366 protein-coding genes, 4 tRNA genes and 2 pseudogenes (1 of these 372 only partly in view) are annotated in these 461,373 nt (G+C 68.7%); 183 read left to right on the forward strand and 189 right to left on the reverse strand.

The window, feature by feature from the left end; genetic code table 11:
* Nucleotides 1–370: 370 nt before the first annotated feature.
* Nucleotides 371–1,285: a glutaminase gene (locus tag HUA76_RS14510; protein WP_141644205.1), complete on the reverse strand. Its 915-nt coding sequence runs from the start codon at nt 1,283–1,285 to the stop codon at nt 371–373.
* 176 nt (nt 1,286–1,461) lie between these two features.
* Between HUA76_RS14510 and HUA76_RS14515 the strand changes: the two genes are divergently transcribed.
* The gene (locus HUA76_RS14515; RefSeq protein WP_174461221.1) at nt 1,462–3,099 is read left to right on the forward strand and encodes an ELWxxDGT repeat protein; all 1,638 of its coding nucleotides are present in this window, start codon (nt 1,462–1,464) and stop codon (nt 3,097–3,099) included.
* Between the two features lie 119 nt (nt 3,100–3,218).
* Nucleotides 3,219–5,681 (forward strand): ABC transporter permease, encoded by a 2,463-nt coding sequence (locus HUA76_RS14520; RefSeq protein WP_254614244.1) that lies wholly within the window; start codon nt 3,219–3,221, stop codon nt 5,679–5,681.
* Between the two features lie 21 nt (nt 5,682–5,702).
* Here HUA76_RS14520 and HUA76_RS14525 read toward each other — a convergent pair whose 3' ends face one another.
* The 5 genes from HUA76_RS14525 to HUA76_RS14545 form a co-directional block, all read right to left on the reverse strand.
* A complete protein-coding gene (locus tag HUA76_RS14525) occupies nt 5,703–6,428 on the reverse strand; it encodes a 2OG-Fe(II) oxygenase (RefSeq protein WP_371823494.1) in 726 nt (241 codons plus the stop codon).
* 211 nt (nt 6,429–6,639) lie between these two features.
* Nucleotides 6,640–7,356 (reverse strand): tyrosine-protein phosphatase, encoded by a 717-nt coding sequence (locus HUA76_RS14530; RefSeq protein WP_174461223.1) that lies wholly within the window; start codon nt 7,354–7,356, stop codon nt 6,640–6,642.
* Between the two features lie 118 nt (nt 7,357–7,474).
* On the reverse strand, nt 7,475–8,776 hold the full coding sequence (locus HUA76_RS14535) for a PQQ-dependent sugar dehydrogenase (protein ID WP_174453519.1): 1,302 nt from the start codon (nt 8,774–8,776) through the stop codon (nt 7,475–7,477).
* 148 nt (nt 8,777–8,924) lie between these two features.
* Nucleotides 8,925–9,821, reverse strand: coding sequence for an NAD-dependent epimerase/dehydratase family protein (locus tag HUA76_RS14540; protein ID WP_174461224.1), 897 nt, complete (start codon nt 9,819–9,821; stop codon nt 8,925–8,927).
* A gap of 118 nt (nt 9,822–9,939) precedes the next feature.
* Nucleotides 9,940–10,794 (reverse strand): ion transporter, encoded by an 855-nt coding sequence (locus HUA76_RS14545; RefSeq protein WP_141644199.1) that lies wholly within the window; start codon nt 10,792–10,794, stop codon nt 9,940–9,942.
* Between the two features lie 69 nt (nt 10,795–10,863).
* Between HUA76_RS14545 and HUA76_RS14550 the strand changes: the two genes are divergently transcribed.
* Nucleotides 10,864–11,457, forward strand: coding sequence for a hypothetical protein (locus HUA76_RS14550; RefSeq protein WP_174461225.1), 594 nt, complete (start codon nt 10,864–10,866; stop codon nt 11,455–11,457).
* Nucleotides 11,458–11,469: 12 nt separating this feature from the next.
* Here the strand turns inward: HUA76_RS14550 and HUA76_RS14555 are convergent, their stop codons facing one another.
* The 5 genes from HUA76_RS14555 to HUA76_RS14575 all read right to left on the reverse strand — a co-directional run bounded on the left by HUA76_RS14555 (nt 11,470) and on the right by HUA76_RS14575 (nt 19,486).
* Entirely contained in the window at nt 11,470–12,117 is a 648-nt protein-coding gene (locus HUA76_RS14555) for a cysteine hydrolase family protein (RefSeq protein ID WP_371823476.1), read from the reverse strand.
* A gap of 93 nt (nt 12,118–12,210) precedes the next feature.
* Nucleotides 12,211–13,065, reverse strand: coding sequence for a serine protease (locus HUA76_RS14560; protein WP_174461226.1), 855 nt, complete (start codon nt 13,063–13,065; stop codon nt 12,211–12,213).
* 278 nt (nt 13,066–13,343) lie between these two features.
* Nucleotides 13,344–16,529: an efflux RND transporter permease subunit gene (locus tag HUA76_RS14565; RefSeq protein ID WP_141644196.1), complete on the reverse strand. Its 3,186-nt coding sequence runs from the start codon at nt 16,527–16,529 to the stop codon at nt 13,344–13,346.
* Entirely contained in the window at nt 16,526–17,716 is a 1,191-nt protein-coding gene (locus HUA76_RS14570; protein WP_174461227.1) for an efflux RND transporter periplasmic adaptor subunit, read from the reverse strand. Before HUA76_RS14570 ends, HUA76_RS14565 begins: the two co-directional genes overlap by 4 nt.
* A 393-nt stretch (nt 17,717–18,109) precedes the next feature.
* On the reverse strand, nt 18,110–19,486 hold the full coding sequence (locus HUA76_RS14575; RefSeq protein WP_174461228.1) for a hypothetical protein: 1,377 nt from the start codon (nt 19,484–19,486) through the stop codon (nt 18,110–18,112).
* A 127-nt stretch (nt 19,487–19,613) separates the two neighbouring features.
* Here HUA76_RS14575 and HUA76_RS14580 point away from each other — a divergent pair, with 127 nt between their 5' ends.
* Both HUA76_RS14580 and HUA76_RS14585 read left to right on the forward strand, forming a co-directional pair.
* Nucleotides 19,614–20,108, forward strand: a complete 495-nt coding sequence (locus HUA76_RS14580) for a 6-carboxytetrahydropterin synthase (RefSeq protein ID WP_174453512.1) — start codon at nt 19,614–19,616, stop codon at nt 20,106–20,108.
* The gene (locus HUA76_RS14585; RefSeq protein ID WP_174453511.1) at nt 20,105–20,815 is read left to right on the forward strand and encodes an SDR family oxidoreductase; all 711 of its coding nucleotides are present in this window, start codon (nt 20,105–20,107) and stop codon (nt 20,813–20,815) included. Before HUA76_RS14580 ends, HUA76_RS14585 begins: the two co-directional genes overlap by 4 nt.
* A gap of 5 nt (nt 20,816–20,820) precedes the next feature.
* On the opposite strand, the gene queD is transcribed toward HUA76_RS14585, so the two are convergent.
* Nucleotides 20,821–21,189 carry a 6-carboxytetrahydropterin synthase QueD gene (gene queD, locus HUA76_RS14590; RefSeq protein WP_275902352.1) on the reverse strand — a complete coding sequence of 123 codons (369 nt, stop codon included), beginning with the start codon at nt 21,187–21,189 and terminating at the stop codon, nt 20,821–20,823.
* 100 nt (nt 21,190–21,289) lie between these two features.
* Nucleotides 21,290–23,086, reverse strand: coding sequence for a serine hydrolase (locus HUA76_RS14595; RefSeq protein WP_174461229.1), 1,797 nt, complete (start codon nt 23,084–23,086; stop codon nt 21,290–21,292).
* Nucleotides 23,087–23,345: 259 nt separating this feature from the next.
* Here HUA76_RS14595 and HUA76_RS14600 point away from each other — a divergent pair, with 259 nt between their 5' ends.
* Nucleotides 23,346–24,890, forward strand: coding sequence for a HAMP domain-containing sensor histidine kinase (locus tag HUA76_RS14600; protein WP_141644189.1), 1,545 nt, complete (start codon nt 23,346–23,348; stop codon nt 24,888–24,890).
* On the forward strand, nt 24,887–26,218 hold the full coding sequence (locus tag HUA76_RS14605; RefSeq protein WP_174461230.1) for a pitrilysin family protein: 1,332 nt from the start codon (nt 24,887–24,889) through the stop codon (nt 26,216–26,218). Before HUA76_RS14600 ends, HUA76_RS14605 begins: the two co-directional genes overlap by 4 nt.
* Here the strand turns inward: HUA76_RS14605 and HUA76_RS14610 are convergent.
* Complete coding sequence (locus HUA76_RS14610; protein WP_246137310.1) at nt 26,196–27,452, reverse strand: lipopolysaccharide assembly protein LapB; 1,257 nt, start codon at nt 27,450–27,452, stop codon at nt 26,196–26,198. The two genes, HUA76_RS14605 and HUA76_RS14610, sit on opposite strands and share 23 nt — an antisense overlap.
* Before the next feature lie 112 nt (nt 27,453–27,564).
* On the opposite strand from HUA76_RS14610, the gene HUA76_RS14615 reads away from it, so the two are divergent.
* Complete coding sequence (locus HUA76_RS14615) at nt 27,565–27,909, forward strand: hypothetical protein (RefSeq protein ID WP_174461231.1); 345 nt, start codon at nt 27,565–27,567, stop codon at nt 27,907–27,909.
* Nucleotides 27,910–28,474: 565 nt separating this feature from the next.
* Nucleotides 28,475–28,927: an SMI1/KNR4 family protein gene (locus tag HUA76_RS14620; protein WP_174461232.1), complete on the forward strand. Its 453-nt coding sequence runs from the start codon at nt 28,475–28,477 to the stop codon at nt 28,925–28,927.
* A gap of 144 nt (nt 28,928–29,071) precedes the next feature.
* Here the strand turns inward: HUA76_RS14620 and HUA76_RS14625 are convergent.
* Nucleotides 29,072–29,449: pseudogene (locus HUA76_RS14625) on the reverse strand (ISKra4 family transposase); the annotation flags it as partial.
* 46 nt (nt 29,450–29,495) lie between these two features.
* On the opposite strand from HUA76_RS14625, the gene HUA76_RS14630 reads away from it, so the two are divergent.
* Entirely contained in the window at nt 29,496–31,439 is a 1,944-nt protein-coding gene (locus HUA76_RS14630; RefSeq protein ID WP_174461233.1) for an NERD domain-containing protein, read from the forward strand.
* 218 nt (nt 31,440–31,657) lie between these two features.
* Here HUA76_RS14630 and HUA76_RS14635 read toward each other — a convergent pair whose 3' ends face one another.
* From HUA76_RS14635 to HUA76_RS14660, 6 genes are all read right to left on the reverse strand, one after another.
* The gene (locus HUA76_RS14635; RefSeq protein ID WP_174461234.1) at nt 31,658–31,900 is read right to left on the reverse strand and encodes a hypothetical protein; all 243 of its coding nucleotides are present in this window, start codon (nt 31,898–31,900) and stop codon (nt 31,658–31,660) included.
* Nucleotides 31,901–31,986: 86 nt separating this feature from the next.
* On the reverse strand, nt 31,987–33,117 hold the full coding sequence (locus HUA76_RS14640; protein ID WP_174461235.1) for a DUF819 family protein: 1,131 nt from the start codon (nt 33,115–33,117) through the stop codon (nt 31,987–31,989).
* A gap of 126 nt (nt 33,118–33,243) precedes the next feature.
* Nucleotides 33,244–34,560 carry an aspartate aminotransferase family protein gene (locus HUA76_RS14645; protein WP_174461236.1) on the reverse strand — a complete coding sequence of 439 codons (1,317 nt, stop codon included), beginning with the start codon at nt 34,558–34,560 and terminating at the stop codon, nt 33,244–33,246.
* Between the two features lie 15 nt (nt 34,561–34,575).
* Nucleotides 34,576–35,646, reverse strand: coding sequence for a TauD/TfdA family dioxygenase (locus HUA76_RS14650; protein WP_174453505.1), 1,071 nt, complete (start codon nt 35,644–35,646; stop codon nt 34,576–34,578).
* A gap of 293 nt (nt 35,647–35,939) precedes the next feature.
* A complete protein-coding gene (locus HUA76_RS14655; RefSeq protein ID WP_174453504.1) occupies nt 35,940–37,256 on the reverse strand; it encodes a BamA/TamA family outer membrane protein in 1,317 nt (438 codons plus the stop codon).
* A 164-nt stretch (nt 37,257–37,420) separates the two neighbouring features.
* Nucleotides 37,421–38,116, reverse strand: coding sequence for an SDR family oxidoreductase (locus tag HUA76_RS14660; RefSeq protein WP_174453503.1), 696 nt, complete (start codon nt 38,114–38,116; stop codon nt 37,421–37,423).
* Nucleotides 38,117–38,555: 439 nt separating this feature from the next.
* Here HUA76_RS14660 and HUA76_RS14665 point away from each other — a divergent pair, with 439 nt between their 5' ends.
* Genes HUA76_RS14665 through HUA76_RS14685 form a run of 5 tightly spaced genes read left to right on the forward strand, consistent with a single transcriptional unit; the run spans nt 38,556 to nt 44,244 of the window.
* Nucleotides 38,556–40,319: an FAD-dependent oxidoreductase gene (locus HUA76_RS14665; protein ID WP_174461237.1), complete on the forward strand. Its 1,764-nt coding sequence runs from the start codon at nt 38,556–38,558 to the stop codon at nt 40,317–40,319.
* Between the two features lie 42 nt (nt 40,320–40,361).
* Nucleotides 40,362–41,540, forward strand: coding sequence for an FAD-dependent oxidoreductase (locus tag HUA76_RS14670; protein ID WP_174461238.1), 1,179 nt, complete (start codon nt 40,362–40,364; stop codon nt 41,538–41,540).
* Between the two features lie 33 nt (nt 41,541–41,573).
* Complete coding sequence (locus tag HUA76_RS14675; protein WP_174461239.1) at nt 41,574–42,107, forward strand: AidA/PixA family protein; 534 nt, start codon at nt 41,574–41,576, stop codon at nt 42,105–42,107.
* A gap of 60 nt (nt 42,108–42,167) precedes the next feature.
* Nucleotides 42,168–42,701 carry an AidA/PixA family protein gene (locus tag HUA76_RS14680; protein WP_174461240.1) on the forward strand — a complete coding sequence of 178 codons (534 nt, stop codon included), beginning with the start codon at nt 42,168–42,170 and terminating at the stop codon, nt 42,699–42,701.
* A gap of 31 nt (nt 42,702–42,732) precedes the next feature.
* Nucleotides 42,733–44,244 (forward strand): peroxidase family protein, encoded by a 1,512-nt coding sequence (locus HUA76_RS14685; protein WP_174461241.1) that lies wholly within the window; start codon nt 42,733–42,735, stop codon nt 44,242–44,244.
* Between the two features lie 167 nt (nt 44,245–44,411).
* Here HUA76_RS14685 and HUA76_RS14690 read toward each other — a convergent pair whose 3' ends face one another.
* The 8 genes from HUA76_RS14690 to HUA76_RS14725 form a co-directional block, all read right to left on the reverse strand.
* On the reverse strand, nt 44,412–44,801 hold the full coding sequence (locus HUA76_RS14690; protein WP_174461242.1) for a hypothetical protein: 390 nt from the start codon (nt 44,799–44,801) through the stop codon (nt 44,412–44,414).
* A 199-nt stretch (nt 44,802–45,000) separates the two neighbouring features.
* The gene (locus HUA76_RS14695; protein ID WP_141645803.1) at nt 45,001–45,435 is read right to left on the reverse strand and encodes a DUF779 domain-containing protein; all 435 of its coding nucleotides are present in this window, start codon (nt 45,433–45,435) and stop codon (nt 45,001–45,003) included.
* A complete protein-coding gene (gene adh / locus HUA76_RS14700; protein WP_141645804.1) occupies nt 45,435–46,955 on the reverse strand; it encodes an aldehyde dehydrogenase in 1,521 nt (506 codons plus the stop codon). Before adh ends, HUA76_RS14695 begins: the two co-directional genes overlap by 1 nt.
* A 247-nt stretch (nt 46,956–47,202) precedes the next feature.
* Entirely contained in the window at nt 47,203–49,200 is a 1,998-nt protein-coding gene (locus tag HUA76_RS14705) for a sigma-54-dependent Fis family transcriptional regulator (RefSeq protein ID WP_174461243.1), read from the reverse strand.
* Between the two features lie 116 nt (nt 49,201–49,316).
* The gene (locus tag HUA76_RS14710; RefSeq protein ID WP_141645806.1) at nt 49,317–49,520 is read right to left on the reverse strand and encodes a YtxH domain-containing protein; all 204 of its coding nucleotides are present in this window, start codon (nt 49,518–49,520) and stop codon (nt 49,317–49,319) included.
* Between the two features lie 110 nt (nt 49,521–49,630).
* Entirely contained in the window at nt 49,631–50,008 is a 378-nt protein-coding gene (locus HUA76_RS14715) for a hypothetical protein (protein ID WP_174461244.1), read from the reverse strand.
* Between the two features lie 117 nt (nt 50,009–50,125).
* Nucleotides 50,126–50,863 (reverse strand): hypothetical protein, encoded by a 738-nt coding sequence (locus tag HUA76_RS14720; protein ID WP_174461245.1) that lies wholly within the window; start codon nt 50,861–50,863, stop codon nt 50,126–50,128.
* Nucleotides 50,860–51,540, reverse strand: coding sequence for a hypothetical protein (locus HUA76_RS14725; RefSeq protein WP_174461246.1), 681 nt, complete (start codon nt 51,538–51,540; stop codon nt 50,860–50,862). Before HUA76_RS14725 ends, HUA76_RS14720 begins: the two co-directional genes overlap by 4 nt.
* 163 nt (nt 51,541–51,703) lie before the next feature.
* On the opposite strand from HUA76_RS14725, the gene HUA76_RS14730 reads away from it, so the two are divergent.
* Together HUA76_RS14730 and HUA76_RS14735 are read left to right on the forward strand one after the other, a co-directional pair.
* Nucleotides 51,704–52,447, forward strand: a complete 744-nt coding sequence (locus tag HUA76_RS14730; protein ID WP_141645810.1) for a DUF6600 domain-containing protein — start codon at nt 51,704–51,706, stop codon at nt 52,445–52,447.
* A gap of 142 nt (nt 52,448–52,589) precedes the next feature.
* On the forward strand, nt 52,590–53,150 hold the full coding sequence (locus tag HUA76_RS14735; RefSeq protein ID WP_174453493.1) for a bacterioferritin: 561 nt from the start codon (nt 52,590–52,592) through the stop codon (nt 53,148–53,150).
* 4 nt (nt 53,151–53,154) lie between these two features.
* Here the strand turns inward: HUA76_RS14735 and HUA76_RS14740 are convergent, their stop codons facing one another.
* Nucleotides 53,155–54,219: a fatty acid desaturase gene (locus HUA76_RS14740; RefSeq protein ID WP_174461247.1), complete on the reverse strand. Its 1,065-nt coding sequence runs from the start codon at nt 54,217–54,219 to the stop codon at nt 53,155–53,157.
* A 277-nt stretch (nt 54,220–54,496) separates the two neighbouring features.
* On the opposite strand from HUA76_RS14740, the gene HUA76_RS14745 reads away from it, so the two are divergent.
* A complete protein-coding gene (locus tag HUA76_RS14745) occupies nt 54,497–54,976 on the forward strand; it encodes an FBP domain-containing protein (protein ID WP_174453492.1) in 480 nt (159 codons plus the stop codon).
* A gap of 6 nt (nt 54,977–54,982) precedes the next feature.
* On the opposite strand, the gene HUA76_RS14750 is transcribed toward HUA76_RS14745, so the two are convergent.
* The 4 genes from HUA76_RS14750 to HUA76_RS14765 are packed head-to-tail and all read right to left on the reverse strand — an operon-like array spanning nt 54,983 to nt 65,508.
* Nucleotides 54,983–56,482, reverse strand: coding sequence for a DUF4388 domain-containing protein (locus HUA76_RS14750; protein ID WP_174453491.1), 1,500 nt, complete (start codon nt 56,480–56,482; stop codon nt 54,983–54,985).
* 18 nt (nt 56,483–56,500) lie between these two features.
* Nucleotides 56,501–58,351 carry a response regulator gene (locus HUA76_RS46440; RefSeq protein WP_141645815.1) on the reverse strand — a complete coding sequence of 617 codons (1,851 nt, stop codon included), beginning with the start codon at nt 58,349–58,351 and terminating at the stop codon, nt 56,501–56,503.
* Nucleotides 58,352–58,389: 38 nt separating this feature from the next.
* Complete coding sequence (gene dapF, locus HUA76_RS14760) at nt 58,390–59,241, reverse strand: diaminopimelate epimerase (protein WP_174453490.1); 852 nt, start codon at nt 59,239–59,241, stop codon at nt 58,390–58,392.
* A gap of 24 nt (nt 59,242–59,265) precedes the next feature.
* Nucleotides 59,266–65,508, reverse strand: coding sequence for a methyltransferase domain-containing protein (locus HUA76_RS14765; protein WP_254614245.1), 6,243 nt, complete (start codon nt 65,506–65,508; stop codon nt 59,266–59,268).
* 125 nt (nt 65,509–65,633) lie between these two features.
* Here HUA76_RS14765 and HUA76_RS14770 point away from each other — a divergent pair, with 125 nt between their 5' ends.
* The 3 genes from HUA76_RS14770 (at nt 65,634) to HUA76_RS14780 (ending at nt 70,580) form a co-directional block, all read left to right on the forward strand.
* Nucleotides 65,634–66,452, forward strand: a complete 819-nt coding sequence (locus tag HUA76_RS14770; protein ID WP_174461249.1) for an IF-2 protein — start codon at nt 65,634–65,636, stop codon at nt 66,450–66,452.
* Between the two features lie 452 nt (nt 66,453–66,904).
* The gene (locus HUA76_RS14775) at nt 66,905–69,409 is read left to right on the forward strand and encodes a ribonucleoside-diphosphate reductase subunit alpha (RefSeq protein WP_174453487.1); all 2,505 of its coding nucleotides are present in this window, start codon (nt 66,905–66,907) and stop codon (nt 69,407–69,409) included.
* Nucleotides 69,410–69,569: 160 nt separating this feature from the next.
* On the forward strand, nt 69,570–70,580 hold the full coding sequence (locus HUA76_RS14780; protein ID WP_141647995.1) for a ribonucleotide-diphosphate reductase subunit beta: 1,011 nt from the start codon (nt 69,570–69,572) through the stop codon (nt 70,578–70,580).
* Between the two features lie 39 nt (nt 70,581–70,619).
* Here HUA76_RS14780 and HUA76_RS14785 read toward each other — a convergent pair whose 3' ends face one another.
* On the reverse strand, nt 70,620–71,222 hold the full coding sequence (locus HUA76_RS14785; protein WP_217439725.1) for a GNAT family N-acetyltransferase: 603 nt from the start codon (nt 71,220–71,222) through the stop codon (nt 70,620–70,622).
* 380 nt (nt 71,223–71,602) lie between these two features.
* On the opposite strand from HUA76_RS14785, the gene HUA76_RS14790 reads away from it, so the two are divergent.
* Both HUA76_RS14790 and HUA76_RS14795 read left to right on the forward strand, forming a co-directional pair.
* Nucleotides 71,603–71,845, forward strand: a complete 243-nt coding sequence (locus HUA76_RS14790) for a hypothetical protein (RefSeq protein ID WP_174453485.1) — start codon at nt 71,603–71,605, stop codon at nt 71,843–71,845.
* A gap of 52 nt (nt 71,846–71,897) precedes the next feature.
* Complete coding sequence (locus HUA76_RS14795; RefSeq protein WP_174461251.1) at nt 71,898–72,572, forward strand: site-2 protease family protein; 675 nt, start codon at nt 71,898–71,900, stop codon at nt 72,570–72,572.
* Between the two features lie 20 nt (nt 72,573–72,592).
* Here HUA76_RS14795 and HUA76_RS14800 read toward each other — a convergent pair whose 3' ends face one another.
* The 5 genes from HUA76_RS14800 to HUA76_RS14820 all read right to left on the reverse strand — a co-directional run bounded on the left by HUA76_RS14800 (nt 72,593) and on the right by HUA76_RS14820 (nt 76,480).
* Nucleotides 72,593–73,249, reverse strand: coding sequence for a LysE family translocator (locus HUA76_RS14800; RefSeq protein WP_246137725.1), 657 nt, complete (start codon nt 73,247–73,249; stop codon nt 72,593–72,595).
* A gap of 151 nt (nt 73,250–73,400) precedes the next feature.
* The gene (aqpZ, locus tag HUA76_RS14805; protein ID WP_141647999.1) at nt 73,401–74,234 is read right to left on the reverse strand and encodes an aquaporin Z; all 834 of its coding nucleotides are present in this window, start codon (nt 74,232–74,234) and stop codon (nt 73,401–73,403) included.
* Nucleotides 74,235–74,472: 238 nt separating this feature from the next.
* Nucleotides 74,473–75,006, reverse strand: a complete 534-nt coding sequence (gene hpt / locus HUA76_RS14810; protein ID WP_141648000.1) for a hypoxanthine phosphoribosyltransferase — start codon at nt 75,004–75,006, stop codon at nt 74,473–74,475.
* A 13-nt stretch (nt 75,007–75,019) separates the two neighbouring features.
* Entirely contained in the window at nt 75,020–75,835 is an 816-nt protein-coding gene (locus tag HUA76_RS14815; RefSeq protein ID WP_174461252.1) for a uracil phosphoribosyltransferase, read from the reverse strand.
* Nucleotides 75,836–75,880: 45 nt separating this feature from the next.
* Nucleotides 75,881–76,480 carry a thymidine kinase gene (locus tag HUA76_RS14820; protein ID WP_141648002.1) on the reverse strand — a complete coding sequence of 200 codons (600 nt, stop codon included), beginning with the start codon at nt 76,478–76,480 and terminating at the stop codon, nt 75,881–75,883.
* A gap of 204 nt (nt 76,481–76,684) precedes the next feature.
* Here HUA76_RS14820 and HUA76_RS14825 point away from each other — a divergent pair, with 204 nt between their 5' ends.
* The 12 genes from HUA76_RS14825 to dnaB all read left to right on the forward strand — a co-directional run bounded on the left by HUA76_RS14825 (nt 76,685) and on the right by dnaB (nt 86,409).
* Complete coding sequence (locus HUA76_RS14825; RefSeq protein ID WP_371745468.1) at nt 76,685–77,062, forward strand: DUF5658 family protein; 378 nt, start codon at nt 76,685–76,687, stop codon at nt 77,060–77,062.
* Between the two features lie 132 nt (nt 77,063–77,194).
* Complete coding sequence (gene spoVG, locus HUA76_RS14830; RefSeq protein ID WP_046715132.1) at nt 77,195–77,494, forward strand: septation regulator SpoVG; 300 nt, start codon at nt 77,195–77,197, stop codon at nt 77,492–77,494.
* 44 nt (nt 77,495–77,538) lie between these two features.
* Nucleotides 77,539–78,489, forward strand: a complete 951-nt coding sequence (locus tag HUA76_RS14835) for a ribose-phosphate pyrophosphokinase (RefSeq protein WP_141648003.1) — start codon at nt 77,539–77,541, stop codon at nt 78,487–78,489.
* A 175-nt stretch (nt 78,490–78,664) separates the two neighbouring features.
* Entirely contained in the window at nt 78,665–79,345 is a 681-nt protein-coding gene (locus HUA76_RS14840) for a 50S ribosomal protein L25/general stress protein Ctc (RefSeq protein WP_141648004.1), read from the forward strand.
* A gap of 72 nt (nt 79,346–79,417) precedes the next feature.
* Entirely contained in the window at nt 79,418–79,993 is a 576-nt protein-coding gene (gene pth, locus HUA76_RS14845; protein ID WP_141648005.1) for an aminoacyl-tRNA hydrolase, read from the forward strand.
* Nucleotides 79,994–80,266: 273 nt separating this feature from the next.
* Nucleotides 80,267–80,746 (forward strand): 30S ribosomal protein S6, encoded by a 480-nt coding sequence (rpsF, locus tag HUA76_RS14850; RefSeq protein ID WP_141648006.1) that lies wholly within the window; start codon nt 80,267–80,269, stop codon nt 80,744–80,746.
* 50 nt (nt 80,747–80,796) lie between these two features.
* Nucleotides 80,797–81,195 (forward strand): 30S ribosomal protein S18, encoded by a 399-nt coding sequence (gene rpsR, locus HUA76_RS14855; protein WP_141648007.1) that lies wholly within the window; start codon nt 80,797–80,799, stop codon nt 81,193–81,195.
* A 27-nt stretch (nt 81,196–81,222) separates the two neighbouring features.
* Nucleotides 81,223–81,666, forward strand: a complete 444-nt coding sequence (gene rplI, locus HUA76_RS14860; RefSeq protein WP_141648008.1) for a 50S ribosomal protein L9 — start codon at nt 81,223–81,225, stop codon at nt 81,664–81,666.
* Nucleotides 81,667–81,847: 181 nt separating this feature from the next.
* The gene (locus HUA76_RS14865; RefSeq protein ID WP_174453483.1) at nt 81,848–83,026 is read left to right on the forward strand and encodes an acyltransferase; all 1,179 of its coding nucleotides are present in this window, start codon (nt 81,848–81,850) and stop codon (nt 83,024–83,026) included.
* A gap of 9 nt (nt 83,027–83,035) precedes the next feature.
* Entirely contained in the window at nt 83,036–84,175 is a 1,140-nt protein-coding gene (locus HUA76_RS14870) for a sensor histidine kinase (RefSeq protein ID WP_174453482.1), read from the forward strand.
* On the forward strand, nt 84,172–84,942 hold the full coding sequence (locus tag HUA76_RS14875) for a LytTR family DNA-binding domain-containing protein (protein WP_174453481.1): 771 nt from the start codon (nt 84,172–84,174) through the stop codon (nt 84,940–84,942). Before HUA76_RS14870 ends, HUA76_RS14875 begins: the two co-directional genes overlap by 4 nt.
* A gap of 99 nt (nt 84,943–85,041) precedes the next feature.
* Nucleotides 85,042–86,409 (forward strand): replicative DNA helicase, encoded by a 1,368-nt coding sequence (gene dnaB / locus HUA76_RS14880; RefSeq protein ID WP_141648518.1) that lies wholly within the window; start codon nt 85,042–85,044, stop codon nt 86,407–86,409.
* A 61-nt stretch (nt 86,410–86,470) separates the two neighbouring features.
* On the opposite strand, the gene HUA76_RS14885 is transcribed toward dnaB, so the two are convergent.
* The 3 genes from HUA76_RS14885 to thiE are packed head-to-tail and all read right to left on the reverse strand — an operon-like array spanning nt 86,471 to nt 88,695.
* Nucleotides 86,471–87,256 carry a bifunctional hydroxymethylpyrimidine kinase/phosphomethylpyrimidine kinase gene (locus HUA76_RS14885; RefSeq protein ID WP_174461253.1) on the reverse strand — a complete coding sequence of 262 codons (786 nt, stop codon included), beginning with the start codon at nt 87,254–87,256 and terminating at the stop codon, nt 86,471–86,473.
* A complete protein-coding gene (locus tag HUA76_RS14890) occupies nt 87,253–88,017 on the reverse strand; it encodes a gamma-glutamyl-gamma-aminobutyrate hydrolase family protein (RefSeq protein ID WP_141648520.1) in 765 nt (254 codons plus the stop codon). The genes HUA76_RS14885 and HUA76_RS14890 overlap by 4 nt, the downstream gene beginning before the upstream one ends.
* A gap of 21 nt (nt 88,018–88,038) precedes the next feature.
* Nucleotides 88,039–88,695, reverse strand: a complete 657-nt coding sequence (gene thiE, locus HUA76_RS14895; protein WP_174461254.1) for a thiamine phosphate synthase — start codon at nt 88,693–88,695, stop codon at nt 88,039–88,041.
* A gap of 93 nt (nt 88,696–88,788) precedes the next feature.
* On the opposite strand from thiE, the gene HUA76_RS14900 reads away from it, so the two are divergent.
* The 3 genes from HUA76_RS14900 to HUA76_RS14910 are packed head-to-tail and all read left to right on the forward strand — an operon-like array spanning nt 88,789 to nt 90,064.
* Nucleotides 88,789–89,106 (forward strand): RNA polymerase subunit sigma, encoded by a 318-nt coding sequence (locus HUA76_RS14900; protein WP_174461255.1) that lies wholly within the window; start codon nt 88,789–88,791, stop codon nt 89,104–89,106.
* Nucleotides 89,103–89,417, forward strand: a complete 315-nt coding sequence (locus tag HUA76_RS14905) for a DUF1844 domain-containing protein (protein WP_174453479.1) — start codon at nt 89,103–89,105, stop codon at nt 89,415–89,417. Before HUA76_RS14900 ends, HUA76_RS14905 begins: the two co-directional genes overlap by 4 nt.
* Nucleotides 89,417–90,064: a hypothetical protein gene (locus tag HUA76_RS14910; RefSeq protein ID WP_141648524.1), complete on the forward strand. Its 648-nt coding sequence runs from the start codon at nt 89,417–89,419 to the stop codon at nt 90,062–90,064. Before HUA76_RS14905 ends, HUA76_RS14910 begins: the two co-directional genes overlap by 1 nt.
* Nucleotides 90,065–90,079: 15 nt before the next feature.
* Here HUA76_RS14910 and HUA76_RS14915 read toward each other — a convergent pair whose 3' ends face one another.
* The gene (locus HUA76_RS14915; RefSeq protein ID WP_141648525.1) at nt 90,080–90,610 is read right to left on the reverse strand and encodes a hypothetical protein; all 531 of its coding nucleotides are present in this window, start codon (nt 90,608–90,610) and stop codon (nt 90,080–90,082) included.
* A 238-nt stretch (nt 90,611–90,848) separates the two neighbouring features.
* Between HUA76_RS14915 and clpB the strand changes: the two genes are divergently transcribed.
* Nucleotides 90,849–93,473 (forward strand): ATP-dependent chaperone ClpB, encoded by a 2,625-nt coding sequence (gene clpB, locus HUA76_RS14920; RefSeq protein ID WP_141648526.1) that lies wholly within the window; start codon nt 90,849–90,851, stop codon nt 93,471–93,473.
* 67 nt (nt 93,474–93,540) lie between these two features.
* Here the strand turns inward: clpB and HUA76_RS14925 are convergent, their stop codons facing one another.
* Both HUA76_RS14925 and HUA76_RS14930 read right to left on the reverse strand, forming a co-directional pair.
* Nucleotides 93,541–94,944 (reverse strand): DUF4157 domain-containing protein, encoded by a 1,404-nt coding sequence (locus HUA76_RS14925; RefSeq protein WP_174461256.1) that lies wholly within the window; start codon nt 94,942–94,944, stop codon nt 93,541–93,543.
* 157 nt (nt 94,945–95,101) lie between these two features.
* Nucleotides 95,102–95,692: a hypothetical protein gene (locus HUA76_RS14930; RefSeq protein WP_174461257.1), complete on the reverse strand. Its 591-nt coding sequence runs from the start codon at nt 95,690–95,692 to the stop codon at nt 95,102–95,104.
* A gap of 159 nt (nt 95,693–95,851) precedes the next feature.
* On the opposite strand from HUA76_RS14930, the gene HUA76_RS14935 reads away from it, so the two are divergent.
* From HUA76_RS14935 to HUA76_RS14955, 5 genes are all read left to right on the forward strand, one after another.
* Nucleotides 95,852–96,535, forward strand: a complete 684-nt coding sequence (locus HUA76_RS14935) for a spermidine synthase (RefSeq protein WP_141643536.1) — start codon at nt 95,852–95,854, stop codon at nt 96,533–96,535.
* A 55-nt stretch (nt 96,536–96,590) separates the two neighbouring features.
* Nucleotides 96,591–97,163 carry a TetR family transcriptional regulator C-terminal domain-containing protein gene (locus tag HUA76_RS14940; RefSeq protein WP_174461258.1) on the forward strand — a complete coding sequence of 191 codons (573 nt, stop codon included), beginning with the start codon at nt 96,591–96,593 and terminating at the stop codon, nt 97,161–97,163.
* 82 nt (nt 97,164–97,245) lie between these two features.
* Nucleotides 97,246–98,334: an SDR family oxidoreductase gene (locus HUA76_RS14945; protein ID WP_174461259.1), complete on the forward strand. Its 1,089-nt coding sequence runs from the start codon at nt 97,246–97,248 to the stop codon at nt 98,332–98,334.
* 94 nt (nt 98,335–98,428) lie between these two features.
* Nucleotides 98,429–99,745, forward strand: coding sequence for an amidohydrolase (locus HUA76_RS14950; RefSeq protein WP_371823477.1), 1,317 nt, complete (start codon nt 98,429–98,431; stop codon nt 99,743–99,745).
* A gap of 22 nt (nt 99,746–99,767) precedes the next feature.
* Nucleotides 99,768–101,510 (forward strand): DUF885 domain-containing protein, encoded by a 1,743-nt coding sequence (locus tag HUA76_RS14955; protein ID WP_174461261.1) that lies wholly within the window; start codon nt 99,768–99,770, stop codon nt 101,508–101,510.
* 103 nt (nt 101,511–101,613) lie between these two features.
* Here the strand turns inward: HUA76_RS14955 and HUA76_RS14960 are convergent, their stop codons facing one another.
* The 10 genes from HUA76_RS14960 to HUA76_RS15005 form a co-directional block, all read right to left on the reverse strand.
* Nucleotides 101,614–102,333 (reverse strand): hypothetical protein, encoded by a 720-nt coding sequence (locus tag HUA76_RS14960; RefSeq protein ID WP_371823478.1) that lies wholly within the window; start codon nt 102,331–102,333, stop codon nt 101,614–101,616.
* A 50-nt stretch (nt 102,334–102,383) separates the two neighbouring features.
* Entirely contained in the window at nt 102,384–104,156 is a 1,773-nt protein-coding gene (locus HUA76_RS14965; RefSeq protein ID WP_174461263.1) for a hypothetical protein, read from the reverse strand.
* Between the two features lie 51 nt (nt 104,157–104,207).
* Nucleotides 104,208–106,124, reverse strand: a complete 1,917-nt coding sequence (locus HUA76_RS14970) for a HEAT repeat domain-containing protein (RefSeq protein ID WP_174461264.1) — start codon at nt 106,122–106,124, stop codon at nt 104,208–104,210.
* Nucleotides 106,125–106,253: 129 nt separating this feature from the next.
* A complete protein-coding gene (locus tag HUA76_RS14975; protein ID WP_174453469.1) occupies nt 106,254–108,443 on the reverse strand; it encodes a hypothetical protein in 2,190 nt (729 codons plus the stop codon).
* 240 nt (nt 108,444–108,683) lie between these two features.
* Nucleotides 108,684–109,235: an ECF-type sigma factor gene (locus tag HUA76_RS14980; RefSeq protein ID WP_174453468.1), complete on the reverse strand. Its 552-nt coding sequence runs from the start codon at nt 109,233–109,235 to the stop codon at nt 108,684–108,686.
* Between the two features lie 363 nt (nt 109,236–109,598).
* Nucleotides 109,599–111,356 carry a sensor histidine kinase KdpD gene (locus HUA76_RS14985; protein WP_174461265.1) on the reverse strand — a complete coding sequence of 586 codons (1,758 nt, stop codon included), beginning with the start codon at nt 111,354–111,356 and terminating at the stop codon, nt 109,599–109,601.
* Complete coding sequence (locus HUA76_RS14990; RefSeq protein WP_141643546.1) at nt 111,353–112,060, reverse strand: response regulator transcription factor; 708 nt, start codon at nt 112,058–112,060, stop codon at nt 111,353–111,355. The genes HUA76_RS14985 and HUA76_RS14990 overlap by 4 nt, the downstream gene beginning before the upstream one ends.
* Nucleotides 112,061–112,069: 9 nt before the next feature.
* On the reverse strand, nt 112,070–113,308 hold the full coding sequence (locus tag HUA76_RS14995) for a VWA domain-containing protein (protein WP_174461266.1): 1,239 nt from the start codon (nt 113,306–113,308) through the stop codon (nt 112,070–112,072).
* 99 nt (nt 113,309–113,407) lie between these two features.
* Nucleotides 113,408–114,016, reverse strand: a complete 609-nt coding sequence (locus HUA76_RS15000; RefSeq protein ID WP_254614246.1) for a Uma2 family endonuclease — start codon at nt 114,014–114,016, stop codon at nt 113,408–113,410.
* A 182-nt stretch (nt 114,017–114,198) separates the two neighbouring features.
* Complete coding sequence (locus tag HUA76_RS15005; protein ID WP_141643548.1) at nt 114,199–114,633, reverse strand: arginine repressor; 435 nt, start codon at nt 114,631–114,633, stop codon at nt 114,199–114,201.
* 170 nt (nt 114,634–114,803) lie between these two features.
* Between HUA76_RS15005 and HUA76_RS15010 the strand changes: the two genes are divergently transcribed.
* Genes HUA76_RS15010 through argC form a run of 7 tightly spaced genes read left to right on the forward strand, consistent with a single transcriptional unit; the run spans nt 114,804 to nt 122,539 of the window.
* Nucleotides 114,804–115,814 (forward strand): N-acetylornithine carbamoyltransferase, encoded by a 1,011-nt coding sequence (locus HUA76_RS15010; RefSeq protein ID WP_174461267.1) that lies wholly within the window; start codon nt 114,804–114,806, stop codon nt 115,812–115,814.
* Between the two features lie 51 nt (nt 115,815–115,865).
* On the forward strand, nt 115,866–116,792 hold the full coding sequence (gene argB / locus HUA76_RS15015; RefSeq protein WP_141643550.1) for an acetylglutamate kinase: 927 nt from the start codon (nt 115,866–115,868) through the stop codon (nt 116,790–116,792).
* Complete coding sequence (locus HUA76_RS15020) at nt 116,789–117,850, forward strand: M20/M25/M40 family metallo-hydrolase (RefSeq protein ID WP_174461268.1); 1,062 nt, start codon at nt 116,789–116,791, stop codon at nt 117,848–117,850. Before argB ends, HUA76_RS15020 begins: the two co-directional genes overlap by 4 nt.
* The gene (argH, locus tag HUA76_RS15025) at nt 117,843–119,192 is read left to right on the forward strand and encodes an argininosuccinate lyase (protein WP_174461269.1); all 1,350 of its coding nucleotides are present in this window, start codon (nt 117,843–117,845) and stop codon (nt 119,190–119,192) included. The genes HUA76_RS15020 and argH overlap by 8 nt, the downstream gene beginning before the upstream one ends.
* A gap of 26 nt (nt 119,193–119,218) precedes the next feature.
* Complete coding sequence (argG, locus tag HUA76_RS15030) at nt 119,219–120,412, forward strand: argininosuccinate synthase (protein ID WP_141643553.1); 1,194 nt, start codon at nt 119,219–119,221, stop codon at nt 120,410–120,412.
* Nucleotide 120,413: 1 nt separating this feature from the next.
* On the forward strand, nt 120,414–121,475 hold the full coding sequence (locus tag HUA76_RS15035; RefSeq protein ID WP_141643554.1) for a hypothetical protein: 1,062 nt from the start codon (nt 120,414–120,416) through the stop codon (nt 121,473–121,475).
* Entirely contained in the window at nt 121,472–122,539 is a 1,068-nt protein-coding gene (gene argC, locus HUA76_RS15040) for an N-acetyl-gamma-glutamyl-phosphate reductase (protein WP_141643555.1), read from the forward strand. The genes HUA76_RS15035 and argC overlap by 4 nt, the downstream gene beginning before the upstream one ends.
* A 69-nt stretch (nt 122,540–122,608) precedes the next feature.
* Here argC and HUA76_RS15045 read toward each other — a convergent pair whose 3' ends face one another.
* Nucleotides 122,609–123,187 (reverse strand): hypothetical protein, encoded by a 579-nt coding sequence (locus HUA76_RS15045; RefSeq protein WP_174453460.1) that lies wholly within the window; start codon nt 123,185–123,187, stop codon nt 122,609–122,611.
* A 364-nt stretch (nt 123,188–123,551) separates the two neighbouring features.
* Here HUA76_RS15045 and HUA76_RS15050 point away from each other — a divergent pair, with 364 nt between their 5' ends.
* The gene (locus tag HUA76_RS15050) at nt 123,552–124,433 is read left to right on the forward strand and encodes an ATP-grasp domain-containing protein (RefSeq protein WP_174461270.1); all 882 of its coding nucleotides are present in this window, start codon (nt 123,552–123,554) and stop codon (nt 124,431–124,433) included.
* Between the two features lie 99 nt (nt 124,434–124,532).
* Entirely contained in the window at nt 124,533–126,134 is a 1,602-nt protein-coding gene (locus HUA76_RS15055) for a Na+/H+ antiporter (RefSeq protein WP_141643558.1), read from the forward strand.
* A 65-nt stretch (nt 126,135–126,199) separates the two neighbouring features.
* Here the strand turns inward: HUA76_RS15055 and HUA76_RS15060 are convergent, their stop codons facing one another.
* From HUA76_RS15060 to HUA76_RS15080, 5 genes are read right to left on the reverse strand one after another with little or no spacing between them, the layout of a single operon-like run.
* Nucleotides 126,200–127,147 carry a hypothetical protein gene (locus tag HUA76_RS15060; protein ID WP_174461271.1) on the reverse strand — a complete coding sequence of 316 codons (948 nt, stop codon included), beginning with the start codon at nt 127,145–127,147 and terminating at the stop codon, nt 126,200–126,202.
* Nucleotides 127,148–127,168: 21 nt separating this feature from the next.
* Nucleotides 127,169–127,966, reverse strand: a complete 798-nt coding sequence (gene truA / locus HUA76_RS15065; RefSeq protein ID WP_141643559.1) for a tRNA pseudouridine(38-40) synthase TruA — start codon at nt 127,964–127,966, stop codon at nt 127,169–127,171.
* A 1-nt stretch (nt 127,967) separates the two neighbouring features.
* The gene (locus HUA76_RS15070) at nt 127,968–129,251 is read right to left on the reverse strand and encodes a serine/threonine-protein kinase (protein ID WP_174453457.1); all 1,284 of its coding nucleotides are present in this window, start codon (nt 129,249–129,251) and stop codon (nt 127,968–127,970) included.
* A gap of 36 nt (nt 129,252–129,287) precedes the next feature.
* Entirely contained in the window at nt 129,288–130,262 is a 975-nt protein-coding gene (locus tag HUA76_RS15075; protein ID WP_174453456.1) for a class I SAM-dependent rRNA methyltransferase, read from the reverse strand.
* Nucleotides 130,263–130,276: 14 nt separating this feature from the next.
* Nucleotides 130,277–131,602 (reverse strand): amidohydrolase family protein, encoded by a 1,326-nt coding sequence (locus HUA76_RS15080; protein WP_141643562.1) that lies wholly within the window; start codon nt 131,600–131,602, stop codon nt 130,277–130,279.
* 1,821 nt (nt 131,603–133,423) lie between these two features.
* Here HUA76_RS15080 and HUA76_RS15085 point away from each other — a divergent pair.
* From HUA76_RS15085 to HUA76_RS45315, 6 genes are all read left to right on the forward strand, one after another.
* On the forward strand, nt 133,424–134,149 hold the full coding sequence (locus HUA76_RS15085) for a hypothetical protein (RefSeq protein ID WP_174461272.1): 726 nt from the start codon (nt 133,424–133,426) through the stop codon (nt 134,147–134,149).
* 753 nt (nt 134,150–134,902) lie between these two features.
* Nucleotides 134,903–135,313, forward strand: coding sequence for a methylglyoxal synthase (locus HUA76_RS15090; protein ID WP_174461273.1), 411 nt, complete (start codon nt 134,903–134,905; stop codon nt 135,311–135,313).
* Nucleotides 135,314–135,496: 183 nt separating this feature from the next.
* On the forward strand, nt 135,497–136,438 hold the full coding sequence (locus HUA76_RS15095; RefSeq protein ID WP_174461274.1) for a hypothetical protein: 942 nt from the start codon (nt 135,497–135,499) through the stop codon (nt 136,436–136,438).
* A gap of 399 nt (nt 136,439–136,837) precedes the next feature.
* Complete coding sequence (locus HUA76_RS15100; protein ID WP_174461275.1) at nt 136,838–137,146, forward strand: hypothetical protein; 309 nt, start codon at nt 136,838–136,840, stop codon at nt 137,144–137,146.
* Between the two features lie 554 nt (nt 137,147–137,700).
* Entirely contained in the window at nt 137,701–139,209 is a 1,509-nt protein-coding gene (locus tag HUA76_RS15105; protein WP_174461276.1) for a hypothetical protein, read from the forward strand.
* Complete coding sequence (locus HUA76_RS45315; protein WP_254614247.1) at nt 139,206–141,962, forward strand: YfhO family protein; 2,757 nt, start codon at nt 139,206–139,208, stop codon at nt 141,960–141,962. The genes HUA76_RS15105 and HUA76_RS45315 overlap by 4 nt, the downstream gene beginning before the upstream one ends.
* A 6-nt stretch (nt 141,963–141,968) precedes the next feature.
* On the opposite strand, the gene HUA76_RS15115 is transcribed toward HUA76_RS45315, so the two are convergent.
* The 4 genes from HUA76_RS15115 to HUA76_RS15130 form a co-directional block, all read right to left on the reverse strand.
* Nucleotides 141,969–142,736 (reverse strand): MerR family transcriptional regulator, encoded by a 768-nt coding sequence (locus HUA76_RS15115; RefSeq protein WP_174453451.1) that lies wholly within the window; start codon nt 142,734–142,736, stop codon nt 141,969–141,971.
* Nucleotides 142,737–143,027: 291 nt separating this feature from the next.
* Nucleotides 143,028–143,921 carry a hypothetical protein gene (locus HUA76_RS15120; protein WP_174461277.1) on the reverse strand — a complete coding sequence of 298 codons (894 nt, stop codon included), beginning with the start codon at nt 143,919–143,921 and terminating at the stop codon, nt 143,028–143,030.
* Nucleotides 143,922–144,074: 153 nt separating this feature from the next.
* A complete protein-coding gene (locus tag HUA76_RS15125; RefSeq protein WP_141643904.1) occupies nt 144,075–144,332 on the reverse strand; it encodes a hypothetical protein in 258 nt (85 codons plus the stop codon).
* Between the two features lie 165 nt (nt 144,333–144,497).
* Entirely contained in the window at nt 144,498–147,368 is a 2,871-nt protein-coding gene (locus HUA76_RS15130) for a fused MFS/spermidine synthase (RefSeq protein WP_174453449.1), read from the reverse strand.
* Nucleotides 147,369–147,413: 45 nt separating this feature from the next.
* Between HUA76_RS15130 and HUA76_RS15135 the strand changes: the two genes are divergently transcribed.
* The 3 genes from HUA76_RS15135 to mrpC all read left to right on the forward strand — a co-directional run bounded on the left by HUA76_RS15135 (nt 147,414) and on the right by mrpC (nt 150,864).
* Nucleotides 147,414–148,388, forward strand: a complete 975-nt coding sequence (locus HUA76_RS15135) for a sensor histidine kinase KdpD (protein ID WP_141643902.1) — start codon at nt 147,414–147,416, stop codon at nt 148,386–148,388.
* A 13-nt stretch (nt 148,389–148,401) separates the two neighbouring features.
* Nucleotides 148,402–149,853: a sigma-54 dependent transcriptional regulator gene (locus HUA76_RS15140; RefSeq protein WP_174453680.1), complete on the forward strand. Its 1,452-nt coding sequence runs from the start codon at nt 148,402–148,404 to the stop codon at nt 149,851–149,853.
* Between the two features lie 264 nt (nt 149,854–150,117).
* The gene (mrpC, locus tag HUA76_RS15145) at nt 150,118–150,864 is read left to right on the forward strand and encodes a Crp/Fnr family transcriptional regulator MrpC (protein WP_015351149.1); all 747 of its coding nucleotides are present in this window, start codon (nt 150,118–150,120) and stop codon (nt 150,862–150,864) included.
* A 172-nt stretch (nt 150,865–151,036) separates the two neighbouring features.
* Here mrpC and HUA76_RS15150 read toward each other — a convergent pair whose 3' ends face one another.
* Nucleotides 151,037–152,608, reverse strand: a complete 1,572-nt coding sequence (locus HUA76_RS15150; RefSeq protein WP_141643901.1) for an aromatic amino acid hydroxylase — start codon at nt 152,606–152,608, stop codon at nt 151,037–151,039.
* A gap of 106 nt (nt 152,609–152,714) precedes the next feature.
* Nucleotides 152,715–153,623, reverse strand: a complete 909-nt coding sequence (locus HUA76_RS15155; protein WP_141643900.1) for a LysR family transcriptional regulator — start codon at nt 153,621–153,623, stop codon at nt 152,715–152,717.
* A 291-nt stretch (nt 153,624–153,914) separates the two neighbouring features.
* On the opposite strand from HUA76_RS15155, the gene HUA76_RS15160 reads away from it, so the two are divergent.
* Entirely contained in the window at nt 153,915–155,777 is a 1,863-nt protein-coding gene (locus tag HUA76_RS15160; protein ID WP_254614248.1) for a sulfatase-like hydrolase/transferase, read from the forward strand.
* 40 nt (nt 155,778–155,817) lie between these two features.
* Here HUA76_RS15160 and HUA76_RS15165 read toward each other — a convergent pair whose 3' ends face one another.
* The 3 genes from HUA76_RS15165 to HUA76_RS15175 all read right to left on the reverse strand — a co-directional run bounded on the left by HUA76_RS15165 (nt 155,818) and on the right by HUA76_RS15175 (nt 158,465).
* Nucleotides 155,818–156,411, reverse strand: coding sequence for a hypothetical protein (locus tag HUA76_RS15165; protein ID WP_174461279.1), 594 nt, complete (start codon nt 156,409–156,411; stop codon nt 155,818–155,820).
* Nucleotides 156,411–157,190, reverse strand: coding sequence for a metallophosphoesterase (locus HUA76_RS15170; RefSeq protein ID WP_371745471.1), 780 nt, complete (start codon nt 157,188–157,190; stop codon nt 156,411–156,413). Before HUA76_RS15170 ends, HUA76_RS15165 begins: the two co-directional genes overlap by 1 nt.
* Nucleotides 157,191–157,370: 180 nt before the next feature.
* Nucleotides 157,371–158,465 carry a vWA domain-containing protein gene (locus tag HUA76_RS15175; RefSeq protein ID WP_174461280.1) on the reverse strand — a complete coding sequence of 365 codons (1,095 nt, stop codon included), beginning with the start codon at nt 158,463–158,465 and terminating at the stop codon, nt 157,371–157,373.
* Nucleotides 158,466–158,673: 208 nt separating this feature from the next.
* On the opposite strand from HUA76_RS15175, the gene dgcN reads away from it, so the two are divergent.
* The 3 genes from dgcN to HUA76_RS15190 all read left to right on the forward strand — a co-directional run bounded on the left by dgcN (nt 158,674) and on the right by HUA76_RS15190 (nt 162,943).
* Nucleotides 158,674–159,690: an N-acetyltransferase DgcN gene (gene dgcN, locus HUA76_RS15180; RefSeq protein WP_174461281.1), complete on the forward strand. Its 1,017-nt coding sequence runs from the start codon at nt 158,674–158,676 to the stop codon at nt 159,688–159,690.
* 6 nt (nt 159,691–159,696) lie between these two features.
* The gene (dgcA, locus tag HUA76_RS15185) at nt 159,697–160,683 is read left to right on the forward strand and encodes an N-acetyl-D-Glu racemase DgcA (RefSeq protein ID WP_174461282.1); all 987 of its coding nucleotides are present in this window, start codon (nt 159,697–159,699) and stop codon (nt 160,681–160,683) included.
* Nucleotides 160,684–161,101: 418 nt separating this feature from the next.
* On the forward strand, nt 161,102–162,943 hold the full coding sequence (locus tag HUA76_RS15190; protein WP_174461283.1) for a DNA mismatch repair protein MutS: 1,842 nt from the start codon (nt 161,102–161,104) through the stop codon (nt 162,941–162,943).
* Between the two features lie 103 nt (nt 162,944–163,046).
* Here HUA76_RS15190 and HUA76_RS15195 read toward each other — a convergent pair whose 3' ends face one another.
* Together HUA76_RS15195 and HUA76_RS15200 are read right to left on the reverse strand one after the other, a co-directional pair.
* Complete coding sequence (locus tag HUA76_RS15195) at nt 163,047–164,219, reverse strand: thiolase family protein (protein WP_174461284.1); 1,173 nt, start codon at nt 164,217–164,219, stop codon at nt 163,047–163,049.
* 77 nt (nt 164,220–164,296) lie between these two features.
* Entirely contained in the window at nt 164,297–166,687 is a 2,391-nt protein-coding gene (locus tag HUA76_RS15200; RefSeq protein ID WP_174461285.1) for a 3-hydroxyacyl-CoA dehydrogenase/enoyl-CoA hydratase family protein, read from the reverse strand.
* Nucleotides 166,688–166,812: 125 nt separating this feature from the next.
* Here HUA76_RS15200 and HUA76_RS15205 point away from each other — a divergent pair, with 125 nt between their 5' ends.
* A complete protein-coding gene (locus HUA76_RS15205) occupies nt 166,813–168,567 on the forward strand; it encodes a M1 family metallopeptidase (protein ID WP_174461286.1) in 1,755 nt (584 codons plus the stop codon).
* Between the two features lie 30 nt (nt 168,568–168,597).
* Here HUA76_RS15205 and HUA76_RS15210 read toward each other — a convergent pair whose 3' ends face one another.
* The 13 genes from HUA76_RS15210 to HUA76_RS15270 all read right to left on the reverse strand — a co-directional run bounded on the left by HUA76_RS15210 (nt 168,598) and on the right by HUA76_RS15270 (nt 183,144).
* Nucleotides 168,598–169,479, reverse strand: coding sequence for a site-specific DNA-methyltransferase (locus HUA76_RS15210; RefSeq protein ID WP_174461287.1), 882 nt, complete (start codon nt 169,477–169,479; stop codon nt 168,598–168,600).
* 212 nt (nt 169,480–169,691) lie between these two features.
* Nucleotides 169,692–169,970 (reverse strand): 50S ribosomal protein L31, encoded by a 279-nt coding sequence (gene rpmE, locus HUA76_RS15215; protein ID WP_141643888.1) that lies wholly within the window; start codon nt 169,968–169,970, stop codon nt 169,692–169,694.
* A gap of 109 nt (nt 169,971–170,079) precedes the next feature.
* Nucleotides 170,080–171,015 carry a 5'-nucleotidase gene (locus tag HUA76_RS15220; RefSeq protein ID WP_174461288.1) on the reverse strand — a complete coding sequence of 312 codons (936 nt, stop codon included), beginning with the start codon at nt 171,013–171,015 and terminating at the stop codon, nt 170,080–170,082.
* A gap of 78 nt (nt 171,016–171,093) precedes the next feature.
* Nucleotides 171,094–171,225, reverse strand: coding sequence for a hypothetical protein (locus tag HUA76_RS46065; RefSeq protein WP_256433693.1), 132 nt, complete (start codon nt 171,223–171,225; stop codon nt 171,094–171,096).
* Entirely contained in the window at nt 171,222–172,067 is an 846-nt protein-coding gene (locus HUA76_RS15225) for a tetratricopeptide repeat protein (protein WP_174461289.1), read from the reverse strand. The genes HUA76_RS46065 and HUA76_RS15225 overlap by 4 nt, the downstream gene beginning before the upstream one ends.
* Nucleotides 172,068–172,150: 83 nt before the next feature.
* Nucleotides 172,151–173,890, reverse strand: a complete 1,740-nt coding sequence (locus tag HUA76_RS15235) for a CheR family methyltransferase (protein WP_371823479.1) — start codon at nt 173,888–173,890, stop codon at nt 172,151–172,153.
* A gap of 37 nt (nt 173,891–173,927) precedes the next feature.
* A complete protein-coding gene (gene cheB, locus HUA76_RS15240) occupies nt 173,928–174,986 on the reverse strand; it encodes a chemotaxis-specific protein-glutamate methyltransferase CheB (RefSeq protein ID WP_141643885.1) in 1,059 nt (352 codons plus the stop codon).
* A 79-nt stretch (nt 174,987–175,065) separates the two neighbouring features.
* Nucleotides 175,066–177,954 carry a response regulator gene (locus tag HUA76_RS15245; protein WP_174461290.1) on the reverse strand — a complete coding sequence of 963 codons (2,889 nt, stop codon included), beginning with the start codon at nt 177,952–177,954 and terminating at the stop codon, nt 175,066–175,068.
* Nucleotides 177,951–179,768 (reverse strand): methyl-accepting chemotaxis protein, encoded by a 1,818-nt coding sequence (locus tag HUA76_RS15250; protein WP_141643883.1) that lies wholly within the window; start codon nt 179,766–179,768, stop codon nt 177,951–177,953. The genes HUA76_RS15245 and HUA76_RS15250 overlap by 4 nt, the downstream gene beginning before the upstream one ends.
* The gene (locus HUA76_RS15255) at nt 179,765–181,555 is read right to left on the reverse strand and encodes a methyl-accepting chemotaxis protein (RefSeq protein WP_141643882.1); all 1,791 of its coding nucleotides are present in this window, start codon (nt 181,553–181,555) and stop codon (nt 179,765–179,767) included. Before HUA76_RS15255 ends, HUA76_RS15250 begins: the two co-directional genes overlap by 4 nt.
* Entirely contained in the window at nt 181,552–181,926 is a 375-nt protein-coding gene (locus tag HUA76_RS15260) for a protein CrdC (RefSeq protein WP_174453437.1), read from the reverse strand. The genes HUA76_RS15255 and HUA76_RS15260 overlap by 4 nt, the downstream gene beginning before the upstream one ends.
* A 3-nt stretch (nt 181,927–181,929) precedes the next feature.
* Entirely contained in the window at nt 181,930–182,364 is a 435-nt protein-coding gene (locus tag HUA76_RS15265; protein WP_174461291.1) for a chemotaxis protein CheW, read from the reverse strand.
* 27 nt (nt 182,365–182,391) lie between these two features.
* A complete protein-coding gene (locus HUA76_RS15270) occupies nt 182,392–183,144 on the reverse strand; it encodes an OmpA family protein (protein WP_141643905.1) in 753 nt (250 codons plus the stop codon).
* 219 nt (nt 183,145–183,363) lie between these two features.
* Here HUA76_RS15270 and HUA76_RS15275 point away from each other — a divergent pair, with 219 nt between their 5' ends.
* Entirely contained in the window at nt 183,364–184,866 is a 1,503-nt protein-coding gene (locus HUA76_RS15275; RefSeq protein ID WP_174461292.1) for a sigma-54 dependent transcriptional regulator, read from the forward strand.
* Between the two features lie 66 nt (nt 184,867–184,932).
* Here the strand turns inward: HUA76_RS15275 and HUA76_RS15280 are convergent, their stop codons facing one another.
* Entirely contained in the window at nt 184,933–186,033 is a 1,101-nt protein-coding gene (locus HUA76_RS15280) for a helix-turn-helix transcriptional regulator (protein ID WP_174461293.1), read from the reverse strand.
* A 129-nt stretch (nt 186,034–186,162) separates the two neighbouring features.
* On the opposite strand from HUA76_RS15280, the gene HUA76_RS15285 reads away from it, so the two are divergent.
* The 3 genes from HUA76_RS15285 to HUA76_RS46070 all read left to right on the forward strand — a co-directional run bounded on the left by HUA76_RS15285 (nt 186,163) and on the right by HUA76_RS46070 (nt 187,354).
* Nucleotides 186,163–186,732: an RICIN domain-containing protein gene (locus HUA76_RS15285; RefSeq protein WP_174461294.1), complete on the forward strand. Its 570-nt coding sequence runs from the start codon at nt 186,163–186,165 to the stop codon at nt 186,730–186,732.
* Nucleotides 186,733–186,793: 61 nt separating this feature from the next.
* The gene (locus HUA76_RS15290) at nt 186,794–187,108 is read left to right on the forward strand and encodes a DUF6289 family protein (protein ID WP_174461295.1); all 315 of its coding nucleotides are present in this window, start codon (nt 186,794–186,796) and stop codon (nt 187,106–187,108) included.
* Between the two features lie 120 nt (nt 187,109–187,228).
* On the forward strand, nt 187,229–187,354 hold the full coding sequence (locus tag HUA76_RS46070) for a hypothetical protein (protein WP_256434471.1): 126 nt from the start codon (nt 187,229–187,231) through the stop codon (nt 187,352–187,354).
* A gap of 33 nt (nt 187,355–187,387) precedes the next feature.
* On the opposite strand, the gene HUA76_RS15295 is transcribed toward HUA76_RS46070, so the two are convergent.
* Nucleotides 187,388–188,809: a hypothetical protein gene (locus HUA76_RS15295; protein ID WP_174461296.1), complete on the reverse strand. Its 1,422-nt coding sequence runs from the start codon at nt 188,807–188,809 to the stop codon at nt 187,388–187,390.
* A gap of 294 nt (nt 188,810–189,103) precedes the next feature.
* Between HUA76_RS15295 and HUA76_RS15300 the strand changes: the two genes are divergently transcribed.
* Complete coding sequence (locus HUA76_RS15300; protein ID WP_141643875.1) at nt 189,104–189,367, forward strand: hypothetical protein; 264 nt, start codon at nt 189,104–189,106, stop codon at nt 189,365–189,367.
* Nucleotides 189,368–189,418: 51 nt separating this feature from the next.
* On the opposite strand, the gene HUA76_RS15305 is transcribed toward HUA76_RS15300, so the two are convergent.
* Nucleotides 189,419–189,727 carry an AzlD domain-containing protein gene (locus HUA76_RS15305; protein ID WP_174461297.1) on the reverse strand — a complete coding sequence of 103 codons (309 nt, stop codon included), beginning with the start codon at nt 189,725–189,727 and terminating at the stop codon, nt 189,419–189,421.
* Nucleotides 189,724–190,416 carry an AzlC family ABC transporter permease gene (locus tag HUA76_RS15310; RefSeq protein ID WP_174461620.1) on the reverse strand — a complete coding sequence of 231 codons (693 nt, stop codon included), beginning with the start codon at nt 190,414–190,416 and terminating at the stop codon, nt 189,724–189,726. Before HUA76_RS15310 ends, HUA76_RS15305 begins: the two co-directional genes overlap by 4 nt.
* Nucleotides 190,417–190,463: 47 nt before the next feature.
* Here HUA76_RS15310 and HUA76_RS15315 point away from each other — a divergent pair, with 47 nt between their 5' ends.
* Both HUA76_RS15315 and HUA76_RS15320 read left to right on the forward strand, forming a co-directional pair.
* Entirely contained in the window at nt 190,464–191,036 is a 573-nt protein-coding gene (locus tag HUA76_RS15315; protein WP_174461298.1) for a helix-turn-helix domain-containing protein, read from the forward strand.
* A 120-nt stretch (nt 191,037–191,156) separates the two neighbouring features.
* Nucleotides 191,157–192,671 (forward strand): Hsp70 family protein, encoded by a 1,515-nt coding sequence (locus tag HUA76_RS15320; RefSeq protein ID WP_141645723.1) that lies wholly within the window; start codon nt 191,157–191,159, stop codon nt 192,669–192,671.
* Nucleotides 192,672–192,719: 48 nt separating this feature from the next.
* Here HUA76_RS15320 and HUA76_RS15325 read toward each other — a convergent pair whose 3' ends face one another.
* Together HUA76_RS15325 and HUA76_RS15330 are read right to left on the reverse strand one after the other, a co-directional pair.
* Nucleotides 192,720–193,034: a hypothetical protein gene (locus HUA76_RS15325; protein ID WP_141645722.1), complete on the reverse strand. Its 315-nt coding sequence runs from the start codon at nt 193,032–193,034 to the stop codon at nt 192,720–192,722.
* A 236-nt stretch (nt 193,035–193,270) separates the two neighbouring features.
* Nucleotides 193,271–194,686 carry a neprosin family prolyl endopeptidase gene (locus HUA76_RS15330; RefSeq protein ID WP_174461299.1) on the reverse strand — a complete coding sequence of 472 codons (1,416 nt, stop codon included), beginning with the start codon at nt 194,684–194,686 and terminating at the stop codon, nt 193,271–193,273.
* A gap of 136 nt (nt 194,687–194,822) precedes the next feature.
* Between HUA76_RS15330 and HUA76_RS15335 the strand changes: the two genes are divergently transcribed.
* Complete coding sequence (locus HUA76_RS15335; RefSeq protein ID WP_141645720.1) at nt 194,823–195,212, forward strand: DoxX family protein; 390 nt, start codon at nt 194,823–194,825, stop codon at nt 195,210–195,212.
* Between the two features lie 11 nt (nt 195,213–195,223).
* Here HUA76_RS15335 and HUA76_RS15340 read toward each other — a convergent pair whose 3' ends face one another.
* Nucleotides 195,224–195,898, reverse strand: a complete 675-nt coding sequence (locus tag HUA76_RS15340; RefSeq protein WP_141645719.1) for an SOS response-associated peptidase — start codon at nt 195,896–195,898, stop codon at nt 195,224–195,226.
* A gap of 96 nt (nt 195,899–195,994) precedes the next feature.
* Here HUA76_RS15340 and HUA76_RS15345 point away from each other — a divergent pair, with 96 nt between their 5' ends.
* The 5 genes from HUA76_RS15345 (at nt 195,995) to HUA76_RS15365 (ending at nt 200,661) form a co-directional block, all read left to right on the forward strand.
* Entirely contained in the window at nt 195,995–196,213 is a 219-nt protein-coding gene (locus HUA76_RS15345) for a hypothetical protein (protein WP_174453428.1), read from the forward strand.
* A 60-nt stretch (nt 196,214–196,273) separates the two neighbouring features.
* Nucleotides 196,274–196,999, forward strand: coding sequence for a hypothetical protein (locus HUA76_RS45320; RefSeq protein ID WP_254614250.1), 726 nt, complete (start codon nt 196,274–196,276; stop codon nt 196,997–196,999).
* A gap of 106 nt (nt 197,000–197,105) precedes the next feature.
* The gene (locus HUA76_RS15355) at nt 197,106–198,629 is read left to right on the forward strand and encodes a hypothetical protein (RefSeq protein WP_174461300.1); all 1,524 of its coding nucleotides are present in this window, start codon (nt 197,106–197,108) and stop codon (nt 198,627–198,629) included.
* 236 nt (nt 198,630–198,865) lie between these two features.
* The gene (locus tag HUA76_RS15360; RefSeq protein WP_174461301.1) at nt 198,866–199,468 is read left to right on the forward strand and encodes a TetR/AcrR family transcriptional regulator; all 603 of its coding nucleotides are present in this window, start codon (nt 198,866–198,868) and stop codon (nt 199,466–199,468) included.
* 158 nt (nt 199,469–199,626) lie between these two features.
* Entirely contained in the window at nt 199,627–200,661 is a 1,035-nt protein-coding gene (locus HUA76_RS15365; RefSeq protein ID WP_174461302.1) for an NADP-dependent oxidoreductase, read from the forward strand.
* 145 nt (nt 200,662–200,806) lie between these two features.
* Here the strand turns inward: HUA76_RS15365 and HUA76_RS46285 are convergent, their stop codons facing one another.
* Nucleotides 200,807–201,637: a response regulator gene (locus tag HUA76_RS46285; RefSeq protein WP_174453425.1), complete on the reverse strand. Its 831-nt coding sequence runs from the start codon at nt 201,635–201,637 to the stop codon at nt 200,807–200,809.
* Nucleotides 201,630–202,775, reverse strand: a complete 1,146-nt coding sequence (locus tag HUA76_RS15375; protein WP_174461303.1) for a histidine kinase — start codon at nt 202,773–202,775, stop codon at nt 201,630–201,632. Before HUA76_RS15375 ends, HUA76_RS46285 begins: the two co-directional genes overlap by 8 nt.
* 172 nt (nt 202,776–202,947) lie before the next feature.
* Here HUA76_RS15375 and HUA76_RS15380 point away from each other — a divergent pair, with 172 nt between their 5' ends.
* Nucleotides 202,948–203,403, forward strand: a complete 456-nt coding sequence (locus HUA76_RS15380; protein ID WP_174461304.1) for a VOC family protein — start codon at nt 202,948–202,950, stop codon at nt 203,401–203,403.
* Nucleotides 203,404–203,421: 18 nt separating this feature from the next.
* Here HUA76_RS15380 and dgt read toward each other — a convergent pair whose 3' ends face one another.
* Entirely contained in the window at nt 203,422–204,873 is a 1,452-nt protein-coding gene (gene dgt, locus HUA76_RS15385) for a dGTP triphosphohydrolase (protein ID WP_371817188.1), read from the reverse strand.
* A gap of 230 nt (nt 204,874–205,103) precedes the next feature.
* Here dgt and HUA76_RS15390 point away from each other — a divergent pair, with 230 nt between their 5' ends.
* Nucleotides 205,104–205,619 (forward strand): OmpA family protein, encoded by a 516-nt coding sequence (locus HUA76_RS15390; protein WP_141645711.1) that lies wholly within the window; start codon nt 205,104–205,106, stop codon nt 205,617–205,619.
* A gap of 91 nt (nt 205,620–205,710) precedes the next feature.
* Here the strand turns inward: HUA76_RS15390 and HUA76_RS15395 are convergent, their stop codons facing one another.
* A complete protein-coding gene (locus tag HUA76_RS15395) occupies nt 205,711–207,348 on the reverse strand; it encodes a GMC family oxidoreductase (protein WP_141645710.1) in 1,638 nt (545 codons plus the stop codon).
* Nucleotides 207,349–207,687: 339 nt separating this feature from the next.
* On the opposite strand from HUA76_RS15395, the gene HUA76_RS15400 reads away from it, so the two are divergent.
* The 7 genes and pseudogenes from HUA76_RS15400 (at nt 207,688) to HUA76_RS15430 (ending at nt 213,762) form a co-directional block, all read left to right on the forward strand.
* A complete protein-coding gene (locus HUA76_RS15400) occupies nt 207,688–208,140 on the forward strand; it encodes a nuclear transport factor 2 family protein (RefSeq protein WP_174453421.1) in 453 nt (150 codons plus the stop codon).
* A gap of 10 nt (nt 208,141–208,150) precedes the next feature.
* Nucleotides 208,151–209,197, forward strand: a complete 1,047-nt coding sequence (locus tag HUA76_RS15405; RefSeq protein ID WP_174461305.1) for a sensor histidine kinase — start codon at nt 208,151–208,153, stop codon at nt 209,195–209,197.
* Entirely contained in the window at nt 209,194–209,925 is a 732-nt protein-coding gene (locus HUA76_RS15410) for a LytTR family DNA-binding domain-containing protein (protein ID WP_174461306.1), read from the forward strand. Before HUA76_RS15405 ends, HUA76_RS15410 begins: the two co-directional genes overlap by 4 nt.
* Nucleotides 209,926–209,992: 67 nt before the next feature.
* A complete protein-coding gene (locus HUA76_RS15415) occupies nt 209,993–211,924 on the forward strand; it encodes a 3-oxoacyl-[acyl-carrier-protein] synthase III C-terminal domain-containing protein (RefSeq protein ID WP_174461621.1) in 1,932 nt (643 codons plus the stop codon).
* A gap of 8 nt (nt 211,925–211,932) precedes the next feature.
* Nucleotides 211,933–212,085, forward strand: a pseudogene (locus tag HUA76_RS15420) (DUF2380 domain-containing protein); the annotation flags it as partial.
* A 6-nt stretch (nt 212,086–212,091) separates the two neighbouring features.
* Nucleotides 212,092–212,814 (forward strand): double-CXXCG motif protein, encoded by a 723-nt coding sequence (locus HUA76_RS15425; RefSeq protein ID WP_174461307.1) that lies wholly within the window; start codon nt 212,092–212,094, stop codon nt 212,812–212,814.
* A gap of 21 nt (nt 212,815–212,835) precedes the next feature.
* On the forward strand, nt 212,836–213,762 hold the full coding sequence (locus HUA76_RS15430) for a hypothetical protein (RefSeq protein ID WP_174461308.1): 927 nt from the start codon (nt 212,836–212,838) through the stop codon (nt 213,760–213,762).
* 177 nt (nt 213,763–213,939) lie between these two features.
* On the opposite strand, the gene HUA76_RS15435 is transcribed toward HUA76_RS15430, so the two are convergent.
* Together HUA76_RS15435 and HUA76_RS46445 are read right to left on the reverse strand one after the other, a co-directional pair.
* Nucleotides 213,940–214,491 (reverse strand): hypothetical protein, encoded by a 552-nt coding sequence (locus HUA76_RS15435; RefSeq protein WP_141645705.1) that lies wholly within the window; start codon nt 214,489–214,491, stop codon nt 213,940–213,942.
* Nucleotides 214,492–214,619: 128 nt separating this feature from the next.
* Nucleotides 214,620–214,808 (reverse strand): hypothetical protein, encoded by a 189-nt coding sequence (locus HUA76_RS46445; RefSeq protein WP_174461309.1) that lies wholly within the window; start codon nt 214,806–214,808, stop codon nt 214,620–214,622.
* A 93-nt stretch (nt 214,809–214,901) separates the two neighbouring features.
* Here HUA76_RS46445 and HUA76_RS15445 point away from each other — a divergent pair, with 93 nt between their 5' ends.
* A complete protein-coding gene (locus tag HUA76_RS15445; protein ID WP_174461310.1) occupies nt 214,902–215,756 on the forward strand; it encodes a DUF4157 domain-containing protein in 855 nt (284 codons plus the stop codon).
* Nucleotides 215,757–215,781: 25 nt separating this feature from the next.
* Here HUA76_RS15445 and HUA76_RS15450 read toward each other — a convergent pair whose 3' ends face one another.
* The 4 genes from HUA76_RS15450 to xth form a co-directional block, all read right to left on the reverse strand.
* Complete coding sequence (locus tag HUA76_RS15450) at nt 215,782–216,735, reverse strand: alpha/beta hydrolase (protein WP_217439730.1); 954 nt, start codon at nt 216,733–216,735, stop codon at nt 215,782–215,784.
* A 304-nt stretch (nt 216,736–217,039) separates the two neighbouring features.
* Nucleotides 217,040–218,212: a threonine synthase gene (locus tag HUA76_RS15455; protein ID WP_174461311.1), complete on the reverse strand. Its 1,173-nt coding sequence runs from the start codon at nt 218,210–218,212 to the stop codon at nt 217,040–217,042.
* Between the two features lie 69 nt (nt 218,213–218,281).
* Entirely contained in the window at nt 218,282–219,124 is an 843-nt protein-coding gene (locus HUA76_RS15460) for an alpha/beta hydrolase-fold protein (RefSeq protein WP_174461623.1), read from the reverse strand.
* Between the two features lie 37 nt (nt 219,125–219,161).
* The gene (gene xth, locus HUA76_RS15465) at nt 219,162–219,932 is read right to left on the reverse strand and encodes an exodeoxyribonuclease III (RefSeq protein WP_141645701.1); all 771 of its coding nucleotides are present in this window, start codon (nt 219,930–219,932) and stop codon (nt 219,162–219,164) included.
* 195 nt (nt 219,933–220,127) lie between these two features.
* Here xth and HUA76_RS15470 point away from each other — a divergent pair, with 195 nt between their 5' ends.
* From HUA76_RS15470 to HUA76_RS15490, 5 genes are all read left to right on the forward strand, one after another.
* Nucleotides 220,128–221,189, forward strand: coding sequence for a tetratricopeptide repeat protein (locus HUA76_RS15470; protein WP_174461312.1), 1,062 nt, complete (start codon nt 220,128–220,130; stop codon nt 221,187–221,189).
* Nucleotides 221,190–221,288: 99 nt separating this feature from the next.
* Complete coding sequence (locus HUA76_RS15475; protein ID WP_174461313.1) at nt 221,289–223,907, forward strand: penicillin-binding protein 1A; 2,619 nt, start codon at nt 221,289–221,291, stop codon at nt 223,905–223,907.
* Nucleotides 223,904–225,256 carry a VCBS repeat-containing protein gene (locus tag HUA76_RS15480; RefSeq protein ID WP_174453413.1) on the forward strand — a complete coding sequence of 451 codons (1,353 nt, stop codon included), beginning with the start codon at nt 223,904–223,906 and terminating at the stop codon, nt 225,254–225,256. Before HUA76_RS15475 ends, HUA76_RS15480 begins: the two co-directional genes overlap by 4 nt.
* The gene (locus HUA76_RS15485; RefSeq protein ID WP_174453412.1) at nt 225,253–226,626 is read left to right on the forward strand and encodes a peptide ABC transporter substrate-binding protein; all 1,374 of its coding nucleotides are present in this window, start codon (nt 225,253–225,255) and stop codon (nt 226,624–226,626) included. Before HUA76_RS15480 ends, HUA76_RS15485 begins: the two co-directional genes overlap by 4 nt.
* 70 nt (nt 226,627–226,696) lie before the next feature.
* Nucleotides 226,697–228,376 (forward strand): PAS domain-containing sensor histidine kinase, encoded by a 1,680-nt coding sequence (locus HUA76_RS15490; protein ID WP_174453411.1) that lies wholly within the window; start codon nt 226,697–226,699, stop codon nt 228,374–228,376.
* A 117-nt stretch (nt 228,377–228,493) separates the two neighbouring features.
* Here the strand turns inward: HUA76_RS15490 and HUA76_RS15495 are convergent, their stop codons facing one another.
* Both HUA76_RS15495 and hpf read right to left on the reverse strand, forming a co-directional pair.
* Entirely contained in the window at nt 228,494–230,563 is a 2,070-nt protein-coding gene (locus HUA76_RS15495) for an MXAN_5187 family protein (RefSeq protein ID WP_174461314.1), read from the reverse strand.
* Between the two features lie 145 nt (nt 230,564–230,708).
* The gene (hpf, locus tag HUA76_RS15500; RefSeq protein WP_141644110.1) at nt 230,709–231,068 is read right to left on the reverse strand and encodes a ribosome hibernation-promoting factor, HPF/YfiA family; all 360 of its coding nucleotides are present in this window, start codon (nt 231,066–231,068) and stop codon (nt 230,709–230,711) included.
* Nucleotides 231,069–231,216: 148 nt separating this feature from the next.
* On the opposite strand from hpf, the gene HUA76_RS15505 reads away from it, so the two are divergent.
* Complete coding sequence (locus HUA76_RS15505; RefSeq protein ID WP_141644111.1) at nt 231,217–231,606, forward strand: response regulator; 390 nt, start codon at nt 231,217–231,219, stop codon at nt 231,604–231,606.
* A 180-nt stretch (nt 231,607–231,786) separates the two neighbouring features.
* The gene (locus HUA76_RS15510) at nt 231,787–232,137 is read left to right on the forward strand and encodes a putative signal transducing protein (RefSeq protein ID WP_254614252.1); all 351 of its coding nucleotides are present in this window, start codon (nt 231,787–231,789) and stop codon (nt 232,135–232,137) included.
* A gap of 3 nt (nt 232,138–232,140) precedes the next feature.
* Here HUA76_RS15510 and HUA76_RS15515 read toward each other — a convergent pair whose 3' ends face one another.
* Together HUA76_RS15515 and HUA76_RS15520 are read right to left on the reverse strand one after the other, a co-directional pair.
* Nucleotides 232,141–233,097 carry an N-acetylmuramoyl-L-alanine amidase-like domain-containing protein gene (locus tag HUA76_RS15515; protein ID WP_174461315.1) on the reverse strand — a complete coding sequence of 319 codons (957 nt, stop codon included), beginning with the start codon at nt 233,095–233,097 and terminating at the stop codon, nt 232,141–232,143.
* A complete protein-coding gene (locus HUA76_RS15520) occupies nt 233,094–234,086 on the reverse strand; it encodes a HEAT repeat domain-containing protein (RefSeq protein ID WP_141644114.1) in 993 nt (330 codons plus the stop codon). Before HUA76_RS15520 ends, HUA76_RS15515 begins: the two co-directional genes overlap by 4 nt.
* Before the next feature lie 151 nt (nt 234,087–234,237).
* On the opposite strand from HUA76_RS15520, the gene HUA76_RS15525 reads away from it, so the two are divergent.
* Nucleotides 234,238–234,564 (forward strand): DUF4398 domain-containing protein, encoded by a 327-nt coding sequence (locus HUA76_RS15525; protein WP_141644115.1) that lies wholly within the window; start codon nt 234,238–234,240, stop codon nt 234,562–234,564.
* A 17-nt stretch (nt 234,565–234,581) separates the two neighbouring features.
* A complete protein-coding gene (locus HUA76_RS15530; protein WP_174461316.1) occupies nt 234,582–235,997 on the forward strand; it encodes an OmpA family protein in 1,416 nt (471 codons plus the stop codon).
* Nucleotides 235,998–236,497: 500 nt separating this feature from the next.
* Here HUA76_RS15530 and truD read toward each other — a convergent pair whose 3' ends face one another.
* From truD to HUA76_RS15545, 3 genes are read right to left on the reverse strand one after another with little or no spacing between them, the layout of a single operon-like run.
* Entirely contained in the window at nt 236,498–237,523 is a 1,026-nt protein-coding gene (truD, locus tag HUA76_RS15535; RefSeq protein WP_141644117.1) for a tRNA pseudouridine(13) synthase TruD, read from the reverse strand.
* Nucleotides 237,520–238,866 (reverse strand): DUF4388 domain-containing protein, encoded by a 1,347-nt coding sequence (locus HUA76_RS15540; protein WP_141644118.1) that lies wholly within the window; start codon nt 238,864–238,866, stop codon nt 237,520–237,522. The genes truD and HUA76_RS15540 overlap by 4 nt, the downstream gene beginning before the upstream one ends.
* A 7-nt stretch (nt 238,867–238,873) precedes the next feature.
* Nucleotides 238,874–239,896 (reverse strand): DsbA family protein, encoded by a 1,023-nt coding sequence (locus HUA76_RS15545; protein ID WP_371823480.1) that lies wholly within the window; start codon nt 239,894–239,896, stop codon nt 238,874–238,876.
* 56 nt (nt 239,897–239,952) lie between these two features.
* Between HUA76_RS15545 and HUA76_RS15550 the strand changes: the two genes are divergently transcribed.
* Entirely contained in the window at nt 239,953–240,999 is a 1,047-nt protein-coding gene (locus HUA76_RS15550; protein WP_141644119.1) for an asparaginase, read from the forward strand.
* A gap of 85 nt (nt 241,000–241,084) precedes the next feature.
* Nucleotides 241,085–241,996 carry a GGDEF domain-containing protein gene (locus tag HUA76_RS15555; RefSeq protein WP_141644120.1) on the forward strand — a complete coding sequence of 304 codons (912 nt, stop codon included), beginning with the start codon at nt 241,085–241,087 and terminating at the stop codon, nt 241,994–241,996.
* A 7-nt stretch (nt 241,997–242,003) separates the two neighbouring features.
* Here HUA76_RS15555 and HUA76_RS15560 read toward each other — a convergent pair whose 3' ends face one another.
* Entirely contained in the window at nt 242,004–243,614 is a 1,611-nt protein-coding gene (locus HUA76_RS15560) for a HEAT repeat domain-containing protein (RefSeq protein WP_174461317.1), read from the reverse strand.
* Between the two features lie 111 nt (nt 243,615–243,725).
* Between HUA76_RS15560 and rpsU the strand changes: the two genes are divergently transcribed.
* From rpsU to HUA76_RS15590, 6 genes are all read left to right on the forward strand, one after another.
* Entirely contained in the window at nt 243,726–243,920 is a 195-nt protein-coding gene (gene rpsU, locus HUA76_RS15565; RefSeq protein WP_002614080.1) for a 30S ribosomal protein S21, read from the forward strand.
* Between the two features lie 101 nt (nt 243,921–244,021).
* Nucleotides 244,022–244,480, forward strand: coding sequence for a GatB/YqeY domain-containing protein (locus HUA76_RS15570; protein ID WP_141644121.1), 459 nt, complete (start codon nt 244,022–244,024; stop codon nt 244,478–244,480).
* A gap of 332 nt (nt 244,481–244,812) precedes the next feature.
* On the forward strand, nt 244,813–246,627 hold the full coding sequence (gene dnaG, locus HUA76_RS15575) for a DNA primase (protein ID WP_174461318.1): 1,815 nt from the start codon (nt 244,813–244,815) through the stop codon (nt 246,625–246,627).
* A gap of 92 nt (nt 246,628–246,719) precedes the next feature.
* Nucleotides 246,720–248,837, forward strand: coding sequence for an RNA polymerase sigma factor RpoD (gene rpoD, locus HUA76_RS15580; RefSeq protein ID WP_141644122.1), 2,118 nt, complete (start codon nt 246,720–246,722; stop codon nt 248,835–248,837).
* Between the two features lie 98 nt (nt 248,838–248,935).
* Nucleotides 248,936–249,370 carry an MGMT family protein gene (locus tag HUA76_RS45335; RefSeq protein WP_174461319.1) on the forward strand — a complete coding sequence of 145 codons (435 nt, stop codon included), beginning with the start codon at nt 248,936–248,938 and terminating at the stop codon, nt 249,368–249,370.
* Nucleotides 249,371–249,495: 125 nt separating this feature from the next.
* A tRNA-Ile gene (locus tag HUA76_RS15590) sits at nt 249,496–249,568 on the forward strand.
* Nucleotides 249,569–249,683: 115 nt separating this feature from the next.
* On the opposite strand, the gene HUA76_RS15595 is transcribed toward HUA76_RS15590, so the two are convergent.
* The 3 genes from HUA76_RS15595 to HUA76_RS15605 all read right to left on the reverse strand — a co-directional run bounded on the left by HUA76_RS15595 (nt 249,684) and on the right by HUA76_RS15605 (nt 254,750).
* A complete protein-coding gene (locus HUA76_RS15595; protein ID WP_174461320.1) occupies nt 249,684–251,573 on the reverse strand; it encodes an Ig-like domain-containing protein in 1,890 nt (629 codons plus the stop codon).
* Nucleotides 251,574–252,057: 484 nt separating this feature from the next.
* On the reverse strand, nt 252,058–253,887 hold the full coding sequence (locus HUA76_RS15600) for a S1C family serine protease (RefSeq protein WP_174453403.1): 1,830 nt from the start codon (nt 253,885–253,887) through the stop codon (nt 252,058–252,060).
* Nucleotides 253,888–254,117: 230 nt separating this feature from the next.
* Nucleotides 254,118–254,750, reverse strand: a complete 633-nt coding sequence (locus HUA76_RS15605; protein ID WP_174461321.1) for a hypothetical protein — start codon at nt 254,748–254,750, stop codon at nt 254,118–254,120.
* A gap of 301 nt (nt 254,751–255,051) precedes the next feature.
* On the opposite strand from HUA76_RS15605, the gene HUA76_RS15610 reads away from it, so the two are divergent.
* On the forward strand, nt 255,052–255,306 hold the full coding sequence (locus tag HUA76_RS15610) for a hypothetical protein (protein ID WP_174461322.1): 255 nt from the start codon (nt 255,052–255,054) through the stop codon (nt 255,304–255,306).
* Nucleotides 255,307–255,370: 64 nt separating this feature from the next.
* On the opposite strand, the gene HUA76_RS15615 is transcribed toward HUA76_RS15610, so the two are convergent.
* Nucleotides 255,371–258,595: an Ig-like domain-containing protein gene (locus HUA76_RS15615; RefSeq protein ID WP_174461323.1), complete on the reverse strand. Its 3,225-nt coding sequence runs from the start codon at nt 258,593–258,595 to the stop codon at nt 255,371–255,373.
* Nucleotides 258,596–259,016: 421 nt separating this feature from the next.
* Here HUA76_RS15615 and HUA76_RS15620 point away from each other — a divergent pair, with 421 nt between their 5' ends.
* The 3 genes from HUA76_RS15620 to HUA76_RS15630 all read left to right on the forward strand — a co-directional run bounded on the left by HUA76_RS15620 (nt 259,017) and on the right by HUA76_RS15630 (nt 262,436).
* Nucleotides 259,017–260,489 carry a triacylglycerol lipase gene (locus HUA76_RS15620; RefSeq protein ID WP_174453400.1) on the forward strand — a complete coding sequence of 491 codons (1,473 nt, stop codon included), beginning with the start codon at nt 259,017–259,019 and terminating at the stop codon, nt 260,487–260,489.
* A 217-nt stretch (nt 260,490–260,706) separates the two neighbouring features.
* Nucleotides 260,707–261,078 carry a hypothetical protein gene (locus tag HUA76_RS15625; protein ID WP_174461324.1) on the forward strand — a complete coding sequence of 124 codons (372 nt, stop codon included), beginning with the start codon at nt 260,707–260,709 and terminating at the stop codon, nt 261,076–261,078.
* A 143-nt stretch (nt 261,079–261,221) separates the two neighbouring features.
* Entirely contained in the window at nt 261,222–262,436 is a 1,215-nt protein-coding gene (locus HUA76_RS15630; protein ID WP_174461325.1) for a methyltransferase, read from the forward strand.
* Nucleotides 262,437–262,745: 309 nt separating this feature from the next.
* On the opposite strand, the gene HUA76_RS15635 is transcribed toward HUA76_RS15630, so the two are convergent.
* The 5 genes from HUA76_RS15635 to HUA76_RS15655 all read right to left on the reverse strand — a co-directional run bounded on the left by HUA76_RS15635 (nt 262,746) and on the right by HUA76_RS15655 (nt 267,706).
* The gene (locus HUA76_RS15635) at nt 262,746–263,138 is read right to left on the reverse strand and encodes a hypothetical protein (protein WP_174453398.1); all 393 of its coding nucleotides are present in this window, start codon (nt 263,136–263,138) and stop codon (nt 262,746–262,748) included.
* 247 nt (nt 263,139–263,385) lie between these two features.
* Entirely contained in the window at nt 263,386–263,931 is a 546-nt protein-coding gene (locus HUA76_RS15640) for a DUF3060 domain-containing protein (protein WP_174453397.1), read from the reverse strand.
* A 193-nt stretch (nt 263,932–264,124) separates the two neighbouring features.
* Nucleotides 264,125–265,390: a hypothetical protein gene (locus tag HUA76_RS15645; protein WP_174461326.1), complete on the reverse strand. Its 1,266-nt coding sequence runs from the start codon at nt 265,388–265,390 to the stop codon at nt 264,125–264,127.
* A 74-nt stretch (nt 265,391–265,464) separates the two neighbouring features.
* Nucleotides 265,465–266,655, reverse strand: a complete 1,191-nt coding sequence (locus HUA76_RS15650; protein ID WP_174461327.1) for a hypothetical protein — start codon at nt 266,653–266,655, stop codon at nt 265,465–265,467.
* A 34-nt stretch (nt 266,656–266,689) separates the two neighbouring features.
* Entirely contained in the window at nt 266,690–267,706 is a 1,017-nt protein-coding gene (locus HUA76_RS15655; RefSeq protein ID WP_217439733.1) for a GlxA family transcriptional regulator, read from the reverse strand.
* A gap of 43 nt (nt 267,707–267,749) precedes the next feature.
* Here HUA76_RS15655 and HUA76_RS15660 point away from each other — a divergent pair, with 43 nt between their 5' ends.
* Entirely contained in the window at nt 267,750–268,499 is a 750-nt protein-coding gene (locus HUA76_RS15660; protein WP_174461328.1) for an SDR family oxidoreductase, read from the forward strand.
* Between the two features lie 60 nt (nt 268,500–268,559).
* On the opposite strand, the gene HUA76_RS15665 is transcribed toward HUA76_RS15660, so the two are convergent.
* The 3 genes from HUA76_RS15665 to HUA76_RS15675 form a co-directional block, all read right to left on the reverse strand.
* A complete protein-coding gene (locus HUA76_RS15665) occupies nt 268,560–269,162 on the reverse strand; it encodes an RNA polymerase sigma factor (protein WP_371817186.1) in 603 nt (200 codons plus the stop codon).
* Nucleotides 269,138–269,353, reverse strand: a complete 216-nt coding sequence (locus HUA76_RS15670) for a DUF2892 domain-containing protein (RefSeq protein WP_174453394.1) — start codon at nt 269,351–269,353, stop codon at nt 269,138–269,140. Before HUA76_RS15670 ends, HUA76_RS15665 begins: the two co-directional genes overlap by 25 nt.
* A 192-nt stretch (nt 269,354–269,545) precedes the next feature.
* Nucleotides 269,546–270,775 (reverse strand): hypothetical protein, encoded by a 1,230-nt coding sequence (locus HUA76_RS15675; RefSeq protein ID WP_174453393.1) that lies wholly within the window; start codon nt 270,773–270,775, stop codon nt 269,546–269,548.
* Between the two features lie 532 nt (nt 270,776–271,307).
* Here HUA76_RS15675 and HUA76_RS15680 point away from each other — a divergent pair.
* The 3 genes from HUA76_RS15680 to HUA76_RS15690 all read left to right on the forward strand — a co-directional run bounded on the left by HUA76_RS15680 (nt 271,308) and on the right by HUA76_RS15690 (nt 277,965).
* The gene (locus HUA76_RS15680; protein ID WP_174461329.1) at nt 271,308–273,506 is read left to right on the forward strand and encodes an RCC1 domain-containing protein; all 2,199 of its coding nucleotides are present in this window, start codon (nt 271,308–271,310) and stop codon (nt 273,504–273,506) included.
* A 124-nt stretch (nt 273,507–273,630) separates the two neighbouring features.
* Nucleotides 273,631–275,979, forward strand: coding sequence for a DUF3857 domain-containing protein (locus HUA76_RS15685; RefSeq protein WP_174461330.1), 2,349 nt, complete (start codon nt 273,631–273,633; stop codon nt 275,977–275,979).
* A gap of 336 nt (nt 275,980–276,315) precedes the next feature.
* Nucleotides 276,316–277,965 carry an LVIVD repeat-containing protein gene (locus HUA76_RS15690; RefSeq protein ID WP_174453390.1) on the forward strand — a complete coding sequence of 550 codons (1,650 nt, stop codon included), beginning with the start codon at nt 276,316–276,318 and terminating at the stop codon, nt 277,963–277,965.
* On the opposite strand, the gene HUA76_RS15695 is transcribed toward HUA76_RS15690, so the two are convergent.
* Together HUA76_RS15695 and HUA76_RS46075 are read right to left on the reverse strand one after the other, a co-directional pair.
* Entirely contained in the window at nt 277,952–278,359 is a 408-nt protein-coding gene (locus HUA76_RS15695) for a hypothetical protein (protein ID WP_174461331.1), read from the reverse strand. The two genes, HUA76_RS15690 and HUA76_RS15695, sit on opposite strands and share 14 nt — an antisense overlap.
* A 176-nt stretch (nt 278,360–278,535) precedes the next feature.
* Complete coding sequence (locus tag HUA76_RS46075; protein WP_256434472.1) at nt 278,536–278,667, reverse strand: hypothetical protein; 132 nt, start codon at nt 278,665–278,667, stop codon at nt 278,536–278,538.
* A gap of 207 nt (nt 278,668–278,874) precedes the next feature.
* On the opposite strand from HUA76_RS46075, the gene HUA76_RS15700 reads away from it, so the two are divergent.
* A complete protein-coding gene (locus tag HUA76_RS15700) occupies nt 278,875–280,131 on the forward strand; it encodes a hypothetical protein (RefSeq protein ID WP_174461332.1) in 1,257 nt (418 codons plus the stop codon).
* A gap of 120 nt (nt 280,132–280,251) precedes the next feature.
* Here the strand turns inward: HUA76_RS15700 and HUA76_RS15705 are convergent, their stop codons facing one another.
* From HUA76_RS15705 to HUA76_RS15730, 6 genes are all read right to left on the reverse strand, one after another.
* A complete protein-coding gene (locus HUA76_RS15705) occupies nt 280,252–280,488 on the reverse strand; it encodes a hypothetical protein (RefSeq protein ID WP_174461333.1) in 237 nt (78 codons plus the stop codon).
* Nucleotides 280,489–280,627: 139 nt separating this feature from the next.
* A complete protein-coding gene (locus HUA76_RS15710; RefSeq protein WP_174461334.1) occupies nt 280,628–281,131 on the reverse strand; it encodes a hypothetical protein in 504 nt (167 codons plus the stop codon).
* A 311-nt stretch (nt 281,132–281,442) separates the two neighbouring features.
* Complete coding sequence (locus tag HUA76_RS15715; protein WP_174475564.1) at nt 281,443–282,690, reverse strand: hypothetical protein; 1,248 nt, start codon at nt 282,688–282,690, stop codon at nt 281,443–281,445.
* 145 nt (nt 282,691–282,835) lie between these two features.
* Nucleotides 282,836–285,193, reverse strand: coding sequence for a hypothetical protein (locus HUA76_RS15720; RefSeq protein WP_174461336.1), 2,358 nt, complete (start codon nt 285,191–285,193; stop codon nt 282,836–282,838).
* Nucleotides 285,194–285,387: 194 nt separating this feature from the next.
* Nucleotides 285,388–287,361: a TonB family protein gene (locus HUA76_RS15725; RefSeq protein WP_174461337.1), complete on the reverse strand. Its 1,974-nt coding sequence runs from the start codon at nt 287,359–287,361 to the stop codon at nt 285,388–285,390.
* A 224-nt stretch (nt 287,362–287,585) separates the two neighbouring features.
* The gene (locus HUA76_RS15730; RefSeq protein WP_174453381.1) at nt 287,586–288,314 is read right to left on the reverse strand and encodes a PaxA; all 729 of its coding nucleotides are present in this window, start codon (nt 288,312–288,314) and stop codon (nt 287,586–287,588) included.
* 177 nt (nt 288,315–288,491) lie between these two features.
* Here HUA76_RS15730 and HUA76_RS15735 point away from each other — a divergent pair, with 177 nt between their 5' ends.
* From HUA76_RS15735 to HUA76_RS15745, 3 genes are all read left to right on the forward strand, one after another.
* The gene (locus HUA76_RS15735) at nt 288,492–289,460 is read left to right on the forward strand and encodes a hypothetical protein (protein WP_174453380.1); all 969 of its coding nucleotides are present in this window, start codon (nt 288,492–288,494) and stop codon (nt 289,458–289,460) included.
* Nucleotides 289,461–289,489: 29 nt separating this feature from the next.
* Nucleotides 289,490–292,291 carry a TonB-dependent receptor gene (locus tag HUA76_RS15740; protein ID WP_174461338.1) on the forward strand — a complete coding sequence of 934 codons (2,802 nt, stop codon included), beginning with the start codon at nt 289,490–289,492 and terminating at the stop codon, nt 292,289–292,291.
* A gap of 94 nt (nt 292,292–292,385) precedes the next feature.
* On the forward strand, nt 292,386–294,218 hold the full coding sequence (locus HUA76_RS15745; RefSeq protein WP_174461339.1) for a 5'-nucleotidase C-terminal domain-containing protein: 1,833 nt from the start codon (nt 292,386–292,388) through the stop codon (nt 294,216–294,218).
* Between the two features lie 57 nt (nt 294,219–294,275).
* On the opposite strand, the gene HUA76_RS15750 is transcribed toward HUA76_RS15745, so the two are convergent.
* A complete protein-coding gene (locus HUA76_RS15750; RefSeq protein ID WP_217439736.1) occupies nt 294,276–295,019 on the reverse strand; it encodes a M28 family peptidase in 744 nt (247 codons plus the stop codon).
* Nucleotides 295,020–295,210: 191 nt separating this feature from the next.
* Between HUA76_RS15750 and HUA76_RS15755 the strand changes: the two genes are divergently transcribed.
* Both HUA76_RS15755 and HUA76_RS15760 read left to right on the forward strand, forming a co-directional pair.
* Nucleotides 295,211–295,864: a TetR/AcrR family transcriptional regulator C-terminal domain-containing protein gene (locus tag HUA76_RS15755; protein ID WP_174461341.1), complete on the forward strand. Its 654-nt coding sequence runs from the start codon at nt 295,211–295,213 to the stop codon at nt 295,862–295,864.
* Between the two features lie 61 nt (nt 295,865–295,925).
* Nucleotides 295,926–296,456 carry a hypothetical protein gene (locus HUA76_RS15760; RefSeq protein ID WP_371823481.1) on the forward strand — a complete coding sequence of 177 codons (531 nt, stop codon included), beginning with the start codon at nt 295,926–295,928 and terminating at the stop codon, nt 296,454–296,456.
* 152 nt (nt 296,457–296,608) lie between these two features.
* Here HUA76_RS15760 and HUA76_RS15765 read toward each other — a convergent pair whose 3' ends face one another.
* A complete protein-coding gene (locus HUA76_RS15765; RefSeq protein ID WP_174453375.1) occupies nt 296,609–297,247 on the reverse strand; it encodes a glutathione S-transferase family protein in 639 nt (212 codons plus the stop codon).
* Between the two features lie 304 nt (nt 297,248–297,551).
* Here HUA76_RS15765 and HUA76_RS46290 point away from each other — a divergent pair, with 304 nt between their 5' ends.
* Nucleotides 297,552–298,910, forward strand: a complete 1,359-nt coding sequence (locus tag HUA76_RS46290; protein WP_174461342.1) for a M57 family metalloprotease — start codon at nt 297,552–297,554, stop codon at nt 298,908–298,910.
* Between the two features lie 115 nt (nt 298,911–299,025).
* On the opposite strand, the gene HUA76_RS15775 is transcribed toward HUA76_RS46290, so the two are convergent.
* Nucleotides 299,026–299,613, reverse strand: a complete 588-nt coding sequence (locus tag HUA76_RS15775; protein ID WP_174453373.1) for a YdeI family protein — start codon at nt 299,611–299,613, stop codon at nt 299,026–299,028.
* Nucleotides 299,600–300,028: a VOC family protein gene (locus HUA76_RS15780; RefSeq protein ID WP_141642729.1), complete on the reverse strand. Its 429-nt coding sequence runs from the start codon at nt 300,026–300,028 to the stop codon at nt 299,600–299,602. Before HUA76_RS15780 ends, HUA76_RS15775 begins: the two co-directional genes overlap by 14 nt.
* A 77-nt stretch (nt 300,029–300,105) precedes the next feature.
* On the opposite strand from HUA76_RS15780, the gene HUA76_RS15785 reads away from it, so the two are divergent.
* From HUA76_RS15785 to HUA76_RS15810, 6 genes are all read left to right on the forward strand, one after another.
* Nucleotides 300,106–300,825 carry a YafY family protein gene (locus HUA76_RS15785; protein WP_174453372.1) on the forward strand — a complete coding sequence of 240 codons (720 nt, stop codon included), beginning with the start codon at nt 300,106–300,108 and terminating at the stop codon, nt 300,823–300,825.
* A 249-nt stretch (nt 300,826–301,074) separates the two neighbouring features.
* On the forward strand, nt 301,075–301,698 hold the full coding sequence (locus HUA76_RS15790; protein WP_174453371.1) for a hypothetical protein: 624 nt from the start codon (nt 301,075–301,077) through the stop codon (nt 301,696–301,698).
* Nucleotides 301,699–301,704: 6 nt separating this feature from the next.
* Nucleotides 301,705–303,048: a hypothetical protein gene (locus HUA76_RS15795; protein WP_174461343.1), complete on the forward strand. Its 1,344-nt coding sequence runs from the start codon at nt 301,705–301,707 to the stop codon at nt 303,046–303,048.
* Between the two features lie 16 nt (nt 303,049–303,064).
* Complete coding sequence (locus HUA76_RS15800) at nt 303,065–304,885, forward strand: hypothetical protein (protein ID WP_174461344.1); 1,821 nt, start codon at nt 303,065–303,067, stop codon at nt 304,883–304,885.
* 680 nt (nt 304,886–305,565) lie between these two features.
* Nucleotides 305,566–306,015, forward strand: a complete 450-nt coding sequence (locus HUA76_RS15805) for a hypothetical protein (RefSeq protein WP_174461345.1) — start codon at nt 305,566–305,568, stop codon at nt 306,013–306,015.
* 3 nt (nt 306,016–306,018) lie between these two features.
* A complete protein-coding gene (locus tag HUA76_RS15810; protein ID WP_174461346.1) occupies nt 306,019–306,858 on the forward strand; it encodes an amidohydrolase family protein in 840 nt (279 codons plus the stop codon).
* A gap of 27 nt (nt 306,859–306,885) precedes the next feature.
* On the opposite strand, the gene HUA76_RS15815 is transcribed toward HUA76_RS15810, so the two are convergent.
* Nucleotides 306,886–308,292, reverse strand: a complete 1,407-nt coding sequence (locus tag HUA76_RS15815; RefSeq protein WP_254614254.1) for a sigma-54 dependent transcriptional regulator — start codon at nt 308,290–308,292, stop codon at nt 306,886–306,888.
* A 316-nt stretch (nt 308,293–308,608) separates the two neighbouring features.
* Between HUA76_RS15815 and HUA76_RS15820 the strand changes: the two genes are divergently transcribed.
* Nucleotides 308,609–309,259, forward strand: a complete 651-nt coding sequence (locus tag HUA76_RS15820; RefSeq protein WP_174453366.1) for an SRPBCC family protein — start codon at nt 308,609–308,611, stop codon at nt 309,257–309,259.
* Between the two features lie 50 nt (nt 309,260–309,309).
* Nucleotides 309,310–309,984 carry a TetR/AcrR family transcriptional regulator gene (locus tag HUA76_RS15825; RefSeq protein ID WP_174461347.1) on the forward strand — a complete coding sequence of 225 codons (675 nt, stop codon included), beginning with the start codon at nt 309,310–309,312 and terminating at the stop codon, nt 309,982–309,984.
* 5 nt (nt 309,985–309,989) lie between these two features.
* On the opposite strand, the gene HUA76_RS15830 is transcribed toward HUA76_RS15825, so the two are convergent.
* Nucleotides 309,990–310,409 (reverse strand): MAPEG family protein, encoded by a 420-nt coding sequence (locus HUA76_RS15830; protein WP_174461348.1) that lies wholly within the window; start codon nt 310,407–310,409, stop codon nt 309,990–309,992.
* 314 nt (nt 310,410–310,723) lie between these two features.
* On the opposite strand from HUA76_RS15830, the gene HUA76_RS15835 reads away from it, so the two are divergent.
* The 3 genes from HUA76_RS15835 to HUA76_RS15845 all read left to right on the forward strand — a co-directional run bounded on the left by HUA76_RS15835 (nt 310,724) and on the right by HUA76_RS15845 (nt 322,453).
* On the forward strand, nt 310,724–315,190 hold the full coding sequence (locus HUA76_RS15835) for a hypothetical protein (protein ID WP_174461349.1): 4,467 nt from the start codon (nt 310,724–310,726) through the stop codon (nt 315,188–315,190).
* 114 nt (nt 315,191–315,304) lie between these two features.
* On the forward strand, nt 315,305–320,836 hold the full coding sequence (locus HUA76_RS15840) for an RHS repeat-associated core domain-containing protein (RefSeq protein ID WP_174461350.1): 5,532 nt from the start codon (nt 315,305–315,307) through the stop codon (nt 320,834–320,836).
* 150 nt (nt 320,837–320,986) lie between these two features.
* Nucleotides 320,987–322,453 carry an APC family permease gene (locus HUA76_RS15845; RefSeq protein ID WP_174461351.1) on the forward strand — a complete coding sequence of 489 codons (1,467 nt, stop codon included), beginning with the start codon at nt 320,987–320,989 and terminating at the stop codon, nt 322,451–322,453.
* A 164-nt stretch (nt 322,454–322,617) separates the two neighbouring features.
* Here HUA76_RS15845 and HUA76_RS15850 read toward each other — a convergent pair whose 3' ends face one another.
* Nucleotides 322,618–324,267, reverse strand: a complete 1,650-nt coding sequence (locus tag HUA76_RS15850; protein ID WP_174461352.1) for a DUF4394 domain-containing protein — start codon at nt 324,265–324,267, stop codon at nt 322,618–322,620.
* Nucleotides 324,268–324,561: 294 nt separating this feature from the next.
* On the reverse strand, nt 324,562–324,888 hold the full coding sequence (locus tag HUA76_RS15855; protein WP_141642738.1) for a hypothetical protein: 327 nt from the start codon (nt 324,886–324,888) through the stop codon (nt 324,562–324,564).
* A gap of 426 nt (nt 324,889–325,314) precedes the next feature.
* On the opposite strand from HUA76_RS15855, the gene HUA76_RS15860 reads away from it, so the two are divergent.
* The gene (locus HUA76_RS15860; protein ID WP_217439738.1) at nt 325,315–328,353 is read left to right on the forward strand and encodes a Vps62-related protein; all 3,039 of its coding nucleotides are present in this window, start codon (nt 325,315–325,317) and stop codon (nt 328,351–328,353) included.
* A gap of 121 nt (nt 328,354–328,474) precedes the next feature.
* Here the strand turns inward: HUA76_RS15860 and HUA76_RS15865 are convergent, their stop codons facing one another.
* The 3 genes from HUA76_RS15865 to HUA76_RS15875 all read right to left on the reverse strand — a co-directional run bounded on the left by HUA76_RS15865 (nt 328,475) and on the right by HUA76_RS15875 (nt 337,849).
* Entirely contained in the window at nt 328,475–335,617 is a 7,143-nt protein-coding gene (locus HUA76_RS15865; protein ID WP_174461354.1) for an FG-GAP-like repeat-containing protein, read from the reverse strand.
* 44 nt (nt 335,618–335,661) lie between these two features.
* Nucleotides 335,662–336,654, reverse strand: a complete 993-nt coding sequence (locus tag HUA76_RS15870) for a hypothetical protein (protein WP_174461355.1) — start codon at nt 336,652–336,654, stop codon at nt 335,662–335,664.
* 658 nt (nt 336,655–337,312) lie between these two features.
* Nucleotides 337,313–337,849: an AAA family ATPase gene (locus HUA76_RS15875; protein WP_174461356.1), complete on the reverse strand. Its 537-nt coding sequence runs from the start codon at nt 337,847–337,849 to the stop codon at nt 337,313–337,315.
* A gap of 178 nt (nt 337,850–338,027) precedes the next feature.
* Here HUA76_RS15875 and HUA76_RS15880 point away from each other — a divergent pair, with 178 nt between their 5' ends.
* Entirely contained in the window at nt 338,028–338,639 is a 612-nt protein-coding gene (locus HUA76_RS15880) for a hypothetical protein (protein ID WP_174461357.1), read from the forward strand.
* A gap of 24 nt (nt 338,640–338,663) precedes the next feature.
* Here HUA76_RS15880 and HUA76_RS15885 read toward each other — a convergent pair whose 3' ends face one another.
* Nucleotides 338,664–340,043 carry a DUF2254 domain-containing protein gene (locus HUA76_RS15885; protein ID WP_174461358.1) on the reverse strand — a complete coding sequence of 460 codons (1,380 nt, stop codon included), beginning with the start codon at nt 340,041–340,043 and terminating at the stop codon, nt 338,664–338,666.
* Between the two features lie 688 nt (nt 340,044–340,731).
* Between HUA76_RS15885 and HUA76_RS15890 the strand changes: the two genes are divergently transcribed.
* The 3 genes from HUA76_RS15890 to HUA76_RS15900 all read left to right on the forward strand — a co-directional run bounded on the left by HUA76_RS15890 (nt 340,732) and on the right by HUA76_RS15900 (nt 345,736).
* Nucleotides 340,732–341,181 carry a hypothetical protein gene (locus HUA76_RS15890; RefSeq protein ID WP_174453354.1) on the forward strand — a complete coding sequence of 150 codons (450 nt, stop codon included), beginning with the start codon at nt 340,732–340,734 and terminating at the stop codon, nt 341,179–341,181.
* A 26-nt stretch (nt 341,182–341,207) separates the two neighbouring features.
* The gene (locus tag HUA76_RS15895; RefSeq protein ID WP_174461359.1) at nt 341,208–341,633 is read left to right on the forward strand and encodes a DoxX family protein; all 426 of its coding nucleotides are present in this window, start codon (nt 341,208–341,210) and stop codon (nt 341,631–341,633) included.
* 95 nt (nt 341,634–341,728) lie between these two features.
* Nucleotides 341,729–345,736: a tetratricopeptide repeat protein gene (locus HUA76_RS15900; protein ID WP_174461360.1), complete on the forward strand. Its 4,008-nt coding sequence runs from the start codon at nt 341,729–341,731 to the stop codon at nt 345,734–345,736.
* 75 nt (nt 345,737–345,811) lie between these two features.
* On the opposite strand, the gene HUA76_RS15905 is transcribed toward HUA76_RS15900, so the two are convergent.
* Nucleotides 345,812–346,183 (reverse strand): cupin domain-containing protein, encoded by a 372-nt coding sequence (locus HUA76_RS15905; RefSeq protein ID WP_141642748.1) that lies wholly within the window; start codon nt 346,181–346,183, stop codon nt 345,812–345,814.
* Between the two features lie 201 nt (nt 346,184–346,384).
* Complete coding sequence (locus tag HUA76_RS15910) at nt 346,385–346,591, reverse strand: cold-shock protein (protein ID WP_141642749.1); 207 nt, start codon at nt 346,589–346,591, stop codon at nt 346,385–346,387.
* Between the two features lie 356 nt (nt 346,592–346,947).
* Between HUA76_RS15910 and HUA76_RS15915 the strand changes: the two genes are divergently transcribed.
* Genes HUA76_RS15915 through HUA76_RS15930 form a run of 4 tightly spaced genes read left to right on the forward strand, consistent with a single transcriptional unit; the run spans nt 346,948 to nt 350,031 of the window.
* Nucleotides 346,948–347,463, forward strand: a complete 516-nt coding sequence (locus HUA76_RS15915; RefSeq protein ID WP_174461361.1) for a periplasmic heavy metal sensor — start codon at nt 346,948–346,950, stop codon at nt 347,461–347,463.
* Between the two features lie 41 nt (nt 347,464–347,504).
* A complete protein-coding gene (locus tag HUA76_RS15920) occupies nt 347,505–347,738 on the forward strand; it encodes a hypothetical protein (protein WP_174461220.1) in 234 nt (77 codons plus the stop codon).
* Between the two features lie 14 nt (nt 347,739–347,752).
* Entirely contained in the window at nt 347,753–348,433 is a 681-nt protein-coding gene (locus HUA76_RS15925) for a response regulator transcription factor (RefSeq protein WP_141642752.1), read from the forward strand.
* Nucleotides 348,433–350,031, forward strand: coding sequence for an ATP-binding protein (locus HUA76_RS15930; protein ID WP_254614255.1), 1,599 nt, complete (start codon nt 348,433–348,435; stop codon nt 350,029–350,031). Before HUA76_RS15925 ends, HUA76_RS15930 begins: the two co-directional genes overlap by 1 nt.
* Before the next feature lie 274 nt (nt 350,032–350,305).
* Here the strand turns inward: HUA76_RS15930 and HUA76_RS15935 are convergent, their stop codons facing one another.
* The 5 genes from HUA76_RS15935 to HUA76_RS15955 all read right to left on the reverse strand — a co-directional run bounded on the left by HUA76_RS15935 (nt 350,306) and on the right by HUA76_RS15955 (nt 356,588).
* Entirely contained in the window at nt 350,306–351,172 is an 867-nt protein-coding gene (locus HUA76_RS15935; RefSeq protein ID WP_174461362.1) for a carboxypeptidase regulatory-like domain-containing protein, read from the reverse strand.
* An 84-nt stretch (nt 351,173–351,256) separates the two neighbouring features.
* Nucleotides 351,257–352,111 (reverse strand): ABC transporter permease, encoded by an 855-nt coding sequence (locus HUA76_RS15940; protein WP_141642754.1) that lies wholly within the window; start codon nt 352,109–352,111, stop codon nt 351,257–351,259.
* A complete protein-coding gene (locus tag HUA76_RS15945; protein WP_174461363.1) occupies nt 352,108–353,097 on the reverse strand; it encodes an ABC transporter ATP-binding protein in 990 nt (329 codons plus the stop codon). The genes HUA76_RS15940 and HUA76_RS15945 overlap by 4 nt, the downstream gene beginning before the upstream one ends.
* A 30-nt stretch (nt 353,098–353,127) precedes the next feature.
* Entirely contained in the window at nt 353,128–354,012 is an 885-nt protein-coding gene (cyoE, locus tag HUA76_RS15950) for a heme o synthase (protein WP_141642756.1), read from the reverse strand.
* A gap of 308 nt (nt 354,013–354,320) precedes the next feature.
* Nucleotides 354,321–356,588 carry a tetratricopeptide repeat protein gene (locus HUA76_RS15955; protein ID WP_217439740.1) on the reverse strand — a complete coding sequence of 756 codons (2,268 nt, stop codon included), beginning with the start codon at nt 356,586–356,588 and terminating at the stop codon, nt 354,321–354,323.
* Nucleotides 356,589–356,875: 287 nt separating this feature from the next.
* Between HUA76_RS15955 and HUA76_RS15960 the strand changes: the two genes are divergently transcribed.
* The 4 genes from HUA76_RS15960 to HUA76_RS15975 all read left to right on the forward strand — a co-directional run bounded on the left by HUA76_RS15960 (nt 356,876) and on the right by HUA76_RS15975 (nt 362,388).
* Nucleotides 356,876–356,951, forward strand: a tRNA-Ala gene (locus tag HUA76_RS15960).
* 107 nt (nt 356,952–357,058) lie between these two features.
* Entirely contained in the window at nt 357,059–357,661 is a 603-nt protein-coding gene (locus HUA76_RS15965) for a DUF2760 domain-containing protein (protein ID WP_174461365.1), read from the forward strand.
* Between the two features lie 61 nt (nt 357,662–357,722).
* Entirely contained in the window at nt 357,723–359,585 is a 1,863-nt protein-coding gene (locus tag HUA76_RS15970; RefSeq protein ID WP_141645567.1) for an Hsp70 family protein, read from the forward strand.
* Between the two features lie 25 nt (nt 359,586–359,610).
* Entirely contained in the window at nt 359,611–362,388 is a 2,778-nt protein-coding gene (locus HUA76_RS15975) for an Hsp70 family protein (RefSeq protein ID WP_174453346.1), read from the forward strand.
* Between the two features lie 77 nt (nt 362,389–362,465).
* Here the strand turns inward: HUA76_RS15975 and HUA76_RS15980 are convergent, their stop codons facing one another.
* The 3 genes from HUA76_RS15980 to HUA76_RS15990 form a co-directional block, all read right to left on the reverse strand.
* Nucleotides 362,466–362,855, reverse strand: a complete 390-nt coding sequence (locus HUA76_RS15980) for a hypothetical protein (protein ID WP_141645569.1) — start codon at nt 362,853–362,855, stop codon at nt 362,466–362,468.
* Nucleotides 362,856–363,080: 225 nt separating this feature from the next.
* The gene (locus HUA76_RS15985) at nt 363,081–364,874 is read right to left on the reverse strand and encodes a bifunctional UDP-sugar hydrolase/5'-nucleotidase (RefSeq protein ID WP_174461366.1); all 1,794 of its coding nucleotides are present in this window, start codon (nt 364,872–364,874) and stop codon (nt 363,081–363,083) included.
* 45 nt (nt 364,875–364,919) lie between these two features.
* Nucleotides 364,920–366,227: a myxosortase-dependent phytase-like phosphatase gene (locus HUA76_RS15990; protein ID WP_174461367.1), complete on the reverse strand. Its 1,308-nt coding sequence runs from the start codon at nt 366,225–366,227 to the stop codon at nt 364,920–364,922.
* A gap of 141 nt (nt 366,228–366,368) precedes the next feature.
* Between HUA76_RS15990 and gmd the strand changes: the two genes are divergently transcribed.
* The 3 genes from gmd to HUA76_RS16005 all read left to right on the forward strand — a co-directional run bounded on the left by gmd (nt 366,369) and on the right by HUA76_RS16005 (nt 368,971).
* Nucleotides 366,369–367,343: a GDP-mannose 4,6-dehydratase gene (gene gmd, locus HUA76_RS15995; protein WP_141645572.1), complete on the forward strand. Its 975-nt coding sequence runs from the start codon at nt 366,369–366,371 to the stop codon at nt 367,341–367,343.
* Nucleotides 367,344–368,282, forward strand: coding sequence for a GDP-mannose 4,6-dehydratase (locus HUA76_RS16000; RefSeq protein WP_141645573.1), 939 nt, complete (start codon nt 367,344–367,346; stop codon nt 368,280–368,282).
* 128 nt (nt 368,283–368,410) lie between these two features.
* Nucleotides 368,411–368,971 carry an NADAR family protein gene (locus HUA76_RS16005; protein WP_174461368.1) on the forward strand — a complete coding sequence of 187 codons (561 nt, stop codon included), beginning with the start codon at nt 368,411–368,413 and terminating at the stop codon, nt 368,969–368,971.
* On the opposite strand, the gene HUA76_RS16010 is transcribed toward HUA76_RS16005, so the two are convergent.
* Genes HUA76_RS16010 through HUA76_RS16020 form a run of 3 tightly spaced genes read right to left on the reverse strand, consistent with a single transcriptional unit; the run spans nt 368,922 to nt 371,362 of the window.
* Entirely contained in the window at nt 368,922–369,647 is a 726-nt protein-coding gene (locus HUA76_RS16010; RefSeq protein ID WP_174461369.1) for a hypothetical protein, read from the reverse strand. The two genes, HUA76_RS16005 and HUA76_RS16010, sit on opposite strands and share 50 nt — an antisense overlap.
* Nucleotides 369,648–369,672: 25 nt before the next feature.
* Nucleotides 369,673–370,203 (reverse strand): hypothetical protein, encoded by a 531-nt coding sequence (locus HUA76_RS16015; RefSeq protein ID WP_174461370.1) that lies wholly within the window; start codon nt 370,201–370,203, stop codon nt 369,673–369,675.
* A gap of 55 nt (nt 370,204–370,258) precedes the next feature.
* The gene (locus HUA76_RS16020; protein WP_174461371.1) at nt 370,259–371,362 is read right to left on the reverse strand and encodes a glycosyltransferase family 1 protein; all 1,104 of its coding nucleotides are present in this window, start codon (nt 371,360–371,362) and stop codon (nt 370,259–370,261) included.
* 29 nt (nt 371,363–371,391) lie between these two features.
* Here HUA76_RS16020 and HUA76_RS16025 point away from each other — a divergent pair, with 29 nt between their 5' ends.
* From HUA76_RS16025 to HUA76_RS16040, 4 genes are all read left to right on the forward strand, one after another.
* The gene (locus HUA76_RS16025) at nt 371,392–373,626 is read left to right on the forward strand and encodes a glycosyltransferase family 4 protein (protein WP_174453339.1); all 2,235 of its coding nucleotides are present in this window, start codon (nt 371,392–371,394) and stop codon (nt 373,624–373,626) included.
* Nucleotides 373,623–374,471, forward strand: a complete 849-nt coding sequence (locus HUA76_RS16030) for a hypothetical protein (protein WP_174461372.1) — start codon at nt 373,623–373,625, stop codon at nt 374,469–374,471. The genes HUA76_RS16025 and HUA76_RS16030 overlap by 4 nt, the downstream gene beginning before the upstream one ends.
* Before the next feature lie 268 nt (nt 374,472–374,739).
* The gene (locus tag HUA76_RS16035) at nt 374,740–375,570 is read left to right on the forward strand and encodes a glycosyltransferase (protein ID WP_174461373.1); all 831 of its coding nucleotides are present in this window, start codon (nt 374,740–374,742) and stop codon (nt 375,568–375,570) included.
* 405 nt (nt 375,571–375,975) lie between these two features.
* Nucleotides 375,976–379,755: an FAD-dependent oxidoreductase gene (locus tag HUA76_RS16040; protein ID WP_174461374.1), complete on the forward strand. Its 3,780-nt coding sequence runs from the start codon at nt 375,976–375,978 to the stop codon at nt 379,753–379,755.
* Between the two features lie 21 nt (nt 379,756–379,776).
* Here HUA76_RS16040 and HUA76_RS16045 read toward each other — a convergent pair whose 3' ends face one another.
* Nucleotides 379,777–380,451, reverse strand: coding sequence for a hypothetical protein (locus HUA76_RS16045; RefSeq protein WP_174461375.1), 675 nt, complete (start codon nt 380,449–380,451; stop codon nt 379,777–379,779).
* 194 nt (nt 380,452–380,645) lie between these two features.
* Between HUA76_RS16045 and HUA76_RS16050 the strand changes: the two genes are divergently transcribed.
* Nucleotides 380,646–381,143: a histidine phosphatase family protein gene (locus HUA76_RS16050; RefSeq protein ID WP_174453334.1), complete on the forward strand. Its 498-nt coding sequence runs from the start codon at nt 380,646–380,648 to the stop codon at nt 381,141–381,143.
* A 13-nt stretch (nt 381,144–381,156) separates the two neighbouring features.
* A complete protein-coding gene (cyaY, locus tag HUA76_RS16055) occupies nt 381,157–381,489 on the forward strand; it encodes an iron donor protein CyaY (RefSeq protein WP_174461376.1) in 333 nt (110 codons plus the stop codon).
* Here cyaY and HUA76_RS16060 read toward each other — a convergent pair.
* The 6 genes from HUA76_RS16060 to secA form a co-directional block, all read right to left on the reverse strand.
* Nucleotides 381,477–382,475, reverse strand: a complete 999-nt coding sequence (locus HUA76_RS16060) for a diguanylate cyclase (RefSeq protein ID WP_174461377.1) — start codon at nt 382,473–382,475, stop codon at nt 381,477–381,479. The two genes, cyaY and HUA76_RS16060, sit on opposite strands and share 13 nt — an antisense overlap.
* Complete coding sequence (gene frr / locus HUA76_RS16065; protein WP_141645586.1) at nt 382,475–383,032, reverse strand: ribosome recycling factor; 558 nt, start codon at nt 383,030–383,032, stop codon at nt 382,475–382,477. Before frr ends, HUA76_RS16060 begins: the two co-directional genes overlap by 1 nt.
* A 43-nt stretch (nt 383,033–383,075) precedes the next feature.
* Nucleotides 383,076–383,828: a UMP kinase gene (pyrH, locus tag HUA76_RS16070; RefSeq protein WP_141645587.1), complete on the reverse strand. Its 753-nt coding sequence runs from the start codon at nt 383,826–383,828 to the stop codon at nt 383,076–383,078.
* Nucleotides 383,829–384,039: 211 nt separating this feature from the next.
* Nucleotides 384,040–384,690 (reverse strand): translation elongation factor Ts, encoded by a 651-nt coding sequence (gene tsf / locus HUA76_RS16075; protein ID WP_141645588.1) that lies wholly within the window; start codon nt 384,688–384,690, stop codon nt 384,040–384,042.
* Between the two features lie 158 nt (nt 384,691–384,848).
* Nucleotides 384,849–385,838 (reverse strand): 30S ribosomal protein S2, encoded by a 990-nt coding sequence (gene rpsB, locus HUA76_RS16080; RefSeq protein WP_141645589.1) that lies wholly within the window; start codon nt 385,836–385,838, stop codon nt 384,849–384,851.
* A 392-nt stretch (nt 385,839–386,230) separates the two neighbouring features.
* Nucleotides 386,231–389,074, reverse strand: a complete 2,844-nt coding sequence (gene secA, locus HUA76_RS16085) for a preprotein translocase subunit SecA (RefSeq protein WP_174453330.1) — start codon at nt 389,072–389,074, stop codon at nt 386,231–386,233.
* A gap of 355 nt (nt 389,075–389,429) precedes the next feature.
* Between secA and rlmM the strand changes: the two genes are divergently transcribed.
* Complete coding sequence (gene rlmM / locus HUA76_RS16090) at nt 389,430–390,452, forward strand: 23S rRNA (cytidine(2498)-2'-O)-methyltransferase RlmM (RefSeq protein ID WP_174461378.1); 1,023 nt, start codon at nt 389,430–389,432, stop codon at nt 390,450–390,452.
* A gap of 49 nt (nt 390,453–390,501) precedes the next feature.
* Nucleotides 390,502–391,212, forward strand: coding sequence for a diguanylate cyclase (locus HUA76_RS16095; protein WP_174453328.1), 711 nt, complete (start codon nt 390,502–390,504; stop codon nt 391,210–391,212).
* Nucleotides 391,213–391,330: 118 nt separating this feature from the next.
* On the opposite strand, the gene HUA76_RS16100 is transcribed toward HUA76_RS16095, so the two are convergent.
* The 4 genes from HUA76_RS16100 to HUA76_RS16115 form a co-directional block, all read right to left on the reverse strand.
* Complete coding sequence (locus tag HUA76_RS16100) at nt 391,331–392,248, reverse strand: M23 family metallopeptidase (RefSeq protein WP_141641070.1); 918 nt, start codon at nt 392,246–392,248, stop codon at nt 391,331–391,333.
* Nucleotides 392,249–392,463: 215 nt separating this feature from the next.
* The gene (locus HUA76_RS16105) at nt 392,464–393,261 is read right to left on the reverse strand and encodes a Stp1/IreP family PP2C-type Ser/Thr phosphatase (protein WP_141641069.1); all 798 of its coding nucleotides are present in this window, start codon (nt 393,259–393,261) and stop codon (nt 392,464–392,466) included.
* 60 nt (nt 393,262–393,321) lie between these two features.
* Nucleotides 393,322–395,061 carry a DNA repair protein RecN gene (gene recN, locus HUA76_RS16110; RefSeq protein WP_141641068.1) on the reverse strand — a complete coding sequence of 580 codons (1,740 nt, stop codon included), beginning with the start codon at nt 395,059–395,061 and terminating at the stop codon, nt 393,322–393,324.
* A gap of 147 nt (nt 395,062–395,208) precedes the next feature.
* Nucleotides 395,209–398,475, reverse strand: a complete 3,267-nt coding sequence (locus tag HUA76_RS16115) for an SNF2-related protein (RefSeq protein WP_371745475.1) — start codon at nt 398,473–398,475, stop codon at nt 395,209–395,211.
* A gap of 135 nt (nt 398,476–398,610) precedes the next feature.
* On the opposite strand from HUA76_RS16115, the gene HUA76_RS16120 reads away from it, so the two are divergent.
* The 7 genes from HUA76_RS16120 (at nt 398,611) to HUA76_RS16150 (ending at nt 404,246) form a co-directional block, all read left to right on the forward strand.
* On the forward strand, nt 398,611–399,597 hold the full coding sequence (locus HUA76_RS16120) for a D-glycerate dehydrogenase (protein ID WP_174461379.1): 987 nt from the start codon (nt 398,611–398,613) through the stop codon (nt 399,595–399,597).
* The gene (locus tag HUA76_RS16125; RefSeq protein ID WP_141641066.1) at nt 399,594–400,148 is read left to right on the forward strand and encodes an adenine phosphoribosyltransferase; all 555 of its coding nucleotides are present in this window, start codon (nt 399,594–399,596) and stop codon (nt 400,146–400,148) included. The genes HUA76_RS16120 and HUA76_RS16125 overlap by 4 nt, the downstream gene beginning before the upstream one ends.
* 117 nt (nt 400,149–400,265) lie before the next feature.
* Nucleotides 400,266–401,108, forward strand: a complete 843-nt coding sequence (locus tag HUA76_RS16130) for an alpha/beta fold hydrolase (protein WP_174453326.1) — start codon at nt 400,266–400,268, stop codon at nt 401,106–401,108.
* A gap of 84 nt (nt 401,109–401,192) precedes the next feature.
* A complete protein-coding gene (locus tag HUA76_RS16135) occupies nt 401,193–401,801 on the forward strand; it encodes a TetR/AcrR family transcriptional regulator (protein ID WP_174461380.1) in 609 nt (202 codons plus the stop codon).
* Nucleotides 401,798–403,009 carry an MFS transporter gene (locus HUA76_RS16140; protein ID WP_174461381.1) on the forward strand — a complete coding sequence of 404 codons (1,212 nt, stop codon included), beginning with the start codon at nt 401,798–401,800 and terminating at the stop codon, nt 403,007–403,009. The genes HUA76_RS16135 and HUA76_RS16140 overlap by 4 nt, the downstream gene beginning before the upstream one ends.
* On the forward strand, nt 403,006–403,503 hold the full coding sequence (coaD, locus tag HUA76_RS16145; protein WP_141641062.1) for a pantetheine-phosphate adenylyltransferase: 498 nt from the start codon (nt 403,006–403,008) through the stop codon (nt 403,501–403,503). Before HUA76_RS16140 ends, coaD begins: the two co-directional genes overlap by 4 nt.
* Nucleotides 403,500–404,246: an MBL fold metallo-hydrolase gene (locus tag HUA76_RS16150; RefSeq protein WP_174453323.1), complete on the forward strand. Its 747-nt coding sequence runs from the start codon at nt 403,500–403,502 to the stop codon at nt 404,244–404,246. Before coaD ends, HUA76_RS16150 begins: the two co-directional genes overlap by 4 nt.
* 52 nt (nt 404,247–404,298) lie before the next feature.
* Here HUA76_RS16150 and HUA76_RS16155 read toward each other — a convergent pair whose 3' ends face one another.
* Nucleotides 404,299–406,194 carry an alpha-amylase family glycosyl hydrolase gene (locus tag HUA76_RS16155; protein ID WP_174453322.1) on the reverse strand — a complete coding sequence of 632 codons (1,896 nt, stop codon included), beginning with the start codon at nt 406,192–406,194 and terminating at the stop codon, nt 404,299–404,301.
* Between the two features lie 242 nt (nt 406,195–406,436).
* Here HUA76_RS16155 and HUA76_RS16160 point away from each other — a divergent pair, with 242 nt between their 5' ends.
* On the forward strand, nt 406,437–408,056 hold the full coding sequence (locus HUA76_RS16160) for a bifunctional UDP-sugar hydrolase/5'-nucleotidase (RefSeq protein WP_174461382.1): 1,620 nt from the start codon (nt 406,437–406,439) through the stop codon (nt 408,054–408,056).
* Between the two features lie 196 nt (nt 408,057–408,252).
* Entirely contained in the window at nt 408,253–409,335 is a 1,083-nt protein-coding gene (locus tag HUA76_RS16165) for an isopenicillin N synthase family oxygenase (RefSeq protein WP_174461383.1), read from the forward strand.
* A gap of 24 nt (nt 409,336–409,359) precedes the next feature.
* Here the strand turns inward: HUA76_RS16165 and HUA76_RS16170 are convergent, their stop codons facing one another.
* Complete coding sequence (locus HUA76_RS16170) at nt 409,360–410,133, reverse strand: YdcF family protein (RefSeq protein WP_174461384.1); 774 nt, start codon at nt 410,131–410,133, stop codon at nt 409,360–409,362.
* Nucleotides 410,134–410,149: 16 nt separating this feature from the next.
* A complete protein-coding gene (locus tag HUA76_RS16175) occupies nt 410,150–410,995 on the reverse strand; it encodes an NAD(+)/NADH kinase (protein ID WP_174453318.1) in 846 nt (281 codons plus the stop codon).
* Between the two features lie 118 nt (nt 410,996–411,113).
* On the opposite strand from HUA76_RS16175, the gene HUA76_RS16180 reads away from it, so the two are divergent.
* Nucleotides 411,114–412,445 carry a replication-associated recombination protein A gene (locus HUA76_RS16180; RefSeq protein ID WP_174461385.1) on the forward strand — a complete coding sequence of 444 codons (1,332 nt, stop codon included), beginning with the start codon at nt 411,114–411,116 and terminating at the stop codon, nt 412,443–412,445.
* Between the two features lies 1 nt (nt 412,446).
* On the opposite strand, the gene HUA76_RS16185 is transcribed toward HUA76_RS16180, so the two are convergent.
* The 3 genes from HUA76_RS16185 to HUA76_RS16195 form a co-directional block, all read right to left on the reverse strand.
* The gene (locus tag HUA76_RS16185; RefSeq protein WP_141641054.1) at nt 412,447–413,913 is read right to left on the reverse strand and encodes a sigma-54 dependent transcriptional regulator; all 1,467 of its coding nucleotides are present in this window, start codon (nt 413,911–413,913) and stop codon (nt 412,447–412,449) included.
* Nucleotides 413,910–415,490, reverse strand: coding sequence for an ATP-binding protein (locus HUA76_RS16190; RefSeq protein WP_141641053.1), 1,581 nt, complete (start codon nt 415,488–415,490; stop codon nt 413,910–413,912). Before HUA76_RS16190 ends, HUA76_RS16185 begins: the two co-directional genes overlap by 4 nt.
* A gap of 168 nt (nt 415,491–415,658) precedes the next feature.
* Entirely contained in the window at nt 415,659–416,609 is a 951-nt protein-coding gene (locus tag HUA76_RS16195; RefSeq protein WP_371823482.1) for a diguanylate cyclase, read from the reverse strand.
* A 130-nt stretch (nt 416,610–416,739) separates the two neighbouring features.
* Between HUA76_RS16195 and HUA76_RS16200 the strand changes: the two genes are divergently transcribed.
* Nucleotides 416,740–417,534 carry a glycosyltransferase family 2 protein gene (locus HUA76_RS16200; protein WP_174453316.1) on the forward strand — a complete coding sequence of 265 codons (795 nt, stop codon included), beginning with the start codon at nt 416,740–416,742 and terminating at the stop codon, nt 417,532–417,534.
* Between the two features lie 7 nt (nt 417,535–417,541).
* Nucleotides 417,542–418,390: a ChbG/HpnK family deacetylase gene (locus tag HUA76_RS16205; RefSeq protein WP_174461387.1), complete on the forward strand. Its 849-nt coding sequence runs from the start codon at nt 417,542–417,544 to the stop codon at nt 418,388–418,390.
* Nucleotides 418,391–418,544: 154 nt separating this feature from the next.
* On the opposite strand, the gene HUA76_RS16210 is transcribed toward HUA76_RS16205, so the two are convergent.
* The 9 genes from HUA76_RS16210 to HUA76_RS16250 all read right to left on the reverse strand — a co-directional run bounded on the left by HUA76_RS16210 (nt 418,545) and on the right by HUA76_RS16250 (nt 433,478).
* Nucleotides 418,545–419,213 (reverse strand): class I SAM-dependent methyltransferase, encoded by a 669-nt coding sequence (locus tag HUA76_RS16210; RefSeq protein WP_174461388.1) that lies wholly within the window; start codon nt 419,211–419,213, stop codon nt 418,545–418,547.
* Nucleotides 419,210–420,343 (reverse strand): mannosyltransferase family protein, encoded by a 1,134-nt coding sequence (locus HUA76_RS16215; RefSeq protein ID WP_141641048.1) that lies wholly within the window; start codon nt 420,341–420,343, stop codon nt 419,210–419,212. Before HUA76_RS16215 ends, HUA76_RS16210 begins: the two co-directional genes overlap by 4 nt.
* An 84-nt stretch (nt 420,344–420,427) precedes the next feature.
* Nucleotides 420,428–422,659 carry a fatty acid oxidation complex subunit alpha FadJ gene (gene fadJ, locus HUA76_RS16220; RefSeq protein ID WP_174461389.1) on the reverse strand — a complete coding sequence of 744 codons (2,232 nt, stop codon included), beginning with the start codon at nt 422,657–422,659 and terminating at the stop codon, nt 420,428–420,430.
* Nucleotides 422,659–423,960 (reverse strand): acetyl-CoA C-acyltransferase FadI, encoded by a 1,302-nt coding sequence (gene fadI / locus HUA76_RS16225; RefSeq protein ID WP_174461390.1) that lies wholly within the window; start codon nt 423,958–423,960, stop codon nt 422,659–422,661. The genes fadJ and fadI overlap by 1 nt, the downstream gene beginning before the upstream one ends.
* Before the next feature lie 205 nt (nt 423,961–424,165).
* The gene (locus tag HUA76_RS16230) at nt 424,166–425,617 is read right to left on the reverse strand and encodes a hypothetical protein (RefSeq protein WP_254614256.1); all 1,452 of its coding nucleotides are present in this window, start codon (nt 425,615–425,617) and stop codon (nt 424,166–424,168) included.
* A 325-nt stretch (nt 425,618–425,942) separates the two neighbouring features.
* Nucleotides 425,943–426,989: a uroporphyrinogen decarboxylase gene (hemE, locus tag HUA76_RS16235; protein ID WP_174461391.1), complete on the reverse strand. Its 1,047-nt coding sequence runs from the start codon at nt 426,987–426,989 to the stop codon at nt 425,943–425,945.
* Nucleotides 426,990–427,002: 13 nt separating this feature from the next.
* A complete protein-coding gene (locus HUA76_RS16240; RefSeq protein ID WP_174461392.1) occupies nt 427,003–429,507 on the reverse strand; it encodes an alpha-amylase family glycosyl hydrolase in 2,505 nt (834 codons plus the stop codon).
* Complete coding sequence (locus HUA76_RS16245; RefSeq protein ID WP_174461393.1) at nt 429,498–430,997, reverse strand: hypothetical protein; 1,500 nt, start codon at nt 430,995–430,997, stop codon at nt 429,498–429,500. Before HUA76_RS16245 ends, HUA76_RS16240 begins: the two co-directional genes overlap by 10 nt.
* A gap of 39 nt (nt 430,998–431,036) precedes the next feature.
* Nucleotides 431,037–433,478 carry a glycogen-debranching protein gene (locus HUA76_RS16250; RefSeq protein ID WP_174453307.1) on the reverse strand — a complete coding sequence of 814 codons (2,442 nt, stop codon included), beginning with the start codon at nt 433,476–433,478 and terminating at the stop codon, nt 431,037–431,039.
* A gap of 221 nt (nt 433,479–433,699) precedes the next feature.
* On the opposite strand from HUA76_RS16250, the gene HUA76_RS16255 reads away from it, so the two are divergent.
* The 7 genes from HUA76_RS16255 (at nt 433,700) to HUA76_RS16285 (ending at nt 442,456) form a co-directional block, all read left to right on the forward strand.
* A complete protein-coding gene (locus HUA76_RS16255) occupies nt 433,700–434,788 on the forward strand; it encodes an ABC transporter ATP-binding protein (RefSeq protein ID WP_174453306.1) in 1,089 nt (362 codons plus the stop codon).
* Entirely contained in the window at nt 434,785–436,965 is a 2,181-nt protein-coding gene (locus tag HUA76_RS16260; RefSeq protein ID WP_174461394.1) for an extracellular solute-binding protein, read from the forward strand. Before HUA76_RS16255 ends, HUA76_RS16260 begins: the two co-directional genes overlap by 4 nt.
* Nucleotides 436,962–437,810: a sugar ABC transporter permease gene (locus tag HUA76_RS16265; RefSeq protein WP_141641038.1), complete on the forward strand. Its 849-nt coding sequence runs from the start codon at nt 436,962–436,964 to the stop codon at nt 437,808–437,810. The genes HUA76_RS16260 and HUA76_RS16265 overlap by 4 nt, the downstream gene beginning before the upstream one ends.
* 39 nt (nt 437,811–437,849) lie before the next feature.
* Nucleotides 437,850–441,947, forward strand: a complete 4,098-nt coding sequence (locus tag HUA76_RS16270) for an IPT/TIG domain-containing protein (protein WP_371823483.1) — start codon at nt 437,850–437,852, stop codon at nt 441,945–441,947.
* A 141-nt stretch (nt 441,948–442,088) separates the two neighbouring features.
* Nucleotides 442,089–442,160, forward strand: a tRNA-Val gene (locus HUA76_RS16275).
* Between the two features lie 7 nt (nt 442,161–442,167).
* Nucleotides 442,168–442,244: transfer RNA gene (locus HUA76_RS16280), tRNA-Asp, on the forward strand.
* 53 nt (nt 442,245–442,297) lie between these two features.
* Complete coding sequence (locus tag HUA76_RS16285; protein WP_174461395.1) at nt 442,298–442,456, forward strand: hypothetical protein; 159 nt, start codon at nt 442,298–442,300, stop codon at nt 442,454–442,456.
* Between the two features lie 212 nt (nt 442,457–442,668).
* Here HUA76_RS16285 and HUA76_RS16290 read toward each other — a convergent pair whose 3' ends face one another.
* Entirely contained in the window at nt 442,669–443,436 is a 768-nt protein-coding gene (locus HUA76_RS16290) for a hypothetical protein (protein WP_174461396.1), read from the reverse strand.
* A 505-nt stretch (nt 443,437–443,941) separates the two neighbouring features.
* On the opposite strand from HUA76_RS16290, the gene HUA76_RS16295 reads away from it, so the two are divergent.
* The 3 genes from HUA76_RS16295 (at nt 443,942) to HUA76_RS16305 (ending at nt 446,738) form a co-directional block, all read left to right on the forward strand.
* Nucleotides 443,942–444,517: a hypothetical protein gene (locus HUA76_RS16295; protein WP_174461397.1), complete on the forward strand. Its 576-nt coding sequence runs from the start codon at nt 443,942–443,944 to the stop codon at nt 444,515–444,517.
* Nucleotides 444,518–444,769: 252 nt separating this feature from the next.
* Entirely contained in the window at nt 444,770–445,867 is a 1,098-nt protein-coding gene (locus HUA76_RS16300; protein ID WP_254614257.1) for an oxygenase MpaB family protein, read from the forward strand.
* Nucleotides 445,868–446,069: 202 nt separating this feature from the next.
* Nucleotides 446,070–446,738 (forward strand): cell wall protein, encoded by a 669-nt coding sequence (locus HUA76_RS16305; protein ID WP_254614258.1) that lies wholly within the window; start codon nt 446,070–446,072, stop codon nt 446,736–446,738.
* A 164-nt stretch (nt 446,739–446,902) separates the two neighbouring features.
* Here HUA76_RS16305 and HUA76_RS16310 read toward each other — a convergent pair whose 3' ends face one another.
* Nucleotides 446,903–447,148: a hypothetical protein gene (locus tag HUA76_RS16310; RefSeq protein WP_174453262.1), complete on the reverse strand. Its 246-nt coding sequence runs from the start codon at nt 447,146–447,148 to the stop codon at nt 446,903–446,905.
* A gap of 163 nt (nt 447,149–447,311) precedes the next feature.
* On the reverse strand, nt 447,312–448,712 hold the full coding sequence (locus HUA76_RS16315; RefSeq protein WP_174461399.1) for a hypothetical protein: 1,401 nt from the start codon (nt 448,710–448,712) through the stop codon (nt 447,312–447,314).
* A gap of 410 nt (nt 448,713–449,122) precedes the next feature.
* Between HUA76_RS16315 and HUA76_RS16320 the strand changes: the two genes are divergently transcribed.
* The 3 genes from HUA76_RS16320 to HUA76_RS16330 all read left to right on the forward strand — a co-directional run bounded on the left by HUA76_RS16320 (nt 449,123) and on the right by HUA76_RS16330 (nt 452,655).
* Nucleotides 449,123–450,001 (forward strand): S9 family peptidase, encoded by an 879-nt coding sequence (locus HUA76_RS16320; RefSeq protein WP_174461400.1) that lies wholly within the window; start codon nt 449,123–449,125, stop codon nt 449,999–450,001.
* 158 nt (nt 450,002–450,159) lie between these two features.
* Nucleotides 450,160–450,975, forward strand: coding sequence for an NAD(P)H-binding protein (locus HUA76_RS16325; protein ID WP_174461401.1), 816 nt, complete (start codon nt 450,160–450,162; stop codon nt 450,973–450,975).
* A gap of 336 nt (nt 450,976–451,311) precedes the next feature.
* Entirely contained in the window at nt 451,312–452,655 is a 1,344-nt protein-coding gene (locus HUA76_RS16330) for a S9 family peptidase (RefSeq protein WP_174461402.1), read from the forward strand.
* 65 nt (nt 452,656–452,720) lie between these two features.
* On the opposite strand, the gene HUA76_RS16335 is transcribed toward HUA76_RS16330, so the two are convergent.
* Nucleotides 452,721–453,530 (reverse strand): outer membrane beta-barrel protein, encoded by an 810-nt coding sequence (locus HUA76_RS16335; protein WP_174461403.1) that lies wholly within the window; start codon nt 453,528–453,530, stop codon nt 452,721–452,723.
* Between the two features lie 180 nt (nt 453,531–453,710).
* On the reverse strand, nt 453,711–454,787 hold the full coding sequence (locus HUA76_RS16340) for an NADH:flavin oxidoreductase (protein ID WP_141641031.1): 1,077 nt from the start codon (nt 454,785–454,787) through the stop codon (nt 453,711–453,713).
* Between the two features lie 258 nt (nt 454,788–455,045).
* Here HUA76_RS16340 and HUA76_RS46450 point away from each other — a divergent pair, with 258 nt between their 5' ends.
* Nucleotides 455,046–455,276: a DUF6766 family protein gene (locus HUA76_RS46450; RefSeq protein WP_371745509.1), complete on the forward strand. Its 231-nt coding sequence runs from the start codon at nt 455,046–455,048 to the stop codon at nt 455,274–455,276.
* Here the strand turns inward: HUA76_RS46450 and HUA76_RS16345 are convergent.
* Together HUA76_RS16345 and HUA76_RS16350 are read right to left on the reverse strand one after the other, a co-directional pair.
* The gene (locus HUA76_RS16345) at nt 455,168–456,262 is read right to left on the reverse strand and encodes a fatty acid desaturase (protein ID WP_174453256.1); all 1,095 of its coding nucleotides are present in this window, start codon (nt 456,260–456,262) and stop codon (nt 455,168–455,170) included. The genes HUA76_RS46450 and HUA76_RS16345 overlap by 109 nt on opposite strands.
* A 25-nt stretch (nt 456,263–456,287) precedes the next feature.
* A protein-coding gene (locus tag HUA76_RS16350) for a type I polyketide synthase (protein ID WP_254614259.1) crosses the window boundary here: on the reverse strand, nt 456,288–461,373 show its 3' portion. The gene runs 1,907 nt beyond the window's last position; the window shows 5,086 of its 6,993 coding nt (coding positions 1,908–6,993); its start codon lies beyond the right edge, outside the window — the gene reads right to left on this strand; it ends in the stop codon at nt 456,288–456,290.

Here is a 461,373-nt window from a genome sequence, read left to right on the forward strand (position 1 = left end):
CGGGGCAGCACGCAGGACGGGGCGGTACGGGCGGCGGGTCGGACGGGGCAGCACGTAGGACGGGCAGCACGGGGCGGTACGGGCGGCGGGTCGGACGGGGCAGCACGTAGGACGGGCAGCACGGGGCGGTACGGGCGGCGGGTCGGACGGGGCAGCACGTAGGACGGGCAGCACGGGGTGGTACGGGCGGCGGGTTGGACGGGGCAGCACGCAGGACGGGCGGGTTGGACGGGCGGGTTGCAGCAAGCGAAGCGGGAGATCCGCTTCACATCGGGACGGCTCGGGCGTGAGGGATGGGCGGTGGGGGCCGGTCCTCAGCGGAAGAACATCTTCGCGAGGACCGGTTCACCTTCAACGCCACCCATCCCCCTCAAAACACCGAGAGCCCGGTCAGCGTCGTGAACCGGTCCAGTGCTTCCACACCCGCAACGGAGTTGCCGTGGGCATCCAGCCCCGGACTCCACACACACAATCCACAGCGATTCGGGATGACGGCGATGATGCCGCCACCGACACCACTCTTGCATGGCAGGCCCACGCGATAGGCGAACTCGCCCGCGGCGTCATACGTGCCGCAGGTGAGCATCACCGCGTTGACCTGCTTGGCCTGGCTGCGCGTGAGCAATCGCTCACCTTTCGCGCCCTGCCCATGACGCGCCAGGAAGCCACAGGCCCGCGCGAGGTCCGCGCAGCTCATCGACAGCGAGCACTGCCAGAAATAGTGCTCCAGCACGCGAGGCACCGGGTTCTGGATGTTGCCGTAGCTCGCCATGAAGTGCGCCAGCGCGGAGTTGCGGTGGCCGTGCTCGGCCTCTGACGCGGCGACCACCGGGTCGAAGTCCACGGACGCGTTGCCACTCTCCGCCCGCAGGAACTCCCGCAACACTCCGCGCGAATCGCCCGTGAGACTCAGCAACCGGTCCGTGACGACCAGCGCCCCCGCATTGATGAACGGGTTGCGGGGCACACCCTGCTCGTACTCGAGCTGCACCAGCGAATTGAACGGATTGCCCGAGGGCTCCTTGCCCACCCTGCGCCACAGCGCATCCCCATCGCGAGCCAGCGTCAGCGCCAGCGCGAACACCTTGGAGATGCTCTGCACGGAGAAGGGAACCCGCCAATCCCCCACGCCGAACACCTCGCCATCGACGGTCGCCAGCGCCATGCCGAACCGTGCGGGGTCCACCGCGGCCAGCGCGGGGATGTAGTTCGCCACCCGCCCCTGCCCCACCGTCGGCCGGATGGCCGCCATCACTTCATTCAGAATCGCCTGGAAGTCGTCCATCGAGTGCCCCGTCCACCGTGGCCCCGGATGATAGCCGCGCGGCGGACTGTCGCCTCATTCACATCGGTGAACCAGCGAACCTGACCTCAGGCCCCGGAGCACTGGGCATTCGCCAATCACCCTCCACATTCCGCGGACCCGGATGAACGATGGGTCCGGGGAAAGGAAATGAATCCATGCGTCACTCCCGTTCATACTTCCTCGCAGGCAGTTGTGCGCTCTTCTGCGCCTGCGGCCCCATGGAGGAGTCGGTGGACCCACCGACCCCCGACATCACCTCCGAAGCCGAGCTGAGCCAGGACCTGAACAACCAGTGCAGCGGGCCCAAGCTCGTCGCCGACCTCGCGCCGGGTACCGGCTCGACGTTCCCGTTCGACAGCGTCCAGGTGGATGGCGTCGTCTATCTGAGCGTCGTCTACGGCCCGAGCCTCGACACCTACGCCCTGTGGAAGCTGGAGGAGAAATCCGGCGGGCAGGACCTCCATTCCGGATGGAAGGCCACCCTGTTGCTCGGAAACCTCTCCGACTACCCCAAGCGAATGACTGTCGTGGGCTCCAAGGTCTTCTTCATCATGGACGATGGCATCCACGGCAACGAGCTGTGGAAGACAGACGGCACCCCCGGAGGGACTCGACTGGTCGAGGACATCAATCCCTTCGGTGACGCCTTCCCAGACAACCCGCTCTTCCAGCTCGTCTCCGTGGGCAAGACGCTCTACTTCCCCGCCGACGACGGCACGCGCGGCACGGAGTTGTGGCGCAGTGACGGGACGACCGGGGGAACGCACCTCGTGAAGGATATCGCCCCAGGCTTCGCGAGCTCTTCCCCCGGGCAACTCCTCGTCGATGGCAAGCGGCTCCTCTTCGCCGCGGACGACGGCGACAAGGGTCGTGAGCTGTGGAAGTCCGACGGCACGAATGGCGGAACCCGGCTGGTGCGAGACATCGCCCCTGGCTCCGGGAGTTCGTCGCCCGAGCAGCTCTTCCGACTGGAAGACGGCACCGTGTTCTTCGTGGCGAACGACGGCACCCACGGCCGGGAACTCTGGACGACGGATGGAACGAAAGAGGACACCGAGCTGGTGGAGGACATTCGCGCGGGTTCGGAGGGCTCGGACATCGCCTGGCTGACGTCAGGGAAGAAGAAGCTCTATTTCACCGCGAACGACGGCGTCCACGGCGCGGAGCTGTGGACCTCGATGGGCTGCGAGGACGACACACGACTGGTGAAGGACATCCGTCCGGGTGCCACGGGCTCGGACCCGCGTGAGCTGGTGCCGCTGAAGGGCAACGTCATCCTGTTCGCCGACGATGGCACCCACGGCAGGGAGCCCTGGAGGAGCAACGGCACGACGGCGGGCACCTTGATGCTCGCGGACACCCATCCGACGTCGCCACCGCCCGGGTACGAGCCCTCGAGTCTGGCCGCCGGAAAGAACAAGGTCTTCTTCTACGCGACCACGCCCGACGAGGGGAAAGAGCCCTGGGTCACCGACGGCACGCCTTCGGGCACCCGGCTCATCAAGGACCTGAGGCCCGGGCCCGAGAACTCCATCTCTGGAGACCCCTTCCCGCCCTTCGTCGTGGGCGACGGTGCGACCTTCCTCTACTTCGACGAGACGGTGGGCGCGGAGCTGGCGTGGACCAACGGCACCGCGTCGGGAACCCACGTGGCGGACATCAATCCGGGGCCGGCTTCGTCCAATCCGGTCATCTTCCTCGCCTCCCACGACTGGGTCTATCTCGTCGCGGGGGACGGCACCCACGGCAGCGAGCCGTGGGCCTTGTCCACCGGCTGCTTCCCCAAGAACTGAGCCTCGAAGACACGTTCATGAGACGCGAGTGTCCGGAGCCGGGAACCGATTGTCCCAGCTCCGGCCACCGCGCCAGGTGGCTCGTCGCACCGTGCGTCTGACGACAGAGAGTGCGCCTCATGGCACGCTCCGTGCTGTCGGGCACACGCATGGACTTTTTCCGCCAGGACTTCCGTCACGCGCTGCGCCGGTTGCGACGCAGTCCCACGTTCACCCTGGTGGCGGTGCTCACACTCACGCTCGGAATCGGGGCGAACGCGGCCATCTTCAGCGTGGTGCACACCGTGCTGCTGCGTCCCCTCCCCCTCCAGGACGACGCGCGCGTGGTGCGGCTGTACAGCGTGGGGAAGCAGGGCCCGGGTCCCACTTCACCTCCAGACCTGGTGAGTCTGCGCGAGCAGGCGCGCTCCTTCACCGGATTGGCCGCGCTCGCGAGCACCGAGCTGACCCTGGGCGCGCATGACGCCGAGTCGCTCCCCGTGAAGGTCCAGGGAACCCTCGCCACGGCCGACCTCTTCCAGGTGCTCGGCCCGCGAGTGCACCTGGGCCGAGCGCTCCAGCGAGGAGACGATGCTCCAGGCGCGCCTCCGGTCGCCGTCATCTCTCATTCCTTGTGGCAGCGTCGCTTCGGCGGAAGTCCGACGGTGCTGGGGCGAACCCTGAGCACGGGAGCCCCCGTGCCCACCACGGTGGTGGGAGTCATGGCGCCCGGCTTCGACTTCCCGGCGCGTTCGGAGCTCTGGTTGCCCCTGGTCCTGGGCCCGGAGTCGTTGACGCCGGAAGCACGCGGTGCCCACTGGCTGGAGGTGTATGGCCGCCTCGCGCCCGGCGCGAGCGTGGAGCAGGCGAGCGCCGAGGTGGCCGCGATTGCACGAGGACTGGCCGAGCAGCATCCCCGAACGAACGGGGACGTGGGCGCGAGCGTGGAGTCCCTGCGCGACGTGCTGCTGGGAAAGGTGCGTCCCTCCCTGCTGATGTTGATGGGCGCGGTGGGGCTGGTCCTGCTCGTCGCCTGCGCGAACCTCACCCACCTGTTGCTCGCACGTGCGGCCTCGCGTGAGGGAGAGTTGTCGATTCGCCTCGCCCTGGGCGCGAGCCGGGGCCGGCTGGCTCGCGAGCTGCTCGCGGAGAGCGGCCTGCTGGCGCTCGCGGGTGGCGCGATGGGACTGCTCGCGGCCATGTGGGCCATGGATGTCCTGACCGCGTTCGGCCCCCAGGACATTCCTCGTCTCGAGGAGGCCTCCATCGACGGCACCGTGCTGGCCTTCACCGCCGCGTTGGCGATGCTCACCACGGTGTTGTTCGGCCTCGTTCCCACGCTGAAGGCCACGCGCGTGTCGCTCGGCGGTGGACTGCGCATGGCGAATGCGGGGAGTGGCGGTGGCGCCCACCACCACAAGACGCGCGCATTGCTCATCGTCGGGGAGACCGCGCTCGCGGTGTTGCTGCTGGTGAGCGCGGGGCTGCTGTTGCGCAGCTTCGTGCATCTTCAGCGAGCGGCGCCGGGGTTCGAGTCGGAGGGAGTCCTCACGGTGAAGCTCGACCTGCCGCCCAATCGGTATGGCTTCGGCACCGCCGCGCCCGAGGCCTTCTTCGACCAGCTCCTCACGCGGCTGCGCGCCCTGCCCGGCGTCGAGGCCGCGGGCATCGTCGCTGGCCTGCCGATGGACGGAGGCAAGATGCCGCTCGACCTGAAGGACCCCCAGCGTCCGGTGCCACCTGGAGCGGCCCCCTGGAAGGCCAGCGTGCGCATCGTCAGTCCTGGCGCCCTGGAGACCCTGCGCGTGAAGCTCCTGAGTGGCCGGGGGTTGAGCGCCGAGGACCGAGGTGAAGGCAGGCGCGCCGTGTTGGTCAACGCGGAGGCCGCTCGCCGGTTCTGGCCGAACGAGGACCCGCTGGGGCGGACGCTGAGCACGGACATGAACTGGGGAAACGGTGCGTTCGGAGGAGTCGTGGTCGGCGTGGTGGACAACCTCGCCATCGACGGGCTGGCGGCGCCCGCTGTCGCGGAGGTCTATCTCCCCTATGAGCAGGCACGCAGCACGCAGATGACGCTCGTCCTGCGAACGTCGGCGGACCCGCTCACGCTCGCCTCGGCGGTGCGCGCGGAGGTCCGGTCGCTCGACTCGAGCCTCGCGCTCGGCAGCGTGCGCACGCTGGCCTCGGTCGTGGACCGCACGATGGCGCCACTGCGCTTCTACCTGCTGCTCGTTGGAGTCTTCGCCGGGGTGGCGCTGCTGCTGGCGGCGGTGGGGCTCTATGGCGTCGTCGCCTATGCGGTGTCCCAGCGGACGCGGGAGCTGGGCATCCGCCTGGCCCTGGGAGCGAGGGCACACCAGGTGACGAACCTGGTGCTGCGTCGGTACCTGGGATTGACGGCGATGGGGCTGGGACTCGGGCTCGTGCTCGCGGCGGGGGCCAGCCGGACGCTCGCGCATCTGCTCACCGGGGTTCAGCCCGTGGATCCACTCACGTACGCGGTGGTGCTGGTGGTTCTGGGATTGGTGGCCTTTGCCGCGGCCCTGCTCCCCGCGCGGAGGGCGGCACAGGTGTCTCCCTCGGTCGCGCTCAGGGGTGACTGAGGCAGCCAGGCGTGGGGCCCGTCAGCGGGCATCGTGGAAGATGATGCCCACCGTGTGACGGTGGCCCGAGCGGAGGCGGCTGACGCCGTGGCGCATGTTGACGCGGTAGATGCCTCGCGTGCCCTGCACGGGGCGGTGGTGGACGGGGAAGATGACGCCATCTCCCTGACGAAGCGGCACCACCTCCGCGCGGGACTGCATGCGCGGGCGCTGTTCGGTGAGGACCAGCTCGCCTCCCGTGAAATCTCGCTCCGGCTCCGACAGGAGGAAGGCCACCTGGAGGGGGAAGACCTCCTCGCCATAGAGGTCCTGGTGGAGGCAGTTGTAGTCCCCCTCGCCATACTGGAGGAGCAGTGGCGTCGGCCGGAGCTGCGCTGCCTGATGACAGTGCTGGAGGTAGGCGGCGTGCGTGTCGGGGTAGCGCGTGTCGATGCGCATGGCTTCGTTCCAGCGATTCGCGATGGCGGCGAGCTGGGGGTAGAGCCCGCTGCGTAGACGGGCGACGAGGTCAGGGAGCGGATAGGCGAAGTACTTGTACTCGCCCCGACCAAAGCCGTGCCGAGCCATGACGACGCGACTGCGGAACGGCGCATCGGAGGCGTAGAGTCCCGCGAGGGCCGAGCACTCGTCAGGCGTCAGAATGGAAGCCAGCGTGGCGCACCCACGAGTATCCAGCTCCGAGCCGAGAGCCGCCCAGTCGAGCGCCTCCAGGCGCTGCTCCACGTTGGGAGGGCTCGACGCACGCATCCTGCGGACAGGCGTGGTCATGAGGCCCTCCACTCCACGGACACCTGAGCTGACATTGTTCGCTGCTTCGGTCGCCACGCCATACAGACACTCCCTCTTGTCTCCGGCGGCGCAGTCAGCACACCGGACAGACACAGGAGATGGCGCACCGGGGAGCAGGTTGCGACCCGGTTGTTGCTGCGAACGGACGGCGCCGGGGCGCCGCTTCCAGTTACGTGCCGCAAATCCCCGCTGTCACACTCCCCACGCGAAGCAATCGCGCCCCCAGTGTCTCCAACGCGGCCGCCTGCGCCGCCGACAGCCGCACGCCCGGTCGCGCCTTCTGCACCATGGCCAGGGCTTGCTTCGCATCCGGAGCCAGTCCGCGCGCCAGGAGGAGTGCGGCAGCCACCATGCCCGTACGCCCATGTCCCTGCGCGCAGTGGATGTAGAGCGGCGTCGGCAGCATCGCCCAAGACTCGACGCAGGACGCCAGGCGCTCCACCGGCGGCGCCGTCGCGTCGAGGATGGGATGACAGACGTAGTGCTCAACACTCCGGATGCCTTCGGGCTCGATGAACTCGGACGTCAGGTCCACCACCGTCCGAGTACCCACCGGTAACTCCCCCGCCAACAACCGACGCCCGATGACGATGCCGGGCGCGACCTCGTCATGCACTGATTCGCGCGAGAGCCGCCGCGCGAGTCGCCACGTCGCCCAGGTCATCAGCAGATAGGGCAACAAGACGACCAGCGCCCAGGGATGCATCCGTCCATCGGAGCACTTACCAAAAACCGCCGGCCACGCCCCGGCATACGCCACCGCCACGAGCGCGAAGCTCAGCGCGGGCCAGAGCAACCCCCACCCCAGGCCCCGAAGCTGGAAGGCCAGGACCATCAGCAGCGCCGCGAAGACACCGAAGACAAATGAGTACTTCAGGCCCGCCATGGGATTTCCACCCTCTCACCCCGCGACCTACTCGACGCACTCAGGCTGCATGCCGCATGCGCTCGAGTATCGGGCCGAACCGCACCCTACGCGAGCGCATGGAGCCTCCGACAACCGCTCAGCGCGGCGTCAGCTTGAGCAGTCGCCCGTTGTCGTCGTCGGTGAGCAGATAGAGCGCGCCCTCGGGGCCCTGGACGACCTCGCGGATGCGTGAGTCCTGGTCCAGGAGCAACCGCTCCTCGCCCACCACGCGGTCGTCCTTGAGCACCAGCCGCACCAGCGCCTGACTCGACAGACCGCCGATGAAGAAGTTGCCCTTCCATTCGGGGAACAGATCTCCCGAGTAGATGGTCATCCCCGAGGGCGAAATCACCGGGTCCCAGTAGTACACGGGCTGCTCCATGCCCGGGCCTTGCGTGGACTTGTGGATGGGCGCACCCGAGTACTCCTCGCCGTAGCCAATGGTGGGCCAGCCGTAGTCCTTGCCCTTCTCGATGAGGTTCAGCTCGTCACCACCGCGCGGGCCCATCTCCACCTCCCAGAGCCGATGCTTGCTGTCGAGCGCCGCGGACAGGATGTTTCGGTGGCCCAGCGTCCAGATTTCAGGCCGCGCATCCTTGCGACCGACAAACGGGTTGTCCTGCGGAATGGAGCCGTCCGGGTTGATGCGGACAATCTTCCCGAAGTCGCTCTTCAGGTCGCGCGCCTGGACGCGGCCCTGGAGAATCGAGCGCTCACCCAACGTGACGAACAGCTTCCCATCCGGCGCGAAGACCAGACGCCCACCGGCATGCAGCGTCGACTCCAGCGTGGGCTCCATCCGGAAGATGACCTTCAGCCCTTCGACCTTGGGCTTCGCCCCATCCACCAGCTTCGCGCGCGCCACCGCGAGCCCGTTGCCGCCCTCGCGCGGCTCGTAATAGCTCCAGTAGATGAGGCCACTGGTGGCGTAGTCCGGCCCCACCTCCACGTCGAGGAGCCCGCCCTGGTTGCGCCCATCCACGCGCGGCACACCCGCGACGGGCTGCGACTTCTCGCCCTTCGGCGTGACGATAAAGATCTTCCCGGTCGGCTTCTCCGTCACCAACATGCGCTGGTCCGGAAGGAAGGCGATGGCCCACGGCTTGTTGAAGCCCGAGGCCACCTCCGTGACTCGGAACGGCGTGCGCGTCTGGACGCCCGGCGCGCGCGTCTGGCCCGGGAAGGCCGGCTTGAACCCGGGCACGTTGGGCGGCGCCGTCTCGACGGGCGCACCGGTGGGATTCGGTCCCTGGCGGGGCTCGGACTGCTGGCTGCCCGCGGCGCCACCAGGGGCCATGTTGCCACTGGGCTTCGTGGGTTTGGCGGGAGCCTGCCCGTGGGCGGCCCCCGCGAAGGACAGGAGGGTGGTGCAGGCCAGGGTCGTCAGCAGGGTACGCATGAAGTCACTCCGCGAGCTGGGATGGAAACGAAGCTCTGCCGGCGTGCAGCAAACCCGAAGTGCGCTGCGGGGTGGAAGAACGATGCGTCCAACACCCGGCAACGAGCAGAAGTGGACGTCCGGCCCCCAGCCTGATGGGCACCGTCGCTCAGTCGACGGGCATCTCGTCGCGAATCCACGCCGTCACGGAGTCGTGTCGCGGCGCCCAGCCCAGCTCGCGCCGTGCCCGCTTCGCTCGCACCCGACTGTTGGAGCCGAACGAGTAGCGAGCGTGGCCCTCGCCCCACTCGCGCGAGGCCTCCTCCACCGTCCACGACCGCACCGGGCCCAGCTTCAACCGCGCCGCGATGGCCTCGCCAATCTCCGCGTAGGGCGCCTCGCCGTTCTCCACGAAGTAGAAGGCTCCCGCCGGCGCCCGCTCCAGGGCCAGCGCATAGAGCGTGGTGACATCGTCGAGGTGCACGTTCGACCAGCGGTTGATGCCCTTACCGACGATTCGCACCACCCCGCTCTTGCGCGCCTGGGCGACGAGCGGCGGAATCTGCACGCTGTCGCGGCTCAGCCCCTTCCCCGTGCCGTAGATCATCGTGTTGCACAGGACGATGCCTCGCGCGCCCTCGGCGGCGAGGACGCGATTGTCGAGCGCATGCCGCGCCTGCTTCTCCGGCTCGACGATGAACGGCGTCTCCTCATCGAACACGTTGGGCGACAGGGCATTGCCCTTCACGTCATCGCCAATGACGCTGGAGCCGCTGGTGTGGATCAGCGGCTTGCCGGAGCCTCGCACGCCGTCAATCAACGCGAGGATGGCCTGCTCATGGTCGCTGCTGGCCGCGTTGATGACACCGTCCGCGCGTCGGGCCTCGGCCATGAGCAGGGCCGTGTCGCCCAGGTCCCCACGCACCGGTTCGATTCCGAGCGCCGCCAGCTTCCGGGCCTTCGCGTCGTCGCGCACGAGCCCACGAATGACATGCCCCCGGGCTTTCAAGTCCAACGCCAGGGAGCCGCCGATGAAGCCGGTGGCGCCAGTGATGAAGAGGTTCATCGCGAGGTCTCCAGGGAACAGGACAGGCGCAACGTGCGCACCGCATGCTCGCGAATGAAGCCGCTCCCCGGCGGGGCTTTTCCGCCGCGCGGTGAACACTGAACACCCACGGCCCACATCACCCGGCGGTTTTCGCGGACGTCCAGTCCAGCGCGGTCCCGCACGTCTTGCAGTAACGGGCGTCCAGGTCGTGCCCCTGCGCGCCACAGCCGGGACACGCCTGGGTGTCCGGACGCTGCTTCGTGGCGGCGGCCAGCTCCACGGAGACGATGCCCGTGGGCACCGCGAGGATGCCGTAGCCCATGATCATCAACACCGACGCGATGAACTGACCGGGCACCGTCTTGGGAGTGATGTCGCCGAAGCCCACCGTCGTCATCGTCACGATGGCCCAGTACATGGACCGGGGGATGCTGTCGAAGCCGTGCTGCTCCCCTTCCACCAGATACATGATGGCGCCCATGACCACGTCCACGGTCAACACGAAGCCGAGGAAGACGATGATCTTCCCCCGGCTCGCGCGCAGCGCGGTGAGCAGGACCTCCGCCTGCCCCAAGAGGTGCCCCAGCTTCAGCACCCGGAAGACCCGCAGCAGGCGCAGCACCCGGACCACGAGCAGCGTCTGGGCCCCGGGGAAGATGACGCTCAGGAAGGACGGGAGGATGGCCAGCAGGTCCACCAGCCCGAAGAAGCTGCGCGCGTAGTCCAGCGGTCGGCGCACGGCGATGAGCCGCAACACGTACTCGAGCGCGAAGATGATGGTGAAGAACCACTCCGCCACCTGCAGGGCGGACGCATACCGGACCCGGATGGAGGACACGCTCTCCAGCATCACCGCCGCGATGCTGAACACGATGGCCCACAGCAGGGCCACGTCGAACGCCTTTCCCGCCGGAGTGTCGGCCTCGAAGATGATGGTGTGGAGACGGGCGCGGAAACCACCCTGGGGGCTCTGCTCGGAGGACCTGGACACGGGGCGGCAGTCTAGGCGCAACGCGCGGCCGGACGCAGGGGCTTCGGCCTCCTGGTAGATTGAGACACCATGTCCATCACCCACGACACGCTCGTCGAGTACCTCCGGAACCAGCCCGGCCTCGAGGATGCCGTGAAGGAGCTGGACGACGTCCCCATGCAGGTCCCCGCCCACTGGGAATGGATTGGCGGCATCCACGACGACGTCCTCGGAGCGACGACGTCCGTGAGCTATCGCGCCTGGACCCACTTCGCGCTGGGCTTCTATCCCTACAACGGCTGCGACCTCTATCGCGACACCCGGAGCAGCCGCGTCATGTTCTCCTACGTCGAACTCGGAGGGCACGGGGCGCGAAGGATCAGCTATCTGGTCACAAAACATTCCCCTTTCATCCACGAGCCTGTCGCGGCCCACCTCCAGGTGCCCCCGGAACTCCACGACGACCTCTTCGCCGCCCTGCGCGAGCTGGGAATGAGCGAACAGACGCTTCGAGTCCAGGCGGAGCGGTACAAGAACGTCTCGAACATCCTGGAGCCCCTGCCCGAGGACCGGCTCACGGGCGCGAGCATCCGCGGAGAGCGCGGGCAGACGCAGCTCGACCTGACGTTGATGGGTCCTCGGGCGACGCTCCGTGCCCTGCGCCAGCGCTTCAACCGCGCCTGAGGAGCCCTTCGCCTACAAGCGTCCGGACCCCTTCGAGGGATGCGCGGGTCGACGGAAGCGCCCCTTGCGCTTCACCTCGTCGGCCCTGCACACGCGCACCCCAAGGAAGCGCTGGAGCTGGTCCAACGCCAGGTCGTGGTCCGTGTCGCTCTCCGCACAACAACAGTCGCTCAGCACGGTGATGTCGTACTCGAGCATGTGCGCGTCGTGGGCGCTGAAGAAGACACACAGGTTGGTGGCGATGCCCGCCATCAGCAGCTTCTTCGTCCCCAGGTGCTCCAACAGGGGAACCAGCGACGTCGCGAAAAAGGCCGAGTGCTTGGGCTTGAGGACGAAGTAGTCCGTGGCATGTGGTCGCAAGGCCCGGGCGATGCCTCGGCCCCGGCTGCCCGCCCGGGTGCAGTGCCGGTAGACGTCCCGGAAGTTGCTGCGCCAGTGGTTGAAGTTGTCGTTGACGTAGATGACCGGCACCCCCGCCTTGCGCATCCGCGCGGCGAAGGGTGCCAATCGCTCCACCATCCGCGACGCCCAGGGGAGCACGTGCTCTCCCCCGGGGAAGTCCAGGTCATTGATGACGTCGATGATGAGCAGCGCGGCGTCCGCGCCCCTCAAGGACTTCGAGCGCGTCCCCTTCCCCGACTTCAGGACCGGCTTCGCCACGTGGACCTCCCGGGACGTCAAGGTAGCCACGGCCCAGGCGGCTGAGCAGTCCCCCAGGGAGCCACGCGCCCGAACGCCGCGCGCCCGGGCGGACTACGGCCTCGCCGTGACGCTCAGGAGGCGAACCTGGGTATTGATCCACGGGATGTAGTTGGAGACCCGGGCATAGATGCCGGGCAGGCCGGGCCTCGCGCAGCCCACGCCAAAGCTCACGACGCCCTGGAGCACGGGCCTGCCCTGCGCGCCAAGAACGAAGAGCGGTCCCCCGCTGTCGCCCTGACAGGCGTCCTTGCCCCCCTGGCTGTATCCGGCCCCGAGCATCGCGTATGGGTCGATGTGGATACCCTGGGAACTGTAGGCCGCCGCCACCTGCCGATGCGCGATGGTGGGGACCCCCACCTGCATCAGCACAGGGGACGTGTCATATCCGCCCTCGCGCGTGAGGCCCCACCCCGCCACCGTCGCCTCGACATTGTCCGGGACGGTCTCTCCCGCGAGCGGGAGCAGGATGGGCTGGACCGTGGCGGAGAACTTCAGGGGCTTCTCGAGCTTGACCACTGCGATGTCGTTCATCGTCGTGTCCGGGTCGTAGGCCGGATGGTAGACGGTCCTCACTCCTCGAACAGTCTGGGCACCCGCCCCGGGCCGCTGGAGGTCGTGAACGCCCGCGGAGACCGTCAGTCCAGACGTGCCGTCGTAGACGCAGTGGGCGGCCGTGACGACGATGTCCGACTCATTCTTCGTCGCGCTGACCCGGATGAGCGAGGCGCCGCAGAAGTGGCTCCCATGCTGCTGCATGCTGACGTTCCAGGGGTGGCTCCCCTGGCGTGCCTCCACCCCTCCGACAATCTCCTGGCCGATGCTCTCCACCGCATCGACACCCTGCACGTCCGGACCACCACAGCCCACCAGCCCCACCGCGACAACGACTCCCAGCACGAAGCGCATCGACCCCTCGGATTTCAAGTTCGAGACGCCTTGTGCAAGCCGAAGACCACGCGCGCGAAGGGACTGCGGCGAGGGAAGCCGCGCGAAGAGTCTGGACTGAAGTGAGCGGTTGACGTGTCAGGCCCCGCCCCGGGAGTGCACCTGACGCGTCACGCTGGCCCCCCGCCGTGTCGCGATTGTTCGAGCCGCGCGTCTCCTCCCAAAAGCAAAGAGGGCCGCCCCTCGGTGGAGGCAGCCCTCTTCGACAACCTGGTGTCATCCGTCGGATGACGCGGCGCTCAGTGCCCTTCGGCGCCCGTCGCTCCCGCCGGAATCACGGGAGCCTCTCGCTCCGCCCCTCGCAGCGCGAACTTCCGGATGACGATGTAGAAGATGGGCGTCAGCACCAGCCCGAACAGCGTCACGCCGAGCATGCCCGCGAACACCGCCACGCCCATCGCCTGGCGCATCTCCGCGCCCGCGCCCGTGGCCAGCGCCAGCGGCACCACGCCCATGATGAAGGCGATGGAGGTCATCAGGATGGGCCGCAGCCGCAGCCGGCACGCCTCGAGCGCCGCCTGCACCACGCCCACGCCCTCGTCTTCCTGCGCCCTCGCGAACTCGACGATGAGGATGGCGTTCTTCGCCGCCAGGCCCACGAGCACCACGAGCCCAATCTGCGTGAAGATGTTGTTGTCCCCACCCACGAACCACACCCCGGCAATCGCGCTGAGCAACGCCAGCGGCACCGTGAGCAACACCGCCAGCGGCAGCGACCAACTGTTGTACTGCGCCGCCAGGATGAGGAAGGCCAGCAGGATGGCGAGCGGGAAGACGAACAGGCCTTCCTTGCCAGCGAGCTTCTCCTGGTACGTCAGGTCGGTCCACTCGAAGCTCATGCCGGCCGGAAGTGTCTCGGCCGCCACGCGCTCCATCGCCGCCACCGCCTGTCCCGTGCTCACCCCGGGCGCCGCCGCGCCGTTGATATCCGCGGAGGGATATCCGTTGTAGCGCAGCACCTGGTCCGGACCGAACGAGGGCTTCACCGTCACCAGTGACGCCAGCGGCACCATGCCGCCCTGGGGGTTTCGAACCTGGAGTCGGCCGATGTCCTCCGGCTCCATGCGGTGCTTCGCGTCCGCCTGGACGTTCACCTGGTAGGTGCGCCCGAAGCGGTTGAAGTCGTTCACATACAGCGAGCCCAGGTGAATCTGGAGCGTCTCGAACACCGAGCCCAGCGGCACGCCCTGCTGCTTCGCCTTCACCCGGTCCACGTCCGCCTGGAGCTGAGGCACGTTGATTTCAAAGCCCGACATCAGGCCCATCAACTGGGGCTCGGCCGAAGCTTTCTGCACCAGCGCCTGCGTGGCGGCGTAGAGCGCCTCCGGCCCCAGCCCCGCGCGGTCCTCCACCTGGAGCTTGAAGCCCGCCATGGAACCCATGCCCGGCACCGGGGGCGGAGGGAAGATGGCCGCGAAGCCCTCCTGGATGCCGCCCAGCTTCGCCTGGAGCCGGCCCGCGATGGCGTTCGCGGACAAGTCCTTCGTCTTGCGCTGCTCGAAGTCGTCGAGAACCGCGAAGACGACGGCCGAGTTGGGGGAGTTGACGAAGCCGTTGATGGTGATGCCGGAGAAGGCCACGACGCTCGCCACGCCCTTCTCCGCCAGCATCAGCGCCGACATCCGCTTCGCCACGTCGTCCGTCCGCTCCAGCGAGGATGCGGGAGGAAGCTGCGCCAGCCCCACCAGGTAGTACTTGTCCTGCATGGGCACGAAGCCCGCCGGCACCTTGGCGAAGCCCACCCACGTCAGGAGCAGCAGGCCTCCGTATACGACGAGCGCCAGCGCGCTGACGCGCACCACCCGCTTCACCAGCGACACGTAGCCAGCGGAGGCCTTGTCGAAGAAGCGGTTGAAGGGCCCGAAGAGCCAGCCGCCAAACGCCTTGTCCATGAAGCGCGTGAGGCCGTCCTTGGGCCCGTGGTGCCCACGCAGCAGCACCCCCGCGAGCGCCGGGCTGAGCGTCAGCGAGTTGAAGGCCGAGAGGATGGTGGAGATGGCGATGGTCAGCGCGAACTGCCGATAGAACTGGCCCGTGAGTCCGCCGAGGAACGCCGTGGGGACGAACACCGCCGACAGCACGGAGGTAATGGCGATGATGGGGCCCGTCACTTCGGTCATCGCCCGACGGGCCGCCTCCTTGGGATTGACGCCCTGGGCGATGTGTCGCTCCACGTTCTCCACCACGACGATGGCGTCGTCGACGACGATGCCGATGGAGAGCACGAGTCCGAAGAGGGACAGCGTGTTGAGCGAGAAGCCCAACATGTGCATCACCGCCGCCGTGCCCACCAGCGACACGGGCACCGCCGCCAGCGGAATGATGGAGGCGCGCCACGTCTGGAGGAACAGCAACACCACCAGCACCACCAGCACCACCGCCTCCAGCAGCGTCGTCACCACGTTGCGGATGGACGTGCGCACGAAGAGCGTCGGGTCATACGCGATGCGGTACTCCATGCCCTTGGGGAACGCCTGGCTCAGCTCGTCCATCCGCGCGCGGATGCCCGCGGATACGTCCAGCGCGTTGGAGCCCGAGGCTTGGTTGATGCCGATGGCCACCGCCGACTTCCCATCCAACCGGGCGCGCACGGAATAGGAGTTGGCGCCCAGCTCCACCCGGGCCACGTCGCGCAGGTGCGTCACCTGTCCGCTCTCGCCCACCTTCACGACGATGTCGCGGAACTGCTCCTCGTCCGTGAGGCGTCCCTGGGTGGTGACGGTGAGCTGGAAGGCGGAGCGCTCATCCGGCTGCTGGCCGATGACCCCCGCCGCCACCTGCACGTTCTGCTCGCGGATGGCGCCCACCACGTCGCTCGCGGTGAGCCCGCGCGCGGCGAGCAACTGGGGGTCCAACCAGACGCGCATGCTGTACTCGCCCGCGCCCAGCACACTGACACCCCCCACGCCCGGGACGCGCTGGAGGACGTCGCGCACCTGGAGCACCGCGTAGTTGGAGAGATAGAGCGGCTCCAGCGACTCGTCCGGCGACACCAGGTGCACCACCATCAGCAGGTCCGGACTCGACTTCTCGGTGAGCACGCCCAGCCGCTGCACCTCCGCGGGCAGGCGGGGAATCGCGCGGGCCACCCGGTTCTGCACCTGCACCTGCGCGGTGTCCGGATTCACGCCCATGGCGAAGGTGATGGTGACGGCCACCCGGCCATCGCTCGTCGCCTGCGAGGACATGTAGAGCATGCCCTCCACGCCGTTGATCTCCTGCTCCAACGGCGCGGCCACCGTCTCCGCGATGACGCCCGGGTCCGCGCCCGGATAGGCCGCGCGCACCACCACCGTGGGCGGTGACACGGCCGGGTACTCGCTCAACGGAAGCTGAATCAGGGACAGGCCACCGCCAATCAACAGCAGCACGGACAGCACGGCCGCGAAGATGGGCCGGTCCACGAAGAAGTGCGCGAACTTCACGGCCGCGCCCCCTCGGCGTGTTCGGAGCCGGCCATGGCCACCATCGTCGGCGCCACCGTCATGCCCGGCCGCGCCATGCCCTTGAGGACCACGCGCTCACCCGCCGACAGGCCCTCGCGCACCACGCGCAGCCCGCCCTCGGTGGTCCCCAGCTCCACGCGCCGCTGCTCCAGCGTCTGGTCCGGACGGACGACGAGCACGTAGCGCCCCTTCTGGTCCGTCCCCACCGCCTGGTCCTGGATGAGGATGGTGGGCCGCGCCGTGCCCGTCTCCAGCCGCACCCGGGCGAACAGGCCCGCCGTCAGCTTCCCATCCGGGTTGGGCAACACCGCGCGCGCTCGCGCCGTGCCCGTCACCGCCGCCACCTGATTGTCCAGGAAGTCCAACCGGGCCTCACGCGGGAAGCCCTCTTCACCCGTCAGCGCCACACGCACAGGCACCGCGTTGACGCGGCCGTCCTTGCCGCGCGCCCCCGAGGCCGTGCCCGCGAAGCGCAGGTACGTCGCCTCGTCCACGTCGAAGTAGACGTAGAACGGCTCCACCGAGACGATGGTGGTGAGCAACGTGGCGTTGGCGCTGCCGCCGCTGACCAGGTTGCCCGCCGTCACCAGCGCCCGCCCCACCCGACCACTCACGGGCGCACGCACGCGGGTGTCATGCAGGTCGATCTCCGCCGAGCGAGCCGCCGCCTTCGCGGACTCGACCCGGGCGCGGGCCTCCGCGCGCTCCGCCATCAACACATCGAAGTCGCCCCGGGAGATGGCCTGCTCGGCCACGAGCTTCTCACCGCGCTCGAACTTCTTCTCCGTCAACGTGCGCCGCTCCTCGGCCTGACGCAGGTCCGCCTGGGCCCGGGCGTTCGCCGCCTCGAAGGTGCGCGCGTCGAGCTGGAACAACACCTGTCCCGCGGTGACGAGGCCCCCCTCCTGGAAGCGCACCGCATCGATATAGCCACCGACGCGAGGCCGCAGCTCCACGCTCTGCACCGCCGCGAGGGTGCCGGTGAATTCGGCGCTGTCCGCCACCTGTCGGGTGACGACCTCCGCCGCGACGACAGGAGCCGCCGCCGGCTTCGCCGGGCCTGCTCCACCTTGCGCGTCCGAACCCTCGTCGCGCGCGAGGACAAGACCGCCCACCACCAGCGGGAGGGCCAGAGCCCCTCCCACCGCTGCACGTTTCCAATTCATGGCTGACTCCAACTTCCATTCAGGGGTCGGGACACACCGGTGGCGCTCGCACGCATGCGTGTGCACCTCCGGCGGCCCGTGAAAAACAGGACGAGGAACGACTGCGCGAACGTCACCCGGCCGGTCGGTGTGGCACCGCCGGGAGACAGGGTGTGTGGGTGTCTGGGACGGGCGCGGGAGCGCGGCGCACCGAGCCTGGAGACAGGCTCGGCCCCCGCGTCAGGGCCCGTGAGGTGCTAGCGAGACATGGAGCGACAACAGCGCACCGGGGGACGGGACGCTCGAGGCGGGGCACGCCTCACCGCGGAGGTAATTTGCAACATTGCCTCTTACTAATTACCCCGAGGCCTGACGCGCAACGCAATTTGAAGCGGCCGGCCCCGAGGTGGGACGTCACTTGCCGGTGACGGCGCAGCCCGGGGATGGCCGCCAGTCGCGCAGCGCGGTGACGAGGTCGTCCTGTTGGGAGGTGACACCTTCGGGTGCGTCGCGCTTGTTGACGCTGGCCGGGCGCGTGAAGTCGAGCAGGTCCACGGGCGCGGGTCGTGACGGGCAGCCTTCCTTGAAGGACTTCTCGGCGTCGACGAGCAGGCGGTCCGCGTGGTCATCGGCCGGGTCGGCGGACTCGGGCCACGTCAGCTCGCCGGACAGGGGTTCGGCCTTCTCGGGGGGAAACCACGTCCACCGCAGCGTCGTCTGGCCGGTGTTGCCCCAGAAGCTGCCTCCACCCCCTCCTCCCCGCGTGGTGATTCCGGAGGGCCGCTCCCGCCATTCGATGGGGTAGCCCGCCGGCACCGTGCGTGTGAGCGGGCGAGCACGGTCGACGGTGATGGCCTCATCGGCGAGCAGCAGCACCCACGTCAGCTCCCGCAGCGAATCGACGGAGAGCGTGCCCACCCTCACTCGCGCGAGCCGGTTCGCGTTCGTGGTCTTCACATCCACCTGACCGATTCGCTTCGCGTCGTCGTACAACGCCAGGTCGCTGCAGTTCTGCGACACCCAGGCCGCCCCCGTCCCCAGGTGGTAGGCGCGCACCTCGTCACAGAAGCCGTGGTGCCCCCGGCGGCCTCTCAACACCAGCCATCCGTCCTTCGGCATCCGCATGCGCACCACGGGGAGCACCTTGTCGAAGGACGTCCAGCCCCCCTCGCAGCCACGCCACGCCGTGTAGCGCCAGCGCTGGGGCCGGGTGCGAGCATCCTCCTCGCACCCCTTGCGAGACTCCGCTTCCGCTTCGGCGACGGAGGACTCGTCCGGTCGGTCGAGCGCGCGGAGGAAGGCCGCGTCCACCCGGGTGTACGGGCCCTCCATCTCCTTCGCGCAGGCGGTGTCCGACGCGGCGCACAGCAGCGAGGCGAGCCGGTGGTCCGGCTTCACGGAGTCCATCGTCAGCGTCTCGCGCGCCTCGGGCGGCAGCACCACCATGCGCGCGCCGGGCTTGCCCAGCTCCAGATAGGACTCCACCCAGGTCCGTCCACCCTGCTTCCACCAGGCCTTCAGGGCCAGCGGTGACACGTCCTCGGGCACCGGCTCGCGCTCCTCGCGGCTCATCGCGAAGCAGTGCGACGTGAGCAGCTCGCGCAGGGCTTTGGCGCCTGCCTTCCGGTCACCCCCGTCCGGAAGGGTTTCCAGTCGTGCATCCAGCGCCAGCAGGCGCTCGCGCGCGGCCGTCCACTCGGGCGAGGCTTCGGGGCACGGGGCGAAGACCTTCTCGTCCGCCGGTGGCCGGGCGGACAGGAGCACACCCAGGGTGAGCAGGGGCAGGAGCATGGGCGCTCCAGAATCGCGCATTTCCCAGGGACGGGGCCAGGACGTCCCGCGGCGTGACACTTCCCGCCCGGAGGCTCGGCAGGCCCGTTGAGGTGGATGGGGCTTGGTGCTAACCCCATGGCCGCCCATGCCACGTACGACGACCCTGGAGCTCTACAAGGAAGAGATGAAGTTCTCGGCCGGGCACTTCACCATCTTCTCCGCGACGCACCGCGAGAACCTGCACGGCCACAACTTCACCGTCTACGTCGCGCTGACGGGCGAGGTCGCCGACAACGGGATGCTGTCCGATTACGGCCCCCTGAAGCAGACCATCATCGCCCGCTGCCGCGCCTGGAACGAGACGTTCTTCCTCCCGGAGCACTCCCCGCACCTGAAGCTCGAGCGGGACGCGAAGGGCAATGTCCTGGCGCGCTTCAACGGCGAGGAGCTGCGCTTCCTCGCGCGCGACATCACCGTGCTCCCGGTGGAGAACGTGACGCTCGAGGAGCTGGCGCGCGTCTTCGGTGAGGAACTGGTGGGCGACGGCACCGCCCTGCGAAAGGACGGCGTCACCCGGCTGGTGGTGAAGTGCGCTTCCGGTCCGGGGCAGTCGTCCTCCTGGGAGTGGGTGGCGCCGTGACGAACGACTGGGCCATCGTCACGGGCGCCAGTCGGGGCATCGGGCAGGCCCTGGCCGCGCGCTTTCGCAAGGAGGGCTGGGGCGTGCTGAACCTGGCGCGCCAGCCGAGCCACGTGCCGGGCGTCGTGGACCTGAGCGTGGACCTGGGCTCCGGCGACTGGGAGCCCCGCGTGGAGGCCGCGCTGCGCGACGCCGTGGGACAGGCGAAGGGGCGCGTCAGCCTGGTGCACAACGCGGCCATCTATGACCACGACGACGCGCTGACGCTGACGGCGGCGCAGCTTCGCCGGGTGCTGGAGGTCAACGTCGTCGCGCCCGCCGTGCTCAACCGGCTGACGCGGCCCTACCTGGGCGACGGCTCCTCCATCCTCTACGTGGGCTCCACGCTCTCGGAGAAGGCCGTGCGGGGCAATGCCTCCTACGTGACGTCGAAGCACGCGCTCGTCGGGCTGATGCGCTCCACCTGCCAGGACCTGGCAGGCACGCGCATCCACACCGCCTGCGTGTGCCCGGGCTTCACCGACACGGAGATGCTGCGCGAGCACCTGGGCGACGACGCGGCTCGCACCGCCACCATCGCCGCCAAGTCGACCTTCGGGCGCCTCATCACCCCGGAGGAGATCGCCCACGTGCTCTACTTCTGCGCCACCACGCCCACGGTGAATGGCGCGGTGCTCCACGCCAACCTGGGCCAGGTGGAGACCTGAGGGCGTTAGCCCTCGGCCGGATAGACGGTGCACTGCGAGGTGCACGTCTCCGACACGCGCAGCTTCACCACGCGCGCGGTGGCGAAGCTCAGCCGCTCGAACACCCACGCGGCCAGCAGCTCGCTGGTGGGGTTCTCCAGGCCGGGCACGTCGTTGAGCAGCCGGTGGTCCAGCAGCGCGTGCAGCGGCTGCCACGCGGCGTTGAGCTCCGCGAAGTCGACAATCCAGCCGAAGTGCGGGTCCACCGGCCCCCGCACGGTGATTTCAATGCGGTAGCTGTGCCCGTGGACGCGCGAGCACTTGTGGCCAGGGGGGACGTTGGGAAGGCGGTGCGCGGCCTCGAAGGTGAACTCCTTCGAGATCTCGGTCACCAGCGAGGCTTTCTTCGTCGAGACGGGCTCCATTGGACCGGCCTTCTACCCACGTTTGTGTCCGGGCGTCGAGCCAAGACACGGCCCGGGCTCCCACCCCTGCCTACCGACGCACCGCCGCGAGGATGTAGCGGGGCAGCAGCTCCTCCCGGAAGGTCTTCCAGAGGTTGAACTGGCCGTAGTTGCCGCCGGTGAACATCACCGTCAGCTCCAGCTCGGGGATGACCATGACGTACTGCCCGCCGTTGCCGCCTGCTTCATATTCCGCGTAGACGCGCTCGCCCACGCGCAGTTCGTGACGCCACCACGCGTACCCGTAGGTCCGGTCCGGGCTCATCACGGAGTGGCGGGTGATGGAGCGCTCGACCCAGCGCTTGCTGACCACGCGCCTGCCGTTCCACACGCCGCCCGCCAGGTAGAGCTGCCCCAGCTTCAGCGCGTCACGGGGACGCGCGTAGAGGCCGCCGCCCAGGTACGCCTCTCCATCCGGCATCAGGTTCATCGCGTAGCGGCGGAACTGGAGGGGCTCGGCCACGGTGCGCGCGAAGTGCTCGGGCAGCCACGTGCCCGTCGCGTTGCGCACCATGCCGCCCACCAGGTTCATCCCCGCCGAGCAGTACACCGCCTGCGGCTCTCCGGGCGCCCGGCCCATGGGCAGGTCGAGCGTGTACGTGTACCAGTCCCCCTCCTGCTCCTGGAGGGCGTTCTCGTTGCCCGGGGACTCGTCGTTGTTCTCGTCGCAGTCCAGTCCCGACGTCATCGTCATCAGGTGCTCCAGCGTGAGCTGGGCCTTGCGCGGGTCCGCGGGCGCGGCGCTCTTGTACGAAGGGAACAGCGAGTAGACCGGCGTCTCGGGTGAAAGCTTCGCGCCCTGCTCCATCGCCGTGCCCACCAGCACCGGGGCCAGCGTCTTGGCCGCGGAGCGCAGGTCATGCAGGCGCTCCTTGTCGAAGCCGTGGAAGTACTCCTCGACGACGAGCTTGCCCTTGCGAGCGATGAGCACGCCCTGGATGAGCGGCCCCGCCGAAGGGCCCGGCTCGGTATCGAGGATGCGCTGCATCAGCGCGCGGATGGGGGCGGGGTCCATGCCCACGTCGGAGAGCGACGCCGTCGCCCAGCCATCCTGCTCCGCGACAGGTTGGCGGTAGGCATAGGGCCCGGGCGCGGGCGTGCGCGGGTAGAGGCCCACGGCCTGGTCGCGCTCCTTCTTCGTGAAGTTGATGGGGCCCAGGAAGAGGATGGGCACCGTCAGTCGACCGAAGCGCGGGTCGAAGGTGCCCTCGAACGTCGTCGGACCGCGCGGGTCCACCAGCTTCACCGCGTTGCCCTGCATGGAGACGTTGAACGCGAACTGCTTGCCGAAGCCCTTCTCCGGATCTCTCAGGTACGCGGCGATGGTGCCGTCAGGCCGCGCGTACACGACGAGGTACAGCGTGAAGCGGTCCGCCCACGGCGTCACGTGGCCCCGCCACACACCCTTCTGGAGCGCACGCAGCTCCACGGGCGTGGCGTACTGAACGCCGCCCACCACGACGCGCGGCTGCACCCAGTGGCCCCGGATGAACTTGCCGTCGGTGCCCACCACGCCCCGGAATGTCCCCAGCCCTCCCGGCATCGTCACCGTCAGCGCGTTCTTCTCCAGGCGCCCCGGTGCCTCGTACCCAGCGATGCGCGCGCGCCACGTGTCCCCTTCTCGGAACACCGTCAGCTCGCCCTGGACCTCGGGCCCGAAGACGGGCTCTCCCGCCCAGATGCCCAGAAGCTTCGTCGCGGTGTCAGCGGTGGCCGCGGCCTTCGCGGACTCGACGGGGGCCTTCGCGGGCTCCGCGCCCAGGACGTGGGAGGGCAACGCGAGCAGCGCCAGCAGGGCGCCCAGCGGGGCACGGGCCGAGGGGGACATGGCGTGATTCCTTGGTGGACGGGCGAGGGGGTTCACCACCCGTCTCCCTACGCGGGAGCCTCCACGCCGATTGCAATCCACTTGCACGAATGTCCCCGGGCGGGACGCGGTCCCCCGGGCTATCCTCTGGGGCCATGAGTCAGGAGGCCAGGACGGCCGGTCGCCCCGCCGGGGGGCTGGCGGGAGGACAGCGCTGCTTGCACCCCGGGCGCGGGCCGCGTAGCGATGGTGCTCCGGCCGCTGCACGGTCCTCGCGCGCATGAAGCTCTCCCTCGCCACCCGCATCTTCCTGGGCTACGCGGTGGTGCTCGTCACCTTCGGCCTGGTGTCCCTCTTCAGCGTCGCGGAGCTGCACCGCAACCGGCTGGAAATCCGGCTGCTGAGCCAGGGCTATCTCCAGCTCTCCCAGGACGCGGCGGAGATGGAGATGAACCACGCCAACCAGCAGCGGCACACCGCGCGCATGCTGGAGGAGGACAGCGCGGAGATACGGCGCGCCATCATCCGCCTGGCCCGCGTCTACGTGCCCACGGCCTTCATCTCCCAGCGGCTGGCCACCACGCGCGAGCGGGCCACCCAGCTTCGGGACATGGCCCCGGCGAGCGAGGTGCCCTTCATCGAGGAACTGGAGGCGCGCCTCCTCGAGCTGGACTCGCGCTACCGCGAATATGGCCGCGCCGCGGAGAGCGTGTTCGACGCGTTCTCCACGCAGGCGCCGGACAAGGCCCAGGTGGACCGCGCCACCGCCGACGTGCTCACCATGGAGGACGCCATCGGCCGTGAGCTGCGGCTGCTCCGGCTGTCCCTGTCCAACCGCATCCGCGAGCGCGTGGACGGCGCGGAGGAGCGCGAGCGCCAGACGGGCCTCGCCATCATCAGCCTCTCCGTCGCGGCCATCCTCCTGGGTCTGGGCGCCACCGCGTGGTCGGCGCGCACGCTGCGCCCGGTGCGCACGCTCATCGAGGGCGTGTCCCGCATCGGCAAGGGTGACTACAGCGCGCAGTTGGGCGTGCGCGGCCACGACGAGGTGGCGGTGCTCGCGCGAGCGTTCGACCAGATGGCCCGCTCGCTCCAGGCCCGCGAGGCGCAAATCAAGGCGCAGGCGGAGGCGCTGATGCGCGCCGAGCAGCTCGCCGCCGTGGGCCGCATCTCCGCGCAGATTGTTCACGAGGTGCGCAATCCCCTGTCGTCCATCGGACTCAACGTGGAGCTGCTCGGGGACGCGGTGGAGCGCGCGACGTTCCCCGCGCCCGACGAGGCCAACGAGGTGAAGGATTTGCTCTCCGCCGTCACCCGCGAGGTGGACCGGCTGGCGGACGTCACCGAGCACTACCTGCGCATGGCGCGGCCCCAGCGGCCGGACCTGGACCCGCGCGACGTGACGGCGGTGCTGGACGGCGTGCTGGACTTCTCCCGCGAGGAGCTGATGCGCGCGGGCGTGGAGGTGGTGCGCGAGTTCTCCCCGACGACGCCTCCCGTGCTCGCCGACGAAGGGCAGCTGCGCCAGGTCTTCCTCAACCTCCTGCGCAACAGCCGCGAGGCGATGCCCTACGGAGGGCAGCTCACCATCGCCACCCGCCCCCTGGAGCAGGACGTGGAGGTGACGGTGCGGGATACAGGTCAGGGGATGACGGAGGAGGTGCGCCGTCACCTCTTCGAGCCATTCTTCACCACCAAGGAGGGGGGCACGGGGCTGGGGCTCGCGGTGAGTCAGCAGATCCTCCAGGCCCACGGGGGCTCGCTCTCCTGCCAGAGTATTCCCGGCCAGGGCACGGCCTTCGTGTTAAGGCTTCCACGCGCATGAGCTTCACATCGTATCGGGACGTGCTGCCCTCCGGGCTGCGCGTCGTCACCGTCGAGACGCCCCACCTCCACACCGCCCTGCTCGCCATCTACGTCCGCACGGGCAGCCGCCACGAGACGCTCGCCAACAACGGCGTCAGCCACTACCTGGAGCACCTGTTCTTCCGGGGCAGTGCGGGCTGGCCGGACACGGTGAAGATGAACGCCGCCGTGGAGGAAGTGGGCGGCAACCTCAACGGCGTCACCACCCGGGACCACGGGTACTACTACACGCCGCTGCACCCCGCGCACATGCGCGTGGGCATGGACATCCTCGGGGACATGCTCACCCGTCCGCGTCTCACGGACATGGAAGTGGAGCGGCAGATCATCCTGGAGGAGATGCTGGACGAGGTGGACGAGAAGGGTCGCGACATCGACCTGGACAACCTGTCCAAGCGCCTGCTCTTCCCCGACCACCCGCTGGCCCTGAAAATCGCGGGCACGCGCGAGTCCGTCTCCGCGCTCGCGCACAACCAGGTGCTGGAGCACTTCGCGCAGCACTACGTCACCGGCAACCTGGTCGTCACGGCCGCGGGCCGCGTGCGCCGCGAGGAGGTGCTGGAGTTGACCGAGCGCGCCTTCGCGCACCTGCCGCGAGGACTGGCCAGCACGGAGGCGCCCCCGCCGACGGCCGCGCCCGGTCCCCGCCTGCACTTCGTCTCTCACGACGAGTCGCAGACGGAGTTCCGCCTCAACTTCCGCACCGTGCCCGAGCAGCACGACGACTACGCCGCGCTGCAAATCATCCGGCGCGTGCTGGATGACGGCCTGTCCTCCCGGCTGCCCTTCGAAATCGTGGAGAAGCGCGGACTGGCGTACTCCGTCCACGCGTCGCTGGACGGCTACCACGACTCGGGCCTGTTCGAGATTGAGGCAGCCAGCGCGCCGGAGAAGGCCGCGCAGGTGGTGGCCGAGTCGTTCCGCGTGCTGGGCGCGCTGTGCGACGAGGAGATTGGCGAGGAGGAGCTGGCTCGGGCCAAGCGCCGCCACCGCATGCTGCTGGAGTTCTCCCAGGACTCCCCGGGGGAGCTGGCCGGGTGGTTCGGCGGCACGGAGCTGTTCCGCGCTCCGGAGACCTTCGAGCACCGGGCGGACCTGGTGGACTCACAGTCCGCCGCGCGCGTGCGTGAAGTCGCGCGGCGCTACTTCCACCGGGACAACCTCATCGCCGTCGCGGTGGGTCAGCGCAAGGGGCTCAAGGCCCTGGAGCGCGTGGTGGCGGAGGCGCCGGGACTGCCCGGAGCGCCCGCCGCGCCGTTGCTGGTCAGCGGCGCCCGCCACGGATGATGACGGGGCCGGTGGACTTCTTCTTCGGCTTGGGAGCGACGGCCAGGAGGGCCTTCTTCACCTCCTGGTACTCCACGTTGTCGGGCTCGCGCGTGAGGGCCTCGTCGATGAGCTTCATGCCCCGAGCCATCTGCGTCTGGAGCTGAGCGGAGAGCTTCGCCAGGGCGACCTTCTCCTCCTGGGAGGCCTCGCCCAGCGCCAGCAGGCGCTCCAGGGACGAGTACGCATCCACCTTGCGCTCCGACTGGAGGAACAGGCGCCACAGTCGGGTGTGCACGGGCGCGAAGCGGGGCTCGGCGCTGAGGGCGAAGCGGTAGCTCTCCTCGGCGCCCTTCAAATCCTTGGCTTCCTCCTGGGCACGGCCGCGCACGTAGAGGGCGCGGGCGAGGCGGGGGCGGAACTGGAGGGCACGGTCCACCAGGGCGAGTGAATCCGCGCGGCGGCCCTGGGCGAGCACCGTCTCAGCCATCCAGGCGAGGGCCTCGGCGTTCTGGGGTTCGGCGTCGACCAGGGGCTTGAGGGCGGCCTCGGCGTCCGTCGCGCGGCCCTGGGCCAGCAGGGCGCGGGCGCGCAGCATGACGACGTCTCCGCGGTTGGCGTCCTTGCCTTCGACGGCCTGGAGGTCGGCTTCGGCCATCTGCGGCACGCCGCTGACGAGGAAGTAGCGGGCCCGCAGGAGGCGCGCGGTGGTGTGCGCGGGGTTCTGCTGGAGCAGCTTGTCCATGAGGTTGGCGGCGAGCAGCTCGTCGCCCTTCATGAGGAGGACTTCCGCCTCCATGGCCTTGGCCTCCGGGTCGTCCGGGCTGTCGCGCAGGACGCTCTCCAGCGTGGCGAAGGAGGCTTCAATCTGACCTTCGCGGGCCTGGAGCCGGGCCAGGCCGAGCACGTCCGACTCCGTGAGCAGGCCGGAGTCGCGCAGGGTGGAGAGGATGGTGAGGGCCTCCTGGGTGTTGCCGTTGCCCAGGTACAGCTCGGAGAGCTGCTTCTGGATGGAAGGGTCCGTGCCGGGGATGAGGGCCTCGGCCTGCTTGAGGGACATGATGGCCGCGCCCATGTTGTTGTTCATGAGGTGGGCATCGGCCATCAGCAGATAGGGCTCCGCGCTGTCGGGGGCGGCGGTGGCGGCCTTCTTGAGGGCCACGAGGGCGGGGCCGGGCTGCCCGTTGGCGAGCTGGGCGCGGGCTTCCCCCAGGGCGGCTTGGGCCTGTTGGGCACGGTTCTGGACTGCGGCCACCTCCGGTTCCTTGCAAGCAAGCGGGAGGAGGAGCGCCAGGGTCCAGGGAAGGGTTCGAATTCGCCAGGGCATCGCTGAGCGGGAGGGTACCGGATGTTATCCTCCCTCGTCGATGGACCCATTCGTTCGGCGCCTCGTGGAGAGGCTCCATGACCCCAGCAAGCCACTGTCGCGTAATCGGCACTTCCACACCTTCGACACCCCCGAGGGGCGGATGGCGCTGAAGGTGTTCCGACGCCTGCGCAGCCTCCAGAAGGACATCCTCGCCTGTCGGGCGGAGGGCCGGAGGGCCCGCATCTTCCGGCGCGTCAACGCGGCGGGGGACCACCGCATCGAGCTGACGATGGAGCGCATCTCCGGCAAGCGGGTCTCCGTGCTCCAGTCGGCGGAGCTGGAGCTGCTCTCCGCGCTCCCGGGAGTCCGGGAGGCGTTGGAGATTCGGGAAGAGGCGGCCTGACGCGGTGGCACAGCCCCGGCTTCGGCCAAATGGGTGGGGCCTACCATCCCAAGCGCGGCAGGCGGATTCGTGAACAGGGCCATCTACCATGGGCCCTGGCAATGCAATGCGCGGTGGATGGTGCGGTGCGAACAACGATGCGCCGCGGAAGGACACACCCTACGCGGTTGCATCTGGCTCGCGGACATCAAGGGCGACTGGACGGGGCGATTCCTCGCGATGCCCGCTGAGGCAGGAGGACGCCTCGCGATTACCCACTGCTGCTGCGACTACCCCACCATCAGCGATGTGCAGCGCCAGCGCGACAGGTGGGACGGCGTGCGCGAGGGGTTCCGAGAAGAATGGGCTACTGAGTTCGGAACATGGCCACAGAGCGGTGGCGACTACTGGCCGGGTCACCACATCCACGACCTGTGGCATGGCGGCCATCCAACAGCACGCAACAACCTGTTACCCGTGCCACCCGCTGTACATGGCGTCATCAACATGGCGTACCCGGCATGCTACGGACGCACGGGGCAATGGCATCTGGTGGGCCCCACCAGACCCTACGTGGACTAAGCAGATGCAGACACTGCTCGAAGAACTGTCGCGCGACCACTACCCCAACCCACCGGCGACCTCGGCACAAATCGCCGAAGCCGCGGCACGACTCGGGTGGAGATTGGACCCGGACTTGCGCGCGTTCTACCTCCACTGTGACGGTGCCACGCTGTTCCGTCGCAGGCCTGATGCGAAGTACCGAATCCTCTCGCTCTCTGAAATAGAGCGGGCACGTGTTCGCATGCGAGGGGAGGACGACGACTCCATGGGAGCGGCGACCTGGTACACCCTCCTCTACTGCCAGGACAGCGACTTTGTGCTCGTTGATGTGGCGCAGCCCGGCGGCCCCTATCCACTGCTGGATGCGTTCCACGAAACCTATCCGCTGCACGTTCGGCAGATCGCCAGATCATTCCAGGAGTTTCTGCAACTTGCGTTGAGGAGCGGCAACAAGCTGTTCTGGCTCAGGGACTGACACTACGGCCGTAGGAGTCAGGACAAGGCGAGCCCCAGCGCGAAGCCCATCACTCTCGCGATAATACCGGAGACCACCATCTCGCGGTTGCGCATCCCCCGGGCGGCATGCGCGATGAAGGCCAAGCTGAAGAGGGGCTGGCGCTCATCCTGGACACGCGGCGCGCCGCACCTCTGCACGCTGTGGCGCGAGCGTGAGGTTCATGGCGACGGCCCAGCGTTCCGACATCACCAGGGCGCGCAGGTCCAGAATGTGCTGGCCGGACTCCTCCTTCCAGCGCGCCCCCGGGCGCTTCATGCGCAGGGCAACCAGGGCTTTGCAGGTGGCCTCCACGTTGCCATTGCCAATGGGCAATCCCCGCACTCGTGCCTCCGCGTAGTGCATCCGCTTACCGTGACTCCCCATGTAGGTGATTGCCTCGGGCACCGGCCGCTGGTCGCCGATGACGACGTCCCGCTTGCCGCTGGCGTGCAGTGCAGCGGCGGGGGTCCACACCGCCCCAGGCGTGTTGAGCAGCGACACGTCGCCAGGGACGGGACTATCGTCACCATCTGCTGGGGGCACTGACATGGCGATCTTCTTCCCCGCCTTCGAGAACATCCAGAGGCTCACCACGCCTCCTACCGAGGGAGAGCTCTTCCTGCTCTCCCAGTTGGGCGAGAGCCTGGACGACACATACGAGGTGTTCTTCAACCCCTTCCTGGACGGTGACAGACCGGATGTCATCGTTCTCAAGAAGGGCTGCGGCGCCGCAATCATCGAGGTCAAGGATTGGAACCTCGTGCATTACCGAATCGATAGGAACAACAAGTGGCGTTACGGGGACGCGCACAAGATGTCCCCGCAGCAACAGGCGTTCCGATACAAGAGCAACTTTTTCAACCTGCACCTTCCGGTGCTCGGCCTAAAGAAGATTATCAATCGCCACTTCTATGGCGTGATTACGCCATACGTTTACTTCCATAACGCTACAAAGGCCGAGCTCGCAAAGGTCTACGAACCGGCCATTCGAGAGCTGACAGCCAGCAGAAACGCGTTGAACCGCGACCGCGCGAACGTCACCCGGTCTACCTACGAGGAGGAGTTCGAGCGTCTGTCGCGCCATCTGCAAAATATGGATCGCGATCTGAACATATCATGGGCCAGAGACAGATTGCCGGCCAAGATCCGCAAGCTCTCCACGATCAAGCCAAACAACCTCTTCACCGACGACATCTACGAGGAGTTCAAGCGCAGGTTGGCGCCGCCTCGTCACGTGCTGCGGCAGGGAAAGCCGGTGCGGTTCGACACGAAGCAGCACGCCCTGACCATAAGCGCCCCGGGGCTCTCGAAGATCAAGGGCGTGGCCGGATGTGGCAAGACCTCAATCCTGGCCCAACGGGCCATCAACGCCCGCGCTCGCCATGGTGAGGAGGTCCTGATCCTCTCCTTCAACATCACGTTGCGTCACTTCATCCGCGACACAATCAGCCTCCAGCAGGGAAAGGGCGCCGACAACGGCTTCGGTGTCACCCACTTCCACGCATTCATTGACTCCAGCCTGGACGAGGTGGGGATCGACTGGAACGAGCGGCCTGATCTGGACCGACACAACGTCCAAGGGATGGACGTCCTCGCCCGGGCTCTCGCCTCCGGCCCCGTTCGTAAGTTCAAGACAATCCTCATCGACGAGGCACAGGACTTCCATCCGGAGTGGATCAAGCTCATCCACGATAAGTTCCTGGACGAAACCGATGGCGAAATGGTGCTCTTCGCGGACCAAAATCAGAACATCTACAAGCGAGACGGCAGCCTTCGCGAACCGCCCATGGCCAGGGGATTCGGGCGTTGGAAGAAGCTGACCAAGTCGTACCGCTGCGGCCTGGATACGCGCCTCGTCGAGTTGTTCAAGCGCTTTCAGGCTCAATATCTCGCTTCAACGAACCCGGACGCCGAGATCTTTGATTCTGCTCCTGCGCAAGCAAGCATGAGCCTCGATCTGCTGTCCTACGAGAGCTACGGCGCAAGCTACGACGCGAAGCAAGTGTGTCGCAGAATCCGCGACTACATAAAGCAGCGCAGCCTCCCCCCCAATGACGTGTCCATCATCTGCTCGGAGGTCGACTACCTCATCCCGATCAACGAAGAGCTGATGAGCGAAGAGAAGACGAAGGTGATGTTCGAAACAAAGGCCGAACTCGACGCGCTATCCCCGCTGCTCACGGAGAAGGAGGGGCAGGAGTTGATCGAGAGACTCCGCAGATGCAAGAAGATGATCTTCGCGCAGAACTCCGGGCTGATCAAGCTCTCCACCACCCACAGCTTCAAGGGGCACGAGTCCGAGACCATCTTTTGCATCCTGACACCCGACGACACCGCGACGATGGCCTATACGGGGATTACCCGGGCGCAGAAAAACCTCGTCATCTTCGACGTGGAGGGTGGCAGGTACGAGTCGTTCTTCCAGACGCACATCGCTTCTCCCGGCGGCGCGACGTCTCCCTTGACCTATCGTTTGCCGGAACGCGGGTGAGCACCTCCCGACGGCCCCGAGTCGTTGCTCGCATCCGAAGCCATTGGTGTCCGGCGATCGATGTGCGGCCCACCCGGGCACCTCCCCTGGGCAGACCCCATCGGCTTCCGGTTTAGCCGCCGCTCCCGAGAGACGACTCACGCGTCCGCCGCTCGCGCTCTCTGCGCTGCTGGCGCAAGCGGGCTGGCCCGGGTGAAGGCAGCAAGCACGAAGCGACCTTAGGACGCCCAGCAGGTTCGATCGGGCAGTTCGCCTTTTCGCCAATGGCTTCGAACCTTGTGCGCAGCTCGCTCGAACAAGCCCTTGGATTCTGAATCCGCCGGATGCGCCGAGAGCAGATCAACTTGACCAGTGGCCTTGCTCATGACGAGCCGTCCCTCGGCAGTTTCATCAAGGCCGAACGCGTACTCCGCCGTTTCGGCATTCTCCGAAATCTTCCGAATGGAGATGTATACGGCCATGCGCGCACTCCAAACCTGAGAAGAGACAGGACGAACAGTTAGCATGGAGCACTCTTGAAATTGGAGAACGGGGGCTTCTCTTTGAGTCAAGGCCGCAGGAGCCAGGACAGGGCGAGCCCCAGGTACGTCCCCAGCGCAAAGCCCATCAGCCCCGTGGTGATGCCGGAGACCATCAGCTCGCGATTGCGCAGCGCTCGGGCCACGGGGGCGATGAAGGCCGGGCCGAAGATGGTGGCCGTGGAGGTAATCAGCACCGTGTCGGCGTCGATGCGGAACAGCGCCGCCAGACCGAAATGCAGGACGATGGCCAACACCATCACGCTGGCGCAGAAGACGAAGACAGACAGTCCCGCGCTCCCCAATTGGCTCGCATCCGCCAACGTCCCCACCGCCACGCAGAAGACGAGCAGTGCGTAGTCCCCCAGCGCGTAGCTCCCAGGAAGGGAGCGGACGGCCGGGATGAAGGACGCCGCCAGCGACAGAGTGGTGATGAGCAACAGCACCACCGTCGCCTCCAGTCGACCCGCGAGCCCCAGGCTCACTCCAGCGGACACACCGCAGATGGCGACGGCCAGCAGCAGCGACAGGGCCAGACCTCGCGCAAACCGCCAGGAGAAGCCATCCTGTCGCGTCCCCTCCTCCGCGGTTGAACCATCCCAGCCCGTCGGATTCGGGAACGGAGGAAGGAATGCCAGCGCGATGCGCTGTGCCACCGTCATCAGCACGAGCAGGTAGGCAGCACCCGCGACGATGTCCGCCGTGTTGAGGAGAACGAAGGTCTCCTCGCGCACCTGGAGCGCCACGCCCACTGCGTTCATGTTGGCGGTACCGCCGACGTACACACCCACCAACATGCCGGCCATCTTCCACCACTCGTCCATCCGCCCCGAGAAGGCGAGCCCCACCACCGTGGCACTTACGAGGGCGGACACACAGGCGAGGGCGAAAGACAGCAACGTCGTGCGGGCCAGCCTCGTCCAGCGCGGCACATCCGTGGACAACAACAGGAGGGGAATCGCCAGCGGCACCGCCGCCTCGCTCACCGAGAGGCTCACGCCCGTCTGGAGCGACAACCCCGGTGCGTTCCCCAGGAGGATGCCCGCCGCGTAACACATCACCACGGGCCCTATCCATGCCACGGGCTTGAAGACTCGTGTCCCCAGCAGCACGAGCCCGGGAAGCCCCACCACCACAAGGACCTGGATGAGCGCGCTCATCGGAGGGCACCCACGAGCCCGAACCAGGGTGAGGCCAGCGTGCGACGCTGGATGAGCGCGCTCATCGGATAGTCCCCACGAGCCCGAACCAGGATGAGGGCACCGCGCGAATCTGGATGAGGGCGCTCATCCGTAGATGGAGTCCATGAACTGGCGGATGAAGTCCGCGGCCTCACGCCGGTCTGGGATGGCGCCCAGCATGCCGTACATGGCGGCGCTTCCCTCGGGCGCAGGCTCTCCGCGCTCCAGACTCGCGGAACACTCTCTCAAGTCCGCGAGGAACGGCTCCACCACCTTTTCGTGCGCGGGCGTCACCATCAGGTGCAGCGCTGGCGGCCCCATCTGCCGGTCCAACTTCCACCCTCGCGCCTCCATCGCATCCCCCAACGCATACACATCCAACGCATCAGACGCGAAGGCAAAGACACTCAGCCGGGGCTCGCCCACCAGCTTCAAGCCTGGAATGGCCGTGATGCCCTCACGCAATGCCCTCGCCGTATCGAGCACCGTCCCAGCAAGCCGCAGATACCCCTCCTCGCCCAGGTACTTCAGGATGGCCCAGGCCGCCGCGATGGCGCCTCCCGGCCGGGTCCCCGCCATCGACGGTGACGCATAGATGCCGCCACACCAGTCCGCGTACGTGAAGAACTGATACCGACGCAGCTCCGGCGTGCGGTACAGCACTAGCGACGCCCCCTTCGCCGCATAACCATACTTGTGCAGGTCCGCCGACAGGCTCGTGACGCCAGGCACCGCGAAGTCGAAGTCGGGCACGTCGTGCCCCAGCTTCCGCGCGAACGGCAGCAGGAAGCCCCCGAGACACGCATCCACGTGAAAGAGGACGCCATGCTCCTGTGCGAGCGCCGCCAGTTCGGCAATCGGGTCCACAAGCCCGTGCGGATAGGCCGGCGCGGAGCCGACCACGAGCACCGTGTTCGCCGTCAACGCGGCCCGAGTCGCCGCCACGTCCGCGCGAAAGTCCGGCCCCAGCGGCACATTGACGGGCTTCACGCCAAAGTAGTGCGCGGCCTTCTGAAAGGCCGGATGCACGGACGCGGGCAGCACCATCTCCGGCGCCATGATTCCCCGCTCCTCCCGAGCGAAATCCCGGGCCGTCTTCACCGCCATCAGGATGGACTCCGTTCCTCCCGACGTCAGCGTCCCCGCGGCGGTGTCTCCGTGAAACAACTCCGCGCCCGTGGCCACCACCTCTGACTCGAAACGCGCGAGGCTGGGGAACGCCAACGGACTGAGGCCATTCTCGGACATGAACTCCGTGTAGGCGTCCGCGAGCAGCCGGCGGATGTCATCCCCCGCGTGGTAGACGAGGCTCCACGTCTTCCCTTCCTTCCAGCGCGAATCATCGGCGCGCAGCTCGCGCATCTGGTCGAGGACGTCCTGGTGACTCATCCCTTGGGGGGCCAGTCGAGGCGAAGCGGGCATGGTGTTCTCCGGGGTTCAACGCGCATCGAAGTACACACCGCGAACCCAGCGGGCACCCGTGAACGAGGTGCGAGCGTGGAGCATTCGCCAGTTGTCATAGAGGAGGAAGTCACCCGCCCCGAGTCGGAAACGGAACTGGTGGCGCTCGTCCCGGACCAGCGTCGCGAAGCGGTTGTAGGCGCGGTACCACGCCTCCATCCGGGCGAACGGCACCCGGTGCGGCGCGAGCGTGAAGTAGCTGTACCGGATGCGAAAGCCCTCAGGCGCATCGAAGTCGAGCACGGGTGACACCAGCACCCGCTCGAACGCTGCCTGCTTGCGATGGAACGTCACCGGCACCGTGCGCAGAAGCTCGAAGGCAGACGCGTCCTGGTCCGCCAGGTAGCGCGCCGCCGCGAGCCCATCCACGACACTGTTCTCCCCACCCGTCTCGGCGGGCCGCTGGCAATGCAGGAGCTGGTAGCGCGGCGGTCGGTCCAGGAAGGGTTGGTCCGTGTGCAACTGCACCGCGCTGTCCGTATAGCCAAGCTGGTCCGTGTTCCGATTCGTCGTGTTGTCGGTGCGCAAATCCTCGATGCGGCCGAAGTGCGTCTCGATGACAGAGAGCCCGGCACCACCGAAGAGGTCGATGAGCGCCTCCGTGTCCGCCTCGAAGCCCCGCACGATGACCGCCCCGGACTCCTGGAGTCGCTTCAAGGCGAACGGCACGAGCGGCTCGCGCACCTGGGAAGCCTCCACCGTGAGCAACACACTGTCCGAGGGCGGCGGAGGCACGGCGACACGGTCTGCCGCATAGGCATTCGCGAGCAGCCAGTCCGCCGCGTACCGACTCACCTGCCCATCGGCACGGTCCCCCCAGTCGATATCGAGGCCAGAGGCATCCTCCGAGACCCGCACCCCGCGAGGCCGCAGCTCCAGCGGCAGCTCCGAGGAACAGACGATGCGCTCGCGCGTGAGCGGATGACGGTCCAGCTCCGAGTTGTGCCGCAGCCAGAACCAGTGGAAGTCCGCGTGCCGGGGAACACCATCCCCAGCGAAGTAGACACGCAGGAAATCGTCATGCGGCGCGAAGCGGGTGATGGGCATGCGCAAGACTCCGGCGGAGGGACGCGAGGCCACGCACGCGAGACGAGGCCAGGGCCTCATCACCGGGACGCGGAACACCACCGGGGCAACGAACCCAAGGCACCAGGCCCGGGGCTCAGCGGAAACGAACCGGTGGAACGAAGGACGCTCGAAGCAGCTCGACTAACAACACGCGCCACGGCAACAGCGGCCGGTGGCGGTCGTCAGGAAGCTCGCGTTCAAGAGCATCATCGTGGCGTCACGCTAGCTGGCACCCTCCGCGGGCGTCAATGCCACCGGATGACATCGGCCACTCAAAACATGTGGTTGAAGTCGAGATAGAAGGCGGACGTGCCATCCCGAGGACTCACGCCGTAGTCCGCTCGGACGATGAAGGTGTTGTCCCAGGCCACTCGCAGGCCCCCACCTCCCGCGTACCGGAACAACCCCTTGTCCCGAAAGCGAAGGTCCGTCCACACCTGTCCCGCATCGAAGAAGGCCACCAGCGTGAACTCCAACGGCTGCTCCCACGGCCGCACGTCGAGGAAGCGCCAGCGCAGCTCGCCGTTGCCCACCGTCTTCACCTCGCCCTGCAGGCGGTTCTTCAGCAGCCCTCGCGCGGTGAACAGGCCGCCCACGCCGCCCCAGCCATCGCGCCACTCCACTCCGCCAAAGCCGCTGAGCAGGAAGAAGGGCACATCCCCTCCAAGCACGTCGGCCATCAGGCGCAACGCGGCCACCAATCGCTCATGTCCCAGGGGGTGGTAGAAGCGCAGGTTCGCCGTGGAGCCCCAGTAGCTGAACGAGCTGCCCGTCGCCCCCACCGCGCCGCGCGCCGCCAGTTCGTGGAACATGCCGCGCACGGGCGCGGGCTCGTTGTCACGCGAGTCCCACAAAAGCCCCGCCGTCACCTCCGCGGTCCGGAACGTCCCCTCCCCTCCTCCAGCCTCCAGCCCCGTCAACAGCCCCGCCCGAGCATCCTCCTCGAGCCGCGAGTCCCGCGACTGCCCCAGGTCCTTCGCGCTGTAGCGCGAGCGAATCCGCGTCAGGCGGAAGCGATAGCCCACGGACACCTGCAGCGGCCCTCTCAGGGTGCGCCGCGCGTTGAACACGACGCTCGGCAGCGTGCGCTGCTCGAAGCTGTAGTAGCGCAGGCCCCGGAATGAGGGATTGCCCGCGCACACATCCCGCGCGTCCTCCAGCTGCTCCCGGTCGTCACACCGGGCGAAGTCCGGCTCGTATCCGGCGGCGGCGCCCTGGCCGAAGTAGGGCGAGAACCGCTCGTTGATGAAGCTCAGGTCCAACCCCAACCGCCAGTCCGAGTCGAAGAAGCGCGGCGAATCCATCATCAGCCGATGGGTGGCCACCCCCCGCGTCGTCTGGAAGAACTGCGCGATGAGGGAGTATCGATAAGGCCGGTACGTGCCATCTCCCGCATCCACCAGCAGGAGCCTCGCGCCGTAGCCGAACCCCTCGTCGCTGTTGAAGTTGAGCAGCGGCAGGCCCTGGACGCGCCACCCCGTGCGCGGCGGTGGCACCAGCGCTTCAACGGGAGGCTCGTCTGCCCAGGCCGAAGTCGCCCCCATCAGGACGACCATCACCACGCTCCACGCCAGGCGACACTGCGGCATGCGAAGTCTCCAGGCTCACGTTCGAGCCTGGAGACACCATAGCCTTCCCCGCACAGCGCATGACACTTCGCCCCGCGCGTGGGCCCGCTCTCACTCCATCGGTCTGGACACGGCGCGCGCGGTGGCGGGCTCGGAGAAAGCTCCGCGGCTCTCCGCCAGCTCGCTCACGAGCGCTGGAGGTAGACGCCTGCGGACAACCCCTGCTTGACGTTGCGGCTCACCTCATCGGCGAGCACCTCGTCCTGGCCCGCCTCGAGCGCATCCAGCGTCAGGCGCACCACCTCGGCGGTGCTCGTCTTCGGCGCCGTGACTTTCTCCGCCATGTCGGTGTCCATGTAGCCGACGTGCAGGGCCATCACCTGCGTCTTCTGGGCGCCCAGCTCCTTGCGCAGACCGTTGGTCAGCGCCCAGGCAGCGGCCTTCGAGGCGCTGTAGCTGGCCGAGCCCGGGAAGGCCATCCAGCTGAGCACCGAGAGCACATTGATGATGGCACCCCCGCCGTTCTTCGCCAGCACCGGCGCGAACGCGCTGCTCGTCGCCAGGGGGCCCAGGTAGTTCGTCTCCAGTTCAGCGCGCGCGGCGGACAGCGCGTCCGCCCCCAAGAGGCTCGTGCCCTTCAGGATGCCCGCGTTGTTGATGAGCAGCGTCACGTCACCCGCCTCGCGGACCAGCGCCTCCAACTGCTCGGGGCGGGTGACGTCCAGGCGGACCGGCACCACGCCTGGAATCGTCACACTCGAGGGCTCACGAGCCGCCGCGTACACCTTGCGAGCCCCCCGCTCCAACAAGGCCTTCGCGAAGGCGAGCCCCAACCCGCGATTGGCACCAGTGACCAGGGCGACAGCATTCTTGACCTGCATGACTCGACTCCGGCGTGACGAGGCGGACGGAAAGCTCCGGGCGGCCCCATTGAGGAACGTCAAATGGACGGACAGGCGGGCTCCCGAGAGCCCCTGCCCACCATATGATGACTATAATATGACGAAATTCGAGCTTCATCGAAAAGCGACATGGGTGAAGGACCGGCCCGTCCGGTCGCCGCTCCCCCAGTCGCTCCCCCGCCGACGCCGCCACGGTCCGCGGGCGCTGACGCGTCCGCCCGAAGCCTGACACGTCAGCGATTCCCCAGCGACGACGCCCCGGGACCTCCCAAATCCATTCGCCTGACGCGTCAAGGCCACATCCCCTGCCCCGCATGTCCTTGAAGACAGACACCCAGGACCGGGAAGGACCTTGGTGCACCAATTGCAGCGAACCGGGCCGACGCAAGGCGAATCCCCTCTCCCCCATGAGGCAGACATGTCACGAGTCAACCCACCAGCGATGGACACCGGAATGGACGATGGGCTCCAGCTCGACGTGGCCATCATCGGCGCCGGAGTCTCCGGCCTCTATGCGGGCTGGAGACTGCTCGTGGGAGACCTGGCCCCCGAGGGCACCCGCCCCGAGACGGTCCACATCTTCGAGCTGAGCGAGCGCCTGGGTGGACGCATCGAATCCGTCTTCCTCCCTGGCATCTCCCTGGCTGCGGAGATTGGCGGCATGCGCTATCTGCAATCGCATGAGATTGTGAACTCGCTCATCACGAAGGTCTTCGAGCAGGAGGTGACGCCTATCGACTTCCCCCTGGGCGACGACGGCAATCACTACCGCTATCTGCGCGGGCAGCGCTTCAAGGCCAACGAATGGGAGAACGCCCAGGCCGACCGCCGCACGTACAAGACGCGCTACTTCCTACCCGACGCGGTGGTGGGCTTCACCTCGGACCAGCTCTTCAACAAAATCATCTACGACGTGCTCATGGCGGACCCGTGGTTCCGGGAGCGCTATCCGGGCAAGGCCACCTTCACCGCGCCCTATGACTATGCCTTCACCCTGACGGCCCGCGAATGGGATGACGTCAAACCCAACCTGACCTATCACCAATCGGGTCCGTACGACGGCCTGAAGGTCAACGACCTGGGCTTCTGGAACCTCATCAAGGACCAGGTGGGCCAGGAGGCCTACGAGTTCCTGTCCGTCGCCGGCGGGTACTACTCCAACACCATCAACTGGAACGCCGCGGAGGCCTTCCCCTACCTCGTGGGCGACTTCTCCAACGCGGAGGTGAAGTACCAGACGCTGGCGGGCGGCTATGACCAGGTCGGCAATGTCCTCGCGCGGCGCTTCCTGGCGCAGGACCCCAGCGGCAAGCGCGCCCATCTCTGGGGACAGAATGGCCTGCGGCGAATCGACCCGGCGCCGGGCGGCAGCCGTTACAAGTACATCCTCACCGTGGCCAATGCCCAGAGCGGCAAGAGCTGGACGGTGTACGCCAAGGCCGTCGTCCTCGCCATGCCCCGCCGCGCCCTGGAGCTGCTGGAGGTAGACCGCTTCTTCGCCACCCCGGAGGTGAGCGAGCAGGTCCGGAAGAACCTCGACTCGGTCATCTCCGAGCCGTCGTTCAAGCTCCTGATGGGCTTCGAGTCTCCCTGGTGGCACGCGGAGTTCAACGCCCTGGCGGGCGAGTCCATCACCGACCTGCCGATGCGACAGTGCTACTACTTCGGCACCGACCCCTCGAACAGCCACTCCATCCTGCTGGCCAGCTACAACGACATGCGGACCACCCCCTTCTGGTCCGCGCTGATGGCCTCTCCCCAGCGGAACCTGAAGCGTTTCAAGCCCCGGGCCACGCGACTGGCGTCCCCGGAGTCCCTGGCCCAGGTGGAGTCCCTCCAGGCCCCGGCGGTGATGGTCCAGGAGGCCGTCCACCAGCTCCGGGAGCTGCACGGCCCGGAGAACCCCGTCCCTGACCCGTATGTCTCCTACTTCCGTAACTGGACAGAGGACCCCTACGGCGGCGGCTACCATGCGTGGCAGGCCGGGGTGAGCGTGCGCGAGGTGATGCCCTTCATGCGCCGCCCGGACCCCGCGGAGCGCCTGCACATCTGCGGCGAGGCGTACTCGGACCAGCAGGGCTGGGTGGAAGGCGCCTTCTGCGAGGCGGAGAAGATGCTCCAGGCGCACTTCGGGCTCGCGTGGCCCTCCTGGCTGGACAGCCAGTACTACCTCGGCTGGTAAAGCCAGACACCTTCGTCCCTCCAGAACGAAAGCAACGCAAACATGGACTCCTATGACGTGGTGGTCGTGGGCGCGGGCGCCATTGGCCTGTCCGCCGCCTACTGGTGCTCGAAGGCCGGCAAGAAGGTCCTCCTGTTGGACCAGTTCGACTTCGACAACGACTTCTTCTCCTCCAAGGGAGAGTCCCGCTTCTTCCGGGTGATGTACTCCAATCCGCACCTGTCCCTGCTGGCGCAGTCCGCCTATCCGCTCTGGCGGGAGCTGGAGGACGACAGCGGCCTGGATGGCATCCTCAACGACACGTCCCTGCTGTTCTTCGGCCCGCCCAGCGGGGTGAACACACCCGAGGGCGACCTCAAGGACTCCCAGGCCGTCCTCGAGGAGCAGGGCCTGCCCTTCACCCGCCTCACCGCGGCGGACTTCCCGGAGCGCTACCCCGCGCTCAAGGGGCTGAGTGACGACGTCGTCGGACTGGTGCAGCCCCAGGCCGGCGTCATCGCGGCGGACCGGGCCCTTCAGGCCCTCGCCCAGCTCTGTCGCAAGCAGGGCGTCACCATGATTCCCCGCCGGACGGTCAGCCGCATCCAGGACGCGCCGGGCCAGGTCACCGTCTCCACCGCGCAAGGGGACTACACCGGCAAGAAGCTCATCCTGGTGCCCTCCGCCTGGACCAACCCGGTGCTCGACAGCCTGAACCTCCAGTTGGAGCTGGAGATCTGGACCATGACGTATGCCTACTTCACGGTGGCCCAATCCCAGTACAACTACCCGCTCTGGTTCTACTTCGGCGCGCCCCAGTTCCCTGGCGATGACCAGACGACCTACTACGGCCTGCCCCCGCTCCTGACGCCCGGGCGCCTCAAGGTGGGCACGGACTTCACCTTCCAGAAGTCCCCGCTGCCGCCCACCTCGCCGCCCCAGGCGGACCCTCGGATGGTGGAGCTGCTCAACAACTTCATGCGCGCGCACTTCCAGGGACTTCAATCCCTGGCACAGGACGCCGTGGGCTGCCTCTACACGATGACCCCCGATTTGAACTTCGTCCTGGATGCCCTGCCCGGCCATCCGGACATCCTCCTGTTCACCGGTGACACGGGGCAGGCGTTCAAGTTCACCCCACTGCTCGGGAAGATTCTCGCCGAGCTCGCGCTGACGGGCGTCACCCAGTTCAACATCCAGCCCTTCTCCATCCAGCGCCCCGGAATCCTGCGGCCCCGCTGAGCCCTCTCACCCCGCCTCAATCAGGAGTGGTCCATGCCGGATACTGAAAATACAGCCAACGTCCTCGTCGTCGTGGATGCGGAGAGCGTCTACCAGGCCTACCAGGGGAAGTTCAGCACGGACGCCAACAGGCCCGTGTCCCTGGGCGAGAGCACGCCCTACATCTACATGTTCGTCCGCCAGGACGAGGTGCTCTCCGGACAGGCGACGGATGACCTGGTCATCACCCTCAACACCAACAACAACATCCGCTGGCGCATCACCTCGCTGACCGGGAACACGCGCTTCAGCGTCGCGCTCAGCCAGTGCAACATCCTGCGGGGCGTGGGGCTCATCACCCAGCCCGGCCTCATCGAGCCCACGGTGACGGTGCCCCTCCCGTCGGTGAATGGCTTCCAGGTGACCATCAACCAGACGCAGACCTATACGGACGCCTATTTCCAGGCGACGGCGGTGAACCCCTCGCCGCCCAATGTCTCGTACCAGTTCTCGTTCGTCCTGGCGAACAACGACGGGAACATCCTGAGCTACTTCTCGTGGGATCCGCAGATCTCCATCACCTCATGACGTCACCGGCGGGCTAGCCGACGGTGTCTGACTTCTTCTTCCGAAAGGATTGGATGCGATATGGGACAGGATAACGGCTTCATCGATGTGCTCACCGTGGTGGACGTGGACAAGGTCATCGGCAAGTACGGCCCCAACGCGTCGCTCGACAACCCCGGGGTGGCCATCGCGGACTGTGTGTACATGCTCGTCCGGCGGGACTCGGCCGTGGGGGCGGAGGCGATACCGGAGCTGACGGTCGCCGCGAAGACCAACGACAACCTCCGGTGGCGGCTGGCGTCGCTGACGCTCAACACGCGCTACAGCGCCCTGCTCTACAAGATGAATGTCTCCGGAAACGCGCAGTGCATCACCCAGCCCCAGCCCCTGGTGTCCCACATCAAGGTGCCAGTCCCCGAGGTGTCGGGCGGGCAGAGCAGCGGCTTCAACGTGCAGCCCTACGTGGACTTCTTCTTCCAGTCCACCGCGATGCTGCCCACCGCCACGCTCCCCGGCGGGCGGGTGACCTACCAGCTCTATCTCCAGGTGACGGACAACCAGGGCAACAAGGTGGGCACCTACTCGTGGGACCCGTACATCACCATCACGTCATAGGCCGCGCTTCCCATTCACGAGGAGACCCATCATGAGTGACAAGAACCGGCCCTCGGGCCACACCGCGCTGCCTGGGAGCGGCTGTCCATTCCACCGGGGTGCGGGAAACGCGATGCTGTCCAAGATGCCCTCCGGCAACCTGGTGCGCCCCCACGGCGGTGTGGGCACGGCCGTCTCCAACAAGTCCGCGCAGTCGCTGAGCGGAGACAACGGCCCCGTCGTCTCCGACTTCTTCCGCATGTTCCCGGACCTGGGCCCTTCCCTCTTCAACGTGGAGGACCTCCGGGCGCTCACCCTGCCTGGAGGCCCCATGGATGTGGCCAACCAGAGCCCGGGCCTCCCCCAGGACAACCCCACCATCCCCGCGGGCTACACGTTCCTGGGCCAGTTCCTGGACCATGACCTGACGTTCGACGTCTATTCGAACATCAATGGCCGGGACACCCAACCCAACCAGACGCGGGATGCCATCACCCCCACCCTGGACCTGGGCAACATCTATGGCCGGGGGCCCGTGCAGGACGCCTTCCTCTTCGACCAGAAGGACGGCGCCACGCTGCTGTTCGGCCGGCCCGACAATCCGGACGGCGACGTGCTCCGCAACTCACAGGGCACGGCCATCATCGGAGACCCGCGCAATGACGACAACATGTTCGTCGACCAGCTCCACCTGGCCGTCATCAAGTTCCACAATCAGGTGGTCAAGGACCTGTCGAGCCAGTTCTCCGGAGGGGCGCTCTTCACCGAGGCGTCGCAGCGCGTGCGCTGGCATTACCAGTGGATTGTCTACCACGACTTCGTGCGCCGCTTCGTCGGGGATGAGCTGTATGGGAAGCTGGTGAGTCAGGGCCCGCAGTACTTCCCGCCCACCCTCCAGGCGATTCCCATCGAGTTCTCCGCGGCCGCCTACCGCATGGGCCACGCGACGATTCGCGAGTTCTACCAGGTCAATGACAACTACAAGGGCGCGCAGATTTTCGACCTGCACCAGCCCGGGACGTTCCTGAGCCCGGAGAAGCGCGTGGACTGGAAGTACTTCTTCGACACCGACTCCCGCGTCACGCCCCAGGGCGCCAAGCTGTTCGACACGCTGGTGGCGTCGGAGCTGCTTCAGCTGCCCCAGGCCCTCATCCCCGGCTTCGACAATCCCCAATATCAGGGCAAGCCGGATCCGCTCTACCTGTCGCTGCCGGGCCGCAACCTGCTGCGCCAGAATGAGTTCACCCTGCCGGCGGGACAAACGGTCGCCAAGGCGCTGGGGACGACCCAGTACTCCAATTCCCAGTTGGGCTTGCCGACGAACTGGGGGAGCACGCTGGCGCCGCTCTGGTACTACATCCTCAAGGAGGCGAAGCTCGCCAACCAGGGCCGCTTCCTCGGGCCCGTGGGCGGTCGCATCGTGGGCGAGACGTTCTTCAGCGTGCTCATCAACGACCCCCAGTCCTTCCTGCACAACAAGGGCTGGAAGCCCACCTACGGCACGGGCGGCGACTTCACCATCGTGGACCTGCTGCGCATCGCGGACGCGTACAAGTCCTCCTGAGGTTCCCCCGGGCACGACTGTCTCCGGGCCCTGTATCGGGCCCGGAGACGCTCGCGCACCTCGGGGCTACTTGCCCCAGCGGAGCAGCTTCGTGCGGGCCGTCTCGGAGAGCCCCCTCGCGGAGACTCCCCCAAGCACGACCTCAAAGAGCGCGCTTTTGCCGCGACTCAGTGCGTCTCGACGTAGATCTGGTCGAGGGTCGAGCTGAGGCCCTGGTTCTGGACATACAGGCGCGCGCCGGGCCAGGCGCAGTTCAGGCTCGTGGGATAGACCTGATTCGGCGCCAGCAGGATGGAGATGTTGTTGGCGCCACAGTACGCGTTGAAGCGCGTGGAGCGGGTGGCGGACATGTTCCGGACATAGAACGGCGTCACACCGAACAGCCAGGTCGAGAAGTCACGCGTCTGACCGCCAGCGATGAACGCGCTCTCCACGGCCTGCGTCGCCTCACCCATCTCCGGGCTCTGAGCGGCCTCTTCCGGCGTGTATTCCCCGCCGCACCCAACGGCCATCAGAGACACCACTCCCACAACTCCAAACGTATTGAACAGCTTCATGACTTCCCCCTCATTTCGAGTTGCCCCTGTGTTGGGGCCTGCACTCTGCATAAGTACTCTCACGCAGTGTAAATGGTGTATTCATGACACCGCATGGGTCTGATTTGAGGGGATGATTGTCATTGGCCGTGCCGTAACATGAAGAGTTACGGTCGGGTGGCGGGCGACCCGGGCCCGACTTCGAGCCCGGGACCCTTGCTCACTCCGGTGGTCCCCGCCTTGGCGGTGGCTGGGTTTTCATGCGCTCGTATTCCTCATCCGTGAAGACACGGCTGCGCGTGAGGAAGCGCACGCCCAGGGGCGACTCCAGGCTGAAGCCCGCGCCCCTTCCAGGCACCACGTCCAGCGTCAGGTGCGTGTGCTGCCAGACCTCGAACTGCGCGCCGCCGATGTAGACGGGGCAGCCCTCGACGTCGCCCAGGAAGACATCCCGCTGACCGACACGGAACTCCCCCGCCGGATAACACATGGGGGCACTGCCATCGCAGCAGCCGCCGGACTGGTGGAACATCAGCGGACCATTCGCGGCACGCAGGGAGCGGATGACGGCGGCGGCCTCGGGCGTCACCGCCACCCGGGCCACCTCCTGCTCCGTCTGCCCACCCGCGCCGGGCCCGGCACGGGTGTCACTCATCAGAAGAACCCCATCGCCTTCGGGCTGTAGCTGACGAGCAGGTTCTTCGTCTGCTGGTAGTGGTCCAGCATCTTCCGGTGCGTCTCGCGGCCGATGCCCGACTGCTTGTAGCCGCCGAACGCCGCGTGCGCCGGGTACAGGTGGTAGCAGTTGGTCCACACGCGGCCCGCCTCGATGGTGCGGCCCGCGCGGTACGCGGTGTTCGTGTCACGCGTCCACACGCCGGCGCCCAGGCCATACAGCGTGTCGTTGGCGATGCGCATCGCGTCGTCGAAGTCCTTGAACGTGGTGACGCTCACCACCGGTCCGAAGATCTCCTCCTGGAACACGCGCATCTTGTTGTGGCCCTGGAACACCGTGGGCGCCACGTAGTAGCCGCCCTTGAGGTCGCCCGGCAGACTCACGCGCTCGCCGCCCATGAGGACCTTGGCGCCCTCCTTCTTGCCGATGTCGATGTAGCCGAGAATCTTCTCGAGCTGATCATTCGACGCCTGCGCGCCCAGCTTCGTCTCCGTGTCCAGCGGGTTGCCCGGGCTGACCTTCTTCACGCGCTCCAGCGCCCGCTCGATGAACTGGCCGTAGATGCCCTCGCCCACCAGCGCGCGCGACGGACACGTGCAGACCTCACCCTGGTTCAGCGCGAACATGGAGAAGCCCTCCATCGCCTTGTCCAGGAAGTCGTCGTCGTGCGCCATGACGTCGTCGAAGAAGATGTTCGGGCTCTTGCCGCCCAATTCCAGCGTCACCGGGATGAGGTTCTCACTCGCGTACTGGAGGATGAGCCGGCCCGTCGTCGTCTCACCGGTGAAGGCGATCTTCGCCACGCGAGGGCTGCTCGCCAGCGGCTTGCCCGCCTCGACGCCAAAGCCGTTGACGATGTTGAGGACACCTTCGGGCAGCAGGTCCTGGATGAGTTCGGCCAGGACGAGGATGCTCGCGGGCGTCTGCTCCGCGGGCTTGAGCACCACGCAGTTGCCCGCCGCCAGAGCCGGCGCCACCTTCCACACCGCCATCAGGATGGGGAAGTTCCACGGGATGATCTGCCCCACCACGCCCAGGGGCTCGTGGAAGTGATACGCGACGGTGTCGTGGTCCAACTCGCCCACCGTGCCTTCCTGCGCGCGGATGCAGCCGGCGAAATAGCGGAAGTGGTCGATGGCCAGCGGCAGGTCCGCCGCGAGCGTCTCGCGGACCGGCTTGCCGTTGTCCCAGGCCTCCGCCACCGCGAGCATCTCCAGATTCTGCTCCATGCGGTCGGCGATCTTCAGCAGGATGTTCGAGCGCGCGGTGGGTGACGTGCGGCCCCACGAGACGCGCGCCGCGTGCGCCGCATCCAGCGCCAGGTCGATGTCCTCCGCGGTGGAGCGAGGAATCTCGCAGAAGACCTGCCCCGTCACGGGCGAGATGTTCTCGAAGTACTGCCCGCGCTTCGGCTCGACCCAGCGACCGCCGATGAAGTTCTGATAGCGGGCCTTGAACTTCACCTTCGAGCCAGGCTGATTGGGGGCGGCGTAGATCATGAACGCTCTCCTTGCGGGTGGGGCTGCGGGTGGAAGCCGTGCCCCCCAGAGCAGCGCGCATGCCACGCCCCGCACCACCGACGTCGCGGCGCGTCGTGTCCCGCGATGCGACACCTCTGTCCGCTCCGCGTGGAGCACCTCGCGACAGTGTCGCGCGCGGGTGTGCCACCGCACGGATGGAATGTTCCGATGAGGACGAGCCACCGTCCCCTCGCGGGCCCACGGCGCGCCTACGGGAAAGCTCGCATCACGAGCGCGGAGGGAGCACCAACCCGAAGCGCTCCACCATCCGGTACAGCGTGCTGCGAGCAATCCCCAGCAGCCGCGCCGCGCGGGCCACGTTCCCACCACTGCGAGACAGCGCGTCGAGAATCGCGTGGGCCTCCAGCTCCCTGAGGCCCGGGGAGGCCACGGGCTCGACGGGTGGCGGGGACACGGGTGGCACGTGCGCGGGTGCTCGCCCCAGCTCGGGCGGAAGCGCGGCCGCGTTCACCACGGGCGCTCCTCCTGCTCGGACCAGGGCCATGCGGAGCACCGTCTTCAGCTCCCGCACGTTGCCCGGCCAGGCGTGTGCCCGCAGACGAGCCAGCGCCTCTGCGGACAGCGTGCTCGCGGGATGGCCTCCTTCGACGGACAGCCCACTCAACAACGACCGGGCCAGCTCCGGCAGGTCCACCCGCTCGCGCAGCGGCGGCAAGCGAAGGACCGCGCCTTGGAGGCGATAGTAGAGGTCGCTCCGGAAGGTGCCCGCGCTCACGGCCGCTTCGAGGTCCCGACACGTGGCGCCGATGAGTCGGAAGCGCGAGTGCCGCACGCGCGACTCGCCGACACGCGAGTACCCGCCATCCTCCAGCACACGCAACAGCGTCACCTGCAGCGCCGCGGGCATCTCCGCGAGCTCATCGAGGAAGAGCGTGCCTCCATCCGCAGCCGCCAGCTTGCCTTCGGCCCCACCCGCGCGAGCCCCCGTGAAGGCTCCCGGCGCATGACCGAACAGCTCGCTCTCCAGCAACGAAGCGGAGAGCGCGCCACAGTTGACGGCGACGAAGGGTCCGGAGGCCACCGCGCTCGCGGCATGCACCGCGCGCGCGAGCAACTCCTTGCCCGTACCCGTCTCCGAGAGCAGCAACACCGGCAGCGTCGTGGGAGCGAAGCGCGCGGCCTCTCGCAGCGTCGCGCGGTGCTCCGGGTCACTCCCCTTCAGCGCGGCCCAGGCCCCTCCATCGGGCCCGCTCTCGGCCACCTCGGGCGGCATCCGCGCCGTGACGCGCGTCGCACGAGGCTCCAGCCGCACCAGCACCGCGAGCGCCGAGTCCCCCTCCCCCACCGCTTCCGCGTGGACCCGCCACGTCGCACCCGAGGCCTGATGACACGCCTCCAGCGCGTGGCCTCTCAACGCCGCGTCCTTCAACGCCCGCCAGGACAAGCCGAGCATCCGAGTCGGCGACACGTCCCCCGGGGATGACTCCAGGCCCAGCAGCGAGCGCGCCGCGCCATTGAGACGCCGCACGCGACCCGGCGGCTCGACGAGCAGCACCGGGCCGTCCTCGCGCGACAGGTGGGCATCCACTCCCCCTCGCGCGGCCGCCGCCACACGCGCCCACGCCACCTCGCGCAGTCGCGCCTCCGCCGAGTGAGCGATGCTCGCCACCGCCACCAGCACCAGCGGGTCCGCGCCACTCGCGGGCCCGGTGACGTCCAGCACGCCGACGACTTCGCCGAACGGGTCTCTCACCGGCGCGGCATAACAGACCAGCCCATGGTGCCGCTGCGCATAGTGCGCGGGCCCCACCACCGCCACGGCCGAGGACTCCACCAGCGCGGTGCCAATCGCATTGGTGCCTCGCGACACCTCGTCCCAACAGGCCCCGGCCACCAGTCGCACGTAGTCGGCGTGGTCCCTGAAGTCGCCCCCCGAGCTGCGCGTCGCGAGGATGACGCCCTCCCGGTCCGCGAGCAGCGCCACCCGCCCTGACGGCATGGGCGCGGCGGCGAGCACGTCCAGGATGTCACGAACCTCGTGCCACACCGGCTCCAGGCGGGCTCGCCGCTCGATGAGCGCGACGCCGGCGACACTGGGCCCCTCGTCGGGCAGGCCCGTGCTCGGAGCGCCAAGCGCGCGTGAGCGTTGCCAGCGGGAGAGTATCGGCGGTGCCTCTGGAACCGAGGCCACGTCCTCGTCGAGCGCACCGACGAGAAACTGCTCCCACAGGTGCGCGGAGGCGCTGAGCGTGAGCGTTCCCATGGGGCTGATTATTCAGCCAGTCCCCACGCTGACGGCAACCCACGGCCTTCCCGAAACGCGACTGCTGAACCAACGCGGTGCGGCGTCCGGGAAGGCCAGGGGCCTACACCTCCGAGCTACTTGTCGGTGGCGTCTTCAATCTTGTCGCCCGCCTCCTCGGCGGCGTCCTCGACCTTGTCGCCCACCTTCTCGGCGGTGTCCTCGGTCTTGTCCGCGGCGCGCTCCGCATCATCCTTCGCGCTCTCACGGGTGTTGCGGTGGCAGCCCACTCCGAACGTCAGGGAACCCACCACCAGGGCCAGCAGCATCTTCGCCTGCACCGTCAGCTCCTCGCGTGACGACGCCCGGGCTTTCGCCCCGGCGTCGCATTTGTGCGCGGGAAACTAGTCACGACGCGCGGACTGCCAAGTGCTCACCGCCGGGCTTCCACTCAGAAAACGCACATGCCATTCGCGCCGCAGGTGCCTTGCAGCCCCTCGCAGACGCAGTTCCAGTCGCCGCCGCAGCGGTAACCCGTGCACTGCGAGCCCGGGCCACCGCCACCGCCACCACCGCCTGGATCCGGGTACGTGTACACGCAGTAGAAGTTGACGCAGACGGCGGTCGCCGCCTCGGGGCAGTTCGCCTCGCAGTTCCAGTCTCCGCCACACCGAGCCGGCCCACAGGTGAGCAACGAAGCCTGTGAGCTGGAGTCCTCGCGAGAGACCAGCTCCTCCTCGACCGACTCCGCCAGCGCGGGCGGCGCGGCCAGCGCGAAGGCGAGCACCACGGCAAGGCTCCAGGGATGCGACAAGCGACGCGAAGACATGAGCGGCTCCTCCAGGTGACCCGTCGGGCTTCATTTCAAGGCCCGCACGGGGAGTGCGAGCCTAGCACCCCCGCGACGAGGCCTCCGCGCGCGGCTTCACTTGAAGCACTTCGAGCGTCAGGGAGTAGGGCTCGCGACGGCGCGTGGTTCGGCGAGCCACTGCGCCAGGACCTTCGCATCGAGCGACTCGACGCCAAACGATGCCGGACCACAGCGCACGCCGCCATCCCGCTCGCGAACGAGTGGGTCCCGCGCGAACACCACGATGACCGGCTTTCCCTCGGGGCTCACGTGCGGAACCACGTACTGCGCTTCCACGATGGGGCGAAGAGAGGGGTCTGCGAGCAGCTTCCGGGTGAGCTGCCCGTCCGGTGTCCCCGCCTTGAGCTGGTCCCGGGCCTCTTCACAGAGCCAGCGCGCGGTCCGCGTGCCCTCCGGTTCAATCCCTGGCCACGAGCTGCGCACCAGGCGCGCGCGCCCCGACATCAGCCAGCCCACGTGATGTCCGATGCCCACCGAGGCCATCGTCGCGGCGAAGAGCAGCACCCCGAGCAGCAGCAGCGACACGCTCCAGCGCGGGCGCCACACGGAGGCCCCTGGCGCCTCGGCGTGGAGCTGACGCCACAACCACCGGAGGAACAGATGCGAGCCCGCGGCGAGCACCGCCGCCACGAGCAGGAACTCGGCGATGGCGCCCCAGCGGAACGTCACCTCCGGCAACACCTGCTGGAGAAAGGACAGCCAGCCGAAGGCGAGCAGAAAGGGCACCTTCATGACCCAGACCTGCCCCATGCACAGGAAGATCATCATCACGAAGATGACGCCCAGGAAGGTCACGCCCTTTTTCGACTTCACGGCGCGCCCTCCGCCACGAACGAGCGATGGATGTCCTCGACGGGGAGGCGCCGAAGGTCGCCGTCGGTGAAGAGCACCCAGCGCTCACGGCCGAAGATGCCCGGCTCGTACGCCAGTGGCGTCGCGGGCGCGTCCGCCTTCTGCCCTCCGATGTAGATGAAGTGCAGGCCGGAGTCCCCGAGCACCTTCCAGCGCGCCGCGGGAAGCTCGGTGCCCAGGTCGCTCTTCGGAAAGTCGCGCCCATGTTCGGCGGCATAGGCCCACAGCGCCACGCGCAGCTCATCCAGACGCTGACGCCGCGCCTGGACCAGCAGGTCCGCGTCCGAGGGGGGTGGCGCGGGGATGACCTGGTAGGTCGCGCCCTTCTTCTCCCAGGCTCCCGGGGTCATCAGCTCACGGCCACCGGCAATCATCGACAGGACGAGCTGAAGGCCCAGCCCGACCAGGAACACCAGCGCGAGCGAGGCCCTGTAGCTCAGCCTCGGCAACCGGGGCACATCCCGTCGCAGCCAGTTCCACAATCTCCAGACGCCCAGCGACACGAGCAGGAAGACGGCGATGAAGAAGGAGATGGCCTCCAAGCGCTGCTCGGCGATCTCCGTGAACAAGAAGCTGGGCATGCCCGCCAGGGCCACCGCTGGGGTCAGCAGCACGACGGAGAGGAGGAGCTTGTTCACGCGCACGGAGGGCAGTCTGCCTCGCTCGGGTGACAGGAAGTCAACCAGGGGGCCGGCGCGCGCTGGGCAGCCGAGCCTTCCAGGCATCGCCCCCGAGGGTCTCTGCGTTCAAGGAGAAGGCACATCCTGAGGCGTGACGGATATCCATCACGGAGGGCCGACGATGCGCACCTGGAATGAAACCTGGCGCTGGCTGCGCCTGGGTGGCGTGAGCGCGGGCGCGCTGCTGGCGGGGCTCGGCTGCGCGATGGGGCCCGAGGAGTTCGGTCCCCAGCTGAAGTCGACGTCCACGACGCTGGGCAGCAACATCTCCATCTTCCGCGATGTGATGGCGCCGCATGGCGAATGGCTCCAGCTCCCCGAGGTGGGCTGGGTGTGGCGCCCCGACGCGAAGCTCGTGGGCCTGGACTTCGTGCCCTACGCCACCTCCGGCCAGTGGGTGTTCAGCGACTGGGGTTGGACGTTCCAGAGCGACTGGGACTGGGGCTGGGCGCCCTTCCATTACGGCAGGTGGTTCGTCGCTCCCTCGGAGGGCTGGGTCTGGTGGCCCGACGACGAGTGGGCCCCTTCCTGGGTGGACTGGCGCTGGGGGGAGGGCCTCGCTGGTTGGCAGCCCATGCCCCTGCCAGGCATGAACGTCCGCCGCCCCTGGACCTTCGTCGCCACGAGCGACCTGGTGCAACCCGATGTCAGCCGCTACCTGGTTCCACCGGACCAGGAGGCCGCGCTGGTGGCGAAGACCCAACCGGTGGGCGCGCGGGTGACAGGGCGGACGGGCCAGTGGAACGTGGGCCCCGAGCCCGACGAGGTGGCGAGCGCCACCGGAGCACCCGTGCCCCACACGGGCCCGATAGCACCGCCCACGGGGCAGCCTCCCATCGCGGGGCCACACTCGGCGGCGCGGTAGCGGGCACGCCGCGCCACGGCGAACAGAAAGCTCCTTCCGGGGGGCGGGACGGGCAGGCCCGGGACGTCATGAGCGAGGGTGGTCGACCCCGCCCCCGAGGTCCCAGCTTCCTGTCACGCATTCGCCGAAAGGAGACCAGGACATGCCCGAGACGCAGCCCTTCGTCAGCGACCTCCAGGAGATCCGCCGTCGAGCCCGTGAGCACCTGGAGGAAGGCGCTCTCACCGAGAACTACGAGGGCGATGTGAACACGACGCTCAAGCTGCTCAACGACGCGCTCGCCACGGAAATCGTCTGCGTGCTGCGCTACACGTACCACTACGTCTCCGCCATGGGCATCCACAGCGAGGCGGTGAAGGAGGAGTTCGGGGAGCACGCGCGCGAGGAGCAGGAGCACGCGCTGCGGCTCGCCGAGCGCATCAACCAGCTCGGGGGGCGCCCGGACTTCAACCCCGACGGCCTGCTGTCACGCAGCTCCAGTCAGTACGTCGAGGGGCAGAACCTGGTGGACATGATTCGAGAGAATCTGGTGGCGGAGCGCATCGCCATCGAGACGTACCGCGACCTGATTCGCTACTTCTCGGACAAGGACCCCACCACGCGGCGGCTCCTCGAGGACATCCTCGCCAAGGAAGAGGAGCACGCCAACGACATGCATGACCTGCTGGTGGCGCACCAGGGTCAGCCCATGCTCAACAACTGAGCCGTCACGACACCGCGTGCCCCTCGGAGGAGACCGCGCTCCGAGGAGGCACGTCGGCCCGCGCCGCCCAGGCGCGCACGTTGGCGTCGCGGTAGCGCACCATCCGCCCGAGCGACGGCTCCCACAGGTTCAGCCGCAGGCAGTGGACGATGTCGCGCGGGCTCAGCGTCGTGACGTGGGGGTTCTGCAGCTCGGGGATGGCGGCCATCGCCTCCGGGAGTCGATAGAACGGGATGCGCGGGTTCAGGTGGTGCACGTGGTGGTAGCCGATGTTGCCGGTGAACCACGCCATCACCTTGCCGCAGCGCAGGTAGCTGGAGGCCTCCAGCGCGGCATCCGCGTGGGTCCACTGCCCCTCCGGCAGGATGCGGACCTCGTCGAAGTTGTGCTGCGAATAGAACAGGTACGTGCCCAGCGCGTAGGCGAGGAGCAGCGGGCCCACGAAGGCGAACAGGTACACGGCGGGGCCGAAGAAAACCCAGAGCGCCACGGACAGGGCCACGTGCACGCCGAGCGCGAGCCCGGAGGTCCAGTAACGCTTCGGGTCCTTCACGAAGGGCACCAGGCACAGGCTGATGAGGAACGCGGTGACGTAGCCGAACAGGATGGTCACCGGGTGGCGCTCCACCGCATAGCCCAGCCGCTGCCAGCCGGACGCCTTGCGCCACTGCTCGGTGGTCCACGTCGCGAACGTGCCCGCGGAGTCCGCGGCGATGCGCGCCGTGTTCGCATGGTGGTGGTTGTGCGTGTCGTTCCAGATGCGCGCGGGTGTGAGCGTCAGGATGCCCTGCACCTGGAAGAGGACCTTCGCCCAGCGCGACGAGGGCAGCAGCGCCCCGTGCATGGCGTCATGGAAGAGGATGAACGCGCGGATGAGGACGAGCGCCTCCAGCACGCCGCCCACGACGCGCAGGGGCCACCAGGGCGCGGCCACCGCCAGCGTCACGGCCGCGGCGAGCGCGGCATAGGTGGCCGCCAGGTTCCAACCCGAACGCGCCACATCCTGCATGGCGAAGGGACGTGTCCGGGCAATGAGCTCCTTGCTCGACGGCGGTGCGACTCGTTCCATTGAGAGGGGCTCCTACGAGGTGGGGTGTGTCCGGCCCTGCGCCGGATGAAGCGCCATGGTTCTCCCATCGCCATGTCACGCGCGGGTCAGCCGGTGAAACGACGTGCGAATGGACCCAGATGACGCGACTCGCCGTGTGCAATGGCATGCACAGTCGCGTGGGACGGGGCCCCTTCTCCCCTGGCGACCAGGGGACGAGGGGCCTGGCTTCCTGGTGGGTTTGGGTAGAATCAGGGGCCGCTGGCTGTTAGGTCGAGACGTTCTCCAAGGAGCAGCCGTGTTCCGATTCGAAACCGACCGGGACCTCATCCAGTCCTTTCGTCCGAGAGACCGCCGCGTCATGGAAATGCCGCCGGGTCTCATCTTCCCCTTGTTCGTTCGTGACTACCTGGCCTGGACGGAGACGTCCGGCGCGCGCGTGTACCTGGTCTTCTCCGCGCCCGGCAGCCACCAGCCCATCGGCATCATCTTCCGGCGCGATACCGGAGGAGGTCTCGATGTCGCCCGCATGTGCGAGTGGTGCCACAACTACGGCTCGTCGCACGCGGTGGACCTGCTCACCACCGACGTGAACAGCAAGCGCCGCGTGGGCATCAGCCTCTGCGTCGACCTGCGCTGCAAGGACAAGCTGGAGGACGAGGCCAACCGCGGCGGCCGAAACACCCTCGCGGCGCTGGACCAACTCCGGGCCCGGATGTACCGCTTCGCGAACGAGGCGCTCGGCATCGAGGCCAGGCCCGCCGCGCCCGCCGCCTAGCAGCGACTACGCGACAAAGGCGCTGGCCCGCTGCACCTGGGGCACGCCGGGCAGCATGGGCGCGGGGTTGAGGGCCTGCACGAGCAGCGACCTCAGCGCCTCGCCCAGGTCGTCCACCACGCTCAGTGCCCCGGCGGGGGCGCCCTGGAGCGCCGCGGGCACCTCCGCGCCCACGACGACAATCGGCATCCGCGCCTCCCACGCCAGATAGTGCGCCAGTCCCACCGCCGGCTCCGACACGTCCAGCAGCAACGCGCCCACCGCGCCCGCGCTGAAGGGGCGCCACAGGGGCCGTGCCGCCTCGGCCGGAGGCAGCGTGCAGAAGTCCAGCCGCAGCACCTCGCTGAGCACCAGTCGCCCCAGTGTCCCGAAGCCGCTCTTCACGGCCGTGGGCTCCGCGGACAAGGCCTCCAGGCCCGGCACGCGGGCCATCACCCGCCGCGCCGCCGACGAGCCGCTGCCGCAGACGAAAATCTTGGCGGTCGCCACCCTCGACGGAGCCTTCGTCCGGAGGATGCGGCCTCGCAGGGCATGCACCTCCGCGGCGCCCAGCAGCTCGTTGGCGTTCGCGTCCATGCCGTGTACGTCCGCCGGCCTCGCCACGCCCCGCTGCATCAGGGTGGACAGCACCCCCAGCACTTCCAGGTCCGTGGCGGGCGCCAGGTCCAGCACCTCGCCCAGCGCGCGCGGCTGGCGCAGCAGGTCCACCACCTGCGCCGTCACCGGGTGCTGGTCCTGTTGCAGCTCCACGTCCGGCGCCAGCATCAGCCGCGTGTGGCGCGGCGGCAGGCCCGGCATCAGGCGATTCACCTCGTCCGACTGGCGCATGCCTTCCAGCAGCGCGTCGTCCATGGCGCGGTTGATGCGAGCCTTCGCCGCGCTGGCGCCGGGGGAGAACGTGAAGGTCCCATCGCCCCAGGCCAGCAGGCGGAACAGCGCCTTCTCACCTTCCACCCGCCCCAGCTTCGAATTCACCGGGCGGCCCTCCACCACGTGGATTTCGCCGCGCTCGTTGCCCCGCTCCAGCGAGAGCTTCCCGCTGCGCCGGTTCATCCCGAGCAGCTGCATCAGGTCCGGGATGCTGAGCTGGCTGAGGGAGCCTTCGATTTCCTGCTGCTCGACCTTGAGGTCCTTGGCCGCCTCGTTGCGCCGGAAGATGTGCTCGATGCGGCTGAGCACTTCGTCCAGGTTGAAGGGCTTGCGCAGGTAGCCATCCCGCAGGCCGCGATACCGGTCCCCGTCGAAGCTCGACGTGGTGAGCACCACCGGGATGTCCTCGGTGCGCGGGTTGGTGCGCAGAATCTGGATGAAGGTGCGCGCCTCCAGCAGCCGGCAGTTCTCATCGAACAGCGTGAGGTCCGGGTGGCGCAGCACCGCCACCTCCAGCGCCCGGGAGCCATCCGGCGCGTAGTGCACCTGATAGCCCTTGGTGCGCAGCTCGCGGGACAGCGCGCGCACGGACTCAAGGTCGGGGTCGGCGATGAGGATCTTCCGGACCTGGGCCATGGGTCGCTCCGCTTCGTGTCAGTAGGGCTGCAGGTCGTATTCGGCCTGCAGCTTGGAGATGAGCCCGTCCACCACGGCGGTGTCCGAGGTGTGGAAGCCCCACGTCGCGCCCCGCCCCCGCCGCTGGATGAGCGCGTAGGCCGCGCTCTCCGACAGCCAGAGGATGAACTCATGCCGGGACACGCGCTCGTCGCCCTCCAGGAACACGGGCGTCAGCGCGGGATGCGACTCGAGGTCCACCCGGCGCCCCAGCAGGTAGATGCGCGAGGACAGGTCCGGCGGCGCCGACTCCAGCCCGGCCGCGATGGGCAGGTCCGCGCGAATCTCCGGCCCGCCCACGTACAGAAGGCCGCGCGTGCCCGGGTCTCGGGTGAGCTCGCGCGCGATTTCCGCCTGGAGTTCGTCGAAGAGGACATCCGCGACCTTGCCCCGGCGGCTCGGCTCGGCGCGCTCGTCCACGGGCAGTCTGGGACTGTTGGGCGTGCCCAAGAGCAGGTCCACCTCGTCCCAGAACGGCAGCCCGTCCAGCATCAGCCGCCGCTGGAGCGACGCGCGGCGCTCGTCCATGCGGCGACGGCAGCGGTGCACCAGCTCGTCAAAGTCCTCCCCGTCCTTGGGGAAGGTGCTGGCTCCGCCCACGAGGGCCAGCGGAAGGCGGGACTCCACGTCCTGGACTTCAGGCTCCTCGCGCACCGCCGCCACCGCGCGACGCACGAACATCATCGCGCCGAAGAAGTCCGTCTCCGGCAACAGGAGATAGAACTCCTGGTCGCTCGCCTTCGCGATGACGTCCGAGTCGCGGATGATCTTGCTCAGCGCGCGGATGATGCCGCGCACCGCCTTCTTCGCGTCCGCCGCGCCCTGGCGCACGCGCACCAGCGGCAGGTTGTCGATGGAGAAGGTCAGCAGCGAGAACGTCCGCCCATACCGCCGCGCCTTGTAGATTTCCTTCGACGCGTAGTCGGTGAAGTAGCTGAGGTTGTAGGCCGCCGTCTCGCGGTCTCTCAGGCCCAGGCGCTGGAGCGCCATCATCCGCCGGCCGTTCTTCACGCCCACGGCGGCGAAGTCCGCGAGCACGCGGGCGTCCCTCGAATGCTCGGCGCGGAAGTCACCGGCCAGCGGGTCCGACAGCTGCGCGAGGCCGACGATTTCGCCGGAGACCATCAGCGGCACGTACAGCACCGCGGAGCGCTCATCCCGCGCGAACCATGGCTGCGCGTCCCGCAGGCGCCCCGCCAGCGGCCCTTCCGGGCTCATCTTCTCCGCGAGGAACTGCTTGTCGAGCAGCCCCCGGTACGCACGCAGCACCAGGTCTCCCCGGTCGTCCAGCACCCACAGCGCGGCGCTCTGCGCGTCGCACACCGCGGACAGCTCCGAGATGATGCGCTCCTGGAGCCACTCCAAATCAGACTGGGAGATGAGCTCCAGGCAGCGCTGGTGCAGGTTGTGGAAGCGGGCGAACTCGATGTTCTCGTCGCGCAGCTGGGTGCGCTCGCGGCGCAGGGCGGCGCGCTCCAGGGCGCGGTCCACCGCGAGCACCAGGTCCGCTTCCTCCACGGGCTTGGCCAGACAGTCCGCCGCGCCCGAGCGCAGGGCCATTTCCGAGCCCTTCACGTCGGTGCGATGGCTGACCAGGATGACCTCCTGGTCCGGGTCTCTCTCGCGAAGGCGCGCGGTGAGTGCGAAGCCGTCGACGCCCGGCATCACCACGTCGGTGATGACCAGGTCGAAGGGCGTGCGAGCCGCCTCCTCGAGCGCCAGCGTGCCGTTCTCCACAGAGACTACGCGGTGCCCATGACGGGACAGCATGTCGCTGGCGAGCTGGCGGAAGAACAGGTCGTCGTCGACGACGAGAATGGGACCGGCCACGCGCTGTCTGACCCGGGTGCGAAGGGGGAGGTCGGAGGTTACCGGCCCCCAGCAAGCGCGACAACGCCCTCGAAGACGAAGGCGACAGGACCACGGAGGCGGATGTCGGACAGGTCGGCGGGCACGCGGATGCGCAGGTTGCCTCCCGGAAGGGTGACGCGCAGCCAGGTGTCCGAGGGCAACCGCCCCGCCAGCACCGCCGCCACCGCCGAGGCACAGGCCCCCGTGCCACACGCCTGGGTCAGCCCACAGCCCCGCTCCCACACGACGACGGTGAGGCCGTCCTCCTCCACCCGGACGAACTCGACGTTGGTACGGTCCTGGAAGTCAGGGTGCCGCTCCAGCACCGGCCCCAGTCGAGGCGCGTCCTCCAGCGGCTGGTCCAGGAGGACCAGGTGGGGATTGCCCATGCTCACCGCGGACGCGCGAAGCTCGGGGTGCCCTGGCAACGGCGTGTCCAGGAACGCACGCCCGGTGACACCGGACGGGAGGTTGGGGGCCACGAGCCGTGCTGGCCCCATGGAAATGTCCACCGCGACCACCCCGCCGTCACCGTAGCCGGGCATGCAGGTGAGCACTCCGGCGCCTGTCTCCACGTCGATGCGGCCCGGGTTGTCCCCGGACTGGTCGACCAGGTACTTCACCGCGCAGCGCAGGCCGTTGCCGCACATCTCCGCGATGCTGCCATCGGCGTTGTGAACGACCATCCGGGCCAGGCCGTGCTCGGAGGGGAGCAGCGCGAGGACTCCGTCGGCGCCGATGCCGAGCCGGCGGTCGCACATCCAACGCGAGGTCTCCGCGTCGATGTCCACGCCGGACCGGCGACGGTCCAGGACCACGAAGTCGTTGCCCAGCCCCTGGTACTTGAAGATGCGCTCGCGAACGTCCACGGTGGCAATCCTAGCCGTGGAACGTCACTCGCGCTCGTCCGCCTTCTTCGTCGGAGGCGGCGGGTCGGGCATGTCGAGCGCGGGCACGGCGGTGCGCGGGGGCTTGGCCTGAGGGATGGTGGGGGCCCGGACGGGCGTGCCACCGGGCGGGGTCAGCGCCACGCCCGTGCGCCGGGACAGCTCGCTCTTCACCGCGTTGAGCTCCGCGTTGGCACGCTCGTAGATGTCCTGGACGGGGTTGGCCCCGGCTCGGGCCACCTGACGGCGCAGGGTGCCCAGCTCCGTCTCCTGGGCCTGGAGCTTCTCCTGGAGCGAGTCGACCTCCGACTGGAGCTGCTCCATCTCCGCGGCCATCTCCAGGACGGCGTCCGTCTGCGAGGCGGCCTTGAGCTCCTCGGTGGCCTTGAGCAGTTCGTTGCGCTCGGCCTCCAGGGCGGTGAGTCGGGCCTGCTGCTCCTTCACGAGCGGCTCCAGGCGCTCCCGCTCGAAGCGATCCTTCAGGAGGTCCTGCTTCTCCGTCGTCAGGGCCTGCGCCTGCTCCTGGAGGCGCGTCAGCTCGGTCCGCAGCGTGGTGAGACGGTCGGACGTGGTGCCGTCACGCTGCGCGAGCTGGCGTCGGGCTTCTTCCAACGACTCGGAGACGCGGGTGCGCTCGGCGCGCTCGGTGTCGAGCAGGCGCACCGCATCCGTGGAAGCTGTCTCCAGGGCGGTGATGCGGCCTTCCAGCCGGACCCGGGCGGCCCGAGCGACAGTCAGATCCGACTGGAGTCGCTCACGCTCCGACTCGGCGCGGGTCAGGCGGTCCTGCAAGGACTGAAGCGCGGTGGCGCTCTCCGTCGTGGAGGACTCCAGGTCGGACAAGCGGGCTTCGAGTTCGGTGCGCCGGGCCTCGAAGTCCGTGGTGGCCTCGACGAGCCTGGCGCCGTGTTCCTCGCGCATGGATTGAGCGCGAGCCCGGAGGTCGGAGAACTGGGCTTCCAGCTCGGCGCGGCGCGCCTCGGCGTCGGTGAGCCGAGACTCCAGCTCGGACTTGTCCGTGCGCTGAGCGTCCAGCAGGGCCACCGTGTCCGCGAGCCGCGACTCCAGGTCGGCGCTGTCCGTGCGCTGAGCGTCCAGCAGGGCCACCGTCTCCGTGAGCTTCGATTCCAGGTCCGCATGTTCGGCGCGCTGTGCGTCGAGTCGCGACACGCTCTCGGTGAGCTTCGACTCCAGGTCCGTGCGCACGGAGTGCTGAGCCTCGAGCCGCGCCACCGTTTCCGTGAGCTTCGACTCCAGGTCCGCACGCTCGACGCGCTGCTCTTCGAGCCGGGTGCTGAACTCCGTGAGCCGTGCTTCCAGCGCGAACTGGTCCGCACGGTGTGCCTGGAGCAGCGAGTCCGACTCGGTGAGCCGGGCCTCCAGCGCGGCCAGCGCCGACCGCTGCGCCTCCAGCTGCGACAGGGTCTCCGTGAGGCGAGCTTCCAGCTCGGACTTCTCCCCGCGATTGGACTCCAGCTCGGAGCGCTGATGTTCAAGCTGCGCGGTGAAGTCGGCGAGCCGGACCTCCCAGTCCGCCCGGGCCTGTCCCAGTGCTTCGGCGGCCTCCGTCAGTCGCGCATCCAGGGTCGTGGACCGCTCCTGTTCGGCCCGCGCCGACTCGGTGACTCGCGCCAGCTCCGACCGCGCGGCCTCCAGGTCGGCACGCGTGCTCTCCAGCGAGGCGCGCTCGCTTTCGAGCGAGTTCTCCATCGCGGTGGCCTTCCCCGCGAAGCGCCGCGCCGTCTCGAGCTGCACCATGAGCAGCTCGGCGTTCTCGCGCTGGGCGACCAGCCGTTCCCGTGCGTCCACCAGCTCCGCGTCGAGCCGGGAGAGGTGCATTCCCCGGTCGTGCAGCGCGGCCATGGCGCGCTGGAGTTCCATCCCCAGGCGCATCACTTCCTGCCGCGCCGCCATCAAGTGGGTCAGCTCGCCTCGCAGGTCCAGCACTTCCTGGCGCGTGGCCTCCAGCGCGGTCTCCGTGGCCTCTTGCGTCCGAAGTTGTTCGCGAAGCTCACCCAGCTCCACCTCGCGCGCGGTGGCGGTCTCGGTGAGTCGAGTGGCCTGGGCCTGGAGCTCTTGCAGGGCCCACTCCCGCTCGGAGAGGGTCGCGTCCACCGTGCGCTTCGCCGACTCCGCCTCGCTCAGCGACTGCTCCACGGACGCCAGTCGCGCCCCCATGGACTCCGCTTCGGACAGCCGCGCATCCAGGGTCGACTTCAGCTCCCGCGCCGAGTCCTCGGCCTGGGCGCGTTCTCCCTCCAGTCGCTCCACGCTGGCGCGCAGCGCCTGCTCGCGGGACTCGGAGGTCTCGCGCACTTCTGTCAGGGCCTGCTCTCGGGCCGCCAGCTCGGCACGCACCTGCGCCAGGGCCTCGCGCTCACGGGCCAGCTCGGCACGTGCTGCTTCCGCGCCCTGCTGTTCCGTCGCCAGCGCGTCTCGGGTCTGAGCCAACGAGGCTTCGACCTCGGCACGCGCGCGCTGCTCTCCCTCCAATCGCTCATGAACACGTGCGAGTCCGGCCTGGCCATCGCTGCGTTCCTGACGTTCGGTCTCCAGCTCCGCGCGAGCCGCACTCAGCGCCTCTCGCTCCGCCGTCAGCGAGGTCTCGACTCGAGCCCGACCCTCTCGCTCCGAGACAAGCTCCGACTGGAGTCGGGTGACGACCTCGTCCGCGTCGGAGACTCGCGCTCGGGCGTCGGTCAGCTCCGCGGCCAGTGCTTCACGCGCCGCACGCTCGGAAGCGAGGGACTGGCGTGCTTCCGCCAACGAGGCCTGGGCCTGAACCTCACCCTGCCCCCAGGACTCTCGCTCCGTGGCCAGCGCCTCGCGGGCCTCCGCCAGGGCTGCGTCAGTCCTCGCGCGTTGCTCCGATTCCGACTGGAGTTGAAGCTGCGTCTCCGACAGTGCCTCATCGGCGCGTGTCCGCAGCGCCTCGATTTCCGCGAGGCGCGCTCGAGCCTCGCTCAGTGCGGCTTCGACACGAGCCTTCTCTTCGGTCTCCGCCAACAGGCGTGCCTCGGCCTCGGCCACTGCCGCGTCGGCGAGAGACCGCTGTTCGGCCTCACGCTGAAGCTGGGTCCGGGCCTCGGCCAGCTCCGTCTCGACGCGAGCCTTCTCCTCGCCGTCCTCGTGACCACGGCTCCGAGCCTCGGTCAGCGCCGTCTCGACGCGCGCCCTCGCCTGGGTCTCTTCCTTGAGGAGTCCCTGGGCCTCGACCAGCGCCGTCTCGAGACGCACCCTCGCTTCGGTCTCCGACTCGCTCCGGGCTTGCGCCTCGGCCAGCGCAGACTCGACACGCGCCTTCGCCTCGGCATCCGACTCGCTCCGAGCCTGGGCCTCGACCCATGCCGACTCGACACGCGCCTTCGCTTCGGCTTCCGACTCGCTCCGAGCCTGGGCCTCGACCAACGCCGTCTCGAGACGCGCCTTCGCTTCGGCCTCCGACTCGCTCCGAGCCTGGGCCTCCGCCAATGCCTTCTCGACGCGCGCCTTCGCCTCGGCCTCTTCCTGGATGCGAGCCTCGGATTCAGCCAGCGTCGCTTCGACGCGAGCCTTCGCCTCGGTCTCTTCCTGGATACGGGCCTGGGCAGTGGCCAGTGCAACCTCGAAGCGCTCTTGCGCCTCCGTCAGCGTCGCTTCTGCGCGGCCCCGCCGCTCGGCCTCGGCCTGGAGGCGAGCCTGGGCTTCCGCCAGGGTGCCTTCGACATGGGTCCGCTGCTGACCTTCGCCATGAAGCTGTCCTCGCGCCTCCGCCAGCGCCTCCTCGGCGCGCGTGCGTCGCTGGAGTTCCTCCTGGAGCTGGACCTGCACGTCCGCGAGCACCGCTTCCCAGCGAGCACGTCGCTCCGTCTCCGCGTCCAGTGCCTCCTTCGACTGGGTGAGCGCCTGTCGTGCCTCGGCCAGTCCCGACTGGGCCTCCGCGAGCGCCGACTCCGTGGACTCCCGACGCGCCTGCTCCGTCTCCAGCTCCGCGCGCAGGGTCTCCAGCGCGGAGCCCGACTTCACGCGACCATCGCGCTCGGCCTCCAGCGTGGCCTGGACCTCCGCCAGCGAAGTCTCCAGCGCGGCACGGCGCGCCACCTCCGCGTCCACCGCCTCGCGAGTCCGCGCCAGCATGGCCTCGGCATCGACGAGCCGCTGAGCCGCGCTCTCCAGCTTGCCCCGCGATATCCGCAGAGCATCCTCGACAGCGGCGCGCGACTCCCGCTCCTGGTCCAGCTCTCCGCCCACGCGAGAGGCCAGGGCCGCCGTGGAGTCCCGCTCCTGATGCGCCGTCTCCAGGTCCGACTGCACGGACTGGAGCGTGAGTTCCAGCTCCTCCGCGCGCGCCGACTCCTCGCGACGGGACCGACTCAGCGTGGAGACCTCCGCCTCCAGCTCCACCACGCGCCGGACCAGCGCCTGGCGCTCCTCCTCCAACTCGAGCTTGCGCGCCTCCGTCTCCGCGCGAATGGCGGCCTCGGTGCGAGCCTCCTCCGCGAGCGCCTCCGCCCGCACACGCTCCGACGCGAGCACGCCCTCGAGCGCCGTCAGCCGGGACTGGAGCCCGGAGCGCTCTGTCTCCAGAGCCCCCGTCAGCCCCGCTTCGACGCGAGCACGTTCCGCCTCCAGCTCCGTGATGCGCTGGCTGGCCTCGTGGAGTGACTCCTCCAGCTTCCGCGCGGTGGCACGAGCGGACGCCTCACCCTCGGTGAGCGCCTCCAGCTCGCTGCGCAGCCGAGCTTCACGCTCACGCGCGGCGACCAGCTCCGTCTCCTGACCGCGTCCCTCGGCCTGAAGCGCCGCCAGCTGTTCCTCCGCGTCGCGTCGAGCACCCTCGGCCGACGCCACGCGCAGGGACGCCTCCGTCAGCTCGCGAGCCGCGCGCGCCAGCTCCGCTTCCTTCAGGGACAGGGCCGCCGCGGCCTCACGCGCGAACTCCTCCGCGCGGGTCGTCCCGCCCTTCAGGTGCTCCACCGCCGCCAGGGCCGCCGAGTACTGCTCGGCGATGCGCAGCTCCCGCTCGCGGGCCGCATCCGCCGCGCGGCGCCGATCCTCGGACTGCTCCCCGGCGCGCTCCGCCAACAACCGGTCCTTCTCCCGGTCGATGCGCAGCGTGGTCAGCTCATCCTGAAGCTCCCGCACCTGGGTATAGGTCTGCGTCAGCCGCTCCCGGGCTTCCTCCAGGGACGTGGCCAGCTCCTCGCGGCGCGCACGCTCCAGCCGGAGCGTCTCCTGGCCCGCGAGCACCTGGACTCCGGCCTCTGCCTGCACGCGCTGCGCGGCCTCGACCTCCAGGCGCTGCGCCGTCAACCGGCGGTCCGCATCTCCCAGCCGCTCGTGCGCGACCTGGAGCTCCAGCTCACGCCGTCGCAGCCGTCCCGTCAGGTCGTCGCGCTCGCGCTGCGATTCCGGCGTGCCCCGCGCCTGCTCGAGCTGCGCGGTGAGCCGCGCCACCTCGTCCCGAGTCACCTCCAACACGGGCTTGAGCGCGGCGACCTCCGCCTCCCGGTCCGTCAGCTCCGTGCGCAGCCGCGTCAGCGACTCCTTCAGCCGCGTGCTGCGCTCCTCCCAGGACTTCGCGCGCGCCACCACTTCGTCCAGCTTGCCCCGGGTGAAGGCGAGCGGCTCCGGCGGCAGCTGCACCCACGTGGGGTCCACCGAACGCGAGGGCTCCTGTCCGGCGACGACCAGGAAGTACGCCGCCTCGCCGTTCTGCACGAGCGAGCCGTCCACCTGGAGCCCCTCGCCACGCTCGAAGGCGAGCTGGTAGCCCAGCACCGGCGACTGCGTGGCCACCTCCACGTGCGGGAAGTGCACGTTGAGCGCATCCAGCAGCAGCCCATACGTGGGCGGCGCGCCACCCTCCTCCGCCTCCATGAGCTGCGGCAGCGCGAGCCCCGCGACGTTGCGCAGCCCTCCCACCAGGAAGCCCTGCTTCGCGACCAGCCGCGCCAGCTCCGCCAGCAGCTCCGGGGCCCGGACGTACGGCGCCAGGTCCGCCACGAGCACGACATCGAAGCTTCCCGGCTCGAAGTCGTCGTAGATGTTGGCGCGGAAACGCAGCGTGGGCCCACCGTGCGCCTTCTGCGCGGCCTGGACCGCCTTGAGGTCCTCGTCACAGGCGACGACAGCCCGCGCTCCCCGCTCCAGCAGGAAACGCGCGCTCTCTCCACCGGTGGAGGCCACCGCGTCGACCTCCAGAACGCGGCGGCGCGCGAAGAGGCTCTCGGCGAAAATGTAGCGGGGCAGCAGTTCACTGGGCCCCATGCGACGGAATGTGTGATGCATGGGTGTGTTCGGGGGTGGGAGTATAGCCGTGGGCCTCCGCGCCCCAAGGAAAGCGCCAGGGACCGAAATCAGCCCGGCGCCCGGACGTCAGGAGAGCAGGCGACATGAACGGATCGGCACAGCAGGGCTTTGGCTATCGGGCACGGCGGACCTTCATCAGGCTGCTCGTCTTCTTCCTCATTCTCGGACTGGGCGGCGGAGTCGTCTTCCTCCTGTCCCAGCTCAACTCGCGCACCTTCACCCTGGCCCCCGTGGACGGCCAGCTCGTGGTGATGAAGGGCCGCATGGCCCCCATGGGCGCCGTCCCCTACCGGCCCGGAGACCCCCGGCTGGCGGACGCCTACGCCCCCATCCCCCTGGAGGGCCAGGACGTCGGCTCCCTCATCCTGCGCAGCTTCACCGAGCGTGACGAGCTGGACCGGGCCCTGTTCCCCCTCCTGGAGTCCATGGCCCGTCCCCGCATCGCCTCCGAGGAGCCCCCCAAGGTGGAGCAGGGCCTGTACTACCTGCGCCGCGCGGAGAAGCTCGCCGGAGTCACCGAGGAGCAGCGCCTCACCCTCCAGAAGCTCATGACCGAGGTGGCCTACTTCCAGGCCCGCCAGAAGCTCGAGGATGCCCGGAGGCTGGTCAGCGACGCCCTGGTCCAGCTCAAGCTCGCTGCGGAGAGCCAGAGCCGCCACGCGCGCAGCGCCAACCAGATGCTCTCCACCGTCTCGCCCCCGGCCCGCGAGCTCGAGGAGGCCCTCCGCCGCGCCGTCCACACCTTGAGTGGACCCCAGGAGACGCCTCGTGAGACGCCTCCCGCGCCCCCCGTCCAGTCGCCCCCACCTGCCCCTACACCGACCTCACCGGAGGCCCCCACGGAGGGTGCCACGCCGACGCCCCCGGTGGATTCGGGGATGGATTCGGGCACGACTCCCTGAGCAGGGTCCGGCTCGTCCATCCTCCCAGGTTCGATTCCAGCCCCCACGTACGGAGTGTCGTCCATTCTGTCACGCACTGTTGTGAGCAGAACGTGACGTGGGGCGTTGGAGATCGATCATAGATTGCAAAGGACGGACCTACTCAGGCACTAGATCTCGCGTTGACACCAACGGGAGCCCCCAATACCTTGTGCCCGGTCGACGACGCCCCACCGTCCGGTGAGGCGCCATCCAGAGGTGCAGGAGGGGTTGTGGCAGACATACGTACATTGTTAAGCCACGCTTGCCCCCTGTGCCTCGGGCTCTCCTTGAGACCCACCTCGCGCGTATCCGCGAGAGCCTGATACCTGCCCAAAAGTTCAGTATTCTTGTGGCCCGGGAACCCATCCCAGGGCAAGCTCTCCGCTTGCCCTCGTGGCCACGCCATTGCCCTCGTTTGGAGTGAGCCGCTCGTGAACTTCGAAACGCCCGTGAAGCCCGCCCCCGCGCCCATGCATGTCCCGCCCGCCACCCACGCCCAACCCGGGCCGACGACAGCGAGCGTGACGCCCGTGGCCGAGCCCACGCAGAGCGAGTTCGCCCCCACCACCATGCGCGTGCGCAAGCGCAACGGCACGGCCGAGCCGGTGGACCTGAACAAGATTGTCCGCGCGGTGGGCAAGAGCTGCATGGGGCTGTCGCGCGTGGACGTCATGCGCGTGGCCACGAAGACCATCTCCGGCCTCTACGACGGCGCGACGACGCGCGAGCTGGACAGCCTCTCCATCCAGACCGCCGCCGCCCTCATCGTCGAGGAGCCCGAGTACGCCCGCCTGTCCGCGCGCCTCCTGGCCACCTTCATCCAGAAGGAGGTCAGCAACCAGGACATCCACTCCTTCAGCCAGTCGGTCGCCGCCGGCCACAAACACGGCCTCATCGCGGACCGGCTGCTCCAGTTCGTCCAGGCCAACGCGCGCAAGCTCAACGCGGCCATCGACCCGTCGCGCAACGACCTGTTCGAGTACTTCGGCCTGCGCACCGTCTATGACCGCTATCTGCTGAAGAACCCGCAGACGCGCGAAGTGCTGGAGACGCCGCAGGAGTTCTTCCTCCGCGTCGCGTGCGCCCTGAGCGGTGACAACGCGAAGGAGGCCATCGAGCTGTACCGGCTGTTCAGCTCCCTGGAGTACCTGCCCAGCTCCCCCACCCTCTTCAACTCGGGCACCCGCCACGAGCAGCTCTCCAGCTGCTTCCTGCTGGACTCGCCGACGGACGAGCTGGACGCCATCTACCGGAAGTATTCGGACATCGCGATGCTGTCCAAGTTCTCCGGTGGCATCGGCGTGGGCTACCACCGCGTGCGTGCGCGCGGCTCGCTCATCCGCTCCACCAACGGCCACTCCAACGGCATCGTCCCCTGGCTGAAGACGCTGGACGCGTCCGTCGCCGCGGTGAACCAGGGCGGCAAGCGCAAGGGCGCGTGCTGCGTGTACCTGGAGACGTGGCACGCGGACATCGAGGACTTCCTCGAGCTGCGCGAGAACACCGGTGACGATGCGCGCCGCACCCACAACCTGAACCTGGCCAACTGGGTGCCGGACCTGTTCATGAAGCGCGTGGAGTCGGAGGGCGACTGGAGCCTGTTCGACCCGAAGACGGTGCCGCACCTGACCGACTTGTTCGGCGACGCGTTCGAGAAGGCCTACGTCGAGGCGGAAGGCGCCGGGCTGGCCATGCGCAAGGTGAAGGCGCGCGACCTCTACGCCAAGATGATGAAGACGCTGGCGCAGACGGGCAACGGCTGGATGACCTTCAAGGACATCAGCAACCGCAAGAGCAACCAGACGGGCCTGCCCGGCAACGTCATCCACCTGTCCAACCTGTGCACCGAAATCCTGGAGGTGACGAGCCAGGGTGAGACGGCGGTGTGCAACCTGGGCTCGCTGAACCTGGGCCGCATGGTGGCGGACGGGAAGTTCGACTTCGACCGCCTGCGCGCCAACGCCCAGCTCGCGATGAAGCAGTTGGACCGGGTCATCGACCTCAACTTCTACCCCATCCCCACGGCGGCGGACTCCAACCGCCGCTGGCGTCCGGTGGGCCTGGGCCTGATGGGCCTGCAGGATGTCTTCTTCCAGCTCCGGCTGCCGTTCGACGCGCCCGAGGCCCGCGCGCTGTCGCGGAAGATTTCGGAGGAGATCTACTTCGCGGCGCTGACCACGTCGTGCGAGATGGCCGAGCAGTTCGGCGCGCATCCCTCCTTCCCGGAGACGCGGGCGGCGAAGGGCGAGCTCCAGTTCGAAAGCTGGGGCGTGACGCCGGAGGACACGGCGCGTTGGGACGCGCTGCGCGCTCGCATCGTGAAGCACGGCCTGCGCAACTCGCTGATGATTGCGATTGCGCCCACCGCGACGATTGCGTCCATCGCCGGCTGCTACGAGTGCATCGAGCCGCAGGTGTCCAACCTGTTCAAGCGCGAGACGCTGTCGGGTGACTTCCTCCAGGTGAACCGCTACCTGGTGAGAGACCTCCAGGCGATTGGCATCTGGAACGAGGGCGTGCGCAATCGCATCAAGATGGCGGAAGGCAGCATCCAGGACCTGACCGAGCTGCCGGAGAACCTGCGCGCCATCTACCGGACCGCGTGGGAGCTGCCCATGCGTTCGCTCATCGACATGGCGGCCGACCGCGGCGCCTTCATCGACCAGAGCCAGTCGCTCAACCTCTTCGTGGAGACGCCGAACATCGGCAAGCTCTCCTCAATGTACTTCTACGCATGGCAGAAGGGGCTGAAGACGACGTATTACATGCGCTCACGTCCGGCCACGCGCATCGCCAAGGCGACGGTGGGCAACAGCACCGCGACGGCCCCCGCGCAGTCCGCTCCCGCCCCCGTCGCGTCCGCCTCCGCGGTGACGGACGCCGAGGCCGTGGCGTGCTCGCTGGAAAACCCGGAAGCGTGCGAGGCCTGTCAGTAAAGAACTCCTGTTTCACTGATTTTTTCGTCCTGGCGAGCACGCGTGAAAACGCGTGCTCGCTTTGCTTTTTTTCCGGGCTGTTGAGACGTGAGCGAACGTAAAAGCGTATCGCCGCGCGAGTCACCTTGACGGGTTCGCGAGCGTGGTATGGATCGCGCCCATGCTGCTGGAACCCGGACTGAACCTGACGCTGCGCCCGATGGCATACCCGGTCTTCTTCGAGATGTATCGGAACGCCATCAAGAACACCTGGACTGTCGAAGAGGTCGACTTCTCCACGGACCTCGTGGACCTCCGCTCGAAGATGACGGATGCGGAAAGACATCTCATCCACCGCCTGGTGGCCTTCTTCGCGACGGGCGACAGCATCGTCGGCAACAACCTGGTGCTGAACCTCTACAAGCACATCAACGCCCCCGAGGCGCGGATGTACCTGTCGCGGCAGCTCTACGAGGAGGCGCTGCACGTCCAGTTCTACCTGACGCTGCTGGACACGTACGTGCCGGACCAGGCCGAGCGCGCCAAGGCGTTCGCCGCCATCGACAACATCCCCTCCATCCAGCGCAAGGCGCGCTTCTGCATGAAGTGGATGGACAGCGTCAACGGGCTGAACGAGCTGAAGACGAAGGAGGACCGTCGCGCCTTCCTGCTCAACCTCATCTGCTTCGCGGGCTGCATCGAGGGCCTCTTCTTCTTCGCGGCCTTCGCCTACGTCTACTTCCTGCGCAGCAAGGGCCTGCTCAACGGGCTCGCCGCCGGGACGAACTGGGTGTTCCGCGACGAGAGCGCGCACATGGCCTTCGCCTACGAGTGCATCCAGGTGGCTCGAAAGGAAGAGCCGGACCTCTTCGACGCGAAGATGGAGCGCGACGTGGAGGCGATGCTGCGCGAGGCGGTGGAGTGCGAGACGCAGTTCGCCCAGGACCTTCTGAGCGGCGGTGTCGCGGGCCTGTCGGTGCAGGAGATGCGCGGCTACCTGGAGTACACAGCGGACCAGCGGCTCCAGATGCTGGGGTTGACGCCGGTGTTCCGCACGAAGAACCCGCTGTCCTTCATGGACCTGCAGGACGTGCAGGAGCTCACCAACTTCTTCGAGCGTCGCGTGTCCGCCTACCAGGTCGCCGTGGGCGTGGGCGCCGCCAACGACGTGGTGCTCGACGCCACGTTCTGATGCTCCCGGGCGGGCCCCTTCCCGGGCCCGCCTCCCGTGTCACGCGGACAAATCGTACCGGTAGACGTGGCGGCGACTTCCCTCTCGCCCCACGCCCTGGAAGCCGAGCTGTTCGAACGTCTCCACGAAACCCATGAAACGGTAGCTCGGTGAGTCGGGGTCCACGGGGTATGCCTCCAGGACCTTGCCGCCCCGCTTGCGAGCATGGGTGATGGCGGCCTTGATGAGTCGCCGCGACACTCCCTGCCCTCGCGCTTCACGGGTGACGAAGAAACACGCCAGGGACCACACGCTGCCCGGCGCTTCATCCGGAGCCTCCAGCCCCCCGAGCCCCTTCCGGTACGTCTCCCGAGGCGCGATGGAGCACCAGGCCACGGGCTCGTCCCCGAGATAGCCCAGGAGCCCCACCGGAGTCCCCTGCTTCACCCGCCGATGCATCGCCGCCTTGCGGTGTGCGTTGTCCGCGAGCCGGGCTTCCGCGCCCTCCGCCCGCCACACCATGCACCAGCAGTACTTGGGCCCGCCCTGGCTCTCGAACAGCCGCGCGAAGTCGCGCCAGCGCTCCGCATCCACCTCGTGCGTGGTGAACCGTCCCGAGGGCGCCACGGACGAGCGAGGCTTCGCCGTCGAACGCCGAGTCACACTCCGCTCTGAAGCAGCACTCCCGCGTGAAGTCCCGCGAGTGGGCATGCGTCTCTCCTCCTTCTCAAGCTAGGGCCTTCCCCCGAGGGCGGCACCTCCCGCGCGCATCCCTGGCCTGCCTCCTCGCCTGCCCCTCCTCCACTCCCCAAACCAGACACCACCCCACTCCGGGCTCGTCACCTCCGACGGACGAACCCCGTGCACTCATGTCTGGGAAAAGACCGGCCTCGTCGAGAGTCCTGGCCCCACTCAATCCCAGCACGCGCCGCTACCGTGTCGGTTTCAGCCACGCGGCACAGGAAGCAGACAATGGCAGACAGCACGGGACGATTGATGGTCGATGCGGGGAGCGCCCTTCGGTTCCACGCGAAGGTGTCCCGGTGGCCCGCCTTCGTCGCGGCGGTGACTCCACCGTCGCGCCGGGCCTTTCGGACGTGGGCAAGGCCGACCTGAGCCACGTGGACGGCTCTGGCGCGGCCCATCTGCTCGCGGCCTTCGCCAACCCCACCGGGACGGGCAACGGGCACCATCAAATCTCGTGGTTCAACCTGGGGCCCGGCTCCAAGTCCATCACCCTGGACGTGCCTCGCGGGACGGAGGACGTCACCAGACCGTGCCCTTGAGCGGGGCCCGGTGAAGGCCGACGGTTCCGCGTGATAAACAGGGGGCACACCCATGGAACGTGCTGCCCTGCTCTTCTGGCTCTGGATGCTCGCCTTCGCCGTCACCGCCCTCTGGGCGTTGAGTCAGGCGGCCGTGGCCAGCTCGTTCGGCGTCAGACCCACCCTCGTGAAGCTGGGCTACGGCCCCAACCTCGTCACGCTGTCTCTGGGCGGCATCCAGTGGGCCTTGCACCCACTCATCCCCCTGGGCAGCTCGGTGCGCTTCAACGGGCCTCCGGAAGACGCACCCACGGAAGCCCCCGCCGACAACCGCCTCCACCAGCTCCCGCTGGTCCTGCACGCGGCCACCATCATCCTGCCCTGGGCGCTGCTCGTCGTCGTCGCCATGGCATGCCTCGGCGCCGGCGAGGGACTGAGCCAGTTCCTCACCGGCTTCACCGTCCCATTCCAGTACTCACGGCTGCCGGACCGCATCGAGCGCTTCGTCGCCCTGCTGCGCCACGGCGAGCTGTTGCAGGCCTGGGGGCTGGCGAGCGCCAAGGTGGCCGCCATCAACCTGCTGCCCATGCCCATCCTCGCGGGTGGCTCGCTGCTGGCGCTCCCCTGGCGTAAGCAGCGCGAGCGGCTCCCGGTGTGGGCGGCGGGCCTGAATCTCGTGACGCTGCTCATCCTCCTGCCCTGGGCCGGCTACGCCCTGTACCTTTTCGGCGCGGCCATCTTCCGCTGAAGGCGGGGACATCGCGACGGCTAGGAGCGCTCCTGGAGCGCCAGCCGCGCGCCCAGCGCGACGAAGACGCCTCCCGTCACCCGCTGCTGCCACGCCGCGAAGCGCGGGTTGCGCCGCAGCCAGCCGCCGAACGCGCCCGCCACGCCCGCGAGGAACGCGAGCCACAGAGTCCCCGTCACGTCGAACAAGAGCCCGAGCAGGACGAACTGCAGGCCCGGGGAGCCTCGCGACGGGTCCACGAACTGCGGCAGGAAGGCCAGGAAGAACAAGGCCACCTTCGGGTTCAGCACGTTGGTGACGACACCGTCGCGGAAGATTCGCCACAGGCTCGCGGGCTGGAGTTCCCGCACCGCCTCGGGCCCCTGCTTGCTGCGCAGCATCCGCACGCCCATCCACACGAGGTAGAGCGCGCCCACCCACTTCACCACCAGGAAGGCCATGGCGGAGGTCGCCAGCAGCGCCGACAGTCCCAGGGCCGCAGCCGCGATGTGGAACAGGCACCCGACGCAGATGCCCAGCGCGGAGACGAAGCCCGCGGCGCGGCCCTGTCCCATGCTCCGGGCCAGCACATACATCGTGTCCGGCCCTGGCGTGAGGTTGAGGACCAGTCCCGCGAGGATGAAGGCCACCAGGCGCGTCGGCTCGAAGAGCATGTCGAAGGGCTTTCGCTCCGTCATCCCGGAGCAGGGAACGGGAAGGCACGGCCCCCTCCCATCCCTCGTATACGCCCGGAAGCACCGCCAGGAAAGCCACGGGCAGGGGCCCCGCGCGCGACGGGCCCTGCCCGGAGGAGCAAGGCCCGTCCACGCAATGCGGCCTTCTTCGCCCCTACACCGGCGAGCGCGTGTGGCTGCGGTCCTGGGCGACGCGCTCCGCACGCTCGGCATCCAGCGAGCGTTCGGCCGTGCGCGCGGTGATGGCCCCCGCCGGGCTGAACACGGAGCGGTACACGGCGGCGGCCAGGCCCGCGCCCAGCATCGGCGCGATGATGAACATCCACAGCTGGGTGAGCGCCTGCCCGCCCGCGAACACCGCCGGCCCCAGGCTGCGCGCGGGATTCACGGACGTGTTCGTCACGGGGATGCCCACCAGGTGGATGAGCGTCAGCACCAGACCAATGGCGATGCCGGCGAAGCCCACCGGCGCCTTCGCGTCCGTCGCCCCCAGCACCGTCAGCACGAGCAGGAAGGTGAGCGCCACCTCCGCCAGGAACGCCGCCCCCGCGCCATAGCCCTCGGGCGAGGCGAGGCCGTATCCGTTCGAGCCCAGCCCCGCCACCGAGGCCTGGTAGCCCCCGGGGACGCCCTTCGCGATGAGCAGCACCACGCCCGCAGCCAGCACGGCCCCCAGACACTGCGCCACGATGTAGCCGAGGATGTGCTTGTTCTCGAACTTGCCCGCCAATGACAACCCCACCGTCACCGCGGGATTCACGTGGCAGCCGGAGATGGGGCCAATCGCATACACCATGGCCAGCAGCGACAGGCCGAAGGCGAAGGACACGCCCAGGAAACCGATGCGGTCCCCCGCCAGCACGGCCGCACCCACGCCGCCGAGCACCAGGACGAACGTCCCGATGAACTCCGCCAGGTACCTCCTCATCGAATCATTGCCCCCGGCCGCTGTAGCAGCCGGGATTCTCTTGTCTGTCGCTGAACGCATGCGCACCCTCTCCGGCCGCACGCACCAGGACACGAGCACTCGCGTCCGGCGCCTCGCGGCGCAAACAGTCCCACCCGGGACGCTGCGCACGCTCTTCCTTTCGACAACAGTCCACTGCCCTCCACGCCAGGAGAGCGGCATCCACGCGAGGCGCTCGACGCTCCGCCACCCCTGACGCGGGACTTCAAGCCGGCGGGAAGGCGACCCACTCCCCGCGCGGCTGGAGGAAACCGGAGGGCTACTTGCCCTTCATCACGCCAATGAATGGCACGTTCCGGTACTTCTCCGCGTAGTCCAGGCCGTAGCCGACGACGAAGAGGTCTTCGATGACGAAGCCCTTGTAGTCGATGTCGATCTTCGTCCGCGCGCGCGCCGGCTTCTCCAGGAGCGAGCAGAGCTTCAGCGACGCCGGGTGCCGGGCCCGCAGGTTCTCCAGCAGGAAGCTCATGGTGAGCCCCGTGTCGATGATGTCCTCGATGATGAGCAGGTGCTTGCCCGCCATCGGCTTGCTGACGTCGGTGGTGATGCGCACCTCGCCCGTCGTCTCCGTGCCACCCTGGTAGCTGGACACGCCCAGGAACTCCAACGTCAGCGGCAGGTCCACCGCCCGCGCCAGGTCCATGGCGAAGAACGTGGAGCCCTTCAACACGCAGACGAGCGTCAGCTCCTTGCCCGCGTAGTCCCGGGTGATTTGCGCGCCCAGCTCCCGCACGCGCGCCTGCAGCTTGTCCTCCGAAATATGGACGCCAACTTCCTGCTCGTAGAACGCCAAGGCTTCCTCCGCGCTACACGTAGGCGTTGTTCATGATCTCCCCGAAGCCGCCGCCACCGGGGACGATGTACTGCCGGTCATCCAGGCCTCGCTCCTTCTCCCAGAGCGCTCCCGGCGCCGTGCCGAAGACCTCCGGAGGAGACAGACCCCGGTCCAACCGGAGCGCGTAGATGATCACGTCCGGATGGTCCGTCGTCATCTTCCGCAAGTACTCCGGCGTGACGATGAGGTTGAGGGTGATGATGCGCCGGGGGGTGCCGGGCACCTTCTCCTTGTAGAGCTTGATGGCCGTGGAGAGGCTGCCGCCCGTGGCCCCCATGGGGTCCGGGAAGAGGACGAGCGCGTCGTCCACATCCCCACCAATCTTCGCGCCGCCAATCTGCGAGCCCACCACCGTCTCGGCCGCGTCGATCATCCGGCTCATGATGATGTGGTCCTGGCGCACCACCGACGGGTCCACCGTGGCGTTGAGCAGGTCATACGTCACCTGCGACGGCAGCGTGCCCGCCCGCGCGATGTTCACCGTCACCACCCGGACGTGCGGGTCGATGACCTCGCCCTGGTAGAGCCCCTGCGGGGTGGAGTCGATCATCCGTGTCGGAAGGCTGACCATCTTCCGCGGGAACTCCGCGTTCACCACCGTCTTCACCAGGTCGCTGTAGAGCGTCTCCACCAGCCGGTTGATCTGGGGTTGGATGACGCCCTTGGCGCACAAGGTGGCCAGCTGGGAGAGCAGGAACGGATTGCCCACCAGGTGGACGTTGGGTCCATAGTGGTGGGTCATCTCGTTCAGCCGGAAGGGCACGTTCGCGTACAGGGTGTCACGCATTCGGTCGGTTCCTCTCGTGCCCTGATGCCCGCGGGCGAAGCGGGGTCAGTCGAACAGTTCGAGCGTCTGCGGCGGCGTGCCCTCGGTGGGCTCCGGAACATGACACTTGCGGCACCGCGGCTCGTACGCGCCCGCCGCGCCCACCACCACGCGCTCTCCACTGGAGACGAGGCGCTGGGAGCGATTGGCCGGATTGCCGCAAACCACGCAGATGGCCAGCTCCTTCGTCACGTACTCCGCCACCGCCATCAGCTGCGGCATCGGCTCGAAGGGACGGCCCTGGTAGTCCTGGTCCAGTCCCGCGCAGATGACGCGCAGCCCCTTGTTGGCCAGCGCCTCCACCACCGCGACGACCTCCGCGCCGAAGAACTGCACCTCGTCGATGCCCACCACCTGCGTGTCGGGCTCCAACCGGTAAAAAATCTCTTCAGCCCGCTCCAACGGCGTGGACGTCACCTTCAGCTTCGAGTGACTCACCACCTGCGTTTCGTCGTACCGGTTGTCGATGCGAGGTTTGAACACCTGCACCTTCTGCTTGCCGTACACGGCGCGCTGGACGCGGCGGATCAACTCCTCCGTCTTACCGGAGAACATCGAACCGCAGATGACCTCTATCCACCCGATATCTTTGGGGAATTGGTGCAAGGGACGCTCGCCTGGCCTGGGGGCGGAGGGGCGCGGATACTCTGTCACCCCCCCGCGGGAGTCAACCGCCAACCGCGTCCTCGTGACAGCCCCCTCGGGCGTGCCGGGGCCCGCCTGCCCGCCCGCCCCTCCAAGTTCCATCCGGGCGCTGGCAAGCCGCTTGAAAGGAACCGCCTCCGGAAGGTCGGGACTGGGAGGCAGGGCGTGGCGACGACGACGATGGAGCAGGTTCGGGGCGCGGTCCGCGGTGGAATGGCTTCCTTCTATGCGTCACCCGCCTCGGTGGCGTTGCTGATGCTCAACCTCATGGACGGGCTGTTCACGCTGCTCTTCCTCCAGTTGGGCGTGGCGGAGGAACTCAACCCTCTCATGCGGCTGGCCTACGAGCAGTCACCGCTCTTCTTCATGTTCGCCAAGCTGCTCATCGTGAACGCCGGCCTGTGGCTGTTGTGCTTGCACAGGCGTCTGCGCGCCAGCCGCCTCGCCATCCGAGCAGGCGCCGTCGTCTACGGAATCATCGTCGTCTACCATCTGGCTTTTCTGACCCACCTGGTCCTGCACTGGCCAGGAGCCCTTGGGTAGTCCCTTTCACGCTCTGGACTGTGCGCGAGTGGAACAATGGTGAGGGAACTCCTTCACCATACCCTTGCATTTTGCACCCGGTATGTCCCAGGCTTCCCGCCAGCTCCGACCTTTCGGGTTCGGGGGGGGACCATGAACATCACCGACGTCCGGGTGTTTCCGGTCGAAGAGGACAAGCTCAAGGCGTACGTCACCATCACCCTGGATCACTGCTTCGTCATACGCGACTTGAAGGTCATCCACGGCTCCTCGGGGCTGTTCATCGCGATGCCGGCGAAGAAGCGCAAGGATGGAACGTACAAGGATATAGCCCACCCGCTCAACGCGGACACACGCAGCCAGATGGAGCGTGTCATTCTCATGGAGTACGAGCGGCACCTCCATCAGGCGCAAGCAGGGATGCTCGGTCCGATGCCAGCAGATCTCGACTAACGCCTTCACATCCGCGCGTGTCCAGGTTAGTCAGCGGGCCCATCATGCAGCCGCGCGACTTCAAGATCTTCGCCGGGAGCTCGAATCCCGGCCTGGCTCACCGAATCTGTGAGTACCTCAAGCGTCCGCTCGGCAAGGCGGAGGTGGGTCGCTTCTCCGACGGAGAAATCCACGTCGAGATTGGCGAGAACGTCCGCGGTCACGACGTCTTCATCCTCCAGTCGACGAGCCCGCCGACCAACGACCACCTGATGGAGATGCTCATCATCTGCGACGCCCTGAAGCGGGCGAGCGCGAGCTCCATCACCGCCGTCATCCCGTATTACGGGTATGCCCGGCAGGACCGGAAGGTCGCCCCGCGCACGCCGATCACGGCGAAGCTCGTCGCGGACCTGCTGGAAGTGGCCGGCGCCGAGCGCGTCGTCTCCATGGACATGCACGCCGGGCAGATCCAGGGCTTCTTCAACATCCCCTCGGACCACCTGTACGGCTCGCCGGTGTTCCTGGAGGACCTGCGCAAGCGCTTCCCGGAGTCGCAGGAGCTGGTCATCGTGTCGCCGGACGCTGGTGGCGTCGAACGCGCGCGCGCCTACTCCAAGCGCCTCAACACGGGGCTGGCCATCATCGACAAGCGCCGCCCGCGCCCCAACGCCTCCGAGGTGATGAACCTCATCGGCGACGTGTCCGGCAAGGACGCCGTCCTCGTGGACGACATGGTGGACACCGCCGGCACGCTCGCCCAGGCCGCCGCGGCGCTCAAGGCCAAGGGCGCCCGCCGCGTGGTCGCCTACGCGGTGCACCCCATCCTCTCCGGCCCCGCCATCCAGCGCATCCAGGACTCCGTGCTGGAAGAGGTCGTCTTCACGGACACCGTGCCGCTGTCGCCCGCGGCGCAGGCGTGCTCGAAGATTCGCGTGCTCACCACCGAGCGGCTCTTCGGCGAGGCCATCGCCCGCATCCACCGGGCCGACTCGCTCAGCTCGCTGTTCGTCTGAGGCTCGGGTCGCCCGTCCGCCGGGCGACTTGACTCCATGTTCGGGGGCTGGCATGTCCGGCCTCCTCCAACGGTCCCCTTCGCGGCGCCGTCTTCGGGGCCCGCCACTGGGGCGGGATGCCGAGGGCGCCAGGGTGGCCGGTGGTCACCGCGGTACCCATTCCCAAGGTATTTCCATGTCCGAAAACAAGAACACCCTCGAGGCGAAGTCGCGTGAAGGCTCTGGCAAGGGCTTTGCCCGCAAGCTGCGCGCCCAGGGTGTGGTGCCCGCCGTGGTGTACGGCAAGCACCTGAAGACGCCCGTGCACATCTCGGTGGACCCGAAGGCCGTGCGCGCGGCCATCAACACCCCGCACAAGTTCAACACCGTCATCCAGCTGAAGCTGGCCAGCGGTGACCAGCAGGTCCTCCTGAAGGACTACCAGATGGACCCCGTCACCCGGGACATCCTGCACGTGGACTTCATCGGCGTGCGCGCGGACGAGCAGGTCAAGGTGGACGTGCCGCTCGTGCTCGTCGGCAAGTCGGTGGGCGTGGCCGAGGGTGGTCTGCTCAGCCAGATTCGCCGTGAAATCACGGTCTGGGCGCTGCCGAACGCCATTCCCGAGCGCATCGAGGTGGACGTGACGGCGCTGAAGATCGCCGAGGCGCTGCACATCAACGACGTGAAGTTCCCGGCCGGCGTGTCGGTGAAGTCGAACGTCAACTACACCGTGGCGGTCGTCGCCGCGCCCGAGGCGGCCGAAGTGGCCCCCGTGGCGGCTGCGGCGGCTCCCGCCGCCGCGGCTCCCGCGGCGAAGGCTGGCGACAAGGCGGCGGCCCCCGCGGCCGCGGCCAAGGCCCCCGCGAAGAAGTAGTCGTCTTCCGGTGTACCCTGGACACGGGGCTGGCCTCCCTGAGGCTGGCCCCGTTTCTTTTTGGAGCCTCCCATGAAGCTCATCTGCGGGCTGGGCAACCCGGGGCGCGAGTACGAGCGGCACCGGCACAACATCGGATTCATGGTGGTGGAGGCGCTGCTGTCGCGAGCGCGCGCGGAGCTGAATCAGGAGAAGTTCGCCGCGAAAGTGGGCCAGGGGACCCTGGCGGGCGAGCGCATCCTCTTCGTCGAGCCGCAGACCTTCATGAACCTGTCGGGCCGCTCGGTGGCCGAGGCGGCGCGCTTCTACAAGATTGCTCCCGAGGACGTGCTCGTCATCCACGATGAACTGGACCTGCCCCTGGGCCGGCTGCAGCTCAAGGCGGGCGGCGGCAGCGGGGGCCACAACGGCCTGAAGAGCATCGTCGCGAGCCTGGGCTCGGAGGCGTTCATCCGCCTGCGCTTCGGCATCGACAAGCCGGAGGGGCCCAATGCCCGCGAGCGCGTCGCCGACTACGTCCTGTCCAACTTCGACGACGGGGAGCGCCGCCAGCTGGACGAACTGAAGGACCGCGCCATGGACATGACCGAGTGCTGGGTGCGCGAGGGGCTGTCGGTGGCGATGAACCGCTTCAACCGGAAGGCCTGAGGCCCCTCGGAGCGCCCGGGACGGGGGGAGCGGACAGGCGAGCTTTCCGGGAGCTTGACTTGCCCGGGGGGCCCTCCTAGAAGGCCCGTTCGCTCGCTGGGTGGTTGATCCAGTGGGATGTTCTTTTTCAGCTTCCCGTGTTGGTGCACGGGACGTAGCGCGAGGGTGACGGGCGCGCGGTTTCCCGTTCCCGGTGGTGGCCATGGGGCCAATCGCCGTTTCCCCGCTCCTCGGATTGTCCGGGGGGCACTCGACCCCAAGGGGAGAGAAAACATGGCAGAGACGCAGGCCGCCAAGCGGCTTCGTGAGTACGAGACCATCTTCCTGGTCAAGCCGGACCTGACTGACGACAACGTGGACAAGCTCAAGGAGCGCGTCCGTGGCATCGTCTCCCGCGAGGGTGGCAAGGTCCTCCGCTTCACGGTGTGGGGCAAGAAGAAGACCCTGTTCCCCGTGGCGAAGCAGCCCCGCGCCATCTACGTGCACGCCAGCTACCTGGGCGGTTCGGGTCTGGTGGCGGAGATTGAGCGCAACCTGAAGAACCTCGATGAGGTCACCCGCTACATCTCCGTGAAGCTGGCGGATGAGGTGGACCCCGAGACGCGTCCGGTCCTCGAGGACCTGAAGCTCGCCGGCGATGTGGAGGAGACCCGTCCGGGCGCTCCCGAGCCGCGCGAGGGTGGCGGGTTCCGCGGCGACGTGGCCGAGGAGTCCGTGGGCGAGGCGGAGGAGGAGTCGTCCGAGGAGGCCTGAGCGCCACCTGGGACATTCTCTAGGGACCTTTTCAGGAAACGAGAAAGTTCATGAGCAACGGAACGGACAGCAAGACGGGCGGCTCGTCGTCGGGCGGCCGCAGTGGCGGCTTCGGCGGCGGCGGTGGGCCTCGCGGTGATCGCGGTGGAGACCGTGGCGGAGACCGTGGTGGTGATCGCGGAGACCGCGGTGGCATGGGCGGCGATGACGAGAAGCGCGGCGGTGGCCGTGGCTTCGGCCGCAAGAAGGTCTGCCGGTTCTGCGCGGAGAAGAACGCGTCGGTGGATTTCAAGGACCAGGCGACGCTGAAGTACTTCGTCACCGAGCGCGGCAAGATCATTCCCCGCCGCATCTCTGGCAACTGCGCGAAGCACCAGCGTGAGGTGGCCACGGCCATCAAGCGCGCGCGCGGCATCGCCCTGCTCCCCTACAACGCGGTGGTCGGCTAACCGCCGGGTCCGCTCAGGAGACTGAACATGAAGGTCATTCTGCGAGAGGACATCGAGAACCTCGGCAAGTCCGGGGAGCTCGTCACCGTGAAGGACGGCTTCGGCCGTAACTACCTGCTGCCGCGCAAGAAGGCGGTTCTGGCGAGCGAGCAGAACCTCCGTCAGCTCGAGCACGAGAAGGCGGTCATCACCGCCCGCAATGCCAAGCTGAAGGGCGCCGCGGAGGAGCAGGCGAAGAAGGTCGGCTCCATCAAGGTCGTCATCAAGCGCAAGGTCGGCGATCAGGACAAGCTGTTCGGGTCCGTCACCGCGCTGGATATCGCCGAGGCCGTGGCGGCCCAGGGTCAGACGGTGGACCGTCGCGCCCTGCACCTGCCCGAGCCCATCAAGGCGATTGGCAGCTACGAAGTCGAGCTGCGCCTGCACCGCGACGTGACGGCGAAGATCAAGGTCGAAGTCGCCGCCGAGTAACGGCTCGACTCCGCCTCAAGCGGGTTCGAGAAGGCCGCCCGGGGCAACCCGGGCGGCCTTTTCATTTGGGGATGGCCGCCGTGTCTCGCGTCCGGCTCGCGCCGTGGCCGGTCCGTCCTACGACAGGCGCGTGGAGCCTTCCGAGGCGGGTGGGTATCCAGGAGGCACAGGAGGCTCGCCCATGAGCACGCCCGACCCCGCCCCGACATCTCCCGCCGACGCCCATCGCCCCGACCTGGACTGGCTCCGCGTCGTCGCCATCCTCGTGCTGCACCTGTTCCACACGGGGATGATGTTCAACCGGTGGGACTGGCACATCAAGGCGCCCACGCTGCTGCCGGTGCTGGAGCTGCCCATGGACATCCTGCACCACGTGCGCATGCCGCTGCTGATGGTCATCTCCGGCGTGGGGACGGCCCTCGCGCTGCGGCGGCGCTCGCTGCGTGACTTCGCGGGGGACCGGACGCGCCGGCTGCTGCTGCCGGTGGTCTTCGGCATGTTCGTCATCGTGCCGCCGCAAATCTACGTGGAGCGCGTGTTCACGGGGCGGTTCCAGGGCAGCTACGCGGACTTCTATCCCTCTGTCTTCGGCCTCGTCCCCTACCCCGCGGGCAGCCTGAGCTGGCACCACCTCTGGTTCGTCGTCTACCTCTTCGCCTTCTGCCTCCTGGCGCTGCCGCTGTTCTGGGCGCTGGGGACAGCGCGCGGGAAGGCCTGGCTCGCGAAGGCCGAGGCCTGGCTGTGCCGGGGTCCGAATCTCCTGTGGCTGTTCATCCCGCTCTTCGTCAACGACCTGCTGCTGCACCGCTTCCCGCAGACGCACGCGCTGTTCGACGACCCGAGGACCTTTGGCCACTACGGCCTGCTGTTCCTCATGGGGCACCTGCTCGGCCGCGCGCCCAGGGTCTGGGACGTCCTGGTGGAGCGCCGGTGGTGGCTGCTGGGCGTGTCAGCGGTCCTCTTCGCCATCATGGCGCCAGAGAGCGAGTTCGACCTGGTGCCCGAGGTGCTCGGGGGCACGTCGGCCCAGTGGCTGTTCATCCTGACCGCGCTGGGCTGGGCGCGCCGGTGCGTGCGGACGGAAAGCCGGTGGGTCCGGCACGCGCAGGAGCTGTCGTATCCGTTCTACATCTTCCACCAGACGGTCATCATCGTCGTCGGCTTCGCGATGCTGCGGCTGCCCGTGGGGCCGTGGAGCCTCTTCGGCTGCGTGCTCGTCACGACCTTCCTGGTCAGCTGGGGCTTGAGCGAGCTGGTGGCCCGCCTGCCCTGGTTGAGGCCGTTCTTCGGGTTGAAGGCCCGTGTGGTGTCCCGTCCCGAAGCGACGCTCCAGGGCGCGCCCACGGGGCATACTGCGTGACGGAGAGCCATGGCCGACACCCTCCCGACGTCCGCCCTCGAGGTGCCGCAGTCCCGGTCCTGGCGGTGGCCCCGCTTCCGGTTGCGCCCGGTGCTCGGGGTGCTTGCATTCTGCCTCGTCGTGGGCGTGTCGTATGGCGCCGCGGTGAGGTTGGATCAGCTCGCCAACGGACACACCTCCCTCCCCGCATCGCGGGCCTTCTTCTGGGAAATCACGGGTGCGCTCTCGGCCTGGGTGACGCTGCCCCTCATCCAGACCGCGACGCTGAACGCCCCGTCACCGCGCGCCTCGGGGTGGGCGCGCTTCCTGGGGCTGCACGTGGTGGGATTCGCGCTCTACACCTCCGTGCACATCCTGGTCATGCTGGGCATTCGCTACCTGCTCTACCCGCTGCTGGGCTGGGGTGAGTACGAGTACGGGCCCATGGCCTTCCGACTGCCCATGGAGGTGTCGAAGGACCTGATTGCCTACGGGCTCGCCGTCACCTTCATCAGCCTCTTCACGGCCTGGCGGAATCAACATGCGCGAGCGCTGCGCGAAGCGGAGCTGGAGGGTGAGCTTCGCAGCGCGCAGCTCCAGTCCCTCACCGGCCAGCTCCACCCGCACTTCCTCTTCAACTCGCTGCACACCATCAGCTCGGTCATGTACGAGGACCTGGCGCGAACGGACCGGCTGCTCAGCGACCTGGGACATGTGCTGCGCGCCAGCCTGGAGCGCGCGGAGCCCACGTGGACACTGGCCGAGGAGCGCGCGCATACCGCGCGCTTCGTGGGGCTCCTGTCCGCGCGCTTCGGGGACCGGCTCGCGGTGCACTGGAGCGTGGAGCCGGGCCTGGACTCGGCGCGCGTGCCCTGCTTCGCGTTGCAGACCCTGGTGGAGAACGCGGTGAAGCACAACCAGGACCGCGTGCAGCCGCTGGAGGTGCGCATCCGCGCCAGCGAGACGGCGGGCACATGGCGGCTGGAGGTCGAGGACACGGGCCGAGGCTTCGGCGGTGAATCGCCCGCCTCGGGGACGGGCGTGGGACTGGCGCACCTGGAGCAGATCCTCGCGCTCCTGCACGACGGGCGGGCCCGGCTGGAGAGAGGCCAGGGGCCCGAGGGCGGAGCGCGCGTGTCGCTGACGCTGCCCCTGGGAGCGAAGCCATGACGACCTTCCGCGTGCTGGCGGTGGACGACGAGACACCCGCCCGGGCCAAGGTGCGGCGCTTTCTGGAAGGCGAGTCACGCTTCACGCTGGTGGGCGAGGCCGCGGATGGAACGGAAGCGCTCGCGAGCATCGAGTCGCTGAAGCCAGACCTCGTCATCCTCGACGTGCAGATGCCAGGACTGACGGGCTTCGAGGTGCTGGAGGCGCTCGGGCCGGGAACGGGCCCCGCGGTCATCTTCTCCACCGCGTATGATGGCTTCGCGCTCCGGGCCTTCGAGGCGCACGCGGTGGACTACCTGCTCAAGCCCTACGACGGCGAGCGCTTCGCCCGCGCGCTGGACAAGGCCCATGCGCTGCTGCTCGGTGGAGGCTCGGAGGCCGCGAGGCTCCAGGCGCTCCTGCGAGAAGTGGCCTCGGCGACGCCACGACGCGCGCTGGAGCGGCTGGTGGTGAAGTCGGGTGAGGCGTGGGTGCCGCTGCGCCTGGAGGACGTGTGGCGCCTGTCGTCCGAGGACAAGTACGTGCGCGTGTACACCGCCCAGGGTGAGCATCTGGTGCGCCAGAGCCTGCGCGCGCTGGAGGAGCGGTTGGACCCGGAGCGCTTCGTGCGCATCCACCGCGGAGACATCATCAACCTGGACGCGGTGGCGAAGCTGGAGCCCTGGAGCCACGGAGACGGAATCCTCGTGCTGAGGAACGGCACGACGGTGGTGCTCAGCCGCACGTGGCGTGAAGCATTCCTCCAGCGTTGGGGAATGGAAGGCTGATTGCGGGTAGGTCCACCTTCCTCCGCCCACCCGCCGCTACAGGTCTGTGGCGGAATATTTCTGCCATGTCAGAGCCGCCTGTAGAGTGGGCGGGCAGCCATGGAGAACTCCCTAGACCTCAGAGATGGGCGAAAGGTCCACGAGGACCTGGCCGCCGAGCGTGCAGTGCTCGGCGCCGTACTCGCGGACAACACGCTCATCGCTGCCGTAGGCGAAGTGGTCCACGCGGACGACTTCTCCAGCCCCGCGCACGCGCAGATTTTCGCGGCGATGATTCGCCTGGACGGAAAGCAGCAACAGGTCGACCACCTGACGCTGGCTGAAGAACTCAAGGTCCTGGGACACCTCGTCGCCGTGGGCGGCCCCGCGTACCTGATGCGGTTGGACCAGGTGGTTCCGCTGGCCTCCAACGCCGTCCAGTACGCGAACATCGTCAAGGACCAGGCGCTGCGACGCCGGCTGGCGAACGTCGGCCGCGAAATCCAGGACCTCGCCAGCCAGGAGACGGGCGAGCTGGAGGTGTTGCTCGACGAGGCCGAGCGCAAGGTGTTCCTCCTCGCGGAGAAGAAGCGCGAGGGAGACCTGCGGCCCGTCAGCGAGCTGATGGAGCACACGCTCGATCTGCTCGACAAGATGAAGGCGGCGTCGACGGGCATCACGGGCCTGTCCACCGGCTACATCGACCTGGACAACCAGCTCACGGGGCTGCACGCCGGTGAGCTCATCATCCTCGCGGCGCGTCCCGGCGTCGGCAAGACGTCCTTCGCGATGAACATCGCGGTGAACGCGGCGCTGAAGGAGAACAAGGCCGTTGGCATCTTCAGCCTGGAAATGCCCGCCGACCAGCTCCTGATGCGTCTGCTCGCGTCCACCGCGCGCGTGGACATGAAGAAGCTGCGTGGCGGCCGGCTCTCTCCGCACGACGAGGAGAAGTTCCAGGAGATGGCGGGTGCCCTCTACAACGCGCCCATCTACATCGACGACTCGGGTGGCCTGTCTCCGTTCGACCTGCGCGCCAAGGCGCGCCGCGTGAAGCAGAAGGACCCGCGCCTGTCGCTCCTCATCATCGACTACCTCCAGTTGATGCATCAGAAGGGCAAGGTGGAGAGCCGCCAGTTGGAAGTCGCCGAAATCTCCCGCGCGCTCAAGCAGTTGGCCAAGGAGCTGGAGGTCCCCATCATCGCGCTCAGTCAGCTCAGCCGTAAGGTCGAGGAGCGCAAGGGCGGCAAGCCCATGCTGTCGGACCTGCGTGAGTCCGGCTCCATCGAACAGGACGCCGACGTGGTGATGTTCATCCACCGCGAGGAGACGGAAGAAGGGGGCGAGGCGCCGCCTCAGTCGCAGTCAAACACCGTCATCCCCGTCGAGCTCATCATCGCCAAGCAGCGCAACGGGCCCATCGGCGAAATCTCCCTGGTGTTCCTCGCCGAGTACACCCGCTTCGAAAGCCGCAGCCGGGCCGAGTAACACCAGCGCGCGACGTGCCCGGCCCGCCCTGCTCCAAGCCCGTGCGCAGGTAGCGCACCACCTACCTCCGGGCCGCGCGAGTACCGTGCGACGTGCCCTGCCCGCCCTCCTCCGCGCCCGTGCGCAGGTAGCGCACCACCAGGGCCCGAGCCACGCGCGTGGCGGCCTCCAGCGTGCGGCCCCGCCCCAGCTCCGTCGCCAGCGCGGAGGCCAGCCGACACCCCGTGCCACGACGCTCGGGCGCGCGCGCCAGTCGCTGGCCCTTCAACACACGGACGCCTTCGGGCGTGGCCAGCACATCCGCCAACCCCTGCGCATCCGGCAGGTGCCCGCCCTTCACCAGCACCGCGCCGAAGCCGTGCTCCACCAGCGCGACAGCGGCCTCACGCGCCGCCCCCACCGTGTCCGGTACGGGCCTGCCCAGCAGCCACCCGGCTTCGTCCAGGTTCGGGGTGAGCACGACACGCGGGCCCGCGAGCGACAGGTAGCGCCGGGCAGACAAACGGGACAACAGTTGCCCCCGAGACGTCCGCACCACCGGGTCCACCACCCACCAGGCCCGCGTCCCGGCCAGCGCGGCGCTCGCGGCCTCGAGCTGCGCGAGGCCCGGCACCATGCCCCACTTCACCGCGTGCACCTCACCCAGCTCGCGCGCGGCGATCAGCTGCGCACGCACCACGCGGGGCGGAGACGCCACCCAGGAGAAGGTGACACGGCCCTGCGCCGTCTGCGCCAGGGGCACCGCCACCGGCTGCCCTTCCAGCGCACGCACCGCCGCCACATCCGCCAGCAGCCCCGCTCTTCCCGTGGGCTCGAGCCCCGCCAACAGGACGACGCGCGGAATCACCGCCGATGCTCTCGCGCTTTCTGGATGAAGGACTTGTACAGCCCCACGTGCACGGGAATCGTCGTCGCCATGTACTCGGGATGCCACTGCACGCCCACCGCGAAGGCGTGGGTGGTGGACTCGATGGCCTCCACCACGCCGTCGGGCGCCATCGCGCAGATGCTCACGTCGCGCCCGGGGCTGCGCACCGACTGGTGATGCGTGGAGTTCACCATGAGCTGGCCGTGCCCCACCGCCTCCGCGAGCAGCGAGCCGCTGCGCACGTCCACCGGATGCTGCGGCTGCGTGCGGTCATGCTTCTGCTCGTGCTCACGAGCGCCCTGCACCTCACGGCCGATGTCCTGGAACAGCGTGCCACCCAGCACCACGTTGAGAAGCTGCATGCCGCCACAGACGCCCAGCACCGGCATGTTGCGCTTGAGCGCCCCGCGCATCAGCGCCGCCTCGAACGCGGTGCGCCCTTCCTTCAGCGCGCCCAGTCCCTCGCGCGCCGTTTCCCCATACGCCTCGGGAGGAATGTCGAAGGCGCCGCCGGTGACGAGCAGTCCGGACACGCGGTCCAGATACGCGTCCACACACGTGGGGTCGTCCGCGTACGGCAGGACGAACGGAAGGCCCCCGGCGCGCAGCACCGCGTCGGCGTAGGGCACCTTCAGCTCGTACCGCGCGAAGGGCTGATCCTCGGGCTGGCTCCAGTCCGGGGTAATGCCGATGTTGGGCCGCCGGGGCGGCTGGCCATGGTGACGCGGATGATTGTTCATGGGGGAGTCCGTCGGTCGAACCTACCCCCCCACACGTCCCCGTTCAAACGCAGCCGTCAGCAGGCGCACCCGCTCGGCGATATCCTGGGCGAGCAGGACGTCCGAAACCACCGCCGCGCCATGGGCGCCCGACGCCGCCACCCGCCCCACGTTCTCCAGTCCCACGCCACCAATGCCCACCACCGGCAGCGGGCTGTCAGTCACGACCCGCGCCAGCCCCTCCAGCCCCAGCACCGGTGCGGGCACCTGCTTCGTCGTCGTGCCGAAGACGGGCCCCACGCCCACGTAGTCCGCGCCCGCCTCTCGCGCCGCCCTCGCGCCCTCGGCGTCTCGCACCGTGACGCCCACCAGGCGACCAGGCCCCAGGAGCGCGCGCGCCGCCTCCGCGGGCAGGTCCTCATCGCCCACGTGCACGCCATCCGCGTCCGCCAGCAGCGCCAGGTCCACCCTGTCGTTGAGCAGGCACACCGCGCTCGCGCGCCGACACAACCGGACGACCTCCCGAGCCACGGACAGCGCCTCGCGCACCGGCGTTCGCTTCATGCGCAGTTGCACCACCCTCGCGCCACCCGCGAGCATCCGCTCCGCCTTGAGAACCAGGGGCATGTCCACCCGCACGGTGTCGTCGCACAGCAGATACAGTCCCGGGGGAAGCAGCGGACGGGGCGGGGCGTTCATCGGCACCAGGAAGGCGGGACGGCGGCGTTGACAGTCGCCCCCTCTGCTATAAGGTAGCGCGCTATTTTCCAAGCAATTCCGAGGATTTGAAACATGGCGGACACGGTGGACCCCAAGTATCTCGATAAGCGCACCGCGGAGCGGTACCTGCGCTCGGGCCAGTTGGACGAGAAAGCGCACGAGCGCCACCTCAAGGGCCTGCCGGATGTGGCGGACAAGGCCACGCCGGTGGAGACCTTCATGGATGACGACGTCGACGACGACTACGACGACGAAGAGGATGACCTCGACGAAGAGGACGAGGCGGACGACGAGGATGAGTCCTCCGACGTGGCCGATGAGACGGCCTCTTCCTCCGATGAGGCCGAGGGCAAGGATGAGCCCGAGGGCGAGGAGCCTGTCACCCCATGAGCCCCGTGGACGAGAAGCGCGGCGAGACCTTCGTGATGCGGGGGGAAGCGCGCTCCGCGTCCGAGGAGGCCATCTCCTTCAGCACGTTCATCGTGGGGTTGGGCACCGCGGTGCTCATCCACCTCGGTGACGCGCCGAACCCGGAGACGGGCCAGACGTCGAAGGACTTGCCGTTGGCCCGGCAGAACCTGGACCTGTTGTCGATGTTGCGGCAGAAAACGCGGGGCAACCTGACGCCGGACGAGGAGAAGCTCTTCGACGGATTGCTCGCGGATCTGCGCCTGCGCTTCGTGGAGGCAAGCAAGCGGTGATGGCGTCGGCTCCCCGCTCGGGCAGGCTTCCCGGGCGCATTCGTTTCGCGGCCCTCGCGTGTGTCGTGCTCGCCATCTTCACGGGCTGGGGCGCGCTGAACGAGGCCATGGAGATGGCCCACTTCTACGAGGTCCGCTCCCGGCACATGGAGGCCAGCCCTCCGTTCCTCCTGGGCAGCGACCCCGCCGTCCTCCAGAAGCTGCTGGAGGTGCAGTACCAGGCCCTGGAGCCCATGCGAGAGCCGCGCGCCGTGTTGATGGGCGTGCTCGCCGTGGCGTGCGCCTTCGTCTTCGTCTCCGCGTCCAACATTCTGCGCTCGGGCGGACTGCCTCGGGACGCCTTGCGCAAGATGCTCGGCCGCGCCGCGCTCACGGTGGCGGTGCTGCGCACCATCGACGGCGCCCAGTGGGCCGTGGTGTCCCGCCGCGTGGGCGTCACGCTCGCCCAGACACTCACCCAGCGCCCCGAGTACCAGGACCCCACGACAGCCGAGGTCGTCACCAGCGTGGCCCCCTGGATGGCCCTGGGACTGACGGTGCTGGGGACGGCCGTCATCGCGGGCACCTTCGCCCTGCTCGGCCAGTACTTCCGCAGTGACACCGTGCGAGACGCGCTCGTCGCCCAGGACAGCCCGGCGGACGGCTAGCAGCCTCCCGGAACGTCAGTGGGCGTGGGGTGCCACGCCGCCCGGCAACAGGGCCTCCAGCGCGGACTCCACGTCCGCCGAGGAGTCCTCCTCCAGCGACAGCACCCGCCCCAGCCCCGCCCGAGGCAGCCGCAGCAGCTCCTTGCGCGACAGCCCGAAGACGTGCGCCAGGTGCCCCATGGGCCAGCGCGACTGCATGTGCGTGAAGGCCGCTTCGTCCAGGTCCTCGGGACGGCCCTCGGGCAGCTCCACGTTGTCGTAGACCACCCGCTCACCGCCCACGCGCCGACCGTTGCCGTAGGCGAGGACTTCCTCACCCTCGTCCGGGTCATAGACGTAGGCATGCACCGTGGCGTTGGCCGCCCGGGACAGCAGCCGGGGCAGCGCATGGTGCGCGGCATACCAGTGCGCGCCCGGCCGGCCCTGCGTGAAGGGGCCCACGTAGGCCAGCCGCACCACCTTGCGGCGCCGATTGACCGACACCTGCAGGCCCGTGGCGCCCGATGCGCCGTCCAGCCGCAGCGCTTCACGGGCCTGCCGGAGCAAATCCAGCCCGCCGAAGCTTTCGAGTCGAATGAGATAGCCGCCGTGCGCTTCCAGAGTCAGCCCCCCGAGGGTGGGCGCCGCCTATAACCGAGCCTTGCCCCTGATGGCAACTCAAGCACCTCGAAATTCCAGCCGCTACCAGGAGTCCAAAGTATTCCGCTCCTGGCGCAGTTGTGACACCGCGCGTTAACTTCCTGAGCTCGATTGCCAAGGTCGAGCCGACTCTTACGTTGAGTGTATGCGACTCGATAAGTTCACGGTGAAGGCGCAGGAAGCCATCCAGGAAGGCCAGACGCTGGCCCGCCGCGCCGACAATCCCCAGTACGAGCCTGAGCACCTGGCCGCGGCGCTGTTGGGACAGAAGGACGGAATCGTCGACCCCCTGCTGCGCAAGCTTGGCGCCGACGTGAAGCTGTTCTCGTCCCGCCTGGGTGAAGCCCTGGGCAAGCTGCCCAAGATGCAGGGCGGCGAGAGCGCCATGCTGGGCCAGCGCCTGCTCAAGACGTTCGACAAGGCGGAGGACGAGGCCAAGGCGCTCAAGGACGAGTTCATCTCGTCCGAGCATCTGCTGCTCGCGTTGACCCAGGACAAGGGCACGACGGGCGAGGTCATGAAGGCGTCCGGCATCACCCGCGAGCGGGTGGTCGCCGCCCTCAAGGAGGTCCGCGGCTCCGGGCGCGTGACGAGCCAGGACGCGGAGTCCACCTATCAGGCGCTGGAGAAGTACGGGCGGGACCTGACGGAGGCGGCGCGCGCGGGGAAGCTGGACCCCGTCATCGGTCGCGACGAGGAGATTCGCCGCTGCATCCAGGTGCTCAGCCGGCGCACGAAGAACAACCCGGTGCTCATCGGCGAGCCGGGCGTGGGCAAGACGGCCATCGCCGAGGGGCTGGCGCGGCGCATCGTCGACGGCGACGTGCCGGAGGGCCTGAAGAACAAGCAGCTCATCACGCTGGACATGGGCGCCCTGGTGGCCGGCGCCAAGTTCCGCGGTGAGTTCGAGGAGCGGCTCAAGGCGGTGCTCAAGGAGGTCGCCGACGCGTCCGGGCAGGTCATCCTCTTCATCGACGAAATCCACACGATTGTGGGCGCGGGCAAGGCCGAGGGGGCCATGGACGCGGGCAACATGCTCAAGCCGGCGCTGGCGCGCGGCGAGCTGCACTGCATTGGCGCGACGACGCTGGACGAGTACCGCAAGCACATTGAAAAGGACGCGGCCCTGGAGCGCCGGTTCCAGCCCGTCTTCGTGGGCGAGCCCAGCGTGCACGACACCATCAGCATCCTTCGCGGGCTGAAGGAGCGCTACGAGGTGCACCACGGCGTGCGCATCCAGGACACCGCGCTGGTGGCCGCCGCCACGCTCAGCCACCGCTACATCGCGGACCGCTTCCTGCCGGACAAGGCCATCGACCTCATCGACGAGGCCGCCAGCCGCCTGCGCATCGAAATCGACTCCATGCCCACCGAGCTGGACGACATGCGCCGGAAGATGACGCAGCTCCAGATTGAGAAGGAGGGCCTGCGCAAGGAGACGGACCCGCACTCGCAAGAGCGCCTGGCGGCCATCGAGAAGGAGCTGGCCAACCTGCGCGAGCGCTTCGACGCGCTCAAGGTCCACTGGGACGCGGAGAAGACGGCCATCGGCGCCATCCGGACGCTGAAGGAGAAGCTGGAGAAGGTGAAGAACGACCAGGTCGCCGCCGAGCGACAGGGCGACCTCAACCGCGCCGCGGAGCTGAAGTTCGGCGTCCTGCCTTCCTTGGAGAAGGAGGTCCAGACGCAGAACAGCAAGCTCCTGGAGCTGCAGAAGAAACAGAAGTTCCTCAAGGAGGAGGTGGACTCCGAGGACATCGCCGCCGTGGTGGCCAAGTGGACGGGCATCCCCGTCTCGCGGCTGATGGAGGGCGAGGTCCACAAGCTGGTCCACATGGAGGACCGGCTGGCCCAGCGGGTGATTGGTCAGCGAAGCCCGATTGAGGCGGTGTCCAACGCCGTGCGCCGCGCGCGCAGCGGATTGCAGGACCCGAACCGGCCCATCGGCTCGTTCATCTTCCTGGGCCCCACGGGCGTGGGAAAGACGGAGACGGCGAAGGCACTGGCGGAGTTCCTCTTCGATGACGACACGGCCATGGTCCGCATCGACATGTCCGAGTTCATGGAGAAGCACGCCGTGGCCCGACTGGTGGGCGCGCCTCCGGGCTACGTCGGCTACGAGGAGGGCGGCCAGCTCACGGAGGCGGTGCGCCGCCGTCCCTACACGGTGGTGCTCTTCGACGAAATCGAGAAGGCGCACCCGGACGTCTTCAACATCCTGCTCCAGATTCTGGACGAGGGCCGGCTGACGGACAGCCAGGGCCGCACCGTGGACTTCAAGAACACGGTGCTCATCATGACGTCCAACCTGGGCTCCGCCGATATCCAGGCGGGCATGGCGGGCAAGGAGGAACTGGACGACAAGACGCGCGAGGACGTCATGGACGCGCTGCGCGGCCACTTCCGCCCGGAGTTCCTCAACCGCGTGGACGAAATCGTCATCTTCGAGCCGCTGCGCAAGAAGGACATCTACCGCATCGTCGACATCCAGCTCGCGAAGCTGGACAAGCTGCTCGCCGACAAGCGGCTGTCGCTGGAGCTGACCGACGCGGCCCGCGAGATGCTGGCGGAACGCGGGTACGACCCGACGTACGGCGCGCGGCCCCTGAAGCGCGCGGTGCAGAAGAACCTGTTGGATCCGCTGGCGCTCAAGGTGCTCAGCGGCGAGTTCCTCCCGGGTGACACCATCCAGGCGGACGCGGGCCCCACCGGGCTCACCTTCGCCAAGGTGCTGGTGGACAATTCGAAGAAAGTGAAGCGCGCGGAGTAGCGCGGACCGAGCCGGCCCCCTGCCCCGTCATCCTGGACGGGCGGGGGCGCCCCACGGCCCTCCTGCCTCAGTCGGATTCCGAGCCGGACGCGTCCGTGATTTCGGCATCCGAGTCGTCGGGGTCGCCACGCCCCCAATGTGCCTCCATGTTGGCCACCATCGACGGGATGTCCGGGTAGAGCCTCGCGAAGGCCCGGGGATAGGCCAGCCGGATGGAGCGGGCATGCTGCTCGAAGATGAGCGCCCGGAGCTCATCCAGGTCCTGGGTCGTGTCGTCCGGACTCAAGCCGAAGGCCCGGTACTCCGCGGTGGCGCTGTTCCCGTCTTCGTCCGTCTGGACGTCCGTCACGGTGTCGAAGTCGAAGAGTCCGAGCAGGGCGCCCCGCAGCTCGGCGTTGGTGACGCCTCCACCACCGACCTGGTTGCCCGCCCGGGCCATCGCGGCGTCGCCCGCCACCGCCCCCGCGCCACCTCCGAAGTTCGCCTGGGACAGCGGCAGCTTGCTGCGCACGACAATCCACTGCTGGGCGTAGGCCTGTATCGCGAAGGCCTGCGCGGGTGTGCCCGCGGCCGCGGCGTTGGCCGCCGCGCGTCGGGCCGCCAGCTCGTCAATCTCCACCTCGGCCTCTTCCTGCTTGCCAGCCTCCAGGCTGTCGACCAGGTCCCATCCCGGCAGATTCCGCAGGTGGCCATCCAGGGTGTTCATGTTGTTGAGGGCCTGGGCGAAGTTCCGGTTGAGCAACGCCCGGTCGAGCGTGTCCAGGTACGTCTGCCAGGGCGTGGTGTGGTGACGCTCCTGGGGCCACAGGGAGCCCGCGCGTCCGCCCACGTTCACGTTGTTGATGTTCCCCGCCCCGTTGATCCCCAATTGAACCGCCACGCGCTGGATGGGCTCGAGCGACGTGTCGCCCGAGACGGGAGCGACCTTGCGCTGAAAGGGCTCGGAGTCGAGGGTGGGCCCGGTCAGCTTCAGGCCCGAGGCGCGCGAACCCATCAGGTCGGCCTCGGACTCCAGGCCCGGCGCATCGTTGAGGGACTCGCCCTGTAGCTGCGTCGTGGGACGCACGCGCCCCTGCTTCTGCTGCACGACGTGCCAGGCCTCGTGGGCCAGGTGCTTCTCCTGCCCCGGCGCGACGTGGATGTCCGAGCCCTGCGTGTACGCCAGGGCCTGGAGCTGCGCGGGCGCGGACGAGTTGTAGTGGACGCGCACGTCGTCCATCGCCATGCCGGAGAGCGCCTCCACTCCGGACTTCAAGCCGTCGGGCAGTCCGGTGTCGTTGCTCGGAGCGGCACGGCGCTGGAGCGTCTGGGCCTGCTTCGCCTGGGCGACCACCCGAGGCGATGCGTCAAAGGTCTGCTGGAGCTGGCCCAGCGCGCGCGTCCGGGAGTTTCCTCCCTCGGTGGCTCCGGAGGAGGAGGCGGCGTGTGACTCGTCCCGCGTGGACAGCGACTCCTGCACGAACACGCCCATGCGATGTCTCTCCTGGAGACACGCAATGTAGCGTGCACGCTTCAGGGGCTGACAGGATGCCCCGGGTGTCGCGCGCGTCAGCCGGCGTCACACCGGGGGACGTCTCCTCCCCGCATGGGACGTGGAGGGTGGAGTCCCCACGTCCCGGCGCGTCCACTCAGGACGGAGAGGGCGGCGCCTGCGACGCATCCGCGCCGTCCGCGCGAATCTTGCGCGAGTTGTCCAGCAGCTCCTTCCAGGAGGCCTCGTACTCCCCGCGCAGCGTGGACCACTCACCGCCCTTGGCCGACATCAGGCGACGCAGGGCATCTCCCGTGCTCTTGAAGGAGCCGCGCAGGAACTGGAGCTCCTGCTTCGTGAGCAGCGAGTCCTCCGCCCGCGACTGGGCGATGCTCGCCTCCCAACCGTCGAACTGGGCGCCAAGTTCACGCAGCTCGGCTTCGCGCTTGCGCTCGTACGTCGCGCGCCTCACGCCCGCCTTCTCCTCCGCGTCGACGAGAGACTTGTTCGTGTCATCACAGGCCCGGAGCAGCTCCTTCTTGCCCCGCTCGAAGTCCTCCGTGCCGCGCTGGCGCCACTCCTCCAGCTTGCTGCGGAAGGCCTCGCGCCGCTGCTTCACGCCATGCAGCTCCTTCACCTCCTCGTCCGCCTTGCGGATGTCGGACTGCGCCTCGACTTCGGCGATTCGCGCATCGATTCGCTTCTTCTCGGCGTCCATCTTCTGCAGGTAAGCCTCGCGCTCGTTCATGGTCTGGGTTCCTCCTGGGCCGCGCCGCTCGGTGGCGGCGGCTCGCGAGGGTATGGATGCGGATGACCCCTGGCGTCGGGCACAGGCGACGGCACGAGGGCACGAGGTGTCGTGCGGAGTGCTTGACCCCGGGCCGGCTCCGGGCGAAGAGCCGTGCCCATGAAGCCCTGGGAGACACTCGAGAGCGCGAACCTTCCGGACGTGGGGGAGCTGACCCTGGTCCGCAGAGGGGACGAGTACGTCCTGCGCGTGCGCGGACAGACCCTGATGTCCAGCCGGATGCACGGCTCGGAGGAAGCGCTCGCGAAGGCAGGCTGCGCTGGCGTGGTGACGTCCGGAACCGGGCGGGTGCTCGTCGGAGGGCTTGGCTTCGGCTACACCGCGCGCGCCGTGCTGGACACCGTGGGCCCGGGCGTCCGCGTCTCCGTGGTGGAGCTGCTGCCCACCGTCGTCGCCTGGAACCGGGGACCCCACCTCGCGCCCCTCGCCGGCGCTCCCCTCGAGGACAAGCGCGTCACCGTCATCGAGGGAGATGTCGGCGACGTGATGGCCCACCACTCCGCCACCTTCGACGCCATCCTCCTCGACGTGGACAACGGGCCCAGCGCCCTCACCCACCCGGACAACCAAGGCCTCTACGGCCTGCCTGGGCTCTCCAACGCCGCCAGGGCGCTGCGCTCCGGAGGCACGCTCGCCGTCTGGAGCGCGGGCCCCGCCCCCGCCTTCGAGCGCCGCATGGAGAAGTGCGGCTTCACCGTCGAGGTCCTCCACCCCCACGCCCACGGCACCAAGGGCCCTCGCCACGTCCTCTTCATCGGCAAGCTGGGCAGGAGCCGCCGCTGAAGTCCGGCCCCAGAAGGGCTCGACAGAATATGATGACCGGTATATTCATCTCCTCGTGAGCAAAGGAGAAGACACACGCCGGCGGATGATCGCCGCGGCGGCGGAGATGCTGGAGCGCTCGGGCTATGCGGGCGCGGGCATTCAGGAGCTGCTGGAGGCCGGCAAGGCGCCTCGGGGCTCGCTCTACTTCCACTTCCCTGGCGGCAAGGAGCAGCTCGCGGTGGAGGCGCTCCAGGTCTCCGCCTCGGAAGTCACCCGGCTGCTCGACGCGCACCTCGCCACGGAGCGGGGACTCGTCTCCGGGCTGCGTCGCGCGCTGGCGACGCTGGCGGACCGGGCGGAGGCGTCCGGCTTCGAGAAGGGGTGCCCTGTCTCGGCCGTGGTCCTCTCGTCGGGCGCCACCCCTGAACCCGTGCGCGCGGCGGCAGCCGAGGCCCTGCGCACCTGGCAACAGCTCCTCACCGAGCGACTCCGCGCGGAGGGCCTCACGCCCACCGAGTCGCGGCGACGCGCGGCCCTGCTGCTCTCCTCCATCGAAGGCGCCCTGTTGCTGATGCGCGCCCACCGAAGTCGAGCTCCCGTCGAGGAGCTCTCGAAGGAACTGGAGCGCCTGCTCTCACTGGACTGACAGCGGCCCCGAGCCGACGCGGATGGGCCGCGTGGGATCCACTTCAGAATATGTAGACTGGTCTAGATATATCGAGGTCATCATGAACGCGACATCACCAGATGCGCTTGTCATCGGCTCTACGGGATTGATAGGGCGTTGGCTCGTGCCGGAGCTCACGCGGCGGGGCCAGCGGGTGGCCCTGCTGTCACGCAACGCGCGGGCTCGGGCCCAGGAGTACCGGGACTGGGTGGCCGGGCTGGGAGGCGCACCCGAGCAGCTCGTGTTCCTAGAGGGCGACCTGGATGCGCCACGACTGGGACTGAGCGCCGAGGATGAGGCTGTGCTTCAGGGCGCGCGCGACGTGTTCCATCTGGGCGCTCGCTTCGCCTGGAACCTGTCCGCCGATGCGGCTCGGCGCACCAACGTCGAGGGCACCCGCGCCGTGGTGGAGCTGGCCTCCCGACTGCCCGCGCTGCGACGACTCGTCCTCGTGGGCGGATATCGCATCGGTCCTCGACTCGATGCCTCGGGCGAAGTCGTCCCCGCGCCCACGTTGGGCTTCACTGGCTCGGGCGCCTATGAGGCCTCGAAGGCGCTCGCGCATCGGGTGGCACTGGAGACCGCCGCGCGACTCGGTGTTCCCGTCACCACCGTGCATCCGTCCACTGTCATCGGCGACAGTCGCACCGGAGCGACGGTGCAGAGCCTGGGCCTCGGAGACACCTTGCAGCGCGTCCACGCGGGGACGATGCCCGTGCTGCTGGGCACGCCAGAGACCTTCGTTCCCGTGGTGGCCGTGGACACCCTGGCGCGCTTCCTCGCTGGCGTGGCGGAGCTGCCGGAGACACAGGGCCAGCAGTACACGCTGCTGGACCCGAGCACTCCTCCACTCCACCAGCTCGTGCGCTGGGCGGCGGAGCGCTCCGGTCGACGGGCACCGCGCTTCGCCCTGCCTGTCTCGTGGGTGCGTTGGTTGCCGGAGCGCCTGCTCGGCGCGGCCACGGAGTCGCTCGACTTCCTCGACACGGCCCGCTACCCGGTGGAACCGGCGCTCGCGCTGGCCCGGCGCATGGGCGTGGAGCTGCCTCCGGTCGCCACGGTGCTGGACCGCTGGTTCGACTTCCTGCGCGCCACGGACTTCGCCCCCGATGTCGCGCGGGCCCGCACCGCATCGGTGCGTCCAGCCTGACCCCCAGCCAGGAGCGCCGCGCGCGCTCCTCCCACCGACAGCCTCGTCCTGTGGTGTAGTGGCGCGGCTCTCGACACGGACCGGAGACCTCCTGGTGAACCGCCCTTCCCTGCTGGCCTTGCTCGTCGTCCTCCTGACCGCGCCCGTGGGGCGTGCCCTCGCGGCGCAGCCCTCCACCGTGCTGGGGGCCTTGGATGGCCTCTATCCGGAGCTGGACATCTTCTACCGGGACCTGCACCAGAACCCGGAGCTGTCGTTCCAGGAGGAGAAGACCGCCGCGAAGCTCGCCGAGCGCCTGCGCAAGCTGGGCTTCGACGTCACCACCGGCGTCGGCGGCACGGGTGTCGTCGCGCTGCTGCGCAACGGGCCGGGCCCCACCGTCATGCTGCGCACGGACCTGGACGGGCTGCCCATGGAGGAGAAGACGGGCCTGCCCTACGCGAGCAAGGTGACGGTGAAGAACGGCGAGGGCCAGACGGTGTCGGTGATGCACGCGTGCGGCCATGACGTGCACATGACGGTGTGGCTGGGCACCGCCACGCTGCTGTCCAAGAAGAAGGACCAGTGGCGCGGCACGCTGATGCTGGTGGGCCAGCCCGCGGAGGAGATTGGCGCGGGCGCGAGGAAGATGCTGGCCGACGGCCTCTTCAAACGCTTCCCCAAGCCCGACTTCGCGGTGGCCCTCCACAACACCACCGCCGCTCCCGCGGGACGAGTGGAGTACGTGTCCGGCTACGCGATGGCGCATGTGGACTCGGTGGACATCACCCTCTACGGCAAGGGCGGCCACGGCGCGTATCCGCACACCACGGTGGACCCCATCGTCATGGCGGCGCGCACCGTGCTCGCGCTCCAGTCAGTGGTCAGCCGGGAGAAGCATCCCCTGGAGCCCGGCGTCATCACCGTGGGCTCCATCCAGGGCGGCACCAAGCACAACATCATCCCCGACGAGGTGCGCCTCCAGCTCACCGTGCGCTCGTACAAGCCGGAGGTGCGCAAGGCGCTGCTCGACGGAATCGACCGCGTCGCGAAGGCGGAGGCCCTCGCCTCCGGCGCCCCCCGTCCTCCCAAGGTCGAAGTCACGGAGGGCACGCCCGCCACGTACAACGACCCGGCGCTCACCCGCCGACTCACCGACGCCGTGGTGCGCGTGCTGGGCGAGAAGAACGTGGGCGAGGCCCAGCCCGTCATGGGCGGCGAGGACTTCTCCGAGTACGGCCGCGCGGGAGTCCCCGCGGTCATGCTCTGGCTCGGCGCCGTCGAGCCCCAGCGCTTCACCCAGTCCCGCTCAGGGGGCGAGCCACTCCCCTCTCTCCACTCTTCCGGCTTCATCCCGGACCGCGAGCGCACGCTGCGCACGGGTGTCACCGCACTGACAACGTCGGCGCTGGAGCTGTTGGGCAAGCCCTGAATCGCCTTGTTAGAACGGCGGAATGCTCAAAGCCGTTCCCGCTCGCGCGTTGCTTCTCACCGCCTGCTGGCTCTTCTGCGCCTGCGCGCGGCAGGTGCCCTCCACCACCCCTGAGTCACCCTCGGGGAGTGCCCATCCGCCCGAGAGCTTCGCGAGGCTGGTGGACACCATCTTCGAGGCCTCGTTCGACTTCTCTCCGTCGAACGGCACGGCGGTGGGGCTGCACGCCTATGACAGCAAGCTGGAGGACCTGAGCCGGCCTCGCGTCGAGGCCCGCATCCGCAAGCTGGAAACGCTCCTCGCCCGACTGCGCGCCGTGGACCGGGCCTCGCTCTCCTTCGACGACACCATTGACGCGGAGGCCCTGGAGAGCCAGCTGCTCGCGGAGCACTTCGAGCTGAGCGTCGTGCGCGGCTGGGAGCACAACCCCATGCTGTACGCGGGGCTGCCCGGTGGCGCCATCGACGGGCTGATGAAGCGCGACTTCGCGCCGAAGGCCGAGCGGCTGCGCTCGGTGATTGCGCGCCTGAAGGCCGTGCCCGCCGTCTTCGCCGCCGGCAAGGCCAACGTCCAGACGCCGCCGCGCGAGTTCACCGACCTGGCCCTCCGCATGGCGAAGGGCTCCGTGGGCTTCTTCGAGGGCTCGGTGGCGACGTGGGCCAAGGACGCCGCGGGCAACGACGCCGTGCTCCAGTCCTCGTTCCTTGTGGCCAACCGCGCCGCCGTGGCCGCGGTGAAGGACTACGCGCGCTGGCTGGAGACGGACCTGCTGCCACGCTCCACCGGCAAGTACGCGCTGGGCGAGGAGCGCTTCCTGACCAAGCTGCGCTACGAGGAGATGATTGACCTGCCCCTGCCCGAGCTGCTCGCGCGCGGAGAGGCCAATCTGGAGAAGGACTACCGCGACTTCGTGGCCACCGCGAAGCGCATCGACGCGCGCCTCACGCCGGCCCAGGTGATGGCCCGGATGGAAGAGGACCACCCCACGGCCCAGGACCTCATCCCGTCGGTGCGCCGCTCGGTGGAGGGCGTGCGCGAGTTCCTCGTCGCCAAGGACCTGGTCACCATCCCCTCCGAGGTGCGCCCCCGCGTGGAGGAGACGCCGCCCTACGCACGCTCGGGCTCGTTCGCCTCCATGGACACGCCCGGGCCCTACGAGACGAAGGCCACCGAGGCGTTCTACTACGTCACGCCCGTGGAGCCCGAATGGGACGCGAAGCACCAGGAGGAGCACCTGAGCCTCTACAACGCGCCCGTCGTGTCGGTCATCAACATCCACGAGGTGTGGCCCGGCCACTACCTCCAGTTCCTCTACGCGCCCCGCTTCCCCACGAAGGTCCGCAAGCTGGTCTCCGTGGGCAGCAACGCGGAGGGCTGGGCGCACTACGCCGAGCAGATGATGCTGGACCAGGGCTTCGGAAACGGAGACCCGAAGCCGCGTCTGGCGCAGCTGTCCGAGGCCCTGCTGCGCGACTGCCGCTACGTGGCCGGCATCAAGCTGCACACCGCCGGGTGGACCGTGGAGGACGCCGCGCGCCTGTTCCGCGAGAAGTGCTTCCAGCAGCCGGCCAATGCCTACGAAGAGGCCCGGCGCGGCGCCTACAACCCGACGTACCTCTACTACACGTTCGGCAAGCTGGAGGTGCAGCGGCTGGCCCAGGACTACCAGGCCGCGAAGGGTCCGGGCCTCAAGCAGTTCCATGACGCCTTCGTCGCCCAGGGCAGCCTCCCCTTGCCGCTGGTGCGGCGGCTGCTCCTGCGCTGAAGACCGCGTGCCGCGACGAGGGCCTCGGGCCGGAAGACCCTCGCCGCGACGCGCGGGAGCGCGAGCGTCCCCCAAGACGCCCGCGTTCCTCACTCCCCTCGGGCTACGTGCAGATGCCCGGACGGACGCTGACGCAGCCCGCGGCTCCGCAGCGGGTGAAGAGCGTGCAGCGCCGGGCCTCGAAGTCGCCGAAGGCCCTCACGGAGGTGGAGCGGCGCCCGTCCGATTCCGTCTCCACGCACATGTCGAAGTCGGCGATGGGCGTGTTCGGAACCTCGAAGAACGCCTCGCCCGGATTGAGCATGCCGCTGGTGGTCGCGCACGTCATCGCGTTCGCGGCCGTCGTCGCGCGGACCTCCACGACGCGCACCGCGCACAGGTTCATGTCCTGGATGCCCACGGTGAAAATCGAGCCCCCCGGGTCACACGCCCCGCCCGTCACGGACTGGCAAGCGCCGCCCACGCAGTTGCCTCCCGCGTTGCACACCTGCGCGCCTGACGAGTTGCAGCACGCCTCCCCCAGGTCACCGCAGTTGCGGCACACCTCGCCGGCCGACTCCATCACGCACATCAGGGAGCCGCCGCAGACCCCGGAGGCGCCGCTGACGCAGCACTCCTGGCCCTCGGCGCCACACGAGATGCACGCCCCGCTGTTGCACACCAGCCCCGCGTTGCAGCTCGCGGAATCGGTGCGGCACGCGCAGCCCTCGGTTCCCGCCTGGCTGGGGTCGCAGCTCGGGGTGCTCCCCTGGCAGCTTCCACAGCCCGCCATGACGACCATGCACAGCATCAACAGCCCCCGCAGGGGTGAATTCAGGTTCACGATGGGATTCCTCATTCGCAGAGTCGATGGGAGAACGGTGTCGGTGGGGCTCATGGGCGCAGCACCAGATGCACGGTCTGCCCCTGGCCATCGATGGCGCGGACCAGGACCTCGAAGTCGTCAGAGACGGCCAGCGCCTCCACGAAGCGATAGCCCGCCTTGGTCAGCTCCTCGGGTGCCACCTGCGACAGCGGGACGCTCTTCTTGCCGTCCGGCGTGGAGATGAAAGCCGCCTGCGTCTTGCCATCCTCGGAGGTGGCGGTGCCCACGGCCCAGCCGCTGGTGTTGAGGGACACGGCCTTCCCCGACACGAAGCCCTCGGGCAGGGGCAGCCACTGCACGCCCTCCTTCGAGGACCAGCGGAAGGGCCTCAGCTTCTTGTCGGAGCCGCGCACCGTTCCCAGCACATGGCCCACGTCGTTGAGCGCGGTGACTTCCGACTCCTCGTCCACCAGGACCTGCTGCTCCTTGCGGACGATTCGCACCGCGCGAGCGCCCTTGCTGGTCGCCACGGTCGACGCGGACTCGCCCAGGGCGTTGAAGAAGATGCGGCCCGACGCGAGCCCCGCCAGCCCCTCGTGCTTCATGGGGCCCACCTCGTCCACCAGGTACACGGTGTCCTTGTCATCCGGCCAGCGCACCAGCGGCGTGCCATGGGCATTGCCCAGGAGCGCCTCGTAGCCGTCGACCCACAGCTCCGCGCCTGACTTCACCGTGCTGGACTTCAGGCGGAACGCGCTGGGGCCCTTGGACGTGTACGCGGTGCCGAAGACATCGCCACTGCCATTGACGCCCTTCACCTCCACGCGGTCCGCCTTGAGCACCTCCTGGAGCGGATATGCGACCGACTTCGCGGTGATCAGCGTGTCCGACTCCTGGTTCGCCAGCCGCGCCACCAACGCACCCCCATTCAGCAGGAAGCGCGGAATGGAGGACGCTGGCAGAAACTGCCAGTACTTGAAGGGGAACACTTCGACGATGCACTTGAAGACCGCGACCTTGAGCGTCTGGCGGATTCCTCCCGACGAGGCCTGGATGACGGTGGGACCGGACCAGTCCGGGGGCAGCCGCATGGTGAAACGCGCGGTGCGCTGGGCCTCGGGGACCCGCACGTTGAGCACGCCCACGCTCGCGTCCACGCTCAGCAACTCCACCAGCGCCCCTCCCGTGGGCGCGGGGCTGCTCAGCGTCACCTCGCCAATCAGCTCCGTCGGGTCCGGCGACTGGCAGCGGTTGGTGGACGTCAGCACGCGAACCGAGGCCAGGCGCGGACGGGGCACACCCGCGTAGGCCACGAACTGGCGGACCGTCACCGGCTCCGTCCAACCGACCTTGATGATGATGTCCGTGTAGCCGTCCACCCAGACCTGGCTGCCGGAGGTCAGCACCAGCTCCACGTTGTGCGGACACGAGGAGTGGGCACAGAACGGGTCATCCGCGCCGCGCACCTGCCGGGCAAAGGCCTTCAGCGTGCCGCGCACACGCGTGACGCTGTTGGCGCCTCCCAGGTAATAGGGGCTCGGGAGCGTGTCATCGAAGGTCCAGGTCAGGACGTTGCCGGAGCGCGAGCCGTACAGGTGCAGCACCAGGTCCGAGTTGATGCCGAAGTCGCGCGCGGGGACGTTGAGGTTCAGCGATCCGGACGCCTTGGGCAGCAGCCAGTAGCCCGTGGCGTAGTCGTTGCCCTTCACATGGATGCGAGCCGCGTTGAGGCGCACGTTCGTCCCGCGCCGCACGTCGTCCAGGACATCCGCCTGGGCCACCGGAGTCAACCAGAGGCCGAGCAAGGCCAGCAGGCCCAGCCTGTTCAGAATGCGTTTCATGAAGACCTCGAATACGTGGAGTGATTGAGACAGGGAGAGAGAGGCCGTGGCTCAGCCGTCACGCTGCGCGGAGGACTGGGCCATGAGGGACATGATGCGAGCGCGAAGTGAGGACTGCTGCCCCGGGCGCAGCGCGAGGGCCTGGAGCATCTGGTAGATGGGCGCGCTGCCGTCGAGCCGGTGGGTGATGACGTTCAGCAACGTGGACTCCGCGCCGGAGGCGAGCTGGCCGGAGACGACCCAGCCTCGCAGCCGCTCCAGGTCCGCCGCGTCCAGCGCGCGCGCGTCCAGGGCGTCGAGCAGCGCGGACTGCACCGCGCGGTCCTTCTCGAAGCCGAGCGAGTCCAGCAACATGCGAGTGGCCACTTCCTGCGGCGCGCGGCGCAGCGACTCCGCAGCGGCGGCGCGCACCTCCGCCGATTCCGCGCGCAGGTGGGGCCCCGCCTGGTCCAGCACGGACTCCAGGCCGGTGTTGCCCAGCGCGCGCAGCGCATGCGTGCGGTCCTCGTCGCTGCGTGCATCGCGCAGCGCGGCCTCCAGCGGACGCGCGTACGTCGCCACCTCCGGGTCACGCGGAGACAGGTGCGAGATGACGCCTCCCAACGCGTACGCGGACGCCCGCTCCGCTCCCACGTCGTTCGCCGCACGCGCCTGGGCGTTCATCGCGGTGAGCATCCGCCCCGTCTCCGGCTCGGGCTCGCGGAGGAAGCCGGCGCGCTGCACCATCAGTCCGAAGGAAGCCTCGTGCTCACGGGCCGCCGGCGACTGGAGCAGCGCGCGCATCGTGGCCTGGGCCTCCGCGTGGCCCGCCCCCGCCAGCAGGTCCATGGTGAGCTCGCGCAGTCCTGGCGACACCCCCTTGCGCTGGAAGCTCACCGCCAGCTCCCGCACACGCTCGGGCTCCAGCTTGAGCGCGGCGATGGCGCGGCGCACGAAGCCGTCCAGGCCCGCGATGGCCTCGGCGCTCGTCGCGGAGGAGAGCACCTGGAGCACCCGGTCCATCGTCATGCCATCGGCCTGGCTGCGCAGCAGGGCGACCTCCGGGTCTCCCTCGAACGCAATCTGCGCGGGCTGGCGGATGATGGTCTTCTCCCCTCCGGTCGCCAGCAGCGGCTTGAGCTGGCGGGAGGCGAACTCCACGCGCAGCCGCATCCGACGCGACATCAGCGCGCCGCCGTCGGTCCGCGAGGCATCCAGGGACTCGTCGTGGAACACGCCGGCCATGCGGCCCTCCGGGGTGCGCTCGAAGCGCGTGAGCGAGCGGAGGTCCTGCTGGAAGGGGGCGTTGCCACCCGCGGCCCGCAGCTTGTGGTAGCGCGAGCGACGGCGCGTCAGTCGCGCGTCACCGTCACCCTCGAAGCGGAAGTGGGCCTCCACGTCGCCCGTCTGGGTGGACTCGACGGCGCTCCACTCGGAGGCGTCGCGCAGCTCGGTGGGGAACAGCTCGGCGGCGAGCGTCTGCGTGAGCTGACGGAACATGGGCGGCTCGGCCTCCGAGAAGCGCACGGCCAGCAGCGCGCCCCGCGCATCCAGCTCCACCCACGCGGAGGCAGTCTGGGGAAGGTGCGCCGCCACGGCGGCCGCGTCGGGCAGGAGGACCTGGCCGGACAGCACGGCCTCGTGTCGCTCCAGGGACTTCAGCGCCAGGTGCAGGCGCGTGCCGGTGGGGCGCACCTCGAGCGCCTGGAGCGTCAGCGAGCCTTCCAGGTGCAGCGTGCCATCGAGCGTCGAGGACTCGCCGGCGGAGGGCAGTGGCAGCGACACGCGCTGGAGGTCGTCCCAGACGAAGCGGTAGACGCGCTCCTCACCCTGGGTCCACTGGTAGAGGGGCAGCCGAGAGTCGCTCACCACGGACGCGGTGTCGGCGCCGGGCGTGGTGGGGCGCGTGAAGTACCAGGCGGACAGCGAGCCGGTGAGCAGCAGGGTGGACAGCACGGCCGTGCGGACGGCGAGCCTCGGGCGACGCATGAAGGACTCCAGGAATCAGACTGAAGAGGACTGGGAAGGAGCCACCCCGGCATGCCCGCACCGGGGTGGATGGAAGGGGGTCCGGCCCCTTCTCGAAGGGAGGGACCGGACCCGGACCCGCACGTGTGGCTAGAAGAGCTGCGCCACCGGCACGGTCACTTGCTGGGTGTAGATGTTGTGCTTCATGCCGAACCCGCTCCAGCTGAAGATGGGGAACTCCGCGTGGGCCGGTCCCAGCTCGGCGTAGAGCATGATGCGGCCGTCGAGGAAGCGCGCCTCGATGTCGAGCTTCGACGTGAGCCGCAGGAACAGCGTGTTCGGGTTCGTCGGGTGCGAGGGCGAGCTCAGGTAGATGCCAATGTCGCTGTAGAGCGGCAGGTTCACACGGGTGAGGACCACCTCTCCGCGCACGGCCACCTGGAACTGGGGAATGCCGATACCCACGGAGGCGAAGCCGTTGACCGTGAGGTAGGGGGTGACGGTGCCGAACAGGTCCACGCCCAGCAGGTCCGCGGCGCAGTCGCGGGTGACGGCCCCGCCGAGGGAGATCTTGATGCCCGTCTCCGCGGAGACGCCGCCCTTGACCGTGACGGGGATGAACCACACCAGGAAGGTGGTGGACGCCTGGGCGGCGTCGCTCTTGAAGAAGGGCTTGTCCTCCGCGAAGGTGATGCGCAGCGGGTAGTGCATGTCGTGGTTGTAGACACTGAGGCCCAGCACGCGAGCGCCCAGCTGGAGCCGGATGCCGTTGCCCTCGGTGCCCGCGCCGCCGTGGACGTGGACGACCTCGAACGGCGTGGGGCTGAACACGTTCACATATGCGTTGAACTCCGCGTAGAGCCGCGCGTTGTAGTCACACCACGGGCCCTCGAACCCGAACCCCTTCGCCTTCAGGTCCGCGCCCGGCGCGGTGATTTCCCAGCCCGCCTTGTAGTCGTAGCCACCGCCGAACATGCTGTCGCCGGAGTAGCCGCTGTCGCCGTGCTCACCGCCGTGGCGCACCAGGCCCGAGGACGGGTCCACCGGCACATCCAGCGCCGCGATGTGCGCGCCGTAGATGTTCAGGTACTGGGTGAGCAGCGAGGAGCTGAGCGTGTAGTCCTTCTGCTTCAGCGTGGAGAGCTTGAGCAGGTCCGCGTTGCGAACGAAGCTCTGCTCGCTGAAGTCGTTGCCCGTCAGGTTCAGACAGGCCTGCAGGTCCGCGGCGCGGCGCGGCGCCATGGCGGCCTCGAGCTGCCCCTTGTAGCGGCGCGGGCTCCAGTCGCAGGACGTCACGTTCGAAGTGTCCAGGCAGCCCTGCTCCTGGGCCTTCACCAGCCGCTCCTCGATGGCCTTGTCGAGCATGTAGAGGTGCTCGCCCACCTGATTGTTCAGCTCCTTCGGGTCCTGGTCCTGCTTCTTGAAGATGAGGACGGCCTGCTGCCACTCGGCGTAGACGGCCTCGCGCCGGCGCAGCAGGGCGGTGAAGACCTCCTGCTCCTCCTGACGCACGGTGAGCACGTCATCGGGGGTCTTGCTGAGCTGCTTGCTCATCGACTCGTGCCAGGCATCCGTCGGCGTGGCCCACTTGCGGGCCTCCTCGTTGTTGGCCAGGGACGCGGCCTCGCTGGTGAACTCGTAGCCATTGATGCCGTCCGGGTACGGGCCCGGAGCGAACTCGAAGTACGCGTTCTTGGCCACCGCCTGGTCCGCCCAGATGGGCGCCAGCTTCTTCTGGTCGCGGCTGTAGAGCGTGCGGTTGGCGATTCCGTTCGCGCCGTACGCCGCGTTGAAGAGCGCGCGGTAGTCATCACCGTACTGGCCCGCCAGCCGCTCGAAGCGGCTGTAGCCCAGGTACTTCTCGTCCACGAACTCCTGGCACGACGTGATTTGCGTTCCGTTCTTGTCCCAGGCCTCCAACTGGATGAGGTACGCCTTCTCCGCCTTGGTCAGGTTCTCCAGCCGCTTGCGGTAGAGCACCTGGCCCTTGAGCACCTGGCCCGCGAGCCCCTGGTCCATGCCGGTGAAGCGGGTGGTGCCCAGCTTGACGGGCTGAGTCGCCACCGTCGCCGTCTTGCCACCGAGTTCCTCCGGCAACAGCACTACCTTCTTGGCCGCCAGTTCCCAGCGCGCCTTCCACTCCGACTCCGTGAGGTCCTGGCAATACGCGTCGTGGGCCTGGCCGCAACTGCTCGAGCGGTAGTCCACGTTCGCGCACTGCTCGAGCACCGGCGTCGGGCAGTCGGCCGCGAGACTCGCGGGCGCCGCCAGAATCGTCGCCGACAATCCGGCCCAACGCAGCGGGCTCCCCAACAGACCCACCTTCATCCCCTTGGTCATATGCAGCTTCGTCCTTGGTGTGGGGCCGGCTTCGGGCTCGGCCCGCGCAGCCAGAGAGCACACGCTGTGCCGCGCGCTTCTCACTCGGGGACACGAGGAGACACGCGGGCCAGACGAGGACCCCGGGACAACAAGGCGATGGGGGCCGTTGCCTGCGAGGCAACACCCCACGCGTGACGAGGCACCAGGCCTCTTGGTTCGAGGGCCCGGGCTCCGCCAGCCACGCATGGGCTCAGGGAATCAGTGGCCTACGCGCTCGCACAGGCCCAGGCGCGCGTAGGTCCAGTCGCGTCGGACGGTGGCGGGAACCACGCCGAGCACCGCCGCGGTCTCCTGGATGCCCAGGCCCGCGAAGTAGCGCAGCTCCACCACCCGGGCCAGCCGGGGCTTGAACGCCTCCAGCTCCACCAGCACCCGCTCCAGGTCCAGCACGTCGATGTCGACGCCGACCGGAACCTCGAAGACCTCGTCGCGAAGGAACAGCGGCTCGCGCCGCGCATCGCTCCGCCGGGCATTGCGCACCCGCACGCCCTCCACCAGCACCCGGCGCATCGCCTGGGCTCCCGCGCCCAGGAAGTGCCTCCGCCGGTCCGCATCCGCCACGTCCCCCGCGAGACGCAGCCAGATGTCTCGCAGGAGCATCATCGGACGCATTGAAAGGCGGGGTGACTCACCATTCATGTCCGAGTGCGTCATCTCTCGGAGTTCCTGGTACGCCACCCACCGCAGTGCGTCCCGAGCCTCCGCGTTCCCGTTGCGAGCGCCGTCCAGCAGCGATGTCATCTCCGACATGCCCATGGTGTCCTCCTGGGTCTCACATCCCATCGAGTCGCTTCGCCACGTCTGCCTACGATTTCGAACGAGGACGCCCGTAAATCTTGAGAACAAAGAATTGTTTTTCGCGGATGCCGACAATTCCCTGCCCGGTGGGATGACCCAACCTGTGCTCTCAAGGTGGGTCGGCGCAATGCGCGCTCGCAAGTATTTCTTATTTTTCTTGTTTATCTACATTTCCAAGGATGACTGGGATACGTTCGCGGCGCGGGCGCCCATGCGGGCTCCTCTGCGGGCGTGAGGACGACGTCGACCGCCTGACAGGCGAACGCCTCCCTCACCGGGCAGGCGCCCGCGGCCACCCGGGAGTCGCGGCGGACGTCAGGCGGCGGGAAGCCAGAGCACGAAGCGCGCGCCGCGCCCGCGCACCCGCTCATGGCGAAGGTCTGCGCGCATGCTCCGCGCGAGCCGCCTGCAGAGCGCCAGCCCCAGTCCCACGCCGGGCGCGGACTTCGCCGCCGTCTGCACGGATTTGGAGAACGGCTCGAAGAGCTTGCGCGCCGTGGCCGCGTCCACGCCCGGCCCGTGGTCCCTCACCACCAGACCCACCGTCGCGCCGCGCCGCTCCAGTTGCACGAGGATGCGCTTGTCCACCGCGCCCGCCGCGTACTTGGAAGCGTTGTCCACCAGGTTGAAGAGCACCTGCTCCACCGCCGACGGGTCCGTCAGCACCACCACGTCGGCAGGCACCTCCACGCACAGCGACATGCCCGCCTGGAGCGCGCGCTGAGAGAGCCGCTCCTCCATCCGGGACAGCAGCGTGCCCACCGCCACCCGCTCCAGCCTCGCGGGGGTGCGTCCCCGTTCGAGGCGGGCATAGGCCAGCACGTTCTCCACCAGGTGGCTCAGCCGCTCCGCCTCGCGGTGGAGGATGTCGAAGTATTCCTGGCGGCGCTCCGCGTCGGGGACCATCCCCGCCGACAGCATCTCCGTGTACATCCGGAACGTCGTCAGCGGCGTGCGCAGCTCATGCGTCACCGCCGAGACGAACGCGCCCCGCCGCTCGCTCAGCGACATCACCCCGCCCAGCAGCGACACCACGGCCACGCCCGCGAGCACCACGCCACTCCACGCCACCATCAACACCAGGGGCAGTGAGGACAACGCGCCGGATGAGCCCTCCTCGCCTGGTGCCGCGCCCGGCACCAGCCGCACCGGCAGCGACGCCAGCAGCCGCCCCTCCCCTTTCGCTGTCTCGGAGCCCTTCACCGGCTCCAGCGTCGCGCCCGGCAGCAGGTCCTCCACCTTCCCCTGCAGCCAGCGCTGAAGCGCGGGCCAGTCCAGCCAGCAGCCTTGGAGATATTCCTGGCCGTCGACCTGGACACGCCGGCCGAGCAGCAGGGCATCCCCCACCCAGATGGCCCGCATCTCCTCGACCACTTCGCGGGCGGCGACGTTCTCCGCCGGCGCCATGTTGCCGTAACCCACCATGTTCTGGCTCGCGGCCTGGCGCGCGCTGCGGGAGCGCGCATCGAACTCGCTCGCGTTCTTCGTCCACTGGAGCGCATCCCCCAATTTGTTCCCACTCGACCGACGCGCCACGGGCTCCCCATCCGAGGGCGCACGCATCGCCAGCGCCTCCCGCACGTTGGCGCTCCGCAGCAGCAGCGACACGCGATCCAGCCGCTCGCGCAGGACGTCCGCGTCGACACCCGGGTGCGCCAGGTGCGCCAGGCTTCGCAGCTCGGGCTCCATCACCTGGGGCGAGGACACCTCGCCATCAGGCCCCATCTGGAAGTGAAGCAGGACGTGCTCCGGCGGGCCCGAGAGCAGGGGCGAGGCCACCCAGGCCTGTCCCCTGGCAAGGGGCCGCCGCTGTCCGTCCAGAATGCCGCGCGCGGGAGCCACGGCCGCATACGACTCCACCGCCACCGCGCTCTCCCGGGCCACCAGCGGCAGCAGCTCCGAGTCGAGCCGCCACAGCGCCAGCCGCACGTTCTCCTCTCGCGCCGCGCTCTCACGTGCCTGACGGTCCGTGCGGTCCAACCGCAAGGCGAAGACGGACAGCCACACCACACCGGCCAGGGCGAGCAGCAGACAGGCGCTCACCGCGAGCCAGACACGCCAGGAGCGAATCATCCCGGGCCGCCCGGCGCGGAGAACATGTAGCCCTTGCCTCGCACCGTGAGGATGACGCGGGGCTCGGCCGAGTCGTCGCGCAATTTCTCCCGGAGGCGCGCCATCGTCATGTCCACCGTGCGCGTCTGCACGCTCCTCGCGGGCAGGTGCCAGACGCGCTCCAGCAGCTCTTCCCGGGAGATGGCCCGGTTGGCGTTGTCGCCCAGGTAGCGCAGCGCCTCGGCCTCGCGCTCGGAGAGGTCCGTCCGGGAGCCGTCGTCGAAGCTCAGCTCCCGGCGCTCCACCACGAAGTGGCCTCCGGGGAAGTCCACGCGGGAGGCGCCCTGGGGCCGCTCCGCCGAGCGTCGGAGCACCGCGCCCGCGCGTGCCAGCAGCTCACGCACCGAGAAGGGCTTCACCACGTAGTCGTCCGCGCCGAGCTTCAACCCCATCACCCGGTCCTCCTCCTGGCCCCGGGCGGTGAGGATGATGACGGGCAGCGTCGGCCGGCTCTTTCGCACGGCCCGGAGCAGGTCCAGCCCGTCACCGTCCGGGAGCACCAGGTCCAGCAGCACCAGGTCCACCGGAGTGCGTTCGGCCAGCCGCTGGCCTTCCTCCCGCACGCCCGCTTCGAGGACCTCGTAGCCCTCGAAGCGAAGCGCATCCACGATTCCGCGCCGGATGGCGGGGTCATCCTCGACGACGAGTACTCGGCGCGCGGCCATGACGGCATCCTACTCCAAGGTGAACTGACGCTTCGTCGCCTCGCGACGCACCACCTGACCGATGACCCCGTCCAGCGTGGACTCCTCCTCCGTGGGATTCTTCTTGCGAGCCTCCGCGAGGAACTCCTGACGCTGCCGGCCCAGCTCCTGGATGCGCTGCTGCAGCGCCGCCCGCTCCTTCTCCCGGGCCTCCAGCCACGCCTTGCGCCCGTCGCCGTCCAGGTTGCGCATCGGCTCGGGCAGGTCATCGGCGGCGACCGCGCCCAGGTCCACCTTGTTCTTCTTCACCGCGTCCACCAGGTCCCAGCTCTCGTTGGAGTAGTTCCCGGAGGACTTCGCCACCGAGCGCGCCGCCATGTTCTGCACCGACACGCCGCGCGAGAGGCTGTCCTGCTCCTGCTGCCGCATCTGGCTCGCCTTGCCGGAGGCGCCGCCATAGACGACGTACGTCTTGTTCAGCTCGGTGCCGAGCCGGGCAATCTCCTCGTCCTGCGGCGCGGGCAGCTCCACCACCTTCTGGTTCTGGTCGATGTTCATGTAGCTGCCATCGGCGAGCGTGGCGGCCGCCTTCCACTGGTCCGAGATGCCCTGCTCGTAACCACCGCAGTGGATGGTGTTCACGGTGATGCCCCGCTTGCTGGCGGCGGACACGGCCTCGCGGAAGTCGACGGGGCCCTGGGTGAAGGTCTCGTTGCCGGCGATGAAGATGAGCCGCATCGCGTCCGGGTTCGTGCTCCACGCGAGCTTCTGGCTGGCCTCCTGGATGACCTCGCCGCAGTGCTCGGAGCCACCGGAGGTCCTCAGGGCGAAGAGGCGCTCGGAGATGGCGTCCAGGTCCGTGGTGAAGGGCGTCAGCAGGCGAATCTCATTCGAGCCCGCGCCCTCCCCGGCGTAGCCGTAGGCGTAGAGGGCCAGTTCGAGCCTCGGAGCGGCGCCCCCACGTCGGGCCTGAGAGAAACGGTTCACGATGTTCCACAGCTGCGTGCGGGCCTGGTCCAACAGGCCGTCCATGCTGCCGCTGGTGTCCAGCAGCAGGGCAATCTGGATGACGGGGGCCGAGGCATCGGCCGGCACGGGCTTCGTCGGGGTGGGGACCTCCACGCGAGGAGGAGGGACCACCGCCACGGGAGCGGGACGCGGCACCTCGGGAGGAGGCGGCGTGGACGCGGGCTTGCCCAGCAGGAGCGCGGAGAGCGCGAGCACCGTGGCCGAGCCAAGGATGACAGGGAGCTTGAGGGCCGGTTTCATCGTGAGTCCTTTCGTACGGCGGTGCCCTGAAGAGCACGCTGGGACAGTAACGATGGAGACCGTCCGAAAGGTGTAACCGCCGTGTAACCAGGTGCGTGGCTACCGCGCGTCCCAGAGGAAACCCAGCTCCAGCTCGAAGGCCTCGAAGGGCTCCGCGCGAACCCTCGCGTTCGCCTCATGAATGACGGGTGGGGCGTAGCTTCGTCCATCGAGGCGATGGACCTCCAACGTCCTGGCTATCGGATCGATGATCCAGACATGGCGCACGCCTTCGCGGGCATACAGGGGCAGCTTCAACGAGCGGTCCAGTCGCGACGTGGAGGGGGACAGCACCTCGCAGACCCAGTCCGGGACGACCGTGAAGCCGACCGTCTGCGGAAGCTCTGTCATCCGCTCACGTCGCCAGCCCGCGACATCCGGGACGAGGACATTTCCCCCGAACAGATGAAGCTCCGGCTCGTCCAAGATGAACCAGCCTCCAGGCCCGCCCCTTCCCCGGTCGAACGGTCCGCTCAACTCACCTCCCAGCCGGGACGACGCCAGCGCGTGCCGCGGTGCTGGCCGAGGGCTGACGTGCAGTTCCCCATCGATGAGCTCCCCGACCACCGTCTCGGGAAGCGCCTCCAGGTCCGCATAGGTGGCCGGTTTCTTGTCCATGACGTCCCCATATCCATAAGCCTCGCCGCCCAACCCCAGTTCCATGGTCATGCGAGGGGAATAACATCGGGGTCTGACGCGTGAGGGTGTCCATGTCGCTACCGCCCTCCCAGGTTGTATCGGCTGGACGGCGGACGCAAGGGGGGCGCTACACCGCCACCCGGCTCGGGCCACGCGCGTGCACGTCGTGCAATCACGCGGCCAGTGAGCGCCACGAACCAGGCACCGCCGACTCAGGCGCTCCGGAGCATCAGCCGCTCCACGACGGAGCGCACCTCGCGCAGCCGCGCGGGGTCCGTCACGGCGACAAAGATGGTGTCGTCGCCAGCCACCGTGCCAGCGAGCCCCGGCACCTCCGGCTCTCGGTCCAACGCCAACGCCAGGGCGGGCGCATAGCCAGGCCCCGTCTTCACCACGAGCATGTTCGGCGGAGCCTCGATGATGCTGACGCGCTGCCGCTCGGTGGCCACCACCGGCTCCATCGACGCGCGCTGATAGCGCCCGCCGACCTTCTGCACGCCCAGCTTCTTCAGCCGCCGCGACAGCGTGGACTGGCTCGGGGCCTGCCCTTCCGCCTCCAGCAGCTCCTGCAAGACCGCCTGATCGCTGATCTCCCGCTCCGAGATGAGCCGAAGGATTTCGTCGTCCAGGTTCATTCCCACCACCATGCATGCGCGTGAATTTCCATGCAAGGAACCCGCATGAAAGATTGCGGGAACATTACCCTTGCGCGTCGCGTCTTTCTGCATAATATCCGCGCCCCATTCGCGGAAATGCACGCATGCTGGTGCATATTCATCCACCTATGCATCCGGTCCAGGCCGGGGAGCGCAGGCCCATGAAGCACGTCACGCACATCAAGGATCTCGGCCCCGCGGGTGTAGAGGCCATCCTCGCGCAGGCCTCGGCCTGGAAGAAGACGCCTCCGGGTCGTCATCTGGAGGGGAGCATCCTCGGGATGGTGTTCTTCAACCCGTCGCTGCGCACGCGCACCTCGTTCGAGGCGGTGATGCTGCGCGGGGGTGGCAACGCCATCATCCTGGATGTCGGCTCGGGCGTGTGGAAGCTGGAGCACCGCGAGGGCGCGGTGATGAACCTGGACCGGGCCGAGCACCTCAAGGAGGCCGCGCCCGTCCTCTCGCGCTTCGTGGACATGCTGGGCGTGCGGACCTTCTCGCAGGGTGGCGGCGACGAGGAGGACGAGGTCGACCCCATCATCAACGCGTTCCGCAAGTGGGCCACCGTGCCCGTGGTCAGCATGGAGTCCGCGCGCGAGCACCCGTGCCAGGGCCTGGCGGACATGCTGACCTTGCGCGAGACGTTCGGCACCACGAAGAAGCTGCCCGTGACGCTGACGTGGGCGCCGCACATCAAGCCGCTGCCCAAGGCGGTTCCGAACTCGTTCCTCCTGAGCGCGGCGGCGGCCGGCTGTGAGGTGCGCGTGGCGCATCCTCCTGGCTTCGAGCTGCACCCCGCGGTGCGCGCGGAGGCGGAGGCGTACGCCAAGGCCACCGGCGGCAGCATCACCTACACCCACGACCAGGACGAGGCGCTCGCCGGCAGCCGCGCCGTCTACGCCAAGTCGTGGGGCCCGACGGCCGCCGCGGCCTTCTCCCCCAACGACGTCACCGCGCTGCTCGCGTCGTATTCCGGGTGGATGCCCACGCTGCGCACCATGGCGAGCGCGGCGAAGGATGCCGCTTTCCTGCACTGCCTCCCCGTGCGTCGCAACGTGGAGGTCGCCGATGAGGTCCTGGACCACTCCAGCAGTCGCGTGGTGGACGAGGCGGGCAACCGCTTCCACGTCCAGCGCGCCCTGCTCCACTGGATGCGCTCGCAGTCCCGCTGAGCGGCGCCACCCAGGCGCGCCTCTCCCCTTCTCTTCATTTCGAGGTCTCCCGTGCCCTTGTCACCCGACCCGTACTCCGCGCTTCGCAACGCCGCGCGCTATGTGCAGCAGTTCCGCCGCAAGACGTTCGTCGTGAAGCTCGGCGGCGCCATGCTGAGCGACCCGCGTCTGCGCCGCTCCGCGTGCGAGCAGATTGCCCTGCTGTGGACGTTCTCCATCCGCCCCGTCGTCGTGCACGGCGGCGGGCCCGAGCTGGACACGCTGTGTGACGCCCTCCACCTGCCGGTGGAGAAGGTGGCGGGCCGTCGCGTGACGTCCGCGCCCGTGCTGGACGCGGCGAAGATGGTGCTCGCCGGCAAGCTGCACACGGACCTGCTCGCGGACCTGCAGGCGGCGGGCGTGCCCTCCGTGGGCCTGAGCGGCGTGGACGCCGGTCTCATCAAGGCGCGCAAGCGTCCTCCCGTCATGGTGACGGAGCCGGGGGCCACCGAGGGCCGGCTGGTGGACTACGGCCTCGTCGGCGACATCGAGGCGGTGGACACGCGCGTGGTGGAGCACCTGCGCTCGGCCGACTACGTGCCCGTCATCGCGCCCCTCTCCGGCGGCGCGGACGGCGCCGTCTACAACACCAACGCGGACACCGTGGCGGCGGCGCTGTCGGTGGCCCTGTCGGCGGAGAAGCTCTTCTTCCTCGTCCAGGTGCCGGGCCTGCTGCGCGACTTGAATGACCCGACGTCGCTGGTGACGCTGGCGAACCTGACGGACCTGGCGACCATGGAGAACACGGGCGCCATCTCCGGCGGCATGCGTCCCAAGGCGCACGCCATCCGCCACGCGCTGGTGGGCGGCGTGGGCAGCGTGCATCTGGTGAGCGGCGTGGCACCCAACGCGCTGTTGGAGGAGGTCTTCACCAACGAGGGCAGCGGGACGATGGTGGTGCGCGAGAAGGCGCCGAAGAACGCGGGGAACGGGGGATGAAGGCGGCGGAGCTGCTCCAGGCGCTGGTGGCCATCCCCAGCGTTTCGGGTGACGAGCGACTCATCGCGGACACGGTGTCCGGGTGGGCGGAGGGCTGGGGTGCGCGCGTCCAACGGAAGGGCCACAACGTGTGGTTCTCCGTGGGAAGCGGGCCACGCCGGCTGCTCGTCAACTCGCACCTGGACACGGTGAAGCCGTGCGCCGGGTGGACGTACGCGCCCCACGCGCCCGAGTGGCGTGAGGACCGCCTGTACGGCCTGGGCAGCAACGACGCCAAGGGCTGCGTGACGGGGATGCTCGTCGCGGCCCGGACGCTCCTGAAGGAAGGTCCGCCCACGGGTGGAGAAATCGTCTTCGCCTTCACCGCCGAGGAGGAGACCGGAGGCCAGGGCCTGGGCACGCTGCTGCCGGACCTGGGGCCGCTGGACGCCGCGGTGGTGGGCGAGCCCACGAGCCTCAAGCCCTGCACCGCCCAGCGGGGCATGCTCCTCTTGCGCTGCACCGCGCACGGCCGCAGCTCGCATGTCGCGCACGCGCACAACGCGCAGGCGGTGAACGCCATCCACGTCGCGGCCGGAGACATCTCCACGCTGGCGGAGCTGCGCTTCCCGTCCCACCCGCTGCTGGGTGAGGCGCGGGCCCAGGTGACGCAGATTTCCGGAGGGCTGGCGCGCAACCAGGTGCCGGACGCCTGCGAGTTCTTCGTGGACCTGCGCACCACGCCGAGCATGGACCACGCGCAGGTGGCGACCCAGCTCGGTGGCGTGTTGAAGAGCGAGGTGAAGGTGCACTCGGCGCGGTATCTGCCGAAGGCGACGCTGTCGCATCAGCCCATCGTCCGGGCGGCCATCGCCGCGTCGGGCGAAGAGCCCGTGGGCTCCAGCACCACGTCCGACTGGGCCTTCCTGGGCGAGCTGCCCACGGTGAAGGTGGGTCCCGGCGACACCCTGCGCAGCCATCTGGCGGACGAGTTCATCACCCTGGCGGAGCTGGAAGCCGGCGCCGCCTTCTACACGCGCCTTCTGCGCGGCTACTTCGAGGAGGTGGCCCGTGGCTGAGACTCTGTGGGGCAAGGGCGCCGCGCTGGACGCGGTCATCCACCGGTTCACCGTGGGCGACGACCCCGTCGTCGACCTGGCGCTGACGCCGCACGACGCGCTGGGCAGCGCCGCGCACGCGCGCATGCTGGGCAAGGTGGGCCTGCTCAAGCCCGAGGAGTCCCGGGCGCTCGTCGGCGCTCTGAAGACGCTGCACGACGAGGCGCGCGCGGGCCACTTCACCATCCGCCCCGAGCAGGAGGACGGCCACACTGCGCTGGAGGCCGCGCTGGTGGAGCGCGTGGGCGAGCCGGGCAAGCGCATCCACCTGGCGCGCTCGCGCAATGACCAGGTGCTGCTCGCGGTGCGCCTCCTCCTGCGTGAAGAGGTCCTCGCGCTCGGCGCGGGCGCGGTGAAGCTGGCGGAGGCCTTCCTGGACTTCGCGCAGGCGCACGCCCACGTGGCGATGCCGGGCTACACCCATCTGCGGCGCGCCATGCCGTCGACGTTCGGCATGTGGGGCATGGCCTTCGCGGAGGGTCTGTTGGAGGAGCTGGAGGCGCTGCGCGGCGTGTGGGGACGGCTGGACCGCTGCCCGCTCGGCGCCGCCGCGGGCTTCGGCGTGCCGCTGCCCATCGACCGCGAATACGTCGCTCAGCTGCTCGGTTTCAGTCGGGTGCAGAGAAGCCCCATCGACGCGCAGAACGGACGCGGCCGTCACGAGTCCGCGGTGCTGGCCTGGGCCTGCAGCGTCGCGGGCACGCTGGAGAAGTGGCTGTGGGACGTGCAGCTCTACAGCACGGACGAGTTCGGCTTCCTCGGGCTGCCGGATGCGTTCACCACGGGCTCGTCCATCATGCCGCAGAAGAAGAACCCGGACGTGGTCGAGCTGGCGCGCGGGCGATGCCGCGAGCTGCAAGGACTGGCGCACCAGGTGGAAGCGGTGGCGGGCGGCCTGCCCTCCAGCTACCACCGCGACTTCCAGTTGCTCAAGCGCCCCACCTTCGCGGCGCTGGCGTCCAGCCGTGCGCTCCTGGACGTGCTCTCCCGTCTGGTGCCGGTGCTCCAGGTGAAGGCGGACGCCGCCGCGCGCGCTTGCGACGACACGCTCTACGCGGCCCACCACGCCTACACGCTGGTGGCCGGAGGACAGGCCTTCCGCGACGCCTACCGGCAGGTGGGCCGGGAGCTTTCGGACGGCACGTTCCACCCGGACCGCGAGGCCCTGACGGCCACCCACCTGGGTGGCGCCGGAAACCTGGGGCTGCCCCAGGCCCGTGAGGAGCTGGCCGCCGCGCGCGCCTGGCTCGACGACACCCACCGCGCCCTGGCCACGGCCACCTCGCGAGTGTGGGACGTATGAACGCCTTCCCCGTGAGGAGTGACGACATGAGCAAGAAGAACGTGGTGCTGGCCTTCTCCGGCGGACTCGATACCGCTTTCTGCACGGTGTACCTGCGCGAGCAGGGCTACGCCGTCACCACCGTCACGGTGGACACGGGCGGCTTCCCGCCCGAGCAGCTCGCGAGCATCGCGGCCCTGTCCGCGAAGCTGGGCGCCGTGGAGCACATCAAGGTGGACGCGCGCGGCACCCTCTTCCAGGGCTACCTGCGCTACCTCATCGCCGGCAACGTGCTGCGCGGGCAGCTCTACCCCCTGAGCGTGTCCGCGGAGCGGGCGTGCCAGGCGGTGGAGGTCGTCCGCGTGGCGCGCGAGAAGGGCGTGCAGTCGCTGGCGCACGGCAGCACCGGCGCGGGCAATGACCAGGTGCGCTTCGACGTGGCGTTCCGCTCGCTGGCCGGTGATTTGGAGCTGCTCACCCCCATCCGCACGCTGGGCCTGAGCCGCAAGGAAGAGCTGTCCTTCCTGGCCGAGCGCGGCATCCACATGCCGCCGAAGCTGGGCTCCTACTCCGTCAACGAGGGCATGTGGGGCACGTCCGTGGGCGGCAGCGAGACGCTCAACTCATGGAGCGCGCTGCCCGAGGCGGCCTTCCCCTCCGGGGAGATTCCCACCGACTTGAAGCCTCGTCCCCTGACGGTGGGCTTCGAGCAGGGCATCCCCGCGTCGCTGGACGGCAAGGCGCTGGGGCCGGTGGAGCTGGTGGAGGCGCTCAACGTGCTGGGGCGCCAGTACGGCATCGGCCGGGGCATCCACCTGGGCGACACCATCCTCGGCATCAAGGGCCGCGTGGGCTTCGAGGCGCCGGCCGCGCACCTGCTCATCACCTCGCACCGCGAGCTGGAGAAGCTGGTGCTGTCCGGCAAGCAGCTGTTCTGGAAGGAGACCGTGGGCAACCTCTACGGCTCGCTGCTGCACGAGGGGCACTTCTTCGACCCGCTCGTGAAGGACCTGGAGGCGTTCCTCACCTCCTCGCAGGACCGGGTGACGGGCGAGGTGCGGCTCGTGTTGCACCCTCGCTCCATCGTGGTGGAAGGCGTGCGCTCGCCCTATTCGTTGATGGACGCGAAGGTGGCGACGTACGGGGAAGCGAACGTGTTGTGGACGGGCTCGGAGGCCGCTGGCTTCGCCAAGCTGTACGGCGTCGCGCAGATGCTCTCGCACCGGGCGAAGGGAGGCTGACATGAAGGTCTTCGTCGACAAGGTGGGAAGCGTCACCCGCAACCTGGGCCTGGGGCGCACCGTGCACCTCACGCCCGAGGTCAAGGCCGAGGAAGGCGCCGTCATCGCCATCCGCATCCACGGGGAGAAGACGGTCTACAACCAGCTCGAGGACGTCCACGGGCGCCTCGTCACGCTGCACGCGGGCGACATCATGGTGGGCGCCCTGGGGCACCGCAACGCGCTGCACGGCTACGAGGGCGTGGTGCCGGAGTCCGTCACCGTGGGTCAGCGGCTGCACGTGCTGAACATGGGCGGCGTCATCGGCAAGTGCACGTCGCACAACCCCGGCGTGGGCATGCCCTTCGAGGCGGAAGTGCTGGGCCAGGTGCTCGAGTTCCCGGAGCTGATGTCGCGCAACGGGCAGCCGGCGCACGTGATGTCCGGCGCGCTCAAGGGCACGAACGTGGCAGTGAAGTGCCCCGTCGTCTACGTGGTGGGCACGTGCATGAACGCGGGCAAGACGTTCGCCGCCAGCGCCATGGTGCGCAGGCTTGCGCAGGCGGGCTACCGCGTGGGCGGCGCGAAGCTCACGGGCGTGTCGCTGATGCGTGACACGCTGAGCATGCAGGACTCCGGCGCGGACGTGGTGATGGACTTCACGGATGCGGGCATCGTCTGCACGGGGCCGCGCACGGCGGCGCGCGTGGCCAGGGTGCTGTTCTCCGAGCTGGCGGTGTCCGACGTGGACGTCATCGTCGCGGAGACGGGCGACGGCATCATGGGTGAGTACGGCGTCCAGGCGATTCTGGCGGACCCGGAGCTCAAGGCCCTCGCGGGCGCGTGGGTGATGTGCGCCAACGACCCGGTGGGCGCGGCCGGCGGCGTGCGGCACCTGAAGGAGACGTACGGCATCGACGTGGACGTGCTGGCCGGTCCGGCCACGGACAACGCGGTGGGCGTGCGCTTCGTGGAGCAGGTCGTGGGCGTGCCGGCGCGAAACGCTCGCGCGGACCCGGCGGCGCTGGGTGGTCTCATCCTGGAGAAGCTCTCGCCGAAGCTGGGCGCGGGGAGGAAGTCATGACGCGGGCGCATATCTACATCCTGGGGGCCTCCGGTTTCGGCGGAGGCGAGCTGTTGCGGATTCTCTCCGGGCACCCGGCCGTGGCCGGCATCCGCGTCGTGTCCCGGCACCACGCGGGCGAGCCCGTCCACAAGGTGCATCCGCATCTGCGCGGCCTGGTCGACGCGAAGTTCGAGGCGGAGCCGGACTGGCGCTGGCTCGCGGACTCGCAGCAGCCCGTGCTGTTCAGCGCGCTGGGTCACGGTGAGCTGGCCACGCAGTTCCTCGGCCTGGAGAAGAAGTGGGCCGAGGTGGGGCTCGCCGACCGCCTCCTGCTCGTGGACCTGTCCTCCGACTTCCGGTTGGACCACCCAGGACGGTACGCGGGCGCCTATGGCAAGCCGCACCCCGCGCCGGACCTGCTGGGCACCTTCACCTACGGCCTCACCGAGTGGAAGCGCGAGGAGATCAAGGGCGCCAGGCGCATCGCCAACCCCGGCTGCTTCGCCACCGCGGTGCAGTTGGCGCTCTTGCCCATCGCGTCCACGCCAGGCCTGGGCCTGCTGGCCGTCTCCGGTGTGACGGGCTCCTCCGGCTCCGGCTCGCTGCCGGGCGAGGGCACGCACCACCCGACGCGCGCGCACGACTTCCGCGCGTACAAGCCGCTGGAGCACCAGCACGAGGCCGAAGTCGAGGTCATGTTGGTGGCCCACGGCGCGCAGCGCCACCGGCTGGCCTTCGTGCCGCACTCGGCGCCCATGGTGCGCGGCATCTTCGCCACCGTGCAGTTCGAGTGGCCCGAGCACGGCGGCGCGGTGGTGACGCAGTCGCTGACGGACAAGTTCCGCCGCTATTACGAGGGCTCCAAGTTCGTCCGCATCGTCGAGGGCACTCCGCGCGTCGCCGCCGTCACCGGCAGCAACTTCTGCGACATCTCCGTGGCGACGAAGGGCCGCTCCGTGGCCGTCATGGCCGCGCTGGACAACCTGGTGAAGGGCATGGCCGGCCAGGCCGTGCAGAACTTCAACGTGTCCCTCGGCTTTCCCGAGGACACCGGGCTGCGTCAGGCCGCCTGCTACCCGTGAACGACGCCGCGCCCGCTCCGGTGGCCTCGGAGCGGGCGCGGTGGCCCACGGCCTGCTTCGCCGCGAGGGCTAGAGGACGCGGGTGATGGTGAGCTGAGCGATGCCCCCCAGCGAGGACACACCCGCGGGGTTCAGGCAGGCCAGGTTCAACAGCGCCGTCGTGTAGACAATCGACCAGGTCGCGGTGGAGCCGTAGTACTTCCCGTGCAGCACCGTGCCCGCATAGGTCACCACCGTCGTCAGGCCCACGACGCCGACCTCGACCGAGGTGTAGTCGAACCGGGACGTCTCTCCGGTGTTCCAGGTGATGGTGGCCTCGCCGGCCCCCGTCGTCAGCGGGCTCGAACACGTCAGCCCCGTCTGGAGGTTGGGGCCCGTCGATACGCTGCCGTTGAGGACCACCTGTCCGAGCACCGTCAGGCAGTTGCTGAAGGCCGAGGCCGTCGACACGTTGATGTTCTGCGGATTCATCGTCGCCGCTGGCGAGAAGGTCCGGGTGGACGTCCCCAACTCACAGATGACACTCACCGGCTCGACAGCGAGGGCCGAGCCCACCGGAGAGGCCAGCACCGCCAGGAACGCACCTCTCAGCAGCACGCTCCCGAGACGACGCACGTTTCCACCGGCAACCATATCGTCCATTTTCATGATGTCTCCAATGACTGGGTTCAGGCCGGCCAAGACACCCACGCGAAGGCAGACGCCCTCCCAATGACTGTCATCCAGCCCGGCGCCACTCTGGCGGCTGGGAATGACGTCAGCAATTGAACCTGAGGGTACGGGTACACCAACGCCGCGCCGGGAGTGCGGGCGATGACGTTGCCCGCAATCAGCGCTGTCAGACACCACCTGGGGCTCGCGTCTGTTTCACTCAACGCCCCCACTTCCTCCCAGGCACCGCCCATTCTCGGGCGAGCGTCCCGCCGGGAGCACGTCAGGCCGCGCTCGAGTTCGCGTCGGAGGAGGCCCGCCCGGCAATCCCCGCCGTGCGCCCTCCACGAAAGCGGTGCCCATGCCTCGACGCTCCCGTCCTGCAAGTGCCCTCGTCTTCGGTCGCAATCCCTCTCAGTACGACACCTTCGACGTGGAGGCCGAAGCCGCGGAGTCCCTGGGCCTCGACACGTATCAGGTGGACCTGGCCGCCCTCCTCCATGGCAACCTGGAGCGCGCGCTCGACGCGGTACCGGAACATGGAACACTCCGGCTGCTCTACCGGGGGTGGATGCTCACAGAAGAGGAGTACGGCGCGCTCGACGAGGCCCTCTCCGAGCGCGGCCACCGGCTGCTGACCACCCCCACGCAGTACGCCGCCGCAATGTACCTGCCGAACTGGTACCCCCGCCTCGCCCGCTACACCGCGCGCTCAGTCTGGACCGAAGACACGGACGCCCAGGAGGCCTGGCGCGCCGCCCAGGAGCTCGGGCCTCCTCCGTACATCCTCAAGGACCATGTGAAGTCCGCCAAGGAGCGCTGGGAGGAGGCCTGCTTCGTCCCGGCTGGCGCCACGCGCGAGGACTTCGAGCGAACGTGCGCCAACCTCGTGGAGGAGCGTGGTGAACGCTTCGAGCGGGGACTCGTCGTCCGGAAGTACCTGCCCCTCAAGGTCTACGGCAGGATGCCCACCGGCCCCGCGCACCTGGAGTTCCGCCTCTTCTTCGGACACGGCCGCCTGCTCGCGGCCGAGCCGTACCACGAGTTCGACGTCGAGGTTCCGGACTTCACCGCCTTCGAGCCCCTGGGCCGCCGCATCGACTCGCCCTTCTTCTCCCTCGACGTCGCCATGCTGGAGGACGGCGGCTGGGCCGTCGTCGAGGTGAATGACGGCGGCGTCTCCGGCCTGCCTCCGGGGTTGGACCCTCGTGCCCTCTTCGAGCCCCTGCTGGGGGCCGGGTAGCCAGGCACCCGCCACGCCGGCCCCGCCCAGGAGCAACCTTCGCGACGCGCTCCTGGGTTATGGTGCGCAAAGGTTTGACGTCAAAACAGGCAAGGAACGATGCACTTCGAATTGGCCTTCGTCCTCATCTTCGCAGTCGCGACCGCGGTGGCCATCGCGGCGCGGTACTTCAAGATTCCCTACACGGTGGCCCTGGTGGTGGCGGGGCTGACGTTGGGTGCGGTGCATCTCTTCGAGCCGCCGCATCTCACCAAGGAACTGCTCTTCGCCATCATCCTGCCAGGCCTCTTGTTCGAGGCTGCGTTCCACGTCGAGTTCCGCAAGTTCTGGAAGAACAAGCTGACCATCCACGCCATGGCGATTCCGGGCGTGGCGGCCTCGGCGGGCCTGACGGCGCTCATCCTCTCGGAGTGGGTCGAGGGAATGAACGTGGTGAGCGGCTTCGGGATGATTCCGGCGATGGTGTTCGCGGCGGTCATCGTCTCGACGGACCCGATTGCCGTGGTGGGGTTGTTCAAGACGCTCGGCGCACCCAAGCGCCTGCTCATCCTGGTGGAGGGAGAGAGCCTGCTCAACGACGGCACCGCCGTGGTGCTCTTCACGCTGGTGGTGGGAGTGGCGATGGGAGGCCAGTTCACCGTGGGCGGCGCGGTGATGGACTTCATCAAGGTCGCGGGCATGGGCGTGCTGGTGGGCAGCGCGGTGGGGTATGCGGCGGCGCGGGTCATCAAGCGTGTGGATGACGCGATGGTGGAAATCACCTGCACCGTCATCGCGGCGTACGGCTCGTTCGTCATCGCGGAGAACTTCCACTACTCGGGCGTCATCGCGACGGTGGTGGCCGGCATGCTCTGCGGCAACTGGGCCACGCACGAGGGCATGAGCCCCACCACGCGCGTCGCGGTGGAGAGCTTCTGGGAGTACTGGTCCTTCGCGCTCAACTCGGTGGTGTTCCTCCTCATCGGCCTGGAGGTGAACCTGTCGTCGCTGCTGGCGTCGTGGAAGCCGATTCTGGCGGCCTACGTGGCGGTCATCGTTGGACGGGCGGTGGTGGTGTACGGCGTGTCCGCGCTGCTGAGGCTCACGTCGGAGCGCATGCCCTGGTCCTGGAGCGCGGTGCTCACCTGGAGCGGCCTGCGCGGCGCCATCTCCATGGTGCTGGTGCTCAGTCTTCCGGCGGACTTCGACCACCGCGAGCTCCTGGTGAACATGACGTTCGGCGTGGTGGTGCTGTCCATCGTCTTCCAGGGCCTCTCCATGGCGCCGCTCCTGCGCAAGCTGGGCATCACCGGCCTGAAGGACGCGTACCAGGAGCAGTACGAACTGGCGCGCGGCCGGCTGGGCGCCATCCACGCCGCGATGGCCGCGCTCGAGGCCCTGCGTCGCACGCGTGAGATTCCCGCCGACGTGCTGACCCAGTTGGAGAAGGACTACCAGGAGAAGGAGCGCGTGACGGAGACGGAGCTGGCGCAGCTCAAGCAGCAGTCGATGCGCTTCCACGAGGAGGAGCACCAGGAGGCCGTCCGCCGCATGCTCATCGTGGAGAAGGAGTCGCTGCTCAAGGCGTACCAGTCCGCCGCCATTGGCAAGGAGGCCTTCGAGCGACTCACCGCGGAGCTGGATGAGCGCATCGCCCATGCCGACGCCGCGGAGATCCACACGTCGGTGCCCGCCACGCCCGCCGGGGCCGTCGGGACCTGACGTCAGGCGGTCCTCGCGTCACGGGCGGCCTTCACGGGCTCCCGTGACGAGGGCGCTACGGGCCGTCAGGCCGCTGGCGTCTTGGAGGTATCCGAAGTCGCGGGCGGCGCCTCGGAGAGCGACTGCTCGGGCAGGCGAATCACCGGGTCCGGACGCTCCACCTCGGAGGGAACCGCTTGCACCGCGCTCGCGGTCGCGGCTCCGAGGGACTCCACCGCGGACACGGACGTGTCCACACGTCCCTCGGCGCTCGATGACGAACCATCGACCGATGGGTCCACCCGTGCTTCGGCCCCTGATGCGGACGACATCGGGTTTTGAATCGACGTGTCCACGCGTCCCTCGGCGCTCGCAGCGGATTCGCCCGGAGCGGGACTCGACGTCTCGACATGTCCCGCGACGCTCGCGGATGCGCCAGGCGCCTCGGCGGATGTATCGACTCGAGCCCCGGCGGCTGACTCGGCCTCGCGCTGCTCCAGCCTCGCGCCGCCCTGCTCCGCCGCTCGGAGGAACTCGTCGTACTCGGACTTGCGCTCCTCGGCCTTGGATTGGGTCTTCTCGGATTGCTGCGCGGCGGCGGCCCTTCCGGCCTTCAGCGCGCGCGCACTGACAACGATGCCCGCCCCGAACACCGCGACGTTCAGCACCGAGCCCAGCCCACCCAGCCACAATGAGTCCACGCCGCCCTGGACGTAGCCCAGCGCGAGCACGAAGACCGCGCCGGACACGGCCGCGCCAGCCGCCGTCTGCCAGGGCTTCAGCTCCATCACCCGGCCCGCGCCGTAGCAGAGCACCGGCAGCACGCCGACCAACCACACGTTCTCCAGCAGCACCGCCACCAGCACCTTCAACGAGTGGAAGGGCAGCGCCTGCACGCGCAGATTCAGCCGCAGCGTCAACGACACGCTGAGGGCCGAGCCCAGGACAAGCGAGATGAAACCCAGTCCAACGATGAACTGGAAACGGCGGATTCGAACACGCAGCGGCTCGAGGACACTCGGCTTGGGGCTCACGGGCAGGCAGCCTACCCCAGTTCAGCCCTCGTCCTCGTCCACGTCCGCTTCCCCCCCCGGAGTCCGAGGAGGCGGGCCATCCGCGTAGAAGACCTGCTCCAGCACCAGCCCCTGGGGCGGAGCCGTCTGTCCCGCGAGCTTCCGGTTGCGCGAGGCCAGCACCTCCGCCACCCACGCCTCGGGCCGCTTCCCCTTGCCCACGTCCACCAGCGTCCCCACGAGGTTTCGCACCATGTGCTTCAAGAAGGCCGTGCCCTCCACCACGATGGAGATGGCGCCCCCGGCCTCCCCCTCCACCGTGATTTTCCGCACCTCGCGAACCGCGTGCTTCGCCTGGCAGTCCGCGGCCCGGAACGCGGAGAAGTCATGCCGGCCCAGCAGATGCGCGGACGCCCTGCGCATCGCCTCGACATCCAGCGGCGCGAAGACCTCCCAGTGCGTCGTGCGGTGCAGCGGGGAGCGCGTGCGGCGATTGTTCAGACGGTAACGGTAGCGTTTGCCTCGGGACCAGCGGCGCGGGTCGAACCCCTCGGGGGCCTCCACCGCGTCCACCACCGCCACGTCGTGCGGCAGCAGGCCGTTGAGCCCCATGACGTACGCCTTCATGGGCAGCACCCGCTCGGTGTCGAAGCAGATCACCTGCCCCGTGGCGTGGACGCCAGAGTCCGTGCGCCCGGCGGACCGGACGGACACGGGCTCGCTCAAGAGCCGCGACAGCGCCTCCTCCATCACCGCCTGGAGCGAGCGCCCATTGGGCTGCACCTGCCAGCCCACGTAGCGAGTGCCCTCGTATTCGAGCGTCAGCTTCAGCCGAGGCATGTCAGCGGTACTTGAGCCAGGACTCGAGGAGCTCCGCCACCATGCGCCCCGCGGGGACACCGTTGCGCCGGGCCACCGCCTCCACCGCCTCCAGCACCTCCATGGAGAGGGGCACGACCAGCATGCGCGGCTCGGTGCGCTCGTCGGGCCCCCCCGGCGCCAGGGCGGCAATGCCCGGGGGGATGGTGAGCGGCGCGGTGACGGCGGGAGGTGGCTCGGACACCGGGGCCGGAGGAATCCCGGGGTCCAGGGATGCCACGACCTCTGACAGCTCCAGCGCCTCCTCGGCGGTGGGCGCGGTGGCGTTGCGGCTGCGCAGCCGGCGCTGCTCCTCCTGGAGTTCCTCCTCGAAGAGCTGCTTGATGAAGTTGGCCAGGTGCAGCGGCGTGGGCGTGAAGTCGTACGCGTCCAGGAACGCGTCCAGGTCCTTCTGCATCTCCGCCGCCGTCTGGTAGCGCCTGTCGCGGTCTCGCTCCAGCGCCTTCATCAGGATGACTTCCACGCGCTCGGGCAGGTCCTCGCGGAAGTACGAGGGCGCGTAGATCTTCCCCTCGGTGATACTGCGCATCACGGCGACCTCGGACTCGCCCGTGAAGAGCTTGAAGCCCGTGAGCCACTCGTAGAGCACCACGCCGAGCGAGAACACGTCGCTGCGGCAGTCCAGCGCCTTGCCCAGACACTGCTCCGGGCTCATGTAGCTGAGCTTGCCCTTGATTTCGCCCGTGCGCGTCTGGCCCACCTGGTTGGCGGCCTTGGCGATGCCGAAGTCGAGAATCTTCACCGAGCCGTCGAAGGCGACGACGATGTTCTCCGGCGACACATCCCGGTGGACGATGTTGAGCGGGCTGTCGTACAGGTCCGCCTTCGTGTGCGCGTGGTGCAGGCCCGCGCAGACACACGAAGCAATCTTCACCGCGTAGACCAGCGGGAAGGGAATCCCGAGCGCCTCCGCCTTGGGGACGACGCGGCGCATGTCCCGCCCGGCCACGTACTCCATCGCGATGAAGTAGCTCTCCGCGATCTTCCCCAGGTCGTGAATCTGCACCACGTTGGGGTGGTTGAGCTGGGAGGCGAGCCGGGCTTCGTTGAGGAACATCTTCACGAAGGCCGCGTGCTTGGAGAGGTGCGGGCGGATGCGCTTGATGACGACGGGCGACTCGCGGCCGTCCTCGCCTTCCTGGTGCGCGAGGAAGATCTCCGCCATCCCTCCGACGGCGATGCGGTCGATGAGCCGGTACTTGCCGAAGCGACCGGTTTCGCGCTGCTGCGGTGCGGCGGGAGACATGGCGTCCTGACCTTACCCGCGCCAGGGGCCCTGGTGCTAACGAAGTTGGACGACGTGGACCTTCAAGGCCGGCTCCTGGCCAGGAGGGCTCGGAAAGTCGAGGGAAGAAGGACCCGAGGAATCCACCGCCCTGCCCTGCCGCCCCGCGAGGGAGAGGCCCTCGGACACCATGGCCTCGAAGCGCCGGGCGGGCAGGCCCGCGTGGTTGCAGCAGGCGACCAGCCGTCCCCCGGGGGCGACGACGCGCGCGGTGGCCTCGGCCAGCCGGGCATAGTCACGGGCGGCGGAGAAGCGGGCCTCCTTCGTGTTGGAGAACGACGGAGGGTCCGCGATGACGAGGTCGAACGTCTCGCCCTTCTTCGCCAGACGCTTGAGCCAGTCGAAGACATCACCGGCCACGTAGTCATAGCGGTCCACGGGCTGGCCATTGAGCTGGGCGTTCTCCTCACCCCACTCCAGTACGCGGCGACTCGCGTCCAGGTTGAGCGCCCGCTTCGCGCCGCCCGCTTTCGCCACCACTCCGAATGCACAGGTGTAGGCGAAGAGGTTGAGCACGGTGAGGCCGCGCGCCTCTTTCAAGAGCCACGCGCGAGTGTCGCGCATGTCCAGATACAGCCCCACCGAGAGGCCCTGTCCGGGGCGGATGAGGAAGGACAGGCCATTCTCCAGGGCCGTGAGGGACTCCACCGGCTCGCCCCGGGCGGAGGTCTCCGGGGCCAGCGTCTCCTTCGCCACGTTGGCGAGGACCCGCGCCTCGCGGGGACGGCGCTTGAGATACAGGCTCGTCGGCGCCCACGCCGTCATCGCGGCGTCGAGCAGCGCTTCTTCCTCCGTGGGAGAGAAGTCGCGGTAGAGGCTGAGGACATACAGGCCACCGAAGCGGTCCGCCGTCACGTCGGGGACGCCATCGGCCTCGCCGTGGAGGACGCGGAAGGCGGTGGTGCGAGCGTCGGTCAACAGGGGGCCGCGCCGGGCGTGCGCGGTCCGAAGCGTGTCCACGAGGGTGGGCATGGGCCCTCCCTGTATCAGCTTCCCAGTCGGGCGCGAGACCAGACGCGCTCGAGCGCCTCGGTGGCGGCGCGGGAGAGGTCCACGTAGTCGGAGCCCAACAGCTGGCCTTCGCGCACGCGGACGCGTCCATCGACGATGGTCCAGGCCGCGGGCGAGCGGGCGAGCTGGCCGATGAGATACGGCGAGTAGCCCGTCTCGGGGTCGGCCGCGGGCACGGAGTCGTAGACGACGAGGTCCGCGAGGCTGCCCTCCTCCACGGTGCCCGAGGGCAGGCCGAACAGGCGGGTACACAGCTCCGCGGGGCCGCTGACGAGCAGGTGCGCGAGGGTGCTGTCCACGTCCGGCAGGTGCCCGGCGCGGGAGATGCGCAGCACGCCCACGAGGGCCGCGAGCAGCTCGTCCTGAAGAGTGCCGTGCCCCCCCGTGCCCAGGCCAAGCAGGTGCAGCCGCAGGAGGATGGCCTCCATCGGGTCCGTGCCGCGCTCCAGGGTCCGCACGCCACGGGCCGCGAGCGAGACGAAGGTTTCAGTCTGCTCCAGGCGCGCGGCCTCGGAGCTGTCCAGCGCCCGTGCGTAGCCGGCGATGGCGCGAGGACCCAGCAGGCCCAGCGCGTCGAGCCGGGGCACCACCCGCTGACCGTGACGAGCGTAGGTGGTGCTGAGGTCGTCCTCGTTCTCCGCGAGGTGGAAGACGGTGGGGACTTCGAGCTCCGCGCTGAGGCGGGAGATGCGCGAGAGGAGCGAATCCTCGCAGGTATACGAGGCGTGGAAGCCGAGTGCCCCGCGCACCAGGGGGTGCTTCGCGTAGCGGCGGGCGAAGTCCGCGTTGGCGTCGAGCCAGGCGTCAGCCTGAGCGGCGCCATCCATGCTGTGGGTGGCGTGGCTCGTCACCAGTCGGAGGCCGACGCTCTCGGCCGCGCGGGCCTGGGCGGTGAGCCCTCCGGCCACGTCGGCGCAGGCGAGGTGTTCCACGACGAGGGTGACACCATCGCGAAGCGCGCGGGCGGCCGCGAAGCGGGTGAGGGCCTCGATGTCCTCGGAGGAGACGAGGCGGGCCACGCGGCGCATGCGCTCCAGTCGCTCGCGAGGAGGCAGGAGGAGGAACTGGCCATTGGGCGGAAGGAGCTGGCCGTTGACGAGGTGCGAGTGGCTGTCCACCAGTCCGGGGGCGACCAGGCGGCCTCGACAGGCCACTTCCCAGTCACCTGGAAGGACAGGCACCTGCGCGTCCGGAGCGACGCGGCGGATGACACCACCCTCGACGACCACGGCCATACCGCGCCTGACCCGGCCATCCGCCCGGAACACAGCGCAGTTTTTCAACAGCAGGCGACCTTCCATGTCCGGCAACTGTCATAGCACGGGTCAATGGAGGTGGGAGCGGGGTAAGTCCAGGAATCCGGGGTCGGCAACGAGGGCTTGCCAGAGGAGGCGACTCAGGGCAGGGCGCCCCGCTCCGCCGAGCCAAGGGGTCCATGGACCGCACGACTCACCGCCTCGGCTCCATCCCCGCTGAGGAGTGGGGGCCTTGTACCCGCCAACGAATCAGGGAGGCGGCGCATCACATTCCGTCTCAGAGGGGACGGGTATCCGAGGGTATCCCGGTGCCCTGCACCTCCCTGCGACACAGCGAACTCGAGGCGAGTCCGAGCACATGACGCAGTAGTAGCCACAAGCAGCGTGTACGAGATGGCTGATACGTGGCAGTTCCTCATTCACCACCTTCTTCGAACCGACCAGCCAACACGCATCATACGGAACAGGCTGCAACGCAACGAGCGAGCAGTCGTCATCGACCTGACAGGTTGAGAGTTCCTCGATCTCCGCGGCGGCGGCCCACCATGTCTCGCGGCATTCAGGCGAGAGCTCCCAATTATCATTCGGGTCGAGAAGTTCCTCACGGCCAGCAGACACAAGGCACTCAGATATCTTCCTGGCATGCGCGACATCGCGGGGCACCACCGAGTGTGAACACCCCCATAGAGCCAGCACGAGGAGAAGTCCCATGCCCTGAAGAATCTTCATGTCCCCAATCACGGTCCTCCCCCTGGTCATGACACTCAAGGGATGACCTGCTCCCCCTGGGATTGAGGCTGAGTTTCCATCCATCGCTCATGGTGGCGGGTCCGCAGTAAGACCTGGAGCGTGACGACGCCACGTTTGCTGGCGCCAGCCCTCCGCTCGCAGCAAACGCTCAATCTGTCTCCAGCCACAGCACCGTCATGGCACTCCCTCCAGGAGAAGTTGGGCCAGTTACCCCAATGCTCGATGCGGGGGCCCTTCAGGACAACACCCGTCTCACGCCGCAGATGAGCAAGCACCTCGGACCGCGATTCGCACGAAGCGCTGGACTCAGCACGGCCCCAGAACATCAGAGCGAGTTGCCCGACCGAGAGAAACTCGAGCCAGACACTCCCTGACCGCCCCGCCAGCACCGCTGTTCCCGTGGGGGGAGTCCCGGCCGCGCTTCCCCATGGTTCCGAGCAGACTTCTGTCAGGACACGACCCGCCACGTGGACGGGCACGCAACTCTTTCCTGAAGCGTCCTCGGCCAGGGCAGAACCCGAGATGAGCATCACCGCCCATGCGCCGTGAATGAGGCTTCTCCGGACAGACATTTCCGCTCCATTCCCTGGGGCTTCTCGTGAGAGGCCATCCTAACCCTTGACCTCCACCGCACCGAGAGAAACACGTTCCACGCAAGCAACGTCGAACCATGACGTCGCCATGATTTAGACCGTGCGTCCATTCGATATGCTCCGTCGGCCTCCATCTGAACGCCGAGCCTGGGCTCACGTCTCCGAAAGCTGCCTCGAAGCGAATTTCATTCGAGGAACAGGAGAGTGCTGGAGTGGAGCGGACGCGGCGGACGGTCCCTGCTTCGCCAGGGGGTGGCGGAACGGCTTCTCGTAGCGGGGCGAGGTCGGCGGCGGGAAGGAGTCCAGGACGCTGCACGAGACAAGAAGACAACGGGCTGGTTTGTGTTCCTGGAGCCCTATCCGAGCGGCGGCGGGGCTGCCTATAGTTGTCGCATGAGCCATGCGTCGTGGAACGCGGATCTTCAAGGTCGCGCACCAGCGAGGTCATCTTGCTCATCCGACATCCCGCCGGTCCCGCGGTGCAGCAGACAGGAGATTGAGCGTGACGAAGAGAGCACTCTTGTTGGCGGCGGTCCTGGCCGCGGGTTGCGGCGGTGAGGCCAAAAAGGCCATCGAGCAGCGCCGCATGGCCGTGGCCCCAAAGCTCGCCAAGGTGACATCCATCGCGGACCAGGCGCGGGCGCTGCCGCCGGTGAAGGAGGGCTCGCTCACGCTCGGCGCGGCGCCCCTCGTCATGGCCTTCCTCACGACCACGCCGCTGCGCACCGGCACCGTGGTCTACGCCGAGGACCTCGACGACCTCTCGGTTTTCAAGGACGAGCCTCCGCACTACAAGATGCGGGTGAGGCAGGCGGGGCTGATTCAGGCCTGCGGCCAGCTCCTCTCCAAGGGCACCTACGGCATGCAGACCGCCGCCAACGTGCACGCCAACGTCGCCATCGAGTACCTCGATGCCTGCGCCAACCTCGCGTACGTCTTCGTGCTGCGCACCCGCGAGGTGAAGGGGCGCTCCTTCGAGGGCGACGTCGTCGCCTTCGACCTCGCCGACGGAAAGCCCATCGGAGGCTTCCCGATCTCGTTCACCAGCGAAGGCCGCCGCGACCAGGTGAGCAACACCACGAAGAGCGTGAGCACTCGACGGGTGGGTAACCGCAACCGCACCACGGTCACCGAGACGACCACGACCGCCACCGTGGATGCTGATCGGGAACAACTGCGCAGCGACCTGGATGGCGAGATCGAGGCCGCGATCGTGAAGCTCGCTCCCTCGAGCAAGTGGCTCAACTGACCGAGGTACCCCGAAGACGGTAGCGGGCCTGGAGCGTAATGGTGAAACCTTCACAGGGCCTGCAAGACCTCGTGGGTCTTGCGCCCTGTGAAGCGCCTCGCGAGCGCGCGACTTCACAGAATCGCCGAGTCAATGTGACGACACGCGAGGCTTCCTCGTCCTGCTTGATGCGAGCCACCGTCACCGCCTCCGCGGAGGCCAACTCGACGGGCCTTTCACATACGGCCGTGCCCGTTGCTTCGCGAGGTGAGTGCATCGAAGCGCGTACCCTTCGACCCCTCAGGCATTTCAGCGATGGGCCGAGGATGCTCGATCCGGGCATGCGCGCGTTATCCACCATCGCCTTGGGCTCACGTCGGTTCGTTGTGCCGCCCGTCCCGTCTTGCCCCGCTCTCGTCCCCGTTTGCGGGGCTCACTGGGGGGACATGCGGCCCCGCAGGTCAGCCCGCTCACGCCGGCCGGGAGCATCACTCAGGGGACTTCCTCAACCCCGCTCCACCTTCCCCCTTCAACAGGGCGTCTATCCCGCATATCCGCTGTCTTCGTGAACATGAGGCCCATTGTCCGGAGGGACAGTGTCGATGTCTTTTTTGTGCGAGAGGAGCGGGTGATAACTCGCGAATTCGCGGAGGACGATGTTAGGGGTTGAGCCGAGATGGATGGTGGGTAGGTTCTGGGTATCGCGGGGATATTCAACATCGCCCTCGTGCGGGCCTGACTCTATCGGCCGTCTAGAAACCTAGGGAATCCCGAATGAAACTCCGCATTGCATTGATTGCTCACGACACGAAAAAAGACGACATGCTCGCCCTGGCCGCTGAATACAAAGCCTTCCTCTCAACCTGCACGCTGACCGCCACCGGCACCACCGGCAGCCGCCTGACCAACGAACTGGGGCTGGAAGTGGACCGCAAGCACTCCGGCCCCTTTGGCGGCGACTTGCAGATCGGCTCGCTGTTGGTGGAGGGTGAGATCGACTGCTTGATCTTCCTGCGCGACCCGATGACACCGCAGTCGCACGAACCGGACATCAACGCCCTGGTCCGCGCCTGCGAAGTGCACAATACGCCGTGCGCGACCAACGTGGCGTCCGCACATCTGGTGTTGACTCAACTCGAGCAACGCGCGGCACAAATGAGCAACGGAGGAAGGGAATCCGCATGAACCGCGTCAGCGGTCCTGTATCCATGGACCTGGTGAAGATGGACCTGCCGCCGCCCGGCGCGCTGGGCCGTGGGGGCGGGGCGCCACCTGAACCTTCTCACGCGACAGTGACCTCCGCGACTACCGGAACCGTACGACGCGTGGGGGCTTGTCACCGGCGTGCGGGCTCGGGAAGGTAGGGGGATGCTCGTTTCGGTCCATCTCTATGCATGGCAGGCCGTCATCGTCGGCAATGCGCGGCTCGGGGGGCGCGACCTGCGAGCGGCAGTGCTCGACGACCCGTGGGTGGGCGTGACGAAGAGGGAGGGGGACGTCTTTCGCGGCTTCGCCTGCGATGGGGATTTCGAGCCCTCGTTCTATGCATGGCTGGATCTCCAGCGGGTGCGGGGCCTGCAAGCGATCCGGACGCTGTGCACCGTCGATCCCGGTGACTGGGCGCTCCACACGCCGCCACCCCGGCAGCCCCCGTTGCCGGAGTTCGCCCTCGTCTTCCCGGATCGCGTCGCCTGGTACCGCTACAAGCATTCGAGCCTCGACCCGCGAGGCCTGAGCGGACCCTATGAGGAGTGCTTCGTCGAGGTGCCTGAGGAGTCGCGGCCGGCGACGATCACCCCTCTGGAAGAGGCGGAGCGGGAGCTGCTTGCGGCCACCCGGGACTATGTCGCGTTCGTGGAAGCCAGGGCCCGAGCGGATGACGCGACGGACATGTTCTACGCGAAGCAAGGGCGCACCACGTTGGAGCTCCTGGAGGACACGGAGGACTCCTTTCGGGAGAGGCTCATCGCGCTGCGCCAGGAGGAGTTGAAGGAATATCGCCGGCGGGCCAAGCAGTGGCACCCCGTCCAACCGGCGACGAGGGCGATGCGGCCCGTCATCCTGGAGAATGCCGCACGCTGGCTGGTGCGGGACGATTATCTGAGTGTCCTGGAGGCCGCGGGCGCGTCGTGGCGGGCGGTGCGACTGGCGAGAGCCTCGCAGGACGCCTGGCCCCTGAACATGGACGTCGACCGCAGGTCCCAGGAGGATCTTCCGCCCTTCATCCACGCGCCAGGCTATGTCGCCATCGGCCGGCGCTGGGCCTGCGCGGCGGCGGCGGCCCTGAACGCCGCGTTGAACATGCGCTAGGGGAGTGTTCGCAAACTAGAGCCAAAGGCTTGCGACAAGCCCCAGTCCTCGCTCCAATGCCCTTTCCCTATCTCGAAGCACCTGACGATCATGAACCCACGAACCCTCGGTGATTGGCTCGCGACCCGTTGGCGATATGCCACCATGGCTGTGCTCCTGGGGCTGACTGTGTCGCTCGGAGTGCCGTATTGCGGGCGGTGGTGGCGCATCGACACGTGCCTCGACTCGGGTGGCGCCTGGAACCATGAACAGAGCACCTGCGAGCACTGACCCCGCTGCCCCACCAGGCCTCGGGACCGGCGATGCCTCAGTCTCCTCCTGCGCCCCAGCAACCATCCTTCTTCGCAGGCGTCCCAGGGGCAAAGTAGCCTGGAGCCCTCCCATAGGATTGAGCGACCCATGACCCTGGACGTTCGTGAACTGATTCATCAAGCGATGGTCGAGCCTCGCCAAGGAGTGCAGTCGCTCGCCCGTGAGATCCGAATCGCCCTTGGCCATGGTGACCCCGACGCCGCACGAACCTTGGCTTATGCACTGCTGGCACTGGCCGTCGAGAATGACCTCGCACATGAGTCGCTGACGGACGCTGTTGCTTGGTTGATTCGTGATAGACGAACCAACATTGCAATCATGCAGCGCCTTCACCGGTACGCACAACTGGCTGGCGACGCCCTCCTGGAACAACGACTCACTGGACGCGGGGACTGAACCCACCCCAGACCTCGCGAATCGAGTCCCTCACATGTGCAACTTCACGGACGAATATCTCGGCAATGTCCTGGAAGAGTGGAGCCAGGGCCATCGCTGGAGATGACGCAACTCCATCCTTCAGGACACGAGTCATTTCCTCTCGGGTCGCAGGCAAGCTCACAGGTCGAGCCCCCATCCGTGTGAGCGAAGTTCGTCCCGCCGGCGCACACCAGGCCTGGGCCACAATCGCTCGGAGCCGCGCAACGAGTGCCGATGACCGCGAGCATCTTCGCGTCGGGGTCGCTCTCATTCGCCTCACGCTTGCAGCCTGCCAACCCCCAGGTCAGCAAGAGCAGCGTCACCGCACTCCACGACAGCCGATAGGCACGGCTCATGTGATCTCCATCTCGGACCGCTCCTCGCAGGAGCCCCGGGGACTTCGTCCTGCCGCATCCCGACGGCTTTCGCGGCACAGGCAGCACCCTGCCACGCCCAGGACCCTACTCGCCCCCTGTCCTTCCCTGCAGGCATGCCTTCGCAGGGCGCCAGGAGCGAAGTAGCCTGCGACCCACATGAGAACGCGGTCCCTCCTCCTTCCCGGTCCAGCGGCCCTGGCGGCACTGGTGCTCACCGTGCGGCTCGGGATGTCGCCGCTCAAGAACTTCGACCTGTTCTTCCACCTCGCCGGTGGACAGTTCGTCTTGAAGAACGGCTTCACTCGCATCGACCCCTTCAGCGTCACCGGCACCGCCGGCTGGGTCCCTCATGAGTGGGGCTTCGGCGTCCTCTGCGTCGCCCTGGTCCGCTGGCTCGGCGCCGCTGGGCCCGCTCTCCTGGTCGCCGGCCTCGTCGCCCTCAACCTCATGCTCCTGTGGACCGTCCTGGAGCGCGCGGCCTCGGGGCGACGTGGGTTGCTCGCCGTGGCGACGCTCGCGGCCCTCCTCGTCGTCTACGCGCCCACGTGGCCTCAAGAGCGCCCCTACCACCTGGGCCACCTGCTCTTCACCCTCGCGGTGCTCGCCATCCAGTCCTGGCGCGCGGGCAATGACCGCATCCTCTGGGTGTTCCCCTTCCTCGGCGCCGTCTGGGCCAACGTCCACGGGAGCTGGCTGCTCGGCCCCGCGCTGCTCGGCGCGACCGCTGTCGGACAGGCCCTGGACGAGGGCACCCCGGAGTCGCGCCGGCGCTCGCTGCGCGCCATCGGCTTCAGCGTCGCCGCGTTCCTCATGGCGGGACTGGGTCCGGACGGGCTCAACATCTACCTGTACCCGCTCCATCACTCGCTGCTGCCGTCCACGCAGACCATCGTCGAGTGGCGCCCGCTCAACCTGGACCTCGCCTCGAGTTGGGCCTACCTCGCGCTCGGCGGCGCGGCCTGCTTCGCCGTGGGACAGGCTCGCGTGCGCAAAGTGGCCATCCTCCTCCCCACCTTCGTGCTCGGCCTCGCCGCCATCAAGGTGCAGCGCCATGCCCCCTTCGCCGCCGTGCTGCTGGCCCTCGCCCTCCTGGAGCATGTCGCGTTGAGCCGGGACACCGCCGTGGCAACGGACGCGCCGGTCGGAGCGTGGAAGCGCTTCTGGGCACGGTTCGATGGACTGACGGCCGGTTGGAACGACAAGGCCAGCGGCGGGCTCTGGCCCACGCTGGCGCTGCTGGGTCTCGTCCTGATTCATGCGCAGAGCCCGTTGCCGTTCGAGCAGGGCGTGAAGCGCTCCGTCATCCCCATCCCGGTCTTCGAGGCGCTGCGCAAACATCCTCCGGGCAAGGTGCTCAACCCCTTCGTCATCGGCGGCCCCATCTCGTTCTTCGCGGGCGCCGACTACAAGGTGTTCATCGACAGCCGGAACGACCCGTTCCCCATGTCGGTCCACGAGGACTACGACAAGCTCGTCTGGGGCGAGCCCGGCTGGGAGGAAGCCCTGACGCGCTATGACCCGGACTACCTGCTCTGGGACATCGAGAACCCCGGCAACATCCTCCTCGACAACCTGAAGGTGCTCGGCGGCTGGCGCGAGGAGGCTCGTGACGGCAACTACGTGCTGTGGATTCGTGAGCGCACCACCGCGACGGGCCATCCATGACCGCGCGGCGGACGGATGCGCGGAAAGCGGGGCTCGCCATCGTGGGGCTCGTGGCGATGCTCGCCTTCGCTTACAGCCCCGTGCTGCGCGGAGAGCTGCTCGCCGGTCGAGACGTGTTCCGCATCTTCTTCCCTGACTCCGCCTTCCTGTTGGAGTCCCTGCGAGCGGGCGAACTGCCGCTGTGGACGCCGTACCTGCGACTGGGGCAACCGTTCGCGGCCACGCTCTACTCGCAGGTGTTCTATCCACCGCGATGGGTGGCGGTGCTCGTCTCCGGTCCCATCGTCTCGATGACGGTGTTGCACATCGCGCACGCGGCGCTCGCCTCGGTGGGAGTGTTCCTGCTCGCCAGGAAGCTGCGAGCCTCGTGGCCCGCGTCACTCGTCGCGGGGGCGATGTTCGGCCTGTCACCGATGATGACGGACCTGGGCATCCAGCAGAACGTCGTGGACGCGGCGGCATGGAGCGGGTTCATCCTCCTCGCGGCGCATGACCTCGCGCACCGGCCCGGACCCGGTCCGCTCGCTCGCCTCTCCATCTTCTCCGCGCTGTCTCTCTTCGCGGGCTCGCCCGAGACCACGCTGTGGCAGGGAATCGTCGCGGTGCTGGTGGCATTCCTCACGGATTCGTCGAGGCGTCGGGCGCATGAAGGGCCCTCGGCGACACGCGGGTTGCCCACGCCCGAGGCGCATGCAGCCGCTCAGCCGCTACTCGTTGGCGCGCCTCCCCCTGTTTCGGTCGCGACGTTGGCGGGGCCACACGCCGACACGTCGACCGCGAGCGAGCAAGGGACCCAGGTCCGCTCCGATTCTGAAGCAGCAAGCCGAGCCCTTCAGCCCCACGCGGTACTGCCCGCGGCAGCGTCGCATCACTCCGAAGTCGCACGGTCGAGCCTGCCTCCGTTCGGTGCCACCTCGGAACTGCCGGAGGAGGGCCATCGACCACTCCGTGCGGAACAGTTGATTGTCGCCAGAGCCGCGAGGCTCTCGGACTCGGGACTCGAACAACCTCACCTCCTCGCGCATGAGCACATCGCCGAGCACGGTACGGCCGCGCGGAATCCATCGATGGGTCGCGAAGCGGTCCCCCGTTCTCAGCTCCACGGCGTTCCTTCGTCGGTAGCGCCTTCGAGCACGCGCGACGCACGGACCCGCCTCCAGGCCCGGGGACTCGCGGTGGCGCGTATCACCGGGGGCTTCATCCTGTCCGCCGTGCTCGCGTCGGTGGCGCTGTTCCCTGCGGCGGAGTTCGCTCGGAACTCCCTGCGCTCCCAGCGCGGCTGGGCCGAGCAGCTCGCCTGGTCCGTATCCTGGCCGCAAGTGCTGTCTTCTGTGTGGCCGCTCGCGGACTGGCCTCGTGACAGGTACTGGGGCGAGGACCAGTGGTTCATCCTCAACCTGTTTCTCGGCACCCTGCCCTGTGCGCTCGCCATCGTCGGCGGACTCCATGGCCCGCGTCGCGCACGGCCCTTCATCGTAGGGGCCCTCACGCTGGTGATGCTGAGTCTGGGGCGGCACTTTCCTCCCTCGGCCTGGGTCCTCCAGTCCGTGCCGCCGTTCTCGCTCTTCCGCTACCCCGCGAAGTACTTCGTGGGCGCGGCCTTCTGCCTCGCGGTGCTCTCGGCCTTCGGGCTGGATGCGCTGGGCCGGCTCGCACGAAAGCTGCCTCCCTCCCGACTGAAGGCCGCCATCGCCTTCGTCGCCATGGGCGCAGCCATCGCAGCCATCGGCCCCGTGGTGCGCATGCTCCCCATGCGCGCCTCCGCCGAGGCCGGTGCACCCTGGGTGCCCTTCGCGCTCGGGCTCGCCACCCTCATCCTCTTCCTCCTGCCGTGGTCCTTCGCGCGCCCGCGCCGCGTTCGCCATGGACTCGCGGCTCTCGCCGTCCTCGAACTCGCGGCGGCACACTCGCTGCTGGGGATTCCCAAGTACACGCCCTGGGACTCGCTGCGACAGCCCTTCTCCCTACGCACGCTGTTGCCCCAGCCGTTTCAGGGACGCATCAGCGCGGACATCGAAGGCCCCGAGGACCCCACTCGCGCCGTGGTGACGAACACCATCGAGCGCAGCCTCGACCGCCTCATGCCGAACAGATTCGTCGAGGAGCGACTGCCCGCGCTCGAAGGCTACGGCGCCCCAGAGCCCGTGCGCTCGGACCGCTTCCACCTCGCCGGAGAGCGCAGCGTCTATGACCTGGCCGGCGTCACACACTATCTCCGCCAGGGCCCGCCCCCGTTCGAGGACCTGGAGCTGCTCCACCGCGCCGAGGACGGCACCACGCTCTCCCGCTCGCGCACCGCCCTGCCCCGAGCCTTCCTCGTCCAGCGCGCCCGCGTCGTCACGGATGACGAAGCCCTGGAGGCGGTGCTGGATGCCGACCAGCCCTTCCGGGAGATTGCCTTCCTCGCCTCGGGCGAGCCACTCGAACGTCCCGATTGCGAAGGCTCCGTGCGTCCCTCCAGCAGCGGAGCCCAGCACCTGGCACTGGACGTGAGGGCTTGCGACGACAGCTACCTCATCGTCTCGGACAGCTACTACCCGGGATGGCGCGCGACAGTGGACGGCAAGGACGCCCCCATCCACCGCGCGGACCACTCGCTGCGAGCCGTGCGCCTTTCACGCGGTGAGCACCACGTCCGCTTCGACTACACCCCGCTCAGCTTCCGCGCGGGACTCCTGCTGTCCCTGCTCGGCTGGGCGGGGCTCGGCTTCGTGTGGCTCAGGGCGAGACGACGTCCAGTCGCCCCGGCGTGACGGACGTCACGACTCCACGCCGTTGCGTTCCGCGTTGGCCACGAAGGCGTCTCGCAGGTACCGCGAGAGCCCGGGCTTCACGCTGTCGATGTTCTCCGTGAAGCGGGAGTCACTCACGTACATCTCCCCGAGCCCTCGGTGGATGACGTATGAGCACGGGTAGAACCACTTCGAGATGTACTGACGATGCGCCTCCGCGAGCGCCAGCACCTCGGGCTCCGTCGGCGCGCGTCCTGCAGCGAGGTGCTCCGCGAGCGCCTTCATGAGCTGGTCCCCTTCCGCCTTGATGGCGCTCCAGTCCTCCTTCTTGTAGCGCGAGGTCCGCCGGGCCGATTCCTTGTAGGCCTCCGTGTCGCCCCAGCGCTCCTTCACCTCGGCCTCGTACTTCGAGGGGTCGAAGTCCCCAAACGCCTCGAACATCTTCTCGCTGTCCATCGTCTTCCCCTGGTCCAGTGCGTCCAACGCCGCGTCCACGGCGTGGCGGAGTGCGTCCAGCCGCGAGGCCCGCTCGGTCAGCAACTGCCGTTGCATGAGCAAGGCCGCGCGAAGGTCGAAGCGAGGGTCACCCAGGATGCGGCGGATCTCCTCCAGCGGGAAGGCGAGCTCCCGGAAGAAGAGCACCTGCTGCAACCGCTCCAGGTCCGCCTGCGTGTACAGCCGATACCCCGCCTCGCTGCGCCCCGAAGGACACAGCAGGCCAAGCTCGTCGTAGTGATGCAGCGCCCGAACGCTGACCTTCGCCAATCGGGCCACCTGGCTGACCGTCAGAGCCATCTCTTCACCTCGGATGAGATGTCTAAGGCCTCACGTCGCGTGAGGGTCAACCCCCGCCACGTCGAGACGCCACGAATGAAGCGGGCAACCTGTCACGGGCTCCCTCAAATGGGGGCTCGGGCTGCCCTCCGAGCATCATCGGGCGGGTTGGGAGCACGGTCTCCGTGCGAGTCGCGCCCCTCGAATCCTTCATGCAACGCGCCTCGGCACCGGCCGTTGTGGAGTGGACCTTCGGGCCATCCACCGCGAAGTCTCGGGCGTTCATCGCGAGGCAACGAAGCCTCGGGCGCGTCAAGGCGCGTGCGCCACGTCTGGCGGAGCGTCCACGGGAGGACGAAAGACATACATCATCAGCGAGGCCCCCTCCGCCACGCGCACCGTCGCGTCGCGGCGGAGCACCCAGAGCTGGCCCGGCTTCACCGGCCGCTCGTCCGCCGCATTCAGGGAGCCCGAACCCTCCGCCACGTAGACGATGGCGGGCTCTGCGCGCGTGGCCGTCAGGGCATGCTCCCCCTTGGCGAGCACCACGCTGGACATCTTCCCCTCCAGCGCCGGCAACGTCTCCACCGTCACGCCCCCTGCCTGTTCCGCCAGCATGACGAGCGCGCGGGTCGGCGCGTAGGTGAAGGGCTCCGGCCCCTGCGCCAGTCGCGCATCCGTCGGCTCGACGTACAGGTTCCCGTCGAAGCGCGGCGTGGCGAACACGAGGTTGCCCAGCATCTGGTCCTCCGCGCGGTTGAACCACGCGTGGCCGGTGAAGGGCTCGGAGGCAATCAACGCACCGGGATGATGCGTCCCCCGCCGCTCCGCCAGCACCCCCTCCCGCCCCCAGATTTGATGCACCTCCGCCTGCCCCGCGACGATGACGGTGGCCTCATGCGTCCGGCGGTGGATGTGCAGCGGACACGCCTGCCCGCGCCCCATGACGTGCAGATGCACCGTGGCGCTGTCCGAGAAGAAGAAGGTGTCGGAGATGTCCGCCGCGTCGGGGTTCTTCTTCGCCAGCGACTCGAAGACGGCGGGCACGTCGAAGACCTCGACCTCCGGGTCCTCGGGCACCGTCATCGCCCGCTTCACGGCGAACAACACGCCCAGCAAGGACACCGTCAGCACCAGCGACAGCACCCGGTACAGCACCACCCGGCGACGCAGCAGCAAGAGGTCCGCGGAGGTGGGCTCGGTCACGGGGGCATCCTGGACTTCGCGCCGCGCCCCGGCCACCTGCCCTGCCGCCGAGCACGAGCGCACAAAGAAACATGGCGGGGCCCTCGATGAAGAGGACACCCGCCACGTGAGTAGAGGCACCGCCGTGAGGCGACGCATCCAAGACATGAAAGCTTAGTAGGCGTTGTTCTCGCCGAAGCTCTTCATGGTCTTCTTGTTCAGGGCGACGTTGGAGCTCTGGCCGTCGTTGGCGACGTTGGAGTTACCCGCCAGGGCCGCCGCGGAGGCGCCGAACAGCTTGCGAATGTTGTCGCCGAACAGCGTCACAACGCCGATGGCGGCGATCGCGATGAGGGCAACGATGATGATGTACTCGGTCATGCCCTGACCACGAGCCTTGCGGAGCTGGTTCTTCTTCGAGATCGCCTTCATGGGAAGTCTCCTGGGGTTCAGAACGGGAAAGACACCCTGTTACTCGGGGTTGAAAAGCACAGTACGGGAGATCCCACCTGCACCTCCATCCGTCATCGGGAGGATGGGGCCAATCCCCTGTAATTCCCGGCGGATAGCTCTTTTTCTCAGAGACTGGAAGGCCGCTCAGGGGCCAACCGGGGCTGCGACGGGCGTCTTCGAGGGGGCGCACGCCGAGGCGGGGAGAGCATCGCACAGGTTTCGCACGGCGCGTGCGAGCTCCGCGTCAGCGGGGAACTCGGAGGCCACCTGCCGGCCCAGCGCCAGCGCGGGGGCCGCGTCCACGGGGGTCCACACCGTCCGGGTCGCCCAGGCCCGCTCGGCGACGAGCTTCAGGTAGGCGGCGACCAGCTCCGGCTCGCGCCCGCCCTTCGCCACCTCCGGCTCCAGGAGGGAAGCAGCCAGCGTCAAATCCTTCTGGGCCAGGGCGGCCTTGCCCAGCGCCACCGTCGCCTCGCGGCTGTCGGGGGCCACCGAGCGCCACAGCGTGGCCACGCCGCGCACCAGTGGATCATTCGCCGCGTGGTAGCGCTCCATGTTGCGGTACAGCCGCGCGGCCTCCTCGGCCGTGGGCGGGTGCTGGCGCAGGTAGTCCTCCAGGAACAGGCGCGAGCCGCCTTCGGGAGAGCGGCGCTCGTCCTTCACGCGCACGTCGATGTTCGCGACGAAGAAGGCGATGGGCGAGGCGTACTCCAGCAGGTTGTGGTCATCCGTGTTGATGGGGCCCGGGCCCGCGAAGGCCAGCTGCCCGTCCTCGCTGTGCACCTGCTTGGACAGGAGCGCGAAGACGTCCGTCAGCCCCACGCGCCCCATGTCCGCGCGAACCTCCGGCACCGCCATCCGCTGGGCCAGGCGCTCCGCGTCGAAAGCCAGCGGCTTGCGGCTGGCCACGAGCACCAGGTCATGCGGCCCCAGCCACGTCGTGGCATGCGGGAAGGTGTCGCGCAGCGTGCGGACCACCAGCCGGATGAGTTCGTCGTTGCTCTCGTAGGTGTGAATCCACTGCACCAGCACGCCGTCATCCGCGAGGTGGCGATCCACCGTCTGGAAGAAGTCCCGCGTGAAGAGGCCAGACACGCCCGCCACCCACGGGTTGGAGGGCACGCTCACCACCAGGTCGTACTTGCGCTCGGCCAGCGCCATGAACGTCTTCGCGTCGTCGATGTGGACACGCGTGCGGGGGTCATCCACCGCGTTGCGGTTGTCCTCCTTGAACAGGCGCGCGGCGTCGATGACCGCCGGGGCGATCTCCACCATGTCCAGCCGCTCCACCGGATGCGCCAACACGCTGCCCGCGGTAATCGCCGCCCCCGCGCCCACGAGGAGCACGTTCTTGGGCTCGCGTGGGTGCAGCAGCGCGCCCAGGTGTCCGGCAATCACCTGCGTCTCCACGTCGCTGCCGTTGGAGGCGTCAATCTTGCCGTTGAGCTTCATGAAACGCAGGTGGTCCTGCGGGTAGTCGGCCACCATCACCGTGGCGAAGGTGTCGTCGCGGTAGAAGATGGGGTGGATGTTCTTCTCCGTCTCCTCCACCAGCTTCGCGTAGCTCTCGGGGGGCTTCTGGTGGGAGCGGATGGAGGCGATGCCCGACAGCCGGACGGACCAGCCGCTCATGCCGCCCAGCACCACCGCCGCCAGCAGGGCCACGGCGCCCACCGGCCACAGCGCGCGCACGGGGCTTGAGGGACGGCCCGGCAGCGCGTGGAAGGCCAGCGCGGCGGCGGCGAGGTTCGCCACCACGCCCGCCACGAAGTTGCCCTCCATGCCCCACCACGGCATCAGCACCAGGCCGCCCAGCGCGGAGCCCGTAATCGTGCCCACCGTGTTCCACAGGTACACGCCGCCCAGCTCACGGCCGACCTCGGACACCTTCGCCGTGGCCACGCGCGCCGCCGCCGGGAAGGCCGCGCCCATGAAGAAAGTGGGCACCAGCAGGACGAGGCAGCAGAAGCCAAACGTCAACAACTGGAACAATGGCCAGGTGTCCACCGAGCGCGTCATCATCCACTGCGCCGAGCGGAACAGGTGCGGCAGCCGCACGTACAGCGGCAGGGCCACGCAGAGGCTGGCCACCAGCGCCACCTGCATCTGCCCGTACAGCTTCAGCGGGTCCGACTTCTGAGCGCGCGTCATCAGCCAGAAGCTGCCCAGGCCGATGCCCAGGATGAACGCGGTGAGGATGAGCGTGAAGGCGTACGTGGACGCGCCCAGGACGATGGACAAGAGCCGGATCCACGTCACCTGGTACAGCATGGACGTGAAGCCCGACAGCGCCACGCCCACCAGCGCCGCTCGCACCGCCACGCGGGGATAGGCCAGGTTCGCCGTGCTCTCGGACACCGGCGCGGCCTGTCCCGGCGCCAGGGCGGGAGGATGCCTGCGCGCGAGCAGCAGCGCCGCGACGGCCAGGAGCAGGTTGAGCCCCGCGGCCAGCTTCGCGGAAGCGGACAGGCCCAGCACCGGCACCAGCTTCGTTCCCGCGATGAAGACGCCCAGCGCCGCGCCCAGGCTGTTGACGGCGTACAGCCGCGCCAGCTCCCGCTGCACCCCGGAGAGGCTGTCCGCGAAGTGCCGCACCAGCGCCGGCAACGTGCCGCCCATCAGCAGCGTGGGAACCACCAGCGACACCGCCGCCACCAGCAGCCGGGGCCCCACCCGCCACCCATCCGGCACGCCGGGCGCGACCGCCAGCCACAGGGCACCCAGGGCATCCAGCACGTACGGGAAGGCCAGCGCGTACAGCGCCACGCCCAACTCGAGCACTCCGTACAAGGCCAGCGGGCTCTTCACCCGGTCCGCTGTCCTCCCGAAGACAGATGCACCGAGCGCCAGGCCGCCCATGAAGGTGGCGAGCACCACCGCGTGCGCCTGCCCACTGTTGCCCAGGACGTTCCCGAGATACTTGGACCAGACCAACTCGTAGACCAGCGCCGTACCTCCTGAAAGGAAGAGGAGGGCCGACACAAGGTTCTTCGGGAAACGCGCGATGAGGGACATAAGGGGACAGCGCGGAACCTTACTCGTTATGTTCGGGACCCACCAATGAACGCCCACCTCCTGCAAGCCGCATTGCTCGCCTGGTCTCCAGGCCTGCGGGTGACCCGCGCGCAGGGTGACTGCGCCGCCGTGCTCCGCCGCCCCGTCGAGGAGCTGCTCGACCGTCCTCTCCACCAGGTCCTCGGTGTCTCCGCCGAGCGCGCCCGCGAGCTGGACGCACGGGCCCGCGAAGACCGCCGCGCCGTGGAGTTCATCTCCTCGGCGCTGGGGAACGAGGACGCCACGCCCCTGCGGCTGACGCTCGGCCTGGACGAAGGCGAGGCCGGAGCGTGCGCCCAGGACCTCAACGTCCTGTTGGAAGGCGCCCCGCCCGTGCAGATCTCCCGGCTGTCGAGCTCCCTCAGCCACGAGATTCGCAACCCCCTGTCCTCCGTGAAGATGGCGGTGCAGACGCTGGCCCGGAACACGGGCCTGTCGGACCGGGACAGGCGGCGGCTGACCATCGCCAACCGCGAGATTCGCACCATGGAGCGCATGCTCTGGCTCCTGTCCGAGTATGGCCGCGACACCACGCCCAACCTGGACGCGCACGTGCTGCGCTCGGTGATTCAAGAGGCCACGGGCATGGTGGCGCCCGAACTGGCCGAGCGCCGCATCGAGGTGCGCGTGGACGAGGAGGCGGAGCTGCCTCGCGTGCGCGTGGACCCCAACCGCCTGCGGCCGGTGCTGGCCCAGGTGCTGCTCAACGTGGCCATGGGTCGACCCGAGGACAGTCCGGTGGAGGTGGCCCTTCGCCGGGGCCCGCCGGGCCGCGTGCTGATGGTACTCAAGGACCCCGCCGCCGCTCTGCCTCCGGAGGAGAACGGCACCCTCTTCGAGCCCTTCGGCTCGAGGCTGGCGCGCGGCGCGGGACTGTCACTCGCCGCGCTGCGCCGGGTGATGATGGGACAAGGAGGGGACGTCGCCGCCGAAGGCAGCGCCGAGCCCGGCATGGTCTTCACGCTCACATTCGCCACCTGAGAAGGAAGCCATGATGGAGACCCTTCTCATCGTCGATGACGACGTGTCGCTCCTCGAGACGTTGAAGATGCACTTCGAGGAGATCGAACACGACGGCCAGCCACGCTACCAGGTGGCCACCGCCACCAGCGCCGCGGCGGGGCTGCGCGCGGCGCAGGACTCCATGCCCAGCGTGGTCATCCTCGACATGATGCTGCCGGACCGCACCGGTCTGGAGATCATCGAGGAGATGAAGGGGCTGTGCGGCGACGCGCGCATCATCCTCGTCACCGCCTACCACGACATGGAGACCACCATCCGGGCGATGAAGGCGGGGGCCTTCGACTACATCCACAAGCCCTTCCCGGACCCGGCCGCGTTGGACCTCGTCGTCGAGCGCGCGCTGGAGTACCGCCAGCTGTCACGCCGTGCGGACGAGGTGAACCGGGAGAATGCCGCGGTGCGCCTGGGCGACATCGTCGGCACCAGCCCCTCCATGCAGCAGCTGGTGAAGGAGATTGGCAAGGTGACGGGCAGCCACGCCACCGTGCTGATTACGGGAGAGAGTGGCACCGGCAAGGAGCTCATCGCCCGCGTCATCCACAACTACTCGTACGACGAGCCCCGGCCCTTCATCGGCATCAACTGCTCGGCCATCGTCGACACGCTGCTGGAGAGCGAGCTGTTCGGCCACGAGAAGGGCGCCTTCACCGGCGCGACGGCGGGCAAGCCCGGCAAGTTCGAGCTGGCCGAGGAAGGCACCGTCTTCCTCGACGAGATTGGCGACATGTCGATGATGCTCCAGGCCAAGCTCTTGCGCGTGCTCCAGGAGCGCGAGTTCGAGCGCGTGGGCGGCGTCAAGCGCATCAAGCTGCGCGCCCGCGTCATCGCCGCCACCCACCGCAACCTCGCCGAGGAGGTGGAGAACCTCCGCTTCCGCGAGGACCTCTACCAGCGCCTCAAGGTGATTACCCTCCTGATTCCCCCGCTGCGCGAGCGGCGCGAGGACATCCAGTTGCTCGTCAAGCACCTGCTCGAGCGCATCAACGAGAAGGTGCACAAGCGCGTCACCCGCGTGCCCACCGAAGTCATGGAGCGCCTGACGCGCCTGCCCTGGCGGGGCAACGTGCGCGAGCTGGAGAACGTGCTCACCCGCGCCGTGGTGCTCGCGCCGGGCGATGTGTTGCGCGGGGATGACCTGCCCACGCTGGACATCCCGCCCTCCCCGGAGTCGGGCCGCGTCGCCAGCAATACCCTCATGTTCACCGCCCCCGCGGTGGATGACGCCAGCCTCATCCCCACGCTCGAGGAAGCTGAACGGATGCTCATCGCCCGTGCCATGGCCGTCACAAAGGGGCACAAGGGTCGCACCTGCCAGATTCTTAAAATCAGTCGCCCCACCCTCGAGCGCAAACTGCAGAAGTACAATCTTTCACAGGGACAGAACCCTCTAGGGCACGGGTTCACCGTGAAAGACGACCCCTGAACACTGTCCGGGCCACGACAAAGGGCCCCACCCTTTGAACGTTTCGTTCAACATGATCAGACTGTTTGAACGTTCTGTTTCAGGTTTCGGACACAGACAGGTGGGTGCTACGGACCTCTAGCGCTAAGTACCCGGCATTCCTGGATGTGTTCCTTCCGGAGCACTTCATTCCCCAGTGGCACGTTCCTTGGAAAAGGTAAGCCCCGTTGCCGCTGAAGCAGGCGGCCGGTCCTACCCCCGATTGCTTTCCACGGAGTGAATGCCATGCACGGTTTCAATCGCCCCCTCGGCCCTATCGGTTCCAACGTCGTGGCGCCGCTCCAGGCAACCAGCTCCGGGATGATGGTCACCGCGAACAAGCTTGTTCCGGGGCAGGAGGCCATCGACTTCAAGGGCTACTTCAAGGTCGAGTCCTTCCCGCACAACTCGACCATCTACCGTCCTGGCGACAACACGGACCGCGTCTATCTGCTCAAGTCCGGCCGCGTCCGGCTGATGCGCATCGGGAAGAATGGCACCCGCTCGGTGGTGTCCATCCTCCGCCCCGGCGACTTGTTCGGCGAGCTGTTCCGCCCCGAGGGGACGCCGATTGAAGAGATGGCCATCGCCGCGGGCGAGGCCGAGGTGTGGAGCATCGAGGGCCGCGACTTCCGCGCGCAGCTCGAGGCCCGGCCGGCGCTGGCAGTGGACGTGGTGCGCGCCTACGCCGAGCGCGTGCGTGCCCTGCGCAAGCGCGTGCTGGGGCTGACCTTCAAGGAAGTTCCCGCGCGGCTGGCGGACACCCTGCTGACGCTGGTGGAGGCGCACGGTGAGCGCTGCCCCCACGGCGGGGAGACGGACCTGCGCGGAATCACGCAGCAGGACCTGGCGGACCTGGTGGGCGCGTCGCGCTCGTTCGTGTCCACGCTCATCAACGAGATGAAGCGCGAGGGCGTGCTCGGCAATGTCGGCCGCATCCTCTGCGTGAGGGACCAGAAGGCGCTGCGGAAGATTGCCTCCAAGGAGAAGTGAGCACGGCGGTCCCCCGCGGATGTCGCGGGAGCACTGACGTCAACGACGGGCCTGACCACGTGACTTCTACGTGGTCGGGCCCGCGTCGTTTTCATGGGTGACGGCAAGCAAGGAGCGGCCACGCGGGGAGGCGCGGCGCTCGATGGAACGATTCACTCCCCGGGACGCGACCTCAGGCCCGGGCCTTCAGCTCGTCGACCTCGGCGCGCAGCAGCCAGTCGTCCTGGAAGTCCGTCGCGGCAGCGGCGATCTGAGCCAGACGCTCCGGCTTCGCCTTCCCCGAATCGCGCAGGCCGCGCACCTCCCGGTAGAGCGCCGCGAGCGACGGGTGCAGGGCCAGCGCCTTGCGCTCGCGCGCCTTCGACTCGCCGTCACCTTCCGCGAACGCCCCCAGCTCGCCGAACCACCGGTCCCACGTCTCCGGGTCCGCCGGCCCACCCGCCACCGAGGGCAGGTGCGTGGTGACGAAGAGCTTCGTCACCGCGGGCACGTCCAGCGCGCGGCCCGCGAGCCGAGCCCGCAGCGCCAGCACCTCGCCTCCGCCCGCCGCGAAGCCCTCCAGCTCCAGCCCGCTGGCCAGTGACAACTTGAACGTTCCACGCTCCGGGAGGCTGCCCGCACCGAAGGCCACCAGCGCCGGACCGTTCCACGGCCGACTCCCGTCCCCCTTGCCACCGCGCGAGGTGAGGACCGGACCCTCCATCCGCACCAGCGCGGTGGTGAGCCCCGGGGCCACCTCGGCGGGCGCGGCCACCGTTTCCAGGACGCGCCCCGTCACCTCGCGGCCATCCGCCAGCACCAGGTGATTCACCGTGCGCGCCTGCCGGGCCACCTCCAGCCCGAAGTCGCCGCCGCGCTTCCACGCCAGCGTGGACTCGAACTCCGACAGCACCTCGAACAGGTGCTCGAAGTCCCGCGCCACGAAGAGCTGCGGCTGCATCCGGGTGATATCGAAGTCCATGTCCGCGCACGCCACGCCGAGCGGCAGCTTCCGCACGGCCGGCGTCAGACAGAGTGCCGCCTCGCCAATACTCGACAGCAGCCCCGCGCCGTAGATGCGCGGCGACTCCAGGCCCCCGACGAGGCCGTACTCCGCGGTCCACCAGTACAGCCGCGTCGCCCGCGTGCTCTCACTCACGTACCGACGGCTGGCGCTCGCCGCCTCCAGTCGCGCCTCCGAGTGAGCGACCTCTTCCGGGCTCGCGTCCGGGTCTTCCTTCACCACCGACAGGTTGCGGATGGCCTCGAAGACGGCCTGGTCCTCCACGCTCGCGATGGACTTGAAGCCCACGAGGCCGCACGCCTTCAGGTACTCCGCGTACCGCCGATTGGCGATGATGGGCGCGTGCCCCGCGCTCTCATGGACGATGTCCGGCGCGGGCGTGTACTCGATGTGCTCGTGCGTGCGGATGTCCGAGGCGATGGCCAGAACTCCCATCGACTGGAGTTCCGTGAAGACCGCCGGCGGAATGAAGCCGCGCACGCCCACGCACGCCCAGCCCAGCCGCGACAGCCGCTCGTTCATCTCGTCCAGGCTGGGGATGGACTCCAGGTTGATGCCCGTCGCCGACAGCCCCTCCAGATAGACGGAGTGCGCCCGCTCCCCGAGGTGCCCGCGCAGCTTGCCCAGGATGTGCCGCCAGACGGCGTGATCTCTCGGCGTATACGCGTCGTAGTCCTGGCTCACCACGTAGCGCCGCAGATGCGCGGGCAGGCGGGATATCGTCAGTTCCGTTGGCGTCATATCCGGGCACTCCTGGTGAAAACTTTCGGCCCAGAGAAGATACAGGCGCAGGAGGCTCCGGAAAACCGGCAGAATTCGACGTCTTCGTCGATTTAACGACGAGCACTCATACGCGCTGACGCAGTCCGTCGAGGACGGTGGAGGCACCGGGACTGAGCGCGCCGGAGGGCCAGAGGGCCACGACTTCCACGGCCTGGGGCTCGTCCTCCTTGAGGGGCCAGGCGTGCATGTCTGGGGGGAAGGGGTGCATCGGCCGCAGGTCGGGCGTAATCGCGCAGGCGCTGAAGGCGCGCAGCAGTTCGTAGAGCAGAAGGAAGCTTTCGACTCGGGCCACCTCGGCCACCTTGACCCCATGGGCGGCGAAGCGCGCGCTGTTGGCGCCGCCGTAGGGGTCGTCTCGCAGCCAGTCCACGAAGGGCTGTCCGTCCAGGTCCTTCACGTGCAGCGTCCGCCGGGACGAGGCCATGCTCGCCAGCGCGTTCCCCGGGCCGGCGAGCACGACGAACGACATGCGCAGCAGGGACTCCGACTCCACGCCTTCGTGGGGCGGCAGCGGGGTGAAGTCCAGTGCCAGGTCCAGCTGGCGCGTCTGCACCTGCCGCGTCAATTCGTGCGGTCCGCCGAAGCTGAGCACCAGCTTGAGTCCGGTGGCGGCGGCGTCGCGGGCGACCTTCCCGAGCAAGGAGATGGACAGGGTGGGATTGAGGCCCAGGCGCACCACGGGCTCCGCGCTGGCCAGGTCGCGCAGCCGCTTCATGTCGAGTTGGTGCAGGGGCGTCTGGGTGCCAGCGAAGAGGCGCTCTCCTCGAGCGGTGAGCTGGAGACGTCGGCCGGGTCCGCGCTCCAGCAGCGTGGCGCCCTCCGCCAGCGCCATCTCCAGCGCGCGGATGTGCTCGCTCACCACCGAGCGGGCCACGCCCAGGTGCTCGGCGGCGGATTCAATGCTGCCCGCCTCCACCGCCGCGGTGAAGGACTCCAGCCAGACGAGGTGTCGCACGAGCTTGCGTGGCGGCATGCTCCCATCCTGGCACCGCCGAGCCATCGGACACGAGACATGAGGTGCGGCTCCACCCGGCACCTCGTGCACGTGGCGCTTCACCTCCGCTCCCGGCACCGCTAAGCCGCCGGACACGAGACATGTGAGGCTCTATCCGACGCGTCGCGTGAGTGGGCGTGCATCCACTGCGAGGGGGCGGCCGGGCGTTCCTGTCTTCCTTGAACATCAGCCTGCGGCGGGCTAGCAGGAGGCGCGATGTCTCGGATGCCTCCCGCCACTGTCACTCCCGCCGAGAGGCTCCGCCCGCGGTTGGCCGACGCCCTGCCTTTGCTCGGCCCCGCGCTGCTCTGGTGCACGCTGCATGGGCTGCTCGCGCTGCTCTTCTTCGGTGCCCCCCTGCTCGACTCCGTGGGGAGGCTGGCCAGCTCCTTGCGTCCCGTGCTGCTGGTGGGCGGCATCGTCCAGGCGCTGTTCCTGGGGCTGCTCACCTTCGTGGCCACGCTGCCCCTGATACTGCTCGGGCGGCGCTATGCGCTGGCCCTGCCGGTGATGGTGGCGCTGGGCGTGGCCCTGCTCGGCGTGGACGCGCTCGTCCTGTCCTCGCTGGGCTTCCACATCAACGGGCTGGTGCTCGCGGTGGCCATGCAGCCGCGCGCGCTCGCGGAGACGGGGCTTGCTCCCCATGAGCTGGCGCTCCTGGGCGCGGCGACACTGGGCGTCCTCGCGCTCGATGTCTGGGCGGGCGTCCACTTCCTGCGGCGAGTCCCCCGTCCGCGCCACGTTGCCCGGCTCATCGCCATCCTCGTCCTCGTCACCGCGGTGGAGCGACTGACGAGCGCGTGGCTCGTCTTCGCCCATGGTGGCGCCGTGCTGCACGCGGCCACCACCCTGCCCCTGCAACCCCCCGTGCGCATGAACACCCTGCTCACGCGGCTGACGGACAGGCCCCCCGCGTCTGGACTGCGGCTGGGCGTGAGCCCCGAGGCCGGCGTCCCCGCGTCGACCATCGACCCCGCCTCGGTGCGCTTCACGCGCCGGCCCGACATCGTCCTCATCCTCGTGGAGAGTCTGCGCGACGACTTCTTCCGCCCGGACGTCATGCCCCACCTCTGGCGCAGGGCGGAGCACGGCACGCGCTTCCTCCATCACCACAGCGCGGCGAGCTCCACGGACTACTCGCTCTTCAGCCTCTTCTTCGGACTGGAAGCACAGCGCCGCGACGCGGTGGTCGGCGCCGGGCGCTCGCCCCTGCTCTTCCCGGCGCTCCGGGAGAATGGCTATCGCCAGGCCTTCTTCGCCGCGTCCTCCGTGGACTGGATGGGCCTCAAGGACACCGTGTTCCGCGACGTGCACGGCGGCCTGCGCACGGACTACGAGGGCCGCAGCCACCTGCGAGACACCGCCATGGTGAAGGACGCGCTGGACATGGCGCGCACGACGCCCAAGGACACGCCGCTCTTCACCTTCGTGTTCTTCGCGGGCACGCACTTCGACTACGACTACCCGCCGCGCTCGGCGGTGTTCACCCCCGCCTGGGACGGCAAGGGAGGCCTGGCCACCGCGCGAGTCCCCGCCGAGCACCTCAAGGCCCGCGCCTGGAACTCCGCCTACGAGGTGGACACCAAGGTGGAAGAGCTCTTGAGCCAGTGGGAGGCCACACGCGGAACGCGTCCCCTGGTCATCTTCACTGGCGACCATGGCGAGGAGTTCCGCGAGCACGGCCGGGTCGGCCACGCCAGCGACGTCACCGAGCTGCAGCTCCATGTCCCCATGCTCGTCTTCGACGAGAAGCTTCCGACTGGGCAGGTCGAGGCCGTCACCGGCCACATCGACCTGGTGCCCACCCTGTTCGACCTGCTGGGTGACACCCACTCACCGGAGCAACTCGGTGACGGGATTCCCATGAGCCGCCCAGACCCTCGGCGCTACCTGCTCACCACCATTGGCTGGGAGGCGCGCTATGCGCTCATCGGCCGGGACTTGAAGGTGCGCTTCGGCGCGGGACTCCCCGGCACGGAGCTCAGCGACCTGTGGGACCGCCCCCTTCCGGACGCCCAGGAGCGCTTCGCCGCAGAAGCCCCGCGCATCCTGCGTCGACTCCGGGGCGGTGGCGCGCAGACCGAGGCCGAGCCGCCCTCACCTCCCGCCACGGCGACGCAGCCTCCGCGCTGAAGGCCGCCTCCACGGGGGCCGCCGCTTCACACCGCGCGCTTCAGAAGCGGACCCGCGCCCCGAGCGCGAGCGTGAACAGGCCCGTCTTCACGGTGCTCGGGTTCTGGAGGAACTGGACGATGCGGTAGTCCGTCGCCACCAGTTCGTAGTACCCCTCCAGGTGCCTCAGGCCCAGCGACGGCACGGGCCGGCCCGCGCTCCCGCCCAGCAACAGCGCGGGCCGCAGCGCCGTCTTGAACCAGTAGTAGCCGGAGACATAGCGGTCCGGCAGCGTGAGGAAGTAGTCGTCGCCAAAGGTGTAGCTGAAGGCCGCGCCCACGGTGAACGGACGAAAGCTCCACTCGCGGTGGGTGACGTGGAACGGATGCCACTGGCCCTTGAGCGTCAGGGTGACGAAGTCCGCCCCCGCCACCGCCCGAGGCGCCCAGCCCACCAGCACCTCCAGCTCCAACTGCTCGTCCAGGAAGGCCCAACCTGGCCCCGCGGCCAACATGCCAATCGAGCCGGCGAACTGGAGCGCCGCGTGGTCCGGCACGTACCACGGCGCCCCCGCCTCCCTCGGCGCCGCGCGCACGGGATGCGCCGCGAGCAGCATCGACGCCAGCAGTCCACCCACGAGCCAGGTGCGCGCCATCAGAAGAAGACCTGCTCCACAGCCACGGACTCGCCCTCGACGGTGACGAGCAGGTAGCTGTGAAGCTCTATCGAGTCCGCGATGAAGTAGCGCACGCCCCGCCGCGCATCAGTGCTGAAGCGGTGGGTGTGGCCGTGAAAGGAAACCGTGACTCCGTGCTCCGCCTGGAGCTGCTCCAGCGGCTCTGTCAGCGATGCATCGAAGTCCGCATGCCCAGGTGGCACATGCGAGAAGGTGAACAGGTGCGCGCTACCCGGCGCTTCGCCCAGTGCCGAGCGCAGTTGCTCCAGGTCCGGCACGTTGCCCGGGAACCCGTACTCGCGGGAGTTGGAGTCGAAGAGGACGAACCGGCTCCCCCCATGCTCGAAGGCCAGGAACGTCGGCCCGAAGCGGTGGAGGTAGAGCTCCCGCCCCTTGCCGAGCAGGTCATGGTTGCCGATGACCGCCAGCGCGGGCACTGACGCGTCCTCGAGCAGCCCCGCCACCCAGTCGTACTCCTGGGCGGAGCTGAACTCCGTCAGGTCCCCCATCTGCACGACGAAGTCGACATCGCGCCGCGCCAGGTCCTTCACGGCGTCGACGGAATCGTCCTGGTAGACGCCGATGTCTCCCAGCACCGCGAAGCGGAAGGACCCGCCGCTGACGTTCCGCTGGAGCCGCTCGAGCGCCCGGGCATTCGTGTCCCGCACGCCCCCTCGAATCTCATAGGGGTGCAGCTCGAAGACGTCGCAGCTGACGCAAAGCAACAGCAGCAGCAGACATGGGACCCAGGACCTCACGGTCGTCCGAGGTAACGACGTGGTGCCACCTCTTCAACCCTTGGGTCGGGCGCTCCATGGCACATGAAACATCCGCTCATGGAGTTCATCACGTGACCAACAGTCGACACGCACGCAACGAGAACCCCAGGCCGTTGACGCTGTTGTCTCCTTCGCCCTCGGCCCGTTTCGCCGAAGCGCTCAGGCCGCGAGGGACTTGGCCCCGTCCCAGTCCTCCACCTCGTAGAGGAACTTCGAGCCCTTCACGAGCTTGCGATTCGCCGAGGTGCTCTGCACGAAGACGACGTACTTCTCCAGGCTGGCGGGACGGATGCGCACCGTCTCCCCCGGCGGCAGCCCGAGCATCTCCCGCGCCCGCTCGCCGCTGTAGAAGTCACCCGTCTTGCGGTCCATCAGCACCACTTCCTTGTGGCCCTGGATGGTCTCCGTCTTGGTGAACTCGTAGAAGCCCCGTCCCGTCTTGAAGCCCAGCCCGTTCTCCTGGACGAAGGCCTTGATGGGCATGTCATCGTCCACCTCCAGCGACTGGAACCGGCCGGGAGCCACGGCGCGCAGGTCCGTCTCCGCGTAATCCGACGACGTCTTTCGCTGGAGCATGGTGCTGAACATGGCGTTCAGCCCGCGGCTCATCCGCCCCTCCTTCGCGACCTCCGTCTCGTAGGCCTGGAGCCGCGCGTCGGACGACTGTTTGTAACAGACGGCCAGCAGCATGTCGGTGACGTGCGCGAACTGGTCCAGGCTCAGATGGAAGCCGCCCGACTTCTCCGCCAGCTCCTTGTAGAACGGCGTCGCATGGCGCCGCGCCAGCGCCTGCACCCCGTACACCGGGACGCCCATCCTACCCAGCGCGTCCACTTCCTTGCGCCAGTCCAGGCGCTTCGGGTTGTCCGACGGCGCATGCGGCACGTCATCACCAATCAGCACGAAGGCCCGCGTGTAGCCCACCGTCCATGACAGGGATTGCGCTTCATGGAGCACCAACTCATAGCACTCCGGCGCGTCACCGCCGCCCGTCTGCCCCACCTTGTCCACGAACCGCACCACGGCCTTCGCATCGTCCGTGAGGTCCAGAATCTTCGTCACGTACGTCGAGCGCGCGTCGCAGTAGTCGCCGTGCGCGATGACGCCGATGCGGATGCCCGGAATCTCCTTCATCAATCGGGACACGGTGCCATGCAGCTTCTTTCGCACCTGCGCGAGACACGGATACATGCTGCCGGTGGTGTCGAAGCTGAAGACAATCTCGACGCGATTATCAATCACTGACGCGGCCATTTTTGGTTCCCCTCGTGTGCGGCGACGGAGAGAAGAATACGGGGTGGGTCTGACATTTTCGGGCCTCCCGGAGGGCCTACGCGTGGGGTGGTTCCAAGGGGTTGGAAGAACCCCTCCCAGCAGGCTTCAGCGATGTCCTTGCGGGCATGTCGGGGGCGTGCTGAAAAGCCTCGCCACAGCCCCAGACCGGGGCGCGGGGAGGACCTTGGTGGAGATCCAGAAGCCCTACCTGTTGTTCCTGGGGGATGTACCCGACCAGCTCGCGGCGAAGACGGCCCACGGCATCGTCGACTGGCGGCCCGAGTGGTGCGTGGGCCAACTCCGACTGCCGGGCTGCGGGGCGGACTGCGGCCTGACGGACCTGGACATCGCCCAGGCCAGGGCCCGGGGCGCCCAGACGCTCATCGTCGGCGTGGCCAACGCGGGCGGCGTGCTCCCCGAGCACTGGGTGAGCAAGCTGGTGGAGGCCCTGGACGCGGGAATGGACGTCGCCACGGGGTTGCACAAGCGCCTGGCCTCCTTCCCCGCCATCGCCGAGGCCGCCGCGCGCAATGGCCGCAAGCTGCACGACGTGCGCATCCCCGACATGGACTTCGCCACCGGCAAGGGCACGAAGCGCCAGGGATTGCGCCTGCTGACTGTGGGCACGGATTGCTCGGTGGGAAAGAAGTACACGGCGCTCGCGCTGGAGAAGGAGATGCGCGCCCGGGGACTCAAGGCGGACTTCCGCGCCACGGGACAGACGGGCATCTTCATCTCCGGCCGGGGTGTGGCCATCGACGCGGTGGTGTCTGACTTCGTCGCGGGAGCGGCGGAATGGCTGTCACCCGCCAATGACGCGGACCACTGGGACCTGGTGGAAGGCCAGGGCTCGCTGTTCCATCCCTCGTTCGCGGGCGTGACGCTCGGTCTGCTGCACGGTGCGCAGCCCGACTCCTTCATCGTCTGCCACGAGCCCACCCGTACGAAGATGCGCGGCGTCCAGCACGCCCTGCCCTCCATCCAGGCCGTCATCGACCGCACGGTGCTGGAGGGGCAGCTCACGAACCCGGGCATCCAGTGCACCGGGCTCGCCATCAACACCGAGCACCTGGAGGAGAAGGACGCCCTCGCGCTGCTGGAGCGGACGGGCCGCGAGTACGGCCTGCCCTGTGTCGACCCCATCCGCACCGGTGTCGGCCCGCTGGTCGACGAGCTGGTGCGCCGCTTCCCGGCGAAGGGCTGACCGCGCATGCGCAAGCTCACCGTCAAGCACGAGAGCTGGCCCATCGCGGGCAGCTTCACCATCTCCCGAGGCTCGAAGACCATCGCCGAAGTGGTGGTCGTCACGCTGGAGGAAGACGGCGCCGTGGGGCGCGGCGAGTGTGTCCCTTACGGTCGCTATGGGGAGACGGTCGACGGCGTGCTGCGGGCACTGGAAGCCGCGCGTCCGCGCATCGAGGGCGGGCTGGGACGCGACGAAGTCCCGGAGGCGCTGGAGCCGAGGGCCGCGCGCAACGCGCTGGACTGCGCGCTGTGGGACCTGGAGGCGAAGAAGGCCGGCAAGCCCATCTGGGAGCTGCTCGGCATGTCGGAGCCCCAGCCGCTGGTCACCGCATACACACTGAGCCTGGACACCGCCGAGGCCATGGGCCGGTCCGCCGAGAAGTCCGCGCACCGGCCACTGCTCAAGGTGAAGCTGGGACGCGGGAGCGAGGGTGACATCGAGCGACTGCGCGCCATCCGCCTCGGAGCGCCGGCCAGTCGCCTCATCGTGGACGCCAACGAGGGCTGGAAGCCCGACGAGCTCCCGTCACTGCTCGCGGCCTGCGCCGAGCTGGGCGTGGTGATGGTGGAGCAGCCGCTGCCCGCGTCGGATGACGAGGCCCTGCGAGGCCTGCGGCGCCCCGTGGCCGTCTGCGCCGACGAGTCCGCGCACGACAGGCATGGGCTGGCCACCCTCGTGGGCAAGTACGACGCCCTCAACATCAAGCTCGACAAGACGGGAGGGCTCACCGAGGCCCTGGCCCTGGCGCGCGACGCACGCGGGCACGGGCTTCAGCTCATGGTCGGCTGCATGGTGGCGACCTCCCTGTCCATGGCCCCGGCCGCCCTGGTGGCCCAAGGCGCGGAGGTGGTGGACCTGGACGGCCCTCTGCTGCTCGCGAAGGACCGAGAGCCGGGCATCCGCTTCGAGGGCAACACCCTCTTCTGGCCGCCTCGCGAACTCTGGGGCTGACCCGCCATCGCGGGCCTCGTGGCGGTTACGCGTCGCGCGACATCGAGCCACGGCACACCGGTGGAGGAACCGACGTTTCCTCCACCGGTGCCGCCCACGCGGGGAACGACCCTTGGTCGCGAGTGTCCTCGCCAGGGACGGGTTCGACATGGACGCGAAACTCTCGGGGACGCCCTCCCGCCGGTTCAACGCCGAGGTGAACCGCCGGGATGGCCTCGGACCGTTCTACGTCGTTGGACCCCCACCCTCCGCTGACTCATGAAGCACCCGCCCCGGAGGGCCTCGCCTCTGGCCTGCTCACCAGAGGCCACCTCCTCCTCTGGCAACGAGTCCGGGCGCACCTCCGTCATCCCGACACCATCTGAAGACAGGCGGCCCTTGCCCTGAACGGGCCGGAAGCACAGCATGCGCGGCCACAGTGTCCGCGAACGCCCCGAGCCCGAATCCCCACCACACGTACACCGAGCGCCGTGCCGCCGCTGAGGCGGAGCTGGCCGCCCTGGACCGCGTCAGCGCCCGCTACGCCAACCTGCGCACCCTGGCCTTCCTCGTCGCGGCCGTCGTCTCGGGGCTCATCGTCACGGGCAGACTGCCCAAGACCTGGTGGTGGGGCACGGTGGCCGCCGTCGTCGTCTACGGCCTCCTCGCGGTCCTCCACCACCAGATCTTCCGCCGCGAGGCGCGTCAGCGGCTGTACGTCACGCTCAACGAGCGGGGCCTCGCGCGCCTGGGCCACGGCTGGCACGAGTTCACCGAGCGCGGCGAACGCTTCGCCTCCCCCGCCCACCTCTACACGCCGGACCTGGACGTCTTCGGACAGGGCAGCCTCTTCCAGCTCCTGAACGAGACGGCCACCCGCGCGGGCGAGGAGCGACTCGCCGCGTGGCTGTCAGCGCCTGCTCCGGTGGACGTGGTGCAAGCACGTCAGGGCGCGGCGCGTGAGCTGGCACCGCTCGTGGACTTCCGACAGGACCTCTGCGTGGAAGCGCGCACGGTGGCGAAGGAGAAGGCCGACCCGAGCCTCTTCATCCAGTGGTCGGAAGCCGGGCCCGCGCTGGACTCCATCCGCTGGTCCCTCCCGCTCGCCATCATCCTGCCGCCGGTGACGCTGACGCTCTTCATCCTGGGCGAAGTCGGCGTGCTGCCCGGCTCCTCGGTGTGGGCGGGACTTGCCGCGCAGCTCGCGGTGGCCGTGGCCACCCGTCGCACGCTGCGGAAGATGGACGAGGGCGTGGAGAAGGGCGAACAGGGCTTCGTCCGCTACGCGCCCATCTTCGAGCGCGTGGAGGGCCAGCGCTTCGAGCATCCCCTCCTGCGTCAGCTCCAGTCCGGACTCCAGCAGCAGGGAGAGCAGCCCGTCTCGAAGCACTTCCAGCGCTTCAGCCGGCTGTTCTCGCTCATCGAGTTCAAGCGGCACCAGTTCCACCCGCTGGTGCACTGGCTCACGCTCTGGGACATCCATGCGCTGTTCGCACTGGAGCGCTGGCGCGCGAAGCATGGCACGCGGGTGCGGCACTGGTTCGAAGCGCTCGCGGAGATGGAGGCCCTCTCCTGCGTGGCGGGCCTCGCGCATGACCGACCCGCCTTCGCCTGGCCCACGCTGGAAGCGACGGGGCCCCTCGTCGAGGCGAAGGTCATGGGCCATCCGCTGCTGGATGCCCCCGTGCCCAATGACGTGTCCCTGCCGGGCCCCAGGGAGGCACTGCTCATCACCGGCTCCAACATGAGCGGCAAGACGACCCTGATGCGAGCGCTGGGCACCAACGCGGTGCTGGCGCTCGCCGGAGCGCCGGTGTCCGCGGCGTCGTTCCGCCTGTCTCCGCTGCATGTGCTCACCAGCATGCGGGTGAAGGACTCGCTGGAGCGCGGCGTGTCGTACTTCTACGCGGAGGTGCAGCGCATCAAGGCCGTGCTGGACGCGGCGCGCGCGGCGAACGGGCAGGCGCTGTTCCTGCTCGACGAAATCCTCCTCGGCACCAACACGCGAGAGCGGCAGCTCGCCTCGCGCGAGGTGCTCCGGCTGCTGCTGTCCACCGGGGCCTCGGGCGCGGTGACGACGCACGACTTGTCGCTGACGTCGCTGGCGGAAGAGACGCGTGACGCGCACGTCCGCAACGTCCACTTCAGGGACCACCTGGAGGCGGGGGAGATGGTGTTCGACTACAAGCTGCGCGAGGGCGTGGTGGACACGACCAACGCGCTGCGAGTCCTGCGCCTCGCCGGTGTCCCCGTGGACGACCCCGAAGCCCCCGTCTCCTGACGTCGAGCATGAAGGGCCGGCGCCTGGCCGAGCCCCGCAACGACACGGGCCCCGGGAAGGACTTCCCCGGGGCCCGCGAACTTTCAGTCGGTGAAGCGGGCGACTACTTCGCCAGCTCGATGAGCGCCGCGGCGCCCATGCCGCCGCCGATGCACATGGTGACGACGCCGTAGCGGCCGTTGCGGCGCTTCAGCTCGCGCAGAATCGTCGCGACCAGACGCGCACCGGACACGCCCAGCGGGTGGCCCAGGGCGATGGCTCCGCCGTTCGGGTTCACCTTGTCCATGGGGATGCCCAGCTCACGGATGCAGTACAGCGCCTGCGGAGCGAAGGCCTCGTTCAGCTCGAAGACGTCGATGTCCTTCACTTCGAGCTTGTTCTTCGCCAGCAGCTTGCGCACCGCCGGAACCGGGCCGATGCCCATGACTTCCGGGGCCACACCGGCGACGGCGAAGTCCACGAAGTAGCCCAGCGGCTTGACGCCCAGCTCCTTCGCCTTCTCCTCGCTCATCACCACCGCCGCCGCCGCGCCGTCCGTCAGCGGCGACGCGTTGCCGGCCGTCACCACACCCTTGGCGTTGAACGCCGGGCGCAGCTTGCCCAGGCCCTCCGCCGTCGTCTCCGGACGCAGGATGGTGTCCACGGACACCGTCACCGTCTGCGCCTTGCCCTCCTCGTCGTAGACGGTGGTGGTGACGGGGACGATTTCCTCGGCGAACTTGCCCGTCTCCCGCGCGGAGGCCGCGCGGCGCTGGCTCTCCGCGGCGAACTTGTCGGAGTCCTCACGCGACACGTTGTGACGGGAGGCGATGTTCTCCGCCGTCACACCCATGGACGAGTAGATCTCCGGGTGGTTCGCCATGATGTCCGGGTTGGCGCTGACCTTGTTTCCGCCCATGGGCACCATCGTCATCGACTCGGTACCACCGCCGATGCCGACCTGGATGTGCCCCGCCTGGATGGCCGCGGCAATCTGGGCAATCGCCTGCGTCCCGGAGGAACAGAAGCGGTTGATGGTCATCGCCGGTACTTCCACCGGCAGCCCCGCCAGGAGCGTGGCCTGACGCGCCACGTTCATCCCCTGCTCGGCTTCCGGCATGGCACAGCCCAGGACGACGTCTTCCACGTCCGACGGCTTGAGGCCAGGGACCTGGGCAACGGCTTCCTTGATGGCGATGGCGGCCAGCGTATCCGGCCGCGTGTCCTTGAACTCTCCCTTGTGCGCGCGGGTGAACGGCGTGCGGACCGCGCTGGCAATCACGACTCGACCAGGCATCTTGATGTCTCCTTGCCCGGGGAGCACCCGGGCATGCAGCGAAATTTATGTCGTAGCCAATGGATACCGGCCGGCCGTCAATTCCGCAGCGGCTTGCCCTTCTCGATCATGAACGTCAGGCGGTCCTGGGTCTTCTCCTCGCCGCACAGGCTCAGGAAGGCCTCGGCCTCCAGCTCCAGCAGTTTCTCCTCGGTGACGAGCGCCGAGGTGCTGGTGTCGCCGCCAGTGAGCACGCGCGCCAGCTTCTGACCAATCTTGCGGTCGTGCGCGCTGACCTGCCCGTTCATCTCCATGTCGTACAGCATCATGTCGATGGTGGCGTAGCCGCTGGGGCCGCCCAGGCGGAAGCGCGTGGGACGCGGCGCGCGGAAGCCCGCGTCCGCCATGCCCAGCACCCGAGCCTTCGCGTCCGACAGCAGGAAGTCCCGGTTGGCGCTGATGCCGTCCGTCAGGGACAGGAAGCCCAGCTCCCGCGCCTCCTCGGCGCTGGTGGCGACCTTCGCCGTACCGATGGCCAGGAACACCTTCTTGAGGAAGGGCAGCGGATCGAAATCCTTGTCCGTGGAGTACGCGCCGTAGACGTTGCGGAGCAGCTGCATGTTGCCGCCGCCGCCGGGGATGAGGCCCACGCCGACCTCGACGAGGCCCATGTACAGCTCCGCGCTCGCCTGCACCGCGTTGCCGCCCATCGTCACCTCGGAGCCACCGCCCAGGGTGAGGTTGAAGGGCGCCGTCACCACCGGCACCGGGCTGTAGCGCATGCGCTGATTCACCGCCTGGAAGCCGGTGACGAGCTTGCGGATATCCTCGTACTGGCCGCTCTTCGCCGCCCACACCAGCGCGACGATGTTGGCTCCCGCGGAGAAGTTGGAGCCGTCGTTGCCGATGACCAGGCCCTTGAAGTTCTTCTCCGTCTCGTCCAGCGCCGTGTTCATCATCTCGATGATCTGGTCATCGATGGAGTTCATCTTCGTGTGGAACTCCAGCAGCGTGGCGCCGTCGCCCAGGTCCCACAGGGTGGCGGAGTCGTTGCCGGCCACCTTCTTGTTGCCGCGCTTGAGGTACTCCACGCGCTGCGTGCGGGCGTTCTCCGGCACCACCTTCACGGACTTCGTGGGGATGTCCCAGTACGTGTCCTTGCCGCCCTCCACGCCGTAGAAGGACTCGCGGCCCGCGGCCACCATGTCCTCCACCCACTTCGCCGGCTTGAGGCCCAGCTCCTTCATCCGCGCCAGGCCCTTCTTCACGCCGTACGCGTCCCAGACCTCGAAGGGACCCAAATCCCAACCGAAGCCCCAGCGCACGCCACGGTCCACGTTGACCACGTCGTCGGCAATCTCGGGGATGCGGCGGCTGGTGTACGCCAACACGTCCAGCGTCACCTGCTCGGCGAACTTCGCGGCCTTGTCCGTGCCGTTCAGCACGACGGCGACGCGCTCCTTGACGTTCTCGACTTCGCGGGCGGCGCCCAGCGACTCGAAGCGCACCTTGCCCTGCGCGCGGTACTCCAGCGTCTTCAGGTCCAGCGCGAGGATTTCCTTCCCGCCGCTGCTCTTGTCCTTCTTGTAGAAGCCGCCGCCGCTCTTGTCGCCGAGCATGCCCTTCTCCACCATCTTCTGGAGGAAGCCGGGGATGGCGAAGACCTCACGCTCCTCGTCCTGCGTCAGCGTGTCGTAACAGTTCTTCGACACGTGGACGAAGGTGTCCAGACCGACGATGTCCGCGGTGCGGAACACGGCCGACTTGGGGCGGCCCATGGCCGGACCGAAAATCTTGTCCACCTCTTCGATGGACAGCTCCGCGGGGCCCATGGCGGCGATGGTCCGCATCATCCCGTACACGCCGATGCGGTTCGCGATGAAGTTGGTGGTGTCCTTGCCGTAGACGATGCCCTTGCCGAGCACTTCCTCGCCAAAGCGGTGGATGGTCTTCATCACCGCCGGGTCCGTCTCCGTGCCGGCGACCAGCTCCAACAGCTTCATGTAGCGGACGGGGTTGAAGAAGTGCGTGACGAGGAAGTTCTTCTTGAACGCCGCGCCCCGGCCCTGCGTCATCCCGACAATCGACATGCCGGAGGTGTTGGAGGAGATGATGGCGTCCTTGCGGGCGTGCTTCTCCACCTTCTCGAAGAGGGCCTGCTTGACGGTCAGGTCCTCCTTCACGACTTCGATGACCCAATCGCAGTCGGCGATCTTCGCCATGTCGTCATCGAAGTTGCCCACCTCGATGGCGGTGAACACCTGCTCGGACATGATGGGGCTGGGCTTCTGCTTGCGCATGTTGGCCAGCGCCCCGAGGGCGAACTTGTTGCGGAAGGCCTTGGTCGAAGTGTCTTCGCCCGGTGCGGCCTTCGGCGGAACGATGTCCAGGAGGAGCGCGCGCACGCCCGAGTTGGCCAGATGGGCGGCGATGCCGCTGCCCATCACTCCGGCGCCCAGCACAGCTACCTTGCGGATCCGCGTCGTCATTGGAAGAGGCTCCCTTGAGGGAAGAAGGGACTGCACAAATGTAGGCGATTGACCCGAAAGTCAATCTGTTCGGAAGGTGGGAGCACTCGCCATGGGTCGTCCCAAGGACTACAAACCGGACCTCCATGGCTCGCCCCGACCCGCACTCCTACAACGACAGCACGCAGCCTGAGACGGAAACCCTGGACTGGAAGGCTCGCGTCGACTTCCGGACCCACCGCCTGCACGCGGAGGCCACCCTGACGCTGAAGGAAGCGTCCGCGGGTCCGCTGGACCTGGACACGCGGGATTTGGAGATTCTCAGAGTCGTAGACGGCAATGGTCGCCCCTTGCCCTACATGCTCGCCCCACCGGAGCCGATTCTGGGCAGCCGGCTGAGGGTGGAGCTGCCCTCGGGGGTGAGACAGCTCACGGTGCACTACCGCACCTCGCCCACGGCGAGCGCGCTGCAGTGGCTGACGCCCTCGCAGACGGCGGGCGGGCAGCACCCATTCCTGTACAGCCAATGCCAGGCCATCCACGCGCGCAGCGTGGTGCCGCTGCAGGACACGCCTCGCATCCGCATCCGCTACCGCGCGTCGCTGCGAGTGCCCAAGGCGCTCAAGGCCGTCATGGCGGCCAGCTTCGTGCGCCGCGAGGAGCACGGCGTGGAGGCGGAGGAGCACTACGAGATGCCGCAGCCGGTGCCTCCATATCTCCTGGCCTTCGCGGTGGGCAGCCTGGCGCCCAAGGAGCTGGGCCCCCGCTCGCGCGTATGGGCGGAGCCGGAGCTGCTGGAGGACGCGGCCGAGGAGTTCTCCGGCGTGGACGACATGCTGCGCGCCGCCGAGTCGCTCTTCGGGCCGTACGACTGGGAGCGGTTCGATTTGCTCACCATGCCTCCGTCCTTTCCGTACGGCGGCATGGAGAACCCGAGGCTGACGTTCCTCACGCCCACGCTGATTGCCGGGGACAAGAGCCTGGTCAACGTGGTGGCGCACGAGCTGGCGCACTCGTGGACCGGCAACCTCGTGACGAATGCGTCCGCGGAGCACTTCTGGCTCAACGAGGGCTTCACCGTCTTCGCCGAGCGCCGCATCCTGGAGGCGCTGGCGGGGCCGGAGGTCGCCGCGCTGAACGCGGCCCTGGGGCGGCGGGCGCTGGACGAGGCGCTGCACCACTTCCGCGAGCACCCGCACCTGACGGCGCTGCGCACGCACCTGACGGGCGTGGACCCGGATGAGGCCTTCTCCCAGATTCCGTACGAGAAGGGCTACCTGTTCCTCCGGGCCATGGAGGACGCCGTGGGGCGCGAGGCCTTCGACGGCTTCCTGCGCCGCTATCTGGCCACGTACCGCTTCCGCGCCCTCACCACCGAGGAGTTCATCGCCTTCACCGAGCGGGAGCTGCCCGGGGTGCTGGCGAAGGTCGACGCGGAGGCCTATCTGCAGCGGCCCGGCGTGCCCGCGAGCGCGCCCTCGCCGCGCTCCAGCCGGCTGGAGGCCCTGCAGCGCGCCCGGGGCACGGTGCCGTCGGTGGAGGCGGCCAAGGACTGGACGCCCGCGGAGTGGCAGCTCTTCCTGGAGTGGATGCCCTCGGACGCGCCCAGGGACTTGTTCCGTCAGCTCGACGAGCGCTTCGCCTTCACGCGCAGCCGTAACTCGGAGGTGCTGGTGGCGTGGCTGGTGGCGGCGCTGCGCGCGGGCTGGGGGCCGGCGGTGGGGCGCACCGAGGCGTTCCTGGGCGAGGTGGGGCGCATGAAGTACCTCAAGCCCCTGTACGGCGTGCTCGCCGCGTCCCGGGAGCACCGGGCCCTGGCGCGCTCGCTCTTCAAGCAGTACGGGGAGCGCTACCACCCCATCGCCCGTCAGGGCGTGGAGCTCATCCTGTCCCGCGCCTGAGAAGCGGCGCGGGGACTCGCGGCACGGGGACTACTTCGCCGACTGCGCCACGAGGCGCTTCTCGGCGAGGTCCAGGTACTTCTCATCCATGTCGATGCCCACGTAGCGGCGGCCCAGCTTGAGGGCCGCCACGCCCGTGGTGCCGCTGCCGTTGAAGGGGTCCAGAATCAGCGCGTCCTCGGGGGTGCTCGCCTCGATGATGCGCTCCAGCAGGGCCACGGGCTTCTGCGTGGGGTGGCTGCCGAAGGCCTTCTCCTCGCCGCCGCGCGGGACGGTGAGCGTCCACAGGCGGCCCTCGCCGTCGGCGGTGACTTCCGCGTCGCCAGAGGGAGGAAGCGCCCAGGCGTCACGCATCTGCTTGCCGCCGTTGTCCGCCTTCATCTTCGAGTAGTTGAAGACGTGCTGGAGCTTGCCGCCCGACTTCGGGGAGGCCCAGATGAGCAACTCCGTCGAGTGGGTGAAGTAGCGGCACGCCAGGTTGGGGCTGGCGTTGGGCTTGAACCAGGTGACGGTGTTGAGCAGCTTGTAGCCGAGCTTCTGCATGGCGAAGCCGGCGTTGAAGATGACGTGCTGCGTGCCGCTCACCCAGAGGGTGCCGGTGGGCTTGAGCAACCGCTGGCAGGCGGCGAGCCACTCGGTGGTGAAAGCGTGGTCCTCTTCCACCCCGCGCGACACATCCCAGCCACCCTTCGCCACCGACACGCGCTTGCCACCCTTGCAGGTGGTGCCGCCGTTGGAGAGGAAGTACGGCGGGTCCGCGAAAATCATGTCGAACGTCTGGGGCTCGAACTGCTTCAGGAGCTCCAGGCTGTCCCCTCGCAGGAGCGTCCAGGCGTCGCCCTTCGCGTGCACGCTCTCGTTGAGGGAGCGCCGGACAACCTTCAGGTTTGGGGCAGCAGCTTCCGCGAACATCACGCCTCCGTCGGACTCTTCGTCGTGGGACGCGGCGGAATGTGCCTCAACAGGCTGCTACAGCAATTTTCTGACCTGTAGCACCCTGAAACTTGACGAGCGACTCAAGTCGTAGAAACACCGCGAGCAGGGCGGGAGCGCCTCTCATGGAGGCTCTCCGACACCCTGCTCGACGGTGCTGCTTCAGTGGCTACGAAGCGCGACGGCCCGACTCAGGCCTTGGCCTTCTTGGCCTTGGCGACGGGGACCGCGATGTTGCCCTCGACAGGAGCAGCGTCGGCGCCCTTCGTGGGGTTCGCGGCGTACTTCTTCTTGAAGCGGTCGATGCGACCGGCCGTGTCGATGAGCTTGTACTTGCCCGTGAAGAAGGGGTGGCAGTTCGAGCAGATTTCCACCGAGAACGAGCCGCGGGTGGAGTGGGTCTCGACGACGTTGCCACAGGCACAGGTGATGCGGGACGGCGGATAGACGGGGTGCAGTTCCGGCTTCATGACGCTCTCCAAGGTGCCTTGCCCCCAACCGCCAACGGCTGGGAGGTCCGACACTGTAATGGCCGGCGCTTATAACGGCGCGCCGACCGGGGCACAAGATCCGCCCGGGCTAGTGGGCCGCCGAGCCCGGAGGCTCGATGCGTTCCACCGCTTTCTGAACGGCCGGGTCCGCCGGCACGTCGCTCCCAAGCTGGATGTACGACAATAGATGCGTCCGGGCCGCGGGCGTTGCGCCCCCCGCCACCGTCTTTTCCAGCGCCGTGCGCCGGGCTTCCAGGCTGGCGACCGCTGACTCGAGCGAGCGCTTCTGGACCTCGTCGGTGGACTTCGCGAGCCGCTCCCTGGCCTTGGCCAGGTTGGTCTCGACGATTCGCAGGCCGTCCCGGGTGCGAGCCACCTCGGAGTTGTCCACGAACCGGCCGGGGCCGCTGATGGACAGCTCCAGCTTCGCCAACTGCCGCCCCCGGTCTCCCGGCGGGACAATGGTGGTCATCGCCATGCGCTGGGGGATGCCGGAGCCCCGGCCTTCGTGGGACTGCATCACGAAGTCCACGCCCTCCACCTCGTTGGCCAGCTTGAGCACCTCGTCGTAGGGCACGGCGGCGAGCAGCACCACCAGGTCCACGCGCTCCTTCTGACGCAGCCGCGTCGCCTCGGCGGCCACGGCGGGAGCCACCGGAAGGCCCTGCCGCATCACCCCGGCGGCCTTGCCCTGGGCCAGCGGCTCCATGGGCTCGGGCTGGGTTGTCGCCGGGGAGGCGCCCACCACGCCGACCTTGAGCCCGCCGACCTCCACCACCGTGGAGGCGGGGAACAGAAGCGTGCCCTTCGCGTCCACGAGGTTCGCCGACAAGAGCTTCAGCTTCGACTTGCGCGTCTGCTTGCGCAGGAAGTCCACGCCGAGGTTGAGGTCTCGCGCGCCCACGGCCATGGCGGTGGTGCCCTGCGCGTCCATCTGCGCGAGCAACAGCTCCGCGCGTGCGCGTGCGTCCGGAGCGCCGCCGCTGTCCCGGCTCCTGAAGAGCGCGTTGCCCGCGTCCAACACGAGGACCGGTACGCCCTTGGCGCGCTCCTGCTCTATCGTGACTTTTCTTCTGGCCAGACCGCCAGACGGGTTGTGTCGTCAACCACAGGGGGCGATTTCGCCCCCATTGTCTCCGGTGAAGAGCAGCACCAACTGCTTGGGCGCCGCGCCCGCGACAAAGGGCACGAGAAGGAGCGCCAGCGCGGCGAGCCGCAGGGGACGGAAGCTCACTTCTTGCCGCCCTTCTTGGCGGGGGCCTTCGCCTTGTCCAGCTCGGCGATGCGCTCCTTGGCCGTCTTGGCCGCGGAGGCCTTGGGGTAGCTCTTCACCAGCTCCTCGAGCGCCATCCGCGACTCGTCCTTCATCTTGAGCTGGGCGAAACACTCGGAGGAGCGCAGGTAGGCGTCCGGCGCGGACGGCGTCTTCGGGTGGTCCTGCACCACCTTGCCGTACTCGAAGAGGGCCTCGCGGCACTTGGACTCGGTGAAGTACGTCTCACCCAGGCCGTAGTGTGCCTCGCCCACGAGCGGGTCCTTGGTCCACTTCTTCAGCAGCTCGGTGAAGAGCTGGCGCGCCACGAGGACTTCGCCGGCCTTCGCCCGCTCCTGCGCGAGCGCGAGGAAGTCCTTGGGGTTGGTGGGACGCTGGAGCTCCTCGGCCTTCTTCTTGGCCTCGGCCTCCTTCACGGCGGCCGTGCCCTGCAGGGCGAGCAGCTTCTGGTCCTGGGCGCCGAGGGCCGTCTCCAGCTCGGTGATTTTGTGGAGGTAGGTCTCCACCTGGCCTCGCAGCTGGGACAGGTCCTCCATCGTCTTCTGGAGCTGGACGCCGATGTCCGCGTCCTTGCGGCGCGCGGCGGTGTCCAGGCCATCCAGGGCCTTGGTGACCTCGGCGACCTTCTCGTCGATTTTCGGCAGGGTGGCGGCGAGCTGCTCGCGCGCCTCCTTCAGCTCCGCCTGCATCTGCGCGGAGTCGGTGCCGAGCCGGTCGACCTTCGCCTCGAGGGCGCGGCCACGGTCAGCGGGATAGAAGCAACCAGGGAGCGCCAGCAGCGCGAGCAGGACGAGCCTTCGCATGGGGCCGGCATCTTACGGCCAAATCGGCGCTTCGTCCGGACTTCTCGCAATGCCCTGGCATCCCGGCCCGGCCGCCTGCCCTGTCAGCGACTGCCGCCGAGGGGGGACAGGCGTCCGGCGGCGTGTGCGCAGGCCACGCGGAGCCGGCCGGGGTTGAGGAAGAAGGGGACCGTGCGGGCCCTGCCTTCCTCCAGGGATTCGAGGGCCCGGCGGTACTCGACGGCGGCCTCCAGGGGGCGACGGCACTGCTCCAGGAGCAGCCCCAGCAGGTAGCGCGCGGCGGCGTGGTCCGGGTCCAGCGAGAGGCAACGGCGCAAGTCCCGCTCCGCCACCGCGTCGGAGACACCCGAGGCGGCTCCGTCGAGGACACAGGCGAAGAGCAGATCGGCCTCGACGGAGGCTGGCGAGGGCAGTGCAGTGACACGGCTGGCGTCGAGGGGATTCGAGGGCTCCCGACCCGCTCCCGACGCGGACGTCCGTCCCGAGTCGAGAGGGCTCGACGGCTCGCGGCCCGCTCCCGACGCCGACGAGCGCCCCGCGTCGCTTGGATTCGCAGGCTCCCGGCTTGCTCCCGACGCGGACGTCCGTCCCGAGTCGAGGGGGCTCGACGGCTCGCGGCCCACTCCCGACGCCGTAGCACGACCCAAGTCGAGGGGGCTCGACGGCTCCCGGCCCGCTTTCGAAGAGCGCCCCGCGTCGCTGGGATTCGCAGGCTCCCGGCCTGCTCCCGACGCCAAAGAGCGCCCCGCGTCGCCGGGATTCGCAGGCGCGCGGCCTGCTCCCGACGCCAAAGGGCGCCCCGCGTCGCTGGGATTCGAGGGCTCCCGGCCCACTCTCGACGCCGAGGCCCGACCCACCTCGATGGGAATCAACGATGCTCGGCTCGCTCCCGACGCCGAGATCCGGCCGGAATCCCGTGCGCCCGACAGCGCTGCGCCCTCGGCCGCCGATGACCGGCCTGGAACACCAGGGGCCGCGGCCTTTCCGAGGAAAGCCACCGGGACCTCGTTGCCAGGATGCGGCGCACCCTGCCCTGCTCCGGATTCTTCGACACGGACGTGAAAGAAGGCCGCCGCCGTGCGCTCCACCCGCAGCGTCGGAGGCACCTGGAGCAACGGCTCCGACGCGGACAGCACCAGCGTCCCCCCGGGCGCGAGGCTGCCAGCCAGCGTCGCCACCGTCCGGTGGAACGACTCCACCGTGAAGTAGATGAGGACGTTGCGGCAGAAGATGACGTCGAAGCGCCCCTCGCCCACCGGCCGGGGATAGGGCACGTCCATCAGGTTGTGGACCTGGAAGCTGGCACGCTCACGCAGCGCCGACACCAGCGCCAGCCTCGAGCCCATGGGCACGAAGTAGCGCTCACGCAGCCCCGCGGGCACCCGGCGCAGATGCTCCGGAGCGAACGAGAGCGCGCACGCCCTCCGCAGCGCCGCCTCGGAGATGTCCGTCCCCAACACCGTGCTGCCAGGGCTCGCGCCTGCCTCCGCCAGGAGGACGAGCAGCGTGGCCACTTCCTCGCCCGTGGAGCAGCCCGCGCTCCAGATTCGGAGCGGCCGTCCCCCCGCGCGCGCCACCAGCGGCGCCAGTACCCGCTCCCGGAAGTCGGTGAGCTGGACCTCGTCTCGGAAGAGGTCCGTCTTGTTCACCACCACCGCGGAGATGAGCCCCTCCAGCTCCGCCGCGCCCGACGGAGACTTGAGGAAGGCCAGGTACTGGTGCGGCGTCAGCCCACGACACCGCTCCACCAGCCGATCATCCAGGCGGCGAATCTGAGGTCCGCTCAAGGCCATGCCCGTACGCGCCGTGAGGAAGGCGCGCACGGAAGCCCATGGCGCGCCCGGAGCACGCACTGGCGGCTCAGCGCCCCACTGCGAGCGACTCACCCCGGGCCAGTCGCGCCAGCGTGGCGGCGACTTCGTCCCCATGGATGAGGTGGTCCACCGCCTTGCGCTCCACCGCCGCGCCGGGCATGCCGAACACCACGCAGGACTCCTCGTTCTGCGCGAGCGTCAACCCTCCCGCCTGACGGATGGCCAGGAGCCCCTCCGCGCCGTCCGCGCCCATGCCCGTCAGCACCAACCCCACCGCACGGCGGCCGTAGGTCCTGGCCGCGCTCTCCAGCAGTGTCGTCCCGGACGGCATGTGCCCGTCCCGCTCCACGCCCGCCTTGAGCGCCACGCGCCCCCGGAAGGGAATCATGGTGTGCAACCCCGGCGGGGCGATGAGCACGTGCCCCGGCATCAGCGGCTCACCGTCCTGCGCCAGCCGCACCTTCAACCGGCTCGTGTTGCCCAGCCACCCCGCCAACGACTCCGCGAAGGCGGCGTTGATGTGCTGGACGATGACGATGGGCGCCGGGAAGTCCGGCGGCAACTCGGAGAGCATCCGGTACAGCACCTGCGGCCCACCCGTGCTCGCGGCCACCACCACCACGCCCATGGACACCGCGGGCAACACCGACGTCGTCACCCGAGGAGGGGTGATGTTCCCCTTCTGGGAGCGCCGCAGGTGGCGGATGACGCGCACCGAGGAGAGCAGCTTGATTTCCCGCACCAGGTTCCACGCCTCGGGGCCGGCGTCGATGGCGGGCTTGATTTGCAGCGCGAGCGCGCCCAGCTCCAGCGCGCGGTACGTCAGCTCCGGCGCCTGCGAGCGCGGGTCGGCCGTCAGCACCAGGATGGGGGTGGGGCACTCGGCCATGATGTGCTCGGTGGCCGTCAACCCGTCCATGACGGGCATGTCCACGTCCATGGTGATGACGTGAGGGCGCAGCTCCTTGGTCATCTCCACGGCCTGCTTGCCGTCCGCGCAGGAACCGACGACCTCGATGTCGGGGTCCTTGCTCAGCGCCTCGCAGATGAGCTGTCGGCAGATGAGTGAGTCATCGACCACCAGCACCGACACTTTCTTGCCCATGCCCTGTCCATACCCCGTACGCGAGGTGGCGAGTATAGCCAATGCTCGCCCTGTCCTCAGGAGGTTGAGAGGGGACCCTTCAGGACAAGAGCCGGCCCACCACATCCACCAGGTCCTGGCGCACCAGATCTCCCTTGGTGATGTAGCCGTCCGCCCCGGCCGCCAGCCCACGCCGCCGGTCCTCCTCGCCACCACGGGTGGTGAGGATGACGACGGGTAGCCGGGCCTGGGTGGGGTGCCCCTTCAGGCGCCGGGTCAGCTCCAGACCGTCCATCCCCGGCATCTCCAGGTCCGTCACGACGAGGTCCACCGACGCCCCTTCCAGGGCGTCCAGCGCGTCCGCACCGTCGGCGGCCATCACCGTGTCGTACCCCACGGCCTCCAGGAGGTTGGAGATGAGCTCCCGGGTGAGCGGCGAATCGTCCACGACGAGGATGCGGCGTCGCCGGGACTCAGCCCCGGGCACGGCCGAGCGGGGCAGCTTCAGGGGGGAGGTCCCATGCGCGCTGGCGGTGAGCCAGGCGGCGGACAGGACCATCGCGAGCCTCCCGTCCGCCAGGGACGTGGCCCCCGCCAGGTGGCCGAACCGGGCCAGCACGCCACGCAGGGGGAGGATGGCCTGGACACGCTCCTCCAGGACACGGTCCACCACGACGGCGGCGGCGCCGCTCTGGCTGCGCACCACCAGGACGAGTTCGCCCTCGCGCACCTCCCGCTCCGGAGCAAGGCCCAGGAGCGAGCCCAGGGAGGCCAGCGGGAGAACCCTGCCCTCCACCAGCAGCGAGGGCCGGCCGGCCACCTCGCACAGGTGCACGGGCTCCACCTTGAGCGCTCGCGAGACGTGGGTGGCGCTCAGCGCGAGCGTCTCCTGGCCCACCTGGACGAAGAGCAGCGGAGCCACGGTGAGGGAGACGGGGACGCGCAGCTCGAAGATGGTGCCCCACCCTGGCGCGGACTCCACGCCCACGTCGCCGCCCAACCCCTGGATGGAGGCGCGCACGGCATCGAGCCCCACGCCCCGACCGGACACGTCGGTGACGACCTCGCGCGAGGTGAAGCCGGACAGGAAGATGAGCTCGCGAGCCGCGGCATCCGACAGCGCGTTGGCGGCGCTCTCGTCCAGGGTGCCCCGGCGCACGGCGACCCGGCGCAGCTCGGCGGGGTCCAGGCCCAGGCCGTCGTCCTCGACACGAAGGATGATGCGGCTGCCCTCTCGCGCGGCGCGCAGCGTGAGACAGCCTCGAGGGTGCTTGCCCGACGTCACCCGATCCACCCGCGTCTCCAGGCCGTGGTCCAGGGCGTTGCGCACCAGGTGCATCAGCGGCTCGCGCAGCGCCTCCACCACGGCCCGGTCCGCGCGCGTGTCCTCTCCGTCGACGACGAGTTCCACTTCCTTGCCCAGGGCGCGCGACAGGTCGCGGACCATGCGCGGGTAGGGCTCGAAGAGGACGGACAGCGGCAGCATCCGCAGGCCCTGCACCTCCTCCACCACGAGGCCCAGGTCTCGGAGTTCCTCGTTGGACAGGAGCTTGGACTCGCGATGGAGGTCGGCGGCCAGCTCCTTGGCCGTGCCCAGACGGGCCACCAGGGCCACCGCCGCCGGGCCCAGGTCCTCCGCCGCGCGGGCCAGTTGCCCGAGCTCCCGGGCCAGGGCCAGCCGCCGAGCGTTGGCGCGCTCACGTCGCCGCGCCACCTGGGCCAGGTTGGTCACCGCGCTCGTCAACAGGTCCAGGCTGGCCACATCGATGCGCACCGCGTCCATGCGCGTCTCGGGCTGACGGGACACCGCCGTGGCACCGCCTTGCTGCCCTCCAGCGGGAACAGGAGCGCGAGTTCCCGTGCTGGATGAAGTCGCCGGCGAGGCCGTCAGCAAGGCCCCCGCGCCGGGACCGGCCCGAGGAGGGCTCGCGGCGGGAGCACCCTCCGGACGGGGCACGGAAGGCCAGTTCCGTGCACGCGATGACGCAGACGTGCCGCCCGTCGGCAGCTGGGTTCCCGCCGTGGTCCGAGGCGGGCTCTCCATGGGCGCGCTACCACTGACCCGCCACATCCCCGTGCCCGAGCCACGCCGAGGAGCTCCCTCTCCGGAAGCGCCTCCTCCTACACGCTCCATTCCGCTGCCCGACTCGCCCCGCGCAGTCCCATCGACGGAAGCGCCGCCACCCACCCTGCCCATCCCGGTGCCCGTCGACTCGCTCCGAGGAGTCCCATCGAAGGACGCTCCTCCGACACGCCCCATCCCAGCGCCCGTTCCACTCCGAACAGCCTCATCGACGGAAGCGAAGGCACCGCCGCCGGCCCTTCCCACCCCAGTGCCCATCGACTCGCTTCGAGGAGTCCCATCGAAGGGCGCTCCTCCGACACGCCCCATCCCAGTGCTCGGAGACGATGTGTCGCGAGGTGCCCCAGGAGTCGCGACGCCCTTGCCCTCCGCGCCCCCCAGAAATGAACCCGCGGAGTTCGACTCGGAAGCCACGGCGGCGGCTCGAGCCAACGCGGCCAGCGACTCGCCCGCGTCGACTCGACGGGACACCGGGGACTCCTGCCTGGCGGCCTCCGTCGGGCTGCCCACGCCCGGCAGCCCATCCGCCTCCGCGCGAGTACACGTCTGGAGCCAGACCACGAGCCGCCCTACCTCGGGCGACGCCTCGGCCGAGGGCTGGGCACCCGATAGCACCAGCACCACGTCCGCGGCGCTGAGCAACGCGTCCGTGGAGTCGGCCGACAACGCATACCGCCGAGGCTCCGTGCAGCGGACCAGCTCCTCCATCTCGTGCACCAGCACGTTGATGTCGTCGAAGCCCATCATCCGGGCCTCGCCCTTGAGCCCGTGCAGCTCGCGCAGCGCGCCCCGTCCCGCCTCCACGCTCGCCCCCGCCTCCAGCTCCATGAGCGCCCGGTTGATGCGCTCCAGGCGCACCGTCACCAGGTCCCGGAACTGCCTGAGGAGGCGCTCGCTCGGGTTCACCCGCCCTCCTCCCGCAGCGTCTCCTGCCCAATCTGGAACCGCTCCACCACTTCCCGCAAGTCACGCGCCAGCACGAGCAGGTCCGTGTTCGCGCTGCTCACCTGCTTGGTGGCGTTGAGGCTCTGCTGGGTGATGCGCAGGATGTCCGCCATCGTCTCCGCGAGCTGGTCGGTGCCCGTCTGTTGCTGCTGCGTGGCCAGGGAGATGCTGCGCACCGCGTCCGACGTCTTCCCCGCGAGCTTCGTGATTTGCCGCAGCGACTCCGACACCTGCTGCGCCAGCGTCGTCCCCGTCTCCACCGCGCGCACGCCGCCTTCCGTGGCGGACACCGCCGCGGCCGAGGCCTCGCGGACCTCCTCGATGAGCCCCTCGATTTCCTTGGTCGACTCCAGCACGTTCTCCGCCAGCCGCCGCATCTCCGCGGCCACCAGCGAGAAGCCCCGGCCCACCTCCGCCGACTTGGTGCCCTCCAGCTCCGCGTTCAGCGCCAGCAGGTCCGACTTGTCGGCCACGCCGTTGATGAACTCGACAATCTTGCCAATCTGTTGGACGCGCTTGTTGAGCCGCACCACCGCGGAGGCGATGGCGCCGTTGTCCTGGCGCATCCGCTCCATCGACCCCAGGAACGACTCCGCGCTGCGCTGCCCCTGCTGCGCCGCCCCCAGCGTGCGCTGGGCAATCTGCGCCACCGAGCCCGCGTTCTCGGCGATTTGCCGCGCCGAGCGCGCCAGCTCCTCCGTCGTCGCGCTCGTCTGGTCCAGGGAGCTGGCCTGCTCCGCGGCCCCCATCTCGTAGCGCCCGGAGGTGGTGAGAATCTCCTCGGTGGTGGCGGAAATCTGCGCCCCGGCCCGCTGCAACTGCGACATCACGTCCGCCAGGTGCGCGCGCATGGTCGTGAAGGCGGCGGACACGTCCCAGATTTCATCCTCCGCCGGCACCACGCGCGGGCTCGCCAGGTCACCCTCGGCGATGCGCCGCGCCTCGCTCGACAGCTCTCGCAAAGGCCGCCCCAGCAGCGTGCCTCCCAGGTACGCCGTGGTGAGCGCCAGTCCGAAGACGAGCAGCACCAGCGGCCCTCCCGAGGCCAGTGCCTCCAGACGCAGCGCCGAGGCCAGCGCCGCCGTGGGCTCGCCATACGCCACCAACTGGGCCAGGGCCCGCTCCCCCAGCGCCGAGGAGAGCTGCACCGACAACACCGCCGGAGTCACCACGGAGATGAAGGCGAAGGCCACCAGTCGCGCGCGAATCTCCGCCCGCCGGGGCATGGCCGCGATGAGCTGCGAGTGCGTCATGCCCAGCTCCGCCAGCCACAGCACCACCTTGCGCGAGCGCAGGATGACCAGGCAGTGGACGAGCAGCGCCGTCAGCGGGCCGAACAACAGCCCCAGCCCCGCGATACGTCGGGACATGTCCATGTCCGCGCCCGCCAGCCCCCACAGCGAGGCCCCCAGGCCCACGGTGGTGAGCAGCCACAGCCCCAGCGAGCCCAGGAAGGCCTCGTCCGGCGCGCGCGTCACCTCCAGCACCGCCGCCTTCAGGGACTCCGGCGTCACGGGGACATCCCCGCGCTCCAGCCCGCGCAGGGTGCGCAGCCGGCCCAGCGCCGCCGCCGCGCCCACCGCCATCGCCACCCCGCACAACAATCCGCCCAGTTGGAGCAGCCACGACAGCCGCCCCTCCTCCGCCAGCGCATCGGAGAGCGTGAGCCGGGCGTAGTGCAGCCCGAGCGCCGCGCCCATGAGGTTGGCCAGCGGCACGGGGAGCATCAGGTGCCGGCTGAACGAGGCCCGCCGGGAGCCACCGCGCGCGCTCATGCGTCCTCCCCGGCCACGACGTGGAAGCGCTCCACCACGCGCTTGAGGTCCCTCGACAGGGTGGACAGGTCCGCGTTGGCCACCGCCATCTGCTTGGTGGCCGCCGAGTTCTGCTCGGTGACACGCAGGATGTCCCCCATGGCGGCGGCGAGCTGGTCGGTGCCCGTCTGCTGCTGCTGCGTGGCCAGGGAGATGCTGCGCACCGCATGGGACGTCTGCCTCGCCAGCTCCAGGATGAGGCTCAGACTCTCGTCCACCTCGGCCGCCAGCACCGTGCCCGCGTCCATCGCCTTCAGCCCCGCCTCGGTGGCCATCACCGCCGCATGGGTGGCGTCGCGAATCTCCGCGATGAGCTGCTCAATCGCCTTGGTGGACCGGATGACGTTCTCCGCCAGCCGCCGCATCTCCGCGGCCACCAGCGAGAAGCCCCGCCCCACCTCGCCCGCCTTGGTGCCCTCCAGCTCCGCGTTGAGCGCCAGCAGGTCCGACTTGTCGGCGATCTCGTTGATGAACTCCACCACCTTGCCAATCTGCTGCACGCGCTTGTTGAGCCGCACCACCGCGTCGGCGATGGCCTGGTTGTCCTGCTTCATGCGCTGCATGGCGCCCAGGAAGGCGGCGGCGCCCCGCTGGCCCGTCTGCGCGGCGGCGAACGTGGACTCGGCGATGGTGGACACCGACTCCGCGTTGCCGGCGATCTGCTGCGCCGAGCGCGCCAGCTCCTCCGTCGTCGCGCTCGTCACGTTGAGCGAGCTGGCCTGCTCGTCCGCGCCCGACTCCTGCTCGCCGGACGTAGCGACGAGCTGCTCCGTCGTAGTGGAAATCTGGAGGCCCGCGCGCCGAAGCTGGGTGAGCGCCTGCCCGAGCTGCGCCTGCATCTGCGCGAAGGCGGCGGACGTGGCCCACACCTCGTCCTCGGCGGCGATGACCCGAGGGGGGCGCAGGTCGCCCTGGGCGATACGGGTGGCGTCCTCGGTGATGGCGCGCAGGGGCGCCGCGATGACCGTGCCGCCCAGGTGCGCCGTCAGCAGCACGAGGATGGCGACGAGCCCCGCTACCGCCAGCCCCCGCCCGTCATCCGCCCGCCGCAGCGCCGCGTCCTGCTCCAGCGGCGAGCGGGCCAGCACCACGTCATCCATGGCGCGCAGGGTGCGGGTGACGGTGGCGTCGAGGATGAACAGCGACGGCGTGAGCACCGCGATGGCGGTGAAGAGCACCATGCGGCGGCGGATGTGCAACCGCCGGGGCGGCGCCGTGGCCACCACCTCCAGCGGGGACAGGCCACGGGCCGCGATGAGCTCCACCGCCTCCCGGCAGCGACGCACCACCAGCAGGTAGATGAGCAGCGCCGTCAGCGAGCCCAGCGACGCACCGACGAGCAGGATGCGCGGCCCCAGCGACAGCGGCGCATCCGCCCAGGGAATGAAGACGAAGGCCACGACGACGGCGCCCACGAGCCAGCTCTGGAGGGCGAAGGAGAAGCACCGCTCGGGAAAACCCCGGGCCTCCAACAGCGCCGACTTCAGATGCTCCGGCGTGGCCTGCAGTTGCCCGGCCCCCACGGCATACAGCACCCGCAGCGAGCGCCTCGCGTGCTGCTGGATGAGCCACAGCGACAGCGCGGTGACGACGACGACGAGCACCAGGAAGCGCATCCAGGAAGCGACGGGAAGCGCATCCGTGAGCAGGCCGTGCAGCAGCGCCAGGGAGATGCCCAGGGTGCTGGCCGGCGCCACCGGACGCGCCAGCCACCGGGCCAGGCCCCGTAAGTCCGTGGGCGCCGTCATGCCGCCCCCCGGGCCACGCCCCGCAGGAAGCGCTCGAAGTCCGCCAGCCCCAACAACGGCCACAACACCCCACGCGCCAGCACGAAGCCCCGCAGACTGCCGCCCGAGGCATGCACCGTCACACAGGGCGCGGGCAGCACCGGATGCGACTCCGCGTCGATTTCGAGCGTGTCCACCCCTACCGCGCCGCCCGAAATCGCCACCAACACCCGGGTGGCACCGGCCGGCGCGTGGAAGGCCAGCCCGGCGGAGGCCGCGTCCGCCTCCTCGCCCGGCGAGGTGATGGACAGCACCTCATGCGCGGCGAAGGCGAGCCGATGCGGGCCCGCATGGCAGAACAACATGCCCCGGACGGGACTGGCTGGAGCCATGGGTCAAGCCCCCTGGCTGAGATGGTCGAAGAGCCCTTCGGGGTCGATGACGGCCACATCCCGGGGACCACTCTTGGCGGGGCCCTTCAGGTGGACCTGGACGCCAGTGGAGCCCAGCGGCTCCAGCGCGCCCGTCACCGGGGAGACCCCCGCAACCGTGCTCGCCGTGAGGCCCAGGGTGCCGCGCGGCAGCCGCACCAGCACGGCCCGCCGCGAGGATTGGCTCACCCCCGCCACCAGCAGGCCCATGTCCACCACCGGGATGACCTCTCCTCGGTGGGCGAACACGCCCAGCAGATGGGCAGGGGAGCCCGGTACCCGCGTGAGCTCGGGGAAGGTAACGACCTCCGCCGCGCTCTCCGCGGGCACCGCGTACCAGCTGCTACCGCAGGCAAAAACGAGATAGGACTGCCGCGCTTCCGGCTCGTGGACGGCCATGTGGCGCACAGCCTACCCCAGCCTCAACTAGCGCTGGAACTCGACGCGGCGGTTCTCGGACCAGGCGTCCTCGGACGAGGTGTTGTTCGCCGGCCGGGTCTCACCGTAACCCACCGTCGTCACCGCGTTGGACTTCACGCCCAGGTCCGTCAGGTAGCGCTTGACGGCCTGCGCACGGCGGTTGGACAGCTGGAGGTTGAACTCCTCGGTGCCGCGCTCGTCGGCGTGGCCCGCGAGGGTCAGCTTGCCCTGCTGGCCCGTCTTCAGGCACGTGGCCAGGTCGGACAGGCGCTGCTGGGCCTCGGAGGTCAGCGAGGACTCGTTGAAGCCGAAGCGCACCGGGCTCCAGTCGCACTTGTCCGCGGAGGCCGTCACGCAACGGCCGGCGCTGCACTCCTGACCCTCACCGCAGTCGGAGTTGGACGCGCAGGTGTCCGTGGGGGCCTGGCAACGGCCCGCCTGGCACTTGCCGCCGGAGGGGCAACTGGAGTCGTCCTTGCACTGGGCCTCGGCGCACTTGCCGGCCTCGCAGATGCGGCCATCACCGCACTGGTTGTCCACCGTGCACTCGGGGGGCTTGGGCGCGCACTTGTTGCCCTGGCACGTGAAGCCCTCCTTGCAGTTCGCGTCGGTGGCGCACTCCTGGCACTGGCCCTGGACACAGACCTCGCCCTTCTCGGAGCAGGTCGAGTCATCGTTGCAGTTGGGGTAGCTGGGGGGGCAGCCGGTCAGCACGGCCATGGCGAGGCCGAGGCCCGCCCAAAGAGAAATCCGACGCATCATTCCTCCCGAAAATCTTGAAGACGAAATAAGCACCCGCAGGGGGCGGGTATTCGGGTCGCGTGTAGTCGCAGTCGCCAGGGTGAGTCAAAGCATTTGTCCCTTTCGAGACACGCCTCGGCGCGCCGAAACCCTTGAATGTCCAAATAATTTCCATGAGATTGTGGCCCTTGCCCGTGAGTGGCCGCGTGACGTGGCCCCAGGCCGGGAGCGCCCCACATGCCCGCATCCGTCCTCATCGTCGATGACGAGAAGAACATTCTGCTGACACTGAGCCAGTCGTTGCAGCTGGCGGGGTATCAGACACATCTGGCGGCCAGCGGTCAGGTGGCGCTCGACGTGGTGAGCGCGCGTCCGGTGGACGCGGTGTTGATGGACGTGAAGATGCCGGACATGGATGGGTTGACGGCGCTGGCCCGGCTCACGGAGCTCAAGCCGGAGCTGCCCGTCATCATGATGTCGGGACACGGCACCATCGACACGGCGGTGAAGGCGACGCAGCTGGGGGCGCGCGACTTCCTGGAGAAGCCCATCGCCCGGGAGCGGTTGCTCGTCGCGCTGCGCAACGTGCTCAAGCACCAGGCGGCGATGGAGGAACTGCGGGAGCTGCGCGAGCAGCTGGGACGCTACGACATGGTGGGCAGTGGCCCGGCCATGCAGCGCATCTTCTCGCTCATCCAGCGCACGGCGCCCTCGGAGGGGCGGGTGCTGATTACCGGTGAGAACGGCACGGGCAAGGAGCTCATCGCCCGCGCGCTGCACCAGCACTCCCGGCGCAAGGCCAACCCCTTCGTGAAGCTCAACTGCGCGGCGGTGCCGCACGAGTTGATTGAAAGCGAACTATTCGGCCACGAGAAGGGCGCCTTCACCGGCGCGGTGAGCGTGCGGCGCGGAAAGTTCGAGCTGGCGCACGAAGGCACTCTGTTCCTCGATGAGATTGGGGACATGCCGCCGGCCATGCAGGCCAAGCTCCTGCGCGTGTTGCAGGAAGGCGAGCTGGAGCGGGTGGGCGGCGCGGAGACGCTCAAGGTGGACGTGCGGGTCATCGCGGCCACGAACAAGAATCTGGAGAAGGAGATCTCCGCCGGGCGCTTCCGCGAGGATTTGTATTACCGCATCAACGTCGTACAGATTCACTCGCCGCCCCTGCGCGAGCGGCGCGAGGACCTGCCGGACCTCATCGGGACCTTCCTGCGCGAGGCCTGCGCGAAGAACGGGCGCCGCCCGCTGACGCTGTCGCCGGATGCGCTGTCGGTGATGAGCGCCTACGACTACCCGGGCAACGTGCGCGAGCTGCGCAACCTGGTCGAACGCCTGGCCATCCTCTGCGAGGGCCCCATCGTCACCCGGACGGACGCGCTAGAGCTGTTGCCTCGGGGGCGCGGGGGCGTGCCTCCTCCAGTGGTGGAGACGTCAATGGCGATGACTCCGCCGCCTCCCACCCTGGACTCGGCCGTGGTGGCGGCGGCCAGCACTCCGGCTCCGGCCCTGGTGGCGCCCCCTCCCCCGCTGTCGGCCCCGGTGCAGGCGGGCTTCCATCCGCGCGCGGACAAGACCTTCCGCGAGCAGGTGGAGGACGCCGAGCGGGAGATCATCCTGTACGTGCTCGCGCATACGCACGACAACGTGACGGAGGCGGCCCGGCTGCTGGACCTCGAGCGGGGCCACTTCTACAAGAAGATGAAGGCCCTGGGCCTGCGGCGCGGCCAATCCGAGACATAGCGTCTGCTCCGTGACGGAGGCGGGCTCGAAATCCTCACACGGAAGCCACACGGGACACGGCGCGCTTCATGCTCCTCGCGCCGTGACACCCGCCGGAGCCTGGCCCGCAGAGGTGCCCACGAGACGGGCGATGAACTCTCGACGGCTGCGCACCCCCGCCTTGGTGAAGATGGACTTCAGGTGGTCCTGCACCGTCGCCGGGGTGATGAACAGACTCCGCGCGATGGTGCTGGTGTTGTTCCCTCGGGCAACGAGGATGGCGACGTCCTGCTCACGGGCGGTGAGCCCCAGGCTCATCAACGCCATGGGCAGCACCTCCGCCGGCGTGGCGGGCGTCACCACGATGGCGACCTGACCATCGGGGCGTCCCTCCAGCAACGAGGCATGCAGCGTGAGCCACTGCCCCGTGCTCGTGCGCACCCGGGAGCGCGACGGCACGTCCATGCGTCCCGCGGCGCCCAGCCCTCGCGCATGTTCGGCGACGGTGATGAGTCCGGACGGCACGCCCGTGGACGAGGGTGACGTCTCGGCGAGCTCCGCCAGCACGGCCTCGGCCCGAGGGTCCGCGGACATCAAATGCCCTCGCGGCCCCAGCACCGCGATGCCCGGGAGCGGCTGCCCTTCGCCCTGGGGCACGGTGCCCCGGTAGGACCGCCACAGCATCTGACCGATGTGCGAGGAGAACCGGTCCATCATCCCGACCTCTGCCTCGGTGTAGGCACCCCGGTCCTTCGCGCGCAGGAACGTCGCCGCGCCCCAGCACCCCGACGGAAGGTCGAAGTTGACGCGCATCTCGTCGCCAAAGCCAAACGGGGCGATCAGCTCCCGGTAGCGAGCGCTGTCGTCGAGCTTCCCCTTCGCCGCGTGACTCAGCGAGTCCACCCGCTTCCCCAGCGCCCGCAGGCCGGCGAACGTCAGCGGCTCCGGCGCCCACAGCTCCAGATAGGCCGCGCGCTCGAAGCCTCGCGGGTCCAGGTTCTCCATCACCGTGGACGTCACCATCCCCGACGCGGGGTCCGTCCCATGCCAACAACTCGCATCGACGCCCAGCGGCTCCTTCAGCAACAGGTTGAGCTGGGTGAACAGCTTGCCCAACGGCAGCTCCGCCGCCGCCAGGTCCCGCAGCACACCCAGCAACTCACGCTCCATCCGCGAACGGGTCACCATGCCTGGAGCCAATCACACCCATCGGCCACTTATTCCAGAGAATCCCACTTTTCTGGGATGGACCTGCCCGGCTCGCCCCGCCCACCCTGTCCGCGTTCGGCACTGTCCTGACGCGTGGGGAGGGGCCCCTTGGAGACACGAACCCGTGGTCGCCTGACTGTCCGCGTCATCGCCCTCGGGGTGCTGCTTGCCGAGGCCCGGACCGCGCGTGCGGGCGAAGGCCCGCTGACAGTCCTCCATCATCAAAAACAGCAGTACTGCTTGATGCCCTCCAAGCAGCGCCCCGGCGGGGTGGGCCCGGCGCCCTGCCATGCCCCCGCGCTCGACTGGGAGTTCGCGCCCGTGTCTGGCGCTCCCGCGCGCTGGGAGGTCCTCCGGGAGGGCGGGTTGTGCCTGAGCGCACAAGGCGGACGCCTGACCGCCGTGAGCTGCAATGGCGGGCTGGAGCAGCAGTGGGTCCTCACGCCCTTCGAGGCCGCGGGGGCCGCGCCTCCGCCTGGCTTTCGAGGGGTCCAACTGAAGAACGCGGCGACAGGCGCGTGCGTGGAGGGCGCTCCGGAGCCTGTCGCTGACGGCGCGCGCATCACCCTCCGGGCGGACTGCCAGCCCAGTCCCTTTCAGCAGTGGAACATCCATCGCTCCGCCTTCGAGCGCCTGCTGGCGAGCGACCTACAGGGGCCACACCGGGAAACACACTGAAACCGTCATCAACGCCCTGAACGCGAACCTCGGGACTCATCCCCTGGGAGGAAGAAGCACGATGACGTTCGACAGGAAGCGCCGCGCCCTGCCCCTGGTTTTCGTATCCGGACTCCTGCAGAGCGCGTGCACCAGCGCCCCCATCGAGGAGGGAGCCGGAGCCCTTGAAGTCAGACAGGAGCGGCCGACGGCGGGGAGCGCCCGGAAAGAGGAGCGCTATCAATACTTCGCGGACCAGGGCCACACCGTCCTGGTCGGCTGGCGCAGCCAGAACTGCCAGGGCCAACAAGCCTCCTGGGGTGTCCGCTCACGACATGAGACGTACACCACCTCCGCCTGCCGCGATGGAGCACCGGAGACGCGGCTGAGAGAGTAGCGGCGTCCGCGAGAACTCGAGCACCACAAGGCCAATGATGCCTTCGGACTCGTCTGGGGACGTCACGCCGGACGTCGCACCCTCTGGTACGCCGGTGGGGACTGGGGCTTCAGCAGCGACATGATGCGCTTCCCCGACGACGGGCTCACCGTCGTGTGCCTGTCCAACCGGGGCAACGGCCACGCCGACAACTTCGCCATGAAGGTCGTCGACGTGCTGCTGCCCGCCCCCGCTGGAGGCCCGTGACGGACGTTCGTCACGGGGCCTCGAAGGACAGGCTCAGAGCGGCTCGGCCGTCGCGCAGCTCGGAGAGGCGCTCTCCGCCACCCCGCGCGTCAGTGACTTCCGGCTCGCGTCGGTGAAGGGGGAGACGCCCAGCACCAGACATGTCCGGTAGAGCAGCGTCTTGCCCACGGGGAAGGCGTTGATGGACGTGCTGAAGTCGGGGTTGAAGTACACGGTGGAGAGCGCCGAGCCGTAGAACGGGCTGGAGCCCCACGCGAACTTCTTTCCCGTCACGCCCGTGTTCGCGTTGAGCCCGCTGTACTGCGCGGACTGGAAGGGCCACTCGCCCGCGGAGAAGTCCCCGCTCAACAGCGCCCGTCCCGTGGCCGCCTTCGTCGTTCCGTTGTTGGTGCTGTAGCCGCCGTAGACGAGTCCCGGGTCCTGCCCCAGCTTCAGCTCGACGAGGCCCAGCTCGTACAACACGCCCGTGCTCGAGTGCCGCGCGAGCAGGCTGTGATACTTGCGCGTGGTGCCGATGGGCTCGTTCCACGTCCAGCCCGCCTGCGTCGTCAACGGGTTCGCCACGGGCGCCTGCGTGGTGAAGTGGTTGCGCGTGTCACCCCACTGCACGTTGCTGAGCGCGGCCTGGGTGTCCGAGTCCGCGAACTCCACGACACCGTAGGGCCCGCGCATGTCGAACGAGAGCTGCCCCGCCACCGCCTCGCCCAAGTCCATCCGGGTGTCGAGGCGCGGGAAGTCCATGCCCTTCTGGAAGACCCACCGGAGGGTGAGCGGCACCATGAACTTCTGATGGGCCGCCGACGCCGCGGGAGTGCTCGCCGTCACATCCGCCATCGCGACCCGGGTGCCCCACTTCGGATAGGCCGTGGTGAAGGTGTGGCTCGCGAACGTGGAGCCCGGGAGGATGGCCGAGTGCGTGCCCTGCACCGCGAAGCCATACCCCAGCGGGGAGTCATCCTCTCCATGCAGGCCCGCGATGGTGCCGGACGAGCCGTTGTCGAATTGCCGGTACAGCTCGTGCCCGACGAAGTAGCCGAAGCCACTCTCACCGCCGGCCGTGCCATCCACCGTCACGGTGCGCCAGTCTCCGCCGGCCCTCACCTGATAGGTCGACTGGACGGCGTAGCCGCCATTGCCCGCGGACGTCTGCCGCTTCAGCGACACCGTGCGCGGACGGCCCTGCGAGTCCGTCCATGTGTAGCGGTCCACCGCGATTCCTCCCACCGTGGTGGACTCGCGAGAGACGCCGTCACCTTGCTCGAAACCGGGGTCCGTGGGGCCGCCGTCAGGGCCCGCGTCGCTGACGCCCGCATCCGAGCCACCCGCGTCCGCCGTGCCGGCGTCACTCACGCCCGCATCATCCGGACCCGGGTTGTCGTCATCCGAGTCACAGGCCGCCAGGCAGAGGGCTGTCGTCAGCAACGTCAATTCGAGCCATCGTCCGTTGGTTCGCATGTGTCGCAGCTATCACGACCCACGGTGTCTGGCTCCACGACGGTGGCCCGATTCGTCAATCACGAACCGTTCCCACTCGAAGCACGCGCACAAACTCGTGAGGACTTCGCCCTCGGACCGTACTCAGGGCGGGAGTTATCGGGACGCTGTCGTCTAGACAGGCTGAAGGTTTCGTCCACGGTTGTCTGAAAGCCTGGGCGCGCGCTGCGTCATCGGAGGCGTGGTTTCAGCGATGAGTTCAATGACCTAGTCTCGAAGTGCAACACGCACCTGAGACCCGTTCCTGGAGGACGCATGCGAAGCATTCTCGGAGGACTGCTGGCGGCGGCGCTGTTGGTGGGCTGCGGTGGTGGCAACGAAGGCGGAGACGAAGTCCCCTCGCCCGAGGGTGAGGTGTCCGCACAGGCCATCTGCGAGAGCCAGTACGTCATCAAGTACTACGACAAGACCTATACGACGGTGCTCGGCACGATGCAGTGCGCCTGTGGCGCGGATCCAGTCTTCACGGGCACCCTGACGCCCTATCCGAAGCGGTACAACCAGGGCACCTGTCCCTGAGTGGCTCACGGCCCGCTCCCTGTCCTGGAGCGGGCCGTCTTCCCCTTGGAGTTACAGCACTCCGAGCAGGCGCAGCCCCGCCGCGGTGACGGCCGCCGCGACCACCACCGCGATGAAGGGCAGCCTCCGCCAGGCCAGGAGCGCGCCGACGAACACCCCCGCCGGCCGCGACCACCCCACGAAGCCTCCCTGCGCCACCAACGTCGACGTGGCCACGAGCGCCGCCAGCATCGCGATGGTCGCCATGGACATCAGCTCCTGCACCCTCGCGGACAACTGGAGCCGCTCGCTCAACAGCGGCCCGGCGATGCGAAAACCAAACGTCCCCAGGGCCAGCACCAGAATGGGCAACAGCGTCATCGCAGGGCCACTCCCACGGCGAGAATCGACAACAATACCGGCACACCCGCGGGCAACAGCGGCGTCGCCACCAGCGCGATGAGCGCCCCCACCAGCGCCACCCGACGCGCCTTCGTGGCCCTGCTCTTCGCCGCATCGGGCGCGTCCGCCTCCTTGGGAGGAAGCAGCGACGGGAGCAGCAGCGCGAGCATGCTCGCGGGGAACGCCGCGTCGAGCCCCAGCAGTTCGGGATTGCCCACCGCGCGTCCCGCCCACCCGCCCACCACGACGCCCAGGTTCCACGCCACGAACAGCATGCCGCCGCACAACCAGTAGGCCGCGCGTTTGCGCGCGGGCTCACGCTGCGCCAGGGCGAACGCCACCGACTCATCCACCATCAGGTGCGCGCCCAACAGCCGCATGGGCCACCGCTTCCCCAACACGTCCGCCACCGCCATTCCAAACGGCAGGTGCCTCGCGTTGAGCAACAGCCCCGCGAACACCGCCGCCACCGGCGTGGCTCCCGCCGCCACCATGCCCACCGCGACGAACTGCGCGCCTCCCGCGAACACCACCACCGACATGAAGAGGGCCATCCACACCGACAGCCCCGCCGCCACCGCGAGCGCGCCAAACGACACGCCCACCACTCCGGACGCCAGCGCCACGGCGCCCACATCCCGGACGAGGGCGCGATCCACATTTCCCATGCGCATCAATGTGGACAGAAGCCTGTCGTTCGTCAATAAGAACGACCATGCCGGTAAAACGAACGCCCAAGCCACCCCGCCCCCTGGACGCCATCGCCATCGCGCTGCGCCGGGAGCGTGAGCGCGCGGACGTGTCGCTGTCGGAGCTGGCCCGGCGCGCCAACCTCTCCAAGTCCACGCTGTCCCAACTGGAGGCCGGCACCGGCAACCCCAGCATCGAGACGCTCTGGGCGCTGGCCGTGGCCCTGGGTGTGCCCTTCAGTCGCCTCGTCGACCCACCCACCCGCGAGGTGCGCGTCATCCGAGCGGGCGAGGGCGCGGCCATCCGCTCCGAGCAGGCCCACTTCACCGGCATCATGCTGTCCGCCTGCCCCCCGGGCGCGCGCAGGGACCTCTACGTCATCAACCTGGAGCCCGGCGCCGCCCGCCACGCCCAGCCCCACATTCCGGGCAGCGTCGAACACCTGGTCGTCAGCAAGGGCCGCCTGCGCGCGGGCCCCAGCGACGCTCCCGTCGAGCTGAACCCCGGCGACTACGCGACCTTCTCCGGCGACGTGCCCCACATCTACGAGGCGCTCGCACCCCACACCGTCGCCGTCATGGTGATGGAGCACGTGTAGGGACACCCACCCCGGGTGTGGTGGAACGGACAGCTCGTGGGCGCAATAATCCGCGAGCCTGGAGAGCATGGAATCTCCGGAGCTGAACCGTTGCTCAGGACGTGGGAGAGTCGGGGGCGAATGAGCACGGCCCCCATCCTCGGAATCGACTTCGGGACCACCAACACGTCGGCGGCGTTCTTCGACAAGACGGGCAAGCTGCGGCTGGTGCCCGTGACGGACAAGAGCTTCACGCTGCCTTCAGTGGTGTGGTTCCACGCGGCGGACAAGGCCATCGTCGGCTACGCGGCGCGGCGGCAAATCATCGACGACCCTCGGCACACCGTCTTCGGCGCCAAGCGCTTCCTCGGACGCCGCTACCAGTCCGAGTACGTGACGCAGCACAAGGACAAGTACGCCTTCGAGCTCGTCGAGGCACCCGACGGCTACACCGCGGTGAAGATGTACGGGAAGGTGACGTCGCTGACGGACGTCACCCAGCTGGTCATCCGGCAGATTCTCACGCTGGCGACCCACGCGGCCGGAGAGCCCTTCCGCGAGTGCGTGCTGACCGTGCCCGCGCACGCCAGCATCCGCCAGCGCGAGGCGGTGCGACAGGCCGCCGAGCAGTGCGGGCTCCAGGTGCGCGCCATCATCAACGAGCCGACCGCGGCGGCGCTCTACTACGCCAACCTGCGCAACCCCGAGCAGACGGTGATGGTGTTCGACCTGGGCGGTGGCACGTTCGACGCCACGCTGCTCGCGGTGCAGAACCGCATCGTGAAGGTGCTGGCCACCGGCGGCGACGCGTTCCTGGGCGGCGCCAACTTCGACGAGCGCATCGTCGAGATGCTGGTGGCGGACTTCCAGCGTCAGCACGGCATCGACCTGCGCGGAAACCAGGTGGTGATGCAGCGGCTGGTGTTCGCCGCCGAGTCCGCGAAGATGACGCTCAGCTCGCGTGACTCCACCGTGCTGCGCGTGCCCTGCATCGCCCAGAAGGACGGCGGCTTCGTCGACTTCGACTACACGCTCACGCGCAAGCAACTGGAGTCGATGGTGTTCCAGCTCATCGAGCGCGCCGCGTCCGCGTGCGACGACGTGCTGGAGCGCGCGAAGCTGAAGGCCGAGCACGTCGACGAGCTGGTGCTGGTGGGCGGCCAGACGCGCATGCCCGTCATCCGCGAGCGCTTCTCCCACTTCAAGCGCCTGTCGTCCGACAAGGAGGTCAACCCGGAGCTGGGTGTCGCCGTCGGCGCGGCCATCCTCGGACGCAACCTGGCGCGAGGCATCAACGGCCTGGCGGACGTGGTGCCCATGCCCATTGGCATCATGGTGCCCGGCGGCGCGCAGCACGAGGTCATCCCCGCCAACACGCCGGTGCCCGCGACGAAGTCCGTGACGCTGGAGCTGCCGCTCATCCCCGGCCCCATCTCCGTCGCCCTCTTCGAGTCGCTCGACACCACCACCGTGGAGCGCGAGCTGTTGGGCACCGTGCGCATCGAGCTGGACTGGCGCACCACGCACAAGGGGCCCACCACCCTGGAGCTGCGCATGGGCCAGGACTTCATCCTCAACGCGGCCCTCGTCTCGCCCCAGGGCGCGCGCCACCCCCTGGCCATCACCGACCTGCGCGCCCCCAAGCGCGCGTCATAGCGCCAGGGTCTACTGGAGGCGGCGTCACCCGCCCCTTCCGGCGCGGGCTCACTGGTACTGGCTGGGCAGGACCTCCGCCGCGATGGATTCGCCCTGCCCCGGGTCCATCACGATGATCTCCGCGGCCGTGTGCACGCCTCCGGCGATATAGAAGCCCACCCGGACCTGGGCCGCGTCGGTCAACTGCCCCCGGTAGCGCGAATCCGTCCAGCCGTAGGTGGTGCGGTCGTCGATGCGCAGCGTGAGGTCCTCGCCCGCGCCGATGTCGTGCACCGTGAGGTGGTCCGGCCCCGCGTCGACGATGTTCCCACTCACCGCCTCGTCCACCTTGTCCAAGTCCAGGGTTGGGTTCTCGGTCTGCATGGCGCTCCCGTTCCGGAGGCTCCCCGCTCGGCTCCACCCTGACCACCGGGCGAGCCCGAGCCCCTTTGCCCGGCCGACACGGTGAGAGGAGGCCCCCATCCAGCCTTCAACCTGACCTCGACGCGTGTCCTGGGCCAGCCATGGCCCGCGCCCCTGCCCCGACACCCTCCGACAGAGCACCCCGATGGGGAACGGGCCCGCCTTGCGCCCGCTCCCCGCCCCGTCACGCGGGGCGACTACATGCAGTTGGCGTTGTAGCCCGGGCCACCGAAGTAGAAGTACCGGCCCCAGCCACCGGGGTTGTTGTACTGGATGATGTCGTAGCAGTTGCTGTCATTGCGCCAGGCGCCCAGCGAGGTCGGCTCCCGATAGACGTTGGTGGTGTCCACGTAGAGCAGGTTGCGCGTGTAGGCGGCATTGGCCCAGCCCACGCCGGGATAGGCGCCGCCGCCCATGTCCGTGGACGTGTGGAGGTTGCCATTGCGGTTGTCGATGATTTCACCGCCGTAGTCGATGACGTCGGCCCGGTCCATCAACCCCGCGGCGTCGAAGCGCGTGCGCGGGTAGTAGCCCACCCAGATGTCCTGGAACTTCAGCCACCATGCGCCCGTGGTGCCATCCTTGAACCACATCAACTTGAACTCGTACTGCGCGCCGTTGGTGACGCTGTAGTTGTTGAAGCCTCCGCCGATGCTGACGGTGTTGTTGACCTGGACGAACGCGCCGCAGCTCAAGTTGTAGCAGCCGCCGCTGCCGTAGTTGTCGGGCGTGAAGTAGATGAAGAGGCGCGCCCGGTCATCACCGTAGAGGTCGCGGTACTTCTGCCAGCCCGCCTCCACCGTCTCCAGGTTCGAGCCCGAGCCACGGACGACCCACATCTGCGACAGGCTGAACTCGCTGGACAGCTCCGTGTACGGGCTCCAGATGTTGAAGATGGCCTCCGCGCCCCAATTGCTCACCCCTTGCGCGGTGTGCGCGTACTGGTGCAGGTCCGTGGGGCCCGAGCGCGCGGACGGCGTGGCGCTCGCCAGCGAGCGGAGCTTGTCGGTCTCCACCGAGACGTTGCCCCGCAGGTGACCGGGCACCTTCTGACGGAAGTCCTCCAGCGACTCGAAGCGCTTGAGCGTGTCGAGCGTCAGTCGGACAATGGGCACGGAGCCCACGGGGCAGCGGCGCAGCGCGCCGGTGGCGTCCAGGTCGTCCGGAGCCGTCTCGAGGCCCTCCAGCGACGCGGGCTGAGCCCGCCACTTCTCAGAGGGCGCGGTGGGGGACGGAGCGAGGCGCTCGGGCGGGAGCACGGGCTCGGTTCCCGGAGCGAGCTGGATGCGGTGATTCTCCATGCCAGGCTGCCGCAGCGCGGGCTGTGCGTACAACGGCACGCAGTCGATGCCATCTCCTCCCTTGCTGGTGAAGCGGTGCACCACCGACTTCGCGTCGTAGAGCGAATCGACGTAGTCCCGCATCCTCGCGAGCTCCGCCGAATCACGCACGCGCTCCACCTGCATCGCGGACGCGGAGGACGACTGCTCGGGCCCCGCGACTTCGGGCTCGGCGACTCCGCCACAGCCCACCGCGCTCAGACACAGCCATGACATGAGCCCCAGTCGCATCCCCTTGCGCTGGACACACGACGACCTTCGCTGCTCGCTCATAGGGCGCCCCTTTTCCTTCTGGAATGTCCGCCGCGATTCGCGACGCGACAGGGAATGAACGCCTCGCTGGGAATCCTTCGGTTCGAGGCACGACGACGTCATGCGAGGATGCGGCAACGCTTTGGAGGACTACGACATGGTGGGAAGAATGGCGTTGGGCTGGACGCTGGTGCGGGCTGTATTTGGGCTCGCGCTGGGACTGGGGCATGGGTTGCCGAAAGTCACCGGAGACATGTCCCGATTCGCCGCGGGCGTGGCGGAGCTGGGGTTCCCCTTTCCGCTCTTCTTCGCGTGGTGCGCGTCGTTGGCGGAGCTGGTGGGCGGGGTGCTCGTGGCGGTGGGGCTCTTCACGCGACCGGCCGCGGCGATGGCGGGCTTCACCATGCTGGTGGCGTTGTTCCGCCACCGCGCGGATCCGTTCGGGCGCATGGAGCTGGCGCTGCTCTATCTCACGGTGATGGTGGCGGTGGCCCTCATCGGCGGCGGGCCCTGGAGCCTGGACTCACGCGTGCGGCGCAAGGCGTAGCGGCACTCGCGCTATGCGGCCACGCGCTCCACACACGCGGGCACGTCGTTCGTGGGGATGTTGACCACGCGCGAGACCTCGTAGGCCTCCATCCCGCCGTCGACGGCGGGCACCAGCAGCGGCAACAACACCGCCGCCTCCTGGGGCTCCGGACGCAGCCATACTTCCTGCGCCTGTGGCGAAAGGATGACGGGCATCCGGTCGTGAATCGGCGCCATCAGCGCGTTGGGGCCCGTGGTGATGATGGTGCACGTGCGCAGCACCTCACCCGTGTCCGGCGCCGTCCACTCCTCCCACAACCCGGCGAGCGCCAGGGGCTTGTCGTCCTCACGGTGGAAGAGGAAGGGCGTCTTCGGCTTCGTGGACTGCTTCCACTCATACCAACCGTCCACCACCACCAGACACCTCCGCCGCTTGAGCGCGCTGCGGAAGCTGGGCTTCTCCGCCACCGTCTCACCGCGTGCGTTGATGAGCTTGTTGCCGATGCTCGCGTCCTTCGCCCACGAGGGGATGAGCCCCCAACGAAACGCATCCAACATCCGCGCGCCGTCATTGGGCACCACGGGCATCAACTGCGTGGGCGCCAGGTTGAAGCGCGGGCGATCCACCGCCGCGCGAATGCCAGCAAGCCCCAGCTCCACCACGAGCTGGTCTGGAGAAGTCCGAACGGTGACACGGCCACACATGGGCCGGGAGTATCGCCCTGTCCACGACGAGACCCAAGCAGTCCGTGCAGGGCCGGCCCGAAAGCAACCGGCCGGCCGACGCGGTAGACTGCGGGAATGAGCGAAGACAACCGTTCGAACTTTGGCGGGCCGTCGGAGCCGAAGAAGAATCCGAAGGTGTTCGGCGTCCCCGTGAAAATCGACCCGTACACCTCCGTGCGACCGGAGCACCCCACCGGCGAGTACGGCATGCCCAACACGTCCACGAAGAAGAAGAGCGACAAGCCCTTCGACCCCTTCGCGGTCGTCATCGAGTCACCAGAAGGCGGCACTTGAACGACACGGCGCACTGAAACCGGACCTTCGCCCGCCGCCCCTGGTCTACATAGGCGGGTCATGAACCGGTTCACGCTCCTGTCCGTCTGCGCCGCGGCCTCGCTCCTCGCCTGCACCCCGCGCGCCTCCACTCCGCCGTTGGGGGAGGATGCCAGCACACCTCCTCCGTCCACGGAGACTCAGCCCCCCGCCGCGCCCACGAGTCCTCGAGCCGAGGGTGATGGGACTGTCGCAAGCTCCGACTCTGGCTCGCGCGTGGAGGACGCGGGCACCACGGACGCGGGCCTCCTGGCTGGGAGCCCTGGCGATGCGGGCACCGTGAAGTGCTCCGCGATGGACCTGCCTCTCCCGGAGCCGCGCACTGGCCCGCCGCCGCCGCCGAAGGCCGTGGAGGACATGCGCCGCCGCATCATCGCCGCCGCCAGGGCCTGTGACTACGCGCAGCTCTCCAAGCTGGCGGACGAAAAGGGCAAGAGCGTGCGCTTCACCTTCGGCGATGGCGACGACGTCGCGGCGTACTGGAAGGAACGAGAGGCCGAGGGCGAGCCCATCCTCGCGCGCCTCGTCAACGTGCTGGACCTTCCCTACGCGCTGCAAGGCGGCATCTATTACTGGCCCTGGCTTCACGTGACCGGCGTCAAGAACCCGGAGGACTGGAAGGCGCTTTCCGACGTCTATTCGGAGGCGGAGTTGAAGGGCATGCGGGAGACGCGCGACAGTTACTACGGCCTGCGCGTGGGCATCAGCAAGACGGGTGACTGGCAGCTCGCCGTCTCCGGAGACTGAAGCCCGCGACGCCGTTCGCCGCACCGGGCTCACCACTCGCCGCGCGTTTCACGCCATTCCCTGCACGCCTCGGAAGGGCGATGCGCGCGGCGACATCCTGGCGGGCATGAGAAGACTTCCACTGTCACTCGTGCTCGCCACGCTGCTGTTCGCCTCCACCGCGAGCTCCGCCGAAGACACCGCCCGGCCCCGCGTCCAGGCCGCCCTGGAGGCCATGGGCGGTGAAGCACGGCTGCGGGCCCTCTCCAGCCTGCGCATTCACGGCATCGGCCACTGGAACCTGCTGGAGCAGTCCGAGCGCCCCGCCGCGCCCTGGCTCGTCATGTACGAGCAGCTCGAAGAGGTTCGGGACCTGCGCCACCGGCGCCTGCGTCAGAAGACGGAGAGCCGAGGGGCCGCGGGCCTCGATTCCTGGCAGGCCGTGACGATGATGCTGGCCGACGGCGTGGTGGCGATGGAGCGCGGTGGAAAGCTGTTCCCCGCCGGCGCCGCGCAGCTCCAGGACATGGAGGAGCGCCTGGACTTCGCTCCCGAGCGGGTCCTCTTCACCGCGCTGGAGGCCGCCGACCTGCGCGCTCTTCCCGACACCATGTTGCAGGAGGTGCCCCACCATGTGGTGACGTTCCACCATGGGAGCGCGACGGCGAGGCTGTTCCTCAATGCCCGGACCGGGCTGCCCACGCAGGTGGAGACCGTGGACGCGCACCCTGGTGACTTCTTCTGGAGCGTCTGGGGTGACGTGCGCACCCGGCTGTCGTTCCAGTCCTGGTCCCTGGAGTCCGGGGGCCTACGTTACCCCCGACACTGGGAATGGGAGCGCAATGGCAACGCCTATCACTCCTTCACGGTGACGCGGCTGGAGCTGGAGCCGAAGTTGTCCGAGTCCGACTTCTCCATTCCCGAGGACGTGCGCAAGGGCTTCGCGGCGCGGAGCAAGACCACGGCGGAGACCGCTCCACTGGGCCGGCCCGACCGACCCGCCGTCGAGCTGGTGCCTGGCGTGGTGCACCTGCCCGGCGCCTGGGACGTCGTCCTCGTGAAACAGGATGACGGGCTGGTCATCATCGAGGCGCCCTTGTCCTCCGGCTACTCGGCGCGAGTAATGGATGAGGCCCAGCGGCGCTTCCCGGGCGTAAAGGTGAAGGCCGTGGTGACCACCAGCGATGCGTGGCCCCACATCGGCGGACTGCGGGAGTACGTCGCTCGCGGGGTGCCCCTCCACGTGCTGGACCTCAACCGTCCGCTGGTGGAGCGCCTGTTGAAGTCGCCCCGCACCCTCACGCCGGATGCGCTCGCGAAGTCGCCTCGCTCCAGTGCGATTCGTCCCGTCGGCACGCGCACCACGCTGGGCTCCGGGAAGAACCGCCTGGAACTGGTGCCTGTGCGCACCGAGACGGGCGAGCGCATGCTCTTCGTCGGACTCCCCGAGCACCGCCTCCTGTACACCAGCGACCTGGTGCAGCCGATGCCGGACGGCTCGTTCTTCAACGTGCAACAGCTCGCCGAGACGGTGGAGGTCGTCGCGCGCGAGAAGCTGGAGGTGACCCGCGTCTTTGGCATGCACCTGAGCGCCAGGGAGTGGTCCGACGTGACCACCGCCGTGGAGAAGGTGCGCGTACCGGCCCCGTGACATTCCGTCCGCCATCACGGGTGTGCGAGGACTGACGCCACATGGAAGGACTCGGGAGGCCGCGCAGCCCATCCCTTCGTGGATGGGAGCGCTGGCGCCAGGGTCGAGACCTTCCTTCGTGAGCGCGGCGTCTTCCAGGAGCGGACCGTAGATGACGTCGCGGCGCGGGTGGATCTCTACGGCCGGGGGCTCCGATTTAGTAGACGACCGGTCTAATGCGCCGTTATGTTCGACGCATGACCGCGCCCGCCGCCGCGACCGACGTCCGCCAGCACATCCTCGATGTGGCCAAGCCACTGTTGCTGCGCAAGGGCTTCACCGGAGTCGGCCTGACCGAGGTGCTCACGGCGGCGCAGGTGCCAAAGGGCTCGTTTTATCACTACTTCGGATCCAAGGAGTCGTTCGGGCAGGCGGTCATCGAGGCGTACTTCACCGACTACCTGGGGCGAATGGACACACTGCTGTCGCAGCGGGGCACGGCCGCGCGGCGGTTGACCGCCTACTTCCGCGATTGGCTCGACTCGCAGACCGGCGACGACGCGAAGAGCCGGTGCCTCGTGGTCAAGCTCGGCGCGGAGGTCAGCGATTTGTCCGAGAGCATGCGCGCGGAACTGGAACAGGGGACGCGTGGAGTCGTCGAACGCCTGGCTCGCTGCATCGAAGCGGGCAGGACGGACGGCTCTCTGTCTGCCCCACTGGACTCGCACGCTGTCGCGGCCTCTCTCTACCAGAGCTGGCTTGGCGCCAGCCTGCTCGCCAAGATTTCTCGCGACCGCGCGCCACTGGACGCGGTCATGGCCGCCACACGGAAGCAGCTGGGTCTCACGAAAGCCCGCTGAACGGGAACGGGGCACGGGTGTGCCCCCTTTTTTTGCCAGTCCACTAGACGACCGGTCTATTCCGGTCCGCACACCGCTCTCGCGACGTCCGTGCATGTGCATGCGGCGGCGCCAGAGCGCTCCAGCAGAACGTCTCCCCACACCCCAGGAGCAAGCCCATGAAGCCAGATGCCGCCGTCAATCGCCGTGTCGTCCTCGCCGCGCGTCCACGCGGGTCGCCGACGCCCCGGGACTTCCGTCTCGACGAAGTCGCCGTACCGACGCCCGCCGAAGGACAGGTGCTGCTGCGCACGCTGTACCTGTCGCTCGACCCGTACATGCGCCAGGTGATGGACGAAATCCCTCCGGTCTACGCGCCCTCGGTGCCGCTGGGTGACCCCATGGCGGGCGGCACGGTCAACCGCGTCGTCGCGTCCAGGCATCCGCGATTCCGCGCCGGTGACCTGGTGCTCGGCAGAGCGGGCTGGCAGGACTACGCGCTGTCGGACGGGCAAGACATGGTCCCGCTCGGCGCGCTGACGCAGCCGTCACTGGCGCTGGGCGTGCTCGGCATGCCCGCGTTCACCGCCTACGTGGGCCTGCTCGACATCGGCCGCCCCCAGCGGGGCGAAACCGTGGTCGTGGCCGCCGCATCCGGCGGGGTCGGCGCGGTGGTCGGGCAGCTCGCCCGGCTCAAGGGCGCGCGCGTGGTCGGCATCGCCGGCGGCGCGGACAAGTGCCGCTACGCGGTCGAGGAGCTCGGCTTCGACGTCTGCCTCGACCGCAGAGACCCTCGGCTGGCCGAACACCTCGCGGCCGCCTGCCCGAACGGCATCGACATCTATTTCGAGAACGTCGGCGGCGCGGTGTTCGAGGCGGTGCTGCCACTGCTCAACGTCGGCGCGCGCGTGCCGGTGTGCGGTTTGATTTCGCACTACAACGAAGAGACGCCGCCGGCGGGGCCGAACCTGCTGCCTGGGGTGATGAAGGCCGTGTTGCAGAAGCGCATCACCGTGCAGGGCCTGGTCATCCTCGACCACTACGCCGACCGCTTCGACGCCTTCTTCCGCGACATGGGCGAGTGGGTCGCCGCCGGACAGGTGAAGCTGCGTGAGGACGTGGTCGACGGCCTGGAGAACGCGCCGACGGCGCTCATCGGCCTGCTCCAGGGACGCAACTTCGGCAAGCTCGTGGTGCGTGTCGCCGACGTTTGACGTCGCCCCAGGCAGGTCACCGGGGTGCCATCGCGGCGGACAGGTCGATGGGTTCACCTGTCGCCGCGCCCGCTTCGGAGACTGAATGGCCACCCTCCCCTGTTGCCCTGGAAGAATGCCGCCAGCGTTCGCGTGAAGGGTCCGCTCAGCGGGCCCGGCCGAGCCTGCGCTCCAGCACGTCCTTGCGAGTGCGGCTCACCCGCAGCCTCTGGCCAGTGCTCAGCACCACCACCGTCTCCGTGGGCGAGTCGTGGTGCAGCTCACGGATGCGCCCCACGTTGACGATGACCGAGCGATGGATGCGCACGAAACGCTCCGCGTCCAGCCTGGACTCCAGGGCCGCGAGGCTCTCTCGCAGCACATGCTCCCGGTCCCCGACGTGCAACGTGACGCAGTAGTCGTCGGCCCCAATCCAGTCGATGTCCGCCACCGGCACCAGCACCGAGCGCGTGCCCACCTTCACCAGCAACCGCTCCATGGGCTCGCCCGGACGCGCGGGCTCCGAAGGGGGTGGCCCGGCAGCCCCTGTCCCCTGCGCGGGAACAGCGGGGCCCGCCGCGTCCGCCAGCAGGGCCGCGAGCTTCCGCCCCAGCTCCACCGCTTCGCCCTGCCGCAGTCGCTGCCGGGCCCGGTGCAGCGCCTCGTCGAAGCGCTCGTCCGCGAAGGGCTTCACCAGGTAGTCCACCGCGTGCATGTCGAACGCGCGGACGGCGAAGGTGTCGTATGCGGTGACGAAGATGACCGCGGGCATCCGCGCCGCGCCCACTTCCCGGATGACGCCGAAGCCATCCAGCTCCGGCATCTGCACGTCGAGCAACACCAGGTGAGGCCGCAGCGAGTGGATGGCGGCCACCGCCTCGCGTCCGTCACGACACTCGCCACACACCGTCACGTCCGCGTGTCGGCTCAGCGCCTGTCGCAGTCCCCGCCGGGCCAGCGGCTCATCGTCCACCAGCAGGACGCTCAGCTCAGCCACGCGCGGCTCCCGCCTCGGACGCCGTGACGACAGCGTGGAAGGGCAGCGTGACGGTGGCCACCGTGCCCACGCCCTCCCTCGGTGGAGCCACGACGACACGCCCCGCGTCGCCATAGAGCTGCGACAAGCGTGCCCGCGTGTTGGACAGGCCGATGCCCGGGCTGCGCTCCAGGTCGAAGCCAGCCGGGAGCCCCGGCCCGTCGTCCTCCACCTCGAGCGACAACGCGTCTCCCTGGCGACGCGCACGGATGCGCAGCACGCCCGCCGCCGTGCGCGCGGAGACCCCGTGGCGGATGGCGTTCTCCACCAGCGGCTGGAGCACCAGGTGCGGCACCCGCGCGTCCAGGAGGGCATCGTCCACGTCCCAGTCGACGCGCAAGCGGTCCTGGAAGCGAAGCTGCTGGATTTCCAGATAGCGCGACAGCACCGCCACCTCTTCTCGCAGCGAGACCTCTTGCGTGGCGCCCTGCTTCAACAACCCGCGCAGGATGTCACCGAGCAGCACGAGCATCCTCGCGGCCGTGTCCGTCTCCTGCGCGCGCACCAGGACGACGATGGCGTTGAGGGTGTTGAACAGGAAGTGCGGATGGAGCTGGACCTGGAGGGCCTGGAGCCGGGCTTCGGCGAGCTCGATGGCCAGCGCCGCGGCCTGACGCTCCTTCTCCCGAGCCCTCTGCTGGGAGGCAAGCGACTGCGCTACACCGACCACCGCCGCGTAGGTCATCGCCATCATCGGCAGCCAGCCCAGCGAGTAGCGCAGCAGCATCATCGCGAAGGAAGGCCCACCCGCGCCCATCGCTGGCACGAAGGCGCGCTGAAAGGCGGTGTACACGAGCGCGAAGAGACACCCCACGCCCAGGCAGGCCAACAGGTGGCTCGCCCAGGCGCGCGCACGAAAGGGCCGCCCCAGCCGCCACCTGCGCGCGAGGTGGAAGACGATGGGCGTGGCGGGCACCCACACGTACCAGGCTGGCAGCTGTGACACGAAGGCGCGCCAAGGCTCCAGCGGCTTGGGGCTCGACAGGCTGAAGAAGTACGTCTCCAGCGCGGAGAGCGTCCCGGGCACGGTCCACACCGCGACCTGACTCAGCCATCGCCGCCATGGGGAGGCCGGCGTCTCTTCTTCCAGCGGTGTCACGATGCCGCCGAGTGTAGCGGAGCCCCCAGGAGGGGCCTACGTCGACGTCGCGCCAGGGGTACCCGAGAGACGCACCTCCCTCGCCACCTCGGAGAGCCGGGGCTCGGGCGGGGGTATCGCTTGCGAGCCTCGCGCCTGGTGCCCACCTGTCCCGGAAGGAGGCTCGAGGCCCATGGGACTTGGACGAACGAAGGCGGTGCCCACCCTGGCGGTGACGGACCTGAAGACGGCCCGGCGGTTCTACAGCGAAGTGCTGGGGTTGGAAGAAGTGTCGGAGCTGGGAGAGGAAGGCGCGGCCATGTTCCGCTCGAGCGGGGATTCCTACCTGTTGCTCTATGAGCGCTCGACGCCCTCCGGCTCCACCGCGACCGCGTGCTCATTCGCCGTGGAGGACGTGGAGGCGACGGTGGACGGCTTGCGGAGCGCCGGCGTGAAGCTCGAGGACTACGACATTCCGGAGATGGGCATCCAGACGCGCAATGGAATCGCCACCATGGGGGACATCAAGTCCGCGTGGTTCAAGGACCCGTCGGGCAACATCCTGGCCATCGACAACTCGCTCTCCCAGTTGGAGCAGCGCGGACGTGAGCGCCGCGCGGGGGCACGCTCGGAGGACTTGCACGCCTGAGGCACGGCGAGGGCGCCGCTAGGTCGGCAGCTTGATGCCGGACAACCGCTGGTACAGCTCCACCGCGAAGCCGTCCGTCATCCCGGAGATGTAGTCCGTGACGCACAGGAGCCGCTGGTACATGGACAACCTCGCGAGCGCCTCACCGATGTCCTCGCTCTTCAGCGGATTGTCTGGCCGCTGAAACAGCTCCAGGGGGAGAAGCTGTCGCAGCTTCTTCTCCTCGCGATTGGGCGTGTCCGTCACCACCGCCCCCGCGAACATGTCGAGCAGGCCGCCCAGTGTCTTGAAGCCCGCGCTCTCGATTTGCAGCACGCGCTCGCTCTCGTAGCCCTGGCGCCGCGTCAGCTCCTTGATGACCTTCAGCGGCACGCGGACCTCGTCCCGCGCGGAGACCAGTGGCGTCTCCCACTCCCCCGCCTCCATCGCCTCCACGTGCTCCAGGAACACGCGCACACACGCCTGGATGAGCACGCCAATCGCCCGAGCCCGCGCCTGGGCCATCCGCGTCTCCGGGTGCGCCGGAGGCGGCCGGACCTCGCCCTTCACCGGTGACGGCAGCACCTTGTCCAGCAGCTCGCAGGCGTCCTTTGTCGGAATCAGGCCGAGCTTCGCGGAGTCCTCCAGGTCGATGACCGCGTAGCAGATGTCGTCCGCCGCCTCGACGAGGAAGGCCAACGGGTGCCGGGAGAAGACGCCCTCCTCGCGCTCTCGCAGGCCCGCGGCGCGATAGGCCTCCAGCGCCAGCACACGGTCGTCCTGGAAGTAACCGAACTTCTTCTCCGACACGCGCCCCTTCACCGGCTCGCGGCCGCCAGGGAGGACGGACGGGCGCGGGTACTTGCTCATCGCGCCCAGCGTCGCCGCCGTGTAGCGCAGCCCGCCCCGCCGCTCGCGCGACTGGAGCCGGTTGAGGATTCGGAAGCCCTGCGCGTTGCCCTCGAAGCTCTCCAGGTCCTTCCACTCCTCCCGAGAACCGAAGGGGCTCGGGCGGTTTGAAGGCGCGCTTCCCGGGGCCGTGAGCCGCTGCTCCACCCAGTGCTGGATGGCCGCCTCGCCGGAGTGGCCGAAGGGCGGATTGCCGATGTCGTGCGCCAGGCACGCCGCGGCGACGATGGTGCCCAGGTGCGAGGGCTCCACCTTCACGTCCTGCATCTTCAGTCCCCGGCCCGCGAGCTGGCCCAGCGAGCGCCCCACGCAGGACGCCTCGATGCTGTGGGTCAGCCGCGTGCGCGTGTAGTCGCTCGACGAGAGGGGGAAGACCTGCGTCTTGTCATGCAGGCAACGAAACTCGCTGGAGAAGACGATGCGGTCGTAGTCCACGTCGTACGGCGTGCGCTCGTCCAACGGGAGATGCTCGTAGCTGGTGGGCGCCTTCTCCACCAACGCCTCCACCGGCTTCACGTCCGAGCCCACCCGGTGCCCCGAGAGGAACTGCCGCCACCGCTCCGTCCGACTGCCGCTGCCCACGGATGCCTCACTGTCGCTGCGTGGAAGGACTCCGGGTGTCCATGCTGCTCCGCCCACACGCCGAGGCAAGTTTTCCCGGGACCTCCAGCCCGAGGGTACTCCCTCCCACCCCGGCAGGCGGGCGGCGGCTCCACCGGTCGGGAGGCATCGTGGTGCTGGACGGGAGAGGACTCCCTGGGCAGCCTGCGTCCCCGGTTCCCTTCCCCATTGGAACCCAAGGAGTCCCACGTATGAAGCTCAAGGCGTTGTGCATCGCCGTGTCGCTGCTGGCCGTCCCGAGCGTGGCCGCCGCGCAGAGCCCCTTCGATTCCATCAAGAAGGCCGCGGGCGACGCGGGCAAGTCCACCGTCGAGAAGAAGGTCAACACCAAGCTGACGGACGAGGCGAAGAAGAACCAGTGCAGCTTCAAGACGGGCACCGCGGAGCTGGCCCCCGGCTGCGACGCGAAGCTCAAGAAGCTCGCCAACGCCCTCGTCGACGCCAAGAAGCAGCTCACCGCCGCGGGAGTGAAGACCTACAAGTTCGAGGTCTCTGGCCATACCGACTCGACGGGTGACGCCGCGAAGAACAAGCAGCTCAGCGAGCAGCGCGCGGAGGCCATCGTCAAGGAGCTGGTCGCCCGAGGCATCTCCCGGAGCGAAATCACCGCCGTGGGGCTGGGCGCGGATCGCCCCCTGGTGAAGCCGGACAACACCGAAGCGAAGAAGGCGAAGAACCGCCGCTACGAGCTCCAGGTCCGCCTGTAGCCGTCGTCAGCGCATCAGTTGCGGGAGGTCGGCGCCGTCACTCCATCGACGGCGCTGTCGTCCGCGTGTACTGCCGGGATTGAACCCAAACTCAGCGCGTGAGCTGCGGCGCCGTCTCCGACACACCCGGCGACACGGTCCTCTTCACTTCGTCGCCTGCGTGCGCGGCTGGGATGAACGTCATCGCGCGCTCGGCGAGCGCGGTGATGGTGAGCGAAGGGTTGACGCCCGGATTGGCGGAGATGGCCGAGCCATCCACCACGTACAGGCCCTCGTAGCCGAAGACGCGGTGGCGATGGTCGATGACGCCCGTCTCCGCCGAGTCTCCCATGCAGCAGCCACCCAGGATGTGCGCGGTGGTGGGGATGCCCAGCACCGTCTCGCTCACCATCGTCATGGGATAGCCGTCGAGCTTGTCGGACACGCGCTTCGCCAGGTCGAACGCCTCCGGCATGTTGGAGGTCGGCGCGGGGCCGGACTGGAGGCCCGTGGTGAGGCCCCTGCGCAGGCCGGTGGTCAGCCCTCTCGCGCGCCGCATGCGCAGGTGACCTTCCAGCGTGCGCATGTAGAGGAGAATCATCGTCCGCCGCGCGAAGTCCGGAACAAACCAGGCCTTGAGGAAGCGCAATGGATGCCGCGCGAGCAGCGCGAAGAGCCGCGCCACACGCGTGAGCATCGTCGTCCCGCGCACCTGCGGCGCCATCAGCAGGCGGAAGAATCCCGAGCCCGCCGAGTAGCGCACCGGCTCCAGGTGCGAGCGCTCGTCGGTGTGCAGGATGGAGCCGATGGCGATGCCCTTCGAGAGGTCCTGGTCCTTGTGCCCGCTCACGATGCCCACCAGCGCCTCGGAGTTGGTGCGCACGCTGTCACCCAGTCGCTCCGACAGCCGGGGCAGTCCGTCCGGACGCTCCTTCAAGCGCAGCAGCAGGTCCACGGTGCCCAGCACGCCCCCGGCGAAGACGACGTTGCGCGCGGTGAAGCGCAGCGTCTTCCGGGAGAACAGGCCGGTGCCCTGGCGCGCCTCCACCTCGTAGCCACCCTCCGGCAGCGGGCGCACCCACGTCGCCTCGGTATCGGCGTGCAGGGTGAGGCCGCGCTTCTCCGCGAGGTGGAGGTAGTTCCGGTCCAGCGTGTTCTTCGCGCCGTGGCGACAGCCGAGCATGCAGCCGCCGCAGGCGATGCAGCCGGTGCGCTCCGGGCCCTCGCCTCCGAAGTAGGGGTCCTTCACGGTGACGCCCGGCTCGCCGAAGTAGACCGCCACGGTGGCGGGCTCGAAGCCCTGCCGGCCGATGTCCTTGCCCACCTCCTCGAGCACGCGGTCCGGCACCGTGGTGAGCGGATTGAGCGTGGCGCCGAGCATCCGTCGCGCGGTGCGGTAGTGCCCGGACAGCTCCTCCTTCCAGTTCGCGAGGTGCCCCCACGAGGTGGCCTCGAAGAAGTCATCCTTCGGAACGGGCAGCGTGTTCGCGTAGACGAGCGAGCCTCCGCCCACCCCCACGCCGGACAGCACGGTGACGTGGCGGAAGAACGTCATCTTGAACAGGCCGCGCCAGCCGAGCTGGGGCATCCACAACCAGCGCTTCAGGTCCCAGTTCGTCTTCGGGAAGTCGGCGGCGAGCAGACGCTGGCCCTTCTCCAGCATCACCACGCGGTAGCCCTTCTCGGTCAACCGCAGCGCGCTGACACTGCCGCCAAAGCCCGAGCCGATGATGAGCCAGTCGCAGTCCATGCGTCTCCCGTCCTCATGTTCCGATGCGCCACCATCCCGAACCGTCGCAACCGGGGCGACCTGCTCGGGCGGCAGCACTCTATGCGAAACACCTCCACCACCAGGGCTCCGAGAAGCAGGCGTACCGCTCCCCGCTGCCCGCCTGTCTGGCAGGTAGGAGACATAAATCGGGATTTCTCGGTGCGCTTTTCGTGGGAACCGGCGGCTCCTGGCGCGCCGCTCGTCGCCTGCCAGCACCGTCCAGCGGTGTCTGACGCCGTTGGAAGAAGCGCGCTGTGCGGACAGGCGAGTCTCCGTTACCCCTGTCGCCGACACCTCGACGCAAACAGGAGACACCCCATGAAGCAGCACCTCAGGAACGCGGTCGCCGTGGGCTCGGTCATCGTGGGAGCGGTACTCGCCTCGGGCAGCGCGCTCGGCACGCCCGCCCCTTCGGAAGACGAGGCTGGCGCGCGACGCGCCGTGGAGCTCTATCTGAAAGGCCACGCCACCGGACAGGTGGCCCCCTTCCGGGAGGCCATGCACGACGAGATGAAGATGTTCCTCAACCGGGATGGAGCGCTCGTGAGGAAGACCACCGCCGAGTACCTCGCGGGCGTGAATGGGAAGCCCGCCGCGGACGAAGCGAAGCGCAAGCGCCGATTGGTCAGCCTGGACGTCACCGGTGACGTGGGCGTCGCCAAGGTCGAGCTCGACCACCCCGACGCGTTCATGACGGACTACCTCACCGTCATCAAGACCGACGGCGCCTGGAAGATCATCAACAAGGTGGTTCACATCCAGAAGCGCTAGAACCCCGAGCATGCGGCTTGGTGCTCGGTTCTGGAAGGTCCAGCTCTGGGGCTGGGGGGCGTACGCGCTCGCCGGCTATGTCCTGTCCATCCCCAACCTGGAGCATGGCGGCACGAAGGAGCACCTCTTCGTCATCGGACTGAAGCTGGTGCGCTCCCTGCTGGGCCTGGGCATCAGCTTGACGATGGCGAGGGTGCTCTCACGGCTGTGGGCGCGGCGCGCACCGGCCTGGGTGCTGGGCACGGTGGGCCTGACGCTCTCTTCGCTGCTGGCCGTGGTGTGGCTGGGGCTGTTGCGCTGGAGCTTCGGGCTGGTCCCCGTGTTCCATCCGGCCTTCACTCACGATGTGCTCAACTGCACCATCGTCCTCCTGGCGTGGAGCGCGCTGTTCCTGGGCAATGCCTACCGGCTCGACCTGGAGGCGGAGCGGGAGCGCGCGCTGCGAGCCCTGTCGCTCGCCACCGAGGCACGCTGGCAGATGCTTCGCTATCAAGTGAACCCCCACTTCCTCTTCAACGCGCTCAACTCCATCCGCGCGCTCGTGGACGAGGAGCCCGGACGCGCGAGGCAGATGATCACGGAGCTGGCCGACTTCTTCCGCTACTCACTGTTGGAGACGCGAGAGCGGGAGGTGCCGCTCGGAGAGGAGCTGCGCGCGATTCGCAGCTACCTGGAGATTCAGCGCATCCGCTTCGAGGAACGGCTGCGCGTCACGTTCGACGTGGGGCCCGGCGCGGAAGAGGCACGGCTGCCGGGCTTCCTGATTCACCCCCTGGTGGAGAACGCGGTGAAGCACGGACTCGACAGTCAGAAGGGACCGCTGGAGCTGCGCATCCGAGCTTCGCGACAGGGCGACACGCTGGAGGTCGAGGTGGCCAACACCGGTTCATGGCGCGAGCCGACGTCTCGGCCCGAGAGCACCGGCACCGGCCTTGCCAATGTCCGCGAGCGACTGGAGCACGCGTACCCGGGCCGGCATCGCTTCACCGTGGGCGCGGATGGCGGCTGGGTGAAGGCCTCCCTTCATGTGGAGCTGGCACGGCGGGAGGCGGCATGAGCGCGAAGCTCGGAGTGCTGCTGGTGGATGACGAGCGACTGGCGCGCAACGAACTGCGCAAGCTGCTCAAGCCCCACCCGGAGCTGGAGGTGGTGGGCGAAGCGGCGGACGCGGACGAGGCCGCGCAGCGCATCGCGGAGCTGGACCCCGACGTGCTCTTCCTCGACGTGCAGATGCCGGGCGCCTCGGGCTTCGACCTGCTGTCGCGCGTGGAGGTCCGGGCCCAGGTCGTCTTTGTCACCGCCTACGACGCGCACGCGCTGCGAGCCTTCGAGGTCAACGCCCTGGACTACCTGCTCAAGCCCGTGCACCCGCAGCGCCTGCGCGCCACGGTGGACCGGGTGCTCCAACGCGCGATGCCCGCGACACCGGTGGAAGCGCCTCGGCCGCTGGCGCTCGATGACCACCTCTTCCTGTCCGGGGAGCGCCGGGTGCGCTTCATTCAAGTCTCGGACCTCTCGGCCGTGTGCAGCGCCGGGGACTACTCGGAGCTGGTGACGCGTGACGGCCAGCGCCATCTGCTCCCCCGCCCGCTCTCGGAGTGGGAAGCGCGGCTGCCGGAGAAGCACTTCGTCCGCATCCACCGGGGCACCATCATCAACCTGGGCTGCGTGGAGCGCGTGGAGAGCGAAGGCGACGAGGGCTTTCGCGTCCACGTCCGGGGCGCGGAGGCGCCGCTCTCCATGAGCCGTCGATATGCGGCGCGGCTCAAGTCCCGGCTGACCTGAAGCGCCACCTGCCCAGCACAGGAGGAGCCCCAGGGACTCCCGTGGCATGACGACATATGGTCCGGCCATGCCCCACGACGCCTTCATCACGAGCCTCGGCAAGTTCCTGCCGGGCGAGCCCATCTCCAACGAGCAGATGGAGGACTATCTCGGCAAGGTCCGAGGACGTCCCTCCCGGGCCCGGGCCCGCGTCCTGTCGCAGAACGGCATCACCCAGCGCCACTACGCCATCGACCGCGAGCAGCGCAGCCTGTTCAGGAACTGGGACCTGGCGGTCCACGCCATCCATGATGCGCTGTCGCGCTCGCCCATTTCCCTGGGGGAGATGGACCTGCTTGTCACCGCGACCACGCAGGCGGACCTGGTGCTGCCCGGCTTCGCCAGCCAGGTGCACCGTGCGCTGGGCGGGCCCGCGTGCGAGGTGGCCTCGCTTCATGGCATCTGCTCCAGCGGTATGCAGGCACTGCGGGCGGCCACCCTCCAGGTCGCCAGCGGAGAGGCTCGACGCGCCGTCGTCTGCGCCAGCGAATTGGTGAGCCGGCTGCTGAAGGCCAGCCACTACGAGGAAGTCACGGGTGAGGACACCGTGCCGTTCGAGGCGGAGTTCCTGCGCTGGATGCTCTCCGACGGCGCGGGCGCCGCGGTGGTGCAGGACCGACCGCACCCCACCCGGCCCAGCCTCAAGGTGGAGTGGATGGACATCCGTTCCCATGCGAACCGGCACGAGCTGGGCATGTACGTGGGAGCGAACCGAGGTGCCGATGGAGGCTTCGGGCCGGGGTGGATTGACTCGCCCACGTTCGCCGAGGCCGCCGCGTCGGGGGCCTTCAACATCAAGCAGGACATCCGCCGGCTGGAGTCGCTGGTAGGGCTGGGCGTGGATGGGTTCTTCGCGTTGATGGACCAGGGCCGGCTCAAGCCGGACGAGGTGGACTGGTTCTGCATCCACTACTCCTCGCACTTCTTCAAGCAGCCCATCGTCAAGCTGCTGGAGCGGGGCGGCGTGCGCATCCCCGAGGAGCGGTGGTTCACCAACCTCTCCACGCGCGGAAACACCGGCTGCGCGTCCATTTTCCTCATGCTGGAGGAGCTGGTGAACGAGGGCCGCGTGCGCCCGGGTCAGCGCATCTTCTGCATGGTCCCGGAGAGCGGCGGCTTCATCGCCTGCTATGCGCTGCTCACTGTCGTTGCTCCGGGCCGAGCCGTCGTCCCCGACGTGGGCGTCACGACTCCGGCGGCCAACACGCAGAACATCGTGTCGGGCCCCGAGACACCGGCGAAGGGAGCCACCGAGGAGCTGGGGCCGTTGCCCCTGAGTCCGAAGGAGGGTGGAGACCCGGTCCGAGAGAAGCTGGTGCGCGAGCTGACGCGTGTCTGGGTGGACTTCGAGGCGAAGCTCCAGCGTGTGCCGGTGCTCGACAAGCTGTCACGTGGCGTCTTCACGGTGGAGGACTACCGCGAGCTGCTCATCAACATGCGGCAGCAGGTGGTGGAGGGCTCGCGCTGGATTGCCCGCGCGGCGTCGAGCATCACCGCCGAGCATCTGGCGCTGCGCTCGTCCTTCATCCGCCACGCGCGGGATGAGCATCGGGACTACGAGATGCTGGAGCGGCACTACGTGTCGGTCGGGGGCACGCACGAGGCCATCACCCGCGCGCCTAAGAACATCGGCAGTGAGGCCTTGTCAGCGTGGATGTTCCACCGCGCCAGCCAGGAGAATCCGTTCGACCTGCTGGGCGCGATGTTCATCATCGAGGGCCTGGGCAGTCGCGTGGCGCGGCGCTGGGGCATGGCCATCCGGGAGCAGCTCTCGCTGGAAGACGAGCAGGTGCGCTTCTTCCTCTACCACGGCGACAACGACGCCACGCACCTGGACAGACTGGACGGAGCGCTCGGCTCGGGCATCCTCACTCCGGAGCTGGCCGCGCGCATCGTGAAGACCGCGAAGGTGACAGCGCGCCTGTACCTGCTTCAGCTGGAGGAGCTGGGGAATGTCTGAGGCGTGGAGGGGGCGCGTGGAACGATGCGTGGCGTGACTTCAAGGAGCAGAACCCACGAGCCGCTCCTCCGGAGATCTTCAAGCACGCGGGGGAGCTCATTCATCGGTTCGACCTCGTCGGCGGCCCCATCCAGCCCTACTATTCCCGCCCGGGAGCGTGAAGACGGATGAGGCGTTTCTTCTGGGTGCGCGAGGACAAAGCGCTGAGGGCGAAGTACAGCGGAGACGTGGACGGCTGGCACAAGTGGGCCCTGCCCGGCGTGAGCTGCCACGACTGCGGCGCCAACTGGAGTGACGTGGGATACGAGTACCCCGCCGTTGACCTCTCGCGACTGCCAGAGCATCGGGAGTTCGAGAGGGCCAGGCCCGAGCCAATCCCCGAGTTCGCTCGACTGCGAGAATTGGTGCGCCCCCTTGCGCCGCCGCATGCATTGCTGCCCCCCGGAACAGGCTTCGGACCGCTGACGGGCAGGGCCAGCGGCCAGTTCGCTCGCATCTCCTGGGTGGCGGGGCTCAAGCCTCTCGTGCAGCGCGAGGTCCTTGATGCGCTGGTCGCGGAACGGGTGCGTGGCTTGCTCGGTTGCCCCACCGAACTGCGCTTCCGAAGCAAGAACGGACCGGACCTCCTCGAGCTACAGGTCGAACCACACGGTCGACTTCATCCTGACTGCATTCCCCCAGAGGTACCTCCACCCTGCCCCACCTGCGGGCGACATGGATTCAGTCGCCCCGAGGACCCCATCCTCGACGCGGCTTCACTCCCGTCCGAGCTGGACCTGTTTCGCGTGGGGAACTTCGCCTCCATGGTCATCGGCACTGAGCATTTCAGGGAGACAGTCAGCAGGCTGGGTCTCGACGGTCTCATCTTCCGCGAGCTGCCCAGCCGCTAAGCTCCTTGCGAGAGGCACACCATGGACCCCATCGAGCTGCTGAACAATCAACCGCATGACCCGAGGGACCCGGACCCCTGGGTGGCGCTGTTCCTGGACCGCAGCCTGCCCATGCATGAGCGCACCAAGGCGGCCCTGCTCGTGGACCAGCGCTCGCGCTCGCGACAGTTCCTGCTGCCCGTCGTCCGGCCACTCGCCCGGATGTACATCGTCCTCTTCCAGGTGATGAAGATCTTCATCCCCAACCGCTTCACCTCGTCGAAGTGGCTGCACCGGCTGCTCGCCTGGGGCCTGCGCGTCTGGGTCAGCCCCGAGGCGAACTTCCTCATCCTGCGTCACTTCCACGTGGGCTCGGAGATTCTCGACTTCATCGCCCGGAACACGAAGGAGCTGAACGTCCCCACCAGCCCCATCCGTCCGACGAACCTGGAGCACGTCAAGGATGAGATCTTCCTCAACCACGACCTCAACCTCTTCAACTTCGTCATCCGCCTGAACCGCGCGCTCAGAGACCAGGGCAAGACGCTCATCCCTCCCACGCGGCTGGACTTCAGCGGCGTGTCGGACGAGTTCCCCCTGGAGGAGCTGCCCGACCGGTGGACGAACTTCCTCGACCTCCAGTCAGCGATTGAGGTCTTCACCCCCATCTACCAACTGTTCCTCACCGACCGGGACTTCTGGCGCGCGAGCAACTCCCTGCAACTGGACGAGACCATCGCCATCTACGTGGCCACGCTGCTCCAGGCACCGGGACTCGTCGCGCTGGTGAACAACCGCCACCCCATGGTGCCCCTGACGACGCTGCGCGCGGGCTTCCGCCTCATGCTGCACGGCCTCTCCGCGGAGTCGCTCCACGCGTTCCTCCTGGAGTGCAAGCACGGCCGGATGCCCCAGCTCGCCCGAATCGTCGCGCCGAACTTCCAGCCCTCCTCACCCGAGGCGGCCTGAGGCTCCACGTCCGCGAACAACACGGCCGCTCGGAGGACAAGTGGAGAGAAGCCAACACGCCACCTCCCCAAGTGGCACCGCGCCCTTCGCCTCGGGTGGCGTTACCAGGGAACCTCGTGGCGCTGCTGCCAGACCGGGAGCCCGCCGTGCATCACCCCACGGCGGGACTCCTGGGCGTCATCGCCGTGACGCCATCTTGCGAGCGCGACGCGCGGCAGGCGTGTTCGCCACGTACTGTTGCCCGCGACGCGACGCCATCCGCTTGCGGCGGTCCGTTGCCTGCTTCTGCCGCGCGCTGAGCCGGCCCCACGCCTCCTTCGGCAGGTAGCGAGCGGTGGTGGCCCCGCGACGCGCACGTGTGCCGCCGGTCCGAGTCCCCCACGCCTCGCGGGTCCACGCCACCATCGACTTCTGGGTGCCCGTCTTCCGGCCGCGATAGCCGCCCCCGGCCTTCTCGTACTCCGTCGCCAGAAGCTGCGCCTTGCGAGCGCTCCACTGGCCCGCGCGTCCGCCTCGGGTGCCCGCCATGAGGCGCTTCTTGATGCGCTCCCTCAGCGCGGGCCGCGTGTACCTGCTGCTGGCCGTGGTGACTCGGGCCCCCACGCGGCGCCGACTCGTCGCATTGACACGACGCGGCTTGGCGCGGCTCGTGCGGGAAACGGTCCGCTTCTTCCGGGGCGTCATCGTACGGGTGCGCGTCGAGGCGCGCGTGCTCTTCCTGGCGACCATCAAGTCCCTCCTCCCAGTGACTGGACTGCGCGCCACAGTTGGGGACGGCCGGAAGCACTCGCAATTACCCTCCTCGCCCACCTGCCCGCGACAACGAGGGCTTGCTCCCTCCGTTGCCCTCATCCATTTCAACTGGGATTGGATTCCGCGGGGCGGAAGAGCGCGCAAGCCCGCACCGGCTGCGGCGGATACTTCCCGGGCAACAGCGGGCACATGATGAAGACGGAGGTCCGCGTCTGGACATAGCGCGGGGGCGCCGCGCAGCGATGGCAGAGACTCTCCGGAAAAGGGAGGGACTCGGGCGGTGGCGTCGTCATGGACTCACACATCTCACAATTTGAGGAAACAAAGCGGAGGCAACTTCAGACAATTCAAATGACTCAGCCCCCCTCCCCAAGAGGAGTCACGCAATGGCCCCTGTTCGTATCGAGAAGCGTCAGCCTGTCTACCGCCGGCCCGAGGAAGAAGTAGCGCCCAAGCCGCAGGCGAAGCCGGTGGCGCAGGCGGTGACCCGGAACATCGTGGATGACTTCATTCCCTCCGTGCCCATCCCCGGCAAGGAGCTCCTCAAGAAGGTCCAGGATGCGGCCGACAAGGTCGAGGGTCAGGCGCTGACGGACGCGCAGAAGAAGGACTTGAAGGGCGTCTTCGGCGACAGCGTGGACCTGGACAAGGTCAGCGTGGTCAACGGCCCGGCCGCGCTCTTCGACAACCTCACGCGCTACACGCCCGCCTTCACGGTGGGGAACAAGATTCTCGTCAACCCGACGAAGCAGGACGGCTCGTCCAACTTCCCGCCCTCCAAGGACCTCCTCACCCACGAGGCCACCCACGTCTGGCAATACCAGAACCATGGCGCGGACTACGCGGCCAAGGCCCTGGTCGCCCAGAGCGCGGGGCAGGGCTACAACTGGGAAGAGGGCATCAAGTCCGGCAAGAAGTGGGGAGACCTCAACCCCGAGCAGCAGGGCGAGATCATCCAGGACGCCGTCAAACAGGGCTACTTCGACGGCAAGCGCCCGTTCGTCGGCGAAGGCGGCAAGGACCACACTGCCTACCTCGACGACGCGGTGAAGCAACTGCGCGAGGGCAAGGGCGACCCGAACTGGGACTTCTCCAAGGCCACGGGGGAGTTGAAGGAGCTCAAGGACAAGGTTGTCGACGGCGTGAAGGACGCGGGCAAGGAGGTCTGGGACAACGTGACGGAGCCCTTCAAGCGCGCCAAGGATGGCCTCCTGGACTGGGTTCGTCCGAAGTGGCTGTGAGCTGAACGGAAGCCCCGCCCGTGAGTCACTCCGCGCTCACGGGCGCGGTCGTCTCGCGAAGCCATTGCGCGGCGACGCGGAGGACGTCTGCGGGAAGGGAGTGGCCGCCCGCGAACTCGTGGTAGCGCACGTCGAAGCCCGCGGCACCCAGCTCGGCGACGATGCGCCGGCCCGCCTGCTCGACGGGGAGCACCGCGTCCTTGTCCCCGTGGGAGATGAAGACGCGCGGCACGCCTCGAGGCTCCGCCGCGTGAACGAACCCGGGTGAGAAGGCGAGGATGCGCGGGAACAGGTCTCCGTTGAGGATGCCGAGCGCCAGCGCATACGACGCCCCATCCGAGAAGCCCGCGACGGAGAGACGTTCCTTCGCCACGGCATAGCGCGCGAAGACATGGGCCAGGGCCCGGTCGAGGAATGCCAGGTCCGCGCCCGGGGTGGCCAGCTTGTGGTCCCACGTCACGCCTCGCGACTCCGGTATCAACAGGATGAGGCCTTCGGCCTCCGCGAACGCCTGCATCGCCTCCAGCATCTGTCCCGCGTTTCCCCTCGCGCCGTGCAACACCAGCATCAGCGCCGCGGGCTGCTCCGGACGATAGGAGCGAGGCACGTAGAGCAGTCCGTCCCGCGCGCCACCAAGGCCCAGCGGATGCAGCCCCAGCGGCCCTGGCTCGGTGGTCGCCGCATGGGGTCGGGCGTGCACGCGGCCATCCGAGGCCACGGTGGGCGTTTCAGGGACCTGTGGCGGTGGGGCCGTGCGCGAGGCCGTGGGTGAGGTCGCGCAGTGGGTGAGGCACAGGGCCAGTACTCCACCCACGAAGACACGCACCCGCCGCCCCGAGTCCCCCCGAACCTCCCGGCGCACCTTCGCGCGGCCGGTGCCCTCACACAGGAGGGCGGGCTCTCCGGGCGAGGGACTGCTCGCGCTGGAGGAAACATCGCGGGGTGCGGCTCTCAGCAGGCGGCGCGGGACATGATTCAAGGGAGACTCCTCACCGTTCGAGGCGCACCCGTGGCGCGTCACGAGTCGAGTGTGGCTTCTATTGAGCGCACTCCCCATCTTGGGCCACCCGCGGCGCTTCCTGCACGGGTGCTCGCCGTTCGAGTGGCGCATCGAGCGCGTCGCTCATCATGGGCGCCACACCGCGATTCAGGTGCGACTTGTTGCCTCTTGAGGGACTCGGCCAGGCTTGACGCACCGCACCTTGTCGCGAGGCCCGCTTGGGAATCGCGGCGCACCTCGACGAAGGAGGCGACGCCGCTGTCGACGGGGCTCGTGGCCGCGCTCACCAGAGCGGGGCCATGTTCTCCACGTACTTGAAGCCCGTGCCCGTGTTGAAGACCACCACCGACTCGTCCGGCGCCACCTGGCCCGCGGACTGGAGCTTGCGCAGCGCGGCCACGCAGGCCCCGCCCTCGGGCGCCGCGAAGAGTCCCTCGGAGGCCGCGAGCTCCTTCGTGCCCTGCACGATTTCCTCCTCGGTGACGGAGATGGCCGTCCCTCCGCTGGCCTTCACGGCGCGGAGGATGAGGAAGTCGCCCAGCGCCTTCGGCACGCGAAGGCCGTGCGCGTGCGTCGTCGCCCCGGGCCACATGGGCGCATCCGGCTGACCTTCCGCATGCGCCTTCACGATGGGCGCGCAGCCCTCCGCCTGCACCGCGACCATCCGGGGACGCTTCGAGCCGATGAGCCCCATGGTCTCCATCTCCTCGAACGCCTTCCACATGCCGATGAGTCCGGTGCCTCCGCCCGTCGGGTAGAGGATGACGTCCGGCAGCGTCCAATCCAGTTGCTCCGCCAGCTCGTAGCCCATCGTCTTCTTGCCCTCCACGCGGTAGGGCTCCTTCAGCGTGGCGCACTCGTACCAGCCATGCTCACGCGCGAGGCTGGCGCACACCCTGCCCGCGTCGGTGATGAGGCCGTCCACCGTCTCGACGTGCGCGCCGTAGGCACGGGTCTCCATGAGGAAGAGGCTCGCGATGTCCTTGGGCACGAAGACATGCGCCTCCAGGCCACCCCGCGCCGCATAGGCCGCCAGCGCGCTCCCGGCGTTGCCCGCGGAGGGCAGGCACACCGCCTTCGCCCCCAGCACCTTCGCCATGGACACCGCCGCCGACAGGCCGCGCGCCTTGAACGAGCCGGTGGGATTTCCGCCCTCGTCCTTCACCATGACGCGCTTCAGCCCCAGCCACTCCGACAGGCGCGGCGCATGGAGCAGCGGCGTGTAGCCTTCGCCCAGGCTGAGCCGCTGCGCGGGGTCCTCCACGGGCATCACCTCGTGATAGCGCCACATGGAGCGCTCCCGCGTCGCCAGGGCCTCGGGCCGAAGCGTCTTCGCCGCGCGCTCCAGGTCGTAGCGCGCGAAGAGGGGAGCGCTGCAGGACGTGCACAGGTTCAGCACGGCGCCCGGCGCAAACGTCCGGTCGCACTTCGTACAGTCGAGTCGGATGACGGGCATGGGGCGCCGACTCTAATCCAGGCCGGGCGTGAAGGCGGGGCGCTCTCGGCGGTCCCCGCGACGACGTGCCTACCGCGCGGTCTCGGCGGCCACTGGAGGCAGCCACTTGCGCAGCAAAGCCGGCGCGGTGGACCGGTAGATGTTGTCGTGGCGGAGGTCCGGCCGAGGCTCGACCTCCCACTTCAAGCCCGCGGGCGCGCTCACCCGGAGGACCTCGCGCAGCCGCTCGACGGCGGGGACGATGTCATCCACCTCGTTCGCGGAGGACACGTACAGCGCGGCCTTCAGGTCCGAGCGCGCCGTGAGTCGCTCACCCGCCTGACGCACCAGCGACTCCGCGTTCCACCAGATGCTGGGGCTCAGCGCCAGGTACGTGCCGAACAGCTCCGGCTCCAGGAAGAACGTCTCCACGATGAACAGTCCTGCGAGCGATTCCCCGATGATGGCCCGCTCCTCCGTCACGCGATAGCGCTGGCGGACCTCCGGCATCAGCTCGTCGCGAAAGAACGCCCGGAACGCGTCCGAGCCTCCCGAGATTGGCGCGGCCTCCTTGTCGGTGGCCACCGTGGTGGGTCCCGTCATGTCGCGCCGCCGCACCGTGTTCTCGACGCCCACCACGAGCAGCGGCCGCAGCTCGCCCGCGCGAATGGCCGCATCCACGGCGGAGGCGACGTGCGGGAAGTCCTCCTTGAGCCCACCGTCGGGCATGTAGAGCACCGGGAAGCGCATGTCCTTCGCCGCGTCGTAGCCAGGAGGCGTGTAGACGGCGATGTGGCGGACCTCCTTCAGCTTCGCGGACTCGAGCGTGAAGGACTGGTGCGCGGGCACGGGCTCGTGCGCCTCCGCGGCCTCGGGCGGCTTGCCCGCGGACGCACAGCCTACGAGGAACATCCCCAGCCCCACGCACACCATCGGCCATCGCAGCTGAATCACGGCTGTCCTCCCCACTTCAGTCCCGCAGTTCCAACCACACCGGCGCATGGTCCGAGGGCTGCTTGCCCTTGCGCGCCTCGCGGTCCGTGTCCGAGCCCGTCAGCCTGGGCACCAGCGGCGCCGACACGTAGAGGTGGTCGATGCGCAGCCCCAGGTTCTTCGGGAAGCCGAGCATCCGGTAGTCCCACCACGAGAAGCGCTGCGTGTCCGGGTACAGCTTCCGGTACGCATCCGTCAGTCCGAACGCGCGCAGCCGCTGGAGCGCATCCCGCTCCTTCAGCGTGAAGAGCGTCTGGCCCTCCCACAGCTTCGGGTCGTAGGTGTCGATGTCCTCGGGCGCCACGTTCCAGTCGCCGCCGAGCACCAGCGCCTCGTCGGGCTTGTGCCGCGTGTCCAGGTAGCGCCGCAGGCGTCCGTACCACTCGAGCTTGTACTCGTACTGGGGCGAGTCCACCGTCTGGCCATTGGGCGCGTACGCGCTCACCACGCGGATGCCGGCCACCGTCGCGGCGATGAGGCGCGCATGCGTGTCATCCACGCCGTCCGACAGCCCCTTCACCACGTCGCGTGGCTCCTCCTTCGCGAGGATGGCCACGCCGTTGTAGGTCTTCTGCCCGTGGACCGCCGCGTGGTAGCCGGCGTCGCGCACGGCCTCCATCGGGAAGTCGTCCTCCGTGCACTTCAGCTCCTGAAGGCAGAGGATGTCCGGCTGCGCGCTCTTCAGCCACTCGAGCAGCCGCTCCTGACGGGCCCTCACCGAGTTCACGTTCCAGGTGGCGATTTTCATCGCGGGCACCGTCGCACGACACCCACGCCCCCGCCACGGTTTTCCCCTCGCGTGCGGCCCCAGGGACACACCCTGTCTCATGCCCTCGGGGCAGGCCCCTGGCACGGCCATCGCAATAGCCCCGGGTGGGAGGACGCCCACAGGTGTCCGCCCGGAGCGTCCTTCTCGGACGCCCCGCCTGGAGTCGAGGTCGCCATGAGCCCGAGGACGAGGAAGGCCACCCGCCGCACCCTGGGTTTCACCCTGCCCCCCGCGCTGAAGAAGTCCCTGCTGCCCACCTGCCTCGCCGCGCTCGGCCTGGCCGCGTGGAGCGACGTGCCCCTGCCGGCCACGTGGCGCCCGTGGCTCGCCCTCGCCGACCAGCACGCGGCGCGCACCCGCGACGCGGGCACGGGCCCTGAGGCGGTCCAGGGCTTCACCGAGGCTCCCCTCCCCATTCCCCTCGCCCCGCCGGAAGGCCCGAGCCCCACCGTCGGGCAGCCTCCCCGCCCGGCGCCCGAGGATGTCCTGGCGCTCACCCACGAGCACGGTCGACGCGTGGACCACCTGGGCCGCGCGCGCTCCCTGCGCGAGCTGGGCGACGTGTCCGGCGCCCTCACCGAGGTGCGTCGCGCGCTGCATGACGACCCGGCCGACACGGACGCGCTGACGCTGGCCGCCCGGCTCGCCCGCCTCCAGGGCCAGTCCGACGTCGCGCTGCTGGCGTACGCGCGGCTGGGAAGCCTGGTGCCCGAGGACGCGGGGGCCCTCATCCAGCAGGCCCGACTGCTCGTGTCCCTGGGGCGCCACGGGGAGGCGGTGCGCGTGGGCGAGGAGGCGGTGCTGCGCGCTCCGGAGGACGCGGAGGCATACCAGGTGCTCGGCCGCGCGCACCTGGTGGGCGGGGAGCTGGCGTCGGCCATCCTCCGCTTCCAGCAGGCCGTGCACCTGGACCCCGAGCATGGCTACGCGCTCAACAACCTGGGCTTCGCGTACCTGCGCGCGGGAGAGAACGCGAAGGCGGCCGAGGTGCTCACGCAAGCCGCGGAGCTGCTGCCGAACGTGGCCTACGTGCACAACAACCTCGGCGTGGCGTGGGAGCGGCTGGGCCGCAAGGAAGAGGCCCGCGCCGCGTACGCCACCGCCACCCGACTGTCCCCGCGTTATGTCCAGGCCCGCGTCAACGCGGACCGCCTGAGCCGCGTGGCCCAGGTGGACCTGGACTCGCCCGAGCCTCGGGCACGGGAGGTGCTCTCCCCGATGCCCGAAACGCCGTAGCGCTCCCCTGCCTGGAGGCCAGCCTCCAGGTGCGGCCCGGTCCGATTCCCGAATTCAAAATCCGACTTGGTCTAACGTGCAGCCCCCGTCGAGAAGCACATGACCCTGGCCCCTGTGATGCCCACTCCGCCCGAAGCTCCCCCGCCTCCCGTCCCGGCGCCCGCGCCCCTTCCGCCACGCCCCGGGTTTGGCGCGCGCCTCTGGAAGTGGACCCGGCGGCTGCTCATCACCGGCGCCGTGGGCCTGCTGCTCGTCGTGCTGGTCGGCGTGGGGGCGTACGTCTACTACAGCCGGGATTTGCCCTCGGTGGACGCGCTCCAGCACTACGAGCTGCCCCAGGTCACCAAGGTGACGTGCGCGGACGGGAGCATCTGCGCCGAGTACGCGCATGAGAAGCGCACCGTGGTGCGCGTCGCGGACCTGCCGCCCCATGTCCGCGATGCCTTCCTGGCCGCCGAGGACGCGGACTTCTACAAGCACGTGGGCCTGGACCCGTTCGGCATCGCCCGCGCCGCCATCAAGAACCTCATCCCCGGCAGCCGCAAGTCCGGCGCGTCCACGATTACGCAGCAGGTGGTGAAGAACCTGCTGCTCACGCCCGAGCGCAGCCTGTCGCGCAAGATTCGCGAGTGGATCCTCACCCCGCGCGTCGAGGAGGCCCTCACCAAGGACCAGATTCTCGGCCTCTACATCAACCAGTCCTATTACGGGAAGCGCCGCTACGGCGTGGAGGAGGCCGCGCTCTATTACTTTGGCAAGCACGCCAAGGAGTTGAACGTGGGCGAGGCCGCGGTGCTGGCGGGCACGGTGCAGATTCCCCACCGCATCAACCCGGAGACGAACATGACGCGGGCGAAGTCGCGTCAGCGGTACGTGCTGGGGCAGATGGCCAACCATGGCTTCGTGCCGCGCGACGTGGCGGAAGCGGAGCTGGACAAGCCCATCGTCCTGGCCCCGCGTCCCGAGCGGGGCGTGGGCCCGTACTACGCCGAGGAGATTCGTCGCACGCTCATCGAGCGCTATGGCGAGCACGCGGTGATGAATGGTGGCCTGCGGGTGGACATCGCCATGGTGCCCAAGCTCCAGGTCGCCGCCGAGCAGGCCGTGCGTGAGGGCCTGGAGGCCGTGGACAGGCGACAGGGCTACCGGGGTCCGCGAGGCACGCTGGAAGATGAGAAGTGGGCTCGCCTGCGCGGCATGGTCGCCACGCGCATCGAGGAGGCGGGCCGCCGACTGAAGGACCAGGGCTACGTGGCGGACCTGGCGCCGCTCGCGCAGGCGGAGAAGGCGGCGACACCGGAACCGAAGGGGGAGACCGAGGATGACGGCGCGGAGGAGCAGCGCCCGGACCTCACGCCAGAGGACGAGGCCCCTCCCTCCGAGGAGGAGTTGATGGTGCGCGCCGTGCTGCTGAAGCCCCTGTCGGAAGGGCTGCGGTTGACGGGCTACGTGACTGAGCTGGACGAGAAGCGGAACGTGGCGCGCGTGGACCTGGTGGGCCGCACCGCGGAGATTGCGTACTCCACCGTCACGTGGGCCCGGCAGAAGGGCAAGGGCGCGCCCAAGAACATCTCGGATGTGTTCGCCAAGGGGCAGCTCGTCTACGTGCGCATCCTGAAGGCGCCTCCCGCGCCAGCGTTCGTGGAGGCCACGCTGGACCAGGTGCCGCTCGTGCAAGGTGGCCTCGTGGTCATCCGCCCGGAGAACCGCAACGTGGTGGCGCTGGTGGGCGGGTATGACGCCGCGCGCTCGTCGTTCAACCGCGCGACGCAGGCCAGGCGTCAGCCGGGCTCGTCCTTCAAGCCCTTCCTCTACGCCGCGGCGCTGGGCAGCGGACGCTACACGCCGCTGTCTCAAGTGAACGACGCGCCGGAGTCCATCCGGGACCCGTACACAGGCAAGGCGTGGAAGCCGCAGAACTACGACCGGCGGTTCGAAGGGCCGATGACGCTGCGCACGGCCCTCACCAAGTCGAAGAACACGGTGTCCGTGCGCCTCATCGAGGCGCTCACGCCCCCCACCGTCATCGACTTCGCGCGCCGGGCGGGCATCCACTCGCCGTTGCCGGAGAACCTGACGCTGGCGCTGGGCACCGGCGAGGTGACGATGCTGGAGGCGGTGAACGCCTACTCCACGCTCCAGTCGAATGGCCGCTACGCGGAGCCGCTCATGCTGCTGCGCGTGCGCGACTCGCGCGGCAAGGTATTGGAGGAGCATCAGCCGGCCTTCGAGGAGACGCTTGCGCCCGCCGTCGCGTACCTCACCACGTCCCTGATGCGCAGCGTGGTGGAGGAAGGCACGGCCAAGGCCGTGCGCGAGCTGAACCGCCCCGCCGCGGGCAAGACGGGCACCACGCAGGAGTCCAAGGACACATGGTTCTCCGGCTACACGATGGACTGGGTGGCCAGCGCGTGGGTGGGCTTCGACGACAATTCGCCGCTGGGGAGCAGTGAGACGGGTGGGCGCGCCGCGCTGCCCATCTGGCTCCAGTTCATGCGCGTGGCCCACGAGGGCCTGCCCGCGCGCGACTTCGAGGTGCCCGCCGGCATCCTCCAGGTTCGCATCGACCCCGTCACCGGACTGCTGGCCGGCGCCTCCGTCCCAGGCCGGTTGGAGCCGTTCCTCGAGGGCACCCAGCCCACCGCCGAGGCCCCGCCTCCGGGCCAGGTGACGACCGACGAGTTCTTCCTCAACGAAGGCAACAGGAAGGGTCTGTGAGCCGAGCCCGGGTCCTCGCACCGCTGCTTTTCGCCTTCGCGGCCAGTGCCGCATCGCAGACTTCCCCCGACGAAACCGCCTCGGCCGTCCAGCGACTCGCGCGGGAGCTGTCCGCCTCCGTGCGCGCCCTGCCCGCCGAAGCGCCCGTGGCGCTGTACTTCTCGGGAGGCTCGGCCGAGCTGCGACGCGCCGTGGGCAGCGTGCTCGCCGCGCGACTGTCGGCGGAGGGACTGGCTCCCACCGTGGTGGACGCCGCGAGCGCCGAGGCCGCCGAGGGCGTGGCGCGCGCACAGGGGGCGCGCACGCTGGTGAGGCTGACGCTGGATGTGGAGGCAGGCGCCTTGCGGGCCCGTGGGGACGCGCTGGGCACGTGGGTCAACTTCTGGTCGGGCCGCGCGCCGACACGCCCCGCTCGGCCGGCGGGCGCGCTCGTCGAGTCGGTGGACGCGGACGCGGAGGTGCTCGCCCTGGCCTCGGTGGCCCCCTCGACGACGTCGCCTCCCACGAGTGGTCCTCGGGGCATCCGACTTCTGGGTGCGACGCTGGTCCGGCTGGAGCAGCCCGTGGCGGCGCTCGCGGCGGGAGACCTGGACGGGGATGGCCGCGACGAAATCGCGGTGCTGACGGAGGCGGACGTGTCCGTCTTCGCGGCGGATGGACGGCTGCTGGCCCGCAGGGAGCTGGGCGCACTGCCCTTCGGCAACGCCGCCACGCGGGAGCCCTTTGGCGCGCTGGCCGTGCTGTCGGGGCCACCCCGGCTGGCCGCGTGGAGTACGCGTCGCGCGCACGGAGAAGTGCTCGTGCTGGAGAAGGGTCGAAGCACGCTGCGGCCCGTGGGCACGCTGGACAGCGCGCCGCTGGGGCCCGTGGAGCGAGGAAGCTTCGTCCCCGGGCAGACCGCGTTCCAGGCCGAGGTGCGGCTCGCGGACGGCAAGCCCGTGACACCCTCCGCGCCCTTCACCACCGCGAGCCTCGCGCCGCCGAGGATGCTCTTCGTGCACGCGGATGGAACCGGCTCACTCTATCCGCGCGCGGGTGCGGCGCCGACGCGGCTGAGCGCGCTGGGCGCGGGCAGTGCCCTGGGCGACCTGGACGGAGACGGCACGCCGGAGCTGATCACCACGTCCACCCTGCTCCAGCCTTCACCGGACGTGCTCCGCGTCCACTCCCTCAACGGAGGAGACCCCACGGTGCACGAGCCGCTGTGGCAGGGCGCGCTGCCCGCGGGGCGCGCGTTGTTCGTGGTGACGGCCAACCTGGATGGCGACGAGCGCCGTGAAGTGGTCGTGGGCCTGTGGAAGCCGGATGGCACCGGTGAGCTGTTCCTCCTTCGCCAGGGTGCTCCATGAAGTCCCGTCGCATCGCCCTCGCCAGTCTCGTGCTCCTGGGCTCCGCGTCCGCGCTCGCGGCCGGACGGCCCCGTTATGGCGGAGAGCTGCGCGTGGCCCATGCCGGGCCGCCCGAGATTGGAGAGCCCGCGCTCGCCGACACTCCTCTCGAAGCCACGCTGCTGGGGCTGTTGTCCCGGCCTGTCTGCGCTGTGACACCGGAAGGCGAGGCGCGCCCCACGCTGGCCCGTGAGTTGTCGCGCCCTACTCCGCAATCCGCGCGGGTGATGCTCCCCAATGCCGCCACGGCGGGTGCCCTGGCGCGTGCGTGGATGCGACTGTCCAGCACCGAAGGGGCTTCGCCCTACCGCGCCCTGCTCTATCCGCTGCGCGGCGAGGGACGGCAGGTCAACGCGAGCGGTGCCTCGCTGGAGCTCGCGCTCTCGTTTCCGTGGCCCGATTTGGAGCGCGCGCTGTGCCACCCGGCCCTGGCCGCGCCCGTGGCCTCGTCGACTCCGGGCCCGTTCTCCTCGGCGGGGCGCGGGACGCTGGATGCGCAGCTCGGCTGGCCACGTGGGCGCCCGTACCTGGACCGGCTGCTGCTCACCTCCACGGATGAGCGGGGACTGGCCCGGCTCTGGTCCACCCGGCAGGCACAGTTGGAGCTGGGGGTCGCCTCGGAGACGGACAACGCGTCGGGCGCACTGCTCTACGCCACTTATCTCGCCTTCTCGCCCCGGCGCGTTCCGGCGGACTTCCGGCAGGCAGTGGAGAGCTCCATCGACCGCGAGGACCTCACGCGCCTCTTCGTGCGCGGCCCGGCGGTGCCCATGCCGCACCTGCTGCCACCCGCGCTGATGCAACAGGGGCCCAAGCCTCGCCCGGCGGCGCCCGCATCGGGTCCGGCGCGCACGGTGACGCTCGTCTACGACGCGGCGCTGGAGGACCAGCGCGCGGTGGCCGAGCGCATCCAGGTGAAGCTGCACGAGCGGGGCTACACCGTGGCCCTGGAGCCCCTCACGCGCTCCGCGCTGCGCGCCCGTTGGGCCAAGGGCGACTTCGAGCTGATGCTGCACGCGCTGCTCCTTCCGCCTGTTCCTGGCCCCGCCCTGGCGGTGGTGCTGGACGCGGGGGGGCGCAAGGACCTGCTGGGCGTGGAGCTGCCCGCAATCGGCGCGCTGTCGGACGCGGCGGCGCGGGATGCTCGGGTTCGCGAGCGGGCCCTGGCGCTCGCCGCATCGCTGCCCTTGCTCCCGCTGTACGCGCAAGGGCTCGGGCTGCGCGTGGTGCCGGAAGTGGGCGGACTGGTGATGGATGCGCAGGGCCTGCCCATGCTGGACGGCGCCTTCATTCTTCCACCCGAGGGAGCGGGGACCGGGGGGCGTCCATGACGCGCGCGAGGGAGGGCGTCGAGGACCGCTTGAGTTGCTGGCCACGAGGCGCGGTCTGGAGGATGGCCCCTTGCGCCTGAGGACCCGGCTGGCCCTCGCCTTCGCCCTGCTCGCGTTGGTGCCGCTCGCGGTGGTGGTGCTGCCCACCCTCTCGCGCCTGCGCGACACGTTGTCCCGTGAACTGGACGCACGGATGCAGGCCGCCACCACCAGCGCCCAGGAGTCGCTGGAGCGCTCGGCCACCACCGCCCGACGCGCGGTGGAGGAGCTGGTGGACAGCGCCGCCATGGAGGACCTCGCCCGCGAGGCCCGAGAGCGCCCCACCCGAGCCATTCAAGCCGGCACGGCGGAAGCGCTGATGAAGACGCGGGGACTGACGGTGCTCGCCCTCTTCGACCGGGGCGGCACGGTGCTGTCCTCCGGACACCTGCCCGCGCGGCGCGGAGACCCGGACCCGGCCCTCTTCGCCGTCACGAAAGTGGCCTCGTCGAAGCCCGTCCCGGTGCGAGTGGAGGTGCGCACCTCCTCGGGCCTGCGACAGATGCCGGCGCTCGTCACCGCGCGCCCGGTGGACTACGGGGACCTGCGCCTGTGGGCGGTGGGCGGGGTGCTGCTCGACGACAGTCTGGCCCAGCACCTCGCGCGGCTGACCCAGGCGCAAGTCTCGCTCGTCTCTGGTGACACCGAGCTGGCCCGGGCCGGCACGGCGCTGCCTCCCACGGTGGCGCGCGAGCTGCCCCTGGGCGACGCCGCCACGGTGCGACTCGTCTTCAGCCGTGCCGCCGCGCGCGAGGCCGAGGAAGGCGTCATGCGCGCCTTCCTCCTGTTGGCCGGACTGGGTGGCGCCTTCGCCATGCTGCTCGGGTTGCTGGTGTCGCGGTGGATGACCCGGCCGGTGGAGGCGCTCACCGAGGGTGCCCGGCGCGTGGCGGAAGGCGCGCTGGATGTCCAGGTGACGGCCGCCGCCACGGGCGAGGTGGGCGAGCTGGTCCGGACGTTCAACCACATGACGTCCGAGCTGAAGGCGACGACGGAACGACTGGTGGCCAGTGAGCGCATCGCCGCGTGGCAGGAAGTGGCGCGGCGACTGGCCCACGAAATCAAGAACCCGCTGACGCCCATCCGCATGTCGCTGGAGACGCTGCTGGCGGCGCAGGAGGCCGGGCACCCTCGCTTCCCGGAGTTCTTCAAGGAGAGCGCGGGCGTGGTGCTGGAAGAGGTGGACCGGCTGCGGCGCATCGTCGACGAGTTCAGCCGCTTCGCGAGGATGCCCAAGCCGCAACTGGCGCCCGTGGACCTGTCCGAGCTGACGCAGAGCGTGCTGGCCCTCTACGCGACACCTCCCGAGGGCATCCAGATACTCCCGGCGCTCCAGACGGGCGTGGTGGCGCGCGTGGACCGGGACATGCTGACGCAGGTGCTGGTCAACCTGGTGAAGAACGCCGAGGAGGCCATGACCGGCAAGGGTGGCCACCTGCGCGTGCGAGTGAAGGGCACCGACGCGGACGCCATCATCGAAGTCGAGGACAGCGGCCCGGGCATCCCCGCCGAGCACCGCGCCCGCATCTTCGAGCCCTACTTCACCACCAAGGACGGCGGAACGGGCCTGGGGCTGGCCATCGCCGCGCGCATCCTCCAGGAGCATGGCGGCAAGCTCGAGGTCGGCGGAGAGCCGGGCCAGGGCGCGCGCTTCAGCGTGGTGCTCCCACGCGCGGACCTCATGGCGACCGGCGCCGCGAGCGCCCCGTAGGCAGCCTCGCCAGGGGCCATCGCCCGGGCCCGGTTCAGCACCAGCACCTGAAAAGCACAGAGCCCGAGGCGATGTGTCGCCCCGGGCTCCGATGTCGTCACGCGGTGGAAGCCGCGCTCAGTCCTTGACGGGCGTGGCCTTGAGAGCGGCCTTGCCTTCCTTCACGTAGACCTGGAAGCGCACCGTCTTGCAGGCGTACTTCTGGACGAGCTGCTCCTTGTTCTTGCGCAGCTTCTGCACGAACTTGTCGTACGTCAGGCCGTCGGCCGGCTCGCCACACCGCTCACGGGTGGTGACGAACTCGCGGAAGACCTCCTGGAAGTGCTGCTCCTCGGAGAGCGCCACCGCGGAGTTGCCCGACGGGCCCGCGCCCGGGAGAGGAATGGCGGCGGGCCCCCCCGCGCGAGGCGGCAACGGAATGGGGACCTCGGCCGGCCGGGCGCTGGCCTGGAGCAGCTCGCGCGGAATGGCCGCGACGCGCGTCGTCTCCGGGTTGTCCGGCGACTGAGCAGCCGCCAGGGCGAACGGGTTCGCCGCCTGCTGGAGCGTGTACGCCGCCGTGGGCTGGTCCTCGAAGGCGAAAGCGCCGCGCCGAGGCGACGCCGTCGACAGGGGCTCACCCGAGGCGGAGAAGCCACCCGGCTCGGGCTCGAAGGGCATGGACGCGCCCGACGAACCGAACGGACTGGCCGCGGGAGGCGGCGGAATCGCGGGAGGCGGCGCGGGGAACGGGAACGCATCCGCCTGCGCGAACGGATCCGCCGAAGCGAACGGGTTCGACACCGGCGCGGGGGCCGGAGGCGGCAGCGCGAAGGGGTCCCCCGAGCCGAACGGATGGGCCGCCGGAGGCGGAGGCGCCATGGAGAACGGGTCCGCCGAGCCGAAGGGCTGGGCCGCCGGAGGCGGGGGCGCCATGGAGAACGGATCCGACAGGGGAGCCACCGCCGGAGGAGGAGCCCCACGCGCGAACGGGTCCGGCAACGGGCCCGGCGTCGGCGGGGCGGCGAACGGAGCCGAGGCGAACGGGTCTGGCAGCGGACCTGGCGTCGGCGTGGGCGCCACCGGCTGCGGCGCGTGAGGAACCTGCGCGTGCATCTGCGCATTCGCCGCCATCGCGGCCGACAGGCTGAGCGTGTCGGAGGTGCCCTGCACGTCGTCGCCAGAGCCCGAGCGGGAGCCACCCATCAGCACCGTCCACACCAGCGTCAGGCCCAGGAGCCCCGCCAGCGCGACGAGCGCGTTCTGCTGGTAGTCCGCCAGCGCACCCAGCACCGGCTGCGTCCCGGCCACCGCGAGCACTTCCAGCGGCGTGCCTTCCAGCGCGCGGCGAGAGCCCACCGACAGGGGCGCCTTGCCTCCCATGGCATCGCCCTCCGTCATGAGAGGCAGGCCCAGCGGGCCCAGGTTCTGGAGGCTCCCGCGGCGCAGCACCACTCCGCTCGCGTTGGCCGCCACCTGCGCCAGCGAGCCCTCCGCGAGCAACTTGTCCGGCCCCACGGCCGTCACCGAGTCCCCCTTCACCAACCCGAGCGCGGAGACGCCGGTGGCCTGCACCGCGGCCTCCAGCGCGCCCTCGTCGAGCAGCGGCGCGCCCACCACCAGCGTCACCGCCGGCTGCATGCCGAAGTCCCCGCCCCACAGCACGGGCACCGAGGCGAAAACGTGCGCCGCACCGAGCGCGTCCACCACCGAGGTGCCGGCCTTCGCCAGCGCGGCGACGTCCAGCTTCGTGGCATCCGAGGACGGCTCCGCGCCCGCGACGGCATGGAACGCGGCGTCCGGCGCGGCCAGCGCCACCACCGCGCCCTTGAGCTCCTTGGGCAGCACGGCCTCGACGGCCGTCCGCACAGCGGTGAAGCGCTCCGCCGTCAGCGGCTGGAGGGCGTCCTTGTCGTCGGCCTTGTCCTTGTCCCGCGACGGGGGACGCACGGAGGCGACGGGCTTGGGGGGAAGCAGCGCGTGGACAGCGGAGGCGACGTCCGGCGTGGCGGCCAGCTTCAGCGCCAGCGCCTGCACCTCCGCGCGACGCGCGTCCACGCGACGCGCCACCTCGGCAACACCCGAGGCGGACTGGGCCGTGGCTCCGTCCACCGCGCGCGCGCGAAGCGGTCCCGACAGCATCGGGAGATGAGCAAGCCCCAGTCCAATGACCAGGAACGCGAAGAGGAGGAACTTGAGGCGGACCATCGCCGTCCTTTAGCCCATGGGTGAAGGGTTCCGCTTATAGCGTTCACCATTCGGACCCAGCAAGATTCGGGCAGCGGACAACGCGGGCCCGGCCGCCCGGTGGACGACCGGGAAGACCGGGCCCTACACCGAGGCAGGCCCCCGGCTAATAGCTCGGAACGTTCGCCGCCACGTCGTCGGGCAGCCCGTCCGTGTGCACGTCACGGCGCTTGTCCACGGCCTTGCGCAGGGTGCGCTCCAGCCGGTCACGCGCCGCGTCGATGGCGGGAAACAGCGTCTCCGCCCGCTCGGTGACATGCACGGAAGCGAAGTTTGGCATGCGCACCGTCACCCGGCACTCCTTGTCCACCCCACCCTTCGGACCGTTGATGTCCACCAGCGAGATGTCGATTTCCGCCGCCTCGTCGTCCGCATACCGTTCGATGTGGCGCACCAGATGCTCCTGCAGGTAGTCCCTCAGCGACTCCGTCAGGGTCAGATGCACGCCCCGCATCAACACCTTCATGGCATCACCTCCAAGGCTCGAAGATGGACAGCCTCCCGCCCGCCGGTGAGGGGGGCTCTTCCACCCGCCTGCCCTCCAGGCGACGAGGCACCGGTCCCCGCGTCCTCGCGGCGGACGAATCCGACAAGGGCCAGAGTTACCCAGACGCATGGGTGCCGAGCGAATCAAGGTCCTCCTCGTAGAGGACGATGGTGACAGCCGGGAGCTCCTCGCGGAGCTGCTCGAGTTCGAGTTCGACGTGGTCACCGCCCACGACGGACTCGCGGGCCTGCGGGCCTTCGAGAGCACGCTCCCGGACGTGGTGGTGACGGACGAGTCGCTGCCGGGGCTGTGCGGCACGGAGCTCGCCCGGCGGGTGAAGGCTCGTGCGCCACGCACCCGCGTCATCCTCGTCTCCGGATACACCCAGGTGGACGGCGCCGAGCACTGTGACCTGGTGCTGCGCAAGCCCATCGACGTGGAGCGGTTGAGCAGCGCCGTCGGCAGCCTGGGAGACGAGGCCCGCCGCTGGCAGGGCGACGACGACGCCCGGCAGTGAACGGAAGGACTGGCCCCCGGTGCCGCGGCAGGACACCAGACCTACTATGTCCCTCCAGGACATCCACGGGCAGGAGGGACAGACATGAAGTACTGCGCCAGGTGCGGATCGGAATATCGGGACGACATCGAGCAATGCTCGGACTGTCCAGGCAACCCACGGTTGGTGGACGTAGGAGAGATGCGCAGCCGGGGGCTCCCGCTCCCGCATGAACTGGACAAGCGCGTCTTCGTGCGCGCGGGCACCACGGACAACCCGCTGATGGTGGAGGTCTTCGTGGAGCTGCTCCAGGAGACGGACATCCCGGTGCTGGTGCGCGCGGGTCGCTCGGGCGTGGTGGACAAGCTGACCACGGGCACCCTGCTTCCCTGGTGGGAAATCCTGGTGCCCGAGGAGCAGCAGGAGCGCGCCGCCGCCCTCATCGAGCGGGAGCGGGCCCAGGAAGCGGCCACCAACGACGAGGCCGTCAGGGCCGCCGAGGACGAGGAGCGGGAGACCGAGCAGTCGGCCGCCCCCCCATCCGCCCTCTGAACATCAGGGTGAGCGGACGACGGCGCCGGGCGCGGAGGACTCCGGACGGCGGGCCTCGAAGAGGCTCACCCCGGTGACCTTCCACTTCGCATAGCGGGAGTTGCGGCCGAGGAAGGTCTCCAAGTCTTCGTCCACGACGCGGTTGTAGCCCCCGCGCGAGGCATGGCGCAGGTAGGTGCGGCCCTTGCGCTGCACCACGAAGCCCAGGTGCGTCACGCGGGTGGCCTTCAGCGGAAGGTCCTCGCGCAGCACCACGAGGATGGTGCCGGAGGGGATGGAGCGCGCGTGCTCCATCACCCGCTCCAGCGGAATCATGTTCATCGCGAAGGTGCCCACCGGCTGACGCGCCTTGGGGAGTTGGAGCGACTGGGACGAGCGGGACTGCCAGGTCACGGGCGTCAGCGTCTTCGTGACGGCCACCGCGTCCTCGCCCCCGAAGCGCCGTGTCACGTCTCGCAGGAAGCCCTTGCGGATGTTGTTGGGCAGCCACTGCGCCTCCATGAGGTGGTTGCGGTCCTCATAGGCCGGGGCCTGGGCGTAGCGGATGTGCTCGAGCAGCGGCGCGACCTCCGGCTCCGTGCGCGCGAGCCCCAGCGCCAGGGACTGCTCGACGAAGGTGAGGCAGTCCACCGCGTCCAGGCGGAACGTTGGATCAGGGTCGACGCCCGCGCCTTCTCCCAGCGGAGACAGGACATAGGGCGTGTTGACGAAGCGCTGGCTCATGGACAGCAGCCGCTCGGTCAACGGCGCGTTGGACGCCTCCGACACCAGGGCGGCGAAGGCGCTCGCGTCCATGCCCGTCCAGCCGTTGGGGCGCGCGGGGGTGGCCGTGGCCGCCTGGGCCGCCGCCGAGCCGGAGTCGAGAATCCGCGCCGCGCCGGGCGTGGCGGAGTCCTTCGTCGAGGAGGCCGGGGTCGCCTGGGTGACGAGCGCCGCGGCCAGCACCACCGCCCACGTCATTGCGCCACGCCCGCCCTTCGGAGGATGGCCTTGCGCCGGTCATCCTGGAGTTGGAGCGTCTCCAGTTCCTTCTCGTACGACAGCTTCTCTTCGCCCTTGGCGTTCCACGAGGCCAGCACCAGCCAGTCCAGCATGGCGCTGTCTCCACCCTGGTAGAGGATGCGCGCGGCGCCGGCGGCCAGGCCCCGGTCCTTGTCCTCCAGCAGCGGCTTGAGCGCGGGGGTGGCCTTCTTGGCGGCGACTCCCTCGAACAACTCCAGCCCCTGCCGGCGCACGAAGCGGTCCTGCGCGCCGAGCAGCTTGTTGGCGAAGGCGAAGCCCTCGGGCGAGCCCAGGCGGCACAGGCCGCGCGCCGCCGCGAAGCGGGTGCTCTCCGAGTCGTTGGTCAGGTACTCCTTGAGGGGCTTCACCTGCTTGGCGTCGCCCGTCTCACCCGCGGCGGCCAGCATGATGGCGCGCACCTCCAGCTCCTGCTCCTGCTTGGCGGCCGCCATCAGCGCCTTGCCCATCTTCGGGTTGCGCGAGGCGCCCAGGGCCCGGGCCGCGTCCCGGCGAACCCCACTGCTCTTGTCATCCAGCAGCGGCAGCAGCACCTGGACGTTGCGGCTCTTCAGCCGGGCCAGGCCCTGCGCGGCGTACATGCGCACCGTGCTGTCGCCGTCGCCGGCGAAGCGGACCAGGGCCGGCTCCGCGGAACGCGTGTCCAGTCCCGCCAGCACCGCGACGAGGTTGCGGCGGACCCGCTCCTCCAGCACCCGGCGCATGGATTCGTTGATGAGGTCGGCGGCATAGGGCTCCTCGCGCAGGTAGCGCAGCCGGGAGACGGCGGCGGGGACGGCTCCTCCCTGAATGACGGTCTGGATGACCTTTTCCGTCTCGGCACGGCGCTCGCCGCGCTTGGCGGCGGAGGCCTGGGCGGACAGGGCCAGGGGGGGTAGGAGCAGCGCGAGCAACACCAGGAAGCGGGCGGAGAGGACGGACGGGCGCACGGGAGGGGGACGATGGCAAGGGTGGCGCCAGTCGTCAAAGTCCCAGGCACCGGCCGGCCCCCCTCCTCAACGGGGTATGCCCGATTCTTGACCCCCCAAGAGGCGATTGATACGACCGATGCCTCTTTCCCTCCTCTAGAGGCGCCACCCTATGAAGAACCTGACGGTGCTGGTGGCGGTGGCGGGGGCGCTCACCGCGTGCGGCCCCGTGAAGTCCACCGCGAACATCCTCGACGCCGAAGTCCAGATTCAGGCAGCGCGCACGGCTGGGGCCGACAAGTTGGCCCCGTACGAGTGGACCGCCGCCAACCTGTATCTGGAGAAGGCTCGCGAGGAGGTTGGCTACTCCGACTATCAAGCCGGTGTGGATTTCGCGGTGAAGGCCTCCCGCTTCGCCAATGAAGCCCGCGAGAAGGCGATGTCCGTGGCTGGCAGCGATTCCGACACTGGCACTGGCGAACGGACCCCGAACCCGTGACGCACCGAGCGCTCCCGATGACGCGTCCCTCCCTTGCAGCGCTGCTGTCCCTCCTCCTGGTCGCCGGCTGTGTGAGCGGCAGCAAGATTCGCGCGGACACCCAGGTGCTCGCCGCGGATGTCGAGCGGGCCCGCCGCAGCGGCGCCTTGCGCTGCGCCCCGGTGGAATTGGCCACCGCCGAGGCCTACCTCGACTTCGCCAAGGGTGAGCTGAGCCAGGGCAACAGCGGCCGCGCCGCCTCGCACGTCCGCGTCGCCGACACGGCGGTGGACCGGGCGTTGGAGCTGTCGAAGAACTGCGGTCCGCGCCAGGTGCTGGTGCGTGAGCGCCCGGAGGCCCCGCAGCAGCCGCAGCAGCCCACGGAGACCAAGCCGCAGCAGCCCCAGGTGGTGGTCCGCATCGAGGAGACGGACAGCGACGGGGACGGAGTGCTGGACAAGGACGACCCCTGCCCCGACCAGGCCGAGGACACGGACGGCTTCCAGGACGAGGACGGCTGCCCCGACGCGGACAACGACAACGACGGCGTGCTCGACGCCAACGACAAGTGCCCGGTGCTGGCGGGAGTCGCCGACAACCAGGGCTGCCCGGCCGAGGCGCCGAAGGACCGCGACGGCGACGGCATCGTCGACCCGCTGGACAAGTGCGTGGACCAGGCCGAGGACAAAGACGGCTTCCAGGACGAGGACGGCTGCCCGGACCTGGACAACGACAACGACGGCATCGTCGACGCCCAGGACAAGTGCCCCAACGAGACGGGCTCCATGCAGAACATGGGCTGCCCGGACAAGGACGGCGACGGCGTCAACGACGGGCAGGACAAGTGCCCCGACGAGCCCGAGGACAAGGACGGCTTCCAGGATGAGGACGGCTGCCCGGACCTGGACAACGACGCGGACGGCCTGGCGGATGCGCAGGACAAGTGCCCGACCGAGGCGGGTCCGCCGGAGAACAGCGGCTGCGCGGACAAGGACACGGACAATGACGGCGTGGTGGACCGACTCGATGCGTGCGTGGATGAGCCCGGCACGAAGGAAGAGCGCGGCTGCCCGAAGCAGTACAAGAACGTCGTCATCAAGAAGGACCGGATTGAAATCAAGAAGCAGATCCTCTTCGGGTCCGGCTCCGCGAAGATCATCGGCAAGCAGAGCACCGCCATCCTCGAGGACGTGGCATCGGCCCTGAGGGATGCGCCCTGGATTCAGAAGGTCCGCATCGAGGGCCACACGGACTCGCTCGGCAAGGATGAGTCGAACCTGAAGCTGTCGCAGAAGCGCGCCGACGCGGTGATGGCGCAGCTGCTGCGCAGGGGCATCGACCCGGGCCGCATGGAAGCGGTGGGCTTCGGCGAGACGCGTCCCATCGCGCCGAACACCACCAAGGCGGGCCGTGCGCAGAACCGCCGCACGGAGTTCAACATCGTCACGCAGTAGGCAGCCCCGCCCCGGCCACCTCAAGGCCGGGGCAAGCAGGGTCAGCGCCTCCCGGGCTTCCGTCCCGAGGAGGCGCTTCGCTTTTCAGCGCGTGGGGTGTCCTCGACAGCACGCACGGGCGAGCGGCCCGCCAGGGCTTCACGCCGGGCATCTCTCCGCCCGGCCGAAGTCACACAGCAGGCGGTCCCCCACCCCAAGGCAGGGGCATTCACGCTCGCCGCACACGGTGTACGCGACGGGTGTCCCGCGTACGCAGCCCCCAAGGCCGGGGCATTCACGCTCGCCGCACAGGGTGCACGGCGTACGCAGCCCCCAAGGCCGGGACATGCACGGTCAGCGCCTCCGGGAACAGGTCCCGAGGGCGCGTTGCTTTTCAGCGCATCCGCTGCCCTGGAAGTCACGCACGCGAGCGCAACATCCCAGAGGAGTCGCGGACGAAAGGGCCCGCGCGGGCGCGCCCATCAGGCCTCGCGCCAGGGCATCACCCCAGCGAGAGGACGTCAGTCGTCCTTCAGCAGCTCGTGGAGGACCTCGGTGGCGTACGCGCCCCGGGGCAGCTCGAACGCGAGCCACAGGTCCTCGCCCTCCGGCGTCAGCTCGGGCGAGCCCAGGCGGACGCGATACGGCCTGCGCCCTCCTTCCGTCTCGCCCCCACCGCGCTTGAAGTCATCCGGCGTGACGCCCTCTCCGACCAGGAGGCTCGCCTCGAACTCGCCCACCGCGCCCGTGGCGGCCGTCATCTTCGGGCCGAACAACGGCCCGGCGGGGCTCACCTCGAACGACGCGACGCGCGGACCATCCACATCCGGCGCCTCGCATACGAAGAGGCCGCCCGTCTCTTCCTTGCGCAGCACGTCACCGAGCAGCGCGGTGGACAGGGTGCCGGAACGCACGCGCTCCGCGAGCGCCCGGTTGAAGATGCGCGACTGGAAGGCGGAGAGGTACAGCTTGCGCTGGAAGCGCTCGGGCCGCTTCGGAAGCCGCTGCCCCAGCACCAGCAACCTGCCCAGGTCCGCGTTGTCTCCCGCACGGCCGAAGCGCTGTTCGCCGAAGTAGTTGGGAACACCGCCCGCGGACAGTCGCGAGAAGCACTCTCGCGCGGCCTCCACGTCACGCACGCCCCGCAGGCGCAGCTTGAAGCGATTTCCCCGCAGGTGGCCGGTGCGCAGCTTGTTGCCGTGCCGCTTCGACCACAGCACCTGCACGCCCTCCAGCGCGAACTCCCCCAGTCGCGCTTCCGCGCGCGCGGGCACCGAGAGCAACTGCCGCGTGACGGCCTGCCGGTCCTTCATCCCCGCCACGCCGATGTCGTCCTCGGACACGCCCAGCGACGAGGCCAGCGCCCGCACCACCTCGCGCGTGTCCCGGCCGCGCTTCTCCAGCCACAGGTAGAGGTGCTCTCCCTCGCCCGACGGTTGGTAGGCGGGAAGCTCCTCGACCTCGAAGTCTTCGGGAACCAGCTTGAAGGCACCACCACAACCAGGCACATCCGCCGTCAACCGCGGCCAATCCGAATCCGTCGTCACGGCCCCTCGAGCGTCGCCAGCAGCTCCTTCACGCGACGGGCGAGGTCCTCGTCCGCGCGCGACTCCAGAAGCTCACCGGCCTGGAACAGCAAAAAGAACATCACGTCACTGAGCGCCTGTTTGAAGGACGCCAGCGGCTCGCTGCCCAGTTGGGCGCGGTGCCGCTCGAAGGCATCCATCAACCGGGGCTCGGCCAGGCTCCCATCCGACTGGAAGGCCAGGCCCTCCAGCACGGGAGAGGACGACAAGGCCTGTCCGGACAACGCGGCGTTGGCGGCGGCGATGAACTCACGGTCCATGCCCTGCTTGGCCACCTCGTCGCGAATCTCCCGGAAGATGAAGTTGAACACGCGCGCCACGGGGCGAGGGTCCACCGCCGGAGCGGCGCTCGCGACCGGACGCCCTGGGCCCGCGGGCACGGGCGTGGCCGGAGTCTGGGCCCCGGTGGGCCCCACCGTCGGCACGGGGCCGGCGGGCACGAGCAGCGGCTTGTCCGTCAGCGACGCGAAGCCGCCTTCCAGCAACCGGAAGACGACCTTGGTGATGTCGAACTCGGACAGGCGGGCGGCGTGGCCCAGCTCCAGGATGGTGCGCCGGCCGTCGAGCAGCCCCAGCACCCGGTCCTCATCCTCCTCCAGCTTCCCATCCGAGGCACGCTTGCGCGCCACGTACAGCCGGCCATGGGGGATGCGCTTCCGGAAGTGAGCCATCTCGTCGATCTTCCGGATGCTGTCCATCAACAGGCTCTGGGTGGAGAGCTGGATGGAGTGGCTCGCCTTCTCATCCACCGGCTGGTCGATGAGGAAGAAGCTCCCCTCCCGACACAGGACGATGGCGTGGAAGATTTCGCTCACCTGATGCGTGACGCACTTGAAGAGGTCGTGCGCCTGCAGGAAGCCCTTCTCCACCAGGGCGCGGCCCACCTTGGACGGGGGCTGCCCCTTGAGCGCGGCCTCCACCTGCGTGCGGTCCACGTAGCCCAGGCGAACCAGCACCTCGCCCAGCCGGTCCGCGGGGTCGTCCGACGAGGCGCCGCGCACCTCGCCGTCCCGGAAGGTGACGGAGCGCTCGCCGCCAGGGGAGTGGACGCGGATGATGCCGCTCCACCGCGACTGGCTGAGGAAGGCCATCAGGTCCGACAGCGGGAAGCCGCCCGCGTCACCGGAGAGCACCACGCGCGGCGCGGCGATGGTGCCACCCTCGCTCGGGCCCCGGGAGAAGACGAGCAGGTCCGGGGACGTGGGCATCAGCGCGTACGTCCCCGAGCGCCCCGTCAATGGAGAGGGGCTCTGGCGATCCTCGGGGACGAGCTGCCCCGCGTCGATGCGGAACCTTTGCGTCATCTCCGTGTCAGTCGGCTGCCCAGGCGTTCTTGTTGTTCACCCACTCCAGCTCATCCTCCAGGCTGTGGTTGAGCAGGTCCTCCTGGATGAAGCTCAGGTCGAGCGCGCGCCCGTTGAAGTACACGGTCGGCGTGCCGGACAGGCCCGCCGCGCGGCCCTGGTTGCGGAAGCCCTCCAACTCCTGCTTGTAGGCGTCCGACTTGAGCACCGCCGTAAGCTTCGCGCCGTCCAGTCCCAGCCCCTTCGCCAGCGCGGGCAGCGCCTCCGGCTTGAGGTTCTCCTGGTGGGTGAAGAGGGCGTCGTGCATCTGCCAGAACTTGCCCTGATCTCGCGCCCACAGGGCCGCCTGCGCCGCGGGCACCGCGTTGACATGGTTGGACAGGGGGAACGGCAGGTAGCAGAAGCGCACCTGGGCCGGATTCTTCTTCGCGAAGGCCTCCAGGACGGGACGGGCCTTGGCGCAGTAGGGGCACTCGAAGTCGGAGAACTCCACCACCGTCACCGGGGCGGACACAGCGCCCATGCACATCCGGTCGTCCACCTTGAACTGGGCGCGCTGCTCACGGAAGGCGCCGTAGTACTGGGACAGCTGGACGATGACCTCGGTGGCGGGGCTGCCCTCGGACACCATGCGCGCGGCTACGCGGGCCATGCGCTTGGCGTGGCGGCAGGTGTTGTGCGACTTCAGGCAGGCGCCCAGGGTGTGCGGGCAGCCGCAGTAGCAGAACTCGTCGCTCAGGACGGTGGCCAGCTCCCGCTTGGAGGCCGCGGAGAGCGAGGAGAAGTCCATGCCCGGGATGCCGGAGAGGGCCGCGGCGGGGTCCGTCGGGGCGGCGGCCGGAGGGGCCGGGGGCGGCGGCGGAGTCGCGGCGGGAGCCGGAGCGGCGGCCGGGGCGGCGGCCGGGGCCGGGTTCGAGGCGGGCGCGGAGCCCTCCGGGTTCTTGCAGCCCGAGCTGGTCAGCGCCACGGCGGCCAGCAGGGGAATGACACGCTTCCAGCAGGAGAGGAGCACGCGGCGGGTCTTAGCCACGCTCGCGGGGCTTGTAAAGCAACGCAAGCCTTGGCAGGGAAGCACCCTTGCCCATCATGCCCAGAGTCCTGCTCCTGCATACCGGTGGCACGCTGGGGATGGCCGGAGGTCGGCCATCCGCCCTGCGCCCCGCTGCCTTCTTCAAGACGCTCAAGGCCCGCGTCCCGGAGCTCTTCCAGCTCGCGGACATCGAGCTGCAGCTGATCAGCAACGTGGACAGCTCGGAGATGCAGCCGGAGCTGTGGCAGCGCATGGCCACCCACCTGCACCAGCAGCTCAAGGACTTCGACGGGGCCGTGGTGACCCATGGCACGGACACGCTCGCCTACACGGCCAGCGCGCTGTCCTTCATGTTGCGCAACCCGCCCTGCCCCGTGGTGCTGACGGGCTCCCAGCGGCCGTTGGGGGAGGTCCGCTCGGATGCGCGGCTCAACCTCATCGACGCGGTGTTGTCCGCGCTGCAGGGGCCGCGCGAGGTCACCATCTGCTTCGACTCGCACCTCTACCGGGGCAACCGCACGCGCAAGGTGAAGGTGTCCGAGTACGACGCCTTCGAGAGCCCGAACTGCCCCGTGCTGGGCACCCTGGGCGTGGACGCGACGTTCGAGCCGGGACTTCGGTCGAAGGGCCCCTTCCGCCTGTACGAGAAGCTGGATCCGCGCGTCTTCCTCTTGAAGGTCTACCCCGGGCTGGACCCCGCCCTGCCCCTGCAGTTGCTGCCGCATGTCCGGGGACTCGTCCTGGAGGCGTACGGAGCCGGCAACTTCCCCATCGACCCGGCCCTCGGGCGCTCGCTCCTGCCCCTGTTCACCCAGGCCCGGGAGCGCGGCGTGCCCGTCGTGGTGGTGAGTCAGGCCCACCGCAACGGCGTGGATCTCAGTCTCTACGAATCTGGAGCGGCGGCCCTGGCCCAGGGGGCCGTGGGCGGCGCGGACCTGACGCCCTCGGCGGCGCTGGTGAAGCTGATGCAGGGACTGGCCTATCACCCCCGCTCTCCGGAGGCGCTCGCGCGCTTCATCCAGACACCGGTGGCCGGGGAGCTGACCGTCGGACGCAAGACAGTGGAACCCCCGGGTCGCCGGAGCCACAAACCAACGCGGTGAGTCCAATCCTGGCGAGGGTTGCCGGCAAGGAAGCCGGCAGCATGCTTGCCGCCATGAAAAAACGGCCCGTAAGATGGGTGGCGCGATGTCCGAGGAGAAAACTTCCGTCCATTCCATTTCGGACCTGCTGGGCAACGGCCAGCGGCAGAGCGCTTATCTGATCGTCATCAGCGCCAAGTCCGCGGCGGGCATCGGCCGGATGTTCAAGCTGGACCGCTCCGAGGTGGTGCTGGGGCGCAGCTCCGAGGCGCAGTTCCAGGTGGAGGACGACGGAATCTCGCGCAAGCACGCCAAGGTGGTGGCGCTGGGCGACGGGCGCTTCCAGGTGGTGGACCTGGCGAGCACCAACGGCACGTACCTCAACGGCCTGAAGGTCAACGCCGCGCCGCTCTACGACGGCGACAAGATCCAGATTGGCTCCAACACCGTCCTCAAGTTCTCCATCCAGGACGAACTGGAGGAGCAGTACCAGCGCAGCATCTACGAGTCGGCGACGCGCGACGGCCTCACCCGCGTCTACAACAAGAAGTACTTCCTGGAGACGGTGCGCAAGGAGTTCAGCTACTGCCTGCGCCACCGGGTGAACCTGTCGCTGGTGCTGTTCGACGTGGACCACTTCAAGAAGATCAACGACGCGTACGGGCACCCGGCGGGTGACTACGTGCTGACGCGCATCGCCCAGCGGGTCAGCGACACCGTGCGCACCGAGGACCTGCTGGCGCGCTACGGCGGCGAGGAGTTCGCGCTGATGCTGCGCGAGTCCGCCGAGGACCAGGCCCTCGCCTGCGCCGAGCGTTGCCGGTACGCGGTGGACAAGGCGGACTTCGTCTTCGGCGGCACGCCCATCAAGGTGACCATCAGCCTGGGCGTGGCGACGTTGCTGGACTCGGACTTCTCCCAGCCCGAGGACCTCATCGCCGCGGCGGACAAGTACCTCTACCGGGCCAAGCGCGCGGGTCGGAACCGCTCGGACGCCAAGGCCATCAGCGGCCCCTGAGTTCGGCTCAGGGCCCGAAGCCCAGCCGCCGCAATCCCTCGCGCGACACGTGCTGGACGTGGGTGTCCCCGTCCCGGGCCACGGCGTCGGACAGCGCGGCGGCGGCATGCGGCCCGCCCAGTCGGCCCAGCGCGAGCGCGGCGGCCACCCGGACATCCGGCACCGGGTCCTCGCGCAGGCAGGACGCCAGCACCTTCACGTGGACGGCGCGGCCAATGGCCTCCAGCGCCCGGGCGGCGGCGGCGCGCACCACCGGGTGCTCCGAGCCCAGCAGCTCCGCGGCCGCGTCCCCCCGTGTCGACTGGCGCTGCCCCGCGACCACCGCCAGCGCGGCGGCCACCACCTCCGGCGCGTCGTCCTCCAGCGCCCGCGTGGTGGCATCCATCACCTCGGGTCTCCGGACGGACATCGAGCCCAGCACGCGCACCGCCCCGGCCCGAATCACGGGCTGCGAGTCGCGCAGATAGGGCGAAAGCGTCTCCACCCGCTCGTTCTCGCTCTCGCGACAGTCCGCCAGTGACGCCAGCGCCTGGCCCCGCAGCTCCGCGGGCATCCTCGGGTTGCCCGCCACATCCAGGAAGAAGCCCGCGCAGCCCTTCTCCCGCACCATGGCCTCCAGCCACGGCCGGGACACGGCGGCGTCGCGCCCCTCCACCCGGCGCTCGGCGGCCACGCGCAGCGACGTGCCCTCCGCTTCCGCCATCTTCCGCGCCGCGGAGCCACGCACCTTGGGGTCCGCATCCTCCAGCGCGCGCTCCATCTCCCTGCGGGCCAGCGGTCCATAGACGCCCAACGCCAGCACCGCCGAATCCCGGCGACGGGGCTCGGGCGCCGTCAGCTCCGGCTGAAGCTCCTCCAACTCCCGCGAGTACACGGCGAAGAGTCGGTTCACGAGCACCGCGTCCGCGGGCTTCGCCTCCTCCAGCAAGAGGCGCCCCACCGAGGTGCGCTGTCGCAGCGCCACGGACTTCAACGCGCTGGCGCCAATGACATCCGTGCTCTCCGGCCTGGAGGCCGTGGCATCGAGCAACAGCCGCGCTGGCTTGCGCCCCATGAACGTCCCCAGGTGGGCGAGCGCCGACCCTCGCGCGCGCGGGTCCTCCGAGTACAACTCCACCTCCAGCGCCTGCCGGATGGCCTCACGGCGAGCCCATACCCGGGCCGCCGCCTCGGGCCCCCGCGCTCCGGCCTCTCGAAGGAACGTCGCCGAGGATTGATCCGCCTCCGCGGCCGCGCGTGCCGCCGTGAGACACGCCTGCAGATCCGCCGACGTGGGCGTGCTGGCCACCCACTCCGCGAGCACGCGGCGCTCGGCAATCCCCTTCCCCTTCGCCTCGGCCCGCACCGAGGCCCACCGCACCCGCCAGTCCTCGTCCTTGCGGGAAGACGCGAGCGCGTCGCGGGGAGTCGGCCGGACCGTGCCCAGGGACGCCACCCAGGAGTCGACCCGTCCCCCGGACAGGCAGGAGCCACACACGCGGCCCCGGAGGGCCCGGTCCGCCACGTGCCGTTGGCAGGAGTTCCAGCAGTCGGTCGTCCCGGTGCCGCCACGCTGACCGGTCGCCAGCAGTACCATCAGGATGAGGGCAGGGCTCACGCAGCGGACAGTGTAGTGCATCCGCCCCCGGGTTTTCCCTCCTGCGTCCTTGCGTTTTACCTCCCGCTAGGACATACCCGCTCCCCTTTTGAAGTACACACACATTGACGCATGGCGGAAGGAGGTGAACTCATGCCCGGTATCCGAGTGAAAGAAGGAGAATCCATTGAGAGCGCCCTCAAGCGCTTCAAGAAGGCCACTGAAAAGGCCGGAATCCTTTCCGAGATCCGCAAGCGCGAGCACTACGAGAAGCCTTCCGTGAAGCGGAAGAAGAAGGCCCTCGCCGCCAAGAAGCGCGCGGTGAAGAAGGCCCGCAAGTCGTTCTAGTTGCGAGGCCGGCGTGAGAGCCGGGGCGCCCCCGAGCAGTCAGGTGCCCTGGCTCCCGTCGTCCAGTCCCCCCGAACCACAACCCCAGCGGAGTCGCATATATGGCAACCCTCAAGGAACGGCTCGACGCGGACCTGAAGGACTCGATGCGGGCCAAGACCGAGACGCGCACCACCGTCATTCGGGCCATCAAGAGCGCCATCAAGTACAAGGAAGTGGAGCCCGGCGCCTCCGCCCTCGATGACGCGGGTGTACTGACAGTTGTCGCCGGCCTCATCAAGAAGGGTCGCGACTCCGTGGAGCAGTTCAAGGCCGGCAACCGGCCGGAGATGGCGGAGAAGGAAGAGGCCGAAATCGCCATCCTCCAGAGCTACCTCCCCCAGCAGCTCACCCCCGACGAGCTGGCCGCCGCCGTCCAGGCCTCCATCGCCGAGGTGGGCGCCACGAGCTCCAAGGACATGGGCCTGGTGATGAAGAACCTCACCCCCAAGATCCAGGGCAAGGCCGAGGGCCGAGCCATCTCCGAGGCCGTGAAGGCCCAGCTGGCGAAGCTCTCCTGAAGCCGTCTCCCACCCGTTCGGGGTCGCTCGCTTGCTCCCGCGGCCCCTCGGGTGGATGGGATTGGGGTGAGCGGAAACTTGCTCCCCCGTCTCCCCGTCATTAAGTGCCAGGGCCAGTCCGTCGCGCGCGCCCCACCCCTTCCAGGGAGGCGCCGTCCGGGCCGTAGGAGCCCCAACGTGTCCCCAGCCATCCTTCCCGCCCCCCGCCGCCGGTCCTTCGCCCTCGTGGGCGGGGTGATCCAGCGGGTTGGCGACCAGACGGGCGACGTCAGGCCCGGCTGCCAGGATGTCGGGAGTGCGCCCGCCCAGGTGCGGGACGAGGGGTGGCCGACGTGATCCCGGAACACAAGATCCAGGAAGTCCTCGAGCGTGTAGACCTCGTGGGCCTCATCTCCCGACATGTGGAGCTGAAGAAGGCGGGCCGCGAGTGGAAGGGGCGCTGTCCCTTCCATCAGGAGAAGACCCCCTCCTTCTACGTGGTGCCGGAGAAGCACTTCTATTTCTGCCACGGCTGCCGGGCGAGCGGGGACGCGGTGTCCTTCGTCCAGCGCTACCTGGGCAAGACGTTCCTCGACGCGGTGAGGGACCTGGCGCGCGAGCTGGGCATCGACCTGGAGGCGCAGCAGGACCCGGGCATGCGCGAGCGCCAGCAGCTCAAGGAGGCCACGGACCTGGCCGCCGAGCACTTCCGCGCCACCCTCTGGCAGGACGAGGGCCGCTCCGCGCGGGCCTACATCGCCAGTCGTGGCGTGTCGGAAGAGACGGCGCAGTCCTTCGGACTCGGCTGGGCGCCCAACGCCTGGAGCACGCTCGCGGAGCGCTTTCAAAAGACAGGCATGCTGGACTGGGCCATGAAGGCCGGGCTGGTGCTCAAGCGAAACACGGGAGACGGCTGCTATGACTTCTTCCGCAGCCGGCTGATGGTGCCCATCCGGGCGCCGGAGGGCCGCCCCATCGCCTTCGGTGGCCGCCTCGTCGGCGCCGAGGAAGGGCCCAAGTACCTCAACTCGCGCGAGTCGCGGCTCTTCAACAAGAGCGACACGCTCTTCGGCATGGACCAGGCGCGCGACGAGGTCCGCAAGCGCAAGGCCGCCGTCCTCGTGGAGGGCTACTTCGACTGCATCGGCCTGCATCAGGTGGGCGTGCGCCATGCCGTCGCGCTGTGCTCCACCAACCTCACCCCCGGCCACATGCAGGTGCTCAAGCGCGGCGAGGCCCGGGAGCTGGTGCTGCTCCTGGACGGGGACTCGGCGGGAATCGCGGCGGTGGAGCGACTCGCCGGTCCGCTGCTCGCCGCCGGGGCGACCGCCCGGGTGGCGCTGCTGCCCCAGGGGGATGATCCAGACGTCTTCGCGCGTCGAGAGGGAGCGGAGGGTGTGGAGCGGCTGCTGGAAGGCGCTCAACCGCTCACCGCCTACCTGTTCGCCTCCTTGCTGCCCCAGGGCAAGGGGGCGTCTTTCGAGGAGAAGATGGCGGCACTCGAGCGGCTCAAGCCCGTGGCGGCGCAGGTGCCCGTGGGACTGGTGCGCTCGTCGCTCTTCTCCGCCCTCGCGGAGCACTTCGGTTGGCGCTCCGCGGACGTGGAGGCCGCGCTGCGCAGCAAGGTGCCCCCCACGCCCAAGCCCGCCGCTTCGGCCTCGCATGATGGCGGTTCTGCCGCGCCCGCTCGCCCGCTGCCCGAGAAGCCGCCCCCGCCCATGGAGGCACTCTACGTGGCCTCCGTGCTGAGGGAGCCTCGCCTGCTCGGCAGGGATGTCTTTCGTGTCTGTGACGAGCTGTCCCACATGGGACTGCGCATGGCGCTCGCGCATGCCACGTCGGGCCAGGGCACCCAGGATGCGCTCTTCGAAGCAGCCGAGTCCGTGAAGCGCGCCATCGAAACGTCCTGGCGCCAGCTCCCCTCGGAAGGCCAGGAGCTCGAGCATGCGTTCTTCGCCATCTGCCGGGAAATCATGGTGCGGCGCATCGACGAGCGGCTCACTTATATAAAGCGCGCGACAGAGCAGACGCCGGGAGCGTTCGACCTCACGGAAGAGACGCGGCAACTGTTGTCGGAGCGCGTGGAACTGCTGGCCCTCAAGAAGCGTGTCCTGGAGGAGCTCAAGCCCGCTTCCCCGGGAACAAAGGCGCCCATGCAACCGGTTTGACTTCGCGTTTGTAAGAAACCCTGACTTTGCGGTAGATCGGCCGGCTCGCCCCAGGCCTCAAGCCCCTGAATTTCTTAAGGAGAAGTACCCGAATGCCGACGCAGAAGCCCTCGAAGGCGTCCGTGAAGCCCACCAAGAAGAAGGTGGATCCGGTGATCCGCAAGAAGAAGGCACCGGACAGTCCCGCGGCGAAGGGTGCTGGGGTGAAGGCTGGGACCGAGGAGCAGGAGCCCCTGGAGGCCAAGGAGGCGCCCGCCGAGGTCGAGACGAAGAAGAAGAAGAAGGGCGTCGTCTCCGCGGACGTGGACCCCGAGGAGGCCGCTGAAGAAGCCGCCGCCGCCGTCGAGGTGGACCCGGACGCCGTCGAGGACGACGTCGAGGAGGACCCCGTCGCCGAGCGCAAGGAAGTGAAGGACCTGCTCGCCCAGGGGCGAGAGAAGGGCTTCCTCACCTACGACGAGGTGAATGACGCGCTGCCCGCCGACATCGTGTCGTCCGATCAAATCGACGACGTGATGAGCATGTTCGGCGACAACGACATCGAGATTGTCGATGCGCAGAAGGCTGCTCAGAACAACGAGATCAAGCCCACCGTCACCGTCGAGGAGGAGAAGGAAGACGTCGACGAGGACGAGAAGGACGAAGACGACGAGCCGGGTGGCAAGTCGAACGACCCGGTGCGCCTGTACCTGCGCAAGATGGGCAGCGTCAGCCTGCTCACGCGCGAGGGCGAGGTCGAAATCGCCAAGCGCATCGAAGAGGGCGAGAAGGAAGTGCTGCGCGCCCTGCTCGCCTGCAAGGTCGCCGTCGAGGAGATCCTCGACATCGGCAACAAGCTGAAGACGGCCAAGCTGCGCGTGCGCGACGTCATCAAGGACGCGCCCGAGGAGGCCCAGGCCGAGGGCGCCGAGGAGGCTCCCGAGGAGGTCGGCGAGGGTGACGCCCCGGCGCAGCTTGCGCAGAGCGAGCTCAACAAGATTGAGCAGATCTGCAAGCAGATCGAGCGCTTCCGCAAGTTCGCCAAGGACTGCGACGTCTTGGAAGAGGAGCTCATCTCCAAGAAGAAGCTGACCGAGGTGCGCAAGAAGGAGCTCAAGCAGGAGATGAAGGACCTCCGGACCAAGATGATGGAGGTCTTGGAGGAGATGCGGCTGAACAAGAAGCAGGTCGACCGCATCGTCGTGAATCTCAAGGGGCTCATCGAGCGCGTTGAGAAGGCCGAGGACGAGCTTCGTGATTTGGAGCGCCGCTACGGCATCTCCATGAAGGAGCTGCGCCCGCAGCTGAAGGAGTCGCGGGAGAATCCGAACATCGGCAAGAAGCTGCAGAAGCAGCTCAACCTCACGCCCGAGCAGCTCGAGGTCCTGGACCGCGACGTGCGCACGGCGGTTCGGAAGATCAAGAAGGTGGAGGAGGAGGCCAACCTCCCCGTGGATGCGCTGCGCCGCAACTACGACGCCATCCGCCTGGGCGAGAAGCGGGCCGAGCGCGCCAAGAGCGAGCTGGTGGAGGCGAACCTGCGCCTCGTGGTGTCCATCGCGAAGAAGTACACGAACCGCGGCCTCCAGTTCCTGGACCTCATCCAGGAGGGCAACATCGGCCTGATGAAGGCCGTGGACAAGTTCGAGTACAAGCGCGGCTACAAGTTCTCGACCTACGCCACCTGGTGGATTCGTCAGGCCATTACGCGCGCGATCGCCGACCAGGCCCGCACCATCCGCATCCCGGTGCACATGATCGAGACCATCAACAAGCTCATCCGCACCAGCCGCTACCTGGTGCAGGAGATTGGCCGCGAGCCGACGCCGGAGGAAATCGCGGAGAAGATGGAGCTGCCGCTCGACAAGGTGCGCAAGGTCCTGAAGATCGCCAAGGAGCCCATCTCCCTTGAGACGCCCATTGGCGAGGAAGAGGACAGCCACCTGGGTGACTTCATCGAGGACAAGAGCCTCGTGTCGCCGGCGGACGCGGTCATCAACATGAACCTGGCGGAGCAGACCCGCAAGGTGCTGGCCACGCTGACGCCGCGCGAGGAGAAGGTGCTCCGCATGCGCTTCGGCATTGGCGAGAAGAGCGACCACACGCTGGAAGAGGTGGGCCAGGACTTCGAGGTGACGCGCGAGCGCATCCGTCAGATCGAGGCCAAGGCGCTGCGCAAGCTGCGTCACCCCAGCCGCTCCAAGCGCCTGCGCTCCTTCGTGGAGAGCTGACGCCTTCCTGACGGCTCCATCGTGAGCCGTCACGGGAAGTCCCGAGGCCCCCGCTCCTTCATGGACCGGGGGCCTTCGTGTTTCTAGAGTCGGGCGCCGTGGCGCTCTCCAGGTCCAGGACGACGACGAAGACGAAGTCCCGAGTGGAACCCGAGGCGTCGGCTCCGCCGAAGCGTCCGCCCTTCTCCGAGGCGGTATGGCGCGCGGTGCGCTCGATTCCGCGAGGCCAGGTGCGCTCGTACTCGCAGGTGGCGTTGTACGCGGGACGTCCCGGGGCGGCGCGCGGCGTGGGGCGCGAGATGACGAAGCTGCCTCCGGGACAGGAGCTGCCGTGGTGGCGTGTGACGAAGGCGGGAGGGACGCTGGCGTCCACGGTGGCGAATGAGCAGGCGAAGCGCCTGCGCGCCGAGGGCGTCACGGTGGAGCAGCGTGGGCAGGTGTTCCGGGTGAAGGTGGCCCAGGAGCCCGCGACGCCCGCGAAGCAGCAGGCCTCACGCAAGACGGGCGCTCCCACGTCGAAGCGGAAGCGCTGACGCAAGGCGCGCACAAAGCCTCACGCCGACGCGAGAGGCAGCGTCAAATCAGGGGGCCGAGTGGCGCTTGCCAGCAACGCATGCGCGGGGATATGCCACCGGACACGCGGGTTGTTCACGCATGGGGGCCCTTAGCTCAGCGGTTAGAGCTGTCGGCTCATAACCGATTGGTCCCTGGTTCGAATCCAGGAGGGCCCACTCCCCTTCCCCCGTCAGACGCCTCGGCCCAGCCACCGAGGCTTCGTCTTCTGACAATGGCAGTCATCGGGAAGAAGAGGCCTTGCTTGCGCAAGGCCCCACGGACTCGCCGCGGCTACCTCCACCACAGGAGGGCCAGGCCCGACGCTCCCGGAGTCGATTGCTCCGTCTGCCAATTCGTCAGGGGCTCTCCCCCACGGCCGGCGATGCCCAGGTATCCCGTCACAATCCGTCCACCCGGCTGCTGACCGTTGCCGCCTTCAGTCGCCAGGAGCGTGACGCTGGGATGCGCATATGACGAGCCGCCGCCACCGCCTCCTCCTGAGTAGGTGTACCGGCTGCCGCCACTTCCTCCGCCATACCAACCCGAGCCACCTCCCCCTCCAGAGCCATTCCCCATCCCGCGTCCTCCCAGGTGGCCGGTGGCGACGGGCTGGGCACTGGACTGGCAGGCACGAGACGCCCCTCCTTGCAAAGCGTCTCCCGGAAGCCCCGGCGCCGCACAGGTCACCGGCTCCGGCGGCTGCCGGTTGTTGCTCGGCCCCGCCACACCTCCCGCGTTCTGCATTCCTCCGCCGCCGCCTCCCGCTCCGGACAGGTGGTAGTCATTGAGCCGGCCGTTCTGTCCATTCCCGCCCACGGGGCCTCCACCGCCCCCTGCTCCGCCCAGGGGGTCTTCATCCCTGGAGCAACCACTGCATCCGTCATGTCCTCCCCCGCCGCCTCCCGCCGCCACCAGCAGGACCTGCCCGGCACGGAGGACCTGCGAAGCGCCACCACCGCCCCCTTGCGAGTCGCCACCGCTCGCGATGCGCAGCTCGAGAGACTCCCCTGGAGTGACCGGGACGCGCGCGTGGAGCCATGCGCCTCCGCCTCCAGGCCCCGGGGCACCGCCTCCGCCCCCCGCCCCCCAGAGCATCAGCTCCGCGACGTGCCTGCCCGGCGGCACCACCACCATCACCGGCTCCCCGGCGGATCCCCAGACCTGGGCATCGGCGACAACCACGGGTGAAGGGGCGGGCCCCACGCAGATGGAGAGCCGACCCGAGGTCCACGCCCCCCGCGAGTCACGAATGCCCACCGTGATGCGGCAGTTGTTGCAGCCCCTGCTTGGACGCACGGAGGGAGTGAATTGCGCCGTGGCGCGTTCGGCGTCCGTCCAGGTGCCCTCACAGCTCGCGCTCCACTCGTACCGAATCGAGTCTCCATCCGTGTCCGTCACGGCCGCCGTCAGCACGGTGGTCTCCGCCACATCCACCCGGCCGCTCGAAGCGGAGATCCGCTGGAGGACAGGCACGTGGTTGAAGCTCGTCTCGACGATGGCGCCAGTCGCACCGGAGAGGACGCTCAAGGACAGCTTCGTGCCGGAAGCCCCGCCTCGCCCGTCGCTGACGGTGAGCGTGAGCTCAGCGGACCCGGCTTGCGAGGGGGCCGTCCAGCGGACCACCCGGCCGGTGGAGCTCGACAGCCCGCCCACGCTGGCCGTCCACGTGTACGTGAGGCTGTCCTCGGGATTTGGGTCACGGGCCACGGCAGTCAAGGTGACCTCGCTCCCCTGCGCCACCTCAGTGGAGGAGACCGCGAGCCCATCAATGACAGGCACCGCGTTGTCGAATGGGTTGGAGGGAAAGACAAACTCCTGCAAGACGATGGCGACCAGGGCCTGCTTGCCGGACTCGATGGTGACATCCGTCACGACACCCTGGTAGCGCCACCAGTGAGTGTTGTCATAGGCCAGGGCTTCAAAGCTGCGCCCGGTGCCCGCGGGGATGCCTTCCAACACTCCCTTCCAGACACCGTCCGTCAGGGTGAGCTCGGCCTCGATGGGCTCCATGTCCGACGCCGAGACGGTCACCGTCACCCGGGTGATTCCCTCGGGCGTCAGGCGCTGACCTTCGGAGACGAGGAACCGCACCGAGCCGGCTGGCTCCGGCTGCGTAGCACTACACCCGGCCGCGAACCCCAACATGAGGGCCAGGGCCGCGAGGACACTTCTTCTGTGCATGGAAGCCTCTTTCGCTTGCCACTCGAGGTGGACAGGCAGAGCGGGCAATCCTTACGCATCCAGCAACATCTGCACTGGCATGGAGCGCGAATTCGAGGTCACTTTGATTTGCGCTTCACAGTACAAACAACCCGTGGCGGCTTGCTGGTGGAATAGTGACGCTCATCCCAGGACTCACCCTCGTTGCCTGTGCTCAGATTGAGTCACTTGGTCCTTGGATGAAGGTCGGCGGAACGGTCTTCGCAATGGTTGGCGGCATACGGTCGCGGGCATTGCCACGCAGGAAGACAATGGGGTCGAGGAGCACCGTCGCCGGAGGTAAGCACCAAGGAAAGCTGGGCGCGCTGAGGAGCGGGGATGGACGTGAGCTGCCTTGAAGGTCCTGAGCCCACCGCGAAAGCGCCAGCAGACCCCTCCGACCTCGTTCCGGCACCTGCCACGGACATGGCGACAGGTGCGAAAGCGGAGCCCCAGGCCCCAGGGCCTACCGCCGCCACTCCGGGGGAACGTTCTTCTCCACGGCGTAGCGCTCGAGTTCGGCGAGCTGCTGGCTCGCCAGCTTCAGCTCCGCCTCCACTTCCAACTGGCGCTTTGCCACCGGCTTGCCGGAGGACTCGTCCTTGCGCAGACGCGCGCGCTCCTCCTCGAAGCGGGCGACACGCGCGCGGGCCTTGCCGAAGGACGTGCGCCACCGCTCCTCCTCCTCCCGTGTGCGATTCCCCGCCAGCCTCTGCTTGAAGCGCTCCCGCTCCCAGCGCTGGATGCCCGCGGGGTTCCGGGTCCACGTCTCACGGGCTTCCCTGACGTCCTTGAGCGACACCTCGATGCGCTCCTCGTTCTCACCACTTCCCTGCCCTGACTTCAGCCAGGCCGTGCCGACCTCTGGGAGCGAGCAGGTCTCGACGGGCAGCCGCGCCCCACCGATGTGGATGCCCAGGGTGAGGCCTCGCGAGAGGAACCAGCGCAGCCGCCGCGAGTCCTCCTGCGCCGCCAGCGACTGGCTCAGCGGCCGCCAGTCCTCGAACTCCAAATCCAGCGTGCACGTCTTCCCCTCCGCCTCCAGCTCCATGCGGCGCTTCACGGCCGTGGGTGGCGAGTCGAACCGCTCGACGACCAGCACGATGAGCCCCAGCCCGTCGACCCGCTGCACCGAGAGGACCACCTGCTGCTCGGTGTCCACCTGGAAGCGCCGCACCTCGCGCTCCTCGTCGCGCGCCACGCGCTTGAGCAACTGACTCCAGCGCTCCGTGGACTCGGGCGTGGTGGGCACGGAGACGAGCTTGCTCGCATAGGCGATGGGCAGCGCCAGCCCCAGCCCATCCGCGTTCTCGATTTTCATCGAGACGACGCCGACCACCTCGCCGCGTCCGTTCAACAGCGGTCCGCCACTGTTGCCCGGATTCACCGAGGCATTGAACTGCACATAGCCAGTGCCCAGGTACTGCCGGCCCACGAAGCCCACCTTCCCTTCGTGCACGGTGAAGTCCAGGCCCTTGGGGCTGCCGATGAAGACCAGCGGGTCACCGGGCTCCAGGCGCGTGACGTCTCCCAGTGGCAACGGGACTGCCTTCGCGCCCACGACGCGGACGGTGGCGAGGTCCAGGTCCACGTCACTGGCGACCGTCTCACCGAGCAACTCCCGCCCGTCCGCGAGCACCGCTGTCATCATCTTGCCCGGCGGACACACCACGTGCTGGTTGGTCAGCACCAGCTCGGAGTCCACGAAGAAGCCAGAGCCCGTCTTGCTCCCACACCGCAGCGTCAACGTGCTCGGGCCGGCGCGGCGTGAAATCTCCGCGGTGGAGAGGGCCGAGGGCACGGGGGCCGCCTCGCCCGGAGTGTCTTCACCCGTGGCGAGGGCCAGGACATTCGAGCGCGTGCGCTCGAAACGCGGAGAGCGAGCCATCCAGATGCCGCCCACCAACCCGACCAGGACGCAGGCACCCACAAGCGCCCTCAGGAGTCCACGCGAGGACTCCTGGACGGGCACCACCGACTCCACGAACGGCCGCAAATCCGCGCGGGCGCCCTGGGCGCGCAGCACCTCCAGGAGCTTCTCCGCGAAGGCGCGAAAGACGCCACGGGCCAGGGGCGCCCCCGCCGTCGCGAGCAGGGTTCGCGCCTCGGAGAACGAGGGCGCGGGAGGGCCCAGCAGCGAGATGGCCCGGGCCAACGCGAAGCGCGTCCGCTCGTCAGCCACCGCGTCCCGCAACACGACGTCCACCCGGAGGCTGGCGCCGCACACACAGCGCGCCACGCTCCCCGCATCCGGAGCACCACACCGGAGGCACCTCTGCTCGACCGACTCCGACATTCCCGCGCTCCCCCTGCGACGACCCTGGTTCCTGGCACCCGTGCGTCACCCGCGAGGACCGGGTCACGCCTCGGCGGCTCCCATCATCATGCCTCCGAACGCGCGTGGAGTCCCAGCCCACCCACATCAGCCCCCGCGCCGGGGCCCGAACTCCAACCCGACAACCTCGCCCGAGCAAGCCTTCATGCCCGGGCATCGAAATCCGAGGAACGGGGTCCGGCGGTCTCCTGTCAGAGCTTGCGCTCGACGAAGCCCTTCTTGTGCAGCTTCGCGATGAGCGCGTCCGCCGCGGCGCGGGCCTGCTTCGCGTCCTTGAACGCAGTGCGCTTGCCGCGCCCCGGCTCGCCCAGACTGCCCGCACGCACCCAGAGCTCGCTGCCCACCAGCGCCACGCCCCGAAAGTCCGTCTCCGTGTCCACGAAGAGCCGCTCCTCGTCGGGGCGCGCGGCCCGCGTCGCCTTCGCGCGCGACAGCGGCCGGATGGACGAGACAGGCTTGACGGCCCACACCTGGTAGCGAACGCGAATCTCCGGCTTCGGGCCATAGCGGAACAGCACGCGCCAGCGGCCCCCTCCCGTGGACTCAAAGACAGCCTCGCCCCAGGACTTGAGGCCAGTGGTGGGTGACTTCGGCAGGAACGACTCCAGCGTCTTCAAGAAGACCAGATAGTCTTTCTCCTGCTTCACATAGCCAATCAGCCGCGTCCCCTCCGGCAGCGACAAGTCGAGGTCTCCCCAGGCCGTGCGCCTCACCAGGGCGAGGTCGAGGAACACGTTATTGCCCAGCAGGGGCGCGCACTTCTTCCAGAAGTCCGCGCTGACGCGCACGTTGCGGGCCCCCAGAAGCGTGGTCGAATCACTCATGTCTCTTCCATAGCATGGCCGAGCACCGACACATTCGTCTCCACGAGGTGTTTCGCTCCCTGGAGAGGGTTCGCGGGAAAGGCAGGAGCCGCATCCCCATGGACAACTGAGCCATCCCTCACTTGAAGCCAGGCACTTCTTGGAAGCCACTCGGGCCGAGGGACCTCCGGTGCCGCCAGTTCCCACACATCCACTGACGTGGGGTGGACAATGGGCGCAACGCGTCAGAAGGGTGGCGCTTGACCCAAGCCCAGGGCCCGCAGTTGGATTCGAGGGCTACAACTGCAACGGGGTTTCCAACATGAATCTTCGTGTACTGGCACTCGCAGCTCTCGTTTCCATCGTTGGCTGTGGCGGAGCAGAAGTCCCGGAGGGCACCGAGACTGGCGCCCTTCCCGAGCAGGAAGTGTCCGCGCAGGCCGCCACCTGCGAGTCCCTCCAGGGCAAGGTCTGCAGCCCGGACCGGGAGATTGGCTGTACCTTCGCCAACGGCACCCCGGGCTATTGTCTCTGCCAGGCCATTCCGCACAACAGGTGGGTCTGTCTGACCGACTGAGAATTTACGGCCGGGCCTGGAAAAAACTCTCCGGGCCCGGCCGCCTGTCTGGGCTTCAGGACACCTAATGACAATTCAGGACGACGTCCTGCGTCGAGGCGGTGTCCACATAGCAGATGCGGCTGAGCGAAGACTCGTTGCCCCAGGTGTCTCGCGCCGAGATAGAGAATGGGAGGTCGCTCTGGACCGGGGCTGTGCCCGCGATGTTCCACACGTATGCGTAGGGGGCCACAGGCAGCGTCACGGTGAAGCCTCCAATCAGGCCTCCGCTCAGGGTCACCGACTGCACACCGTGTGAGTCGCTCACCGCACCCGCCGACACCAGATACGCGCGACGTGAGCCCTGGACGCTGAAGTTGAACGTCGGGCCCGTGTTGTCCGCGATCACCGTCCGGGTCTCCGGGCTGCTGGCGAAGCCCGCGTTGTCCGAGCACTGGAACAGCACGATGTAATCGCCGTCCGTGCGCGAGGAGGTGTCGACGACGAACTCGTACGGCGCGGTGGTGTCGGACTGGAGGATGACTCCATTCTCGCGCATCTCCACGTGGTGGACTCCCTCCGGGTCGTTGCAGGCCACCGTGAACTTCGGCTTCTTGGGTTGGGTGTCGTTGCGCGTGATGGAGACAATCACCGGCACGGAGTTCGACTTGACGAACGAGGCCACGAAGTTGGCCGTGTTGCCGCAACGGTCCTGCGCCAGCGCCTGGAACACGTGCGTTCCAGACGCCATCTCCGAGCCGAACGTCAGCACGTAGCCCGGCGTGGTGGGCTGGGCGGCCAGGGTGCCGTCCACGAAGAGCGAGTATGGGTACTGGATGCCACACGTATCAGTGACGTTCGCGCTGAGCGTCACCGTGGTGCCCAACTGGGACGCGATGAACGTCACGGCGGGCGGAGTGCTGTCGAGCGGCGCGGCCCGGGTCGCGACACCCTTGTTCCCGAACGCGTCAGTGACCTCGACAATCAGGTTGTGAGCCAGCCCGTCGGTCGGTGAGTAGCTGACGGAGTAGGTCGTCGCGGAGTTCGTCCTCGTGGCGAACACCACTCCGTCCACCTTGAAGTCCACCCGGGTAATCACGGATGCATCACTCACGGAAGCGTTGACGGTGAACGGCGGCCCGGAGGAGCTCACGGCCATCGACACCGAAGGCGGTGTGTTGTCGACCCTCAGCGTGTGCGTGAGCGTCGTCACGTTACCGGCCGGGTCGGAGACATTGATGGTCAGCGGGTAGGTACCATCGGCCCAGGTGGTGGTGTCGAACTGGTGCTCGAACGGCGGCGCCATGAGCGAGACAATCAACTGTCCGTTCCGGATGAAGTCGACCGAGTCAATTCCCGAAGCGTCGTTCGCGGTGATCAAGAACCACGGCTGCTTCAGCGAGCCCGTGACGGTGAGCGACGCAGTGGGCGGCGTCCGGTCCAGCGTCACTGTCACACTCTTGGTCACCTGATTGTTCCAGAGGTCCCATGCTTCGAGAACAATCGTGTGGGGCCCCGTGGAGAGAGCGCCCGCGGGGATGAGCTGGGTGAACTGAAAGCTTGGGAGCACGACCGTTTGCACGCCGCCGTCGACCACGAGGCGCGGAGCCTGGCGGGCCTGGTTGGGAGTCTCCGCGTCGGTGATCGTCCCAGAGCACTCGATGTCCGAGCCGCGCTGCCGGCAGGACAGCGTCGCCTGCGGCGGCTGGTTGTCCGGCACCGCGCCGACGTTGATCGCCGCGAAGGCAGAGGCGACTGCGCGCATCTTCGTCGAGGAGGAGGCGCCGTCAATCACCCCGGCCGCCATGAGCGCGGCGTCTCGGGCCTGGGCGTAGTCCGCCCCGACCGGGAGCGCCTCCACCGTGCGGGTCCAGATGACCGCCGCGGTGGACGGCCCGATGCCCGTGAAGCCCTCGGGGACCCTCGGGCAGTTCCAGGGCCCCGGAGACTGGCCCTGCGCCAGCGGCTGACAGCCATAGGCCAGGAGCAGGAACATCCGGTCGATGGGCCCACAGCTCTCGTGCTCATCCCAGTTGACGAGGTCCGGGGTCCACTCCGGATTGGAGGGCGTCAGGAGGCTGCGTCCTGCAACTCCGGTGTCCTCGCCTATCGTCAGATTGGCGGGGCGCAGGAGCACCTGGTCAATCTCATTCAGGGGGCGCCGCTTGAGGGTGTCGCGCCCCAGCTCGGTGAAGAAGCCCATGATGTCGCCGGTGCCCTCATTGAGGGCAGCAATCTCTCCGGACGCCCCGGAGCCCAGGCTCGGATCCCCCCACACCTCACGCATGAAGAAATCGTGGGTGATTTCGTGGGCGACGATGTCGGTGGTCGCGAGGTGGACGAGCGTCGTCACCCCCGTCGGCGCCGGATAGGTCTCATAGCCAATCAAGACCCTTGGGTCATTGCTGCTCGCGATGTAGCCCGCGTTGTCCCATGGATAGTGCATCTTGAACTCCATCGGGGGGAGCGCCTTGGACCCCGTCCGGCCGAGGAAGTACTCGAACATCGTCGACGTCATGTTCGAGGCGAAGAAGGCGTCGACCGCGGCGGTCTCTCCGTTCGTGCTCCGAGCCTCGGAGGTGACGTTGAACAGCGCGCCATCTCCGAAGGACGCATCGGGGCTCGAGTAGTCGAGATAGGAAATGGTGCCGTCGCCGTTCGGGCGCGTGGCGAGGAATGTGTTGCCCCGCTTGTCCTCGAGCTTGTACAGCGCCTTCGCCGTGTTGACGACGACCGAGAAGGTGTTGGTGCCGGAGTAGCGCCCCTTCAAGGACGCGTTGGCGTAGGTGACGTGTACCTCCGCCGGAGCCACCCGCAGGACCTTGCCCGAAAGCGCGTCTACCTCGCCCACCCACTCACGCGGAAAGGCCCAGAGAGAGCCCGGGCCACCGGTGGAGAGCGTCAGTCGGTAGATGGGCGTCAGCTCGGTGATGACACGCTCATACTGCGTCGCATCGTGAGAGCCCACCACCGGCACACCCGGCTTGAACCGCCGCTCCTCGTGCGGACGCAGCATCAGCTCTCCGCCGCGCAACACCGTCCCAGTGGGGTCGCCCAGCGCCGAGAGGGCCGCCGCCTCGGCCTCGCCCCGGGTGACGCGCGCCTGGGTTTCGACCTTCGCCGTGGGCTCGACGCGAACCGGGGTGACGCGGGTCTTCCCGTTCGCGGTCTTCGCGCCCACGCCCCACACGGGCAGCTCGTCGACACGAAGCTGGTGGTACGTGTCGTCCCCTTCCTTCCGGGGCACCACGGACATCTCGCGCAAATCAAAGCCGCGTGCCGTCAACTCGCGCTCGACCTCGAGACGCACCGGAGTCTTCACTGATTCGCTCGCGGACTCTCCGCACGAAACAAGTAACACCGCGCCAGCCAGCACTCTCAAGAACCGCTGCATGGACATCCCCCTCTGTCTTGGTTTGCTTACATGAAAACAGTGCCCCCGCAAATCGTGAACATGTGTTCTCGTTAGCCGCCCTCCTCGTCCCGTCAACTCCACTCCCGCCCGAGCGGATGGATGAACTCATCTGGGATTGAAAGCTCACGGCGGATGACTTCGGGATACATCGTCAGCCTGGACACAGGTTCCGATACCGCGCGCCGTCAGCCCCAGCATCAGCGTCTGGCGGCCCATTCCGATTCTCGTGGATTTCCATGTAAACCTGTTCAGGCCCCGCTGTTTGTCCTATGCTCGCGGGGAGGGCTCGCAACTCCTTCTCAATCCAGGACATCCCATGCTGGTTTCCCAGCCACCGCCACCCCCGACCACCAGTCCCCTCGCTGCCCGCGCGCTCTTCCTGGCGATGCTCGTGCTTGCCGTCGGCATGTCGGCCTGCCTCTCGGAGGACAAGGGCACAGGGAGCACGGAGCAGTGGCGCGAAGGGATGTCGACCGAAGACGAGGAGGAGCCCGAGGTCTGCGACGAGTGTGACGGAGGCGCTGACGCCGGGGACGCTGGAGATGCGGGTGACGCCGGAGACGCCGGCTGTCCTCCTCCTGAGCAGGAGTTCACTGAGACAGCCACCTGTGACGACGACGCAGGCACCGATGCGGGTTCCAACACAGGTTCGGACGGCGGTGGCGGTGGTGGTTCAGACGCGGGTTCGGACGGAGGCGCCGACGCGGGCTCGGACGCAGGGCGGGATGCGGGGACGGGGCCTGTCGTGGACGCGGGCGCCGACGCAGGGACCGACGCGGGCGCCACCCTGGCCGAGGGGCCGCCAGTGCAAGCCTCCTTCGCGCCCCAGGCCGCGCCTGCTCCAACCCCCGTCTTGAATCCCACGCCGACCACGGCGGGTGACCGGACGAATGGCGCGGAGCGGTCACGGATGCGCGCGCGCTGTGGCATGTGCGAGCTGCGACCCAGAGGGCCCATCGATCCGAACAAGGTGCCCTACATCTCCGTGCATGGCATCGGTGCCGGGCCCGAGGTGATGGACCCGGCCATCAACAACTTCCCGTCCAATGCGCAGGTCTACGACTTCTTCTACCCGGACAACCGGCACCCCATGGAGACGGCGGACTGTCTGCGCAACGCCATCGTTCAGGCGCGGGGAGCGCACTCGGGGACGACCGTGCAGGTGGTGGCGCATTCACTCGGCGCAATCATCGCGACGGGCGCGGACCACTCGCTCGCGGACGAAGAATGGATGCCGACGGAGGTCCCCACCACCTGCGGGTTCATGAAGAAGGTGCGCGGCCGGCATCGCAAGGGCTTCGTGCTCGAACCGGCGCCCAGCCCGAGTCAGCTCGACCTCCGGATGACGCTGATCGACCCCGTCTTCCAGGGGTTCACGGATGCTCCGCTGATTGTCTCCGACTGCGTGCCCGGGCCGGGAGACCTCACCGCGGGCAGCGCGCTCATGCAGACGCTGAACACCCGGCCCACGTTCTCCAGGCAACGCAGGGTGTTCTATGCCAACCACCCGAATGATGACAAAGCCCGTGACCTCACCGAGTTCGATGACGCGGACCTCGAGCTGATCTGCAAGGCGATCCGAGGGGAGACCGTGCGCACCCGGAAGTTCGGCCTCATCAACGCGTGGAACGCCGTCAAGAACCTGCGGGCCGGTCCAGGCGGGAAGAAGCTCAAGGACGCCCTGGGCTGCGGCGGCTGCTCCGCGGCGCGCATCAAGGAGCTCGCCGGGCAGGTGGCACCCCGGTTGCCAGGCGACCACACAAAAGTCATCGAAGAAGTCACCTTCTGACCCCACCTGGGACACATCAAGAGCGCGCCGCGCCATCCACCTCGCCCTGCGTGCGCGCGCCAGTTCCCACCTCATCCCACGCTCGAACGCGAACAGGCGGTGAGGAAGAAATCCCCCTTCGCACGTTATCTCGCGAGGAAAGGCAGAGACGCTTTCCGGAGCCCCACACCCAGCCTGGGTGCGGAGGCCTCAATCCACAGCACAAGGGGACAACACCATGAAGCGAGCGTCCATCGTTGTTTCGGCGGTGATGATGTCGGTCGGGTTTTCCAGCACGGCCCTGGCGGCCCCCATCACCGTGAATGGCTACGTCTGCGCGGCGAAGTACACCCGGCAACCCAATGTCGTCTACGGCCAGGGCTACGTGGTCGTGCAGGTGAACACCGGGGCGAACTGCACGGGGAGCTTCGTCGGCAGCTATTACTATCTGGGCTCGGGTGCCTCGTCCGCCGGCTACCAGTACAGCGAGGCCGAGCGCCTGGGCCTGTTCGAGCGCGCCACCCAGGCCGCCACCCAGGGCACTCAGGTCACCCTGTACGTGGAAGGCGCGGGCGTCGGCATCCTCGACACCACCTACCGAGGCGGCTGACGGCGGACGGGCTTTCGTGCTCCTCTCCGACGAGGAACAACGCCTGGGGGCATGAATGCGCCCATGCGTTGCCGAGCACGGCGGCTGAGGGGGCCCCTCGTCATCACCCACGGGCGGAGCAGCGGCGCGTAGGATGCGCCGCCATGGACTTCCAGGCGCGACTCGAGGCGCTCACGCACCTGCTCGGGCCCTGGTCTCCGCTCTGGTCCCGCTCCATCCTCCAGGGCTGGCCCGAGTCCGGCGCCGCCTATCCCGAGGACTGGCTTGCCTATGCCCGGTCGCTCGATGAAGCGGGCGAGCGGCGGCTGGACCAGGGGGTGCTCGTGGGCGTCCCTCCTCCGTCCCTGGGCGCGCTCCTCGGCGCACTCCAGGAACTGACAGCGCTGCCCTGGCACGAGGGCATTCATCCGCTGACAGTCGCGCAGACGCAGGGACTCAGCACCAAGAAGACCCACGAACTCGAGCGGGTGCTCGCCCTGCTCGCGCCGAGAACGCGCTTCATCCACCAGGCGGTCGATATCGGCGGCGGCATGGGACATCTCGCCCGCCTCTGTGCGCGGACGTTCGGGTGGACCTTCCACAGCATCGATAGGGATGCCGCACTGCAGGACAAGGGCCGGCGGTGGTTGACGAGAACCCACTCCCCGGTCGGGGACACCCTGTCTTTCATCCAGGCCTCCGTCGAGGACGGACTCCAACCGCGAATCGACCCGCTCTTCTCCGGCCTGGACCGGGCTTCTATCGGCCTGCACACCTGCGGGCCGCTCGCCCTCACGCAGCTCCGCAAGAGCCAGGGGGCGGGCTTCGTCCTGAACATCGGCTGCTGCTACGACAAGCTGGAGGTCCCTCGGGACTACCCCGTGTCCGGCTTCGGGGGCGCGCACCCACTGCCCTTCACCTCGCACGCCCTGGCGCTGACGACGCGGGGACGGCATCACAAGACCGAGGTGGAGTTCGCACGGATGAAGCGGGTCTACGCGTGGCGCTTCGCGTTCGATCTCCTAGCGAAGCGGCACTTTCCCGAGCGCGGCTTCGTGAGGGCCGGGGACGCGCCCCGAGCGCTCTATGACGGACCCTTCGCGGTCTACGCACTCGACCGCCTGGAGCGCCTGGGCCTCGACGCCCACATGACGGACGCCGAGCTGAATGCCTTCGAGGTGTCCGTTCGCGCCGAGACGCGGGAGCTTTTGCTCTGCCATCTGCTGAGGGACCGCTTCGCGAGGGCGTTGGAAGTCGTGCTCCTGCTTGATCGCGCAATCCTCCTGGAGGAGCTGGGCTTCCAGGTCGAACTCCTCCAGCTCTTCGATCGGCGCCTGTCTCCGCGCAACCTCGCGCTCATCGCGTCGCGGAGCGCTTGAGCACGGGCCGGGCCCCGTGGGAAACGCCTGTCCAGGCCGCCCTCCCACGAGGGGCACCGCGGGGGCCTGGACAAGCTCACCTCGAGCCGCTCACAGTCCGTCGTGGTAGCAGAAGCCGTAGGTGCGGTCGGTCGGTCCACCCATGCACGGGACTCAACGGCAGACGCGCGGACTTGTCGCGAGCGCCTTTGCCAATCTGTCAACTTTGTCCTATTTTCCCCACATGACATGACTGCACGTATGATTGGCGTCACGCGCGGCATGGGCCGCGCGAATCCCTCGCGCGACCCCGCTTTAGCCAGACACGGACTAGCAGTTCTGCCTGCAGGGCGGCGGGGGGCCGACGGGCGGAGGGCTCCCGGCAGGAGGCGTGTTGATGCTGCTGTGGCAGGTGTAGAGCTGCAGGTCAAAGCAGTACTGGCGGTAGTACTGGGCTGACGCTCCGGAGCCATACATGTACTGGGAGCAGTTCCAGAAGCTCCACTTGTACGGCGTCCCGCTCGGACAGCTCGAGTCCAGCCACCCACCGCTGCCGTAGTCGCGACAAGCACCCTGGTACGTCCCGGGCTGACACACGTTCTGCTCCACCTCGCCCACTTCCACCGTCTCGGCGGACGCCTCGTCCATCGGCGCTCCACCACAGGCAGAGGCGCCCAACCACATCGCCCCCAGGAACAACGGCCGCATGACTTGCTTCAACATGGATTGACCTCTTGGATTGTCAGCCCTGCCGTGACCCTTTCGGCGGCAGGTAGAGGCCACTCTGCTTGTCGTGCTGATTAACCGGGATTAATCACAATTAAATGTGACGATTGCCAGGCCGGTCTGGCGGGCGAAGGCCACGCCACCCTCGCGCCTGAATGAAGGCAGGCGCGGCCTCGGGCCATCCCCGTGGGAACGGGAGGTGGGGCGAAGGTCTGCCTGCCCCACCTCCTCGCGACGTCCCGGCTCAGCGCGCCTGGGCGATGCGGTTGTTGGTTCCGGTGTTGCTGACGCGCGGCTTCTTGCCCTTCTCCGCGCCCTGCTTCCAGGAGACCTTGTTGCCGCTGCCCGTCGTCTCGATGCGGTGCGCGGTGTGGACCACGACCTGATTGTCGCTGCCCGTCACCTCGACGAGTTCGCAGGTCCCCGTCAGGGTGACCTTGTTGTCGGAGCCAACGATCTCCACCTTGCCCCCGTCGGCACAGTCGTGCGTCACAGTGCGCTCGGAGTCCACCAGTTCGAGCGAGCCGCTGCGCCGCGACGACGTGTCAGCTTCGTCGTCATCGTCATGCGCCATGGCGCCATCGACCTGGACGTCGACGCCTCCGCCCGAGCGTACCCGTGTCGTTCCGCCGCGCGTCTCGACGGTATTTCCCTGCGCCTTCACCTTCACGCTTCCGTCCTTGCCGACCTTGACCGACGCGGCCTCGTCCTCATCCTGGGCGCTGGCCGTCATGGACCCCAGGACACATGCGATGACGATGAAGGCCTTCGATTTGAATGGGTTGTGCATTGCGGTGGACCCCTTGAGTGGCTGGATGCGCAATGTACGCAACGGCGTCGCGGAGATTCAAAATCCCCGCGACATATCGCGCGACAGTCCAGTGGATTGCAGTGAGCCTTCATCTCGGCACATGCAGCGGAGGGACATGGCGAACCTGGTGGTGGACCCTGGCCCGGAGTGGCGGGCGTGATGCCCCGCGTCCCTAGGCCTTCGCGAGGACGGGGCCGAGCACCTTCAGCAGCTCCTCGGGCGCCTCGGACACCCATGCGGGCGGAATCTCCACGTATTCGTCACGCAGCACCTTCACGAGGCGGTCCGCCAGCGCGCGGTCCTCCGGCCATGCGGGGACGAGGTACTCACGGACCAGCAGCTCCACCGTGGCCGTCTGCCGCCAGATGACCTGGGACAGCCGCTCGAGCACCCCGGGCGGCTCCACCTTCATGCCTCGCGCCAGGGCGTGGTACGCGGCCGGGTCCTCCACCCTCGACAGGCAGGCGTAGAGCCGCCCTCGCACCGCGTCGTCCTGCTCCGCTTCCAGCCCGGAGAAGAGCAGCGGCCGAGTCTTCTCCGGCCAGTGATTGAAGAGCACCTGGTACAGCGCGCTCCGCACCGGGGCGAACCGGGGTCCCCCATTCTCCGGGGCCCGCAGCGCGGCCACGAGCTGCTCGAAGGCCTCGGGAGTATCCACGAAGGTCTTGCTGCCATACGCGGCGCGGACCATGACGGGGGCGTCCTGGACGCTGTCCATGCGCGCCTTCAGCGAGCCCGTGGTGAAGGGCTGCTGGGGGTCCCGCTTCGAGCCACCCCGGGTCCGCACCTTCTTCGGACAGGGCTCGAAGGTCTCCGACGCCGGAGTGCCCACCGCCGAGCGCATGAGCTTCCGCACCTCGCCGTCCTCCACCCAGGGGTAGAGCGGCGCCAGGACGACCCCTTTCTTCCGCTCCAGCGTGGCCACGTAGTAGTGCCCGGCGATGTCCACGAGGACCTGGAACCGGTCGGGTTCGAGCACCGCGGCGATATGCGCCAGCATCCGCAGTGCCTTCGGGAGTTCGAAAAAGCGCTCGGGCAGGCGCAGCAGGTGCTCCTCGGCGGAAGCATCCTTCGTCGTGCCGTCGAAGAGGTCGAGCAGGCTGTCCGCGCCGACGGAGAGCGGAACCTGGGCCTCCTCCCCTTCAGGCACCGAGAACCCGACCCGCTCATCCTCCTTCAAGGACCAGCAGACCTCCGCCTCGTCGAGCCCGTCATCGGAGGCCAGGAACACGCCGTGCTCGAATTCCAGGAACGTGTCCTGGAACACCACGCAGATGAGCGCCTCCGGAAAGTCATCCAGGGCGGCCAGCAACACCTGCTCCACCTTCTCCTTCTCGTGAAGGTCCGGGCCCGCGGTGATGCCGTGCCTCTGGAGCGTTGGCCGCACCTCTTCCGAGGCCTCGCAGCCACGAATCTTCACGTAGTCGACGTGGGACATGCCGGGAGGATAGCCCCGGCGCCATCACGGTGACACGGGGCACGGCACCTGCGTGGGATTGAGCCATTCCTCCGCTACTCGGTGGCCGCCTCGGGCCACCACGATGCCGGGTAGGGACGCCTGGGGACCTGCGCTCCGTTCGTCGGTCGGAGGCTCGCGAGCTGGCAGCTTCCGTCCGGCGCGCGACCCACCGCCCAGCGCAGGTCCGGACTGAAGGATTCGAGCGTCACGAGCGTCCGCAGGGCCATCGGATAGAAGAGCTTCAGCGTCCGGGTATCGAGGATGACAAGCGGGTCGAGGCTCAGGGCCACCCAGCTCTCGCCGAGCCACCGCGAACCACCCGACCAGGAGGCCGGAATGCCTCCAGATGCCCCCAGGACCGCATTCCGCACGCGCTCGGGCAACTTCGGCCGACGGATGGCCCCGGAGGACACCTCCTCGAGCACCGGCGCCCGCCCATCCCTCGGGTCAAGGTCCAGGGCATACCGACGGCTGGGTGAAAAGGAGCGACTCTCGCCGTCGTCCGGCCACACCTGCGTCGCGCCCACCACGCCGGTGCTCGGATCCCACAGCGCGCTGAGGAGCTCTCTCTCGGCGGGTGGATTGTAGTCACCGGCGAAATACTGCACGCCAGGGGTCGTGGAGACCCCGAATCGAAGCAGGTAGCGCGCTCCTTGTTTCTCCCAGCCCATGGGCGTCACCCACCGCAGCTCGGGTATCCGGAGGGATGGGGACACTCCCCCGTCACGCTCGATGACACGGATTGCATTGTCGGAGCTCCGCAACGCGACCGAGTGCCGCTCCGGATGGACCTCGAAGGAGTACGGCCCCTCCAGTCCCTCGGCCCAGTCACCATGGAACCGGACCTCGTCCGAGCCTCCGTCACCCCGGTACCATCGGCACGCGACGCCGAGGGTCCGAGCGCTCCCGCCATCCGGAGTCAGGCCTCGGCAGCCGACACAGGTGCTCAACGCATCACCGCCGCAGGCGAGATGCTCGTTGGAGGCCGCGGCGCCCGTCAGGAGTACAGGGGGAGTCCGGGTACCCGGCTCGACGGCCCAGATGCGCCTCGTTCCAGCATCCTCCGGTTCTTCGAGCAGCATGTGTCGCCCACCCGGGGTGAAGGCCAGGTAGCCGGCTCCGGAAGGCGCGCAGGGTTGGAAGGGCTCGAGGACGAAGCCTTCCGGATTCTCTGAGCGAGGAGACGCCGCCAGCGTCACTCCCGCGAGCACGAGCCCCAACACCACGGTCCCCAGTCGTTTCACCAGACCCTCCCGTCGCCGTTACAGCATGAAGACTTCACGTCGCAAACCGCTTCCGGTAGTCGCTTGGCGAGATGGAAAGATTGCGCTGGAAGGTCACCCGCATCCTTTCCTCGTTCCCGAAGCCGCACACGCGGGCGATCTGGTCGACGTTGCGCTTCGAATCCTCCAGCATCCGCCGGGCGGCCTCCAGCCGCAGGACCTCGATGGCCTTCGCCGGAGTACGGCCGGTCTTCTGCTTGTAGACACGCGCGAAGTTGCGCGGGCTCATGCGGGCTCTTTCGGCCAGCGCTTCGACGGTGAGGTTGTCGCTGCCCAGGTTGTCGGAGATCCACAGGTGCAGCTCATCGAAGGCGTCGCCGTCCTTCGTCTGCGACTTCAGCAGCTCACTGAACTGCGACTGCCCACCCGGCCGCTTCAGGAAGACGACCAACTCCCTTGCCACCTTCATGGCCAGGTCATGACCATGGTCCGCCTCCACCGGCGCGAGGGCCAGGTCGATTCCCGCACTGACGCCGGCCGAGGTCCACACAGGGCCTTCACGGACGAAGAGCGCGTCGTGGTCGATCTTGATTGAAGGGAAGCGCTCGCGCAGCAGGTCGCACATGGCCCAGTGTGTCGCCGCGCGCTTGTCCTGAAGGAGCCCGGCTTGGGCAAGCAGGAAGGTGCCGCTGCAGACCGATGCGGTGCGGCGGGTCGCTGCCGCCTTCAGCCGCAGCCATTCAATCAGCGGCTCGGAGCGGGCCAGCACCTGCTCGATGTTCGGCGAGCCAGGAACGACGACAGTGTCGACAGGGACTCTCGCGAACGCGGCGAGCGGCACCGTCTGCAACGCGACGCCTTCCGCCGACTGCACCAGCCCACCATCAAGGCTCGCCGTGTGGCGGAGGTACCCCGGCAATCCGCACTCCGCCAGGGCCTTTGAGGCGGCCCAGAACACGGTCTGGGGCCCCGTCAGGTCCAGCAACCCCATGTCGGGAAAGGCGACGAAGAGCACGGTGCGCTGCCCGCCCGAAACTGGCAGAAATTCCGGGGTATCTGTCATGGCTGCCATACCCTTTCATGCCTACATTCTCGTCGTCAACGGAGAGGCAAACATGAAGATCGTGGTCATCGGTGGCACCGGCCTCATCGGAACGAAGGTGGTGACGAGGCTTCGCGGGCAGGGCCACGAGGTGGTGGCGGCCGCGCCCAGTTCGGGCATCAACGCCCTCACGGGTGAAGGCCTGGAGGAGGCGCTCGCGGGCGCGCGGGTGGTCGTCGATGTGGCGAACTCGCCGTCGTTCGAGGACAAGGCCGTGCTGGAGTTCTTCGAGACCTCGGGGCGCAATCTCCTCGCGGCGGAAGAGAAGGCCGGCGTGAAGCACCACGTCGCGCTGTCGGTGGTCGGCACCGAGCGGCTTCTGGGCAGCGGCTACTTTCGCGGCAAGATGGCGCAGGAAAAGCTCATCACTGCCGGCAGGATTCCGTACACCCTCGTGCGCTCGACGCAGTTCTTCGAGTTCATGGGCGGCATCGCCAAGGCGGGAACGGAAGGCGAGACGGTGCGCGTTTCCACGGCGCTCATACAGCCCATCTCGTCGGACGACGTGGCGGATGCGGTGGCCGAAGCGGCGCTGGGCGCGCCGGTCAATGGCATCGTCGAAGTGGCCGGGCCGGAGCGAGTGCGACTCGTCGACGTGGTCCAACGCTTCATGACCGCGAAGCAGGACGGGCGCAAGGTCATCGCCGATGCTCACGCGCCCTACTTTGGCGTGGAGCTGGACGACCAATCGCTCACGCCGGGCGACGGAGTTCGTGTCGGGCCGACGCAGTTCGAGGAGTGGCTCCGCCGTTCCGCGACATAGTCCGCGCGCATGAGCATCGGCGATGACCAGGTGCCCGCGAAAGGCACCTGCTCGCGAACGTCAGTTCATGCGCTTGCCGTGCTCACGCCATTCACCTCGGCGCAGCAGCTCCTCGCGCAGTTGGGTCCGCGCACGGTGCAGCCGCGTCTTCATGGCGGCCAGCTCAAGCCCCAGGGCTCTACAAACCTCCTCGCCGGAGAGCCCCTCGAGGTCTCGCATGATGAGCACCTCGCGATAGATGGGCTCCAAGGCCGCGATGGCCGCATGGACGGACTGGATAAGCTCCCATCGCTCCAGCGCCTTCTGCGGGTCGAGCGCGTCGGACACAAGGGCGGCGTCCTCCCTCAGTTGCTCGCCCAGGGACTGCCGCTCGCGGACGAAGGGACGGAGCATGCGCAGGCACGTGTTGCGCACCACGCTCATCAACCACGAGAGGACGCTGGCGTCCCGCTGCACCTCGGGGCGCTTCGCGAGCTTCGTGAAGGCCTCCTGCACCGCATCGTCCGCGTCGTAGCCGTCCCGGCACACGCGCAGGCCGAACCGGTACACCCGGTCGTGGTAGGTGCGCACCAGCGCGGCGAGGGCCTCGTCATCACCCCGGGCCGCCGCGGCAAGCAACCCTCCGTGCCCCGCGCCCATCAGCGCCCCGGCCCCAGGGGGCACGTCGAGCGGCCCATCAGGGCATAGCCGAGGCAGCTCCCCGCCAGGGCCGAGAAGAGCAGATACGCCCCCAGCACTCCGAAGGTCGCGACCCGGATGGCCAGCGACAGCGGCGCCAGGGCCGCACACGTGACCAGCACCAACCCGCCCAGGGCCCTGAACAGCCGCTCCACCTTCCCGACATTTCGCTTCATGACGCCCTCCATTCACCAGGAGAAGTCACGTCGCGCCAGAAAGGATTCAGGGCCCCGGATTTTTTCGCCGCCCCGCGTGCCAGATTCGCGGGGAGTCCACGGGAGCCAACACGCGCCCCCGCGGACACCGGTGGCGCTGATCCTCCGTGCTGGGTGGCTCCCGGACACTTCCGCCCCACGGGAAGCCGTGAATCAGGCGGTGCTTCGCACTGGCGCGGAACGCTCCTCCGTCGCGGATGCGTCGCCGGGCACCGAGGGCATCAGGCTGACCTTCAATTTCGCCACGTTGGGTGTCACCCCGAAGAAGGAATCATAGGCGTTGAGGTGCTGCTGCCCCACCGTCGTCATGAAATCATTGAAGCTACCCGGATGGGGAGGCAGCGGCGACGGCGTGAACTTCTGCGAAGGCAGTCTGACGTAGGGATTCGGGCTCGGCAGCAATTGGTACATCTGGTTGATCGCGCCATAAACAAGGTTGGCATCGAGCCCCAGGAAGCCGCTGAGCGGGCCGTAGAGCGTCTGGCACGACTTGTTCTCGACGTAATCCCACACCACGTCGTTCTGCACATTGTACGGCTGGACGTTCATCAAGTTGGTCCAGCCGTGCGGCACCACATCGTACTGGTTCCAGATGACCTGGTTCCAGTAGCCATAATTCGCGATGCCGGAGATCGCCGTCGGCGGAAAGAGCGCAGTAAAGGCGTTGACGAATCCTTGATCTCCGGTCGAGGGGGCGGCCGTCGGCAGCACATAGAGCGCGGCCCACCGCTTCACATCGAAGACGTTCTGATAGAGCCAGCGGGCCAAGGTCGGGCAGAGCGAGCCACCCAGGCTGTGCCCAGCGAAGATCAGCGTCGCCTGATAGGACGCTTTCTCCCCCAGGAAGGTCTGAAGCGATTGATTCGTCTGCGAATCCAGCATGTTCAGCAGATTCGTGGTCCCCCGTGCCGCACCCTGCGAAACGTTCCCCACGTTGAATTGACTGGGACTGGTGCTGTTCGTCGGGGTGATTCCCACCGGGAAGGCCACCGTGTTCGTGACGCTATTGTCCAGACAGTCCGTGTCGTACCAATTGTGCGCGGTGTCGCTGTTCCCGTTGGTACCAGCAATCGCCACGACATAGCAGTCCGCTTGCGCATTGTGGACCGCGTACATGACATTGTCGGCCACCTTGGACACCCTGCCCTTGCCGCTGCAGTCTGTGTCGGTTTGATAGACGCAAGGTCCCCACACTCGCGTCCACACACCCAATTGTTGACTATTGCTCGTCAACGCAGCATCGATGATTGGCCCAAGCTGCTGAGCGATGTTGGAGGCCGTGTCTTCCAGGCTGTCGCCCAGACCAGAGAACCTCGAAAGCTGGTATACCGTCTGGATGATATTGTAGCTTCCGCCGGTATAGATTGGCTGTACGATGCTCATACGAATGAGCCTCCCCTTGTGTGGTGATGATTCGCTCGGAAACCCAAGCAGAAGGCATGCCAGCACGCCCTGCCGCGATTCCCCAAGGCAATCACACGCATCTCAGGACTCACACCAGGCGGTTGACGCGTCAGCAGGGGTCCTGACGCGTCAGGAGGGTGCTTGACGCGTCAGCGGCGACTCGATGGCCGCGAGCCGGAGGGATACGAAGCCACCCCAACCTCGAGGACGACGACCCCGGGGCCTGCCCTGGAACCGGTTCACCCCGCACATCCCGCCCCGATCCGAGCACCGCGAGTCACCGGCAGCCCTGTTCCGCTTTTTGTACGAGGTCGAGAATAAACCGAAGCCCGGGCACGTCAGGGGCCGCGCGCTCGTGTCCCCTGGGAGCGCGCGGTGGATGACCGCGGAGGGTCCGGCGCGCCCGATGCGGGTGCGGCGGGTGCCGTCATCGCGGCAGACCCGATGTTTCACCATGACAAACAGAGCAATGCCAGTGCAGCCGGACAGGCAATTACATCAGGAGCGATACATGCAACGGAGCGAAGGTCAGCGGATGAGCCGATGGCTGGGAGTCTGCCTCGGACTGTGGTTCGCGGTGGGCTGTGGCCAACCCCCGACGGGGGAGTCTGTCGAGGAAGCATCGGTGGGCTCGCCCATCACGCGCACGAAGCCGCGCGCCCGCATCGCCGCGGGAAGGGACCATTCCCTGTCAGTGCGTCCGAACGGCACCGTGTGGGCGGCGGGCTCGAACGAATACGGGCAGTTGGGCAATGGCTCCACCACGAACAGCGCCGTGCCCCTCCAGGTGCAGGGACTGACAGGGGCGACGGCGGTCGCCGCGGGCTCGATTCACTCGCTGGCGCTCCGCTCTGGCGGCACCGTGTGGGCCTGGGGATACAATGGCAGCGGTCAGTTGGGAAATGGCTCCACGACATCCAGCCCTGTGCCCGTACAGGCGCAAGGGGTGACGGGGGCGACGGCGGTGGCCGCGGGCACGGATCACTCCCTGGCGGTGATGGCGGATGGCACCGTGCGGGCCTGGGGCTACAACGGCTCTGGCCAACTGGGCAATGGCACCACCACCTCCTCTTCCACGCCCGTCCAGGTGCAGGGGCTGACCGGGGCCGTGGCCGTGGTCGCGGGCAGGAATATGTCCCTGGCCCTGCGCTTCGACGGCACGGCGTGGGCCTGGGGCTACAACGGCTCTGGCCAACTGGGCAATGGCACCACCACGTCCTCCTCCACGCCCGTGCAGGTGCAGGGGCTGACCGGCATCACGGCTGTCGCCGCGACCGAGGAATACGTGCTGGCGGTGAAGTCCGACGGCACCGTGTGGGCCTGGGGCAACGCGTACCTGCCCATGACTCCGTGGCCGCTCTCCACGCCCGTGCAGGTGCAGGGGCTGACCGGAGCCGTGGACGTGGCCGCGGGCAATCTGTTCTCCCTGGTGGCGCGCTCCGATGGCACCGTCTGGGCCTGGGGCTACAACGCCGATAGCGGTCAACTGGGCGACGCCACCAAGACTGGCCGCACCACGCCCGCGGTGGTGCAAGGGCTGACCGGGGTCACCGCCATCGCCGCGGGGCGGGACCACGCCATGGCCCTGCGCTCCGATGGTTCCGTGTGGACCTGGGGCAACAACGACGTGGGGCAGCGTGGAGATGGGACGCCCGCGAGTCAGTTCCTGCCAGTGGCGGTGCAGGGGATGAGCGAGACATCCTCCGTGGCGGCGGCCCCGGCCCACTCCCTGGCGCTGCGGTACGACGGCACCGTGTGGGCCTGGGGCGCCAACTACGCCGGCCAGCTCGGGGATGGGACGACGACGCGCCGGGCCGCGCCCGTGCAGGTGCCGGGGCTCGGCGGCGTCATGGCTGTCGCCGCGGCTGGCGACCACTCGCTGGCGTTGCTCTTCGACGGCACCGTGTGGGAGTGGGGCAACGGCGGCGCCGTGCCGGTGCAGGTGCAGGGGCTGAGCGGAGTCGTGTCCATCGCCGCGGGAGGGGGCCACACCCTGGCGCTGCGCTCCGACGGCACCGTGTGGGCCTGGGGTAACAACTCCGTCGGGCAGTTGGGGAATCCCGGTGCCGGTTACGAGAGCGCCACGCCGGTGCAGGCGTCGGGACTCAGTGACGTCGTGAAGGTGGCGGCGGGTGGCGTACACTCGCTGGCGGTGCGCTCCGACGGCACCCTCTGGTCCTGGGGAGACAACTACGGAGGCCAGTTGGGGGATGGGTCCAAGAGCCGTCGCTTCACGCCCGTGCAGGTGCAGGGACTGACTGGGGTCGTGAGCGTGTCGGGAGGCAATGCACATTCGCTGGCGGTGCGCTTCGATGGCACCGGGTGGGCCTGGGGCAACGGCGGGACGGGCACGCTGCTGCTCGCCAATGGCTGGTACAGCCGCACCCGACCGGCGCAGGTGGCGATGACGGGCCTGGTGGAGATGGCTGGAGGCGGGGGCACCTCGCTGGCCTTGAGCGCCACCGGCGCCTTGTGGGCCGGCGGCACCAACGAATCGGGGCAGCTGGGCAATGGCACCACGTCCAATCCGCTCGCGCCGGGGCAGGTGCAGGGGCTGGGCGGCGCGGTCGTCACGGCCGCCGCGGGAGGCGACCACATGCTGGCCGTACGCGATGACGGCACCGTGTGGGCCTGGGGCCACAACGCCGATGGCCAGTTGGGCCATGGCGCCCCCTCCGACGGCATCACTCCCAGCATCTCCCTGCTGTAACCCCTGGGACCACCGCGGGCCCGGAGCGAGCATGGCTCCGGGCCCGCCCGTCGGCGCATGGCTCGACTCCCGCCCGGAGTCCTTGCGAGCCCATGGGGCATGCCTCCATTCTCGCCCTCCTCGCATGCGCTCCGTTCATCTCCTCGCGCCCCTCACCGCCCTGCTGCTCGGCCTCACCCTCCCCTCCAGCGCGGCCCCCAAGGACACAGAGCGTTCCTTCCGGGTCCAATCTCCCGCGGCCTGGGTGCGCCCGGTCGCGCTGGAGACGAGGGACTCGCGGCCCCTGGGCGAAACCGGGGGCGTTCACTACGCGCTCGCCGATCTCCAGGTGCGCGCGGAGCGCCCGAGAGTGGAGCGTTATGCCCACTACGCGCGACGCGTCCTCACCGAGGGCGGCATCGAGGAAGCCGCCGAAATCAACGTGACGTTCGACCCATCCTTCGAGCGTCTCACCCTGCACGGCGTCTGGTTGCACCGCGGCGGGCAACGCAAGGATGTGCTGGAGCCCCAGGCCGTGAAGGTCATCCAGCAGGAGCGCGAGCTGGAGCAGCGGCTCTACAACGGCACCCTCTCCGCGCTCATCTTCGTGCGCGACGTGCGCGTGGGTGACGTCATCGAGTACGACTTCACCGTCGAGGGCGACAACCCTGTCTTCGACGGCCGCTTCCTCGCCTCCGTGGAAACGCGCTACGGCACGCCCCTGGGCCACTGGCGCTACCGGTTGCTATGGCCCTCCGCGCGCGGGCTGCATGTGAAGCAACACGGCACGGACGTGTCTCCCTCCGTGAAGGAGGCGGGCGGTGTGCGCGAGTACGTCTGGGAGCAGCACGACGTGCCGGCGCTCAGCATCGATGACTCGCTCCCCTCCTGGTACCAGCCCTGGCCCTGGCTGCAGCTCAGCGAGTTCGATAGCTGGGCCGCGGTGGCGCGTTGGGCCGTGCCCCTCTACCAGGCGCCCCCGAGGTTGCCCCCGACGCTCCAGGAAGAGGTGAAGCGACTGCGCGCGGCGCACGCTTCCCCCTCCGCGCGCCTGCTCGGGGCGCTGCGCTTCGTGCAGGACGAGGTGCGCTACCTGGGGATGGAGCTGGGTCCCAACTCGCACCGCCCCCATGCTCCGGAGGAAGTGCTCGCGCGGCGCTTTGGTGACTGCAAGGACAAGACACTGCTGCTCGTCACGCTGCTGCGAGCGCTCGGCATCGAGGCCCGGCCGGCGCTCGTCCACTCCGCCTGGAAGCAGAAGGTGGAGTCGATGCATCCGTCTCCCGTCGTGTTCGACCACGTCATCGTCCAGGCGCGCCTGGAGGGGCACGACTATTGGCTGGACCCCACGGCCTCACACGAGCGCGGTCCGTTGGAGTCCTTCGAGCCGCCGCCGTTCCGCCGCGCCCTGCCTATTGACGAGGCCACCACGGGACTGGTGGAGATTCCGGAGCCGCTCAGGCTGGAGCCCATGATGGAACGGGAGGAGTCCTACACGGAGAGCGCCGACGGCCAACCCGTGACCCTCACCGTGACGACGCACTGGAAGGGTCCGAGTGCCAATCAAATGCGCCGAAACCTCTCCACCGCGTCACTGAAGGACGTGGAGCGTGAGTACCTCAACTTCCATGCGCGCGATGACCCGACGATTCGCGCCACCGCGCCGCTCTCCGTGCAGGACGACCCGGAGCGCAACGTCATCACCCTGGTGGAGCGCTACGTCATCGAGTCCTTCTGGTTGGAGCAGCAGCGCGAATTCACCGCATCCACCATCACCCGCTACCTCACCCGACCGCGCATCGGCCAGCGCACCATGCCCCTGGCCATCATGCACCCGGTGAATGTGCTGCAACGCATCCGCTTCGAGTCGCTCCATCCCATGCGCATCAGGCACCAACGGGACACCGTCCAAGGACCCGCCAGCGCACTCGACTACCGGTTCTGGACGGAGGACAGCGACAACGTGCTCTTCCTCGAGTACCGCTACCACAGCCTCGCGGACGCGGTGGAGCCCGCCCGGTTCATGGCGCACCTGGAAGCCCTGAAGCGGATGGAGACCCACGCCGGCTACCAGGTGACGCTCGGCACGACTCACGGCAACCAAGGCCGAGGCCAGTCCGGGTTCACCTGGTTCGGCGTGGCCATGGGGCTGGGGGGCCTCGCGCTGGGCGGGCTCCTCATGTTCATGGGTGACGGGCCGCGCGCGTTCCTCCGGGACGTGCGGGCGCGAAAGCGCAAGCGGGCGTTCTCGCGCAAATTCGCCTCTGTCGAAGGGGACAGCCCCGCTCAGGCCATGTCGCTCGCCACCGTGGGCGAGCTGCACGCGCGGCTGTCCGGAGTGCGCTGCGCGTGCGGCGTGGCCGGTGCCGGGGCACCGAAGCTGGAGGAGGTCGTCCTCGGAGAGCAGCACCTCGTCCTGGCGAAGTGGACATGCTCCGGCTGTGGCACCGGACGCCATGCCTACTTCACGGTGCGCGAGGAGCGCGCGGCCTGAGTCCCTACGGGCCGACGCGCACCTGCGCGGGTGTCCTCCCGGGATAGGAGGCCGTTCCCGCCAGCCTCCGTGAGTCCGTGCTCCGGAGGGCGGGACGGTTGCGATGCAAATCAGCGACCAGGGTGTCCGGAAACCCGGGATTGGACGGCCACCAGTCCTGAGTTCCCCTCGTGGAGCAAGGACCCGCACGCCCCGGAAGTACGACGACCTGAGCCCCCCGTTGGCAGGCACACTCCACACGCCACATGGAGTCCCCCCTACCTCCGAGGTCCCTCCTTGACACGCTCCCTTCGTACCCTAGGGCTCATTCTTTCGACCTTGTGTCTCTCGCCGCTGATGGGTTGCGACGAGGACCCACCCTCCCCATCCACCCCCGACGCGGGCCGGGACGCGGGCAGCGATGCAGGCCCCAATGAGACCCCGGACGCTGGACCGGACGCGGGCCCCAATGAGAACCCCGACGCGGGACCGGATGCGGGCGTGGATGCCGGTCCCTATGTCTGGGATGGCACCTACGTACCGCTCGAGGAGCATGGGGACGTCGAGGACAAGGGCATCCTGGCCGACTGCAAGTTCGACCCCCGGAACGTCTCTCCCACCATCTGCAACGAACTCGACCGCGCCGACCTTTTCGACCTGTCCCAGTGTGAGACGCAGTCGCTCGGCGCGCTGGCCCAGGAGGGTATCTACCAGGTCGAGCTCCGGGGAGAGCGCGCGCTGCCGGATGGCGGCACCCGCATCGTCCCTTCCTCGACGGGGTTCCTGCTTCGCGACGACGGCGGCACCAGCACTCTGTATGACCAGCCCATTCTCAAGCTCGACATGGAGGGAGACCGCTTTGTGCTGCAGGGCCAGGTGCCGCGAACCGGCACCGTCATGAACCTGACGGGCTGCGAGACGAAGGCCCCCAACATCCTCACCGGCTGCTTCGCATCTTGCCGCCGAGGCCAGTTCACCCAGGGCGGCACCTTCGAGGCCCACCGCGTCGTCAAACAGGAGGCCGAGCCCGAGTCCTCGGGCGGGCTCGCGCTGTTGTCCGAGCACCGCGTCTCCACGGGCCTGGCCGTGGACATCTACGTCACCAAGGGGCACGCCTACGTCGTCTCCATGCCCCACCAGGACCAATTGGGTGGACTCACCGTTTTCGACGTGAGCAACCCGCGCAACCCCGTGCGCACCGCATCCATCAGCCTGCCTGGGGACAACTTCTGGAATGGCGTGTGGGCCAAGGACAACGCGCTCTACGTCGCGAGCAATGACTCGGGCGTCGTCGTCTATGACATCTCCCAGCCCGCCGAGCCCCTCTTCGTGCGCAGCCTGTCCACGGGCGGAGACGGAGGCGCGCACACGGTGCTCGTCGACGGCAACTTCCTCTACGCCATGGTCCCCATCTCTGGCACCTTCATCTACGACCTCACCCACCCACTTGACCCGGTGCTGCGCACCGTCATCCCAGGGGGTCCCCACGACTCCTTCGTCTACGAGGGGCGCCTGTACATCAGCGACTCCAGCGACGGCTATGCCCTCTTCGACCTCGCCAACCTCGACGACATCCGCGAGGTGGGCCGCTACATCATTCCCAATGGCTTCTCCCACCACAACGCGGTAGGCACCTTCGGGGGGAAGACCATCGCCTTCGAGGGCGGTGAGTTCAATGCCTCTCACGTGCGCGCGCTCGACGTCACCGACCCGGCGAACATCGTGAAGATTGGCACCTTCAAGATGCGACGTGTCACCTCCATGCACAACCTCATCCTGCGCGGCAACCTGCTCTACGTCGCGTGGTACCAGGAGGGCTTGCGCGTGCTGGACGTCTCCAACCCCACCCAGCTTCGCCAGGTGGCACACCACCACGTCTTCCGCGAGACGGACCCGCTCCGGGGTGACAGCCTCTTCGAGGGCCTCTTCGGCGTGCGCGTCCCGGGCGACGGCTACGTCTACACCGCCGAATCCTCCCGAGGGCTCATGATCTTCAACGAGCTGTGAGCTTCCTCGGCGCTTCGTAGGAATGAGGCATCCCCAGGTGAGGTCGGCGCCTGGGGATGCACGCATCCCCCTTCACTGGCCGTTCGCCTTCCTCGAGGTTCTCCACCTTGAGGAGCGGCTCGACGATCTCCACGACGCCGGGCGCCATGCTGACGTGCGTACCCATCCGGTCATGCATGCGCGCGAGAACGCGATACCGGCCCAACGGCACGTCGGCGGTCCGCCAGTCGAAGACCGTCAGCGCCGTGGCCGCCGCGGTGCCGAGCACGAGCGGAATCTGATCCGAAGTCGTCTCCGGATCGCCATCCGCGTCGGCGAGCAGGTCCACCGTGGCCGCCCCCGCGACGGTCGACACCCACTCGATGGACACCGGCACGTCGGGAGCGAGGGTCAAGCGCTCAGCGGGACGGACAACCGTGATGTGTCCGACGGCGTCGCCGCCAGGAGGGCGGGCATATTCCTGAGAGCCACAGCCCACGCTCATTGCAGTCACAAGGCCGAGCCGCGAGAGGTGAAGGCGCGTGGGCATGCCGGCACGCTAACACCCGGTGCGCGAGGTCAGCCCACGACTCAGGGCAGGTTGTCCGCGATGACCGCCCGGAGCGGCGTCTCGTGGAATCCCAGGGTGCGAACTCGCTCACCGCGTATGTCCTGCTTGGAGTCCACCTTCGGTGACCTGTCTCGCATCACGATGACCTTCACGCGAGCGTTCGGTCTCTCCACGCATCTGCCGGATGCACGCGCCTGGATTTGGATGACGACCTGACGACTTCGCCCGGAAATTCAAGAAAAAGCCGTAATACGACTTCAAGTCCTCCGCATGAAGTGATGGAGTGCCAGTCCGCAGGGCCCGGCATGTGTCCGCCGTGACTGGCCGGGAATCACTCGATGTCATGGGGGGCGAACGTCATGCGCCAGCAAGCGATTCTTCGTGTCGTGGTGGGGAGTGCCTCGCTGTGTCTGGGAGGCTGGAGTGAAGCAGCGTGGGCCGGTGGGCCCGCGCAAGGCCCCGTGGGAGTGCTCGCGGAGCCCGCCAGTGGCGCCGCGCGTCCCCGGACGCTGGATGACGCGCTGCTCGAGGTGGAGCGCGAGGTGCCGGGCTTCGGCGGCATGTATCACGATGAGAAGGGGCGGCTCGTGGTGCGCCTGGTGAATGCCACCGCGGCGCCGGCCGCGCGCCGTGCCATCGCCTCCGTGTTCGGCGCGGAGAGGATTCCCCAGGCGGGCGTCGTCACACAGCCCGCCACGCGGACGTTCTCCCAGCTCAAGGCCCTGCAGGAGCGGCTCACGCCGGACGTCCTCGCGCTGCCGGGCACCGTCTTCACGGACGTGGACGAGAAGTCGAACCGGGTGGCCATTGGCGTCGAGAAGGCCGAGGCGCGGGCCATCGTCGAGCGGGCCATCGCGCGCCTGGCGGTGGCTCGGGACGCGGTGGACATCGTCGAGTGGGGGCCCATCAACCCCACCAACGTGCAGAGCGGATGGACACCGGTGGGGGGCGGACTGCAGATAGAGACGCCGGGCAAGTACTGCACGCTCGGCTTCCCCGCGCTCCAGGGCGGAACACTGGGCTTCGTGAGCAACTCGCACTGCACCCAGGTCCAGGGCGGGGTGGAGTCAACGCCCGCGTACCAGGCGGTGGCGCCGTGGCTGGTGGGGACGGAGACGACGGACCCCGGCTACGCCAGCGGAGGAAGCTGCCCGGCGGGGCGCATCTGCCGCTCGAGTGACAGCGCCTTCTTCCGCGGGGAAGCGGCCATCGCCACCTACGTCGTGCAGACGCCGGGCGCGTTCGACCTGAACATCTCCGCCTGGCCGGAAGTGACGGGGAAGGTGCTGTACCCCTCCCAGGGACAGACGGTGTTCAAGACGGGCCGCACCACGGGCACCACCAGCGGCACCATCCAGTGGGCGTGCGCCACGGTGAACTCGGGAGGTACGCCACACACGTTCTACTGCAACTATATCGCGACCAGCGCCACGCAGAACGGCGCCGGCGGTGACAGTGGCTCCCCCGTGTACTTCCTCAACGGCAACGGGGTGACGCTGACGGGCCTGATGTGGGGCGCGGGCGCCAGCCCGTGGAACTTCGGCTTCTCGCCCCTGGGCGGCGTGCAGGCCGAGCTGGGCGTCGTCCCGTACTGCCAGGGCGGCGTGGGCTGCTGAGCGGCTCACGCGCCCGGGAAACGACCTGGGAGGAAGAGGGCCCACTCCACTTCCCCCCTGAAGAGGCCGCTCTTCGGGGGGGAAGGAAACCGCCGCGTGGGACACCGCGGGCCAGACTCCTCAACAGGGAAAGCAGTACACCACCCGGGAGTACGACGTCCGGACGCCCGAGAGGTACCACCGCCCGCTGCATGACAGGGTCCCGTTGCCCACCATCTCCGAATAGGTGTCATCCGCGAAGTAGTCCCACTCACAACTCTGAGCCGGAGCCGCCTCGGCCTTCGGGGCATATGCGGACGTTCCGAAGCCCACGAACGCGGGAACCGCAAGCACAACGCCCAAGAGCAGCCTTTTCATTGAATGCCTCCAAGGGGAAGAACCGCGACCTCGAACCCAGCTTGCCTTGGATTGCAATGGATGCGAATGAGTCATGGCGGACCGCGCCCCCGGGCGAGCGGCACGGCCCACGCATGGCACAAGAACGGAAAGACTCGCGCTACTCGCCGATGATGTCCGAGCCCAGGCTCACGCCGTCACTGTACACCGTGGCCTGGAAGGGATTGCCGGCGCCGCTCATGTCGAAAGCCATCACAACGGACGCGGCTTCCCCGAGCTGAGCCAGCCACGCATCCACCGCTTCCGGATCCCTGAACGCGTACGTGCCCGCCTCGGTCTGAACCACTTCGAACGGGTCCGCGCCCAGAAGTTCGCCGCGCGAGCCGAGCACCGCCACGTTCATGATAGGACTCGTGAGCGTCGGAGCCGCCCCATCAATGCCGACGAGGGCCATCTCCAGGCCCGAGGCGCCTCCAGCAACGGCGCCCGCCCTGAGGGACTTCTTCTTGATGGTCACCGTGACTGTCGCCGTGCCCTCGAACTTCCCAGTGCTCGGATTGTACGTCATGGTCGTCGAGCCCGAGACAGTCGTCTCGCACGCCGGCAACAGGGCCAGCGCGAGGACCATCGGGACAATGCTCAGGATTCTCATCAACTTCGTCATGGCTGACACTCCAGATCGAGAGGAATGCGCTGCCATCCCTCCCCGGAACAGTCCAGGCAAGGCGGCAGGCCCGCGATACTCCATCAATACGACACACCACCCCGACCGCCCCCCCTTCGGGGACGCCATGGCGAATCAAAGGCAATCACCCACCACATCAGGATGGCGACGACAAAGTACGATCCGAATCGTACATTGTCAAATGAGGGCGCTCGCGGGCCCGCGCGCGGCGGCCACGGCGACAGAGAATCCTCGGCCGGGGACCCTCCAGCGACGAGGGCCACCCCGGACGAAGGCTGTCACCACGGACGTCAGCAGTCCCGGGCGTAGTCCTGCTCGAACACCAGGACGCCGCGCGACTCCGGGAAGTAGATGACATACAGCTCCCAGATCATGCAGGCGTCCGGCCACATCTCCCGGCTGTAGTGCCAGCCCGTCACCTGCACCGCCTCGGAGCCGTTGCTGTACTCCTGGCCCAGGGCCGGATGCAGGGAAGACAGCCTGGAGAGCAGCCGCGACTGCGCGAACTGCGCGTAGGTCGTATTCGCCAGGCGCGCGCCGAACAGCGCATTGCTCTGCTCCGTCAGGGAAACGGCCTCGGCGACCTTGTCCAGGCTCGCGGGAGTCGAGTGGCTCCAGGGGAAGGAGTAGCCACGCAGTTCGCCGTAGCACGCGGAGGAGGTGCCACAGGCCGCGTTGGCCGCCGACAGCTTGGACTGCAGGCCCGTGCTCACCGGCCGTGAGCCCAGCGACACGGAATACAGCCCATAGGCGACCGTGTAGTCGGACACGCAGACCGGCCACATCCGCTGCGTCCACGTGGCCTCGCCGCCCGCGCACCAGACGGGTTTGGAGGAGGCCGACGGAGCACATGCGCCCTCGTAGAGCGCGTGCGCGTCATCCGCGCCGAAGCACAGGGCGAAGGCCTCGTTGACGGGCAGGCCCTCCGCGTCCCAGTGGGCCATGCAGTCCTCGACGCGGGGACCCACCCGGGACTGGTCACACGTGGCGTAGACGGACGGGTCCACCGGCTCGCAGTTGCCGCTGAGACAGTCGAGCTGGAGGCGGAAACGCTTGCCCGCGCCCTCACCGCTGCTGACCACGACGAGATACTCGCCGCCCTGGGCGAAGGTGACGGAGGCCACCTTGCTGAGCTGGCCATAACCCGCGTCATCGTCCTGGGCCCGCACGGTGGTGCCGTAGCTGCCGCTGGCATCCCTGGGGCCGTAAACGAAGAGCCCCGTGTCCAGGGACATGCTGCTGCCCAGGTGCGTCACCTCCAGCTTCGCGCTCGAGCCGGCCGCGACGTTGATGGCGAAGGAGTAGTACTGGAGGGGCGTGGTGAAGGACGTCTGCACCGCGCCGGGGAGCGCCACGCTGCCCAGGAACGTGGTGCTGTCCAGGACGTTGCCACTCGACGGCGTGGGCGGAGGGAAGAGCACCCCCTGCTCCACGGTGTCGACGGCGGGCGGCGCCTCACCCGCGGGCAGGTCGGAGGAACCACAGGCGGCCAGCAGAAAGACAGACACCCACCGGAGCGACTTGAGGGAACGGAGCATTGGCGATGGCCTCGTGGAACGGGGAATGGCACACCCCTGTTCGCCGCCGCCGCCCTGCCCTCCCAGGTGAGCCGCGCGGAGCATAGGCACGCGCGGCTCGGCCACCCCAGGACCTCACACGTCTGTCACCTGATGCACCGGCGCGTCAGGGGGCGGGCTGCAGCGCTTTGCGTTCCTTGGCGCAGACCTGAATCAGCTCGAGCATGCTCATGCTGGCGCCGCCGATGTCGAACTTCTGCTCCTTGAAGTCGGGGTATCGGTTCTCCAGGATTCGCCCCTCCGCGATGCAGTCATTGAGCTGCGAGAGCGCCTCGTTCTTGCGTCCCTTGGAGAGCAGCGACTTCGCCGAGTCGTAGGCCTTCCTCTGGCCATCCTGGAACCGAAGCTCCACGTCCGCCCTCTTCTGGGGCGCCTGCAGCGCCTCCGCCTTCTGGGCGCACTGAGCCATCACCTCCTGGGGCTGGGTGGGAGTGCCGCCCACGAGCACGTCGACCGTGGCGAGGCTGGCGTTCTCCTTCACCATCCTGGCCCCCTCGTCCTGGCAGGCCGTGAGCTTCTCCAGCGCGCTCGCGTACAGCTCCTTCTTCTTGCGCAGGTCCGTGGAGGACGCGGCCGCTTCCGACGCCTTGCTGGCGACGCCCAGGGCCTCACCCGTCAACCGACGCAGCGCCCGCGCCTGCTTCGCGAACTCGAGGGCCTCGACCAGCTTCAGCCACTCGGCGCGAGCCCGCTCCGCGGACGCCGCGTAGCCCGCGTCCTGCCGCTCCAACGCCGCGTTCGCCTCGAACATCTGCATGACCTCATCCACGCTCTTCGAGGCGGTCTCCACGTCGCCGTCGGTCGATGAGATGCCCTTCGCGGCTTCGAGCTTCTCCTTCGTCGTGGTCAGCCGGGAAGCAAGCTGGACGCGAGCATCCGCCGCGGCCAGGACGATCTTCCGCCGGTTGATGCGCTCGCCCAGGTCCGCCATGCGCTCCTTGGTCTCCTTCGCGTACAGCGCGTAGTCGCGGTCCTTCTTGACGAACGGGGCACCCACCTCCAGCACCGCGCCAATCTGCTTGACCGCGTTCTCCGCCTCCTGGAGCTGCGCCGGCGACGGCGTCTCCTTCTGAATCTGGATGACCAGCGCCGCCGCGTTCTTCCGCGCCTCGTCGACCTTCACGCGCTGCTGCTGCAGGTCGACCTCGTACCGGCGCCGCTCCATCGTCGCCCGCCCATCCCTGAGCAACTGGCGCGCGTCGGCGGCGGCTGGGCTGATGGCGGGGTTCTTCACGTGGACCGTCTCCAGCGTCTTCTCCAGGACGACCAGCGCCGTCTTCGCCTCCTCGAACTGCTCGGCGGTCGCGGCCCGCTTCTCGATGTTGCGCAGGGCCTGCATGACTTCGGCGCGAGCCGCATCGAGGGTGCGGACCTGGAGCACCACCTCCACCTCGACGAGCGTGTTCTTCACCTCGGCGAGGTACTGACCGATGGCCTGACTCCTCGCCGCCTGAGGCTCGTACTTGTCCACCAGCTTCCGGCCGACGAACGCCGCCGTCTTGGCCTCGGCGAGCTGCTCGGGCGTGGGCCGCTTCACCCGGAGCGCCTTGGCGGACGCGCGGAGCTCTTCATGGGCGGGCTCCAGCTCCACCTTCACCCGCGAGACACCCGCCTGCACCACGGACTCATCCATCTGGCGCCGGGCCTGGGTGACCTCGGCGCGTGCCTTGTCCGCGTCCGCGCGGTACGCCTTGTCTTGCACCTCGAGCGGCTTGCCCTCCTCGAGCTGCTTCTGCAGCGCGGCCGTCGCCTTGTCGGCGGCCGTGAACTTCTCGTCCGACCAGGCCTTTCCCAGGTCGGCGAGCGCGCTCGCCAGTGACTTGCGGCTCGCATCCAGGAGGCCGCGCTGTTTCTGAGCCGACAGTTGCAGCCACCGCTCATCGAGCGTCTTCCTGTGACGGGCGACGGTCGCTTCGACGTCGGTGAGGTACGAGGAGAACTTCGGGTCCTGGCTCTTCAGGGGCCGGCCCTCCTCCGTCAGCTTCTCGAGCGCGTCCACCGCGGCACGCGCCTCGTCCATCGCCTTGGAGCCCGGGTCGCCCTGACCGAGCTTCGACATGCGCTCGTTCAGGGGCGCGAGCGCGCTGTCGATGCGCCGGCGGTAATCGTGGATGTGGACCTTCGCCCGCCGCTCATCGACGTACTCGCGGTCGGTCCGGAGCTGCTTCCGCGCGGCGAGGACGCTCTTGGCGTATTCGAGGTCTTCCGTCTCGAAGCTCGCTCCCGCATTGAGCGCCTCTTTCAGCGCTTCCACCGCCGCGAGGGCGGCGTCGAGGTCGGCGCCACGCGGCGGCTCCTGCTCGATACGCTGAACGGCCGCCGTCAGGGCCGAGCGCGCATTCTCCAAACGCTTCGAGGCGTCCTCGATGGACTTCGCGGCGCCAGCGGCAGGAGGCGCGGCCGGGGCATCGGTGGAGGCGAAGACAAGGAACCCGATAAGCATCAGCACTGAAGTACGTACCATTCAGGGAAACCTACTACAGCGAGGCGGTAGGAGCCTCGGCATAGTGTCCGCGTCCCCCGCCTGGAGATGCGGTCAGGCTGCATCAAGGTGGCCCAGATGAAGCGCCAACTCGCCTGGGCGCACGCGGGGCGAAAAGGCACCTCCCAGCATCTCCGTGGAGAGAGGGGCCCGCGCGGGTCCCCTTCGCGCGGGCGTCAGGGCCGCAGACGGAAAGGCACCTTCACCACGCGGTAGACGGCGACAGGCCGACCCTCGAGCAACGCGGGCTGGTAGCGCCAGGTGCTCACCGCGCGCATCGCGGCGGACACGAAGGGCTCTTCACCTCGCATCACGGAGACGTCGCGCACCTCGCCGCGCTCCGTGACGACCAGCTTGAGGACGACCAGTCCCTCGCGCCCCGCGGCACGCGCATGTTGGGGGAACTCCGGCTGGAGGTTGCCCGCACGTTCCACGGGGGGCTTCGCGTTCTCCGGCAGTTGGATGGGCCCCGTGGGAGCCGAAACCTGGAGCGTGCCTTCGGCCACCGCGCCTGGCTGCTCCGCCATGGGCTTCGCGGCCCCGGGGACATCCAGGGGCATGGGCGCGCTCAGGGACGCTCCCGACATCCACTCGGAGCTCCCCGAGCCCTCCGCGCTGGCAGAGGACGTACCCGGAGACGACGAGCGTCCTCCGCGCTCACGCTGCAGCCGCTGACTCAAGAGCACCTCACCCGAGCCCCCCGCGAGCACGCGGTCCGAGCGATACCCCTCCCGCACGAACGTCACCTCCGCGGTGGCCATGCCGCCCGCGTCGGGTGGCACCTCCAACACGAACGGCGTGGTGCCCCGCTCCACTCCCTTCCAGAAGACACGCGCCCCCTCCGGCTGACTGGAGATGTGGAAGCGCACGGGGCGAGGCGCAACTGGCGCCGTCACGGAGGGTGGCGCCTGCCGCACCGATTCGGAAGGCGAGGACACCGCGACCAACGGCGGCGACTCCACGGGCGCTCGCGGACGGCGGGCCCCGAGCAGATAGGCGCCAGCTCCGCAGACGAGCAACACGCCCAGGCCCGCTCCCATCCTGAGCGCCCTTCGGCGGAAGCCCGGACGCGGAGAGTCCGGACTGAGCACGGAGGACTCGTCCAGGATGATGTCCAGGACCAGGGTGCCCTGAACACCGCTCGTGGTGGACCGCATCGATGGCGCGAGGGACATGCCGACAGGCCCGGTCACCGCCTCTCCAGGGCCGGTATCCAGCGAGATGGCCGTGCCCGGACCCGCCGCTCCGCGCAATGCCTCCAGGAGCGCCTCCATCGACTCGTAGCGGTGCGCGGGCTGTTTCTCCAGACAGCGGCGCACGACAGTCTCCACGGACGCGGGAATGGCCACGTCCGGGCGCACCGCATGGAAGCGCGGTGGGACCTCCTTGTGGTGCGCGAAGATGAGCTCCAGCGGGTCCTGCATCAGGAAGGGCGGCCGCCCCATGAGCATCTGGTACAGCACCACCCCGAGCGCGTAGACGTCGCTGCGCGCGTCCGCCAGGTTGCGCGCCTGCTCCGGGGCCATGTACGTGGGCGAGCCCAGGAAGGTTCCCACCTGGGTGATGTCCGGCACCGACAGGTGGCTGGCACCCTCCACGACGAAGGGCTTCACCAGTCCGAAGTCGAGCACCTTCACGTGGTCGCGCTCCGCGCTCCCCTCCTCCGCCAACAGCATCACATTGGCGGGCTTCAGGTCGCGGTGCACCACTCCCAGACGGTGTGCCTCGCGCAGGGACCGACACACCTGCTGGGCGATGTCCACCGCGCGCGGCCAGGGCAGCGGCCCGGCGGTGAGGTGCTCCGCCAGCGTGCGCCCCTCCAGGTACTCCATGGCGATGTAGAAGGTCCCGTCATCCGTCTTCCCGTAGTCGATGAGGGTGACGGTGTTCGGGTGGCGAAGCTTCGCCGTGACGCTGGCCTCCAGGAAGAAGCGCCGCTGGAACTCCGGGTCGTTCGCGAAGGGGAACGTGGGGCTCAGCACCTTGAGCGCCACCATCCGTTCGAGCGGGAGCTGGAGGGCGCGATACACCCGGCCCATTCCCCCGGCCCCCAGCGGCGCCAGCACCCGGAAGCGCTCGTGGAGCACCTGGCCGAGGAGTGGGTCCACCGGCGAAAGAGGCGAAGTCGAGGGGTGCGATTCGGTCTGCATGGCGATCACCTGAGCAGGAACCGTCGCATGCACCCGTCACGGCGGCGTGCCGTGCACATCACGTCATGGCCAACACCCCGTCACGGCCCTCCGGACGGTGAGCGGACCGGCACCGACGTCCATCGGCTCACGACGCGGCCTACGCGCTGAAGCGCTGAAGCCGCCCCGAACACCACCTCCAGCGCCGCGAGGCTTCGCGCGGCGGGCTGGAGGCGGGAGCGCGCCTACTGGATGGTGATAGGGATGTTGTAGAGGAAGCACACCGGGACCTTCTGGGGCTTGTACTCCCAGCCCGCCTTGAGTCCCTGGATGATGTCCTCGTCCGCGCCAGGCACGGACTTCACCGGCGTCACTTCGTACACGCTGCCGCTGGTGGAGACGCACACCTTGTAGATGCCCTGCAGCGTCTGACCGCGGTGGGACTGCTTGAACACCTCCGACAGGCGCGGCGACGTCTGGCGCACCACGTCACGCTGGATGACGAAGGGCGGCACGTTCTTGGGCTTCACCGGCTCGGCGGGGCCCGTTCCACCCACCACCCCGCCCACGACGCCTCCCACCACTCCTCCGACAACCCCACCCGCTACCCCGCCGGCCACACCTCCCTCGACACCGCCCTCTTCGGGGGGCGCCTCGGGCTCCGGCTCCGCGGGCTCCGGCTCGACGGGCGCCTCCACGGGGACGGGTTTGACCTCCACGGGCGTGCGGAGCTCCGTCCGGGGCTTCTTCTCCACCTGACGGGGCGTCGTCCTGCTCGGCGCCGGTGGGGGCGGCGGAGGCGGCGGAGGCGGGGCCTTGACGAGGTTGAGCACCACCTCGATGGGCTGCTCCGCCTCGAGGGCGATGGGCTTCACCAGCAACATCAGCACCGCCACGATGCCGACGTGCACGGCAATCGAGAAGGCGGCAAAGCCGAGGATGCGCGAGGGAGGGTCGGTCTGCTGCGCGAACATGCCGGGGCAGGGCATACCACAAGCTGGGGAAGAGTCCTCGGGATGTAATCGTGCTGCGCCAGCAGAACGGGGGTCTGTCACGAGGACGCCACTCAACTGATACCTGAGGACGTGAGACTCGTGCTAGAGGGCCGCCACCTCGTCCCATCCCCAGAGGTTTTTTCCGTGCAGACAAAAATGAAGTGCGTACTCGGGCTCGCGGCAGCCCTGAGTGCGGTGGCGTGTGGTGAGTCGAACGAGGAGGTCGGTGACAAGTATCAGGGAGTCATCGACGCCACGAACCTCGACTCCAAGTTCAGGCCCACCAGCGGCATCTACCGGCCGGCGGCGGCCCGGGTGAGGGGCACCAACGTGCCCTTCTACAACCTGGGACAGGTCGCGACCGAGCGCAAGGATGACCGCGGCGTGCTCACCAACTCGGGCGTCCCCGTGGACGAGACCGGGCGTCCGTTCCTGCCCGCGAGCAGGGTGGTCGCCACCTCGTACGACTTCGCGGACGGCTGCAAGACGGGCAAGGCGGACTTTGACTTCCGCCTCGACAGCTACCCGGAGACGGTGCAGTGGCCCCTCTTCGCGGCGCTACCGCTGACCGTCACCGGCAACACCACGCCCCCCGTTCTGCCCCTGATGAAGGTGGCGCGCTGGACGGGCACGGGCGCCGAGCAGTGCAACTCCATCAAGGACGTGGCCTCGCTCACCAAGGGTGCCTTCGGTGGCGCCGCCGAGGAAGAGACGACGCTCGCCCTGCGCGCCATCATCGATGTGTCCGCGCAGCTCAACCCCCTGCGCACGGGCTCCGAGTTCACCGCCCAGGGCGGCTGGTACCGCGGCCTGCAGCTGGCCTACCTGGACGGCGGTCCCGTGCAGGTGGATGAGACCGGCAACGTGCGGGTGATGGACGGCGTCCTGGTGAGCCCGCCGACGGGCGCGCCCACCACGGAGACGCCCGTGTACCTGTTCTCGGCCCTCCCCGGCGAGGAAGGCTGGTCGCCAGTGGTGCGCCTGCGCACCTTCACCGCGACCGCGGCGAAGCCCGCCTCCAGCTACACCGGCCTGTGCGTCGACACCTGCGCGGAGACCGAGCTCAACCTCTCCACCGTCACCCGGTACGCCGGCGTGCTCTTCGTCGTGGGGAGCACCCTGTGAGCGCCACCCTTTCTTCCCAGAGCCCTTCCATGAAGACGCCTTTCTTCCGGGGCGGCGGCGCGCTCGCGCTGCTGCTCGCGCTCGTCGCGGCCCTCCCCGTGCCCGCCCTCGCCGCGGGCCAGAACTACGGCCGCATGGCCGGCTACGTCTATGACCCGACGGGCGCCCCGCTCGCCGAGGTGCCCCTCACCGTGACGGGCCCGGCGCTGCTGCAGCCCCAGTCGCGCACCAGCGGCGAGGACGGCCGCTTCGAGTTCGACACCCTGCCCCCGGGCGAGAACTACACCCTGGAGGTCAACGTCCCGGGCTTCGCCCCCATCAAGAAGACGGGCATCACCGTCCTGCTCGGCCAGGCCTCGCAGGTGGACGTGAAGCTGGAGGTGTTCACCGAGCAGACGGCGGTGGCCACCTACGAAATCGTCGAGAAGGTCAACCCCATCATCAACCCGGACTCCGCGCAGATGGGCGCGGTGATGAACGCGGAGAAGGCGGCCACCTCGCCCGTCTTCACGCAGGTGCAGGCCATGCCCCAGTTGGTGGCGGGCGTGGGCAACGGCAACGCGCCCAGCCTGCGCGCCGGCCTGTCGCGCTACGGCAAGTTCTTCATCGACGGCATGGACACGTCCGACGTGGTGGACGGCAGCATCAGCTCGCCGATGAGCTTCTACGCGGTGGAGAACTTCGAGGTCATGACCGGCGGTCTGGACGCGCAGTACAACTCGCTGGGCCTCATCCAGAACGTCGTCAGCAAGAGCGGCTCCAACAAGTTCACCTACGACGTGACGATGATTCTCTCGCCGGCGTGGGCCAACGCGAAGTACCGGGGCGCGGCCAACCAGAACCCCAACGTGGCCAACTACACGCAGAACGAGGTGCCGCTGTCCGAGACGGCCTTCTACAGCCCCCTGGTGGGCGTGGGCGGCCCCATCATCAAGGACAAGCTGTGGTTCTACGTCTCCGGCCAGTGGAACTTCTCCCAGCGCGACACGCCGCTGGGTGAGGAGAGCCGCACGACGGACACGCAGACGCGCCTGGCCCGCCTGAAGCTCACCTGGCAGCCCACGCCGAAGGACCGCCTGTCCCTGGCGTTCAACTACGACAACAACACCATCACCAACCAGGTCGCCTCGACGTTCGCCGCCCCGGAGGCGGAGACGCAGATCGACCGCGGCGGCTTCTTCGCCATCGTCAACTACGACCGCAGCATCTCCGACAACGTCCTCTTCCAGCTCCAGACGGGCACCACCTTCAAGGACATCTGGCAGGGCCCCATCGACGAGGACTCGCAGGAGATTTCCCACACCTACAACAGCGTCACGTACCGGAACGCCGGCGCGCTGCGCAACGAAGTGGGCAACCTGGTCACTGAGAAGCGCATGCGCTACCAGTTCGACCCGACGCTGCTCTTCAAGCTCAAGAACCACCAGATGAAGGCGGGTCTGCAGTTCAGCTACCTGAGCGGCGACAAGACCACGCAGGTGATTGGCAACCAGCGCTTCAATGACCGCAACGGCGAGTGCAACCCCGAGGACCCGTCGACCTTCCAGTTCTGCAACGAGCGCCTGGACTTCTACAACACCGACGGCGCGCAGGCCCCGCTGACCACCGAGGCGGGCACCCTCATCTCCAGCGCCTTCCTCCAGGACCGCTGGAACGTCAACCGCTACCTCACGCTGGTCGCGGGCCTCCGCGCGGACGTGGGCCGTCTGTATGGCGACGACAACCAGTTCATCACCAACCTGGTGGGCGTGGGCCCGCGTCTGTCGGCCACCTACGACTTGTTCGGCAACCGCAGCACGCTGGTCAAGGTGCACTACGGCCGCTCCAACGAAGTGGGCGACGTCTTCATCGCGCAGCACGCCAACCCGGAGCTGACCACGGTGCGGTCCACCTTCGCCGGTGGCGCCTTCGCGGACTGTGCGCCGGACACCGTCGGCAACCCCCAGTGCAGCGTGTCGGGTGGCGCTTCTGGCCGCTACTTCGACAAGACGAGCCACACGCCGCCGCACGTGGACGAGCTCGCGCTCGGCCTGCACCACGCCATCACCGAGGGCTCCGTCATCGGCGTCGACCTCACCTACCGCAAGTACGCCAACATGTGGGTGGACGAGGAGATGAACCGCATCTGGGATCCGTCCGGCTCGCGCGTGGTCGGCTACGTGGACGGCGTGAATCACACCATCGTGAAGATCCACAACCCGGATGACGCCTGGCGCGACTACAAGGGCATGGACCTGTGGGCGCAGGGCAGGACGGGCCCGTGGGATCTGCTCGCCAGCTACACCCTTGCCTACAGCAACGGCACGGTGGGCGACTACTTCGACGGCTACGGGGTGAACCCGCGCTTCAAGCGCTTCTTCGAGGGTCCGTCCCCCGAGGACATCCGCCACACCATCAAGGGCGCCATCGGGTACACCACGCGGTTCGGTCTCGATTTCGGCGTGCGGTTCAACTACCGCACCGGCGCGCCCATGTGGATGTTCACCGAGGGCACGGTCGACCGGCAGCGCGTGTCTCGTTCGGAGCGCGGCACCGGCCACTCCTACAACACCAACACCGGCCTGCCGGACTTCAATGACCCGGCGGCCATCTCCGAGCTGCGCCAGCCGAGCCAGTTCATGTTCGATGTCCAGGCCCGCTACGACCTGAACCGCATCGTGAAGACGCAGGAGACCAAGATGGAGCTCACGCTCATCATGTTCAACGTCCTGAACAACAGCGACGTCACCTTCGTTCAGGAGCAGTACCGCCCCACGAACAACCGCTTCGGCACGGCGACCAGCCGCCGCAGCCCGATGCAGGCCGAGCTGCTGCTGCGCGTGCGCAACTAGCCACACCCGCGCACTCGGGGCCCTCGCTTCCGGAAGTCCTGCTTCGGAAGCGAGGGCCCTTGAATCCGGCGGGGACACCGTTCTAGACGGGCGTGTGACTTCCGCCATCCGTCCCTTCCGCCTCGGGCTGCTGTCCGCCCTCCTCGCCGCCTGCGCCTCGTCCACTCCGCCCGTGCCGGAGGCCGCTCCGGTGGCGCCCGCGCCCCCGAGCGAGGTGAAAGCCGCGCCGGCCCCCCTGCGCATCACCGTGGTGGGGACCAACGACTTGCACGGCTGGGTGATGCCCTCCCGCGCCACGCTGCCGGATGGCACCGGGGTGGACCAGGGCGGCCTGGCGACGCTCGCGGGCTACGTGTCCATCCTTCGGGCGGAGAATCCGGACGGCGTGCTGCTGCTGGACGGAGGCGACCTCTTCCAGGGCACCCTCGCCTCCAACCTCACCGAGGGCGAGGTGGTCATCAGCGCGATGAACACGCTCGCGTATGACGCCTCGGCGCTCGGCAACCACGAGTTCGACTACGGGCCCGTGGGGCCCCGCTCGGTGGCGCTCGACGGGGATGACCCGTTCGGCGCGCTCAAGGCGCGCATCGCCCAGGCGCGCTTCCCGGTGCTCGGGGTCAACGTCACCGACAGCCAGACGGGCGCGATTCCCACCTGGCTCGGCAACGAGGGCATGCGGCTGGTGGAGCGGCGCGGGGTGCGCATCGGCATCCTCGGCCTGGCCACGCCCCACACCCCGCAGGTGACCAATCCCGTGAATGTGGCGAGCCTGCGCTTCGCGCCCCTGGCTCAGTCGGCGCTCGCCGCGGCCCAGGCCCTGCGCGCGCGCGGGGCCGAAGTGGTGGTGGCGGTGGCGCACGCGGGGGCGGTGTGCAAGCGCCAGGACGACCCTCGCGACGCCTCCTCGTGCGACCGCGGGGACAGCGAGATTGTGGAGCTGCTGGAGACCCTGCCCGAGGGGACGTTGGACGCGGTGGTGGCCGGGCACACGCACCAGCCCGTGGGCCACTTCATTCGCGGCACGCCGGTCATCGAGACGTCGGGCCGGGGCCGCGCGTTCGGGCTCGTGGAGCTCTTCGTGGACCCGGTGACGCGCAAGGTGCTCCCCGAACAGACCGTGCTTCAGGGCTCCATCCCCGTGTGCGCGCGCATGGACGCGACGCTGGGCACATGTGACGAGCGGAAGCTGAAGGCGGCGAAGAGCCTGGAGCTGGTCCCCGCCACCTTCCGGGGGCGCCCGGTGGTGGCCGACGCGGCGATGGAGTCACAGCTCACCGCGGCGTTCGCCCGCGTGGAGCAGGAGCAGAAGCGCTCGCTGGGCGTGCGTGTTCCCACCGCGCTCACGCGCAACTATGACGCGGAGAGCACGCTCGGCAACGTGCTGGCGGACGCGCTGCGCGAGGTCTCCGCGACGGACGTGGCGGTAATCAACAGCGGCGGGCTGCGCGCGGACCTGCCGGCCGGCGAGCTCACCTACGGCGCGTTCTACGAGGTGCTTCCCTTCGACAACACCCTCGCCGTCATCACCGTCTCGGCGGCGGAGCTGCGCAAGCTGCTGGAGGCTGGCTATGGGCGCAAGGGCGTCCTCCAGGTGTCGGGGCTGAAGGTGCGGGTGGAGTTGTGCAACGGGGCCTCGCGGCTCACCTCCGTCACCCTGCCGAATGGGAAGCCGCTCCCGGCCAACAAGCGGTTCCGCGTGGCCATGCCGGACTTCCTGGCGCGCGGCGGTGGTGGGCTGGAGGACGTGCTCAAGACGCTGGCGCCCGGGAGCATCGACCTGGGTGAGCGTCAGGCGCTGACGCTGCGCGACGCGCTCGTGGAGCACTGGAAGACCCGGGGCAAGCCGCTGGCGGCTCCCGCGCTCGGACGCATCCAGCGCGACACCGCGACGGCTGGCTGCCCCGCCGAGGCCGCCGGGAAGCCCTGACGGAGCGAGTCCCAGGGACGCCCGCGCGCAAGGGTTTGCTTGCGCGCGGCGCGAAGGTCAGACGACTCCCTTGGAGACCACCGCGTTGAGCAGCACGGACACCTCTCGCATGAAGCCGTAGTCGAGGGTGTCCGGCGTATCCGTCGAGCAGTGGTAGTGCGGGTTGCGAAAGTTCCCGGTATCGGTCCAGAGCACAGCGGGCTTCCCGGCGGTCCAGAACGGGAAGTGGTCACTGCGCATCAGGTCGGGCAGCAGGACGTGGAGCGGTCCCCACGTCTTCGCCGTCATCAACCGCAGCCCTGGCGACTCGGTCGAGTTGACGGCGCGGTCCATGATGGCGTTGGAGCGGCCCTTCCCCACGAGCCCGAGGAAGTCGGGCGCCCTGAGGCTCTGGGGGACCCACGGAAACGGCAGCGCCTGGACCGGGCCTGAGCGTTTGCGAAAGCCGACCATCTCGAGCACGTGCGCCATGCCCAGCTGGCAGGGAAGCGTCGGCAGTCCATGGGCGACGAAGTCACGGCTGCCCAACAGCCCATCCTCCTCCGCGTTGAACCCGATGAAGCCCACGTGCGGGCCCGCGTCGGATTGCGCGAGGACCCGCGCACACTCCAGCATCACCGCCAGGCCGCTCGCATTGTCATCGGCACCGGGGCAATCCGGAACGCTGTCGTAGTGGGCCGCCACGAAGGTCACCGGCCTGCCCTTGGCGTTTCGCGGCAGCGCCACGACGTTCCGATATCGACCCTGGATTCGCACCGACAGGCCGTAGCGCTCGAAGGCCGCCCCGAGCTCGTCACGCACCCAGGCATTGTTCCGGGCGTTCGCGAAGAGGTGCCGGGGAACCGCGAGATGTTCAACCCACTGGCGCAGGCGAACCTCATCCGACTGCGTGGCGCCGTGGGGCAACGGAGTGGCTTCCTCGACCGCTCGCTCTCGAATCCACATGATTGACTTACAACGTAAGCTTATGACGTAAGTCTGTCAAGGAAGCCATGAGACAGTCCACCAAACGCGAACCCCTTTCGAGAGAGCGCATCCTGCGGGCGGCACTGGGCGTCGTTGATAGCGAAGGGCTCGAGGCGATCTCCATGCGGCGTGTCGGGCAGGAGCTGGGCGTGGAGGCGATGTCCCTCTACAACCACGTCGCCAACAAGGCGGCCATCCTCGACGGCCTGTTCGAAATCGTCCTCGCCGAGATGCCCGCGGCGACGAAGGCGGCGACCTGGCAAGTCGCCCTTCGAGACAACGCGCGGGCCTTGAGGCTCGTGCTCCGCGCCCATCCGCACACGCTTCCGCTCTTCGCGACGCGCCCCGCCGTCACGCCCGCGTCCATCATCCACGTCGAAGCGGCGCTCGAGTTGCTCCGGAAGGCGGGCTTCAGTGCCGATGAAGCCCTCTGCACCTTGCAGGTGATGGTGGCCTTCGTCGTCGGCCACACTGTCGCGGGCTACTCGCCGACCCGACCCGAGGAGGAGTCGCGACCCGCCTACGAGCAGCTCAGCAAGCAGGACTTCCCCCGCGTCCATGAGCTCGTGGCCGTCCTCGCCCGACACGACATCGAGAAGGAATTCGAGTTCGGGCTCGAGGCCATGCTCGCCGGGCTCGAGGCGCGGCTCACGCGGCGCAAGCCGTCCCGGAAGGAGTGAGGCAGGGCCTGTCCGAATCAGGGCGGGGTTCGCCCTATATGCTCTCTACCGTGCGCGTTCAGTGGCCCCGAGGTGGGGCCTCGACATCCTGAACGGAGCGGCGCGCGTGCGGACACAGGGACAGAACGACGGGGCGGGAGACTTCGACTTCCTCATGGGAACCTGGAGGGTGCACAACCGTCGGATCAAGGAGCGGTTGAAGGGATGCACGGAGTGGGTCGCGTTCGAGGCCACCGCCGAGGAGCATCCCCTGCCGGGCGGACTCGGCAATCAGGAGACCTATCGCAGCGAGTTCTGGCCCGGCTTCGTGGGCCTGGCGCTCCGGGTCTACAACCCCGCGACGAAGCAGTGGTCCATCACCTGGGTGGACAACCGGAACCACACCATCGACCCACCCGTGCTGGGCTGCTTCTCGGGTGACGTGGGCGTGTTCGAGACGAACGACACGTTCGAGGGCCGCGCCATCCGTGTGCGCTTCACCTGGACCCGACTGGGCCAGGACACCGCTCGCTGGGAGCAGGCCTTCTCTCCCGACGAGGGCCAGAGCTGGGAGACCAACTGGGTGATGGAGTTCACCCGCGTGAAGGCGTGAACGCCCCATGCCTCGGGAGCCGAGCTGTCGAGCCAGGCTCTCTTCACGCGGGATGAACCGCGCCTCCTCGCGAGAACCGACATGGCGTTGGGCGACCTGAATCCGGCGTACCTGCCCGTGGGGGCACGCGTGGGGCCCTGGCTTGCCCGCTCTCAGCCCGCTTCGACGCGGTCGCAGTAGGCGTCGAACGCCTTCTTCCAGGCCGGGCGCGCGATGCAGCGCCGCTGGAAGGCGAGCACATTGGGATGGTCCTTGACGACACTCTCGTCGATGCCGGCGCCCAGCACATGCGTCATCAAGAGGTCCGCGACGGTGAACTCGTCGGTCGCGACGAACTCCCTGCCCTCGAGCCAGCCGTCGAGCTGCTTCAGGCGCATGGCCCCCCACTGGTGAAGCGCATTGCTTCCCTGGGTGCCCTTACCGCCGTTCAAGTCGACGAACCACGCGGTCAGGAGCGGGACTTCAATCGTGTTCAACGCCGCGACGCACCAGCGCAGCACCTGCGCTTCGCCGGCGAGGTCGCGCGGCATCAGCTTGCCGCTCTTGCGCGCGAGGTAGAGCAGGATTGCGCCCGACTCGGTGACGACCACGCCGTCGTCGTCGATGACCGGAATCTGTCCGAACGGATTGAGCGCGCGATACGCGGGCGCATCGAGGTCGTGCCTCGGATGATCCATCCCCACGACCTCGTATGGCAGCCCCATCTCCTCCAGCGCCCACAGCACGCGCAGGTCGCGGGTCTTGCCGCGGGCCATCTTGTTCACTCGGGCGAAGCCGTAGACCTTGAGCATGCGCGAATCCTACTTCGCGCGGATGGAGCGTCCAGGCCTCGTTGGCTTCACCATCGCATCCATGCGCCTCTGGCTGCGATAGACAGGGACAGCCCCGAGTCCGACGTTCCGCGCTCCGAGTCCGGATGACCCGCGTCAGGGCGGAGAGGCATTCGCCTCGCGATCCATCCAGACATCAACAGTCAGTCAGGCTTTCACGACATTGCCGACCTTGAACAGGGAAATGCTTGGTGGGCCGTAGCGCCGTGTCGCCTGGCCTGTCAGGCGGACGGCGCATCCCCCGCTGTCAGCGAAACGAGCCCCCATGTTCAAGAAAGCGGCAGTCCTCGTGGTGAGCTGTGGCGCGTTGCTGGTCGGCTGCGGCCCGGACCCGCAGGCAGAGAACGAGGAGATCATCTCCAACCTGCTGGAGGCCGGCTTTCCGGCCGACGACATCCTGGTCGCCGACGACGCCGTGTATGTGGGCCGTGACGCGCATGTGACGCTCGAGGCGTCCCGGGAGATGCTTCAGGCGCCCCTGGAGAGCGCGGAGCAGTACCGCACGACCAACCTCGTCGGTTCGAGCGTGACCAGGATTTGCGTCAACTCCACCGCCACCTTCGACAGCTACCCCATGCTGAGCCAGGGGCTCGACCTGGCCATCGCCAACTACAATGAGCGGGGGCTGCGAATCACCTTCGCGCGCGGACCGGCCACCGGCTGCACCGCGAACATCACCGCGCAGACCACGTCTGGGACCGGAGGCTCCGCCGGCTTCCCCTCGGGCGGGCTGCCCTACGGCATCATCAACATCGGCACCGGCCTGAACGACTACAGCGCCGACGTGAACGAGCACGTCATCACCCACGAACTGGGCCACGCGGTCGGCTTCCGCCACTCGGACTACTACAATCGCAGCATCAGCTGCGGCGCTGGCGGGGACGAGGGAGACGCGGGCGTGGGCGCCATCCACATCCCCGGGACTCCGACCACGGCCGTCGTCGGCGGCTCCGTCATGAACTCCTGCTTCCGTTCCACCGAGACTGGCGAGTGGACCAGCTCCGACAACACCGCGCTGGACGCCCTCTACGGAGGCACGGTCCCGAGCTGCTCCAGCTACAACTTCATGTCCTACCGTGGGCAGAACGGGACGCAGATTCGATGCAGCTGCCCTGCCGTAAGCGGGGGCGTCGTGTGGGGCACGGACCTCTATACCGACGACTCGAATGCCTGCGCCGCCGCGGTGCATGCGGGCGCGATTCCCGCCACCGGAGGAACAGTGGTCGTCGTCATCCAACCGGGACAGAGCAGCTACACGGGCACCACTCGCAACGGCATCACCACGCTCTCCTATGGCGCCTGGGGTGGGAGCTTCTCTTTCCAGCTTCCACCGGCGCAGAGCTGCTCCAGCTACAACTTCACGTCCTACCGTGGGCAGAACGGGACGCAGATCCGGTGCGGTTGCCCGGCCGTGAGTGGAGGAGTCGTGTGGGGCACGGACCTCTATACCGATGACTCGGATGCCTGCGCGGCCGGGGTGCATGCGGGAGTGATTCCCGCCACGGGAGGCACGGTGGTCGTCACCATCCAACCGGGACAGAGCAGCTACACGGGCACCACTCGCAACGGCATCACCACGCTCTCCTACGGCGCCTGGGGAGGGAGCTTCTCCCTGGGCAGATAATCGCCACGTTGCCTGACGGCATGGAGGCGGGTCGGGAGGGGAAGCGCCACCGGCTCTTCATCGCGGACATGGACCTCCCGGGGGTGCGGCAACTCCCGGGGGGCGTGTAGACGACTCAAGGGTCTTCGGAACCGAGCGAGTCGACGATGCGCCGCACCTGCTTCGTACGGCCCGTCTCCGTGCGCGTCGTCACGATCTCCAGGATGAGGGCATACCGCCGGGTCTTCCCGAGCGCCTCGAAGGCTCGCGCGGCCTGGGGGTTCGCGGACAACGCGGCCGTCAGGTCGCTGGGGACGGTGGCGTTCCGCTGCGACTCGTAGGCAGCGGCCCAGCGCCCATCGGCCTGGGCGGCTTCGACTTCGGCGAGCCCCGCCGGTCGCATCCGGCCCTCGGCGAGCAACGCCTCCACCTTCCGCACATTCACGCGGGACCAACGGCTGCGCGGCCGGCGCGGCACGTACTTCTGGAGATAGAAGCGGTCATCGAGGGACTTCCTCAGGCCCGATATCCAGCCGAAGCAGAGCCCCACGTCGACCGCCTCGTCGTCCGTCAGCGAGGTGATGCCCGTCCCCTTCTTGGCCAGCTTCAACCAGACCCCCTCGGGCGCGCCGCCGTTCTCCTCCAGCCACGCCTCGAACTCCGCCACGCCGCGAAACGCCCTCACCGGGGCCTCGGCGACGACACCCCGCTCAGCGCGCGGCATCGCGGGCTCCGAGGACGTCCAGGTAGTGCCGATTGAACATGACACCCAGCACGTTGCCGAAGGGGTCGATGACCGACGCCGTGACGAAGCCTGGGCCCCGCTCGGTGACGCCCTCGAGGAGCTCGGCCCCCTGCGCGAGCAGTCGTGAGAGCGCTCCAGCGACGTCATCGACGTGCCAGTAGACGACCGCCCCACCCCGGCTCGTGGCGATTCCCGGGGGCGCGAACCGTCGGTCGATGATGCCCAGCTCGTGCTGATAGTCGCCGATGCGGTACTCGACGTAACCGGGGCCGCGCCCGGCGGCCTCGCTGCTGAAGTAGGGCTCCACGCCCAGCAACTCCGAGTACCAGCGGGTCGCCGCCCGGAGGTCGTCCGCCCAGAGGTTGATGGTGCTCATTCCGCGCATGAAGGTCATGGGTCTCTCGTGTCCGGGGCCGCGTTCGTTCGCGACACAGTGACCATCCCCTCTAAAGGTGACAGAATGAGTCACGTTTGAAACGCGAACCCGTCATCGACCGCCTGGACCGCGTCCTCGGCCTCCTCGCCTCACGCCCATCGTGGACCGCACCAGAACTGGCGGAGGAATTGGGCGTCTGCGTGCGGACCATCCGCAGAGACCTGTCCCGGCTCGCGGCCCGGGGTGTCCCCATCGAGTCCGACGCGGGGCGAGGCGGCGGCGTACGCGTGCCGCCACGAACGGGGCTGGGGCGCGTTCAGCTCGACACCCGGGAGGTCCTCGACCTCATGCTCGCGCTGGCGCTCGCGGAGCAACTGGGCTCACCCCTGCTGCTCTCCACGCTCAAGGGCTTGCGGCAGAAGCTCTCCGCCTCGTTTCCACCGGAGGAGCGCACCCGGGTGAGCGGGCTGCGCCGGAGGATTCTGGTCGGCCCCAGCTCGCGGAACGTCGCCGCGACGTGGAAGGCCCCCAGCCTCGCGGTGCTCCGTCCCATCCATGAGTCGTTCTTCGAGCAACGCGCGCTGGAGCTGACCTACCGCTCGAACGACGCGAGCACGGTGCGCGTCGTGGAGCCGCACTACCTGCTGCTCAGTTGGCCCGCCTGGTTCCTCCTCGTCTGGGACCACCTGCGAGGCGCGGTGCGCATGCTCCGCGTCGACCGCATCGAGGCGGCGCGCGTCACCGAGTCGACGTTCCGCGTGAGGAGCTCGGAATCGATGCTCGCCACGCTCGGCGATGTCTTCGCCGCGCTCTGAGCGACAAGGCCGCGAGGCAAGACGAATCGAGTCAGCGGCGGGCGCACCGTGCGGGATAGCGACCGCCAGCGGGCGCACCGAAGCACGCTTCGCCAGATTCCTCGTCCACTTCCCGCCGCCGAAGCGCGCTTCGCTCGCGTCACCACTCGCTCCGAGGAGCGCGGCCCTCGAATGGGTTGGCACAGCCGCTGCTAGGTCCCGCTCAACCGGTGGCCACACAGCCGGGCCCATCACACGAGGACCAGACCCATGCATGACGTGGATCGTACGTACCAGGAGCTGGAAGGTGAGTCGTTCGAGTTCGAGTTCAATGCCGAGGGTCCATGGGGCGAGGTCTTCAACGAGACTGAGCTGAATGAGCTCGCCGCGGAGTTGTTGGAGGTCAGCAACGACCAGGAGCTGGAGCAGTTCCTCGGCAACCTCATCAAGCGGGCGGGCAGCGCCCTTCGCAAGGCCGTGGACAGCCCGCTGGGCCAGAAGCTCGGAGGTCTGCTCAAGCACGCGGCCCGACAGGGCCTGCCGATGGTGGGCCGCGCGCTCGGCAACCTGGTGGCCCCGGGCATCGGTGGCGTCGTGGGCGGCAAGCTGGCCCAGCGGGCCGGGCAGGCCTTCGGGCTGGAGCTGGAGGGGCTGAGCCAGGAGGACAGCGAGTTCGAGGTGGCCAAGCAGTTCGTCCGGCTCGCCGCGGATGCCTCCAAGGCGGCGCTCTCCGCGGCGCCGGGTGGCTCGCCCCAGCAGGTGGCGGGCGCGGCCGTCCAGCAGGCCCTGCAACGCTTCGCCCCTGGCCTCGTCCCGGCGCGCGCCGCGAGCAGCGCCGGCACCACCGGCCGCTGGGTGCGCAAGGGCAACACCATCGTCCTGTACGGGGCCTGAGCCATCATGTCCGCCAGCTCCTTCGCCTCCTGGATGCTGTCGCAGGAGGCCCGCGCGCTGCTCACCCGGCTCGAGCGCATCAAGTCCTTCGCCATGTCGGAGACGATGGTTCCCGCCGCCACGCTCTCGATGGAGGCACAGGCCGCGGTGGAGCGCTACCTCATCCAGGGGCGCCGTGAGCTGCGGACCCAGCTTCACCGATACATCGCCTGGATGGAGGGCCCCGAAGGTCGAAGGGCCCCCCCCGCCGAGGCACAGCGGCGCTTCACCTTCCTGCGGCTGCGGTTCAACGTGGTGCTGTCGCACTTCGACATCTTCAGCGAGGCGTTGAGCCAGCGCAGCGAGGCGGAGAACGGCGTCTGGCTGGCGGGGCTGGACGTGCTCTCCCGGGACGCGCTGGCGCTGCCCGGCTACTACGAAGTTCCCCCCGTCATCTGCTACCTCGCCCGAGGCCCGGGAGCCGCCATCCGGCGCGCCCGCACACGGCTGCCCGGCGGAGGGCCGAACCCGGCCGCCATCATCCGCATCCCTCGCGAACGGATGATTGGCAGCAGCCTCGCCTCCTCGCTCTTCCACGAGGTGGGCCACCAGGGCGCCGCGCTGCTGGACCTGGTGGCGTCATTGCGCGGGGCCCTCCAGGACATCGCGCGGGAAGGCTCCGGCGACGCGCTGGCTTGGAGCCTGTGGGAGCGGTGGATGTCGGAGGTCGTCGCCGACGCCTGGTCGGTGGCTCGCCTGGGCGTCACGTCCACGATGGGGCTGATGGGGGTGGTGAGCCTGCCCAGGCCGTTCGTGTTCCGGCTCGACGTGGACGACCCACACCCCGTCCCATGGATTCGCGTGAAGCTGAGCTGCGCGCTGGGAGCGCACCTGTTCCCCCATCCGCAGTGGGCACGGCTCTCCCACCTGTGGGAGGAGTTCTATCCCGTGAGGGGGCTGTCCAGGCAGTACCGCCAGGTGCTCGATGCGCTCGAGGCCAGCCTGCCGCGCTTCGCACGGTTCCTCATGGAGCACCGTCCCGCCTCCCTGCGCGGCCACTCGCTGGCGGAGGTCCTGAAGACGCAAGAGCGGCAGCCGGCGCGGCTCGGCGCGCTCTACCGGACGTGGCGCGAGCGACGCTCGGGCATCCGGGAGGCGTCACCCTCACTGGTGTTCGCCGTCATCGGGCAGGCCAGGGCCGATGGCGTCATCTCTCCCGAGGAGGAGAGCCAGGTCCTGGCCGAGCTTCTCAAGTACTGGGCACTGCGCGGCACGCTCGACGCATCGGAGACGTGCGCCTCTCGCTCCAAGTCACGGGCCCTGGCCTCCGCGCTCAGGGTCCCCACGTTGCCGCGGAACTCCGTCACCTAGCTTTGGAGGAAGAATCATGGCTCGCGTCACCCTTGTCGCCTCACGCACCACCGTCACGCCCGGCCCCTCGGGTGCCCAGGTGACGTTGACGGCATCCGCCGACTCACCCAATCCCGAGGTCGCCCACCGCGTCTACGAATGGAGCGTGGACGAAGGCACCGTCACGCCCCGGCAGGTGCGGACCACCGGCCAGGACGTCGAAGCCTCGACGACCTGGACGATTCCTCCGACGACCCAGGAGCGCGAGCTCACGGTCCGCGTCACGCTGCGGGAGTACACGCGGGACACGAACGCCGACCCCGTGTCCATCCATGACGCCCGCCAGCGCGTCCTCGCTCATGCGGGGGGAGCCCCGGATGTCCGGCAGGTGGTGCGCGACACCCTCAACGAACTCAAACCGTTCGCGACGCACCACCCCCACGACGGCGTCGTCCCGGTGGGGCTGCAACGCACCCAGCATCCGTTCACGAGCGACGCCATCCTCTGGATGGTGATTCGCAAGAGCACCAACGGAATCTCCTTCAACGAGTACAGCCAGTTCGTCGAGGACCACCTCTACGGGACGGGCTCGCCCCAGTCCCACGAGTCGCTCCAGTCCCAGTCTCCCATGCCCCGCCCCCGAATCTCAGGGGTGGATGCCTATCGGAAGCTGCGCTCCCTGACGGAGTGCTTCTTGATGCTGCGCACGGGCGTGCTGGCGGACTTCTCGAAGCTGCTCGACGGCCTGAAGGCAGATGAGGAGAGCGGCCGGCTGGGGCGTGCCCTTCCCAAGGACTTCAACACTCTGTGGACCGACTACCTGGTGGACGTGAACGGGAGCGAAGATGTGGCGCTCCCGTACCTGGCCATCATCCGCAACAAGTTCCCCGAAGTGCCGGTCATCGTGCCCCCGGGGCTCACGGAGGCGGAGCTCGCGGACTCCTACGGCGTCCTCCAGAAGAAGCTGAGCCAGCCGCCGCTGCTGGAGCTCATCTGGAACTACTGGCACGAGGAGGGAATGCTGGTCCAGGCGGTGAATCACATCAGCCAGCGCTTCCAGAACGTGCGCGGCCCCGGAGAGCGGGACCCGCTGGCGAACCTGGAGATCGACCCGCTGCGCCCCCTCAACAACATGCTGTGGGGCTACTTCCAGGACGAGCAGCGGCGACTGAGCGTCGTGCGTCGCGCGTGCGAGTATGCGCACGAATATGGCTTCACGCTGCACGGCAGGGCGGTGGCTGGGATTCGCACCGCGGACCGGCGCTCGAAGTTCCTCGAGTCCTTCCACAACCTGCTTCACCTGTGCGTGCAGTTCTTCCGCAAGGACGACGACACCACCGTCGTGTCGGATGGCTTCCCGATTCTCAACGCGCTCAAGGAGACGCACTACGTGCTGGCGCAGGGCGCCCACAACCAGTTCGGAGACCTGCCCGCCACCTCGCGCCAGGAGATGCTCATCCAGCAGTGGATGCTGTCGCGCCCGGAGATGCGTGAGTTCCTCGGCGGGCGGGTGATGGTGCCCTATCCGGAGCCGTGGATGGACCGGGTGGACGCGATGAAGTCGCTCCAGGGCTGGACGGACGTCAGCTCCGTGCATTTCCACGACCTGGGAGTCTTCGGAGAGCAAATCCTGCTCTCCGTGCGCTACGGCGGCTGGAGCGTGTCCAACGACCCGAGCCAGGCGGCCAACTGGGCGCGCTACTGGCGGCCGGAGATTCAGGGCTACATCCACGCGTACCGGGCCGTGACGGGCGTGGACCTGACGGTGGTGCACACCGACCCGCAGCGCATGTCCGAACGAGACGTGCCGCCCTCGGTCCACCTGCGCAACCGGCTGGCCCTCCAGAAGAGGCGGTGACGGGGCTCACCGCCGTGCCCGACGTCACCGCGTCGATCCAGGCACGGCGCGCACCGGAGAGGAATCGCGCGGTGGAGAGGCTGACGGAGGCCCTCCACCGGAGACCACGGAGGAGAGGAGGACACGTCATGAATGAATGGTACGAAGGCGAGGACGAGCAGGAGTCCGAGGGGATGGGCGAAGACGAGGCTCACGTCCGGCGCTCCTCCCGTCAGCCCCCAAGGCGCCAGACGCGGGCGGTTCGCGCCAGCACGAATGCGAGAGGCACCGCGCGGCGGACGGGTCCAAGGCCCGCCCCTCCGAGGCAGGGGCGTGGCGTGAGGACGTGGAAGCCCGCCGGGACGAGGCGATGGCCCCGCATTCGCCCCTGGCGGCTGCTGGGACGGCCCGCCACGTACGCCGTGCTCACGCCGCGCGCGGTCGAACCTCCACCCGCGACACCGGGGAACACCCCACCACCGCCGAGGGACGCCGCGTCCTCCGGTGCCGCCGCGCCACCCCCGCCGCCGTGGGACACCGAGCCCGGCGACGACACACCGCCCCCTTCCACGCCAGTGCCCTTCGATGAACCTTCGCCGGAGGACCTGCCCGTTCCTGCTGAGCCCGACGACGAGCCCCCAGCGCCCGACGCACAGGAGGTCCTCGTCTCCCCGCCGCGCATCGCGTGGTCCAGGTCGAGGATGGAGCGCTACCCTTTCACCCAGCTTCCCGCTGGAGGCGGGGTGTACGTCGTGGAGGAGGACGGGCACCCGCTCCATGTGGGGGAGACAGACAATTTCCAGACGCACTGGCGCCAGCGCCTGACCGCCCTCTACGAACTGGGCTTCACGCGCCGGGGTGGGCGGCTCTCCAAGCCCATCACCGTCTGGTTCGGCCCCCTCATGCCCAACAGCCCGGCCGCGCGCGCGAGGGCGAAACGAGCCCTTCGCCGCGCGCTCACACGCTCGGGGGTCGTGCCCGCGGGCCGGCTGCGTGACACGGGGGCCGACCCGGAGGCCATCGAGGAGTCCGACGGGCGCGGCCTTCCCTCCCTCCAGGGGCTGCTCCCCCCAAGCGACTGGGGAGTCCAGGCCGCCAGGGCCTTGGGGCTCGCCCCTCCACGGCGCTCCGACGCGCGGTTCGGGACTTGAGGCATGCTCATCATCGACTGTCATTGTCACGCGGGGCAGGGAGACGGGCTCACCGGTCCCTGGGACACGGCCGCGCCGCTCCACCATTACCTGCGGCGCGCATCCGCCGCGGGAATCTCCCGCACGGTGCTGCTGGCCGCCTTCCATTCCGACTACGAGACCGCGAACCGGCAGGTGGCGCGCCTGGTGAAGCACCACCCGGAGCGTTTCTACGGCTTCGTCTTCGTGCATGCCGCCAGAGAGCTCGGACAGGTCTTCGAGCGCGTCCAGGAGGCCGTGCGGCGCCACGGCTTCCGCGGCATCAAGGTCCACCGACATGACGCGCGCATCACCCGCGAGGTATGTGAAGTGGCCCGGGCCTTCGGCCTGCCCGTCCTCTACGACGTGATGGGAGAAGTCTCCGGCGTGGAGCTGATTGCCACCGAGTACCCCGAGGTGAGCTTCATCATCCCGCACCTGGGCAGCTTCGCCGACGACTGGAAGGCCCAGCGCGCGCTGCTGGACCTCCTGGTGAGGCTGCCCAATGTCCACGCCGACACCGCGGGGGTGCGCCGCTTCGACCTCCTGGTGGAGGCGGTGGCGCGGGCCGGCGCGCACAAGCTGCTCTTCGGCTCGGACGGCCCCTGGCTGCATCCGGGCGTGGAGCTGGCCAAGGTGCGCGCGCTGGAGCTGTCGGCGCGAGACGAACAGCTCGTGCTGGGCGGCAACCTGCTGCGCTTGATGGGCCGGCGCCGTTCACGTCCGGTGGGACGGGTGTCTCGCTGGGCGACGGCGGCTCCCGCCATGGAGGACGAGGCCCAGGACCCCTGGAAGCCCGCGGACCTCCGGCAGCGGTGCTGCTGAGCCCCAGACGTCGGTGCTCGGGGCGGGCTACGACGGCTCGCGCTGCGCCCGTCGGAGCTGGAGCGCGCGGTCCGTGACGCCCAGCCGCCGGGCCGCGCGCTGGACGTTGCCCTGCTCCTCCTCGAGCACCAGGCGAACCGCCGTGTCGGTGGCGCTCCGGCCAATCTCCTTGAGTCCCATCCCCAGCATCAACGCGCGCTGGATGGCCTGCGCGAACGAGGCATCGCACCACGCCCCAAGTCCCTCGACGGAGGGCAGCTCGTCGGGAGGGATGTCCCCCACGGTGATGGGCCCGGAGCCGACGTGCCTCTTGCAGATGCGGCCGATGAGCTGGCGCAGCTCACGGATGTTCCCCGGGTAGTCGCGCTTGAGGAGGAACTCACGCACATGCGGGTCCAGCTCCAGCTCGACATCGGGCCGCATCGCCCGGAGGAAGTGCTGGGCCAGCGGGAGGATGTCCTCGGGGCGCTCGCGCAGAGGTGGAAGCCGGCACACCCAGCTCTGGATGCGGTGGAAGAAGTCGCGGCGGAAGGCGCCCTGGGTGACCTCCTCGGACAGGTCGCGATTGGTGGCACAGACCAGCCGGAAGTCCGTGTGCTGCCAGGTGTTGGAGCCCACGCGCTTGTACAGGCGCTCCTGCACCACGCGCAGCAGCTGGGCCTGGAGGGCCAGGGGTAGCTCCCCCACTTCGTCCAGGAACAATGTCCCCCCATGGGCCAGGGCGAAGGCTCCGTCCCGGAGGTTCGCCGCGCCCGTGAAGGCGCCACGCTCGTGACCGAAGAACTCGCTGCCCGACAGCTCCGGCACCACTGTCGTGCAATCCAGCGTCACCAGCTCCCCCTTGTCCGGACGCCGGTCCAGTTCATGGATGAGGCGCGCCACCTCTTCCTTGCCCGTCCCGCTCTCCCCGAGCAGCAGCACCGAGGCATCCGTGAAGGTGGCTACCTCGACGAGCTGCCGCAGCACCGGCAGCCATGCGGGGGAACGCCCCACCAGCCGCCGCTGCACCTCGGGTGACTTGATGAGGCGCTCCACCTCGTGCCAGCGCTCCAGTCGGGCGGAAATCTCCGCCACCGCGTCGTGCGAGCCCTCCCAGGAGAGCACGTCCGAGGCCCCTTCTTGAAGCAGGCGCCAGCAAGCCCCACCCGCGAGTCCTTGGGCCGTCGTGGCCACCGCCAGCACCCGCGTCGACAGGCTCCGCCGACTGGCCCGCACAGCGTCCAGCGTCAGCGCGTCCACCTCATCGAAGACGAGCACCCCCAGTCCCGAAGGAGCTGCGTCCCCGCACACCAGCTCGATGCCCGCCGCGCCCAGGGCATCCAGCATCCTCGGACGCAGCAAGCCCGCCCCACTCCCCACGAAGCGAATCCAGGCCCTCATGCGCGAGTCGCACGCCACATCCCACCCCCGGGTGATGAAGAGAGCCCACCTCATGGAGTGAGCCGGTGTTGCTGTCCTGCCATTAACGCACTCAAAGCCAAATCCCTCGAAACTACTTTCATCCCGCATCACAGGGCGCCCCCAAACGTCGTGCGCACCCCTGGCCCGACCCCATGACTTACAATCTCGCGACAAAGACTTTCATGAGGGCGCCACTCGAATAAGGCCTGCCCTTCCGGCACCCCACCCCTCCACACCTCCATGACGGGCTCCCGACGCGCGGCGCCACCGGGACGACCCGTGGTCACCTTGACAATCCATGCCTTCACATCTAAATAACTTTTAGATTCGTCGTTCCAGGAGAACAGCCATGCCGCGGATCGCGACACCTGCCGTCACCCTGCTGTCCCTTGCCTGTGGTGTGTTCCTGAGCGCGTGCGCGACGCCCATCGGCTATGCGTCGGGGACCTCCGTCACGGAGCGAGACACGCTGCACCGCTCGACGCCGGCCCCCACCGTGGAGCCGGAGGCGCCGTTCATCGCGCACACGGTCGAGACCGACATCGCCGCGCCTCCAGAGGTGCTGTTGCCCTGGCTGGTGAATGTCCCGCTGGAGCGCATCCTGCTGGGAACCGAGAAGCTCGCCGGCATCGAGCGGACCGATGTCCTCTCCGCCTCCTGGGGCAGCCCTGGAGCGCGCCGGCGCGTGGTGCTGCGCGATGGGAACACCTCCCTCGAGGAGCTGCTCGTCGTCGAGGAAGGCCGTCGGTTCCAGTACGTCGTCTGGAACTTCACCAACGAGGCTCGGCGCGCCGTCCAGTACGCGGTGGGCGAGTTCCGCTTCGCGCCGACCGCGACGGGGACGCACTTGACCTGGACCTATCGCTTCCGGGGCAATGGGTGGCCCACCGAGGGCATCCTCAAGGACTTCGTCGAGGAGGACTTCGCCGCCTATATGAAGGTCGGCATCGGGCACATCCAGAAGGAGTCGACGCTCGACCTGACGGCACGGCGGGACTGACGACTCGTATTGTCGCGGCCTATGCTCCCCACGAGGAAGATGGGAGTCACGTGGCGAGCACACCGAAGACGCGTCAGCCGGCAGCCAAGACGGCCAAGAAAGCCGCGAAGCCTCGCGGCTATCACCACCTGGACCTGCGCCGGGCGCTGTTGGACGCGGCCATCCAGTTCCTGAGGGAAGGCGACGTCACGGGGCTGACCATCCAGGTCCTCGCGCGGGCCGCGGGCGTGTCTCCCGGAGCGCCCTACCACCACTTCCCGGACAAGCAGTCCCTCCTGGCGGCGCTGGCCACCGAGGGCTACGACCTGCTCGCGGAGCGCGTCGCACGGGCCGTGGCGAGTGAGCCCACCGTGGCGGGCAAGCTGACGGGTATCGCCACCGCGTATCTCTCGTTCGCGAAGGAGCACGCTTCGCACTACCGCATCATGTTCCTGCCCGAAATCGAGGACCGGGTGCGCTTCGCGTCCGTCCACGAGGCGTCCGACCGCTCCCTGCTGACCCTGTTCGAGGTGGTGGCCGAGGGCAACCCGGGGCTGCCGCCCGACGCCATCGTCGCCCGGGCCATCGCCGCCTTGTCCCTGTGCCATGGGTTCGCGTCGCTCCGGGCCGCGAGGGTGCTGGGAAACATCCCCGGCATTCCGAAGGTCGAACTGCTCGAGAAGGTCGCCATCGCGGAGGTGGTGACCCTCGCGCTGGGAGCCGGACTGGGGCCCGCCCCGCGATGACCTGCTCAGAGCACGGCCATGGCCGCCCTGAACGTCAGTCCGACCAGCGCCAGTGACGACAGCACGAAGAGCAAGAAGCGCAGCTCGATCTTGTTGATGAGCGCCTGCAACAGGCTGTGCACCACGCGCAGACCCACGTAGCTCCAGGCCAGTATCAGGTTGAGGCCCGTTCCTTCGCCCAGCAGCGCCAGGGCCAGGGTGATGGCGTAGAAGATGGTGGGCTGCTCCATCAGGTGGTTGTAGTTGTCGGCCTTCCAGCGCACCTGGGCCGGCAGCTGACTCATCTGCTCGCCGCGCGGTGCATACGGGTCGGGTTTCATGTTGACCTTGAACATGGCCGGCAAGCGCGTGGCGTACATCCAGGCCCACATGACCATGGACCAGGACACGAGCGCGACGACGGGAGCGAGAATGGGACTGTGCATGGTTCCTTCCCTGCCCCATGCCGCGGCACGGCGCAACCCGTGGCGGAAGTGACGAAGACCTGGACCCGTTGACCCGTGGGCCAGGTTCGACGCTGAGCCCGGGAGCACCGGGAGCGGAATAATCCCCGGGAATATCCGGCGCGGGCTCCGTTCCCATCGCTGACAGCCTTCACGACCCCGCCGAGGGCCCTCGCTCCCGTCAGAGCATGGGCCCGCGCGGTTCCCATCGCAGTCCCTGACAGAGGGCGCCCTGGAAGCGCCCGGAGACCCGGGAGCCGCGCACACGCGGGTGCTCCACGGGAGGAGTGTGTTTCATGCGTCCGTCGAGCCCGTGGTGTCTCGCAGTCCTCTGTGCGCTGGTGGCCTGCGGCGAGGCCACCGAGGAAGAGTTGAACGACGTGGAGGCGCTGTCGGAGGCCTCGCAGTCCCTCAATGGCGCGTGTGATGACACGCGGCTGGCCTGGGCCTCCGCCGGAGACCCGTCCAACATCTGCGCGGTGCCGTGGCAGTACGGGCTGGACTGCAACAAGTCCGGAACCAACGTCACCTGTGGCCCGTCCACCGGCTTCGAGACGATGACCTGCTACGACTACCCGACGTGCCGGCTGCCCCAGTTCGGCGTCCAGGGCCGCGCGACGACGAACTTCAGCCAGACAGTCACTTCCTGCACCGCGTACACGGAACAGGAGTGCAGACCTAAGCCGCACACGCCCGATGTGGAGCTCTGCACGGACGTCACCCGCTTCAACTGCGCCACCCAGTGCCTGGCCGCGGCGAACGCGAAGCGCAACAGCCTGCCGCTCGCGGACCGCAACCTCGTCGTCATCCAGTCAGTCCAGGGGGCCACCGAGCGGGAGGTCAACTCCGGCTCGTGCACCTTCACGCTGACCCTGTGGCCCACGTACATCGCCAAGGCGGACCCGGCCTGTGGTGCGTCCACGGGCAACCACTCGTGCCCGGACCCGTCCAAGCCCATCTACCCCACGTGCCGTCACAACAACTTCGGCAATGACGTGGCCACCGCCTGCAACGCGAACCCGCTGTTCCACCCCGCGGACACCTCGCTGAACTCCGTGAAGCTCGCGGCGGCGGCGAAGTGGGCGGCGATGACGCCGAAGAACTACGAGCCCTCGCCGCTCTATGTGCAGCAGCCGCTCTGCCGCACGTGTGACCACCTGACGCTCACCGCCGCCTCCACCGCCGTGCAGGTCACCGCCAAGTACGACTGTCTGGTGCAGCAGGGGCTCGCCTCGGGTCTCCCGGCCGGAGCCGGTGGCGCGCAGCTCCGCACGGAGGTCGTCTCCCGGCTGAAGCTGCTCTTCGAACTCCATGGACACCAACTGACGCCCGCGCAGGTGCAGTTCATCCGCGGCCTGTACCTGTCCGACCCGGCCGCCAACACGAACTGCAGCGCGGGCTTCATCCCGCCGTCCACGCCCGGTTGCGGCACGAGCCTGACGGCGCTCAACGCGTCGATGGACCTCTGCACCCGACTGTCCTCGTCCCACGTCCCCGGTATCTCCGCGCGCTCGCAGGCGGCCTATTGCGTGGGCCTGGCTTCGCAGGTCGCGGCGGTGCCCGCGGGCGTCTGCCAGGGTGACGTGTACCGCGAGAAGTACCACGCCATGTGGCTGAAGCTGTACGAGCGGACCCTCTCCGACATCCGCCGCGATGACGTCCCGAACGACACGCTCCAGCGCAAGGTCCCCAACGCGGACGACGTGCGCACCCACCTGAAGTCCATCAGCGACTGGTACGCGGTGCAGCAGGCGCAGATGTTCCCCGGGGCCCTCAACAGCCCGGCGCTGATGAAGCAGCTCAGCGAGACGTTCGGCATGTTCTGGAAGGTCGCCTACGAGAACGCCCTCTTGAACGTGAACGGGCTGCCCCTGCACGCCCAGCCGCTCAATGCGGGGCTGCTCGTGGACCAGGCGGTGCTCAAGGCCACCCTGACGGGGACACCGGCGATGAGCGGCCCTCCCCTGCTGATGCTTTTGGGTGATGGCTTCAGCGGTCTGTTCCAGCGCATGGAGGACTTCAGCTACCTGCATGACCTGGGCTGCCGCTTCAAGGGCTGCGCGGCGGGCACCGTGGACACCGAGACGGGGGAGCTGTGGGCCCTCTTCGGCGCCGTGCCGGAGGCCACCACCCTCCAGGCGGCGATTTCAGCGGCCAACAAGCTGAACACGGCCGGCGAAGACCACGCGGGCTGGGTCTCGGTGTTCGGTCTGCTGCACTCGAACCACGTCACCTTCACCCAGGCGGTCCTCTCCGCCACGGGCGAGACGACGTACAGCCCCGCCCTGCTCAAGAGCGGCGCCGCTGGCGCGCCTCCTCCGCTGGCCCGCTGGGCACAACTGGTGGAGAAGGCGGATGCGTATTCCAGCAGCTACGCCAAGTCCGGCTTCTTCGTCAGCACCACGCGCGACACGCTGAAGACGGGCATCGAGGAGTACAAGTCCAACTTCATCAACGACGTGGTGGCCACGCGCAAGAGCGCGCTCACGACGGCGCTGAACGAGTTCACCCAGCATCGCGCCGCGCTCATCAACGAGGTGCTCGGCGAGGTGGCCAACGCCGCCAACCAGAAGACGGTGCGGACCACGCTGGCGCGCAAGCTCAACGAGTTCTATTCGCTCAACGCGGACCTCGTCGGGCTCCAGGACAACCTGGAGATACAGCGGATGCAGTTCAGCGACTTCGCGGCGGCGTTCAACACCACGCTGGAGAACGAGTCGCCGAACCTGGGCACGGACATCCAGCGCGGCCCGGTGCAGGTACTCACCATCGGCGCGGATGAGGCCCGTTGGTCGCCGGGTGGGACGTTCAACATCCTCTCGCTCGCGGTGCGTCAGCCGGGGCCGGGCGGCGTCGGCGGTCCCCAGGCCTTCGGCATCCCCGCGCTGCGCGGCGAGCTGCTGAACTTCGAGGTGTCTGGAGAGTACACGCCGAGCTGCGCCATCTCCGGAGCGATGCTGCCCCATCCCTCGAGCGGCACGCCGTCCGCCATCAACCTGGGCAACGGCCAGGCCCTCACGGGACCCGGGGGCTACACCGTCACCTTCTCCGGCAGTGGCTACGAAGCGGAGAGCGCGAACCTGTCCATGTTCTCGAAGAGCTCCGTGGAGACCCGGCTGTGCGCGGGCGTCAAGACAGAGGCCGGCGCGGAGTTCTTCGGCAACGGGACGACGGCGTACGTGTCGGCCGAGGCCTGCGTGAACAACTCCACGGGCATCGAAGGGACGTTCGACCAGCAGTCCGGCAGCGAGCAGCGCAGCACCGCCAGCTTCTCCATGGGCCTGCGCCTGCCGAACACGCCCTTCCCGAACGCGCCGGTGGGCAGCCTGCTGCTGGTGGCGATGACGCCGGGAGGCACCGGCCGCAACCACATCCGCGACGTGCAGGTGCTCCAGTCGCCCCACACGGGCGTCGTCGTGGAGGCGGACACCGACTACTTCCTGGTGGTGAACGACGTGGGCTCCTGCGCGGACGACCTGTCGCACCGGCTCACGGTGAAGAGCGTGCGCCTCATGCCCACCGGCGAAGCCGCCCGGGCGCTGGGCAAGGCCATGGCCACGGTGATGACCGAGCTGCGCGGGGCGACGCCCGCCTACGTGGAACAGGGGCGCGTGACGAGCAGCGAGCTGGAGGCCCTGCGCGTCACCGCCGAGTCCCGGTTGCTCCAGCAGTACAGCGTGGAGTGTCCGGGCTGCCAGATGAGCGGCATGCCGGACATCTTCAGCGCGCTCTTCGTCTCCTTCGCCACCCAGGAGCTCGCCCGGCTGGAGCGACTGGTGCAACTGCGCACCGTGGAGCGCGCCATCGAACTCCAACTGCTCGACATCCAGTCCCTGGCGGATGACCTGACGATGGGCGCCAACCAGGCACGGCTGCTGCGCCTCCTGCCGCTGTGGCGCCTGCGCAACCTGGATGGCGAGGAGCTGCGTGACAAGTCGCGCGCGCTGACGGGGCTCGTCACCGAGTACCTCTACCCGACGCTGGACCTGCGCCACCCCAGCTCGCTCGTGGGCTTGAAGACGAACGCGGACATCAACGCGCTGTTGCAGGCGAACTGGTCCGACGACTTCACGGTGCTCGCCGACAAGGCGCTCGCGGCCGTCACCGCCGTCGAGGGAGCCCTGGCCCAGGCACGCATCACCGACAAGCTGCCCAAGGACGTGGCGCTCGCCTTCGCCTTCCCCAACCCCGCGTTCAACATGCCCACCCAGTGGCACGCGGCGAACCCGGAGCGCTCGGAGACGCTGTGGAACACGCTCCTCTTGGGCACGGGCGAGGTGAGCATCACCCTCACGCCGGATGACCTGTACAGCGTGGGAGGCCAGGGTGGCGCGCTGCTCTGCCAGCACCACATGCCCATCATCAAGAACCTGGGCGTCCAGGTGGTCCGTCCCTTCAGCAGCACCAACGCGTCCGACTCCCAGGCGGGCCTGACGGTGCCCGTGCGGTGGGGCGACGTGCTGGCGTATCCCTCCACGGCGGGCATCAAGAACTACGTGATGCTCAACCAGGACTTCCTCGTGGGGGCTCCGCACCTGTTGTTCGGCAATGACATCGAGGTGCTGACCCTCTTCGCGCAGGACCTCCAGCAGCCGTTCGCGACCATCGCCGGCAATGGCCTGTCGCCCTTCGGCACCTTCAACATCCGGCTGGGCAACGTGCCTCCCGCGCTGTTCGCCGAGGCCTCCGCGCTGGTCATCACGATGAAGGTGGACGTGCTGGAGCTCGCGACGCCGGTCTCCGGCGTCACCGTCTGCCAGTAGTCAGCTCCCATTCGACGGGGAGGGTGGAGCGACGTGGGGAACGCCCCGCGCTCCGCCCTCCCCAGCCATCTCGCAGCGACTCTCTCTTTCGTACTTCACCCATCAGGTAGGAACATGAAACCGCTATCCCTCTTCCGAAGGATGCTGGGCGGCACCGCCCTGCTCGTCTCCCCTCTCGCGCTCGCGCAGCCCGCCGGCTTCACGGACGCCAAGATTCAACCGCCCCAGCTCGCCGCTCCGCAGCGGGGCTCCCTCATCGGCACCTATGCGCAGACGGCCTTCGGCGCGGCGGATGTGGCGCGCGGTGGCTTCGCGCTCGCCTCCCCCTTCGCCGTTCCGAAGGACAGGGGCGAGGTGCTCGGCTCGCCCTTCCCCACCTACTCCTCCGATGCTGGCCAGTCGGAGTGGGGACATGGCTGGCAGACGCGGCTGGAGATTCGCCGGTGGCGTGTCCGGGGCGACCTGGACTACGCGACGGACGAGCTCACCAGCCCCTGGGGGCGGCTCGTCCTCGGCGCCGATGGTGCCTGGTACCCCGCCGACATGAACCCCGCCGTGCGCGTGGAGCAGTCCGCCACGGGCCTCACCGCCTATCACCCCGACGGCAGCGTCTGGAGCTTCGGTGATGGCGCGGGTGGAGTCGCGGGCTCGGCGCAGGTGAACACCGTGAAGGGTACCTACTCCTGGTCCCTGCGCGAGGTGGTGAGCGCAACGGGCCGCAAGACGCACTTCACCTACGAGGCCAATGCGACGGGCCGCCTCTTCCTGAAGACGGTGCGGTACGGCGGCACCGGCACGGACTTCCAGTACCAGGTGGACCTGGGCTACGCGACGCTCGCGAAGCCAGTGGACGACTTCCGCTCGAGCAAGAAGCTGCGGTTGGACCGCCGCGTGTCCACCCTGTCGGTGAAGGCGAAGAGCGCGAGCACGGGCCTCTTCGAAGCGCGGTGGCAGTACCAGCTCGCCTACACGGAGCCCGTGGACGGCGTGGCCTTCTACCTGTCCCAGGTGGACCAGACCTACGGCACCGCGCCCGACGTGACGGTGGCGCCCACGGCCCGCTACACCTACCACACGTCCGCGGACGCGCTCGCCACCGCCACCTTCAGCCGGGTGACGAAGCTGGACGCGACGCTCGCCACCGCGGGCCAGGACGCCATCCAGCCCTGGCGCGCCTCGCTGCTGGACGAGGACGAGGACGGGCGGCTCGACTTCGAGCATGCCCAGGCCCAGATGCTCTACGTCCAGGAGGACTCCGGCTTCCGCGCCGAGGCCCTGCCTCCCGCCAACGCCGGCACGCAGTCCGTGTGCCGTCCCACGGCCCACGTGAGCAACGAGCCGCGTCTGCTGGCCCGCCTGCGGCCCAACCAGCTCAAGCCCGAAGTCGTGGCCATCACCAACACCAGCGGCTCCACCACGGACATCCGCGTGTGTGACCGCGCCGGCACGCTGCTGTCCCAGCAGTCCCTGACGGGCGCGTGGCAGTTGGGCCCGCACACCCGCTTCGTGGACCTGGACAGCGACCAGCAGCCGGACTTCATCCGCGTCGTCCCGGGCGGCTTCCAGGTGCGTCCCAATACGAGCAGCGCGGCGCCCGGTACGCAGTTCGGTGCCACCCTCAACGGCACGTTGACGCCGAGCGTGTCGGCGACGGCGACGTGGGTGCATGACATGAACGGCGACAGCATCCCGGACATCGTCGCGCGCCTCTCCAACGGGCTGCATGTGTGGCCAGGAACCGGCAGGTACGCCTTCGACTCGGCGTCCAGCAAGCTGTTCCCCGTGCTGACGAAGAACGGCACCAGCCTGGCGCAGCTCGCGACGTACTCGGCCATGTTCGTCGACGTGAATCGCGACGGCATGTCGGACGTGCTGCTGTCGAAGGCGGGCCTGGCCCTGCTCTTCGTCAACAACGGCAGCGAGTTCCGCGAGGTCACCGTCCCCGCGCTCACCTTCTTCAACGGGACGACGAGCGCTTTGACTCAGGGCGACTTCGCGGGCAGCGGCAACACCAGCCTCACCGTGACGAAGGGCTCGGATGCCTACAGCACGTCGCTGGATGGCCCGGAGACAGGCCTGCTCAAGTCGGCGGACGACGGCAAGGGCACCCTGCTGGGCTTCACGTACACGCGACTGCCCGCCGCCCCCGGGGCCCGCTTCCGACAGCCCGTGCTGGCGTCGCTGACGTCGGCATCCTCGGGCTACGACACCATCACCTACGCCTACCAGTACTTCGGCGCCAACTACCACTCGCTGGGCGGCTTCCTCGTCGGCTTCGACAGCGTCGTGCGCACCGCGCCGCAGGAGAGCCACGCGGTCAACTTCCTCAATGGAGATGACTTCGCCGGCCTGCTGCTCTCCGACACGCGCACGGACGCGCTCACGCCCCAGGTCCGCGAGGTCTCCTTCCGCGAGTACGAGGACGCCACGCACCAGGGCGTCACGTTCAAGCGCCTGAAGGAAGAGGGGCAGGGCTTCCGCGACGCGAGCCTGCCGGCGGTGACGCTCACCGAGTCCACGAAGACGGTCGCCTTCGACGGCCTGTGCCCGCAGCAGCAGGTGCGCGCCACCCCGTGGGGCACCCTCACCACCACGCTGGGACGCGCCAGCCTGCCGGCGCTCGTCAAGCACCTGCACTGCCTGCCCGCCACCTTGACGTATGCGGGCACGCATCCGCAGTCCTCGCTGAACTTCTCGTACCAGGGGGTCATCACCCGCAACACCGTGGGGCTCGTGCAGAGCGTCGTCGCCCAGGGGCCGCAGGGCGCCATGCCGCTCCAGACGGTGAGCTACTGGCCGGACTTCACCGTGAAGACGGTGAGCGAGCCGGGCCGGGGCAGCACGTCGTTCGAGTACACCCCGGGCCGCCTGCTGCTCTCCAAGGTGACCCAGCCGGACGGCGTGGCGCTGGAGGTCACCGAGCGTCACCCGCTGCATGACGGACTCCTGACGATGACCACCCGGCGCGGCGCGAGCACCCATGTGGAGCGCTTCCGCTACGACGGGATGGAGCGGCTGGCGAAGCGGTGGGACGCCCTGGGCGCCGCGAGCGAGGTGAATCCCAACGAGACGCTCAGCTACCGGTTCGCCACCGCCACCCGCCCTGCCGGAATCGCCGCGACGGCGCTGGTGGACGCTGGCGGCAATGCCCGGCGCTACACGGAGGAGTACTCCACCGCCGCCGGAGAAGACGTGGCCAGGACGCGCCTGGTCCCCGAGGGCTGGGTGGTGGACGGCCTGACGCTGCACAGCCGCCAGCAGCGGGAGAAGACGCGGTACGTGCGTCCCAACCTGCCGGCCAACGCCGACATGGCGGCCCTGGACTACGCCACGCTGCTGGGTGGCATCGAGCAGACGTCGAGCGTGCGCACCGCCGTCTTTGGCTACGACGTGGAGAAGGTGCTGCGCCACCACGTCGACGTCCAGCAGACCCTGGCCACGTCCTGGGCGCTGTCGGGGGGACGGCTCGTCGTGGAGACCCAGGAGAACAGCACGCAGACGCGTCGGCAGTTCCTGGACGCGGCGAAGCGGATGACGCGGTACGAGGATGAGCTCGGCTTCGCCTATTCGTACACCTACGACGCGCTGGGGCGCCTGAGGGGCGTGACGATGCCGGACAACCAGGGGCACCGGCTGTCCTACGACGCCTATGGTCGCGTCGACCGCGTGGAGCGCGATGGCGTGGCGAACGTGGACTTCGAGTACGCCCCCGGGACCTGGCTCGTGTCCGCGAAGCGCTTCCGCACGCCGAGCAACACGCTGGTGCGCAGCGAGGGCTACCAGTATGACGGCATTGGCCGCCGCACCGGCATCACCCACACGAGCACGGGCGGCGTGAAGTCGTACCAGCTCTACTACGACGGTGCCTCGCCGGCGGCTCCCGCCAACACGAGCGTGCCGGGCCTGCTCACCGCGACGTCGGGTGACGGGTACACGAAGCGGATGGAGTACCGGACGGACGGCACGTTGACGAAGTCGACGCTCAGCCTCACCGGCTGGCGCACGGTGGAGAGCGAGCTGACGTACGCGGAGAGCGGAGAGGTGCGGCAGGAAGTCACGCGCGTGAAGGACGCGGGTGGCGGTGTCCTGTCCACCACGTCGCTCGGCTACGTCTGGGATGCCTGGGGCCGGATGAGCGCACTGACGCGCAACGGTCAGCCCTGGGCGAGCGTGCAGTACAACGCCCTGGGCAAGACGGCGATGGTGGACTTCGGTGGCGGCACGTCGGTGTCGCTGGGCTACGACGTCCTCACCCGGCAGCGCACCAGCCTCGCGCACACCACGCCGGCCTGGAGCTCCTCCATCGCCTGGAAGCTGAATGCTCGCGGGCTCACCGACAGCGAGGTGATGGGCTTCGGTGGCACGACACTCGCGCGGCAGTACGGCTATTCACCCCAGGGCTTCCTGGCCTCGGCCCAGGACGCGCAGCATGCGTATGACTACGGCTTCGACGCGCTGGGCCTGTCCACGTTCATCTCCGATGCCTCGGGGACTCGCAACCTCGTCACGGGCGCCAACACGTGGGTGGTCGGTGGCGTGACGTACACGCGGGACGGGCTGGGCCGCACGGTGGCCCGGGACGACCTGAGCCTCACCTATGGGCCGGACGGTCAGGTGGCCTCCGCGCAGAAGGGCGCCCAGAGCTGGAGCTTCGTGTACGACGAGGACGGAGAGCGCCTGTTGAAGCGTGATGCGTCCGGGGCACCGCTCGCGGCATATCTGGAGGGCGGAGCATATCTGGATGGCGCGGGACTCACCCAGCCGGTGCGCGTGGATGCGCAGTTGGTGGGCGCTTTGGAGAATGGCGTCTTCCGCCTGCTGTCCACCGACCGCCGTGGCACGGTGATGGCGGATGCGGACGGGACGCAGCGGGTGGCCTCGCCGTTCGGTGACCGGGCGACACACCCCACGGGCTCGGCGGCGCTGGACTACGTGGAGAAGGCCTACGACGCGGACCTGGGCTTCGTGCGCATGGGGGTCCGCGACTACGACGCCCGCATCAATCGCTTCACCACTCCGGACCCGCTGTTCCTCGAGGACCTGGAGAAGTGCCGCGCCAGTCCCGTCGAGTGCAACCTCTACAGCTACGTGAGCAACCGTCCGTTGGACCTGGTGGACCCGACGGGGACCGAGGAGAAGAACGTTCCCACGGGGGACGCGGTCGGCAACGCGGTCAGCGTGGGTGCGCCCATCGCCATCGCCGCGGGCGTGCAGGTCGGCGGTCCCAAGGTCGTCTCGGGCGTGAAGGCCGGGTACGACATGGGCAAGCGGTTCTTGAACAACCCGGTGGTCTCCGGGGTCCGCAAGGCCAACGCCGCAATCAAGGTCGTGAAGTTCATCGGCGGTTGCATCAACGGCACCAATCCCCTCTTCAGCGAGCCGGTGGCGCAGTCGCGGGCCCGCTTCATCCGCGAGGCCCTCCAGGAGATGGCGCAGCAGCAGGCCGCCCTCCACCAGGAGCTGGGCAGCTACCTCGAAGAGGCGAGCCAGTCCCTGCCGGATGAGGAGCGCATGGACTACGTCCACCAGCGCATCAACGAGCTGGCGGCCGAGGACCGCGCCCTCCAGAAGAAAATCGACAAGGCGACCGAGAACCTGGAGAGCGCGGAGCAGGAGCTGAAGGAGTTCTACGAGGACCACAGGTAGCGACATCTGTCGTGAGTCCATCGCGGAGGAGGGCCGGGTCGTCCACCGGCCCTCTTTCGCGTTCCAGCGATTCCCGCGCAGCGGCCCCGGGCATGGCTCTCACGCGCCTGACGCTGGTCGGCGTCCGCCCTCGGACTATGCTCGGCGGCCATGAGCCCTCCTCTCGAGCATGAAGCTGGAGTTCCGTCAGGCACGTCGGGCGGAGGCTATTCGCGGCGGGTGGGCCTGTTCTCGGGGGTGATGCTCGTCATCGGCGGCATCATCGGCTCGGGCATCTTCCTCAACCCCTCCATCGTCGCCCAGCGCGTGCACACCCCCGCTCTCACACTGGGGGCCTGGCTGCTCGGCGGTGGCGTGGCGCTCATCGGCGCCTTCATCTACGGCGAGCTGGGACAGCGAATCCCCAAGGCGGGCGGCAGCTACGTCTACCTGCGAGATGCCTTTGGCGAGCTGCCCGCCTTCCTCAATGCCTGGGGAATGCTGCTGATGATCGCCACCGGCGCCATCGCCGCGGTGGCGGTGACCTTCGCCAACTACACGCTGGCGCTGACGGGCCTCGCGGACGGCTATCGGTTTCCTCTCGCCGTCGGCGCCATCGTGCTGCTCTCCGGCATCAACTACTTCGGCGTGCGGCCCGGGGCGCTCACGCAGAATGTCTTCACGGTGCTCAAGCTGGTGGCGCTCGCGGTGCTCGTGGGCGCGGGACTGCTGCTCGCGGGGGCCTCTCCCTCGGTGGGGAATACTACGCCCCCCTCGCCTCCGGACTCCATCGTGCTGGCTCTCGGCGCCGCGCTGGTTCCCGTCCTCTTCAGCTACGGCGGCTGGCAACAGACCAACTTCGTGGCCGAGGAGCTGGTGAATCCGGAGCGCAACCTGCCCCGCGCGCTCCTCTGGGGCGTCATCGGCGTGGTGACGGTGTACCTGCTCGCGAACCTCACCTACCTGCGCACGCTCGGCGCGGAGGGGCTGGCCGCGAGCAACGCTCCCGCGGCGGATGCGCTCGGGCTCCTGTTGGGGCCCACGGGCCGCACCTTCATCACGGCGGGCGTGGCGCTCTCCACCTTCGGGTTCCTCAACCTCGTCATCCTCGTGTCGCCCCGCGTCTATCAGGCGATGGCGGCGGATGGGCTGTTCTTCCCGTGGATGGCGCGCCTGCATCCGCGCTACCACACGCCCTCGGCGGCCATCGTCTTCCAGGCGGTCTGGGCCATCCTCCTCACGAGCACGGGGACCTACGGCGAGTTGCTCGACTACGTCGTCTTCGCGGACTGGCTTGTCTTCGGCGCCACGGCCGCCACGCTCTTCGTCTACCGGGCCCGGGAGCGTCAGGGACAGGTGCCCCGCGTGACGTACCGGGTGCCCGGCCATCCCGTCACGCCCCTGCTCTTCATCGCGGCGGCGCTCTACGTCGTGGTGGGGTCCACTGCTTCCAATCCCCTCAACGCGCTCAAGGGCACGCTGCTGCTCGGCGCGGGCGTGCCTGTGTTCCTCTACTGGCGCAAGCGCAGGGAGGCGCGCGCCACGGCGCAGGTATCGGGAACAGACGCCGTGGAAGGCCCCTCGGTACCGGAGCAGCCCGTGCGGAGCGCGGTGTCTGGCAAGCGCGGAGCGGACTGAAGCCCATCCCGGATTCTCCACGGCTCGGCGGGCCTCGGTGGACAGCGGCGCGCACTACGAGACCGACCGGGAAGGGCGAGGTGCGTACCTCTCCACGCGGATGCGCCGCCACCCCTGCGCGCAAGGCAGGGAATGGCGGCGCTCCCATCCTTCAGGTGCCTGCGTCAGTACACGATGGCGATGTCCCGCAGCTCCGGACCGGAAGCCCCACCGATGGCCGCCTGTTCCGCGGTCGTGGCGGTGCGCGGAAAGAACGTCGCGGCGCCCGTCAGCAGATTCACCTGATACAGCACATAGGGACCACTGGCCGCCGTGCGGCCCGCCGCCAGCGGCAGCCCGTTGTCGCCGCCAGCGATATCAAACCCCGTCGCGCCGACAAACGTCACGCCCAGCGCACCCACGTTCACCAGCGTGCCATCGTTGGGGGGCACCTGCTGAGTCAGCACGTTGCTGTTGCGCTCCAGGTCGAACAACGTCGTCGTCGTCGCACCCATAACGCTGTTCGTGTACGCCACACCGAAGACGACGGCACCCGGCGTCCGGTTGATGGCGCCGTCCGTGGTTGTCGCACCCGTGTCGACGTTGATGCGCAGGTTCTGCCCCGTGTCGCTCACCACGCGCAAACGGTCCGCCACGGGATTGAAGTCGATGACGAACTGAGTCCCCGACAGCGCGGTGAAGGGTTCCGTGGTGTCGGCGGGGTCCGCGTTCAGGGTGGCCTTCGCGGTGACCGCGCCTGTCTGCGTGTCCACCGTGTAGAGCTTCCCGGCGGACGACAGGGCATACATCGTCCGGTCCGCCGGGCGCAGGTCGATGCCGAGCAACGTCTCCCCTGCTGGCACCCCCGTCAGCGCCACCGTTGCCGTCAGCGTGTTGGGCGCTGAGACGGCGGCACGCACGAGCTGGTTGTCGGTGGTGAGACCGTAGACCGTGGCGCCCGACTCCTGCTTCAGGGCCAGCCCCTTGAGGGGCTCCGTCGAGCCGATGGCCGCGACTTCCGTGGCGGGGGCCGAAGTATTCTCCGGAGTGATGCGATACAGGCGCTGCGTACCGCCCACCGTCAGCGCGGCATAACCGACGTTGGTCCGCGCATCGATGTCATAGCCATTCACCCCCGAGGCATCCACGCCCAATGCAACCGGCGCGGAGAGTGTGCCGTTGTTCGGCGGATCCTGGAGGTAGACAGTGTCGGTCGCCGCATCCAGCACGAAGAGGCGGGTGGTGGCGGTCTCCGCGAAGGAGTTGGTGTAGGCCGCACCGCTGACCTGCGCGCCGCCATTGCCGCCATTGATGGCGACATCCGTGATGGTGTCGCCGGTGTCGACATTGATGCGCAGGTTCTGCCCGCTGTCACTCACCACGCGCAGGCGGTCCGCCACCGGATTGAAGTCCACGGCGAAGTCGGTGCCGACGAGGCCCGTGAACGGATTGTCGTCCCCTGTCATGGCGGACAGCGTGGCCTTCACGGTGGCGATGCCGGTGTCCGGGGCGAGGGTGACGATTCGCGCCCCGCTGGTGAGGCCATACAGTTGCGAGTCGGCGGGACGGTAGTCGATGCCCAAGAGCGACTCCCCTGCGTCCAGGCCCGTTACTGCGATGGAGCCCACCAGGACATCGGGGGTCGCGCGATTGAAGGACACGAGCGTGTCCGATGCGGTCAGGGCGATGACCTCTCCCACCATGACCGGTTCCGGCGCGCCATCCAGCCCCGTGCCGGGAGTCGGGTTCGGGTCGTCGTCGTCACCACAGGCCGTGAGGAAGAGCGCGGTAGCGAGCGCGGCGAGGAACGGGTGCGGCTTCCTGATAAGGGTCATGGGTTCCCCCGAAGGATGGACCGGATTGATTTCACGAGCCCTTACGATGGTCCTCTTGAGCTGGATTCCTCCCCGTGCCGCGGAGCACCTGGCTGTTCGTCATCCGACCCGCCGCGGAACAAGGCACCTTCCGAGGACGGACCGAAGCGCCGCCGAGGCTTCTTGTTTCTCTGAAATCAAACACCGCGAACCGCCAGGCGAGGCAGGGAGCCCTGAGTCGCCGGAAGCCTTGACGGGAGTCCATCACCCGCCAGCATGCGAGTGATGGACTCGACCGCTCAGGATGAACCGGCGCTACAGCGTCACGGCCCGAGCAGCCAGCATCGGCGGCGCGCAGATGGGGGCCACGAGCGCGGCGTCATCACGCGAGGACTCCGACGACGACAGCTCGTCCTCCTCGGTCCCCAGGGCCGCGCCGCCACAGGTGCCGTACTCCCACTCGGTCACCCACTCCTCACAGGTGACGACCTGCATGCTCCAGGGAATGGCACAGACCAGCCAGCACGGCGTGCTCTCATTGCAACGGTCCTGGGAGCAGTCCGGAGGCAGGGCCGACGCGGACAGCGGGGCCAAGACGAGCGCCGCGACTCCTGCGAACAGGGACTTCGATAGCAGTTTCATGATGTCTCCACGATGACGGGATGACCGGGCCACCCACGCGTGAGCCGGCCCCTCGACTGTCTCAGGAAAACCGCGAATCTTCAAAAGTCGCGACTGGCGTACTTTTCTACTCCAGAAACACTTCAGTCCTGACCGAACGGGCCGCTTATGACCCTCCTGGGTCAGGACGTGATGCGGGTTCTCCGCCTGTGCCTCCCTCCGAAAGGGCGCGCCGGATAAATCCCCGGGAATCACACGCGAAAACCCTTCGCCGTCTCCAGCCCGGAGACGACGCACTCCACCCACGGAGTAACCCCCTCGAGCCTCCTCGCGGCCCCCACCGCGCGGCATCCTTCGAGGACCCCGCTCGTGGGCAGTCCTCATTCAAGGAGGGGTGACCACGGCCTGCGTCCACCCCCGCCTTGAATCATGCGAAGGGTTCACGACATGAGTCTGGGTGTTTCATTGAAATCCGCGGCATGGCGCGCAGTGCTCCTCGGGGGACTCCTCGCGCTCTCCACGGGTTGCCAGGGCGAAGGCATCGAGCCGGACGGACACTCCGAATCCCTGCCCGGAGAGACAGAGGCCCTGCCCGTCCTCCAGCAACAGCTGGCCCCGCTGCGCGAGAAGTCCTGCCGGGAAATCAAGAACGCCAGGCCTCAGGCCGGAGATGGTGAGTACACCCTTCACCTCATGGGGGACGCCGCCCGGCCCTGGAAGGCCTGGTGCCACGACATGGCCGGCACTCCCACCGAGTATCTCCCGCTCCCCGAGAATGGCCTCCACTCCAACTTCTCTCAATACACCGCGGGTGGCGCGGCCCCCGGCAGCAACGTCCGCACCGTCTTCTCCAAGCTGCGCATCAACCCCGTCACGCTCGAGGTCGATACGTCCGACCGGCGGTTCGCGACGTCCACCGGCGCGCTCTCACACAATGGCCAGGCCAACATCTCCACCATGCCCTACGCCACCGCCATGTCCTGCGACTGGGGCGGCTCCGGCAGGGCCAACGTCGACTTGCGCGGCACCCCGTTCAAGCTGCCCGCCGACTACTTCGTGACGAGTGGCTTCAGCCAGCTGGGCGCCGCGTCCTACAGCTTCGTCGACCAGGTCGTCTCCATCACTGGCGGCGGCTACTGCGGCTGGACGGCTCCACTCGGCGCCGACCCCGCGCTCGGCGGCGCCCTCCCCCTCTTCTACGCCGCTCCACCTGTCGCCTGGACGCCTGTCGCACGCGTCTACCCCTCCGGTGGCGCCGAGCCCTCCGCCCAGGCGCTCCAGCCCGGCTGGTATGACCAGCACCAGCTCACCGTCGGCAACGACACCATCAGCTCCGTCCACGTCCCCAGGGGCTGGGCCGTCACCCTCTACGAGCACTCGCGCTTCTCCGGCAGCTCCATCACCTTCACCTCCGACACCCTCCTGACGGGCAATGGTTGGGACAAACGGGCCTCCAGCATCAAGGTGGAAGCCCCCGTGTCCGTCTATTCCCAGCACAACTTCGGAGGAGTCCGTCAATCCCTGCGCGCGGGCCGGTATGACATCAACCAGCTCACGCTGGGCAATGACACCCTCCGCTCCCTCAAGGTCCCCGATGGCTTCCAGGTCACCCTCTACGCGGACTCGGGTTTCTCCGGCCAGCGCATCGTCCTCACCCAGGACACGGACCTCACCGGCAGCCTCCTCAACGCCGTCACCTCCAGCCTCGTCGTCGAGTCCACCACCTCCCGCAACAACAACATCCTCCATGGCCAGTGGCTCTCTTCCGGAGGCCAGAGCCGAACCAGTCCCGCCAACCGTCAGTTCCTCGTCGAGCACTCCGGCCCGCCCGACATCGTCACCTTCGACCTCGAAGCCAACAACGCCGGCCCCTACCTCTACCTCCTCGACTCCAGCGGAAACGTGCTCGCCGAGGCGAACGACCCCCTTGGCGGCTCACGCGCGCGCATCGCCTATGACCTCCAGCCCGGCAGCTACAAGCTCGTCGCCGCGACGACCCAGGCCGGGCAGACGGCCGACTTCACCCTGCGCTCCGACAAGGCCCGGCTCCGCTACCCGCTGCGCCTCTCGGTCCAGGCAGAGACCCACTTCGATTGGGTCTACGACGACCACAACACCGGAGCGCACGACAACATCTCCGTCTGGCGTCCCAGGCTCGACCGGTTCCCGGGCCACTACTCCCTGGGCGACGTGGCCATGCCCTCCCATGGCTCACCGCCTCGGATGACCTTCGTGGTCTCCGGTGAGGGGGACGTGCTGGCGCCTCCCATCGACTATGACCTCGTCTGGGATGACAAACACACCCGCGGCTCTCACGATGCCAGCTTCTGGCACCCCAGGCCCGCTCCTGGCTATACCTGCCTCGGCTCGGTGGCCACCCTGGGCTATGACAAGCCGTCCACCCAGCTCATCCGGTGTGTCCGCAGTGAGTATGTCCTGCCCGCAAGCCCTGCCTGGCTGTGGGACGACAGGGGCTCGAGTGCCTATCGCGACGGCACTGTCTTCCAGGCCAATGCCACGGACCACCGGTCCCTGACCGCCTCATCCATGGTGGGCCAGGTCGGCTATGGCGCCGCCAATGCCAGTCTCTTCTGGGCCCTCAACAAGAGCGCCCTCGCCAACGCCGAACTCCAGGGTGCCCCGGTCGATGACCTCACCGTCCTCCAGTACGCGCCCCTGGTCTGGCTCCATCCAGACGAATACTACTGGCCGTCCTCCGCCGAGTTCTTCCTCGCGAACGTGACGCCTGTCGGGTACTTCATGGAGACCCGCGAGCCACTGGGCTGCGCCTCCTGTACGGACCCCGCGTTCCTGCACGGCCAGCGTCCGGACCCGACGACCCACGTGCCGATGTATGCGCAGATCATCCCTCGCACCCAGGCCGGAGCCCCAACCCAGACCACCGACGTCGTCTATTGGATGTTCTACCCCTACAACGGAGGCAAGCGCGTCTGCGTGGGCTTCTACAATGCCGTGCATTCCTGCCTCGGGAAGTTCTCGACCTTCGGCAACCACGTGGGCGACTGGGAGCACGTCACCGTGCGCTTCGTCGACGGACGACCGACCCATGTCTTCATGGCCCAGCATGCCGAAGGGCAGCTCTTCGTCTATGGAGACAAAGCGCTGGGCCTCTTGAACTTCCATCCCGAGACCTATGTGGCCTTTGGTTCACACGGCGCCTATCCGGACACCGGCTCGCATGTGTACAAGACGCTCTTCAACGGCGAGCTCCTGAGCGACGAAACAGGAAGAGGCACGCCCTGGATTGGGTGGGATCGCCCCGTCATCATCCCCTGGCAGCCGCTGGGCACCTACACGTCGACGAACGGTCCGGCGTGGATGGACTCCATCCTCCAGTGGGGCAATCCGCCAGATGGCTGCCTCAACATCGTCACGCAATACTCGAATGAGTGCATCCGCAACGGCGGCCCCAGCGGGCCCATGCTGAAGACCATCGCCAATCCAGAGGCGATGGTCATGGAGTGAGCGGGCCCACGCTCCGCCAGACTCGAAGGGACACAGGCCCTGCCGGCATTCCGCCGCCGGCAGGGCCTGTGCGGTGGCACCCGCTCCACCCGGGGCACCACCCTCACGCAGTCCTGCTGTCTCAGCCTCCGCTCAGGAAATCGGCGGCGGCCTCGATGACATCATCCTCCGTCTTGAATCCTCGGAACGGCAGCTGCACCTCCTTGAAGATCAACTCATCGGCGAGGCCCAGCTTTCGCGCGGCTTGCAACCTGTTGTTTCCGAGCACGACGTAGTTCTCGTTCGCGATTTTGACGAAGTTGATGAGCTTGTCCTTGATGCCGTCCTTCTGGATGTCTTTGACCAGCTTCACGAACTGGTTTCCGGACATCCGGTCGGTGAGGTGCAGGCCCGCCTTGCGCAGCTCGCCGTAGGTGAAGGACACAGCTTCCTTCACGGCCAGCCCGCTCACCGAGTTGTTGTGGACCCACGAGGAGAACTCCCCGACGAAGTACGTGTGGGCGAACTCCACCTCGAAGTTGAAGACGACCTGCTGCTCGGCGGACGTCGCGACGGAGAGGACGCGCAGGAGCTGTCCCGTGGCGCTTTCGACCCCGTCCCCGGCGCGGAGGTCCTGAGCCTCCGTCCAGCCCTGGCCGGCGACGCCGAACGGATGCTCCGCCGTCACTCCGAGCTCTTCACGAGTGCCGTCAGGTGCTTCGAGGACGACGCGGAGCACCACCCTCTCCGGCTTGATGAAGGTCCTCGTCACCCGGTGCCAGCCCGGCTCCTTCGTCTTCTCGTTCCAGGCCCACACCCAGTCTCCCGCCAGGACTTCCTCGATGGGCCTCAGGCCCTCCGCGGTGAGGACGGGAGTCCCCGCGACGAAGCAGCCTCCGAGCGGGAATCTCGGGGCGAGGGCGAGCCCCGCCCTGTTGATCAAACTGCGGGTCGCCGAGGTGACGATGGGTGCCGCGGTCTTGAACGCGAACCCCACCACCTTCGCGGAGGCAAGTGAGATGACCACCTGAGTCACATCATTGGCCAGCTCATCATTGTCGCCTCGCATCAACGACAGCATCAGGTTGAGCGACGTGGTGCCGAGCCCCACGAAGGGGACGTAGGACCATTTGGTCTCCCGCAGCCATCCCTGGAGCGAATCCATCTGCTGGTCGTTCATCGCGAACAGGCCGCGACCATCTCCCACGCAGTACTTGCACGAGGACTCGACGTAGCCCGTCTCCATGCTGCCGTTCTGGTCGGCCCCACCCGCGACGGCCGAAGGAGTGCTGTCACCCTGTCCGACTCCGTCACCAGTCCCCGTTCCCACGCTGGGAGCGCCGCAGTCACCGGGGTTCGCCGAGCCGCAGATCTCCATCAGTTCGCCGTCCGCCGTATGCCAGGTGCCCACGACACTCGAGGACTCGGTGGGCGTGAACCCGCTGAGGTCGACGTAGCGCAGGGGGTTGTTGAAGCCGTAGCTGTAGCGGTTGAACGCCTGGCTGGAATAGGGCGCCTTGACCACCGGGTCGGGCGTCAGGAAGCGCCCCACCCTCGGGTCGTAGAGCCGCCCCTTCATGTTGACCAGCCCCGCCTCGTCGTCCCACTCGTGGCTGGTGAAGCCCAGACGCACGTCGCTGGCGGTGGAGGCCGGCGCCAGCGTCGGGTCGTCCGCCCGGCCCTGCGCCCCGAAGGGTTGGTACTTGCGCTGCTCCAGCACGTTGCCTGCGTCGTTCGTCACCGTCTCCACCGAGCCCAGGTGGTCGTGCAGCAGGTACGTGGTGACAGGCGTGGCGCCGCCGCTCGCGGCCAGCGTCACCTGCGCCACCGCCTTCCCACTGGCCATCACCTGGAAGACGTGCGACTCGACGCCCGCCTTCTTGCGCTTCTCGTAGAGGCCTCCCGCCACATAGAGGGTGGAGTCCCCGTTGCTGTGCTGCTTGAGCGTGCGGCGCTGGAGCGCGTCGTAGGTGAACGTCAGCGTTCCCTGCTGCGTCACCAGCGTCGAGGGCAGGTTGAAGGCGGTATAGGTGATGTTGCGGAAGCGCCCCGTCGCGGGCTCGTTCGCCTGGGTCTGGTTCCCCCCGGTGTCGTAGCTGAACGTCTCAGCCAGTGTGCCGAAGGCAGGGTCCGTGCTCACGCCGGTGATGGCATGCCGTGACGCGGTGAGGGCCCCGTACTGGAAGTAGAGCTGCTCGGTCTGTGTGCCATTGCGGACCACCCGCCTGGCGTTGAGGTTGCCCAGGTCGTCGTAGCCGTAGTTGGTGACGGTGTTGTCGCAGCCCGCCTGCACCGTCCAACGCGTCAGGCGGTCCACGCCGTCGTACTGGAACGACTCCGTCACCTGGTTCAGGTTGTCGTGACGGCTGCGCAGGCTGTCATCCGCGTTGTAGCTGTATGCCAGCGACTGGACGAGCTGTCCGGCCGCCTTGCGGGACTCGATGAAGCGCAGACGCCCCTGGCCGTCGTAGCGGTTCCAGCTGGTGAGGACATTGCCTCCCCGCGCCTCGACGAGCAGGCGGCCGGCGGCATCCCGGTCCTTCACGCGCCAGTACTCGGCGCTGGTGGCCGCGTCTCGCACGGCCTCGGGGTAACCCGTGGCCGTATACGTCTGCTGGACGGCCAGGCGGGTTCCACCGGGGCCCGTCGGATACCAGGTCTTGTCCAGACGCCCGTACCCGTCGTAGCTCTGGTCGACGGGGTACGTCGCGCCATTGAGCGACAACGACTCCTGCGTGAAGCGCCCCAGCGTGTCGTAGGAATAGGTCGTGACGACGTCATCCGCGGTCGCCACGGTGTTCCGGTCGTTCTCCGCCTTGGCCAATACCCCCTTGCCCAGGGGAGCGGTGTCCCAGAACAGGTGCGTCTGGCCATCCGGGTTCCGGATGAACACCTCGCGCCCCAGGGTGTCGTGGGCATAGCGCGTCAGGACGCCCGCCGCGTCCGTCTCCTCACGGACATCGCTGTAGGCGTCGTAGAGGGTGATGAGCGCGCCCAGCTTGGGCTCCAGCAGCTTCGTGCGACGCCCCCGCACGTCGTACTCCATCACCGTGACGGCGCCGCTCGGGTCCTTCGTCGAGTCCAGCACGCCGAACGGCCCGTGGAGATACTCGGTCACCAGCCAGGGAGCGGATGGCTCCCGCAGCTCGCTCACATGCACCACCTGCCCCAGCGGGTTGCGGTTGACGTAGGTCTTGTTCCGCTTCTCGTCATAGACAGTCGTGGTGCGCCACTCGTGGACCCACTCCCGGAAGGTGCCGTCCGGGTTCGTCTGCTTCAGCTTCCGCCCCAGGTTGTCGTAGGTGAAGGTCGTGGCCTTCTCGGCTTCGCGGTCGTACCGAGGCTGCGTGATGCGCAAGGTGCGGCCGAAGAAGTCATAGGCCATCGTCGCGCGACTCCAGGAACCGTCGGCGGCCTGGACGAGGGTGTAGATCTCCCGGTCCCAGCGGTCCAGCCTGTGAGTCAGGGAGGGACTGCCGTCCCGCTGGACCGTGATGCGGGTTCCCGGCGCCTCCCGGTGGTACTCCATCCAAACCGTGGCACCCCCAGAAGCTCCTCCCTCCCGGTAGGGAGCCGTCTCCATCCGAAGGCGACCGAAGCCGTCATACGCGTTGCGCACCCTCACCCCGTTGGGGTCCTCGGTGAGCGCCACCACTCCCAACCCCGGGTGATGAGCGACGTCGGTGCGGTGCCCGGCGGCGTTGATGATGACCGTGGGGAAGATCTTCTCGAGGCCCTCGTAGGAGATCTGCTCCAGACGCGGCAGCACCCCTTGCGTGTCCGACGTCTCGATGGACGTCACCTGGCCGGTGAGGTCGCGTGAGTACGTGGTGAAGAGCTTCGTGTCCGCGGTGCCCTCTGGCTCCTGGGTGACGCGCCACAGGGCGTTGGACTCCGGGCAGGAGGCTCCGGGGCAGTACTGGTACGTCGTGGCGCGGGTGGCTTGCTGTCCGCCGGGATGGCGGGTCGAGGCTGGAGTGTAGGACGTGTCCATCTCCCGCCGGGTGAGGCCCAGTACCCAGGTGGATGGATGGTTCTCCACCTCCAGGACGCGCTCCGTCCAGGTGCCCTCGACGGCGTTCTCATCCGTGCGCACGACGGTGAAGAGCCGCGTGGCGTTGCCGTAGCCGTCGCAGTCCTGGGACTGGAGCTTCCACGACACGGTGCCGAAGATTCCGTCCTTCTCGGAGAGGGTCGCCACCGAGGGACAGAGGAACCGGGTGCGTCCTTCCGGAGCGAAGCGCGGCTCGCGGGTGAAGGTGCTGGTGACGGTATGGGTGCGTCCCGTCAGGGGCGTGGCGACCTCTTCCTGCTTGGGGAGGAACGCGTGCAGATACAGCGAGCCGGTGCGCGTGGTGTTGTCATAGACCGTCGTCGTCACCTTGCTCGTTATCTGGTCGGTGACGGTGCGGCGGGAGAACCCCAGCCAGCCACGGCCGCGGAGGTCCGTGCGAGCCCCCTCGTAGGCGAGGATGGACCAGTGGAAGAAGGCATCCGGGCCCTCAAGCCCGTTGTCCGTCATGTACGCATTGACGGCCCACATGCCCCGCACCCCGCAGTACTGGGGATAGGTACACCCGCCCGCCGTGAAGTGGCCCGGAGAGTTCCCCAGCGCGCGGTGCTCGAAGGAGGCCCACTTGCCATTGCCATCCGTGACCCGGCGGAGCAGGTCCGGCTTGAGGCCCTGGCGCAGGTGCACCACGAGCTGGCTCGTGAAGACGTTCCCGACGACCTGGATGATGTCCTGCAGGCCGTCACCGTTGATGTCGCCCACCCGCGTGAGCTTCTGCCCCCAGCCGGCCCCTTCCAGCTCCGTGGTGGAGCCCAGGGGCGAGGTGAAGCCCAGCCCCGTGGACAGCCCCACCGGCAGGCCGGTCAGCACCTTCGAGGTGAAGCCAGTCCCCGTCGACAACAGCACGGTGAGGTTCGTCCGGATGGTGCCCCGGTCATTGTAGTTGTCCGCCAGCAGCAGGTCCTGCCGCCCATCCATGTTGTAGTCGAGGAGGCGCACGCCGCTGTCGATGAAGCGCCCCACCGGTCCCCCCTGCGAGGGGCCAGGCATGGCCCCCGCGGGAATGGAGAGCGTCTGCGGAGGCAGGAAGCCACTGCCGTTGTTGATGGCCAGGCGGAGTTCGCGCGGGACGCCGTCATGCGGCTGACGTTCCTTGTGAAGCGTGAGTGCATCCGGCAGCCCATCGCCGGTCACGTCCACCATCCACATATCGCGGTAGTGGAAGGGCCCGCTGAACTCGTAGTCCCATGGCAGGGCCGTCAGCGTCGTCTCCGTCTCGCGACGGCTGCCATCCGGGTTGATGCCCACCGCGGTGTAGTACCCGGCGAACCCATCCGGGCTGCGTGACTGGGTGGTGGGCAGGGTGTTCGGCTTGCGCAGCAGCACCTCGGCGGCGCCGTCGCCGTCCACGTCCGCCACGAAGCCGGAATGGTCCACGCCGGAGCGCGCGCCAATGGCGGTATAGCCAGGGAAGCCCAGGGTGCCGGTGGTGCCCAGTTGGTTGAGCCGCCAGGCCCACTCCGTGGGGACGCTCGTGCCCGCGTTGCTGGGGCGCCACGAGCGGAGCAGGTCCGGCAGGCCGTCGCCACTGAGGTCGGCCACCTGGAGGCCCGGGGGCTTCACCGTCGCGGTCGACGTGCCGCACACCGCATACGTCTCATGGCCGTCCAGAACGGCGGGAGTGAAGTTGGAGCCGTTGTAGCGGTAGACCTGGAAGTGGCCGCTGATGTTGTTGTCGCAGTCGGTCCGGTTGAGGGCGACGATGTCCGTCTTTCCGTCCATGTCCATGTCGACGGCCGACAGGTCATCCTGCGAGTCACCGACCTGCGAGGCAGGCAGACTGACGGTGGTATAGCCGCCGAACCCCGAGCCGTTGCTCAACCGCAGACGCCACTCCGCCGGGGAGTAGCCCGCGGTGGAGGAGAACCGCATGAAGCGGTAGAGCAGGTCGTCCTTTCCGTCTCCGTTGACGTCCGCGACGTGCAGGTTCCAGAAGTCGCGGGCCTTGTAATGGAGGGTGCTGGACGTGTCGGGGACGTCGCTGTTGGCCGCGACGTCCGCGATGCCCGTGTTGAGGGTGAGGAACTGCTCGGAGCCCAGCTCCCAGTCGAACGTCGTCTTCTCCTTGCACGCGTTCCGGCCGTCACACTCCTGCACGGACTTGAGCAGGCTCCGTCCGGAGACACTGTCGTTCCGGTACTCGAGCGCGTACCTGCGCCAGAGGGTGCTCGGACCCGACTCCCACTGGGAGACAGGCACGTCCGGCGCGAACATGTCGATGTGGTCCAGGCGCGAGGCCGAGCGCATCTTGAGGCCCGCTACGTAGGACTCATCCAGGTCCCCCGGCTCATAGTGGAACTCCACGCGTCGCAGACGCGCGGCCACGGTCGCGTCCGTGTAGGAGCCCGTGTACTCGATGTTCTTCAACCGCTGCTCGTAGCCCGTCTCCTGGTCGCCCAGAAGGTCGTAGCCGAGCCGCAGGTAGTTGCCCTGCCGGTCCTTCACCTCGGACAAGGCCCAGGCGTAGCGCACCGCCTGGACGTTCGCCGTGCTCACACCCGTGGGCAGCGCCTGGGTGGGGAGGACGCGCATCCCCGCCAGCACGGCGCCATAGGTGAAGATGCGCCCGTCCTTCTGACGCACCTCGAAGGAATCCGGCGGACCATTCTGGGTGCTGGTGGAGAGCATCACCCGGGCGAAGGTGTCGACCTCGGTGCGGTACACGCTCCCGTGGGCGCCGTACTGCGTCGTCTCGGGGTTGAGATGGATGAGCCGGGCGCCGTCCAGACACAGCGCATCCGTCGCGTCGAAGCGCACCTGCGCCACCGCGCTGTCCTGCGCCAGCGTCTTGCGACAACGGGTGATACGGGAGAGCGTCCCTGTCAGCGTGAAGCCCATCCCAGCCAGCCCCATCCCGGAGCGGCTGTGGTAGCTGAGCGCGAGCTCCGGCTGCATCCCCGCGCGGCCCGGAGGCACCCACAAGGGCAGACGGTAGGTCGCCGCGCCATCCGGGGTGACAGAGAACGCTCCCTCGGTGGCACCCGCGGCGAGCCCGGCCAGGGCATTGGTGTCCACCACCGTTCCCACGGGCGGCAGCAGCCGCTCATCCCCGCTCAGGCGGTTCTCCGAGACCTCGGCCTCGGTCAGTCCCTCGCCGCTGCCGGGAACGGGGCCACACGACCCGAGAAGGCTCGCGCCATAGAGGCCCAGCATGCACAGCGAAAGGGCGCGCTTCGCCCGACCATCCTTCTTCTGAAGTGGCTCTGATGTCATGTCGATGTCCTGGAGGTCCCGAGAGACGACGTCCGAAGTGCGCCTCATCGCCGCTGCTCTGATTTCATGGGTTCGGAGCCGCCCGTGCAGACGCCCGCTCGGCAGTAGGCACCTCCCGAGCAACTGCCGCAGTTCACCGTCCCACCGCAGCCATTGCTCGCGGTTCCGCACTCCCTGCCGTCGCAGGCGTCCTCGTAGACAGCACAACCGCAGACGTTGGGCGTACCGCCGCCGCCGCAGGTGTTGGCGCCCGAGCAGGAGCCGCCACAGGAGTAGGAGCCAGCGCAGCCGTCGGACACCGTGCCGCAGTTCTTTCCGGCACAGACGGTGGACTGCGGGAGCGCGGTGCAGCCGCAGACGTTCGGCGTGCCACCTCCTCCACACGTTTGCGTGCCGGCGCAGCCGCCGCAATTCCACGAGCCGTTACACCCGTTGGGCACCAGGCCGCACTTGCCGTTGCACGCGGTAGCCTGCGGAATGGGGGTACACGCGCAGACGTTGGCCACCCCTCCAGCGCCACAGGACTGGCCGCTCGGGCAGGTGCCGCAGTTCAGCGTCCCACCACAGCCATCCGCGAGGGCTCCGCAGTTCTTGCCCTGGGCCTGGCAGGTCGTGGGCTCGCAGCAGGCCTGCACGACATCCACCTGGCACACATCCCCCTCGATGCCGCTGCTCCCCTCATCGATGGCACCGTCACAGTCGTCGTCCTGCCCGTTGCAGGACTCCGCGTTGCCCGTGGCCCCGTCGGGGATGCCGTCCTTGTTGTCGTCACAGCGGTTGCACGCGACCTCGCGAGAGGGAGACACGGGCTGACACGGTCCAACGGAGCCGTCCTGCCCACAGACGGAGCGGCCGCTCGGCCCGCACCAGTCACAGGCCTTCGTGCTGCCCGCGGTCCAGGCACAGGTGCTCGCCCCCGACGCGCACACGCTAACGCCACCACAGCCATTGGCCATGGTGCACGACAGCCCCGACAGGCCCTCGTCCACGGCGCCATCGCCGTCGTCGTCGCAGCTGTTACAGAGTTCGTCCCGCAACGCGGTGCAGGAGCCGGGAATGGTGCTTCCCGTGGCACTACATTGGAGCTTTCCGTTGCGCCCGCAGACAGAGCACGAGGTGGTGGACTCCAGTGAATAGGTGCAGGGCCCGTAGGCGGTTCCTTCACAGATTCGGGTTCCCTGACACGCGCCGGACGAACAGGAAACCGTCTCCCCGTCGATACAGGCGGCATGGGCTTCTTCGAGTGGCAGAAGGCCCAGACAAAACAAGAGAATGAGCGCGAGCCGCGCTTGTGATTGAGGCAAGAGCATGGAGTTCTGGCGAAGGAGGAGAAATGCGTGAAACAGCGACGGACCCGGAGCGAGCCGACGAGCTCTCGCGCCAGGGGCTGCCCAGGGGATGCGAACTATTCCGGGGAGTTCCGAGGAAGTCCGTGGGTCAAGGACAGACTCCTGGGCCACCCGCCACGAGGAGGTCCTTGGGGGGACTCAACACGTCTGACGGGGCACGCCCGGACGCAGGTGCTCCCCAGCCAGGCACATCGGAGTCAGCACGGGCAGGGCCGCCCCTCAGCAGGGCCGCCTTCACGACGCATCGCAACCACTCCACCTTGACCACGTCAGCGCTCTCTTCGGCCCCTGCGAGCGACACTTTAACGGCAGGTCACATGCGTCAGTCAACAGGAGCGTCTCATTATCAATCTGCTTCAGAGAGATGCGCGAGCACCTGTTTCGCACGCACTCTCGGAGAACCTTCGACCTCGAGCACCTCCACTTCGAAGCCGTGAGCATTCTCGAGGAGGAGTTCCTTCAGCTTCTCGTCGACAGCCAGACGCAGCGCCTTGTCGTCCGAGGCGGAGAGCGAGACCCGGTCCGGCTGCTCGATGCCGACGAGGACTACCAAATCCAGCTTCTGGAGCGCGCCGCGTACGCGCGGGAGCCACGCATCGAGGTCGAACGCGTCGCTGTCCTCGTGTGCCAACAGGTATCCGATGAAGTCCACCGGGCATCGGTCGAACAACACGTCGCGGGTGCCCTCCTCCAGGTTGTCGATGGAGCGCGCGAGCTGCGCTTCGAAATCCTCGACCGATGGGGCCTCCGCGAACGCGTACCCCTCCTCCTCCATCTGGTGGTACGGCTCATCCACCGTCGCGTAGGTGGGGAGGAGGTCGGACAACTCCTCGATGAGGGTGGACTTCCCCGCGCGATGAGTCCCGGAGATGGCGATTCGCATGCATCAGCGCTCTAACAGTCGGCCCCCCGCGACGTCAGCACGGAACGAACGGGTGGCCGGGCATGGGCACACCTGCAACTTTCGTTGCGCGGGAAATAGACCTCCGGGGTTCCCTGAACGCGGGGCAGCAAGGCCGGCAGTGATGTCTCGCGATTCGTCCCCTTGAAAGGGAACCCAGATGCTGCGTTCGCGCCTCTTGATGGCTGTTGCCCTGCTGGCACTCAGTGCGTGTGGTGAGAGTGATTCCAAGTCCCCGGAGGAGCCGGGGTACGTGGAGCCTCCGGACGACAACCAGCCCGACCATCGTCCCAACGTCACGGGCACGTATGACGTCACGGGGACCCTGGGCACCGAGCTGAATGGTCGCACGGACTTCACCCCCATCCGGGATGTCGTTCGAATCGACGCCACCCACAGCGTCCGCAGCAGGGTGCATGTCCATCTCAACGACATGAACTGTGGCACCGGCATCCTCGCGACGATGACGGGCGAGACCACCTTCACCATCAACGAGGGCTCCTGCCCGCTTCCTCCTGAACGCGGCTGCACGTCCATGATGAGATTCAACGGAGGCAGCGGCTCCCGGCCCGTGAATGGCGCCCTCCAGCTCGGACTCCAGGGACAACTCGAGGTGCGGTGCGGCTCCCAGTCCGCCAGCGCGCGCCTCTCCCTCGACGTCTCCGGTTCCCGCACGGGCCAGGACCTCCCGGACACACGGGCCCAGGTGCTCGCCATGAGCACGGACCTGGCCAGCGCCCTGCGTCGACTCGAGGAAGACGTACGGCCCTGAGCCGTCCGCCACCCACCCGAGGGGCTAGAAAGCGAGCATCGGAACAGGAGGCATGGCGCCTCCTTCCATCAAGCGCTCCATCGCCGCGCCATGGCGTCGGAGCTCCTGGAGGTCCGGCATGCCCAGCTGGGCGCGCTCCGCCTCGGCCTGGATGAGGTGCAGGGCGTCCCGCACCGCCTGCCGCGTCTCCTCCGTCGTGGCGCGCTGGCCGACCTCTCCCGCCAGCCGCTGCAGGCGGAGCACCACCATGGGCTCGCCAGCGCCGTAGCGGAGGATCTGCCGGGTGGCGAGCGACAGGTAGTCGCGGAACGTGGCCGCGCGGAGGAACACCCGTGGGCACCCCGAGGAATCCGCGAGCACGCGCGGCCCCAGTCGCATCGGCTCCAGCGCGCACAGCAGGAAGGTGAGCTGATCCACCACCTCCAGGGCCGTATAGGGGTCGTTGACGGCGGGGGAGAGCGCCTTGACGGCCATGTCCACGAGCTGCCGCATGCACAGGGCCACATCCGAGCCCTGCTCGCGCCAGCGGCCCAACAGGATGGCCTTCTCCAGATGAGGGAAGACCTCGGACCGTCCTGGCGCTACCCGCCCCAGCACCGCGCCCCGCGTCACGGGCTCGCCGATGGCCACGTCCACATGGACCTCGAGTCCCCGCGCCTCGGCCCACGACAAGAGCGAGGCCCCGTCCACGTCCACGACAAATCCTTGTCCGTGAGCCCGGAACACGACGGTGTCTTGAGAGGACGTCCGCGCCGGCTGGGGCGGCTCCACGTCGTGCCTCCGGCGCCGCGCCAGCGCGCGGGCGCCGTCCAACGCATCCTGGCGGATCTGCCGGACGATGTTCTCCACGCGCATCAACTGGAAGGTGTTGAGGACATGGAACACCAGCGCCGCCTCACAGAGGATGAGCAGCACCATGGCCATGCCGAGCGCGGGCCGCGGATACCGTCCATCGGTGGGCGTGAACCCAAGCATCTCCGTCGCCACGAGGCAGAAGATGCTCGTGGAGATGAAGATGGGAATGATGAAGCGGATGCCCGGGCCCCGCAGGTACATGCGCAGCAAGCGTGGCGAGTACTGCGCGGCGGCGTTCTGGACCACGATCATGGACAGCGACAGCACGACACTCAGCGAGGTCAGGACGATGCCCAGCACCGTCGAGAGCATGGTCCGGGCTTCGACCACAGAGGCATCCCACGCCACGCCCCGCAAAACGGGCGAGAGCCCCGAAGGAGGCCGCACCAGCACCACGCCCATGAGGCCGCCCAGCAGCGCGCCCACGATGGGCATCCACCAGAGTGACTGGCGCAACCACCAGCGGCTCCGGTGGAAGTCGTGGGCCGCCACGAGCCTCGGGGCAGGCAGCCTTTCGAGCCCGTGTCCGAACGTCCGTGCGCCCGCCATGTGCCGCGCCTCCGCCCCGGGGCCTCGCGTCGCACGCCCTGGATGAAGGTGGAAGCACGGACAGGCCCCTGCAATGCACGGGAGCCCTGCGGCCCGGCGCGGCCTCGGACGGCCGTTCGCGGTGCTCGCATTCGGCCGAGGGGTTCTCGTGGCGGCATGGGATGATTCCATCTGGAATCAACGGCAAACGACCACTGGCCAACTCGGACCCCGCCCCAAGTACGACGGCGCTTAATTCACAGACACCGGGGCGTATTCCTATCTGCGTCTGAAATTCAGGCCCCTGCAGACGCGGAACGAAGTGGAGGAGGCCATGAGAGTCGTGGAGCCGCGTCGTCATGCCTTGTGGGTCGTGCGTGCGTTCCAGGATGGCGCACGTGCGAGGTCCGTTGTTGTGACGGCGACGTGGCCAGTTCCTACCAGGTATGCGGCAACGGCCGCGACGGGGCCCAGGGCAGGTGCTCGAACCACGGCGGCGTCAGGCGCATTCGCTGGTCGCCGTAGGGCCATCAGACGCACCCGCCAGGACACGCACGTCCGGGCGGGTTCCTGTTTGTCCTGGAGCATGCCTCGCGCCAGCCTGAGCGGCTCTCGCCTCCGCCTCACAAGAGGCATTGGAAGCGCGCTCTGCTAGGGTTCACGGCGCCAGCGCCGGAGGCACGAATTTCATCGGAGACGAGCGACACGCATGACTTCACTGGCATCCCTCTATCGTGATGTGCCGCTCACCGGGATCTTCCTCTTCGGGTTCTGCCCTTCCGGCTTCGCGGTGGGATACCTCATCCTGCTGACGTGGCTGCACGACCGAAAGCTGCGCGAGCTGCGCTTCGCGTGGGGACTCGTGGGACTCATCATCCTCGTCAACCCCTGGATGCAGGCAGCAGTGCTGGAGCCCATCAACTCGGCGCGGGTGGATGCACTGGTGGAGCGGGCACGGCAAGCGGCGCTGGAAGGGCGCACGCAGGCCGAAGTCGAGCGAGTCCTTGGACTCCCCTCCAGCATCAGTGTGCCCTCGTCGGGCCCCACCGTTACATGGGAGTACGAGCCCTTGCCATTCTACCTTCTGGGGGGACGTCTCCAGGTATTCTTCAACCGCGATGCCCATCCCCGCGTCGTGGGCTGGGAGCGCGATTGGTAGCACCAGAGCAGAACCCGAGGAATTCCATGACCACGGCGATCACCGGCAGCACGAGTCCATCCAAGACGCTCCCCGCCAGTCTGTGGCTCGTTCAGGCACTCCTGGGAGTCCTCTTCGCCGGCACCGGCCTCTGGAAGCTCCTGACGCCAGTCGCAGCGCTCGCCGCGATGATTCCGTGGGCAGGTCAGGTTCCGGTGGCGTTCCTGTATGCAACCGCTCTGTTCGACCTGCTCGGCGGGATTGGCGTCGTCCTGCCCTCGCTCACTCGAATCAAGCCGGGCCTGACAGTCCTCGCCGCGCTGGGCTGCGCGGCGCTCCAGGTCTCCGCCATCCTCTTCCACCTCTCACGCGGAGAGGCCGCGAATACACCCTTCAACTTCCTGCTCGTCGGCCTCTCGCTCTTCGTCGCCTGGGGGCGACGCTCCCGAGCCCCCATCCAGCCTCGGAGTTGACGGACCTTGAAGTGGCGCGGCCTTGCGCCGCAGGGCGCTCTGGGACACGCTGTACTCCCCATACAGATGCCATCGGGTTGAAATACCCGTCTTTGATGACTGAAAACGACGAGGCGCCCCAGGTCGCTGTCAGCGGCCAGAGCGAGCCCCCTTCGAAGCGTGACACGGAGCAGGACGAACACCCGAGGCTTCCTCGCGAGGTACATGTCGGCGTGAGCCTCCTCTCATTGCACAGCCGAAAGAACCCACTCAGCGAGCTGTGGCGCGCGATGCGCCAGTCCCCAGTGGGCATTCTCGTTCACGGACCCGCGGGTATCGGCAAGACCACGCTGGTCCGCGCCTTCTTGCACGGGCTGTCGACGAAGGAGAAGCTCCGCGAGAAGGCGTTCTGGTTCGACTTCAGCGACATCCGCAGCGCCGAGCATGTCATCAACCCGTTCGTGGTGGAGTTCCAGGACCACGACGCACTGTCGCAACCGATGGGCGCCAAGGTCATCGTGTCGCGGCAGTTGAAGCGCAAGCCACACGTCGTGGTCTGGGACCAGTTCGAGTCCACGCGAGGGTTGCTTCCCGCCGAGGACCGGGCGTGGCTCAAGCGGTTCCTGGAGCAACTGCGGGGCGGCAAGACCCGGGTGCTCATCATCAGCCACGATGAAGAGAAGTGGCTCGACGAGTCGCTCGTCACCCGAATCCGCCTGGATGGCCTGCCGGAAGAGGAGCGATGGCGCTTTCGATCCACCCTTCTTCGCGCCCCCGTCGGGACACCGGACCAGAGGACCCCGGACGAAGTCGCACTGATGGAGGCAATGGAGGGCCATCCGTTGATGATGCGGATGGCCCTGCCCCACCTGGAGGACCCGGAAGCAGCGGTCCTCTTGAAGACCCTGCGTGAGGCGAGCGCCGGGCCGGGACTCGATGGGGACGCATCCCTCGCGAAGGTGGTGGCCACGCTGCGACTCTTCACCGCGAGGCTGCCCGAGGACCTGCGCTCGCTGCTCGTGCCGCTCGGCCTGCATGAGCGCTTCGCGGAGTCCGCGGACATCGTCCGGATGGGGGCATCGGTCCCCAGGGGCCGCGACTCCGAACAGGTCGAGCGGCTCTTCGGGCTCCTCGCCATCGCGGGGCTGGTGTCCCCACACAAGCCGGGCGTCCATGCGCTCCAGCCCGTCCTCACCCGGTACTTGCGAACACGCGCCGGTGAGAACCGGGAGGACTGGGAGCGGGCGTTCGTCGAACGGATGGGTCAGGTCGCAAGCCAGGTCAAACCCTGGTCGCTCGACGAGCAACGCGGCCCCTTCTTCGTCCACGGCGCCAACTTCCACCACGCATTGGAGCTCGCCAAGGCGCACGGGTTGGCGGCGATGCGCTCGACGCTGACCCAGGCGCTCACCCGCCATGCCCTGAACCTGGGCGACCTCGCCGAGGCTGAGCGGCTGTCCAAGGACCTGCTGGAATGGGCCTCCGAACGCGATGAGGCGGGGATGGCGGTGGCCCTCCATCTGCTCGGGAGGCTCGCCCACGCGCGCAGTCGGCTCGATGCGGCCAAGACGTTGTTCCTCCAGGCGCTCGTCCTCGAAGAGAAGCAGGGCAACGAACTCAGCGTCGGCAACACCTGTCACCAGCTCGGAAAGCTTGCCCGGGTGCGCCAGAACTTCGAGGCGTCCGAGCAATGGTTCCGCAAGTCAGTCGCCCTCCTGGAAAGGCAGGGCGACGCGTACGGCACCGCGAGGACCTGCCATCAGCTCGGGAGGCTCGCGGAGAAGCGGAGTGACTTCGAGGCGGCCGAGACGTGGTTTCGCAAGGAGTTCGCAGTCGAGGGAAAGCCAGGCGGCGAAGCAAGTACCGTGGCGACCTACCACCAGTTCGGAGATGCCGCCCTGGAGCAACGAGACCTCGACGCAGCCAAGGCCTGGTATCTCAAGGCGCTGGCGCTCGAAGAGAAGCAAGGCCACGCGAACGACAACGGCCGCCTCTACCACCTGCTCGCGGATATCTCGAAGGAGAAGGAGGACTTCAAGGAGGCCGAGACCTGGCTCCTCAAGGCGCTCGCCATCGAGGAGCAGAACCCCGACACGGACGGCCTGGACCAGACCTGCTTCTGGCTCGGCGGCGTCGCCGAGAAGCTGTGCGACTTCGTGGCGGCCGAGGCGTGGTACCTCAAGTCGCTCGCCATCAGAGTGGCTCGGGGAGACAAGCGCGGAGAGGGCAGTCTTTATGGCTCCCTCTCCAGGCTCGCGGAGAAGCGGCGGGACTTCGGGGCGGCCGAGACGTGGCACCGCAAGGAGCGCTCTTGCAACGGAGCGCAAGGCACGGCCGACTTCTACCATTCGCTCGGGAGCACCGCCGAGGACCGTCGGGACTACGAGGCGGCGGAGGCCTGGTACCTCAAGGCCCTCGCCGACGCGCAAGCGCGGGGCGACGAGTCCCTCGCCGAGAGCACCTACTACCTGCTCGGGGACCTGGCCCGGAAGCGCAAGGACTTCGAAGCGGCCGAGGCGTGGTACCTCAAACAGCTCGGCATCCTCGAGAAGACAAGCGAGCTGCACAGCACCGTCTACGCCTACTACCAGATTGGGAAGGTGGCACGGTCGAGGAAAGACCTCGACGCGGCCGAGATCTGGTTCCGCAAGGCACTGGCCCTCGAGGAGAAACAGGGCAACGCCTACGACGACGCCACCTACAAACTGCTCGCGGAGGTCGCCGAAGCACAGAAGGACTTCGAGGAGGCGGAGACGTGGTACCTCAAGGCGCTCGCCCTCGTGGAAGCGGAGGGCGACGAGGCCAGCACCGCCGCGTACTGCCACCAGCTCGGGAGGGTGGTCTGGGCGCAGAGAGACCTCGAGGTCGCCGAGGCGTGGTTCCTCAAGTCGCTCGCCCTGGATGAGCTGCGGGGCGAGGAGCGCACCCTCGCGGGCACCGCCTATCAACTGGGGAGGCTCGCCCACGAGCAGCGGAACTTCGAAGCGGCCGAGGCGTGGTACCGCAAGTCGGTGGCCATCGAGGAGAGACTGGGCGACGAGCACGACGCGGCCATCAGCTATACCCAGCTCGGCATCGTCGCGAGCAAGCGGAGGAACTTCGAGGCCGCCCAGACGTGCTACCGCAAGGCACTCGCCCTCTACCAACGCCTGGGCGATGAGCGCGGCATGGCCGGCCTGTATTCGCGGCTCGCCACCCTGGCCCGTGCGCGGCGGAACTTCGCGGCGGCCGAGGCGTGGTACCTCCCGTTGCTCGCCATCCGGGAGAAGCAAGGCGACGAGGACGCGGTGCTCCACACCTGCGAGCAGCTCGCGACGGTGACGGAGGAACGGGAGGACTTCGCGGCGACCGAGACGTGGCTCCTCAAGGTGCTCGCCCTCGAAGAGAAACAGGAGTACGTGCACGACGCGGCCAACACCTGTTCCGACCTGGGAAGGGTCGCCCTCAACCGGGAGGACTTCGAGGCGGCTCAATCCTGGTACCTGAAGGCGCTCGCGAGCCAGGAGAAGCAGGGTGACGAGAACGCGGTGGCACGAACATGCACCAAGCTCGGGAGAGTTGCTCGGGAGCGGCAGGACTTCGAGGAGACCGAGGCGTGGTACCGCAAGGCGCTCGCCATCGACGAGAAGCGGGGCCACCAGCGGGACGTGGCGAGAGGCTACTTCCGGCTCGGGGCGAATGCCCGGAGGCGGAAGGACTTCGCGGCGGCCCAGACGTGGTTCCTCCAGGCGCTCGCCCTCGACGAGAAGCTGGGAAGCGAGGACCACGCGGCCATGGTCTGCCACCGGCTCGGGGGGCTCGCCCGGGAGCAGCGGGAGTTCGAGGCGGCACGGACGTGGTACCTCAAGGCGCTCGCCCTCCGGGAGAAGCTTGGCAAACGGCGCGTCTCCACTGAAACCCAGCTCCAGTTAGGCATCCTGGAGCTGGAGTGCGGGCAGAGGGAGGAGTCGGCCTCATGGCTCGTCCAGGCCGCCACGGGCTTCGTGCGCGACCGGGAGCCCGAGCTGTTGGGGGATGCGACCGCGGACTTCGCGCGGCTGCTGACCGAAACACCCGAGGCGCTCCGCGCACGACTTCGCGAGATGTGGACCCGCGCCAGGCTTCCGCCCCTTCGCGACACCTGAGCTGGCATCGACGGGGTCACCGCCCGCCTCCATCGCGGGTGGCGACCCCGTCGACTCCCGACCTCGCGAAACCCCTCAGGCCTTCGCGGGCTTCTTCTCCTTCTCCGCGCCCTCGTCACGGCCATGCACCGCCGCGGGAGGACTGGTGGCCTCCACCGCGGAGAACGTCTCGAGAATCTTGTACGTGTGGCTGGAGCCTCGCGGCACGAGCCACGAGTCACCGGGGTTGAGCAGGATGACCTGCCCCTCCAGGTGCAGCTCCGCGCGGCCCTTCAGCACGAAGCCCACCGTCTCATAGTCGCGAGGGGACGCGGGCCGGGGCTCCCCGGGTGGCTCGTCCTCCCACAGCCGCATGGACACTCGCACGCCGGAGGCCAGGTACTTCTGCCCCATGTCTCCCCGGGGCGAGTGCCGGCTCTCCACCTTCTTCACGCTGGTATCCCCCATGCCTTGGTCTCCTTCGCCCTCGGGCGTCAGGCGGCGGGTGCGCCGCGCTCAGCCATGAAGGTAAGGAAGGGGGCGAGTCCCGACGTGGCCCGCACGGGCGCTCGCCTGCTCGACGGGCCTGTTCGCACCAAAGACGAAGGCCCAGCCTTCCCTGTGGGAAGACCGGGCCTCGGGCTCACTCAAGGGTGGCCAGGAATGACGCTAGCCGTTGTAAGCGCGAACGTTCTGGGCCTGCAGCCCCTTGGGGCCACGGGTCACCTCGAACTCCACCCGCTGACCCTCCTGGAGGGTGCGGAAGCCATCCATATTGATGGCCGTGTGGTGGCAGAACACGTCTTCGCCGCCCTCTTGAGCGATGAAGCCGAAACCCTTGGCGTCGTTGAACCACTTCACAGTACCGATTGCCATGTGACCTTCTTCTTTCTGCTAGACGGCGACCCGGGACCAGCCGGACCACCAGTGCGGGGCGGACATCGCTCCGACACTGCCGCGACAATCTACCTCCCGGTTTCCTTTGTCCACCCGACCTCCGCCCAGCGGGCAGGCGGCCGTCGACCAGAGGACAATCCGAGAGGCTGAAAATCGCTCGGGAGATGAACAGGCCACATTCGCCTCTTCATCCCGAACACGCCGAACCCGCACCGGGCCCTTCACGTTTCTTCATGCGGCTCCGGCGCGCCCTTCACACCCGTTTTCTACCTTCCTGCCCATCAAACCCGGTGCGCGCCCTACTTCGGGCCCGCACTCTTGAAGGAGCAGGACCCATGTTCGGATTCTTATTTGGTACCGCGTGCCTCGCCGGCCTCGTCTACACGGTGAAGGGCGGTCGTCGCTGGCATCACCACGCTCACAGGCGCGGCAGCCGGTTTGGCTGGCGGATGAGGCTGCGCTGGCTGTTCGAGCGGCTGGAGACGTCTCCCGGTCAGGAGAAGGTCATCATCCAGGCCACCGAGGAGGTGACGGAGGCCTTCGACAAGGTGCGCGATGAGGTGGGCCCCAGCCGCTCGGCCCTGGGCAACGCGCTGCGCGGAGAGCACTTCGATGGCGCCGCGCTGCGCGAGCTGTTCACGCGGCACGACGTGGCGCTGGAGAACGCCCGTCGCTCACTCCAGGGCGCACTCTCGCAGGTGCATGAAGCGCTGGATGCGCGCCAGCGGCGCGAGCTGGCGGACATGCTTGAGCACGGCTGGGGCCATGGCTGGCGCGGCGGCCCGGGCTGGCACGGGCGTCACTGCGGCGGGCGTGGCGGCTTTCGCGGTGACGACCAGCGGATGGTGTGAGCCGTTCCCCTTCCCCGAACAAACGTCAGAGGAACTCCGCCATGCGCCGTCGCCTGCTCATCGTCCTGCTCGCCCTGGGAACCTTCGGAGGCTATGCCTCCGGCTTCGCCAGCATCGCCCGCCACCGCCGCCACTGCCATGCTGGCGGGTGGGCGGAGCGCTGGGATTCTCGAGGGCCCTGGGGCAACTCGCCCACGTTCCACTCGGCCGCCCCCGCGCAGCCCGAGTCGCCGTCTTCCTCAACGGCCCAGGCCCCCGCGCCGGGGCCGCGCTAGACTCCACTCCGTCCATGTCCACACGTGTCCTGCTCATCGACGATGATTCCCGCCTCTACGAACTGCTCGCGCAGTACCTGGGGCAAAACGGCGTCAACGTCACCCATGCCGCCGACGGTGGTCGAGGGCTCGCGGCGCTGGAGGCCAGCGCCTACGACGCGGTGCTGCTCGACGTGATGATGCCGGGCATGGACGGCCTGGAGGTGTGCAAGCGCATCCGCGCCAAGAGCCGCATTCCCGTCGTCATGCTCACCGCGAAGGGCGATGAGACGGACCGCGTGGTGGGGCTGGAGCTGGGCGCGGACGACTACCTCCCCAAGCCCTTCAGTCCGCGTGAGCTGCTGGCCCGCCTGCGCGCGGTGCTGCGCCGCTCGCAGCCCTCGTCGGTGGCGGACCGACTGGAGGCGGGAGGGTTGTCCATCGACGTCGCCGGGCGCGAGGTGCGCGCGGAAGGAAAGCTGGTGGACCTCACGGGGCTGGAGTTCGACCTGCTGGTGGCGCTGGTGCGCCGGGCCGGGCGGGTCATCCCCCGCGACGCGCTGCTGGGTGAAGCGGGCCGCAGCGACACGGTGGTGGGCGAGCGCACGGTGGACGTGCACATCTCGCATCTGCGCCAGAAGCTGGGCGACGTGGGCTCCCGGCTCATCAAGACGGTGCGCGGCGTGGGCTACGTCTTCGCCAAAGAGGGACTCTGATGGGCCGCCGCGACGGCAAGCGAGGCCGAGGGCCCTGGAATCAGAAGGACCCGTGCGAACCCTCCTGGGGTCCGGAGTCGGACGACCCCGACGCCATCGCGCGGTGGCTGCAGGGGGAACGCGAAGGCGCGTGCCCGCCCCAGGGAGAGTGGACCCAGGCCGACAAGGACGATGGCAAGGAGGCGAAGGACCGCCGCCGAGGTCCGTTCTCCAACCCCCTGGAAGCGTGGGAGGCACATCACCGCCGCGCGCATCTCCACTGGAAGCGCCAGCAGCGCGCGCACTGGCGGCACCACTACTGGGGCATGAGCCGGCTCGGGCACTTCGTGCGCTCACGCCTGCATCGGCGGCTGTTCCTGTGGTTCGGCCTGAGCATCTTCATGACGGGCGTCGTGGTGGCCACGGTGTTCAGCCTGGTGGGTGGCAACACGTGGAAGCAGGAGATGATGCGGCTGAAGGACTTCGCGAGCCACCGCTTCGAGGAGGTGTGGAGCGAGCCCGCGCGGCGAGACGCCCTGGCGCAGTCCTTCGCGAAGGACCTGGACATCGAAGTGGAGGTGACGGACGCGAGCGGCAAGCTGCTCGTGCTGGCGGGTGGGTTGTGCAAACACGCTGAGTTCACCCTCCCCGTCATGCGCGCGGGCACGACCCTGGGACAGGTGCGCGTCTGCAACGGGCTGGCGCGCGGCAAGACTCCGTTGAAGGTGATGCTGCCGTTGCTCGCGGCGTGTCTCATGCTTTGGATGGCGTCCGGGAAGATGGCGCGAAGGCTCGCCAAGCCCGTGGATGCGCTGGTGCAGGCCACCGAGGCGCTGGGCGCGGGACGGCTCAACGCGCGCGCGGAGGTCCTCCCGCATGCGACGGGGGAGTTCACCGTGCTGGCCGTCGCCTTCAACCACATGGCGGGGCGCATCGAGAAACAGGTGGCGGACCAGCGGGAGCTGCTCGCGGCGGTGTCCCATGAGCTGCGCACGCCCCTGGCTCGGCTGCGCGTGCTGACGGAGCTGCTGCGCGACGGCGGTGGCAATCCCAAGACGCTGGACCAGGTGGACCGCGAGGTGGTGGAGCTGGACGCGTTGGTGGGCGAGCTGCTCGCAAGCTCACGGCTGGACTTCGGTCAGCTCACGCCTCGCGTTCTGGATGGGCGCACGCTCGCGACCCAGGCGATGGAGCGCGCGGGGCTCGCGCTGGAGATGCTCGACGTGGATGCGCCGGAGACGGGGCTGGTGGGAGACGCGACGCTGTTGGGGCGCGCGTTGGCCAACCTCCTCAACAACGCCCGGCGGCATGGGGGGGGCGTGGAGAAGCTGCGGGTACAGGAGCAGGGAGAGCACCTCGCGTTCTGCGTCGAGGACCGGGGTCCAGGACTCCAGCCGGGCGAGGAGACTCGCATCTTCCAGCCCTTCTACCGGAAGGACCGGGGTGGCGAAGCGCGCGAGGCGGGCTCGCTGGGCCTGGGGCTCGCGCTGGTGCAGCGCATTGCCCGGGCACACGGCGGAGAGACGTTCGCGGAGAATCGCGAAGGCGGCGGCGCGCGCGTGGGCTTCACGGTGAAGAAGGCGGGGCCACCGGACGCCATCGAGCGGCCGGCGGCGTAGGTAGACCCAGGGGAGTGGCTCCCCGCTCGAAGGCACGGGGCTCTTTCTTCGCGGCTTCCCCGGCGGCACGCGACACGGGCCTGGATTCAGTCCCGCATCGCGGAGACAGGCGCGGGTCTACTTCTTCGCGGAGGCATCCCCGGCGGCACGCGACACGGGCCCGGATTCAGGCGCGCATCGCGAAGACAGGCGCGGGTCTACTTCTTCGCGGCTTCCTCGGCGGCACGCGACACGGGCCTGGATTCAGGCCCGCATCGCGGAGACAGGCGCGGGTCTACTTCTTCGCGGACGTGTCCTCGGAGGAGAACGCGAAGGAGACCTCGGCCGGAGCACCGTCCTTCACCGTGACTTCGGTCGTCTTCGTCCCGAGCGTCTCGTGCCACGCCTCCACGGTGTACGTGCCCGCGGGCAGCCCCTGAAGCGCGAAGGCGCCATCCGCGCCCGTCGTGGCGAAGTACGGGTTCGGGTTGCTCACCACGAACGCGGTCATCCACGGGTGCACGTCGCACTTGAGCTTCAACACGTCATCCGCCGGAGGCACGGGCTTCTGGACCGGCGCGCCCGAGGGCGGCTGCGCGACGTTGAAGGCCGCCTTCGTCCCCACCACTCCGCGCACGTTGTGCAGCGTGCCGTCGCTGTTCTTGAAGACGACCGATTGCCCCGCCACCGCGCCCTGGACGCGAGGCACATAGGTGCACTTCGTCTGGTCCACCACCACCGGAGCACTCGGCGCGGCCGGAGCCCCGGCCACGCTCCCCTTCACGCGCACCAGCACGTTCTGGAGCTTGCCGTCCTTTACCAGCACCGCCTCTTCCTTCGAGCCTCGCCCCTCGCAAGCCGGGTCGGTGTTCGGCGGCAGGTCGGCCGCGGCGGGAGGCGTGCCGGTGAACGTCACAGTCCCCTTCACCGCACCGTTGCCCGCGGGCACGGCGACCTTCCCCTGTTCGTTCCCCGGGTCCTTGTCCGCCTGAATCGGCGTCGCCGCGTGCTCGGCGCCAGGCTCCGTCGCGCGGGCCGCCGAGGGAGGCGGTGCCTGGGTGGTAGGTGGCGGAGTGGCGGGAGCCTCCTCCTTCTTGCAACCGGGCAGGGCCAGCAGCCCCGCGGCTCCCAGCATCGACAGGCCGAGCGTGCGCAGCGTCATCGTGCAATCTCCTCGGTGAACCAGTTCATCTTCCGCGTCCCCTCGTAGTCAAAGGACGCCGACCTGTCCAACGGCGCGTCCGCGCTATTCGCGACGGCTGACGCTCACCGCGGCCAGTCCGACGAACACCGTCGCGAACGCGAGCAGCACCGGCACCTCCAGCCCCGTCCCCGACATGGGCGAGCCCACCACCACCGACGCCTCCGCGCCGTAGAGCGCCCGACGCACGCCCTCCACGGAGAAGCGCATGGGGTTGAGCACCATCACCCACGACAACCACGTCCCCGCGCCCTTGAGCGGGAACATCGCCCCGGACAGCACCCACATGGGCAGCAGCACGATGCTCATCACCGCGTGGTAGCCCGCGCTGGAGCGCACCCACCACGCCAGCGACATGCCCATGCCCGTCAGCGCCAGCGCCGACAGCACCATCACCGAGAACAGCAGCGGCAGGTTGACGGTGGCCGCGCTCACGCCCGCCAGCGGCGCCAGCAGCAGGAACAGCGACGCCTGCATCAGCGCGATGGCCGACGAGCCCAGCGCCTTGCCCAGCACCACCGCCAGCCGCGAGCCCGGCCCGGCGAGCACCGCCTGGAGGAAGCCCTCCCGCCGGTCCTCGATGACGGTAATCGTCGCGAAGATGGCGCTGAACAGCAGCACCATGGTGACGACGCCCGGGAAGAAGAACTGCTGGTAGCCCAGCCCCTGCGCGCCCTCGACGCGGAACGAGCCGGCGAAGCCCGAGCCGATGACGAACCAGAACAGGATGGGCTGCGCCAACGCGCCCACGACGCGGCTGGGCTGACGGAAGAAGCGCACCACGTCGCGCGCCATCAGCACGCGCACCGTCGCCCACTGCAGTGCAAGCGTCCCAGGAAGGGATGGCGCCGGAGCGACGGCTGTCACGGGGGGTTGCGCGGTGGAAATCTCGGCGGTCATCGGCGTTTCCTCGGCGCGGGCTCCGCGGCCGGCACATCGGCGCCCAGCGCGCGCCCGGTGAGCTGGAGGAACACGTCCGCCAGCGTGGGCCGGCGCAACGAGACGGACGACAACCTGCCTGCCGGAAAGGCCTCCACCAGCCGAGGCACCAGCGCATGCCCCTGCCGGGCCTCCACCTGCACCTTCCCCTCCACCACCTTCGCGTCCACGCCCAGCTTCTCGCGCACCTCGCGCGCCAGCGACTCGGGCTCGGCCGCCTCCACGGTGAGGATGTCCCCGCCCATGCGCGAGGCCAGCGCGGCCGGCGTGTCGCATGCCACCAGCCTGCCCGCGTCGAGAACCGCCAGCCTGTCGCACACCTCCGCCTCGTCGGCCCGGTGCGTAGTCAGCAGCACGGTGATGCCCTCCGCGTCGCGCAGCCGCTTCAGGTGCGCCCAGAAGGTGCGGAAGGCCGCCTCGTCCAGGCCCTGCGTGGGCTCGTCCATCAGCACCACGCGCGGCTGATGCACCAGCGCGCGCGCCAGCTCCAGCCTGCGGCGCATGCCACCGGACCACGTGCCCACGCGCTCATCACCCCGGTCCGCGAGGCCGATGAGCGTGAGCATCGACTCCACCCGCTCGCGCGCCCGCTCCCCGGTCAGCCCGTACAGCCGGGCCCCGAGCATCAGGTTCTCCCGCGCGGTCAGCAGGTCATCCAGGCTGCCGCGCTGAAAGATGATGCCCATCTGCCGGCGCAGGGCCGGGTCGCTGAGCGACAGCTCCCGCCCCGCGAAGCGCACCTGACCCGAATCCGGGGCCAGCAGGCCCGCAAGAATCTGGAAGGTCGTGGACTTGCCCGCGCCATTGGGGCCCAGGAGGCCCAGGATTTCGCCGGGCCGCACGGACAGCGTCAAACCGTCCACGGCGACGCGGCCCTTGAAACGTCGGGTCAGCCCCTCGAGGTGGAGCAGCGGAACCGGAGGGGTGGAGACCGAGGTATCAGGCATGGGGCGGTGTGTCCCGCCGGCACCCGCGCGCTAGCCGCGCGGAACGCGGTCCAGGCTCAGCGCCGCGAACAGTCCGGTAAGGTAGATCAACGAGAAGAAGAACGCCTGCCGCGCCCAGGGCTTCCCGAGTCGGCGGAAGAACCCCCACGCTCCCAGGCCCAGGAAGCTCAGGCCCAGCGCCACCGCCGCCGCCAGGTACCAGGAGCCGGCGATGTGCAGTTGGAAGGGCAACAGCGTCATCGGCACCAGCGCCACCAGGTAGAGGACAATCTGCGCCCGGCTGGACTCGTCCCCGCGCTCCAGGGGCACCGACTTGAGGCCCGCCGCCGCGTACTCCTCCTTGCGGAACAGGGCGATGGCGATGAAGTGCGGCATCTGCCACAGGAAGAGGATGGCGAAGAGCGAGAAGCCGCCCGCGTCCAGCCGGTCCGTCACCGCCGTCCAGCCCATGAGCGGAGGCAGCGCGCCCGGCACCGCGCCCACCAGCATGGCCGCCGAGGTGCGCGCCTTGAGCGGCGTGTACGCCAGCACGTAGCTGAGCAGCGCCAGCAGGCCCAGGGCCGCCGTCAGCACGTTGGCCCCCAGCGCGAGCGCAGGCAGGGACACCGCCGCCAGGGAGATGCCGAACCACAGCGCCACCGCCGGCTCCATCCGCCCGGAGGGCAGTGGCCGGTTCTGCGTGCGGGCCATGAACCGGTCGCTATGACGCTCCCAGTAGCAGTTGAGCGCGTTGGCCGCGCCCACCGTGCCGGCCGTGGCCAGCAACGTCACCAGGGCATTTCCCGTGGCCAGCGGTCCAGGCGCCAGCCACATGCCACCCGCGGTGGTGATGAGGACGAGGCTCGACAGCCTCGGCTTCATCAGGGAGATCAGGTCGGACGCGGTCGTCGACATGGACTCTGCACGCGCGCTCAAGCGGACTCCAGGGGAGGGCGTGACAGGGGCACTGCCGACGCGTTGACGGCCCTCCCATACAAGCACCACCCGGGGGTGGGCAAGGACACGTCACCGCGACAGGGCGCCCGCGAACGGCCGCCCGCCCGGCACCCTTGGGGGGCCCGGGTCCGCGTCTTCGTGTCCTGACAATCGTGGGAAGGCAAACACCTGGGGCATAGCCTCGGGCCCGGGCCACATCAACCCAGGCCCGCGGGCACGATGCGCGCCGTGCTGCCCGCGCGCATCAGCCCCGCTTGTCCGACCCCGGCGACGGAGTCGGACCCCGCTCACCCTCCGGAGAGGGAGCGAGCGGCGTTGGCGTGCTCACCGCTCGGCTCGCGCTTGAGGTACTCCTGCGCCAGCATCTTCGCCTTCGGGGTCTGCTTGGCGTCCTTCGAGAGCAGCGTGGCGTAGTAGTAGTACGCCGGGGTGAAGCCCTCGTCGGCGTTGAGCGCGCGCTGGTACGTCTCGTCCGCCTTCGCCGCGTCGCCCTTGCCCTGGAAGACGCGCGCCAGCTCGGTGAGCGCCACGGCCGACCGCTCGGGCTGACCGACGAACTCCTGGCTCGCCTTCTCCAGCTGCTCCTGGGCCTTGGGCCAGTCGGAGCGCTCCCGGTAGATGGTGCCCATGGCCAGGCGGGCCTCGGGGTTCTTCGCCTTCGGGTCCTTCACGGCGCGCTGGTACTGCGTCAGGGCGTCATCCAGCTTGCCCTGGCGGCGCAGGGCGTTGCCCAGCATGACCACCAGCTTGGGGCTGTCGCCCATCGTCTTGAGGGCGGTCTGGAGCGCCTCGGCGGCTTCCTTCTCGCCACCCTGCTTGCCCATGAGGGCCTTGGCCAGCTCGACGTGGAACTGGGCGCGCGAGGAGTCCACGCGGATGGCCTTGCGAATCTCCTCGGCGGCCTGCTCGAAGTTGCCTTCCGTCAGGAGCCGGCGGCCCTTGATGAGGTGCAGCTCCGGGTTCTGCTTGTCGAGCGAGAAGCCCGTCTCCTCGCTCTTGAGCATCTCCGCGCGCGCCTTGTCCTTCTCCAACGGCACCGCGGTGGCCTCCACCAGCTTCTGCTGCACGTCCGGCTTCAGCTCCGGCAGTTCGGCGGACACGCGGCTGACCAGCAGCGAGCGCGCCAGATGCGCGGCGGCCAGCTGACGGGGCGACGGCGGCGGCTCCGCCTCCAGCAGCTTCTTGAGCATCGTCTGGACCAGCCCGAAGTTGGGCTCGTCCTGCTCCAGCATCAGCAGGGAGCGGCCCAGGAGCGACTCGGGGTGGTCCTTCGCGTAGCGCAGCGCGAGGTCGTAGTTCTTCCAGGCGGTGTTGTCCTGGCCCAGCCGGCGGTAGACGGCGCCCAGGCCGGAGTAGACGCGCGGGTCGTCCGGCGCCAGCGTCTGCGCGCGCTCCAGGGTGTCCCGCGCGCGGTCCAGGTCTCCCGCGTTCATCTGGATGAGGCCCAGCGTCAGGTACAGGAGCGAGCTGGAGCGTCCCTGGGAGTCCAGGGCCCGCACCTTCTCCTCCAGCTTGCCCAGCGCGTCCTTGCCCTTGCCGCCGTACGTCTGGACGAGCGCCTCGGCCGCGATGAGGTGCGAGCTGACGTCGCCCGCCTTCATGCCCGCGGCCAGATGCTCCTCGGCGCGACGGCGTGCATCGTCACCACCGCCGTGCTCACCCCAGCGGATGGCGTAGGCGTACGCCAGGTAACCATGGGCCAGACCGGAGTCGGAGTTCACCTCCAGCGCCTTGTCGGCCTCCTCGCACGCCTTCTTGTAGCTGTCGAAGGAGTCGCGCTTGAGGAGCTCCGCGGAGCCTTCCAGGTGCTTCTTCAGCTCGCGGGAGATCTTCCGGGTGTGCGCCGTGTACCAGCCGTAGCCACCGGCGAACACCGGGATGGCCACCAGCAGCGCCAGCGTCACCAGCTTGCCGCGTCCACTGGAGACACGCCCACCGCCGCGATGCCGGGGCGAGTCGTCATCCTCGTCGTCCACCTCTTCCACCACCACCTGCTGCGGGCGGCGTTGGGGGGTGGCGCGCTGGGGCGCCTCGTTGCGAACCGGGGCGGAAGGGCCCGAGGGAGGGCGCGGAGTCGACGGGGGCCTCGGCGTGGGCGCGACGGAAGCCTGCGCCTCCGCGCCCGCCGTGGCGGCGACGTTGGAGAGGGCCGACGCGGACTGCTGGGTGGCGGACGGAGTCAGCACCGGCGGCGCGACGACCGGCGCGGGCGCGGCGGGGCGCGGCGGCTCGATTTTGTGCTGCTGCAGCAGCGTGACGGTGTCCGGGTCTCCCGGATCCACGCTGTAGGCCTTGAGGAGGTTCGCCTTGCCGGGCTCGGCTTCACCCGTCTTGAGCTGGATGGCGCCAGCCAGCCGCAGCGCGGCCTTGTCCTCGGGTTGGACCTGGAGCGCGCCGAGCGCTTCTTCCAGGGCCTTCTTGTCCTTGCCCTGGTCGGCATAGACACGGGCCAAGAGGACGCGCGGGTCTGCGGCGTTGGGATGCGCCTTCACGCCCTTCTTGCAGACGACCATCGCCTCCATGAAGCGACCCATGCTCAGGTACGCTTCGGCCAAGGGCTTATAGGCGGCGGACGAAGGGTCTGAAGCGAACGCGTGTTCGAGCTTCGCGAGCTCGGCCGGGCTCAACGTCTTTGAAGGGGAGGTAGACATTACCGGGGGGAGGGACACCGGGCGGGAAGGGTACGCCTGAGAAGAAGGGTTTTTATGGCATCCGCTGCGCGGCACGTCAATCGCACGGATGCGTTGCGAAGGCTTGCGCTTGACAGCAAGAAAGGGGTCCGGTACTAGCCCGTTCACCTCGGCGGCCCAAACGCCGGGGCGCAGCGCGCAGGGCCCGTAATGGGGGTGTAGCTCAGTTGGGAGAGCGTCGCGTTCGCAATGCGAAGGTCGTCGGTTCGATCCCGTCCACCTCCACCATGTTGAAAACGAAGGGCCTCACGGGAAACCGTGAGGCCCTTTGCATTTGGGGGCATTTCGGGCAACTGCCGAATTGCAAAGCAGGCGGGCTTTGTTATCCGGAGTCGATGACTGACCCGTCTGCCTCGCTGTCGTTCTTCGCGCGCTTCTGGCTCGCCTGGCTCTGCTTCTGGCGCTGCCTCGTGTCCGGCGACTTCGCTCGCGCCGTGCTGCCCGCCAGCCGGGCCTACGACGCCGGGCAGCTGAACCTCCTGCCTTCCGAGACCCCGTCCCCCACCCCCACGGTGGAGAAGGCCCCCCCGCCCCCCCCTGCCCTGCCGCCCGAGCGGGAGCACGCCAGCGCCCTGGCGCTGCTGGCCATGCTCCAGCGGGAAGGTCGGCTGGTGGACTTCCTCCAGGAGAACGTGGCCGCCTTCTCGGACGCCGAGGTGGGCGCCGCCTGCCGCACCGTCCATGAGGGGTGCCGCAAGGTGATGGGCCAGTACTTCACGCTCCAGGCGGTGCTCCCCCAGTCGGAGGGGGACCAGGTCACCGTGCCCGTGTCCTTCGATGCCCAGCGCATCCGCCTCATCGGCAACGTGACGGGCCAGCCTCCGCACACCGGCACGCTGCGCCACCACGGGTGGGTGACGTCGGAGGTGAAGTTTCCGGTCGTGAGCCCCGCCATGGACCCGCGAGTGCTCGCTCCAGCGGAAGTCGAGCTCGCCTGAGCGTCGCTCAGCGGACGCGCAGACCGGACAAAAGGGAGCCCTCAAGGAGTTCAAGCCCGATATGGCCCGCTATTCCATCGGCATCGACCTTGGCACCACGCACTCCGCGGTGTCCTACTTCAACCTCGAGGACAGCAAGGCCCGGGGACGCGCGCAGTCGATGTTGCCAATCCCCCAGCTGACCGCGCCCGGCACGCTGGAAGCGCGCCCGCTGCTGCCCTCCTTCCTCTATCTGCCCTCCGCCCAGGAGTTTCCCCAGGGCAGCCTCGCCCTGCCGTGGAACAAGGACGCCACCTCCATCATCGGAGAGTTCGCCCGCTCCCACGGGGCCAAGGTCCCCACCCGGCTGGTCTCCTCCCCCAAGAGCTGGCTGTCCCATCCCGGCGTGGACCGGCGCTCGGCGCTGTTGCCGTGGCAGGCCCCGGAGGACGTGCAGCGCGTGTCCCCGCTGGACGCGTCCGCGCGCTTCCTGCGCCACCTCAAGGAGGCATGGGACACGACCTTCGCCCAGGGAGATGACGAGTCCGGCAACGCGCTGGCCTCCCAGGACGTCATCGTCACCGTCCCCGCGTCCTTCGACGCCGCGGCGCGCGAGCTGACGCTGGAGGCCGCGAAGGCGGCGGGAATCGAGCACCTCACCCTGCTCGAGGAGCCGCAGGCCGCGCTGTACGCGTGGCTGGAGGCGATGGGGGAGAACTTCCGGCAGCAGGTGAAGCCCGGCGAGGTCATCCTCGTGGTGGACGTGGGCGGCGGCACCTCCGACTTCTCCGTCATCACCGTGCGAGACAGCGGTGGCGAGGTGGAGCTGCTGCGCGTGGCGGTGGGCGACCACATCCTGTTGGGCGGCGACAACATGGACCTGGCGCTGGCGCACACGCTCAACCAGCGCCTGGCCGCCGACGGCAAGAAGCTGGACCCGTGGCAATTCAACGCCCTCACCCACGGCTGCCGGCAGGCGAAGGAGACGCTGTACGGCGACACCTCGCTCGACAAGGTGCCCATCTCCATCCCTGGACGGGGCTCGTCGCTCATCGGCGGAACGCTGCGCACGGAGCTGACGCGCGAGGAGCTGGACCGCGTCCTCACCGACGGCTTCTTCCCCGTGACACCGCTGGCGGAGCTGCCCCGCACCGCGCGGCGCATGGGCCTGGCGCAGATGGCGCTGCCCTACGCGCAGGACCCGGGCGTCTCACGGCATCTGGCGGCCTTCCTCACGCGGCAGGCCCAGGCGTTGGCGGCCAGCCACGACGCGCCGGTGGACGTGGGCGACAAGTCCTTCCTCCACCCGACGGCGGTGCTCTTCAACGGGGGCGTCTTCAAGGCGGGCCCTCTCAAGGAGCGCGTCATGGAGGTGCTCAACATGTGGCTGAAGGCGGACGGGGGGGAGCCCGCCAAGGAGCTGGAGGGCGCGGACCTGGACCTCGCGGTGGCGCGCGGCGCGGCGTATTACGGCTGGGTGCGCCAGGGCAACGGCCTGCGCATCCGCGGTGGCACGGCGCGCGCGTACTACGTGGGCGTGGAGTCGGCGATGCCCGCGGTGCCCGGCTTCGAGCCTCCGGTGAAGGCGCTGTGCGTGGCGCCCTTCGGCATGGAGGAAGGCACGCAGGCGGATGTGCCGCCGCAGGAGTTCGGCCTCGTCACCGGCGAGCCCACCAGCTTCCGCTTCTTCTCCTCCTCCATGCGGCGCGACGACAAGGTCGGCGTCATGGTGGATGACGTGGCGGACGAGCTGGCGAAGGGAGAGATGGAGGAGCTGGCCCCCATCGAGACCACCATGCCCGGACAGGCCTCGGCGTTTGGCGACCTGACCCCCGTCAACCTGCAGGCCGCGGTGACGGAGGTGGGGACGCTGGAGCTGCGGTGCCTGGAGAAAGGTGGCGCCGGACGTTGGAAGCTGGAGCTCAACGTCCGCATGAAGGAGTAGAACGCCGGCCGGCAAACGGAGGTGTATGCGAATCGTTGGCATCGACCTGGGCACCACCCACTGCGCGGTGGCGTCCGTGGACCCCGCCCGGGGCGCGAGCGCGCCCGTGGAGGACTTCCCCGTCCCTCAGCTGGTCCGTCAGGGGGAGGTGGCGCCGCGCGCGCTGCTTCCCTCCACCGTGTACGTGCCGGCGGGGCACGAGCTGAGCGCCGAGTCCCTCCGGCTTCCCTGGGGCGATGACGGCGGTCCGTGGGTGGTGGGGGAGCTTGCGCGCTGGCAGGGTGCTCGCGTGCCGGGGCGACTGGTGGCCAGCGCCAAGAGCTGGCTGTGTCACCCGGGCGTGGACCGCTCCGCGCCCATCCTCCCCTGGGGCGCTCCGGCCGACGTCCAGAAGCTGTCCCCCGTCGACGCCAGCGCCCTGCTCCTGACGCACCTGGCGCGCGCCTGGGACTTCACGCACCCGGATGAGCCCCTGTCGAAGCAGGAGGTGGTCATCACCGTCCCCGCCTCCTTCGACGAGGCCGCGCGCGCCCTCACGGTGAGCGCCGCGCGCAAGGCGGGGCTCGAGAAGTTCACCCTGCTCGAGGAGCCCCAGGCCGCCTTCTACGACTACACCGCGCGCCACCGCGCGGAGCTGGAGCAGACGCTCGCGCACGTCCGGCTGGTGCTGGTGGTGGACGTGGGTGGCGGCACCACGGACTTCACGCTGGTGCACGCGGGAGTATCGCCCGAAGGCCCCATGCTGCGGCGCCTCGCGGTGGGTGACCACCTGATGCTGGGGGGCGACAACATGGACGCCGCGCTGGCCCGGCGCGTCGAGGAGAAGCTCCTGACGGACGGACGCCGCCTGTCCGCTACGCAGTGGACGCAGGCGATTCAGGCCGCGCGCACCGCGAAGGAAGCGCTGCTGGGCAAGGCGCCACCGGAGAAGTACGGCGTGTCGCTCGCGGGCGAGGGCAGCCGACTGCTGGGAGGAACGCTGTCGTCCGAGCTGACGCGCGAGGAGGCCCACGCGCTGGTGCTGGACGGCTTCTTCCCGCGCACCCCACCCACGGAGCGGCCTCGCCGCGCCGCGCGCATGGCGCTCCAGGAGCTGGGCCTGCCGTACGTGCAGGACGCGGCGGTGACACGGCACCTGGCGGCCTTCCTCGCGCAGCACGCGGCGGCGGGCTTCGCGGCCCTGGGAGAGACGCCTGCCTTCGAGGGCGCCCTCCCCCGCCCCGACGCCATCCTCCTCAACGGCGGCGTCTTCAACTCGCCCTGGATTTCGCAGCGACTGGTGGAGGCCGTGTCCGCGTGGTGGCCGGACGCGCCGACCATCTCCCTCTTGCGCCACGAATCGCTGGAGCTGGCCGTGGCGCGGGGCGCGGCGTACTACGGGCTGGTGCGGCGTGGTCACGGCCTGCGCATCGGCGGTGGCGCGGCGCGCGCGTATTACGTGGGCCTGCAGCGCGCGGCGGACAGCGCGGAGCAGCCCGCCCTCTGCCTCATTCCCCGAGGCTTCGAGGAGGGCCAGAAGGTCGACCTGGGTGAGCGCCCCTTCACCCTCACGCTCGGCCGGCCCGTGCAGTTCCAGCTCTACTCGACGACGAGCGACCGCATCGACAAGCCTGGGGACCTGGTGCCGCTGGCGGAGGACTTGAAGCCCCTGCCGCCCATCCACACGCTGCTCAAGGGCGCGGCGGGAAAAGTCGCGGACGTGCCGGTGCACCTCCAGGCGGCGCTGACGGAGATTGGCACGCTGGAGCTGTACTGCGTCTCCGACGTCGCGGACGAGCGGTGGCGCCTGGAGTTCGAGCTGCGCGGCACCGGCGGCTCCCACGAGCTGACCGTCACCGAGTCCATGCCCGCGCGCTTCGCCGAGGCGAAGGACAACATCGAGCGCGTCTACGGCAACAAGCCGCTGCCGCTGGGCTCCAAGGACGTGAAGCAGCTCTCGCGCACGCTGGAGAAGGCACTGGGGCCTCGCGACACGTGGCGCGTGCCGGTGCTGCGCGAGATGTGGAGCACCCTGTACGCGGGCGCCAGCAAGCGCCGTCGCAGCGAGGACCACGAGCGCGTCTTCTACAGCCTCGCGGGCTTCACCCTGCGCCCGGGCTTCGGCTACCCGCTGGACGGCTGGCGCGCGGAGCAGACCTTCAGCCTCTTCGACGCGCTGGTGCAGCACCACTCGGACAAGGCGGTGTGGACGGAGTTCTGGGTGATGTGGCGCCGCATCGCCGGCGGACTCAACGAGGCGCAGCAGCAGAAGCTCTACGTCTACCTCCAGCCGCACCTCGCGAGGAAGGTGCCCCCCGGCGCGCCGCCTTCCGGCAAGCTCAAGGGAATCCAACCCGAAGGGTTGGAGGAGATGGTGCGCACGGCGGCCTCACTGGAGCACCTGTCGCCCTCGGACAAGGCTGAGGTGGGGCGGTGGATCGCCGAGCGGCTGAAGGCCGAGGCAAAATCTGGCGGGCCGTGGGCCTGGGCGCTGGGCCGACTGGGCGCACGCGTGCCCCTCTACGGCAGCGGCCACAAGGTGGTGGACGTGGAGACCGCGGAGGCGTGGCTCACGCTGCTGCTGGAGCTCGACTTGCGGAAGATTGACGGCGCGCCGTTCGCCGCCGCGCAGCTCGCCCGCCTCACGGGAGACCGCACGCGAGACGTGGACCCAGCCCTGCGCGAGCGCGCGGCGCAGGCGCTCGTCGCCGCGCAGGCGTCGGAGACGTGGGTGCGCATGGTGCGCGAAGTGGTGGCGTTGGAAGCTGCGGATGAAGCACGCGCGCTCGGCGACACGCTGCCGGCGGGCCTGCGACTGTCGTGACGAGGGACTCGAAAACGTCCCTTCAGGTCGGCCAGGACATGGTCGACCCGGAGGGGTGACTTCGGAGCGAGGAGCCGTCAGCCCCGCGCGGGCGTGGCGGGCTCGGCGACCTCGGCGGTGGCCTTGGGAGCGGCGCGCTCGACGACCTGGAGCACCGGCGCGGCCTCGGTGGGCGCGGCGGTGGCCTCGCCCTTGCCAGCCTTGGGCTTCTTGGTGCCCGCGCCCGAGCGGCACGTCCGGCACCAGGGCTGGTTGCGGATGGCGCCGTCCGCCATCTTCCGCAGGCCGAACTGGGCCAGGGGCTTCAGGGTGCGACACTTGATGCACATCAACGAGATGAGCACCTCGTGGCCATCCGCGTCGTAGACGGCGGACTTGCGCCGCTTGCGCGGCTGGGCCTGCCCCGGCTCACGCGGCTTCGCCTTGTCCGGCGGCGGCGGCATCATCGGGGTCACTTTGTAGAGCATGTCAGTCCCTCCGCTCTCGGAGGCCCTCGCACGCAGTCCCTGATGACGGGGCCACCTCGGCACGGGCACTCGCGAGCCCTAGAGTAAGGACTCTTCCTTCCGTTGAAAACTGATCCCAGGCCGAAAAATCGGCCCGGGAGCGTTTCCGCTGATCTTTCCAAGGGTTGGCGGCCCCATTCACCGCCAGCGGATCAGCTCGCGGTCGAATTTTCAGCCCAGGTTCTCTCAGCGAGAGGCTGTGGGACACACCTGTGCGACACCGCTGTAGCGCACGCGTCCCAGCGCGGGCGTGGGCAGGACGCCCCCGTGGGAACGGCCGTAGGAGATCAGCGCCTGGCGCAGGTCCATTCCCCGGACCGGGGAGAGTTCGGTGCGCTCGGGAGGCAGCGGCCGCGTCACGCCGTCCACGCCGTCACCACCCCGGGCGAGGAAGTCCGGCACCGCCACGCGGTAGCGCTGCTCTGGCACGAGCGGCTTGCCGCCCTCCAGCGTGACACCCTGTAGCCGACCGGGCCCGGGGCAGCGGGCCAGCGTCAGCTCCAGTCCCGACACGGCGAACACTGCGCCGCGCTCCACCCCATGGGCCAGCTCCAGCAGGTGCCGCAGCTCGGTGCCGGTGAGCGTGAGCACGGCCACGGTGTTGTCGAAGGGCAGCGCCTGGTAGACGTGGCCGAAGGACAGCGTCCCACCTGGTAGGTCGGCCCGGATGCCTCCGGGGTTCATCACCGCGGCGTCCGCGCCGGCCGCCTCGCGCAGCGCATCCGCGATGAGGTTGCCCAGGGCACCCTCCTCCGTGAAGCCGCGCGCCAGGGGCGAGGCGCAGGAGACGCCCGACGCACGTCCCTGGGACGCATCGACCTCCGCCAGCGTGGGCGCGAGCAGCCGCGTCACTTCCGCATCCGGCTGCATCGGGGTGCCCAGGAAGACCGCGGGCGCGAGCTTCACCTCGGCGCGCTCGCGCAGGCGCCGTGCATCGCAGCCGCCATGAGTCGCTTCCACCTGGGTGCACAGGGGAATGGCGGCCTGGATGCGAGTGAGTGACGGGTCCACGCGGCGGCGCACGGGGTCCACGAAGAGCTCCACCACGCCCAGCGAGCGAGCCTGTCCCGTCGTCTCGATAATGGGCACCCCGTCGAAGAAGTGGCCCATCGTCTGGTGCGTGTGCCCCGCCACCACCGCGTCCAGCGTGCCCGGGGGCAGCGCGGCCAGCATGTCGAGAATCTCAGCGTCGCCCCTGTCGCAGCTCGACGTGTCCCGGGGGTTGCGCATGTCGGAGCACTGGCCGCCCGCGTGCGCCACCGCCACCACCACGTCCGCGCCGCGCTCACGCAGGGAGCGTGAGGCCTCGAGCGCCGAGGACGCCAGGGGCGCGAAGCGCAGCGAGGCGACGTTGGCCGGATTGGTGACGCTCGGGGTCGACTCGGTGGTGAGGCCCAGCACGCCGACGCGAAGGCCCTTCACCACGACGATGTGCGTGCCGTCGTTGCCCAGCCACGCGGGAGTCTTCCCCGTCGTCGCGTCGCGGAGGTTGGCGGACAGGAACGGAAAGCGCGCTTGCTTCACGCGCGCCTTGAGAGCGCCGAGCGGGTCCTCGCCAGAGCCCGAGGCCATGGGCGCGGGCCCCACGGGCCCGTAGTCGAACTCGTGGTTGCCGATGGCCGCCGCCGTGAACCCCAGGTGGTTGTACACGTCGACGACGATGGCCCCCTCGGTGAGGTTGGACGCCAGCGTGCCCTGGAAGAGGTCGCCACCATCCAGGAGCAGCACGCCTCCGGGGTTGTCCTCGCGCAACCGCGCGACATACGCGGCGAGGGTGGCGGCGCCGCCCTCCTCCACCGTCCGACCATCCGCGAGCCGCGCGCGGTGCGGCTCCACCTGCCCGTGGAAGTCGTTGAGGCCCACCAGGGTGATTCGCACTGGTGACGCGGGAGGCGAGGAGACAGGCGCGGAGGGCTGGGTGCCGGCGCAGGCGGCGGCACAAGTCACGAGCGCGAGGAGGAAGGGACGCGAGGAACGCATGAGCGGCCGCACTTCATCGTGCCCCGCGCCCCATGGCAACGCGCTTCAGCGCTCGCGGCGTCGGCGCACCGACAACCCCAGGGCCAGCAGGCCGAGGAGCACACTACCGGGCACGGAGGCGGCGGCACACGTGCAGCCAGACGTGTCGTTGTCCAGGTCGATACCGCCACCGCCCGGCGAGGGGCGCCCGCCGCCCCCTCCGATTCCGCCCCCATCCAAGCCGCCATCCGAGCCCGCGTCGGTGCCACCGTCGCCCGTCGACGGCCGGGTGTCCACGCGCAGCGGCGGCGTGAAGGCCGCGGCCACGGCCTCCCACCGCAGCAGCTTCAGGTTGTCCGTGCCGCCATTGTTGGAGTCCTGCGCGACGAAGAGTCCCTGGGGGAACTCCAGCCCCATCGGCAGCGCCGACACCGCCAGCGCGCGCGGCGCCTCCACCGCGTCGAGGCCTCCATCCCCCGCCGTCACACGGAACGAACCCAGGAAGGCATACGTGCGGCGATCCAACACGGCGAACGTGCCCGCGCCCGTGTCCGCCGCCAGCAGGTAACCCTCCGCGTTGGCCGCGCGGTACAGCGCCACGCGGTTGACGGTGCTGGACAGGTTGCTGCCCGTCGCCGACAGGGACGCCACCAGGACTCGGCTGGTGCCGCCGTTGGGCTCCGCGTTGTAGCGCCAGATGGCCTCGCCGGCCTGCACGACGTAGACGAAGCCCAGCTCCTCATCGGCGACCAGCCCGGTGATGGGGCCTCCCACGTCGATGGCCGGACGCACCAGCGTGGAGGACAACCCGCCATCCTCTCCGGACAACTCGAACTGCTGCAGGGAGCCGTCCGCGGTCCCCGCGAACACGAAGAAGCGACCGGTGCCGGGGCTGCGATAGAGCGCCACGGTGTTGAACGTCGTGCTGTTGGCGACGAACGGCCCCACGCCAATCCGCTGCACCCGATTCGTCGTCTGGAAACCATCCACGACGTAGGCCGACAACCCGACGACGGTGTTCGCCGTCACCGCCAGGGAACGCGTCGACGGCCCCAGCCGGAAGCCATCCCGGACCGCGACGCTCACCGTGGGTCCATCCTGCTCCTGCTCCAGTTGTTGACCATCCAACCCGAAGGTGGAGAGGCCGGAGTTCTGATTGTCATAGGCCGTGAGCAGCAGCCCGATGCCCGCATCCCCCTGCCCCGCGACGGGCGACCCTACCCAGACAGCGACGTCCTGGATGAGACCGCCTGTCGCGGCGGGCCCGGGCGTCGTCTCCCGCACGGCGGGGACTTGAAAGGGCTGGGTGGATTGAGCGGAGGCAACGGAGCCGGCGACGACAGCCGCCAGGGCGAAGACGAGAGGGTGACGCATGACCAAGGCTCCAGGCAGGTGGGTCCTCCCTAACTTCGCACGAGGGGTGTGCCTTTCAAGTACGAAGCCAGAGGGAACGGTTGGCTCCGGGCAACCGCGTCAGGTACAAAGTGCGTCTTCCAGCCAACAGCGAAAAAGACCATGGCGACCAAGCGCGCACTCATTACTGGCATCACGGGGCAGGACGGCAGCTATCTGGCGGAGCTTCTTCTGTCGAAGGGCTACGAGGTGCACGGCATGGTGCGCCGCTCGTCGGAAGAGAAGTTCGAGCGCATCCAGCACCTGCACGGCAAGATTCAGCTCCACCAGGGAGACCTGCTGGACCAGTTCTCGCTCGCGGCGCTGCTGAATCTGGTCAAGCCGGACGAGGTCTACAACCTCGCGGCCCAGTCCTTCGTCCCCACCAGTTGGAACCAGCCGGTGCTCACCGGTGAGTTCACCGCGCTGGGCGTGACGAAGATGCTGGAGGCCATCCGCCACACGCGGCCCCAGGTGCGCTTCTACCAGGCGTCTTCCAGCGAGATGTTCGGCAAGGTGCTGGAGGTCCCCCAGACGGAGGACACGCCCTTCTATCCGCGCAGCCCGTACGGCGTGGCCAAGGCGTACGGCCACCACATCACCGTGAACTACCGGGAGTCCTTCGGCCTGTTCGCGGTGAGCGGCATCCTCTTCAACCACGAGTCTCCGCGCCGTGGCCTCGAGTTCGTCACGCGCAAAGTCACCTACAACGTGGCGCGCATCAAGCTGGGCCTCCAGGAGAAGCTGCCCATGGGCAACCTGGACGCCAAGCGCGACTGGGGCTTCGCGGGCGACTACGTGGAAGCCATGTGGCTGATGCTCCAGCAGGACCAGGCCGAGGACTACGTGGTGGCCACCAACGAGACGCACACGGTGCGCGAGCTGGTGGAGATCGCCTTCGGCCGCGTGGGGCTGGACTACCAGAAGTTCGTCTTCACCGACCCGGCCTTCGTGCGCCCGGCCGAGGTGGACCTGCTCATCGGCGACCCGGCGAAGGCCAAGGCCAAGCTGGGCTGGGAGCCGAAGGTGCGCTTCAAGCAGCTGGTGGAGATGATGGTCGACGCGGACCTGGAGCGCGTGAAGGCGGGGCAGCGGTAGATGCGGGTTCTCGTCACGGGAGCGGATGGGTTCGTCGGCAGGCATCTGTGCGCGCTTCTGCGCGCCGCCGGTGACGAGGTGGTTGAAGCGCACGGGCCGCGCGGTGAGGGCGTCAGCAGCAGCGCCCTGCACTTCGACGTGGCCAACGAGGCCGCGGTGAAGGCCGCCGTGGCCGAGGCGAAGCCGGACGGCGTCATCCACCTCGCGGGCTTCAGCTCGGTGGCCAAGAGCCACCACAACCCCTCGCGCGTGTTCGCGGTGAACACCATGGGGGTGGTGCATCTGTTGACGGCGCTGCGGGAGAACGCGCCGAAGACGCGCGTCGTCCTCGTGGGCTCGGGTGAGGTGTACGGCCCGGTGCCCGAAGGAACGCGCGCCACCGAGGACACCCCCGCGGTGCCCCTGAGTCCCTACGCGGCCTCCAAGTCCGCGGCGGAGCTGGCGGGTGTGCAGTTCCACCGCAGCTACGGGCTGGAAGTCATGATGGCGCGGCCCTTCAACCACCTGGGCGCAGGTCAGGACCCGACATTCGTCGTGCCCTCCTTCGCCTCGCAGATTCGAGCGATTGGCCTGGGCACGGTGGACCCAGTGCTGCGCACGGGCAACCTGGACGCGGTGCGCGACTTCTCCCACGTGCGTGACGTGGTGGAGGCCTACCGGCTGCTGCTCGTGAAGGGCGAGCCCGGGCAGGCGTACAACATCTGCAGCGGCGAGGGGCGGACCATCCGCAGCCTGCTGGAGGAGATGCTGTCGCTCGCGGGCGTCAATGCGCGCATCGAGCTGGACCCCGCGCGCCTGCGTCCCTCCGACATCCCCAGCCTCATCGGGGCTCCGGACAAGCTGCGCGCGCTGGGATGGACGCCGAAGCTGACGGTGACGGACGCGCTGCGCGACGTGCTCGGCCCCAAGGTTCCGGGCGCCGCCCGAGCCCAGGGCTGAATCGCCCTGCACGGGAGGTGCCTCTCCTGGGGCGCCTCCCGTCCAGCGGCTGGCCGACCGCATGGCGCTTGTCAGGGCCTCGCGCCCCGAGCGTTGGTGTACAATCAACACCAACCAGGAGGCTCGCGATGGCTGGCACTCAGCGGCAGGGCAGGTTCACCTTTTTCTGGAAAGAGGAGTCGCCCTTCTCGCAGTGGCACCGCTCCGAGTTCGTGGTGGACGGGGTCCACTACGGCTGCACGGAGCAGTACATGATGGCGGGCAAGGCGCGCGTCTTCGGTGACATGGAGGTGCTCGCCAGCATCCTGAAGACCTCGGCGCCCAAGGCGCAGAAGGCGCTGGGTCGCAAGGTGAGGAACTTCGATGCCGCCACGTGGGAGCGTGAGCGGGAGCGCGTCGTCCATGAGGGCAATCGCGCGAAGTTCACCCAGAACGCCTCGCTGCTGGAGGCCCTGCTGGCCACGGCTGGCACGGAGCTGGTGGAAGCCAGTCCCATGGACCGCATCTGGGGTGTGGGGTTGAGCATGGACAATCCCAACATCCAGGACCCGTCCAATTGGAGGGGACTGAATCTATTGGGCAAGGTGCTGACGCGCCTGCGTGAAGACCTCATCGCGGAGGGCATCACCGTGGCCTCCGTCAGCGCTTCACGTGCGTCCACGCATCCAGACGTCGCACCAGGGCGGTGAGCGTCCACAAGTCCGCGGGGTTGTCGGGGCGCACCGCGTCCAGGGCGCGCAGGAGAGGCGCCCTGGAGCGCTCCTCGCCCCACTCGGACAACACGCGCAGCGCCATCAGCGAGGACTGACGCGAGAGCAGCTCCAACAGCACCTCCACGACGCGAGGACTTCGCTCGTCGGCGAGGCGCTGCACCGCCTCGTGGCGCTCCTCCGGCGTCGAGGCCGGGTCCGCCAGGCGCTCCGCGAGCGCACGGAAGCGCGCCTCGGCCAGGACAGGGCGCGGGCCGGGCGTGTCCCAGTGCTCCACGGTGACGCTCGTGCGCCCGAAGGCGACCACCTCGCGGCGCACACCATCGTCACCGAACAGTCCCATGAGCCGCTCCGGCGCGGGGCGCCCTCCGACGAGCAGTTGCGCCGCGCGCTCCGACAGCTCCGACGAAGCACCAAGCAGATGAACCCGCAGCACCGTGGCCTCCGCTTGGAAGCGGACTCCTGCGCGGACGCGCTCGGACTTGAGGAACACCTCCGCCATTCCGCCCGCGCGCACGTACCAGCGGTACTCGAGCCACACCGCGCTCGGCCGCAAGCCGAAGCGGTCATCCTCCGCCTCGACGAGCCGAGGGGCACCTTCCTCCAGGCCGCTGAAGCTGCGCTCCAGTACGGCCAGGGCCTCCGATAGCTTCATGTCGCGTCCAGGTTCTCGATGGGGCTCAGAACGAGTAGCTCACCGGCGCGGACAGGCCGGGCAGGGCCAGCTCCACCGTGCCGGAGTCCTTGCCGGGCTGCGCGGCCCAGGTCTGGGAGACGGTGCTCAAGTCATACCGGAGCTCGGCGAACTTCATGGCCTTGCACCGGTCTCCGTTGGCGTCGTGAATCATCACCAAATTGGCCACGGGCGCAGCGCCAGACTTCTGCTGGAACGTGCCGTCCCAGGCCAGCGTGTACGAGTGCTCCGCGCAACCACCGCCGTGCGAGACGTTGAGCGTCAGGATGTTGCCGTCCACCCTCGCCCCCTCGATGTTGATGGGGTCCTTGGGTTGGGGGTTGGCCCTCACCAGGATGGGCAGCGCCTCGGCCGGCTTCGCCTCTTCACCGGGCGACGGGTCCGCGGCCTCCGCGTCGGGCGAGGCCGCGGCGTCCTGCTCCACCTGCGGCTCCGCGGGGTCCTGCTTCGCCGGAGCGCTGGCGCACCCGACCAGAAGACCGCTCAGCACGAGACCACTCCACACGAGCTTTCGCATCCGCATCCTCCACTCTCGATTCGCCGCCGAAGCTCCGACGGCGAGGCTCCAACCCTCAGCGTCGGAGCGCGGCCTCATACACCGCCAGCGTTCCTTCCGCCGTCCGTTCCCAGGTGAACTCCGCAGCCCGGGCCCGGCCCTTCTCGGCGAGGGCACCGCGCTCTCCGGGTGAGCGCAGCAGCCGATGGATGGTCTCCGCGAGCCCCTCCGCGTCGTCCGGACTCACCGCCAGGGCCGCGCTGCCGCAGACCTCCGGGAGCGAGCCCGCCGTCGAGACGATGGCCGGAGTGCCCAGCCGCATCGCCTCCAGCGGGGGCAGGCCAAAGCCCTCGTAGCGCGACGGGAACACGAACAAGGCCGCGCGCCGCATCAGCTCGTAGAACACCGGCTCGGACTGATAGCCCAGCGGGCGGATATCGAGCCCCTCCGAGCGCAGCCGTGCGATGCGCGACTCCACGCGCCCCGAGCCGAACCAACTCTGTCCCGCCAGCACGAGCGACGCGGGCCGCCCCTGCGCGTTCAGTCGCTCCATCGCGTCCAGCACCAGGTCCACGTTCTTGCGCACGTCGAGCGAGCCCGCGTAGAGGACGAAGTCCTTGGGCAGGGCGAGGGCGCGCAGGAAGTCCACGCTCGTCGCGTCCAGCACGGGCGCGTGGACATGGTCCACGCCGATGGGCACCACCACGGCGCGCGACTCCACTTCCGGGAAGCGCTCCAGCAGGTCCTGCCGCGTGCGCTCGCTGATGCACACCACCCGGTCGGCCAGCATCAAGCTGCGCGACAGCCACAACCGGAACTGCCAGCGGAACTTCGCCGAGACGGTGTCCGGCATGATGAGCGGAATCAGGTCCAGCACCGTGAGCACGTAGGCCGTGCCGGGTATCCGCGTCAGGGGGAGATTGAAGTTGCCCAGGGCGTGGTACAGCGCGGGCTTCGAGCGCTCCAGCACCCGAGGGAGCCGAGCGAGCGTCCAGGCGGTGCGGCCGCTGTCGCCCCTCGGATGGTCGCCCGAGCCCCGCGCGCCCAGCTTCTCCAACCGCACACCCTTGGCCTCCAGCGCGCCCGCGAGACAGCGGGTGTAGAGGCCGATTCCGGTGGTGGGCTCATCCCAGAGCGTCGCGTCGAAAGCGATGGGGCCGGTGGACACGGTGCGCCTCATACCACGCCCCTGTGATAGGCAGGGCGCGCATGGCGATTCACCAGCTGATAGCGAGCTTCGTGCCCGGCGACGCCACCGGGCAGGCCGCGTTGCACCTGCAGCTCCTCCTGCGCCGGCTGGGTGTGTGGGGCGGCCTGTACGCGGATGAAGTCGGCGCGGGGTTGGAGGGCCTGGCCAGTCCCGCCTCGACGTTGAAGCCGGAGCCTGGCGACCTGGTGCTCTATCACCACGGCATCGCCTCTCCGCTGAGCAGCCGGCTCATGCACCTGCCGTGTCGGCGCGGCCTCGTGTTCCACAACATCAGCCCCGCGCGCTTCTACTCGGGACTGTCGCTGGAGAACGCGCTGGTGGCCGGCCGCGCCCAGCTCGCGGCGATGGCGCCCTTCGTGGACGTGGCCATCGGCGTGTCGGACTACAACTCCGCCGAGCTGCGCGTCGCGGGCTACCGCAACGTCCACACGGTGCCGCTGCTCATCGAGCCGGAGCGCTTCGGTCCCGAGCGCGCGGACGCGAAGCTGCTGAGCAAGCTGTCGGGCCCCGGTCCCGTGTTGCTCGGCGTCAGCCGGGTGATGCCGCACAAGCGCTTCGAGGACCTCATCGCCCTGCACCGAGAGGTGCTGCGACTGCGCCCCCAGGCGCGCTTGTTGATGGTGGGCGGGTACGAGCCGGGCAGTCGCTACTTCCGCTCGCTCAAGCGCGAGGCGCGGGGCTTGAGCGGCGTGAGCTTCCTGGGCCGGCTGAGCCACGCGGAGTTGGTGGCCGCGTACCGCTCCGCCTCCGTGTTCGTTTCGATGAGCGAGCACGAGGGCTTCGGCGTCCCGCTCATCGAGGCCATGGCGTCGGACGTGCCCGTGCTGGCGTACGCCGCCGCGGCGGTGCCGGAGACGCTGGGCGGCGCGGGCATCGCGTTCGACCAGAAACGCTTCGCGTTCCTCGCGGAGCTGGCGGTGGACCTGAGCGAGGACCTGTCGCTTCGCGAGCCCGTCATCGCCGGTCAGCGACGCAGGCTGGAGCACTTCTCCGCCGCGTCCGTGCAGCGGGCGCTGTCGGAAGCGCTGGGTTCGTCCCTGCCCGCGTCGCGTCCCCGTCGTGCGCCTCCGAAGCGGCCTCGCGTGGCGGTAGTCGTGCAGCGCTATGGCGAGGTGACAGGAGGCGCGGAGATGTTGGCCGCGCAGGTGGCCGAGCGCCTCACGCCGCACTGGGACCTGACGGTGCTGACCACGTGCGCGAAGAACCACCTCTCCTGGGAGAACGACTTCCCGGCGGGGCCGGACACGGTGCGCGGCGTGGACGTGCTGCGCTTCCCCGTGACGCGGGTGCGCAACATCCGAGGCTTCAACGGGCTGTCGCGAAAGCTCTTCGACAAGAGCAACGAGCGGCTGCGCGAAGAGCAGTGGATTGCCGAGCAGGGCCCGCTGGCTCCGGGGCTTCTGCGCCATCTGGCCGACACGCGAAACGCGTACGACGGCTACCTGTTCTTTACGTACCTCTACGCGCCGACGGTGTGGGGCATGCCCCTGGTGGCGGACCGCGCGCTGCTGGTGCCGACCACGCATGACGAAGCGCCCATCCGGTTCGATGCGTACCGTGACGTCTTCGAGCTCCCTCGCGCGCTGCTCTGCCTGACGCCGGAGGAGCTGACCATCATCGAGAAGTACTTCCCGGGCCATGCGAGGACTCGCGTGGTGGGCGTGGGCGTGGAGCGGCCGGCCGCCGATGGGGCTCGCTTCCGCGAGAAGCACGGCGTGCACCGCGACTACCTGCTCTACGTGGGCCGGCAAGAGCCGGGCAAGGGTGTGCCCGAGCTGCTCCAGTTCCACCAGGCCTTGAAGCAGCGGTACGCGGACGCGCCGGACCTGGTGCTCGCGGGTGACGCGCACATGCCGCTGGAGGGCGATGGCGTGCGCTACCTGGGACGCATCCCCGAGCAGGACAAGCACGACGCGTTGGCCGGTGCCCTGGCGGTGGTGGTGCCCTCTCGCTACGAGAGCCTGTCACTGCTCACGCTGGAGGCCTTCGCGCAGGGCACGCCGGTGTTGGTGAACGGGCGCTCGGACGTGCTGGTGGGACAGGTTCAACGCAGTGGCGCGGGCCGCGCGTATACGGACCTGGACTCGTTCATCCAGGGACTGCGCGAAGTGGGCGAGGCGCGAAGCGCGCTGGGCGCGAGCGGTCTGGCGTACGTGAAGAAACAAGGGTGGCCGCAGGTGGTGGCCGCCTATCGGGACGAGCTGCAACGCATCCTCGAGGAGAAGCATCGATGAAGCTGCTGGGACGCGACATTCCGGCGCGGGAGCTGCTGACCCGCATCGAAGAGCGCCTGCGAACGCGAGGCCTGCCCACTTCCGAAGCGGTGGAGGTGCCCGCCGAAGGCGTGGAGCCCCGAGTGGAGCCACTGACCTTCAACCTGCACGCGCTGGAAGAGAACGCCGACGCCACGCGCGCGCTGCCGCTGCAGACGCACCGGGGTGGCGTGGGTCAGCTCGTGGTGGTGGCCAAGTGGGCCTTCCGCAAGTCGTGCCAGGTGTTCATCAACGAGGCCCTGGGTCGACAGCGCGTCTTCAACGGACACGTGCGCGACTCGTACGCCCAGCTCTCCGCCGAGGTCGTCCGCCTGCGCCGCGAGGTGGAGCAACTGCGCGCCCGTCAGGCCAGTGATTCGTCGAGCGCGATTCAGGTACGGGCCGCCGAGCCCTCGCTGGAAGCACAGCGCTCCCCTTCTCCGCGGGTGACGAAGGAACCGGCGCGCACCGAACAGCCCCCGGCCGCGCGGCATGCACCCCGGCCGCGCGCCGAGAGTTCAACCGGCCCTGCTCGCCCCCAGGTGGAGCAGTCGCGACCGACGCCCCCCGTGCCGAAGGCGAGCCCCGCTGCGCGGAGCCACGGTGCGCGAGGAGCAGTTCATGGCGGAGCGTCTCCGTCGACGTCGACAGGCGCCGCGGCCGTGCTCCCCAAGCCCCGGTCTCCCAAGAACGAGACGGAGCCTCGGCAGGTGCAGTCGCCCCCCACTCCGGCTGGCGTCCCGGCGAAGAAGAAGCCCTCGTCCCCGCCCGAGAAGCACCCTCGTGGACCCAACACCTCCAAGCCGCGACGTCCGAAGCGGCGGTAGCGAGGGCGCCGACCCCTGCCGAGAACCCGGCGCGACGGAAGCCTCTGGCCGTCGCTCCGCCCGGCAGGTCGACGACACGGTTGGGCACCTGCATCCCCACGTCCGAACTTTCGAAAACGCAGGAGGCAGGCACGCCCCCTCGCCGCTCGTGCCGTCAGGCCACCCAGCCCCGGGGAACCGCACCTGACGAGCACCCCACGCGCCGAGGCATCGAGGGCCTCGCGCGCTCGCATTGACGCCCCTCCCCCACCGTGCTCAAACCCGGCGCGTGGAAGCGCCCTCCATCAGCGTCGTCATCCCCGCCTACAACGAGGGGCAGCGACTGCCTCGCTTCGTGGAGTCCCTCACCCGCGTCGCCCTGCTCCAGCCGACGCCCCGGGTGGAGTTCATCGTCGCGGATGATGGCAGCGCGCCAGAGCACGCCACGCTGCACCAAGCCAGCATCGAGGCGGCCCAGGCCCGACTGTCGGCCGCGAGTTCGCCCCACCGGTTCACGTATGTCGCCGCGCCCCGCAATGGCGGCAAGGGCTCCGCCATCCGCCTCGGCTGGCGCCACGCTTCTCCTGGAGCCACCTGGCTCGCCTTCCTGGACGCGGACGGGGCCATCAACGCCGAGGAGCTCTTCCGACTGGTGCGGCTGACCGACACTCCCGACGCCGAGGGCGTGGACGTGCTGGCGGGCTCCCGCATCCTCATGGCTGGCCGCCGCGTGGTGCGCAACCTCCACCGCCACCTCCAGGGCCGCATCTTCGCCACCCTGACGGACCTGCACTTCGGTCTGCGCTTCTACGACACGCAATGCGGCGTGAAGCTCATGAGAGCCTCGGTGCTGCGCCCGCTGTTGGACGTGCTGCGTGAGGAGCGCTGGCTGCTCGACGTGGAGCTTCTGGCCCTGCTCCAGCGACAGGGGGCCCGCTGTCTCGAGGTCCCCATCGACTGGGAGGACTTCGGTGGCTCCAAGGTCATCCCCGGCCTGGATGCGGCCCGCATGTTCTGGGGGCTGTTCAAGCTCCGCCGCCGCCTGGAGCACGTCGCCCTGCCCGCTCCCGGACAAGGAAGGGCGCTGCCCACCTCGCTGCCGGGTATCGATACCCGGTGACAGCGGCAGCGCCGTGGACCGGCGCGCCACCCACGGGTCTCCCGCGACACGGCGAAGGGCCCCCTTCCTCGCCAGGAGAGTGGCCGACAGGGCGTCAGGGGCCGCCTCCGGGTGCTGCTCCAGAGGAAATCCAGGCGGGTCGGCACACAGCCGCCCCCCTGTGCGGGCACCTCAACACATGGCGCGGTGTGCCGTCGCACCCCGGGACGGAGCTCTTGCCCCCGGGGCCCGGGCCGACAGGGAGGCTGGCGTCGGGCTCCCGCGTTACAACTCCAGCAGAGCCACTCCCTCCCATCGCCTGCTTTCACGCGGCGTCGCGAGGCCGCTTGCTTTCCGGGCGGCTCACCGCGAAATAGGCCCCGCACGCGAGCCGTTGCTCCGGGTTCCTCCTACACCTTCAGTGATATGCGCGCCCTGACCGACCTGCCCTCCGACCCTGGCCCCTCCCTTCAACTGGGTCTGCCGGGCTTCACCTTCGAAGACCTCTACCGCCCGCGCGGACTGCGCCGGCTGGCCAAGAGCTTCGACGCGCAGCTCGCCGAGGACGAGCCCGAGCTCTTCAAGGCCTTCGACGCCTACCGCCAGTCCGGCGGTACCAGCCTCACCGGCCCCGCCGAGTCGGACCTGTTGGTGCGGGTGGCCCGGCACACGTCGCGCTTCGTCTCCCGACTCTTCCGAGTCGACCAGGAGCTGGAGCGGCAGATGGGCCAGTTGAAGGGAGAGCTGCCCCTCTTCGACTTCAAGCGCGAGTTCATCACCCGCCGCGTCTTCAAGAAGGGCGCGCCGGACCGTCCGGCGCTGGCCGAGTTCCCGTCGCTGGATGGGCGCATGCGGCTGCTGCTCCAGCTCGGCTTCCCGGAGGCGCTCTCCCTGGGCGACTTCGAGCGCGGCCTCGCCGAGTCCGTCCTCACGCTCATGGAACTGGAGCGGCTGTTCTCCGGCAACCTGCCCGCGGAGGAGCAGGCGAAGGCGGAGTCCCTGCGCGCCCGCTGGTCGGCGCTGCGCACCTCGCTGACGGCCACACCGGAGGGCCGAGAGGCCTTCGGCTCCAGCCTCGTCACCCAGGGCGATGATGCCGCGGAGCTGCAGTCCGTCCGCGCGCTGCTGTCGCTGGCGGACCGCTGGACGTACGCGCGCGCGCTGCACCCGGAGACCAAGGAGCAGTTCCACACCTGGCCCACCCACCGCGTGCCCAAGCCGCTGGTGTTCGACCAGCTCGTGCAGCTCCAGCGCCCGGACGCCGCGCTTCCCGAGGCCACCGAGGGCCTGGCGCACCACCTCCGCCACCGCGACGGCTTCAAGCTCACCGACCGCCGAGGCACCGCGCGCGACGTGATGAACGAGGTGGACTACTGCGTGCTCTGCCACGAGCGCCAGAAGGACTCCTGCTCCACGGGCTTCCCCGCGAAGGACAAGGTCGCCGAGGGCCACAGCTACAAGAAGAACCCGCTGGGCATCCCCCTCACGGGCTGTCCGCTCGACGAGCGCATCTCCGAGGCGCATTTGCTCAAGCGCGAGGGCAACTCGCTCGCGGCGCTTGCGGTCATCACGCTCGACAACCCGATGTGCCCCGGCACCGGCCACCGCATCTGCAATGACTGCATGAAGGCGTGCATCTTCCAGAAGCAGGAGCCGGTGAACATCCCGCTGGCGGAGACGGCCGCGCTGACGGACGTGCTGGACCTGCCCTGGGGCTTTGAAATCTACGGGCTGCTCACGCGCTGGAACCCGCTCAACATCCGCCGTCCGTACGCGCTGCCCTACGTGGGTCGCAACGTGCTGGTGGTAGGCCTGGGGCCCGCCGGCTACACGCTGTCGCACTACCTGCTCAACGAGGGCTTCGGCGTCACGGGCATGGACGGCCTGAAGATTGAACCGTTCTCCGACGAGCTGGCCGGCCGCAATGGCCACGCCCTCAAGCCCATCCGCGACTGGCGTTCGCTCACGCGCGAATTGGATGAGCGCGTGCTGGAGGGCTTCGGCGGCGTGTCCGAGTACGGAATCACCGTGCGTTGGGACAAGAACTTCCTCACGCTCATCCACCTGACGCTGGCGCGGCGGGACGGCTTCCGCATCCACGGTGGCGTGCGCTTCGGTGGCACGCTCACCATCGAGGACGCGTGGGAGCTGGGCTTCGACCACATCGCCATCGCCGCGGGCGCCGGACGTCCCACCATCATCGGGATGAAGAACAACCTCATCCGGGGCATCCGCAAGGCGAGCGACTTCCTCATGGCGCTCCAGCTCACGGGCGCCTTCAAGAAGGACTCGCTGGCGAACCTCCAGGTGCAGCTGCCCGCCATCGTCATCGGCGGCGGCCTCACCGGCGTCGACACCGCCACGGAGCTGATGGCGTACTACCCGGTGCAGGTGGAGAAGGCGCTCGCCCGCCACGAGAAGCTCTCCGCGGAGCTGGGCGACGAGGCCATCCTCGCGAAGCTGGACGCCGAGGAGCGCGCCACCTACCAGACCTTCCTGGAGCACGGCCGCGCGGTGCGCGCCGAGCGCGAGCAGGCGAAGGCGGAGGGCCGCACGCCAGACTTCATCAAGCTGGTGCGAGCGTGGGGCGGCGTCAGTCTGGCCTACCGCCGAAGCCTCACCGAGTCCCCCGCCTACCGCCTCAACCACGAGGAAGTGTCCAAGGCGCTGGAGGAGGGCATCCGCTTCATCGAGCGAATGAGCCCGGTGGAGGCGCTGCAGGACGAGACGGGCGCGGTGCGAGCGCTGCGCTTCGAGCGCATGGTGACGGTGGACGGCAAGCTCAAGGGCAGCGGCCAGTTCTTCGAGCTGCCCGCGCGCACCGTGTGCGTGGCCGCCGGCACCTCGCCCAACGTCACGTACGAGCGCGAGTACCCGGGCACCTTCAAGCTCGACGAGGGCGGCGACTACTTCCAGGGCTACTCCCTGGTGGACGGTGAGCAGGGCTTCACGCTGGAGCCCGTGGAGGCCAGCGAGGACCTGGACTCCAAGGTGGGCTTCTTCACGTCGTATGCGAAGGACGGGCGCTTCATCTCCTTCTACGGAGACAACCACCCGACGTACGCGGGCAACGTGGTGAAGGCCATGGCCAGCGCGAAGGATGGCTACTCGGAAGTGGCGCGCCTGTACGCGAAGGAAGTGGCGTCGCTCGACTTCGACGACGAGGTCGCCCAGGCCCGTCGCGAGGAACTGCGCGCCGCGCACTTCGCGAAGCTGGACGCCGCGTTCAACGCCACCGTGGTGTCCGTCACGCGCTTGACGCCGACGATTGTGGAGGTGGTGGTGAAGGCGCCCTTCGCGGCCAGCCACTTCCAGCCCGGCCAGTTCTACCGGCTCCAGAACTTCGAGCGGAACGCGCCCGTCGTCGACGGCATGCGCCTCACCATGGAGGGCCTGGCCCTCACCGGCGCGTGGGTGGACAAGGAGAAGGGACTGATGGGCACCATCGTCCTGGAGATGGGCTCCTCGTCGCGCCTGTGCTCCGCGCTCACCCCGGGCGAGTCCGTGGTGCTGATGGGCCCCACCGGCGCGCCCACCGAGATTGCCCACAACGAGACGGTGGTGCTCGTCGGCGGTGGCCTGGGCAACGCGGTGCTCTTCTCCATCGCCCGCTCGCTCAAGGCGGCGGGTTGCCGCGTCGTCTACTTCGCCGCCTACCGCCTCAAGTCGGACTCCTTCAAGCACGACGAAATCGAGGCCGGCACGGACCAGATTGTGTGGTCCGTGGACAGCGGCGACTTGATTGAGCCGCGCCGTCCGCAGGACGCCGCCTTCCGGGGCAACGTGGTGCAGGCGATGGTGGCGTACGCCGAGGGCAAGCTCGCCACGCCCGGCCTCATCCCGCTGTCGGAAGTGGACCGCATCATCGCCATCGGCTCGGACCGGATGATGCGCGCGGTGGCTGAGGCCCGGCACAAGGTGCTCCAGCCGTACCTGAAGCCGGACCACGAGGCCATCGGCTCCATCAACTCGCCGATGCAGTGCATGATGAAGGAGATCTGCGCCCAGTGCCTCCAGCGGCACGTGGACCCGCGCACCGGCAAGGAGACGTGGGTGTTCTCCTGCTACAACCAGGACCAGCGGCTGGACCAGGTGGACTTCGTCAACCTGAACCAGCGCCTGCGCGGCAACACGGTGATGGAGAAGGTCGCCGACCTCTACCTGGCGCAGTTGCTCAAGAAGGCACCGCACCTCAAGCGCGTCTGAGGTGCACGCCTTCCCGGGTCTTCATCGACGCGTGCCGGTGAAGACCCGCAGCATCTCCTGGTAGTTCTTCATCAGCTCGTCCTCGCGCGTGAGGACCACGTCCACGTTGGCGTCGCCGTACTCACGCCGCACATCCGTCAGCTTCTGGAACGACTCCACCTGGTGGCGCATGGAGGCCACCTGCGCCGCCAGCTCCTGACGCTGCTCGGGCGGCAGCTTCTCCTGGAGTTCCTCCAGCTTCCGAAGCTCCTCCTCGTACTGGAGCGTGCGCCCCAGCTGCCGTTGACTGATGACGGCCGTGACGACTTCGGCCAGGCCGTTGACGTCACTCACGCTCAGCCCCGCCTGCGTGCGCGCCTCCGACTCCGCCTTGGCCTTCGCCTCCACCACCTTGAGGCCCGCGCGGACTTCCGCCATCGCCTCCGGAGTGCCCGCGTCCACCAGCGCGCCCAACCCCTGGAGTCCCTTCACCTGGGAGCCGTACACCTCCAGCATCCGCCGCTGGTAGGCCACGTAGGCGGTCAGCTTCTCGGGCGTCACCACATAGGGCCCCGCGCCGGTCGCCTCCTCGGCCACCAGGCCGGCGGCGCCACCACCACCATCCGCCACCCCGGGTGCATCGCTACCCGTGGCCCCATCCTTCTTACAGCCCGAGAAGGCCAACAACCCCGCCAGGACCCACAGCGCCTTGCGCATCCAGACTCCTTCCAGAGAGACACGGCACGTCAGTCCCCGCGTGTATGCTGCGCGGACGCGTGCGGAGGAGGGCGGCCAACTCCTGTCTGTCATGCCGAGGTTGTTGCGGCCACTGAACAATCGCCGCATTACCTTTGACCAACCCGGCTGCGGTCATGTACGAACCGCGGTCCTGTCGTACCGGTGGAGGGACTTTGAGGATTTTCCTGGTTAGGCACGGCGATGCGGACGCTGAGATCCCCGAGGGTCTCGGTGACGAGGCGCGCGCGCTCACAGCGAAGGCTCGGGCGAACACCGCCGCGCACTTCGCATCGTTGTCCGAGCGCATGGGCCCCATCGGCCTCATCCTGACCAGCCCGCTGGTTCGCACGGTCCAGACGTCGCAGATTCTGTCCTTCGTGACGAAACACGAAGGGCTGCTGCGGGCGCATCGCTGCCTGTTGCCGGACATGCCGGTGGGCGCGGTGGAGCCGGTGCTGGCCGAGCACGCGGATGAGAACCTCGTCCTGGTCGGCCACCAGCCGTCCATGGGCGCCCTGGCGGCGCACCTGACGGGGATGCAGTCCTTCCCCAAGTCCGTTCACCCGGGCACCGTCATCGCCCTGGAGCGCGTCGAGAGCGAGACGTCGCCGCACTTCAAGTTCCTGTTCTACGCGGCCCCTGGCCAGCAGGTGCTTGACGTCATTCAGTGAGGCCCGTGCGGCCATGATGGAAGAAGCCCGCTACAACCAGCTCGTGGCCATCGTCTTCAAGCGGATGCTTGCCGCCGCGGACGCCATTGATCCAGACCTCCTGGAGGCGGAGAGCACGGGTGACATGCTCACCCTCACCGCCCGCTCCCGGGAGAAGTGCATCGTCAACACCCAGCGCGCCGTGAAGCAGATCTGGGTGGCGGGACGAGGCCAGGGCATCCACTTCAACTACGACGAAGCCAGCGGCACCTGGCAGGACGACAAGGCGCGCGGCCTGGAGTTGTTCCGCTTCGTCGCCGACGTCGTTCACGACATCAGCGACGTGGACTTCATCTACCCGTCCTGAGTGCGGCTGGCGGCGTCGCTGGCCACTTCCACCCAGTCACCACCCGCCGCCTGCGCGCGTCGCAGCGCGTCTCCCGCGTCCTTCAGCAGACCGCCGAAGCTGACCTGCTGGCCCGTGGCGCCCGGCGGCGCGCTCTTGTTGCCGGCGGGAGGCTCCGACACCGCCACGCCCACGGATGCGGTGCCCGCGGGCAGGGATTGCACGGCCTTCAGCTTCTCTCGCAGGCGCTCGGCCACCACCCGCGCGCCCGAGCGGGGCGTGTGTGGCAGGAAGACGACGAAGCGGCTGTCCGCGAAGGGCACGGCCACGTCGATGTCGCGCACGCCCTCCACCAGCAGGCCCAGCGTCTCCGCCAGTGCGCCCCGCCTCGCGGTGGGTGACAGCGCCGCGGACCGCTCCGTGAAGCGGTCCACCTCCACCATCAGCAGGGCGATGGGATAGCGGTAGCGACGGCTGCGCTTCACCTCCATCAGCATCAGCCGCTTGAGGAACTCGAAGTCCGCCGACGTGCCGCCCGTGGATGGAGCCGGCTCCGGACGGGTGACGCGCCGGGCCTCGGGCTCCACCAACGGAGCCGGGGCAGGAGGCGGCACCGGAACGGAAGGCACCACGGCGGTGCGCCGGGCCTCCTCGCGCTGCAGCAGCAGCGAGACACACGTCAGGACGGTGCCGCGTTTGAGGGGGCCCACCAGACTGCCATCCGCACCGGCCTGGGCGGCACGCTCGTCGGCCTGCTCCTCGTCCGGCGGGTACACCAGCAGCACCGGCACGTGGAGCCCCTGGGAACGCAGGCTCCGGCACAGCGCCTCTCCATCCAGCGGCCCCAGCCCCGAAGCCAGGACTACCGAGGGCGGCCGCTCTCGCGAGGCGCGTTGAGCCTCGTCGGCGCTGGCCACCCAACTCACTTCGTGGCCGGCTCCCTCGAGGAACCGGCGCAAGACACCCGCCACCGGAGCGGCGGGCTCGGCCAGGAGCACGAAGGCCATCAGACCTCCATGACCTCCTTCTCCTTCTTCTTGATGATCTCATCCACCTGGGCCACGCCGCCGTCGGTCTCCTTCTGGACCTTCTCGGAGATGCGCTTGTGGTCGTCCTCGGTGATCTTCTTGTCCTTCAACTGCACCTTGAGCGCCTCGTTGGCGTCACGGCGGATGTTGCGGATGGCGACCTTGTGGTCCTCACCCTTCGTCTTCACCTGCTTGGCGATGTCCTTGCGGCGCTCCTCGGTGAGCGGCGGGAAGGGCAGGCGAATCATCTCCCCGTCATTCATCGGGTTGATGCCGAGGTTGGCCTCGCGAAGGGCCTTCTCGATTTCCTTCAGGACAGTCTTTTCCCACGGCTTGATGATGATGAGCCGGGGCTCCGGGGCGCTGACGCTGGCCACGCCGGACAGCGGGGTGGGCGTGCCGTAGTAGTCCACCCGGATGTTGTCGAGGATGGCGGTGCTGGCGCGCCCGGTGCGCACCTTGGTCAGCTCCCGCTTGAGGTCCTCGAGGGACTTGTCGATACGGCCCTTCAATTCGACGACGATGTCACCGCTCATATGCGAGCTCTCCTTGAACACGAGTCGGGATGAATGCGAGCGGTCAGGCCCAGACCGTCTCGCTGCCGCCCACGACGGTACCAATCTCTCCGCCCCCCAGCACCGCGCGCTGGATGTTTCCCGGCACGGTGAGGTCGAAGACGATGATGGGCAGCTTGTTGTCCATGCACAGCGAGATGGCCGTGGAGTCCATCACGTTGAGGTTCTGCTTCAACACGTCCATGTACGTCAGCGAGCGGTAGCGGCGCGCCGTCGGGTCCTTCTTCGGATCCGCGTTGTAGATGCCGTCCACCTTCGTCGCCTTGAGGATGACCTGGGCGTTGATTTCCATGGCGCGCAGCGACGCGGCCGTGTCCGTCGTGAAGTACGGATTGCCCGTGCCCGCCGCGAAAATCACCACCCGCCCCTTCTCCAGGTGGCGCACCGCGCGCCGGCGGATGTAGGGCTCGGCGATCTGCTCCATCTTGATGGCCGACAGCACGCGCGTGTGCATGCCCTTCTTCTCCAGCGCGTCCTGCATGGCCATGGAGTTGATGCACGTGGCCAGCATCCCCATGTAGTCGGCGCTGGCCCGGTCCATCCCCTCCGTCGCGCCCGCCACCCCGCGGAAGATGTTGCCTCCGCCAATGACGAGGGCCACCTCCACGCCGGCCGCCGCCAGCTTGATGACCTCGTCCGCGATGCCACTGAGGGTGGGTGGGTGGATGCCGTACTTCCCTTCTCCCATCAGGGCCTCACCCGAGAGCTTGAGGAGGATGCGCTTGAAGCGGAGCGGTTGGGTCGTGTCGGAGGACATGCGCGTCCGCTTCTATCCCCCGTCTGGCGCCATATCAACGCCCGAGTCGGACACCCCTGCTCACACCGTCAGCTGCCAATCGCCTGGAGGGGCTGGAAAGGCCCGCAAAGGCGAGGGCCGCGTCCCCCGCCCCCGTCAGGGGTACGGAGCGCGCGGCCCTCAGGGCCCTGCTCGAACCATTTCACGGCCCCCGAAAGGGCCGCGAGGGGGCTCAGCCCTGCAGCGTCTTGGCGACTTCGGCGGCGAGGTCGTCCTTCTTCTTCTCGATGCCCTCACCCACCTCGAAGCGGACGAAGCGGCGCACGGAGACCTTCTCGCCAATCTTCGCGGCGCGCTCGGTGATCATGTCACCGACCTTCTTCTTGTCGTCCTTCACCCAGAGCTGGTCCACGAGGCAGACCTGCTCGTAGTACTTCTCCATCTTCCCGACGAGGATCTTGTCCAGCATCGCCTCGGGCTTGCCCTGCTGCTTGAGCAGGTCGCGCTGAATCTCGCGCTCCTTCTCCATGTTGTCCGTGGGGACTTCCTCGCGACGGACGAACTTGGGGCCGGTCGCGGCGATCTGCATCGCCACTTCCTTCACCAGGTCCTGGAAGTCAGGGTTGCGGGCGACGAAGTCCGTCTCGCAGTTGACCTCCACCAGCACGCCGATGCGGCCGCCGTGGACGTACGTGCCGACGAGGCCCTCGGCCGCGACGCGACCTTCCTTGCCCGCCGCCTTGGAGATGCCCTTCTTGCGCAGCCACTCCTCGGCCTTCGCGAAGTCGCCGCCCGTCTCCGTGAGCGCCTTCTTGCAGTCCATCATGGGCGCGCTGGTCCGCTCGCGCAGGTCCTTCACCATCTGGGCCGTGATTTCGGCCATGTTCGTCTCCTGTCTCCACCGTCACGAGGGCGCCAGGCGCCGGGCGGAGCATCCGGTTTCAAGGGATACGGCTACAGCGAAAAACAAGGACGGCCGGGTCGCAGGCATTCTGATGCGCCACCCGGCCGCCACGAACACTGGAGTACAGCGAGAGGCGACTACTCCTTCGCCGCCTCGCCACCCTCGGCCGCCGCGGGCTGCTCGGCCGCGGGCTGCTCGGCCACGGCCGGCGCGCCCTTCATCTCCACGAGAGGACCCCGGCGCTCGCCGCCACGGTCGCCACCACCGCGGTGGTCGCCACCCCGGCGATCCCGGTTGTCACGGCGCGGGCCACGGCGGTCGTCGCGGTCACGGCGGTCATCACGGCCCTCGCGCTCCTCCTGCTCGTCGCGCTCCGCCGCGCCAGAGGCGCGGTAACGGGCGGCGCCCTCGATGCAGGCCTCGGCGATCTTCGACGTGAAGAGCTTGATGGAGCGGATGGCGTCGTCGTTGCCGGGAATCACGAAGTCGATGCCGTCGGGATCGCAGTTCGTGTCGACCAGGCCAATCACGGGGATGCCCAGGCGGGTCGACTCGTGGATGGCGATGTGCTCCTTCTTCGGGTCGATGATGAAGACGCAGCGGGGCAGCTTCGACATCTCCTTCACGCCGCCCAGGTTCTTCTCGAGCTTCTCGCGCTCGCGCTCCAGCGAGGCGACTTCCTTCTTGGGCAGGCGCTCGAACGTCCCATCCTCGGCCATCTTCTCCAGCGTCTTCAGCCGGTCGATGCCCTGCTTGATGGTCTTGAAGTTGGTCAGCGTGCCACCCAGCCAGCGGCTGGTGACGAAGTACTGACCGGCGCGCGCGGCCTCCTCGCGGATGACGTCCTGCGCCTGCTTCTTGGTGCCGACGAAGAGCACCGTGCCGCCACGGGCCGTCACGTCCGCCACGAAGCGGAACGCCGAGCGGGCCATGGAGACCGTCTTCTGCAGGTCGATGATGTAGATGCCGTTGCGGGCACCGAAGATGTAGGGCTTCATCTTCGGGTTCCAGCGCTTCGTCTGGTGGCCGAAGTGGACGCCGGCCTCCAGGAGCTGCCGCATCGTGATGCCGCCGGCGGCGGCCATGGCCTGCTGCTGCGTCTGCGTTTCCTGCGTGTCGATCGACATGGTGTTTCTCCGGTTATTCCGCCACACCCGGGTGTTGCTCCGGCCGTGACTGCCGGGAGCGAGGGCCCTCCTTTCGGAGAAGTCCTCCACTCACGGGAGCACCGGCGACCGGCACGGGCGTGTGTGAAGTGGGTACGACTCGGGGTCAACACCCCCGGCCCCAGACTACGAGGCGGGGGGTCCTTAACAGAACCCTTCCCGGCGGCGCAAGCTTCGCTTCACCGCCCGTGGCGGGAAGAAGGCTCGTGCTCGCCTCCCTGCCCTCCTGGCCCCCTTTCCAGGGCCCCGGGGACGGGCCGAGCGCCAGAAAGAGGACCGGCGCGGCCCGCCGTCCGACAACCCCGGACGGCGCCGCGCCGGCGCCCTACTTCCGACATCCCGCGAAGAGGCGCCTAGACGCTGGCTTCCGCCGCGCCGTGGCACTTCTTGTACTTGCGACCGCTGCCGCAGGGGCAGGGGTCATTGCGGCCCACGCGGGGGCCCTGCTGGGCGGCCGGCGTACGGGCCGCCGCGGCCACGGAGGCCTCGTCCAGCTTGCCCTCCGCCGTGCCACGGCCTTCCACCGCCTTGCGCTGCTGCTGGGCCAGCTGGCGCTGGATGCGGACGGCCTCTTCCTCCGCGCTGGTGGCGGAGCGGGGCTGCACGCGCATGAGCTGCGAGACGAACTGCGCCTTGATGGCGGACAGGGTCTGGATGAAGCCCTGGTAGCCCTCGCGCTTGTACTCCTGCTTCGGGTCCTTCTGGCCGTAGCCACGCAGGCCGATGCCCTGGCGCAGGTGGTCCATGCCCAGCAGGTGCTCCTTCCAGAGCCGGTCGATGGTCGCCAGGTAGTTGTACTGGAGGAAGCGCAGGAAGTTCTCGCCGAACTCCTCGTCGCGCGTGCGGAAGACCTTCTCCGCCGCCTTGTAGATGTGGTCCTGGAGTTCGTCGCGGTTGCCCACGCCCTCGAAGCCCATCTCCAGGTCGAACGTCTCCTTCACGTTCTTCGACAAGGCGTCCAGGTCCCACCCGTCCGAGCCCTTGGTGGGCGCGTACGTGTCCACGGTGGAGACGATGACGTCCTCCAGCGCGTCCAGGACCATCTCCTTGAAGTCCGCCCAGCTCACCATCCGCTCGGAGCGGCTCTTCACGCGCGTCTTCGGGTCCTCGGTGAACTCCACCAGGGGCACGCCCGCGCCCGCGGCCAGCACCTGACGACGCAGCTTGTAGATGGTGCGCCGCTGCTGGTTCATCACGTCGTCGTACTCGAGCAGGTTCTTGCGGATGTCGAAGTTGTGTCCCTCGACACGCTTCTGGGCCCCTTCAATCGCGCGGGACAGCCAGATGTGCTCGATGACCTCGCCCTCCTCCATGCCCAGCCGCTCCATGAGTCCCTGGATGCGCTCCGAGCCGAAGATGCGCATCAGGTCATCCTCGAGCGAGAGGAAGAACCGGCTGGCGCCCGGGTCACCCTGGCGACCGGCGCGGCCACGCAGCTGGTTGTCCACGCGGCGCGACTCGTGGCGCTCGGTGCCGATGATGAACAGGCCGCCGGCCGCCATCACCTCCTCGCGCTCCTGCTTCGTCTCCGTCTCCAGCCGGGCCTGGGCGGCGACGAGCCGCTGCTCCCAGTCCGCCAGCTCCTGCTGGTAGGCGACCATCGGGTCCACCTGCGGCGCGGCGCCATCCACCGGGGGCGGCAGCGGCGCGGGGGCCTCCGGCGGGGGGCCCACGGAGGCCTTGGCGAGCACCTCCGCGTTGCCGCCCAGGAGGATGTCCGTTCCACGGCCGGCCATGTTGGTGGAGATGGTGACGGCGCCCTTGCGGCCCGCCTGCGCGACGATGTCCGCCTCGCGCTGGTGCTGCTTGGCGTTGAGGACGTTGTGGGGGACGCCACGCTTCTTCAGGAAGTTGGCGACCACCTCGCTCTTGGCGATGGACACCGTGCCCACCAGCACCGGCTGCCCGTTCTTGTGCAGCTCTTCAATCTGCGCGGCGACGGCCTCGAACTTCTCGCGCTCCGTCTTGTAGACCACGTCCTGCTGGTCCTTGCGGACGTTGGTGCGGTTGGTCGGGATGACGCGGACGTCCAGGTTGTAGATCTTCGCGAACTCCTCCGCCTCCGTGTCCGCGGTGCCCGTCATGCCGGACAGCTTGGTGTACATGCGGAAGTAGTTCTGGAACGAGATGGTCGCCAGCGTCTGGTTCTCGTTCTCGATCTTCACGCCCTCCTTGGCCTCAATCGCCTGGTGGAGGCCGTCGGACCAGCGGCGGCCCGGCATCTGGCGGCCGGTGAACTCGTCGACGATGACGACCTCGCCGTCCTTCACCACGTAGTCCTTGTCGCGCTTGTAGAGCGTGTGCGCGCGCAGGCCCTGCTCCACGTGGTGGAGCGTCTCGATTTCGCCCGGGTCGTAGAGGTTGGACACGCTCAGCCGCTTCTGCAGCTTCTCGATGCCGTCATCCGTCAGGGACACCGAGCGGTGCTTCTCGTCCAGGGTGAAGTCCTGGTCCGGGACGAGGCCGGGGATGACCTGGTCCACCCGGTAGTACTTGTCCGTGCTGTCCTCGGTGGGACCGGAGATGATGAGCGGGGTGCGGGCCTCGTCGATGAGGATGGAGTCCACCTCGTCCACAATCGCGTAGTTCAGCTCGCGCTGGACGTAGTCCTGCAGGCGGAACTTCATGTTGTCGCGCAGGTAGTCGAAGCCGAACTCGTTGTTCTGCCCGTAGGTGATGTCCGAGCGATAGGCTTCCTGGCGCTGCTTGTCCGACAGCTCGTGGAGCACGCAGCCCGTCGTCATGCCCATGAACTTGTAGACGCGCCCCATCCACTCCGCGTCGCGGCGGGCGAGGTAGTCGTTCACCGTCACCACGTGCACCCCGCGCCCGGACAGGGCGTTGAGGTAGCAGGGCAAGGTGGCCGTCAGCGTCTTGCCTTCACCGGTGCGCATCTCCGCGATGCACCCCTCGTGCAGGAACATGCCGCCGATGAGCTGGACGTCATAGTGACGCTGGCCGATTTCGCGGCGCGCGCCTTCACGGATGAGCGCGAAGGCCTCGAAGAGCATGCTGTCGAGCGGCCTCCCGTTCTGAATCTCCTGCTTCAGCCGAGCCGTCTCGGCAGGAAAGTCCTCGTCCTTGAGGGCCCGCATCCGGCTCTCCAGCTCGTTGATGCGGATGACCTTCTCGCGGGCCTTCTTGAGCTCGCGCTCATTCTTGGTCCCGATGAGCTTCTTCAGCGTCCATTCGATCATTCGTTGACTCTCTCGCGGCCGGAGAATCCTCGAAGGACGGCGGCGAGTGAAGGGAAATCCCTGGAGATGTAAGGGAGGCTTGGTGGGAAACCACGCGCGCCTCTTGAAACTTCCTCTCGGCCGGTTGCCCAGCGCGCATCGGTTCAGAGTAAAGCGGAACGGAGCCCACGCAATGTCCCCTCCGCGAAATCCCCGCCGCCGGCCTGCCCGGGGCGCCCCCTCGAAGTCCCCTCGTCGCCCCGGCCGCCCGGCGCCGCCCGCCCACCGCAAGCCCGCCCCCACCCAGGGTGGGTCGGCCCCTGCACGCACCGCGCCGCCCCCTCCCCCCGCCCCCCCGAGGGCGCGCGTTCCCCCCATGCCCGCACAGACGCAGCCGCCCCAGGTGGGACGCTGGCTGTGGACCTGTCGGGCCGGGTTCGAGCCCCACCTCTTCGAGGAGCTGGCCTGGGCGGGCATGGCCCCTCGCCTGCTTGGAGAGGCCCTGGTGGAGAGCGACTCGCAGCCGGGCCTCGCTCCCGCCTTCGCCCGCGCCGCCTGGCGGGTGGTCGCCTCGCTGCCTCCGGGAACGCCCGACGTCCAGGCGGACGCGGCGGCCCGGGCCATCATCTCCCTGCCGGGGACGGCCCCCTGGGTCCTCCAGTCCTTCACGCCCGACAGCCCTCGGGGCAACACGCTGGCGGCCGTGGCGGAGGCGCTGGAGGCGGCGGTGCGCACGCGGCTGCCCTCGGAGCGGCTGCTCGACGACGCGGCGCGGGCGCGGGAGTCCGGCGCCCGGCTGGTGACGCTGTGCGTGGCACCCGACGGCGTGACGGCCGTGGGCGCGGTCTCCGCGCGCGAAGCCCTGTCCCTGGCCCCCGGAGGGCGACGACGCATGCGCCGGGAGGTCGAGTCCCCCTCGCGCGCCGCCATGAAGCTGGAGGAAGCGCTGGACGGCCTGGCCTTCGAGCCAGGGCGCGGCGACGTCTGCGTGGACCTGGGCGCGGCGCCCGGGGGTTGGACGCAGCGGCTGGTGGCCCGGGGCGCGAAGGTGGTGGCGGTGGACCCGGCGAAGCTGATGCCCGAGCTGGCCTCGAATGGCCGGGTGAAGCACATCCAGGAGAGCGCCTTCTCCTATGCCCCCGAGGAGCCCGCCGACTGGCTCTTCTGCGACATGGCGTGGCGTCCGTTGGAGGTGGCCCAGCTGCTCGCCAAGTGGGGGCGCCGTGGCTGGGCAAGCCACCTGGTGGCCAACATCAAGCTGCCCATGAAGGACAAGAACCCGGTCCTCCTGCGCGTGCGCCACACGCTCGTCGAGGAGGGCGGCTGGGAGGGCCTCACCGTCCGCCAGCTCTACCATGACCGGGATGAAGTGACGGTGACGGCCCACCGGCTGCGCTGACGGGAAGCCCCTGCGCGCGTCCTCGCGACGCGCTAGAGAAGCGAGTCAGATGCCCTATCCGCTCGACGACGCCACCGCCACCGCCCTCATCGCCCTCCACCCCTGGGTGCTGACCCGCAGCCCCCAGGCGCCCGTGCAGGCCGCCGTCGAGGTGCTCCTCCAGGCCGAGCAGGCCCGTCGCGGCCACCCGGACCCGAAGACGGGCGCGCTCCAGGTCCCCGCTCTCACCCAGGGGAGTCTCCTGAAAGAGGAGTACGACCTGTCCACGCATGCGCACCATGACGGCTGGCGCGTGGGCGCCGTCATCGCGGATGTGAAGGAGATGATTTCCCTCAACGCCCGCTTCGGCTTCGCCATTGGCGACGCGATTCTGCGCGCCACCGTGGAGTCGCTCGCCGCGCAGTACCCGGGCGCCAAGGTGATTCGCCTGCACCCGGACGCCTTCGCCGCGCTGCTGGTGCCCACCTCACAGCTCACCGTGAGCGCGGACCTGGCCGGCCCCACCCACGAGCGCCTCTCACGCGACGTGCGCCGGGTGCTCCCCGAGGGCACGCCCGACACGGACGCCCCGAGCTGGACGGTGAGCCTGCTGGAGGTGACGGTGGACTCGCCCTCGCACTGGCAGGTGCTGGGCCCGCTGCTCTGGGCCGAGCTGGAGCGCGCCCACGTCATGCAGCGCAGTGGACGCGCCGATGGACTCCAGCAGCGACGGCTCCGGCTGGACGCATCCATCCCAGGGCCCGCCACGCTCTCTCGTTGAGGAAGGCCAGCGGGACTTTGCGTCCCAGGGGCGAGCCAGAAGGCCCGACGTCCCTGGGGTTCAACACCCGCAACCACCCTCCCGAGCCAGGCCCGGGAGGCACCGCGCACTCCGAGGACTACTCCTCGAGGATGAACTTGCGCGGGTTCTGGGGGATGCCGTTGACGCGGACCTCGTAGTGCAGGTGCGGTCCGGTGGAGCGGCCCGTGTTGCCGACCGCGGCGATAAGTGAGCCGCGCTTCACGCGGTCTCCCGCCTTCACCAGCATCTTCGCCAGGTGGCCGTAGCGCGTCTTGATGCCGTAGCCGTGGTCCACGACGATGACGTTGCCGTAGCCGCCCTCCAGGCCCGCGAACACCACCGTGCCGTCCGACGGCGAGAAGACTTCCTTGCCATGGGGCGCGGCGATGTCGAGACCCGCGTGCATGACGCGGTCGGCGGTGTACGGGTCCACTCGCTGGCCAAAGTCGCTCGTCACCCAGCCGCGCGCGGGCCAGACGGACGGCGTGGAGGCGAGCAGCGACTTCTGGTCCTGGAAGTACGCCTGCAGCTCCTGGAGGCTCTGCTCCTGACGGGTGGCCTCCGCGCTCAGCTTGTCCAACCGGCCCATCAGCAGCTTGGGCGTCTCGGTGGTGGTCAGCTGGGTGAACTGGGTGTCCGTCGTCGGCACCTGGGTGCCCGCTTCCGGCTCCGTGGGGCCCATGGCCAGGTTGCGCTGCGGGTCCGACAGCAGCGTCATCGCCCGGAGCTTCTGGTCGAACCGCTCCACCCGGTCCAACGTGGAGCCGATGTGCTCGATTCGCTCCCGCACCGACTTGAGCTGCGAGCGCAGCGTCAGGTTCTCCTCGCGGAGGATGCGGTTCTCGGAGGCGTCCGCCGCCACCTGGAAGTAGTGGATGCTCGCACCCGCGCTCAGTCCCACCACCAGCATCAACCCCATCCCCACCTGCATCAGGAACGAGCGTTGGATGGTGTACCGCTTCACCGGCGCGTCATGGTCCGGGATCACCATCAACGTGAAGGACTTTTTCGCCACGGGACAGCTCCCTGCTTGCGTGGGACATCCGGCGCCAGAAGCTAAGTCGCTCCGTGTCGCCCAACACCTCCCCCCACCGCCACACCCCGCCTGCTTCGTCTCCCGGCGACGTCTGCCAGGGTTGGAAACGTTTGGGCAGCTACCATTCAGTTTCCAAGAGTGTCAAGGTCAACAGTGACCTGACGAGGTGTTTGTCGGCCACGGGGCCGGGTGCCTCAGGGGGCGACCCGCACCACGATGACGGTGATGTTGTCGTCGCCACCACGCTCGTTGGCGAAGTCGACGAGGCGCTTGGGCACGTCCTCGAAGCTCTGCGCCTGGGCCACGACCTCGTGGATTTCGCGGTCCTCAAGCATGTTGGCCAGGCCGTCCGAACACAGCAGGAACACGTCGCCGGGCTCGGAGACGAGCCCCATCACGTCCACCTGGACTTCCTCTTCGAAGCCCACGGAGCGGGTGATGATGTTCTTGTAGCGGGAGTGCTTGGCCTCCTCCGGCGTGATCATCCCCGCCTTGATCTGCTCGTTGACCAGCGAGTGGTCCTCGGAGATCTGCTGGATGAGGTCGCCCCGGATGAGGTACGCGCGGCTGTCACCCACGTGGGCGAAGAAGGCGTGCTCATCGCGCACCACGAGGGAAATCACCGTGGTGCCCATGCCGGACAGCCGCGGGTCTTCCTGCGCCGCCGTGTAGATGGCGAGACACGCCTTCTCCACGGCCGTGCGCAGGGCCTCCGGTATTGGTGAGTCCTGGAGGTTGGGCACGGACAGGAACGGATTGTCCTTTCCCTCCCGAGCCCGCCGGAGCTCCTTGTCGATGGTCTCGACGGCGATGCGCGACGCGGTACCGCCGCCGGCATGGCCGCCCATTCCATCCGCCACGACGTAGAGCTGCAGCTCATCGTCGATGAGGAAACTGTCCTCGTTGTGGTTGCGCTTCCGCCCGACGTCCGTCAGGCCAGCGGAAACGACTTTGAGGCGGGAGGCCGCGGTCAGCCCTGCGGTGTTGGACACACCAATGATGCTATGTGAGACCCACCGATGGGGCAAGGACACGGATGACCTTGCAGCGCGTCAAGCCAATCTTCGGAGGCGGCCACGGGGTCCTCCCTCGGGTCCGGACTCCCGCCGGGTCCTCGGTGCCCCCAGGGAACGGTGGGCCGAGCGCACCAGGGCCTCCGCCGCCCCCAGCGCCTCCCGCGTGACCTCCACGCCGGACATCATCCGGGCCAGCTCCCGCGTGCGGTCCGCGCCCGCCGCCAGAACAGTCACCTGGGAGACGGTTCGCTCCGCCTTCACCGCCTTGCGGATGAGCAGGTGGGCGTCCGCGTAGGCCGCCACCTGGGGCAGATGGGTGATGCAGAGCACCTGACGGTGACCGCTCACCTCCTTGATCATCCGCCCCACCACGTCCGCAATCGCGCCGCTGACGCCCGCGTCGGCCTCGTCCAGCACGTAGCAGCCACACGCGTCGCTGCCCGCCAGGGCCCGCTTCAGGGCCAACAGCAACCGGCTCGCCTCACCACCCGAGGCCACCTTCGCCAGGGGCCGCGCCGGCTCACCGGGGTTCGCGCTGAAGAAGAACTCCACCTCGTCCGCGCCATCCGGACGCAGCGTTTCCCCGGGCGTCACGCGCACCTCGAAGGCCGCCTTGCCCATGGCCAGGTGCCCCAGGCCCTCGCGCACCTGCGCGGAGAACTCCACAGCGCTCGTCGTCCGGGCCTTCGACAGCACCCGGGCCGCCTTGCGCGCGCGCTCCTCCACCTTGCGCCGCTCCGTGGCCAGCTCCTCGAGCACTTCCTGGCGGTTCTCCAGCGTGCCCAGCTCCGCCTCGATTTCGCCGCGCTTCTTCAGCACGCCGTCCAGCGTGGCGCCGTGCTTGCGGCACAGCCGCTTGAGGCCATCCAGCCGCTCGTCCACGTCCGCCAGCCGCGTCGGGTCCGACTCCAGCCCCTCCACGTACCGGTTGAGCCGCCGCTGCGCCTCCTCCAGCTCCGACAGGGCCGTGCTCAGCGACTGCGCCACCGGCGACAGCGTCGCGTCGAACTTCACCGCGTCGTGCACCAGCCCCAGGGCGCGGCCCACCGTCTCCAGCGCCGAGGCCTCTTCCCCCGCCACGAGGAGCTCCGCCTCCGCCCCCAGGCGCTTGAGCTTCTCCGCGCTCGACAGGCGCTTGCGCTCGACGTCCAGCTTCACGTCCTCGCCCGACTCCGGGTCGATGCGCGCGATTTCGTCGAGCTGGAAGCGCAGGAACTCCGCGCGCTCCCGCACCTTCGCCTCGTCCCCACCCAGGGCCTCCATGCGCGCGTCCACCTCCCGCAGCGCGGAGTACTCCCCGAAGTAGGACGCCAGCGCCACCTCCACCTCCCCGTACCTGTCGAGGAGCACCCGGTGCAGGCCCGAGTCGAAGAGGCTGACGTGCTCGTGCTGCCCCGCGAGGTCCACCGCCCCCCGCGTCAGCTTGGCCAGCACCCCCACCGTGACGAGGGCGCCGTTGACGTAGACCTTGCCCCTTCCGGTGCGCCCCAACACGCGACGCACCAGCACCTCCTCGCCCAAGTCTGGAAGGCCCAGCTCCTCCAGGCGCGCGCCCAGCACCGGCGTGCGTGCGAAGACGCCCTCCACGGACGCCTCCTCGCAGCCGGCGCGGATGACATCCGCGTCCGCCCTGCCTCCCAGCAGCAAGCCCAATGAATCCACGAGGATGGACTTGCCCGCACCTGTCTCACCCGTGAGGACGGTGAGGCCGGCTCCGAACGCCACCTCCACCTCCTCGATCACCGCCACGTTCGAAATCCGCAGACCCAGCAGCACGCGCGCCCTCCAATGTCCGTACGACGGCCCTGGCACTGAACACCCTAGCAGGTCCCACTGACACTGCACAGGCGTTCTGGTCAGCCGCACGGATGGCGGGCGGGGGGAGGGCGGAGTTCCGTTGGAACCCCAACCCTCCCCTCCGTCTCAGGACTGGCTCTCGGTGAAGAGCTCCTGGATGTCCTGCTCGGTGAGGGTCCTCGCCATCTCGTCACCCTCTCCACCGAGCACTCCGGCGGCGAGGTCTCGCTTGCGACGCTGGAGGGAGAGGATCTTCTCCTCCACCGTGCCGCGGGTAATCAGCTTGTAGCTGATGACGGCGCGCGTCTGACCGATGCGGTGCGTACGGTCCGTGGCCTGGTCTTCCACGGCCGGGTTCCACCACGGGTCGAAGTGGATGACGTAGTCGGCCGCGGTGAGGTTGAGGCCGGTGCCACCCGCCTTCAAGGAGATGAAGAACAGGGGCGGTCCGTCCGGGCGGTTGTACTCGTCCACCTTGCCCATGCGGTCCTTGGTGCGACCGTCCAGGTAGAGGTAGCGCAGGCCCTTCTTGTCCGCTTCCTGCTTGAGCAGCTCCAGCATCTCCGTGAACTGGCTGAACACCAGGGCCCGGTGGCCTTCCGCCACCAGGTCCTCCACCAGCTCCATGAAGCGCTCGACCTTCGCGCTGGGCGGCAACAACGTGCCCGGGGGCATCTTGAGCAGGCGCGGATCACAACACACCTGCCGCAGCCGCATGAGCGCGGCGAGAATCGACACGCGGCTGCGCTTGAAGCCGACCTTCTCGATGCTCTCGCTGACCTTGCGGCGGCTCTCCTCCATCACCTCGCGATAGAGGGCGGCCTGACCCGGCTCCATCTCGCACCAGGCGACGCTCTCCGTCTTCGGCGGCAGGTCCTTGGCCACCTCCGTCTTCAGGCGACGCAGGATGAAGGGCTGGATGCGCCGGCGCAGCCTGTCCCTCGCGGAGGCGTCGTTCGCCACCTGGATGGGCTGCTCGTACCTGTCGCTGAAGCTGTCCGCGCTGCCGAGGAAGCCCGGCATGAGGAAGTCGAAGATGCTCCACAGCTCCGACAGCCGGTTCTCCAGCGGCGTACCCGTGAGCGCCAGTCGCGTGTCGCTCGGAAGCGACTTGCACGCCTGCGCCGTGGCGCTGTCCGCGTTCTTGATGTTCTGCGCCTCGTCCAGAATCACGAAGCGGAAGCCCACCTGGGACAGCTGGTCCAGGTCTCTTCGCACCAGCGCGTAGGACGTGAGGACCAGGTCCATGCCCTTCAGGTCCTCGGCGCGCTCCTTGCGGTCCTGCCCGTGCCACACCATGGCCTTGAGGCCCGGGGTGAAACGCTCCGCCTCGCGCTCCCAGTTGGCGAGCACGCTGGTGGGCGCCACGACGAGCGACGGCTTGCGCCCCTCTTCGTTCGCCATCTTCTGCAGGAGGCTGAGCGACTGCACCGTCTTGCCCAAGCCCATGTCGTCCGCGAGGATGCCGGACAGGCCATGGCGGCGCAGGAACCAGAGCCAGGACAGGCCCGCCTCCTGGTAGTGCCGGAGCGTGGCGTGGAGCCCGTCGGGCACCGCGACCTTCGGAACCCCCGCCGTCTCGCGCAGCTCCAGCATCGCCTGCCGGGCCTTCGCCTCCACCTCGGTGAACTCACCCAGGTCCGCGAGCAGGTCCAACGCCACCGCCTGGTGCAACGGCAGCCGCGTGCGGGACCGGCCCGGCAGCGCACCCGCCTCTTCCAGCAGGTCCGCCACGCGCTTGATTTCGACCGGGTCCGCTTCAGCGAACGAGCCGTCCTTCAGCGGCACGAACTTGCGGCCGGAGTCCAGCCACATGCGCACCGCGCCCAGGTCCACCGCCTGGTCGTCCGTGACGAACTCGGCGTCCAGGTCGAACCACTGCACGCCGCTCATGCCCACGCGGATGCGCGGCTTGAGCTTCGGGCGCAGCCGCACCTTGGGCGCCTGCACGCCGAAGCGCTCCCACTCCGCCGGCAGCGAGGCGAGCCCGCGCGCCCAGAACTCCAGCGCCACGTCGCCCGTCGCGTCGAACACCTGCGCCTGCGGCTCGAAGCGCAGGCCCTGGTCCAACAGCAGCTTGCCCGCGGCTCGCTCCAGGTCCTCACGACGACGGTACAACTTGCGGCTGTCCCCACCCACGCCACTGGCGTAGCCCAGGTGCGTGGCCGTGGGAGACACCGGCGCCGTCGTCTGCCCGTAACGCGCGGCCAGCTGCGCCTTCACGCGCTCCGGAGTGCCCTCGAGCGTCAGCACGAAGTGCGGCTCCACCGCCTCGTCCACCTCGATGTCGTCCGCCTTCAACGACATGCGGAAGCGCGGCAGGTGCGCGGCGAAGAACGTCAGCACCCGGTCCAACTGTCCCGAGGGGAAGGACATGCTGGGCTCCAGCAGCCACTTGCGCAGCAGCCGGGGCGGGAAGTCGGGCTCCACGGGGTGGAGGTTCTGCGCCTGGATGACCCAGGTGCGCCGGCCCGACAGGATGATGACGTCCTTGAGCGAGTAGCTCAGCCCGTCCGGGAAGAGCAGCTCGATGCGCGCCGTGGCGCCGTCCGGCCGGGACTCCAGGCGAATCTGCGGACGGATGGGCACTTCCGTGTTGATGAGCGCCGTGCCCCGGTAGATGACCCGCCGCTGGCGCAGCAGGTCCATCGCCTCGCTCAACTCCTCGTCCGACAGGACGATGCGCGAGTCGTAGCGATGCTCGTGGCGCGACAACGCCATGAAGACGCGCTCGTCGGCGGGGGAGATGCGCCCCCCCGTCTGGAGGGTCCGCTTGACGTGGATGGGCCCCTTGGTCTGCGCGTCCTGCCGACGCACGTCCACGACCCACTGGCGACTGCCCGAGTTCGTGTTCGCCGCCGTCAGCCGGTAGAAGAACTCATAGTCCGGCTGCGAGGACAGGCCCAGCCAGCTCTCCACCTTCGCGAGCGCGGGCAGGTTGACGGCGTCCACCACGGGGCCTTCCGGCTCCACGGGGACCTCGTTGTCCACCACCTCGTTGTTTCCGTTGGGCGCGGTGGGTTCGACAGGCGCGGCGACCACCGGCTGGGGCCGGGGAGGCGGCCGGAAACGCGCGGCATAGATGAGCGCGGCGGCCACCACATGCTTGCAGTGGGGACCATCGACGTTCCACGACTGACACGTGCAGGTGGACGTGGCTCGACCGTCTCCGAGCGCGAGCACGACTTCATAGCGCTCGCCCGTGGAGGAGGCGACCTGCGCGCGGATGTGGTCCCCTTCACGTTGGAGCCCGAAGACGCGGCGGGACTCCGCCACTTCTCGGCCCTTCTTGAAGATGGTGGGTTGGACTTCAGCCTTCAGGGCCCTGAGCCACTGGGTGTCCTGAGGAGGGAGGGCGTCTCGGATGTCGGCGGTGGATTGCACGGCTGGCACAGGCCCCTGGCTCCTAAGCGCCGGGGAACCCCTGCCACTAGCACAGCAAGAGGGCTCCCGCTCGCGGGAAATGTGGATGAGTCGGCCAGCGGAAGCAGCCACCGACATCAGGCTATGAGACCATCAACGCTCGCCATGGCCCGGACCGTCCGCCCCCGTGTCTTCGTGACCCGCCAGCTCCCTGGAGAGGCCCTCGGCCGACTGAGCAGGCTCGTGGACCTGTCCGTCTGGGAGGAGGAACTGCCACCTTCCCGTGACACCTTGATGGCCCAGGCGGCCCTCTGCGAGGGGCTCGTCACCTTGCTGACGGACCGGGTGGACGCTCGCCTGCTTGACTGCGCCCCGAACCTCCGGGCGGTCAGCAACGTGGCCGTGGGCTACGACAATATCGACGTTCCCGCCTGCACCGGGCGGCGCGTGGCGGTGGGAAATACCCCAGGCGCCCTCACGGAGACCTCCGCGGACTTCGCCTTCGCCCTGATTCTGGGGCTGGCCCGGCGCGTGGCGGAGGCGGACGCCTTCGTCCGAGCGGGCAAGTGGAAGACCTGGAGCCCCACCCTCCTCCTGGGGACGGATGTGTACGGCGCCACCCTGGGTATCGTCGGCCCGGGGGCCATCGGCTCGGCGGTGGCCCGGCGGGCCCGGGGCTTCGGGATGCGCATCCTGTACGTCAGCCGCGAGCCAAAACCGGCGCTGGAGGCCCAGACGGGCGCCCGCCAGGTGGACAAGGCCACGCTCCTGGCCGAAGCGGACATCCTCACCCTGCATGTCCCGTTGACTCCCGCGACGAAGCACTGGGTGGGACGCGCGGAGCTGGCCGCGATGAAGCCGGGGGCGCTGCTCGTCAACACGGCGCGAGGCGGAGTCATCGACCAGGACGCCCTCGTCGAGGCCCTTCGCGAGGGAAGGCTGGGAGGCGCGGCCCTGGACGTGACGGAGCCCGAGCCCCTTCCCCCGGACAGCCCGCTGATGACCCTGCCCAACGTCCTGCTGGCGCCGCACATCGCCAGCGCGTCACATGCGACGCGGGGGCGCATGGCCTCCATGGCGGTGGACAACCTGCTGGCCGCGCTGGAGGGACGGCGGCCACCCCACTGCGTCAACCCGGAGGTCTTCGAATGAGCCTGCCCGCCGCGAGCATCACCGACACCACCCTCGTCGCAGACCTGAATGCCCGCCTGCGCGACGTGCCGGACTTCCCCAAGCCGGGCATCGTCTTCAAGGACATCACCCCCGTGCTCGCGGACCCGCGCCTGTTCGGCCGGGTCATCAACGCCATGGCCGCGCCGTTCCGGGGCCAGCACATCACCAAGGTCGTCGGCGTGGAGGCCCGCGGCTTCCTCCTCGGAGCGCCCATCGCCCTCGCGCTGGGCTCGGGCTTCGTCCCGGCGCGCAAGCCGGGCAAGCTGCCCCACCGCTCCATCGTGGAGCGCTACTCGTTGGAGTACGGCGCGGATGGCGTGGAGATGCACGAGGACGCCATCCTCCAGGGCGAGCGCGTGCTGGTGGTGGATGACGTGCTCGCCACCGGTGGCACGGCGGAGGCCACCGCGAAGCTGGTGAAGCGACTGGGCGGAGAGCTGGTGGGCTTCAGCTTCCTCATCAGCCTCGACTTCCTCGAGGGCCCCCAGCGCCTGGGGCGCGACAAGGTGACGACGCTGCTGACGTTCTGACGGGACGCCCCGGCAAGTCCGAGCGGCCCGGGCCTCCATCCCTTCCCCGCCCGCCTGCTGCCACGCCCCCGGCGCATGTCCACCTGAGGAAAGAAGCCTCGTTCGACAGGGGGAGACATGCCCGAGGTGCGCTCCACCGGTGGTGCCCGCATTCGCTACGACGACGTCGGCCAGGGAGCGCTCACGCTGCTCTTCATTCCCGGCTGGTGCACCCGCCGCGACATCTTCAGTCCTCTCGTCACCCTCTGTGCCGAGCGACACCGGGTGCTCTGCGTGGACCTGCGCGGCCACGGAGAATCCGAACACGGTGACGAAGACTTCGACAGCGACACCGTGCTCGAGGACCTGCTCGCCGTGATTGACGCCAGCGGCGCGCGGCAGGTGGTGCCGGTGGCCATCTCCCATGCGGGCTTCCTGGCGCTGGAGCTGCGGCGCGAGCTGGGCGCGGAGCGAATCCCCCAGCTCGTGGTGCTGGACTGGATTGTCACCGAGCCGCCCCCGCCCTTCCTGGCGACGCTTCGGGGCCTGATGTCGGAGCGCTGGGGACGCACGCGCGACGAGCTGTTCCAGCAGTGGACCCGGGGCGTGGAGAACAAGGACGTCCTGCGCGCCGTCCATGAGGACATGCTCGAGTTCTCCGAGGAGATGTGGGCCCGGGCCGCGCGCGAAATCGCCGCCGCCTACTCGCGGGAGGGCTCACCGCTTCGCGCACTCGCCGGACTGAGCCCCGCGACGCCGACGCTGCACCTGTACTCGCAGCCGGACACGCACGACTACCTGGAGACCCAGGTGGCCTTCGCCGCCACCCATCCGTGGTTCCACGTCATGAGGCTGCCCGCCGTCAGCCACCTGCCCACGCTGGAGGTACCGGGGCTCGTCGCCGTCGGAATCGAGGCCCTCGTCTCGGGACGGAGGACCGCCGTCAGCACGACCCACCCGGACCTCGGCCCCCAGGGCTGACCTCCCCCCGCCGCCCCAGGAGCGATTGACACCACGACTCCGCCTGTTTATAAGTTGGTCACACAACCAATAAACAAGGCCATCATGCCCCGTCCGTCCAACACCGAGGAGCGCCGACAGCAAATCGTCTCGGGCCTGCTGCGGGTCATGTCGGAGCGCGGCTATGAGCGGGCCTCCGTCAACGAAATCGCGAAGGCGGCGGGCCTGAGTCCGGGGCTGGTGCACTACCACTTCAGCGACAAGCAGGAGATTCTGCTCGTGCTGGTGCAGCAGCTCGCGGCGCGCGCGCGGGAGCGGGTGGCGAAGCGCTTCGAGCGGCTTGGAGCCGACGATGCGCGCGGCCGTATCGACGCCTTCCTGGACGCCTTCCTCGCGACGGGCGCGGACGCGGACACGAGCGCGGTGGCGGGCTGGGTCACCATCAGCGCGGAGGCGATTCGTCAGCCGGAGGTCCGCGCCGCCTACGAGCAGGTGGTGCGCGCGGACCTGGAGCAACTCGAAGCGCTGGTGGCGATGCTGGTGGGAAAGCGCAAGGCGCGGGCGCTGGCGGCGGGACTCTTCGCGGCGGTGCAGGGCTACTTCGTCCTCTCGGCCAGCTCTCCCGGACTGGTGCCGGCGGGCTCCGCCGCGAGCACGGTGAAGCACATGGCCGCGGGCCTCCTGGACACCTCGGCGGCGAGGGAGGGCGCATGAAGACCTCCACGAAGCTGGGCCTCCTCTCGAGCCTCTATCTCTCGCAGGGCCTGCCGTTCGGCTTCTTCACGCAGGCGCTCCCCGTGCTGCTGCGCCACCAGGGTCTGTCGCTTCCGGCCATCGGTCTGGCTCATCTGCTCGCACTGCCGTGGGCCCTGAAGTTCCTCTGGGCCCCCTTCATGGACCGGCATGGCTCCGCGCGCTGGGGGCTGCGTCGCGGCTACATCCTCCCGTTGCAGTGCCTCAGCGCGGGCCTGTTGCTGTCGCTCGCGCTGCCCGAGTCCACGGTGGACACGCGCCTGCTGCTCGCGGCGGTGCTCGGCGTCAACCTGCTGGCGGCGACACAGGACGTGGCGACCGACGGGCTCGCGGTGACGCTGCTTTCGCCCTCCGAGCGCGGCTGGGGCAACGGCATCCAGGTGGCCGCCTATCGCGTGGGCATGATTCTGGGCGGCGGCGTCATGCTCGCCGTGTTCGACAAGGCGGGCTGGCGCCCCACGCTCCTGGCCCTCGGCCTGACGTTGCTCGTCGCCACCGTGCCCGTGGCCCTCTACCGCGAGCCGCCCACCGAGCCCGCCCCCCGCGCGAGCCTGGGCCTCGAATGGTGGTGGCGACGCCCAGGCGCCGCGACGTGGCTCATCCTCCTCGTCGTCTACAAGGCGGGCGAGGCGCTGGCCACGGGCATGCTGCGCACCTTCCTGGTGGACCGGGGCCTGACACTGACGGACATCGCGTGGCTGCTGGGAGGCGTGGGCTTCACGGCGGGGCTCCTGGGCGCGCTCATCGGCGGCAGCCTCGTGGTGAAGCTCGGACGGCGCAGGGCGCTGCTGCTCTTCGGCGTCATCCAGGCCACGGCGGTGCTGCTGTACGCGCTCGTCGCCAGCTTCCCCTCGTCGCTGCCCTGGCTCACCGCCGTGTGCGCCGTGGAGCACGTGGCCAGCGGCATGGCCACCGCCACCGTCTTCACCGCGATGATGGACGCATGCAGGCCCGAGCACGCCGCCACCGACTACACCGTGCAGGCCTCGCTGGTGGTGCTCGCCACCGGCGCGGCGGCGGCCGTCAGCGGCTTCAGCGCGCAGGCCCTGGGCTACCCCGGACACTTCGCCCTGTCCGCGCTGCTCTGCCTCGCGGGAACGCTCTACGTGGCACTCGCCTTCCACCCGTCCCGGGAGCCAACGCCCGGGACACCCGAGGTGTCGTCGTGACCATCGCCGTCTATGCAGGCAGCTTCGACCCCGTCACGGCGGGACACCTGTCCGTCGTGCGCCAGGCCGCGCGATTGTTCGGCCACGTCGTCGTCGTGGTGGCCATCAACCCCGCCAAGAACACCCTGCTCTCCCAGGACGAGCGCATGGCGCTGGTGCGCGAGGCCGTGGCCATGCACCCCAACGTCACGGTGGCGTGGACGCAAGGCCTCATCGTCGACTACGCGCGGGCCATCGGCGCAAGCGTGCTCCTGCGCGGCGTGCGCGGGGCCACCGATGCGCAATTCGAGACGGAGCTCGCCCAGAACAACCGCGCGCTCGCCCCCGAAATCTCCACCCTCTTCCTCCCCGCCGAGGCCCACCTCGCCGAGGTGAGCAGCAGCGGCCTCAAGCAGCGCGTCGCCCGGGGCGAGGACGTTTCGGCCTTCTGTCCTCCCTCGGTCGCGGCGAAGCTGCGCGAGCGACTCGACCCGTCCCTCCGGAGCCAGCCATGAGCCTGTCCTTCACTCCCCTGGGCGTCGGTGACGCCTTCTCCGCCCTCTACTATTCCTCGTGTCTGGCGGTGGAGGCGGAGGACCAGGTGCTCCTCGTGGACTGTCCGCACCCCATCCGGAAGATGATGCGCGAGGCGGCCCTGTCCTCCGGCGTCCCTCTCGACGTGGACCGCGTCAGCGCCGTGGCCCTCACGCACCTGCACGCGGACCACGCCTCCGGCCTGGAGGGCCTGGGCTACTTCTCCTTCTTCGTGCTCAAGAAGAAACTGGAGCTGCTCACCCATCCGGACGTGGCCGAACGGCTCTGGGAGGGCCACCTGGCCGCGGGCATGGAGTGCCTCATCGAGAAGCGGGGAGAGCCTCCCAACCCGAAGCACTTCGAGGACTACTTCGAGCACACGCCGCTCTCCACCGAGTCGGCCGTGCGGCACGGGCCCTTCCTCATCGAAGCCCGGATGACGTACCACCACGTGCCCACCACCGCGCTGCGCATCCACGCGGGAGGCCGATGCCTGGGCTACAGCGCGGACACCGCCTTCGACGAGGGCCTCATCGACTGGCTGTCACGCGCGGACCTGGTCATCCACGAGACGAACTATGGCGTGCACACGCCCTACGAGAAGCTCGCCGCCCTGCCCGAAGGACTGCGCGCGCGCATGCGCCTCATCCACTACCCCGACGACTTCGACACCGCGGCCAGCGTCATCGAGCCGCTGCAGCAAGGCCGTCGCTACACCGTCTGAGGACCGGGCGCCCGCCCGGTGAGGCAACGGGCGCCCACGTCCCAGTCACCCGTTACTGCGAGAAGATGAGCAGCGAGTACGGGCCAATGGCGAAGTTCGCGTTTTGGGCCATGCCGTCCTTGGCGCCACTGTTCGTGGAGGTGTTCGCCGACGGGGTGTTGCCGAAGTCGGACGAGTACCCGTTCCAGTCGCTGTTGAAGCGCAGGTACCACGTCCCCGCCCGGGGGAAGCCGATGTTGTAGCTGGAGTAGGAGGTGCCGCTGAAGTTGGCGACGATGACGACGTCATCCCCTCCGCCACCGCTGTCCCAGCGGTGATACGCGAGCACCTTGTTGGTGTTGTTGACGTGGTGGACGTTGACGTTGCCACCGCGCAGGCCGCGCGTGTTGTTGTTCCAGTTGCGGCGCAGGCGGATGAGGTCGCGGTACAGCGTCTTGATGCCGCCATAGGGGGTCAGCTTGCCCCAGTCCAGCGGGTCCCCGTCCGCGAAGTAGCCATCCTCCAGGAACTCCTGCCCCTGGAACATCATCGGGATGCCCGGCGAGGTGAACGTAATCCCCGCGACGAGCGTGGAGCGCTTCTTCGCCGCCCAGCTCCCCGCGTTGCCCGGCCAGATTTCCTCCGGCACGCGCGCATGGCCGTTGGCCACCTCGTCGTGGCTCTCCGTGTAGATGACGCGCGCGTGAGAGCGGCCGCTGAAGCGCTGGGTAATCGCGTCACGCACCGCGAGCATGTTCCGGTTGGCGTCGTTCTGCTCGATGGCCGCCGTGCGCAGGGGGTGCACGAACTCCGCCGTCCACTGCGCGTCGAAGCCCGCGCCGCCCGCGAAGTCGCTCGTCGCGTCGTTGGTGATGGAGTCACCGCCGCCGAAGTCCTCGGCGATGGAGATCTTCCAGGGCTTGTTCGCGTTGATTTCACGGTTGATGGAGCGGAACACCTGCCACGCCGACGGGATGTCACCCGAGCCGTCAATCGTGCGCATGTACTTCGTGGCGTCCCAGCGCAGACCATCCGCGCGGAAGTTGTCGAGCAGGTTCATCATCGAGTCGCGGATGTACGCACGCACCTCGGGACGGCCGTAGTCCGGGCGCGTGTCGCCCCACGGCGTCACCTTGCGGTTGTCGGTGAAGAAGTACTCGCCGCCGTTGCCCAGGCAGTCGCCGCTGAAGCACCACATGGGCAGGTCACTGGGCCCGTAGTGGTTGTGCACCACGTCGAAGATGACGCCGATGCCCCGGTAGTGCGCCTCGTCCACGAAGTGCTTCATGTCGTTGGGCGAGCCATACGCGCTCTCCGGCGCGAACGGGAAGGCCGCGTTGTAGCCCCAGGAGAAGTCCCCGGCGAACTCATACGCCGGCATCACCTTCACCATGTTGACGCCCAAATCCCTCAGGTAGTCGAGCTTGGCGATGGCGCTGTTCCAGTTGCCCGGCCCGAAGCCCGGAGAGTCGTGGAACGTGCCCACGTGCATCTCGTAGATGACCATGTCGTTGAAGGCCGGCGTGCTGAACTGCTGCGCGTTCCACCAGTACTCGCCGTGGTCATAGATGATGCTGGCGCCCGTGGAGTTCTCCTGCCACGCCGAGCGCGGGTCCGCGCGCCACGCGTCGCTGCCCCACTGGTTGCGCGTCACGAACTTGTACTTCTGCCCCTTCACCGCGCCCGCGACGTCGGCGGAGAAGTTGCCGTTGAACTCGTTGCCCAGCTCCACCCAACCCCAACTGCTGAAGTCGCCCGCCACGAAGACGCGACTGGCCAGCGGCGCCCAGGTGCGGAACGTCGTACCACCCGAATAGACAGTGGCTCCCATGCCCGGCCGCGTCGATGACGTGAGCTGCTGGACGACCTGCGCTGTCTCCTGACCGGAGCCCTGTTGCTTCTCGAGCGCGGCCTCGCCGCAGCCGAACAAACCGGCCAGCAGCAACGCGCTCAACACGTTGTGTCGCATGGTGACAACCTCCTCTTGTGGTCAAGGCGGGTCCTAGCAACCGCAGTGAAGTGCGAGCAAACCGCCTACGTGTGATTCCTGTAACTTTCGGTCATGACACGCCGCAGCAGCGATTCACGTTTTCCAGGGATGACGTCGAATCAAGGCGGGGCGTGAAGGCGGGGGTGCTCGCCTTCGCCTCGTGAGTGCGCTACTTCCGCGAGCCCCGGCGCCGTGCGGGCGCCCCTGGAGAACGACTCGCGATGACGACCTCGACAGCGCTGGCCCGACGTGGGGCCCTGCTCCTGCCGCTCGCGCTGTTCCTGGCACTGACTCCGAGCCACTCGCGGGCCGCCGTCCCCGCCGCGCCCAAGGGCACGACGCGACTGACATTCCTGCACCTGGCGGACGTTTACCAGGTGCAGCCCCAGGAGCATGGCGACCGGGGAGGGCTTGCGCGGGTGGCCACGCTGCGCAAGCAGGTGCTGAAGGAGTCCCCTGCTCCGCATGTGCTGACGCTGCTGGGAGGCGACACGCTGTCGCCGTCGGTGGAGTCGCTGCTCGACGTGGACGGCAAGCAGCTCAAGGGCCGGCACATGGTGGATGCGTGGAACGCGCTGGGCCTGGATGTCGCGGTGCTGGGCAACCACGAGTTCGACTTCGGCGACGACGTGCTGCGCGAGCGCATCCGCCAGTCGCGCTTCCCGTGGCTGGGCGCCAACGTGACGGACGCGAAGACGGGCGCGCTGTTCGAGGGCGTGAAGGCCTACGAGGTCCGCGAGCTGGGGGGCATCCCCGTGGGCCTGTTCGGCGTGGTGCTGACCGAGACGAAGACCTCGACGAAGGCGGGGCCGGACACCCAGTTTGGCGACATCTGCGCGGCGGCGAAGGACGCGGTGGCGAAGCTGCGCGAGGCCGGGGCCAAGGTCGTCGTGGGGCTGACGCACCTGCCGTTGGAGCAGGACCGGCAGCTGGCGAAGTGCGTGAAGGTGGACGTGATTCTGGGCGGGCATGACCACGTGGGCGCGGCGGACCGCACCACGGGCACGCCCATCTTCAAGGTGCCCGCGGAGGCGGAGGAGCTGGGCCGGCTCTCGCTGGACGTGGACCCCGCGACGGGCACGGTGCGCAAGGTGTCCTGGACGCGGATTCCCGTCACGAAGAAGGTGCCGGAGGACGCGGAGTTCAACGAGGCGATGAAGGCCTATGGGCCGCTGTTCGCCCGGCTGGCGGAGCCCGTGGGCCGCACGCCGGTGGCCCTGGATGCGCGCAGCACGCAGGTGCGCACGCGGGAGACGAACCTGGGCTCATTCGTCGCGGACGCCTTCCGCGAGGCCGCGGGCGCGGACGTGGCCGTCGTCAACGGGGGCGCGCTGCGCGCGGACACCGTGCTGCCCGCGGGTGTCATGACGCGCCGGGATTTGCACTCGCTGATGCCCTACACGGACGAGCTCGTGGTGGTGGAGCTCCGAGGCGCCACGCTGCGCGCGGCCCTGGAGAATGGCGTCAGCCTGGCTCGCGAGGACTCGAGGCCGGGCCGCTTCCTCCAGGTCTCCGGCATGCGCTTCACGTTCGACCCGCGCAAGCCCGCCGGAGCGCGCGTGGTGGACGTGAAGGTCCACGGCAAGCCGCTGGACGCCGAGGCCACGTACCGGCTCGCCACGCTGAGCTTCCTCACCAGCGGCAAGGATGGCTACGACGTGCTCAAGGGCCAGCCCACCACGCCCGCGCTGAAGGACGGACGCTCGCCGCTGGACGTGCTCGCGGACGCGTTCAAGTCAGGCAAGCCCGCGCCGCGCGCGAAGGCCGAAGGCCGCATCACCCGCCTGGGCGGAAGCGCGCTCGCCCCGGATGCGCGCAGACCCGCACCTCCGCTGAAATAGCCCTGGCTGGAATTCGCGGGCCCTCGCATCCAGTTTCAGACAATCCGACCACTTGAAACCTGGGTGCATTTCGCCCCGTGTCTGGCAATGAACGCGAGGGATTGCTCCACTCGCGCGCCGGCGGAGCACCCCTTCATCTCCGACGAGACAAACCCGGCCCGGGAGAGCTCCCCACCACCCCCACGCGGGAGTTCCCATGGCCGAGTTGGAGACGTTTCAATTGCCGCAATCCGTGAGTGGAAGCGAGTCCGACGTCGCGCTCGGGCTCACCCTGATTCGAGCCTGGCGACGCGACGGCATCTTCCAGCTCCGGATGAGTGAGGCCCAGTCGGAGAAGGCCCAACGCGCCTTCGAGTCGAGCCGCCGCTTCTTCCGCCAACCCCTGGAGGCCAAGGCCCGGTGCGTGAGTGATTCGACGTACAGCGGCTACGTCGCCTCCGGCGAGGAGCTGACGGCGGGCGAGGCGGACTCCTCGGAGATCTTCACCGTCTGCAAGGACGTGCCCCTCACGGATGCGCGCGTGCAGGCACGCTGGCCCTGCCATGGCCCCGCGCCCTGGCCGGACGAGACGTACCGCCGCGACATGAAGGCCCACACCGACGAGCTCGGCTCCACGGGAGAGCGCCTGTTGCGACTGGTCGCGCTGGGCCTGGGGCTGGAGGTGGGCGCCCTCACGGCGCTGACGCGGGATGGCTGGCACCACATGCGCGTGCTGCGCTTCCCCGCCCGCTCCCCCACGGCGACGCGCGGCATCGGCGCGCACACCGACTACGGGCTGCTGGTCATCGCCGCGCAGGACGACGTGGGAGGGCTCTACATCCGCCCGCCCGTCGAGGGAGAGATGCGCCGCCGCAACTGGCTGCCGGGTGAGAGCTCCGCGGGCATGTATGAGCACGACGAGCCGTGGACCTTCGTGAAGCCCGTGCCCGATGTCCTGACGGTGTTCCCGGGCGACATCCTCCAGTTCCTCACGCGGGGATATCTCCTGTCGACGCCGCACAAGGTGGCGCTCAACACCCGCGAGCGCTTCGCGATGGCCTACTTCCACGAGCCCCACTTCGAGGCCTGCGTCCGCCCCCTGACGACACCCGGGCCCGACGAGTACATCCACTACGGCTCGCACTTCACGAACATGTTCATGCGCTGCTACCCGGACCGCATCACCACCCAGCGCATCCTCGACGAGGACCGGCTGACGACGCTCGCCTGGCTGCGAGAGGACGCCGTCCTGCGCACCGCGCCCGTGGAAGACCTGCCCCTGCACCGCGCGGCGAGCTGAGCCCTCAGGACGACGACGCCACCGTCACGGCGTCGTCCACCCTCGCAGCCGATACACGATTCGCCCCGCCAGCTCGCGCAGCACGTCCGTGCTCTGCGACAAGGAGGACGCCCGAGGCACCCAGCTCAATCGCCCCGGGCGCGTGGCCGGCATCCGAGCGTCCACCGGCAGCGTGTCCGGCCGCAGGCCCACCGCGGCGAAGCAGCCCGCGGCGCGAGGCATGTGCGCCGCGCTCGTCACCAGGAGCAGCCGCTTCCAGCCCCGCTCGCGGATGATGCGCTCGGACTCCAGCGCGTTCTCCCGCGTGTTCCGGCTCCTGCCCTCGGTGACGATGCGCTCCGAGGGCACGCCCCATTCCTGGAGCAGGCGCGACAGCACGTCCGCCTCCACCACCGCCTGGGGACGCGGGTCCAACGAGCCTCCCGAGATGAAGACGTGACTCGCGCGCCCCTCGCGCACGAGCTCGAAGCCCTTCAGCACGCGCTCCGACGCGGCGTTGAACTCGATGTGGCCCGAGCGCTCCGTGGCGGACGGGTCCAACCCTCCGCCCAGGACGATGACGGCGTCGTACGTCACGCCCGGCACGGACGTGTCCTGTGCGCCCGACTCCGCCGCGTACGTCAGGAGCGTGGACACCGCCTCGGTGGAGAAGAGGTAGAGCACCAGCAGTCCCGCGACGGCGAGCCCTCGGGAGAGCCGGGGCCCGCGGCGAACAAGGCCGCTGACGAGCAGGAGCAGCAACGCCCAGGTGAGCGGTGCCAGGAAGAGGTCCAGCACCTTCGAGAGAATCAGGAACACGTGGCGCGGAGGCCCTTCAGCGCTCGCCCCAGTGGAGCTTCTGGCGAAGGATGGAGAAGTAGGCCACGCGGGGGTTTCGCACCAGGTTGACGCGGTTGGCGGAGCGCACCACCTCGATGCAGTCGCCGCCCTGCAGGCCGTGGCCCGTCTGCCCATCCAGCGTGAGGTACGTGTCCGCCGTCTCGCTGCGCAGCGTGATTCGGATGGTCCGGTCCGCCGGCACGACGATGGAGCGCTGGGTGAGCGCGTGCGAGCAGATGGGCGACAGCACCGTGCAGTCCACCGACGGGTGGACGATGGGGCCGCCGGCCGACAGCGAGTAGGCCGTGGAGCCCGTGGGCGTGGCGAGGATGACGCCGTCCGCCTTGTACGTGGTGATGGGCACCCCATCGATGGACGTCTCGTGGTCGGCGATGCGCGCCAGGGCGCCCTTGTTGATGACCACGTCGTTGAGGATTTCGTCCTCGATGAGCACGCTGCCGTTGCGGATGAGCCGGCACGTCAGCTTCATGCGCGAGTCCACCTGGAAGCGGCCGGCCTGCACCTCCTCCAGCGTGGAGAACAGCTCCTCCACGGGAACCTCCGTCATGAAGCCCAGGCTGCCCAGGTTGACGCCCAGGATGGGGACGCCGCGCCCTCCCAGGAGCCGCGCCGCGTAGATGAGGGTGCCGTCACCTCCCAGCACCACCGTCAGGTCCGCTCGGGCCGCCAGCTCCCGGTCCTCCACCCGAGGCCACCCCAGGACATGGGCCAGGGAGCGGTCCCCCAGCACGGTGAGATGCGGGTAGTGCTCGCGGATACGGGCCGCCAGCGCCACCGCCTCCGGGTTGTCCTTCTTCGCGACGATGACGAGGGTCTGCACGCGGGAGGCTTTTTAATCCAGGCGGGCACCCGGGCGCTCCCCTGATTTGCGCAAGGGCTCTCCCATCGGACAGACGCCCCGGCGAGGAGCCCTTCGGGGCGCTAGGTTTGGAGCTTCCATGGACCTCTTCGAACATGCCGGCCAGAAGGAGCAGGCCCGTCGGGCCCCGCTCGCGGAGCGGATGCGTCCACGCGCCCTCGACGAGTTCGTCGGCCAGGAGCACATCACCGGAGAGGGCCGCTTCCTGCGCCGGGCCATCGAGAGCGACCAGGTGCCTAGCCTCATCCTCTGGGGGCCTCCGGGCACCGGCAAGACGACGCTCGCGGGGCTGGTGGCCCGCTCCACCGGCGCCGCCTTCGACTCGGTGTCCGCCGTCCTCGCCGGCGTGAAGGACATCCGCGAGACGGTGGCCCGCGCCCAGGAGCGGTGGAACCTGCATCGCCAGCGCACCTTCCTGTTCATCGACGAAATCCACCGCTTCAACAAGTCGCAGCAGGACGCCCTGTTGCCCCACGTGGAGAAGGGCACCGTGACGCTCATCGGCGCCACCACGGAGAACCCGTCGTTCGAGGTCAACGCCGCGCTCCTGTCCCGCTGCCGCGTCGTCACCCTGCGCGGCCTGGAGGAGGAGGAGCTGGTGCCGCTCCTGCGCCGGGCCGTCGCGGACGCGCGCGGCCTGGGCGGCAAGGTGGTGGTGGAGGACGAGGCGCTGAGCTTCCTCGCGAGCACGGCCGGCGGAGACGCCCGCAAGGCCCTCACCAGCCTGGAGGTGGCCGCGGCCCACGGCGGAGAGAAGGTGGACCGCAAGGTCGCCGAGGAGGCCCTCCAGCAGAAGACGCTGCTCTACGACAAGGGCGGCGAGGAGCACTACAACGTCATCAGCGCCTTCATCAAATCCATGCGCGGCAGCGACGTGGACGGCGCGCTGTACTGGATGGTGCGCATGCTGGAGGCGGGCGAGGACCCCATCTTCGTCCTCCGGCGCATGGTCATCTTCGCCTCGGAGGACATCGGCAACGCGGACCCGCGCGCGTTGAGCGTTGCGGTGGACGCGCTGCGAGCCTTCCAGCTCGTGGGCCTGCCGGAGGGCACCCTGCCCCTCACCCAGGCCGTGACGTACCTGGCCCTGGCACCCAAGTCGAACGCGGTCATCGCCGCGTACACCGCCGTGCGCGAGGCCGTGACGAAGGAGGGCGCGCTGCCGGTGCCCCTGCACCTGCGCAACGCGCCCACGAAGCTGATGAAGTCCCTGGGCTACGGGGGCGGCTACAAGTACCCGCACAACTTCGAGGGCAACTACGTCCCGGAGGACTACCTGCCCGAGGCCCTGCGCGCCCGGAGCTTCTACACCCCCACCCGCAACGGGCACGAGGCGGAGCTGGCCGAGCGCTACGAAGCCATCCAACGCCAGCTCGCGGAGCGAGTCCGCGAGCCTGGCGAGGAGGGATGAACTAGGAGGCTGCTTCCAACGTCTCCACTCCGTCGACGTCGTCGTCCTTGAGGACGCGCGGCTTCATGGAGCGGCCGGCGACTTCGTACTGCTTGAGCAGGCGGCGGAAGTTGGAGCGGTCCACGCCCGCGGCGCGCGCGGCGCTGGAGACGTTCTGGTTGTTCTTCTCCAGGAGCGCGGACAGGTAGCGGCGCTCGAAGGCGCGCATCGCCAGGCGCTTGGCCTGGGCGTACGGCAGGTGCGCCAGCGAGAAGACCTCCACCGCCGAGTCGGCCTGCGGCGCCGACTGGAAGCCGGGCGGCAGGTCCTCCACGTCGATGACCTCGTTGCTGGTGAGCACCACCGCGCGCTCGATGACGTTCTCCAGCTCGCGCACGTTGCCCGTCCACCGGTTGCAGGTGAGGGCCTCCATGGCGCGCGGGGAGATGCCCGCCACCTTCTTGTCCGCCTTGGAGGCGTACAGCTTCAGGAAGTGGTGCGCGAGCAGCGGCACGTCCTGCGGCCTGTCGCGCAGGGGCGGCAGGTCGATGGTGATGACGTTGAGGCGATAGAAGAGGTCCTCGCGGAACTTGCCCTGCTCCTTGGCGCGGGACAGGTCCACGTGGGTGGCGGCGATGACGCGCACGTCCACCTTGACGGGCTCGTTGGCGCCCACGCGCTTGACTTCACCCTCCTGCAGCACGCGCAAGAGGCGCACCTGGGTGGCGGGAGGCACATCGCCAATCTCATCCAGGAAGATGGTGCCGCCGTCGGCCGCTTCAAACAGGCCCTTCTTGTTGCCCGTGGCGCCGGTGAAGCTGCCCTTGATGTGGCCGAACAGCTCGCTCTCCAGCAAGGTCTCCGTGAGCGCCGAGCAGTTGACGGCGACGAAGGGCTTGTCCTTGCGCGAGCTGCGGTAGTGGATGGCGCGCGCCACCAGCTCCTTGCCCGTGCCGCTCTCGCCCTGGATGAGCACCGTGGCGGTGGAGTGGCTGACGGTCTCCACCAGCTTGAAGACCGAGCGCATCTGCGGCGACTGGCCGATGAGGTCCTCGAACTGGCTGCGCACGGTGAGCGCCTCTTCCAGCGCGCGGGTGCGGTCCTTGAGCGCCTTGCGCTCGGCCGCCTTGGCCACCGTGAGGCTCACCTCGTCGATGTTCTCGAAGGGCTTGGTGAGGTAGTCGTACGCCCCCGCCTTCACCGCCTCCACCGCCGTCTCCACGGTGGCGAAGGCCGTCATCATGATGACCTCCACGTCCGGACGGTCCGCCTTGATTCCGCGGAGCAGGTCCATGCCGGACAGGTTCGGCATCTTGATGTCGAGGACGACGACGTCGATGGACGGGTCCTTGGCCGCCGTCAGACCTTCCACCGCGTCATCAATGGCCACCACCGGGTGGCCCTCGCGCTGGAGAATCTGCGTCACGGCCTTGAGGACGACGGAGTCGTCATCCACGACGAGGACTTTGGCGCGCTTGACTTGGTTCACGGCAACCTCTCGAGCTGCAGGGGAATGGGCAGGAAGACGGTGAAACGGGAGCCGGCGCCCACCTGGGTGTCGACGTGGAAGCTGCCCCCGTGGTCCTGGACGATGCGGTACGCGATGGACAGACCCAGCCCGGTGCCCTCACCGGGGGGTTTGGTGGTGAAGGAGGGCTCGAAGATGCGCGGCAGGTGCCGCTCCTCGATTCCGCAGCCGGTGTCGGACACCGCGAAGAAGCAGCGGTCTCCCTCGCGGCCCGTCTCCAGCGTCAGCTTTCCTTCGCGCCGGGGCAGCGCCTGAAGGCCATTCTGGAGCAGGTTGAGCACCACCTGCGCGAGCGTGCCGGGGTCCCCGTACACCTTGGGGAGCCCTTCCTTCAAACCCAGGGACAGCTCCGCGCGAGGCGTGGCCTTGATTTGCGCGCGGAAGAGCACCGCGGCGTCCTCCACGCAGCGCGACAGGTCGAACAGCCGCCGGTCCTCCACGCGGCTGTGCCGGCTGAACTTCAGCAGGCTCTCGACGATGCGCTTGCAGCGCAGCGCGCTCTCTTCAATCAGTCCCAGCGATTCCAGGTCCGCGTCATCGCGGCCCGCGTCGCGCGACATGAGCTGCGCGAACGCCAGGATGCCGCCCAGCGGATTGTTGATTTCATGCGCCACGCCCCCCGCCAGCTGCCCCACCGCCGCCATCTTCTCCGTCTCGATGAGCCGGCGCGTCATCGCCTGCTCCTCGGTGACGTCGCGATACGTGCACACCACCCGCTCATCCCCGGCCATGGGGTACGCGGCCACCACGTACGTCCTGCCCCCCTGCTGCACCTCACCGCGCGCGCCCTTGCCACTCTCCATCGCCGCCGGCAGCGGGCAGCCCGTGCACGGCTCGTTGCGGCCGAAGAGGTAGCGATAGCAGGCGACGTCCGACGGAATCTGTTCGATGGAGCGCCCGGCCACATGCGCGTACGCCAGGTTCGCCCGCCGCACCGCGAAGTCGCGACCGCGGACGACACACAGCGGCGTCTCCATGCAGTCGAATGACAGCTCCCACTCGCGCTTGGCCTGGCTGAGCATCCGCGTGCGCTGCGCGACGCGTTCCTCCAGGTCCGCGTTGAGCAGCTTCAGCTCCGCGTTCTGCGCCTGCGTCACCCGGTACAGCCGCTCGTTCTCCGCCTGCAGCGCGTACTGCTCGAACGCGCTCTTCACCGTCAGCACCAGGTGGCTGTCGTTCCAGGGCTTGGAGATGAAGCGGAAGATTTCGGAGCGGTTGATGGCCTCTTCAATGGCCTGCTGGTCCGCCTGCCCGGTGAGCATGATGCGCTGGGCGCGCGGCTCCTGCTGCTTCACCCGCGTCAGGAACTCCACCCCGTTCATCCCCGGCATGCGGAAGTCGGAGATGACGACCTCGGGACGGAACTCCTCCACCGTCCTCAGCGCCTGCTCGGCGTCCGTCGCGGTTTCGATATCCCAGTCACCCCGACGCAGCACCCGGCGGATGGACTTGAGGATGTTCTCCTCGTCGTCCACGAGCAGCAGCCGGCCGCGCGGGGCGGCTTCGGGCTTCGGGAGCTGTGCGGCGAGGGGTCCCATGGGATTCTTTCCGTCCCATGACATTTGCAATGCGTTTGCCAGCCGGTGGGGCACTGCAAACCCATGGAATCACGAGATGATTCGACTCCCCGACAATCGAGGGCCGGGGTCATCTTAGACTCATCCCCTATTCATGGGTCAATACCAACCCAGGGTCTTTGACCCAGGTCAGTCGCCCTGCGAGGAGGAGGGGGGCAAGAGGGACATTTGAGAGTGGAGACAGATGCGATCCCTCCCCTCGTCCTTGGCCCGGTAGAGGGCCTCGTCGGCGGTGAGCAGCAGCTGCTCGGGGCTGAGGACGGTGCGGTGGGGAAAACTGGAGACGCCCAGCGAGGCCGTCACCAGAAGTGCTCCAACCGGCCCTACCCGGAGGGTCGCCAAATCCCGGCGGACACGCTCCGCGACGGAAAGGGCACCCGTCAGGTGGGTGCGAGGCAGCAGGACGGCGAACTCCTCGCCCCCATACCGAGCCACCAGGTCCGTCTCGCGCACGCTGCGCTGGAGGGCGGCGGCCACCTCCCGGAGCACTCCGTCCCCCGCGGTATGGCCGTGCCTGTCGTTCACCTGCTTGAAGTGGTCCAGGTCCAACAGGATGAGTGCCAGCGGGTCGTCGTAACGCTGTGCCCGGCGGAACTCCTCGCGCAGCCGCTCCTGGAAATGGCGGTGGTTGTGGACCCCCGTCAGCCCGTCCGTCGAGGACAGCCGCTGCAGCTCACCCACCTGGTTGGATAGCTGAGTCAGCCGGGCCTGGGTCCGCAGGCTTTTTTCCACCCGGGCCCGCAGTTCTTCCGCATCCCATGGGTCAAAGACGACCTCAATTCCCTGGGCGAGCGCACCCAACCAGACGCCCCGGGTTTCCCTGTCCGCCAGGAGCACGACGGGGGGACCTGGCGGTCCTTCCAGGGCCAGCAACTTGTCGAGCCACTCCAGGGATGACGGCTCGCCAGCCGAGCGGGCGACCCACACCACCAGGTCCACCTCTCGCGCCAGCCGGCCTACCTCGGGCCCTGGGGAGGCCAGCCGGAGGCAGAAGTCCTCCGGCCCGAGCGCCCGCGCCAGCCGGGCCAGGGTTGACTCCGCTTCGTCCACCACCAACAAGGTGCAGGGCCTGAGGGTCACAGTATCCCCGGAAAATGGTAACTCCACGGTACCACACAGGTGCTCTCGGGTGGGAGCCCCATGATTGATTTAGGACCCAGGGCTTGGTACCGAACCGCCCGAGCAGTCCCCCCGTACCCCGAGGTCCTCCGTGGCCAAGTACCCCAGCATCAGCCTCTTCCTTCCCGCCTGGAACGAGGAGGACTACGTCGAACGGGCGGTGGGGAGGGCCATGGAGGTGCTGCCGCAACTGACGGACGACTTTGAAATCATCGTCGTCAACGACGCGTCGACGGACCGGACGCAGGAGCTGGCGGAGGCCATGGCGCAGCGGATTCCGCAGCTGCGGGTCATCACCCATCCGGTGAATCTGAAGTTGGGCGGGGCGATGCGCACCGGCCTCGCGGCGTCGACGAAGGACATCGTCGTCTACTCGGACATCGACCTGCCGTGGGACCTGCGGGAGCTGGAGCGCTCGCTGCACCTGCTGGAGTACCTGGAGGCGGACATGATTTGCGCCTTCCGGTTCGACCGCACGAGCGAGGGGCCCAAGCGCATCGTCTACTCGTTCGTCTACAACATGCTCATCCGGGCGCTGTTCGACATCCAGATCAAGGACGTCAACTTCAGCTTCAAGGTGATGCACCGCCGGGTGCTGGAGTCGATGGAGCTCAAGAGCCAGGGCTCGTTCATCGACGCGGAGCTGGTGGTGAAGGCCATCCGCAAGGGCTTCCGCGTGTTCCAGATGGGCGTGGACTACTTCCCGCGCACCCGTGGCGTGTCCACGCTGGCCTCGCCCTCGGTCATCGTGAAGATGGTGAAGGAGCTGGTGAAGCTGTACCCGGAGACGCGCACGCCGACCCCGCCCACGCAGCCGGTGCGCCTGCCTCCGTCGGTGCAGCCGCTGCGCACGGTGTCCTCGGGCGGCCGTACGGCGCGGGGCTGAGCGGGCCGTGACTTCGCGCCCCACGCGCCTGGTGGTGAATGCGGACGACCTGGGGCTGCACCCGTCGCTGGACGCGGGCATCCTCCGAGCGCACCGCGAGGGCATCGTCACCAGTGCCACGTTGCTGGCCATGGGGCCCACGGCCAGCGAGGCCGCTTCCCGCGCGAAGGCGCAGGGGCTCGCGGTGGGGCTGCACCTGGCGCTGTCCACGCGGCTGGCTCCGGCCGCGCCCGCGGAGGCGGTGAGCACGGTGGCCCCTGGAGGCAGGCTGCGGGGGAGCTGGGCGGACTTCGCGCGGGACTGGCTCCTGGGGAAGGTGCGACGCGAGGAAGTGGCGCTGGAGCTTGACGCGCAGCTTCAGCGAGCGCGCGAGCTGGGCGTGGCGGTGGACCATCTGGACGGGCACCAGCACCTGCATGTGCTGCCGGGCATCCGGCCGCTCGTGGAGTCACTGGCCGCGCGCGAGAAGCTCCCCGTGCGCTGGCCGGACGCCCTGCCCCGCGTGTCGTGGCTGCGAACGCCTGGGCCCGCGCTGAAGACGACGCTGTTGACGGTGCTGGCGCGCACCGCGCCTCGTGCGCCCCAAGGCGTGCGACGGGTGAGCGCGGGAGGCGTGTTCGAGGCGGGGCGACTGGACGAGGCCGCGCTGCTCGCCGCGCTGGACGCCCTGCCCTCGGGTGACTTCGAGCTGGGCTGCCATCCCGGTGAGGGCGCGCCGCAGGTGCCAGAGGACCCGGCGTGGCGTTATGGCTGGCAGGCGGAGCTGGCGGCGCTCACCAGTCCTCGCGTGAGGGCGCGCCTCGACGAGCGAGGCATCCAGCTCCACAGCTACGGGACGCTCGCCTCCGCGGCGTAGAGCACACGAGCGAAGGCAACCCGCCTCGCGTCACTCGCCTCGGCGCCATGGCGCGCACGACCGAGTTCGGCCCGCATTGAATCGCGGCACAACGTTCGCGTCGCTCGCCTGGCGCACGACAGAAGGCGGCCGCCTCGCGTCGTCACGGCACGACCTACGGAGCACTCGCCTCCGCGACGTACAGCACGTGAGGCGTCGTGTAGCCGCGCCCCAGGTCCACCACCTCGCGCACGGTGAAGCCCGCGTCCTGGAGCAGGGCCATCATCTCCGCGCGAGGCTTGAGCACCATTCCACCGCTCGCCTTCGTGCGCCGCAGCAGCGACACCATCACCCACTCCTGCGCCAACGCCTTGCGGTGCTTCCAGGAGCCGTCGCCTTCCACCTCCTTCAACAGGAAGCGTCCTCCTGGCTTGAGCAGGCCATGCACCGTGCGAAGGAACGCGGGCCACTTCGCCTCGGGCAGCAGGTAGAGCACGTCGCACACCACCGCCGTGTCACATGCGCGCGGCAGCGCGGGGGCCAGCACGTCCGCCACCGTCCCCTCCGCGAGCTTCACTTGCGGCAACCCCGACAGTGCCTCGCGCGCCCACGTCACCTTTCGGGGGTCCGGGTCCACGCCGTGCACCGTGCGACTCGGCTCCGCCAACGCCAGCAGCGCGGAGAGCAGGCCGTGCCCGCAGCCGATGTCCGCCACGGTGCCACCCGACACCCGCTCGGCCACCGCGAGCAGCGGAGCGGAGGACGCCCGCGCATGCACATGGAAGCGCTCGGCGGCGGGGAGTCCGGCGTACAGCGCGAGGGCCTGCTCGAGGAGCGTGCTCATGAGATGTAGTAGTCCGCGCCAAAGGCCCACGACAGGACGAGCAGCGACACCGCACCCACCACGAGCGCTCCTTGAAGCACGCGCGGCCGCTGCCTCAACAAGAGCGCCCCCGTGAGGAAGACCGGGAACGAGGACAGCAGATACCGCCCCATGCCCATGAAGTCCTTCGTGGACCATGCGGGCAGGCCGACAATCGCCAGCACATACACCGCATAGCCCCACCCCAAAAGCTTGCGCGTGGGCCACACCAACGCGAGCGCCAGGAAGGTGAAGAACGCGTGCGCGGCCAGTCGGAAGGCCTCGCGCTTGTCGGTGGGGTTGAGCACCACGCGCTCGAACCAGCCCACCTTGAGCCACGTGTGCCAGCCGGGTTGCTGCGACCAGCCCGCCGCGCCCTGCACCTTCACGAAGGCGAGCGGGTCTCCGAACTGGTGCCACAGGTAGAGCATGTAGCAACCGAAGCCCAGGCCCGAGAGCACCGGCATGAAGTCCACCACGCCCCACTTCTCGCCCCGCGCGTGTTTCCACTCCAGCCGCCGCACGAGCAGCCCCAGCACCACCGCGGGCGCCACCGGCCGCGCCGCCGTGGCCACGGCCGCCACCAGCACCGCCGGAGCCAGGTGCCCCTTCTCCAGGAGCAGGAAGGACGACACCACCAGCAGGACGAACAGCGCGTCCGAGTACATGGCGCCGTAGAAGTACATGGTGAAGGGATACAGCGCCATCAACAGCCCGGCCTTCAGCGCCGTGTCGTCATCCGTCAGCAGCTTCGCCCAGCGCGTGAACATGAGCAGCGCCAGCGGGCCACACAGCAGGGTTATCAGCACCCCGGCCTGATAGACGTTGGGCCCCAGTGTCTCCACCGCGCGGATGACCAGCGGATAGAGCGGGAAGAAGGCCACCGAGCTCTGCTCGCCCGGCGTGTACTGGTAGCCCTCCTGGGCAATCCGCATGTACCAGCTCGAATCCCACGCCACCCAACCCATGGTGACGTACTCGTCCAACCGGACGACGGGGTTCTGCGGATTCTTGTGGAAGTAGCGCCACGCCCCCGCCGCCGCGGCTGCGCCGCAGAGCAGGACTGCGACGAGGACAACCAGGGCGATGGTGCGGGACGCGGAGCGGGCCATGCGGGCGGCAGGCTGTTCCTAGAACACCGCCCCGGTCAAGCACCGGGGTGGGAAGTCGCGCCCCCCACCCCGGTCACCTCGCGCTCAGCGCGGGTAGAACGTCTTGCCTGCCTTCACCATCTCCACCAGGAGCGGCGCGGGCGTGAAGCGCTCACCGAGCTTGTCCTGGTAGTGCTCCAGCTTCCGCAGCAACTCCGCGGGCCCCTTGCTGTCAGCGAAGTGGAACGGGCCCCCGAGGAACGGCGGGAAGCCCAGGCCGAAGATGGCGCCCACGTCGCCGTCGCGCGCGCTGCGGAGGATTCCCTCGCCCAGGCAGCGGATGGCCTCGTTCACCATCTGGAACACCAGTCGCTCCGCCATCTCCGAGGCATCGAACGACTTGCGCTCCTTGCCGTGCGGCAGGAGCCCGTAGACGGTGGGGTCCACCTCCTTCTTCTTGCCGTTCTCGTAGAGGTAGAAGCCCTTCTGGCTCTTGCGGCCCAGCCGGCCATCGGCCACCACGCCATCCAGCGACTTCGGCGCCGCCATGCGCTTGCCGAAGGCCGCCTCCATGATGGGCCCCACCTTGTGGGCCACATCGATGCCCACCTCGTCCAACAGCGTCATCGGCCCCACCGGAAAGCCGAACTCCACCAGCGCCCTGTCCAGCGCGGCGATGTCCGCGCCCTCGGCCAGCAGGTGCGCGGCCTCGTTCATGTACGGCGCGAGGATGCGCGAGGTGTAGAAGCCCGGCCCGTCGTTCACGACGATGACCGTCTTGCCCTGCTTGCGCCCCACCTCCACGCAGGTGGCCGTCACCCAGTCCGCGGTCCCCGCGTGGGTGATGATCTCCAGCAGCGGCATCTTGTTGACCGGGCTGAAGTAATGCATGCCGATGACCTGCGCGGGCCGCTGGCTGCCCTTGGCCAGCTCGGTAATCGGGATGCTGGAGGTGTTGGACGCGAAGATGGCGTCGGGGCCGGTGACGGCATCCACCTCCGCGAGCATGCGGTGCTTGAGCTTCAGGTCCTCGAACACCGCCTCGATGACCAGGTCCGCCGCCTTGAAGCCGCTGTAGTCGGTGCCGGCCGTAATCCGCGCCTGCTTCGCCGCAGCCTCGCGCCAGGTGAGCGAGCGCCGCTTCACCCGCTCGTCCAGGATGCCCTGCACCTGCTTCATCGCGCGGCTGGCCCCCGCGTCGTCCTTGTCCTTCACCCGCACCTGCGCGCCCTGGAGCACACCGGCCACGTAGGCGATGCCTCCACCCATCAGCCCGCCGCCCAGCACGGCCACCTTCTTCACCTCGCGCGGCTTCACGCTGGCGTCCGCCGTGCCGTTCTCCTTCTTCAGCGCCGTGGTCGCGAAGAAGACCTCCACCAGTCGCTTCGACACGTCCGACATCACCAGCTCGCCGAACGCCTTCGCCTCCGCCTCCAGGCCCGCCTTGCGCCCGGACTCCAGGCCCACGCGAATGACTTGCAACGCCTTCTCCGGCGCCGGGTACTTGCCGCGCGTCTTCTTCCTCAGCTGCTTGCGCGCCTGGTCGAAGAGGACCTTGCGGCCCAGCGGGTTGTCCTCCAGGGCGACCTCCGCCCACAGCTCCTTGTTCGCAAGTCCCTGGAAGAAGCCCGCGACGCCCTTCTTCTGCCCCACCGCCTTGAAGCCCTGGCCGTGCGCGCGCTCGGGCGTAAGCGTGCCCGCGGCCAGCTCCCGGGCGCGCTGGAGCGCGATGGCGCGGAGGATGGGCGTGGGCACCACCTCGTCGACGATGCCCAGCTTCTTCGCCTTGGACGGCTTGACGCTCTTCCCGGTGAGGATGAGGTCCAGCGCCGCCTGCACACCGATGAGCGCGGGCAGCCGCTGCGTACCGCCGGCCCCCGGAATCAAGCCGAGCTGCACCTCTGGCAGGCCGAGCGTCGTCCTGGGGCTGTCCGTGGCGATGCGGTAGTGGCACGCCAGCGCCCACTCCAGGCCTCCGCCCAGACACGCGCCGTGGATGGCCGCGACAACGGGCTTGGGGAATGCCTCCAGCCGGTCGAAGCCCACCTGCCCCTGCTGGCTCATGGCGGTGGCGTCCTCCGCCGTCTTGAGCGTCTGCAGGTAGTCGATCTTCGCCCCGGCGACGAAACTGTCCTTCTTGCCGGAGATGAAGACCACCGCCTTCACCTGGGCCTCGCGCTCCACCTCCTCCAGCAGGAGCGTGAAGGCCGCGCCCACCTCGGGGGACAACGTGTTGACGGCCGAGTCCGGCAAATCGAACGAGACGACGGCGACGCCGTCCTCCACGGTGAGGGAGAAGCCCTGCTTCGCCTCCAGCTCTTCAAGCTTGATGGCCATCACGCACGCTCCAGGACCACCACGGCGCCCAGGCCGCCGGCGGCGCAGACGGTGCACATCACCGTGTTCTTGTTCCGACGCTTCAGCTCGTTGAGGGCCTGCGTGACGATGCGCGCCCCCGTGGCCCCGAAGGGATGGCCAATGGCGATGGAGCCGCCCGTGACGTTGAGCCGCTCGCGGTCAATCTCCCCCACCGGCTCGCTCCAGCCCGCCTTCTTCGCGAACGCCTGGGACGCGAGCGCCTGGAGGTTGCTGCCCACCTGCGCGGCGAAGGCCTCGTGCATCTCCACCAGGTCGATGTCCGAAAGCTTCATGCCCGCGCGCTTGAGCGCCGTGGGCACCGCGTACACCGGCCCCTGCAACAGCTGGTCTCCCGGGTCCGTGGCCGCGTACGCGTGCGAGCGCAGGTAGCCCAGCGGCTCGTACCCCAACGCCCTCGCCCGCTCCTCGCTCATCAACAACAGCGCGGCGGCGCCATCCGTGAGCGGCGACGCGTTGCCCGCGGTGACGGTGCCATACTTGCGGTCGAACACCGGCTTGAGCTTGCCCAGTGCCTCCAGCGTGGAGTCCTCGCGGATGATGTTGTCGCGAGTCACCGTCTGCTCGTACTGGGGCGGCACCGAGACGTGCATCACCTCGTTGTCGAAGCGCCCGTCCTTCCAGGCCGCCGCCGCGTTGCGGTGCGACGCCCATGCAATCCGGTCCTGCTCGTCGCGGGAGATGCCGTTCTCCTTGGCCATCTTCTCCGCGCTCTCGCCCATGGACAGGCCCGTGGAGTACTCGGCGATGGCGGGCGGCACCGGCACCAGATCTGTCGCCTTGAGCTTCTGGAAGGGCCTGAGCTTCTCTGGCAGCGAGCGCCCCTTGGAGGCCGCCGCCAGCGCATGCGCCAGGGGCCGGCTGGTGAACACGGGCGCGTCCGACATCGCCTCGGTGCCGCCGGCGATGGCCACGTCCACCTCGCCCACCGCAATCGAGTTGGCCGCCGTCGTCATCGCCTGGATGGACGTCGCGCAGGCCTTCGTCACCGTCGCCGCTTCAATCTTCATCGGCAGGCCCGCGGCGATGACGACTTCGCGGGCGATGGACGGCGCGGTCAGCGACGGAATCACCGTGCCGAACACCAGCTGGTCGATGACGTTCGGGTCCAGGTCCGAGCGCTGCACCAGCTCCTGGACCACCATGCGGCCCAGGTCCAACGCGGTGAGCCCGGCGAAGACAGTGCCCGCCTTGACGAATGGGGTCCGCAGGCCGCGGACGATGGCCACCCTGCGGTGACCGTTACGCTTCTCGCTTGCCATGTGTGCCTCACCCTCCTGCGACGACGAGTGAGGCCCATCTAACGGGCGGTGATGCGCCGCGTCAACCCGCGATTGACTCAAGAGTCAATCCGCGAGCACTTGTCGCGAGGCACGTCCGGCTCCCAATAGAGCGAGGGGGCGAAGGACCCATGACGGGCACCTCCACCCCCTCGTCCTGCTACTCACGGGGCCGGGCCCCGTTCACCTACTTCTTCGCGTTGGTGCCCGCGCCGGTGTCCGACTGCGGACCCACGGTGATGTCGAAGCGCACGCCACCCGCCTCTTCGACCTTGTCCGGCTTCTCCTCGCTGGCCGAGTGCTGGACCAGGTCCACCGCGAACTTGCCCTGGTCCGCATCAGTCACCTGCGCGACGAAGCGCACGCCGACATGGTGAGCGCCGTTCGGGTCCAGAATCAGGCCCTCCAGCCGCGCGCCGTTCGGGTTGACGATGCGCACCTGGCGCTCGCCCACCACCTCGAAGCCCGTGCCCTGGTGCTGCCAGCGCGCCCACAGCTCCTCGGGCAGGGTCAGGAAGAGCTGGCCGCGCTCCAGGAAGGACGGGCCGCCGGTGCGGTCCGGAATGCGAACCTCCAGGGCCGCCGTGCCGTGGGCGTCACGCAGCAGGTTGCGCAGACGGAAGTCGTACTCGCTCGCGGGCGCGAACGGCGTCAGGTTCACCACGTTGATGTTCTTCCACGCCAGGTTGTTGTTCCAACGCGTGTTGTTGAGCGTGTTGGAGCCCGCAACCTCCACCAGCGTCATCGGGTCCTGCGTCGACACCCACCGCGACAGCAGGCAGTAGTGGCCCGGCGCCGGCACGCCCGTCCAGGGCACCATGAACTCCTGCGTGGCGCCCGCGGGGATGCTGACGGCGATGGTGCCAATGGGCGCCCAGTCCGTGGGCCACACGGCCGCGCCACCGGAGCCGGTGTAATAGACGAGCAGCGTGCCACTCGCCGGGTTGCCCGGGGGCACGAGCGGACCGTTGTTGCGCAGCGTCACGTAGACGAAGTTCGTCTGGCCGAACTCCGGGTTCTGGTGGCCCACGCAGCCGGCCGTCTGGCAGACGCGGATGTCGGGGCTGATCCAGATGGGGTCCACCGTCGGCGTGAGACCGAAGTCGCTGCCGTTGTCCTTGGAGTACACGTCCACGCGGCACTGGGTGATGGTGAGCGAGACGAAGTCCACCGCGGAGTCGTCCTGGACGATGACATCCACGAAACCCTGCGCGTTGAGGGTGGGGATGAGGTTGACCGCGCCGGGGAGCGCCGCCAGGTTGAGGTTGATGGTGCCCGTGGCGCCAAAGGCGATGCCCAGGTTCGTCAGGGAGTCGCCAAAGCCGGTGGCGACCTGCGTGCCCGCGGGGCCCATGAACAGCAGACCCATGGAGTCATTGCTGCCCAGGTTGCGCACCGACATGCGCAGGGTGGCGCCACAGATGGGGCCATTGCGACGCAGGTTGGTGAAGGTGGTGGCGAACCACCGGTCGATGCTCGTGTCGTCGAAGGCACGCGAGCCGGGGAAGGTGTAGTTCGCCGCGATGTAGTTGAGCATGCCCGTGCTGGGCGACACCGGCTCGGTGGGCAGCACGAAGCCGTCCGCGACGCCGTGGGTGAAGGTCTGCGCCTGGGCGGTGCCGCTCCAGGTGAAGGCCATCAGGGCCAACAAGGTGATGGCTGAGCCAAGGATGGTTCGGGGGTGTGAGTGACGATGTTGCATACGCTCCTCGTGGTGCCGCGGGTTCAGCCGCACCGGTCCGGGTCGAAGAGGTCAGAATCGAGATGAGTGAATGAATGGCGGGCTGCGGCCGGAGAGGGAGCAATGCTCGTGCCCAAAACCAAACAAAGACATTGCGGGGATGACGCACCGCTCAATGCCTCGCGCAGAGACCTTTCACGCCACAAGAGTCGAGCTCCGTGTGGCGTGAAAGGTTACGTCGGGCCGCGCGCATTCCCAGACGGCGCGCAGCGGCCCTGAAGCTTTACGGTGTCAGCGTTCCCTGACGAAGCGCGAAGCCGTGGCGGTGCACGGCCTCCACGGCGAACTTCGCGGCCTCGGGGTCCGTGGGCGGGAGGATGCCGTGGCCCAGGTTGAAGATGTGCCCCACGGGGCCCGCGCGCAGGAGGATGTCTTTGACGCGCCCATCCAATTCCTCACGCGGAAGGAACAGGTGCAGCGGGTCCAGATTGCCCTGGACGGCGATGTCCGGCCCCAGCACGCGCCGGCCTTCGTCCATGGGCAGCGTCCAGTCCAGGCCCACCACGTCCGCGCCCGTGCGCTGGAGCAGCGGCAGGTGCGTGGACATGCCCACGCCGAAGACGATGACGGGCACGCCGGTGGCCTTCAGCTCGGACACCATGCGCGTCAGGTAGGGCAGACAGAAGCGCTCGTAGTCCCACGGCGACAGCTCACCGCCCCACGAGTCGAAAATCTGGACGATGCTCGCGCCCGCCTCCACCTGCATCTTGAGGTAGGGAATGAGCGTGTCGGTGAGCTTGCCGAACAGGCGGTGCGCGAGCGCGGGCTGCTCGAACATCAGCCGCTTGATGAGGATGTAGCTCTTGGAGCCGCCGCCCTCCACCATGTACGCGGCCAGCGTGAAGGGCGCGCCCGCGAAGCCGATGACGGGCACGGAGTCGTTGAGCGCCTTGCGGGTGCGGCGGATGGCCTCCGCCACGAAGCCCGTGCCCTCCACCGGGTCCGGCACGCCCAGCCTGTCGATGTCCGCCGAGGTGCGCACGGGCTCCGGGAAGTGCGGGCCCTTGTCCCCCAGCTCCAGCGTGATTCCCATCGCCTCCACGGGAATCAGGATGTCGGAGAAGATGATGGCCGCGTCCACGCCCAGCCGTGTCACCGGCTGCACCGTCACTTCGGCGGCCAGGTCCGGGTGCTTGCACAGGTCCAGGAAGGCGATGTTGCCGCGGATGGCCCGGTACTCGGGCAGGTAGCGGCCCGCCTGACGCATGAGCCACACGGGCGTGGTGTCGGTGGGCTGGCGGCGTGCGGCGCGGAGGAGTCGGTCGTTCACTTCGGGCTCTGGGTCAAAGCTCCGGTCGGGAGCGGAGAAGGATGGGACGGATGAGGGACCACGGTGCCGCGGCAGCGGGGCGCTGCTCCCAGGCCACTTCCACGCGAAGGGGCTCCTGGCTCGCGACGTCGGACTCATCCGACTGGGGAACGTAGAGCAGACGGTTGGGTCCCGCTTCCCAGGAGAACTTCCCCGGGCCGTCGTCGCGGACGAGCTTGTACTCGAAGACGCCCCCCACGGGCAGCGACAGTGTCACCGCGCCGGCCTCGGGGCGCAGCGAGCGCTCGGCCTTCCACCCGCCCAGCTCCGGCCCGCCGCCCACCACGCGCACGGACGCATCTCCCGTCGCGAGCACCACGGTGCGCCGCTCGCCTTCGCCGCGCGACCACGCCCGTGCCTTCCGGGCGAGCGCCGCGAAACCACCCGGCGTGCGCGGCTTCAGCCGACGCAGCGTCACCTGACCGGGCGGATTCGTGACGTGGAAGTACGCGGACTCGGCGAGCCGCCCCAGCATGCCCTGCGAGCCCGTCAGCGGATCCACGCCCTGGCCGGCCTCGCCCAGCGCCTCCGGCAGGAACACATCCCGGGGCTTCGTCCCGGAGTTGATGCCGATGAACACGGCTTCGTCGGGAGTCACACGGGCGTAGGCGAAGAGGTCCTCCCGGGCGGCGAGCACCAAGGTCTCGCCACGCTGGAGGGCCTCACTGCCCCGCCGCGCTTCCAACAGCCGACCAATCCACACACGCAGCGGGTGGTCCGGCGTGAAGCGCATGTCGCCCCGGTTCTCCGGCTCCTTCGCGCCGGTGAGCCCCTCCTCGATGCCGTACGTCAGCGCCGGCACCCCCCGCGCGGTGAGCTGCACCGCCAGCGCCCGCTTCACCTTCTCCAAGTCCCCGCCGCACTCGCTCATGACGCGGGGCAAATCGTGGTTGTCCAGCAGCGTCACCAGGGAGTCGGGCGCCGGGTTCAGCCGGTCGTTGAAGAGGACCGCGCCCAGATGCGCCGGCGAGCGGCCCCGACAGAAGACATCCACCAGCGCGAAGGCCAGCGGGAAGTCGAACATCGTCCCGAAGCGGCCCTCCTTCATCACCCGCGACAGCAGCACCGGGTCGCCGTCCAGCAGCTCGCCCAGGAGGAGGAAGTCGTTGCCCGCGTGCGCGCGCAGGTCGTCGTTGTAGCGCGCCCAGAAGTCCATCGGCAGGTGCTTGACGGCGTCCAGGCGGAAGCCCGCGGGCTTCACCGCGTCCACCCACTTCAGCGACTTCGACAGCAGGTGCGCGTAGACCGCCTCCTGCTCCACCGCCAGGTCCGGCAGCCCGTGCACGTCGCGCATCACCAGCTCGCGCGAGTCATTCCAGTTGTCGATGGGCCCCAGGCCGTGGAACCACTCGGGCTTCTCGCGCGTGAGCCGCGTCTCCGGGCCCACGTGGTTGAGCACCACGTCCAGCACCAGCCGCATGTCCCGGCGGCGCAGCTCGTCCGACAGCCGCGTCAGCAGGGCCTCGTCACCGAAGCGCGGCTCCACCCGCCCGAAGTCCTCCACCCAGTAGCCGTGGAAGGCGCCGTAGCCGTAGAACTTCTCCGTCCGCATCTGGAAGACGGGTGAAAGCCACACCGTGCGGACACCGAGCGACTTCAGCCCGTCCAGTCGGTCGATGACACCTCGCAGGTCTCCGCCGTGAAAGGCCTGCGCGTCCTTCGCATCCACTGTCCCGTCATTGCCCGCGTCCCCGTTGGAGAAGCGGTCCACCATCACGAAGTAGATGGCGTCTCCGGCCGGAGGCGCCCACAGGCCCCTGTACGGCGCGGGAGAGGGAGGCGGCACGGGAGGGGCCTCGGGCCCGGGAGGCGGAAGCTCAGTCGGCGTGCTCTTGCCCGGCTCGATTCCCTCGCCGGCCGGCGCGTCCAGGCCCGGCACCACGCCAGGGCCCCCTTCCGTGTTCGGCACCAGCATGGGCGAGGCGAGGAACGAGTCGAACAGCGCGGCGGCCTGCCCCGAAATCTGCCGGGACACCTCGTTCTGCGCGTCGTCCTCGCGCTGCTGGTCGAACTGGAGCGCGGCGCCGTAGTCCTGCAAATCACTGGTCGGCTCCAGCGTGGACGTGGCGCGGTTCGCCGTCGTCTTCACATACACGTCCCAGGAGAAGCGCCCACCCACCTGGCCGAAGAACGACACCCGCGTCTCCACCAGCAGCAGCAGCGGAGCCTCCGGGGCCTGAGCCTTGAGCATCGCGAAGCGGCGCTGCGAATCCGTCACCTTCGCGAAGTCAGTGGCGTACCGCTCGTAGGGCACCTCCTGCACCTGGAGGTTGCGTTTGGCCAGCGCCTCCAGAACGCGCTGACGGACGCCTTCGGGAACCTGGGCCACGGTGCCGCGTCGCTGCGCGTCGTCCCGGATATAGGCCACCGCCACCACGGTGCCCTCGGGCGCCAGCACCGGCGGCCCCTGCCGCTTCAGGCAGCCCGACGCCATGAGCGCCAGGAAGAGGACGACCACCCACCGCTGTCTCAGAACCATCCTTCGGCCTCGATGGCGACCACCGAGTGCCAGTGGCGCTCGGGGCCGATGTACGTGTTGTACTGGTCCAGGCTATCCACGAAGGAGTTGCCGAACGCCGCGTGCTGCGAGGAGTGCTGCAAGCCATACAGCAGCCGCAAGCTGGGGCGCGCGTAGATGCCGCGTCCCGTTGGATTGAGGACGACACCCACCTTGCCCTGCCACGTGTTGCGCGTGTCGCTGTCGCCGTACTCCAGGCCGCGCGAGTCCGGCACGCCCCCGGAGTTGGTGAACACCGAGTCCACGTGGTTGCGATACAGGTTGCCGTTCTTGCTGCGCTCCGTGGCGATGCTCGTCTCCACGAGGAGATGGACGCGCTCGGTGAGGAAGTACTGGAGCCGCAGCACCGTGGACGCGATGAGGCGGTCGTCGTCGCCGGGCTTGATGGCGTTGTCCTCGTTGAACGCGTACCCCACCCAGACGCCCCACAGGGCCTCCAGCTTGTCGGGGATGAGCTTGATGTAGGCCTCGTTGCCCAGCGCCGCCTCGTAGCGCTCGTCGGTCTGGTCCGCGATGAAGACCGAGAACTCCCTGTCGCGAACGCGCTCCGTGTAGGACTGGTCCGGGTGCTTGCGCTCGAAGGTGAGGTACAGGTTGTCCCAGATGAGCGGCCCCACGTTGCCGAAGCCCACGTAGCCCATGGCCCGGTATGACAGCGCGCTGCGGGGAGTCAGGTTGCCCACCTCGTAGTCCGCCTGACCCGGGTTCTGCTCGAAGTAGCGCTGCACCACCTCGCGCCGCACGTAGTCTTCGTAGTTGGTGTTGGGCGACGCGTAGAGCGCGTTGCGATTGCCCCGCACGTCCGGCTCGTAGCCGAGCTGCCCGCGCACCCCCAACTCCAGGTGCCCCGGAATCAGGCGGTAGCGGAAGGACGCGGCGCCGGTGAGCACCGTGTTGTACTTCTGGGGACGCAGCGTGTAGCCGCTGTCACCCACCGCCAGCAGCACGTCGTAGCGGTCTCCCTGGTATGTGCCGGACAGGCCCACGGTGTCCCAGAGCAGTGTCGCCGGCCGCTGGTCGTAGATGTGCAAGTCATTCCAGCGGTCCTCGAGCGTGCCGAGCTGCCACGTCACCCTGTCGAGCAGGATGTTGCCGGCGCGCACGAACAGGTAGTCCGCGCGGAAGTTGACGAAGGAGCCGTTGCCCGGGTCCGCCGAGCGGAACGAGGTGCCGGAGAAGCGCGTGTGCACCTCCGCCCAGGCCTCGTCGGTTCCCGGCGCGGACTGGAGCACGTCCAGCCTCAGGTTCAGCTCGCCGTAGGGGCTCTCGTTGAGGAGCCGGCCGTACAGCCAGTAGTACCCGAGCTGGCCGGAGCCGCCCGAGAAATCCGGGCGGGTCATGATGCGGAAGTAACCCGCGGCGCCGAAGCGATCTCTCGACGCGTCGGCCAGGGTGACGAGCGGGATGAAGAGCAGCAGGAGGGCGCCGAGGCGCGCTGGCAGGACTCGCATGGACGGGCCCCGCTTATAGCGCACCTCGCCTGCCTGCCCCTACTCCGCGCGCAGGACGACGATGGTGCGCTCGGGCACCCCGTAGGTCACCCCCGTCACGGGGGACGGCGCGTCGAGCCAGGAGTTGCCGGTGACACGGGGCTCCAGGCCCGTGGCGGACAGGTACTCGGGACTGTCGAAGTACGCCTGGGTGTCGATGAGCCGCTTCCACTGGCGCCCCGGAGGCAGGGTGAACTCCACCGCGCGCGGCTCCATGTTGATGAGCACCACCAGCTCCGGGCCGAACGACGTGTCGGGGTAGTGCATCATCAACTGCTTGGTGTCCCAGCCCACCTCCTCGGTGTTCTGGGCGCTCTTCCACACCAGGGGCGAGCCCTTCTCGTAGTCGGGCGGCGCAAAGGCGTAGGCGTGCTCCTTGCGCAGGCGGATGGCGGCCTTGACGAACTCGTACATCCGGTGCCGCTCGTCGCGCGCCAGGTAGGCGCCCCACTGGTACCAGTTGAAGGGGTTGTCCGCGCGCGTGGAGTAGGCGTTGTTGTTGCCCAGCTGCGTGCGCATCCACTCGTCGCCGCCCAGAATCATGGGCGTGCCGTGGCTGATCATCATCGCCATGAAGGCGTTGCGCATCATCTGCCGGCGCATGCTCTCCCCGCGCGTGTCACCCACCGGGCCCCAGTTGCGCGAGCGGTTGTGGTCCTCGCCGCTCACCTTGTCGCAGAAGGGGCTGTTGGGCGTGTCGCAGCACACCGGGTTGAGCGGGCCGCACTTGTTCTGCTTCACCTCGTACGTGAACAAGTCATACATCGTGAAGCCGTCGTGCACGGTGATGAAGTTCATCGAGTGGTATGGGCGCCGGCCGTTGCGCGAGTACCACTCCTTGCTGCCGTACATCAGGAAGGCGCCGTCCGCGGAGCCCGGCCTGCCGCACAGCGAGCCCTCGTTGGAGTTGAGCTTCCAGTCGTCGCGGTTGATGAACGCGCGCCACCAGTCGCGGAAGCGGCCGTTCCACTCGTACCAGCCGTTGCCGGGCTGGGTGAGCGAGTTGGGGAACTCGCCCATGGGCATGCAGTACCAGCCGCCCGCGCTCCAGGGCTCCGCGATGATGCGCGTGTTGTAGCGCTGGAGCACCGGGTCATCGACGATCTCCTGAAGCACCGTGTTCTTCGGGTCGTCCCAGCGGTTGTAGTCCTGATCCCTCTCGCCCAGGATCGGCGCCAGGTCGAAGCGGAAGCCATCCACGTGCAGCTCTTCGACATAGAAGCGCAGGCTGTCGATGATGAGCTTGCGCATGGGGCGGTGGTTGGGCCGCGTCTGGTTGCCCACGCCCGTGTTGTTCCAGTACGTGCGCCGGTCCCCGTTGAGCCCGTAGTACGCCTGATTGTCGATGCCGCGGAACGAGTACACGCCGGCGACCTCCGCCGGGTCCAACGAGTCCAGCGGCTCACCGGGCAGCACGTCGTCCGACTCCAGCTTCTCGCGCCAGAGGCCGCCCTCGCCGGTGTGGTTGTAGACGACGTCGACGATGACCTCGATGTCGCGCTTGTGCAGCTCCTCCACCATCCACTTGAACTCGTCGACGACCTCGTTCGGCCGCTTGAAGGCGGCGTAGGACAGCTCGGGCGCGAAGAAGTTGATGGTCTGGTAGCCCCAGTAACCGCCGTCCAGCGGCTTCTCGTGGATGGGGAGCAGCTCCACGGCGGTGATGCCCAGGTCCTTGAAGTAGTCGGCCTTCTCGCCCAGGCCCCGGTAGGTGCCGGGGAAGCGCACGCCGCTGGCGGGGTCCGCGGTGAAGCCCTTGGCGTGGACCTCGTAGACGATGAGGTCCTGCCACTTGTGGCCCGCCCACTGCTCGTTCTGGCGGTTGTCCCGCCACTGCCGCTCCCCGTCGCCCCACTGGTAGTCGCTCTGGACGAGGACGCTCTTGGCGGAGGCCGCGTACGTCACCTCCGTGCGCGCGGGCCCGCTGGCGGTGCTGCCCTTGCTCCAGTCGTGGTCCCGGTGCAGCGCCTTCGAGTAGGGGTCCGTCAGCAGCTTGTTCGGGTTGAAGCGGTTGCCGTCCACGTCCGCGTCCGCGCGGAAGCCGTGGATGGAGCCGGGGAACCAGCGTTGATCAAACTCCCAGTTGGGACCCCAGGCCCGGAAGCCGTAGTGCTGCCCCAGGCCCACGCCCTCCACGTAGACGTTCCACACGTCCCCGTAGCGCGTCAGCTCATAGGTGCGCGAGGGCCGGTTGCTCTCCGGATCATCGAACAGGAGCAGCTCCAGCCGCGTCGCGTTCTCCGAGTAGAGGGCGAAGTTGACCCCCTGGTCGGTGAACGTCGCGCCCATGTGCTTCATCGACTCGACGTCCTCGACGGTGTAGCTCGGGGCGCGGGCCTCGCTGTGGTAGAGCCGGACGTAGTCGCTCTCGCTGCAACCGACGGCGAACAGAAAAGCGACCAGGGTCGCGCCCCTCGAGAGGGACCAACGGGGAGTGCTCATACGGTGGGGTAGACCTCGACGGACCGGATGTCAGCTTCCATAACAAGCGCCTTCTGGGGCTGACAAGGCGGCCACCCCAGTTGTCCCTCTACGGACCCCGGAAACTTCCGGATGGCCCGGCGCGAGAATAACGCACCGCGCCCAACCGGCGAGGTTTGGGGAAAGCGCGACGCTCCGGGTAATGTGCCCCGCCGTTCTCTCCCCTCATTTTCGAGCGCGTCTTGTCCGAAGTCACCTTGAGCGGAATCAAGAAGTCGTTTGGCCCGAACCTCATCGTGAAGGGCGTGGACCTTCAGGTGGGACAGGGCGAGTTCCTGGTCATGGTGGGGCCGTCGGGTTGTGGAAAGACGACACTCCTGCGGCTCATCGCGGGGCTGGAGCAGGTGGACTCGGGCGAGGTGCGGATCGGCGGGGCGCGCGTCAACGACGTGCCCCCGAGGGATCGCGACGTGGCGATGGTGTTCCAGTCGTACGCGCTCTACCCGCACATGACGGTGCGGGAGAACCTGGCCTTTGGCCTGACGCTGAGGAAGTTCCCCCCGGCGGAGATCGCCTCCCGGGTGGCTGAAGTCGCGACGATGCTGGAGCTGGGCCACCTGCTGGAGCGCAAGCCCAAGGCGCTGTCGGGTGGACAACGTCAGCGGGTGGCCATGGGGCGAGCCATCGTCCGGCGCCCGAAGGTCTTCCTCTTCGACGAGCCCCTGTCCAACCTGGACACCGCCCTGCGAGTGCAGATGCGCGGGGAGCTGGCGCGGCTGCACCGCCGGCTGGGCGCGACGATGATCTACGTCACCCACGACCAGGTGGAGGCGATGACGCTGGCCACCCGGGTGGCTGTCTTCAACGCGGGCGTGTTGCAGCAGGTGGGACCGCCGTTGGAGCTCTACAACCGCCCGGCGAACCGCTTCGTCGCGGGCTTCCTCGGCTCGCCCGCGATGAACTTCCTGGAGGCCCGGCGCGACGGCGCGAACCTGGTGGGCAAGGGCTTCACGCTGCTGTCCCCCTCGGACCTCGCCCCGGGTGCGACGAACCTCCTGGTGGGCCTGCGGCCCCAGGACCTGCGCGTGGCGGCGCTGGGCCCCCTGACGGGCACGGTGGACGCGGTGGAGCGGCTGGGCTTCGACGGCTATGCCTTCGTCAGCACGGAGGCGGGTCCGGTGGCCGCGCGCTTCGACAAGGGCTCCCAGGTTTCGGTGGGAGACAAGGTGTCGCTATCGCCGGTGGCGGACGCGCTGCACGTCTTCACCGAGGATGGGTCCGTGGCCCTGCGCCACCCGGTGGACCGCGAGTCGCTCGAGGTGGCGTCTTGAAGAGGCTGCTGGCGCTGGTGCTGCTCGCGACGGCGTGGAGCGCGCACGCGGCGGAGCCCCAGACAGCACCCCTCAAGCTGTGGCACGCGTACCGGGGTGGCGAAGAGGCCGCGCTCCTCCAGGCGACCACGCTCTTCACCGCGAAGACGGGCGTGCGGGTGGACATGCTCGCCCTGCCCTATGACGCCTACGCGTCCAAGCTGACCAACGCCATTCCCCACGGCGCGGGGCCCGACGTCTTCATCTTCAACCACGAGCGGCTGCGCAACTTCCAGGGACAGAACCTGCTGGCGCCCACGACGGCGACCCTCGTCCGGGCCGACTACTTCGCCAACACGGTGGAGGCGCTGGAGGTGGATGGCCAGGTGTACGGCTATCCGATGTCGCTCAAGTCGCTGGCGCTCTATGTGAATACGAAGCTGGTGCCGCGCCCGCCCACCACCACCGCGGAGCTGCTGGCGCTCCTGCCCACCCTGTCGAAGCCCGAAGAGGGGCGCTTCGGGCTGGCGTACGAGAGCGGAGACTTCTACTTCCACGCGCCATTCCTCTTCGGCTTCGACGGGCCGCTCTTCGACGCCACGGGCCGCGCGAGCTTCGACACGCCGGGGATGGCGCGCTCGCTGGCCTTCGTGAAGCGGCTCCAGGACGAGCGGATGATGCCCCAGGAGGTGTCTGGCGCGCTGGTGAAGACGCTCTTCAACGACGGCCGCGTGGCGATGACCATCAGCGGCCCCTGGTTCGCGGGAGAAATCGCACCGTCCGTGCAGTACCGCGTGGTGGCGCTGCCCACGGTGAGCGAGACAGGCACGCCGATGAAGCCCTTCCTCGGCGTGGAGGCGGCGTTCGTCTCCTCGCGCACGGAGCAGGCCGCGCGGGCGCACGAGCTGGCGCGCTTCCTGTCGCTGGGCGAGGCGTCGCGGGTGCGCACCACGGTGGGCCGGCAGATTCCGGCGGACGTGGCCGCGTACCAGCTCCAGGAAGTGAAGGACGACACGCTCATCTCCTCCTTCCGCGAGGCGGCGAAGGACGCCACGCCCATGCCCAACACGCTGGAGATGGCCCGCGTGTGGGAGCCGATGAAGCTGACGTTGCGCGCGGTGCTCCAGGGCGGAACGCGGCCCGAGGACGCGGGTGCGCTCGCGGACCGTCGCTACCGGGCCCTGCACCGGGAGCGCCCACCCGACGCCAGCCCCATGCCCTGGCTGGGTCTCGCCGGAGTGATGGTCCTGAGCGGAGGCACGGCGTGGGTGCTGCGGCGGCCGGCACAGAGCCAGACATTCCGTCAGCGCTATCCGGATGTGTCGCGCGCGGTGGCGTATGTCGCGCCCGCGGCGGCGGGTCTGCTGGTGCTGGTGTTCATCCCCTTCGTGGTGGGCCTGTCGCTGTCGCTGTTCCACCACGACGCGGGGCAGTACACCTTCGTGGGCCTGGCCAACTTCGTCGACATCCTGGCCAGCCGTGGCTACAGCATCACCGAGCCGCTCTCGTTCTACTTCACGCTCGCGGTGACGCTCTTGTGGGCGGTGGTGAACGTGGTGCTGCACGTGAGCATCGGCCTGGGGCTGGCGCTGGTGCTCAAGGACCCGCTGCTCAAGATGCGGGGGATTTACCGGGTGCTGCTCATCATCCCGTGGGCGGTGCCCAACTACATCACCGCGCTGATGTGGAAGGGGATGTTCCACCGGCAGTTCGGCGCCATCAACGGCCTGCTCGTCGCGCTGGACCTGGAGCCGGTGAGCTGGTTCACCCGCTTCTCCACGGCCTTCGCGGCCAACGTGGCGACCAACACGTGGCTGGGCTTCCCGTTCATGATGGTGGTGGCGCTGGGCGCGCTGCAGTCCATCCCCCCGGAGCTGTACGAGGCGGCGGAGGTGGACGGGGCGAGCAAGTGGACGCAGTTCCGGCGCATCACCCTGCCCCTGCTCAAGCCCGCGATGTTGCCCGCCGTCATCCTGGGCAGCGTGTGGACGTTCAACATGTTCAACATCATCTACCTGGTGTCCGGAGGCGAGCCGGGCGGCGCCACGGACATCCTGGTGTCGGAGGCGTTCCGCTGGGCCTTCCAGCGCAATGAGCAGTACGGCTTCGCGGCGGCGTACTCGGTCCTCATCTTCGTGGTGCTGATGGGCTGGTCCGTCTTCACCCGGCGCCTGATGAAGCCCGAGGAGGCGTCATGAAGAAGCCCTCCGGCTTGAAGATGGCCGTCATCCACATGGGGCTGAGCCTGATGTGCATGGTGACGCTCTACCCGGTGCTGTGGGTGGTGAAGATGGCGCTGTCGCCGTCGGACGGCCTGTCGCTCACCGCCAACCCGTTCCCGGACGCGGTGACGTTCGACCACTTCCGGGACGTGCTGCTCGGCTCGGATGCGCAGGGGCGCTGGGTGTTCGGCCGGCAGGTGCTGTCGAGCTTCATCGTCTCCGGCGCCACGACGGTGGTGGGGCTGACGCTCGCGGTGACGGCGGCCTATGCGCTGTCGCGCTTCAAGTTCCCGGGCAAGGAGGGCGGCATGCAGGCCCTGCTCGTCACCCAGATGTTCCCGGCGACGCTGATGCTGGTGCCCATCTACGGCATCCTCCAGAAGCTGCGGCTGCTCGACAGCCTCACCGGGCTGGTGCTGGTGTACGCCACCACCGCCCTGCCCTTCTGTATCTGGATGCTGAAGGGCTACTTCGACACGCTGCCGCGCGAGTTGGAGGAAGCGGCGGTGATGGACGGGGCCTCGCCCTTCCAGGTGTTCATCAAGGTGGTATTGCCGCTGGCCCGCCCCGCGCTGGCCGTGACGGCGCTGTTCTCCTTCATGACGGCGTGGAACGAGTTCGTCCTCGCCGCCACGTTGATCAATGACCCGACCCGCTTCACCCTGCCCGTCGCCCTCCAGCGGTACGTGGGCGAGTACAAGGTGGAATGGGGCAAGTTCGCCGCCTGCGCGTTGATTGTCTCCGCGCCGGTCATGGCGTTGTTCTTCGCTCTCCAGAAGCACCTCGTCGGCGGGTTGACCGCTGGCGGCGTCAAGGGGTGATGGCCGATGTCGTCGCGTTGTCCGCGGTCCCTTCTTCTCGTGTTGTCGTTGCTCGTCGTGGCCTGTGGTGATGACCCGGAGGGCGGCCAGCCCCCCTCGCTCACCCCGCCCACCGTGAGGGAAATCACCCCCACTGGTGGCCCCATCGCGGGCAACACGCTCATCAACGTCTATGGCTCCGGCTTCGAGCCGGGCGCGAAGCTCTACCTCGGCACCCAGGAAGCCCTGCGCGTCGTCGTGGTCAACGCCTTCCGCATCTACGGCTACTCCCCTTCCGCGAGCACCGCGCAGGTGGATGTGCGCGTGGTGAACCCGGACGGCGCCTATGGCGTGCTGGTGAAGGGCTTCCTCTACGAAGGCCCCCCGACGGCGAACATCGACCAGGCCGAAATCATCAACGGCAACACCGACGCGGTGAGCGGCGGGCAGCCGGTGGGCGTGCTGGTGCGAGGCGCCATCACCGTGGCCGGCCTCACCCGAGGCGTGGGTCAGGGCGGCGGCGTGCGCGCGCAGGTGGGCTTTGCTCCGGCGAACGGCGAGCTGCTCAAGACGGAGAGCTACACCTGGGAGGAGGCCACGTACGAGGGCGACTCCGACAGCGGTGAAGCGGACATCTACAAGGGCAACGTGCTGTTGCAGCCGGCCATCGGAGGAGAGAGCCGTGAGTGGGTCATCACCATCCGCTTCTCCATCGACGGCGGGAAGACGTGGGTGATGGCGGATGGCGATGGCACCGCCAACGGCGTGACGGAGGACATGCTGCGCCGCGTGTTCATCACCCGGCCGCGCGTGGACTACTGCAAGCTGGGTCCCGACGGGAACCGCGCCAACCCGGAGCTGTTCTACCGCCCCACGGACTCGACGCTGATCAAGGTGGCCGGCCAGGTGTACGCGGCGGGCATCACCCAGGGCGCCGGCGGGGGCTCGGGGCTGGTGGCGCAGCTGGGCATGGGGCCGGTGGACTCGGACCCTCGAAACTCCGCCGCGTGGACGTGGGTCCCCGCCGTCTACAAGGCCGAGCACGGCAACAACGACGAGTGGGAAGCGGACCTGCCCAACCCGGGCACGGTGGGCACGTACAAGCTCGCCTTCCGCTTCAGCATCAGTGAGAACGCGTGGCGCGTGTGCGACGCGGACGGCGTCAACGACAGCGTCGAGGGCGAGCTGACCTTCAGCCTGGCGAAGCTGGGCACGCTCACCGTGGGCACCGAGGCGCCGAAGCCGCCCGTGAGCTGGTGCAAGATTGGCGAGGACCAGAAGGCCCCCGAGGTCATCAACTACCAGACCACGCAGACGTCGGGACTCAAGACGGTCTTCGCCCAGGTCCACATGCCGGGCGTGACGGACAAGGTGGGCGCGGGCCCGGGCATCTCCGGCCAGCTCGGCTGGGGGCCCGCGGGGGAGGACCCACGCACCTCGCCCTTGTGGAACTGGGCCACGCCGCTGGCCTGGGCCAAGGACAACTTCGAGGTCAACGACGAGTGGAAGGGCACGCTGCCCAACCCCGGCCTCAATGGCGACTATCGCTACGCGGTGCGCTTCAGCGCCAACGGCGGTCCCATCCGCGTCTGCGACGGCAACGGCGTGGATGACGGCGGCCAGGACTTCGAGCTCGCGCAGCTCGGCCAGCTCACGGTCGCGGGCGAAGTGGTGGTCCCCAAGGTCATCGGCTACTGCAAGCTGGGCCCGAACGGGAACGACACGCCGGAGACGGTGACGTACGCGACGGACGCGGTGGCCAACCGCAAGGTGGTGGCGCAGGTGTTCGTGCAGGGCGTGACGAGCGGCGCCGGCGCGGGCACCGGACTGGTGGGCCAGGTGGGCTGGGGGCCCGCGGCGGAGGACCCCGCCACGTCGGCACAGTGGAACTGGACGACGACGGCTGCGTACAAGGACGAGGTCGGCAACAACGACCAGTTCGAGGCCACGCTGCCCAACCCGGGCACGCTGGGCAGCTACCGCTTCGCCTATCGCTTCAAGGTGAACGACGGTGCGTATCTGCTGTGCGATTCGGACGGCAACAGCGGCGGGGCCGCGGGCTTCGACCCGACGAAGATGGGCACGCTCACCGTGAGCGCGGCGCAGGACATCTCCATCGGCTGGTGCAAGCTCGGCGGTGAGGCCATCGAGCCTCCGCCCAGCGAGGTGTACCGCGTGGGCCAGGCGACGAAGGAAATCTATGCCCAGGTCTACATGGAGGGTGTCACGCCGGGCACGGGCGCGGGCACGGGCATCCAGGGACAGGTGGGCTACGGCCCGGAGGCGGACGCGCCGGAGACGGCGAGCTGGCAGTGGACCTCCACGGGCGCGAGCTTCAACCGCGAGTCAGGCGGAGGCGGGAGCAACGACGAGTGGAAGGCCGCCCTGCCCAACCCGGGGACGGTGGGCCGCTACAAGTTCGCCATCCGCTTCAACGTGAATGGCGGCGCGTACCGCTACTGCGACGCGGACGGCCTCGGCAACGGCTTCACGCTCGCCCAGGCCGGTGGCCTGGAAGTGAAGCCCGTGGCCGTGGACGCGTGCCAGTTGGTGGGTCCGGCCACGTTGAGCGCGACGCCGGGCGGCGCCACGCAGGTGGTGCACGGCAAGGTGCTCGTGACGACGGTGACGGACGGCACCAGCGGCGCGGCGGGCGCGGGAATCACCTCGGAAGTGGGGTATGGCCCGGCGAGTTCGGACCCGGCGACGGGGACGGGCTGGAACTGGAAGGCCGCGAGCTTCTCGGGCGAGACGGACAGCGGAGCGCAGGACGCCTATGAGACGTCGCTGACGGCGCCCGCCACGGAGGGCACCTACGCGGTGGCCGTGCGCTTCCGGTATCAGACCGGGGCCTGGGCCTATTGCGACCGGGACGGCAGCGCCAACGGCTATCAGACGGCGCAGGCGTCGGTCCTGACGGTGGCCGCGGTGGTGCCGCCGCAGGTGGACTGGTGCCGCCTGGGCGGTGAGACGCAAGCCGCGCCCCCTGTCGAGGCCTACACCATTGGTGAGGCAGCCTCGAAGGTCATCGCGGTCCAGGTGCACGAGGCGGGCGTGACGCCGGGCGCGGGCGCCGGTGCGGGCATCGTCGCGGAGCTGGGCTACGGGCCGGCCGGCAGCGCCCACACGAGCGGAGGCTGGCAGTGGACGGCCGCGACACATGGCGCCGACACGGGCAACACCCAGAACGACGAGTACCGGGCCACCCTGCCCAACCCAGGCACGGCGGGCAGCTTCCGGTTCGCCTACCGCGTGAAGCTGGGCACGGGCCCCTACGTGTACTGCGATGCGGACGGGACGGATGACGACTTCGACATCGCGGACGCGGGCACGTTGACGGTGCAGGCGGCGGCCACGGGCGTCTGCCGGCTGCAGAGCGTGAGCGGGACGACGGTGGGCAGCGGCGATGCCGTCACGGTGACGGGCCGCGTGCGCATCCCCGGAGTCACCAACGGCCCCGGTGCGGGCACGGGGCTTCAGGTGCAGGTCGGCCTGGGCAACGCGGACGTGGACGCCTCCACCACCTCGGCGTCGTTCACCTGGAAGCCGGCGACGTACGCCGGAGAGGCCTCGGGTGAGGCGGACACGGATGAATTCACCACCGAGCTGCGTCCGGCCTACACGACGAGTCGCGCCGTGAGCCTGCGCTACAGCACGGATGGCTCCACGTGGACCTATTGCGACAAGGACGGCAGCGACGTGGGGGGCTACACGCTGGGCCAGCAACACGCCCTCACCGTCGGAAACCACGCCGGCATCGACTACTGCCGGCTCCAGTGGCCGCTGAAGCTCAGTGATTTGAGCGGCAACCGAACCATGTACGGATTCATCTACGAGGACGGCGTCACCAACGCCCCTCCTCCGGCCACCACCCTGTCGGCGGAGCTGGGCCACGGCCCCAAGACACAGGACCCGGGTGTGAGCCCGGCCTGGACCTGGGTGGCTGGCACGGTTCAGAGCGATGGCGGCAACGACGACGAGTACAAGGCGGACCTTCCGGTGAACGCCGCCCTGAACCACGGCTACCTGTGGCGCTTCCGGGTGGGCACCGGCCCGTACTGCTACGGCGACTGGCAACCCAATCCTGGCGAGGGCGGCTCAGCCAACGGCGTGGCCCCGGAGAACCTGGGCACAGTGGACGTCGCGCCCGTCCCCTAGGCCCCTAAGTCACCGGCCGCACGAGCGTTTTCACGCTCCGCGCGGCCGGTGACGGAAGATCCTGGGTCTTCGAAACAGGTGCTTGACAGTGGAGTGAGCCACTTATAAAAGCCCGCTCGTCGCAACGCGGAACACGCCTGCGGGCGGATAGCTCAGCGGCAGAGCGTCGCCCTTACAAGGCGAGGGTCACAGGTTCAATCCCTGTTCCGCCCAAGGTTATGGGGAGTTAGTTCAGTTGGTTAGAACGCCGGCCTGTCACGCCGGAGGCCACGGGTTCAAGTCCCGTACTCCTCGCCATTGAGAGCCCAGCAATCCTTAGGGGTTGCTGGGCTTTTCTTTTTCCTCCCCCCATGTGCCCTCAGCGTGCCCCCTCGGGCGGCGTTGGCTGGAGCCACGTGGTGCTGGAGGGGTATCTGCCGCTCGATCTGCTGCACCGCGCTCTCTCGGGCCTCCGGCGCGACGTGGGCTGGCAGAACACGGAGGGGCCGCGCAGGTACCGCTCCCCTTGAGTGCATCCCCACCGAGCCGGGAAGGTCCAGCGCCCGTCCCCCAGGCAGCATCAGCGCCTGCTGGGGCCGCGGGCACAGCGGCACCACCCGCGCGAGCAGGGCGTCGTCGATGTCGAGGAAGTGCGCGGTGACATGCCACTCGTCCCACAGGAATCGCAGGCGTGGCTGCGCGCTGCCCGCCTCGTCGGTGGGCGCGCGCCGTGCCGGCATCCTCACGGGCCCGTGTAGCGGTAGGGGGCACCGTGGAAACCGGCCGCCGCCAGTTCCGCCGGTGTGCGCAGGAACGGGTTGGGCGTGGCGGACACGGAGGCGAGCAGCGTGTCGATGAGCGCGACGCGGTCGGCCGTGGCCAGCGGAAAAGCCGGGGCGAAGGCCTCGCGGGGCACTGGCGTTCCCCACAGCAGAGGGTCCGTGCCGGCCTGTCCGTCGGAGGCGTCGTCCGGGTCGCCGTGGGCCGCATCGCGGGCCGACGGGGCGGACAGTGGCGCCAGGCGCGGCAGCACCGCCTTGAACCAGGCCTGGAAGGCCTTGTTGTCCGGAAGCGTGAAGTTGACGAGGTTGGCGTCGCCGCGGAGGTAGCGCACAAGCCCGAAATCGAGTTCGCCGTAGATGTCGGCGGCGTTCACGAACTCCCACTTGAGCGCCTGCAGTGGCCCGTGGATGGCGCTGGCCGTGTCCTGCGGGAACTGCATCGCGTCCACCTTCAAGTAGCGGATGTCGATGGACGCGGCCCACATGGCCTCAACCGCCAGCCGCATCTCGTGGTCGTCGTGAAGGTGCTCGAAGCGGCGGTGCATCCATTCGCCTAACGCGGCGGCCAAGCCCAGGAGGGCCCGGAAGGACAGATGCGCGAGGTGGCCCTCGACCGTGCGGTGGGTGCTACCGAAGGCCGACATCGCCTCGCCCGGACCCCAGCGGTGGGCGACGGGCAGGCCGGCGATGGGGGCAGCCTGAAGGTAGGGCGGCAGCGGCAGGGACATGGACGGTTCTCTAGAACGGGACAGGACGGGGCGCGAGACGAGATAGGAAGGCCCTCTCCTCGAACAGCACGCACGGGGGCTCCCAGGGGGCGCATCGGCATGACCACCGACATGGGTCAGGCCGCGGTGTTTCCTGATGAGCAGCGGGTTCACCACCGGCGAGGTGCCACAGCTTGCCTCGCGGTGTCCGGATACGGCTGTAGCGGCTGTTCGTGTACCTCGCCGCGCCAATAGACGTCGTCCCTATCATCAGGTGTCAGGCTTCGCTCGATGGCGCGTTGCACTGATGCCAAGAGCATCCGCTGCCACTGGCCCTGAGACATGCGTCCTCATCCCTGAGGCTGTACACGGAAATGGACCCTCCGTACCGCCGTTCGGCCACACACAGGGCCCCGCTTTATTCGTATCGCGGAGCGAGTGGTACAGCGTGAGGTGTCTGGATTAGACAGACGGAATGAACCCATTCATCTCTCGTGTCGTGACCACTGTCGCATTCACTCTCTTCATGTCCGCTGGCCTGACAGCCTGTGGTGATGACGAGGTGAGCTCCGACGAACAGGCCCGACGCGCATACCTGGGACTCGATGAGTCCGTCAGCAAAGCCCTGCAGCTCGGCTTCGCCGGCTTCAACGCCGCTTCGAGCGCCAACATCCCGGCCCAGTCAGCACCCGGCAACGTGTCCGGGACGCTCCTCATCTCCGGACAGGTGGACCAGGGGGCCTCCAACAACAAGGGGATGCGACTGCGCGTGGGAATGGCCACCTACTCCGACGGCGAGATTGTCGTGGGCGAAGACGAGGAGCCGGTGAACATCACCTACGCGTCGACCACCGATACGGCGACCCAGCCGGAGCTGAACCTCCAGCTTCGCAACATCCCCAACGGCACCTTCTCCGGCGCGCTCACGGGCCCCTTCCAGATGACCGGTGACCTGGAGGGCGAGGTCACCCTCAACCTGACCCTCGCCGGTGAAATCGAGGACGACGGCACCGGCAAGGTGCGCCGCAAGGTCGGCACCACCACGGTGACGGGCACCGCCACGTCGGGCGACGGCTCGTACAACGTGAACCTCACGCGGTAGTCGCCGCACACTGCCTCCCATGGAGCGCACGACGTGCGTGGGCTCGGGCTCCGGGCGGGGCAACCACGCCGACGGCCGACGACCCTCGTGCCTCGACACTCGCGGGGACAACGTGGGACGCTCGTTTGCCCATCCCTGAGCACCGGGATGGGCAATCCCATTCTCGTGCCTGGATTCACTGAAGCCCCCATGTCTTCAAATTCCGCATCCCGTGGCCGCTGGACAGATGAGGTGCTCGAACCCTTTCGTTTCATGGGCGAGCCCGTGGCGGACGCGGTCATCCAGGAGGTCTTCGCCAACAACGAGGTGGCGACCGTCAACCGCATCCTCCAGAGCATCCAGTCGAATGTGCACCTCGTTCCAGGGGAGATGCCAGACGCCGTGGAGTCGTACCTGAATCAGACGGATGACTGGCCCGAGTGGGCCGATGCGGAGAAGGTCCTTCTGGGCCAGCGGCTCTTCCAGCGCTATGGCATGCAGATGACCCTGGCCTATTTCACGTGGTCCCTGCCCTGTTGCTACGCCTGGGCCAAGGCGGCCAAGGTGCTGACCTGGACGGGCGGTATCGACAAGCACGTGCATCGTCGCATCATCGAGACGGCGCAATTCGTCCTGGATGTCATGGGCGAGGGCGGCTTGGGGCCGAAGGGCTTCGGGGTGCGCACGGCGCAGAAGATCCGCCTGCTGCATGCCACCATCCGCTACCACGTCGGCGGAGATGCCAGGTGGCAGGAGTCCGAGTGGGGGACTCCGGCCAATCAGGAGGACCATGTCGCGACGCTCTTGACGCTGGCCCTGGTCCCCCGAGTCCTGACCCGGCTCCAGCTCGACTTCACCCCGCAGGAAGAGGACGCCTACTTCCACTGCTGGCGAGTGATTGGGCACTTCCTGGGCATCCACCCCACGCTGTTGCCCCGAGACCTGGAAGATGCCCAGCAGCTCTGGGAAGCCATCCAGCAGCGTCAGGTGAAACCCTCGGTGGAGGGGGCCGCGCTGACCAAGGCGCTCGTCGACTATTTGAAGACGCGCATCCCCGGCACGATGATGGACGGCATCGCGGTGGCGATGATGCGTGAGCTGTGCAGCGAGGCGGTGGCCGATGCCGTCGGGCTGGAGAAGTCGGACTGGACGCGCCATCTGCTGGGGCCGATGCGGTGGATGTTCTCCCTGTCGGACGAGGCGCAGGACCAATCGGGCCTCGCGGCGAAGATCTCCGCCTCCCTGTCTCGCGAACTGCTGGAGGGGCTGCACTCCTCCGAGACGGGTGGCAGCCGGGTATCCTTCCGCATCCCCCAGTCGCTCCAGGAGTCGTGGAACCTCACGGCCCCCGGGGAAAAGCAGGCCAGCTAGCGCGGGGGGCTCGACGCATGTCGTCAGCAACCCGCCTGCTCAACCCTGACCTGGAGCGGACACACAGCTCGCTCCACGGGGTGAACGCATCCACGACGCATCCTGAAATCAGCCTGGCTCCTCGCCCGGACAACCCCCCAGGGGGCGGGGGTTGGATTCACGGATGGTCGAACAACCTGAGCCGTGCTACGCCGGGCTCCACATGCCCAGAGCCCGTCGCGTCACCCCCTCCCCCCGAACCCCTCGCTCTCTTCCCGCGCGCGGCGCTTCCTCGGCGACGCCGTCACTGGATGAGGCCTTCCAGGCCATCGTGCACGGCGCCGTGCAGGAGTCGTTCGCCCCGCTGATGACGGCCATGCGCCGCCTGTCCGAGCGACTGAGCGGCCAGCCCTACTCCGCCCCGCCCGTACAGCAGCGCAAGGCCCCCGCGCCACAGCCTCCCCCCCAGGTGCAGGCCGTCGTCGAGCAGCCTGTCGCCTGCGCCGTCATCGGTTGTCGACAGCCCGTCCGCACGCTCGGCTACTGCTCGGCGCACTACCAGAAGCGTCGGCAGATGGTGGCCACCGGTCGGCTCCATGCCGCCTGGGTCGAGCACGCCGCGCCCCACTCCATTCCGGATGTCATCCTGTCTCGCCGTCGTCGCTCGGACAGCTCGGCGGCGACCCCCGCGAGCACCGCGACTCCCGCTCCGAGCGGTCCCCGCGTGTGGGTCCGCAAGAAGGGCCAGACGCAGTCCGTGGGCCCCCAGGGTGAAGAGGGCCCTTCCGCACCGTCCATCCTCCCCACCCTGCGCCCGGCCGAGGGCGCCGACGCGGCGGACACCGTGAAGCGTTGGGCCGCGGAGTTCCTCGCGACCAAGCGTCGCAACTGAAGGCTGTCTCAGGACCCCGCGCTGCACCCGGGCAGACGTCCCGCTCCTCGCGAGTCGGGACACCCGAGGGGAGCGCGGGGTTCATCCCCGCGTGACACACGACAGGGATGAGCCTGTTTACTCCCCCCGGGTTTGAAGCCGGCTGCGCCTGAGAGCCTTTGCGCTCAGTGGCAGGTCCAGGACTCCTCGGTCCAGTCCCCACAGACACTCTTGCGACACAGCGTGTAGTTGCACGTGTCGCCCATATAGCCACAACACGCCACGTCCGCGTCGCTGGTGCCAGAACAGTGCACCCGCTTGGCCGACTTGTACGTCTCGGGCGACTCGTTATCACCACACGACTCGCCGTCGTCACCACCACAACCCGCCAACAAGGGAACCGCGATGAGCATGCACAGAAGGGTACGCATGTCTCACAGAGGACCATGAGGCACACATCCAGGGCCACGGAACCCGAGTGAAACACCCACCCAGTCACATGTATCAATCACCAGGAAAGTATTTCTCGCGACCCGAGAGCGCGGTGTTCATCTCGTCTGGATTTCCAGAACACCGCGCAAACACTCGCCTCGCTCAGTAACGAGCCTGGAGCATCACCGTCGCTCCGAAGGTGCTCGCATCCTTGAAGACAGGCACCGCCACGCCGTTCTCGTCGTCGACGAATTCCACCTTGTTCGGGTCATTCGCGTAGGAGACCTCCGCGACGACGCCCGCCAGCGAGCCCAGGTCCCACCGGGTCGTGGCCTTCAACGTCAGCACCGTCATCCGGTCCTCGCCTGCCGGGAGGACGCTTATCTGATGGGGCCCTCGGAGCAGCAGGTGATTGGACTGGCTCGGCCCCAGGAGTCCCCCTGCATTGAGCACCGCGGGCAGCGTGAGCCGGGCAAGGAATCCTGGCGTCAGGCCCCAGCGCTTGAGGTGGTAGTCGGCGCCCAGCGAACCCGAGACTTCCGCCCGGGGCTCCGCGGAGCGACGAAAGGCCTCGTTCGGGAAGACCCACGGAGCGTCCAGTTGAATGAAGCTCGGAGTCCGGTAGTAGGCCAGTCCGTACACCCGCAGGAAGTCGTGCCGCACCCGAACCTCCAGGGCCGCGGCGCTGGCGCTCTGGGTACGACGCCGCTGAGCCGGCCACACCTCCGGATCCAGGAGGTCCTGCGACACCAGGCTGCCTTCCAGGGAGACCGACGCGGCGAACCCGGCGGAATACGTCCCGGCCGTGAAGAACCGTTCAAAGAAGACAGGGTCGCCTCGATAGAGCGACAGGTCCACGTTGCTCCCGATGGGCTCGCCGTGGTGCCACAAGGCCCGAAGTGAGGCTCCCCTCATGGTCATGGGAAGCTCCGCCCCGCTCGCCGCGGCGGTCGGATTCTCCCCCTGGTTCCAGGACATGCCCTTCAGCTCCAACTGGAGTTGGGGCGACACGTCCACGAAGCCACCCGCGAGCAGCGCGTAGTAGCGCCCCGAGTCCCCCAGCACCTCGTTGACGACCGCGGATTTGAGCGCCGCGAACACGCCCCACTGCCGCCGCGCGAGCCGCAGCTCCAGCGCCGGCTCGTTCCCCGGGCGGCGCGGGAAGGCCTCCCGCCCCCACGTCACGGGGTACGTCGAGCCCAGGTACAGCCGGATGGAGCTCAGCGGATAGACCCCCAGCGCCAGGCCTTCATCGGCGGCCCAACTGGAAGGCCGGTAGCGCAGGCGGAAGGCACTGCCATTGTCCACGAAGGTGGCCCCCCGACTGGCACCACTCGACGAGAGGAAGAACGACAGCGCCGCCTCGGCGCGCAGACCCGAGGTCAGCTCGGGAGTGTGTGCGTCCAGCGCCGCGTTCCACAGGGCGGACGAGCCCGCGGTGTCGACATCCTCGTCACCCGCGAGAAAGGAGAGTCGCGCCTGGAACGGCCGCTCCGCCGGGGGTGATTCGGGAGCCTGCCCCAGGGTGAAAAACAACGACAAAGACAAGAGCACAGGAGACATGGGGCGCCGCGTCTATCATGACTCCCCGCCCATCGCGCCTTCCCTGTGTCACTGCCTGGAGTGCCAACGGCGGCCGCGCCACCTTCCCCTTCTGTCCGCGGTGCGGAACCACCCTGTCCTGGGAGTTCGACAGCCTCCCGGAGTTCCTCGCCATCGCCGTGGGCCCTGCCCCCTTGGAGCTTGAACACCTCGAATGACATTCCGCCCCGCGAAACAATGACAACCATGTTTCGCGTCGCGGAACAAAACGAGGAAAAACCTAACAGTACGAAAAATCAGATAGACGAGAAGACATCCTCGGAGTCTTAATCGTGAGAACGGGGCCGCCTGTGAATGCAGCGTCGGCTCACGTCGGTCCGGGTGCCTCATGCCCCGGGCATGAAGTCCCACGTCACCCACGAGGAGAAGTCATGAATCAGAGAGAGCTGACCTTCCGTCTCGGATTGCTCCTGACCCTGGCCTGGACGACCACCGCAGGAGCGCAGTCCCTGAGCAGCTTCACGGCGACATACCGGGGCGGCGGCACGTCGCTCTGCAGTTCCACGTACAACCTGCGCGGCCAGGAGCCGTCGGCCTCGGGCAAGTACCCGGTGTTCATCTACACGGTGGGCACCACGGAGCCGTACGAGCACTCCTCGGCGCTGGCCGCCGTGGAGGAGATGGCGTCGCGCGGCTATGTCGCCGCCACCGTGGAGTACGACAACGCGACGTTCGGCACCTGCTCGTCGATGACCACCCGCTCCAAGTGCATCTATGACGGGAGCCGGGCCACCAGCGCCGTCGGCACGCTGTGTGCCCGCGCCAAGGCGGACTGCTCCAAGGGCATCGTCGTGGCGGGCTTCAGCCAGGGCTCCATCATGGCCATCCTCGCCAAGAACCATGACTCGCGAGTCCAGGCCGCGTACGGACTGGGCGCCGGCGTCCAATACTCCATCTACAACCTGCGCTCCTGCGTGGCCAATGGCAACCGGGCGTTGCCGAGCAGCCGCCTGCGCATCGTGAACGGCGAGCAGGACATCTTCGTCGGCCCCACCGAGTCCTCCGTCCGCTCTCAAAACACGGAGACGACGGGCCAGTCCTGCCCCCTGGCGACGTCCTGCTTCGCGAGCAACAACAGCGGCTGGTACATCATCAAGGACATCCAGCTCGGCGACCTCAACGCGGACCACTGCTACATGCGCTCGGGAGGCTGCACCGGGCTGTTCCTCGACTCGACCTGGCGCACCGGCTCCGCGCCCTGGTCGCTGCGGACCAACCTGGACTGGCTGAAACAGTTCACCACGCCGTAGTTGACGCCTGGCGCCAGCCTCCGGGCACTTGCGTGAGGCTGGCGCGACGACGGACAGCGAACACTCCGGCGCCGGGAATGCTCGGGACGTGTTGAGTATCCGCACGGACGCCGAGCATTTTCCCCAGCCGGGTGAGGTGCGCGTGTTTGCGTCGCGCCATGACCACTTCGAGCATCCTCATCCTGGGCGCGAGCGGGACCACCGGACGACGCGTCACCCGGCTCCTCCAATCACAAGGTCACTCGGTAAGGGCCGCGTCGAGACACGCGGACGTGCGCTTCGACTGGAAGGACCCCGGCACCTGGGAACAGGCCGTGGGCCCGGCGTCGCGCATGTACCTCATGGCGCCACACGAGCAACCCATCGACCCCGCCTTCGTGTCCCTGGCAGTGTCCAAGGGCATCCGCCGCATCGTCCTGCTGTCGAGTCAGGGCATCGAAATCATGGGAGACGAGCGCCTCATGTCCGCCGAGCGCCTGGTGCGCGGCGCGGGCGTGGACTGGACCCTCGTCCGCCCGGACTGGTTCAACCAGAACTTCGACGAGGGCTTCTTCAAGCCCGCGGTCCTCGCCGGACGCATCACCCTCCCCGTCGGGGAGACGAAGCAGGCCTTCGTCGACGCCGACGACATCGCCGCCGTGGTGGCCGTGGCGCTGACGAAGGACGGCCACGAAGGCCAGAGCTACGACGTGAGCGGACCTCGCGCGCTGAGCTTCGGCGAAGCCTCGGCCATCATCGGCCGCGCCGCCGGACGACAGGTGTGCTTCGCCGGAGACGCCGACACCTATCTCTCCGAGCAGCGGGCCCTGGGCCGACCCGACGAGGCCATCCAGGGCGAAATCAAGGCGTATGGCGCCCTGCTCAAGAGAGGCGACGCCACGCCCACCGACACCGTGCGCGCCGTCACCGGCCACGCGCCCAAGTCCTTCGAGACCTACGCCGCGCAGGCCGCGGCCTCGGGCGCATGGAAGTGAGCCCGGCCCGCGCGAAGCGCCAGTCCCCTTGACAATCACGCGGACCAATCGCACGATTCAATCAGACGATTGACCCATCCTCGGAAGGCACGGGACCCCCGTGTCCTTCCCGGTTTCGTACGTGCTTCTGCACGAGGCTCTCGGTGTGCCCGCGGTTCGCCGGGCACGCGCGAGACCTGACGCCCGGCCTTGCCCTCTCGTGCTTCAGGCGCGCGGCCCTTCGTCTGTCTTCAGCAGGCCTGGCCCTCTCAGTGTCTGTGATTTGAAGGCCGCGATGACAGAAATAAAGACCCGCGGTGTTCGAGCCTTCAATCCCTCATCAGGAGGCAGCACACCATGGGTTTCACCCTGAATCGCCGTTCCCTGCTCCACGCGAGCCTGGGTCTCACCGGAGGTCTCGCGCTCATGCGCGCGCCATCCTCACTCGCGGCACCATCACCCGGCGCGGCCCCGGCCCCCGGCGCCCAGGAGCCCTCGCGGCCCTGGTATGAGCTGGGATTGCTGTCGGACCCCGTCATGGAGAACCAGCTCCTGCATTTCCTGGCCGCGACGTACAGCGCCCAGGCGGATATCGGAGAGGTGCTGGACACCGCGAGCCGCATCCACCCCGAGGACGAATGGAGCTGGCCCACCGAGTGGGTGAGCACGGCGGACCGCCTGAGGGCCATGGGGGATGCGAGCCTCGCCCGCCACCACTCCCGAAGCGCGGGCCACGCCTACCTGCGCGCGGCCAATTACTACCGCGCCGCGCTGATTCACCACCCGGAGCCGGGTCACCCCAGCGTGCTGGCCACGGGGCGGAAGTCCGTGGACGCCTACGACAAGGCGCTGACGCTGCTGCGGATTCCGGCGACTCCCGTGCGGATTCCCTACGAGAACACCACCCTCCCCGGCTACTTCTTCCGCGCCCCCCATACGCGGGGGCCCGCGCCACTGCTCATCTTCCAGCAGGGACGCGACGCGTGGCCGGAGGAGTCCAAGTATGTGATTGATGCCGCCCTGGAGCGGGGCTACCACTGCCTCATCGTCCATGCGCCAGGACAGGGCATGGCCATCCGGGAGCAACACCTGCCGTTCCGTCCCGACTGGGAAAAGGTCATCACCCCCGTCATCAACTTCGCCGTGCGCATCTCCGGCGTGGACTCCCGGAGGCTCGCGCTGCTGGGCTGGAGCATGGGCGGAGCGCTGGTGCCACGCGCGGCGGCGTTCGAGCGGCGCCTCAAGATTCTCATCCCCAACCCGGGCGTCCTCAACTGGGGCCAGTCGCAGTTCGACCAGTTCAACGGCTACTTCCCTGAAATCATGAAGCTGCTCGACACGGACCCGGCGGCGTTCGACGCGGCCCTCTACGAGCTCATGTCGCAGGTGTTCCTGTACCGCTGGTACATGCGCGACGCCATGTCCAAGCACGGCGCCAGCTCACCGTCGGACCTGCTCTTCAAGCTGCGGGAGTTCAACAACGAGCCCGTGGTCCACCGCATCCGCTGCCGCACGCTCGTCATGGACGGCACCGCGGAGGCGTACTCGGGGGGACAGGCGAAGCAGCTCTACGACGCGCTGACGTGCCCCAAGGACTACCTGCTCTTCACGGAGGAGGACACCGGACTGTTGCACTGCCAGGAGGGCGCTCAGGCCGTCGCCAATCACCGCATGTTCGACTGGCTCGACGAGTACATCTGAGGCCGCGTCCCGAACAGGGGAACGTCGGGCCGGTGAGTCCCGGCCCGACGTCTCACACCTGACGACTAGAAGCGGTACTGCGCGCGGACGCCGCCGTAGATGAAGCCGTGGATCTTCTTCGTCTCAAAATCCTCGGTCTCATCGAGCTCGTCGCTGCCAGGGATTTCCACGCTCGAGTCAATGGACACCGAGGTGGAGGAGTACTGGCCCGCGGTCACGGTCGCGAACGGACCCACCGAGAACTTGGGGGAGATGCGGTAGTCAAGGCCCACCTGGGCGGCGACGAACTCGAAGCCCTTCACGGAGAGCTTGGCGGTGATGGACTCACCATCCTGCTCGCCCTTGACGGCCGTGTTGAGGAACTCATAGCCGACACCCACGCTCACCCAGGGGTCGATCTTGGGCGTGACATTGAAGTGATAGGCCACGTTGACGCCCAGGCGGAGCTGGCTCGCGCTGCAGCTCACGCTGACGGCGCCCTGGTCCTCGCAATTGGCGTTCTCGTCATTGAAGCTCGCGATGCCGTACTGGAAGGTCGCGCCCAGGTATACGTTGGGGTTGAAGAAGTAACCGGCCTCCAACTGAATCGGGATGACGCCCGTGACCAGGTCACTCACCTTGTTGGTATCGTCGTCGTCCGCTTGAACCGAGCCCAGCTCGCCGTAGGGCGCGCCGTACCCCAAGCTCAGTCCCAGCGCGAAGCCCTTGCCGCCCCCAGAGTCGTCCGCCGCCGACTCCTCGCTGGCATAACCTTCCTCGGAGTAACCCTCCTGAGCGGAGTCATCCTGCATCTGGAAGGTCTCGCCAGCCAGGGCCGGAGAAGCAACGAGCGCAAAGGACAGAGAGCACAGCATCATCTGGGTGCGGCTTTTCATGACGAGGGTCCCGAAAAGAAGTGGTGAGAAGTTGAGCCCCACACCCTCAAGGTGTCGGACGCGCATTAAGACGCACGTCCTCGTCACATATTTAAAGTAACAAGGCCACAAAAGTGCTGGGTTCCAGGTGACCCGGCCCCTCCTGAGCCCCGTCCCGTGCGCTCCCGGACGGTGCCGCCCTCAGGGGACGACGAAGTTCTTCCAGCCGCGCAGGTAGTCGACGAAGCCCGCTGACGCGCCCTCCGCACGCAACACGGCTCCAGGGAAGGGTGGGCGTTGGATGGCATCGCCCCGCCGGACGCGCTCGGGCCAGTCGTGGTTGGCGATGGCGGAGCGGCCGAGGGCCACTGCGTCCGCGCCGAGCGCCAGTTGCGCCTCGGCGTCCTCCTTCGTCCAGATGGCGCCCGCCACGACAATCTTCACCCGCGAGGGCACCGCCGCGCGGAAGAGCGCCGTCGCGTGCTCCTGAGGCCGCTTGTTCGTGTTGAGCGCCGAGCGCCAGAGCGACAGGTGGAGGACGTCCATGCCGCCGTCCGCGAGCATCCGCGCGACCTCCAGCGTCTCATCCAGGTCCAGGCCCTTGGCCTGCCCGAAGTCCTCGGGCGACAGCCGGACGGCGAGCACGCGCTCGGGCACCGCGCGCCGGACGGCGGCCACCGTCTCGCGGATGAGTCGCGAGCGATTCTCCAGAGAGCCGCCCCAGCGGTCCTCACGTCGGTTGTAGACGGTGCTCAGGAACTGCGACAGCAGATAGCCATGCGCGCCGTGGAGTTCCACGCCGTCGAAGCCCGCCTGGGCGCAGCGGCTCGCCGCGTTCGCGAAGGCACGGATGGCGCCCTGGATGTCCTCTTCGGTTCCCTCCCGGCACCGGTCCGCCGCGTCGGTGTGCGCGCTCGCGCTCCAGCGCTCCAGCCCGCTGACGGCGGGGTCCGCGCGCAGTCCTCCGTGGAAGAGCTGCGCGGACAGGAGCGCGCCCCCTTGGTGGATCCGCGCGGCCAGACGGCGCAGGCCCGGCAACATCGCATCGTCGTGAACTCCCAGCTCGCCGGGCCATGCCTTGCCGTCCTGCTCCACATGCGCCGCGCACGTCTCCACCAGCCCGAAGCCTCCGTCCGCGCGCAGGGACAGGAAGTGGAGTTCAGCATCCGACAGCGTGCCATCGGCGTGGCTCTGCTGGTTCGTGAGCGGCGCGAGCCAGATTCGGTTGCGCGCGACGACATTCTCACGGAGTTCCAGGGGGTCGAACAGTCCTGCCATGTGGTGCATCTCCCACGTGTGAGCCAGAGGAGGCTGGGCCCTCGGATGCCTGGAGCGCGGGGCCGTCGCTTCCCTCGCGATGATTTTCGCATGCCAGCAGGCCAGCACCCGACCGGGCAGGCAAGTGCCCTCCCATGCCGGCTGCGGGGGGCGGAGTCGTGGACAGATTTCGAGGGATGGTGAACTCGACCTCGCCGGGCGCCCCAGGCAAGGGGCTCCGGCGAGTCCAAGGACCCCGACGCCAACAATCGAGTCCTGCTGTCCGTCTGGTTGCGCGAAAAGGGCAGCCCCGAGTCAAAGCCCGTCAACGCCCCCCACTCCCGGACCGGCAAATCGTATCTCGCGATTCTATTGTATCGGAGATACCAGGGTATCGCGGCTCACGACGCGACACCCCGGGGGGCTTCGAGCCGCCTTCGAAGCTCGTCCGTGCTCACCGCGGGCGTTCCGTCCCTGCCCACGAGCATCGTCCCCTCGGTGGGCGAATAGAGCGCCGGGCGCGAGTACAGGGTGCGCAAGGCGTGGACGTGGGGGAAGACGGCGGAGGCTCCCGGATGGAGTTCCCGCAGTCGCTGACGCAACAGCGGTGCGAAGCGCGGGCTCATGGCCGGGAAGATGTGGTGCTCCTGGTGATAGCTGAAGTTGAGATGGGCCCAGTTCATCACCGGGTGCGTCTCCACGCTGGCGGTGTTCACGAAGGGGTTGTCGCGGTCCTCGGACGCCGGCAGCAGCCAGTGGTTGGTGGCGATGTAGATCATCAGCGTGACGTTGGCGACGATGAGGGGAATGACGAGCGCGAACAGCGCCCCTCGCGGCCCCATGGCCCAGCCCAGCGCGAACCAACCCCCTGTCACGAGCACTGTGAGGAGCCGCTCCTTCGTGCGATTCATGCGCACGTGCTGGAGCTGGGGCTGGTTGATGTGGTGCCACAGGAACGCCTGTCCCTGCGCGGTGAAGAACAGGCCGAAGCTGATGTAGCTGACCCAGGTGCCCGAGCCCGGTGAAATCGCGTGGAACAGGCGCGCGAACCGCTGGGTGTCCAGGTCCTGCTGACGCGGGAGGATGTCCGGATCCCTCTGGTGGATGTTCGCGGCGCTGTGGTGCGCCTGGACGTGCCAGGCGCGCCAGTTGCCGGGCGTGACGAGGAACGGGCTGAAGCCCGCCCACCCGAGCACCTCCTCCCAGCGCCGGCTGCGAAAGACAGCGTGGTGCAGCGCCTCGTGCGCGGCCAGCCCCACGGTGGTGACCATCTGCCCGAGCAGGAACGAGAGCGGCAGACAGAGCCACCAGGGAAGGCCGCCCCAGCCCAACAGCCCCATCAGGGCCATCATCACCGGCACCAGCGCCAGTGCGATGACGCCCCGGTGGGGCTGAGGCTCGAAGGACTCGGGAGGCATCACCCGGCGAAGCTCCGCGCGAAGCGGCTTGGGGTCATCGATGGGCAGGGTCGCCGTCGAAAGTGCGGTGGAGTGCATTGTGTTCACCCGATGGAGAGAGGGTTCAAGCCATGGGACGCGCGAGGCCGCCCTCGAGCAGCATTCGCAGTCGTCCCGCCTCGTCGACCGCCGCGACGGTGCCGCATTGGAGGATGTCCCCGTCCAGCCGGGGACTCAGCGCCTTCAATGACAGTCGCAGCGGTGCATCCGTCTTGCCCACCAGTCCCCGGTCGAAGGTGGCTCGTTCGAACTGGATGGGCGCGAAGACGGCGCTCGACACACCATCCACGTGCATCGCGCTCAGGCGCAGCGCCGCGTCCAGGACGAGCGCGGGCACAGCGGTCCCCGCGTCTTCTCGCCGCGCTGGCAGCCCCACGCTCGCGAAGCGCGCCGAGCGCTCCAGGCGGATGTCCTCCAGGCAGTCGAACATCTTCGACAGCTCGATGGGCCCTCCCCGCGCGCAGTGGGGATCCTCCGCGGACAGCCCACGCCCCGAGGGTGTCGCCGCATCGAGCCCCGGGGTGCCTCGGGGCGGCTGGGCCGACAGTGTGAAGCGGGCTTGCGCGAAGACGAGGTCTCGTTCGAGCACCACGCCTGAGGCATGGACGATGTCGCCCAGCAGCTTCACTCGCACGCAGTGACGACCGGGCTCGTCGGTGAGCTGGGTGCACTCGGCCCGCAGGGCCTGATGTCCACCGGGCTTCACGCGGATGAAGCGGGAGAACCTCACATCCTCGATGGTGACGGTGCGCAGCTCCGGTCGTCCGTCTCCCAACGCGGCCCGCAGCATCAAGTCCAACGCCCAGGCTCCGGGCAGCGTGGGCGTGCCTCGGACCAGATGGTCCTCCAGGCATGGCACGCTCGCGGCATCGACCATGAGGTCCTTCAGCACGGCGGACGGCTCCGTCGCCGGCAGGGGCTCCGCGGGCAGCAACTCCAGGCCGTAGTAGGAACGCTCGCTCTCTGTGAGCTGCACGTGGATGGACTCACGCAGGGGGCCTTCGAGGAGTTGGAGGAACAGTGCCTCGCCCTCCTCCGCGCGAATCCCACGCAGCCTCCGGCTGGCGCCTAGCACGCGGTACTCGGAGCCTCGGGTCATTCCGATGCCATCCCAGGCCAGCCACCCCACGCTGCACCAGGGCACGTCGGGATGGGCGTCGCTGGACCAGGCACACAGCCGGTCCAGGGCCTCGTTCGCCGCTCCGTAGTCCGCCTGTCCGTCATTGCCGATGAAGCTGAATGCGGACGTGAGGACATGGAACGGCACGGGACGCGCGAAGCGGCTCGCGCAGGCGGCGTGCAGGTTGCGGAGCCCGAGCAGCTTGGTGTCCAGGTTCGTCCGCAGCTCCGCGAGGCGCCGACGGTTCAGCTTCTTGGACGTCTGCGTACCCGCCCCATGGACCACCAAGTCCAGACGCCCGTGCTCTCGCGTGAGTTCGTCCATCACCCGCGCGACGTCGCCGGGACTCGTGACGTCCGCGACGCGGTAGACCATCCGGCCTGGCAGCCGCGCGAGGCCCACCAGGGTGGAGCGCAGCTCCCGGACCGCGAGGTGCCGTTCGAAGCGCGCTCGCAGCTCAGGCATCCGCGTGCCCGGCTTCGCCGCGAGCTCCGAGGCGTAGAACTCCCGCTCCACGACGGGGAGCTGTTCCTCCAAGGCGTGGAGCACTCGCTCGGGAGCGGCCTCCGGGTCGCTTCGTCCCAGGAGCACCACCGTGCATCCGTACCGCTTCAAGAGCGCTCCGGCGAGCACCGCCGTGACACCTCGCCCGCCGCCAGTCAGCAGGACCACGGAGCTGGCATCGAGCGTGGAAGCGCCCTTCGCGGGCGTGGCCGACGGACGGAGTCTCCGGACACATCGAGTCACGCCGTCGAAGCAGACCTCCACCGACGGACCGCCCTCTGCGTCCGAGACCAGTTCGGACAGGGCCTGCGCCAGGGCTTCCGGCAACGTTCTCTGGGAGGTGGCGATGGCCCGGACGTTTCGCGCCGGCACCTCGCGAGCAATCGACTTGAGCATTCCCGCGAACAGTCCCGTCACCGGGTGCAGGACACGCCGAGGGCCCACGCCTCCCACGCACAGGCTCGCGAGTTCCACCTCACCGGCGAGGAGTCCTTCGTAGGAGCGCCGCGCCGCGAGGAAGAGCAACTCCAGCGCCTCATGGCTCAGCGCCGTGTCGGAGACCACCTCGGCCTCGCTCGCGTCCGGCTCGATTCGACTGACCGCGAGGATGAGCTGGGGCGAGAAACCCAGCGCTTCCAGTGCCGCGTCTGCCGTCTCTTCGCGTGTCAGGTCGATGCCGCGAACCCGCCCCGTTGCTTCCGAGGCGCCCGCGAAGAGCACGAAGTACTCCGGCCCACACAGTCGGCGCGCCTGCGCCTCCAACTCGTGAGCCTGCGCTTCGTCCCCAGCGATGAAGAGGACCCGACGCCCTTCGAGCCGCACGGGCCGCGTCGACCGGACCTGCTGCTCGACGAGCACTGGCGTGTAGTACCCAATCGGCGCGCTGTGGTCGAAACCACTCGTCGACTCGTCAGTCGCCACCTCACCAGGCTTCGGGGGCGGTTGTGCCAGGGACAGATGCGCCTCGGCTTTGGGCTCCACCGGGTGGATGGACGCTTCCGGAAGGAGCTGAAGCTCCAGGCGGGCACCGCTCGCGGCTTCGGGATGGAAGCGCAGCGTGGTGGGGCGTCCCTCCGCGGCCGTCTGCACGGCGCGCAGGACCGCCAGGGCCTCTCGTGCCGAATGCGGTGGCAACGACTGGCCTGCTACTTCTCGCGAGTCCGTGGCCTCCGACATCCGGAGGCGGCACAGCACCTTGAGCCCTCGCTGGGCGGCCTTCTCGGCGGTGGTGACCGCGAGCAACGTCAGGCCCTCCTCTGGCTGGGACCCACTGGCGACAGCCCCAGGCCGAAGGACGTGCGCGCCGCCCACGAGCACCAGCTCGAAGCCCGTCTCCAGCACTCCACGCGCGGCCTTCAACGCGGCGGCCAATGAAGCGCCTCCGGCATCCACCACGAAGTTGGGCCCCTTGACGTCCAGCGCACCCGCCACCCGTCCCGGCGTGACGTTCGCCATCATCCCTTGCAGCGTGTAGGGCCCCGAGGGACGCAGCGTTCCCGTCACCACGTCATGGAAGCGCTCCGCCAGCGGTAGCAACGCGGCCTGCCCGGGAGCCTGCAGGACACGCTCTCGCAGCTTGCGGCGCGTGGAGGCGGCCAGCACGCGCTGGATGGCCTCCACCCCTCGGCGGGTCTTCCCCTCGAGCCCCAGCACGATGGCCGTTCCCATGCGCAGCCCATCGAAGCCCTCCAGCTTCTGGACGAGCGCGCTGGCCGCAGTGAGCGCGAGCCCCTGCGTCAGGTCCATGTCCTCGGAGATATCCGGCAACAGCCGCACCGACGACGGCAGATGGAAATCCTCTCCGTTGAAGCGAGTGCCTACCTCGGATGGCACGCCGACTCGCGGCACGCCGTTCGAGTCCGGGAACACGCCTTCGGCGGCCACCACCACCAGCTCGCTCCGCTTGCCAGCACGTGCAGGGAATCTCGGGACGACGGGCCCGCTTCGGTACTCCTCGAGCACCAGATGCGCGTTCGTTCCCCCGAAGCCGAAGCCATTCGTGGCAGCGCGACGCGGATGCGCTCCGTTCTCCGGCCAGGGCTTCTCACTCAGGCTCACCTCGAAGTCGGGGCCCAGTGCGCGCAGCTCCGCGCCGGGTCGCTCGAAGTTCGCCTGCCTCGGGATGAGTCGATGTTCCAGCGCCTTGCACAGCTTGATGACCGAGGCCGCTCCCGCCGCCCAGCCCACATGGCCAATCAGCGCCTTGACGCTGGCGAGCTGGATGCCCTGGCGCTTGCCTCCGAAGACGCGCGCAATCGACTTCAGCTCGGTGGCGTCACCCGCTGGCGTGGCCGTGCCGTGTGCCTCCAGGTACTGGATGGTCGCGGGGTCGATGTCGGCCGTCGTGTAGCAGGCGGTCATCGCCGCCACCTGTCCCTCGACGCGCGGGACGTTCGCGGAGCTGCTGCGACCATCACTGGAGAGCCCCGTGCCCCGGACGATGGCGCGGACCTGGAGTCCCGCCGAGAGCGCGTCCGACAGGCGCATCAGGCCCACCACGCCCGCGCCTTCGCCGAAGATGACGCCATCCGCGCGCTCGTCGAATGGGCGACTCCCCGTCGCGGAGAGTCCATTGAACTGGGAGAAGAGGCAGCTGTTGCCGGGTCCCGGCGAGAAGACGCCACCGGCGAGGACGAGGTCCGCATCCCCCTGCTGAAGCGACTTCATCCCCAGTGCGATGGCGTAGAGCGATGACGCGCACGCGGCATCGAGCAACACCGTGGAGACTCCGCGCCCGACCACATCCGTCACCACCGTCTGGAGGGTCGGATGTGGCGCGAGTTCGGAGGACCGGGCCGTCACGCCCATCACCGAGCGAGCCGCCTGCGCCAGCAACGCGAGGTCCGGCCCCAGCATCCCCTTCGCGCGGAGAAGGGACTCGCCCGCTTCCAGGCTGAGTGCCGCGTCGTACTCGGAGGACCCTTCCGCTGTGGAGCCGAGCAGGCACTGGATGCGTGCGGGTGAGCGCGCGGCGAACTCCTCCAGCCCCACCATCCCCTGTGCGAGCGCGATGGCCAGGAGCTTCTGTTCCCGGACGTACCGCTGGAAGCGCACCGAATCGATGCCTCGCGGTGCCACCAGGTCAGCGTCTCGAACCGCGCCCGTGAGCAGTGTGTAGGCTCGGTCCGGCGTCCCCGTGGGTCCGACGAAGTCCGTCATCAAGGAAGGCTCGTTGGCGCCCGGATCGACGATGCCACTCACGCCCTGCCGGATGTTGCGCCAGTACGCCTCCGGGTCCGTCGCGCCGCCTGGGAACAAACACCCGAGGGAGACGATGGCAATCGCCGGGTCTTCCCCTGCGGCCTCGCCGCGCCCTTGGGCCTGTTCCATGGCAGCAACCTCCGAGGGAGGCATCCGCGCCTCACCTCGCGCACGGGTCTGCGCCGAGGGAGCAGCCCCCGAGGGTGGCATCAGCGCCTCGCCACGACGACCAGCCTGCTCCACAGGAGTCCCCTCCGAAGGAGGCATCCGCGCCTCTCCACCTGCATGGGCTTGCCCCATGGCAGCAGCCTCCGAGAGAGGCATC

Source organism: Myxococcus sp. CA056 (assembly GCF_013336715.1).
GTDB lineage: Bacteria > Myxococcota > Myxococcia > Myxococcales > Myxococcaceae > Myxococcus > Myxococcus llanfairpwllgwyngyllgogerychwyrndrobwllllantysiliogogogochensis.

Coding starts and splice junctions, on each gene's coding strand:
- HUA76_RS14510 (WP_141644205.1), bottom strand. CDS start 1,285: ATGGACGACTTCCAGGCGATTCTGAATGAAGTGATGGCGGCCATCCGG.
- HUA76_RS14515 (WP_174461221.1), top strand. CDS start 1,462: ATGCGTCACTCCCGTTCATACTTCCTCGCAGGCAGTTGTGCGCTCTTC.
- HUA76_RS14520 (WP_254614244.1), top strand. CDS start 3,219: ATGGCACGCTCCGTGCTGTCGGGCACACGCATGGACTTTTTCCGCCAG.
- HUA76_RS14525 (WP_371823494.1), bottom strand. CDS start 6,428: ATGCGTGCGTCGAGCCCTCCCAACGTGGAGCAGCGCCTGGAGGCGCTC.
- HUA76_RS14530 (WP_174461223.1), bottom strand. CDS start 7,356: ATGGCGGGCCTGAAGTACTCATTTGTCTTCGGTGTCTTCGCGGCGCTG.
- HUA76_RS14535 (WP_174453519.1), bottom strand. CDS start 8,776: ATGCGTACCCTGCTGACGACCCTGGCCTGCACCACCCTCCTGTCCTTC.
- HUA76_RS14540 (WP_174461224.1), bottom strand. CDS start 9,821: ATGAACCTCTTCATCACTGGCGCCACCGGCTTCATCGGCGGCTCCCTG.
- HUA76_RS14550 (WP_174461225.1), top strand. CDS start 10,864: ATGTCCATCACCCACGACACGCTCGTCGAGTACCTCCGGAACCAGCCC.
- HUA76_RS14560 (WP_174461226.1), bottom strand. CDS start 13,065: ATGCGCTTCGTGCTGGGAGTCGTTGTCGCGGTGGGGCTGGTGGGCTGT.
- HUA76_RS14570 (WP_174461227.1), bottom strand. CDS start 17,716: ATGAATTGGAAACGTGCAGCGGTGGGAGGGGCTCTGGCCCTCCCGCTG.
- HUA76_RS14575 (WP_174461228.1), bottom strand. CDS start 19,486: ATGCTCCTGCCCCTGCTCACCCTGGGTGTGCTCCTGTCCGCCCGGCCA.
- HUA76_RS14580 (WP_174453512.1), top strand. CDS start 19,614: ATGCCACGTACGACGACCCTGGAGCTCTACAAGGAAGAGATGAAGTTC.
- HUA76_RS14595 (WP_174461229.1), bottom strand. CDS start 23,086: ATGTCCCCCTCGGCCCGTGCCCCGCTGGGCGCCCTGCTGGCGCTGCTC.
- HUA76_RS14600 (WP_141644189.1), top strand. CDS start 23,346: ATGAAGCTCTCCCTCGCCACCCGCATCTTCCTGGGCTACGCGGTGGTG.
- HUA76_RS14605 (WP_174461230.1), top strand. CDS start 24,887: ATGAGCTTCACATCGTATCGGGACGTGCTGCCCTCCGGGCTGCGCGTC.
- HUA76_RS14615 (WP_174461231.1), top strand. CDS start 27,565: ATGGACCCATTCGTTCGGCGCCTCGTGGAGAGGCTCCATGACCCCAGC.
- HUA76_RS14620 (WP_174461232.1), top strand. CDS start 28,475: ATGCAGACACTGCTCGAAGAACTGTCGCGCGACCACTACCCCAACCCA.
- HUA76_RS14630 (WP_174461233.1), top strand. CDS start 29,496: ATGGCGATCTTCTTCCCCGCCTTCGAGAACATCCAGAGGCTCACCACG.
- HUA76_RS14635 (WP_174461234.1), bottom strand. CDS start 31,900: ATGGCCGTATACATCTCCATTCGGAAGATTTCGGAGAATGCCGAAACG.
- HUA76_RS14640 (WP_174461235.1), bottom strand. CDS start 33,117: ATGAGCGCGCTCATCCAGGTCCTTGTGGTGGTGGGGCTTCCCGGGCTC.
- HUA76_RS14645 (WP_174461236.1), bottom strand. CDS start 34,560: ATGCCCGCTTCGCCTCGACTGGCCCCCCAAGGGATGAGTCACCAGGAC.
- HUA76_RS14650 (WP_174453505.1), bottom strand. CDS start 35,646: ATGCCCATCACCCGCTTCGCGCCGCATGACGATTTCCTGCGTGTCTAC.
- HUA76_RS14655 (WP_174453504.1), bottom strand. CDS start 37,256: ATGCCGCAGTGTCGCCTGGCGTGGAGCGTGGTGATGGTCGTCCTGATG.
- HUA76_RS14660 (WP_174453503.1), bottom strand. CDS start 38,116: ATGCAGGTCAAGAATGCTGTCGCCCTGGTCACTGGTGCCAATCGCGGG.
- HUA76_RS14665 (WP_174461237.1), top strand. CDS start 38,556: ATGTCACGAGTCAACCCACCAGCGATGGACACCGGAATGGACGATGGG.
- HUA76_RS14670 (WP_174461238.1), top strand. CDS start 40,362: ATGGACTCCTATGACGTGGTGGTCGTGGGCGCGGGCGCCATTGGCCTG.
- HUA76_RS14675 (WP_174461239.1), top strand. CDS start 41,574: ATGCCGGATACTGAAAATACAGCCAACGTCCTCGTCGTCGTGGATGCG.
- HUA76_RS14680 (WP_174461240.1), top strand. CDS start 42,168: ATGGGACAGGATAACGGCTTCATCGATGTGCTCACCGTGGTGGACGTG.
- HUA76_RS14685 (WP_174461241.1), top strand. CDS start 42,733: ATGAGTGACAAGAACCGGCCCTCGGGCCACACCGCGCTGCCTGGGAGC.
- HUA76_RS14690 (WP_174461242.1), bottom strand. CDS start 44,801: ATGAAGCTGTTCAATACGTTTGGAGTTGTGGGAGTGGTGTCTCTGATG.
- HUA76_RS14695 (WP_141645803.1), bottom strand. CDS start 45,435: ATGAGTGACACCCGTGCCGGGCCCGGCGCGGGTGGGCAGACGGAGCAG.
- adh (WP_141645804.1), bottom strand. CDS start 46,955: ATGATCTACGCCGCCCCCAATCAGCCTGGCTCGAAGGTGAAGTTCAAG.
- HUA76_RS14705 (WP_174461243.1), bottom strand. CDS start 49,200: ATGGGAACGCTCACGCTCAGCGCCTCCGCGCACCTGTGGGAGCAGTTT.
- HUA76_RS14715 (WP_174461244.1), bottom strand. CDS start 50,008: ATGTCTTCGCGTCGCTTGTCGCATCCCTGGAGCCTTGCCGTGGTGCTC.
- HUA76_RS14730 (WP_141645810.1), top strand. CDS start 51,704: ATGCGCACCTGGAATGAAACCTGGCGCTGGCTGCGCCTGGGTGGCGTG.
- HUA76_RS14735 (WP_174453493.1), top strand. CDS start 52,590: ATGCCCGAGACGCAGCCCTTCGTCAGCGACCTCCAGGAGATCCGCCGT.
- HUA76_RS14740 (WP_174461247.1), bottom strand. CDS start 54,219: ATGGAACGAGTCGCACCGCCGTCGAGCAAGGAGCTCATTGCCCGGACA.
- HUA76_RS14750 (WP_174453491.1), bottom strand. CDS start 56,482: ATGGCCCAGGTCCGGAAGATCCTCATCGCCGACCCCGACCTTGAGTCC.
- HUA76_RS14765 (WP_254614245.1), bottom strand. CDS start 65,508: ATGGGGCCCAGTGAACTGCTGCCCCGCTACATTTTCGCCGAGAGCCTC.
- HUA76_RS14770 (WP_174461249.1), top strand. CDS start 65,634: ATGAACGGATCGGCACAGCAGGGCTTTGGCTATCGGGCACGGCGGACC.
- HUA76_RS14780 (WP_141647995.1), top strand. CDS start 69,570: ATGCTGCTGGAACCCGGACTGAACCTGACGCTGCGCCCGATGGCATAC.
- HUA76_RS14795 (WP_174461251.1), top strand. CDS start 71,898: ATGGAACGTGCTGCCCTGCTCTTCTGGCTCTGGATGCTCGCCTTCGCC.
- HUA76_RS14800 (WP_246137725.1), bottom strand. CDS start 73,249: ATGACGGAGCGAAAGCCCTTCGACATGCTCTTCGAGCCGACGCGCCTG.
- aqpZ (WP_141647999.1), bottom strand. CDS start 74,234: ATGCGTTCAGCGACAGACAAGAGAATCCCGGCTGCTACAGCGGCCGGG.
- HUA76_RS14815 (WP_174461252.1), bottom strand. CDS start 75,835: ATGCGTGACACCCTGTACGCGAACGTGCCCTTCCGGCTGAACGAGATG.
- spoVG (WP_046715132.1), top strand. CDS start 77,195: ATGAACATCACCGACGTCCGGGTGTTTCCGGTCGAAGAGGACAAGCTC.
- HUA76_RS14835 (WP_141648003.1), top strand. CDS start 77,539: ATGCAGCCGCGCGACTTCAAGATCTTCGCCGGGAGCTCGAATCCCGGC.
- HUA76_RS14840 (WP_141648004.1), top strand. CDS start 78,665: ATGTCCGAAAACAAGAACACCCTCGAGGCGAAGTCGCGTGAAGGCTCT.
- pth (WP_141648005.1), top strand. CDS start 79,418: ATGAAGCTCATCTGCGGGCTGGGCAACCCGGGGCGCGAGTACGAGCGG.
- rpsF (WP_141648006.1), top strand. CDS start 80,267: ATGGCAGAGACGCAGGCCGCCAAGCGGCTTCGTGAGTACGAGACCATC.
- rpsR (WP_141648007.1), top strand. CDS start 80,797: ATGAGCAACGGAACGGACAGCAAGACGGGCGGCTCGTCGTCGGGCGGC.
- rplI (WP_141648008.1), top strand. CDS start 81,223: ATGAAGGTCATTCTGCGAGAGGACATCGAGAACCTCGGCAAGTCCGGG.
- HUA76_RS14865 (WP_174453483.1), top strand. CDS start 81,848: ATGAGCACGCCCGACCCCGCCCCGACATCTCCCGCCGACGCCCATCGC.
- HUA76_RS14870 (WP_174453482.1), top strand. CDS start 83,036: ATGGCCGACACCCTCCCGACGTCCGCCCTCGAGGTGCCGCAGTCCCGG.
- HUA76_RS14875 (WP_174453481.1), top strand. CDS start 84,172: ATGACGACCTTCCGCGTGCTGGCGGTGGACGACGAGACACCCGCCCGG.
- dnaB (WP_141648518.1), top strand. CDS start 85,042: ATGGAGAACTCCCTAGACCTCAGAGATGGGCGAAAGGTCCACGAGGAC.
- HUA76_RS14890 (WP_141648520.1), bottom strand. CDS start 88,017: ATGAACAATCATCCGCGTCACCATGGCCAGCCGCCCCGGCGGCCCAAC.
- thiE (WP_174461254.1), bottom strand. CDS start 88,695: ATGAACGCCCCGCCCCGTCCGCTGCTTCCCCCGGGACTGTATCTGCTG.
- HUA76_RS14900 (WP_174461255.1), top strand. CDS start 88,789: ATGGCGGACACGGTGGACCCCAAGTATCTCGATAAGCGCACCGCGGAG.
- HUA76_RS14905 (WP_174453479.1), top strand. CDS start 89,103: ATGAGCCCCGTGGACGAGAAGCGCGGCGAGACCTTCGTGATGCGGGGG.
- HUA76_RS14910 (WP_141648524.1), top strand. CDS start 89,417: ATGGCGTCGGCTCCCCGCTCGGGCAGGCTTCCCGGGCGCATTCGTTTC.
- clpB (WP_141648526.1), top strand. CDS start 90,849: ATGCGACTCGATAAGTTCACGGTGAAGGCGCAGGAAGCCATCCAGGAA.
- HUA76_RS14925 (WP_174461256.1), bottom strand. CDS start 94,944: ATGGGCGTGTTCGTGCAGGAGTCGCTGTCCACGCGGGACGAGTCACAC.
- HUA76_RS14930 (WP_174461257.1), bottom strand. CDS start 95,692: ATGAACGAGCGCGAGGCTTACCTGCAGAAGATGGACGCCGAGAAGAAG.
- HUA76_RS14935 (WP_141643536.1), top strand. CDS start 95,852: ATGAAGCCCTGGGAGACACTCGAGAGCGCGAACCTTCCGGACGTGGGG.
- HUA76_RS14945 (WP_174461259.1), top strand. CDS start 97,246: ATGAACGCGACATCACCAGATGCGCTTGTCATCGGCTCTACGGGATTG.
- HUA76_RS14955 (WP_174461261.1), top strand. CDS start 99,768: ATGCTCAAAGCCGTTCCCGCTCGCGCGTTGCTTCTCACCGCCTGCTGG.
- HUA76_RS14965 (WP_174461263.1), bottom strand. CDS start 104,156: ATGAAACGCATTCTGAACAGGCTGGGCCTGCTGGCCTTGCTCGGCCTC.
- HUA76_RS14970 (WP_174461264.1), bottom strand. CDS start 106,124: ATGCGTCGCCCGAGGCTCGCCGTCCGCACGGCCGTGCTGTCCACCCTG.
- HUA76_RS14975 (WP_174453469.1), bottom strand. CDS start 108,443: ATGACCAAGGGGATGAAGGTGGGTCTGTTGGGGAGCCCGCTGCGTTGG.
- HUA76_RS14980 (WP_174453468.1), bottom strand. CDS start 109,235: ATGTCGGAGATGACATCGCTGCTGGACGGCGCTCGCAACGGGAACGCG.
- HUA76_RS14985 (WP_174461265.1), bottom strand. CDS start 111,356: ATGATTCGCTCCTGGCGTGTCTGGCTCGCGGTGAGCGCCTGTCTGCTG.
- HUA76_RS14990 (WP_141643546.1), bottom strand. CDS start 112,060: ATGGCCGCGCGCCGAGTACTCGTCGTCGAGGATGACCCCGCCATCCGG.
- HUA76_RS14995 (WP_174461266.1), bottom strand. CDS start 113,308: ATGAAACCGGCCCTCAAGCTCCCTGTCATCCTTGGCTCGGCCACGGTG.
- HUA76_RS15000 (WP_254614246.1), bottom strand. CDS start 114,016: ATGACCATGGAACTGGGGTTGGGCGGCGAGGCTTATGGATATGGGGAC.
- HUA76_RS15005 (WP_141643548.1), bottom strand. CDS start 114,633: ATGGTGGTGGGAATGAACCTGGACGACGAAATCCTTCGGCTCATCTCG.
- HUA76_RS15010 (WP_174461267.1), top strand. CDS start 114,804: ATGAAGCACGTCACGCACATCAAGGATCTCGGCCCCGCGGGTGTAGAG.
- HUA76_RS15020 (WP_174461268.1), top strand. CDS start 116,789: ATGAAGGCGGCGGAGCTGCTCCAGGCGCTGGTGGCCATCCCCAGCGTT.
- argG (WP_141643553.1), top strand. CDS start 119,219: ATGAGCAAGAAGAACGTGGTGCTGGCCTTCTCCGGCGGACTCGATACC.
- HUA76_RS15035 (WP_141643554.1), top strand. CDS start 120,414: ATGAAGGTCTTCGTCGACAAGGTGGGAAGCGTCACCCGCAACCTGGGC.
- argC (WP_141643555.1), top strand. CDS start 121,472: ATGACGCGGGCGCATATCTACATCCTGGGGGCCTCCGGTTTCGGCGGA.
- HUA76_RS15045 (WP_174453460.1), bottom strand. CDS start 123,187: ATGAAAATGGACGATATGGTTGCCGGTGGAAACGTGCGTCGTCTCGGG.
- HUA76_RS15050 (WP_174461270.1), top strand. CDS start 123,552: ATGCCTCGACGCTCCCGTCCTGCAAGTGCCCTCGTCTTCGGTCGCAAT.
- HUA76_RS15055 (WP_141643558.1), top strand. CDS start 124,533: ATGCACTTCGAATTGGCCTTCGTCCTCATCTTCGCAGTCGCGACCGCG.
- truA (WP_141643559.1), bottom strand. CDS start 127,966: ATGCCTCGGCTGAAGCTGACGCTCGAATACGAGGGCACTCGCTACGTG.
- HUA76_RS15070 (WP_174453457.1), bottom strand. CDS start 129,251: ATGTCTCCCGCCGCACCGCAGCAGCGCGAAACCGGTCGCTTCGGCAAG.
- HUA76_RS15075 (WP_174453456.1), bottom strand. CDS start 130,262: ATGCCCACCCTCGTGGACACGCTTCGGACCGCGCACGCCCGGCGCGGC.
- HUA76_RS15080 (WP_141643562.1), bottom strand. CDS start 131,602: ATGGAAGGTCGCCTGCTGTTGAAAAACTGCGCTGTGTTCCGGGCGGAT.
- HUA76_RS15090 (WP_174461273.1), top strand. CDS start 134,903: ATGAAACTCCGCATTGCATTGATTGCTCACGACACGAAAAAAGACGAC.
- HUA76_RS15095 (WP_174461274.1), top strand. CDS start 135,497: ATGCTCGTTTCGGTCCATCTCTATGCATGGCAGGCCGTCATCGTCGGC.
- HUA76_RS15100 (WP_174461275.1), top strand. CDS start 136,838: ATGACCCTGGACGTTCGTGAACTGATTCATCAAGCGATGGTCGAGCCT.
- HUA76_RS15105 (WP_174461276.1), top strand. CDS start 137,701: ATGAGAACGCGGTCCCTCCTCCTTCCCGGTCCAGCGGCCCTGGCGGCA.
- HUA76_RS45315 (WP_254614247.1), top strand. CDS start 139,206: ATGACCGCGCGGCGGACGGATGCGCGGAAAGCGGGGCTCGCCATCGTG.
- HUA76_RS15115 (WP_174453451.1), bottom strand. CDS start 142,736: ATGGCTCTGACGGTCAGCCAGGTGGCCCGATTGGCGAAGGTCAGCGTT.
- HUA76_RS15125 (WP_141643904.1), bottom strand. CDS start 144,332: ATGAAGGCGATCTCGAAGAAGAACCAGCTCCGCAAGGCTCGTGGTCAG.
- HUA76_RS15130 (WP_174453449.1), bottom strand. CDS start 147,368: ATGTCCCTCATCGCGCGTTTCCCGAAGAACCTTGTGTCGGCCCTCCTC.
- HUA76_RS15135 (WP_141643902.1), top strand. CDS start 147,414: ATGAACGCCCACCTCCTGCAAGCCGCATTGCTCGCCTGGTCTCCAGGC.
- HUA76_RS15140 (WP_174453680.1), top strand. CDS start 148,402: ATGGAGACCCTTCTCATCGTCGATGACGACGTGTCGCTCCTCGAGACG.
- mrpC (WP_015351149.1), top strand. CDS start 150,118: ATGCACGGTTTCAATCGCCCCCTCGGCCCTATCGGTTCCAACGTCGTG.
- HUA76_RS15150 (WP_141643901.1), bottom strand. CDS start 152,608: ATGACGCCAACGGAACTGACGATATCCCGCCTGCCCGCGCATCTGCGG.
- HUA76_RS15155 (WP_141643900.1), bottom strand. CDS start 153,623: ATGCCGCCACGCAAGCTCGTGCGACACCTCGTCTGGCTGGAGTCCTTC.
- HUA76_RS15165 (WP_174461279.1), bottom strand. CDS start 156,411: ATGGCGCGCACCTGGCTCGTGGGTGGACTGCTGGCGTCGATGCTGCTC.
- HUA76_RS15175 (WP_174461280.1), bottom strand. CDS start 158,465: ATGGCCGCGTCAGTGATTGATAATCGCGTCGAGATTGTCTTCAGCTTC.
- dgcA (WP_174461282.1), top strand. CDS start 159,697: ATGCGCAAGCTCACCGTCAAGCACGAGAGCTGGCCCATCGCGGGCAGC.
- HUA76_RS15195 (WP_174461284.1), bottom strand. CDS start 164,219: ATGCCTGGTCGAGTCGTGATTGCCAGCGCGGTCCGCACGCCGTTCACC.
- HUA76_RS15200 (WP_174461285.1), bottom strand. CDS start 166,687: ATGACGACGCGGATCCGCAAGGTAGCTGTGCTGGGCGCCGGAGTGATG.
- HUA76_RS15205 (WP_174461286.1), top strand. CDS start 166,813: ATGGCTCGCCCCGACCCGCACTCCTACAACGACAGCACGCAGCCTGAG.
- HUA76_RS15210 (WP_174461287.1), bottom strand. CDS start 169,479: ATGTTCGCGGAAGCTGCTGCCCCAAACCTGAAGGTTGTCCGGCGCTCC.
- rpmE (WP_141643888.1), bottom strand. CDS start 169,970: ATGAAGCCGGAACTGCACCCCGTCTATCCGCCGTCCCGCATCACCTGT.
- HUA76_RS15225 (WP_174461289.1), bottom strand. CDS start 172,067: ATGCGAAGGCTCGTCCTGCTCGCGCTGCTGGCGCTCCCTGGTTGCTTC.
- cheB (WP_141643885.1), bottom strand. CDS start 174,986: ATGGGCAAGAAAGTGTCGGTGCTGGTGGTCGATGACTCACTCATCTGC.
- HUA76_RS15250 (WP_141643883.1), bottom strand. CDS start 179,768: ATGAGCGCGCGCGGTGGCTCCCGGCGGGCCTCGTTCAGCCGGCACCTG.
- HUA76_RS15255 (WP_141643882.1), bottom strand. CDS start 181,555: ATGACGGCGCCCACGGACTTACGGGGCCTGGCCCGGTGGCTGGCGCGT.
- HUA76_RS15260 (WP_174453437.1), bottom strand. CDS start 181,926: ATGGCTCCAGCCAGTCCCGTCCGGGGCATGTTGTTCTGCCATGCGGGC.
- HUA76_RS15265 (WP_174461291.1), bottom strand. CDS start 182,364: ATGGCCGTCCACGAGCCGGAAGCGCGGCAGTCCTATCTCGTTTTTGCC.
- HUA76_RS15270 (WP_141643905.1), bottom strand. CDS start 183,144: ATGCGTCGGATTTCTCTTTGGGCGGGCCTCGGCCTCGCCATGGCCGTG.
- HUA76_RS15275 (WP_174461292.1), top strand. CDS start 183,364: ATGCCCGCATCCGTCCTCATCGTCGATGACGAGAAGAACATTCTGCTG.
- HUA76_RS15280 (WP_174461293.1), bottom strand. CDS start 186,033: ATGGTGACCCGTTCGCGGATGGAGCGTGAGTTGCTGGGTGTGCTGCGG.
- HUA76_RS15290 (WP_174461295.1), top strand. CDS start 186,794: ATGACGTTCGACAGGAAGCGCCGCGCCCTGCCCCTGGTTTTCGTATCC.
- HUA76_RS46070 (WP_256434471.1), top strand. CDS start 187,229: ATGATGCGCTTCCCCGACGACGGGCTCACCGTCGTGTGCCTGTCCAAC.
- HUA76_RS15295 (WP_174461296.1), bottom strand. CDS start 188,809: ATGCGAACCAACGGACGATGGCTCGAATTGACGTTGCTGACGACAGCC.
- HUA76_RS15300 (WP_141643875.1), top strand. CDS start 189,104: ATGCGAAGCATTCTCGGAGGACTGCTGGCGGCGGCGCTGTTGGTGGGC.
- HUA76_RS15305 (WP_174461297.1), bottom strand. CDS start 189,727: ATGACGCTGTTGCCCATTCTGGTGCTGGCCCTGGGGACGTTTGGTTTT.
- HUA76_RS15310 (WP_174461620.1), bottom strand. CDS start 190,416: ATGGGAAATGTGGATCGCGCCCTCGTCCGGGATGTGGGCGCCGTGGCG.
- HUA76_RS15315 (WP_174461298.1), top strand. CDS start 190,464: ATGCCGGTAAAACGAACGCCCAAGCCACCCCGCCCCCTGGACGCCATC.
- HUA76_RS15320 (WP_141645723.1), top strand. CDS start 191,157: ATGAGCACGGCCCCCATCCTCGGAATCGACTTCGGGACCACCAACACG.
- HUA76_RS15325 (WP_141645722.1), bottom strand. CDS start 193,034: ATGCAGACCGAGAACCCAACCCTGGACTTGGACAAGGTGGACGAGGCG.
- HUA76_RS15330 (WP_174461299.1), bottom strand. CDS start 194,686: ATGAGCGAGCAGCGAAGGTCGTCGTGTGTCCAGCGCAAGGGGATGCGA.
- HUA76_RS15335 (WP_141645720.1), top strand. CDS start 194,823: ATGGTGGGAAGAATGGCGTTGGGCTGGACGCTGGTGCGGGCTGTATTT.
- HUA76_RS15340 (WP_141645719.1), bottom strand. CDS start 195,898: ATGTGTGGCCGTGTCACCGTTCGGACTTCTCCAGACCAGCTCGTGGTG.
- HUA76_RS15345 (WP_174453428.1), top strand. CDS start 195,995: ATGAGCGAAGACAACCGTTCGAACTTTGGCGGGCCGTCGGAGCCGAAG.
- HUA76_RS45320 (WP_254614250.1), top strand. CDS start 196,274: ATGAACCGGTTCACGCTCCTGTCCGTCTGCGCCGCGGCCTCGCTCCTC.
- HUA76_RS15355 (WP_174461300.1), top strand. CDS start 197,106: ATGAGAAGACTTCCACTGTCACTCGTGCTCGCCACGCTGCTGTTCGCC.
- HUA76_RS15360 (WP_174461301.1), top strand. CDS start 198,866: ATGACCGCGCCCGCCGCCGCGACCGACGTCCGCCAGCACATCCTCGAT.
- HUA76_RS15365 (WP_174461302.1), top strand. CDS start 199,627: ATGAAGCCAGATGCCGCCGTCAATCGCCGTGTCGTCCTCGCCGCGCGT.
- HUA76_RS15380 (WP_174461304.1), top strand. CDS start 202,948: ATGGGACTTGGACGAACGAAGGCGGTGCCCACCCTGGCGGTGACGGAC.
- HUA76_RS15390 (WP_141645711.1), top strand. CDS start 205,104: ATGAAGCTCAAGGCGTTGTGCATCGCCGTGTCGCTGCTGGCCGTCCCG.
- HUA76_RS15395 (WP_141645710.1), bottom strand. CDS start 207,348: ATGGACTGCGACTGGCTCATCATCGGCTCGGGCTTTGGCGGCAGTGTC.
- HUA76_RS15400 (WP_174453421.1), top strand. CDS start 207,688: ATGAAGCAGCACCTCAGGAACGCGGTCGCCGTGGGCTCGGTCATCGTG.
- HUA76_RS15405 (WP_174461305.1), top strand. CDS start 208,151: ATGCGGCTTGGTGCTCGGTTCTGGAAGGTCCAGCTCTGGGGCTGGGGG.
- HUA76_RS15410 (WP_174461306.1), top strand. CDS start 209,194: ATGAGCGCGAAGCTCGGAGTGCTGCTGGTGGATGACGAGCGACTGGCG.
- HUA76_RS15415 (WP_174461621.1), top strand. CDS start 209,993: ATGCCCCACGACGCCTTCATCACGAGCCTCGGCAAGTTCCTGCCGGGC.
- HUA76_RS15425 (WP_174461307.1), top strand. CDS start 212,092: ATGAGGCGTTTCTTCTGGGTGCGCGAGGACAAAGCGCTGAGGGCGAAG.
- HUA76_RS15430 (WP_174461308.1), top strand. CDS start 212,836: ATGGACCCCATCGAGCTGCTGAACAATCAACCGCATGACCCGAGGGAC.
- HUA76_RS15435 (WP_141645705.1), bottom strand. CDS start 214,491: ATGGTCGCCAGGAAGAGCACGCGCGCCTCGACGCGCACCCGTACGATG.
- HUA76_RS46445 (WP_174461309.1), bottom strand. CDS start 214,808: ATGACGACGCCACCGCCCGAGTCCCTCCCTTTTCCGGAGAGTCTCTGC.
- HUA76_RS15445 (WP_174461310.1), top strand. CDS start 214,902: ATGGCCCCTGTTCGTATCGAGAAGCGTCAGCCTGTCTACCGCCGGCCC.
- HUA76_RS15455 (WP_174461311.1), bottom strand. CDS start 218,212: ATGCCCGTCATCCGACTCGACTGTACGAAGTGCGACCGGACGTTTGCG.
- HUA76_RS15460 (WP_174461623.1), bottom strand. CDS start 219,124: ATGGTGTGCGTGGGGCTGGGGATGTTCCTCGTAGGCTGTGCGTCCGCG.
- xth (WP_141645701.1), bottom strand. CDS start 219,932: ATGAAAATCGCCACCTGGAACGTGAACTCGGTGAGGGCCCGTCAGGAG.
- HUA76_RS15470 (WP_174461312.1), top strand. CDS start 220,128: ATGAGCCCGAGGACGAGGAAGGCCACCCGCCGCACCCTGGGTTTCACC.
- HUA76_RS15475 (WP_174461313.1), top strand. CDS start 221,289: ATGACCCTGGCCCCTGTGATGCCCACTCCGCCCGAAGCTCCCCCGCCT.
- HUA76_RS15485 (WP_174453412.1), top strand. CDS start 225,253: ATGAAGTCCCGTCGCATCGCCCTCGCCAGTCTCGTGCTCCTGGGCTCC.
- HUA76_RS15495 (WP_174461314.1), bottom strand. CDS start 230,563: ATGGTCCGCCTCAAGTTCCTCCTCTTCGCGTTCCTGGTCATTGGACTG.
- hpf (WP_141644110.1), bottom strand. CDS start 231,068: ATGAAGGTGTTGATGCGGGGCGTGCATCTGACCCTGACGGAGTCGCTG.
- HUA76_RS15505 (WP_141644111.1), top strand. CDS start 231,217: ATGGGTGCCGAGCGAATCAAGGTCCTCCTCGTAGAGGACGATGGTGAC.
- HUA76_RS15510 (WP_254614252.1), top strand. CDS start 231,787: ATGCGCAGCCGGGGGCTCCCGCTCCCGCATGAACTGGACAAGCGCGTC.
- HUA76_RS15515 (WP_174461315.1), bottom strand. CDS start 233,097: ATGACGTGGGCGGTGGTGCTGGCCGCGGCGCTCGTCACCCAGGCGACC.
- HUA76_RS15525 (WP_141644115.1), top strand. CDS start 234,238: ATGAAGAACCTGACGGTGCTGGTGGCGGTGGCGGGGGCGCTCACCGCG.
- HUA76_RS15530 (WP_174461316.1), top strand. CDS start 234,582: ATGACGCGTCCCTCCCTTGCAGCGCTGCTGTCCCTCCTCCTGGTCGCC.
- HUA76_RS15540 (WP_141644118.1), bottom strand. CDS start 238,866: ATGACGCAAAGGTTCCGCATCGACGCGGGGCAGCTCGTCCCCGAGGAT.
- HUA76_RS15550 (WP_141644119.1), top strand. CDS start 239,953: ATGCCCAGAGTCCTGCTCCTGCATACCGGTGGCACGCTGGGGATGGCC.
- HUA76_RS15555 (WP_141644120.1), top strand. CDS start 241,085: ATGTCCGAGGAGAAAACTTCCGTCCATTCCATTTCGGACCTGCTGGGC.
- HUA76_RS15560 (WP_174461317.1), bottom strand. CDS start 243,614: ATGCACTACACTGTCCGCTGCGTGAGCCCTGCCCTCATCCTGATGGTA.
- rpsU (WP_002614080.1), top strand. CDS start 243,726: ATGCCCGGTATCCGAGTGAAAGAAGGAGAATCCATTGAGAGCGCCCTC.
- HUA76_RS15570 (WP_141644121.1), top strand. CDS start 244,022: ATGGCAACCCTCAAGGAACGGCTCGACGCGGACCTGAAGGACTCGATG.
- rpoD (WP_141644122.1), top strand. CDS start 246,720: ATGCCGACGCAGAAGCCCTCGAAGGCGTCCGTGAAGCCCACCAAGAAG.
- HUA76_RS15595 (WP_174461320.1), bottom strand. CDS start 251,573: ATGCACAGAAGAAGTGTCCTCGCGGCCCTGGCCCTCATGTTGGGGTTC.
- HUA76_RS15600 (WP_174453403.1), bottom strand. CDS start 253,887: ATGTCGGAGTCGGTCGAGCAGAGGTGCCTCCGGTGTGGTGCTCCGGAT.
- HUA76_RS15605 (WP_174461321.1), bottom strand. CDS start 254,750: ATGAGTGATTCGACCACGCTTCTGGGGGCCCGCAACGTGCGCGTCAGC.
- HUA76_RS15610 (WP_174461322.1), top strand. CDS start 255,052: ATGAATCTTCGTGTACTGGCACTCGCAGCTCTCGTTTCCATCGTTGGC.
- HUA76_RS15620 (WP_174453400.1), top strand. CDS start 259,017: ATGCTGGTTTCCCAGCCACCGCCACCCCCGACCACCAGTCCCCTCGCT.
- HUA76_RS15625 (WP_174461324.1), top strand. CDS start 260,707: ATGAAGCGAGCGTCCATCGTTGTTTCGGCGGTGATGATGTCGGTCGGG.
- HUA76_RS15630 (WP_174461325.1), top strand. CDS start 261,222: ATGGACTTCCAGGCGCGACTCGAGGCGCTCACGCACCTGCTCGGGCCC.
- HUA76_RS15635 (WP_174453398.1), bottom strand. CDS start 263,138: ATGTTGAAGCAAGTCATGCGGCCGTTGTTCCTGGGGGCGATGTGGTTG.
- HUA76_RS15640 (WP_174453397.1), bottom strand. CDS start 263,931: ATGCACAACCCATTCAAATCGAAGGCCTTCATCGTCATCGCATGTGTC.
- HUA76_RS15645 (WP_174461326.1), bottom strand. CDS start 265,390: ATGTCCCACGTCGACTACGTGAAGATTCGTGGCTGCGAGGCCTCGGAA.
- HUA76_RS15655 (WP_217439733.1), bottom strand. CDS start 267,706: ATGGCAGCCATGACAGATACCCCGGAATTTCTGCCAGTTTCGGGCGGG.
- HUA76_RS15660 (WP_174461328.1), top strand. CDS start 267,750: ATGAAGATCGTGGTCATCGGTGGCACCGGCCTCATCGGAACGAAGGTG.
- HUA76_RS15670 (WP_174453394.1), bottom strand. CDS start 269,353: ATGAAGCGAAATGTCGGGAAGGTGGAGCGGCTGTTCAGGGCCCTGGGC.
- HUA76_RS15675 (WP_174453393.1), bottom strand. CDS start 270,775: ATGAGCATCGTACAGCCAATCTATACCGGCGGAAGCTACAATATCATC.
- HUA76_RS15680 (WP_174461329.1), top strand. CDS start 271,308: ATGCAACGGAGCGAAGGTCAGCGGATGAGCCGATGGCTGGGAGTCTGC.
- HUA76_RS15685 (WP_174461330.1), top strand. CDS start 273,631: ATGCGCTCCGTTCATCTCCTCGCGCCCCTCACCGCCCTGCTGCTCGGC.
- HUA76_RS15690 (WP_174453390.1), top strand. CDS start 276,316: ATGGGTTGCGACGAGGACCCACCCTCCCCATCCACCCCCGACGCGGGC.
- HUA76_RS15700 (WP_174461332.1), top strand. CDS start 278,875: ATGCGCCAGCAAGCGATTCTTCGTGTCGTGGTGGGGAGTGCCTCGCTG.
- HUA76_RS15705 (WP_174461333.1), bottom strand. CDS start 280,488: ATGAAAAGGCTGCTCTTGGGCGTTGTGCTTGCGGTTCCCGCGTTCGTG.
- HUA76_RS15710 (WP_174461334.1), bottom strand. CDS start 281,131: ATGACGAAGTTGATGAGAATCCTGAGCATTGTCCCGATGGTCCTCGCG.
- HUA76_RS15715 (WP_174475564.1), bottom strand. CDS start 282,690: ATGCTCCGTTCCCTCAAGTCGCTCCGGTGGGTGTCTGTCTTTCTGCTG.
- HUA76_RS15720 (WP_174461336.1), bottom strand. CDS start 285,193: ATGGTACGTACTTCAGTGCTGATGCTTATCGGGTTCCTTGTCTTCGCC.
- HUA76_RS15725 (WP_174461337.1), bottom strand. CDS start 287,361: ATGCAGACCGAATCGCACCCCTCGACTTCGCCTCTTTCGCCGGTGGAC.
- HUA76_RS15730 (WP_174453381.1), bottom strand. CDS start 288,314: ATGTTCGCGCAGCAGACCGACCCTCCCTCGCGCATCCTCGGCTTTGCC.
- HUA76_RS15735 (WP_174453380.1), top strand. CDS start 288,492: ATGAAGTGCGTACTCGGGCTCGCGGCAGCCCTGAGTGCGGTGGCGTGT.
- HUA76_RS15740 (WP_174461338.1), top strand. CDS start 289,490: ATGAAGACGCCTTTCTTCCGGGGCGGCGGCGCGCTCGCGCTGCTGCTC.
- HUA76_RS15755 (WP_174461341.1), top strand. CDS start 295,211: ATGAGACAGTCCACCAAACGCGAACCCCTTTCGAGAGAGCGCATCCTG.
- HUA76_RS15765 (WP_174453375.1), bottom strand. CDS start 297,247: ATGCTCAAGGTCTACGGCTTCGCCCGAGTGAACAAGATGGCCCGCGGC.
- HUA76_RS46290 (WP_174461342.1), top strand. CDS start 297,552: ATGTTCAAGAAAGCGGCAGTCCTCGTGGTGAGCTGTGGCGCGTTGCTG.
- HUA76_RS15775 (WP_174453373.1), bottom strand. CDS start 299,613: ATGCCGCGCGCTGAGCGGGGTGTCGTCGCCGAGGCCCCGGTGAGGGCG.
- HUA76_RS15780 (WP_141642729.1), bottom strand. CDS start 300,028: ATGACCTTCATGCGCGGAATGAGCACCATCAACCTCTGGGCGGACGAC.
- HUA76_RS15790 (WP_174453371.1), top strand. CDS start 301,075: ATGCATGACGTGGATCGTACGTACCAGGAGCTGGAAGGTGAGTCGTTC.
- HUA76_RS15795 (WP_174461343.1), top strand. CDS start 301,705: ATGTCCGCCAGCTCCTTCGCCTCCTGGATGCTGTCGCAGGAGGCCCGC.
- HUA76_RS15800 (WP_174461344.1), top strand. CDS start 303,065: ATGGCTCGCGTCACCCTTGTCGCCTCACGCACCACCGTCACGCCCGGC.
- HUA76_RS15805 (WP_174461345.1), top strand. CDS start 305,566: ATGGAGCGCTACCCTTTCACCCAGCTTCCCGCTGGAGGCGGGGTGTAC.
- HUA76_RS15810 (WP_174461346.1), top strand. CDS start 306,019: ATGCTCATCATCGACTGTCATTGTCACGCGGGGCAGGGAGACGGGCTC.
- HUA76_RS15815 (WP_254614254.1), bottom strand. CDS start 308,292: ATGAGGTGGGCTCTCTTCATCACCCGGGGGTGGGATGTGGCGTGCGAC.
- HUA76_RS15820 (WP_174453366.1), top strand. CDS start 308,609: ATGCCGCGGATCGCGACACCTGCCGTCACCCTGCTGTCCCTTGCCTGT.
- HUA76_RS15830 (WP_174461348.1), bottom strand. CDS start 310,409: ATGCACAGTCCCATTCTCGCTCCCGTCGTCGCGCTCGTGTCCTGGTCC.
- HUA76_RS15835 (WP_174461349.1), top strand. CDS start 310,724: ATGCGTCCGTCGAGCCCGTGGTGTCTCGCAGTCCTCTGTGCGCTGGTG.
- HUA76_RS15840 (WP_174461350.1), top strand. CDS start 315,305: ATGAAACCGCTATCCCTCTTCCGAAGGATGCTGGGCGGCACCGCCCTG.
- HUA76_RS15845 (WP_174461351.1), top strand. CDS start 320,987: ATGAGCCCTCCTCTCGAGCATGAAGCTGGAGTTCCGTCAGGCACGTCG.
- HUA76_RS15850 (WP_174461352.1), bottom strand. CDS start 324,267: ATGACCCTTATCAGGAAGCCGCACCCGTTCCTCGCCGCGCTCGCTACC.
- HUA76_RS15855 (WP_141642738.1), bottom strand. CDS start 324,888: ATGAAACTGCTATCGAAGTCCCTGTTCGCAGGAGTCGCGGCGCTCGTC.
- HUA76_RS15860 (WP_217439738.1), top strand. CDS start 325,315: ATGAGTCTGGGTGTTTCATTGAAATCCGCGGCATGGCGCGCAGTGCTC.
- HUA76_RS15865 (WP_174461354.1), bottom strand. CDS start 335,617: ATGACATCAGAGCCACTTCAGAAGAAGGATGGTCGGGCGAAGCGCGCC.
- HUA76_RS15875 (WP_174461356.1), bottom strand. CDS start 337,849: ATGCGAATCGCCATCTCCGGGACTCATCGCGCGGGGAAGTCCACCCTC.
- HUA76_RS15880 (WP_174461357.1), top strand. CDS start 338,028: ATGCTGCGTTCGCGCCTCTTGATGGCTGTTGCCCTGCTGGCACTCAGT.
- HUA76_RS15885 (WP_174461358.1), bottom strand. CDS start 340,043: ATGGCGGGCGCACGGACGTTCGGACACGGGCTCGAAAGGCTGCCTGCC.
- HUA76_RS15890 (WP_174453354.1), top strand. CDS start 340,732: ATGACTTCACTGGCATCCCTCTATCGTGATGTGCCGCTCACCGGGATC.
- HUA76_RS15895 (WP_174461359.1), top strand. CDS start 341,208: ATGACCACGGCGATCACCGGCAGCACGAGTCCATCCAAGACGCTCCCC.
- HUA76_RS15900 (WP_174461360.1), top strand. CDS start 341,729: ATGACTGAAAACGACGAGGCGCCCCAGGTCGCTGTCAGCGGCCAGAGC.
- HUA76_RS15905 (WP_141642748.1), bottom strand. CDS start 346,183: ATGGGGGATACCAGCGTGAAGAAGGTGGAGAGCCGGCACTCGCCCCGG.
- HUA76_RS15910 (WP_141642749.1), bottom strand. CDS start 346,591: ATGGCAATCGGTACTGTGAAGTGGTTCAACGACGCCAAGGGTTTCGGC.
- HUA76_RS15915 (WP_174461361.1), top strand. CDS start 346,948: ATGTTCGGATTCTTATTTGGTACCGCGTGCCTCGCCGGCCTCGTCTAC.
- HUA76_RS15920 (WP_174461220.1), top strand. CDS start 347,505: ATGCGCCGTCGCCTGCTCATCGTCCTGCTCGCCCTGGGAACCTTCGGA.
- HUA76_RS15925 (WP_141642752.1), top strand. CDS start 347,753: ATGTCCACACGTGTCCTGCTCATCGACGATGATTCCCGCCTCTACGAA.
- HUA76_RS15930 (WP_254614255.1), top strand. CDS start 348,433: ATGGGCCGCCGCGACGGCAAGCGAGGCCGAGGGCCCTGGAATCAGAAG.
- HUA76_RS15935 (WP_174461362.1), bottom strand. CDS start 351,172: ATGACGCTGCGCACGCTCGGCCTGTCGATGCTGGGAGCCGCGGGGCTG.
- HUA76_RS15940 (WP_141642754.1), bottom strand. CDS start 352,111: ATGACCGCCGAGATTTCCACCGCGCAACCCCCCGTGACAGCCGTCGCT.
- HUA76_RS15945 (WP_174461363.1), bottom strand. CDS start 353,097: ATGCCTGATACCTCGGTCTCCACCCCTCCGGTTCCGCTGCTCCACCTC.
- HUA76_RS15965 (WP_174461365.1), top strand. CDS start 357,059: ATGACTGACCCGTCTGCCTCGCTGTCGTTCTTCGCGCGCTTCTGGCTC.
- HUA76_RS15970 (WP_141645567.1), top strand. CDS start 357,723: ATGGCCCGCTATTCCATCGGCATCGACCTTGGCACCACGCACTCCGCG.
- HUA76_RS15975 (WP_174453346.1), top strand. CDS start 359,611: ATGCGAATCGTTGGCATCGACCTGGGCACCACCCACTGCGCGGTGGCG.
- HUA76_RS15980 (WP_141645569.1), bottom strand. CDS start 362,855: ATGCTCTACAAAGTGACCCCGATGATGCCGCCGCCGCCGGACAAGGCG.
- HUA76_RS15985 (WP_174461366.1), bottom strand. CDS start 364,874: ATGCGTTCCTCGCGTCCCTTCCTCCTCGCGCTCGTGACTTGTGCCGCC.
- HUA76_RS15990 (WP_174461367.1), bottom strand. CDS start 366,227: ATGCGTCACCCTCTCGTCTTCGCCCTGGCGGCTGTCGTCGCCGGCTCC.
- gmd (WP_141645572.1), top strand. CDS start 366,369: ATGGCGACCAAGCGCGCACTCATTACTGGCATCACGGGGCAGGACGGC.
- HUA76_RS16000 (WP_141645573.1), top strand. CDS start 367,344: ATGCGGGTTCTCGTCACGGGAGCGGATGGGTTCGTCGGCAGGCATCTG.
- HUA76_RS16005 (WP_174461368.1), top strand. CDS start 368,411: ATGGCTGGCACTCAGCGGCAGGGCAGGTTCACCTTTTTCTGGAAAGAG.
- HUA76_RS16010 (WP_174461369.1), bottom strand. CDS start 369,647: ATGAAGCTATCGGAGGCCCTGGCCGTACTGGAGCGCAGCTTCAGCGGC.
- HUA76_RS16015 (WP_174461370.1), bottom strand. CDS start 370,203: ATGCGAAAGCTCGTGTGGAGTGGTCTCGTGCTGAGCGGTCTTCTGGTC.
- HUA76_RS16020 (WP_174461371.1), bottom strand. CDS start 371,362: ATGAGGCGCACCGTGTCCACCGGCCCCATCGCTTTCGACGCGACGCTC.
- HUA76_RS16025 (WP_174453339.1), top strand. CDS start 371,392: ATGGCGATTCACCAGCTGATAGCGAGCTTCGTGCCCGGCGACGCCACC.
- HUA76_RS16030 (WP_174461372.1), top strand. CDS start 373,623: ATGAAGCTGCTGGGACGCGACATTCCGGCGCGGGAGCTGCTGACCCGC.
- HUA76_RS16040 (WP_174461374.1), top strand. CDS start 375,976: ATGCGCGCCCTGACCGACCTGCCCTCCGACCCTGGCCCCTCCCTTCAA.
- HUA76_RS16045 (WP_174461375.1), bottom strand. CDS start 380,451: ATGCGCAAGGCGCTGTGGGTCCTGGCGGGGTTGTTGGCCTTCTCGGGC.
- cyaY (WP_174461376.1), top strand. CDS start 381,157: ATGATGGAAGAAGCCCGCTACAACCAGCTCGTGGCCATCGTCTTCAAG.
- HUA76_RS16060 (WP_174461377.1), bottom strand. CDS start 382,475: ATGGCCTTCGTGCTCCTGGCCGAGCCCGCCGCTCCGGTGGCGGGTGTC.
- frr (WP_141645586.1), bottom strand. CDS start 383,032: ATGAGCGGTGACATCGTCGTCGAATTGAAGGGCCGTATCGACAAGTCC.
- pyrH (WP_141645587.1), bottom strand. CDS start 383,828: ATGTCCTCCGACACGACCCAACCGCTCCGCTTCAAGCGCATCCTCCTC.
- tsf (WP_141645588.1), bottom strand. CDS start 384,690: ATGGCCGAAATCACGGCCCAGATGGTGAAGGACCTGCGCGAGCGGACC.
- rpsB (WP_141645589.1), bottom strand. CDS start 385,838: ATGTCGATCGACACGCAGGAAACGCAGACGCAGCAGCAGGCCATGGCC.
- secA (WP_174453330.1), bottom strand. CDS start 389,074: ATGATCGAATGGACGCTGAAGAAGCTCATCGGGACCAAGAATGAGCGC.
- rlmM (WP_174461378.1), top strand. CDS start 389,430: ATGCCCGCACAGACGCAGCCGCCCCAGGTGGGACGCTGGCTGTGGACC.
- HUA76_RS16095 (WP_174453328.1), top strand. CDS start 390,502: ATGCCCTATCCGCTCGACGACGCCACCGCCACCGCCCTCATCGCCCTC.
- HUA76_RS16120 (WP_174461379.1), top strand. CDS start 398,611: ATGGCCCGGACCGTCCGCCCCCGTGTCTTCGTGACCCGCCAGCTCCCT.
- HUA76_RS16125 (WP_141641066.1), top strand. CDS start 399,594: ATGAGCCTGCCCGCCGCGAGCATCACCGACACCACCCTCGTCGCAGAC.
- HUA76_RS16130 (WP_174453326.1), top strand. CDS start 400,266: ATGCCCGAGGTGCGCTCCACCGGTGGTGCCCGCATTCGCTACGACGAC.
- HUA76_RS16135 (WP_174461380.1), top strand. CDS start 401,193: ATGCCCCGTCCGTCCAACACCGAGGAGCGCCGACAGCAAATCGTCTCG.
- HUA76_RS16140 (WP_174461381.1), top strand. CDS start 401,798: ATGAAGACCTCCACGAAGCTGGGCCTCCTCTCGAGCCTCTATCTCTCG.
- HUA76_RS16150 (WP_174453323.1), top strand. CDS start 403,500: ATGAGCCTGTCCTTCACTCCCCTGGGCGTCGGTGACGCCTTCTCCGCC.
- HUA76_RS16155 (WP_174453322.1), bottom strand. CDS start 406,194: ATGCGACACAACGTGTTGAGCGCGTTGCTGCTGGCCGGTTTGTTCGGC.
- HUA76_RS16160 (WP_174461382.1), top strand. CDS start 406,437: ATGACGACCTCGACAGCGCTGGCCCGACGTGGGGCCCTGCTCCTGCCG.
- HUA76_RS16165 (WP_174461383.1), top strand. CDS start 408,253: ATGGCCGAGTTGGAGACGTTTCAATTGCCGCAATCCGTGAGTGGAAGC.
- HUA76_RS16180 (WP_174461385.1), top strand. CDS start 411,114: ATGGACCTCTTCGAACATGCCGGCCAGAAGGAGCAGGCCCGTCGGGCC.
- HUA76_RS16190 (WP_141641053.1), bottom strand. CDS start 415,490: ATGGGACCCCTCGCCGCACAGCTCCCGAAGCCCGAAGCCGCCCCGCGC.
- HUA76_RS16210 (WP_174461388.1), bottom strand. CDS start 419,213: ATGAGCACGCTCCTCGAGCAGGCCCTCGCGCTGTACGCCGGACTCCCC.
- HUA76_RS16215 (WP_141641048.1), bottom strand. CDS start 420,343: ATGGCCCGCTCCGCGTCCCGCACCATCGCCCTGGTTGTCCTCGTCGCA.
- fadJ (WP_174461389.1), bottom strand. CDS start 422,659: ATGGCCATCAAGCTTGAAGAGCTGGAGGCGAAGCAGGGCTTCTCCCTC.
- fadI (WP_174461390.1), bottom strand. CDS start 423,960: ATGGCAAGCGAGAAGCGTAACGGTCACCGCAGGGTGGCCATCGTCCGC.
- HUA76_RS16230 (WP_254614256.1), bottom strand. CDS start 425,617: ATGGCCTTCACCTGGAGCGGCACCGCCCAGGCGCAGACCTTCACCCAC.
- HUA76_RS16240 (WP_174461392.1), bottom strand. CDS start 429,507: ATGGTTCTGAGACAGCGGTGGGTGGTCGTCCTCTTCCTGGCGCTCATG.
- HUA76_RS16245 (WP_174461393.1), bottom strand. CDS start 430,997: ATGCGAGTCCTGCCAGCGCGCCTCGGCGCCCTCCTGCTGCTCTTCATC.
- HUA76_RS16250 (WP_174453307.1), bottom strand. CDS start 433,478: ATGAGCACTCCCCGTTGGTCCCTCTCGAGGGGCGCGACCCTGGTCGCT.
- HUA76_RS16265 (WP_141641038.1), top strand. CDS start 436,962: ATGAAGAAGCCCTCCGGCTTGAAGATGGCCGTCATCCACATGGGGCTG.
- HUA76_RS16285 (WP_174461395.1), top strand. CDS start 442,298: ATGTGCCCTCAGCGTGCCCCCTCGGGCGGCGTTGGCTGGAGCCACGTG.
- HUA76_RS16290 (WP_174461396.1), bottom strand. CDS start 443,436: ATGTCCCTGCCGCTGCCGCCCTACCTTCAGGCTGCCCCCATCGCCGGC.
- HUA76_RS16295 (WP_174461397.1), top strand. CDS start 443,942: ATGTCCGCTGGCCTGACAGCCTGTGGTGATGACGAGGTGAGCTCCGAC.
- HUA76_RS16300 (WP_254614257.1), top strand. CDS start 444,770: ATGGGCGAGCCCGTGGCGGACGCGGTCATCCAGGAGGTCTTCGCCAAC.
- HUA76_RS16305 (WP_254614258.1), top strand. CDS start 446,070: ATGCCCAGAGCCCGTCGCGTCACCCCCTCCCCCCGAACCCCTCGCTCT.
- HUA76_RS16310 (WP_174453262.1), bottom strand. CDS start 447,148: ATGCGTACCCTTCTGTGCATGCTCATCGCGGTTCCCTTGTTGGCGGGT.
- HUA76_RS16315 (WP_174461399.1), bottom strand. CDS start 448,712: ATGTCTCCTGTGCTCTTGTCTTTGTCGTTGTTTTTCACCCTGGGGCAG.
- HUA76_RS16320 (WP_174461400.1), top strand. CDS start 449,123: ATGAATCAGAGAGAGCTGACCTTCCGTCTCGGATTGCTCCTGACCCTG.
- HUA76_RS16325 (WP_174461401.1), top strand. CDS start 450,160: ATGACCACTTCGAGCATCCTCATCCTGGGCGCGAGCGGGACCACCGGA.
- HUA76_RS16330 (WP_174461402.1), top strand. CDS start 451,312: ATGGGTTTCACCCTGAATCGCCGTTCCCTGCTCCACGCGAGCCTGGGT.
- HUA76_RS16335 (WP_174461403.1), bottom strand. CDS start 453,530: ATGAAAAGCCGCACCCAGATGATGCTGTGCTCTCTGTCCTTTGCGCTC.
- HUA76_RS16340 (WP_141641031.1), bottom strand. CDS start 454,787: ATGGCAGGACTGTTCGACCCCCTGGAACTCCGTGAGAATGTCGTCGCG.
- HUA76_RS16345 (WP_174453256.1), bottom strand. CDS start 456,262: ATGCACTCCACCGCACTTTCGACGGCGACCCTGCCCATCGATGACCCC.